Below are 461,373 nucleotides of genomic sequence, written 5' to 3'. Positions count from 1 at the left end.
TCGGCCTTCAGACGGTCGGCGTTAGGCACCATCGTGCGGAACTTGTAGCAATTAAAGGTTCTTCCCTTGCGCCCGATTCGAGCGGCCTTGTAGAAGATCGGACCCTTCGAATCCAGACGCACAGCCAGCGCGATCAGCAGCAATACCGGCGAGGCAGCCAGCAGAGCCAGCAGCGACAGGGTAATATCCAGCGCCCTCTTCATCAGGAAGGCCCCAATCGGAAAGTCCCGGCGATGCAGCGGAATGGTAGGAAACTGGCCGATATACTCGACCGTCGCGTTCCACGCCAGTCCGTCATAAAGATCGGGCACCACCCGCACATCAATCCCCAGCGCACGCGCCTCTTCCACCAGCGAGATCACCAGCTTCTTCTCCGCCGGAACCGAGAGGAATATCTCATCCACGAACAGTGACCGCGCCAGCGACAGGCAGTTGCGCATATCGCCGATCACATCGGCGTCTCCCGACTCCGACTCCCGCTCGGTCAGCGCGACAAATCCCTTGAACCGGAAGCCCAGGTGCTGCAACGACTCCAGATGATTACGCAGCGCGTGCGCCACCCGGCCCGCACCGACGATCAGCACATTCCTGGTCTCGAGCCCCTCGCGATAACGCCGGTACACCATGCTCCGCCAGATAGCGCGGCGCACGCTCAGCAGCAGCGCCGTAAACACCACCAGCATCACGGCTACAGCCCGCGAGAACGCCATCTCGCGCGTCAGGTAGAGCGCCCCGCACAGCAGCAGCCCCGCCGTCAGAGTCGCCTGGAAGGTCATTCTCTGCTCATGCAGGCCGCTCATATGCTGGATCGCGCCATAGAGCCCATAGGACCGCGCAAAGAAGATCAGGCATACGCCGAAAAAGCCGAGATAGAGCAGCCAGGCCCGGGGTTCGCCGTGCAGTATCAACGAGGCATGCTCCCCGTAAGGAACCCGCAGGCGGAACCGTAGCGCCAAAGCTCCGGCCAGAAACGCCGTCAATAGATCGAGGGATGCCCAGACCAGACTGGTCACAGAGGGACGAAACACACCGGCCCGTGACGCCATCGTCCGGCCACCACTGCGGCGTCTTCCAGAGACGATTACCTGCTGCAAATAATCCGGTGTTGCCATCGCTCTCCCTGATTCAGGTCTGGCCCATGTACATCGCCAATAGCATTTCAAAAAAGTTCTACAAACCAGGAGGCGCGAATGGCGGCGAAGCAGTAATCAATCCCACAGCCGGCGTAAGCTGAAATAGCCGCCATCTTGAATGAAGTCCCGCCATCAATCCACGGCACGAAATCACAAATGGGTGGTCAGCTTTTCTGGCGTCGCTTACTGGCAATCATACTTCTTGAACGGGCTTCATGGCAACGTCCCTCCCGGTTCCGACGCGCCCATTAGCCTTTTGCTGTCAACAACTCACGTACAACTCAAGTTTGTTTTCCTAAGAATTTAACGCCTCCGCCCGCGACGGGAGCACCAACTGGTCCAACGTCAAAAACTCGCGCAGAACCGGGTCATCGCTCTGCTCCATCTCCTCCATCGTGCCGAAAAATCTCGCCTCGCCGCCATCCAGAAACACGACCCGGTCGGCCAGCTTCTTGGCAAAGCGCATGTCATGAGTCACTACAATACTTGTGAGATGTAACTGCTGCTTCAATCGTTGGATCAGATTTCCCAGCAAGTGGGCCATTAGTGGATCGACCATGGTCGTCGGCTCGTCGTAGAGGATCGCCTCCGGCTGCGAAGCCAGCGCGCGCGCAATGGCCACCGACCGCTTCATCCCGGTCGAAAGATCGCTCGGCAGCAGGTTGTCCATTCCGGCCACTCCCACCATCTCCAGCAACCCCTTCACCACCTGGAAGATCTGGTCCTCCTCCATATCGCCCCGCTCACGCAGCGGAAAAGCCACATTCTCTCCCACCGAGATCGAGTCGAAGAGCGCCCCGTTCTGGAAGACCATCGTCACCTTGCGTCGTATCTCCTGCAGCCGCTTCTCGCTGAAACCGGTGATATCCTCCCCCGCCACCAGCACCCGGCCCGAGTCCGGCTTCAAAAACCCCAGCAGCATCTGCAACGAAACCGACTTGCCCACGCCGCTACGACCCAGGATGCAGAGCGTCTCCCCGGCATTTACACAGAAGCTGACGCTCTTCAACACGGTGAAGCTGCCGAAGGACTTCGAGACCTTCTCAAACGCGATATAAGGTCCCGGAGCCGCCTGGCTCTCGGCCTCGGCCGCCGCCTCATTCTGGGCAGCGGCCTGCTCCATGAACTCCCCGACGGCCTGGGTCACATCGGGCGAGACCTCAGCGGTCAGCGGCGTCTCCTCGGACGCCTCACTGGTCACCTCGCTATCGGCCAGCTTCTTCTCGTACTGCTCCCCCGGATACTTTTCATCCGGCCTTGTCTCATCACTCATCCCGCACCCCACTCCAGCCTATCTGATGCACTCCCCCATCAGCCGCTCCACGCCGTACCAAGCCTCTCCGCCTCGGCAAACTCCTCCGGAGTGTTCAGATTCGCAAACCACCACCGGATCGGCAACGCTCCCTCCTTCAAACGCGCAAGCTCGGCGATCTCCTCCACCGGCTGCATGCTGCCGCCCAGCTCTCTTCCGGCCTCCTCCATCACCGGACGCAGCCGATAGTTCCCCTGAGCGATGGCCTTCGACACAAACCGCCCCACATCCCGATGCACCAGCAGCACCGTAGGCTGAGGCATCCCCTCGACCGTAAACATCGCCACCCGCGCCACCGGCCTCTGGACCCACCACTCCAGTAGAGCCACCGGCAGAAACGGCACATCCACCGGAACGATCAGGTTCCACTCATAAGCCGTGTGCGCCAGCGCCGCCTCTACCCCGCCCATCGGTCCGCACTCCGGATGCAGATCGGTCACCATCGGCGCATACCGTTCCAGCTCCGAGCTGCTACCTAGTACATGCACCGCCTCGCAGACCCGCCGCAGCTTCGTCACCGCATGTTCGATCAGCGGCCGCCCCGCCAGCTCCAGCAGAGCCTTGTCCCGCCCCATCCGCGAGCTTCTGCCGCCGGAGAGCACATAGCCGCCCACCTCGGCAGCCACGCCTAAGCCCCCACCAACGCCAGCCACCGCACAATCGACTCGATCCCGCGATGGAAGTTGCCCAGGTTGAACTTCTCGTTCGGAGCGTGCAGGTTATCGTCCGGCAGCCCGAAGCCCATCATCACCGTCGGAATTCCCAGCTCGCGCACAAAGTCGCCCACAATCGGGATCGAGCCGCCGCCCCGCACAAAGACCGTCTCCTTGCCGAAGACCGTGTGCATCGCCTCGGTCGCCGCGCGGACGAACTCGTTATCCGTGCTCACCACAATCGGATCGCCCGAGTGAATCAGCCGCACTTCCAGCGTGCAGCCCTTGGGCACAATCGACTCCACGTAGCTCTTATATAGCGCAAAGCTCTCCTGCGGCGTCATATCCGGCACCAGCCGCATACTCACCTTCGCCGTGGCCCGGGCCGGAATCACCGTCTTCGCTCCCGCCCCGGTAAACCCACCCGGCATCCCATGCACGTCCAGCGTCGGCCTCGCCCACGTCCGCTCCAGTACGCTGAACCCGGCCTCGCCGGTCAGCGTCACCGAGCCAACCTCGTGCTCGCGGTACTCCTCCTCCTTAAACGGGAGCGACGACCAGGCGTGCAGCTCGGCCTGAGTCGGCCGCATCACCTTGTCATAGAACCTCGGAATCAGAATCCGGCCCTCTGCGTCCTTCAACTGTGCGATGATCTGCGCCAGAGCCACAAACGGGTTCGGAGCCGCTCCGCCGTACATCCCGCTATGCAGGTCCGTCTTCGCCCCCCGCACTTCGATCTCCGTGTAGATCATCCCGCGCAGCCCCACGCACAGCGTCGGCAGCTCCGGTGCGAACATCTCCGTATCCGAAACCAGGGCCACGTCCGCCTTTAACTGCTCGCCATGCTCGCGCACAAACGCAGCGATCCCTTCGCCGCCGACCTCTTCCTCCCCCTCCAGGATCACCCGCACGTTCACCGGCAGTGTCCCGTTTCCCGCCGCCATCAGCGACTCCAGAGCCTTCACGTGCATCCACATCTGGCCCTTGTCATCGACCGCCCCGCGCGCATACAGGTTCCCGTTCCGCTCGGTCGGCTCAAACGGCGGCGAGTGCCACTCGTCCAACGGGTCCGGCGGCTGCACGTCGTAGTGCCCGTAGCAGAGCACCGTCGGCTTCCCCGGAGCCTTCAGCCACTCCGCGTACACCAGCGGATGCCCGATCCGGCCCGGCTCGATCCGTGCCGGACCATCCGGCACCCCGACCATCGTCTCCTCGGTGGAGGTCTCGATCAGCCGGACTCGCTCCATCCCGATCCGCGTCAGCTCATCGGCGCAGAACTGCGCTGCCCGCCGCACATCCGCCCGCCGCTCGGGATCGGTCGAGATTGAAGGAATCCGCAGCAGCTCCTTCAGCTCCTCGACAAACCGCTCGCCGTTCTCCTTCGCAAAAGCAACCGCCGTATTCGCGTCCATACTCAATCCTTTACTTTAACGTTTTGGCTGTCCGCCAGGATTCCACGATGGCTTGAAGTCGCTCGTTGCCAGCCACCGTACAGGCTCCACCAGCGACTGGATCGCCGAGGTCATGAACTCCAAGTTAAGATGCGCGATATCGTCGTCAGGCCGATGGTACGTCGGCACTGTCCCCCAACCCGCTGCCGTATGGGCCACAATCCCCTGCAACGCCAGTTGGTAGTTATCCGACCGCTCGAAGAAGTGCTCCTCCGGGTACGGGTCCGGCCCCAGCTTGGCTCCGTGCGCCTTCAAGGCCGGCCCCAGGTTCGACCGCTCCCACCCCGTAAACAGCAGCTCCCCCTTCGGCATCTTCGGGTCCTGGCTCCCGATCATCTCGAACTCAAGGTTCGTCACCAGCTCCTTCAGGGGAACCGGCGGATGCTTTCCAAAGTACTCCGATCCCAGCTCTCCAGGCTCTTCGCTGCCGTAACAGACGAAAAGAATGCTTCGCCGCAGCTTCGGCCCTGCCGCCAGAGCGTGCGCCAGCTCCAGCACCGCTGTCGTCCCCGCCGCATCATCGTTTGCTCCGTTGAAGATCCCATCCCCATCCACCGGTCTCCCCACACCCAGATGGTCCAGGTGCGCCGTCAGCAGGATCGTCCCGCTCCCGGGGTCACTTCCTGGGAGATATCCAATCGCATTAAACGTCATCCTTGGTTTCACTTGTGGGACAATCCCTAAAGAAAGAGAAAGCGATTCTCCCTCCTTCACGCCCTTCAAATGCGACATCACCGCAGCAGACACCGCAACCACCGTCGTCACAGACGACGTAGACGATGCCGCCTCCTTCAGGTGCATTGGGATTCGCGCCTTCCCGCCCAGCAGCGTCAGCATCCGCTCCGTGGAGGCATCCTGCTCCACCACCACCAGCGCCGGAGCCATCCGCCGCAACGCGCCAAGGTTCTGTAGCGAGCTTCCCCCAGCCGGAACGTCGGTCAATAGCACCGCCGAGCCTTTAGGAACCGATGCCTTGCCTACAGCCCCATCAGCAACCCGAACCAGTCCTCCCGAAACGTTCGACCCTGTAGAAAATAAAACATAGAAGTCTTTTCCTTGCTGCAATTTAATGCCACTTACTGAAAGTACGGTATCACTACTCAAAACCGGCGCATCCACCTCCGCGCTCTGGAGGTATCCGCTCATCCCCGGCGCTGGCTTCAGCCCATAGCCCATGAACTCGGAGGCCACGTAGGTCGCCGCAATCTCCTCATCCCGCGTCGCGCTGCCCCTGCCTGCCATCACGTCGCTGGCGAGGAACTCCTCGTGCGCCCGCACCCACTCCGGCCGTACCGTCCAGCCCTGCTGCGCCCGTAACCCCGTCGAAAGCACTCCAGCGACCGCCACGGCCAGCCACAAGCCTCGTCCACCCGCCATTTCGCCTCCCCAAAACCTTCAAAGACAAGCCCCATCCTACCCGGATCGCTGCTTCCGGCCCAAACATCCTTAAGGGCGCGGCTTTAGCCGCTGGGAACCTCTGTCTTTTGCCGATAACCCAACTTTCAAGGAGCGCAGGCAATACACAGATCTCAATGCTCATATTTGCAACATTTTATACGGAATATATGAATCTTAAACTTTAACTCCTTAGACTCGATCCTCGCACCACATCGAAGAAGTCGTCCGTGCCTACCTGACCCCCCTTCAGCACCAGCTCCAGCCCGTCCAGAGGCGAATCCGCATGGGCACGGCACAGGGGTGCTCCCGGTTGGAGATCGGCGGCCCAGGTGAGCGCATAGAGCCCCAGCCGCTGCACTGCGTGGGAGGAGGTATCTCCGCCGCACAACAGCACCCGCCGCACAGCCGTCCGCTCCAGTAGTTCACACAGAAGATCGCCGAGCGCCTGTCCCAGTTGATCTCCATGCGCAGGCTCCGAAGGCAATCCCAGCGCGGTGTAAAAGATCGTATCCCGGCCCGCCGCCAGTGTCTCCTCCGCCTCTTCGATCACCGCTTCCCTCGTCGCGAGAGAGGTTACCGGATCGAGCAGCGCAGACGGGTCGAGCGGAATCCCGTGGTAGCCGTGGCTGAGCGCATAGCGGAGCTGCCGCTCGGTCGCCGCCGAGCAGGAGCCGCTGACGACCAGCAGAGGGGAACATGGCTCGACCGCCACGGCTGGAGCTGCCTGCGGGATCATACGAGCCTCTTGCCATGCGAAGATCAGCGCCGCCGTCAGGCCAGAGCTGGCGGTGGAGAAGATCGGCTGCCGCTGCGCCTCTCCCCAGAGCAGCTTGCCCACTGTGGCCTGAGTGGCGTAGTCGATGGTGTCGAAGAGCACTGCCTGCTTGCCCTCCGCCAGCAACCTCGCCAGCTCCTCCGGTGCCGCTCCGGCTTGCAGCATCGGGGTGTCGATCAGGCCGATGGGCGTCGCAGTCTGGCGAGCCAGATGCAGGCGCAGGTCCGGCTCCTGCATCGGCGTCACGGGGTGGCGACTCATCGGATGGCGGTCGATGCGGTGCACCCGCCCGTCCGGCGCGGAGGCGAAGAGGTTGCCGAAGGCGATGTATCGCCGCAGGTGCGGCGCTCCCACAACGATGGGCACGAAGGTTGGCCCGAACACCTCTTGCCCGATCTCCATCGCCCGTCCGATGCTGCCGTGCGCCGGTGCCGAGTCGAAGGTAGAACAGACCTTATAGTGAGCGACGGGGGCCTGAAACTCCCTGAGCCGGGCAAAGATGTCGGGCAGGTGCTCGGACATCCACTCCGGCGAGCGCGAGCGGCTGTCCCCGGCGATCCCGACGGCCTGCACCTGCGGAAACCGCGCCAGATGCTCGTTCGTAGGCACACCGAGGAAAAGAACGGCAGGCACTCCATTCGAAGCGAGCTGCTCCAGCACGTCGGTCGAGCCGGTAAAGTCGTCGCCGTAAAAGGTGTAGAGGAGCGCCATCCACTAGCTCCCGAAGAGCTTCAGGGCCGCAGCCAGCTCCGGCCTCGTGGCAGCGTAGGTCGCCAGCGGAACGTTCTCGGCGGCGGCCTCCCACGCCTGTTGCAGGCTCAGCACGCCCGCAGCCACGCCCATCGGATGCCCCAAAATGCCGCCTCCACAGGCGTAGATCAGGTCGGTGGTGCCCAGCGCCGCGTAGGTATCGGGGGCCTGCGAGGCCGACTGCCCGGAGGAGAAAACCGGCATGATCTCGCAGCCGGGCGCGGGCGGCGGAAACATCGGCGTCAGGCACTCGCGGGCCGAGGCGATCACCGACTGGTCCGGCTCGCAGAACTTGTTCCGCAGCCCGTTCACGTGCGTGTGGTCGATCCCGGCCAGCCGCCACAGCTTCTGGAACGCGACGAACGACATCCCCGTCGCGGGCGAGCGGCCCAGCATCCCCCAGCCGTTGCGGTGGCCGTGGATCACCAGTTGCGAGTGCGCGCGCAGCATCTTCATCGCGGGCAGTCCGATGGAGTTCATGCTCACCATCAGGCAGGTTCCCTCGTGCGCCACGATCTGGTCGTGCCGCCGCAGCATCTGGTCAAGATCGCCGGTCAGGTTGGCGGCGTACATCACGCGCTTGCCGGTGCGGTCGCGGTGCCGGTTCAGCACGCCCTGCACGGCCTTCAGCCGATCCTCGAAAGGACAGTGCGGCCCGTCGCTCTGAAGCTCGTCGTCCTTGATGAAGTCGATGCCCGCCTCGGCCAACACGCGCACCTGCTCGGCCGTGGTCTCGGCCGACATGCCGATGCTCGGCTTGATAATGGTGCCGATCAGCGGACGGTCGTAGACGCCGGTAAAGTCACGGGTGCCGGAGACGCCGAACTGCGGCCCCTGGTATGTCGTGAGGAACGCCGGGGGCAGCATGATATCGAGTAGCTTGAGTCCGCTAAAGGCCTTCAGCTCGGAGAGGTTGCCCGCCACCGTCGCCAGCAGGTTGGGCAGCGAAGGCCCGATGTTGTGCAGCGGCCAGGAGAGCGTGACCTCGGCCGTGCGGCGGACGCCGTCCCAGTTCTTCGGAGTGCCCGAGCCGGGCAGGCTAGGAGCATCGACCGGCTGCTGCTCCTCAATACCCTCCACCACGGCGGCATAACGCTCACGCAGCTCGTCTGTCTCGCCCGGCACGCGCAGAAAGGTGCCGGTGGACTGCTCGCCAGCCATCGTAGCGGCAGCCTGCTCCAGCGGAAACGCGGTCTCGATCCAGTAGCGGGCGTAGATGCGATCTGTTCGATTTGTCATCATCTCTGTTACAAATCCTTTCAAGCCCCGATCTAGGCCTTTGAAAAATAGCTCGTATAGGTCTCGTTCTGAATCTGGTGCAGGGGGATGAAGACGATCTGTCTGCCGCCATAGTTCTCCACAAAGGACTGCGGCCCCAACTGCTTCAGGCTCGCAGGCAGAGCAAGCCTCTCTTTGCTCAGTTCCTTGTCCGGATTGAGAGCCACATACTGCACCGGACCACGCATCAACGCGACCGTCTCCGGGTGCAGGTCGTCGATGGCCTCGGTCCTGAAGCCCTGCGGCAGCGTCAACTCCAGCCGGTCTCCGGGGTGCCATGTGCGCTTGATCGCCGCGTATGTGCCCGCCTGTGCGGCCACCGCGAGAAGCTTGCCGTTCAGCTTGATCGCCGCAGCTCCGGCCAGCCAGGCGGGAATCCGCAGATACACCGTGAAGGCCGTCGGCTGCGCAGGCTGGAGCAGTAAGCTGGTCGTGTCTTCCACGGGAAAGCGCGTCTCCTGCGTAAGCGCGACCGGCGCGCCACCGTAGCGGAAGCGCAGTTTCGACGGCGTGTACTGGTTGACGTAGAGGCCGTCGCTAGACTGGAAGTAGAGGTTCAGCGGATAGTCGGCGACGGTCTGGACCAGAGTGCCCGAGCAGCACGGCCACTTCTTTTGGTAGTAGACCTTTTGCGCCACCGGCGAGTAGGTCGAGTAGTACGGATAGTCCCCATTCGAGTCCGGCGACTTGACCGCGAGAATCGTATTGTAGAGGACGCGCTCCAGGTTATCTCCGTGCTGTGTATCCTTTGGCGCTGGGGTAAAGCGCACCAGATAACGCGCCAGCTTGGTCGCCGCGTAAGAGCCGCACGGCGTCTCGAAGTGATCGACCGTGGTCGAGAGCGCGTCGTATAGCTGGCCCTTGTGCGGCGTGATGAAGGTCTCATTCGGCCCCCAGCCGCCGGAAGAGAACTGCTGCTCGGTCGTCAGCAGGGTAAACGCCTGCTGCATCGCCTGCTTGTACTTCGGATCTCCCAGCGCCAGCCACGCCTTCGCCGCCGAGCTGAGCGCGATGGCATGAGAGTAGGCATGTTGGCCGGGAAAGGGATCGCCGCCTTTGGACAGAGGATCGAACAGCTCCTTATCCAACAGATAACGTTGCGCCCACGTCCGGAACTTCGGATTCCCTGTCAGTTCCGCGGCGGTAAAGAGGTTCTCGGGAAGCACGAAGGTCTCGTCGTACGGCGGGTCTTTCTTGCCGATGCGGTCGCGTCCCTGCGCAGGCATCAGCGGCTCCGAACCCGCGAGCACGCGGTTCAACAGATCCTTGGCCTCGGGCATCTGGCTCAGGGTCGCCGCGTCGATCAGCCCAGCGAAGTGCTTGTCCAGCGTATAGACGACCCACAGGTTCGTCTTCGGCCGCAGGATGCTCTGGTTGTCCGGCCCCAGCGTGGCGGCGAATCCTTCGACCAATTCATGCACCTTCTGGTGGCAGGCCTGGTCGCCTGTGCTGGCACCAATGCGGGCGAGTCCCGAGATGTACTGCCCCAGAGCGTGCCCCGGAACAAAGCCGTCCAGGTCGTACCATCCGCCCATATCAGCGCCGGGTGCCGGAAGCCCCGCCCGCTGGCGATAGACCTTCAGCAAGCGGTCGTTCGACAGCGCGAGGTAGTGCGCATGGAGCGCATCATACTGCTCGGCAAACGGACCGCCGGTGAGCTGCACATCGGCATAGCCAAACTGGCGTAGCGGCTCGCGCTCGTCGCTAACACTGGCAAACGACTTCACCGCAGGCAGCGCCGAGGCTACAGCAACCGCCTGGACTCCGGATGCTACAAACTGTCTCCGAGAGATCTTCATAACGTGACCTGATCCTTGCTACATGGACGTGCCCAGCTCCATGTCTGCGGAAGAGTAACCCAGCGCGCGGGCATTTGGCAGCCATGTTCTGCGCCGTCCGCGCAATCCAACATGCGGAATCACCGGGCGAGCGCAAATCCCCCATGCGACCGCGCCGCGGGACTGGGAAAGCCGAGCTTGACGTCGTGCCGCTCATCCAGCGGATAGATCAGGTCCACGTTGCGCGGGGTCACCAGTTGGTGCTTGACGAAGACCGTCGAGGGAACCGACTTCTTCTGAAGAATTCCCAGCGCCAACGGAATGATCTCGTCGCCGTAACGCTCCGGGAAGTACGCCACGGTGCCCACCAGACGCGTGTCCGGACGACGCAGCTCGTTGCGCGCTTCGCGGATCGCGTTTTGGCCGACAACGGCGCACTTATCGCTGGCCCCGGCCTCGTCGAACGCCCGCAGTGCAGCCAGCGCGCAGACATCGTTCACCGTGCCGATCAGAGTCCGCCGCGCGGGAGACCGGCGCAGATACTGCCGCACCACCTCCAGCACCTGCTCGAAGTCGCCACGCCCGTTCAGGTGCGCGACCGGCACATTCACGATGGAGGGCAGCTCGTTACGCAGGCCATCGACCAGCCCGGTGATGCGCAACTCCAGCAGCGAACCGGCGATGGGCAGCTCCAGCAGCAGGATCTGGTCCACCTTGCCCTCCCAGTGTTCACGCGCCCAACGACCCAGCGCCTTGCCGCCGATCAACCCGGCCTTGTAGTTGTTGGCCCCGAAGTAAGTCGCTCCAGGATGCGGAATCTCGATGGCGATCACCGGCGTATTCGCCTCCAGAAACTTCGAGGCGATCACCGGAGCTACGCGCTCATAGGTCTGGAACTCCAACACCAGGTCCACCTGCTCCTTGATAAGCAGGTCCGCATTGCGCAACGCCTCGCGCGCCGAGTAACGGTTGTTCACCGTGATGAGATGCACGTGCTCCCGCGCCGCCGCTGTCTCAACGTTCTGCATCACCGCGCGCGAGAACTCCGAGTCTCCTTGCGCCGCGAAGCCGATGCGGAACGGCCGCGCCGTGACCGGGCCGAAGCGATTGCGATAGACACCGGAGCTGGCCCGCTCGAGCAGGCCGCCGTGAATTAGCGTACGCAGCAGGCGAAAGACCGTCGTCTTCGGCAGTTGCGTGCGCTCGATCACATCCGTCAACGTGAGTTCTTCGCCCAGAGACCGGAAGGCTTTCATCACTTCGCAGGCACGCAACACGGTCTGCGATTCGTTGCGATCACCGCGTCTTACCGGTGCAGTCATCGACGATTCGGCGCTATCTGTCATCTTGCGAGTTGTGGGAGAGGCGACCATAAGAACTCCGAACTATAAGGAATTATTATTCCGGTTTCCGGAACGGGAGAAAGTGTATATGAATCAGTGCAGAGTTGGGACCCAGGTTCAGGAGTTGCTCTCCGACACCGCAATAGAGCCTCATCTGGGAGTAAATTTATTCCGCTAAGCGGAACATGCTCTCTCCCACACAATTTGCCCCTGGCAGACAACACAACGCCACAGCGAGCAGGTTAGGCTGGTGCAGCTCGAGAAGGAGCCCTGTTTGAATCCCAACCCGTTTCTTGGCGTCCTCTTCCACTGGACCGGCGGCCTCTCCGCGGCCAGCTGCTACCTGCCATTTCGCGGCATCCGCCAGTGGTCGTGGGAGATCTACTGGCTCGTCCAGGGCTGCTTCAGCTGGATCGTCGCTCCCCTGCTGCTAGCAGCGCTGCTCGTCCCCGAGCTGGGCCGCATCCTCCATAGCGCCGACTCCTCCACGATCTTCTACGCCTGGTTCTGGGGAGCGATGTGGGGCATCGGCGGCCTGCTCTTTGGGCTCGGCGTGCGCTACCTGGGCATCGCTCTTGGCTACACCATCGCTCTCGGCTTCAGCACCGCCTTCGGGACTCTGGTGCCGCCGCTCTTCGCAGGCCAGCTCGCCGCCATCGCAGCCGAGCGTGCAGGACAGGTCATTCTGCTCGGCGTGGCCGTCTGCCTCGCGGCTATTGTGGTCAGCGGCATCGCCGGACACATGAAGGAGCGCGAGCTGGCCGGAGCCAGAGCCAACGAAGCCGCCTCTCCCGGAGGACGGGGCGAGTTTGCCTTCTCCCGCGGCATCGTCATCGCCAGCTTTGCCGGGATTATGGGTGCCTGCTTCGACTATGGACTGGCCGCAGGCAAGCCCATCAGCGATGCCGCCCGCGACACTCTCGCAGCTCATAGCCGCAGCGGCCTATGGCAGAGTCTGCCCGCGCTCGTCGTCGTACTCTGGGGAGGCTTTACGACCAATGCTCTCTGGTGCGGCGGCCTGCTCCTCAGGAACCGCTCCGCCAGCCAGTTTCTTGGCCGCTCTGCCGACTCAGACACGAGCCTCGGCCCACGCCGCACTCTCCTCAACTACGCCTTCGCGGCGCTCGCGGGCCTGCTCTGGTACTTCCAGTTCTTCTTCTACTCCATGGGGCAGACCAAGATGGGCCGCTACGACTTCAGTAGCTGGACTCTGCACATGGCGGGCACAATCCTCTTCGCGACCCTATGGGGAGCCGTGTTGCACGAATGGAGCGGAACCAGCCGCAAAACCCGCTCGACTGGAGCGTTAGGCTTCGCGTTACTGGTCGCCTCCACCCTCGTCGTCGGCTATGGCAACTACCTCAAGAGCCGCTAGTACTTCGTATCGTTCTCGGAAAGGTGTGGGTAAGTTATTTTCTGAGGTCCTCCCGCTGGTCGGAAGCAAGCTTCTCGTCAGCATCGCGCAGCAGCTCTGCAACGGGCCTGTCCGTAGTAATGTTTGCCGTCACCAGCTCGTCGATGATCGCGGCGATGCGCGGCCAGTCTGCACGCTGCGGAATCTCGCGCGCATTCGCGTGGAGCTGCTCAATCCGGTGGTAGAACGGAATCGCCGCATTCACCTCAGCATCGTGCCAGGTGGATCGACGGCATCCAATCGCCCCCATCGTCGTCGTCAGCTTATCCATCGCCGGAATCAGCACATGACGCAGAAAACGCCACGCGACCTCAGGATGAGGGCTACCGGCAGCGATCGCAAGAATCCAGTACACGTTCAGCGAGGCCGTGCTGCCCTGCCCCTCGTGCGGAATATCGGTCACGTCCACTAGCCCCCGCACAGCCGAGTCCGGCGAGGTGTGCGCCATAGTCGCGAAGCCGAACCAATTGATCATCATTGCCACTTTGCCTGCCGCAAACGCAAGGCCAGCCGCGACCGAATCGAGTTGTAGGCAGTCCGGGTGCGCGGCGTCACGGTCCGCGAGGATCGCCCGATAGAACGTCAGCGCCTCCATCGCCTCGGGCGTCTCGAAGCGAACTCGCCCGGCGGCATCGAAGAGATCGCCGCCCCGCGTCCAGAGCTGGAGCAGGAAGTCGTACACCGAGTTATGGCCATCGGGAAACGCCGCGAAGACCGTGCCGTAGATGCCCTGCTCCGGCCGGTGCATGAACCGCGCGATGCGATGGAACTCCGTCCACGTCGTTGGCGGCGCAAGCTCCATGCCGAACAGCTGCCTGTAATTTGCACGCAGCGCGGCATCCTCGAAGAGATCGCCGCGATAGATCAGGCACTCCGGCCCATCGTGATAGGGCACGCCCAGCACCGCGTCTCCAACCCTTTGCAGGCGTAGCAGCGAGTCGGTCCAGCCCGCCGGATAATCCTGCGGAGGTTCGGCCTGAAGCAGCGGTGCAAGATCCACCGCGCACCCCTGCGCGTGCATCGCCGCAATCCAGTCTGTTGCCACGAACGCGACATCCCAGCGCCCGTCGCGCATCCCGTGCGAGGCAAAGAACGCCTCCTCCAGAGGATGTAAATCGAGCGCCACCAGGTCGAGTGCGAGTCCCGTCTGCGCCTCTGCTTCGAAGACTCGCCACTGCTCTCGAATCGCCTCTTCAAACGGTGCATACTTGCGGACCGCAATACGGAACTGCTGCGCACGGCTCATAGGCCAATCCTCATCGGCTAGAGGCCGAACTCTTCCGCGATCACCTGGTTATGCTCCCCGATCCTCGGAGCGGCGATGGAGCTGGTCAGCAGCTCGCCGTCGATGCGGATCGGACAGCGCGTGGTCCGCATCGTTGCCGACGGATCGCAACCCGGCCTGCTCTCCACCGTCTGCACCATCTCCAGCACCTTGAAACCATCGTGTGCGAAGAGCTGGTCCCACGTCAGCACATCCGCGCACCAGATATCGGCAGGTTCGAGGATCGCAAGCCAGTGCCCGGTCGTCTGATGCTTCAGATGCTGCACCAGGATCGCCTTGATCTCATCGCGCTGATCGAAGAGCGAGGCCGGATCGGTGTACGTCGCCAGCGCGGGGCAATCGAGCAGCTCGCCCAGGCGCAGGATCGATCCCATCGCCAGCGCCAGGTAACCATCGGCCGTCGTGTAGATGCCATACGGCGCTCCCAGATAGGCATGGGCGTTGTTTACGGCGCTGCGCTCGGGAGCCTTACCGCCGTCGTTCAGGTAGGTCGTCAATACCTCGAACTGAAGGTCCAGAATCGACTCCAGCAGCGACACCTCAACCTTGCCGCCAAGCCCTGTAATGCCGCGCCGCACCAGTGCGGCCAGCAGTCCCTGCACCAGATGTGCGCCCGCCATCATATCCGCCACCGCCAACCCAAAGGGCACCGGCGGCTGCGCGGCATCACCGTTCAGGTAGGGCAGCCCCGAGAGCGCCTGCACCAGCAGGTCCTGCCCCGGCTTGGTGCGCCAGGGGCCGGTGTTGCCGTAGCCGGTTATCTCACCGTAGACCAGACGCGGATTCAACTCGCGCACCGCGTCGTAGCCTAGACCGATCTTCTCGATCACGCCCGGCCTGAAGTTCTGAATCATCACATCGGCGCGCAGCAACAACTTGCGGATAATCTCAAGGTCTGCCGGGTTTTTAAGATCGGCGGCGTAGGACTGCTTGTTGCGATTGATCGAGTGAAAGAGCGTTGAGTCGCCGTCGAGCGAGAGGTTCGAGATGTAAAGCTGACGGCAGAGATCGCCCGCGCCCGGCCGCTCGATCTTGATGACGCGCGCGCCCATATCCGCAAGCCGCAGGCTGGCCGACGGGCCTGAGAGAAACTGCGAAAAGTCAATTACCAATAGACCTTCAAGTGGCTTCATCATGCCCGTCCCTCCGCCTGTTTGAGCGCCTGATTCATGCTCTCAAGCACCTGCAACTCCTCTCCGCCGTGCACAAGGTAGTGATGCACCAGGTTCGAAGCCTCATCCTGAAAGCCGATAAAGCCCGGCCAGCGCGGACGTACCCACGCCGCATCGAGCGTCGGCAGCGTGTTGGCGAAGAAGCCGTGCGTGTGCGCGTTCACCTCGGCGCTCAGCCACGCGGCGCGATGCCCTGACTGGCCGCCCGACTCCACGTACAGCGTCCTCTGCGTCAACTCGGAGGCCGTGAACTCGGCATACGCCAGCGCTGTCTCCAGATGCTTGCAACTCCGCGAGATAGCCAGCCCCGCGCCTCCCAGCGTCGACCGCAACGTCTTGCCCTCGAAGCTCACCAGACCGCCATTGTGCAGCACATGCGCGCCATAACCCAGCCGTGCGTAGTTCGAGTAGCCATAGGCAAACGGGCAGTATGCCACCGTGTCCGAGTCGGCCAGTAACTGCCACGTCTTGATCGGATTGCGCTCGATCGATCCCGGCGCGCTAAGTTGCACCAACTCGCGAAGCATCCGGAGCGCCGCGATGCCCTGCGGGGCCGCGATCACCTCACCCCGCGTCGTAAAGGGCTCCGAGCCCAGCGCATTCGCCAGCATGAAGAGGTTCATCAGACTGTCGATGGGGATCGCCGGCACCGTCACCAGTCCGCGCCGCGCGAGCGTCAGCAGGTCGTCCCAGGTCTTCGGTGCTTCAACCCCAGCTCGCGCGAGCAAGTCCGGTCGCCAACCCGACACGGGCGTCGCCGCATCAATCGCCAGCGCGTACTGGTGGCCTTCGTAGTTGTAACTCGCGTGCGACTGGCCCACCGAATTCGCAGCCTGATCGGCCAGAAACTCCAGCGGCAGGTGCTCGTCCAGCTTCAGCAGAAGCCCGGCGTGCGCGGCCTCGCCCATGGATGGATGGTCGATCACCATCATGTCGAAGCGCGCGGCGAGATCGGCCAGCGGCGCGTCAGCAAACTGCTGTAGCGAACGCTTCTGCCACGTGATCGAGACCTCGGGATGCAGCTCGGAGAAGCGTTGCGCGGTCGCGACCATCGGCAGATAGCCGCGCGTATGGTTCCAGGTAATACCGGTAAGCTCGATCATGGCCTCGTTGGGAGGGGAAGGAAGATGGTCCACACTCTCGATCAGGATGATAAGTTTGCGAGTGGTATGTCAACGCGGGTGTGTTCCGCTAACCGGAACCACGCAGAAACCTATAGGAACGAACTATGACCAGCGAGATGTTCTTCGAAGACTTCATCCTCGGCACCGAACGCGAGACCGTCGGCCGCACCATCACCGAGACCGACGTAGTGCTGCACGCCGGACAGACCGGCGACTTCTACCCGCACCACATGGACGCGGAGTGGTGCAAGACCCAGCCCTTCGGCCAGCGCATGGCTCACGGCACGCTGGTCTTCAGCGTGGCCGTCGGCATGACCGCCGGGGCCATCAACCCGCGCGCCATGAGCTATGGGTACGATCGCCTGCGCTTCGTGCGGCCGGTCTTTCTCAACGACACCATCCACGTCCGCGTCTTCATCAGGGAGCTACGCGACGACGCCAAGCGGCCCGCGCACGGCATCGTCGTCGAAGGACTCGAGGTGAAGAATCAGCGTGGCGAGACGGTTCTCGTAGCCGAACACCTGCTGCTCGTCGAACGCAAACTTACCCGCGTCTAGTTCGCCGCGAAGCTGTAGTGTCCGCCCTTGCTGAGGCTATGCGTCTGGCTGCCATACACTACCGTCGCCTGGATATCGCCCGGCAGATCAAGCTCGATGCCCTTCTGCTGATCGACGTGGATCGCGATGACCCCATGCGGTGTGGGTACGGATCCGTTGGCGTATTCGAGGCCCAGCAGGTTCGGGCGGATCTCAACCTTGTCGTATCCGGGGCTGGCCGGAGTGATGCCGAGCACGTTCTCCGCCAGCCACGCCGTTGGCCCGGAGGACCAACCGTGCGCGAGCGAGACGAAGTAACCGCTGGTGCCATCGGCCTGTAGTGAGAGGTGCGAGTTGCCCTTTGGCCAACGCAGATCGTACGACTCCCAGAAACTCGTCGCGCCCTCGGCCAACATGCCTCCCCAATACATACGCATCCAGTCGAGCGCCTCCCGCGCATGCCCCGACTTCGCCATTGCATCCAGCACCGTCAGGTTGAAGTAAGGGCTCACCACCTGGTCTGTGGGCACGTCCTGCTTGACGTGCGAGAGCACGCGCGACCATACCTGCTGCATCGCCTGCGTGTCGTAGTCCTCGGCTCGCAATGCCAGTGCATTCAACTGCCACGTCGTACCATAGGTTGGCGCGTCGGTATCGCGAAACCGGCTGCGCACGGCGGCTAACGTCTTCTCGCCTTGCTGGCGATACCTCTCGCTGTTAGCCTTGTCGCCCAGTCTCAGCAGCAGTTCGCCAGCCTCGCGATACGCCAGCCCATACTGCATGTTGGTGCCGATCATCGCCTCTCGCGTCACCGCATATAAGCCCGGCGACCAATCGACAAAGAGCCACTGATGCTTGGCGTTGGTGAACATCCCATCTGGGTCGAGGCCCGCATCCATGTTAGCGAGGATGTGCAGCAGCGCATCATGTTGACTGGCGAGAAACTCTCGATTCCCATCGTGCCAGTAGAGGTTGTAGAGCGAGGTCACCCACAGCGCCGAGTAGCTCGTGATGCCATTGACCGGGCCGCCGCCTGCAGGCACCAGTGCCCGCAGCGTCTCCTGCATCAGCGCGCTGTCGCCGAACGCCGTCGAGATCACACGGCCTTCCACATCCATATCGCCGACCCAACGGCCACGATCGCGCTTTACTGCGTCCCAGATGCCGTCCTGCATACACAAGTGTACGGTGTAAGCACCCGTCTCCCAGATGCGGTTCAGCAGCGGGTCCGACGACTCGAAGCTGCCCGCGTAGGTCACGGGATAGTAGATCCCCTCCACGCGAATCGACTTGAACGCCACCACCGGGGCGCCGCGCAGAAAGCGTATCCGCACATAGCGGAAGCCCGACTTCGGCCCACGGGCCACGCTGTTCGCGGGCACGTCGAGCAGGTTCGTCCCCAGGTAGTTGCCGCCTTGCTGCCCTGTGCTAATGCCCGTCGATAGCGCCTCGATCTCCGACTCGCCGTAAGCGATCGAGAGCGTGCTCACCGCAGAAGAGGACGACTCCACCAGCAGCCGGCCGGCCATTTCACGGCCAAAATCCAGCAGTAGAGAGGGTGCATCGGCATCCGTCACTGTCGTATTGTTATTTGTAACTGTAAATGATCCTTTTCCCGAAGCCCCCGTCAGCGCATCAAGATTGGCAAAACTTCCCCGCCCCGCGAACACATGCGAGACCTTCGCCGCAGGCAGTGCGAACGTGCGCAGCGCAGCCGACATTCCCTTGTAACCGGGCCAGCCATACATCCCTGCATCGGCGGACCACTGCCGCAGGTCTACATCCGACTCCACTGGTCCCAGCGACTGAACCGTCTTCCACGACGAGTCATCGAAACCCGGATCGCTCCAATGTTCATCGGCCTTCGCGCTCGATCTCCAGTTCTTATTCGAGATCACCAGCGCGGGTGCGTTCACGCCAAAGGCCGCAGGCACGATCTTCGCAACGACCACCTCGCCATAAGTCAACTGCTGTGTCGCCAACGGGCCACCACCACTCACGATGCCGCGCCCACGCACAGCCTCTATAGCAATCACGTTATCCCCTACCTTCAGTGCGCTGGCAGCATCCGCATGAAAGACATGGAAACCGATAGGTTCGTCGATGTTGAGGTAGAAGTCATCGACCTTGTGGCCGTTTACAAACACATGCGCCTCACGCGGCCCTGCGACGTAGAGCGTCGCGGCATGGGGCAGCGTAGCCACCTGAAAGTGTGCCCGGAATACGTGCGGCTGCACGCGCAGCTCCGGCCGGTTCCACGGATACTTGCCATGATCGGGCCGCAACACAGTCACATCGTCCGCAGTCCAGATGTACTCCTCAGGCAGCGGCGTGTGCGCGGGCTCGGCAACCGCGTGGAGGTTCCGCGTCGGATCGAGCGGCGCGGGCTGTCCCTGTGCAAGAGGCGACAACACAAAGGCGACAAGAATCGCAATCGAGATACGGTAAAGCTTCAGCATAAAGTCATCCCTGCCTGACGGCATTGCCAACTGTAAACGAGATGCGTATAACGTGAAACTGTTTCGTATTGGAATCGACTGGAACACTCGGGTGAGATTGGGATGAGAGTAACTGCCGCATCTGGATTCAAGCTCTGCCTTGCGCTGCTGGCCATAAACGCCGCAGCGAACGCACAGGATCTGCCTTTGACGCAATCGCTGCAACCGAGCCAGATACGGCAGCTCGACCCCACGCGCGGCCTCACCCATCCCGACCTTGAGAGCAGCCATCACCAGCCGCTGCCCGAGGAGTACATCTGGACCTCCAGCGACACCGCGATGGACGCGAAGATCGCCTACACCTTCCCCAAGGTGACCGAGCAAACCGAGCCGCACTACTTCCGCGAACGCTTCAACGTGGCCTCCGTACCGCAGGACGCAACGCTCTACATCGCCGGGCCGCGCAGCGTGAAGGTATGGCTCAACGGCCAACTTGCCGAGCAGGTGGAGAGCGACCTTACCTCGCCGCTGGGAATGCACGTCTTCATCACCAGCGTCGCGAAATACCTGCACGCCGGGGCCAATACCATCGCCATCGAAGCCGTGCGCGGGCGCGGCGTCACCGGCTTCGCCAACAGCGCGCTGCTGCGCCAGGAGACCTTCGGGCAGGTCGTCGTCGCCAAGATCATCGCGCAGCCTGCGAACGTCAACGGCCCCGCCCTGATGCGCAGCGGCAAGGACTGGAAGAGCTCCACCACAGCCTCCGAGAACTGGCAGCAGCCGGGCTTCGACGACTCCCGCTGGAAGCCCGTTCAGAGCATCGGCGGCATCGAAAGCTCGCTTGAGCTATTCCAGTGGAACGCCGACGCGGGCCTCTACAACTGGCCGGGATACGACGGCATCTCCGGCTATCTGGCCCATCTTCAGATTCCGGCAAGCGGAATCCTCAGCCACTACGCTGGACGCGGCAGCCTCGAAAATCTCGACAGCCTCACCGGTGGCTCGGGCGAGTTCACTGTTCACCTGCCAGCTCGTGTCCTCACCAACGCGGAGGCTCCCAGCATCGTCCTCGACTTCGGCCGCGAGCTTACCGGGCGCGTCGAGATCGTCTCCGACTCCGGCGCCCCAGCCACGCTCTCGGTGCAGATGGGCGAGTCCGAATCCGAGACCATGAAGGCCCCGTTCCTCGGCGTCAACCAGATGACCATTGCGCCGCACGGCACCGGCCACAGCTCCAAGACCGCCTTCCGCTACGCCCGCATCCAGTTCCTCGGCGGCGCGCCCGAGGTGCGGTTCAAGGCCATTCGTGTCGATCACATTTACTACCCGGTCGAGTACCAAGGCTCCTTCGAGTCCTCCGATCCCATACTCAACCGCATCTGGGAGATCGGTGCGTACACCGCCCACCTGTGTATGCAGGACGGCGTCTGGGACGCCAGCAAGCGCGACCGCGGGCGCTGGATGGGCGATACCGACGTCAGCGGACGCGTCATCGAAGACGTCTTCGGCGAGCGCCCGCTGATGGAGGACACGCTCGACCGCCTGATGGGGCCAGCGCCCATCGACCAGCACGTCAACGGCATCCCGGGCTACTCGGCCTTCTGGTTCACGGGCGTCGCCGACTACTACCGCCACTCCGGCTCGAAGGAGTTCCTGAGCCGCACGCACGACCGCATGGTCCAGTTGCTCGAGTACGTGGACCGCGAGTTCGACGCGCGCAACATCTACGTGAACAAAACTAATGTGTGGCTCTACGTGGACTGGTCGCCCGAGTTCAACGGCGATACGCCCGAGACCCGCCGAGCCACCACGCTCGAGTTCTACCGCGCCTATCGTGAGGGGGCCTGGCTGCTCCGCGAGGCCGGGGACACCGCCAATGCGGCCAAGTACGAGGCCCGTGCCGACGCCATCAAGGCCGGATCCGAGAAGTACCTGCTCGACCCTAAGACCAACTCCTTCGGCCCGCGCTGGCAGAGCAACGCCGCCGCCGTCGTGGGAGGAGCCGCCGACCCAAGCCAGTACAGCTCCATCTGGAAGAACTCGCTTGCGTCGGTCGGCACTGGTCCCACCGCGGGGCTTATCATCTCGCCGTACTACAACTACTACGTCATCCGCGCCATGGCCGAGGTCGGCCATCGCGCCGAGGCGCTCCGGTGGATCCGCACCTACTGGGGCGGCATGGTTAACGAGGGCGCGACCAGCTTCTGGGAGGCCTACGACCCCGACTGGTACAAGGAGGACTTCCACTCCTCTCTCCAGTCCGACAACCGCTCCGGCTACTTTGTCTCGCTGGCGCATGGCTGGTCCGCCGGACCGACCGCATGGCTCATGGAACAGGTGCTGGGTATCAATCCCACCGGCGCGGGCTTCAACACCGTCGATATTCGTCCTGACCTCGTGGATCTAACTTGGGCCAAAGGAGCTGAGCCGACTCCGCATGGGCTGTTGAAGGTGGACGTCCGCAAGAACGCGGGAGTCACCGCCATCGCGGTCGATGTGCCTGAAGGTGTCGCAGCAAGAGTCTCGGTTCCGGGGACGCAGGCTACCGTCAACGGCAAAGCCGCAGTAGCCACCAGCGCCGAGGGTGGCACACGCACGGTCGTTATGCTCGACCATGCTGGCCACTTTGAGTTGATCGGAAAGTAAAAGACTGTCCTGCCGGACGGGCCTCCTGCGCGGAGGGCGGGCGTTTACACGCCTTTTTACTGCTTCGCGTGGTCCTCCCGTTGGTCGGAAGAAATATTTTTACTTCCGACCAATGGGTGTCTTTACGCCTTCTTCAGCTTCTTCACGACGCTTGCAACCGATGTCTCGTTCATGGCCTCAATCGCCTCCGCACGAGCACGCTTCAACGCACCATCCAGCGCCTTCTCCCCGGAGGTAAGCCAGTCCGGCTCAATTGCCGCAAACACATCGCCGATCCCAATCGACTTGGCCGAGAGGTTCAGCTTCGCGCCGCCAGCCGGTCCCTTCCTCTGCTGGATCAGCCCCGCCTCATGCAGCGGCGGAAACAGCCGCCGCACCATCACCGCGCTCTCGCCCAGCGCCTCCGCGATCGCCGCCGAAGTCATCATCGTCTCAGGCTCGCGTGCAAGCAACGCCAACACCCGTAAACCCAGTTCAAACCGTCCACTTTGCGCCATGCAAAGCAAGCTATCACATTGTGGGTCCCAAATGCGGCTTTCTCATCACTTAAGCCTTGATCTCGCGGTCGATCACCTTCGCGCCCAGCACCGCGAAGAATGGCGGCGTCACGATCAGCAGCACCTCATACCAGACCGGCCCTCCACCTTTGGAGTGCGAGGCCGAGATCATCGCCATCATCAGCGTCACCAGGGCCAGCATGAATCCATGCCGAACCCGCTGACTGGCCGCGATCCGGCCCGTGACGCAGCCGCCCAGAAACACCGCCACAAAGCTCGCCAGCATGTTGTAGACCAGGAAGACCGGGGACCGGTGCCCCGAGCCCGCGCTAAAGACCTTCACCGCGATCAGCGTCAACGGCACCGTCACCACCATCATCACCATGTATCCAAAGATCACCGCAAACACGCTGCGCAACAGAGTCGACATGGAGAAACCCTAGCAAACCGCGCCCCGCGAAGCAAAAACGCAGGACGCAAAAAACCATGCCGGGAAGATCAAACCGTCACACTCGCTCCTGTAATCTTGGTAAGTGAATATTCTTTTCGTCGGCGATATCTTTGGCTCAGCCGGCCGCCACATCGTTCGGGAACACCTTCCCCACCTGCTCGAAACTCACTCCGTCGACCTGCTCGTCATCAACGGCGAGAACTCCGCCGGGGGCTTCGGCATCACGCCCTCGCTAGCCGAAGAGATCTTCGACCTGGGCGCGCACGTCATTACCACCGGCAACCACATCTGGGACAAGCGCGAGATCTTCGAGTACATGACCGTGCCCGCCGACTCTCACGTCCGCGGCCGCCGCGTTCTGCGCCCGGCCAACTACGCCGTCAACACGCCGGGCTTCGGCGTCTACCAGGGCAGCCTGGCCGACGGGCAGGAGTATGCCGTCCTCAACCTGCAGGGACGCGTCTTCATGTCCTCCTGCGACGACCCCTTCCGCAAGGCCGACGAACTGCTCTCGAAGGTCACCGCCAAGGTCATCCTGGTGGACTTCCACGCCGAGGCCTCCAGCGAGAAGGTGGCGCTGGGCTGGTATCTCGATGGGCGTGTCACCGCCGTCCTGGGCACCCATACCCATATCCCCACCGCCGACGAGCGCGTCTTGCCCCAGGGCACGGCCTTCCAGACCGACGTGGGCATGTCCGGCCCGTACGACTCCGTTATCGGCGTGGAGACCGAGCTGGTGTTGCAACGGTTCCTGACCGGGATGCCCGGCAAGTTCGAGGCGGCCAAGGGCAACCCGAAGCTCTGCGCGGCGCTGATCGAGTGCGACGGAGCCACAGGACGCGCCTACGGCATCCGCAGGATCATGCTGGGAGAATAACCCGGCTACGCAGGAACACCGGCCTGGGAGCCGCAGTCGAAGTCGGCTGCCGCCGCCAGCCAGCCGGCGATCGCTCCCCTGCCGGCACGGCGTTTGGCCTCGGTCGGAGGCATCACGCCCCAAACAGCCTGCCACGGCAGCTCCTCCACCGACGGCGACGCGAACAGATAGCCCTGCATGAAGCGGATGCCCAGCTCCCGCAGTTTCTCGTACTCCGCCACCGTCTCCACGCCCTCGGCGATCAGGCTGGTCTTCATCGACTCGGCGATCTGCGCGAACGCGGCCACAATCTTCTGCCGCCGGTCGCTGGAGTCGATCCCGCGCACCAGCGACCGGTCCAGCTTCAAAATCTCCGGGCGACACTCCACCAGCATCGCCAGCCCCGAGTAGCCTGCTCCGAAGTCGTCCACGCCCGTGTAAAAGCCAGCCGCCTGGTTGCGCTCCAGCAGGGAGTGCAGCTCCGGCACAGCCAGCTTGTGCTCCTCTGTCATCTCCAGCAGGATCTCGGAGGGAGACAAGCCGCAGGTGCCAGCCGCCAGGCGCAGGTACTCCGCGTCCAGCGCCTCGGGGTGCAGGTCGGGCCGCAGGTTCAGGCACAGGGATACGTCCAGATCCTTCAGCCCCAGCTCGACCGCGCGGCGTATGGCCTCGATCGCGATCTCGCGGTCAAATCTCCGCAGCGTCTTCTCGTCCATCCCGTCGATCAGCTTCGGATAGCACGCGCCGTCCATGGTCCGGGTCAGGGCCTCGTAGGCCACCACACGCCGGGCGCAGACGTCCACGATAGGCTGGAACGCAATCACAAAATCCGGCAAAGATGGCGCCCCCGCAACAGTCGGACATGCGAACACATTGCTCATGGCGCTCCCGGTCTTACAAAGTCAACAGCAGATGCAACTCCGCAACGGATTGCGCACCTGACTCTATGTTGCACCGGCTGACCACCCAGCCCTAGTAACTCTCTAGAGTCACTTTGTCCTGCAGCGTACAGACACAATGTTAAGCGAGAGCGTTAGACCGCGTATGTCGGGAGATTCTTCAAGTTTTTTCGGCGGAAAGGCTCAGAACAAAAATATAGCAAAGACCTCTCCCGGGAGAAAGAGGATAACGCTAAACGCCCCGTGCCGACGATCGAGGCCCATCGATCGTCGGCACGGGGCGTGTTCAGCTTCGAGCTACTTGTGGCGTGCCGGAGCCCTGTGTGCGGGAGCCGCCTTCTTCACGACCTCTTCACCATCGCTCATCACCAGCATTACCGGCGACTGCGTATACGAGGCATAGACGCCCTGCAGGGTGATCTTCGTGCCCACAGCGGGAACGGCCTTCAGCGGCGTCTTCATGTTGAAGGTAAAGTCAGCCACCTTGCCCTGCACGGCGTCGTCCGAGACCGAGACCAGGACCTTGTCCACCGTCGATCCATCGACGACCACTCCGTCGGGAATCTCGACACTCTTGCCCTTGACCGTGGCGAAGACCTTATCCGCATCCTCGGGCTTGCCGTTCTGGATGATGTACTCCTTGTCGCTCAGAGCCAGCGTCGAGAGGTCGGGGGTAGAGGCGATCGTCTTGGCGACGATGTCCGCAGCCGTCGGAGCCGGAACAATGCTGAAGCCCGCGGGCGGGTTCAGGTTGGCCTGCGCCGCCGCCGTCACAGCCTCATAGCCGTCGGTGCCGCCGTGGTACTTCTTGTAGCAGTAGGTGGCCAGCGGCTGCAGTTGGGCCTTGAAGTTGTCAGGCGCGAAGCTGGCCGCTCGGGTGGCGTAGAAGGTGCAGTTGACCAGGTCGGGAGGGGTCGAGGCATAGTAGGCCTGGCCCAGGAAGTAGGTGTCCTGCAGAGCCTGTCCGGGCTGCTGGGTGGCGGCTACCGGCATCGCGGCCAGTTCGGCCTTGAAGGCGGTGATGGCCGCGGGGTAGTCCTTCTTGCCCAGAGCCGAGGCGCCCACGGCCGACTGGAAGATCGGCGTCGCGGTGGCCTTCAGAGCGGTGTAGTCGGCATCCGACATGCCCTTAGGCTGAGGCGCGGCCAGCCCCTTCTGGGCATAGTCGGCGGCGGCATCGAGAGCCGACTGCTTGGCAGCCGGATCGGTGAGCGCGTCCGAGGCCTCGCGGCGCAGGAAGACCTCAAAGGTGAGGGCGCGCAGGTTGCCCGGATCGACCTGGAGCAGGCGGTCCGCCGCGTCGATGGCCTTGGCATGATCGAACGCCACATAGGCGACCATCAGGCGCTGCAACACATCGGCCTTCACCGCGCTCTGCGGAAACTGCTTCAGGTAATCCTCGATGGCCGGAGCCTGAGTCTGAGGGGTCGTCTGCTTGTTCACAGCATTGTCGTACACGGCAAACTCAGCCGGCGGCATCTGCACCTGACCTGCAGCGGGAGCGGCAGCATCCTGTGCCAGGGCGACGCTCGCAGCAAAGGGCGAGACGGAAAACGCGGAGATTGCCGAGACGGCCAGGAGAGATGCGACCACTACCTTCTTCATTCAAGACTCCTAAGTTACTGCGAATATTTTAGATACTTAAAAACAACGCCGACTAAACAAAGTACTGGGATGCGCCGTCGATGCGTCACGTCGTCCACCCGTCGCGTAATTGTAGGGGAAGTCATTATGAACGCTGATGAACCGGATTATAGGAATGCAGTTGACGAAGCGCAAGTCTACACCCGCTATGATGACAGATTTTCCCATTCCGGCTGCTTCTGCACCCAAGTCTTGTATTCGTACCGCCTTATCCACAAGATGTAGCGTTCCGTCTGTTGATTCCGCCCCGGTCCGCTACTAGAGTTGAGGCATACTGCAGGCCTTCGGCTGCACGCTTTGGCGTGTGCGGTCGAAGAAGGGCAGCAGGGAGTCGGCACAAGCTCATGCTCAAGCTCAAAAAGGTTCAGATCCTCGGGTTCAAGTCGTTCTGCGATCGCACGGAGGTCCAGCTCTCGGGCGAGGGCATCGCCGCCATCGTCGGCCCCAACGGATGCGGCAAGTCCAACATCTCTGACGCTATCACCTGGGTGCTGGGCGAGCAGTCGGCCAAGAGCCTGCGCGGCATCAAGATGGAAGACGTCATCTTCGCCGGAACCCGCGACCGCAAGCCCACCGGCATGGCCGAGGTCTCGCTCACCCTGGTCGACCCCGATATCTACGACGGCACCGGCGACATGGACTCCGCTCCCGACCTGGAGATGGTGGAGGGCGAGGCCACCGACTGGGACGAGACCGCGCTCCGCGAGCAGGTAGCTGCCGAGACCGAGGAGGCCGTCGCCGAGGCACAGCCGGGCACGATCCTCGAAGGCGAAGTGCCCGCTCCGACTCCCGAGAGCCTGGCCGCCGCCGGTGCGGAGGCTGCCCTGCCCACTCCTACCAACAATGTCGTGCTCAAGATTCGTCGGCGCAAGTTCGGTCGCTCGCCGATCCGCGCCGGAGAGCTAACCATCACGCGCCGCCTCTTCCGCTCGGGCGACTCCGAGTACCTGCTCAACGGCAAGATCTGCCGTCTGCGCGACATTCAGGACATCTTCATGGGCACCGGACTCGGAGGCGAGTCCTACGCGATCATCGGGCAGGAGCGCATCGGACAGTTGCTGAGCGCCAAGCCGCAGGATCGCCGCTCCATCATCGAAGAAGCCGCGGGCATCACCCGCTTCAAGAGCAAGAAGCGGCTGGCAGAACTGCGGCTGGAATCGGCCAAGCAGAACCTGGCCCGCGTGAACGATATCTTCGAGGAAGTCTCGAAGCAGATCGGCACGCTGAAGCGACAGGCCGCGAAGGCCGAGCGTTACGGCCAGATTCGCGATGAGCTGCGCGCCAAGCTGCGCGTGGTGCTCTCGAGCCGTATCGCTCAGTTGGACGCCGACCAGACCTCCACCACCGCACAGCTTGCGGAGTTGACGGTAAAGATCGACGCGCAGGCCGCCGATATTGAATCCATGGACGTGGAGCACACCGAGGGCGTGCGCCACGGCTACTCGCTGGACCAGCAGATTCGAGAGCACAGCGCCACCGCCAACCAGTCCGCTGTAGAGCTGGAGCGCATCGCCGCGCGCTCGGCCGCCAACGTCGACCGCATCGCCGAGCTGACCGCGCGACTGGCCTCCGGGGCCGCTGAGATGGAGGCCGCACGGGCGCAGCTTGCAGCGCTCTCCTCTGAGCAACAGGAGCAGCGCAGCTTCCTCGACTCCGCCAACAGCGAGGCCGCGGGATCGCGTGCCGAGGCCCAGCGACAGCAACAGGCGGCCCAGCAGGCGCTCTTCGCGGTCAACAGCAAGGAGCAGGCCGCCGAGCAGAACCGCCGCCACTCCATGCAACTGATGCAGCGCGCCAACCAGATCCGCAACGAACAGGCACAGGCCGAGGCGGCTCTCGCCGGGCTTGATCGCGAGTCGGAGCGGCTGCTCTCAGAGTCCGAAACGGCGCGTCAGGAGCTGCAGAGCCTGAACCTGCAACGCGGTCAGGCGAAGCTCTCGTTCGAGAGCGTGAACGACCGGCTGAAGCGGTTGGAGATGGAGATCTCCGAGCTGCGTCTGCAACTGGAAGCCGGGCGTACCGAGGAGAACCAGAGCAAGCGTCGCGGCGACCAGCTACGTGGCGAGGTCGCCGGTCTCAACGGGCGCAGACAGTCGCTCGAAGGGCTCATCCGCGACCACTCCTACTCGACCGATACGGTCAAAAATATCTTCCGCGCCAGCGCCAAGAAGGCCACGAACACCGGCGAACCGAATCCGATTGTGGGCACGCTCGCCGACTTCCTCGAGGTCGATGGTGCATACGAACAGGTGGTTGACGAGTTCCTGCGCGATGAGTTGAATTACATCGTCGTCAAGAGCTGGGATGCGGCTGATGACGGGATTCGGCTGCTGAAGTCCGACGTTGCCGGACGCGCGACCTTCCTGGTCGAGCCGGGGTCGGAGAATCCCCATGCCGGCGGGCAGGAGTCGCTCTCAAAGCCGACTGGCGAGGGCGTCAAGCCGCTGCGGGAGTGCATCCGAGTGCTCAACGGCTTTGGCCGCTCTCTGGAGGTGCTGCTGCCCAAGCTGCGCGAGGGCTTCGTCGCGCCGGACTCGACCACGGCAAGGACTCTGGCGCTCGAGCATCCCCATGCGTGGTTCCTCTCGCCCACCGGCGAGACCTTCCACCACGTCACCGTCACCGGCGGACGGCCCAGCTCCGGCGGACCGTTGGCGCTGAAGCGCGAGCTGCGTGAGATTACCGATAAGCTTGCGGGTCTCGAGAAAGAGCTGACCGAGACCGATTTGCGCACGCAGGAGTTGCAGCACGAGCTGGCGGCTCACAGCGCCGCTCTCGAGGGCAAGAACCACGAGCGCCGCGATGCTGAGCGTGAGTCGGCCAACTCCGGCGCGGCGCTGCGCCAGATGGAGTCCGAGAGCGCCCGCATCGAGCGGCGTTTGCAGGACTGGATGCAGTCGACCGATCGCAACCGCGAGGCGCGCAACCAGAAGGCGGACCTGATCGCCAGCCGTCAGCAGCAGGCAACGGCGCTCGAGAGCGAGCGGGCCGCGCTGGAGGCTGGACTGACCGAGATCACGGCCCAGGTGGAGGCTCTGCGCAGCGAGCGCGAGCAGTTGCAACAGACCGCAGCTGCTGCTGGAGCCGCTCTGGCCGGGCTTGAGGAGCGGCGGCGCAACGCGCAGGCCAACTTCGAGCAGACCACGCGCCTCTACAACGCGCAGCAGCAGCGCATCGGGCAGCTCGAGCAGCAGCTTGCCTCCGCCGCGACCGAGAAGCAGCGCCGCGAAGAGGAGACGAGCGGCCTCGGCAGCCAGCACGAGGAGCTGGCCGAGACGCGTGCGACCGCCGTCGCGCAGAGCGCTCGCCTGACCGCCGAGGCGGCCGAACTGCGCACCCTGACCGCCGCGCTGGACTCGAAGCTGCGTGCCCTGCGGGCGGAGACGGAGGCTCTACGCGAACAGCGGTCGCACCACGCCGCGCACGCCGCCAAGCTCAGCTCCGACCTCGAGCACATCGAGGAGACCTGCCTGAACGATCTCGCGATCCCGTCCGAGGAGCTGCGCGCCGATGAGAGCATCGTCCGCATCGAGGGAGAGGCCCTGAACGAGCAGGAGACCGAGTCGCGGACGCTGAAGCACAGGCTCGAACAGATGGGGCCGGTAAACATGATGGCGCTCGAAGAGTTTGCCGAAGCCTCGCAGCGGCACAGCTTCCTCGACACCCAGCGCAAGGACCTGCTGGACTCGATCTCCAACACCCAGGCGTCGATCAAGGAGATCGATGACGTATCGCGGGTCAAGTTCGACGAGGCGTACAAGATCATCAACGAGAACTTCTCGGTCACCTTCTCGAAGCTCTTCGGCGGTGGACAGGCGTTCATGCGGCTCACGGACCCGGACAACCCGAACTCCGACTCCTCCGGCATCGAGATCGTCGCGTCGCCTCCGGGCAAGAAGCTGCAGAACATCCTGCTGCTGAGCGGAGGAGAGAAGGCTCTGACCGCGCTCTCGCTGCTGGTCGGCATCTTCCAGTTCCAGCCCGCGCCCTTCTGCATCCTCGACGAAGTCGATGCGCCGCTCGATGAGACCAACGTGGGCCGTTATGCCAAGCTCATCAGCGACATGGCGAAGAATACGCAGTTTATCGCCATCACCCACAACAAGCGCACGATGGCTCAGGCCGATGTGATCTACGGCGTAACCATGCAGGAGCCGGGCATTAGCAAGATTGTCAGCGTCAATTTGGGAAGGACCAACCGCAACCGCGATCAGGACGATCAGCCTCGGCGAGTCGCTTAAAGAATAAAAAGCGCCCTAACGCCGGGCAGGCGGCACTTCGTGCGGTTCTCGGGGTTGCATGGGTGAGTGATCTGCATGGGGCCTCCCGCTGGTCGGCAGCAAGAATTTTGCTTTCCGGCCAACGGGAGAACTTCAAAGTCTTTGCTTGCAAGATAACCGAGCAGATTCCTACGTCACCAGCCGCCCAAAGTGGGCGATACTGGACTAGATGAATGACGCTCTGCTCACCACGGAACTCGGTTCCCTTCCTCTGCTTGCACGCGGCAAGGTCCGCGACATCTATGCGTTGCCCGGCGCCACCGCCGACGCGCCCGGCGACCTGCTTTTCATTGCCACCGACCGCATCTCGGCGTTCGACCACATCCTTGGCTCCGGCATCCCGGACAAAGGCCGCATCCTGACCCAGATCTCGCGGTTCTGGTTTGATTTTCTGGCCGACCTCGTTCCCTCGCATGTGATTTCGACCGATATCTCGAAGTTCCCCGCCTCGCTTGCGCCCTATCGCGGACAGCTCGAGGGCCGCTCGATGCTGGTGCGCCGGGCCGAGATGTTCCCGGTGGAGTGCGTCGTGCGGGGTTACCTCTCCGGCTCCGGCTGGAAGGACTACCAGGCAACCGGCGCGGTCTGCGGCATCGACCTGCCCGCCGGTCTGCGTGAGTCCGACCGTCTGCCCGAGCCGATCTTTACCCCCGCCGCCAAGATCAACACCGGCGGCCACGATGAGAACATTCCGTTCTCCACCGTCATCGATACCATCGGGCGCGAGTACGCCGAGGCGCTGCGCGACCTGACGCTCGCGATCTACGCCAAGGCCTCCGCCTACGCGGCCACCAAGGGAGTCATCCTGGCCGACACTAAGTTCGAGTTCGGCCTGATCGATGGCCGCATCGCACTCTGTGATGAGGTGCTGACGCCCGACTCCAGCCGCTACTGGCCGGCCGACGAGTATGTCACGGGTGGGCCTACGCCATCGTTCGATAAGCAATACGTACGAGACTACCTGGAGTCGATCCACTGGAACAAGCAGGCACCCGCTCCCGCGCTGCCGGACGAGGTGGTCGCGCGCACCCGCGAGAAGTACATGCAGGCCTTCCACCTGCTCACGGGGCGGGATTCGCTGGAGGAGTCCGGCGGGGATAAGGCTGCATCATGAACGGGCTGAATGGCTTCGACTGGGTGCTGATCCTGATCCTGATCGGCTCCACCGTAAGCGCATTCTCCCGCGGCATCATTCGCGTTCTATTCTCGATCGTCGGCCTGATCGCCGGGATTCTCATCGCCAGTTGGAACTACGTGGCGTTGGCCCGGACGCTCAACCAGTGGATTCCCTCGTTCGAGACGGCGGAGGTAGTGGCCTTTCTGCTCACGCTGACTCTAATCGTGGTCGCATTCAGCCTCGTCGCCAGCCTGCTGAGCAGGACAGTCGCCGCCGTAGGATTGGGGCTGCTGGACCGGCTGTTGGGCGCGGCCTTTGGGGTTCTACGCGGCTGCGTCATCGCCGCCGTGCTGATGACGTCGATTGCCGCATTTGGTCCCAATTCGACCTGGGTGAAAAATTCTCATCTCGCCCCCTATTTCCTTGCGGAGGCTCATGCGCTATCCTTCGTTGTGCCCGCGCATTTTCAGAAGCAGGTTGCCGACGGCGCAACCCATATGCTTCACCAGTCACCTGGGCACAGAAAATCGCATACGTTGCTGGAATGGAAGCATTCCGAATAACTGAAATCTTGTGACACTCACGGACGCGGCCGCCTATCGGCCGCAAGCTAAGGAGCCCCTTGAAGCGCGAACTTGACAGCTTGATTACCCAGATGCACAGCGCCGGAATTAACTACACGGACGCGGTTCGCCAGTTCAAGCGGCGCTACATTCTAGAGGTGCTGGCGCAGCATAAGGGCAACCAGTGCAAGGCCGCTACCGAGCTTGGGATGCACCGCAATACGTTGAGCCGTACGCTCACGGAGTTGGACCTTGACACGACCCAGATCCGTCTGGGGATGCGCCGCCCTGTAGTAAGCGAGCGCCCCCGCCTGACCAGCAACATAGCCAGCATCCGCTAGTGAACTTCGTACCGTTCTCGGAGCGGTGTGGATGGGATTGTCTGTATGGGGCCTCCCGTTGGTCGACAGCGGGCATTTTTGTTGCCGACCAAAGGGAGGACTACGCAAAGCTCTAAAAAGGCACGCAAATGCCTGCCCTCCGCGAAGGAGGCTCGTCCGGCAGGACAGTCTCTGCGGCTTTTGAAAAAGCACACCTTGGGCTAAATCCCAGACCTATCCCAGAAACAAAAGCAACGACACTCTCTCCTGTCGGTTACTTTGTGCCGCGCTTGGGTTTGGCACTTTGCCTGGAAATCCCATTTTGTGACCGCCAAGCGATAATTCCACACGGTTACGGCATATCAGGCAGCCCTTTGGGGTATCCTTCGTCCAACGAACAGGAATGACGCAACTTCGCACTCTTCGAGCCTTACGTACCACCATGGCCCGCCCCGTGCGGCTGCCGATTGCCATTGCGCTTCTGGCTACGCAGGCATTCGCGCAGACATCCGCCCCTGCGCACGACCCTGCCAAGGCAGAGAACCTGTACCTGGCCGGGGCGCGCCAGCTCGACCATAAGAACCTGACTCAGGCCGAGGCCGACTTCGAGCAGGCCGTGGCACTCAATCCGAGTAAGCCCGAGTATGCCCTGGCACTCGCGCTGGCGCGCGAGCACCACATCACCGAGCTGGTCCAGCAGGCGGCACAGGCACGCGCAACCGGACAGGTCGAACGCTCCAATTCCCTGCTCGCCCAAGCGAAGAAGATTGACCCCGCGAACCCCATCGTGACCCAGCATCTGGATGCGGCATCGCCGATACCGCTGGAGTTTCATCCCGATCCCCCGCCCCCCAATCAGCCTTGGCGGAACGATGTGGCAACCATCGCCGGGCCGATAGAGATAAAAGCCTCCAAGACCTCGATGCCGTTCGACCTGCGCGGGGACGTCCGCGAGGTGGTGCGGCAGGTGGCCGCAGCCTACGGGATACGAGCCAGCTTCGACGAATCCGTCACCTCGGAACAGCTCCGATTTACGCTCGCCCCGGCTCCATTTGCCCAGACCATGCCGACTCTGATGCGCATGTGCCGCCTCTTCTCGGTCGCGCTCGATCCGACCTCCATCCTGATCGTCAAAGACACGCCGGAGAACCGTCAACACTTCGAGCACCTGCTACAGGAGACGATCTTCGTCCCCGGCACCACCAATACGGAGATCAACGAGCTCGGCAATGTCATTCGCAACGTCTTCGATGTGAAGCAGGTTACGGTGCAGCCGTCCACCGGAAGCATGGTCATCCGCGCCCCAGAGGAGACCCTAAAGGCAGTCAACTACGTGCTTGCCGACTTGATCGACGGCGGCGCGCAGGTGATGCTGGACATGAAGCTCTACGAGATCGACAAGATGCGCATCCGCAACATTGGCTTGGCGGGGCCGCAGTCGGTGGGGGCGTTCAGCATCGCATCGGAGGCGCAGTCGCTGGTCACGGCGAACCAGAGCACGGTCAACCAGGCTATCTCTCAGGGGCTCATCAAACTGACGGGCAACTACTACACTGATATCGCCACGGAAGCGCTCTTTCTGCTCGGCACGGGGCTGGCCTCGAGCAGCCTGCTCTCGGGGCTCTTCGGTGTCTTTGGCGGCGGCATCAGCACTATCGGCGTCTCAGCCCCCGCGGCGACCTTCAACCTGGCGATCAACTCGTCCGACACCCGCGCGCTGGACGATATTCAGGTGCGGGTGGGCGATCACCAGAGCAGCACTTTCCGGGTCGGGTCAAAGTACCCCATCACGACCTCCAGCTACTCGAACGGGCTGAACAGCTCGACCTCCGCGGCGCTTGCCGGTGTCACGATCAACGGCGTCAGCGCAGCGTCGCTCGCCTCGCAGTTTCTCGGAACCGGCTCGTCGCTGACGGTGCCCCAGGTGCAGTATGAAGACATCGGGCTGACGCTCAAGACGACGCCCGCGGTGGAACGCTCCGGCATGATCTCGGTTCACGTCGAGCTGAAGATCGAGGCGCTCACAGGCCAAAGCGCGCTGGGCAACCCGGTCCTCTCCAGCCGCTTTCTGACCTCCGATATCGGAGTGCAGGAGGGGACCCCTGCGGTTTTGGTCTCGGCGCTCAGCAGCACGGAGTCGGCTGCAATCAACGGGACACCGGGCATCAGCGATTTGCCTGGATTTCAGGGGGCATCGGATAAGACCAGCGAAAACGATACCTCTGAGCTGCTTTTGACCATCACTCCCCACCTGGTGCGCCGCCGCAGCGATGCGATGGCCAGTGCGAAAATCGTCTTCAACATTCCTGCCGGAACGGACTATTAAGCCGAGTATTCCTCAGCCGAGATTGACCCAAACGTTCATACTCGATATAGTTGATCTTGTGAGAGCGGGAGTAGCTCAGTGGTAGAGTGCTTCCTTGCCAAGGAAGATGTCGCCGGTTCGACCCCGGTCTCCCGCTCCAAGAAAACCCATCCGCAGTACACTTCATACACAATCTGAGCTGTACGGCACCCGGGGCGCGGTACCCAAGTGGTAAGGGAGAGGTCTGCAAAACCTTTATGCGTCGGTTCGATCCCGACCCGCGCCTCCAAAATAACTTCTTTATAATCAATAATTTGCGAGTAAGGTAAAACATATTACCTTACTTTTGTCTTAGTCTAAAATCCGGGCTATGAGAGCACTCCCTGGCCGAACCGGTGTCTCGATCCCCTCTGTACCACTCGTTACGATCTTTGTACGCCACTCCGCCAACTGTCCTCATAAAAGTGACCATTTCTACAGGCGATGCAATTGTCGGAAAAGTCTGCGTTACTTTTACGACGGCAAGCAAAAAGTACAGTCAGCGAAGACACGTAGCTGGATACATGCCGAAGAAGCTAAAAGAGAGCTCGAGGATCATTTTCGTTCTCCAGCAGCAGTACAGCCCCCCGCTGTCCCTGTAGAGACTGAATCACAACCAACCATTGGTTTAACGGTGCAACGTTTTCTGGGCAATAAGAAAACGCAAGGATTGACCGTTAACGTTTTACAAAAATATGAAAGAGAACTCGGTCGCTTCGCTGCGTTTATGACGAAGCGATCTCATCTCTTCCTCCGCGACATTGAGTCTGAAGACATTGCAGTGTTTCGCGAGGGCTGGCAGGACCTTTATCCATCACCTACAACTCGCTCCAAGGTTCAGGATCGCCTAAAGACTTTCCTGTGGTACTGCTACGAAACCAGACTCATCGATCGGATGCCACAACTGCTTCCCATCCGGGTCAGGAGACCTCAGGCGATTCCCCTCTCAGAGAAGCAATTCCAGGAACTTCTTCAGGTCATTCCATATCAGTTTTCTGAGGATGGCGACCACGCTCAAAGAGTTCGTGCATTCATTCTGCTCATTCGCCATAGTGGGCTCTTCATACATGACTTGGTGAAACTGCAAAGAGACGGTATCCAAAGAGACATGAAAAAAAATCTCTATCGCGTTACGGTCGTCCGACAGAACACGGGCACTTCCATATCGATACCAATACCGCCCGCTGTAGCTATTGAAGTAATCGCAGCAATGGAGTCAAACCATGATCCCAAGTATGTCTTTGGGAATACTGAAGCTGGGAGATCTCAGACCTCCGTTACAGACTGGAAGCAGGACATTAAACAGGTCTTCAAAGCGGCCGGTCACCCAAAGGGCAGACTTCGTCAATTGCGCGACACATTCGCCGTTTCCCTGCTTGAGAGAGGAGTGCCTTTAGAGGAGGTGTCGCTATTGCTGGGGCATAAGTTTGTTAGCACAACGGAGAGAATATACGGAAGGTGGGTCAAAGCCCGTCAGGATCGATTGGATGCATTGGTAAGCAAGACTTGGGAGCAGGATCCATCTCTCTAATCGGGCTATGCTCCCCAAGGGGGGTACGCGCAGCGAGCTCTCTCACGCGACAGACGCGGTGGAACACGATCCCTTGGGCTTGGATTCAATTATGTACGATTCGCAACATCTCGATCTCACGCTGATCGCTGGCCACAAAAAGGAAGTGCCATTCGTTCTTCCGTGGCTTCTGAAGGGTGTCCCCGTAGGTTGGATTGAGTCTCACACGCTCGAACAGTGGCGGGACTTTGTGGCCGCGTTGGGGCTGCCGGCATACATCCCGGAGATCGTTTCAGCGAAGTTCAAGCGGGCACAAATGCTCTATTTTATCTCCTGGCTGTACGGTGACCTTATCAAGGCAGGAGAGCTCGTGGCACTCACCGCCCTGGAACTGGCACTACGCGACTGCTATGGGAACAAGGTCAAAGGTCGTCGTGGTCAGCAGCCAGAGTTCTGGCTTGCAGCTCTTGGTGTTAGGAAACTTGATTTTTGCCCCGGCCATAAATATCGATGAACTGGGCTTCGTTTTTCTACCATAGGAGGATCAGAACGATACCACCTGTCAGAAGTAGCGAGTTCTAACATATCCAGTAATTACCGCGTTCCCGCGATTGAGACAAGCGTCTCAATTTTTCATCTACTTACAAAGAGCTCCTGAAGGAAGCGCTTTCCCGCCCCCGTGAGCGCTGGAGAATCTTCGAGAGCGCGAACGGCGTCGATTTCCTCTTTAATATCAAGGATTCGGCGGAGCGCAAAGTCGCGGTCGATACTGCGATGGGTGGTTTGTGAGATCTGTCGCCACATCCAACGAAGCACGTAGAAGACGTATAGACCATGCAAACTTATATCGTAGTCATCATCCTGACCAAGTACGACATGACAGCACCATACGAGTTGAGAAACAGCAGCCCACAAGAACGGTAACGGCTTGATCACGTCGAAGAGAGCGATTTCTAGTAGTTTGGTTGCCTGCTCCGCGTAGACGCTATTAGCCAGTTTGATCCCACGTTCCGAACAAAAGCTTACCAGCGCGGGACTAGCCGCTTCGCAGCGCAACAGACGATCATTTTCCACTGGAATAGCTTTTAGTAAGAGAGTATCTGCGGTTGGCGAATCTGAAAGAAAGCGTTCGGTTGTGTAGTTTTCCCGTGTCAATTCGTGAAACCTGAGTAGCGCGCGCTCTCCTGACAACCGAAGAGAGGCAGGAAGCGGGCTCTCAGATTGCGGAAGTAGATTTGCCGGATCGAGATTAGGAGCGATGGGCATAGAACGAAAAGACAAGGGTGTAGCGATCTCCCTGATGAACCTGGCTCACCGCGTGATAAGAAGCAGGGGAGATTTCAAACCCAAACGCAGAACGACTCGTGGGGAGTATGACATCCTCGAGCGTCTCCACCTCTGGCCCTCGAAACAGCATCAGCATGCCACCATTTTCGTCGCTCCAGCCCCGATTCAGCTGAATAAGAAAGCGATGGGTTTCACCATCAGGCCGTGCATCGTTATGAATTCGAATTTTCTGTGTTCGATTGAGCTTGTGTGCGGTGATGTCAATTTGGGGCTTGATGGGGGTGCCTGCCGAAGGTGTAAGTAAGGCTCAACGTCGGTTCGCTGACGATAGTCTTCAGCCTGATGCTGAGATCGTAGTCAGGGTACGGATACCGGATAAAGAGGCCCCTGTACTGTGCGCGTAGACCAAGCCCATGTGGCAGGCGGTAGTCGACACCGAATCCTGCGATCACCTCGGGAAGAAACGTGTTGGATCTGCGTGGGAGATACCCCCCGATGTTATTTGCCGCAAAGGCTACGGTTCCGCCTCCTGCCTCACCGAATGCGGTGAGGCGATTCGTCAGGTGCTTTTGCGCGATATAGGAGACGCTGACCTCATACATGTGCGCGGGAATCAGCGTATTGGATGTTGTTCCCGTGGAGTTTGTGGGTGCGAGAACGGTATCGGTATAGCGATAGGTCGAATGTGTGTATCCGAAGTTCACCGAGTAGCCGAGCCATGGCTTGAAGCTCTGTCGAAAGGTAGCAAACACTCCAGCCGATGGCGAAAGACTCTGCGTCATCAGATCGGTCTTGGTATCACTGACGCGGTCCGCGGATAGTTGCGCCATTGAACCCACGGAGACAGAGGTCTCCACGTGATATTTGGGATGTTCTATATGCGGGATCGATGGCGAAGAAAAGACAGCGCTGCTGGAATCCGTGACCGGCGTGTTCTGAGCTGGGACGGCCTGCGCGAATAGAACAGGGCTGGCGGCAAGAATGGTGGCATGAACGATAACGATGCGCCGGAAAGACTGTAAGTTCAAATTCAAGACAAGAACTCCGTGGGGTAGGTGTAGATGTTTATTTATGGGAGAAACGGTAGGTGATGCCTACCATAGGCTCGTTGCTGATGAGGGTGGTGCTGACGGCGGGAACGGCATTGTCAGTGGATTGGAAGTCTGGTCCTTTGAATATCTGCATTCGGTAGCTGGTATGGATGGCCAGGTGTTTTGTCACGGCTAAGTCTGCACTCGCGCCGACGATTACGGAGCCACGCAAACTCGTGCCGGTCCCCGAGTTCTTCTTGGTGGGTAGGAAACCCATGAGTCCCGCTCCCCCCTCAACGACTGTACTCACGATTCCATGATGTGGTCCCTGGAGAACATAAGTGCCGGCAACTTCATAGATACGCTGGTTCAAGTCGGTTCCTGTGCTCGTGAAAGCAGTGCGATATCCGTAGAGAAAATCGGGACGGGCGTAAGACACCGCTACTCGATAGCCGACTGCCGGTCTCAGCTGCTGATGAAAGGACGCGATCGCACTTATGGCGTGAGTTGCCCCTTGAGAGTACGTGGTCTCGTCTTTGTGGACGTCGCGCGTGCCGATAAGTATCCCCCCCATAGCGAGCGTTACATCGATGGGATGCTCACGATGAATAGCATTGCGCTGACGCCTGTGCTTCGAAGAGCTGTCCGATCCGGGGATCTGGGAAGGCGTTGCCGGTTGGATGGCGATGGGTGGGAGGTCCAGCGTCAGAGACGACGGAACAGGGCCCCGAGCAAGAGGAATGAACCGGAGTACGGGGGCTGGCTCGACAAGATCCGGAATAGACGAGAGGATGCGCGGGGGAACGTTATACAGTAGCAAGTTCGGAGAAGCCGACAGCGGAACATCGGGGAGAACCGGTTTCCGGCGCAAGCTTCGCGGATTGGCGTTGGAGGCAATAGCCGTTGCATCTGTGGAGAGTGAGTCCTGTGAGGGAGGCTTCGACTGAACCATGTCGTTGGGCCGGTGAAGCGTGGAAGTCCTGTCTGCATGATGTTGCGTGGTGATGAAGAGGGACGTTGCGGCAAAGGCGAGTCCAAGCCCGGCCAGTGTGGGAAGAAGCCATCGGGAAAATCTCACAGGCCTCAGAGGTTGCCGCGGGAGCTTAGACCACACACTCCTCCAATTGCGCTCGACAATCTCTTCACTGATCTCCAGCGGGACGCCGCCCTTGAAGGAGCGCAACATCGCTGCATATGCCTCTGACTCGGAGGCCAGGGAGGGATCGACTCGCAGGGTCTGCTCCAGCGCACGCGCCCTGCCGGGCGAAAGTTCATGAAGGTGATATGCGATCAGATCGTTTTCGTTGAAGGGCTTCACGGCAGCTCCTTGAGAAGCGGGGGCGTTGAGAACGCAGAACCGGAGTTGCTTCGCGGTGGTCCGAGCTCTTTGCGCAGTTTGGCAACCGCGCGGAACAACGTTTGCCGGGCTGAATTGGGACTGGTTCCGAGAGCGTTTGCAATCACGCTCACCGGCTGTTCTTCGATGTGGCGCAGAACGAAGGCTGTTCTTTCCATGGGAGTGAGAAGATTCATGGCGCGCTCGCGTTCGCGCGCGGCTTCCGCATCCAGCAAAGCAGCCTCTGGCGTGAGGTGTGGTGAAACGGGAGATTCCGCATGTGGAGCATCATCCAGTGATTCGGCGTTCCACTCTGGGTGACGCGTGCGACGTTTGATGAGATTGAAAGCGCAGTTCATAGCGATGCGGTATACCCATGTTCCGAAGGCCGCTTGTTCGCGGAAGGTCGACAGTTTCTTGTAAGCCTGGACAAAAGCCTCCTGCGCAGCCTCTTCTGCGTCCTCGAGGTTACCGGTCACGCGCAGCGTCATGCGCAGAACCGCGGGTAAGTGACGCTCCATCAGGATGCGGTACTCTTCGCGGTCCCCGACTAAAACGCGTCGAATCGCTTCTCGTTCCAAAGCTTCCATTTGCTGGTTTAGACAACGGAGTCTGAAGTTTGTTATGTGACACGTATGACATAAACGATCTTGTATATATCGACCGCTCGGAGATCTTCTTGGTGACGAACTGGAACTACTGAGGCCGAGAGGCATACCCCATACCATTACGCTCTGTCGCTCTATAGAGTCTGTTCACGTTCTTGGATTGGAGGCACCACCGAGCACACAACGAGAATGGCCACAGCCACGTGTCCCCGGCAATTACGATTGTCGTCGTAACCTTCCTCAGCATCAAAGATGCTTTCGGTAAGATTCGATCATCAAGTCTTCCCCATGGTTACCGTATCGGCGGATTTCTTTCGATGCTTTCAAGCGTGGCAGGTCAAAAGATCACCACCAGCTCTGCTATGCGAGCGGTCCTAGAGAGCTGGCTTGCCCGTTTTTTCCAATCTGAGGTATGCACTCCTCAGGAGTGAGCAATGATCACTCAATTAGGACCGGGCGACCGAGTCTGTATGGCAGGCAAGTGTTTTGGGCATGGAACAGTGCGGGCGCAAGCTGGGACAGCGAAGATGGGCAGCAGCTCATGGTCACTGTGGAATGGAATTGTTCGCCGGGATATGTCAGCGCTTCTTTCGTGCGGGATTTGAAAGGAAAGCAGAGATAGGAGTCCAAAGTGGTGAATGAATTCTTCCGCTGAGAGCTAGGACTTCCCCGCCCTCTTTCTTTACGGCGCAGTTCAAGGCCAGCGCCCGGATGTATGGGTGATGCAAGGAGTCTTTGACCGCAAGATCAGCAATGATATGCCTCCTACGATCTCCATTGCGGCACACGCGCCGAACGGCTACGTGCACGCATCCATCTGCCAGTATGGCGGATCGCGATGTGATGGACTTCATTGTTTCAGCCATCGAGGCAACAATGAGTCACCCCGATGGCTGCTCGATGCGGCTTTGTGCTGCACTTCTATTGCGGCAGGGTATACGGGGCAGACCACGGAGACATTTGCTCCGGGCTGGCAGGTAGGTGATACGCCTCCCTCATGCGCCGCCGGAGTCGGAGGGATCGCCAATGACTTCGATTGCGGCACTGTAGAACGCGCGGTTGGCATCCGCATGGTCTCGTGGATCGGCGGATCGATTTCCTGGCGATTCAATTCCGCGAAAATAGATAAAGACTGATACTGCAAAAGATCTGAAAGGAAAGCACCGGGGCAACCACTATGAGCGAAACCGTCACGCAACTCACGACATCCGACGTCATTCAACAGGCCGAGGAGCGCATGCAAACACTGCTGCCCAGTATCTACCGTGACCGTACAGACGACGTGCAGCCCGTGTCGATGGGTTCGGCCCCGTTAGCGTTCGATGTGGACGGCAACGTCGCATGGGACCGCATGTGGGGTTCGTTTTGTGACCTCGCTATGGCGGGCGGCCCGCCGCACAAGGGCTAGCTGCTGAAACCCGGTACGCCGGAGTCGATCCTCGCAGAACCCGCGCACTACGCCGAGGTATGTGACGAGATCGTGCGTGGCATCGAACTCGCCGCGCGCTTGCAGGCAGCGCCATTCTCATCGCCAGGCTGGCTGCGCGTGCCCTGCCGCAATCACACCATGGCCGGGTGGTTGTTGCGCGCGATCACTATGGAGAACGTCTCCGTGCGCCCGGAAGAGGGCTCGATTTTGTTGCTCGCCGGGCCCTCCTTTCGCGTACAAAAGGAGATCAAGAACGTCATCACCGTGATCACCAAAACCACCCACTACTGGAGCGGCCACCTGATGCGTCTTCAGCAGCTTGGGATCGCAAACCTCTTCCATCAGCTCGACAGCGAAGCTTCGCTGCTACAACCCGCATGGACGCCCAGCGCCGAAAATATAGACGCACGTAAACGTATCCAAGGCGCGCTCGAAGACGTGACGGGCCTTCGGATCACGGACCACAGTTATGACGAATGGATCGGCCTGGACTGTGGCAGCGCTCCGTCAGCAATCACTACTATGCGCCGCCTCGTGGCTAGCAACATTCTCTGCCGCCGCGAAGAGGCCGCAATCTTTGTCCCATTGAATCCTGCCGCCGATCCCCACGGCACGCGTCTCGCACGCTCGGTTGCGGGTCTTCTCGCCCAAAACGCATGAAAACCTCACCACTCAAAAGAGGAGATGGAGTGCGTTCGTCTCGAAAGTTGCCCAGGTCCGATGCTTGCATCGACTCTCCTCTCGAATGAGCGACTTGCCAATATCGAACGCGGATTGAAGGACACAAGTCTTGTCTGTGGGTGGGGCGAGGGGGGCTCCCGGTCTGCCTACAGAGGAACCACGGCTCGCCCAGAGGACCTGGCATAATGGTGCACGATCCTGATTGCGAGACGATCTTCTGGAGACCCCACTCTCTCCTAAAAGCATAACAACGCTAATGAGCCTTCACGTCGCCCTTGGATGCAAGGATTTGACCCCGCAGCTGCGGGGTTAAGACGTCCTCGGTGGGAATCGGGCAGGGCTTGATCGTGCACTTCGATTCGTTCGTCGGCGTCGTCTTCGTGTAGTTGTGATTGAAGTCGGCGTCAGCTGGAACCGTATAGACGAGGACTCGCCGACCGAGCGTGTACTCATCGGTGGTCGGGATGATGCGCGTTGCGTCGGCGTGCAGCCACTGCGTGAGATAGGCCTTGGTGTTGATGGCACGGTAGGCGGCGACGTCGCTGAAGCGCACATCGAGTCCTGTGGGATCTTCGTGCATACGCTCCATGCCGTGCTCCGCTTCGGCGTGGTCGTAGAGAGGATGCGAGATGCCGACAAGCACCAGCTTTATACCGGGCGCGTCCTTCAGCTTCTGCGCAGCCTGCTCCAGGCATGGCAACGCCTGGTCTTCGACCCGCGCCGGGCGTCGCGAGTCTTTGCTGAATTCGATGGTGCAGAGCTTCTCTACCCCCGAAGCTAATGGGAGCTGCTGCGCTGGCAAGTCACTGGCGAAGGCCGCTGTAAGCAGAGCCAGTGTGGGTACGAACGATCGATGTCCAAGCATGAGTTCTCTTCCTTTGCGTTGCAGTCTCTGGCCTCGGCAGCCGTCGTGCGATGAGGGCAGCTGCCGAGGCCTGGATTTACTTCGAGGTGTAGTCGACCGGGATGAGCGGCAGCCCGGGGACGTCGTTGCCGCCGGGGATGAGACCCTCCTGGCACGCCTCCTCCCACAGCTCGAACTTGGCCTGCGACTCCTCCGTTACAGGTCCGGTTGGTACGCCGCCATCGCCACCGAAGTAGGCACGCTTCTCATCGACCGCGAAGGTCCAGGGACGCGTGTAGACCGATGGGTCATCGAAGGTGGCCTCGTAGCGCAGCGTGTTCGGGCCGGTGAACTTAAAGCGTTCGATGTAGTGGACCTTGTCGCTTGAGAAATCTCCTGCACGACTCAAGCGTCCCTTGGCGTTGTTGCTGGTGGTATCGACGACGAGGGTGGTTCCCTCCCAGTGGCCGCGCGAGTCGCCGAACCAAAGCTTCAGGTCGTTACCGATGTGCGGGCGGTTGTCGAGGTAGACGATGCGGTACTGCTCCGCGCCGGAGTAGATGAAGAGCAGATAGCCGGGGTACTGCTCGATCTTGACATCGTGCCAGGTGAACTGGCGAACAGCGCCCAGAGGCCAGCAACGCTGCTGCGGATCGATATCGCCGTAGCGTGCGAACTCATAGTAGTGGGCGAAGAGATCCTGCTGATGAGCGAGAGCCTCCGGCGTGTAGGGAATGTCGTAGTTGGGCGTGTCGATGATGCGGCTGGGGGCGTTGCGCGCTGCCCTCGGGGCACCCTCACCCCTGCCGCCACGGCTACCGTCGGGCTGCGCGTTCACGATGCTGGGTGGATTGCCGTTACCGCGCTGGCCGGGAGCCTTGCCGGTGGCATCCACTGAGGGCGGCCCTCCGGCGTTCGCAGTGCCCGCCGCAGGTCTGGGGCCGGGAGGCGGCACGCAGTTCACATCGCCGTTGGTCGGGTTGGTCAGGCAGCCCATGCCGTAGTAGACAGCAGTCCATGTGCCCTGCACGTCGGGCTGTCCGTCGCTTAACAGCGTCGGCTTCCAAGGCTTGGCTGGCGACTGTGCGTGACCGTGTAGGCTCGTAACTCCAAGCAGCAGCGCCATTGCTTGATGCTTATATCTCGTGTTCACTTGTGACTCTCCTGTCGCATTGCGTTTCGGTTGGAAACTGACGGCTACGGGTAGTACTTCTCGTAGGGAAAGGCGTAGCAGACATAGTCCAGAAGCTGGAAGTTCTTCTCCGTGCGCCGGTAGAGAATCAGGTTGATATGCCACGGCTTCGCGTAGACCTTCGGATCGTCAATCTCAACCTTGTAGTCGAGATGGTCGGCGTCGATCAGCTTGTAGCGTTCGATCACATGAAGCTCGGGGCTTATGTAATCGCCAGCGTGATCCAGCCAGATGTCGTTCAGGAAGTCGATTGAATCTACCACCAGGGTGTCGCCCTCCCACTTGGCGCGAGAGTCGCCGAGGTACCAGTTGATATGTCCCGGCGGATGCGGCGTTCCGTTGGTGTAAAGGAAGCGATGCGCCTCCGCGTACTCATAGAGCACGGTGATCTTGTCACCCTTGGGCAACTGGAAGATCTGGAATGGCAGATTGCGCGCATAGGTGATGCGCGGCACACCAGGAAGATTGCACTTCGTCGTCACAGGATCGAGGCTGTTGCGCTGGGCGAAGTTCTGGTCTCGCTGCTTCTGAGCATCCGGCAGGTAAGGGATCGTGTGCTCTTCGACAACACTCTGTGCACCGGGTGCATATTTGTCCGCTGCGTGATCCTGCAGGTCGACATCAGCCCCGCCGATCGACTGCCAGATGCCGTTGAGATTGGGCTTGCCGTCGGCAAGACGCGGTATCGCCGAGGCGCGCGGGGGAGACGCCTGCTTTGCCGATTGCCCCACAGCGGAGGCAACCAGCAAAGCGCCGGCAAGAAGAGTCAGGCAATGGGTCCTGCTGAGAATCATGACTTCCCTTTCGTCGTGCGGTGCGGATTGTTACTGGTTATAGCCGGGGTCGCCAGGCGCGCCAGTGCCGAGCGAACCGGTGAAGAGGCTGCGTCCATCGGGCAGCTTCACGGAGGTACCGTTGATGATCTTCGCGCCGTTCTTCGCCAGGTAACCGTTGACGGTTAGCTCGATGCCAAGCGGAAAGTCTGTCTCGCGCAGGCCGCGACGCAGCAGCGCATTCGGCCCACCAAACTCGACTGCCCAGTTGGTTGCGGTGTGGTCCGGGTTCTGTACCTCGACATAGATCCAGCCATGCGGGTTAACCCACGAGAGTTTGGTCAACTTGCCATGCAGAGTGATGGGCTTGCTCGCGTCGTACTCCGCGGCAAACGAGTGATGAGCGAAGGCTGGCACGGCGGATAGGGTGACGATGCCAAGCGTGAGAACGGAGCCAATCAGTAGCTTCTTCATGCGGTGTCTCCTTACTAAATAGCTGATACGTGGTTGAGGTTGAAGTCCTAGAACAACACTTTGACTCCGGCCTGAAGCTCGCGCGCCGAGGTGCTCGCGGAGCTTGTCACCTGGCCGAAGGTTGCAGTACCCACGGCTGCGTTGGGCGCTGCAAGATTGTTGTGGTTGGCCACGTTGAAGCCTTCGAGCCGCAACTGCGTACTCACGCGTCCGGTGATCTTGAACCGCTTGTGCAGCGCCAGGTCAAGGTTCACAAAGTCAGCCGCACGCAGAGTATTGCGGCCCACGTTGCCGAAGGTGTACGGAGCATTCGCGACGAAGGCGTTGGTGTTGAACCATTGCGTACGGTTGCGCGTCGGCTTGCCGGTGGCTGGATTAACCGCCGCGTTGAAGTTGGAGTCGGCGGGGTTCAGATTCGGACGGTCGTTGTTTCCATCCAGGCTGCCCTGCCCAGAGTTGGAGGGATTGCCATTGACCGTCAGGTTGAAGGGGAGCCCAGTGCTGTAGCTAACGATGGGATCGACGCTCCAGCCGCCGAGCGCGGCATTGGCATACCGGTTCCAGGAGGAGCCTAGCTTGCGGCGGTGTCCAAAGGGCAGATCGTAGACCGCGCTACCGGTTATATGGTGGGTGATGTCCTGGCTCGATACCGAACGATCGGCTTGGATGTTGCGCAGATCCTGCACGCCGCCCGACTGGTTCTCACCAAGCGAGATCGTCTTCGCGTAGCTATAAGACGCCAACAGACTGAAGCCCGACGCGTAACGCTTCTCCAGCCGCGCCTGCAACGAGTTGTAGTGGCTATAGCCGATCTTGCCAATGCGCAGAATATCGGCGAGGGTGATGGTGTAGGGCGTGCCCGTCACAGCCAGTGTGCGGAAGGGCCGGTTGTTGTTGGTCGTTCCGGCCTCTGGTGGAGCCTGGTTGGCGTCGTACTGCATCCACGCGCCGTTCAGGCTATTGCCCGCGTAGCCCACCTCAAAGAGGATGTTGCCCGGCAGCTCGCGCTGCACGTTGACGTTCCACTGCTGCGCACGCGGCCAGCGGCCCTGCGTATCATCCGAGACCGTCAGCACGTTCGCCGCATTGGCCAGCGAGAGACTGTTGGCCGGGAAGCCTCCCTGCAGCGTAAGAGCAGGAGCAGTGGCCGTCGGTGAGTTTGAAAGCGCAATCTGCAGGTGGAAAGGAGGGTTGATTTGAAGCGACTGCATACCGCCAGGTTGCTGCGCGTTCGAGTAGAAAATTCCGTACGCGCCACGGATCACGGTCTTGTCGCCCGGGAGGCTGTAGGCAACTCCGATGCGCGGAGCAAGTTGTGTATGGTCGGGGTTGATCGTCGAACGGCTGGTGCGGCTGGAACCATTGGCGCCGGCAAGCACCAGCAGCGGGCTTCCTATCAGCTCCAGATTGTCGTTCGCCAACTGGTTGTACTTGTCAAGCAAGGGACGGTTCAGTTCATAGCGCAGACCAGCGTTCAGCGTAAGCCGCCGGTTGATGCGCCAGTCGTCCAGCACGAAGAAGTGCGTAAGCGGCTGGCGATCCGTCACTACCTCAATGTTCGACAGGTTGCCGGAGGCTGGCAGGCCCAGCAGGAAGTCTGCGAACGGACCGTACTGCGAAGCGGTGACTGTGTTGTTCTGCCGCGTGTATCCGCCGGTAAAGCTCAGCGTTCCCTCCGACTGCTGCGCACTGACGAAGTTCGTTTGCAGCCAGTACTGCTGAACGCCAAACTTGAAGTTATGCGCTCCATGTGCCCAGGTGAGATCGCCCGAGATCTGCCGCGTCTCGGTGCTGGTGATATTGCCCTTGCCTCCGCCACCCAGGCCGGTGAACCCGGTGACGGTGCTGGCCACCAGACCACCGGGTATCTCCGTATCCGCCCCCTTAAAGCCAAGCGCTGCGTTGAGGTTCAGCGTGTTGGCGCTGCTCGCCACTGAGTTCAGGTAGTTCCAGCCGGCACGGACCGAGCTGATAAGCGTCGACAACCAGATGCGGTCGTAACCCACCGCAAAGGAGTGGCCATAGTCGTTGGTAGGCTGCACGTTCGTATAATCGACGCCGTTGTACTGTGGCAGCGTAATCGTCGCGGGATAGTGTTGGTTCTGCGTGCTCCAGCGGAAGAAGAGGTTTTGCTTGTCAGAAAGAATCGAATCGATACGGAAATCGAACTTCACCGGAGCCTGGTTCGCCGAAGCCACGTAGTTGTAGTTTAACGCGCCTCCCGTCGCGGGGACAGGATAGACCTGCACCAGCTTCGCCGCAATGGAATCGATGCGTCCCTGCGGAATCTGATAGGAACCGACGGGGCAAAGAGCCGTGGCCGTGGCAGCGGTCACGATGGGAAATGCCGTTCGCGTTCCTCCGCTGTAGGTCGCAGGATCGTAGACCGGCCCAGGGAAGCAGCCAGTCCGTTCCGCAGCCGTGGGGAGGGTGTCGCGCGAGGTCGCGCTCTGCGTTAGCCTCAGCAGCTCAAAATCGCCGAAAGCAAAGAGCCTGTCCCGCAAGATCGGCAGACCGACGCTCGCACCGAAGTTGTTACGTGTGTATGGCGTCTTCGTTGCGAAGAAGGGCGTAGCATCCAAGGCATCGTTGCGGATGAACTCATAGGCGGTACCATGCACCTTGTTCGTACCCGACTTGATCGACACACTGACAACACCGGACGACGACCTTCCATACTCGGCCGAATAGCCGTTCGTCACCACTTTGAATTGGCTGATGGCGTCGACCGAAGGCTTGATTGCCTCCTTTTGGTTGCCGTAGCTATAACGGATGAACTGCGCGTTATTGTCAATACCGTCCAATAGAAAGGCAACGTTATAGCCCTGCTGGCCGCCGATGCTGATGCCCACTCCGGCAATTGCGGGAGCTGTACCGGAAGACAACAGGGCCAGTTGCAGATAATCGCGTCCATTGCTACTGGTAAGTGGAAGCTCCACAATCTCGTCGTTACCAATCACTGTGCCGCTCGTGGAGTCAGAGGTGTTCAGCACCGCACCCGATGCCGAGACCGACACTGTCTCCGACACTTGGCCGGGAGAAAGAGCCGCGTCGATCTTACGTACGTCGCCAATCGCAAGCTGCACTCGATCCTCCGTAAAAGACTTGAAGCCCGCAGCCTCTACCGTCACGCGGTACTCTCCGATACGTAGAGGCGGGGTGCGGTACTCGCCATGCGAATCGGTATGCAGATGCGTCGTCGCCGAGGTGGCAACATTTGTGATGGTTACCACTGCGTTCGATATACCTGCATGAGTTGCATCAGTTATCGATCCGAGAATCGTTGCATCGGTAGATTGCTGACCTAGCAAAACAGCACTCCACAATAGAGAAGCGAAAAATAAAATGCGTTTCTGCACAATAGCCCCGTAGATTTCCCCGATTTTTTATCGGAAGCTCCTGCTTCCCCACCTGAGTGAGGATTGGAGTCTTTGGAATACCGGTTTTTCAGGTGCTTTCAGGCACAAAAAAACCGCATCTTGAACGATGGCGGCGAGTCACTTTCAGGATTGCTCTTGCAATCAACAACAAGAACAACAGCGAACGCGGCCACGATCCGAGAAGTACGGATACAGGCAACAAGCAGTCGCGTTGTAGATAAATGACATGATTTCTTATAACTCGTGTATTTTACTAAGTCAATCAATATTAGTCATACTACGCAACGACTAAGTCGACAGAATCTACCTCTGAAGTCTTCGCTACACATAGCCGATGGCGCGACCAGCAAATCCAATCGATAGCCAGAGCAGTAACGACACCACGGCACCAACTTTCTGCATCTTCACAGGCTCTTCTTTGTCTGAGACACTGCGGGATACCGAAATCTGGAGCCCGAAGTGAACAATCAATGCAACCACAAAGAGCGTCATCTTCAATTGAAATGCGGGGTTGTGACAGTAACGCAGAGGACCTCCGGCATACATCAGCAAGCCAGAGATCGACATTGCCAATACTCCTCCGGCCGTGACCGGAAGAAGCTCCCGGGCTACCGTGGAAGCTGACTGTGTTCTGAAACCAAGATTGAGAAATCGCAAGTCAACCAGCAGAATACCGCCGCCGAAGATCGCCAGGGCAAGCAGATGAACGATCTCTACAACCGGAAATGCATAGGTTGAATCGCGCATAAGAATGCCGATATGAGTCCGTGACAACCAATGGTTGAAGCTGACTAAAAACATAAGAATATTACCCTTCTCCGTTATGTAAGGCGGCTTCTTATCAAGAGCTAAGTGTTGACGTAAGCGATCAGGCGACCGAAGACAATAATGCTGGCCCATAGAACCAGCGAACTAATCGCCGCTAACCTGGCACGCAGTGGAGTTACATTGGCAATATCCCAGGTATTGACCTTCCGAAAGATGGTCAGATGAAAGATCAGCGGATTGATACCGACCAATAGCAGCAGAACCATTTTGATGCGAAAGGCCCAATTGAAATAGTTTGTTGCGGCCTCTGCAATCGAGAGTAACAACCCCGTCACGAACATCACAGCGAATCCAGCCCAGGTCCATGGAAGCACCTGTCGCGCGATGCGAGAGACTGGTTCACGCTTCATGATCAACCCCAATAACCTGAGGTCAAGGATGGCAATCGTGCCGACAACCGCCGTAATGCCAAGTGTGTGTACCGCCTCGATCGCCGGAAATGAGTAAGGCGATTGGCGTATCGACGTCGAAAGATGCGTGGCGTAAATCCATTCGCAGAGGTGCAGTAAACTTGGCATCGATCTACTTTCCATTATTAGCTGACTATTGTGGGAATAATTTATACATGGAATTACCGACAGCTAGAAGCGAGCTCGTAGTAAATGCTGACTGGTTTGCGCGAGATATTGTCGCCCCTTGAGTTACATCTCACAGTTTGCTTTTAATGCTCCAAAACGCTTTATCTAGAAGAGGATTTTGATTCCTAGCTGATTCTGCCGTGGGTTTCCTGTAACTGTAGTAATCGTTCCAAGAGTCGTCGGTGACTGAACGTTCAAAGCAGGTGTGCCATAGTGAGGACTGTTCGTCACATTGAAGGATTCCAGCCGTAGTTGCGCCTGAAGACCCTCATGAATGATCAGCGTTTTATGAACGCCTGCATCCAGGTTCAATGTTCCAGGTCCCGTAATGACATTGCGGGGGGCATTGCCGTAGGTGCCGGAGGCTTGGACTGCAAAGGCACTGGTATTGAACCATTGCCCCGGAGTACGGGTAGCCACTCCATTCGTATTGATACTGGCCCTGGGATCGCCAACTAGATTCGGCCTGTCCGCAGTACCACCACTGTTCGATGGATTCTTCGATTCGGTCAGATTCAACGGCTGTCCAGAACTGGCGGTGATGATTGGGCTGATGCTCCAACCGCCCAGGACACCATCTAACCAACGATTCCAACCGTTGCCCAGCAGTTGGCCGCGTCCAAACGGCAACGGATATACAGCGCTGCCCACAAAGTGGTGGCGCATATCGGTGTTCACGACGGACCGCTCGGCCAGGATATTTCCCGGATCCTGAAAATCTGTTGTGTCTCCCACACCAATCGTCTTGGAATAGGCATAGGAAGCAATGAAGGTAACTCCCTTTGCATAACGTTTTTCCGCCTTCGCCTGCAGAGCGTTATATTGACTCCATCCCTCTTTCCAGACGCGACTCACTGTCCCCAGACCGATCGTTGGAGTACCCGCGACGTTAGGGATCGTTGTCGTCTTATAGAGACGGTTCGCATTGATGCCCGCTGCTGGAAGGAGAGCTGTCGGGGTTGCAGGCGCGGGGTTGCCATCGACCTGCCACCAGTTATGGTCGAACTTGTTTCCGTAGTAACCGACCTCTGCCACGATCCCGTAGGGCAAGGCCCTCTGCACGTTGAGATTCCATGCCTGGTCGGTCGGGATCACTGCATGACGATCAAAAGAAACCAAGGAGACACCTGTAGCACCATTGGCGTTGGTCAGCGAGAGCGCGTTCGGGGCGAAACCAGTTTTCAGGTATTGAAATTGGCTGGGAATATAGGCACTTGGGGAGGTAGCTAGCCGCAGTTGATTGACGGGAGGATTATTCTCCATCGATTGCATACCGCCAATGGTGATGGCGTTGGAGTAGAAGATCCCATAGCCGCCACGCAGTACTGTCTTGCTGTTGCTTGGGCTAAAGGCAAATCCTATTCGCGGTGCGATATTGGTGTAACTGACATTTTGCAATGCACGCTGGGCGCGGCTGTTGCCAAACTGCCCAGCGTAGACCAGCTGTGGATTGCCCGGATTGCTATCTTCATCGAAGTTGGCTAATGCGTTGAACTTACTTACAGCCGGAGGACTAAGCTCATAGCGAATGCCCAGGTTCAATGTCAGACTGTGGCTGACCCTCCAATCGTCCTGCACATAGAAGTGGCTGTAAAAAGAACGAAAGTTGAGGATGGATGGACTGGAAAGCTGTTTCTTATCCGTAAGCCCCAAAAGAAAGTCTGCGAAACGCTGGTCGTTTCCGGGGGTCGATGTCGGTGACTTCGACGTGTACTGTCCGTTGAAATCGAAGATGCCGCTGGTCAGCTGCGAGCTGTTGAAGTTGGTCTGGAGCCAGTACTCCTGCCAGCCAAATTGCAGCGTATGCAGCCCCCTCGTCCAAATGAGCACCACAGCAATCTCGCGGTTTTGACTGTCGTCGGCATTGGGAACATTGCTGGTTCCGATCGTGGCAAAGTTTGTCATGGTGATCTCTGAAAATCCCGGAGCAGTGGTTGCAACGCCGGGTATGCCCACGCCAGTCAGACTCTGCTTAGGAAATGCACCGGTCCACTTGAGACTGTTCCACCCTACCCGTATGGAACCTAACGCATTTGCCGAGAGCGACGTGTTGTAGCCAAGGACAAAAGCTTGTGCGTTAACAACTTGAGCACCGGCACCCGCATAATACTGTCCGTCTAGCGGCGGAAGCGAGGCAGAAACAGCCCCTTGTTTTTGCTCGGAGCTATAGCGTCCGAAGATGCTCTGCTTTCCAGTCAAGACCTCATCGACACGTATATCCCATCGATAGTTATTGGTACTGCCATTCTGGTTGTAGTAATAGTTATTTCCTCCTGCGAAGGAGCCAAGCGGCTTGGGATAGTACTGGAGCAAGCTCTTTGCGATTGGGTCAATGCGGTCCGCAGGAATCTGATCTCCAGAAAATGCCGTCGTTCGCGTAACTGTGGAGCCGGAGAGGGTATATCCGGCTGCAGGATCGTAGATGGCCGTTGTGAATTGACCGCCTTTCTGCGCATCGGTAGGAACGAGCCCATAGGTCGTTGTGGCCGTTCGCAGCCGAAAAAACTCGACGTCTCCAAAGACAAAGGCACGATCCTTCTTAATAGGTCCGCCGAGCGTGCCTCCAAAATCGTTGTACTTGAAGGGTAACTTTGTTGCTGAAAAATCGGGGAGGGCATCTACTGCGTCATTGCGAATAAATTCGAAGCCACTGCCGTGAATTGTGTTTGAACCGGACTTCAGGTCCACGCTGACGACACCCGAGGACGACCTGCCATACTCGGCCGCATAGCTCGTTGTTACTACTTTGAACTCGCTGATTGCATCGACCGAAGGTTTGATAATCTCCTTTTGCCCTGAGTGACTGGTGAGAATCTGCTGATTGTTATTGTCGATGCCATCCAGCAGAAAAGCAGCCTGGGAGCCTGCCTGACCTCCGATACTGATGCCGCCGCTGGAGCTGCCCGGAGTCGTTCCTGCCGAAAGCGTCGCCAGTTGCAGATAATCGCGACCACTGCTTCCGCCATTGAGTGGAAGCTCCTGTATTTGTTGTGTGGTGATAACGGTACCTACCGTAGAGTCCGATCTCTGCAACAACTCTTCCGTAGTAGCCTTTACTTCGACCGTTTCACTTACATCGCCCGGCGTGAGCGAAGCATTGATCTGCCGGACAGAGCCGATATCCAGATGAACTCCCTCCTCCAGATAGTGCCGAAACCCCGGACTCTGAATGTCGACCGTATACTCGCCAATCTTTAATGGCGGCGTTCGGTACTCGCCGTGGTTATTTGTTTTGGAAATCGCAATCACTCCAGTGGAGATATTCCGAACCTCAACGAACGCGCCTTCCATAGCGCGCTGTGCCGAATCGGTCACGGTCCCCGTGATCACTGCATCGGTTGCAACCTGGGCCGACATACGAACCGCAAACACGATGATCGCGGGTACAAACAGCATGTTCTTATTCCACATCGAACTTCTCCCGACACCCATCCATACTTGGGCTTGCTGCGGGGATGACGGCGCATGCGCAATCATCTATTGGAAATTGAGCGCAGCTTTGCTATGACGGCATCTCGTCTTCTGCGCGGTCAAAAAATAACTTGCAGAAATTAAGAAATACCGAACTAGATCTGCGCGTCGACTCAGTGGTTGAAGTAGGTTCGACTCACTTCAACAAGTCTGCAATCTTTGCAATTCCCGCGACGGCACATGCTTCATCTTTCTCTCCACCCGGTGCACCACTTACCCCAATCGAACCAATGACTTCGTTTCCAGCCTTGATAGGCACACCGCCCTGTGCGCCCACTGTTCCCTCAATCGCAGGCGGTGGTGTCGTAGCTGCCGCCCAAGCCCTTGCCGTCTCTCCCGAGGTGCGCTTGAAGGTCAAAGCCGTGTAGGCCTTGCGGCGGCTGTGTTCAAGCGTGTGGGGACCGGTTCCATCCCCACGCACCTGAAGCTTGACTAGTCCGCTATTATCCAAGACTGTCAAGCTTACCCGATATCCATCCGTGTGGCACTTATCGAGGGCTCCATGCGCCACTGCCAGGGCTGCGTCGACAGAGAGAGCCTTCTGAGTTACAAGTGTCTGAGCCTTGCAATCTATCGCACCGGCGAAAAAAACCAGCGCGGAGGCTACGTAGGTGAGATTAAGGTTTTTCATTGCTCTCTCTTATTTAGCTGCCGTATCGGCGGTATGTGCGGTTTCGCCAGCAGGACGAGCTGGAGGAACGGGGATCTTCACTGCGAGTTTGCCCCCCTCCTGCTGGTATGTGTCGGCTCCCACTGCTCCGAGCACCTTGAAGCCGGCGTTATCCAACAGGTCGGCAGCCACTGCCGCTCGGGCAGCGTGGTTGGAGACGGTAATAATCTCGCGGTCCTTCGGAATCTCCTTGAGATGGTCCTTCAGATCCTTGATCTGAATACTCAAGTACACGGGAAATCCTCCAATTGTGGACACTTCGTCAGGCCGGCGAACATCCAGAAGCAGCACTTTCTCTGGATGCGCGAGATAGGCGTCGAACTCGGCATTTGTTAGCTTCTTTGCATGGGTCGAGGCTGGTGTGTTAGCTCCCTGCGCAGGCTTTGCCGTTTCTTGCGCAAAAGCAACTGTAGACAACATGGCGATAACTACAAGTTTTTTCAACATTTTCTTCTTTCCTCTCCGGGTTGAAAACAATAACCAGAGGAGCCTTACACACGAGAGAGGTCGGACCTTATCGCAGGCAGAGTGTCTACAAGAAACAAACGTAGACCTGCCACAACGCGCCACTTAGGACCGAGCACTCATGTTCCGATGTAAGTTCGGGAAATTTCCAGCTTTTTCGCAGGAAAAAGGCCCGGCTCCTAGAGATAGGGCAAGCGGGCCTTTCTTTTGTTGCGAATCTAAGATCGCAGCAGAAGCTAGTAGGTCGCACACACCATCGGTCGCCATGAACGGTAGCTGTTCAGATGGCAACAACAATTGGTGTGTGGATGGATAGGCATGGACCTAACCTAATGAGGTTATGGTTATTTGTCAAGAGAATTAATTGCTGTTTTTTAGATAGTTTCTCTGATATCTCATATCTTTGTTACTCGCTCTTGTGCTGAATTTATGGGGCACACGTCAGGTTATACTTGCGTGGATGACCGGAACAAATGCCATCTCGAACGTTGACTCTGCCCGCTTTGCAGCGATGCCGGTAGTTGTCCGTTCTATGTGCAAGAACTATTTGTCGGTATCGTTCTGTTGTGTCTGCTGCTCCTTCCTGCGCTAGAACGCTCAGCCCCATACCGGTTCTCCACATTCATTAGCCAGCTCTGCAAATGTCGCCGCACACATGCTACGAAGCAGGCATACGTTCTGTGAGGTTATTCGTGTACTTCCCAAAGTTTATTCGGCGTGTTGTGTTTATTTCTACGCAACGCATCGTGTTATCGCTCTTCTTGCTGCTCTCCGCTTCGTTCTTCGCGCACGCAGCTACAGGCGGCAGCATCTCAGGGACAGTCGCAGACCCTTCCGGAGCCGCAATCAGGCAGGCTATTATTCTCCTCGTCAACGATGCGCAGCAGACAACCTACCGCACACTTACCGGCACTCAAGGGCGTTACATCTTTCCCAACCTGCCCGTGGGGCAATACACGCTTACCGTGACAGCGCCCGGTTTTGCAGCGGAGAGACGACTCCATCTTGCCGTAGACGGCGACTCGGCTCTACGTATCGATGTGGGCCTCCATCTTAGGCAACAAGCCGAGGCCATCACGGTATCAGGCGATGGCACCATGCAGGTTGAAACCACAGCCACTCACCTGGGCGAGGTCGTCTCGGCAGCGCAGATGACGGCGCTTCCTCTCAATGGCCGCAGTTATACCGACCTGCTTTCGATCCAACCCGGCGTTGTTCCCATCTCCACGCTGGTTGCCAGCTCCGTCATTATGGCCGGCGTCACGGGAAGCATCTCTCCCTCTGGAGATGCCAATCCGGGCAACCTCTCCATCGACGGACAGCGCGAGTCCTCCAACGGCTTTATGGTCGATGGAATCGATGTACAGGAGCACATGAATGGCGGTACCTCCATCATCCCTAACCTAGACTCCATCGAGCAGTTCCGCGTTCTCACCAACAACTTCGACCCCGAGTACGGCAACTACAACGGCGGCATGGTTACCGTCATCACTCGGTCCGGCAGCGACCGCTGGCACGGCAACGCGTTCGAGTTCTTCCGCAACACCGCGCTCGACGCCAGAGGCTACTTCGATCCAACGCGGTCGGTCTTCAGGCAGAATCAGTTCGGCGGCACACTCGGCGGACCAATCCTGCGCGGCCATGCTTACTTCTTTGCCGACTACCAAGGCACACGTACCACGCAGGGCATCTCCACTGGCAACATCTCCGTGCCGACGCTGGCCGAGCGCGGTGGCGCCTTCGATCCGGCAAGCCTCACAGGCAGCGTCAGTGGGCCGTACTTTGCCTGGTTGCTCACGCAGAAGCTAGGCTACACGGTCACTGCGGGCGAACCGTATGCCAACGTATTTCCTCAAGGGACGATCCCGCAGGGTGCATGGTCCGAGCCTGCGAAGCACCTGCTTCAGTACATCCCGTCACCGAACGCCGGCTCCAGTCAGTTCTCTACCTCGACCCATGCGCAGACCGTGCGCGATGATAAGGGCGCTCTCCGCATTGACGCGAACAACGGCATGGGCCAGCTCTCCGCCTACTACTTCGTCGACGACTACGCACTCGACAATCCCTATCCCGGCTCCGTGGCCGGGGCCAGCATTCCTGGCTTCGATGCGCTCTATTACGGCCGTGCGCAGTTGTTTTCGCTTGGCGACACCAAGGTCATCGGGCCAGACATCGTCAACGAGCTACACCTCGGCTACCTGCGCAACGCTAACGTCATCGGCCAACCGAACGGCGGTCTTGGCGTCAGCGTGGCCTCGCAGGGCTTCTCCACCGGCAGCGACGGCATCTACGTACAGGCTCCGCAGTTCGAAGGCGTAGAGAACATCACCTTCCCCACCTTCGTCATGGGCGTTCCCATCACCAACCTTACCCAGGTCAACAACACCTTCTATGCGAGCGACGGCATCTCCATCGCAGTGCGCACACACACCTTCAAGCTCGGTGCGCAGTTCCATTTCGACCAGGTGAACGAGCAGCCCAACGCGACCTTCAACGGCACCTTCAACATCAACGGCACCGAGACCGGTTCTCCCTATGCCGACTTCCTGCTGGGCACGGCGAGCAACTACACCCAATCCTCCGGCCAGCCCTTCTATCTGCGCAATCGCTACCTGGGTCTGTACGCGCAGGATACCTGGCGCGTCTCCAACTCGCTCACTGTCAATGCGGGCCTGCGCTGGGATATCATCATGCCCTGGTGGGAGAAGGATAACCAGATTCAGACCTGGGTTGCAGGTGCGCAGTCGACGCTCTATCCTGGCGCACCCTCTGGTCTGCTCGTCGCAGGAGACCCCGGCATTCCGCGTACGATCGCGCCGACGAACTACAAGAGCTTCGCTCCCCGGCTCGGCGTGGCCTATACTCCTGGCTTCGAGAGCAAGCTGGGCCGTTGGCTCTTTGGCGACAGAGGACAAAGCAGCATTCGCGCCAGCTACGGCCTCTTCTACACCGCCTTCCCGGGCCTTGCCGCGGGCATCATGTACTCCGTTCCGCCCTTCGGCTACAACTACCTCAGCCCCGGTCCGCCGCTTCTGGCCAGCCCCTTCATCACCGCCGCCACCGGCTACGACAACGGCCAGCGCTTCCCCTTTCCCTTCCCCTCGCACTCCGTCTCCGCATCCCACCCGGATAACGCGGTCGACTGGTCTAACTTCGTGCCTCTCTCGGCAGATCCATTCTTCGATCGCCGCAACCGGCCCGCCTACATCGACAACTACATGCTCTCGGTGCAGCGCCAGCTTGGCAGCGCAGCGCTGCTGACCGTCAGTTACGTGGGCAACCAGGGACATCGCGAGCTGGCGCTGATCTCCGCCAATCCAGGCGACCCCGCGCTCTGCCTCAGCCTCGCCTCCGTGGGCTGCGGCCCCTTCGGCGAAGACGCCACCTACACCACCGCAACTGGCCGGACCGTGCAAGGCACGCGCGTCGGCCAGGGCTCCAACTATGGTGAAAACACTGCGGACCGCTCCATCGCCAACTCCAACTACAACGCGCTGGAGGCAACTCTGCGTTACCATCGCCACGGCTCGCAGTGGTTGCTCAGCTATACCTACGCCAAATCAATCGACCAGGGCTCGAACCTCGGCGAACAGCTAAACCCCATCGACGCACGCCAGAGCCGCACTATCTCCGCATGGGACCTAAGGCATGACTTCGTTGGGGGCTATACTCTTCCACTCCCCTTCGACCGCATCACGCCTTCTCACAGAGGCCCGGTCCTTCTGACGAGCGGCTGGAGCCTCTCCGGCACAACGCGCTTCGCCACTGGATTTCCCGTGACGCTCTTCTACAACTCCGACAACTCGCTGCTCGGCACGCTAGGCAATGGCGCAAACAACTACCTGCTCGACACGCCTCAACTGCTTCCGGGACCGCTCCATATCAACACCAATGGCCACAACCGCAAGCCAGCCTTCAGCACGGCAATCTTTCCAGAAGAAGCCATCGGGCGACTTGGCAACTCCAGGCGTCGCATGTTCTATGGCCCCGGCATCGAGAACTTTGATCTTGCGCTTGAGAAGAGCCTTCGTTTCTCCAACAGCAAAGACCTCGACCTCCGCTTTGAGAGCTTCAACGCCTTCAACCATACACAGTTCTATGGACCATCCTCTGTCAACGGACAGGTAGAGGACACCGCAAACTTCGGCCACATCGTTAGCGCAGCTTCCCCACGGTTGATTCAACTGGCAGCTAAGTTCGCGTTCTAGCAGATCTCATCCAGCAAAGATTTGTGCGGGAAGCGAACTCCCCTTGTTGTTCGACATTACCGCTTGCCGTGGAGATCAGATCGAGATACTCCACCATAGTCTTAAAACCGCTAATTCTTATGCATTAGCCACGTTCCAGACATCTACACGCCACCGCCCCTGAAATACGTGGGCTCATAACCCAAAGGTCGTAGGTTCAAATCCTACCCCCGCAACCATTTAGCCGATAGGCCAACCCCAGATAACCCCAAATAACAGCACTCACAATTTGCCGTGGGGGTTTCTGGTGCGTTTGCAGGATTCTTTGCATGGCTATGAACTCCTAAGTGCCTTTCTGACGACCTTGCTGTTCGCCTCCCGTTTGGCGTCCATCAAGGCATTTCCGTAGACATTCATTGTGGTCGCGACCTGGGCATGGCGCATCAGCTTCTGCTGCACCCCGACAGGCGCCCCCGTGTCGTCCAGCCAGGAACGGTAGGTGTGGCGGAAGATATGCCACCCCACGCTGCCGTACTTTCCAGCAGCCTCCCACCGCTCCTCATGGAGCGGTAGCCGCCTGCCGTTGGGCGTAGGCCCATCCTGAATGCACCAGATCCCCTCCCCTGCGCCGCACCTGGGGCACGCCACAAGGCAGCAGCCAGCCGGACGAATATAGTCCTGCTGCGCCGGGCCGGTATGGAAATGCCATCCGGTGGCGGTGCTTGGGAAGACGAGGTCCAACCCCTCCAATGGGGTTGAAACACCGTTTTTCGCTTCGCGCTCCGCTCTCAACTGGCGTTTCCAGGTCAGAAGGATCTCCGCAAAGCCGGGATCGAGCGGAAGCTCGTCCTCCGAGTATTCGGTCTTCACTGTCTCGACCCGGCCGTGAACGACTGCCCGGACCACCCTCATGCTCAGGCTCTCGAAGTCGATGTCCTGCCATTCGAGCGCCAGAACCTCTTCCGCCCGGAGGCCGGCACACTGCGCCACAACCACCATCGTCCGGTAAGGTTGCGGCAGCAGATCGAGAATCAGGTAGTACTGCTCGACGGTCAGCACAGTCGGCTTCTTCTGCCGCTTGCTGATGCCCTTGACCTCGACTAACTCCATCGGATTCCGCTGCCACTCGACGATCTCCCACAGCATGGCCTTTTCATACAAACGATGCATGATGGCCTTGACGTGGCCCTTCGTCTTCGGTGCGGCATCCATCTTCTTCAGCCAGTCCTGTACTCTGAGCGGCTTCATCCGGGTGATGCGGGGGCTCCCCACTTCTCCCGGACACGCTTGATGACGCTCAGGTACGAAACGACCGTCGAATAGCTTAGTTCACCTTCACTCACACACCGATCACCGGGGCGCCGCTGCTTGATTTCAAGCAGACGCTCCTCCTCGATGAAGCGATCCAGAATAGCGGCGAACGTCGTCTCCAAGATGGCGAGGGTCGGGTTTTCGGAGTTGAGTTTGAGCACGAAAACCTCCAGATGCCGCTCGACCGCGACCTGCGTGGGGGACTTTTCTGTGCTCAGGAACATAGATTGCCGTTTACCTATTAGAAGGTCCTGGTAACGGTACTCCCAGGCCCATTTATTGTTGGCCCGCGCAACCTTGCGCAGGGTACCTCGCTGAAAACGTTGCCGTGTGAACTTCAAGACCGCTGCTCCTGTCCAGTCAGCACGGAACGGTTGGGTGTAGCTGAGTTTAACTCGTTTTCCAGCCACAGATTCAGCGAACTGAGCCGAAACTTCCAGCGTTTCCCCACCTTCATGGCGGGGATTTTTTTGTTGCGGGCAATCCAAGTTCTAGCCAAGCCCCTCAGTTGTGGAGTGCCAACCTCTTTATGCCGGGAAGAGAAATCTCACGATCTAACACTACGTGTGCAGTTGAATTGATGAGCGTGACTCAACCATAAAGACCTGATGCGATTCCCGGACTCTCTTTGAGCGGAAAGCTACCCCTCTACCGGCGACTCAATCCGTCTGTTCCTTCGGAACGGCTTGCTTTTTGAGCGCGGCTTTCTTGCGCGGCCGCCCGATTGGCATCGGAACAAATGCCTCTTCCTCCGAGCGCCGCACCAGCATACAACCGCCAATTTCACGAGCCGATAAGCGATTCCGGCGGATCAGTTTGGCGATGGCTTGCTTGGATACACCCCTTACTCCCAGAAGTTCAAGCCCGAACCGCAACAGCCACTCTGGCTCTAGATTGTCGATGATCGTACCGTAGCGATACAGCGGAGAGAACCGTTCGATACGCCTTCGGACAGGGGAAACTATGTCTCACGCGGAATTTACGGAAGATCGGCTGCCTGCAGGGTCGTGGTCCGGCTTGTCGCTTTTGCGGAACGCCTGCGAAACCATTCCACCAGCGACAAGCGGATCGGCGTTTCGAAGTAATGGAAACTCAACAAACCCAGGCCTATGCAGAGGGCAAGATAGACCGGATACGACCACAGGGCCGTCCACTGAAAATGCAGGAAAATGGCGAGGATCGACATGTGAATGAGGTAGAGGGAGTAGCTGGAATTGCCCAGCGCCACCAGCCATTTTCCGCATAACCATCGCGACAACGGCGTGGAGACCGCGGAGAGCCCCCAGATGATTCCGGCGAATAGGGGGGCCAGGAATCCATTGTTATAAAGTCCAGGGATGTGCATAAAAGGGGACAGCCATATGCTCAGAATCAGTCCGCCAAACGATAGCGCAAGTACTGTATTGGCCCAAAGCACGCGCACGGTCGGCTTATCCTGTCGCGTTTGCTGCAGCGACTGCCAGCGGGCAAGCAGTATCCCGAGCATGAATGTGGAGAGATGTAACACCGGCCAACAGAATGCCGTGATTGGATTGAGATGGTGTAGTGCCGTCAGGAAGAGTGCCTGGCCCCCGAGATACACAACCAGCATCATTAGCCAAAGCCGTCTTCCGTGCAACTTCCACAGCCAAACGCCGAGGAGCGGGAAGCACAGGTAAAAGAAGACTTCGCCGCAGAGAGACCAACTGGGAAGGTTGATCTGGTTAAGCCGAAGAGGATTCCAGGCATGCAGCAGCAGTACATTGGCAGCAAAGATTTCCGCCGTCTTTGTGAGGCCGATCGACACGCCATGCCGATGTAGTTCGGTGAAGAAAAGCTTTGGCGTGTCGAGTATCAGAATGACGATGTAGAGCGGGTAAAGGCGTGCGAACCGGGCGGCGAAAAATTTTCCTTTGTCGATGACCTGCCCCGTATGCAGGTATACAAAGCTCAGCACGTATCCAGAGAGCAGAAAAAAAAAGCTGACGGAGATCGAAAAGGAAAACGAAAGGATGCCGAGGAAGTCGTGCGGGGGCGGGGCATGATGAGCGCGCCGATTGTCGAAGCCGGGCAGAAGCACCACCGAATGATGGAACAGCACCAGGAATGAGGCAAAGAAACGCACCGAAGTCAGTGGATAGCTCTTCTTTGTATCAGATAGTACGGTGCGGCTCAATGAGAGATCCTTCAGAGCAATATTGGTTCGGCTTTAGCTAAAGCCGCGAGGGATGCGGCACACATTGCAACTTGAGTTCCGGCGGATGATGGTCGGCGTAGCTGACTACGCTGCCATCCGCATAGTTGCAGTAAAAAGCCAGCAGCTTCGTCTCTCCCAGCGGGATCGCTCCTGTCTGATAGCGTTCGCGTGTTCGAGCTCCTATCCGGTCAGTTGACCCACTTCGGTGTCCTGCTTCCATCCATCGTGACTATTCACCACTCAAGTTGTCTTTTCCCTTGTTCCGTTGGACATTTCAGTTGATCCAGGTGACGCGTTGCGATGTCTTTGCGAAGGTAGAAGCCCCATTTGTCCGGCATACCGACCGCAGAATCCGGCACATAGCAGTAGGCGTACTCCCCCGTTATTTTGCTATTGGATAAAAGATAGGGAGCATGGGTTAGGGAATTCGCTCTTGTCTCCGGGCGAGTGGGGTCGATTGGACCGCCTGGAACGATCGCTTGCGGATTCCACTTGTCCAGGGTTTTGCTGACGTTCCATTTGTTGTGCCCAGGCATTCCGCCGGGATTGGTTTTGAGCGTCGCGATCGATTCATCCGCCAGCCCATTGAAGTCAGCAATTTCAAATCGAGGCAGATCGTAGCTGACCCCAAGATGAAAGAATCCGATGGAGCCGTCCCCGGGCGTCAGATTGCTTGCAATCCATTGCGAAATGAAAAATTGTTGTGCGGTCAGCGACTCATAGAACGAATTCTGTGTGACGACAGCGCTCTTGTGGCGTTGCGCAATAAGAGAAGCCAAGCTGCCCAGGACGACTACCGTCATGAAGGCGAGGAACGCGCGAAACCCCGCCGTTGTGTGCTGAGAGGGCGAAGCGGAAGGTTGACGCAGGTACATCGGGGCGATGTCCAGCAGTTCTACCAGCCGACGTTTGGATGAGGAGAACAACGCGGGGGATGAAACGGCGATCAGGACTGCCAGTACGCATACTGGCGACCAAATCATTCGCGCACCGCCTAGCCAGTCGCTGTTATACAACGCGATAGCCGCTGTCACCAGGCAGCAACTGATAACGATGAGGCCTTTTGCTCTGGGCACCGTGGTTGAGAAGGCGAAGTAGAAGACCGTCAACATCACCAGGAGTGTCAGAACGCTGTAAGAGAGGAGTCCATTCGCGACGATGTATTTGAGGATGTAGCCAAGAGAGGGTGCGGCGCCGAACTTGAGTCTCGCGGTCGTCGGTGTGAGATGGCCAAACTGATGGAGATTCAGAGCGAGAGCTGCACCTACCAGCACCATGTACGGGGCTGCTCCGAAGAGGATGAATTGGCGGGACCTTGTGGCTAAGTAAAGGACTGCGAGAATTCCAAGCGAAAGGATGAGGCCGTCTGGCCGGCACAGCGTGCCGAGAACCAGAAGAAAGGATGCGGCCAACATTCTGCGGGAGGTCATTCCGGGCTGCAAGGACAAGGCGGTTGCGAATGCCAGGAAGAATCCCTGAAAAAGGTGATCCCAGCCATTGAGAGCGAACATGAGGTTGGTCGAGGTAGACAGGAGCAATAACACGAGAAGCAATGCGTTGGTGGTGGAGCGTGAATACCAGACGATGATCGTCGCTGTACCCGCGACAGAAAAGAGGCCTAACAGTGCATAGAAAACAATAGCGACATTCGGTCGAAGCAACTCTAACAAACCGGCAAACAGATACGGAGCGATATAGGACGTCGATGGCTGAGCTACATCAATCCGGTTGAACGCCGGTATACCTCGCTCACGCAGAATATAGCCGGTTCTGAGGATGATCATGACGTCGTCGGAGAGGCGAACGGGCGATGTGAGGTGCTGCCGCGGTGGCTCAGGCTGAGACGTGCGGGCAAAGTCATAGATGTCTGGCCAAGTTGCGCATGCAACTGTGAAAATACATGCGAAGACAAACGTGAGGACAGCCGCAAGTCTTTTGTCGTTTGCGACGCGAAGGAGGCCCAAGACCGAGTTATTTTCGCTTTTCACAGTATTCCCCTACACGTCTCTTAGCGAAGACGGTTGCGACGGTTCTCGCCCGTATCCCTGAGGTATCGTTAGCGGGACCTAACGAACTTTATTCGAAACCGGGCACCCAAGTTGTCATGGAAAGGTCAAGACCTTAAGCGAATATGGTGGATTTCTACATGAAGGCGACGAATCTTAGTTGCCTGCTCTATTTTGGGAGCCTCCTTGGAGGAATCAAATATTTAGATCGACAGCGCCAAGAATGGAGAAGATGTGACAAGAAGAAGAAACCCTGGTGACGATTCTTCTCAGGGAAATCACAAAAATCGTATGCACGATGACGACGACAATTGGCACTAGATGTGAATAAGTTGGCGCATTCACGCGGGCTCGACGCGACGTAAGAAGTTCTCTCCCCTCATGAATTATGAGAGCGCTCGATTTGCACCACCACCAGACCGACCCACCCTACATACCCCTGGAGCTAAGCGTGGTCAGCCCAAGCCGCAGTTCGGTCATAGCTGTACTCATTGCACTCTTTTTCGTTGTCGCCCCGGCAAAAGTGTTGTCCCAACCCATGCTGCCACCGCCGCCAAGATCGTGGCCGATTCGGGCGGTCATCGTGGTTACCACTCCCGGAGAGTTCGAGCTTTGGGGCACCCATGAACATTTGACGGAGGCGCTTGACGTGCCGGGCGTCCCGCAAGTCGCGCCGTCCTTGCTGCTAAAAGACCCATATGTACTCGACTTCCTCGGACTGACGGACCGTTTCTTGGAACGTGATCTTGAAGACGCTATCCTTCGCGAGTTGGAGACATTTTTGCTGGAGTTAGGATCGGGCTTTTCGTTCATCGCGCGGCAAAAGCGTATCCAGGTGGACGGCGACGACTTCTACATGGACTTGCTGTTCTACAACCGCAGATTGAAGCGGTTGGTTGTCGTCGAATTGAAGCAGGGACGATTCAAGCCGGAATACAAAGGCCAGATGGAGTTGTACTTACGATGGCTGGCCCAACATGAGCTCGAAGCGGGAGAGAATGCACCGCTTGGCATCATCCTCTGTGCGGGAAAAAACACGGAACAAATGGAATTGTTGGAATTGGGCTCGGCTGGCATATACGTCGCCGAATACCTGACAATTCTGCCCCCGCCAGAGGTGATGTACGCGAAGTTGCACGAAGCGATTGAGACGGCGCGGGCGCGGATCGAAGCCAAGCCAAGGGAAGAATCCAAAAGTTGAGAGGTGCCAAATGCGGAGAATCATTGGGCGACGGTTCAACATTCGTCAGCGGCTTGTAAGTATGACGGCTCCACAAAGACCCACCGCGTTGCACATCACTCTTTCCGTTGAAGCCGTAAAGAAACTTGCGGAGCAGTTGCCCCCACCGCCGACCGAGAAGATAAGCCACAACGTCCGCCCTACATTGAGGCCTTGGGTTGAAGTAATCGACCAGATCGTCAGGGAGGACGCGCCTCTGCCAAAGAGAGTGCGAACATCCGCAATGCAAATCTTCAAAAAACTCCGCGAGGAGCACGGATACACAGGCTGCTATAATGTCGTTCAAGAATATGTGCGTCAGGCCCGCAATCCTGCAACGCCCGAAGCCAAGCTACCTACCCGTCCCAAGAAGAGTGAGCCGGAAACCCCTATTGCAGCTTCGGCGGAGCATGGGGAAAATTCTGCCATTTCTTATAGAACGCTAGAAGTGCAGAGCCCTATGCCTACTGTCCTGTTGGAGCCATGCGAGATAAGACAAACAATTTCTCCGCGCTCCTCCACCGCGATATTTTGTCAGTCCCGTCGTCCTCAACGGAGCCACGAACCGGAGGACCAAGCCTTTGCATGGATGCGAAACGTACAGCAAGGCACGATACCTCTCAATATTCTGGCCTACGAACTTCCCGATATTCCCCTGCCCATCTTGGAAGTCTTCCTAACGGCAGCAACGAGAGGCAAACTCTCTACTCGAAATCGGGCAGTCGCCGTGATGAGCTACATCCGTGGAATCAACTGCGATCAGATATGCTCGTTCCTCCAAATCTCTACCGGCTCGCTTTTCCGATACTGGAGAACGTATCGGGAGACCGGCACTCAGAATCTCTTCACGAGGAAACCGAGGAGCGATAAGCAATCGAACGATGAGGCTGTAAAGAGTGCTGTCTTTGCACTATTGCATTCCCCACCCTCCGCACATGGCGTGAATCGCACGACGTGGACGATTGCCGACCTGCAAAAGGTTTTGTCTCAAGGCGAGCATCCTGCGGGCGCTGAATCCATTCGCACGATCATCAAAGAGTCCGGTTTCAAATGGCGTCATGCTCGAATTGTCTTAACAAGCAATGACCCCGACTACAAAGCCAAGGTAGAGGCGATCACCAAGATTCTGTCGGTTCTGAAACCAGACGAAGCATTCTTCTCGGTTGACGAGTATGGTCCTTTTGCCATCAAGATGAAGGGAGGAAAGAAACGTGTTGCCCCAGGCGAACAATACGTCGTTCCACAATGGCAGAAATCGAAGGGCTGGATGATCCTGACCGCCGCTCTTGAGCTCTCGCGAAACCAAGTCACCCATTTCTACTCGCGCAAGAAGAACACTGCCGAAATGATCAAAATGGCGGATACGCTGAGAAACCAGTACCGAAACTGCAGCACGATCTATCTCTCATGGGATGCCGCGTCGTGGCATGTCTCGAAGGACTTGGTTACGCATTTGGAGAAGATCAACCAGCGAGCCATAGCCGAGGGTTGCCCGATCGTGAAGACTGCACCGCTCCCAGCAGGAGCTCAGTTTCTCAATGTCATCGAGTCAGTCTTCAGCGGGATGGCGAGAGCCATCATCCATAACAGTGACTACCCATCTGCTGAAGCGGCGCGAGAGGCTATCGACCGATATTTCTTAGACAGAAACAAACACTTCTCCGAGCACCCGGAGAAGGCTGGAAAGAAGATCTGGGGCATGGAGAGGGTGCCCAGTGCGTTCGCTGAGGGTCAGAACTGCAAAGATCCGATGTATCAATATCTTTAAGTTGCAATGGCGATGGAGGCTCGTTCAAACTGAGGCTTGGGTGCCAGCGTACCTTTCGAGATAGTTCTGATGAACCTGTGGAGCGAGTGATGGTCAATCTTCTTGAATTGAGGGACGGTGGACGCTTCGAGGCCTTTTGCAAATCGCTGCTTAGAGAGCAGTATCCGCGCTTTCAGGCGTATTCCGCGCCCGATTCCGGTATGGACGGTTACGACGAACAGACCGAAACCATCTTCCAGTTCTATTACCCAGAGGGCGCTCCACGGAAAGACAAGATTGTCTCTGACATAAGAAAAGTTCTTGCATCGGGAGCACCCTTCAAAGAATGGATTCTCGTTCTACCCAAAGACCCCACTCCAGGGCAAGCAAATTGGGTCAGTTCTGCGTTCAGCGGGACAGGGGTTAAGGCGGCAATTTGGGGAAAGACCGAAATTGAAAGGCTTCTCAGGGTTCACGCCAGCGTAAAGGCAGCGTTCTTCCCGACTGAGGTTCGCAAGGCCATCCAACGGCTTGCGAAGGGCAAGAAACCCTGTTTCGGTGATGCGGAAGAATGGCAAACGATCTCCGCTGTTGAGAGCCAAGAACTCCGAGAGATGATTACAAAGTTGGGCGACGAGAGTGCTTTTAGGAAGCGCAGAAAACCTTCCGGGGCGGACTACAGTCGGGAATATGGCGAGTTCAATAGTCATTTCCGCTTATCTTCATATGACAGACTGAAGCAAGGTGAGATGGCTGCGGCACGTCAATACCTTGAGGCCAAACTTTACGCTCGGCGTGGAGGAGAAACCGTCACTCGAAGTCGAAAACGACACATGGATGGGATTCATGCCATCCGAAATCAGCTCAACCTTACCGAGAGTGATTACCGCAAAGCTCTTTTGGCGGCTACTGGCTGTGATTCTCTAAGGGGCATGACGTCAGATCAAATCGAATCAGTCTTCCAAGACTTCCGTCGAAAGCAAGAGGTCTTCGAGTCTCGACGATCTTAACTCTCCTTGCGACGCTTTTATCTGGCTCGCAATCTATTTGCGGCCATGGCGGCTAACTTGTCGAAGCGAATGTATCTGGATGAGTGACATGTCCCTTGACCCATTCGAAGGCTGCTGTATCTGTTTGGATGGCTTTGTCAGCGCTACCCCTAAGTCTTGATTAAGAACCAAGCCGCTTGCTCCGGCGATATGACGATCTAAAGGATCCTACAGGATAATTCATTCGTCAATATCGAGTTATCTATTGACTCCCACGCTATTACGGAAGAATATTCGCATCTGCTAGCCTCAAGCCCTATATCTTTGGAGGGCGAAGGTGCGACATTCTGCATTGGTGGATACCCAAGTTGTCTTCTGTGGTGACAACCTAGATCAACTTCAACGTCTGCCGGACACCTGCGTTGATTTGGTGTACATCGACCCACCATTTAATTCAAACCGCAACTATGAAGTCTTTTGGGAAGAAAAAAGAGAGCAACGGTCGTTCGACGACCGGCACGAATCGACTCAAGCCTATATCGACTTCATGCGTCCTCGCTGCATCGAGCTCGCCCGAGTGCTCAAACCGACCGGCACTCTCTACTATCACTGCGACTGGCACGCAAGCCACTACATCAAGGTTTTACTTGATCAGATTTTCGGGGAGACGTGCTTTGTAAACGAGATCATTTGGAAGCGACAGTCTTCCCATAACGATGCGAAGCAGGGTTCGAAACATCTTGGGCGCGTCCATGACTCAATTTTTGTCTATGCCAAGTCTCGCGACTATTACTTCAAGCATCTCTATCGCCCTTACGATCCGGAATATGTCGAACAGTTCTATCGGTATACCGAAAAAGAAACCGGGCGTCGCTACCGGCTTGGCGACTTGGGCGCACCTGGAGGAGGAGCTCCCTCCAAAGGAAATCCGCACTACGAGTTCCTTGGGGTCACTCGTTACTGGCGGTATAGCGAAGCCAATATGCACAAGTTATATAAAGAGGGACGCATCATTCAGACGGCACCAGGTAGAGTTCCTGCTTATAAGCGTTACCTTGACGAAGGCAAGGGTGTCCCTCTTGGATCAGTTTGGGATGACATTGGACCTGTTCAAGCAGCCGCGAGAGAGAAGATCGGCTACCCCACGCAAAAGCCCCTGAAACTACTAGAACGAATCATAGAAATATCTTCGCGCGAAGGTGATGTCGTCCTTGATGCGTTCTGCGGCTGCGGAACTGCCCTCGTAGCCGCCCAGTCCATGGCACGACAGTGGATCGGCATTGATGTGTCTCCAACCGCCTGCAGAGTGATGGCAAAGCGCCTCCGAGACCATTGTGGATTGGCTGAGTCAGAAACCCTATGGAGAGCCCATAGGGGATTTATCGTTCGAGACCTCCCGTGGACCGAGGAGCGGCTTCGCAAGCTGCCACCATTTGAATTTGAAAACTGGGCCGTGGTCGCCATTGGCGGTCTTCCCAACTCAACCAAGGTGGGTGATATGGGCATTGACGGTCGCCTTTTTCCTGTCACCTCGCTACCTAAAGGAAGAGCGGCAGGCGATACATTCGCGTTTATGGATGACTGGTTTCCCATCCAAGTCAAACAACGAGAAAAGGTCGGTAGACCTGATATTGATTCTTTCGAAGCGGTTCTTGTTCGGGAGAACCGCGAATTGGGCTTTTTCGTCGCCTTCGACTACACGGCAGATGCTGAACGAGAGGTGAGACGCTTTCACTCAAGCTCGGGAAAGCAAATAAGACTCTTGAGAGTTTCCGAACTGATAGAGATGGATCACGAGCGCATGGTCTCACCCAAAAAGCCAGTCGGCTCCGTCCGCGAAGTAGACATCGCTCAATCTGGTCTCAAAGCCGTGCGCCGTAAGTAAATGCTCTCGATACGGTCTCGGTGCTACGTAAGAACGCCCCGTCTCCGGGGCGTTCAAAGGGCGCTCGATGAGCGGAGCCTTACGACGAAAGCTTACTAAGAATAGCCGGGCAATCGCCGCTCAAGTACACTGTCTATTCTTCTACATCGGCCCCAATCTTGCGTCAAGGTGATAATTGATGTCCTCTGCCATGGAAGCACCGCAGAAATATGTCTTGGGTCTTGATCTCGGTTCTGCGTCCCTCGGATGGGCGCTGATTGCCCTCAATCCAGCCAACGAGCCCACGTCGTTGGTTCGCGCTGGCGTCCGCATCTTCGAGCCCGGCGTGGACGGAACTGCACTTGATATCGAACAAGGCAAAGATCAGTCAAAGGCTGTCGAACGGCGCACCGCAAGACTCCACCGGCGTCAGCTTCGCCGCCGCGCTGCACGTCAGCGAGAGCTTTTTCAGGAACTACAAAAGGCCGGACTGCTTCCGACGAACGCAGTCGGAACTGGGGCAAGTTCAGAGCAGCGGCATGAACTGCTAAATGCGTTAGATCGCTCCTTGACTTTGAAGTTTCTCAAGCCAAACGATGATTCATTTGCTCAGAAGCCTCTCTATCTACTGCGCAAGCTTGCGCTGGACCAAGCCTTGGAACCCTTTGAATTGGGACGGGTGCTCTTCCACCTAAGCCAGCGGCGCGGCTTCAAGTCCAACCGAAAAGAAACCAAGAAGACTGCAAAGGAAAATGAAGATCTTGGCCAGGTGAAGGCGGACATTCACGCACTGGAGTTGGCGATACAAGATGCCGGCGCGCGGACTATCGGAGAATACTTCGCGGGGCTCGATCCACATACGGAGAAATTGCGGCGACGTTGGACCGCACGCAAAATGTTCGAGCAGGAGCTCGCCCTCATTTGGGATGCGCAGGCAAAACATCATGCTTCCCTTTTGAGGCAAGAATTGCGTGACAGAGTTCACGAACTACTGTTCTTCCAGCGCCCCATATCCGCTCAGAAACATTTGGTCGGAACCTGTGAGTTGGAGCGCGGTGACGATAAGCATCCCCCGAAACGGCGGGCTCCGTGGGCAACGATGGCCGCGCAGCGTTTTCGAATGCTGCAAAAGATCAATGATTTAGTGGTGATCGACACAAAGAACCAGACATCTCGGAAGCTGACCGAAGAGGAGCGCAGCAAGCTCTATCAGTTGCTGGACCGGGAAGGCACTCAATCGTTTATCGCAATTCGCAAGTATTTGGACCTTAAAGGGACTGCGTTCAATCTGGAAGCGGGCGGAGATAAGGATATTCCCGGAAACCGGACACAGAAGTCGATGCGAAAGGTATTCGGGGTTTTCTGGGATGAGTTTACCGAAGGAAAGCAAAACCAGATCATTGAGAACTGGCGCAACAGTGAGTCTGACGAAGTGCTCATACAGGAAGCTATCGAGCACCTCGGGCTAGACGCCGAGGCGGCTGCTGTCCTGGCTAAGGAGAGTCCGCAGTCTGATTACTGCTCACTTTCACTGGCAGCAATTTCAAAACTTATGCCGCTGATGATGTCGGGGCGATCCTTCAAGGATGCTGAAACGGAAATTTACGGCAGTCGCTTCTCGGGATTGGCAGTACATGACACACTTCCACCTGTACGCGAAGCGCTTCCCACCCTACGTAACCCCGCGGTAGAACGAGCGATGACGGAACTGCGTAAAGTCGTCAATGCCATCGTTCGAGAATACGGCAAGCCTTACGAAATTCGGATCGAGCTTGCCCGCGAACTCAAGAAGCCGCGTCAGGAGCGCATCAAGGCCACGACGGCAAACCGAAAGCGCGAGGCCGACAATAAGGGCATCGCAGCGAAGATTTTGAGCGAATGCGGTATGGCTAATCCATCTCGGGCCGATCTGGAAAAGGCAAAGCTCTTTGTAGAATGCGGCGGCATCTGCCCATACACAGGACGCTCGATTCCGTTCTCGCAACTCTTTCAAGACTCCGAGTTCGACGTGGAGCACATCATTCCACGCAGTCGCTTTCCAGACGACTCCTTCCAAAATAAGACTCTGTGCTACCTTCCTGAAAATCGCGAATACAAACGCAATCAGACACCATTCGAGGCCTACAGCAATAACCCGGATGTCTGGGCTCAGATTCTCTTGCGAGTAACGAAATGGTCTAACCCTGGAAAATTAAGCCGTTTCAAATTGCAGAGCGAGCGGGAGCTTGCAGACTTCAGTGCGCGCCAAATGAACGACACGCGGTACACAAGCGTACTCGCAGGACGTTTGTTGGCCATGCTTTATGGTGGGCGTGACGTTCAGACAGACAACGACAATAGACAGGTGATCTTTGCATCCAGCGGAGCCGTGACGGCTACCCTGCGACGCTCATGGGGATTCGAACGAATCCTGCAAGCAATCGTATCGCCCGAACCTGGCGATACCCGAGGAAAGCCTCGCACCGATCACCGACACCATGCAGTAGATGCAATCACCATTGCGTTGACTCGACAATCCGTGATTCAAGCCATGGCGAGTGCTTCAGCATTTGAGCCTTGGCAACCCGGAACTCGGAGCTGGAGGCGCGTGCCGGAACCTTGGACGACACCTGACTTCATTGGCAACCTGACTGAGCAAATCGTGCAGATGGTTGTCTCTCATCGCCCGGAACACAAGATCAGCGGCGAACTTCATAAAGGTTCAAACTTTTCGAGACCCTATCTTTATAATGGCAAATCCACGGTCCACATGCGGTGTGAATTAAGCCAACTCAAGCCAGCAGACATCGCGGCAGACGACATTATTGTTGATAAAGCTATTCTCGCGCTCATTCGAGCAAAGTTCGATGAACTTGGTCGGAATCCAAAGGCGTTCGAAGACCCCAAGAACCTGCCCTGCTTCACCACAGCTAATGGACGCACCATCCCGATACGCAAGGTCAGAATTCGACAAGTCAAAGATCCCAAGATCGCCGCGTACGGCGACCGGGAGCGTTTTGTCGATTCGGGTGGTATCCATCATGTGGCTCTGTTTGTTGCGAGAAATGAGGCTCGCCAAGAGCAATGGCTGAGCGAAGTCGCGCAGGTTACTGATGTGTATCAGCGCTGCCCGCGATGGGATAAGAGAAGCGGACGACCCAAGTCAACCGCAAGCGAGCCCGCTGTGTCGCGAAAGTTGAAGGATAATCCAGAGGCCGAATTTCTCTTTTCTCTGATGAAGGACGACACCGTCGAGTTGGATTACAACGGGGCGAGAGAGGTGTTCCGCGTCAAGAAATTTTATGCTGCTGGACCGATTTGGTTTACCGGCGTCAACAACGCCCAGATGGACGCAGATCAGAAGAAGAATAAAACGACCTGGTCGAAGAATCCCAATGGGCTAAAGACGTTAAATCCGCGCAAGGTAGTAGTCGATCTTCTCGGAAGGGTACATACGGCCAATGATTGATCGCATCGTTGAGATCGCAAATCCGGCCCGCTTGAGCATCCGCGATGCACAACTCGTCATCGAGCGTTCAAAGGAAGAGCAGCTCACGCTTCCCTTCACTACGCCCGTCAGCGAGATCGCCGTACTGTTGCTTGCCCACCCGCAAATCAGCTTATCGCAGGCTGTTCTCTCGCGTATTGCTGAGGCCGGAGGTTCCGTTGTCACAATCGACGGAAATTTTCTGCCAGCCTCCATGCTGCTCCCCGTTCAGAGTCATTTCATCCAAACAGAGCGCTTCGCAAAGCAAATGGAAATGACACTTCCGACCCGCAAACGGCTCTGGCAACAGATCGTCCGCGCAAAGATCAAAGCACAGGGAGAGTTGCTAAAAGAACTCCATGGCAACGACCACGGACTCATTGCGATGGCTGCGCGAGTTCGCACCGGAGATCAAGGCAATCTTGAAGCTCAGGCGGCTCGTAAGTATTGGGGCTTAGTCTTCGGCAACAGCAAATTCCGGCGTGGCTCTGACAAAGCAGATCAGAACCGCCATCTGGACTACGGCTATACGGTACTGAGGGCGGCAGTTGCCAGGGCTCTCTGCGCCGCTGGCCTGCATCCTTCGATCGGCCTTCAGCACAAGAACCGCTATGATGCCTTCTGCCTGGCCGCCGATGTCATGGAACCGTTCCGCCCGCTCGTCGATAGGCGCGTGAGCCAATGGATAGCCAAAGAAGATGCAGAAGGACCGTTCGACTCAAGGACGAAGATCTGGATGATTGGCGCAACAACTTCGCGTTATCTTCTCGACAGAGAAGAACGATCCCTGTTCGATATCGTCTTGCGCACAGCGAACTCACTGGCAAAGTGCATTGCGGGAGAAACTCGCGATCCTGAAATACCAAACCTGCTCATCCCCTGTGTAGAGGAAGTCACAATGAGGCGAGGAGTTCGTCGTGTGGAACCAGATGAGATGAGGGTCGGGGTTGCTGCAGGCTAGAAATTACTTCGTGGATATGGTCGTGGATTGCTATGAAAGGGCAGCTTCTTTCTGCGTATCGATCATTGTGGCTCATTGCCATGTTCGACCTGCCGGTAGAGACACCGGAGAACAAGCGCAACTACACGCGCTTTCGCAAGGGGCTGCTCAAAGATGGATTTATGATGTTGCAGTATTCAATATATGCGCGGTATCTGCCCAGCGAAGAAGCAGCAGATTCCCACCGCAATACAATTCGGGCCATCATTCCGCCGCTTGGACAAGTCCGGTTGATGACCGTAACCGATCACCAGTTCGGCAAGATGGAGGTGTTCTATGGAAGAAAGCCGCGCGAACCCGAAGAAATTCCTGACCAAATCTTGCTTTTCTGAAAAGAGACCCCGCGTCAACTCCCTGCTTTTCAGCGAGTTCGACGCGGTCTAGTGTACTTGAGCGGTGAATCCCGGCCATCCCCAGCAGACGTTTATACGTGGGCCGGAGAACTACGAGTGTACTTGAGCGGTGAATCCCGGCCATCCCCAGCCGCGGCTCGATGGATGAGATCCGGGCGGCGAGTGTACTTGAGCGGTGAATCCCGGCCATCCCCAGCGCGCAATCGCATTGATAGCTGGCATCTGTAGTGTACTTGAGCGGTGAATCCCGGCCATCCCCAGCGAAACATGAGAGAGTGTTTCCTACCTTTCGAGTGTACTTGAGCGGTGAATCCCGGCCATCCCCAGCCTACAGGCGTCGGTGGTACGTTTGTAGTCGAGTGTACTTGAGCGGTGAATCCCGGCCATCCCCAGCAGTCTGTTGCCACTGCTGTTGCAGCCGCTCAGTGTACTTGAGCGGTGAATCCCGGCCATCCCCAGCCACCAGGCTGAAGAGTGCTCATTGAATTCCAGTGTACTTGAGCGGTGAATCCCGGCCATCCCCAGCCTCACTGCCGCGTTACAGGCAGTTCATCAGAGTGTACTTGAGCGGTGAATCCCGGCCATCCCCAGCGAGCACTCGCATTGATAGCTGGCATCTGTGAGTGTACTTGAGCGGTGAATCCCGGCCATCCCCAGCATGTGCTGGTAACTGTTGAAATTGCCTGATAGTGTACTTGAGCGGTGAATCCCGGCCATCCCCAGCCGACCGTCCCCACGATGACCATGGGTGCGAAGTGTACTTGAGCGGTGAATCCCGGCCATCCCCAGCGGTAAAAACCCCTACGGGCTATTCTTACGCTTCCTCTAAACCTATGGCCCGGCAAACAGGTCTGGCTTCGGGCAAATTATTTGCGATAGCCCGTAGGGGTTTTTACCGCCGAGAATCACATATGAAAACGGTGAAGTGGCTCGCCTAACGTCTGTCCGTCACTGAGTGCGCGAAGGCATTCCCCGAGAACTTCGATGTCGGCCTGTTTTCCTTCGTCAATCAGTACGTCACGCTGATTGACCTTGCTCTCATCCTTCATGGAAGAGATGAGTCCGGCCTTCGACATATTGGCATGACGCCGCCGTTTGACCACTTCCTTCTTCGCCGCGTCCGTTGCGAGTGGAGTCCATTCAGTAACGGCATAGAAGTTCGCTTCGATCTTGAGCAGCTTGTCGAGCACCAACGGGCGCGTCTCCGTAATAGACTCGCGCATCGTGAGCAGGCGGACGAAGTGGTCGCCGATGCGGAGGTGGTCAGCGTATCTCCACGTTCGGGACTTGTTGCTTGGCGGCGTCGTAGCGCAACTTGAAGCGTTCGGACTTGCCCATGATCTTGAGGAATGCCGGGTCGGTGGTCGTGATCCAACGACCGAAGATGTACCCGCCCAACACAATCGCAATCAGACTGCTCACCTTGGCGATCGTTCCGGTGAAAAGGGTCTGAATGGATGTGAGACCTGTATCAAAAGGCGAACTCCCGGATTGAGCGTGGGCTGCCAGTGGAAACAGGAGAAGGGTGAGCAGTAAAAAGCCCGAGAAGGGAGGCCGATGACTCGGCCTCTCAACTCGGGCTGCACGATGAAGCGTCTTCATGTTTGCACCTCCATCCGACTCAAGTTCGTCGGGGTATGGCGCAAACGTAGAAGCGGAAAAGGCTCAGCGTCCAATCACTTCTTGGAAGAGCACTATTCCTGCGGGTAATGATGGGTGGTGAGTCGAGGGGACTTCTGAGAACTATTTGGAGAGGTACTGTTCCAGCACCTGCGGTTCTCCGGCCCCGCACAACGAAAGATTTGCCTCAATCTCCGTCCGATTCGAGACCAGACAAGTGAAGCTAGTCCCATCGGTGAAGTCGATCTGAATCTCGGTGCCGTTTGTTGTGGCGCGGAAGATGTTGAGCGTCTTGATCGTTTTCCCGCTGAGCGTTGAGCACTCTGTTGGTTCTTCGCTTGCCATTTCGACTCCTAACCAAACGCTCACAACCTCTTCAAGATGCCCCTTATTAGGGGATTCGCCAAGGCTTCCACAAACTTAAGTTGTGAAGCAGCGTGCCGAAGCCGAAACCCGAAAGTCGCGAAAAGCCCGGACCGCTCCGTACCAAGGAATGTACGATGATGTGCTTCGCCGCTTGATAAACGCAAGAGAAGAAATTGGCCTCAGCCAACGCGAGGTTTCCGAGCACCTGGGCATGTCGCACTCGTTCTTGTCGAAGTGCGAAACCGGCGACCGCCGCGTGGACCTCATGGAGCTGATCCAGTTGGCGAAGCTGTACAAGAAGCCGATTCAGTTTTTCTTTGGAAGCTGAGCATCAGAACGAGGAACGTGATAGCGGAAGTGACTTCGTCGTCACTGAGCGGTCGTAGATTTTGTGCTAATTTGTGCTAACTGGTCGCCGCTCTAGGCATTTTGGCACTTTTGTCCCTTTTTAGAATGTGCAAGTTACATGTTTTCAAAGCGGGAGATGTGTTCGATCCCGACCCGCGCCTCCAATTTCCTCAACAACTTAGCTCCAGAGGTTTTCGGACTGGCTGCCACTTTGGCTGCCAATTGACCGGCACCCCCTTACGAAACAGCCTGATACGCGCCCTCCAGAGCCGCCGACTTTGCGCAGAGCCCCTGACTGAGCGTGGCTGCCGCCTCGTCTGCCGAGGCGTCGAGGACTTGAGCGTAGAACTTGAGAAGAACATCGGGGCGGAGTGACCTAACCGTTCCTGCGCTGCTTTGATCGGCACTTTAGCCTCCACCATCTCCGTCGCTCCCCAGTGCCGCAGAAGCCGCCATGTGACGTGCGGTAGCCCGAGTTTTCCGCGACAGTCTGAATCACCCTGCCCAGAAGGTCCTCGTGCCACATCGGACCCGGTTTCATCTTCGTGCCGGCTTTCTTGATGCGATTCGGAAACTTCCAGTCATCCATCTACATGGCCAACTTATTCTCTCCCATTCAATTTATTGGCAAGCGGAAGGGTGCCCGAGGCGGCAAGCAGGCCAAGAGCAAGGCCGTCGTTGCCGCTGCTCGCCGTGTTACCCCATCGGCTCTGGAGCACGCAGGAAACGCACATACCGTTCTACGAACAAGCTGCTTTAGAGATCGATATGTTCAGCGCAGCTTTGCTGAGGCTTCACCACGCGAGAGGTCGCGTGACCGAGAAGGACGGTAAATCCGGAACAACCGAGTTGACAGGCTACTTCGAAACCGATGCCCTTGTTGGCGTCTGTGATCAGAACAACCTTCGCCATATATATGCCTCCCTATGTTGATTCGCAGAAGTTAGAGACAGGCTGAAGAGGAGGGATTTAAAAAGCGAGGTGGAAGAGCATGGACAAATCAGGGCCACTCCACTCATCGCTGCCTTGGGATTCCCGCTCTATCTGGTGGCAAAAGTGGCGAGAGATAGGCTCTCTTCCACTCCATAAAACTTCAAACACTCATTAATATTTGAATCTCATTGAAAACATTGAGGCGAGTATAGGCTATTTACCCTACCAAAAGAGGAGACAACCGCCTGATTGACAGGACATCTTCGATGATTTGAAATCGACCCACTCAGAAAGTAATCGTTTTTTTATGAAGCGCGGATTCACTCGCGACGAGGCCCGTCTCATCTATAAGTATCTCCCCACCGAGACCACCGAAGACGTCGGCAGCATTCTCGCCGTCTACTCCTGCGGCGGTGCCGTCAACCGGCCTGAGTTCGCCGACCTCACCCCCTGCCCCGACGCTGGCCCCACCCACAAGGGGCCCCCTTACCACAATCAGCAGTACGAGGGCTGCTACACCAACTACCCCGACTCCAACATGCTCGCCTCCCCCTTCTGGCCCCATCTGTACTACGGAGAGCAGGGACTCTATCCCTTCCTCCAAAGAGCGAAGCGGCGCTACGAGCCCGACAACATCTTCCACCACGCCATGTCTATTCGCGCCTGAAAAGCCCGAGTGCGTGCGGTTTGAGTTTGCAGTCTGGTCTTTCGCAATCTGACGTTTTTATACGGAGATGCCTTGGTCCGACCGATCCATTCGAGCCTTTACCAGTCGCACCCGGGTCCCACAGGAGCCGCGCCCTACTCTGCGCCCTCTTCCCCGCATCGTGCCAGGTTCGCTCCCCGTCGTCTTCAACAGACGACGGCTCTCCAGTCAGTTCGAAAATGCCTTTTACTTCCCTTGAACGCGGCAGAATCCCGCTCAGGCGATCTGGCTGCGTACAGGAAGAACTTTCTCTCAAGGAGGCGATGCAGCTAAAAACACGATCCCGACGGTAGTGAGTCGAGAGCCCGGACCGGCAAACCCGACTCCGATCTCACGGTCCGAAGACAAAAGACAAAAACAAGGCTGGGAGAAACACATCGAATCGTGATCCCATTCCCACCCGGCCAATAGCTAAGCAGTTTTTTTGAGGAGACTAAGATGCAACGGAGATCTATCATTCTCAGTATTCTCACCGCCTTCCTCCTGATGGCCTGTTCCGCTATCTCCTGGGGACAGACAATTACCGGAAGCGTGAACGGTACAGTCACCGATTCGACGGGCGCCATCGTTCCCAACGCCAAGGTCACCGCCAGCAATGCGGACACCGGCATCAACACCGACACCACGACCAACAGCGACGGCATCTACAACATCCGCTTCCTGCAGATCGGCCGTTACAAGATCACGGTCAGCGCCCCCGGTTTCGGAGACACGACCTATGGCCCGTTCACCCTCGAGACCGGCCAGAACGCCAAGATCGACAGCCACCTGACCATCGCAGGCCAGCAGCAGAAGGTCCAGGTCCAGGCCGAGATCGCTCCCCTGCTCAACACCGAGAACCCTACCCTCGCCACCACGCTCGACAACCGGGCGATCGAGAACGTTCCCCTCGTCAGCCGTAACCTGACCGCGATCACGATGTTTCTTCCCGGCTCGGTCAGCACCCAGCCCAACAGCTTCGTCAGCAACGCGGCCGTCTCCGGTCCGCTGAGCTCAAACAATCCCGCCGGCGCCAGCAGCAACGCCTCCGTCTCCGTCAATGGCAACCGCCAGCAGGCCAACCAGTACCTGCTCGACGGTATGAACATCAACCAGACCCTCGACGACGAGCTCGGCTATAACCCGAGCGTCGACGCCATCGGCCAGGTCCAGGTCATCTCCGCCAACGCCAACGCCGAGTATGGCAACGTCAACGGCGGCGACATCCTCTACCAGACCAAGAGCGGAACCAACAACTGGCACGGAAGCCTGTTCTACTTCCTAGGAAATTTCAACCTCGACGCCAATAGCTGGGTAAACAACTTCACTCACATTGCGAAGAACTCCTACACCCGCAACCTCTTCGGCGGAACCTTCGGCGGCCCCATCCTGAAGGACAAGCTCTTCTTCTTCGTCGACTATCAGGGCGGCCGCTTCCACTCCGGCGGTCAGTCCCAGGCCAGCGTCTACACCCCTCTGATGCGCACTGGCGACTTCTCGGAGCTCCTGAACCCGGCCATCATGGGCGCAGGCAAGACCGTTCAGCTCTACGACGCAACCCAACCTGGCCATCCCGCCTACGCCAACAACCGGATCCCGGTCACCAACCCCGCAGCACTGTACCTCTTCGCTCACCCGGAGCTTTACCCGCTTCCCAACGCCGCACCAAACCCCGGTTCGCCGACCCAGAACAACTATCACGGTCTCCAGAAGGAGCGGAACTACGGCGACCAGTTCGATGCGAAGGTCGACTGGAAGATCAGTGATAAAGACAACATGTTTGTCCGCTACTCGCAGGACGACAGCGGCCAGACAACCCAAAGCGCTCTACTCACCAGCTTTAACAGCGCCCCCACCTATCCCGTCCGGGGTGTGGCCATCAACGAAGTTCACCAGTTCAGCTCCTCAATCGTCAATGAGTTCCGGGCAGGCTACACCCGCATCCAGGACAATGGCGCGGTCCTGCTCGATCCCAGCGGCCAGTTCGGCCTGAACGGCAACAGCCTGCTCGGCATCGGGGCCAACAATCCTCAGGCTCAGGCTTTTGCTGGCTTCTCCGCTCTGGGCATGCAAAACTCGAATAGCCCCCAGGGCTTTAGCGCCGGCAACGGATCGAGCGACTTCACCCTCATCGGCAACGCCAACGGTGGAACCAACTACACCCTCAACACCTTCCTCTACGGAGACAACCTCACGTGGTCCAAGGACCGGCACACCTTCAAGTTCGGTGCCCAGTTCCAGCGTCAACAACAGAACAACTTCTACCCTGGAAACGACGGCTCCCTCGGAGGCTTTTACTTCCTTGGCGCCGGCACGTCGAATGGAGCCAGCGGCGGATACACCGGAGCTGACTTCGTCCTGAACCGCGCCGGCTTCGTCAGCAAGGGCGGCGTCTCCGGACCGGTCGGAATGCGCTCCTGGCGGGATGCTTACTTCGCTCAGGACGACTGGAAGATCTCCCCAACCCTCACCCTCAACCTCGGCATCCGCTACGAGTACATCCAGCCCATCTACGAGGTCAACAACAAGATGTCGACCATCGATCCCAACAACCCCTCGGTCGTTCTGCTCGCCGGCTCAACGCAGGCTCAGGCCGCAGGCTACAACCGCGCCCTCGTCGATCCCTACTACGGCGGCGTGATGCCCCGTATCGGCTTCTCCTGGCAGGCACAACCTCGCCTGGTCGTCCGCGGCGGATACGGCATCCAGAACTTCATGGAAGGCACCGGAGCTAACCTCCGCATGACCACCAACCTTCCCTTCCAGGGCTCCTATCAGGCCAGCGGTGTTCAGCCCAATGCCGCAACTGGAACCCCCGGTAACTTCTTCGATGTCCAGGATGGTTTCGGAATCCCGAACCCCAGCGGCGGAGCCAGCGGTGTCGTCTATAACGTCTGGAACAAGAAGATCAAGCCCGCCTTCATCGGCGAGTACAGCTTGACCCTCGAGTACCAGCTCAGCAACACCGCCTCCTTCCAGATCGGCTATCTGGGAGAGTCCGGACAGCACCTCATCACTGCTAACCAGAGAAACCAGCTCCAGGCTCCGTGCGTCCTCAATGGGGTCGTTCAAACGTTCCCGAGCGCCGGACAGCCACAACCGGCGGGATGCCCCAAGTCCCCCTTCCAGGACACTCCCGGCGTAGGCTACACCGGAGTGGTCCGCTATACAGACTCCAACGCCATGATGAACTACAACTCTCTGCAGGCGAGCTTCCGTCAGCGTCTGTCCCGAGGTCTGCAGTACACCGCAAACTACACCTATAGCCGCGCCATGACCAACAGCATCGGCTTCTACGGCGCTCCCGGCGTCAGCGTATCCAGCGCTTACGCCGAGAACGTCTACAACCTCCACAACGAATACGGTCCGACCGGACAGGACGTCCGCAACGCCCTCAACTTCAACCTTGTCTACGATCTTCCCCTTGGCCGTGGCCGCAGGTTCGGTGCGAACATGCCGCTCGCTCTGGACGAAGTCGTGGGCGGATGGAAGATCGGCATGACCGGCGTCGCCTACTCCGGCTTCCCCGTCAGCATCAGCACCTCAAGCAATAACTCGGCTGTCAACGGCAACTCTCAGCGCCCGAATCATTACCGTGAGCTGAAGATTGTCAATCGCTCCATCAACAACTGGTTTGGTACGGACCCGTCCGCAGTGCCTTGCACCACGCCTGGCGTTGACAACGGCGTCTGCGCCTACGGTCAGCCCGCGCTCGGAACCTTCGGTACCGCTCCTCCCGACTCCGAACGTGCGCCGAGCTTCCAGACGTATGGAGCTTCGGTCACTAAGGACTTCACCATCTGGCGCGAGCACCAGATCAACTTCCGCGCGGACGCCGACAACTTGTTCAACAGCGCGTTTCTCGGCAATCCGCAGAACAATATCCTCAACACCCAATTCGGCAACATCATCAATCAAAGCAATCCGATTCGGTCCAACCCGCGTCAGATGCAGCTCTCCGTCAAGTACCACTTCTAACCATCCCACAACAGAGAAGGCCCGGACTCTTTCGAGTCCGGGCCTTTCTACTGACCGCATTCTTTCCATCAGTGAGCGAAGCTAAACTCCTCGTATGACCCAATCAAAAGGAAGTCGAAGTCGATGAGTCAGCCGTCCGGCAGATGGGCATCTCAGGTGTACCGTTCTTTCTCCTAAACGAGAAAATCCCCTCTCGCGGCATCCAAACACCGGAGCACTCTCTGTCCATCTTGCATCAAGCATGACAAGCTCAATAGTTGTGGGCCTGCTCTATGCCTCCTACAGGCCGTATCTACAATGGGTATCAGTGGGAGGCACTGAGAAAGATCGGCTTCACTATCGCCTCAATCTTCGCAGCCATCTCCTCGGCGGAAACCCGATCCGGCGTCTGCAACCAGCGCCGCGCTGCCCCGAAAATGGCCCAGGCAGCCGTGGTTCCCAGAAGCGCCGGGTCAACACCGGATGGGGCCGGATGATTTGAAGCGCCCTCCAGGAACATACTTTCGACCACCGGGATGATCGAGCCCTCGAGAGGCATCTTCTCCAGTTGGCTGGGACAACCAGTGGTTTCAGCCAGATAATCGCAGACGCCGAGAGCAATCGCGCGCAACGCTCCATCGCAATCTGTGAAGGAAAGGCCCCGACGAGCGATAAGGTCTCGAAAGCGAGTGGCCGTCATGGCGTGCAGAAGCGCGCCTTTATCCGGGTAATGCAGATAGAAGGTAGCTCGATTCAGAGTTGCCTCGTCGGCAATCTCCTGAACCGAAATATCTTCGAACTCTTTCCTGCTCAATAGGTTAGCGAGGGCCTCCATGAGCATCCGCCGACTCCGCAGGATGCGCGGATCAACCGCTTCCGTTGTGAAATCGGATTGGAGAGCCTCAGACATTCAACCCTCAGAATACTCTCCTTCGGCAATAGATGCTTATGCGACACTTGCCTATTTATTATGAGTCGACAGGTGTTTATTAGTAGTCATATGTCTATCAGGAGGTATTGCCATGTCCACACTTCTTCACATCGACTCCAGCCCACTGTACGGCCGGTCAGTCTCTCGAGAGCTCACCGGTGCGTTCGTTTCCCAATGGAAAGCTTCAAACCCGGACGGAAAGGTAGTTGACCGAGACCTAAACGCAACTCAAATCCCGCCGATCAATGCCGACTGGGTAGGCGCCATATTCACGCCGGAGGAGGCGCATACTCCAGAGCAGAAACAGCTACTTGCGCTTTCAGACAGTCTGATAGCAGAACTCCAGCAGACCGACGAGTATGTCATCGGTGTACCGATGCACAACTTCAGCGTGCCCTCTGTGCTGAAGCTCTGGATCGACCAGATCGCGCGCGTCGGCAAGACCTTCTCCTATGCAGATGGAACTCCCAAGGGTTTGATTCTCGGCAAGAAGGCAACGTTCATCATCGCTACCGGCGGCATCTACGATGCGCAGACGCAGATGGCATCTCTCAATTTTGTAGAGCCGTATCTGCGGTCGCTCTTTGGTTTCCTCGGTCTCACGGATGCGACCTTCCTCACCGCTGGCGGAACAATGGCGCTGAACCATGGACAGGATCGTGATGCGTTTCTCGCGCCGCACCTTCAGGCTGTGCAAACACATGCCGTAGCGACACAGGAAGGTCAGGCATGAAGATCGCTTCCATCACCTCTCGCTACCTTCTGGGGCTATTGTTTACTGTCTTTGGCCTGAACGGATTTCTCAATTTCATCCATCAACCACCGCCACCGAATCCCTTGGCCATACAATTTCTGACGGCTGCTTTTGCATCGCACTTTGCCGCGTTTTTCTTCGCGGTGCAACTGCTTGGTGGAGTGCTGCTGCTCTCCGGCTATTTTGTGCCTCTTGGACTGACACTGCTGGCGGCAGAACTCTACAACATCATTGCGTTTCATCTGACGCTTGGACCAGGCATTGCTGTGGGGCTGGTAGGCTGTGTGCTTTGGGTCCTGGTTTTCATTCAGTATCGCGAAAGCTTCAAGGGCATCCTCAGCCCGAAGCCTGCGCCTGTGTCGACTACGGAAGCTTGATTGGCTTCGCAGCAAGGCGATACGATTTCTCCTTGCTGCGAAATGGTTTTGGTAACGGAAAATGGAATGAGCAGTCCTTCCGAACCGGAGAGAGACTAATCCCATGAAAACTCGTGGCAACACCTCGTCGAGGAAGTTTCCCGCAGACGATCCAGGGTTGAGATGACGATCGGTATCGACCTTGGCGATGTCTGGAGCCACTACTGCGCCCTCAACGAAGTCGGAAGATTGATCGTTGCTTAATACAAATTTGCCATTGTACAAACCATGTTTCTACGAGCCGCGGTTCTTCTTAGCAGTATCCTGACGCTATCCGTACCTTGCCCTCAAGGGGCCAGTTTACTCGCGAGGTGATCTCGCCGAAATGGACCGACGCAGATTCCGTGGATGTGGTCTGCAACTTCTAGCGGCGCATGTTTCAAAGGCTCTTTCAATGAAAAGAGTTGGAGTGAATTATCTGCCTCCAAGCGATGTGGCCTCATGCACAGTGAAGACTGGATTCCATTTCTGTCGCGAAGGTGCATCCCCTACAAAGCCGCCGACCCCATTCGCTGCTGTGAAATAACGGGTATCCGCAAGATTATGCACGCCAAACACACCAGTCCAGCCATAAGCCTTTATGTTGGATTTGCCGACAGCGAAAATTCAGAGACGTTCACTCATGCTGGGAGCATTGCCTGTTGTCTCTTCCATGACGAAAACCTCATCTCTTCCCTCGACATTGAAGCTGAAGACAGTGCAGTGTTTCGCGAGGCATGGCAAGATCTTTATCCATACCGCGAAGCAGACAAGGAATGTACTACCAAGTATGGTGGGCAATAATCGAAGTTGAGACCGGCTTGAAATCCATTACTTTAATGCGCAACACGAGCTGAAAGTTTCGTTTCTGCCAACTCCCTCCAAGAGCGTCACCCATCTGTTGAATCCCTTCCGGACTGCAAACAAAATCCGTTGCGGCCAATGTTCCATACTGGCCCATTCCCGCCACGCTCACCAGGGGTTGGTCGTCACCGTGATGCAAGACACGAGTAACGATGGCATAGTCTTCGGTGTCATGGGAATCGTCAGATGCCTGGAGCACCCATGCCTTGCCGGGCTGATTGCGATCTTCGATGCGGTTGCGTGAGGCGAGCACAAAACGGAAGTTGCGGGTGAGTTCGCGGGTCATCGGATTGTTGAATCCGCCGATCAGCAGGGTTGGATTATTCCGAACTTCGGCAAATGAGATGTCGTTCGGGAAACGCTCCTGGTAAGTTTTGGCGAAGTGCGAAAGGGTGCTCACCGCCTCCGAGACAGCGGCTACATCGCCAAGCGCCACGAAGCTGTTCTCCGCGGCGTGGAGCCCGGTGGAGGCGATCGTCTGGTTTGGGGCGAACTGTTGAAAGAACTCCATACCCGAGCTCTCAAGATGGTTCTGTCGGCTGTATGCGTCTGCCTCCTCGTCCGACACTCGGTAAACAGCGTTGCTTCCAATTGAAATCAGAAGTGGCTTCGGGCTATCCAGCACCGGTGCCCAGAAGCTTCGAAGAATCCGATCCGATCGGCCGTGGTACCAGCTCGTCACAGTGAAAATACCTGCGATCAGAAGGGCGACCAGAAAGACTAACTGCAACATACCTAGATGGAAAGACTTGTGGGCCAAAGAATCCGGATCGGCATTTAGAACGGAGTCCCCGTGAGCAGGCAAGGGCTGCGACAAGAGATTCGGCGACGACGAACCAGCGATGGCCGCGGGCATCTGGTCGATGAAGGGCTCGGATGGCTCAGGTTGCAGCGTCTTCCAGGTGAAGGTGGCCTTGTAAGAACCTGAGGGCACATCGATTCGAACATCCGGCACGGTCGGGAGCGACTGGTAGTAGAGGGCAAGACGTTTACGGAGATCGGCGGCACGGATGCGAACGATCGGATCCTCCCCGGGTTCGTAGTCCGGCTTCCGGCCGAAGACCTCTGTGCCGATTACGCGTTCGCGAAGAAGCGCCAGTTCGCCAGAGAGGGTGTGCTCGGCGATGTATTGCAAAAGTGTCTGACACTGCTGAGTGGAGCGCATGGAGGGGCTGGCGAGCACGGCTTCGAGAGCCTGCTGCACCTCCTGCTGCTGAGCCAGCGAAAGAGACTGCCCACGATCCTGTGCATGCGGATCCTTTGTCTGCGCCGAAACTATGGCCATGACCGGGTATGTTACCCCCCTCCTTCAGCCACAGTCAATTCAACAAAATGTTGCACTTAGATGGGGACTGCGTGACGGGACACTGTAATGCACCTTGTTAGTCCAATAGTCCGGCGAGTTTAGTGCTCGGGATATCGAAAGTGCTTTTCAGCCACGTTGAAACGAGGAATTGGCTGGCTCGACTGCCGCTGCAGCGCTCAATCAAGGAGACCATGATGCATCCCCCAAAAAAATATTCCATTCTGTCGCACACCATTCCGCTGCTGGCAGTTTTATTGCTGGTGTTGGGATACACGCTAAACGCCAAAGCACAAACCACAGCAAGCCTCTCCGGTATCGTCCAGGATGTGACCGGAGCCGTAATTCCGAACGCTCACATCGTCCTGACGAACGCAGCAACCGAGGAAAAACGCGAGCTAAATAGTAACGCGAGCGGATTTTTCACCTTTGCGGGCATTGTTCCGGGCACGTACGCCGTCGATATTACCGCGAACGGCTTTCGTGGATTCCGTCAGTCCGACATCATGGTTAATCCGGGCGACACCCGCAGTCTGCAAAATCTCAACCTTGCCATCGGCACCAGCAACGAGACCGTCACAGTCCAGAGCAGCGTGAACTACGTTGCACCTGAGGACTCTGCCGAACGCTCTTCGCTCTTGACAACTCACGATATCGATCGCCTACCCATCCAGAGCCGGAACATGTCGGAGTTGCTGAAGATCCTTCCCGGTGTCACGACAACGGCTAGTGGAACCGGCAACGGACCAGGATTCGACTTCAGCGACACCGGCTCCTCCGGCTCCGCAGTCGGTGTCGGTCTCAATACAAACGGCGCGCCGTACCGAGGCGGCACGGCCTATCTGCTCGATGGCGCGAGCATCATTGATCCGGGTTGCGCCTGCTGGTCGATCGCCACGGTAAACCCGGATATGACCCAAGAGGTTAAAGTCCAATCGTCCAACTTTGGCGCCGACTCCGCACAGGGCCCGGTCGTCATCAATGTCATCAGCCGCTCGGGAACCGCGGAGTTTCATGGTCAAGGGTACTTCTATGCCCGCAATGGCGTGTTAAATGCGAACTCCTGGCAGGACAAGCACAGTTCTACACCGACCGCGCGGCCCCAGGCCTCTTATTACTATCCTGGCGGCAGCATCGGCGGCCCCATCCTGATTCCTCACACCAACTTCAACCACAATCGCAAGCTAATCTTCTGGGCGGGTTTTGAATCCTTCCGACAGAACCTCCCTGCGGCTTCTCCACTTACTTCCTATGTGCCGACGGCTGCCATGCGAGCCGGAAACTTCAGCCTGACCGATCCGGCAAACGCCGCGCTCTGTGCCAAGAGCACGGGCAACGACTTCTGTCAGCCTCTAACCGGCGGATTTGCTCCAGACGGCGCGAAACTCACCGGAACTCAGATTCCAACCCAGTACCTCGACCCCGGAGCCCTTGCGCTCTTGAAACTCTTCCCCACAGCGAACGTGGACCCCTCGACCAACGCCTCCGGTTACAACTACTTTCTGCAGCCGAGCAACCTCCACAACGGATACATCTACCGCGGCCGCGTGGACTACAACCTGAGCGAAAAGAACAAGATATTTGTGAGCTACCAGTATGGCAGTGACTCCGAGACCACCGTCGCTCACATCTACTACAACCCGAGCAACGCGGTCGCCTATCCGGCTGGCCCACTTATCAGCCCAGTCCACTCGCATGTGCTGAGCGGAAGCTACATCCACATCTTCAACTCGTCCGCGACCAACGAGGTCCGCATATCCACGGGCTGGCTGGACAATCCATACTCCGCATCTGACCTCAAGGCTGCATACAACAGCACCATCGGTTATCCATACGGCACCGTCTATAGCACCGCCTCTCTTCTGGCCCCTGCCATCAACTCACCCGGTGCGCGCACCCTGCCCGATATCTCCCAGCCCGACCTCTTTCAGCAGGGGGGAACCTTCAACTCCATTAAGAAAGCTCCTTCCGTATCGGATGACTTCACCGTGGTCTACAAGTCGCACACCTTCAAGATAGGCGGCTTCTGGAGCCGTGGCGGTAACAAGCAAGGGACGTACGGATATACCAACGGTTCGCTCTCCTATGCCAGCGGCGCAAAGACAGACCAGTTGACGGGCCTGACCATCGGCACCGTCAATCCCCTGGCGAACTTCCTGTTAGGCATTACGAGCGGATTCACGCAGAACAACACTAACCCGATCGACGACATGTTCTACAACACCGGCGCCGGCTACGTGCTGGACAACTGGAAGGTTAAACCCCGGCTGACACTGAACCTCGGCCTGCGCCTCGAACACATCGGACGCTGGCGGGATGCGAATGGCACGGGTCTTGCCGTATGGGAACCCAATCGTTATGCCGCTGACGTCGTGGCGAAGAAAGTCTACCCCGGTGTGTACTGGCACGCAATCGATCCGAGTGTTCCGGTCGGCGGATCTCCGGTGCAGACCATCTTTCTCGAGCCTCGGCTTGGTCTCGCCTATGACGTGCGCGGCAACGGAAGCACCGTCGTACGGGGAGGCTGGGCTGCATATCGCTGGAACGATCAATACAATGACTACGCTGGCCCCCTCACCACGTCCCTGGGTGTCAAGACCTATAACTCCAACGGCGGACAGGCCATTACTCTGAAAGAGATCGGGGCGCTTGGATCTTCGAGCAACCTGGGCTCTCTGCCATCGAGCGTCTACGCAACCGATCAGAACGATGACAAGACGGGCGTCACTTATGCCTACAACCTGACCATCTCGCAACGCCTTGCGCACGCGATGCTGTTTGAGATCGCATACGTGGGCAACCAAACGCAGAACATCCTTCTGGGCGGGCAGAGCAACGGCTCCGGCGTAGGGGGAACAGCCTTGGTGAATCAGAACAAAATTCCGCTTGGCGGACTCTTTAGGACGGACCCCGTGACAGGCGCTCCCGCCCCCACCGATCCGGAGAACGTACCAAACATCGTGGACTACTACCCTTACTACCAGGGTTACGGGACGAACGCGGTTTCGGTAAACACGCACTCCGGCTATGCGAACTACAACGGTTTGCAGCTTAGCCTGATGAAACAGGCCGGACGCATCAGCTACAACATCAACTACACCTATTCGAAGTCCCTCGGCATTATAGGAAGCACCCTCGATGCCTTCAACGTCCGGAACAATTACGGTGTGCTCAACATCGACCGTCCTCATGTGGTCAACACGTCGTATGCCTTCGATCTCGGTTCCCCCATCCACGGCAATCGCTTTGCCGGCGGCGCTGTGAATGGTTGGACTCTGACGGGCACGACCACTTGGCAGGCCGGTGGCAATCTGCAGGCCAACACAAGTCAGAATCTCGGTCTCACCATTCAAAACACCAACCTGAACCACACCATCGGGTCTGCGACCTACTACGGAACGCCTGCCAACAGCGTCCTGCCAATCCTTACCTGCAACCCGGCCTCGAACCTGAAGACCTACCAGCACGTCAACCTTGACTGCTTCACCGCTCCCCAGATCGGACAGGTTGGTATCCGTCAGGCGCCTTACCTCAGCACACCTTCGTTCTTCGATTCCGACCTTGGCATCTATAAGAGCTTCCATATCGTCGAGCATCAGACGCTGGAGCTTCGCGGTACGGCATTCAACTTCCTCAACCATCCCCTGCCAGGCTTCAGCACCAGCGACCTGACCTCCATCAAACTAAACACCGCAGATAACAAGACCTTCACATCGCAGGTCCCGAACGTAAACCGTGGCATCACCGATGCAAAATACACGCAGAGGACGCTGCTGCTTGCAGTAAAGTACAGGTTTTAAGCGAAGGCTAAGTGCGCCGCCAGCAGCTTCCGATACTGTGTAAGCTGCTGGCGACGCATTTAGCCTAAAATTTCCCGAGGCCTCTGAGAACGCGCAATGTTGTCCAGAACGGATCTGTTGGGAGGAGACCGGCCCTTTCTGCTTCTCGGACCTATTCTTCCTTGGAACGCCTGTGTGCTCGCATAGCGGGCCATACAGATCATGACCATTCATTCTGAACGATCAGCCCGCATAAGCGAGATAGGCGCCCTTGATCATGCCGCACCGACCCTTTTTCCTCTTCCTCATTCTGCTCTCCATCCCAACGGTGCGCGGTGCATACGCCCAGCAGCTTGTGCTCACACGCGATAACGCGACCGTACTCGTCGAGCCTTACGCGCCCAACATCGTCCGTGTTTCCATCAGCCTCAATCGTGCCGATGCCCTGGCCAAACCCGGCTACGGCATCAGCGCCATGCCCACACCGCAGGGTTGGTCCACATCGTCCACCAACTCCGGCGATGTGCTTCGCTCGGATAGGATGACCGTCACCATCTCGCCGCAGAGACCGAAGTACACCCCCTCGGGCACCTCGGGTGACATCGCCAAATTCTTCACCGGTTCCACTCCCGGTGTCGGGGTCTCGATCACCAATGCGGACGGAACGCCGCTGGTGCAGATGCAGGGCTGGCAGATGTCGGTCCCCAACCACAAGGATGGCAACGCCGGGATCCTCAATGACCGGCGCCCCAGCGATCCTCCCTTCTTCCAGGTTGGTGCAAGCTTTCATTCGACGAACGACGAGCACTACTACGGCCTTGGACAAAACCAGGAAGGCAATCTCGATCGTCGCGGACATGTCCTTCGTTGTGCCCACGACTACAACGCCCCCTCCGGCCAAAGCGTCTGCGTTCCCTTTATCGTCACGAACAAGGGCTATGGCCTGCTCTGGGATAACCCGTCCGCAACCACGGTCGCCTTTGGCTTCAACGACCAGACCCGCTGGACCTCCGATGTCGGCCAGCGCGTGTCCTTCTTCGTCATCGCCGGTAAAACTTACGACGAGATCTATACCGGCTTCCGTACACTCACAGGCTCGACCCCCATGCTCCCCAAGTCAGCCTATGGCTATCTCCAGAGCAAGCAGCGCTATGCCAGCCAGCAGGAGCTGCTCGATGTTGCCAAGGGATATCGTGATCGCCACTACCCCATCGATGACCTGATCATAGACTGGTTCCACTACACCATCATGGGCCAGATGGACATGGATCCTACGAAGTGGCCCGATCCCGCAGCGATGAATAAGCAACTGCACGCGATGAACTTCCACACCATGATCAGCATCTGGCCGCGCTTCGTGCCGGAAGACCGTTTCTACTCGACGCTTGTGAAGAACGGCTGGTTCGAGCAACTCGCCGACGGCACCCCCACCAACGGTCTGCCCTACGACCGCGCCGGAGCCGACATCGACACCACCAACCCCGACGCAGCGAAGTGGTACTGGAGTGTCGTCAAACAGAACTTCGTCGACAAGGGATTCGACGCCTTCTGGGCTGACGAGACCGAGCCCGATCTGCCGCCCAATGGAAGCTACTTTCATATAGGGCCCGGTACCCAGTACTTCAATGTCTATCCGCTCTTTCACACCGCTGCCTTCTACGATGGCTTCCGTAAAGACCTAACCACCCGTGCCCTCATCCTCGCCCGCGACGCCTATCTCGGGGCACAGCATAACGGTTCCATCTTCTGGTCCTCCGATATCAACGGCAATTGGGACACGCTCAAACGCCAGGTCTCAACCGGCATCAACTTCGTCGCCAGCGGTATGCCCTACTGGAGTACCGATATCGGCGGCTGGCAGTACCTGCCCACCGTCCACAAGCCCGACCGTACTCCGCTCATCGATCCGAGCGACGCACGCGAAAATATCGGCCACTACGACGACTATCCCGAACTCTATGTCCGCTGGTTCGAATACGGCGCCTTTCAGCCTAACTTCCGCAGCCACGGAAGCCGGCCCGCAAACGAGGTCTGGTCGTACGGCAAACAGGCCGAACCGATCCTCGCGAAATACCTGCGCCTGCGCTACCAGTTGATGCCCTACATCTACAGCCTCGGCTACATGTCGCACCAGACCGGCGCGCCCTTCATGCGTGGACTCTTCATGGACTTCGGAGACGATCCCAAAGTCGTCAACATCGGGGATGAGTATATGTTCGGGCCAGCCCTGCTGGTGGCCCCCGTAACCGAGCAAGGTCGCACCACGCGGGAGGTATACCTTCCCGCCGGTACCGATTGGTATAACTTCTGGACGAATCAACGGGTGCATGGCGGGCAGTTCCTCACCGTCGAGGCTCCCATCGACACCATCCCTCTCTTCGTCCGCGCCGGGTCAATCCTGCCGCTCGGCATTCCTGTCGAAAGCACGAACGAAGACCAGAAGATCGCCCAAGTCCGCGTCTATCCGGGAGCAGACGGCGACTTCGCACTCTATCGCGACGACGGTAATACCTACAACTACGAACATGGCGACTTTCAGCTCACCCAGCTTCACTGGTCAGATCAGGCCGGAAAGCTGACTCACTCGGGCCCCAGTCCATGGACTGTCCCGGATAGCACTATCCTCAAAATCATAGGCAAGTAGCAGCACCTCCGTGCTTGCTGAAATACGTATAAGGACAAGCCATCATGCATCTCCGTTCGACCGCACTCGCCCTTGCTCTTACTGCAGTCTCCTGCATCGCGCAAACTCCTCAACCCGACGCGCGCCCATGGATGAACACCGCGCTTTCGCCCGACGAACGCGCCGACATGGTCGTGCATGAACTGACCCAGGCCGAGAAGATCCAACTCGTTCACGGCATTGGCTGGGGTCCCCTCCGCGAAGGCGCGCCGGTACCTCCCGGCAATAACGGAGGTGCTGGCGAGGTCCTCGGTATTCCTCGCCTCGGCATCCCCGATCTCCAGCAGGCCGATTCCGCCGTCGGTGTCCGCATGGCCGCTCCCGAAAGCCGCTACGCGACCCTGCTCCCATCCGTACTCGGAGCGGCAGCGTCGTGGGATCCCGAAGCCGCTCTTATCTATGGAGATGTCATCGGCCGAGAGCTTCGTGCGCAGGGCTTCAACCAATCGATCGGTGGCGGCGTAGACCTCGCTCGCGACCCGCGCAATGGCCGTCTCTTTGAATATCCCGGAGAAGATCCCGTGCTCGCTGGCGTCACGGTGGGGCAGCTCATCCGCGGCGTGCAGAAGAACCAGATCATGGGCGACATCAAACACTACGCCATGAACGACCAGGAGACGGGACGAACCATCGTCGACGTCCATGCAACTCACAAGGCCATGCGTGAAAGCGACCTGCTCGCCTTTGAAATCGGCATCCGTATCGGTCAGCCGTCTTCCGTCATGTGCAGCTACAACAAGGTCGACGGCGATTGGGCCTGCGAGAACGATTACCTCCTCAACCAAGTCCTCAAGCGCGACTGGCACTATCCCGGCTTTGTCGTCTCCGACTGGGAGGCCACTCACTCCACGGTGAAGGCTGCGCGCGCCGGTCTCGACATGCAGATGCCGGGAGACGAGTACTTCGGCAAGCCGCTGCTTGATGCGGTCGCCGACGGCTCCGTACCCCAATCGCGGCTCGACGACATGGTGCACCGCCTGCTGCGCAGCATGTTCGCCGCGGGCGTCATCGACCACCCGCCCACCCCTCGCTTCGTCGTAGACCCGTTCAAAGGTCGCGATGATTCACAGCACATCGCTGAAGAGAGCATTGTTCTGCTGCGCAATCAGAATAATGTGCTTCCACTCGACCCTTCGACCATTCACTCGATCGCGGTCATCGGTGCCCACGCAAATGTCGGAATACTGTCAGGTGGCGGGTCCGCGCAGGTCGATGCGCCCGGTGGAAATGCTATCAGCCCAAAGACACCAACCTCATGGAACAAACCTGTCTACTTTCCTTCCGCTCCTCTTCGCTACATCCGGGAACACGCACCTCAGGCCGACGTTCACTTTGATCCAGGCACGGACCTCGCCGCGGCGGCCAAGCTCGCTCATTCCGTCGAAGTCGCTATCGTCTTTGCCGACCAATACATGAGCGAAGGCTCCGACTCCCTCACGCTCTCACTGCCCAATCACCAGGACGATCTCATCCGCGCCGTCTCAGTCGCCAATCCCCATACCATCGTCGTCCTGGTCACCGGCAATCCCGTCTCCATGCCGTGGGTCGACTCCGTCAGTGGCATCCTTGAGGCCTGGTATCCCGGCATCGCCGGTGGCCAAGCCATCGCAGATATCCTCTTCGGCAGTACCAACCCTTCGGGAAAGCTGCCGATCACCTTCCCGCGGACTGAATCCGATCTTCCTCACCCTCAGATCTTCGGCATCGATGCGAGCCGTGGAGATGCCGGTTTGCCTGAAAATTGGACCGCTAAACAAAAAGAGACCAGCTTTCCGGCCGACTACTCCGAAGGAGTCCGATTTGGCTACAAATGGTTTCAGTCCACCCACAGACAGCCGCTCTACCCTTTTGGATTCGGACTTTCCTATACTCACTATCGCTACTCTCGCCTGTCCGTCGATGCTCAGGCCCGCACCGCAACTTTCACCGTCGAAAACACGGGACAGCGATTCGGCACGGAGATCGCCCAGCTTTACGTTCAGTTGCCAGCCGCAACCCAGGAGAACTTCCACCGGCTTGCCGGATGGCAGCGCATTCCCTTGAAGCCACGCGAACGGAAAACTGTCACTCTTCCGATGGAACCCTTGGCCCTCGCGGGTTTCAACGTGGACAAAAATGCATGGGAGTGGCCGCATGGCGACTACGTCGTTGCAGTCGGCGGCAGTTCAAGCGATTTACCTCTCGAGATAAAAACCAAACTCAACTAATCAACTAAGGATTTCCGCTCGGAGCTTATGACAAAATATCTCCTCAAGATCTTTCCTTTGCTTCTGGTGCTCACGCAGCCATCGTCGTTTTCTGCCCAGGTAGCAGCAAAACCGCCTGCGCAAGCAGCAATCCCGCTCCCATCGACGAGAGCTGCATATCCCTTTCTCGACCCCGCGCTTCCTATGGATGAGCGTATCGCGAACCTTCTCTCACTGATGACAATCAATGAGAAGATCAGCTGTCTTTCGACACGAACCGGGGTCCCGCGACTTGGCGTGCCGAGCTTCGGCTCATCAGAAGGCATCCACGGCGTTGTGCAGCGCGCCAGAACCAGTGGAGGCTATGAGCGTACGATGATCACCACGACGCAGTTTCCGCAGCCCCCAGGGATGGGAGAGTCGTGGGACCCTGCGCTGGTCCAGCAGGCTGGCGGGGTCGAAGGGTATGAAGCCCGCTTCATCACGCAGACCGCCAAGTACAACCGCCAGATTCTTCAGCTTTGGGGACCGCAGGCTGACCTGGCGCGCGATCCGCGTTGGGGACGTTCAGAAGAAGTGTATGGTGAGGATCCATTCTTCAACGGCACCATGGTCACTGCCTTCGTTAAGGGGCTTCAAGGCGACGACCCGAAGTATTGGCAATCAGCCGCACTCCTGAAGCATTTTCTGGGAAACAGCAATGAGAACTATCGGACGAGCAGCTCTTCGGAGTTCGATGAGAGACTTTTCTGGGAGTATTACTCCGTCCCATTCCGGATGGGTTTTCTGGACGGCGGGGCTAAGGGGGTGATGGCATCTTACAACGCCTGGAATGGCACGCCGATGGCGGTCAATCCGATACTGCAGAGCATCCTCGAAAAGCAGTGGGGAGTAGAGATCCTTTCAGGCGATGGGGGAGCAATCAAGCTGCTCTACTCGGCTCATAAGCGCTATCCCGATATGCAGACCGCTGTCGCGGCCGCAGCCCACGCCGGGATCAACCAATATCTCGACAATGTACAGGCTGAAGTGATGGCGAATGTGAAGAACGGTTCGATCACCGAAAAGGAGATCGACGATCTGCTTCGTCTAAAGTTCCGGACAACCATTCGCCTTGGGCTTCTCGATCCCCCGGAGATGGTTCCATACAGCGCAATTAAGGATTTTCCGGAGCCATGGAACACGGCCAAGCATAGGGAGATTTCAGAAAAGATGGCGGAAGAGTCTGTCGTTCTCCTCAAAAATTCCGCCCGTGAAGGATCTGCACCGCTGCTTCCGCTGAAACGTGATTCTATCCATTCGATCGCCGTAATTGGGCCGCTCGCCGACTCTGTTCGATGGGACTGGTACGGTGGAACCGCTCCTCATGTGGTGACGCCCCTTGATGGTCTTCGCAATCTTGTTGGACCGAATGTCACAGTAAACTATGCCGCAGACGAGACGGGACAAGCAGCTTACAACGCAGCCCACACATCGGATGTAGCTGTCGTCGTTGTCGGCAACGATCCCACCTGCGGTGCCGACATGGCCCGTGACTGGCATGACACCACATACGATGGTGGCGGGACACTTCCATGTACAGATCCAGGCGACGGGCGCGAAGGACGGGATCGGGAGTCACTCAATCTCGCGCAGGAGCAATTGATCAAGCAGGTCTACGCCGCTAATGCGAAGACTATTGTCATCCTCGTCTCAAGCTTCCCATATACGATCGGATGGACTGTCGCAAATGTTCCGGCGATTCTTCACATGGCTCACTCGTCACAGGATGAAGGTACCGCTCTCGCGAAGGTCCTTTTCGGTGATGTGAATCCTGCGGGTCGCCTGGTCACGACGTGGCCTCGCTCGGTAGAACAGCTTCCGCCAATAATGGACTACGATATTCGCCACGGCCGGACTTACATGTACTTCAAAGGTGATCCGCTTTTCCCCTTTGGCTTCGGTCTCAGCTATACGACCTTCTCCTATGCCAATCTGAAAACGAGTTCACCCTTCCTCCCACATGATGGAACGCTGACCGTTTCGGTGGACGTGACCAACACCGGGGCCCTTGCCGGTGATGAAGTCGTCCAACTCTATGTCAAACATCCCAAATCGAAGGTTGACCGTCCTTCCCAGGAATTGAAGGGTTTTCAACGAATCTCCCTGAAGGCAGGCGAGACAAAGACAGTCCAGATCTCATTGAAGGCGTCGACTCTTGCTTATTGGAATGACACGCGGTCGAAACTGGAAGTCGAGTCAGAACCACTCAACCTGCTTATCGGGAGTTCGTCGAACGACATCAAAATGACTTCCACAATCCAGGTCCATTAGCTTGGATTTCAGAAATGTCTTGTGCGTCTCGCCGAGCTATGCGCAATAGCAAGGTGATCGGCGATCCGCGGTCTTTGGTTGGGACAGGTTGATGAGTGCGGTGATCTGAGAGCCGGTTCTTCATTGCTGCAAGCCTCGTGCCATCATTGAGATTCCTCTGTTCCACCGGTAGCAGCACACAGCAACGACACAAGCCCCGCACCTCGATGTTTTAAGGGCGGGGCTCTCTTCGTCGGTCTGTGCCTGTGTTTTAGCGGAGTATTTCTTTTAGTGCGGGCTGCTCAGCGGCTGGAAGCTGCACCCCCAGAATCATTGCAATGGTTGGTGCAACCTTCAGGTTTGAGATCGTATCGAGATGAACTCCTGGCAGGATGGCAGCACCGGAGGCCACAAACAGAGCCTGCATCTCTGACATGGTGTTGAGGTATCCATGCTGCCCCCTGGGCTCGTGAACGCGCTCCAGAGGCCCGAACGCATCGTCTCCAAAGGCATAGCCCGGCGCCGCGGCAAGGTATAGCTGTGGAGCCTGATCGGTATCAGGCTCCGCAGGTAACCCCAACATGCGCGCCTCGGCGTTCGTATAGACATGCGCCACACCGGGGACCGCGGCAAAGTACTTCTTCAACTGGGGAACCAGCTTTGCGCGAAGCGCCTCATCGCGGATATACAGCTCCGCCGCGCCGCCCTCAGCATTGCCCCATACCGCACCAGCATAATGATCCCCCGCCCGGTGAAGAAGTCCCTGCTGCGCAAGAGCGGCATTGGGAAAGATCGTATGGGTATATGTGGCAAAGCCATGGTCCGAGACAATGAAGAAGGTTGTCCTGTCGAGAATGCCCTTGCTGCGAGCGGCATCGACCACGCGCTTGAGACAGTCATCTGCATACGCATAGGCTGCATAGGCCGGGTTGCTGAATGGCCCGTTGCCGTGCTGGATCGTGTCTGTCTGCAACAGGTGAAGCAGCAGCAGATTCGGCGTGTGGTTCTTGAGAATGTCGATGGCCGCATCCGTCCACATCTCATCGCGCCAGGCTGGACTACTTCTCTCTCCGAAGGTCTCGATCTGCTCGCGAGTGGCACTCCCGCCGGCAATCATCTCGCGTGCGATCACGCCATCCGGATCCGGCTTCTCCCCGAACTCCCAATCCACATTCTTTGCGCCGTAGATGGCGACCCAATCCACTTGCGCGGTTGTCATACCCTGCTCACCGGCCGCCTCATAGAGTGTGCGCGCATGAACCAGCTTGTCTTTATCTACCCACGGCTTGACCTCCGGAGCGCTGCCATCCGGTGGAAAGGCAATCAGTCCATTGGCCATGACGTGATGATGGCTCGCGTCCACGCCGGTGATGAGAGTCGTATGATTCGGCCACGTCATTGTGGGATTGATCGGCTGCATGGCATCCGCCACAGCACCAGCGGCGGCAAGCGAGCGCAGGGTGGGCATGGGGAGCTTTGGGTCCTGTAGTGCACGTGCCGGGAGCCCATCCAGGCTGATAACGATCACGATGGGCTTTGCATTCTCGGAGGCAGACATTGCATGAGCAACCAAGCTGGCAGGGAGAAGAGCTGCGGTGAGAACATACTTCAGAAAACGAACGGAAATATGCTGCAAACGGATACCTTTCTATTCGGGACTACGGGAGAGAGGGACGCAGCAGGGCCACTCCCAGAAACAGCTAATGGGAGCAGCCCTGACGGTATGTGGGTTAGAACAACAGCTTGAGTGCGAATTGAAGCTGTCGCGGATTTGTGCCGGACTGCGACGAGTTGATGACACCAAAGGTCGTGTCCGTGACCGTCGTATCCGGAGAACCGAAGTTCTCATGGTTGAAGACGTTGAAGGCCTCGGCACGAAACTCCACCTTCACCTTCTCTACAGGATGAAACTCCTTGAAGAGGGAGAAGTCGGTGTTCGCAAGCCCCGGCGCTCGCAGATTGTCATAATAAGCCGGGCCGTTGCCGAGCATGAAGGGCGCGGGCTGACTAAAGTCATCCGTATTGAAGTAGCGATTGAGACGACCCTTGACCGAGCCGGAGAGCGACGCATTCCGGAAGTTCGTGTTGGCGTAGAGAGTCTGGAAGTTGAAGTTGGAGAGATCGTTGTTCGCGCTGATCTGCAACGGGGTGCCGCCCTGTAGTGTCGTGATGCCGTTCACCTGCCAGCCGCCGAACAGGACATCTTCCAAGCGGGAGATGTTGTTGCCAAAGATCTGGCCGCGGCCAAAGGGCAGCTTGTAGATGTAGCTCGCGACAAAGCGCTGGCGGATATCCTGATAGCTGATTGCATAATCAGCCATAGGGCGATAGCTGTCCTGGTGATTGCTGTTGTTGTCGTAGTTCTTAGACCATACATACGAGACCTGCACCTGAATCCCCTTGGAGAGGCGCTTATTCAGGGTCATTTGCAGAGAATCGTACTGCGAGTTGCCGCCGGAGTAGCGCAGCGGCTCCATGCTGGTGTACTGCGAGAAGGGCTTGAGCAACTGTGCGCGCGAAGTCGTCGCACTGGCCAGCGTATTGCTCGTGATCCGGCCGAAGAAGGGGTTGGCGACCGTATCGTTCAATGTGGAGCCGAGCGCCAGATCCGCCGTCGGGAGTTGATCGAAGTCCATGCCGCCCTCGTAGCTCTGAAGCAGCTGACGTCCACGGTTGCCGACGTAGGCTATGTCGAAGATGACCTGCCCGGGCAGGCTCTGCTGAATATCCAGACCATACTGGATCATGTACGGCGTGGGCGAGTTCCGGTAGACACCCTCGATCGCTCCGCCCGCCCCCGTAGCAAGACCATTCGCCGCGCCCGGCGGAGCCTGAAAGCCCTGTGGGAATGGATTGTCGAGCGTGTTGTTGGGCGTAATACCGTCCAGCGTGCTGACCCAGGTGTTCTGCACACGGAAGCCGTAAGGACCAACCGTACCGGCAGCAGCCTGGTTTGAAGCACCGTACACGATCGCTGCTCCGCCATGTACCACGGTCGTGGGGTGCGCGGCCCAGGAGAATCCTGCACGCGGTGCGAAGTTATTGGCATCGATCTGATATTGATAGCGGCTGCTTCCATTGACGCCGACAAATACCAGACCACCTTTCAGCCCAGGAACCGAATTCGCAAAGGGCGAGGCGACGTTGGGATCGAAGTAGTTCATGCGATTGAAGCGCTCCGTACGCGGGAGGTCGATGTCATAGCGGAGACCAAGGTTCAGCGTGAGCTTCGGAGTGATGCGCCAGTCATCCTGTGCATAACCCGCGTAGTAAAAGCTCTGCGTGGCGACATTCTTGAAGTCCTGAATCATGTCTCCGGTGCCGGTACCGAGCAGCATCGAGGCAAGGCCGTTGCCGCTGTTGGCGCTGGAGGCATTCGGGTCCGGACCTTGGGTAAAGTTTGTTCCAAAGTTGAATGCGCCGGAGCTGTCGTTGCTCTCGTTGTCGTTGACGCGAATGATGCGGCCATCGAAGCCGAACTTGAAGGTGTGCTCGCCATGCACGATGGTCAGCGAGGAGAGCAGGCTATAAGTCATAAAGGCATTGTGGCGATTGCCTTCATTGCCCAGCGACTGGTAACCACTCGGTGAAAAGTACGGAAAGATGGCTACGCCACCGGCCGCATTAATGTCGCCTGGAAGCCCGAGCATAGAAGCCTGAAAGCCGAGACTGGTATTCAGATACTCGTAGAGCGTGCGGGCAAAACCCACGCGGACGTCAAAGATCTTCTTGGCACTGGGCGTTGCCGTGTATCCCAGGGTAAGGCCGCGGGAGAAGTCCTGTCCGTTGATGAGTCCCTCAGCCACCGCGTCCTTCTGCGGGAAGAGCGGGTTGGGATTATTGCTGTAATAGCGATTCGAGTAGCGACCGGAGATCTTCTGATTCGGGCTGAGCGCATGGTCAAGCCGAACATCCCACGCAATCGTCTGCTGCGGCGTGCTGCCGCTGGCAAAGTAGTTGTTCGAGTTCGTCACCGAATCGCCGGGCACGTTGGGTAGGGGATAGAAGTTGAGCGCATTCAGCGCCACCTTGCTCATCATGCTCGACGGAATTTTGTTATTCGCAAACGGGTCACGAATATAGCCGGTACCATCGGCAGTCTTGCGGGTTGAGAAGGGGTTGTAGATTGTGATGAGCTGGCCGTTGGAGCCATAGGTCTGCGAGAAGTCGCCCTGACGCTGCGCCAGCGTCGGCACGGTCGTCGTAGTGGACTGAAAAGCGTTCTGAAAGAGCAACTCGGTCGAGATAAAAAAGAAGGTCTTATCGCGATAGATGGGACCACCCAGCGTTCCGCCAAACTGGTTGCGATGGAATGACGGTAGGGGCGAGTTGTTCCGGTTGGAAAAGAAATCGTTCGCATCCAGTGCATTGTTGCGGATGAACTCGAATGCGCTGCCATGAAACTCGTTCGTACCGTTTTTATAGACGACGCTCAGGACGCCGTCGAGCGTGCGGCCATACTCGGCAGAGTAGTTCTGCCCCATCATACGAAATTCGCCGATGGCATCGACCGACGGGAAGATGCCGACGCCCTGAAAGCCATTGACGGTTGGAAAGCCCGCAGGAGTACCATCCACAAGGATGTCGCCGTACTCATTGTCTCCGCCGTCGATCGAGTAGCTCACCGCGTTATAGTCATTTCCGACCGACCCCGAGTAACCCGGGATAAGCTCCAGCAGCGAGTACGATTCGCGGGTATTGAGTGGCAGGTTGGCAATGGAGGCTCCATTGACCTCGCTGGTCAGTGCGGAGGATACCGTGTCAAGGCCCGAAACATCGGCCCGCACCTCGACGTTCTGCTGCACCTGGCCCACCCGCAGCGTCACGTTCTGTTCGCCATGCTGGTTCAGATCCAGATGAATTCCTACCTGGTCGTAGCTCCGGAATCCGGGTGCCTCGATGTGAAGAGCATAGGTGCCCGGCTTCAGATCCAGCAGCTCATACTCTCCCTTGGCATTGGTAGTCGCCCTCGTGTGAGAGTTGGTTGCGGTCTCGGTCACCATGACCGTGGCGCCGCTTACGATCGCGCCTGAGGCGTCATACACTGAACCGAGCAGACTTCCGCTGGTCGCCTGGGCAAAGCCGGAGTAGCCCGGAAGCAACAACGGAACAGCACAGAGTAATACCCGAATCGTTCGGGATGACATAAAAAGCTATCCTCCATAAAAGGTAAGAGCCGATCATTTGGCGTTGGATCATTCGCGCTGGGAAACAGAGCCCGGCTACGGGATTGGCGTACTATGTACAACCTGTTTGAGCGCCCTATCGCCCCGCAGCCCACTTGCCGCAAGGTCTAGTGCGACTCTAAGTGCGGTGGAGAAAGGCGCGCCTCGCTGTTTCACAGTAAAACCCGAAGGCTGCCTGCAAGCCCTTCCCTATGAGCTATTTACCTAATTTTCACAAGGCTGTTTGCAACGGTTGCAGGCGAGGTTGTTCATTCCCCATTCACGTGGATCGGCTACGAATAAAATCGTGTTCACCCTTAGTTCGACGGCTCCCCCCACACGGGAAAGCGGCATACCGGATCCCCGTTGGGAGCTTGTAGTCCGCATCACCAACTCCCCCTCCTTTGCCCGCTCGGAGCAGCTACCCAAGCTCCTGTCATATGTCTGCCGTATGGCCATTCTGGAGAGATTCGAGGAGATCAACGAGCAGCATATCGGCGTTGCCGTCTTTGGTAGATCGCCGGATTACGACTCTGCAGCCGACAGCATCGTTCGGTCTCATGCGACCCGACTCCGGCAGAAGCTGGAACAGTACTTTCGTGGCGAGGGCAGACATGAACCGCTGCGTATCGAGATCCCACGCGGCGGTTACGTGCCGCGCTTCTACCCAGGAGCGAGCACGGACTCGGCGCAGACATTAACGTCATCCCCTGCCCCGTCCGTAGCTCCATCCGAACCCGACCTCCCGGCCTCCGATACGACGAAGCCACACGAAGCCTGGCCTGCTGCTCCACTCACCTTTGAGGAACCTGCCCCCTCCGGCAAACGCATCTTCGGCTCCAGGAGCATCGTCCTTCTTTCCGTTCTGACCACTCTCCTCGCAGGAGGCTTGCTGCTGGGAATGGTGAGGCATCTGCGGAGAGATGCAATGCTGGCAGCCGGTCGCGCCAGCAACTCCCAGTCCCCGATCGAGCGCCGATTCTGGGACACCCTGTTCTCCGCGAATGGCAAGACCAGAACGATCATCGTCTCCGGCGATAATGGTCTGTCACTTTACGAGACCATCACCGGCCATGAGGTCTCACTCGAGGATTATCTCGATGGGGACTACCAGAACCCCGACCGGATCAGGGGCATCCGCTCCGAAGCCTCTGTGGACCTGACGCTCGATATATCTTCCCGCCGCTACACGAGCTTCGTTGACGCCGATCTTGCAGAGCAGCTATCCCATCTGCCGCAGTGGACTCCGACGAACGCGGGCACGGTCTTTGCCCGAGATCTCAGGGCGGCGGATGCTGCAACCTCGAACCTGATCCTGCTCGGCTCCCGGCAGGAGAATCCGTGGATTTCTCTGGCCGAGTCATCGTTGAACTTCGTCCTCGTTCCCGATGGCAAGCGCGGTTTTCAGTATCTCAACCGCAATCCTCGCGCGGGCGAAATCAGCATCTACGGATATAAGGACAACCACGGCAACTTCGGAGCCGCCAATGTCTATGGCGACGTTGCCTATCTTCCCAATCCCGGCGGGCAGGGCATGATCCTGGTTCTGTCTGGAATGTGGATCTCGGGCACGCAGTCAGCAGGTAGATTTGTGCTGGACAGCGCCCGCTTCTCAGCCTGGCTGAAGTCGATTGCCAATCCCGATGGCACAATCCCTCCCTTTGAGCTGCTTCTGGCAACCCAAAGCCTGCAGGGAAATGCCACCTATACCTCGATCATTGCCAAGAGGGTGCGCGGCAAGTAGAAGCCGAAACTCAATCCTGCTGACTGGTCCATGTTCTCCCCCAGGATTATCGTTAGAGAGTCTGCGAGCTGCATGAACACAGCCACTCTTGCGGGTCTTGTTATGTCCCGCAGAATGTCTTGCTGATCTGTTCCTCGGGACGTGCGGGCAAAGAATACCGTTCCATACCCGGTCTGTCGTCGTATGGGTGCGCCAACACATCCAGCAGTTCTTCAAAAGGCTGGAAGTCCTGCCGCTCGATTCCTGCCCGCAATGCTGCTTCCACAAGGTGATTACGCGGGATGAAGGCCGGACTCACCTGTCGCATCTGCGCAGCGCGCTCCTCTGCCGAGACGGATTCCCTCATCAGCCTTTGACGCCAGACTGTCTCCCAGGCATCGAAGGCCGCAGGATCGGCAAACAGTGTTCGTACGCCCTGATTGCCTTCTATGCCCGCGGCGGCATCGCATAGCCTGCGGAAGGTCAACGTATAGTCAGCCCCGTTCTCCGCCATTCGCTTCAGGAGGTCCTCGGCCAGCAGAGTATCTTCCTCACGCTCAAGGACGAATCCAAGTTTCCGTCGCATCCCCGCGTCGCGGGCCGCTTCGAAGTGTATGCCAAACTTCTCCAGAGCTTCATGCGCCGATGCCAGCCCGGATTCTTCACTGCCCTCTTCTTCGACAAGCAGAGGCAGCAATGATTCCGCCAGACGCGTCAGGTTCCAGTGCATGGCATGAGGCTGATTGCTGTACGCGTAGCGTCCTTGGTGGTCAATCGAGCTGAACACCGTGCCCGGATGGTACGCCTCCATAAAAGCACACGGACCATAGTCGATTGTCTCGCCGGAGATCGAAGTGTTGTCGGTATTCATAACTCCGTGAATAAACCCAAGCAGCATCCACTGTGCGACCAGCTTCCCTTGCCGGGCGATCACCCCATCCAGCAATGCCCGATACCGCCGCGGGGCATCTGCAGCCTCTGGATAGTGCCTCGCAATGGCATAGTCCGCGAGCCTGCGAATATCCTCGACGTCCCCTTGAGCAAGGAAGTACTGAAAGGTTCCCACGCGAAGATGGCTCGCTGCCACCCTCGTCAGGATTGCACCGGGAAGAACCGTCTCTCGATACACCGGCTGCCCCGTGGCGACCACCGCGAGCGCACGCGTCGTCGGCACTCCCAACGCGGCCATCGCCTCGCTAACGATATACTCCCGCAAGACCGGACCTAGTGCAGCCCTTCCATCCCCGTTGCGTGAAAAAGGTGTGCGGCCAGCACCTTTCAATTGGATGTCATAACGCACGCCGTCTCTCCCGATGACTTCACCGAGAAGGTTTGCGCGGCCATCGCCAAGCTGGCGGACGAAGTATCCAAACTGGTGCCCCGCATACGCCATCGCAAGCGGCTCGGACCCATCTGCCACGCGATTGCCAGCCAGGATCGCAATCCCCTCCGCGCTGGCTAGTTCAGCAATATCGAGGCCAAGCCTTCCGGCGAGTTCCACGTTGAGCTTTATCAGCCGTGGAGCAGGAACGGGGGTCGGAGCAATCCGCGCATAAAACCCATCCGGCAGCCGGGCATAGCTGTTTTTGAAATTGAAGTGAACACTTCCGGGCGCGGGATACTTTACTTCCATCATTCAAATATTGTGCTTGATTTCGAGAGATCTCGCTCAGCGAAGCACTGCTAACGGTCAACCGGCTCATGTCGGGAATACGGGATACCTGCCAAACATCGGCCTCCACAGCATGCTGACGATGGAATCACCCCGAACACGCGATAGCTTCAGATGAACTTGAAGCGTTCTGTGTAGAGGACGGCTGGAGCCGATCCGGCACAACGCGCTTCGCCACAGGCTTTCCTGTCACACTCTTCGACAACTCCGACAACTCGCTCCCGGGGCCGCTGCATATCAACACCGACAGACGCAACGACAAGCCAACCTTTAACTTCGACCTCGCACTGGAGAAGAATCTGCGTCTCTCAAGCAATGAAAACCTTAACTTTCGATTCGAGAGTTCCAATACCTTCAACCATACCCAGTTCTATGGCCGTATTCAGTCAATGGAAATGTTGAGGACACCACAAACTTTGGCCGCATCGTCAGTGCAGCTTCTTCACGGCCGATTCAACTAGCAGCCAAGTTCGTGTTCTAAAGGTTCAATTGCATATATGAGTTCAAGTGGTCGATGTGGAACCCATCTCCTTTGAGACAAGGGTTCCTCGTCTTAGCGCGCGTTCCTTCATCATGACAAAGAAGACTGGAACCAGAATCAAGACATGAATGGTGGAAGTAATCATTCCCCCAACGATGGGCGCGGCGATGGGCTTCATCACATCAGAGCCAATGCCGGACTCCCAGAGAATCGGAACCAGACTGGCAAGCACAGCGCAGACTGTCATGAGCTTTGGCCGCAAACGATGGACAGCGCCTTCAATCGCTGCCTCCTCGACATCGGCATTCGTCAACGCCTTGCCGGATTGCAGCTTATGTTCGAGCGCCTCGTGGAGATAAACCACCATGACCACGCCGGTTTCTACCGCGATTCCAAAGAGCGCAATGTAACCGACCGCCACCGCAACGCTGAAGTTGTAGTGAAGCAACCATTGCAGAAGCAACCCTCCGCTCATCGCATAGATGGTTGGGAAGATAAGGACAAGCGCTTCGGCTACTGAGTGGAACACGAGATACAGCAACAGGAAGATCGCGAAAAAGACGATCGGAAGAATCAGTTGCAATCTCTGCCTCGCGCGCATTTCAAGCTCATACTCCCCCGACCACTGGAAGGTGTAATTTGCAGGCAAGGCAAGTTTCTGGTGAATGAGCTTGTTTGCCTGTGCGACAAAGCCGCCGTAATCGGAGTCTTTGAGATCGAGGTAGATATATCCCGTCAGCGCGCCATCTTCGTCCCGAATCATCGCAGGGCCACGTGTAAAAAAGATACGTGCAACCTGCCCCAGTGGAATCTGCGCGCCCGAAGGAGTACCGATCAAAACGCCGCGCAGCTTCTCGACACTATCGCGAAAGTCTCGCTGGTAGCGGACATTGATGGGATAGCGTTCGCGGCCCTCGATGTTCTCCGCAACATTCTGTCCCCCGATGCCGGACGAGACCGCCATCTGCACATCAGCAATCGTGAGGCCGTAGCGAGCAGCCTCCTCACGTTTGACATCGACATTGATATAAAAGCCCTGCGCTACCTTCTCAGAAAAGATGGATCGCACCTGCGGCAGTCCCGAAAGAACGTTCTGAATCTGCGTGGCGAGCTGCTGAATGCCATTGACATCCGGCCCCTGCACCTTCATCCCCAGCGGTGTCTTGATGCCGGTCAGTTCCATATCCAGGCGGTTTTCGACCGGGCTTGTCCAGGTATTCGAGAGCCCCGGAAACTGGAGCTTCTCGTCCATCTCCTGAATCAATTTTTCGTATGTCATCCCAACGGGCCATTGCTCCTGAGGCTTGAGCATGAGCGTGGTGTCGTACATATCCAGCGGCGCATTGTCGGTTGCACTGTCCGATCTGCCAACCGCACCGAACACACTGGACACCTCCGGAAAGCTGCGAAGAATACGGCCCTGCCGCTGCAGGAGAACCTTCGCCTGCTCAATGGAAATACCGGGCAGAGCAGTCGGCATATAGAGGGTTGAACCTTCAAAGAGAGCGGGCATGAACTGACTTCCCAGACGCGACGCAAGTGGAAATGTGACCAACAGAAAGATCAGGTTGACCACGATGGTGAGCCATCGATGTCGCAGGCAAAACTTCAAGATCGGCAGATAGATCGTTTGCGTGATGCGCGAGATTGGGTTACTGCGCTCCGGCCTCAAACGGCCTCGAATCAACATCACCATCAAAATTGGCACAAGCGTGATCGCGAGGATGGAGGAAGAGCCGACTGCAAGGGTCTTGGTCCATGCCAGCGGGCGAAACATTCGTCCTTCCTGCGCTTCGAGCAGGAAGACCGGCATGAAGGAAACAACAATGATAATCAATGAAAAGAAAAGAGCCGGACCAACCTGCTTGGCCGCGTTGATAAGGATCGTCTGCCGCTCCGGCTCCGATACCGGGCTGGCATCGCCTTCCTGTCGTTCCGATAGATGGCGGTAACCGTTTTCGACCATCACAATGGAAGCATCGACGAGCACCCCTACTGCCAGAGCGATGCCGCCCAGCGACATGATGTTTGAGCTTACCCCAAGCCAATACATCGGAATAAATGACATCAGCACTGCGATGGGCAACGCAATAATCGCGATGAGAGCGGAGCGGAAATGAAACAGGAAGATAATGACAACCAGGCTGACGATGACTGCTTCTTCGAGTAGATCGCGCTGCAATGTTCTTATCGATGCATTGATCAAATCGGAACGATCATATCCCGTCATAATCTGAACACCGGGCGGAAGTGACGGCGCTATCTCACGCAGCTTCTGCTTCACACCGTTGATGACGTTCAATGCGTTCATACCCTGACGCATGATGATGATCCCGCCAACGGTCTCCCCCTCTCCATTCCACTCCGCAACACCTTCGCGTATATCCGGCCCAAAGCTCACCGTTCCCAGATCGCGTATCAAGATAGGCGTCCCATTCTTGCTGCCAACGGCAACCATGGCGAGGTCATCGAGCGAGCGCAGATAGCCGAGCCCACGGATCATGTAATCCGCTCCACTCAGATCAAGCACGCGACCGCCGACCTCATTCGTGCTCATCTTCACCTTGTCGATGACAGTAGAAAGCGGTATGCCATAGGCAAGGAGCTTACTGGGATCGAGCTGCACCTGATACTGCCGAACAAAGCCGCCGATGCTGGCCACCTCAGCTACTCCCGGCACGGTCTCGAGCGCATAGCGCAGATGCCAGTCCTGCAAGCTGCGCAGGTCGGCAAGGCTGTGCTTTCCGCTCTTATCTACGATGGCATACTCATACACCCACCCCGCCCCAGTTGCATCGGGACCAATCGAAGGATGCACGTTCTCCGGCAGACGCCCACTGATCTGTTGCAGGTATTCGATGACACGCGAGCGCGCCCAGTAAAGATCCGTGCCATCTTCAAAGACGACATAGACGTAGGAGTCACCCAGCATAGTCTGCGCGCGAACTGCTTTGACGTGCGGAGCAGCCAGCAGGCTGGTGACGATCGGATAGGTCACCTGGTCTTCGATGACATCGGGCGGTTCGCCTTCCCAACCCGTATGAACGATCACCTGCACGTCCGATATATCCGGCAGTGCGTCTAGCGGCACGTGTTGCAGCGACCAGATTCCCGCAAGTGTGAGCAGCAATACTCCGGTGAAGACCATGAAGCGATTGTGAGCGCAGACATCAATAATTCTGGAGAGCATCACATGCCTCCTGTCGCGTTCACATGCAGTTGCTTCGTTGCGATCACTTGACCGCTTTTCTGGACAGAGATGGTCACCTGCCATGTGCCGCCAGAGCCGAGCGAACCAGTCCCTTCGTACGCGCCATTGCCTTTGTCGACGAGCCTGGTGGTCGCGTTCATGGCCGTCATTCCCATCGCAGGCATACTCGCCATATAAAACGTGACGGTAACCTCAGCTCCAACGGTAGGACTTCCACCTGCATCAGTGAGCTTCACTCGAAAGACGTTGTTGCCCTTCTGTGGCGGGTTGGGATCGGAGCTGAAGTCGATGTTCGTTTGCGCGGCAGACGCCGGAGTGGTGCTCGCAGTACTTGGCGAAGTCGCTGCGAAGGAACCCGCCGCAGCCTGCAACTGGCTTTCGGAGTCGATCAGGAAGCTGGCTGACGTCACGATGGATTCGTGTGCTTTGAGTCCTTTGAGAACAACGAAGTCATCGCCGACACGAGGTCCCACCGTGATCTCCTGCGGCTCAAGACGACCGTTTCCACGATTGAGGAACACCAGTTGCCGCGTGCCCGATTGAAAGACCGATGAAGCTGGCACTGTAAGTTGACGTCCCAGACTGGTCTTCAGATCGACGTTCACGAACATACCCGGCTTCAGTTTGAGTCCAGGATTAGCCATCGCCAACCGCACACGAACCGTGCGCGTCGCCATATCCACCTGCGGCAAAATCTCTTCGATCCGGCCCGTAAAGACGCGCCCCGGATACGAATCGACGGTAATCTGCGTAGCATCCCCAGGTCTTACGCGGCCTATGTCATTCTGAAATACCTGGGCATCGACCCACACTCGCGACAGATCGGCGACAGTGTAGAGCTTGGTCGCAGGCTCGGCATACATATTCGGCATCGCGTTTCGCTCGGTAATATATCCCTCAACCGGCGAGTTGATCGTGAGGTCGACAACCGGCCTTCCGGTTTCCTTCAGCTTTGCGATTTCAGCCTCGGGTATATCCCACTGCTGTAGACGCTGCTCCGCCGCAGTCGCAAGCGCGGCCGCTCCCGCAGCAACGCCATCGACAGTGCTTGCTCTCATAGCCTCCTGGTTCTGGCGGGCCAGCAGATACTCTTGCTGCGTCGCCACAAGATCAGGGCTGTAGATGGTGAAGAGCGGTTCGCCTTTTCTCACATATTGATAGGTCGCATTGGCGAATACTTTGCGGATATAGCCGGAAAAGCGCACCTGCACATAGGAGAGAAGACGCTCATTGATATCGACTGTGCCGGTTGCGCGTATGTCATCGTTCAGTTGCTTGTACTCGACCGTGCCTGTTCTTACGCCAATGCTCTGCATCCGCTCAGGAGTAAGTTGGACGGGAACAAGCGGAGCATCCATCTTCATATCCGGCATCGACGACACTGGCTCATTCACACCGACAGCCGGACCAGAGGCCACAGGCTGCATCTCTTCCGGCACTGGCGTCTTCATTGCCTTCGAAGGCCTGATTGCACCAGAACGATAAGCCCATCCCCCCGCGACAACTACCAGGACAATGATCCAAACGAGTGAGGTTCTCAAAACATATTTGTTCATCGCAGTGTCGCTCCTGTCAGGGATTCGAGGCGGGCCAGAGCAGCTTCATGATCCACGAGAGTCTGAGCATATTCGAGCTTCAGACTCAGCAGGTCGGTGAAGTACGAGAGCACATGAATGAAGGGTTCACGGTTCGACGCATAGGCGCTCAACGTTGCCCGGTACGCCGCATCGGATTGCGGAATCAGTCCTTCGTGATACTCCTTCAACAGCTCCTCATCGCTCGTCGCTTTGACATACTCCTGCTGCACCTCCGCGAGCTGCTGTTGCAGATGCGCATTGAGCGTCTGTTGCGATTCAGAGCGCCTCTCCACAGCCTCTGCGATCTCCGCATTCACCCGCGTCTTGCGCGGAAAGCGCACATCGAAGGTGAACATGTAGTAGTCCCGATATCTACGGTCGGTGTTCTGGTACATATAGCCAACTTCAAAATCCGGCTTGCCCTCACGCTTTGCCGACGCCAACTGCGCGTCCTGCCTCTGGATGGAGCTTGCATCAACCTGAATCTGCGGGTTGTTCTGCCGCACCATCGCAAGCAGTTCTTCGCTACTCCGTTGCAGCGGAGTAGCGATCAGCTCTTCCGCAACAATGTCTGGCGATCCCTGGTCTCGACTGAGCAGTCCCTTCAGGTGAGCCTGTATCTGCCACATCTGCTGATGGTGCATGGTGATCTCTTTCACGATCCTGGTCCGGTTCACCTGCGCCTGCAGAACATCCTGCTGCATCCCCTGGCCAACCTGGTAGTGGACCGTGGCGTCCTGAATGAGCTGGTCGAGAACGGACTCATTTTGCTGTAGGATCACAAGCGTCTGTTGCAGGTAGGTCAGTTGAAGATAGTCAGCCTTCACCGCATCGGCGATGCTGGTCTTCGTTACCTCTACCTCAGCTTGTTTTGTATCGGCATCGCGTTCTGCTACTGCGCCTCGCAGCCCCAGCTTCCCCGGATAGGGCAGCTCCTGCGACGCTCCGACGCCGATGTAAGCAAAATCGCTATTGGTATATCCCGCAAACGGCTTCGGACTACCCACGCTCAGTTGCTGGTAGGTGAACTTCGGGTCCGGCAGCGTATTCACCTGCGGAACCATCTGCCGGGCGGCCCGCGCGCCGTAGTTGGCTGCGGAGATCTGCGGGTTGTTTGCCCCAGCCTCAGCTAAAAGCTGGGACAGGGGCGTGGGCGTGCTCACCGCCGTCGTCTGCCCAAAGGCAGAAGATGCAGCAGCCAGCACGAGCGTAGCGGTCCAGGAGACCATACTCATACGAAAGCTCCAATCTCAAATGCAGTTCAAAACATTCGCCAGACGCGCAGAAAAGCGCGCTCGGCAAAAGTAGAGTGCGAGAGTGGAGCGAACTAGATTCTTAGGATAGAGATGGTCCCGGGCTGGGACTTTGGCGGGGAGGAGGAGGAACGCTCAATCCACCCCACGACAGCAGGAGGCGGACTCACCATCTCAACAGCGGCCAGCCAGATAACGGGCACAATAGCCGGATGGAACGCTACCGTCCTTGTGGCCAGCGCGTTATCGTGAACGCTCGGAGGAGTCTTCTGGCAGCAGTCATCTGATGCCGGCATCTCCATCTGTCCACACTGGTCTTTCATCATGTGACAGCAGGCACGCTCTTGTGCGCTCATCTCCGCATTGGGAAGCATACAGGCCATCGCCGGAGCCAGGCATGACACCAGCAGCAGGAGCAGCACACCGAATTGGCGAAGAACTCGCATTGCCAAGATTAGACTACGACCTTGCGGGGTTGGGAGCAACCCCAGCCTTCCTTCGCGGCCAATCATGGTTTCGATTACTGCGGCAGTCTTACGTGATAGCGATGCCATAGGCTGCCCGGTTCCCTTCTGCATAAAAGAAACCCTCGCCCCACAAAGTACCTATGGGACGAGGGTTTGTTGATGCTGTCGAGGAGTTACTTTTCCGAGTGCGAGCCGCCTTGAGCGCCGCCGGGAAAGACAACCTCTTCGAGCGAGGTGCTGGTAGTGCCGAACTTCGGATTGATGTAGTGCTCCATGAAGGCCAGCTGCTTCTGCCAGGCGTCGAGACGGTGAGCAGGCTGGGAGAAGCCGTGGAGTTCATTCGGATAGGTGAAGTAGAAGACCGTCTTGTGATGCTCCTTGAGCGCCTTGACGAAGAAGGCCGAGTCCGCTGGCGGCACCTGCGGATCGTTCTCTCCGTGCATGACCAGCAGTGGCGTCTTGACCTTGTCGATCTGCAGCAGCACGTTGGCCTTGCGGTAGTTCTCGGGCTTCTCCGTGGGCGAGCCTCCCATCTTCATCATCCAGCGAACAGCCGACGGCGGATTCGTGCGCTCCACAAAGAGCTTGCGATCGACCACGCCGAACAGCTCCATGCCACAGGCGAAGAGATCCGGGTAGTGGACGACCATGTAGGCAGTCATGGTGCCGCCGTGGCTACCGCCGCCGATAGCAAGCCGCGTGGAGTCGGCAAGACCGCGCGAGACGAGGTACTGTGCCCCAGTGGCCACGTCGTCCACCTCGGCTCCGTTGGAGTCTTCGACGTTCAGGTTGCGGAAGACCTCACCGTAGCCGTTGCTGCCGCGATAGTTCGGCTCCAGCACGACATAGCCCTGCTGGGCAAGGTACTGGGCCCAGCCGTCCATACGGAAGACATCTTGCCCCTCGGGACCTCCATGAACCCAGACCACCGCCGGAGACTTGGTGCCGGGCTTTACGTCCTTGGGGGTGTAAAGAATACCGGCGATCTCCCTGCCATCCTTGCTCTTCCAGGTGACGCGCTCGGGAATCTGGGCACTGGCGAAGTTGGCCGGAGTCGTGTGGGTCAGGTACTTGGGCGAGCCCTGGCCATTGGCCTCGGCAACAAGCAGGTCGCCCGTCTCGAGCGGCGACTGGTGATGGAAGTAGACCTTGCTGCTGTCCTCCGTCCACTCGGGCGTGGTGCTCATACCGGGAACATCAAACTTCGCGAGGAGATGCGCTTCACCACCGTGAGCAGGCATCACCCAGACGTTGCTGCTCTCCAGCAGGCCACGGTTAGAAACGAAGGCAAGACTCTTACCATCGGGCGAGAAGACCGGCTCATCATCCTCGAAGCTGCCATCGGTAATCTGCTTGGGCGCGCCGCCCTTGGCAGGGATCAGGTAGATGTGATCCCAGCCCGAGTTCTGCAGGACCGTAGCCAGCTCTTTCCCATCGGGCGACCACGCAGTTCCACGAATCGACCAGCCGCCGCCGCGATCGACCGGAGCAGTGTAGAGATCGACGGGCACTCCAGCAGGGGTGCCCGTGTGGGCGTCGAAGTTGAGAACCTTGATCTTGCCGCTGAAGTACTCCTTCTGGCGCTCGACGTAGGCGATGTGCTCTCCATCGGGCGACCACTTGCCGGACCCCGCCTCTTCCTTGGCCGAGGTCAGAAAGCTGGTGACATTACCGTCATCACTGACGACCATCAGGCTGTTAGTGCCCCGGCGGCCAGTCTGAAAGAGTATCCAGCGTCCCTTGGGCGACCAGACCGGAGCGCGGTCCGCAGACTGGCGGGGATCACCTCCGCCCGCAGGCGCGTTGGTGAGACGGCGCGGCGCGCCTCCAACTGCGTTGACCACCCAGATGCTGCCCTGGCTGGCATAGGCAAGCATCTTACCGTCGGGCGACCAGGAGACGCCGCTCTTACCACCGAGTGTGCTGGTCACGGCAGCAGGCCAGCCACCGTCGGCGGGCATCAGGACGATCTGGCCGTTGCGGGTAAAGGCGATGCTCTTGCCATCGGGCGAGAGAGCGGTCTCCCCGATAGGTTCAGTGGAGAGAAGATCCTGAAGCGTAAGCTTACCCTGCGCAAAGGTCGGCAGGGTGCAGGCAGCGAGAGCCAGAGCGACGAACGGGAGCAGCGGACGGGACATGCGGAACTCCTTAAATGCTGACAGATGCTGACGAACGGTGAAAGTAAGTCCCTGCACAATCGTCAAGACGACCGTGCAAGGACCGGGGTAAAGCGTTGCAATTTATAAAGTCCGCATCAGGCTCTTTCTTTTAGAAGAAGAACTTTGCGCCAAACTGTATCTGGCGTGATGTGGTCTGGCCTAGAGAGCGAACCGAGAGAGACTGCCCGAACTGCGAGCTGGCAATGCTTGGAGTAAGGTTGCTGAAGTTGGTGTGGTTGAGGACATTGAAGAAGTCCACGGTAAAGCGCATGTTGTAACGCTCGGTGATGTGAGTCTGCTTGTTGAGTTGGAAGTCCATGTTCAACAGGCCGGGGTTGCGAAGATAACCGCGGTGAATACGGAGCGTGGGGTCCACAATTCCGTCTCCTGTACCGAAGGAAGCAGCCGAAAAGTAAGTGACGGTAGGTGTTTTACCAGCAACGTTCTTGGTCTGGACTCCCTTTCTGTTGGCGACCGGCTTGACGAGGACGGCGCGGTCGGTAGTATCACCATCGCGATTGGCATCGTTACCCGAGGTCGGGATAAAGGGGGTACCTGTCTGTGTGTCGAAGATGGAGGCCAGTCCCCATCCACCGATGACATGGTCGACAACTGGGCCGGTGTTGCTTAGGAAGACATGCCCCTTACCGATCGGCAGCATGTAGTTGACGCTGGTGGCAAACCGCTGACGAACGTCGAAGGCGGAGTCGCCGTAGTTGGTCTTGATGTTGGCGTACTTGACGTACTTTTGGAGGAAGAGGGTCTGGGCCTGGGCCTGCGTGAGGTTGGGGTTGCCCTCAGCGCACTGCACAGCCGCGGTCAGGACTGCGGCCGAAGCTGCGGTCGAGGACTGCGCTGTAGCACAGGACGTTCCCTTGGTGTAAGCGCCGTTGGGAACCATGTAGGGCGCAAGGAGATTCTCCAGCGTTGCCGCCGGAGTTGCGGAGTCGGCCCCTGCGGAGACGTCATCGGAGAGGACATCGTGGCTGTGGCTCCAACCGTAAGACGCCTCAATTGCGATGCCCTTACGCATCTGACGATGCACGTTCACTAGCAGCGCGTTGTAGTTCGAGGTGCCGTTGGACTGGTGGTAGGTCATGGTGCTGAAGAGTGGGCGAATAATGTTATTGCTGATATCACCGGCGGAGCGAACGGTTGCCCCCTGGTTGGAGGGGCGGAAAGCGTCCGCGAAGGTGGTGCCGAAGTTGGGGCGAGTGGTAGTTAGCAGGTGATCGGCGAGCGCACCAACGTAGGAGATGGTAAGGGCCGTCGCTGAATCGAGCTGCTGCGAAACCGCAATATTGAAGTGCTGCGTGGCAGGGTTACGCAGGCTCGGGTCGATGTTGGTGAGAGTGTAGGACTGAGTGGTATTGACGGTCGCAGAAGCAATCGCGCCGGTGTAGTTGCCCGAGGAGATGCTCGTGCTCAGCGTCTGGGGCGGATTGAAGCGCGCATTGCCATAGACGTTGCCGAAGATGCGATCGTAGAAGTAGCCGTAGCCGCCACGCACCACTGTCGTACCCGTGCCGAAGACGTCATAGGCAAACCCAACGCGCGGGCTGAAGTTCTTGAACTGCGAGCAGTAGTTACCGATCCCGTACGTTGCAGGATTGATGGCCGCTACGTTCGAGAGGTTCGCGTCGAAAGGAAGTCCCTGGCAGGCCTCGGGCTTGCCATTGCCGTCGAGAATGTAGGCGTTCGAGAGCAGGTTGTTCTTTTCAGTGAAGGGGCTGAAGATCTCATAGCGCAGGCCGATGTCGAAGGTCAGCTTCTTGCTGAAGCGGTAGCTGTCCTGCACAAAGTAGCCCTGCTCCCAGATACGGTACTGGCGGAAGGACGGCGAGGTGTAGAAGGACTCCTGCTGCGAGTTGAGAGCAAGGTTGTTGATGTTGTTGAAGTTCTGCTGAGCCGAGGCCTGTGCCGCGGTCAGAGAGCCCGTGGCCGCCACCGTCGAGGTGTCGAGAAGAGCGACGCTGGGACGAATGATGGAGCTGAAGACCGTATTATCCCAGACGCGTGCGAGCTGACCGCCGAACTTGATCTCGTGCTTGCCCTTTGAGTAAGAGAGGGTGTCGGAGTAGTTCCACACCACAGGAGTGCGGTTCTGCGGAAAGTTGTTAGCGACGCCGATGGTGTTGAACCGTGCAGAGGCAAAGCTGAGCGTGGGGAAGCCGTTGGGATCGCCCACGTTGGCCGAGTAGTTGGCTCCGGCGTTGGGACCCTGGGTGCGAAAGCTTCCGGCTGCAAGCTCGGCTGCGGTGAGCGCCTCCGTGGGGTTGTTGCTCGGCGTTCTCTGGAAGCTGAAGCGGAAGGAGTTCAGCAGGTTGGCGCTGAAAACATGGTTATCCGCCACAACGATATGGCTGGGACGAGTGACGTTACCGACGCCGAATGTAGGAAGATTACCGCCATTCTTAGCTGCCGTAGGAACTGCGTCCACGAGGCTATAGGTGGCGAAGATATTGTTGTTGTTCGAGACCTTGTGGTCGAGGCGGACGAAGCCGGTATCAGCATCGACGTTGTTCGCGATGTTGCGGTTGATGGTGGTCGACCAGGTCGAAGGGTCCGTAGGCGAGAAGGGCAAGGGGCCAGCTTGCGCCGGATAGGCGGAGGTGAAGAGCGCGCTGGCCAAAGAGTTCGGCGTCAGAGCGCTGAGAAACTGCGACGTCGGGATCGGAATCTGTGAGGCCGTGGTGGAGCGCTGGCGGAAACCCTCGTAGGCCGTGGAGATGAACGTCCGGTCGCGCCAGATGGGACCACCCGCGTAGAAGCCGAACTGATTCTGCTTGAAGGGTGACTTGAAGCCCACGGGATTGAAGAACTGACGGGTGTTGAAGACTGAGTTGCGGAGATACTCCCAGACCGTGGCATGGAGCTGGTTGGTACCGGACTTGGTGACCACGTTGACGATACCACCGGAGCTGCGGCCGAACTCAGCCGAGGCGTTGCTGGTGATGACGCTGAACTCCGCGATGGCGTCGATCGGCACCGAGCTGGTGGCGTTGCCGATGTTACCGGCCGAGCCCGAGGGCACGCGAGGATCGTTGGCGTCACCACCGTCGATGAGGTTGTTGTTGTCCGTGGGGCGTGCGCCGCCGGTGGAGACGCCTGAGCCCTGTCCGGTGGAGCTGACGGTACGCGTAGCTCCTGGCGCGAGGAAGACAAGGCTCTGGAAGTCGCGCCCGTTGAGCGGGAGATCGCGGATCTTCGCTCCATCGATCAGAGTACCGACGCTGGTCTCCTGCGAGACGACGCTGGTCTGTTCGGCCTGCACCTCGACGACCTCGGAGACAGACCCAGCCGAAAGAGTCACGTTAAGCTCACGAATCTCGTTCAGAACAAAGGTCACCTGGGCGAAGCGCTTCTCCTGGAAGCCTGGCGAGGTGACGCTCATCGAGTAGACGCCGGGATCGATATCGCGCACCGAGAAGAGACCGGCGGATGATGCCTTGAGCGTGTGCACAGCGCCGGTGCCGGTGGACTTGAGCACGATGGTCGCGTCGGGGATGGAGGCGCCGGACGCGTCCACGATCGCGCCGCGGAGACCGCCTCCGATGGCCGCCTGGGCGAGCATATGGCCCACGCCGCCGACCGAGAGGGTTACTGCAAGTACAGCAGGGGCTACGAAGGATCGAATGATCCGGTGGTTACGACGCATGACTGGCTCCTCAAGAAATGAGTTAGTGATGTTGTGTGTTGGAAAGATGACCTGCTGATCGAAGGCGTATGTTCTTTGCGTGGTGGGGGTCCACGCTATTTTCCGGTCATGCTTCCGTCGCCTGCTGCAAGAGCAGGACCCGAGGTCTAGCCAAGTGAGACCGGTTCGAGGTAGAGGAGAGGACAGCTCCGAACTGAAAGCCCGAGGCCGTTTGCGGCGAGGAGATGCGCGCCCGTGTGAAGACTGTTCCGGCAAAACCAACAAGTAGAGACGGTGCTGCAACCTTCTTCATCAAACTCCTCTGGATATACAGCTCCCGCAGCCGTTTTCGATATACGTGTACGAGCTTGTTCCGGAAAGGACCTGCGGTTATGCGAAGCGATGAGACTTCAATATTGGTCCGCGTATCGAGACGGTTGGAAAAAACCCGAACAGCCACTTATACTTGGGTTATTAACAAATGTTTCGTTGAAGATATCACATATCATGAATGCGTCTACAGGTTTTTAGAGCGTACTTTTCACCACTGTAGAGCGTGGCCAGCGATTGACACGCGGCGCGAGATGCCTGCTTATTCCCCCACAGAATCCAAGCAGAAAGCTATCCCAAACACACTAAAAGATTGCTGATAAAGAGTAAGAACCGGAGAGCGCCCGCATGAGGTTGCGAGCGCTCCACAAGACGCCGGCTAGAACTTGTAGATCAGGTCCGCACCTACAAAGAACTGGTTGCGGGCCGTGCCGTTGTTATAGCCAAGGCGATCCCACGAGTGATCGAATCGGATCTCCGGACGCAGCAGCACTGTACTGCCAAAGTACTTTGTCGCGTAGAGCGTGTTCTCCGTGTACTTGGTCTGAATGCCGGTGCGCTGTCCCTTTTTGTCGTTCAGCAGGTCCGAGCGAAACCCCACCGTCAGCTTCGGATTGATCTCACGATTGATGTAGTTCACCACCGCATACTCCGGCGCAGTGCAGCGTACCAGACCGGCAGCACAGTAAGCTCCATTGGCTCCGATCTCCGTGGGCACGGGATTCGCAACATTACCGGCGACATTCGGCACATCGCGCTCATACATGACCCAGGCCTCGGTGGCCATGTGCCACTTCGCGTTGAATTTGTGATACCAGGTGGCATCGTAGTGCTGCAGGTTGTTGTACGCGTACTTGCCATCGTTGATGCCGTTGGCACAAACGTAGAAGTTGTCGTGATTGCTTCTGGTCGAATAGTCCAGACACGCAATGGCAGAGGGCTTGCGATCGTCGGACCAAGGCGCGACGTCATGCCCGGCGGAGAGGCCGAGTTGAATCACCCACTGCTTTGAGAGCTTCAACGTGCCGATGATACCCGTGTCGGTAAACGGATCGATGGTGTAGAGCAGCGAGTGCGTCATGTTGTAGTTGTTCGGCGCAAGCTGAGCTTCGATGCCCGGCACCGAGAGGAAACGACCGATCCGAATATTGAGACCATCCTTCACAGGAAAGTACAGATCGGCATACTCCAGCACGGGATCGAAGCCATAACGGCGATTCTTCTGCAGTAGCTGCTGGCTCAGGTAATCCTTCGCTGTCGTAAAGCGATAGTCGTTTCCATAGAAGGCCGTGAGGTGATATCCCCAGTCAAAATGCTTCTTCTGTACCGTGTCGGGCAGCCTTTCCATGTAGAGCACGGCCTGGTTCAGCACGACGCTATTTGGAAAGATGTCGTACGAGACGGGAAAGTTATTTTTGTTCGAGGTGCTGTAGTTGAAGCTCGGAGCCACCCAGCCATACACCTTCGTACGACGATCCTGCAGCTTCAACGCCGTCATCAGCGGATACACATTGCCATCGGGTATGCCGATCAGCGGCGAGCCGCCATAGCCCCAATCCGAGCTGGGATAGGGCGGCGAATCCAGTGGAGCCGCAAGCGCACGACGCTGCGGAGCAGGTGCTGACGGCAGCGTGCCATGCCAGTCGTAGTTATAAAAGCGACCGAGCCGCTGAAAAAACTCCCCACGCGTTAGCTCGCTCTGGGGAGTCGTCTGGGCTGGATTTGCATCAGGTGCTGCACTTGAAGAGCTTGAGGCTACATCCGGCGCTCGATCCACATCTTGCGCATTCAACGTCAGGCTACAGGCTGCAAAGACAAGTGTTACCAGGGCCGAAGACTTCCTACTGCTTATGCTTCTCATGATTCTCCATCCTGCGCCTCCCTACTCAACACAGTCAGAGGCACCATCAAAGATGCTATGCAGAAAGTCATCAGGAAGACATAAGGATCTCACGCAACATCTGCAACCTATTGCAGGCGCTCCATATAACTATCGGGATGCGGAGTGAACTGGAAGTCGAGGCCCAGATAAAAGGGCTGCGCGTCATGCGTAATCAGCGCCACGCGCTTCAAGGGCTTCAGGTCCGGATGCTCCAGCACGCTGCGAATCAGCCACGATCCCAGGCCGCGCCTTCTGCGCTCCTCGACGATATACACGTCGCAGAGATAGGCATAGGTCACGTAATCGGTGATGACCCTCGCCAGCCCGATCTGCCTGTCGCCTTCGAGCAGAGAAAAACAGAGCGAGTTGCCAAGAGCCCGGTCCAGCGACTCCGGAGTCAGGCCGGACCACCACTGCGCCTGCTCCAGAAAACCAAAGACAGCATCCGCATCCAGCAGATCCGGATCGGTAGAGATAACAAAATTGTCCCGCGTGCGGAGAAAATAATTCACATTACCCACAACATCCTCTAACTGCGCCCCTAACGCGATTCCGTGCAACGAGCGCATCAAATCATTGATATTACTGTACCCAGAGGATACTCCCCGCGCTCACAAGGTTACGTTAAATATTCACAAACACTGAGCCGACAGGGATTCAGGGGAAGTTGGGCGATGCAGGATCGGAGGGCATATCGAAGCGGAAGAGGATCAGAGTCGCGAAGAGGACGATAACCGATCCAAGAATCGCCCGCGGGGCGAGACGCTCTCCGAGGATGCTGAAGGCCAGCATCAACCCAAAGAAGGGCATCAGGTAGAGCGATGCCGACGCAATCACCACGTCGACCGTACCCAGCGCCCGCAGGAAGAGCACCATCGAGAGGCCGTAGAGAAAGACCGCGAGATAGCCCAGCGCGGCCCACTGGGTGGGCGTGAGCTGAGCAAGGTGGTCCAGACAGTGCGGCTCCATGATAAAGAGCAACGGCAGGCTGAAGACCGTGGTCGAAAGATAGCTGAAGAGCAGAATTTCGATCTCGAGAAAGTGATCCAGCAGGCGCTTGGAGTAGACGTTGTAGAAGGCGGAGCCAAGGCAGCCGACGACGATCATGAGGTTGCCTGCAAGCTCGTGGGGTCTTGGACGCGATCCGGCGACACTGCGCAGGGGCGAGAGCAGAAAGACCCCGGCCAGCCCCAGGAGTAGCGCTCCAATACGCAGCGTCGAGAGGCGCTCGCGTAACAGCCACACAGCAATCAGTGCGCCAAAGATGGGGACCAGTAGGCTGAGGATCGCGCCGTTCGAGGCGGTGGACCAGCTAACGCCGATCGTCATGCCCACCTGCGCCATTAGCTGGCCGCAGATGCCCGCAAGAAAGAACTCGCGGCGAAGACTCCACGCCGCCCGGAACTTCTGCGCGAAGTCGCGGCGAAGCGTGAGGACGGCAAAACCCAGGATGGTGATGAAGCAGAAAGGAAGCAGCGCGATCGTGAGCGGGTCCAGCGCTCCGGCCAGCAGCTTTACGGCGACTCCCTGCCCTGCCCACAGGAGGTTCGCGGCCATCAGCATAATACAGGCGGAGACCAGGCGGGAGTTTCGCGGTACGCTCACGTCCGCATCTCCAGCGCGGGGAGAAGCTCTAGAGTGCGAACGCCGAAGGCATCGACGCCGCTGGAGCTGCCCTCGAAGATATAAGGCTGCGCATTCCTCTGAGCGCCGTACTCTTCCGCGAGCCGGTGAACGGCGTGGTCATCACCCGGACGCCCAAGGATCGCGACCACGCCGCCCCCACCGCCGCCGGTCATCTTGGCTCCAGGAAAGCCCGTCCTCAAGGCCCGCTCCACCAACTCGTCACACGCAGTCGACCCCAGACCACACTCTGCATAAGCACGATGCGATTGGCCAAGAATCTCACCAACAAGCTGCAAAGAACTGTCGGATAACCCGGATGATGAGGCTTCCAGAAGCTCACGAACTCTCCGCACCCGGAGGTTCTCTTCCGTCGCGTATCGAACCGCCGCCCGAACCGGGTACTCGACATCAGAATGGATCGTGGTGAAAGGATCGAAGTGCTCTCCAGAGCTGGCGAGCACCTCCTTACCGCTGATCGACTCCGGCAGCCAACGCTCGTACTTTGCACGAAACTCATCCGGCGAGAGGTTCGAGAGATAGCCCTGCCAACGGGAGTCGGTCCAACGCGGAATCTCCGATCCCTCCTCAGGAATCACGTCAATTCCCTCTCGCTGACAGATCAACTTGTAGCCAATGAAGGCCGCCGCGCGCGCCGCCTCGTAAGCGACTCCGGTCGTCGAACGCGGAGCCATCGAGTCGATGCCCCAGATGCGCATGTTGGCCGGGAACTTGATGGGCCAAGACGGCAGACAAGGCTGGCAGAGGAGGGGCAGAAGATGGTCCTGCTCACCCAGAACGATAGCCGCCTGATCCATGATGCCGCAGGCAGAACCAGCCACAACGTTCTCCACCCACTGACCAGCCGTAGCCAGCAAAACACCATCGAGTTGCACCACGTTCCACATGGTCGATAGCGCCTTCAAGGCGGCAATCTCAAGCGCCGCCGAGGAGCTTACACCCCTGTTCGGAGGCAGGTCTGACAGGATAAATAAGTCAACTCCACCCTCGCAGCCCTCTCCGTAGCTCCTCTTCAAAAAGTAAAGAGCGCCCAGCACATAGCAGCCCCAGCGTGTGCCCTCTCTCTGCTCGCACAGCAGGCGCAGACTCTGCGGGTCGCGCAGATCGCTGGCGTGCAGTTCGAAGTAGCACTCCCAACCAAACTGGGCCGCGCCGGGGTTGAGGATGCGGACGACGTCATCGGCCCGCGGCTGCGCGGCCACCCACACCGCCTCGCGCAGCAGGCTCTGCAACACCAAACCGCCGGTGTAATCGACGTTGCCGCCCATCACATCCAGTCGACCAGGAGCCCGCGCCACGCATATCGGCCTGTCCGCCGCAAAGAAGTCGTGCGCGGCAACCGTGGTAGCAATCTGATCTTCAAAGACACGCATTTCAGCCAGCTCGCCAGGGAGGTTCTTTCTCCCACTAGGCTACCGAACAGGTGTACACAGGGCGTTAATAAACACTCACTCCGCAACCTGAACCTGCGTGATGCGGCGCAGACGCGCGAGATCCTCGGCCGAGATTCCCTTGTCGGTCAGGATCAGGTCGCAGTCTTCGATGCCGCACAGGCGATAGGTGGCCTCTGTCCCGACCTTGCTGCTGTCGACCACGAGCACCTTCCGCCGACCAGCCTGCAACAGCTCGCGCTGGGCATCGGGGTCGTGAACCATGACTCCACGCGTGAACGAGATGGCGGCCGCGCCGAAGATCACGGTATCCGCGAAGATCGCGGTCAGGCTCTTCGCCACCGCGTGCCCGATGAGGTCGTGGCTGCTCGAGCGATAGACCCCGCCGGTCAGCTCGACACGGATATCTTCGGCCGAGCTCAGCTCTTCCAGAACCGAGAGCGAGAAGGTGAAGACCACGACGTTCTTCCGGGCGCGCAGCTCCCGCGCCACGTAAAGCGTGGTCGTCCCCGAGTCGAGCACCACCGACTCCCCATCGTGCACCAGCGCCGAGGCCGCGCTGCCGATGCTGCGCTTGGCGGGCGACATATTCTGCAGCCGCTCGAAGAAGTTGCGCTCAGCCCCACGCCAGTGCTCGATCCTCGCTCCGCCTGGAATCCGAATGACCTGCCCAGTCTCGACCAGCTTCTGCAGATCCCTGCGAATCGTCATCTGCGATACGTGAAACGCCTCGGCGATCTCACCGATCGAAGCAGATGTGTTCACTTTTAACATTTTGACGATCGAGTCCAGCCTGGACCCTTCTGCGGTCTCATTCATAGTGCTCATTCTAACGACACAGATTTGGCAGCTAATTAATGCGATTTTACGCGGAAAGACCGGGAAAGAGAACCGAGGTACGCTTTTCTGGCCCTGTGACAATAAATGTAATTATTTATCATTAACAGTCTTAAATTTGTCCATTATTAACACCTTCTTGTTACGGTCTCTCTATCACAGTTGAATCACACCGAGCCTTCTTCCACGCACATGGAGCAGTCACGGCTCTATCCATCCCCTCTCGACCGCCTCACTACGAATGAATCTTCAAAATTTCGGGGTTTCTATGAATTGCGTCATCTCCAGCTTCTTTGCTTCCGGTCTACGATCCAGCATCGTTCGCCGATTCCATGTCAGTGACAAACACACACGCCATCGAAATCTACAGGTCATCACGGGCCTGGTACTGCTCTTCGCCCTGCTCGCACCCAGCCAATCTCTCCTCGGCCAGACCTTCTATGGCTCAATCAGCGGCGTGGTCAAAGACCCGAGCGGAGCGGTGATGCCGGGCGTGGCCGTCACCGTGCACGAGAACAACACCACCACCGAGTACAAGTCCGTAACCAACAAGGCCGGAGCCTATCGCATCTCCTTTCTGAAGCCGAGCACCTACACCGTCCGCTTCGAAAAGAACGGCTTCTCCCAGTTTGTCACCGGAGATCTCGGCATCGTCCTGAACCAGGAGCTGGTGGTCGATGGCGCGTTGAAGCTCGGCGCGACCTCCGAGGTCATCACCGTTACCGGCGCTGCCAGCTCGCTCAACGATACCAACCCGCAGATCGGCGGCGAACTCAGCACGCAGGAGCTTATCGACCTGCCCGAGAGCACCGGAACCAAGGGTGCGAACGAGTTCCTCATCACCAAGACCTTTGCCGGCGCCTCCAGCACCAGCCAGGACTATTCCAACGTCAATGACCTCTCGCTCGGCGGCGGCCGTCCCGTAAGCAACCCCATCATCATCGACGGTCTGCCCAGCAACATGGGCGTCGACGGTACCTACGGCCTCATCCCCACGCCCGACTCCACCGAAGAGCTACAGGTGCTCACCGCGCCTTTCTCGGCCCAGTACGGACAGAGCGGTGGAGGAGCCATCCTCACCACGACCAGGTCCGGCACGGAGAAGTTCCACGGCAGCGCCTTCGAGTCTTACAACTCACAGGCTCTGAATGCACTGGGTTACTTTACCGCACCCGGCACCGTCATCAATCCATCGTCCTTCCACTACTTCGGCGGATCAATCGGCGGACCGGTCCTGATTCCCAAAGTCTTCGACGGCCGCAAGCATCGCCTCTACTTCTTCACCGACTGGGAGGATACTCTTACCCACGCGAGTTCCCCATTCAACACCGTCGTTCCTACCGCGGCAGAGCTGAATGGAGATTTTTCGGGCCCGTCGCCCCAGGGAGGGCCGACGCCGACTATCTACGACCCTCTGACGACGAAGATTGTCGGCAAGACAGCCGTGCGGACGCCATTTCCCGGAAATATTATTCCGAAGGCCCGGCTCGATCAGGTTGGTCTGAACATCGCCTCGTTCTTCCCGCAGCCCAACTGTAGCTTGAACAATAATAACTACTGCTCTACTCCTGAGTCCGTCAGCAGCTATCTCTATAACGCCGACCGCATTGACTATAACTACTCCGACTACGATCACATATGGGCGAAGTTCTCGCGTGACGGACCAAGGAACCAGCCCACCATCGACATTCCCAACGTGGCCAATACCTCTGCGTTCAACGGCTGGACCGACGACCACTACGAGGTCTCGTGGAGCCATATCTTCTCGCCGCGCGTCTCCAATGAAGCCCGCCTCGGCTACGTCTCGGAGGAGAACTTCAGCTCTCCCCTGCCCACCAATGCAAGCGCCATCGGCCTGAAGGGCGTGCCGCTTACGCAGTTCCCCACGGTCAAGACCAACGAGTACGCCAACTTCGGCGCAGGCTCCCTGGGAAGAACAAGGGATGGACACTACATCCTGAACGATGCGCTGGTCCTCCAGATGGGACGTCATACGCTCTCGCTCGGCGGTGAGTTTATGCGGTATGCCTATAGCTACTACACTCCCGGCGTTCTCTCCGGCTCCTATAACTTCACTGGAACGTTTACCTCTGTGCCCGGACAGACGGGCCTCGGCCTCGCCGATCTGCTGCTGGGACTGCCTGCCACTACGACGATCAATACGACCGACACCATCTTCCACGAAAACCTGAACTACTTTGCAGGCTATATTCAGGACGACTACAGACTCTCGACCAAGCTCACCATCAACCTCGGACTGCGCTATGAGTTCGATGGACCGTTCTCTGAGAAGCACGGCAATATGTATACCTTCAACCCCAACGTTGTCGATCCCACGACCGGCAAGCAGGGCGGTATTCAGTTCGCCGGGTACAACGGAGCGCCGCACAGCCTGATTCCGAATATCTATACCGGCATCCTGCCGCGCATCGGCTTCAACTACCACGCCTTCCACAACACCACGCTGCGCGGAGGCTACGGCATCTACCAACTGCCCAGCATCGGCTTCGGCACCACGGGTCTCACCTCGGCCTCTACCGTCAACGCAACCTTCCAGAGCGGTGATGGCATCACTCCTGCTTACGAGCTCAACCAAGGAGTTCCTGCTTACTCGGCCAACGCTGGACCTAATGGCCAGCCGTTGATCCCGACGAGCCTCACCAGCCCCTCGTCCAACGTGACCCAGTTGCCGCAACATGCGGTTCTTCCCTACATTCAGGAGTGGCAGCTTGGCATCCAACAGGACCTTGGCCGTAACTGGATTGCCGAAATCGACTACGAGGGTAATCATGGCGTGCATCAGCCCGTCAATCTGCCCATCAACCAGATTGCTCCTACCGGCAACTGCTGCCTGGGCGTGAAGGCGGCTCAGAGCCTTCGCCCCTATCCTCAGTTCCTCACCATCACCGGCCTCACCAACGGCGGAGCGTCGGCGTACGCAGCTCTGCTTGCAACGCTGAGCCACCACTGGAGCAACGGCATCTCCATGCGTGCCGCTTACACTTGGGCGCACGGGCTCGACGATGTGGATGCACCGTCGCGCGCCGATGCCGTCGGTGTCCAGAACTACTACGACCTGCGCGCGCAGTGGGGCACGGCGATGACTAACATCCCGCAGCGCTTCTCCGTGTCGGCCGTCTATGCGCTGCCCGTTGGCGCGGGCGGAAGATTCCTTCCCCATGCACCGGTCGTATCCCAGGTGATCGGCCATTGGAAGATCAGCACGGTGGCCCAGTTCCAGACGGGCTATCCGTACAACATCTCACAGGGAGATGGACTCAACATCTTCTCAGGAGGGCAGTACGCAACCAAGGTCGGCAATCCCACCATCGCCCGCGGCTCGCGCACGGTACAGAAGTGGTTCAATACCGCGGCCTTTACCACTACACCCGCGGATACACTCGGCAACGCACCGCGCGCATCACTCTACGGCCCCGGACAGAATGTATGGGCACTCAGCCTGATGCGCGATATTCCACTGTGGGAGCGAGCTACTTTGACCTTCCGCGCCGACGCGAATAATGCCTTCAACCATCCGCAGTTCTCCGGTCTGGGAACGTCGCTCACCAATGCCAAGACCTTCGGTACGGTGACGGGCGCTCAGGACCCACGCACATTGCTCCTCGTCGGACGTCTTCGCTTCTAACAGATACTTCAACATCTCTAAGGATAATGATAAAAATGCGTAACCTTACTCTGACGCTATTGATCGGCTCCACCTTCATAAGCAGCATGGCCCTGGCCCAGGCAGCGTGGACACCGCGCGAGAATGGAAAAAATATCAAGGTCATCTCCCATCGTGGAGAACATCTACATCACCCGGAAAACACAATCGCGGCCTTCCAGGCTGCGATTGATGCGGGCGCCGACTACTTCGAGCTGGACGTTCGTACCACCTCCGACGGCAAGTTCGTCATCATGCACGACAGCACGCTCGACCGCACCACCAACGGCACCGGCGAGGTGCATAAGCATACCTTCGATGAGATTCGGGCGCTCGACGCCGGAGCCAAGTTCTCCCCGTCCTTCGCCGGAACCAAGGTGCCGACGCTCGACGAAGCCTTCGACCTGGCTCATGGCAAGATCAACGTCTATGTCGACACAAAGTATGCGGACCCTCAGCAGTTAGTGGATGCAATCGTAAAGCACGACATGCAAGATCACGTCGTCATCTACGGCAATCCTTTTTTTCTCTATGAGGTGCATAAGATTCGGCCAACGCTGAAGATCATGCCCGAGGCCCTTAGCCCCGACATCTGCAAGTTCCTTGTCCGCGCCATGCAGCCGCAGGTGCTGGCCTTCGACGCCAACGACTTCAAAGACGGCGTGATCGGCTGTGCGAAGGATGCCAATGCGAAGATCTACGTTGATCGCCTCGGTGATGCCGACAATCCCGAGACGTGGCAGAAGGCAATCGACCTGGGAGCCGCTGGTATCCAGACCAACCTCCCCGCAGAGCTAGCCACTTATCTGCGCGCACATAATCTGGCTACTCACTAAACAGTAGTATTCAAAAAGATGGAGCGGCTTATAAGCCGCTCCATCTTTTTTGTTTGTTATAAAAGTCTTCTACTTACCGATCAAGAGTGGTGCTTGTGCAACAGGCAACTTGACGCCAAGAAGCGTGGCCAGTGTTGGTGCAATCTGTCTCATGTCGATCACTCCAAGATTCTTTCCATGAGCTATGCCCTCACCCTCGATGAAGAACGACGAACGCAGCTCAGGATTGTCCGGAAGGTAGCCGTGCATCCCAGTCGAAGGAACCTTCTCGATCAAGGGACCGGAGAAAGCAGACTTCACCTGATAATCCTGCTTCATCTCAATCAGGAAGGCAGCAGTAGGAAAGCCACCAATCTTCTCGATCTCAGGTTGAGTCAGTACACGGTTAATCCCATAGGTCGGATCGGCTTGAAGCTTCTTCAACAGGTCAGCGACCTTCTGCCTCGTGGCTACATCCTCAGGATCACGCAAGACAACTGCGGCTGAACCTCCATCGGGCCACAGCATTGCGTCCCAGGATACAACTGAAGCCCCGCGATTCCCTGCCCCCGTCTTGACCAAACCCGCTTCAAGAAAGGGAAGCATCAGATTGACCCGGTAATCTGTGCGCACGAAACCGTGATCTGAGACGATCACAACAACAGCGTCAGGGCCCACGCTCTTCGCTGCGTCTTCGATCTCTCCGATCAGTTTGTCCATCTCTACGAGAATTCGGTTACTCTCATCACTGAATGGCCCTGTTGCGTGCTGCGCATGATCCATAGCACCAAGATGGATCATCATAAAACCCGGCTTTTTCTCTTTCAGAATCGCAACGGAGAAGCGAGTTCTCATCTCATCGTTGCCGATTCCGTCCGAATCACTTCTATATGGGCCAAGCTGTTGCTCCATCTTCTGCAGCCAGCCCGTCGGACGAGAGAGCGATTCCATAAGCAGGCGGTCCTCATCTGTCTGCTCGCCCCATAGTTCCGGGATCAGGTAAGTAACTCCCTGGGCTCCCACAGTAACGGGCCAGCCCACACTCGCGACCACAATGCCAGCATCGCCGGCGGTCTGCCACAGTGTCGGCACTTTGATCTCCGAAGCAAATCTGTACCAACCGTCCAGATTGTGATGCAGAGGATCAAAGGTCGTGTTGGCGACGATGCCATGTTGAGATGGCCAGACACCAGTCATCAGCGTCGTATGGCTGGGATAAGTAACGGTCGGGACAACTCCAATCACGCCCTCGGCGTATGCACCATCAGTTATAAAACGGCGGAGATGCGGAACCACAAGGCCCCGCTTCTCCGCTTCGGTTACATAATCCGGACGAAGACCGTCGACTGAGATAACGACGACGGTCTTTGGCCGAGCCTGGGCTTGTGGTGTTGCCAGACATAGGATCGACAACAGCAGGCTACAAGGTTTCAACATGGTATCTCCTGAAGATCAACTCGCAACAAGATCAGAACGAGTAGCGCAGCGAGAACTGCATGTTGCGATACTGAGTGAGAAGCGTTGAGTACTCGCCGAAGGAGCTCGCGGAGTTGGCATTGTTCGAGATGCTCTTCGGGTCGAAACGGTTTGTATTTGTAGCGTTGAAGACCTCCCATGCAAACTTCAGCTGCTGCCTATCCGTAATCGTAAAGATCTTATTCACGCCAGTGTCGATTTCGAAGTATCCATCGCCGCGGAAAGCATTACGTGCTCCTGTCTCCCCCGGATAGGGCAGACGAAGATTGGCAAGTGCAGTGGTTACGTTGCTGAAGGCGTTCGGATTTTCCTTCGCATCCAACTTGTGTCCACCGGAGTTGATCGGTCCAGTCGGCACCATCCAGCTACGTACATCAAAGTTAGTGGACCAGCCTTTACCATCGTAAGCAGCGAACGGCAACCCGCTCGTCACATGGGCGATGCCGGTGATCGTCCACCGACCAATGAGGAGATCAACAAAGCGATTGACCTGATTGCCGAACTTCTGGCCACGGCCAAAGGGTAGAGTGTCAATCGCGTTGACGCTCAGGTTGTGGCGCACATCGAAGTCGGAGACAGCCTTGTTGAGCTTAGGGTTGAAGGAGCTAATGATCTGTCCATAGCCACGGGAGTTAGCCGATGCAACGCGCTCACCGTCCGAGCCCATATCGAGCGACTTCGCAAAGGTGTAGTTCACGTCGTATTGAAGACCATGCGACATGGGGTGATGCAGGCTCGCCTGCAAGGAGTGGTAAGAGCTGGTGCCGATCGAAGTAAAGCCCACCAGATTGACATACTGCGGGTTGAAGTACCGATACGTCGCGCCGCCAGCAGGACCGGGAGAGATGCCGGTATCCAGCTCGAAGAGGGCCTCGGTCTCATTGCCGCGATCGGTAACCCACTTCGACTTGTAGATGTTCTGCGTCGGCGTAAGTCCGGGTGCTCCGGCGAGAGGAAACTCGTTATCGAAGTAGGCGATGGTTGGAATGCTAGCTGCCTGCGCCGTTGTGATGCCCTGATCGACATACTTACTAAGCTGCGTTGCAGCCGAGTAGTAGTCCTGGCCCGACTTAGGATCGACAACATTCAACGGCTCGGCGAGGTCAAGCTGCTGGAGCAGACGACGTCCCAGGCGTCCTACGTAGTTGAGCTCAAACACTAGCCCCTTGCTCATCTCTTGCTGCACCGAGAGATCGAAGACATGCGAGTAAGGCGTCTTGATCTTATCGTCGAGCACCCAGGCCGTCAGCAGTGAGTTAGGCGGTGTAACCGGAAAGGCCCCGGGATTCGAGATAGGCGGCAGCACCGCGGAGGGCACGTTGTTGATGGCGGAGAAACGAGGAGCCGTGTCGACGTACTGCGAGGCACCGTTCGAGAGCGTAGAGGCGAGCCCGAAGGAGCCGCGCTGATCGAGCGCATCGACAAGCGCGCTGCCGAAGTGATCGTAGTAGAGACCGTATCCTCCACGAACAGAGAGCGTGGGGTTAGGCGACCAGGCAAAGGCAAAGCGTGGCGCGATATCGAGCTTATCCATCTGCCAGTATGCGGCTTTGCCTGCGACCTGCCCACCTTGCGTAAACGAGATAGGAGGCTGATTGACTCCTCCTGCGGCTGCTGCAGCTACACGCTGATTGAACCAGTTGTTCAGACTGAAGGAAGGCACGACCTGCTGTGCGTTGCGCTCGTAGGGAACCTGCAGGAGAGTGTGGCGCACACCGAAGGTAAGCGTCAGGTTGCGCTTCACCTTCCAGGAGTCCTGTGCGTAGTACTCAGCCTCATTCGAAAAAAAGTTGCGCGTCGGAACCACGCCCTGGGGGAGCGGAGTCAGAGCACCATTGCTAATGGAGTAGTTTGCATAGTTCGTCCCCATCGTGATGAGACCAGTTACATCGGCCACAGCAGTGTTGTAGTTGGAGACGAAGCCATTGGAGACCTTGTCATAACCGAAGGCTCCCGGATCCAGGCTGGACCCGGTATTGGCAATACCGCCCGCAACCAGGTTGCCTGTAGCGACCGAGGCGTTCTTGAAGATAGTGGAGTTGGTGGAGTGATTATCGAAGATGGCGCGATAGTTACCGCCGAATTGCAGGTTATGCTTGCCCTTCGACCAGCTCACATCATCCACGACATTGTGACTCGGGACGATGGCGATCTGCGAAGTGGTGTTCGATGCCAGCGCCGTAAGGCTGCTGAAGCTTACATACTGGCTGTTGATATTGCCGCGGACTGCATCTCCAAAGCGGGTGAATCCATAGCGCAGGTTATTTACCATCGAGGACGAGATGGTCCAGACATCGCCGGCAGCAATACCTCGGCTGTTGTCATACGTCTTCGTGCTCGGCGGATTGCCCGGGAAGCTCTCAGCGGAGTTCGAGTTATCCTGCTGCAGATTGCCACGAACAAATATGCGATGGCGTGCATTTGGGGCGAAGTCGATCCTTGCGATCGTCGTAGCCTGCGAGGTCGGACTCGGAGAAGTAAAGGTGTAGCCGGTCGTGTTCAGACCGTCACCCTTCGTCGTGCTGTTGGAGGTTGGATAAAGCGCGAAGTACGCGAGCGCCGCGGAGTTTGCACCTGCACCCAGAGGGCACGTGCCATTTGCTCCGCACTTAGGATCCATCTTGGCCAAGTCATCACGGCTCAGCGTCGTCGTACCATTGCTTGCGTTCGTATACTTCAACATACCCTGGGTCAAAGAGGCCGTGGGAACGGTGTCGGTTACGACAGTGCTGATTGCCGTCTTCTGCCCTTCATAGGCTCCAAAGAAGAAGAGTTTGTCCTTCATCAGAGGCAGTCCCAGAGAAGCTCCGAACAGATCGCGAATATACTTTGGCGGACGATTTGGAAGCCCCGAAGTAAGCTGGGATTTCTTGTTGTAAAAGTCGTTCGATACTGTATTCGTGGGACGGAAGTAGTCGTAGACACTGCCATGCAGCTTATTGGTTCCGCTGCGAGTAACAAGTGCAATCTGCGCACCCGAAGAACGGCCCGCATCAGCATTCGAGTTAGTCGTCACTACGCGAAACTCTTCGAGAGAGTCACGCGTGGCGCGCAATGCACCCAGAAACGCATAGCCCTTCGTTGGAATATTATTATCGACGCCATCCATCGTAATGTTGTTCTGATCGGAGCGCGCTCCATTCACCGCACCAGCGCGAGTATCCGAGCTCGAGTTCTCGTTTGCGTCGCCCATAAAGACAACGCCTCCCTGCAGAGCCAGCAGATCCTGAATATTGCTCGACTGGAACGGAAGGGTTTGAATCTGGGCGGTATCGAATGGCGTACCGATCGTCGCATCCACAGAGTTCAGCGCGGGCGCTGCTGTGTTAACGTCGACGCTCTCCTGAGAACTCACCGACATCCTGATATTGACGGTAAGGGGCTGGTTTACCAAAAGCTCTACTGCCTGCTTCGCAGAGCCGAATCCTGGAGCATCAACAGTAATGTTGTAATGCCCGGGAAGGATCTGGGAGAAGAGATACTCTCCGGACCCATTCGAGCGATGCTGCTGGGAAGATCCAATTTCGGGGTTGCTCAGAGTAATCGTAGCGCCGGGAAGAGCGCCACCTTGTGAGTCAAGCACGATACCCTGCAAAGAGGTCACTGCCGTTTGAGCTAAAGCCTCACACGACAGCAAGATTGCCAGCACAGACATGAGCAAGCACGTAATACAACGTTGGAGCTTCATTACCGATACCTTTCTTGTCTGGATGCAGTGTTGAATTAGGCATGACCTTTGCAACGGTCTACTCCGCTTTGGACAGGTCACGACGAGCGAGCCGAGGGATGCTTATCTCAGGACTTCTCCCTCGGCTCGGCTTAGCACTTGGTTTTGATCTTGTGTAAAAGACGGCTCTTAGACCGCGGCTCCCATGAGCGGATCACTGAAGCCAGAGCGTCCCGTCTCAACGCGTCCGGCAAAACGCGACGACGTTTCGAAACCTTCTGTGCTCACCGTGAAGTCGTACCATTCGTGGCTCTTTTTCAGATCCAGCAGCACAGTCGTCTCACGTCCTGGTGCGATGGTCTTCGTAACACGCTCAGTCTTATATGCGTTGTCGGATACCGTGATCGTATGCGACTGCTTATCGGTATTACGCAGTCTCACTTCAACATTTCCAGTGAGTGATGCACCTCTCCGCTCGTAGGCTGTGTGCACAGCGATGAACGGCATCTTCGAGCTGCCAACGAAGGAACGGTAAAATCCATTAGGTCCGTGGATATCAATTGAGTAGCTCCCCTCTACAAAGAGAGACACGGGGATCTCCTGCGACAGCGTATCGCCTGGCTTTACGGCATAAGTGGCAACCCTCATGCCTGCGCGATTGTTCTCCGCCGGATGAAGATTGCGCAGGTACACGTTGAACGGAGCACCAGACGCACGCCTCCCGTGTACCTCGTTCGCCGCGGTCATACGCAATTGAAAGCTCGTACGTTCAGCATTCAGCGCACCTTCGGCATAGAGCTCATAGGGTAGTGCGCACGAAGGACGGACGCCTGGTTCCTGGCGTGACATCACATCCGAACGCATCGGGCCGCGGTTAATCTCCGCGACCTGTGCTGCGGTAAGTACCTTGTAACCCGAAGGAACCTCCTTATAGCGTGCCTTCTGGATGCCTACCACGAACGGATCCCGCTTTAAGTAGTCAAGGCTCGACTCTGCTTTATCGTGCGAGCGAAAGATAGAGGTAAGATCGCCCGAGACCGCACGCCGCCATGAGCTGATATTCTCTTCACGCGCAGTCTTTCCATACTTCTTCTGCACAAAATCTTCCAGGAACATCAGCGTCGAGGTGTGGTCGAAGAGTTGAGAGTTGACCCAACCGCCGCGCGTCCACGGAGAAGCAATCACCATCGGCACGCGAAAGCCCATCCCTATTGGCCCGGAGCGTGCATCCCTGGCCGAAACACCCTGCACCAGTTCATCCTCCGCATAGGTATATTCGATCCCGGTATCGATTCCCTGAGAGGCTCCGCCCGTCTCAGGCCGCTTGGGATCGGCAGCAACGAAGGATGGTGCATGGTCAAAGTAACCATCATTCTCGTCGTACGTAAGAATGAAGATCGTCTTCTTCCAGACCTCGGGGTTCTTTGTCAGGATGTTCATCACCTCCGAGACATACCACGCACCATACCAGGGCGAAGTGGGGTGATCGGAGAACTTCTCGGGAGCACTTAGCCAGGAGACCGTCGGCAGCTTACCCTCATCGACATCCTTTCTAAACTGGTACAGGATGTCTCCCTTCGGCACGTTCATCGTCTGCTCTTTGCCGGCTTCGTCAAACGTAATCTCTTCAAGGCTGCGGTAGTGCGGATCCCCCGCATTGGTAACGAAGGCCGCATGGTGCAGCGCACGCTGCGATTCGTTGAGTTGCTTGTAGCGGCTCTCTCCGCTGTTTGCCAAAGCAGCCTTCAGCTCTTCGATACGCTGCTTCCTGCTCTTCAGGCGATCCTGCAAGGCAGCGGTATCATGCGCACCCTGAGCGGAGATTCTTTGCTCCAGATCGGCAACCTGGTGTGTAAAAGATGCGATCTGCTGCTGCATGGCCAGGACGCTGCCAGGATAAGCCTCAACATTGTAGGCGGTGAAGTTCTCAAGAAGGTTGCAGCCAAAATTGGATAGCCAGGCATCTTCTTCATGGTTCATGCCGCCGCTCATCGTCAGCTCATTCTGGTAGAACTTCCAACTGATGCCCGCCTCATGCAGCCTCTCTGGATAAGTCTTCCAGGTCATCCCGCCTTTTATGATCTCGTCATTGCGCATGTAGACCTTGGAGTCGGTCCGTTGCGCATCCCGCACTGTTCCCGTCCAAAAGCAGCTTCGATTCGGCGTCGTGCTCGTCATCACCGAGCAGTAGTTCTGATCGCAAACGGTAAACGCATCGGCAAGTGCGTAGTAAAACGGCAGGTCCTCGCGCGTATAGTGCCCCATGGTCAGGGGCAGCGCGGCGTATTCATGGTTGCCCGAACGCTTCGCTTCGAGCCAGTTGTCGTGATGCCCTTCGTTCCAGGCATCCACCTGACTATTTCGAGAGTGAGGAACCGACCCCATCCAGGTGATGCGCGTGTCTTTAATATCCATCCGCCACGGAGCAATCGACTGCCCTGCCGCATCGGTCTGCACAAAGACGGAGTTGCCGTTAGCCTGACGAATCGCACGTGGATCGTTGAATCCACGCACGCCCTGCAAGGTGCCAAGCATATGATCGAAGGATCGATTCTCCTGCATCAGGATGACGATATGCTCCGCGTCCAGATAGGTGGAGCCAGGAGTCGCTTCAATGGCAAAGGCACGCTGTATCGCCTCCGGCACCGTGCCGGATACGCTGGCTGCGCCGGAGAGCATTGCGGCTATCTTGAGGAAATCACGCCGAGTTTGCATCATGTATTCCTTTTCTGCAAATCATGTTTACGGGATATAACGAAGCTCCGAGGCACGCGCTTGACGAAGATGCACGCGGAGCAACTCTCTAATGGCGATGAGGAACCGGATCAGCCGAACGCAGCCACGCCGTGTAGATGAGGTCTCTTAGCTCAGTCGCTGCCGAAGCCAACTGTTGAACAGCAAAGCGCCTTCCTTCTTCGGTTCCGGCTTCGTTGAACGCGCCTTCTTTTTCCAGACGATAGGTGGTTTCAACCAAAGTATGAGAGTGCCGAAGGTAGCTCATATATTGATCGAAGACATCTCCGACCACCTCTGGCTGCTTTGTCACCAGCGGAGCAATGTCCTTCTCCTGAACATTCTTATGCACAAACTCGCTCTCGAATAGTCCATGAATCTTGTGCTCGGTCGTGTATCCGTTGGGGTTCGGCCCGCTCCATCCGTTGTACTTGTCCGTAGTGTGGAGCGGCATGGAGCCATCGCCGACGTAGTGGCCGAGCCACCCCGCCAGAAAGACGATCTCCGCCTCCACCGCATCCGTGTCTTCTTTATGAGCGACCAACTCGCGGTAGTCCCGCATCGCCACCTTCAGACGTTCCCAGACCTCGTCGGTCTGGTACGGCTGCATTCCAAGATCCTCCCCGGTGATGACCAGGTCGGGGTGCGCCGCCTGCGCTACAGCTAATGCGCGCACGTAGTCGTAGCGTTTACGCGGCAAGGACGTGAGCACCTGATCGACCGTATCGAACTGAATGAAATGTTCCGGGGAGGTTGCGGTTGCGAGCTCAGGCTCCAACGCACCACGCCAGTGGTCCGGCAGAGGAGCGTAGTAACCCATCGCGTTTATAGCCTTGGCGCTGCGTAGGAACTGGGGAACATCCGAGGGAAGAGTCGAACAGGCGAGCCGATTAATCATGCGGTGCCCGTCCACGCCCCAGGCGAAGAGGTGCGACGTGTCAACCAGAGCTGGGATGGCGAACAGGAGACAGTACTGAAGCAGGCGGTGTCGAATCATGTTTTTTCCTAAAGGGATCTGCAACTGAAAGTAAGCACGCCAAATGAATGCCCCAAGAATGAAAGATGAGTAGACGGTTAAATGATGGCAGACGTCTGACCTCTGACATCATCCTGGTGCAGTTGTCGGCAGAACTGTCATAATGGGGACCATGGTGGATTCAGGTGAGAATGACCGTGCAACCCATGACCTCTCGGATCGCATATGGAATGGCATGCCTCGAGAAAACCTCGCAACACGCGTCGCGAATGCGATTCGCGAGCAGGTGCGCTCCGGCAAGCTGCAACGCGGCGTGCAGTTGCGCGGCGAAGTAGAGTTCTCAAGAGATCTCGGAGTAAGCCGTCAGACCCTGCGTGAAGCAACCCGCCTCCTCACCCGCGAGGGCCTACTCACGATCCGTCACGGCGTAGGCACATTTGTGGCCGACAGCCCGGTCTATCTCAATAGCCCGCTCAACTCCATGCACTCCATGTCGTCCCTGATACGCGAAAGCGGCGGAGAGGCTCGGGTCGACGGCCTGAAGATCCGCAAGGTTACCGCCACGGCCGAGGTCGCAGCGGCACTGGGAATCCCCGACAGTTCCCCTGTCGCCGAGATCTTCCGCCTGCGCCTGATCGACGCGAGGCCTCTGGCCGTTGCCTATGATTACATATCGCTTCTGGACGAGCCCGAGTGGAAGCTGCCATTGATCAAGACCTTCGATGGCGGTTCTATCTATGAGTTCATGTCACTGAAGCTGCAACGCCAGCTAGTCTCGAGTGAGTCGGCGTTAACCGCTGTTGCTGCGGGAAAGAAACACGCCGAGCTGCTGCACGTTAAAGTAGGCTTCCCTCTTCTTCTGATGCGGGAAGTTCAGTTCGACGCGCAAGGCCAGCGTGGTTTATATAGCACCATCTTCCACAACTCTTCCCTCATGGGCTTTACCCTGGTCCGCCCCGGGACGGGTGTGTGACGCCCTCGCTTGCCATCTACGGCAACTTCACGATTGACGATCTGGTCTTTCCGGATGGATCTACGCGTTGGGCCGTTCCTGGCGGGAACGCGCCCTATGCGGCTCTGGGAGCATCGCTTTGGACGCGAGCGGTGAGCATCGTCGCGCCGATAGGAGCCGACTATCCCATCGAATCATTAGGCGACAGCATCGACTTATCGCACTGCCGCCGACTCCCGCACACGATGCGCAACTGGGGCCTCTACGAAGAAGATGGGACACGCCACTTCGTCTCCCGAAGAGCAAGCAGCAACTGGAAAAACTTCAGTCCTCAGGTCGCGGATGTTGCATCAGGCTACCAGGCCGCCCATATTGCACCCATGCCCCATGAAGCTGCCATCCAGGTGATACAAGCACTTCGCGAGGCTGGCACTACATTGATATCGCTCGATCTCGATGATCACGACCTTCTCGGAGACACAAGCCTGGATAAGACTATCGAGTTACTACGCGGGATCGATCTCTTCATGCCGAGCCGGCAGGACGCTCTCGCTTTGTTTCCTGACGCTACCCCACTTGAGGCTCTGCGCAGGCTCCGACTCGTAGCTCCTGAAGTAACTCTCATTGCCATTAAATGCGGTGCCGACGGCGCTATCGCTCATCTGGCGAATGCTAAGAACTGGCTTCACATTCCCGCCGTGCCAGTCGAAGTGTTCGACACGACGGGTGCCGGGGATGCCTTCTGCGGCGGAGTACTGGCTGGCTTCGCAAGACAAGATAATCCAGTAGAGGCACTTCTATATGGTGCGATCTCTGCGTCGTTCTGCATCGAAGGCCTCGGCTTCTCCGGCCTTGCAGCAGCGACAGAAGCAGCCGCACACAACCTCCTCGTTGCGCTACGCCCACGCATAGATATTCAACCAATATAAGCACCGAAGAGTTCATCACTAGCCGCCGCAGCACTTTCTGTGCACTCAGGCGAGCGCTGCCCATTGAGTGCATCCTCAGCCATAAGATTTCTCGCTTACAATGTGAAGAAACTTTACCTTGCATGGATTTCATCAGCCTCTTGAAATTGCGAATCTACTTGAAATCCAACAGAATACACATGGATCACAGGTGTACGTGCAGATGATGAATCAAATGAAGATGCGGAACAGCAGGCGGGAGTTCCTTTGGCGTGCGGCCGGGAGCGTGGCCTTTATATGCAGCGGCTCAGAGAAGAACTGGGCGCTGCAAGCTAATTTAGAAACTTCCAGCATGGCTGACAGGGTCCAAAGCCTGAAGCCGGGAGAGTACCTCTGGGCACCTTTAGTTGCGCCGTCTGGACCGATTCTGGCCGTAGTAAGTCTGCCCGTGCAGCGTTGCTATGTCTATCGCAATGGAGTGCTGATCGGAGTCTCGACTGTCTCTACGGGTAAACCCGGACACCAGACACCGACTGGCATATTTACGGTGTTGCAGAAACGGGTGCAGCACAAATCCAATCTGTATAACTCCGCCCCGATGCCATACATGCAGCGATTGACGTGGTCGGGCGTGGCAATGCACGCGGGCCATCTGCCGGGTTATCCAGCCTCGCACGGTTGTGTGCGAATGCCCATGGCCTTTGCAAAGCTATTGTATGGAGCGACCGCTCTGGGAATGACGGTCGTCATCACGGATCTGGAAGCGGTTCCACGAGTAGCCCCTACACCGGATCTATTGCAGAGCGAGGTCGCGACTGCAGCCGCGGAGACTGGCGCATCCATCTGGACTCCGGAGAAGTCCACACGAGGGCCCGTCTCACTAATCCTGAGCGCTGCCGATAGTAGACTGGTAGTGCTGCGCAACGGCATCCTGATCGGCTCGACGCCGGTGAAGATCTCCGGCCCTGTGACGGAAACAACGGCATACAGCCTGTCTAAAATTGATGCCCAGGGCTTTCACTGGATGCAGCTACCACTGCCCGGACAAAGTTGGGACGAGAAGCGGGAGATGACTGCTGCGGAAAGAGGGCGTGTGAGTATGCCTGACTCATTCCGAAATGCGCTGGACGAAGAACTCACACCGGGCGTGACACTTGTAGTCACCACCGATTCACTCCAGGCAGGCGCAACCGGCAAGAGCCTGACGGTCATCGAATCTGAACCAGACGCACCTAAGTCCAAGCCATAAAATTCGCTTCGTATGCCTGCAAATCTCCTAGCCGCAATCGGAGATGCCGTTGGCTGCAAAACAGTTTGTCTTGGAGCCATTCCTGCCGCTTGATAGACCAACGAGTCTTTTTCGGAGGAAGATCGCCGTGAGACGAAATGCCTTTGCCTAGAAGCCCGCGCCTAAGAGTACATGCCTGCGACTTTACTCTTGCAATGAGTAAGCGACATATACACCACCGCGATGATTCCCTGTCGTCTCCTTGCCTCCACCGGCCCCAATCACCACATACTGCTTGCCATGCACCATGTAGGTCGCAGGAGTGTCCATACCCGCATACGGCAGCTTCGTCTCCCACAGCAGTTTCCCCGTGCGAGCATCGAAGGCGCGCAGCTTCTCATCATGGACGGTCGCCGCGATAAACAATACTCCACCAGCGGTCATCACCGGCCCGCCATAGTTCTCCGAGCCCGTATCCTTCAGCCCCTTCGCCACCAGCTCCGGATACTCTCCAAGAGGAATACGCCACAGATACTTGCCGGTTTTGAGATCAATCGCATTCAGCGTGCCCCATGGCGAAGCGACAGCGGGATATCCCTCCGGATCGAGAAACTTCTTATACCCCGTGAACTTATAAGGAATCTTCTTCGCCAGCGCAATCTCATCGGCCGATGCAGGCGTGGTAGCCAACTCACGTGTCTCCGGCCCTGTGTTTTCGCTCAACTCGCCGACCTTGAGAAAGTGAATAATCTCTTTCATCTCGGCATCGCTCAAGTTAGGAAACGACGGCATACGCCCCTTGCCATTGCGAATCTGCGCCTCAATCGTCTCATCGGTGAGCCGCTCCTGCACTCCCAGCAGAGAAGGAAACGCTGGTGGCTGGCCCGCACGATCCATGCCATGACACATGCTGCAGCTATTCCGATAAAGCGTCTCCCCCTGGCTACTCGAAGGAGGCGGAACCGTCAGCCCCGCAAGCCACGAGATATTATTTGCATTCGTAAACATCACCTGGGCCACGGGGTCTACCGCCGCGCCACCCCACTCCGCGCCGCCATCAAACCCCGGCGTCAACAGAAAGATCTTCTTATCACTAAGAGGCGTGAACTGATCGCCGACCAGCAGCTTCTTGTACTCCTCCACGGCCCATGCGTGCGCCTCGGGCGTGCGCGTGGTCAGGTCGTCGAGCGTCACCATCTGCCGTGCATAAGGAGCAGGCGTCACAGGCCGGGGCTGCGTAGGCGAGGTCACCTCGCCAGGCACCTCGCTCGCTGGAACCTTCACCTCTTCAATCGGAAAGAGAGGCTTCCCAGTCACGCGGTCGAAGACGTACACATACCCCTGCTTGGTCGTCTGCACCACAGCGTCCACCATCTTGCCGTCACGCTGCACGGTTACGAGTGCCGGTGGAGCAGGCAGATCACGATCCCAGATATCGTGGTGCACCTCTTGAAAGTGCCACAGCAGCTTCCCTGTCGCGGCGTCCAGCGCAAGCAGGCTATCCGCAAACAGATCGTTGCCTATGCGGTCGCCACCATAGAAGTCAAAGACCGCCGACCCTGTCGGTACATACAGGATGCCGCGTCCCTTATCAATCGACATCCCCGACCAGTTATTCGCAGCACCGGCGTACTTCCATGCATCCTTCGGCCAGGTCTCGTAGCCCGCCTCGCCAGGATGAGGAATCGTATGGAACGTCCAACGTAGCGCACCGGTACGCACGTCGAAGGCGCGTATATGCCCCGGCGGCGCAGGATACGCCTCGGGATTTCTCCCGCTCACGATAATCAGATCCTTATAGATCGTCCCAGGCGTAGTCAGCGCAATCGACTGCCTGCGATAGTCCCCGCGCAGCCCCTTGCGCAGGTCGATACGCCCATTCTCGCCGAAGCTCGCAATCGGCTTCCCCGTCTTCGGATCGAGCGCGTAAAGATAGTTCATCACCGCGGCCAAAACACGTCCCTCTTTGCCATCGGTCCAGTACGAGACCCCACGCGAGGGTTGCGTGCTGGAGATACCTGAGGCGAACTTCCACAGAAGCTCTCCGGTTGCGGCGTTCAGCTTGATGATCTTCTGCGACGGCGTACACGCATACATCGCATCGCCCACGATGATCGGACTCGTCTCCAGGCCGCCTTCCTTTTCACCGCTGTCATACGTCCAGGCAAGCTTCAGCTTGCTCACATTGGCCGTGTTGATCTGCTTCAGCGGCGAGTAGTGCTGGTTCTCCGTGCCGCCATAGACGGGCCAATCCACCGCCTGGGGCTTCTCGCTGGCCGCCCCGATCGCATTGCAATGAATAGCCACCGCCAGAGCAAGAGCAGCCGCTTTGACAGTCTTTGAGCCGCTGGAAAGCAGAGATGTCAGCATGATCGAAAAGGATAGCAGTTAGCAGGAATCATAGTCGCGCAGTTCGATCAACTTTAATCACGGCACTCCCTAAAAAGGCTGAACAAAACCACACCATCTGGAATATCTCTGCAGAACCTTAATTTCTCAGCTCACACAAAGGCGACGTTCCTGTTGATAGCCAAAGGCATGCTCATATCTCCTCGTAGTCGATTCTCGCTGGGGCTGCTTGCCCTGATGGGCGCTCTCCCCGCCGTGACCTACGCTCAAAGCACAGGCGCTCTCCAGCTCCAGGTGAACGATCCCGCCGGAGCCGCCCTTACGGCCAGCGGACACATCACCGGTCCCGGCCTCAACCGCGCCGTCCAGACCGACGCACAGGGCCGCCTGTCACTGGGCGATCTCCCCTTCGGCCACTACCGCCTGGAGATCTCTCGCCCCGGCTTCATCTCGCGTGTCGTCTCCATCTATGTCACCTCCGCAGCCCCCATCACGCAGTCCGTCACCCTGCCAATCCAAGGCACGTCAACGAGCATTACCGTTCTCTCTCCCACACCCATCGGACAGGCCGACCAGTCCCTCGACCAGATTCCAGTTCCAGTACAAGGCCTGACCGCAAAGAACCTCGAAGACAGCAACGCCCTCGATCTGGCCGACCTGATGAACAAGCGTCTGACCGGCGTCTACATCAACGAGAACACCGGCAACCCCTACCAGCCCGACATCAACTACCGCGGCTACACGGCCTCTCCCCTGCTCGGCACGCCCGAGGGCCTCTCCGTCTACCTCGACGGCGTCCGCCAGAACCAGCCCTTCGGCGACATCGTCTCCTGGGACCTGATCCCCAAGGTCGCCATCCGCGACATGGCTCTCATCCCCGGCTCCGACCCGGTCTACGGCCTGAACACTCTGGGCGGGGCCATCTCCGTCCAGACCAAGGACGGCACCACCGCTCCCGGCGGCTATCTCCAGCTCACCGGCGGCAAGTTCGGCCGCCGCGCCGGAGAAGGCGAGCTGGGCGGAGTCCTCCCCCGCGGCTTCAACTACTATCTCGCAGGCAATCTCTACCGCGAGGACGGATGGCGGCAGTTCTCCCCCTCCGAGGTCCGGCAGTCCTTCGCCAAGCTGGGCTGGACCACCCCCAAGACCAGCATCTTCCTCAGCGGAGCCTACGCCGACAACTGGCTCACCGGCAACGGTACCTCGGACTTCCGCTTCCTCAAGACCGACTACTCCGACGTCAACACCATTCCCGACGTCACCTGGGACCGCTCACCGTCCCTCACCCTGAACGCAACCCACGCCGCCACCAGCAACCTGACCTTCTCCGCCAACGCCTACTACCGCTACGTGCGCGCCGACAGCTCCAACGGTGACCTGAACGACGACTCCTTCGACCAGTCGCTCTACAACCTGAGCGCCTCCGATATCGCCGCGCTCACCGCCGCCGGATACACCGGCTTCCCCACCACCGGCAACGCCACCACCGAGCCTTATCCCTACTGGCGCTGCCTCGCGCAGGTGCTCGAAAATAACACCGGCGGCGAGCCATCCGAAAAGTGCAACGGCGTCATCACCCGCACCACGGACAAGCAGAACAGCTACGGCCTCTCCGGCCTGATGATGTGGCGGACGAAGCACAACCGCCTCGCCGTTGGAGCAGGCTGGGATCGTGGCACCTCCACCTACCACCAGCTCACCCAGCTCGGCTACCTCAACTCCGACAACGTCTCCTTCACGCTGGTTCCGATCTTCCTCGACGGCACGACCTTCTCCGACGGCGACCCCGTGGACAACCGCGTTCAGCTTCACGGAACCGTCAACACCCCCAGCGTCTACGCTACCGACACCCTGACCTACGGCCCGTGGACCGTCACTCTCTCAGGCCGCTACAACCACACCTCACTCAAAAACGTGGACTACCTGCCCACCTCCTCCGTACGCGGCAATCTGAACAGCAACAACGTCTTCCAGCGCTTCAATCCCGCCGCAGGCTTCACCTACAAACCCTCCCGCTTCTTCAATACCTATTTCAACTACAGCGAGGCAAGTCGCTCCCCCACCTCGATCGAGCTAGGCTGCGCCGACCCCAACGAGCCCTGCAACCTACCCAACGCACTGGTCAGCGATCCCCCACTCAAGCAGGTGGTCTCGCGCACCTTCGAGGCAGGCATCCGCAGCAACGAAGAAGGCACCCTGCACTGGAGCGCGGACTACTTCTTCGGCCAGAACTACAACGACCTGCTCTTCGTAGCCTCCGAACAGACCGGCTTCGGCTACTTCCTCAACTTCGGCAAGACCCGCCGCGACGGTGTGGAGCTGGAGCTATCCAAGGACTGGCGGCACGGCAGCCTGGGCGGCAACTACACCTTCCTGAACGCCACCTACCAGAGCCCACAGACGGTCGACGGCGGCAGCAACAGCACCAACGATAGCGCCCTCGCAGGCCAGCCCGGAATCGACGACGACATCCACATCGTCCCCGGCGACTACATTCCGCAGGTCCCGCGCAACATGCTGAAGGTCTTCGGCCAATACCGTCCGTCACCCAAACTAACGGTCGAGATGGACATCCTCGCCGTAGGCTCCTCGTTCGCACGCGGCAACGAGAACAATCTCGACCAGCCCGACGGCGTCTACTATCTCGGCTCCGGCAAGTCCGCCGGATACGGCATCGGCAACCTGGGCGCACGCTATCAGCTCGCTTCGCGCATCCAGCTCTTCGTGCAGATGAACAACCTGCTCGACAAGCACTACTCCACCGGCGCCCAGCTCGGCACCACGCCCTTCGACAACAACAACCACTTCGTAGCCCGCCCCTTCGGCACCCCCTACGGCACCGGCGACGGCGACATCCCCATCCGCACCTCGACCTTCCTGGCCCCAGGCACGCCCTTCAACATCTACGGCGGGCTAAAGATCACGCTCTGGAAGAAGCGCAGCTAAGCCTCATATCCTTGCAGCTCGCGGAGCTTCTGATTCCGTATCAGCAGCTCCGCCACGATCCCCTGCAGCCGGGCATTCTCCGCCGCCAGCTCCGCGAACCGTTCCCGCATTGGCTCGATCCCCCACGCATGGCGCTCCAGCTTCTCCATCAACTGCCGCTCCGTCTCCTTCATCGCTCCCCTCCAACCATCGACGCGGCCACATCCTCACGCCGCCCCCAGCCACACCCGCGCCCTCTACGCATCCCCACCTGAAACCGCTCACGCTCCTCCTCGCTCATCCCCTCCCAGCGATCCCGCATCTCCCTCCTCCAGTACCTCTGCCCGCCTCCGTGCCAACGCCCGTTTGCATGCCGATGAAACCCGCCCAACAGCAGTTTGCCGAGCACAAACAGCCCCAGAGCCTGCCAGAACGTCACCGTATGCAGCCCAAACAGCCCCGGCATCAGCCAGTTCCAAAGCTCTCGCACAACAAAACCGACCACCCCAGCCATCACGATGACCATAGCAATCCCCTTCAACACCTTCACAGCCTTAGGCTTTCTCATCGCATCATCCCTCATCATTTTCCAAACCCCTCGTACGTCTCCCGCAGCCGCTCCCTCAGATGCAGTACGGCATATCGCTTGCGCGAGAGCAGCGTATTCACGCTCACGCCCGTCTCCTCGGCGATCTCCTTGAAGCTCCGCCCCTGCACCTCGTGCGCCACAAAGACCTCCCTCTGACTCTCCGGCAACTCCTCAAGCGCCGCCTCCAGCAGGTCCAGCAGCACATTCCGCGCATACACCGCATCCGGCCCCGCATCGGCGGAGGGCAGCAGCGACTCCAGTGAGACCTCCTCACCCTCGTCGTCCATCGGCTCGCCGAGCACTACCGGCTTCTGCCGCCGAAACAGATCGGTAATCCGGTTCCGCGCCACGCGAAACAGCCAGGCCGTAACCTGCTCCATCGGCTTCATCAGCCGATACGCTTCGATCAGTTCGTAAAACACATCCTGCAGAAGATCCTCTGCCTCCTCCGCATCCTGCACTCGCCGCCGGATGAACGAACGCAGCCGCGGCTGGTCACGCTCCAGCGCCTCCGCGATGAAGCGGTTCTGCTCGTCGATCGTCCACTCCTGAATAGCCATCATCTCCTCGGGCGGTCTACCTATAGAAACGGATGAGATCTCGGAATATTGCAGACTGAGCAGATTTTTTTACTGGAGTAACTTTCTTCCCAAAAGAGAAGCAGTTTAGCGGCAGGAGAATTTGAAAAATTTATGGTACGTTCAGGACAACGATTCAATAGTACTTCCGGTAGTAGACCTCTTCGCAGCAATGCGTCAGCCCATCGCCGACTGCTGCCAAGAGGTGTCGAAGTAGTGCAGGTATACCCTGTAAGTTGAACATTCCGAATATATTAAACAACCATCGTTGGAGGTTTGCGTGGCAGGTAAGAACGTTGAGAAGAGAACTCTGGGAGTGGTCACAGCTGCTCTGCTAACCGCCGCGGTCATGGCCTCCGTACCGAGCGCATGGGCTCAGACCTACGACCCGAAGCTCTGGTCCAGCCTGCAATATCGCAACGTAGGTCCCATCCGCGGCGGCCGCGTGACGGCGGTAACCGGCGTGGAATCTCAGCCCTACACCTTCTACATGGGCTCCACCGGCGGCGGCATCTGGAAGACGACCGACGCGGGCCACACCTTTTTCAACGTCTCCGACGGCCAGATCTCGGTCGGCTCCATCGGCGCGATGATGGTGGCCCCGACCGACCCGAACATCATCTACGTCGGCACCGGCTCCTCCAAGATCCGCAGCAACGTCTCCATCGGCAAGGGCATGTACAAGTCCATCGACGCGGGCAAGACCTGGAAGTTCATTGGCCTGCCCGACGCCGGACAGATCGCCACCGTGCGCATTGACCCGACGAATCCCGACATCGTCTACGTAGCCGCGCAGGGCAATCCCTTCAAGGCCAACCCCGAGCGCGGCGTCTACAAGACCACCGACGGCGGCAAGACCTGGAAGCAGATGCTACACATCTCCGACACCGCCGGAGCCGCCGACCTCGAGATTCAGCCCGGCCACCCCAACGTCCTCTTCGCCTCCATGTGGCACGCCCTGCGCACTCCGTGGACGATCATCAGCGGCGCGGAAGAGGGCGGCATCTATAAGAGCACCGATGGCGGCGAGCACTGGACCAAGCTCGGCGGCGGCCTGCCCACCGGCCTCTTCGGCCGCAGCAACGTGGCCATCTCGAACGCCGCGCCCGACCGCATCTACGCCATCGTCGAGGCCAAACCGGGCATGGGCTTCTACCGCTCGGACGACGCCGGAGCCACCTGGACGCTGGTCAACCACGAGACCGCCATCTCCACCCGTCCCTTCTACTACTCCACCCTCTCCGCCGATCCGAACAACGCCGACAACGTCTGGCTCGCCGACGAGACCTGGTTCAAGAGCACCGACGCGGGCAAGCACTTCAAGCAGATGCCGATTCCGCACGGCGACAATCACGACGTCTGGATCAACCCTAAGGACTCGCGCTTCATGGTGCAGGCCGACGACGGCGGCGCGACGGTCTCGATCGACGGCGGCCTGACCTGGACCCCGCAGAACAACCAGCCTACCGCCGAGATCTACCAGGTCTACGTCGATAACCAGTACCCCTACCGGCTCTACGGCGCGCAGCAGGACAATACCACCGTCATCGTCCCCAGCCAGCCGCTCGGCAACGCGCAGGACTTCCGCGAAGGCCCCGGCTGCGAGACCGGCCCCATCATCCCCGACACCATTGATCCCAACATCGTCTACGGCGGCTGCAAGGGACAGTGGAGCGTCCTGAACGTCAACACTCGCAACGAGAAGCGTTACTGGATCGGCGCGCAGTCGCTCTACGGCAACGCGGGCAGCGACCAGATCTACCGCTTCCAGCGCGTGGCTCCGATGGAGGTCTCGCCCAACTATCCGCACGTGGCCTACTACGGCTCGCAGTACCTGCACCGCACCAAGGACGGCGGCGTCACCTGGGAGAAGATCAGTCCCGACCTGACCGCGCACCCCGCCGGAACCCAAGGCGCGAGCGGTGAGCCGATCACCCGCGACGCCACCGGCGAAGAGATCTACAGCGTCCTCTACGCCATCAAGGAGTCGCCCGCGGCCAAGGGCATCATCTGGGTCGGCTCGAACGACGGCCTCGTCCACGTAACCCGCGACGACGGCAAAACCTGGACCAACGTAACCCCCAAGGGCCTTCTGCCCGGTGGCCGCGTCCAAAACATCGACGCCGATCCGCACAAGCCGGGCACAGCCTACGTCGCCATCTACCGCTACCTGAACGGCGGCAACTTCTCCCCCTACCTCTACCGCACCGACGACTTCGGCGCACACTGGACCCTGCTGACCGACGGCACCAACGGCATCGCCAAGGACGAGCCGACACGCGTAGTCCGCGTCGATCCGGACCGCCCCGGCCTGCTCTACGCCGGAACCGAGTTCGGCATGTACATCTCCTTCGACAACGGCGCGCACTGGCAGTCCTTCCAACTGAACATGCCGGTAACCCCGGTCACCGACATCAAGGTCACCCACAAGGACCTCCAGATCTCCACGCAGGGCCGGTCCTTCTACATCCTCGACGACATCACGCCGCTGCATGAGATCTCCGCCCAGATGACCGCCGAGGCGCATCTCTTCAAGCCGCGCGAGGCAGTCCGCACCCCGGCACCGGGCGGTGGAGGCGACGCCATCGAGCACTATCCGCCGTCGCCGACCTATCCCCGGCCCGGCGCTGTGATCGACTACTACCTGCCCACCGAGGCCACCGGCGACGTCACGCTCGAGATCCTCGACGGCGCAGGCAAACACATCAAGACCTTCACCAGCGCCACTCCGGCAGCGCCGCATCACGAAGCTGGCGACGAAGAAGAAGAGGCACCACGTCGCGGTCGTGGTGGTGCCAGCCGTCTCGAAAAAACTGCAGGGATGCACCGCTTCACCTGGGACCTCCGCTATCCGGGGCCGTGGGGAGGCGTAGCCACCCCCGAGGGTCCGAATGGCCCCGTGGCAGTTCCAGGCAAGTACATGGTCAAGCTGACGGCAGGCACCTACACGGCGACCCAGCTCTTCACGGTGATCGAAGACCCACGCATCACCGCCGACGGCGTCACCACCGCTGATCTACAGGAGCAGTTCGACCACAACATGAAGGTTCGTGAGCTGGTGAGCGAGGTCAACAAGGCCGTAGCCCGCGTGCGCGTGGCGCGGACCAAGCTGGCCAACGATCCAGATAAGCTGGCTAAGCTGAACGAGGTGGCATCGCACCTGATTACACCGGCCATCCGCTACAGCAAGCCCGAGCTACAGACGCACATCACCTACCTGTACGGGATGACCAACGCCACCGACCAGAAGATCGGCCACGACCCGGTAGAGCGGTACGAGACGCTGAAGAAGGAGCTGGCTGACCGGAACGCCGAGCTGATGTCCATCCTGGGCAATCAGTTCGCGGACCTCGGCAACGCTATCTTCCCTGGTGATGTAACCATCGTCCTGGCTGATGATGACGACGGCCAGTAATCAGCACAACAAATAGCACCAAAAAGCAGATGGCCGAGTGAATATCTCACTCGGCCATTTACTTTCTGCTATCACTTACCGATAGCGATAAAGTCGCACACGATAGATCCTGCCCTGCGCCAGGTCACTCGCATAGATCCTCAAAGCCTGCCCCTGTGAGTTCTCATCGCCATTGAGCCGCCTGCGAGGCACCCAGGCTCCATTCTCATAAAACTCCTCGTCGATACTTTCAATCCCAACGATGGGCGGTCCAGGAGTGTCCGTCGAAAAAGTAATCTGCGCATCTCCAACGCCGGTAACCAGAAACTCGTTCGGCCCCATCTGCAAGAACATCGCAGCCAACCGTGATCCTGCGCCCGCCCGGGTCATATTGGCCGTGTATTCCCCAATCGACAGCCTTGCCGCCCGCTGCGCCTCGCCCTCCATCAGAGCCACCGCAACGCCACCAGTTCCCTGCCTCTCCACAATCATCGGAGCCAATCTGGACAGTTCAGCATAAACATTGCCGATGGCAGAGTTATCCGGCCGCTCCGCCGGATTCGTAATCCCTACAAGATCAAGCGGAGCATTGCCCTGATCGTCAATACCAAACGGAGAGAACCCAATCGCCGCCAAATGCCCAAACGCATAGAGCGCATTCGCCGCGCCCCCGATACCCCTTGCGTCTCGGGAATAAAGAGCGGGTTATCCGCACGCGTATACCGGCCTGCCCACTGCGCAAACTCGTTGAAATAAATGTCAGGCGATATAAAGTCCACCGACGGCGCACCCGCGCGCCATACATCCATCGAATGCGGAAGCGGTCCACCGCTGTTGTACTGCCCCGGCTCGTAGTTAGGCCGAATCAACGCGGCGTTCGCAAACATCGGCAAGGGATACTCTGCCTTCCCCGCCGCCGCTACATGCTCAATGTAGGTAGCATAGTGCCAAGCCATGAAGAGATCATCCGTCAGGCTGGCCTTGCCGAAGACCTCCTGCCACGTCCCCGTACTCCTGCTACCCGCCGCTTCCCACGCCGCACGAAACTCGGGGTTCAGCGTCGTCCTATGTGCCTGCAGAAAACTCGTCAGAGCCGTCGGCACCGCTGCCGCAAAAGCAGCATTCGCGGCTGAAGAGTGATCCCGCGACTCCGGAATCACTCCCACCTCATTTTCCACCTGCACCATCAGAACGGTATGCGTACCACCATCCACATCACGCAGATGCCGCATCAGCCCCGCAAAGGCACGCGCATCCGCATCGCGAACCGTCGTACTAAAGGGCGACAGCCTCTCAGTGCCACGCCCATCGCTGGTCTGGACGCGCGGAAACCGCTCCGTGTTGCTCTTGACCCACGCCGGAGCATAGCTGGAGTAGGTGTTCTTCCACGCTCCAAACCACAGCAATACCAGCTTGAGGTGATTCGCGCGAGCACCTTCAAGCAGCCCATCCATACTCTTGAAATCGAACCTTCCCTCCTCCGGCTCAATCGTCTCCCACGCGACAGGCAACAACACCGTGTTCATATGCATGTCCGCAAGCCGCGGCCAGACGGGCTTCATGTACTCGATGCTGGAGGAGCTGGAGTTATGCAGCTCTCCTCCAAGTACCAGAAATGGCTTGCCCTCAACGATAAGCTGCGTCGCACTCCCGCGCCGTTCGAGATGCGGCCGTGCATCCCGCGTCTGCCCGCGAGCGACTCCCCCAAACATTATCGAAACCAGGAGAACCAGAGCACCGCACCGCTTCAACGTTGGATATCTCAATGTAGTATCTGCAGCCGACATGCTCGCCACGCCTCGATTCAATATTCGAAGTAATGTATCAGCAAGTATAGAGGCAGATATCAATCTATCGAGCAGACTTAGCCGGACAGTCGAATACAGCCAAGCTCCTATCCGCCACGATGAGACCTTAGTTCCATCGGCTTCTTATTTGCTAGTCCTTTGCCCGCACAATCCCACACTGTGATGGAAGCACTTCCTCCAGTCGCCAGATGACGAAACTGATGGTCCCAAGCCAAACATGATCTGAACCCTCGTTGAGCTGGTTGCGATCCAGGTCGTGGCCTATAAAGACAAGCTGGTTGCGCCGCTCCGCATTCTTCCAGGGACGCTCCAATCGTTCATCGAAAAGCATATGCACCCCTTGAAAGACAAACCGGTTCTCATCTCCCTTCAAGCTCAGAACACCCTTCATGCGAGAGATATCCGTTCCCTGAAACTGCGGAAGCCCCTATGTAACTCATTCCAAGGCCCATTGCCGTTACCCCAAAAAACATACCGATCCCCCGCACTTGTGTCTTTTCCGATTGACGCAACCGGAGTATCTTATTCGGCAAGGAGACTGCCCATGCTGAGGAGAGACTTCCTTCGCCGATCTGCCCGCACCCTGGGCTCCGCCTGGCTCACGAGAACCGCCGTTGCTCGCGCCGCGCTCCTCGACCCCGAACCCTTGTCCAAAAAGTTTTCCGCGCAGGATGAAGTAACTCTTGGGCACACCGGCATCCGCACCAACCGCCTTGCAATGGGCACCGGCACAGTTGGTTTCGGCGGCCGCTCCAATCAGACAAAGCTTGGCACCTCACCGCTAACGCGCCTGCTTCTCGACGGTTATCACGATAACGGTCTGCGCTTCTTCGACTCGGCGGATTCGTATGGCAGCCATCCTTACGTCGCCGCCGCGCTCAAGCAGCTCCCCCGAGACAAGGTCACCGTCCTCACCAAGACAGATACTCGCAATGCAGCAGGAGTTCGCGCCGACCTCGACCGCTTCCGCAAGGAACTAGGCGTCGACTACATCGACGTCGTCCTCATCCACTGCGTCATGGAGGGCGATTGGACGACTCGCTACCGCGGCGTCATGGACGTACTCTCCGAAGCCAAGCAGAGGGGCGTCATTCGCGCTCACGGCGTCTCCTGCCACAGCCTGCCCGCGCTGCAAGCGGCTGCGGCATCTCCCTGGGTCGATATCGACCTTGTCCGCCTCAACCCCATCGGCTCCCACATGGATGCCGATCCGGACACGGTCATTCGCGTCATCAAGCAGATGCGCGCCCAGGGCAAAGGCATCGTCGGCATGAAGATCCTCGGACAGGGAGATCTCCGCGAGCGCCCAGCCGAAGCCATCCGATACGCCCTCGGCACGGGTGTCCTCGACGCCTTCACGATCGGCGCGGAGTCGCAGGCAGAGCAGAACAACCTCATCCAACGCATAGCCGCAGCCTAGCCATTAGCCCACAGGCTCACCAGCCGACTTCGAACCATCTTCCGGCGTTGTTGCCTCTGTCGTGAGTCCATGCTTCTCCATGCGATAGATCAGCGTACGTCGGCTGATGTCGAGATACTGCGCCGCGCGGGTCTGGTTCCCGGCAAAACGCTCCAGCGCACGGCCGATCAGCTCCCTCTCAATGCTCTCAAGACTAAGCCCCTCCTCCGGCAGATCGAGCCAAAGCGAGCCAGCCCCAGCCTTTGTCCGTTGCAACTCCTCCGGCAGATCTTCTTCCGTAATCAGATCGCTCCCGGCAAGCACCAGCACACGTTCGAGCACGTTCTCCAACTGCCGAACATTACCCGGCCAACGGTACGCAGAGAGCCGTTGCATCACCGCCGAGGAAAGTCGCGCATCGAGTAACCCATGCCTCTCCTTAGCCCGCTTGAATAGCGCCTGAATCAACTCCGGGATATCGCCCCGCCTCTCCCGCAGCGGCGGAATCTGCAAGGGCACCACGGCAAGGCGGTAGTAGAGATCTTCGCGAAAGGTTCCATCCTCCACCATCGCCGCCAGGTTACGATGTGTCGCCGCAACCACACGCACATCGACCGGCACAGGAGCCGTAGCCCCGATCTTCTGCAACTCGCCTTGCTGCAAAACGCGCAGCAACTTCACCTGGGCATCCAGCGGCAGTTCCCCCACCTCATCGAGAAAGAGCGTCCCCCCATCCGCAGCCTCTATCAGCCCCGGCTTATTCGCCAACGCTCCCGTAAACGCGCCGCGCGCATAACCAAATAACTCCGACTCAACCAGATCCTTCGGAATCGCTCCACAGCTAATCGCAACGAAGGCCCTATTCCGTCGTCGGCTGTTGTGATGAATCGCCCGCGCAATCAGCTCTTTGCCCGTTCCGGTCTCCCCCAGCACCAGCACCGTCGTATCGTGCGGCGAGACCCGCGCCGCCTGATTGAGCACGCGCAGAAAATTCTTAGCCCTGCCCACAATCGCCTCGAACCCATAGCGCCGATCCAGCTCCGAGCGCAGCGAGCGAACCTCTTCCAGCAGCTTCTGGCGCTCCATCGCACGATGCACCATCAGCACCAGCGCGTCGAAGTCCAGAGGCTTGGTGACGTAGTCATAAGCGCCCATCTTCATCGCCTCAACCGCCGTCTCCACCGTGCCAAACGCCGTAATGACGATAACCGTAGTCTGAATCTCCTCACTCGCGATCCGTCCCAGCAGTGTCAACCCACTCACCGGCATCCGCAGGTCTGTAATCACCAGCGCAGGCTGCAGCTCCCGCAGCATCGCATAGCCCTGCTCGCCATCGGCAGCCAGCGAGACCTCATAACCAGCCTCCTCAAGCTGCATCTTCATCACGCGCCTCAGGCTGCTGTCGTCATCGACTACGAGGATGCGGCTCTTACTCACAGGTTCACCTCCTTCTCATCGAGAGAGATCCGTCTCAGCTTCGCATGATCGAAGGGCAACTCCATACGGAAGGTCGTACCGCGGCTGCCCCCTCCATTCCCACTGCACGTAAGCGTGCCCCCGTGCTGCGCCACGATGTTCGCCACAACAGCCAGTCCGAGCCCTGTGCCATTGTCCTTGGTAGTAAAAAACGGATCGAAGATGCGATGGATATTCTCTTCCGGAATCCCGCCGCCCTCGTCCCTTACCTCAACACACAACCTGTCTAAAGTAATGAAGCTGCGAATCAAGATAGAGCCGCTTCCCTCAGTTGCCTGCACGGCATTCAGGATTAAATTCAGCAGTACCTGTTTGATCTGTTCCGCATCCATCTCGATCTCGCGCAACCGAGACGGCATCTCCAACTCAAGCTCCACCTCTTTCAAGATATCGGCGTGTCTTGCCAGCGCAGCCACGGACTGGATCACCGAAACCGGCTCCGTCCACTGAAAGCGCGGCACCCGCGGGCGAGCAAAGTCGAGAAAGTTCGACAGCAGCTTATTCAGCCGCTGCGACTCACGCGTAAGAATCTCCAGGCACTCTTCACGGCTCTGCTCCGGCGCCTGCCTGCGCGCCAGAATACCCGCCGCACCACTGATGCTCGCCAGCGGATTGCGAATCTCATGCGCCAGGCTGGCCGCCAGCTCACCCGCCGCAGTCAGTCGCTCGGTCTTCTTCATCTGGTCGATATTCCGTTGCAGCTCCGTGTGCACCTGCTCCAGCTCCTGTTTCGTCTCCTCCACCCTGCGCCGTTGCAGCCGCTCACGATCCGCCAGCACACCCGCAATCAACCCCGCCGCACCAAAGGTACTCAGCTCGACGATCTCATCCTGCGCATCCAGCGGCTCCCTATACCAGTGCCTATGAATCGAAGGCGTCAGCAATACCGTGGCAAAGAGCAGCGTCTTGAGCGCCCCACGCCAGCCAAAGAGCAGCCCCGCCAGCATGAAGGGCAGAATATTCAGGTGATGCAGCACGTTGTGCAACACCAGCGCGTGCGGCGGCGTAATCCACGTAAAGACGGCGAGCGCCACCACCAGCACCGCGATAAACGATGCCTGGAGACGCGGCGAGATTCGGCGAGTCCGGTGCAATGGCATGAACACATTCTGCCACGCGGACACAGGGACTAGCGCGATGGGGGCATAGGCATGCACCCCTGCGATGCGTGCAATCCAACCGCCAATCCACCGGGTACGCCAATTTCATTCAATACGCCTCCCGAAACGCCGCCGCTGTCCTTTTTGCGTCCTCAAACCAACCCGCGGTGTTCCATATGGGACACCCATCCGGCCCATCTGCATAAATCTCCAGGTTTCAGCACAATTACGTTTGGCGATCGAGTTGCCTTAGCACCAGCGTGAAGCTTTTTACACTTACGACGTTAGCCTTACTGCTGCCATGCGCTGTCCCGGCACAGACGAGCACCCCACCGCCCCCTCCACAGGTCCTCACGCTCGAAGACGCCATCGCCATGGCCGAGCACAACAGCCCGCGCCTGCACAGCGCAGCCGCCATCACCGCGCGTGCGGACGCGGCCACCCTCACCGCCCGCGCCTACACCAACCCCTCAGTAGAGGTCTACGCCGGGCACCAGTACGCGCGTCCCATCGCCACGCCCGGAGTCCCCGGACTGCTGCAACACTATGCGGCCTACCAGCCCATCGAGATCCCATCCGAGCGCCGCGCCCGCCTGCACGCCGCGCAGTTGGCCGCCATCAGCAGCCGTCAGGGCGAAGCCGGAGTAGCACGCTCCGTCGCCGCCGAGGTCGAGCGCACCTTCTACGACGTCCTCCGGCGCCGCGAAGAAATAGAGCAAGCCCGCGAAAACCTCCAACTGGTCGAAGACCTCAGGCATCGCGTCGAGGTCGAAGTAACCGTAGGCGAAAAGGGCCGTCTCGAGCTGACACGAGCCGAGGCCGAACAGGCACGCGCGGGCTTTGCCCTTCGCAGCACGCAGCTCGAGCTATCGAACGCCATCGCCCTGCTGCGCGTAGCCATAGCCGCACCAGCGGATTCGAACCTCGATCCACGCGGCTCCCTTGAAGATCGCCTTCACCTTCCACCGCTAACCGAACTACGCGAGCTGGTACTGAACACTCACCCCGCTATCGCCAAATCGCAGGCCGACATACAGACCGCCGAAGCCGCCCTCGAGCATGAACGCAAACTGCGCATCCCTCGGCCAACGATCTTTGCCGAGTTTGAGAATCAGCCCGATCTCCGCTACTGGCGCACCGGCGTCACAGTTCCCCTGCCTCTTTGGGATCGCCGTCGCGGCCAGATCTCCGAGTCGAAGGCAACCATCTTGCAGACCCAGGCCGAGCTTGAAGCACACCGTCTCGAGCTGATCTCCGCAGTGGAACGCGCCTTTGAGCAGTACCAGCTAGCCGACCAGCAGGTAACCTCGCTCCAGTCAGGAGAGCTACACGCCGCAGAGAGTGCCGTCGATGCGGCCAAGGCGGCCTATCGCTTCGGCGAGCGCGGCATCGTTGAGGTCCTGGATGCACAGCGTGTTCTACAAAGTGTTCGCGGTGACCTCCTCGATGCGCAGTATGCGCGTCAATCAGCATTGATCGACCTTGAAGAACTCGGCGCAGTTGCGCCTGGAAGAAGGCCATGATGATTTCCCAAATGATCTCGTTACCTGCCCGTATCGCAAAGCATCTTTTCCCTTGCACCTTCTGCATCCTGCTGCTGCTTCTTCCCGCCACAGGCTGCAAAAAGCAAGCCATCGCAGCATCCACAGCTATCTCAAGTGATCCCTACGAGATCGAAGTAACCCCAGCCCTGGCCTCCAACCTCAAACTGGGCAAGCCCGAGATGCACGACGTAAAAGGATTGCTGAAGGTCTCCGCCCACGTCGAGACCGATGCCAGCCGCATCTCACGCGTAGGCTCCCCCGTAGCCGGACGGATCCTCAACCTCCTGGTCTTCGAAGGCCAGAGCGTTCGCTCCGGCACAGTACTCGCGACCCTGCACAGCACCGATCTTTCAGCAGCTCAACTCGCACTTATCAAAGCAGTCTCGCAACAGAGCCTCGCCGAAGCAGCCACCCGTCGAGCCGAACAGCTCGTCGCCTCCGATGTCATCGGCCGCGCCGAGCTGGAGCGCCGCCAGGCCGAGCTGCTCCAGGCAAGCACCGAGGCCGCATCCGACCGCACCCAGCTCCGCGGACTCGGCATGAGCAACGCCCAGATCCAGCGACTGGTCAGCACACGCGAGCTAAGCGCGGACTACTCTATCCTCTCCCCCAAAGCAGGCGAGGTACTCGAGCGCAAGATCACCATCGGGCAGGTAGTGCAGCCAGCCGACCCAGCCTTCACCATCGCCGATCTCTCCACCGTATGGATCGTAGCCAACGTCCCCGAAGAGGACGCAGGCCAACTCCGCCGCGGCCTCGAGGTCACGGTCCAGATCCCCGCACTACCAGCGGAAAAGATCACCGGCAGGCTCTCTTATGTAGCGCCCATCGTCGATCCCGCGACCCGCACCGTCCAGGTGCGCATCGACGTCACCAACCCACACGGCCTCTACAAACCCGACCAGCTAGCCAGCATGACCTTTACCGGCCACACCGAGCAGAAGCTCACCGTTCCGCAGACAGCAGTCGTACGCGAAGACAACAAGGAGTACGTCTTCGTGCAGCTTATGCCCAATAAATTCAAGCTTCACGAGGTCTCACTCGGAACCGAAACCGACGACCGAAGAGTGCTCGAAGGCGGCCTCCGCGCCGATGAATCCATCGTGCTCGACGGAGCCTTCCACCTGAACAATCAACGCAAGCAGAACGCGATCAAGGGAGGCAACTAAGCATGTTGCAGTCCATCATCGCGGGCGCGCTGCGGCAACGCCTCATCCTCGTCGTGGTAGCGCTGGTGCTCGTCGGCTTCGGCCTCAACGCCGCACAACACCTCTCGGTCGATGCCTTTCCCGACGTCGCCAACGTCCAGATCCAGATAGCCACAGAGGCCTCCGGCAAATCCCCCGAAGAGGTCGAACGCTTCGTCACCATTCCGATTGAGATAGCAATGACGGGCCTCCCCGGCATGACGGACATGCGTTCTCTCAACAAGCCGGGACTCTCGCTCATCACGCTCGTCTTCGCCGACGGCAACAATCTCTACCTCGAGCGCCAGATGGTCTCCGAGCGCCTCTCCGAACTGCGCGACCGCATGCCCGAAGGCGTAAGCCCCGTGCTCGGCCCCATCACCAACGCGCTGGGCGAGGTCTATCAGTACACGCTCGAGCTGCCGAACGACGGCAATCACGCACTCACGCGCGAAGAGCTGATCGAGCGCCGCACCCTCCAAGACTGGGTCGTACGCCCCCTGCTGCGCTCCATCCCCGGAGTCGCCGAGATCAACTCCACCGGCGGCTACGTCAAGGAGTACGACGCCCGCGTCGATCCCCAAAAGCTGCACTACTACAACCTGACGATCATGGACGTACGCAACGCGTTGGCGCGCAACAACGCCAACGCAGGCGGAGGCATCCTGCCCCAACACGCGGAGCAATATCTCGTCCGCTCCGTGGGCCTCGTTCGCGATCTAGACGACATTCGCAACATCGTCCTGAAAGAAACCGGCGGCACTCCCATCTGCATCCGCGATGTGGCTGAGGTTCTCATCGACGCCGAAGTCCGCTACGGAGCCATGATCAAGAACGGCAACACCGAAGCCGTAGGCGGCGTCGTCCTGATGACCAGCGGAGGCAACGCCAAAGAGATCGTCGGCCGCGTCAAAGAGCGCGTCGCCGAGATCAACGCTAAGCACATGATCCCCGGCGGCCTTGAGATCAAGCCTTACTACGACCGCTCACAGCTCGTCGACGCCGCCATCCACACCGTAACCGAGGTGCTCGGCGAAGGCGTCATCTTCGTCGTCATCGTCCTGGTGCTCTTTCTCGGAGATATCCGCTCGAGCCTCATCGTCAGCGCAACCCTGATCGTCACACCGCTGCTGACCTTCCTCATCATGAACCAGATCGGCCTCTCCGCAAACCTGATGTCTCTGGGCGGCCTGGCCATCGCCATCGGCCTGATGGTCGATGGATCCGTCGTAGTAGTAGAAAACGTCTTCACAAAATTAAGCCACGCCAACCATCTCAATCACGGCAAAACCACCACAGCCCAAAAGCTCTCCATCGTCCTCTCAGCAGTTACAGATGTAGCCACGCCCGTCCTCTTCGGCGTCACCATCATCATCCTCGTCTTCCTCCCGCTCATGACGCTCGAAGGCATGGAGGGCAAGATGTTCGCACCCCTCGCCTATACCATCGCCATCGCGCTTGGCATCTCGCTCATCCTCTCGCTCACGCTCTCGCCCGTACTGTCGTCTTACCTGCTCAAGGGCGGCTCCGAAGCTGACACCTTCGTCGTCCGCACCCTGCGCAGGCCCTACAACGCCATGCTGCACTGGGCGCTCAATCATCGCCGGAGCATGGTGCTCGCCGTGCTCTCCCTCTTCATCGCCGCTCTCTGCCTCTTCCCACTCCTCGGCACGGCCTTCATCCCCGAGATGCAGGAGGGCACCCTCTCCCCCAACGCCGACCGCGTCCCCAACATCTCCCTCGACGAGTCCCTGAAGATGGAGATGGCCATGCAGAAGAGCATGTTGCAGGTACCCGGCGTAGAGAACGTCGTCTCCCGCGTAGGCCGCGGCGAATCCCCCGCCGACCCTGCCGGTCCCAACGAAGCCGATGTGCTCGCATCTCTAACACCGTTCGACAAACGCCCCCACGGCATGACGCAGGACAAGATCGCCGAGCAGATGCGCCAGAGCCTCGTCTCCATCCCCGGCATCAACCTCGTCATGTCGCAGCCCATCAGCGACCGCGTCGACGAGATGGTCTCCGGCGTTCGTGCCGATGTGGCCGTCATGCTCTACGGCGACGACCTCGATCTATTAGTCGAGAAGGCCAATGAAATCGCCAAGGTAGCAAGCAGCATTTCGGGCACACAAGACACCCGCGTCGACCGCGTCGGTGGCCAGCAGTACCTGACCATCGACATCGATCGCGATCAGGTCGCACGCTACGGCATCAACGCCGCCGACGTCAACGACATGATCGAGACAGCCATCGCGGGCAAATCCGCCACGGAGATCTACGAGGGCGAACGCCGCTTCCAGGCAGTCGTGCGTCTCCCGCAATCGCTGCGGGACAGCGTCGAAGACATCCGTGAGCTACTCATCAGCTCTCCCGATGGCCCTCGCGTTCCGCTGAAGGACCTGGCCCGCGTAAAAGTTGTAGAAGGCCCAGCCCTCATCAATCGCAGCATGGGCAAGCGCCGCATCGTAGTCGGCGTCAACGTGCAGGGCCGCGACCTCGGCGGCTTCGTCACTGAGCTGCAAGATAAGGTCAGCAAGCAAGTCGCTATCCCGCCCGGCTACTTCATCGAGTGGGGCGGCCAGTTCCACAACATGGAGCGCGCGCTCCACCATCTGCTCATCATCGTGCCCATCACCATCGCCGCCATCTTCTTCCTGCTCTTCGTCCTCTTCGGCTCCCTGCGCTTCGCCGCCCTCATCATCACGGTGCTGCCGCTTGCCTCCATCGGCGGCGTCATCGCGCTCTTCCTCTCGGGCGAGTACCTCTCCGTGCCCGCCTCCGTAGGCTTCATCGCACTCTGGGGCATCGCTGTGCTGAACGGCGTCGTGCTGGTCTCCTACATCCGCAAGCTGCGCGAGGAGGGCATGTCGCAGGATGAGGCCGTCCGTACAGGAGCGCGTCTCCGCTTCCGGCCCGTGATGATGACCGCAACCGTCGCGGCCTTCGGGCTAGTGCCGTTTCTCTTTGCAACCGGCCCCGGCTCGGAGATCCAGCGTCCACTCGCAATCGTCGTGATCGGCGGCCTGGTCAGCTCAACAGCACTCACGCTCTTACTCGTTCCAGCCGTCTACGCCTTCTTCGAGGGCAAAGGCCCTGTAACCGCAAGCACCGCGACACCCGACGATGGAGCTGTCATCTAACAACAAAGACGGCCCGCGATAAGCAGGCCGTCCTTGTTTACAGCGTATGCAGCGAATAACTAGTAAAGAACCTTCAAGCCGAACTGAATAATACGCGGCTCGAAGGTGCTGCTGATAATGCCACCCGTGCTTGCAGTGCTGCCGTTCGTACCGCCGATCGTGCTCGGCAGATACAGGTTGGTGTGGTTCAGCAGGTTGTAGAACTCCGTGCGGAACTCGACCTTCAGGCCCTCGACCGGCGTGGAGAACTTCTTATTGAGAGCAAGGTCCGTCTGGTAGAACGGCGTATTGCGCAGCGGGTTACGCGCCGCGTTGCCGAAGGGGCTGGCAGGCACTCCACCCGCCACATTGCCGACCGTGGTCGCGGGCAGGCTGAAAGCCGCCGGGTTCACATACTGAATGAATCCGCTGCTGGCGATCTGTGTATTCAGAATCTGCTTCACGCCGGGGTTCACGTTCGGCCGATACTCGTTGGCTCCGCGATACGTCGCGGAGATCTGCTGCGATACCTGGTTCGCCGCCGCAGGTCCATAGGTCAGGTTGAAGGGCGTACCCGACTGCATGGTGTTGATGATGCTCACCTGCCAGCCCCCAATGACGCCATCGACCAGTGCGTTCGAGCTGCTGGCAAAGTGACGTCCACGCCCCACAGGCAGCTCATAGACGAGGCTGGTCACATCGGCAAGCGGCAGGTTGTAGTCCGACTGCCCATAATCCGCGCTCAGGTTATTCGCATCCTGCGGCGAAGGCGTGCTGGCCTCGAGCGAAGCAGTTGCATTATCGAGAGCATGAGACCAGGTGAAGGAGTTCAACAGCGTCAGCCCCTGCACAAAGCGCTGCTCATACTTCACCTGCAACGAGTTGTAGTTCGAGTAAAACTCGTTGACGGCAGCCGTAATGTCCGAAGGCCAGTTGGCAAAGGGGCGCTTGAAGCCAAGCGACGGATTCTTCTGGTTGGCATTGAGGAATCCCTGTAGCTTCAAGCCGTGGTTGCCGACGTAAGCCACATCGAGTTGCGTGTTCTTCCACAGCTCGCGCTGCACGCTCAGGAAGTAGCTCTCGACATAGCTGTCCCGCGTGTCCTTGGGCACGTAGGTGATGTTATCGGTCGCCGAGTTGAAGGTCGTCACCAGAGCCGAGGGAAAGCCCTGGGACATCGTGGCATAGCAAATCGGAGTCGAGGTGCCGACCGCGATGATCTGGGCGGGAAGCGAGGGGCAGTGGTTCCCGGTCGTCGGCGTAGACTGGTTGACCGAGGCGAACTGCGCCTGCGGAGCGTTGATCGCGAGAATATCTCCTGAGCCCGCGCGTGTGTAGTGCACGTAGCTCATGCCGAAGCCGCCGCGGATGACCGTGCTCGGCGTAGCCGCATAAGCAAAGCCCACGCGCGGAGCAAAGTCGTTCAGATCAGGATTCATCAGCGTATGACCATACACACCGCTACCGGAGAAAGGCGTAATACCACTTCCCGACACCGCGCCCGGCGACGTCGTCAACACCGTCTGCGTGTCGGGATCGAAGTTCGAGATGTAGTTATTCTGCTCCGAGTAGGGCGAGCCGTACTCCCAGCGCAGACCAAGGTTCAGCGTCAGCTTCGGGCTGACCTTCCAGTCATCCTGCGCATAGGCGCTGTCCATCGTCTGCCGCAGGTGAACCACAAAGTAGTTCGCGAGCTGGTAGTTGCTGGAGAGACCGAAGAGGAAGTCCGCCCAGTAGTTATCCGAGACCGCCTTGGTGTTGCAGTTGGAAGACGTATCCGTCGCCGGGCAAAGGCTATAACCACCGCTGAAGGTATACCCACCATAGAGCGGATTGTTGTCGTTCACCGCCATCCAGATGTGCTCGTACTCGTAGCCGAACTTCATCGAATGATGACCCTTGACCCAGGTAAAGTTGATCTTCGGATCGAGCAGTGCGGGGTTCTGCCACTGCGGGTTCGTGCTCTGCCGCCCGAAGGCCGTAAAGTTGCCCGAGGGGAAGTTGATCGAGGGCAGACCACCCGCGACAATCGGGTTCGTCGGCAGTCCTGGAATGCTGATGGAGTTATCACCGATCGAGAGCGAGAACTTACCCGCCTTGGTGCGCGAGAGTCCCACGCGCGCATCGAGCACCTTGTTCGATCCCATCAGGTGCGTGTACCCCAGCGCCACCTGCTGATCGAGAATGCGGCTCGTACCGTTGCCCTGCCCATCGAGCGGCAGCGGCAGCGCGGCATAGTTCACGCCAGTCTCCTTGCGGTCGCTGATGCGCAGGAACCACGCGTTGCTGGCGTTCTGCTGATAGTCCAGCCGCAGGTCGCCCTTGTCGGAGTTATCGGTAAACGGCACCTGCACCGGCAGGTCGTTCGAGGCCAGTCCAGTCCCTGTCACACCCTTCGTCGGCAGCCCAGGCACCTTATTCTGAAAGACTCCGACCACCTGCGCGGCAACCCGGTCCATATCCGCCGTCGGAATCGAAGTACCAGCCGCATACAGCTTGCCGGTCAGCGGGTTCCGCACATCTACCGCCAGCTTGCCCTGCAACTCATAGAGCGTAGGCGCCGTCAACACGCTCAGCGGCGTCAGCGTCTGGCGGAAACCCTCGTAGTCGAGGAAGAAGAAGAGCTTGTCCTTGATGATGGGCCCGCCGAAGTTCATACCGAACTGGTTGCGGTTGAACTTAGGCTTCTGGAATGGAATGACGGTGCCCGTACCGCCAATGGTCGTGGGCTTGAAGAATCCCGCCGCGTTCAGGTCGGTATTGCGGATGAACTCATACAGCGCGCCGTGAAAGCGGTTCGTACCGCTCAGCGACGCCACGTTGATCGTGGCACCCGAAGACCGTCCATACTCCGCGCTCTCGTTGTTCGTCACCACCTGGAACTGCGAGACCGAGTCCGGCGGCACCGCGATGATCTGGTTATCGAATCCCTGGTTGCTCTCGCCGTAGGCGTTGTTATCCAGACCATCCAGCAGAAAGTTGTTGAACATGCTGCGCTGGCCGTTGATGTTATAAGCACCAGCGCGCACCAGCGAGTTGATCGAGCTGGTCGTCGCCGCCGAAGGAGCCTGCCGCGAACCGGCCACAAGGCCCAGCAGGTCGGAGTAGTTGCGGCTCACCAACGGCAACGCCGCGCTCTGGTAGTTCGTAATCGTCTGCCCGCGCTCGCTGGTCTCAGTCTCGAGCTGCAACGCCACGTCCGACACCTCAACCGAAGCCGTAGCCGAACCCACCCGCACCGTCAGATCGATATGCTGGCGTCCGCCGACGGAGACCGTAATATTCTCCGCCACCGCATCCGAAAATCCTGTGGCGCTGGCCGCAATCTTATAGACACCGGCCCGCAGGCTCGGCACCTCGTAGTCGCCGGAGCCGTTCGTCTTCGTCTGCGAGGTAATCGAAGTCGCATTGTTGGTAATCGTCACCGACGCTCCCGCGATCGGAGCGCCGCTCGCATCGCGGATCGTGCCGACAAGGCTTCCATTGTCATACTGGGCACGCAGCGAAGCACAGAACACCAATAGGACGAAGATGGCCAACGACCTGGCTGCTAGGGATACCTGAGTTATACGCATGGGATCAAGCTACGTTCGACTACGTTTACATTCGATCAACGGATGATGAACGCAGCGTATAAATCGATTGGTGCCAGCATCTTACTCAGGTTCACGAGGCTGTAATCCTCCCCCGTGATACTCTCCTCATGCTCAAGAGACTGCTTGCCCTGATGGTGATTGGCGTCATGCCTTCCTACGCCCAGACCTACGCCCAGACGATCCTCGTTCACGCCCACCGCGGCGGCCGCGCAGCCCGTCCGGAGAACACGATCCCCTCCTTCCAGAACGGAATCCGCGTCGGCGCCGACGTGCTCGAGCTCGACCTCGCCGTAACCAAGGACAACGTTCTGGTGGTCTCGCACTCCCCCTACCTGACCCAGCCCGCCTCCGAAGACCCGCGCATGGCCGCTGCCGTCGCCAACGAGCGCCGCTGCGACGGACCGGCCCTGCCCCCCGGCACCGCCATCCACTCCCTGACGCTGGCCCAGCTCAAGCAGTACGACTGCGGCTCACACCAGTTGCCCGCCTTCCCCGCCCAGCAGACCGTCCCCCATACCACCATCCCCACCTTTGAAGAGGTGCTGGACCTGGCTCCGCAGGGTAGCTTCCAGTTCAACGTGGAGACCAAGATCTTCCCGACCCACCCCGAGCTGACGCCCTCGCCCGAGGTCTTCGTCAAGATGATCGACGACATCGTCCGCCGCCGTCACCTGCAATCGCGGATCATCCTGCAGAGCTTCGACTTCCGCACGCTCCACGCCATGCGCGCCATCGACCCGCAGATTCGCCTCTCGGCCCTCTTCGGCCGCGCCCAGTATGACAGCTTCATGGGCATCACCGACGGCGACAAGGGCTTCGCCCACATCGCCAGGATCACTGGCGCGGAGATCCTGAGCCCCGACGACAGCCTTGTAACACCGGAAGAGGTAGCGCAGGCCCACAAGATCGGCGTCCAGGTAGCGCCCTACACGATCAACACCCCCGAAGGCTGGCGCAGGATGGCCGACGCCCACGTAGACGCCATCATCACTGACGACCCGGCCGGTCTGCTCTCCTGGCTCCGTTCGCAGCACCCTCCCCTGCACCCCTAGTCAATTTTCCTCAAAGCTACCCCATTCATGCGCAGCCTCATCACGCATGAATGGGGTGCCACATCATCCCCAGCCACGACCAGCCTTTGCTGTTGCCAGTTTTCATGGTTGTCATTCAGGAGCGAAGCGGAGGAATCTGCTTCCGCCCTTGTCGTTGTCGTTGCTCTTGCTCTTGCTCTTGCTCTTGCTCTTGCTCTTGCTCTTGCTCTTGCTCTTGCTCTTGCTCTTGCTCTTGCTCTTGCTCTTGCTTCGAGCGCTGAAGGCGCGCTCTATACCAGCCTAGGGCGAAGCCCTAGGTAATCGAACGAGGCGACGGAAAAGGGCTGAAGGCCCGACCTATCCCTGCCACAAACTTGTCCACCGAACCCTACTCATTCCGCCCCCAAAGCATCAATCGGCGTAAGCTGCGAGGCCTGTAACGCCGGATAGTACCCAAAGAAGATCCCAATCGCCGCCGATATCCCAAACGACAACAAAATCGCCGCTCCGGATATCTTCGTCGACCACTGCACCGCCCGCGTCAGATACACCGAAGCCGCACACCCCAGCGCAATCCCAATCATCCCGCCCACAAGGCTCAGCGTCATAGCCTCCAGCAAAAACTGCGCCAGCACATCCTCGGCTTTGGCCCCCACGGCGCGCCTGATTCCAATCTCCCGCGTCCTCTGCGTCACCGAGAGCAGCATAATGTTCATCACCCCAATGCCCCCCACCACCAGCGACACCGCCGCAATACTGGTCAGCAGCGCCGTCATCGTCGACGACGCCTCATCCAGCGTCTTACCCAACTGGTCGAGCGTCACCCGCTCCAAACCGTTCACATTCCCCGTCACCACGCTCACCATATTCGGCTTCACCCCCAGCGACAGCGCCTTACGCGCCTCGCTCACGACGATGAAGTCGTCCGCCATCTCCTCACCAATCCCATGCCTCCGCCTTAGCGTCTGCTGAACCAACTTCAGCACCCTGGTCACATCGCCGCTCGAGGCCGTCGTCACCGAGATCGTGCTCAGATAAGGCCTCTGCAACATCCTCTGCAACGTAGTCACCGGCACATAGACCGCATCGAACTGGTCATCCCCCTCCGCCGGAACCATCATCCAGCTTCCACTGCTGATCACCCCCACCACCTTGAAGCTCTCGCCCTTGATCGTCACACGCTTACCCACCGGGTCGTCCAGCCCAAAGAGCTGCTCGCTCGCATAAGCCCCCAGCACCACCACGTTCTCGCCTTTTTCTTCCTCCGCCTTCGTAAAAAACCGCCCAAAGGGAAACCGCCACGCCCGCCGAATCCGCTCCTCCATCACGTCGTCCCCGTGCAGCGCGGCAAAGTGCTTCGTCTCCCCATTCGCAACCATCGTCGAATCCCGCACTCCCGACGAGACATACTGCACGCCTCGAATCCTGCGCAGCATCTCCGCATCCGCCAGCGTCAGCGTATGCGCCGCCCCCCTGCCGGGCATCAGGTCGCCCGGCCGCTGATACCCCCGCTTATGCTTGAAGTCCTCATTCGGGTCCTCGGCGACCCCATCCGACTGCACCCTCACCAAGGCAGGCCGATCCACCACCGGGTCATAGGCAGCCGGAACAACACCCCCATCTGCCCCATCCCCCATGTCCTCCTTGGTCTCAAAGTTCCCGGCGTGGATCACCAGCAGGTTCATCCCCGCAGCCAGCACCTGGTCGTGGATCGCCGCCTGCGCCCCCGTGCCCACCGAGATCATAGTCAGCACCGTAGCCACGCCGATCGTCATGCCGACCATCGTCAGCGCCGTCTGCAGCTTATTCTTCTTCAGCGCCGAGAGCGCGATCTTCCACGACTGTCCCACCTGCATTGCGGGTTCTCCAGTGCTGAAAATGTGATGTGCAGATGCGCAGATTGTATTCCATAACGCTCATGACCTCACTACCGTATTACGATCCGTATAACATTCAGCCAGTCTTAAGCTGAATCTGATGAAATCTTTCCTATGCGCGTACTGCTTGTAGAAGACGAGTTGAGACTGGCCGAGAACGTAGCCCATGCGCTGCGAGAAGGCCCCGGCTTTGCCGTCGACCACGCCGAAGACGGCCGCACCGCGCTCGATCTGGCTGGCAACCTCTGCTACGACCTCATCATCCTCGATTTAATGCTTCCCTTGGTTGATGGAGCCACCATCCTCCGCCGCCTGCGCTCCCGCGGCAACCACATCTCCGTCCTCGTCCTCACCGCCCGCAGCGAGCGCGAATCCATCATCCAGCTCCTCAACGATGGCGCCGACGACTACCTCAGCAAACCCTTCGACCTCGGCGAGCTGATCGCCCGCGCCAAGGCCCTCATCCGCCGCGGCAAAGGCGTCGCCACCCCCACCCTCCAGCTCGGCGACCTGACCCTGAACACCGCCGAGCAGACCATCCTCCGCGCCGGACGCCCCATCCTGCTCTCCCCCATGGAGTACCGCATCCTCGAGTACCTCATGCACCGCCCGCGCATCGTCGTCTCCAAGCGCGAGCTACTCGAGCACATGTACGACTACAACTGGGAGCACCACTCCAACGTCATCGAGGCCCACGTCTCCAACCTCCGGCGCAAGCTCGACGAGGGAGTCAAGCACTCCAGCATCGAGAACCTGCGCGGCCGCGGCTACCGCCTCGTCATCGACAAGCCAATCGTCGACGAGGACCCGGATCTGTGAAGCCCTACTCCCTCACCCGCCGCCTCATCATCGCCGTCTTGCTGGTCGAGCTATGCTCCGCCCTGGCATTAGTCGCCATCGCGGGCATCTACGAGGGCGTCTCCGACTTCCACGCCTTCGACGTCATGCTGCGCGGCCGCGCCGACTCCCTGCTGGGGGCCGTGCAGGACGCCGACGATGTCTCCGACAACGTCATGCTCGACGGCACTCAGAACTTCGCCCCGCACCGCGACATCTATATCGTCCGCGACGAGTTCGGTCGCGTGCTCGGCGTCCACAACTGGCCCGACGCCGAACAGGTCCTCAACAGCACCCTCGCCAGCAAAGACACTCGCGAGATCCGCGACCTCCGCGTCCACGACAAGAACTACCGCATCATCTTCAAACAAGGCGTGCGCATCGTCGATCCCGGCGAAAAGGGCGGCGGCCATCCTCACCACATCACCATCCTCTACGGCACGCCCACGCACCCTGTCTGGGAGCTGATCGGCCGCGCCGTCGGCTTCTACTCCCTCACCAGCCTGTTGCTCATGCTCGTCTCCGGCCTCCTGATGTTCTACGTGCTGCGCCGCGGCCTCGCCCCGCTGCATGAGCTGGCCGCCCAGGCCTCGCAGGTCTCGGTCAACTCCTGGACCTTCGACCACGCCAGCCCCGCGCGCAACGTCAGCGAGCTGGCGCCGCTGGTCAACGCGCTCGAAGCCGCCCTCAGCGGCATCGAGCGTGCCTTCGCCCAGCAGAGGCAGTTCGTCAGCGACGCCGCCCACGAGCTGAAGACCGCCGTAGCCGTCCTCAAGTCCTCGCTCCAGCTCCTCACCATGCGCAGCCGTTCCGTCGCGGAGTACGAGGAGGGCCTCGAACGCATCCAGATCGACTGCGAACGTATGGAGTACCTCGTAGCCAGCATGCTCACATTAGCTGGCCTCGAAGGCCGCGAACTCGAAGGCCAGCAGCAGGCCCCAGCAGCCCCCGAACCTGTCGATCTGGTCAGCGTCCTACACGACGTCACCGAGCATTTCCGCACGCTGGCCAAGGTCTCGCACATCGCCCTCAGCATCCACGCCACCCAGCCGGTCTTCGCCGCCATCGACCCCGAGCGCCTGCACCTGCTCTGCTCCAACCTCATCCACAACGCGCTGCAACACAGCCCGCACGACAGCGAGATCCGCGCCATCGTCGACACTCACGACAACATCGCCGAGCTACGCATCGAAGACGACGGCGAGGGCATCGCCCCCGAGATCCTCCCCCACGTCTTCGACCGCTTCTATCGCGGCGACGCCTCCCGCAGCCGCCGCACCGGCGGCACCGGCCTCGGCCTCTCCATCGTCAAGGCCATCGTGCAGCGCTTTCACGGCGAGATCTGCCTCGAGAGCAAACCCGGCGCAGGCACCACCGCCATCGTCACGCTGCCACTCGCGTCGGCCCCACTTGAGACCGAATACGCCACAAAAACCCTGCATTCTTAAGGCTCGGTTAAGCTGCTCCTGCGATAGTAACGATCATGCGCAGTCAACCATGCGCCACGGAGCCTCAGTTCATGTCGAAAGTCCGCTCTCTCCTCATTGCCCTCTGCATCGGCGCTCCGCTCGCCGCCTCCAGCGCCCTCGCGCAGAAGCCCTTCCAGGTCGAGCAGCGCTGGGTCATCGGCGGCGACGGCGGCTGGGACTACCTCACCGTAGACTCCAGCGCGCACCGCCTCTACATCGCCCACCAGACCAAGGTCGATGTAGTCGACACCACCACCGGCAAAGCCATCGGCTCCATCGACGGCCTCACCCGCTGCCACGGCATCGTCATCCTGCCCGACGGCAAGACCGGCTTCATCTCCGACGGCGGAGCGAACAACGTAGTCGTCTTCGACACCACCAGCCTGGCCACACTCGCCAAGATCCCCGCAGGCACCAACCCCGACGGCATGGTCCTCGAGCGCTCCACGGGCACCCTCTGGGCCTTCAATGGCACCAGCCACAACGCGACGGTCATCGACGTAAACCAGCGCAAGGCTATTGGCCTCGTAGCCCTTCCCGGCAAACCCGAGTTTCCCGTCACCGACGACAAGGGCACCGTCTTCGTCAACATTGAGGATAAGAACTCCGTAGTCCGCCTCGACGCGAAGGCCCAGAAGGTCACCGCCACCTGGCCGCTCGCTGGTTGCGAATCGCCCTCCGGCCAGTCCTTCGACCGCGCCGCCGGACGCCTCTTCGCCGTGTGCGACGGCAACAAGATGGCCGTCACCGACATCCACACCGGCAAGTCTCTCGCCACCCCCACCATCGGCGCAGACCCCGACGCCACCAGCTTCGATCCCAAGTCCAAACTGGTCTTCTCCTCAAACGGCGACGGCACCATGACCGTCATCGACACCGCCAAACCCGGCTTCCCCGTGGTGCAGAACCTCACCACCATGAAGGGCGCGCGCACCATGACCTTCGACGCCGCCACCGGCAAGCTCTACACCGTCACCGCGAAGTTCTCCCCCAACCCCGCACCGGCCACACCCGGCCACAAGTCGCGCCCAATCCCGTCCCGGCACCTTCACCGTCCTGGTCGTCGGCCGCTAGGGTACTTCATACCGTTCTCGTTGCGGTATGGGCAGGATGATCTTCTGAGTGCCTCCCGTTGGTCGGCAGCGAGCATATTCGAAACCGGATACCCTGCCCATGCGCAGCTTTATCGCACATGGGCAGGGTAGAACCAGCATCAATGCTCACAAACACGCAGCCGTGACCGCCCGGCAAAACAACATCTTTATTCTCTAAAGAACTTCTATGAAGCTACTTCCCCAACTCGCAATCCTCACCACGGTATCGCTGGCCTCTTCCGCTCTGGCCCAGACCACACCACCACAGACAGGCCCGTCCCAAACCAGCTCTCTCACTTCGGCCACCAGCTCCGCGCCCGACATCACGCTCGACCAAGCCCTCGCACTGGCCCGCGCCAACGAGCCCGGCTTCGCCGCCGCACTCGCCGCCAGCAAATCCGCTCAGCTCGATCGCTCCATCGCCCGCTCGGCCCTGCTGCCGTCGGTTGTGTATCACAATCAGTATCTTTTTACCCAGGCCAACGGCGCGACCAACCAGGCTGGCTCCACGGGCAGCCAGTCCGCTCCACGCTTCATCGCCAACAACACCGTCCACGAGTACGTCAGCCAGGCCCAGGTCAACGAGACCATCGGCCTCGCCCAGGTCAACGCCGTCTCCCGCGCCGACGCGGCCAACGCCGTCGCCGCCGCCGAGCTGGAGATCAGCCGCCGCGGCCTCACCGCCACCGTCATCGGCCTCTTCTACGCCTCCACCACCGCCCAGGGCAAGGTCACCATCGAGACCCGCGCCGCCGCCGAGGCCGCCGATTTCTCGAAGCAGACCCGCCAGCGCGAAGACGCCCGCGAGTCCGCCCACGCCGACGTCATCAAGGCCGACCTGACCTTGCAGCAGCGCCAGCGCGACCTCTCCGACGCCCAACTGCAAGCCCAAAAATCCCGCCTCGACCTGGCCGTCCTGCTCTTCCCCGACCCGCGCTCGCCCTACACCGTCGAGCTGCCCGCGCCCAAGCCGTTAGCCTCCCGCGCCGACGTCGAGACCGCCGCCTCCGCCAACAACCCCGAGCTGCGCAGCGCCCTGGCCAGTCTCCACGCCGCCGATCTCGGCATCACCGCCGCCCGCGCCGCCTACCTGCCCGACCTCGCGCTCAACTATAGCTACGGTATCGACGCCGCGCAGTTCGCCGCCAACGGCCCCGAGGGCGTCCGCAACCTCGGCTACTCCGCCTCGGCCACGCTCGACGTCCCCGTCTGGGACTGGTTCGCCACCCAGCACCGCGTCAAGCAGGCCCACATCCTGCGCGACGCCGCCAAGGTCGTCCTCACCAACATCCAGCGCAAGCTCATCGCCGACCTCGAAGAGTTCTACAACGAGGCCGCCCTGGCCCACGACCAGCTCGACTCCCTCGGCCTCAGCGTCGCCACCGCGCGCGAGAGCCTGCGCCTCACCCGCCTGCGCTACACCGCTGGCGAGGCCACAGTCCTCGAGGTCGTCGACGCCCAAAGCTCCCTCACCGCCGCCGAGCTTGCGGCCCAGGACGGCACCGTCCGCTACCAGCTCGCGCTGGCCAACCTCCAGATCCTGACGGGAACCTTCTAGCCCATGAAAAACCTCTCCCTCCCACTTCTCTCGATCGGCCTCCTCCTGACCGGCTGCAAGCAGGCAGCCGACGACACCGCCAAGCCCGAAGCCATCGTGCAGGCCGAGCACCCCACCTCCGGCACCATCACCGAGGAGATCACCGGCGACGCCACCCTGGCCCCCGTCGCCCAGGCGGCCATCGTACCCAAGATCACCGCGCCCATCAAGAAACTCTACGTCCAGCGCGGAGCCCACGTCTCCGCGGGCCAGCTCGTAGCCGTGCTCGAGAACAGCGACCTCGCCGCCGCCGCCATCGACAACGGCGGAGCCTACGACGCGGCCAAGGCCACCTACAACGCCGCCACGCTCTCCACCGTGCCCGAGGACCAGACCCGCGCCCGCCTCGACCTCAGCCAGGCCAAGGCCACGCTCGACCTCCAGAACAGCATCCTGGCCAGCCGCCAGCAGCTCTTCTCTCAGGGAGCCATCCCCGGCCGCGACCTCGACACCGCCCGTACCACGGCGGTTCAGGCCCAGGCCGCCTACGACATCGCCAAGCAGCGTTTTGACGCACTCGCCAAAGTAGGCACCACCTCCTCGCTCGAGACCGCCAAGGGCCAGCTCGCCTCCGCCAAGGGCAAGTACCTCGGCGCCGAAGCCCAGCTCAGCTACACCAACATCCGCACCCCCATCTCCGGCGTCGTCACCGACCGTCCCCTCTTCGCGGGCGAGACCGCCGCGCCCGGCGCGCCCATCCTCACCATCATGGACACCTCCACCCTGCTCGCCAAGCTGCACCTCTCGCAGGCCCAGGCGCAGCGGCTCGAGGTCGGCTCGCCCGCCACCCTCACCGTGCCCGGCCTCGACAAGCCCGTCGAAGCCAAGGTCTCCCTCATCAGCCCCGCGCTCGACCCCGGCAGCACCACGGTCGAGGTCTGGCTAAGCGTCCCCAACAAGGACGGCAGGCTCAAGGCCGGAACCCCGCTCCACGCCACGCTCGAGGGCCTCACCATCCCGAAGGCCATGCTCATCCCCACCGACGCCGTGCAGCGCTCCACCGAAGCCCCCGGCAAGTTCGTCCTGGTCATCGCCTCCGACGGCACCGCCAAGAAGCGCCCCGTCACCGTCGGCATCCAGACCGAGGAGACCACCCAGATCGTCGACGGCCTCAAGCCCGACGACAACGTCATCATCGGCGGCGGCTACGGCCTCGACGACGGCACCAAGGTCAAGATCGGCCCCGCCGAGGCTAAGGAAGACGATCCGGCGGACAAAAAAGAAGGGGGCAAGTAATGAGCGCCCTCACGCCCGCTGAAGACAAAAACTTCTGGCTCACCCGGGCCGCCAAGCCCATCTTTTTCTTCCTCGCCATCCTTACCCTGACAGGCATCTATGCCGCCTTCCAGGTGCCCATCTCCGTCTTCCCCGACACCAACTTCCCCCGCGTCGTCATCGGCATCGACAACGGCGTCATGCCCGTCGAGCAGATGCAGGTCCTGCTCACCAAGCCCATCGAAGACGCCGTCAACAGCGTCCCCGGCCTGCTGACCGTGCGCTCCACCACCAGCCGCGGCTCGGCCGAGATCAGCCTCTTCTTCGACTGGAACGTGGACATGTTCCGCACCCTCCAGCTCACCGACGCCGCGCTCTCGAAGATCTCCTCCGAGCTGCCCTCCACGGCGAAGATCACCACCAACCGCCTCACCTTCGCCACCTTCCCCATCGTCGGCTACGCCCTCACCGCCGACGACCGAGGCCCCCAAACCATCTCCCAGACCGCCCTCTGGCAGCTCGCCACCTACAACCTCAAACCGCCCCTGAACCGCGTCAACGGCGTCAGCACCGTCATCGTGCAGGGCGGGCAGGTGCCCGAGTTCCACATCGTCCCTGACCCCGCGCGCCTCCAGGCCACGGGCGTCACCCTGCTCGACATCGTCAACGCCGTCCAAGCCTCCAACATCATCGACTCGCCCGGCCTCTACCAGGCCGACCACCAGCTCATCCTCGGCCTCGTCGGAGCGCAGGCCAAGGACGTCGAATCGCTCTCCCAGCTCGTCGTCAAGACCACCCCCGGCGGCTCGCCCGTCCGCATCTCCGACGTCGGCACCATCGGCCCCGCAGCCCTCCCCATCTACACCATGGTCGACGCCGACGGCAAACCCTCCGTCCTCCTCAACATCGCGCGTCAGCCCTCCAGCAACACCGTCTCCGTGGCCACGGCCGTCGCCGCCGAGGTAGATCGGCTCCGCAAGACCCTACCCCCCGGCGTCCACCTCACTCCCTTCTACGACCAGTCCGAGCTGGTCCGCGCCAGCATCTCCAGCGTCCGCGACGCCATCCTCATCGGCCTCGTGCTGGCCTGCCTGATCCTCTTCCTCTTCCTGCGCGACTGGACCTCCTCGCTCGTCGCGGGCCTGGTCATCCCGGTCACCGTCGCAATCACCATCCTCTTCCTCTGGGCCATCGGCCAGAGCTTCAACCTGATGACCCTCGGCGGCCTCGCCGCGGCCATCGGCCTGGTCATCGACGACGCCATCGTGGTCGTCGAGAATGTCGTCGTCCACCGCGACGCGGGCCAGTCCCGCGCCGACGCCGTCCGCCTCGCCCTGCGCGAGATCACCACCCCGCTCATCGGCTCGACCATCACCCCGGTCGTGGTCTTCCTGCCGCTGGTCGCGGTCTCGGGCGTCACCGGCAGCTTCTTCCGCGCGCTGGCCATCACCATGACGGCGGCGCTGCTCACCTCGCTGCTGCTCGCCCTCACCTTCACGCCCGCCCTCTCGCTCTCACTCCTGCGCAAGCACGACGGCGAAGCCCCTCGACACCACGACGACAACGGCCCCATCATGAGCCGCGTCCACGCCGTCCACACCAAGGCGCTCAACTGGACCCTTACCCGCTCCTGGGCGCTCGTCGCCATCGCCGCCGTCCTCATCGTCGCGGGCTACTTCGCCTACAACGGCCTCGGCTCCAACCTGCTGCCCGAGATGGACGAGGGCGCCTTCATCCTCGACTACACCATGCCCGCGGGCAGCTCGCTCGAGACCACGAACCGCGTCCTCACCCACGTCGAAAAGATCCTCCACGACACGCCCGAGGTCTCGATCACCAGCCGCCGGACTGGCCTTCAATTGGGGCTTGCAGCAGTTACAGAGGCTAATTACGGCGACATCTCCGTCCGCCTGAAACCCAACCGCGACCGTGCCATCGACGAGGTCATCGCCGACGTCCGCGCCAAGGTCAACAAGGCCGAACCCGCGCTCGACGTCGAGTTCACCCAGGTCCTCGAAGACATGATCGGCGACCTATCCAACTCGCCCGAGCCCATCCAGATCAAGCTCTTCTCCACCGACGCCAACCTCATCCACACCCTCGCGCCCAGGGTGCAGGCCGCCATCGCCTCCATCCCCGGCATCGTGGACACCCAGAACGGCGTCGACAACACCCTCTCCGGCCCGGCCACCAACTTCACCGTCGACCCCGCCGTCGCCAGCCGCCTTGGCTTCACCCCGCAGGAGATCGCCGAGGACGCCACCAGCCTGCTCGACGGTCTGCTCGCCACCACCCCCGTCATCGTCGATGGCCGCCCCTACACCGTGCGCGTCCGCATGTCCGACGAGCACCGCGCCTCGCTCTCGGCCATCTCCAACACCGTCTTCAACTCCGCCTCCGGCCACACCGCCACACTCGGCGCGCTGGCCCAGATCACCGAACTACCTCCCCAGAACGAGATCCGCCGCGAGAACCTCCAGCAAGTGGTTCTCGTCAGCGGCCGTCTCGAGGGCACCAACCTCGGTGGAGCCATGACGCAGGTCAAGCAGGCCGTCGCCAACCTCAACCTGCCCGCGTCTGTTCGGGTCGAGTACGGCGGCACCTATCAGGAACAGCAGAAGTCCTTCGCCGACCTCGCCCGCGTCCTCCTGCTCGCGCTGGCCCTCGTCTTCGGCGTCCTGCTGGCCGAGTTTCGCAACTTCTCCGCCCCCATCGCCATCCTCACCAGCTCCGTCCTGTCCATCGCGGGTGTCGTCTTCGCCCTGCTCATCACCCGCACGGACTTCAACGTGGCCAGCTTCATGGGCCTCATCATGGTAATCGGCATCGTCGCCAAGAACGGCATCCTGCTGCTCGATGCCGACGAGCGCGCCCGCGCCGAGGGAGCCAGCGCGCTCGACGCCATGATCCACGCCGCCCAGCGCCGCCTGCGCCCCATCATCATGACAGCGGTAGCGGCAATGTGCGGCATGTTGCCGCTGGCCTTTGCCTTCGGAGCCGGCTCTCAGATGCTGCAACCGCTGGCCATCTCGGTCATCGGCGGACTGGTCATCTCGGTCGGCCTCAGCCTCATCGTCACCCCGGCCATGTACTACCGGCTAACTTCTAAAAGTCACTCAACGCAGCCGTCCGCTTGATCTTGTTCGGGGCCACGCACTGGTAGAGATAGCTTCCATCTCCCCAGATGGCCCCGACCACCTGCTTGCCCGCGTGGTCCTTCGGGCAGTCGGCGGTGGAAGACTTCGGCGTATACATCGGCGTAGCCACCGCCGTCGCCGTCACCGGAGCATCGAACCCAAACCCGGCAGGCGTCTGCCGCTCAGTGGACGCCGTCCCGCCGCCCGAGACCTTCCTCAGATACTCGTCCGTGTATGGAGTCCAGTTGTCTCTCAGCTCGCCCTTGTAGCCCTTATAAAGATTCGGCGAGTAGCTGAAGATCTCATCTTTGCACTCGTAATACGATGTCGGCGGGCAGCCGAAGTAGACACCTACGCTCCCCGACGGATACGGCGCAAACTGCGACTGAAACAAGTTTTCATATACTCCCTTGGCGGTGAGGAAGTTGGGCGGATACGCCGTGCCTCCCAACCCCACATAGTTCGTATTTGGAGACATGTTGACACCCGTATAAGCCGCCAGGCTATTGAGGCTGATCCCGCTAACGCCCCGTACCCCCTTCCCCATCATTCCAATCACGACTCCGGCAGAAAAGTAGTTAACCGAATACGGGTTATAGATATGCCCAATGGCCTGGAGGGGATGAACGCCCTCCGCATAGTCATGCGGAATATGACCCATCGATCCAATCTTGTTCAGCAGCTGATTTGCCTCGAGCGTCAGCGTCCCGTCCACTACATGCTGCGGGTCCGTGTTCAGCAGCTCCGTGTTCCGCACATCGACGATCTCCGCCGCACGATGCAGCGTCGCCGTGCCGTTGCCATAGGGCGTCGTGCCGACCGATATATGCAGCGGCACGTTATCTGTATCGCCATCGTGCGCCGGGTTCCCGGTACAGGTCGCCGTCCCCGGCTTCACATAAAGAAAGTCCTTGCACAGCCCGTTGAAGGACGCCGTGTGCGCGCCCGAGATCGTGACCACCGGCTGGTTCATCAGCGCGGGGTTCTGCTTCATCACCCCATCGTCCACCGGAATCGTGATCGTGCCATGCTGGTTCGTAATCGCGCCTCCCCGCGGATTCACCACCGTGGCTCCCAGGATCAGATTCCCCCGGTATATCTCCGGCAAGCCTCTGCCACGATCGAATTGGGTCACCATCAGCGTCTTCGTATCCGTGGCCGCAATCACATCGAAGGGAAAATCAAAGGTGTGGCCACCCTTCTGGTCGGAGGCGATATGGTTCGCGTCAAAGTCGATCATGCTGCAGGCCGCTCCGCCCTGCGAGACCCACGATCCCTTCACATGCGAGTGGCGCAGGGCGGCCGTCAGGTGCGTGCCATGCGGTCCGGTCGCCTCGGTCACCAGCGCCTGCTCGTGAAAGGAGCCGCCAAAGCACAGAGTATCGCCGGGATGAGCGGTAAATCCCCCACCCAGCAGGGTCACGTCAAAGGTGGCGCTGGTCGTCCCACCGGCCTCAACCACCTGCGGCACTGCAACCGAATCATTCAATGTTCCCCAGCCGGTCGAGACCAGCTCGGCGGGCAGAGCATGATCCGGATCGAGACTCATCGGGACCGGAATATCGTAGGCCTTGGAGCGGGCGATCCCGGCCACCACCACCGACGCCAGCGGAGCATCTTCCACCCACGTGCGCCCGACGCCCTGGTTGCCGGGATCCTGCCCCTTTTTCTCATCCGCAAAGGTCTTGATCATCGTCGCCCCCGGCCTCACCCCGGCTGGTCCCGTCACCGTTCCGGCATATTGCGGCTCGCCTTCTCCCGCGTGCAGCGCCAGCCCCTCACACCCCTCATCGGCCCCTGCGCGCAACCCCCCATAGCAGTAGTTGTAGATGTACTCCCCGGCCTTATCCCCGATGCCACGGCTCTCCAACCTGATCCCAAGTCCCTGGTTGATCCCGGACCCGAAGTAATCCCCTTGCAGATCCTCGATGTTCGCAGTAGTCCAGCCTCCGGCTCCCGCGGAGGGGACCCCGAGCGACCAGCCGGGACTCGTCATCTGCAGATGAGTCGTCCGCGCGCCCACATGATAGCCCCCCCAGCCACCGGCCTTGGTCGGCTGCGCTCCCAGAGGATTGTCGAACAACACATTCAGAAAATCGACCGATTGCCATGTCAGCGGAGGATTGTGTACAGTCCGTCGGTTCGAACCGCCGCGCAGGTCGATCAGGGCCGTCAAATCGGTCTTCGGCACCGGCAGCTCTTCCACACCGTGGTAGTTCTGGTCGACCTCCACCGTGCATCCCCCGACCGAAGGACACGAGGCCAGCGCCCTTGCGATACCGTCATTGGCGCTCGGCGAAGACTGCATCGCCGAAGCAATCTTTACTCCAGACGCCTGCGGAGCCTGGGCATAACCGGCTGCACACACACCACCCAGAGCAACTACAACGGCTCCACGCACCACGATGAACAAGCTGTTTCCACGCATAGGGTCTCCCGGCGATCACTCCCCGTCTGCAAGAACGATCACCCTTCCATTCTTGCTTATTCCAAGCGATCCCGAAACCCTGCATCCCCGCTAATCTCAGTGCGCGGCAACCTCCGCACCCAGGCTCTCCAATACAACCTCCAGCACCGTCTGTGCATCTTTCAACGCCGTCTTCGTCCCCTCCAGACGGCTAATCATCAACGCCCCCTCCACCGTCGAGATCAGCGTATTGGCCAGCCGCCGCGGCACCGTATCCCGGCGAATCTCCCCGGCCCTCATCCCCGTCGTGATGATCTTCACCAGCCGCTCCCGCCACTCCGCGATTCCCTCGCGGGCCAGCCCGCGCAGCACCTCGTTGCCGTCGTCGGCGTCCACCGCCGTGTTCATCAACGGGCACCCACCCGGAATCCTCGAGGGCGATTCCACAAACTGCTGAATCAGATGCCGCAGCTTGTTCACCGCGCCCTCCACCTCGTCCAGCCCCTCAGACTTCGTCCGCACCGACCGGCTCACCGCATAGCGGAACGCCTCCACCGCCAGCTCTTCCTTGGTCGCAAAGTGCCGGTACAGCCCGCCCTTTTCGAGCCCCGTGGCCGCCATCACATCCTGCATCGAGCAGCCCGCGAAGCCCCGCTGATTGAAGATCGGGGCCGCCTCCTCGATGATCCTCTGCCGCGTCATCTCGCCCTTACGCATCGCCCTGCCTCGCACAAAAATTCCAGCCGAAGAAAAAAAGACGCATCGGTCTCATCCTTTGACGAATCAGATGAGAAAAGAAACCGTTCGGTCTCATAAATCTCCGCAGCATCTTTGTACCCAGAACACTCAGGACATCCATGGCCACCGCAGTCATCAAACCCGCCGCCCACCCTATCGCGCGCGCCGTCATCAATCCCTGGGTCGTTGCCCTCACCGTCACCATCGCCACCTTCATGGAGCTGCTCGACACCTCCATCGCCAACGTCTCGCTGCCCTACATCGCCGGAGGACTCGGCCGCTCCTTCGACGAGGTCACCTGGATTCTGACCACCTACCTGGTCGCCAACGCCGTTATTCTCCCCATGTCGGCCTGGCTCTCGCGTGTCTTCGGCCGCAAGAACTACTACATGGCCTGCGTGGCGCTCTTCACCATCACCTCGTTCTTCTGCGGCATCGCGCCCTCGCTCACCATCATGCTCATGGCCCGCGTGCTGCAAGGCATCGGCGGCGGCGGCCTGGCCCCGGTCGAGCAGGCCATCCTCGTCGATACCTTCCCGCCCGCGCAGCGCGCCTCGGCCTTCGCACTCTACACCGTCGCCATCGTCACCGCGCCCGCCATCGGCCCCGTGCTCGGCGGCTGGATCACCGATAACTATAACTGGCGCTGGGTCTTCCTCATCAACATCCCCATCGGCCTCATGTCGCTCTTCCTCACCAACCGCTTCGTCCACGATCCACCCGCCTTCGAGCAGGAGCGCAAGACCGTACGGGTCAACGGCAAGCTCAGCGTCGACGGCATCGGCATCGCGCTCATCGGCCTCGGCTCCGCCGCGCTCGAAGTCCTGCTCGACCGTGGCCAGATCGACGACTGGTTCGGCTCCGTCTTCATCCGCTGGTGCTTCGCCATCGGCATCGTCTGCCTCACCAGCGCCGTCTTCTGGGAGCTGCGCCAGCGCGATCCGCTGGTCGACTTCCGCCTGCTCAAGACCCGCAACTTCGCCATCGCCTGCGTCTTTTACTTCATCTTCGGCTTCGGCCTCTTCGCCACGACGACGATGATCCCGCAGATCCTTCAGTCCCTCTACGGCTACCGCGCCATCGACGCCGGACTCGTCCTCGGACCCGGAGCCTTCGTCATCACGCTGCTCGCGCCGGTCGGAGCACAGCTCGTCCAGCGCCGCATCGTCCATCCACGCGTGCTGCTCTTCGGAGCCCTCGTCGTCATCGGCATCTCGATGATCCACTACAGCCGCCTCACGCTCGACACCGACTACAGCCACTACGCCCTGGCCCGCGTCCTGCAAGGCTTCGGCTACGCCTTCTTCTTCGTACCGCTCTCGGTCATGACCTACTCACAGCTACGCCCCGACCAGAACGGCCGCGCCTCTTCGCTCACCAACTTCTTCCGCAACTGGGGCGGCAGCTTCGGCATCGCCTTCGTCACTGCCGTGAGCGACCGCCGCCAGAACTTCCACCAGTCCATCGTCGGGGCCAACATCACGGCCTCCTCCGCGCCACTACAGAACGGCGTCAAACAGACCGCCGCCTACCTCCAGACGCAGGGCTTCTCCCACACCGACGCCCTCAGTGCCGCCTACGCCCGCTACTACGCCCAACTCCAGTCCCAGACCCACTTTCTCGCCTTCATGGACTGCTTTTTCGTCATCGGCCTCATCACCCTGGCCTCTGTCCCGTTAGTACTGCTCACCAAAAACTTCAAGGTAGGCGGAGCCCCCACCGAAGCCCACTAATCCACCACAACAACAAAAGCGTCCTAACACCGGACGGATGGCACTTCGTGCGGTCTTGGACGCTGTATGCGCCCCACTTCCAAGCAGACGTTTACACTCATAGTGAAATGTCTACCTCCACCAGCCTCTGCGCCGTATTCGAGCCGGGGGTCGGCGCCTCCTCGTCAGGGCGGCCATCCGACCCCTTGCTGAGCCGTGTCTTTCCGGCTCCTCCGCACCCGTATCGCACCCCATACCAACGAGATAGAGACCGCATTGTCTCGTCCCGGGCCTTCCGCCGCCTCGCCGGAAAGACCCAGGTCTTCACCTCCCGCGCCTCGGACCACTTCCGCTCGCGCCTAACCCACACCATCGAGGTCGTCCAGATAGCCCGCAGCGTGGCGGCGGCACTCGGTCTGAACGAAGACCTCGCCGAAGTCCTGGCCCTGGTACACGACATCGGCCATCCCCCCTTCGGCCACGCGGGCGAGCGCGCCCTCGACCGCTGCCTGCAAAAGCACGGCCGCCGCTTCGATCACAACCTGCACGCCCTGCGCATCGTGGAGCACTTCGAGCAACGCTACGCCGCCCACCGCGGCCTGAACCTGACCCTCGGCGTCCGCGAAGGCATCATCAAGCACTCGCGCGACTATCTCGCCTTCGACCACCCCGAGCTGGCCGAGTATTTTCTCGACCAGTCTCCGCCACTCGAAGCCCAGATCATCGATCTCGCCGACGAGATCGCCTACCTGACGGCGGATCTCGACGACGGGGTAGAGTCGGGCCTGCTCGAGATCGAGCACATCCGCGAGAACGTCCGCATCCTCAAGCGCTGCTACAACACGGTCGAGCGCGAGCACCCCGGCGTGGAGGCGAAGTTCCTCTTCAACGAGGCCCTGCAGTTGATGCAGAACATCCTGACCAACGACCTGATTGAGAACACGCGGCGGAACGTGGCGGCTCTGGGCGCGACGAGCCTCGAGGCGATCCGGCGGCACCCGCACCGGCTGGCGACGTTCTCTCCCGAGGTCGAATCCGAGCGGCTACAGGAGAAGCAGTACCTCTACGACACGCTCTACACCTGCGAGGCCCTCGAGCGTGAGCACGACAAGGCCGAAGAGGTGGTCACGGCGCTCTTTGAGTTCTGGATCGAGAATCCAGACCAGCTACCCGAGGGATACCGCGAGGAGATCGAAGCCGAGGGCCTGGCCCGCACGGTAGCCGACTACATCGCAGGCATGACCGACGCCTATATCCTGCTGCAGTACGCGCAGGTCAAGCGCTTCGTCCGCCGGTAAGAACTCTTGCCCCTGTGGACTAAACTAAGTAAACTTAGTTTAGTCCACAGGAGAGCGACCATGCAGACCTTCAACATCCACGAGGCAAAGACCCATCTCTCCCGGCTGGTCGAGAAAGCTGCTGGAGGTGAGTCGTTCATCATCGCCAAAGCGGGCAAGCCTATGGTAAAGGTTACTGCAATCGAAGAGCCGGAAGCAAAACCCATTCACCGCCTCGGCTTCATGAAAGGCCGTTTCACCGTCCCGGACGACTTCGACACCAGGATGGGCAACGAGATTGTGCGCCTCTTTGAAGAGGGCGAATGAATCTCCTGCTCGATACCCACCTTCTGCTCTGGGCGGCTGGCGAACCCGACCGCCTATCGGCCGAGGCCCAGCAGCTCATCGGCAATCCAGCTAATGAGCTTTTCTTCAGCGCGGCGAGTTTATGGGAGGTCACGATCAAATCCGGGTCGTACCGAGATTACTTCCAGATCGACCCGACAGAGCTGCGTCATGGGCTGCTGGAAAACGGCTATCGAGAGCTGTCGATCCTTGGCGACCACGTACTGGCCGCGAAGACACTGCCACCCATTCACCGCGATCCATTCGACCGCATCCTGGTGGCCCAGGCCACGGTTGAAAAGATTCGCCTGCTTACCACCGACCGGACGGTCGCACAATATCCGGGTCCAATCCAGCAGGTTTAGCCCATCTGCTAAAAAATAACAACAGCCCCCTCACGCCGGGCGGGCGGCACTTCGTGCGGTTCTCGACGCTTCGCGTAAAGGCTGGCCTTACTTGCTGTTCTTAGCCAACTTGACGCGAGCATTATCGAGCTTGCGCTTGACCTCGTTCACATCGGCTGGATCGGCGTCAGCAGGCAGCGAGTGGGCGTATTCGACCATCGCGCGGTCCCACTGGGCCACAGCCAGCTTCAGCCGGTTGGTCTTGTCGTAGACCTCACCCAGATGGTCATGGATGCTGGGATCGGTCGCGACGCGCTCGATCGCCTTGTGCAGATTCTCCTCAGCCAGCGTGTACTGGCCCATCTTGAAGTAGACCCAGCCCAGCGAATCGAGGTAAGCACCGTTCTGCGGGTCAAGCTCGACGGCCTTCTGGATCATCGTCAGAGCCTCGGGCAGGCGGACGCCACGGTCAGCCAGCATGTAGCCCAGGTCGTTCAAGGCCCCGGCGTTATTCGGGTCGATAGCCAGCACCTTGCGGTACTGCACCTCGGCCTCGGCATACTGCTTATCCTTGTCCGCGATAGTGGCGCGCAGCAGGTAGAGGTAGAGCTTTTCTTCCGGCTTCTGGATCAGCGCCTCCGCCTTGTCCAGCGCCTCGTAGGCGTCTTTGGAGCGATGCAGACGCAGATTGATGTTGGCGATGGCGACGTAGCTGTCCCGGTCCTCGGGCCCGCCGTTCAACTGTGCCTTCGCCAGCGTCAGCCCATCCTCCGCCTTGCCCGTATCGGCCAGTTGGAAGGCGTACATCAACTGCACACTCTTCTCCTTGGGCAGAGCCTTTGAGGCCTCTTCCGCAGCGGCCACGGCCTCTTTCCACATGTGCGCGTTGCGGTAGGCATCGACCACGCCCTGATAGCCACGGGCGACGTTATCCCCGCCCAGCGCGATGATCTGGCGGTAAGCGGCAGCAGCCTCCGCAGGCCGGTTGGCCTCGCTCTCGATGATGCCAAGGCGGTCGAGGAAGATGGTGCGATTGGCCTTCTCTGGATCGGTGTACTTGCCGTCCGGGTGCGAGGTGGAGGCCAGCGTGGCGTTGAGCGTCGCGATGGCCTGATCGTACTTGCCGAGCGAGTCGTAGATCAGCGCCTCGTTATAGGGCAGCTCCAGGTTGTCACCGTTGGGCGAGAGCGCCTTGGCCTTCTGCAAAGTCACCAGCGCATCGTCATAGTGGCCCATGCGCCGCTGCACCTCGGAGAGGTGCACCTGCGACTGCACATCGTTCGGCTCGGCGGCGACGATCTTCTGCAGCACCTCGAGCGCGGCGGCGAGCTGGTTATCCGCCATCAGAGCGCTGGCCAACCCACGCTCCGTATCCACATTCTCGGGGTCCTGCTCAAGCGCGGCGCGATAGGCATCAGCGGCCAGCTTGGGCTTGCGGAGCTGGTCATACGTGGCCCCAAGCGCAAAATCGACCCGCGCCGAGCGGTCGCCTTCAGGCACCGCAGCCAGCACGGAAGCGGCGTGCTGGATATCTCCCTGTTCGCTGTAGAGGCGGGCCATGTTGAGCACCACCTCCTCGGAGTTCGAGTCGAGCTTCTGAGCCAGCTTGAACTGGGCCTCGGCCTTGGCGGAGTCGTGGTTCAGGCCGTAGAGCTGGCCGAGCAGCAGGTGTGTCTCGACGTCGGCAGGGGTAAGCTGGGCGATCTTCTCGTACTCGCCGATGGCCAGGGCAAGCATCTCCCCCGCCTGGGTGCCGGTCAGGTCGCCGAGCGAGCGCAGGTAAACCTTGCCGAGGAGCTGGTGAGCCTCCACGTCATCGGGATTCTTCTTGACCTGATCCTGCGCGGCGGTGACGGCCTCGCGGATACGCCCCACCTTAAAGTAGAGGTCGGCCAGTCCGTCGCGGAGGAAGCGCGAGTCCGGGTCGGCGTCGAGGGCGAGCTTGTACTGCTCAATAGCCTGGGTGGCGTAGTCCGGCCGCCCGCCGGAGATGGCCATCTCCTCGTACATATGGGCGAGGCCCTCGTGATAGTAGGCAGCCGAGTGATCGGGCACTACGGGCGCGGCGGACGCAGGAACCTGGGCGAGAACGGCGTGAGAGGCAAGCAGAAGCGAAGCGGCTGTGAGAAGTGTGCTGGCGGAGTGTCGCAGTGTCATGTTGAGTCCTGGGCCGGATTTTCAAAGTCGCTTCATGAGTCGGCGGGTGACGCTGCGCAGACAAAGACACTGGTTAGACGAGGGGCTGGCTCGTTTGGATGCTGCCGTCTGCTTGGAAGTGTAGCCGCGAAAAGCCACCAATTGCAAAGGTACTTCGTACCGTTCTCGGGGCTGTATGGGGGAAATGATCTTTTGGGGGCCTCCCGCTGGTCGGCAGCGAGCATTTTTACCGACCAGCGGGAGAAGTTATTGATTCCAGATCAGCCGTGGCGGAAGTGGCGGACGCCGGTGAACACCATGGCGATGTTGAGGCGGTCGGCGGCAGCGATCACCTCGGCGTCGCGGACCGAGCCGCCGGGCTGGATGATGGCCGTGGCACCGGCCTCGGCGATGACCTCGAGGCCGTCGGGGAACGGGAAGAAGGCGTCCGAAGCCGCGACCGTACCGGCCAGCGGCAGGATGGCCTTCATCGCGCCGAAGCGGGCCGAGTCAACACGAGACATCTGGCCAGCTCCTATCCCGACCGTCTGGCCGTGGCCGTCGGCAAAGCGGGCGTAGACGATGGCGTTTGATTTCACGTACTTACAGACGCTCCAGGCGAAGAGCAGCGCGCGCAGCTCCTCGGGAGTGGGCTGGCGCTTGGTGGCCGTGGTCAGGTCAGCCGCGGTGATGCGGAGGCTGTCGGCACTCTGGACCAGCAGGCCGCCGGAGACCTGCTTGATGACGCGCGGCGTGTGGGCAGGCTTGATCTCGACCAGCCGCAGGTTCTTCTTGGCGGCGAAGCGGGCCACGGCCTCGGGCGTGAAGGACGGCGCAACGATGGCCTCGACGAAGAGCTTGGCGATCTCCTCGGCGGCGGCAGCGTCCACCTCTCGGTTGATGCCGATCACGCCGCCAAAGGCAGAGATGGGATCGGCCTCGAGGGCGCGGGTGTAGGCTTCGAGCACGGTGGCTCCGGTGGAGGCTCCGCAGGGGTTGGTGTGCTTGATGATGACCACGGCGGTCTCATCGAACTCGGAGACGAGGTCCCAGCAGGCGTCGAGATCGACCAGGTTGTTGTAAGAAAGCTCCTTGCCCTGGAGCTGCTTGCCCGCCGCGACTCCGGTGCCGGTGCCGTCGACGTAAAGCGCGGCCTGCTGGTGCGGGTTTTCGCCGTAGCGGAGCACCGCCGCCTGCGGCTCGATGATGCGGATGGTCTTGGGCAGGGTCTCGGTGTCGAAGACAACCTTGTCGTGCGGGTCTGCGGACTCCACCAACGTCTCCAGAGTGCTGGCGATAGCGGCGTCATAGGCGGCGGTCGTGGCAAAAGCCTGCTTGGCGAGCTGCCAGCGGGTTGCGCGGCCGAGCTGTCCGGAATTGGCGGCAAACTCTTCGGTCAGTTTGGCGTAGTCGGCCGCGGCAGTGACGATAGCCACGTCCTCGAAGTTCTTGGCCGCCGAGCGGACCATCGAGGGACCGCCGATGTCGATGTTCTCAATGATCTCCGCAGCAGAGACGCCGGGCTTCTGCGCGGTCTTCTCGAAGGCGTAGAGGTTCACGACGACCATGTCGATGGGCTGGATCTCGTGCTCGGTGACGCTGGCGACGTGTGACGCGTTGCCGCGGATGTGGAGGATGCCGCCGTGAACCTTGGGGTGCAGGGTCTTGACTCGGCCGTCGAGCATCTCGGGGAAACCGGTGAGGTCGGAGATGTCGCGGACGGTGAGACCGGCGTCGCGCAGGGCCTTGGCGGTACCGCCGGTGGAGACGAGTTCCACGTTGTGGCTGGCGAGGGCACGGGCAAAATCGACGAGACCGGATTTATCGGTGACGGAAAGAAGGGCGCGACGAATGGGCTTAAGGCCGGTAGTATTTTCGATATTCACAACATAATTCTAGTACTTCATACCGCCGGGCAGTCTTTCGTTTCAGAGAATCAACCCGCCCGTAAGGTCAGAGACGCGGGGAATATCCCGAACGGTACACCAGCGGCGCAGGCCGGTGGCGATATTCTCCACCGCGCGGGGGTCGGCGTAGCTGGCGGTGCCCACCTGGACGGCGGTGGCTCCGGCCAGCATGAACTCCACGGCGTCCTCGGCCTTCAGGATGCCGCCCATGCCCAGAATGGGGATACTGACGGCCTTCGAGACCTCGTAGACCATGCGCACAGCAATGGGCTTGATGGCTGGGCCGGAGAGACCGCCGGTGACGTTGGCGATGCGCGGGCGGCGGGTCTCGGGGTCGATGGCCAGCGAGAGAAACGTGTTGACCAGCGAGACGGCATCGGCCCCGGCATCGGCGGCTACGCGGGCCATCTCTCCAATGGAGGTGACGTTGGGCGAGAGCTTGACGATGAGCGGCCGCGTGGAAATGGCGCGGGTCGCCTTGACCAGTTCGCCGAGCAGCGCGGGATCGGTGCCGAAGACCATGCCGCCGTGGGCCGTGTTAGGGCAGGAGGCGTTCAGTTCGTAGAGGTCGATGCCGGGCGCGTCGTTCAGGGCTTCGATGACCGCAATGCAGTCCTCGATGGTGAAGCCGAAGACGTTGGCGATGACGCGCAGGCCGGGGATCTCGCGGATGCGCGGCATCTTCTGCTCGATGAACGCCTTCACGCCCATGTTTTGCAGGCCGATGGCGTTAATCATGCCGGAGGAGGTCTCGATGATGCGTGGCGAGGGGTTACCCGCCATCGGCTCGCGCGAGAGCCCCTTGGTGACGAAAGCTCCGATGCGGTCGAGCGAGAGGATATCTTCGAACTCGACTCCGTAGCCGAAGGTGCCGCTGGCGGCGATGACGGGCGAGGCCAGCTCGACACCGGCGATGGTGACACGCATATCCGGCCCCTTAGGCGCGGGGTGCTTGCTGGCCGATTCGTTCTCGGAGGACATAAGACGATTGTAGATGGTCTAGCGGTGGCGGGTGGAGCTAACGATGTGGGCAAACTGGCGGACGATGGGGCGGGTATCGTGGGTGATGCAAGCCAATTCGATGTTGCTGGCGATGCCCGCTCCACGCAGCGGCAGGCAGACGACGTCCGAGGTAGCGATGCGGCGCACGCAGGCCGGAGCGATGGAGATGCCCAGCCCCGAGCCAACCAGCTCAAGAATGGTGACCCAGTGTGATGCCTCCTGCACGATGGGCGGGCGGAAGCCGTGGCGGTCGAAGAGCGACATGGGCTTCTCGAAGGCGCGCACGCCCGCCGAGCGGGGATGAAAGACCAGCGACTCGCCGCGAAGAGAGGCTGGCGCGATGCTCTTCTGTCCGGCGCGTGGGTGGCTTGCGGGGAGCACCGCGACGTAAGGTTCGGAGAAGATGGTGGTGATATCGAGGCCGTCGGTGGGGTCGCCGTCGCGCAGGATGCCGGCGTCGAGCGTGCCGTTTTCGAGCCCCTCGAGCACAGACGAAGTAAACGACTCATGCAGGTGCAGGCGCACGCGCGGATAGGCCTGGGTGTAGGCGCGCAGCATCGCGGGCAGCGTAGCCAGCATGGCCGAGCCGACGAAACCGATGTGCAGCGAGCCAACCTCTCCCCGCCCCACGCTGCGCGCCTCCTCGATATCGCTCTGGACGTTGCGCAGCGTACGGCGGGCGCTCTGGAGAAATGCCTGACCGGTGGCAGTCAGGGCGACCGAGCGTGAGGTGCGCAGAAAGAGCGGGTAGCCGAGGATCTCTTCGAGCTTGCGGATCTGCTGCGAGAGCGGCGGCTGCGCAAGATGAAGCCTCTGCGCTGCTCGCCCGAAGTGCAGTTCTTCGGCAACGGCGACGAAGTAGCGCAGGTGGCGAAGCTCGATGTCGCGATCCATATCTAAAAGATCATAATCCTGCCAAACAAGATATTGGACGTCTTGCCCGGCGAGGGGCAGACTTTAGATGGGGAGGATTTCAAGTGCCAGAGACAACGACGAAGATCGAGATTCGGGATATGCGGACGGCAGAGGATGCGGAGGCGTTTCGCGTCTTGAACGAGGAGTGGATCACAAACCTCTTCACCCTGGAGGAGAAGGACCGGGGGGTGCTGGGTGACCCCGAGGGAAAGATCGTTCGTCCGGGTGGGCGGGTGTTCGTGGTGTACGCGGAGCAGGAGGCGGTGGGCTGCGTGGCGCTGATCTTTATGGGGGAGGACCAGTATGAGCTGGCGAAGATGGCGGTCTCGCCGAAGCTGCGCGGGCTGGGGATCGGGAGAAAGCTGATCGAGTACGCCATCGGGCAGGCTCGCGGCATGGGGGCGAAGAAGCTGGTTCTGGGCACGAACTCGAAGCTGGGCAATGCAGTGCATCTGTATGAGGCGGTGGGTTTCGAGCACAGACCGCCTAAGGGTCCGGCGGCGGCTTATGCGCGGGCGGACGTGTATATGGAGATGGAACTTTAGGGAACGGAAATAAGAATCTTCGCTGCCGACCAACGGAAGGCCCTCAGAAGATCATCCTGCCCATACCGCCCCGAGAACGGTACGAAGTACCCCCGAGAACAGCACGCAGTGCTAATTGTGAAAAAAGTACAGGTAGGCCGCCGAGGCCAGAACCATGAAGATGAATGCGGCAAGGGCGAAGCGCTGGTCAGGGGCCATAGGTCTCTTTCCTTGTCCTCTATATCCTGTACTTTGCTGGTTCCGTAATGGTTCTTTAATGGACCAGGCCCGGTCCACAAGGGGGGATATCGGCAGCCGCACCGCCGTCCGTGAGCCCGAGACGGTAGAATACTGAGGATGCTAGAGCTTGGGTACGTAAGGGCTAATCTGCCCATTGTAGAAGAGAAGCTGCGTTCGCGGGGGATGGACCCGGCGGAGGCGCTGGGGAATTTTAACGCGGTCGACCGCGAGCGACGCGAGGCGATCACGCGGGTCGAGACCCTGAAGGCCGAGCGTAACCGGCTGACCGGCGAGATTCAGGCGCTGCGCAAGGCGGGCAGCGACGCTACCTCCGTCACCGAAGAGACCAAGCGTCTGAAGACCGAGGTCGAAAGCCTCGAAGAGGCTGCGGCCAAAGCCGATGAGCGCCTGCGCGAGATGATGCAGACGCTGCCGAACCTGCCGATGGATTCGACCCCCGTGGGCAAGGACGAGCACGACAACGTCCTCGTCAAGACTTACGGCGAACAGACGGCGTTCGACTTCCCTGCCCGCCCGCACTGGGAGTTGGGCGAGGGACTGGGCATCCTCGACTTCGAGCGCGCCGCCAAGATCTCGGGGGCGCGGTTCGTGGTGCAGTTCGGCCAGGGCGCTCTGCTGGAGCGGGCGCTGGCGAACTTCATGCTCGACCTGCACACGCGCGAGCACGGCTACACCGAGGTGCTGCCGCCCGCGATGGTCAACTCGAAGTCGCTCTTCGGGACCGGGCAGTTGCCGAAGTTTGCCGAAGACCTCTTCCACTGCGACGATGCCGGTGCGTTCGAGGCCGGGCAGTACCGCGAGAACGACCACTGGATGATCCCGACGGCTGAGGTTCCGGTGACGAACCTCTTCCGCGACGAGACGCTCGAAGAGAGCCAGATGAACGTGAGCTTCTGCGCCTACACCTCGTGCTACCGGGCCGAGGCGGGCAGCCACGGACGCGACGTGCGCGGGATGATCCGGCAGCACCAGTTCCAGAAGGTGGAGCTGGTGAAGTTCGTGCGGCCGGAGGAGTCTGAAGCCGAGCACGAGCGGCTGACGCGGGACGCAGAGACGGTGCTCGAAAAGCTGGGCCTGCCCTATCGGCGTATGCTGCTCTGCACCGGGGATATGGGATTTTCCGCGGCGAAGACGTATGACCTTGAGGTCTGGCTGCCGGGCCAGCAGGTGTATCGCGAGATCTCCAGTTGCTCGAACTTCGAGGCCTTCCAGGCGCGGCGTGCGAACATCCGCTACAAGGCTGCGGGTGCGAAGAAGTCGGAGTTCCTGCATACGATCAACGGATCGGGGCTGGCGGTTGGCCGCACGTACCTGGCTATCCTTGAGAACTACCAGCAGGCGGATGGAACCGTACGGGTGCCGGAGGTGCTGGTGCCGTACATGAACGGGGCCACGGTGATCGGACAGCAGTCCGGCGCGTGGCGCAGCTTCGGATCTGGGCAGAAACAGGGGCGGGCGTAATGGGCAAGCTGCTGAAGAGCTACGTATTCTGGACGTATGAGCGCGGAAGTATTCACTACGACGTGATGGTGACGGCGATTCTGGTCTTCATGTTCGGCGCGCCGCGACTCATCAACTTCAAGGATCGGCCGGTGGAGACGGTCGCGCTCCACGCCAGCGAGGTGCTGGTGAAGGAGGCCGGTGTCGCGGGCGATAGCAGCCGCTTTCTCTACCAGATCCGCTCCGACGACATGGCCGGCGCGAAGACCGACGCGGAGCTGCGCCGGGCCATCGTGCGGGTCATCGAGCCTATCTCGGGCGAGGTGACGCTGGAGCGGTACGAGCCGGTGAAGGACGCGAGCGATCACGTGATCGCGTACAACGCATGGGTGCTGCGGTAAGTCATACGAAGAGAGTTTCCGAGGGTGAGATGAAGACTTCGAGCTGGTGGGCGATGGGGTTGGTGTTGTCGGCAAGCGTGGCGCAGGCGCAGGGCAATCTGCAGGCTTCGATGGCGAAGCTCGACGCCGCCAGCGCGCAGTTCAAATCCGTGCAGGCGGACTTCCACAAGGTCTTTCATCACGGCCCCTCGCTGCCGATCCCCGACGAGACGCAGGACGGCAAGATCTACGTGATGCGCGTGGCGGGCAAGCCGCAGTTCGGCATCCTGACCCTGGGCGCGGACTCGCGCACGGTGCAGTACATGAACGGCAGCCTGAAAGCCTACAACCCCAAGATCAAGTGCTACGACCCGGTGAACGGGGGGAGCAAGATCGAGGCTGGCCTGACGTTGGGCTTCGGCGGCAGCGGCAAGGAGATGCAGGCGGCGTGGAACGTCACTGACCTCGGCCCGGAGACGCTCGACGGAGCCAAGGTGGAGAAGCTGGACCTGACCCCGAAGGACCAGAGCGTGCGCTCGAACATCGAGCATGTGACGCTGTGGATCCTGCTCGATCGTGGTTATGCGTTGAAGCAGGTACTATACGCGCCGGGCGGCGACGTGCAGACAGCGGTCTACACGAACATTCGCTACAACGAAAACAAGGTAGACACCAAGCCCTTCGAGTTCAACTCCAAACCCTGCGGCAAATAGTACTTCGTACCGTTCTCGATCCGCTTCGCGGATGAAACCTTAAAAAGCCGCAACGTGGCTGGGGTGAGGGATTGCTTCTCAGGCTGGATTTTGTGGCTGAGAAAACACGCGAAGCGTCCAGGACCGCACGAAGTGCCGCCCGCCCGGCGTTAGGGCGCTTTTTGCTGTTGCTTGGGGAGCATAGTGAAGCACGCAGCAGCGAAAACGATCAAAACCGGGAAAAACTCCAACGTATAACGCGGTTCGGAATTGTCGATCGTAAGCAGCAGAACAATCCGCAGCAATATAGACGCCGCCATCGCCCACAGGATCGTAAGCTCCCCTGCCCTTGCCGTGTGGATTGCGCGGCGGAACCCCAATGCGGCGACGGCCAGATAAGCCAGGTTGAGCACGGCGTAGGCCAGGGCAAAGCTCGAAGCCAGAGGGTTGGTAAATCGCCACCACTCCAGCGGGACGGGCATGTACTCGGTGCGCGGGCGAAACATCATGTTGATGACGCGGCCCACCGGCAGCGCCACGTAGTAGCGCAGTGGATTGAAATGAATCCGGTCGGTGGCGAGGGCGTTGAAACGCGCGTCGAAGACCGGGGTGGCGTTCGAGGTCTCGTTGTAGCGGTCGAGCAGGGCTGCGGTGGCAGCGTACTGGTCATCCGAATCGAAGGCGCGGGTGGGCAGGTCGTTAACCGAGATCGGTGCGCCGTCGTAGTTCCAATATGCCGTCTCGGTAGAGGCGAAGTCGAGCCCCCAGGTGCGATACCAGCGTTGAAATCCGAGGGGGATGAACTCGCCGGGATCGGTAGCGAAACGCGGGGCCAGCGGCTGGAAGACGTGGAAGGTGCGATGGTTACGGATGGTCCACGGCACCAGCGGCAGCAGGGTGAGGATAGCGGCCAGAACGACCGGCGCGGCGGCTCGCAGCAGGCTGGCCGGACGCGGACTGAGGACGAGCCAGAGCATCGCGGGAACGACAGCAGCGGCGAGGAGACCCTGCTCCGGGCGCAGCAGGACGGCGTAGGCGAGCGCGGCAGCGAGGACAAAGAGCCAGCGGTTCACCGCAGCACCGGCAGCGCTCCAACGCTCCAGCGCGTAGAAGGCCAGGGCGATGTAGAAGAGCGAGAGGGTCTCTGTGAGCGGAACGGCGACATAGCTGGCCGTGAAGGGGCAGAGACAGCCGAGGAAGAGCGCCGGGAGGCGGGCTCGTCGACCGAAGAGGCGGTCGGCGAGCGAGGCCACGAGCGCACAGGAGCAGAGGTCGGCGACGGCCTGGATCAGCATGACCGGCACGTACTCCTGCACGCCGAAGAGGCGGAAGCAGGCGGCGAGAAAGAGCGGGTAGCCGGGGAGGCGGATAAGCGTGGGGCGCGGAGCCACAGCCACTCCCCTGACAACACGGGTGAAGCCGTAGATGCCGTGCTGAAGCCAGTTGGAGGCAATATCTCCGTAGACGAGCGTGTCGCCGTCGATGCGGGCGTGGTGGACGATGAACCAGAGGCGCAGAATCAGCCCCAAGGCCAGGGCCAGGAGATACCAGGGCCACTGCCGGCTAGATGCGGATTCCGGAGATGGCTTTGCGACGGACACTGTGAGCAATAATATCGCGGGTACTTCGTACCATTCTCGGGGCGGCATGGGGCAGGATTATCAGCATAGGGTCTCCCGCTGGTCGGCAACAAAATGTTCGCTGCCGACCAGCGGGATGCCCTCAGAAGCCAACTTCCCTCATACCACCCCGAGAACGGCACGAAGTGCTACGTTGACTCAAGCCATTAGGCTGCATACGATTGCGTCAGGACCACACTCCAGCAATCTTATTCAATGAACAAACAAGTCTTCTACGATCCGCAACGCAAGCGATGGAAGCGGCTTCGCCGCATCTTCGACGTGCTGGCTCTATTGGGACTTGTCGTAGGCACCCTTTTCGTGGGCGGCCTGCTGCGGATCAACCCTCTGCCGCAGCTTCCGTTCGCCTCGCCGACGCGGCGATACCGCGCCCTGACGGAAAAGCCCGTGCCGGTCCTGAAGGCTGGGCAGAGACGCCAGTCGGCTCACCGCAAGACGCGGTTGAAGCCCTCGGACGTGCCCCTGAACTCGGGCGAGGGGCTGCGCGCGGCTTACTACGTAGAGTGGGACGCCGCCAGCTACTCGTCGCTGAAGCAGCACCTGAAGCAGATCGACCTGCTCTTTCCGGAGTGGCTGCACGTCGTCACGCCGGACGGTACGCTGACGGCGTACAGCTCGGACAACACGCCCTTCCCCGTCGTGGACAACGCGGGCGTGCATCGCGTCGATGTAGAGAATAAGGTGGCCCGGGCCATCGCCGAGGCGCGTGAGGACACCGAGATCTTTCCTCTGGTCAATAACTACGACCCGCTGAAGTCGGCGTTCATTCCGGAGACTGCGGCTTTCTTCAAGAGCGACGCCGCGCGGGCGCACTTCGTGGCGCAGGTGGAGCGGTTCCTGGCCGAGAACGTGAACTACGGCGGCCTGACGCTGGACTTCGAAGAGATTCCCCTGGAGGCGCAGCCGGGCTTCAACCAGCTCGTCCAGACGCTGTACCAGGACTTCCAGCAGAAGCATCTGCGGTTGTACATCAACACGCCGGTCGGCGATCCGGAGTTCAACCCGGCCTTCCTGGCCGCGCACTCCGACGGCCTGCTGCTGATGAACTACGACCAGTACCAGTCCACCTCGATGCCGGGACCGATTGCAGGGCAGGACTGGTTCATGGATAACCTGCGCGAGGTGCTGAAGACCGTCCCCAAGGAGAAGATCATCTGCTCGGTGGGCAGCTACGGCTACGACTGGACGCTGACGCAGGAGCCGGATGCTCCGCCGGTAAAGCGTGGCCACAAGGCCAAGCCCTTCGTGCCTAAGCTCATCACCGCACAGAGCATCACCACGCAGGAGGCCTGGCAGGCGGCCTCGGACTCAGGCGCGCAGATCGAGCTGGACTCCGACTCGCTGAACGCGCACTTCGGCTTCGAGGACGACGACGCGCACGTGCAGCACCAGATCTGGTTTCTGGATGCGGTGACGGTACTGAACCAGATGCGCGCCGCGCGCACGCTGGGACTGCAAACTTTTGCACTATGGCGGCTGGGCTCGGAAGACAACTCGCTCTGGAAGATATGGGATTCGCCCTCTCATGTGGACCCGACCAAGGAGCTGGCAACCGTGGAGCCGGGCTACGACGTCGATACCGAGGGCGACGGCGATATCCTGCGGGTGACGACGAAGCCGCAGTCCGGCAAGCGCGCGGTGACGCTCGACGACGACGACAGCGTACCGGTGATGGCGAAGATGGTGACGGAAGAGAAGATGCTTTCGTATCCGCTCTCGTACACGGTGCAGCAGTACGGCTATCACCCCAAGAAGGTGGCGCTGAGCTTCGACGACGGGCCGGACCCGGAGTGGACGCCAAAGATCCTCGACGTGCTGAAGAAGTACGGCGTGAAGGGCACCTTCTTCATGATCGGCGAGGTGGCGCAGGATAACGTCGGCGTGATGAAGCGGGTGTACGCCGAGGGCCACGAGATCGGCAACCACACCTTCACGCACCCGGATATCAGCGACATCTCGACCACGCAGGTGGATCTGCAACTGAACCTGACCGAGCGGTTGTTTGCCTCGAAGCTGGGGGTGCAGCCGCTGTACTTCCGGCCGCCGTACTCCATCGACCAGGAGCCTGACACTAACGATCAGGCGGCCCCAGTGGCGCGGATTCAGGGGCTTGGCTACACGATCATCGGCAACAAGATCGACACCAACGACTGGGACGAGCATCCCAAGAAGACCCCGCAGGAGATTCGCGACGCGGTCTTCCAGCAGATCAAGGATATGGAGGCGCACCCGGACCGGCGTGGGTCCATCATCCTGCTGCACGACGGCGGCGGCGACCGCCAGGTAACCGTGGCTGCCCTGCCTGTGCTGATTACGGCTCTGCGTCAGGCAGGCTATGAGATCGTGCCCGTCTCGGAGTTGCTGGGCAAGACGCGCGACCAGGTGATGCCGCAGCTCAACGCGGTCCAAAGGCGGCAGGCATGGGTCGATTCGATCGCCTTCTTCTTCTTCAGCTTCTTCAACCACGTAGTCATCTGGGTCTTCTACGTGGGCGACATCCTGATGAGCGCACGGCTCATCATCATCGGCCTCTTCGCAACCATCGACCGCTTCCGTAAGCGCAAGAACTTCGCCACACCTGACTACCAGCCGCGAGTGGCGGTGCTGATCCCGGCCTACAACGAGGAGAAGGTCATCGTCCGCACGATCCGGTCGGTGATGATGTCGAACTACAAGAACATCCGCATCGTGGTCATCGACGACGGCTCCAAGGACTCGACCTACGAGACCGCCCTCAAGGCGTATCCGGACGATATCGCCAGCGGGCGTCTGACCGTGTTGACCAAGCCCAACGGAGGCAAGGCCGACGCGCTGAACTTCGCGCTGGAGACGATTGACGAAGAGATCTACGTCGGCATCGACGCGGACGGCGTCATCGCGCACGACGCCATCACGAACCTGGTGCCGCACTTTGCCAACCCCAAGATCGGCGCGGTAGCGGGCAACGCCAAGGTCGGCAACCGTGTGAACCTGTGGACACGCTGGCAGGCTCTCGAGTACATCACCAGTCAGAACTTCGAGCGCCGGGCGCTGGACCTCTTCGACGTGGTGATGGTGGTTCCGGGCGCGATTGGCGCGTGGCGGACGGCTCCCGTGAAGGCGGGTCACGGCTACCACTCGAACACCGTGGCCGAGGACGCCGACCTGACGATGAACCTGCTCGAGCAGGGCTACTCGGTCATCTATGAGGACAGCGCGCTGGCCTTCACCGAGGCCCCGGTGAACATGGACGGGCTGATGCGGCAGCGTTTCCGCTGGTCGTTCGGCATCCTGCAGGCGATCTTCAAGCATCGTGGCGCCATCGCCAAGCACCGCGCGATGGGGCTGTTCGCACTGCCCAACATCGCCATCTTCCAGATCCTGCTGCCGCTGGCTTCTCCCCTCATCGACCTGATGTTCGTGGCCGGGATCATCCACTACTTCATCGACAAGCACTTCCACCCGGAGGCGGCCTCGGCGGACAGCCTCTACAGGCTGATTACGTTCTTCGTCGCCTTCCTCGTCATCGACTTTGCGGCCTCGACGCTGGCCTTCGCGCTGGAGCGGAAGCATCCGGCAAGCCGCGGAGACGGGTGGCTGCTCTTCCATATCTGGATTCAGCGCTTCAGCTACCGGCAGGTCTTTTCGATTGTGCTCTTCAAGACGCTAAAGCGGGCCATCGACGGCAAGCCCTTCAACTGGGACAAGCTGGAGCGGACGGCGAAGATGTCCGAGATCACCGACCAGATCACCCAATAAGCAATTCGTGCAGTTCTCGGGGCGGCGTGGGTGAGTTAGCTTCTGGGGGCTTACCCATATCACCTCAAGAACGGTACGAAGTACAATCGTGACGAGATGAATACCAGCGAGATCACTTCCCTGCCGCCCTTTTCGAACCATCCTTACTTCGACTTCACGGATGCGGAGGTGAAGCGCCGGATGCAGCAGACTCTGGCCGAGGTGGAGAACAAGCTAGGGCTCGAGTACGACCTGGTGATCGGTGGCCGCAGGGTCAAGACCGCGGAAAAAATCCTCTCGATCAATCCGGCGAACCCGTCTCAGGTCGTGGGGCGGCACCAGATGGCCGAGGCCGAGCACGCCGACGATGCGATGACCGCCGCGCTGAAAGCCTTTGAGAGCTGGAGCCGGACCACCGTCGCCGAGCGCGTGGAGTTTGTGCTGCGGGTCTCGCGGCTGCTCGAGTCGCGCTACATGGAGCTATGCGCGTGGCTGACCTTCGAGGCGGGCAAGAACTGGGCCGAGGCCGACGCCGACGTGGGCGAGTGCATCGACTTCCTGGAGTTTTACGCACGCGAGGCCCTGCGGCTGGATCAGGCGGAGACGCCCATCAAGTTCCCCGGCGAGCGTAACCAGTTGCGTTATGTGCCGCTTGGCGTGGGCGCGGTGATCCCGCCGTGGAACTTTCCGCTGGCCATCATGGCCGGAATGACCATGGCCGCAGTGGTGACCGGCAACACCGTCATCCTGAAGCCCTCGGTGGACTCGCCAACGATTGCGGCGATCTTCTTTTCCATTCTGGAGGAAGCTGGCCTGCCCGACGGCGTGGTGAACTTCTGCCCCGGCGCGGGTCCGGGATTCGGCCGGGCGATTGTGGCTCATCCGCAGACCCGGTTCGTGGCCTTCACCGGCTCGAAGGCCGTCGGCCTCGAGATTCACGAGAGCGCCGCCGTGACGCGGCCGGGCCAGCGCTTCATCAAGCGGACGATCCTCGAGTTGGGCGGCAAGGACGCCATCATCGTGGCCGAGGACTGCGACCTGGATGCGGCAGTCGAGGGAGTGGCCGTAAGCGCCTTTGGATTCAATGGGCAGAAGTGCTCGGCCTGCTCGCGCGTCATCGTCGAGGACAGCATCTACGACGTCTTCTGCGACCGGCTGCGGGAGCGGGTGGCGACGATCCAGCAGGGTCCGGCGGTGGAGAACTTCTACGCGGGCGCGCTCATCAACCAGATCGCGGTCGACCGGGTGATGAAGTACATCGAGATCGGCAAGGGCGAAGGCCGGCTGCTGCTGGGCGGCGATAAGATCGAGAGCGAGACCAACGGGTACTATGTGGCTCCGACGATCTTCGCGGACGTCGCGCCGACGGCTCGGATCGCCCAGGAGGAGATCTTCGGGCCGGTGCTGGCGGTGATCCGGGCAAAGAGCTTCATCCAAGCACTGGAGATCGCGAACAACACGGAGTATGGCCTGACCGGCGCGGTGTACTCGAAGTCGCCGGAGCGGCTGGAGCTGGCGAGCCGGGAGTTCCAGGTGGGGAACCTGTACCTGAACCGCAAGTGTACGGGCGCGATGGTCGGGGCACATCCCTTCGGCGGCTTCAATATGAGTGGGACGGACTCAAAGGCTGGCGGCGCGGACTACCTGCTGCTGTTTACGCAGGCCAAATCGATCGCCGAGAGGCTCTAACACCTAAAAGCCCATGCCTCAGAACTGAGGCATGGGCTTTTAGAAATTATGTAGCTTAAGAGGCGCTGTTCATCTGGAGCAGCGTCCCCACCTTCGCAGCGGCCTCGGCCAGGATGCGGTGGTGCAGCGTGAAGAGGGCCAGCTCCAGGCGATCCGAGACGCCGGTCTTGTCGTAGATGCTGCGCAGGTAGTTCTTGATGACCTGCTCCTTGGTGTGGAGCTGGATCGCGATGTCCTTGTTCTTGCAACCCTGAACGATGAGGGCGACGATCTGCATCTCTTTCGGGGTCAGGCGGTCGCGCACGCGGGCTCCCACCGAGTCCTGTGGCTGGATAACGGCCAGGCTGGTCCGTTCAATGGAGCGCTGCCCGCGCGCCACCCGGCGCACCGTATCCAGAAGCTCCGGCCCGGTAACGTTCCGTCCGACGATGCCGAAGAGCCGCCCCGAGAGGCTGGGGGAGATCTGTTCGTTTTTTTCGGCGATCAGGATGCCGCGGCTACCTGCCTCCTCGATGTTCGTCAGGATGACATTCAGATCGAGCGGCAGACCGGAAGAAAAGATCACAATGGAATTGCGAAAGCTGCCGATGGTTGGTGCAAGTCGTGCAGGATCTTCGCACTGCGCGATAATGCGCATGTCATCCTCGAGTGCGAGAACACGCGCAGCACCGGCGCGGAAAATAGCCTGGTCATCGGCCAGGATGATTCGATTCATCGTAGAAAGCCTCCGCGGAACAATGGCATACTCAGCCCCCGTTCCATCATCGGCGATTGGGGAGTGCAAGGGAAGATTTGTCCAATATTACTACAGACTTAAGTAACGTTCCGTACATTGAAATCTACAACATCGGGGAGCTTGCTCAACCAGATTCCAATGTTTCCTAACCCTGTATCCTGACCCGCGCAACGGGGCAAATCTGATACACCTGTAATATCGCCTGATCTCCATGCGGGTCCGCGGTGAATTTCTTGCACCCTGGGCCCAGACCGTTCCATCTAAATTTCACGGCGGGGGTTTTTGCGCTGGGCTCCCGAAGAGGTTTTATCCGGATATGGCAAAGCCGATTTTGCTGGCAGTCGATGACGATACGAGCGTGCTCGAAGCCGTGGTCCAGGACCTGCGGCGGCAGTACGGACAGCGTTACCGGATTGTCCGGGCGGCCTCGGGTGGGGCTGCGCTGGATATCTCGACCCAATTAAAGGAGCGCGGCGAGGCTATCGCCCTCTTCCTCTCCGACCAACGGATGCCGGGCATGACCGGCGTCGACTTTCTGCAGAAGGCCCTGCCCCTTTACCCCGACGCCAAGCGCGTGCTGTTGACCGCGTACGCCGATACCGAGGCGGCGATCCAGGCGATCAACGCGGCCAAGATCCACTACTACCTGAACAAGCCCTGGGACCCGCCGGAGGAGAAGCTCTATCCGGTACTGGACGACCTGTTACAGGCCTGGAATGAAGGATATAAGCCTCCCTACGAAGGGATTCAGGTGGTTTCGGCGCGGTGGGCTGCCGGAGACCACGAGGTACGCAACTACCTGGCGCGCAACCTGATCCCCTTCAAGTGGCTGAATCCGGAACAGAGCCCGGACGCGCTGGATCTGCTGAAAGCAAAGGGGATCGACGACGCCAAGCTGCCGGTGGTCCTCTTCGGCGACGGCACGGCTCTGGTGCAACCGACGACCTCGCAGATCGCCGAGAAGGTCGGTCTGAGGACGCAGGCACAGCAGGAGTACTACGACGTGGTGGTCATCGGCGCGGGTCCGGCGGGGCTGGCGGCCGGGGTCTACGGCGCATCCGAGGGGCTGAAGACGCTGCTGGTCGAGCCCTTCGCGGTCGGTGGCCAGGCCGGGTCCAGCTCGCGCATCGAGAACTACCTCGGCTTCCCCGAGGGCCTCAGCGGCGATGAGCTGGCCAAGCGGTCGTACCTGCAGGCACAGCGCCTGGGCGTCGAGTTCCTGACCAACCGGGTCACCGCGATCCGCACCGAGAACGGCTATCACCTGGTGGAGATGCAGGACGGCTGCGTCATCACCTGCCGGGTCTGCTTGGTGGCCACGGGCGTCGACTACTGCCGCCTGGACATCCCCGGTGAGCAGCAGTTCAGCGGCGCGGGTCTCTTCTACGGCGCGGCCCTTACCGAATCCAATAGCTGCGCCAACGAGGAGGTCTACCTCGTCGGCGGGGCCAACTCCGCCGGACAGGCGGCGATGCACTTTGCGCGGCACGCCTCCAAGGTACACATGCTGGTGCGCGGCGAGTCGCTTGAATCGAGCATGTCGAAGTACCTGATCGACCAGATTGCGCGGACCCCGAATATCGTCGTCGAGACCAGGACTGAAGTAGTGGCGGTCAGCGGAGACGGGCACCTGGAGTGCCTGTCGCTGACGACGCCGCGCGGCCCTGAGGTACGCAAGGCCAACTCCCTGTTCATCTTTATCGGCGCCGCTCCCAAGACGAGCTGGCTGCCCGACGCCATCGCCTGCGACAGCAAGGGCTTTGTGCTGGCCGGTCCCGACGTGAAGAGCAAGTCTCCGGGGAGCTGGAAGCTGGAGCGCGAGCCGTACCTGCTGGAGACGAGCCTGCCCGGCATCTTTGTGGCCGGCGACGTACGTCACGGCTCGGTAAAGCGATGCGCCTCGGCTGTGGGCGAAGGCTCGATTGCAATTCAGTTCGTACATCAGTATCTGGCCACACTATGAACGCCAGGCAAGGAGCAGGACAGGTGAAACAGGCATGAGTGAGACAAAACAAATCGGACGAAGCGAACAGATCGTGCGGTTGAGCGATGAGCTGCTGGCTCTGCTGCATACGGTCCCGATTTTTGCGTCTCTCGACGGCGACAAGCTGCACTGCCTGGACGGCACGCGCCTGCTGTACCTCGAGACCAGCGACGTGCTCGTTCACCAGGGCGATATGGTGCGGTTCTTCTGGATACTGCTGGCGGGCTCGATGCGGGCCTCGCAGGCTATGGCCGACGGACGCGAGATGCCGTTGCACACCCTGACTCAGGGATTTGCGTTCGGCGAGGTTCCCCTGCTGGCGAACATGCCGCACTCGGTGACGCTGAGCGCGAGTGAGCCATGCCAGCTGCTGGAGCTGGATGAGGAGCAGTTCTGGAGCCTGATGACGAGCTGCCCCGAGGTTCGTCGGGCGATCCTGGGCAACATGGCGTATCGCCTGCAGAAGATTCAAAGCTCGACCCTGCACCAGGAGAAGATGGCTTCGCTGGGCACGCTGGCAGCGGGCCTGATGCATGAGCTGAACAACCCCGGTGCGGCGGCGCGGCGCGCGGCCTCGCAGCTACGGTCTAACCTGACCCGGATGCATCACCTGGGCGCGAAGTGGACGCGGATCAAGCTGACCGAGGAGCAAAAGCAGTGCATCTACGACCTGCAGACGCAGGCGCTGGCCACGGACCATCCCAAGCGGATGAACTCGGTGGAGCAGATGGACGCCGAGGAGAAGCTGGCGGAGTGGATGGAGTCGGCCAAGGTGGAGAATGCCTGGAAGCTGGCGCCGACGCTGGTCTCGGTCGATATCGACACCAAGGAGCTGGAGTGCGCGCGGCGGTGCTTCGATGAGTCGGACTTCTCGGACGCGCTGAGCTGGGTGGAGGCAATGATCTCAAGCCAGCAGCTCGTGGCCACCATCGAGGAGAGCATTGGGCGGGTCTCGGACCTGGTACACGCGGTCAAGACCTATGCGTATGAGGGCAAAGGACAGCGCCAGACGGTAGACGTGAACGACAGTATCCACGCGACGCTGGTGATCCTGGGACACAAGCTGCGGGAAAAAGAGGTCCAGCTCGAGAAGCACTTTGCGGCCGACCTGCCGGTAATGCACACGGAGTGCTCGGGGCTGAACCAGATATGGACCAACCTGCTGGATAACGCGATCGACGCGGTGGAACAGCATGGCACGATTGCCGTGAAAACCTGGCCGGAGAAGACGCAGGACAAGGCGGGTAAGGAGCAGGTCGACCTCTGCATCAGCGTGCGAGATAACGGCAGCGGGATTCCGCTGGAGAGTCAGTCGCAGATCTTCGACTCGTTCTATACGACCAAACCTGTGGGCGTCGGGACGGGGCTGGGGTTGGGGATCGTGCAGCGCATCGTGGAGCAGTATGGCGGCGTGATCCGGTTCAGCTCGGAGCCGGGAGCGACGGAGTTTGTGGTCCGCCTGCCTAGCGAACGCCCTTAGCGGTTAGCTGTGCGCTATGATTCCGTCAGGAGAGCCTGCCTTGTCCCTGACACCTTTTCATATTGCCTTCCCCGTGAATGATCTTGCGGCTGCGCGCAGCTTTTACGGCGACGTCCTCGGCTGCCCCGAGGGCCGCTCGAGCGACGAGTGGATCGACTTCGACCTCTTCGGCCACCAGATCGTCGCGCACTACAAAGCGCCCGTCGCAGCTCCCGAGGAGACGCACCACAACGCCGTCGATGGCCACGCCGTGCCGGTGCCACACTTCGGCGTCGTGCTGACGATGGAGAAGTGGGAGGCGCTGGCCGAGCGCCTGAAGGCCGCGGGAACCAGCTTCGTCATCGAGCCTTACGTCCGCTTCAAGGGCGAGGTCGGGGAGCAGGCTACGATGTTCTTCCTTGATCCGGCGGGCAATGCGCTTGAGTTCAAGGCTTTCAAGGATATGAGCAGTCTCTTTGCCAAGTAAGACAACGGCAACAGCGCCCTAACGCCGGGCGGGCGGCACTTCGTGCGGTATTGGACGCTTCGCGTTTTAACCGCCGCCATTCGTCAAACCCTGACTTCCTCTGTCAAAATGGGTGAAAGGTTCTCTGGAGGAATTGTTTGCGTATTGCTCTTTTTGTCGCCTGTTATAACGACACCCTCTTCCCCAGGACCGGCATCGCCGTCACCTCTGTGCTCGAGCGCCTCGGCCACACCGTCGAGTTCCCCATGCAGCAGACCTGCTGCGGCCAGATGCACTACAACACCGGCTACCACAACGAGGCGCTGCCGCTGCTGCGCCAGTTCGTCGAGACCTTCCGCCACGCCGAGGCCGTCTGCGTACCCTCCGCCTCCTGCGTCGCCATGATGCGCGAGCACTACGAGCTGATGGCCCAGAAGGAGAACGACGAGATCCTGCTGGCCGATGTGCGCGCCCTGCTGCCCCGCATCTACGAGTTCTCCGAGCTGCTAGTCGATTGCCTCGGCCTCGAAGACGTCGGCGCATACTTCCCGTACAAGGTTACCTATCATCCCTCCTGCCACTCGCTGCGCATGTTGCACGTGGCCGATAAGCCACTAAGACTGTTACGTAAGGTCAAGGGGCTGGAGCTGATCGAGCTGGCCAACCGCGAGCAGTGCTGCGGCTTCGGCGGCACCTTCGCGGTCAAGAACCCGGACGTCTCAGCCGCGATGCTCAAGGAGAAGACCACGGCGGTCGAGGGCACCGGCGCTTCGATCTGCGCGGCGCTCGATAACTCCTGCCTGATGCAGATATGGGGCGGCCTGCACCGCGAAGGCTCCCCCATCCGCACCATGCACCTGGCCGAGATTCTCGCGGAGACGGAGGCCACCCAGTGAGCGTTCGCGTAGGCAAGACAGCCACGGCACCGGCCTTCCCCGTCGCCGCCAAGAAGGCGATGCAGGACGATCAGCTTCGCCGCAACGTGCACCACGCCACCTCCGTCATTCGCGGCAAGCGCGAGCTGCGCGTGGCCGAGATGCCCGACTGGCAGCGGCTGCGCGACGCCGGGCACGCCATCAAGGACCACACGCTGCTCTATCTCGACCACTACCTCGAGATGTTCGAGCGCAACTGCGAACGAGCGGGCGGCAAGGTTCACTGGGCGCGTGACGCCGACGAGGCCAACGCCATCGCCATCCAGCTCATCCAGCGGTACGGCGGCACCGAGGCCGGCGGGATTGAGGCGATTAAGGTCAAGACCATGACCTCGGACGAAGTACAGATGAACCCCGCGCTCGAGGCCGCGGGCATCCATCCCTACGAGACCGACCTGGCCGACATGATCGTGCAGATGGGCGAGGATCAGCCCTCGCACATCGTGGTTCCGGCGCTGCACAAGAACCGCCATCAGATACGGGAGATCTTCATCAAGAAGATGGAGCTGGACTCGCTGGGCGACCAGCCCGCCGACCTCGCTGACGCCGCACGCGTCTATCTGCGGGAAAAGTTTCTGCGCGTCAAGATTGGCATCAGCGGAGCCAACTACGCCATCGCCGAGACCGGCGCGGTCTGCGTGGTGGAGTCCGAGGGCAACGGCCGCATGTGCCTCACCATGCCCGACGTCCTCATCACGCTGATCGGCATCGAGAAGGTCATCCCCACCTTCCGCGACCTCGACACCTTCCTGCAACTGCTTCCCCGCTCCGCCACCGGCGAGCGCATGAACCCCTACAACTCGCTCTGGACGGGCGTGCATCCGGGCGACGGGCCGCAGGCCTTCCACGTCATCCTGCTGGACAACGGCCGCACCGAGTTGCTCGAGAACGAGCGCGAGCGCGAGACGCTGGACTGCATCCGCTGCGGAGCCTGTCTGAACGCCTGCCCGGTCTACCGCGAGACGGGCGGCCACGCCTACGGCTCCATCTACTCAGGCCCCATCGGCGCGATTCTTTCTCCTCAGCTTCAGTCCATGGAGCACTCGCGCTCGCTGCCCTACGCGTCTTCACTGTGCGGAGCCTGCTACGAGGTCTGCCCGGTCAAGATCAATATCCCCGAGACGCTGATCCACCTGCGCGGCCGCGTGGTGCGCGAGAACCAGGAGACCTTCCTCGGCTCCATCGCTCCGGAGAACCTGGGGATGCAGCTCGCCGCGCACCTCTTCACCCATCCCGACGAGTACGAAATGGCCCAGAGCCTCGCGGCCATCGGTCAGAAGCCGCTGATGCGCGGCGACCTCATCGGCCCGCTGCCTGGACTGCTGGGCGGGTGGACGAAGTTCCGTGATTTAGCACCGATTCCGTCACAATCTTTCCGCGACTGGTGGAAGTCGCGCGAGAAGCAACAGCATAAGGAGGCTCGATGAGCGAGTCCGGCACAGCACGCGCGGAGATCCTGCGGCGTATCCGCACCAAGCTTCCGCCGCAAACCGAGTCCGCAGCGGCCTCCTACGCCCGCGTTCCCCGCGAGTACACGCAGTGCGGCTCGCTCGACCACGAGGCCATGATCGACCTGCTCATCGACCGCCTGGTGGACTACGACTCGGACGTCTTACGCGTGCCCAAGGGCGGAGACGTGAGCGGCGCGGTCGCTGGGCTGCTGGCCAAGAAGGGCGAGACCCGGCTGATCGTGCCGCCGCAGGTGGACCCCGCGTGGGTGCCCGCCGGACTCGACCTGCTGCCCGATACCCCGCCGCTCAAGACCGACGCCATCGAAGGTGCGCAGGCCGTGCTGACGCCGTGCGAGGTCGCCGTCGCCTCCACCGGCACCATCATCCTGAAGCACGGCCCGGTGCAGGGTCGCCGCGTGCTGACTCTGCTGCCCGACCATCACATCTGCATCGTGCGCGAGGATCAGGTGGTCGAGTCGGTCCCCGAGGCCTTCGCCCGCCTGACCGGCACCGGCGACGCCCCGCTCACCACCATCTCCGGCCCCTCGGCCACCGCGGACATCGAGATGACCCGCATCCGCGGCGTCCACGGCCCGCGCCGCCTCAGCGTCATCCTGATCGGTCTCTAAAGCATGAGCCTCTACGAACAAGCTGTAGCCGCCTCCGCCCCTCCGCGCCCCAGGGTTCCCCGGCCCATCGTCGTCCTCGGCGCGGGCGGCATCGTCAAGGCGGCTCACCTTCCCGCCTACGCCAAGGCCGGATTTCCGGTCATCTCCATCGCCGACAGCGCCCCCAGCCGCGCCATCGAGCTGGCAGCCGAGGCCCACATCCCCCATGCCTTCGACTCTGTCGCCGAGGCCATCCGCTTCGCCCCCGCCGACGCCGTCTTCGACGTGGCTGTCCCCGCCTCGCAGCTTCTCAACGTCCTGCCACTGCTCCCCGAGGGCGCGGCGGTGCTCATCCAGAAGCCCATGGGCGAAACGCTCGAAGAGGCCCGCGCCATCCGCGACCTCTGCCGTGCCCGTGGCCTCACCGCCGCCGTCAACTTCCAGCTACGCTACGCCCCCAACAACCTGGGAGCAGCGGCTCTGGCCAAGGCGGGCCTGCTGGGCACGCTGCACGATATGGAGGTGCAGGTCCGCACCTATACCCCTTGGAAGTTGTGGACATTTCTGGCCAAGGCCCCGCGCCTCGAGATCCTCTACCACTCCATCCACTACCTCGATCTGGCCCGGTCATGGTTCGGCACGCCGCGCGGCATCTACGCCAAAACCGTCCGCAATCCCAACCCGGACTCGGCCCATCTGGCCGCCACCAAGTCGTCCATGATCCTCGACTACGGCGACGACAGGCGCGTCTTCATCGTGACCAACCACGGCCATGACCTCTCCGCGGCCAGCCAGCGCAGCTTCGTCCAGTGGGAGGGCACGGATGGGGCCATCCGCATGGACATGGGTGTCAACCTCGACTACCCCAAGGGTGTGCCCGACACGCTCTCGTACATCGAGCGCAGCGCGGAGCCAGGAGACTGGCACAACCTGCCGGTGAACGGCAACTGGTTTCCCGATGCCTTCATGGGCAGCATGGGCGCGCTGCAAGCCTTCGCCGAAGGCTCCGCGACCAAGCTTCCCACCAGCTTCGAGTCCGCCTACGAGACCATGGCCCTGGTCGAGGCCGCCTACCGCTCCAGCGCCCGAGGGGGCGAGCCTTTGGAGCTGTAACCAAAGCCGGAGCAACCGAACCCACGCAACGTCCATCACAGCACGAAATGCCCCGGCGCGAGGGCACTCTTACCATTGTGTCGGGATTCTGCAAATTCCGCCCTTTGAACCTCTCGATACACCCTAGAATGGACGCCAGAGATGAAGCGCCTCACTAAACGTCCCATCGTGATCACCCTGCTGGCGGTCGCGATCCTAGTCGTCGCGGCTAATGCATGGTTCGCCATTCGCGCCGTCGATAGCCTGTTGCAGAGCGAGCAGTGGGTCGAGCACACCTGGCAGGTGATCGATCAGGTTGAGCGCGTGATGGGCTCGGTAAAGGATGCGGAGACCGGCTGCCGCGGCTATCTGCTGACCGGCGACGAGAGCTACCTGACCTCCTACATTACCGGCACGCGGGCGCTGCCGGCCGAGTTGGATACCCTTCAACACCTGACTGCGGACAACGCAGCCCATCAGCAGCGGTTGCGCGAGATACGCGCCATCATGGAGGAGCGGCTGTCGTTGCTGGCGCAGGGCATCGCGGTGCGCCGCGGCGGCGAGCTGGATTCGGTGCGCAGCACGGTGCTCAGCGGCACCGGCAGGCTGCAGATGGACCGGCTGCGCGCCATCGCCGACCGGATGGAGCAGGACGAACGCCACCTGTTGCAGATCCGCACCGCCAGCGCCCGCTCGAACGACCGGCGGACCACCGTTGCCATCATCCTTGCGAGCTGCCTGGACCTGCTGCTCATTCTCTTCATGCTGCGCTACCTGCGGAAGGAGCAGGGCCTCCGGATTCAGGCCGAGGAGCAGGCTCTGCGACTGGCCGCCGCACGCGCCGAGTCAGACGCCAGGGCCGCCGAAGTCAGGAGGCTGAACGAGACGCTCGAGGAGAACGTCCGCGCCCGCACGGCGGAGCTGGAGACCACGAACCGCGAGCTGGAGGCCTTCAGCTACTCGGTCTCGCACGACCTCCGCGCCCCCTTGCGCACCATCGACGGCTTCAGCCTTGCGCTCGAGGAAGATTACGCCGCCGCGGTGGATGAGGCGGGCCGCGACTACATCCGCCGCGTGCGCTCGGGGGTGCAGCGCATGGGCCAGCTCATCGACGCGCTGCTGCAACTCTCGCGCATCACCCGCGCCGAGATCCTGCCCCAGCTCTGCAACCTCTCCCAGATAGCCGAGGCCGTCGTCGAAGACCTGAAGGCCGAGAACCCCGGCAGCACCGTCTACTTCGAGATCGAGAAGGGGCTTACGGCTTTCGCCGACCCGGCCCTGGTGCAGGTCGCGCTCGAAAACCTGCTCGGCAACGCGGTCAAGTTCTCCTCCAAGGTGCCCTATCCCCACGTCTCTTTTGGCTGGGACAAGAAAGAAAAAGCCTGGTTCGTCAAGGACAACGGGGCCGGATTCGATATGCACTACGCCGATAAGCTCTTCAACGCCTTCAACCGCCTGCACGGCGACAAGGACTTCAAGGGCTCAGGCATCGGCCTCGCCACCGTCGCCCGCGTCATACGCCGCCACCACGGCCGCATATGGGCTTACAGCACCGTAGATCGTGGCGCGATCTTTTGGTTTACGTTAGGATAGCTCCCATGGCTCCTGATCCCACCAAGCTGATTTTGCTGGTCGAAGACGATCCCGATCATGAGCTTCTCACCATCCGTGCCCTTAAAAAATCAAGCATCGCCAACGAGGTGAAGGTAGCCCACGACGGGGAAGAAGCGCTCGATATCCTCTTCGGGCCGGAGCCCATGCAACCCCAGGTGATCCTGCTCGACCTGAAGCTGCCCAAGGTCGACGGACTTGAGGTGTTGCGGCGCATCCGCAGCGATGAGCGCACCCTGATGCTGCCGGTCGTCATTCTGACCTCGTCCGACGAGGAGCGCGACCTGGTCGCCAGCTACAAGATGGGGGTCAACAGCTACATCCGCAAACCCGTCAACTTCAACGACTTCGCCGAGGCCACTCGACAACTTGGAATGTACTGGCTCCTGTTGAACGAATGCCCACCCAAGGCGTAGCCCCCCAACCTCTCGAGGTACTCCTCATCGAGGACAATGCCGACGACGCTCTCCTGCTGGAGCGCCATCTGCGGCGGAACGGATTCTTACCCCGCATCATGCGGGTGGAGACCGAGGCCGAGATGATCGCGGCGCTCAACGACTCGCACGCCATCGACGTCGTGCTGGCGGACTACAACCTGCCCACCTTCAGCGGCCCCGCCGGTCTCCAACTGCTCAAGTCCTCGGGGCGCGATCTTCCCTTCATCATGATGTCGGGCGCGGTCTCAGAAGAGACAGCCGTCGCATCCATGCGGGCGGGCGCTCATGACTACGTGACCAAGCAGAACCTGACCCGTCTGGTCCCGGCCATCGAGCGCGAGTTGAAGGAGGCCTCCGCACGCGGACACCGCCGCGCCGCCGAGCTGGCCCTCACGGCCAGCGAGTCCCGCTTCCACCGTCTGGTCGAGGCCATGCCGCTGGGTCTGCTCATCACCGACGCCGCGGGCAACGTCACCTATGCCAACGCCGCCATCGAACGGCTGCTCGGCTACTCCGCCGGGCAGTTGGCCTCAGGGACCATCCGCGTCGCCTCCCTGCTGCCCCAGCTCATCCCGCTGATCGAGCCCGCCATCTCCGCCGAGCCATCCGAACAGATCTGCGTCACCAGCGACGGGCGCACGATGGAGGTGCTGGTCGGAGCCGCGGTCCTGAACCCGGAGACACGCGCCGAGGACAGGCTGGCCGCGGCCTTCATCGCCGACCTGACGCTGCAAAAAAAGAGTGAGGAGGTCCTGCGCCGGACCGAAAAACTGGCCGTCGCGGGGCGGCTCGCAGCCTCCATCGCGCACGAGATCAATAACCCTCTCGAAGCCATCACGAACTGCCTGTACCTGCTGGCGCAGAGCAACCTGGAACCCGAGGCGCGCAGCTATCTGGAGCTATCGCAGAAGGAGCTGAACCGTGTGGCGCAGATCACCGTTCAGACCCTGAAGTTCTATCGGGGATCGACCTGGCCGGTCTTCACCGACGTCAACGAGCTGATCGAGAGCGTGCTCGTCGTCCTGGACCTGCGGATGCGGCAGCACCAGATTCAGGTGGTGTGGGAGCAGCGCAAGATCCCCGAGGTCGAGGCCTACGACGGCGAGATCCGGCAGGTAGTGGTCAACCTCATCAGCAACGCCATCGACGCGCTGAACGGAGGCGGCAAGATCATCATCCGTACCTCCTACACGCGAGACTGGATCTCGGGCCGCGAAGGCGTGGGCATCACCATCGCCGACACCGGCACCGGCATGGATGCCGCCACCCGCAGCCGCATCTTCGAGCCGTTCTTCTCCACCAAAGGCATCACCGGCACCGGCCTGGGGTTGTGGGTGTCGCGCGAGATTGTGGATCGCCACAAGGGTTTTCTGCGCCTCAAAAGCCGCAGGAGCACGCCGGAGGCAACCGGGGGGACCGTCTTCCGGCTGTTCATTCCGATTGGGATGGGCGTGCCTGAGGCAGCGGAGCCGATCGGCTAAACGGCGCTTTCAACAGCAAGCTGTGGCTCCGGAATATGCCGGTAGGTCGGCTCGAAACCGAGTTCACGCGCCACGCTGAGGATGCGCTCGAAGTTCAGGCTGATCGTCGCACCCGCCTTCTGGGTCACTTCATCCTCAATCGGCAGGTCGAAGTCGTCCGCGCCGTAGAGCAGTCCTTCGAGCGCCCGCTCGTTCTGGGTCAGCACCGAGGTCCGGATTCGGGGCACGTTGTCCAGGAAGATACGGCTCAGCGCGAGGTGGCGCAGGTACTCGCCGGTCGAGATCTCGATGCCGCCGATCTGGGTGAAGTAGGGCTTGTAAGTCCAACAGAGGAAGCTGGCCAAGCCGCCGGTCTGGTCCTGAAACTGCCGCGTTCGTTCCAGATGCTCGATGCGCTCCTCGATCGTCTCGTCGAAGCCGATGACCATGGTGGTCGTGGTCTTCAGCCCTGCCGCCACGATAGCCGCCTGGGCCTCGAAGTACTGTGCCACGGTGTACTTGAACTTGCTGTGCCGCCGCCGGAAGTCCTCGGTCAGAATCTCGGAACCGCCGCCCGTGATCCAGCGCACGCCCGCCTGCTGGAACCGCTCCGCCGCCTCGGCATAGCTGAGCTTGGCGTGGTCGGCGAGGTACATGAACTCGGCGATGGTGAGCGCGTAGAACTCCAACTGATCGCCGTAGCGGGCGCGGATGGAGGCGAAGAGGTCGCAGTAGTACGCGAGCGGAAGATGCGGGTTGAAGCCTCCATTGAAAGCCGCCAGATCGCCGCCGAGGGTGAGCAGCTCGTCCAGCTTGGCGAAGACCTGCTCCTGGCTCAGGACGTAGCCGCCCTCCTGACCGGGTAAGCGGTAGAAGGCGCAGTAGTCGCACTGGGCCACGCAGACGTTGGTGTAGTTGACGATGCGCATGACCAGATAGGTACAAGCCGAAGGCTCGTGGAAGCGGGCACGGACCTGAGTAGCCAGCTCGCGCAACTCGGCATCGCTGCCGTTCTTCCACAGCCACAACGCCTCGTCGGCCGAGATGCGTTCGCAGCTTGCAACCTTGCGTCTGAGTTCGCTGAGAGTGACGATGAGATTTCTCCTGCTCTTATTTTATTCCTTATGGAATATTCCCCGCGGAATAGAAGACTTCATGCTGCGAGTATGAGGGACTCCACGATATGATGATCTCCATTCCCGGAACTATCCAGTGAGGCGTCTTATGAAGATCTGCCGAGGAGTTCGTGTCCTTCCCCTTGCCTTTTTGCTGTCTGCCCTGGCATCGTCGGTTGCTCAGGCCCAGGTTCCCACGCCCGAACAGTTCTTCGGCTTCAAGATGGGAACCGACACCAAGCTCGCCCGCTACGACAAGATCGTCGAGTACTTCCAGAAGGTAGCCAGCGTCTCCGACCGCGTGCGTGTGGTCACCATCGGGCCGACCACACTGGGCAATCCCTTCATCATGGTTGAAGTCGCCTCAGCCGACACCATCAAGAACCTCGATCACTACAAATCGCTCGAGAAGAAGCTCTACTTCCAGGGCGGAGCGCCCACCGACGCCGAGCGCGACACAATCCTCAAGACCGGCAAGTCGGTCGTGCTCATCACCAACAACATCCACTCCGCCGAGATCGGCTCCTCGCAGGAGTCGGTCGATCTGGTCTACAAGTTGGCGACCGAAAACTCCGAGCGGGTGCAGAAGATCCTCGACAACGACATCCTGCTGCTGGTGCCATCGCTCAATCCCGACGGCCAGATCATGGTGACCGACTGGTACAACAAATACCTGGGCACGCAGTACGAGGGCAGCAACCTGCCCTACCTCTGGCACCCCTACGTGGGCCACGACGACAACCGCGACGAGTATCTCTTCTCGCAAAAAGAGAGCCGCATGGCCGCCCAGATCCTCTGGCACGACTGGTACCCCTCCATCTGGCTGGACGAGCACCAGCAAGGCAGCGAGGGCTCGCGCATCTTCACCATGCCCGCCACCGATCCCATCAACCCCAACGTCGATCCGCTCATCTACCGGCTGACGACGATCTACGGCCAGCAGCAGGCCGCCAGCCTCGAAGCCGAAGGCAAGATCGGCATCAGCTACAACTCGACCTACACGAACTTCTGGCCCGGCGCGATGGCGTGGACAGGGTGGTGGCACAACCAGGTGGGCCTGTTGACCGAGGTAGCCAGCGCACGCGTCGCCTCGCCGATCACGCAGCGCAAGGCCAATCCGCTGCGGCCGGGTGAGGCGTCGGTCTCCTCTTCGGGAGGCCGATCTTCGGAGGGCGTACGCGAGCAGGTGCGCGCCCTGGGCACTCCGGAAGACCCGCTTCCGCCGCCGCGCGATCTCACCTCGCGCATGGACTACGCGCGTCCGTGGCTGGGCGGAACGTGGCGTCTCGGCGACATCGTCGACTACGAGATGACCGCCACGCTGGGGCTGCTCGACGCCGCCGCCGACAGCCGCCTGAAGCTGCTGAGCCAGATCTACGGCATTAATAAACGCACCATCGAGATGGGCGCGAAGGGCGACATCGGCGAGGGCAAAGACAAGAACTACGCCGCGCTGATCCCCGTCTCCGAACAGCACGACGGCAACGAGTCCATCGAACTGATCGACAAGCTGATGATCGGCGGCGTCGATGTCTACCGCGCGCCCAGCGCCTTCGATCAGGACGGCAAACACTACGCCGCCGGAACCTTTGTGGTGCCATTCAACCAGGTCTTCGGGCGCTACGTGAAGGACCTGCTGGAGAAGCAGTACTACCCCGAGGTGCGCCGCGCTCCCGGTGCGCTGGCGGAGGCTCCTTACGACGTGGCCGCGTGGTCACTGGGGATGCAGTTCGGCGTGCAGACCGTGTATGCAAAGACGCCTCTAGCCAAGGATCTTCAGCTCGAAAAGGTAACGGCGACGCCGAAGCCCATGCTGAGCGCGGAGAAGACCAAGTCAGGCTGGGCATTCCCCTACAACGGAGCCTCCAGCTCAGTCGTGGTCAACCGCCTGCTGAAGGATGGAGCCAAGGTCAGCTTCGCCAAGGCACACGGCGGCGATGCCGTCTTCGCCGAGACCAACGCGACCGCCGATGCGTGGAAAAAAGCGGCCGATGGCTATGACGTGAGCACGGCGAAGACCTCCCCGACGCTCGATGCGGGCACGGAAGTTCGCAAGCCACGCGTGGGCCTCTACCAATCGTGGACGCAGAACATGGACGAGGGCTGGACGCGCTGGGTGCTCGAGCACTACGAGTTTCCCTACACCACGCTGCACAACACCGACGTGAAGGCGGGCAAGCTGCACGACCGCTTCGACGCCATCATCCTGCCCGATGCCCGGACCCGAGATATCCTCGAGGGCCGCAGCGGCAAGACGGTGCCAACGGAGTACCAGGGCGGCATCGGCGAAGAGGGCTGGAAGGCGCTGGAGGATTTCGTCCACGACGGCGGCACGCTGGTGGCGCTGGGCGATGCCTGCGGGCTGCTGATCGACAAGCTGCCCCTGCCCGTCAAAGACCTGAAGGCAACGCTGCCCAACTCGCAGCACTTCGCGCCAGGCACCATCGTCAATCTACAGGTGGATACGGCGCATCCGGTGGGCTACGGCGTGGCCGAGGCGACGTATGGCTTCTACATCAACTCGCCGTTCTTCCAGGTCTCCGACGGCTTCTCGACCCAGAAGGTGGACATCGTGGCGCGCTATCCGAACGTGAGCGCGATGGCCTCGGGCTGGCTGCGCGGAGAGGAGCTACAACTGGGCAAGGCTGCCGTGGTGGCCATCGACATGAGTCCCGGCAAGGTCGTCCTCTTCGGGATTCGCCCGCAGCACCGCGCCCAGACTCACGCCACCTTCCCCTTGCTCTTCAACGCGTTGTACTGGTCGGCGGAGTCTGCTCCCCATACGGCCCAGTAGCTGCCTGGAATATTCAAGCTCGCGATGTCATGCTGAAAACATGGCATCGCGAGCTTTCTCCGCACCTACACCAGCAGCAACATCAAGACCGGCAATCCGTTTCGCACTGCTGGTCCTCGTGCTGGTCTACGGAGCCATCGACGGACTTCGCACCGTGGCCGACTTCGACCTGGGCTGGCAGATGGCCGACGCTCGCAACCCGTGGTCCTCGGTCGATGCACTCTCGTACACTGTGCCCGGTGCGCCGTGGGTTTACCCTCCGCTTGCGGGCATCGTCTTCCGGAACCTGTTAGCAATCGGCGGCTACGCAGCCATCTCGTGGCTCTGCGCGCTGGCTGTACTGGCCACGCTCGCCATCGTAGCTGTGCGTAGCAAGCCAGCGGTCTTGCTCCTGCTGCTGATCGCTGTCCCCTCGCTCGCCGGACAGATGATCCCGCGTTCGGGACTCTTCACGATTGTTCTCGCGGCGGCGTACACGCGCCTGCTCCTGTCGTATTACCTCGAGGGCAACAGTCGCAGGCTATGGCTGCTGCCTCTGTTAATGGCCCTATGGATCAACCTGCACACCGGCTTCATCGCCGGGCTGGGGTTGATGCTGGGCTATCTCGCTGCCGAAGCTATCGACCTCATGCAGGCATCCAAGCGCGACAAGGCTCGCCGCCAGCTCAGAGCCGCTGCTCCGTGGATCATCGCCAGCGTTATCTGCACGCTGCTCAACCCGTGGGGACCGCGCATCTACAGCGCCATCGCAGCACAGGAGCGGGTCTCGACGTTGCAGTCCAGCGTCATCGTGGAGCTGACGCCGCTGTACCGCGAGTTCTCCTGGCACGGGCTGCAACTGCTCTCGCCAATCAGCGCCATCTGGTGGATGCTTGCCGCCTCCGTCGTCGCAATAGCTCTGCTACTTTACAAAAAGCGATTCGGACTCGCCCTCTTCCTGGCCTTCGCCTTCATCGCATGTCTCTTATCTGCTCGCACACAGGGAATCTTCTTACCGATTGCGTGCCTCATCGCAGGCGAGGCATTTCGAGATTTACAGCTACCGACCGGTTCCACATGGCGACCGATCTTCAGTTGGGTAACAGTAGCTCTGGCGATAATCTTTGTGGCTTGGCGCTGCGATGACATCGTCGCCGACCGCACCTCCCTGCGCGAGGATCAGATCACCCTCTTCGGCGCAGGAGCCTCGTGGTGGCTCCCACAAGACGCCGCAGCCTTTATCGAGGCCCACCATCTCCCGACGGAGCTATTCTCCACCTTCAACCTGAGCAGCTATCTCACCTGGAGGCTCGGCCCGCACTATCGCGATTTCGCCGACGGCCGCTATCTTCCCTTCGGCGACCGCATCGTCTCCGAGCAGATGCGGCTCAGCAGCCTGCCGCTCGACTCCTCCGAGTGGAGCCGTGCGGCGGAGCGATACCACATCCGCACGGTGATCCTGCCGCTCTCGCGCTTCTGGGGAGTCGAGGCGATCCCTCTTAGCAACGACTGCGCAAGCCGCCAGTGGTCGCCCGTCTACTTTGATCCGACAGCCATCGTCTTCGTACGCAACGACGCGCTGCCGCAGGCTATGCCCAAGGTCGATTGCCAGCGTGTGCAGCTTGTCTCCACTACCCTTCCCCCAGAGAACCGCCGCACACTCATGGAGCATTACCAGCGGCTCGCTAACGCCGCCGTGCTCTACTTTCTGCTGGGCCGGAATGAGGACGCACAGCGAGCACTGGGAAGCGCATGGCAGATCTCTCAGGATGACCGCTCGCTGCTGCTGCTGCACGGCCAGTTGCAGACCGCACGCAATGAGTTCGGCGACGCGGAAAACACCTTCCGCAGCTCGTTAAAGCTGCACGAGTCCGATGCCGCGTGGAATCAGCTTGGCCTGCTCTACGCCCGCCAGGGCCGCTATACGGAGGCGACCCACGCCTTCCAGCAGACGTTGCGGCTCTCTGCCCGCCCCGTCGTTACGGTCGAGCTATCGCTGGCCAAAGCGGAGGTGCTCGGCGGTGAGGTGAACGCCGCGCTACAAACTCTGGAGGACGCAGCGCGCACGCTGCCGGAGAACACCCCTGCGGCAAGAGCCGCCATCGACGACGTGCAGGTAGCCGCCTACAGCCAGCTTGCGAACTGGCCCGCGGCCATCGCGGCAGGGGAACGAGCCGTGCAAGAGACTCCGGACGCCGCCAGCCGCTGGAAGGTGCTGGCCGCCCTGTATGCCGCCACCGGCCAGCAGGAGCAGGCGCTGCGCGCACAGGCCAGGGCCGCCAAGCTCGCGCCGGAGGCCTCTCACTGAGGCTCCGCGCCAAAGTACCGCCTGCTCGGGCGATCCGCGGCAATCCATCCGCCCAGCCGGGTTGATCATATTGCTGAAGCGGCGGCCAAGAGGCAGAATCCAGGCAATCCTGTCAATATCGCATCCCCGTCCCACTTTTTCCTCTCTCCCAGATGGGAGTTTTCCGAAAGTTCTTGCCTGTTTTATGTCCGAGAGATATCTTAAATCTCGCTAAGGGCCCACAAATCAATACTTTCTCTTCCCTCCGGCCTCATCTCCGGAACCGGGAATTCTGTGCTTTTTTTTGCGGATACACACGAGAGCTTTTCATGTTCGAGAATCCCGAAGCTGCCTTTGGAAGCACCAACCACCTGCTCGAGCTGATCGAGACCATCTACGCCGCCGTGCAGCAGCCGGAGCTGTGGACCAACGTACTCGAGGGCATCGCCCGGAACATCCACGGCGAATCCACCACGCTCTTCGCCCGGATGCCCGACGATCAGCTCTTCTCGATGACCCGGACCGACCCCGATGCATGGAATGCCTACGCCGGGTACTACTCCGCGGTGAATCCGCTCATGCAGCGCTGCGATGCAATGTTCGTCGACGGCGAGGTGCGCTATGCTCACCACGCCATGCCGGACCGAGACCTGGTCAAGACCGAGTTCTACAATGACTTCTTCGTGCCCTATGACATGCACTACAGCATGGGCATCAAAGTGCCGCTCCGGGGCGATCTGCCCGCTGCCTATATCACCTGCCAGCGGCCGCACGCAAAGGGCCCGTTCAAGGAGCACGAGGGCCTCGTCTACCAGACGCTGCTGCCCCACCTGCGCCGCGCCCTGTCGCTGCACCTGCAGCTCATGCAGACGAACTCCCGCATCCTGGGCCTCGAGGCCGCGCTCAACGCCTTCGACCACGCAGTGCTGGGCTTGGATCAGGATGGCAAGGTCATCTTCACTAGCGGCAAGGCCGAGGCTCTGGTGCTCGCCGACGACGGAGTCCGCATCCTCAACCGCCAGTTGGCGCTGTTGGACTCGGCGCAGAACACCCGCATCAGGACTGCAATCGCGGAGGCGATCAACGGCCAGTTCGCCGTCTCCCCGGCCAGTACGTCGCTGCTGGTTCGCCGCCGCTCCCAGGCCGCGCCCCTGCAACTGACGGTGGTTCCCTATCGGTCGTTGCTACCCGGCTGCTCGATGCTGGCCGCGCTGGTCTTCATCGGCGACCCGACGCTTCGCCCGCCATCCAAGGCAGCCATTCTGCGCGCCCTGTACGGTCTCACCCCATCCGAGGCTCGTCTGGCCGACCTGCTGGCCGAGGGGCTGACCCTGCAGGAGGCCGCCGGACGCCTCCGTCTGGCGCTCGAGACGGTACGCTTTCACAGCAAAAGAATCTTCGCCAAGACCGGGGCGCGTCGCCAGGCCGAGCTGATGAAGCTGATGCTTACCCTGCCTAGCGTTTAGGCGTAATTCTGGTGCCCGGAGGGGGACTTGAACCCCCACGGAGGGTTATCTCCTGCGGATTTTAAGTCCGCTGTGTCTGCCGATTTCACCATCCGGGCCTACCACCATGCTACCCCACCTCGAGCCTTACCTCGCAGGGTACAGCGTCCGGTAAAGCTCGCGGTTGCGCACGATCGCCTGCACGTACTCCCGCGTCTCCGTGTACGGAATCGACTCCACGAACTCGGCCATGTCCTTGTAGTCGCCCGCCGCCATCCACTGCCGCACCGGCACGTCTCCCGCGTTGTAGGCGGCCAGCGCATACTCGGTCTGGCCGCCAAAGCGGTCCAGCACCGCCTTCAGGTTACGCGTGCCCAGTCTCAGATTCACGCCCGGCTCCAGCAACTGCACGGTCTGAAAGTGCTTCAACCCTTCCTTCTTCGCGTTCTCCTTGCCCACCGATCCCAGCAGCTGCATCAACCCGTAGGCGTGCGCCGGACTCACCGCTCCGGGGTTGAACTCGGACTCCTGCCGGATCAGCGCCGCCACCAGGTACGGGTCCAGCCCGTTGCTCTCCGCGCTCGCCACCAGCTCGCCCCAGTATGGCTGCGGGAACATCAGCCGCCAGTACTCCATCGGCACCTCGCTCGTCGGCAGCGAGAAGAACGAGATCCCTGACTTCTTCATCGACTGCAAGGCCCGCGTGTGCTCGCCGTACGAGGCATAGATCTGCGCCTGCGCCAGAGCGCCCCACTCGCCCGCCCCCGGACTGGCCTGTATCTCCGGCCCGATGTACTCGTTCAGCGCTGCATTGGCCAGCAGCTTCGCCTTCACCACATGGGGATCGTCCTCGGGCACCGAGTTCGTCAGCGGCGGAATCGTCAGCTTGCGCACGTAAGCCAGTGCCGGAGCAGGCGCAGGCTCCGCGCGGCTCTGCGTCTTCAGCACCGTCAGCCGCTGCCGCGCCAGATTGGCATAGTAAAAGTTGGTATAAGCCGCCGCCAGCGAGCGATAGTAGTTCATCGCCTGCCCGAAGTCGTGCTCCTCATCCTCGAAGATGCGCCCCCGCCAGTAGAGCGCGCTCGGAGCCTCGATCCCCGCGCCGTACCGCACCACCTGCTCGTCCATCAGCCGAGCCGCCTCGGCGTATCGCCGCAGCCGGTAGTTCATCCAAGCCGCCCGCCAGTGGGCCGAGGGCGCATAGACGCTGTTCGGAAACTTCTCCACCAGCAGCTTATAGTGATAGATCGCCTGCTCGGCATCGTGTGTCAGCAGGTACATGTTGCCGCCCGAGTAGAGCGCCTCCTCAGTCCAGCGGCTGGACGGGTAGCGGTCAACCAGCTGCGCGATCAGCCCATCATGCTCCACGCGGTTCTTCTCGGTGCGCGATATCTCGGCCAGCAGATAGAGCTTCAGCGCCGCGCTGTCGTCGTTGGTCACCGGCAGCTTCTCCACGTCGCGTCGGCTCAGGTGCTTCAGCTTCAGGTTGCAGACAGCCATATAGATCTCGAGTGCATCGCGATCCGCCTGCCCCAGGCTGGGGTCGTTCTTGATGGCGTTGTACTCGGCGCTGGCCTCGCTGTAGTGCTTGGAGTTGAAGAGCTGGTCCGCATGCACCTTGCGCGCGGCTGCGCTGGCGGGCATCCCCATCGCCTGCAACTGTGTGCGTGACTGGGCCGCCTCGTTGGTCAATGGCTGCGTCTCGAAGATCCTGCGAAAGAGCGGAGCGGCCTTGGCCGTATTGCCCTGCAACTGGTAAGCCCGTGCCAACGCGTACTGAAAATCCACATGGTCAGCCGCCGCCGTACCCACCATCGGCTCGAGCACCGTGAGCGCGCCCGTGCCGTCGTTCTGTTGCAGGTAGGCCGACGCCAGCAGGATCGGCGCGCTGGCCACAAAGATGCTGCCGGGGTGCCGGTCGCCGAAGCGGGCCAGCAGCTCATAAGCATCGGTGGCGCGGTTGGCCTGCAAGGCAGCCTGCGCGCCCAGGTAATCCGCATAGTCGCTCAACGAGTCGTCCCTGCGCGTGGCCTGCCGGTAGGAGTCCTCCGCTTCGGGATAGCGGCGGTCCAGCATGTAAGCGTGCCCCAGCGCCAGGTAAGCCGTCGCCGCGCCCGCACCCGGATGGGCCTGGGCATAGCTCGAAACCGCCGAGTAGGCCGTCGCGGACCGAGTGGACGCCAACTGCTGGGCCATCGGCCGCAGCTGCGCCGAGGCGACAAACGCGTTCGAGAGCTTCAGAATCCTTGCCTCAGCCGCTGCCCGCTCCGCCTTGCTGGCCTTGCTCTCTTTCGCGGCGGCCGCCCTTGAAGCGCGAGTGCTCTTGCCGCCCTTGCCCACAGCAGGGTGCTTCGTCGCTGCCTTTGCTGCCTTCTTCTTCCCCGCCACCGCATGGGGCTTCTTCTGCGGAGCAGCCCCCACCGCCAGCGGCGCGGCCATCAGCCCGGCCAGCGTGCAAGCTCCTGCAATCTGCAACAGGCGGCGCATCTGTCTCTGCTCCCACCCCATCGTCTTTCCCGAAACACCCATATTGCCACTCTAAGCTGCCCCGCGCCCTCTGGCATCCTCAACCGGGGTCCATATACCAAAATAGAACCACACCAGATACTCACGGCCCAGAACGGGTTACCGCCGAGCACCGCTCCGACGCCTCTCATTGCCCTTCGGTCATAAGCCATTTATCATCAAAAAAGCAGTTTGTGGTCCTAAGAACATATGCCTGCTCCCCAAGCCTCCATCTCGTCCACACTCCCCTCCCCGGTCCCGGATAGTATTCAGGACCCGGACCTGATGGCCGAGCCTCTGCCGCCGGGGATCGCGGAGATTGCGGCCGACGCCGAGGAGATTCACCCCGACGTCGCTCTGGTGGAGCGCGCCCGGGCCGGTGACAGCAGCGCCTTCGAGCAGCTCGTCCGCCAGTACGACCGGCAGATCTTCCGCGTCGCCCAGCACATCACCCAGAACCGAGAAGACGCCGAGGACATCACCCAGGACGCCTTTTTCAAGGCATTCCAGAAGCTCGACCAGTTCCAGGGCAACTCCAAGTTCTCCACCTGGCTGGTGCGCATCGCGGTCAACGAGAGCCTGATGCGGCTGCGCAAGCGCAAGACCAGCAAGACCGTCTCGATGGACCAGGATGTTCAGACCGACGAGGGCTCCATCCCCCGCGACTTTGCTGAGTGGAGACCGAATCCCGAGCAGCTCTACGGTCAATCCGAGCTGTCGGACATCCTACGCAAGACAATTCAGGGCCTGCCTCCAGGTTTTCGAACCGTTTTCACCCTTCGCGACATCGAAAACCTGTCGACGGAAGAGACAGCCGAGGCTCTTGGGCTGAGTGTTCCTGCCGTCAAATCCCGACTTCTCCGCGCGCGACTTCAACTTCGCGAGCGGTTAAGCCGATATTTTAGGCAGAAGAAGGACGGCAACTCCTGATGACGTGCACAGATTTCCTATCCCAGCTCACCGATTTCTTCGACGGCGTGGTCTCCCCGGAGCTTCTGGCGGAGGTCGAGCATCATATCGCCGAGTGCAAACACTGCGAGGTCGTTCTCGACTCCACGACCAAAACCATCAACATCTATCGCGACCACGAACTCTACGAGTTCCCGGTCGATGCTCGTGAGCGCCTGCGTACGACCATCATGAGCAAGTGCTACGGCCACAGCCACAAGAGCTAAGCCGAGACCTCCCCTCTGCCGTACCTCCCTGCCCTAACGCCGAAGTTCTGCAAATTTCCAGCATTGACGCCACGCCGGGGCCTTGCTAACGTGGTGAAAAATCGGTTGGCGATGGGGTTCCGCCGAAACCGCCTGCTTTTTCTGAGCAGAGCTGATGACTCCTGCGCTTCAAGTAGGAGGAGCTTTGTCTAAAACGACTCTCGTCGAAACCGCAAACGATCAGTGGCGCATCCTCACCGATCTTCTGGGCTGGATTCCGCTGGCCACGCTCGTCGGCGCACTGGCCGGCACCGCCTCGGCCCTGCTGCTGGTCTCGCTCAACTGGGCCACCGACGTGCGCGAAGCGCACCACTGGATCATCGCCTTGCTGCCTGCCGCCGGGTACGGTGTCGGCTGGGTCTATCAGCGGGTGGGACAGTCCGTCGCGGCGGGTAACAACCTCATTCTGCAAGAGATAGACAACCCCACGGGCGTCATTCCGCTGCGCATGACGCCGCTCATCCTGGCCGGAACGATCATCACCCACCTCTTCGGCGGCTCGGCTGGGCGCGAGGGCACCGCCATCCAGACCGGAGCCTCGCTCGCCGACCAGCTCACCCACCTCTTTCGCCTATCGCCGCTCACCCGCCGCATCGTCCTGATGACCGGCATCAGCGCCGGTTTCGCCTCGGTCTTCGGCACTCCGCTGGCGGGCGCGGTCTTCGGGATGGAGGTGCTGGCCTTCGGCGCGCTCACCTACGAGGCGCTCGTCCCCTGCACCCTGGCCGCCTTCGCCGGAGACCTGACGACCCGCGCCTGGCACGTCCACCACACCGTCTACACGGTCCACGAGCTGCCTCCGCTGGGGGTCACCACCCTGCTTTCGGCGGTGGCCGCGGGCATCTGCTTCGGCCTGATGGCTCTGCTCTTTGCCCGCCTGACCCACGCGATCGGCCACCTGTCTAAACTCATCCCTTCGGCCCCGATGCGGCCGGTTGTGGGCGGCGTCCTGGTGGCCGTGGCCGTCTTTAGCCTCGGCACCACAAAGTACGTCGGCCTCGGCATCCCCACCATCGTCGCCTCCTTCGATCACCAGCTACCCATCTGGGACTTCGCCGCCAAGACGGTCTTCACCTCGGTCACGCTGGGCACGGGCTTCAAGGGCGGAGAGGTCACGCCGCTCTTCTACATCGGCGCGACGCTGGGGAACGCCCTCTCGAACATCCTGCCGCTGCCCACGTCGCTGCTCGCTGGAATGGGCTTCGTGGCGGTCTTCGCCGGGGCGGCGAATACGCCGCTGGCTTCAACCTTCATGGCCTTCGAGCTGTTCGGCGGCGAGGCCGGAGCCTTCTGCGCCGTGGCCTGCGTGCTCAGCTATCTCTTCTCCGGCCACGACGGCATCTACTCCGCACAGCGGCTGGGCTTCGGCAAGGTTCCCGGCTACAGCAAGCTGGCCCCCGCGCCCTCCGACCACCCAGAGCTGGTAGCAGCAAAAGAACACGTCCTGCCGGACGGGCCTCCTACGCGGAGGGCGGGCGTTAGCACGCCTTTTTGAAGCTTCGCGTGCTCCTCACGTTGGTCGGGAATAAAAATGCTCGCTGCCGACCAGCGGGAGGCCCTCAGAAGCTAACTTTCCCCTACCGCCCCGAGGACGGCACGAAGTGCCCACGCCTTGCTGTCGTCTCGATCACGATCCTCGTATCCCTCGGGAAGACCACTCGTTTCCCCTTGGCCACCCACCGGTCATAGGTTGAGAGCATCGCCTGATAGTACCCAATCCCCGCCGCCAGCTCCGCCGAGCCAGCCGCGATCCCCACCACGCGCCCGATGATCCCAAACCCGTTCGATCCCCCAGCGTTCTTCAGATCCTGATGATGCCCATCCGGGTCCAGCGGTCGCGAGGCCAGCAGCGCCAGAGCCAGCGGCAGAGCCAGCTTGTCCTTCGGCTTGGGCTTGGCCTGCCCCTCGGAGTCCAGCGCCAGAGCCGCATCGCCCGAGTCGGCGGCCTTCATGGTCGCCTGCACACTGGTCACTTTGGCTCCCGGTAGCTCCATCTGGCGAAAATCAAACCGCAGCACCCCGGAGCGGGCGAACCACCGCGCCGGACGAGCCTGCGTCACGCTCCCCAGCAGCTTCGTCCCCTGCGGCACCGCGATGGTGTGGTCCGGGTTGAAGACCGGCTCGGCGACCAGCGCGACCACCTGACTGCCCGTGTGCGAGGTCTCCGAGCTTAATCCATCTTGCAGGTAAGCCTTCAACATCCACGCCGCAGGCTGGTCCCCCCTCGCGGTTGCGATCTCAACCGAAGCCTCACCGGCCCCCGCACCAACAATAAGCGGCTCGGCCACCTCGGTCGTCCACGCGGTTTCCTTGCCGATCGACTCCGGATGATAAGGCAGTTGCGAGTAAACAAACGCCACAAACCGAGCCCCCTTGTCCGGCCCGGTCACAACCTCCAGATCGCCCTTCAGCGCCGTTTTGGCATAGCCGATCTCCTGATGCAGGAACCCGCCCTTCGACGGCGGCGGCGCAACCAGACTGTACACCGGAGCACCGTCGGTAGCGGTCCCGCTCTGGAGCTTCACCGCGCGCCCATCCGGCCCGACGACCTCATCGAACCGCACCACCGGCACATGGAACGGAGTGAAATCCCCACGCAGCCGCCCGCGCACGCGACGTCTCTTATCCGTCCGCAGCGCGATGACCGTCCCATGAACCGCCGTGCCTTCGGGCAGCACTAGCCGGTTATTTTGAAACACCGGATGCAGCAGATGCCCGTTCAACGCCTGCCCCACCCGCATCGGCACCTTGGCATCGAGCTGAATCGTCAGCGGCGTACCCCGCCCAATCTCCTGGCACGTACCCACAGCAGTCAAGCAAAACATCAAGACCGACATCTCAGCACAACACAACCGCCGCAGGATAATCATCTATCGCGACGCTATGCCGTCAGCCTTAAGCCAGCCTGAAGACCAGGCAAAAGAAAACGGGTGCGAATTCTCTCCGCACCCGCCTCTACCGCATGTTGCTGCGTTTAGAACTTCGCCGACAGAGTCGCCGTGAACGTTCGCGGCGCGCCTACCTGCAACGTGTTGTTGGCCACCTGCGTCGGGTCCTTGGCGATAAAGCCGTTGGTCCCGATGGAGGAGAAGTACTTCGCGTTCGCCAGGTTATAGATGTTGAACTGCAGCTTCAGCTCGTTGAACAGGCCCACCTCATCGACGTGGTAGCTGGTACCGAAGTCAGCAAGGAAGCGGCCATCGACGCTGCTGTCGTCGGTATACGTAAAGTACCGCTTCGACATGTAATCGGCCCCGATGTGCGCGCTGAAGCCCTTCTTGTTATAAGAAAGCTCGTCCTTGTACAGGAACTCCGGCGTGTCCACCGCCACCTTGCCACCCGTTTCGATCGGGCCGGTGGCCGTCTGCACATCCGAGTCATAGGTGGATTTGTTGTAGGTCACCGCGTTGTAGAAGGTCCAGTCCGAGGCGATCTGCACCGACGCCGCCGCGTCGACACCGTTGGTCGTCACACCGCCGACGTTCGACAGCAGCGACGCGCCGCCCGCGATAGCCGGGCCCTGCTGAATCGCCAGCAGACGGTTGCTGAAGTTGACGTGAAAGTAGTTCACCTGCGCGGACAGCCGCTTATCGTTATAACGATAGCCAACCTCCTCGCTCCACGAGCTCTCCGGCTTCAGCGTGGTCTTCAGCGCGTCAAACCCGAGCTGCGTCGTACCCCAGGGCGAGGTGGCGATACCGTTGCCGCCCATCTGGAAGGCACGCACGTTCTCGGCCACATCGGCAAAGACCTCGTTGTTCCTGTTCAGCTTCCAGTTCGCGCCAACCTGTGGCAGGAACGGCTTGCCTGACTGCAGGCTGCCCTGCGCATAGTTCGCAGCATTGGGGACGAGCCCCGGTGAGAGTGGGATACCCGTATTGAACTCCGTCAGGTTGCCCGTCGCGTAGGTCTCGGAGGTCTTGAAGCCCGCCGAAACACTGACCTTCGGAGTGATCTTGTAACGATCCTGCAAGTGAATCTGGAAGAGCTGCGTGGGGAAGTTATAGGCCCACTGCGTGGCAAAGGGGTTCGAGGGGAAGTCGTAGAGCGACTGCAACGGGCTGGCGATGCTGGTCGCATAGAAGCGCCGTGCGATATCGAAGCTCTCCTTCTCGTACCAGAAGCCGCCTTCGAGCAGGTTGCGGCTGGTCTCATACGCGACCGAGCTGAGGATGCCGCCGCGCCGGATGCCGTACTCGGTGGTGCGCTCGGAGATGGGCGATACGACCGCACCGCCCTGGGCCAGCGTGGGCTGGTAGGGCGTAAACCACAGTCCGCGGCCGGTGTTGTAGTGGCCGTAGGCGGTCGTCTTCCAGGTCACATGGTCGGTCAGGGCCGTCTTATAGTTCACGTAGGTCAGGAAGTCCCGGCGCAGGCCGCCGCCGCCGTAGTAGGCCGCGTCGCAAGGGTCTTCATTGGATGCCAGCACGTTGACCGGCGAAGGATAGCTGCCGTTGCCATTGCAGGCGTTCGCCGCCTGGATCGACTTGCCCCAGTCGCCGAAGTTATCCCAGTAGTAGCCCAGCTTCTGCGCCCAGATCTTGTTCAGGTCCTGGTAATCGACCTCGATCCGGTTGGAGTAGTCGGCGTAGAAGGTGAAGACGCCCTTGCTGCCGACGAACTGCGTCAGCTTGGTGTTGAACTGGAAGTACTTCTGGTTGATCTGCCCCGCGCCCTTCCACTTGTTCGAGAGCTGGTAGACGCCGTCGATGTAGAACTTGGTGTGCGTCGGCAGCAGGCCGCTGTCGTAGCGTGCAAAGGTGCGGTGGCCGTCGAAGCTGCCGAGTGTCTGCGCGATGGAGAAGTGCTGCTTGTCCATCGGGTCGTCCGAGTAGAACTGGATCGCACCGCCCAGGTTGCTGGTCGAAGCCGTCTCCAGCGCGCCAGTGCCCTGCGAGAGCACCTCGCGTCCCATGTTCTCGTCGATGATGGCGCGGCTGATGTGCAGTCCGTTCAGGTTGCCGTAGGACATATCGCCGAGCGGTACGTCGTCGAGCGTGAAGCCAAGCTGGTTCTGGTTGAACCCGCGCACCGAGATGCGCAGCGCCCACTCGTAAGCGCCGTAGGGGTCGGCCGAGGTGACGCTGACGCTGGGCAGCCGTGCGAGCGACGCGATGGGGCTGGTGCCGGGAGCGGCTTCCTGCAAGATGCGAGAGTCGATGGACTGTTCGCTGCGGACCTCGCCCGTGGCGGTTACGGTGACCGAGTCCGAGGTGGTCAGGTTGACCTTCTGCTGTTGCGGATCGGTTGCGCCCTGTGCGACCTGCTCCTGCTGGGCTACGGCTGATGAGGCACAGACCATCCCCACGGCGACGATTGCTGCTGAAAAAACTCTTTGGCTCACTGTTTCTCCATGAAGTGTTTTTGGTTCATTCCCGTGGAGATCGCATAAAAATATAAGTAAGCCGCCAACCTGCTGATACACGGCAAGCCGGTGCGCCTCTCGATTCCTAACGGGAATAGAGCAAGCATGGGCAGGAATGTTTGAACAGAGATTGCGGGAAGTTTAATTTACGGAGAACACGCCCATGCGTAGCGTCCAAAACCGCACGAAGTTCCGGCCGTTGGGGTACAGCACGAAGCGCTCTGGCGTGAGGACGTTGTTGCCGTTGCCTGTTTTCTTGGTTGTCATTCAGTAGCGAAGCGGAAAAATCTGCTTCTGTCTTTGCTGTTGCTTCTGGGTAGGTCCGGGCTTTAGCCCCCGAGGTACGCTTTCTCCAACCTGGCCCAGAACATTGGGGGCACGCCTAAAGCCGTGCCCTCAAAAACTCTGTCCTGCGGGACAGGCCTCCTACGCGGAGAGCGGTCACTTCGTGACACGTATACCTTGTCTCGGCAGAATCAATAGCAACGATCCTCCACTAGTCAGAAACAAAAATCTTTACACCACCGCCGTCCGACAGCTCTGCACATCCTGAACAAAGCTCCGCGCCGCCTGCCGCACGGCCTCGCCCAACTGATCCAGCGACGTAAACTCCCCTACCGGATAGTTCACCCCACGCGAGCTACTCACAATCGCACCCCCGCCATCGGCATCGAAGCAGTCCCGCACCACCGCCAGCGATCCTCCTTGCGCCCCCAGCCCCGGCACCAGGAACAGACTCTTCGGCAGCATCGCCCGAATCTCCCGAGCCTCGCTCGCCAGCGTAGCCCCGACGACGGCCCCCATATCGCTATACCCCGCCACGCCCTGCCGCTCGGCCAACCCGGCCACCATCTCGGCCACATGCGCGTACACGGGCTTGCCCTCGGCGATCAGGTTCTGCAGATAAGCCGCCCCCGGGTTCGACGTCCGCACACACACAAACAGCCCCTTGCCGGTCCGCATCGCCACCCGCGCAAACGGTTCCAGACTATCCGGCCCCATGTACGGAGCCAGCGTCAGGCAATCCACCATCTCGGCCCACGGCCCGTTGCCCAGATAAGCCTCTGCATATGCAGAGGAGGTCTCGCCGATATCGCCGCGCTTCACATCCAGCACCACCAGCAGGCCCTTCTTTTTGGCGTAGCGCATCACGGTCTCGAGCGCCCGCATACCCGCTGGCCCGAACCGCTCGAAGTAGGCCGACTGCGGCTTCACCACCGGCACCAGGTCCGCCACCGCGTCCACGATCAGCCGCCCGAACCGCGTCAGCAGCTCCTCCGCATCGGGCTGGCCCCCGCCGTCGCTCTTGCAACTCGCAAGCAACACCCCGGCCATCCGCTCCAGCGCCGGGTCGATCCCCACACAGGCGGCGTTTCCCTTCCGCTCCACCTCGACCCGGACCTGCTCCGCAAACCGCATATTCATCCCAAACCTACCCTTCTCCCCTATTATCTCCGCCCCGCACGCCAGTTCTCCACAAAATACGTTATCGTGTCTGCCATGAATCGCCGCGACTTTACCCGTCTCTCGTCGATCGCCCTGGCCGCAAGCCATCTCCCCGCTCTCGCCCAATCGAATACACAAAAGCCCATCGGCTACGCGGCCATCGGCCTGGGAACCATCTCGGACACCTTCATGCGCGCCTGCGTCCAGGCCAAATACGCGAAGATTACGGCCCTCGTCACCGGCCATCCCGACACCAAGGGCGTCAAGTACGCCGAGATGTACGGCATCCCCAAATCCTCCATCTACACCTACGAGACCTTCGACCGCATCCGCGATAACAAGGCTGTGGACGCCGTCTACGTGGGCCTGCCCAACTCCATGCACGCCGAGTACACCGAGCGCGCCGCGCAGGCGGGCAAGCACGTTCTATGCGAGAAGCCCATGGCCATCTCCGCAGCCGAGTGCCGCCGCATGATCGAGGCCTGCCGCCGCGCCAACGTGAAGCTGATGATCGCCTACCGCTGCCCGCACGACCCCACCCACCTCGAGGCCCAGCGCATCCTGCAATCCGGCACACTGGGCAAGCTGCAAGCCTTCGAGTCGGCCAATGGCTTCAACGCCCCCACCACGCCCTTCTGGCGGCTGAACAAAAAGCTCGCCGGTGGCGGCCCGCTGATGGACATGGGCATCTACTCTCTGAACGCGATCCGCTTCTTCGCCCAGGAAGACCCCGTCGAGTTCACCGCCGTCACCTCCACCATGGACCACACCACCGGCCGCTTCGCCGAGGTGGAGCAGACGATGAACTGGACCATGAAGTTCCCCTCCGGCGTGCTGGCCACCTGCGCCACCGCCTACGGGGCCAACATGGGCGGCTTCCTGCGCATCCACGGCGACAGGGACAGTCTGGAGATCTCGCCCGCATTCGCCTACAACAGCAACCACCTGCACGATCTCGGCAGGCTCGGCATCGACCTGACCAGCCCGCCCGAGCAAGTCACCCACTTCGTGATCGAGGCCGACCACTTCTCCCACTGCATCCGCACCAACACCGTCCCCAAGACGCCGGGCGAAGAGGGCCTCAAGGATATGCTGGCCATCGAGGCGATCTATAAAGCCGCTGGTCACCCCATCGCATAAGCACTTCGTGCGGTTCTCGTTGCGGCACGGGAGAGTGATCTTCTAAGGGCCTCCCGCTGGTCGGCAGCGAGCATATTTTCTTCCCGACCAACGGGAGGACCACGCGAAGCAGTAAAAAGGCGTGCAAACGCCCGCCCTCCGCGCAGGAGGCCCGTCCGGCAGGACATCTTCTTCTAAAAGCAAAAACAAAACGCCCTAACGCCGAGGCACTTCGTGCGGTCTTGGACGCTGCGCGAGCTACTGCAACCAATGTGGGACTCCCCTCCTTCGCCAGCCACGCTACACTGACCACAAATCCCGGGTTCTGCCACCCAGAAATTACTCGACCATGATGAAAATAATCAAGGCGGTCCACGTAACCGTCCGTTCTCTGCGTCTTTTAGCACTCCTCTCTCCCGTTCTGCTGCTCCTCGCCTGCAACCCCGGCGGCGGCACCTCCGCACCCTCGTCCGGTACAGCATCGCCCGTAGCCCTGGCCTCCACCACACTGCCCTACGGCCTCCTGAACACCGCCTACGCAGCCAACCTCGAAGCCTCCGACGGCACCCAGCCCTACACCTTCGCCCTCAGCTCGGGCAGCCTGCCCACAGGTCTCACCCTCAGCTCCACCGGCCGCATCAGCGGCACGCCGACGGCCCCGGCCAACGCCACCTTCATCGCCCAGGTAACCGACGCCTCCACTCCCCAGAGCCGCGCCACCCACAGCTACACCCTCACCATCGTAGGCCCGCTGGCCTTGTCCTCCTCCACTCTCGACGCCGGACAAGTCGGCACCCCCTACACCAGCGGTCCCCTGCCAATCACCGGCGGAGCCGCCCCCTACACAGCCACGCTCGCCAGCGGAGCCTTGCCCGCGGGCCTCACCCTCAGCCCCACCGGCATCCTGACCGGAACCCCGACCACCCCCGGCACCTACACCTTCGACATCGCCGTCCACGACAGTGAACCCACACCCCAGACCGCATCCGCAAGCTACTCTCTGGTCATCAAGCCCGTTCCCCTCGCCTTGTCCTACCCGGCGACCACCAAGGGAGCCCTCGGCACCGCCTTCACCCTGGCCCCCACCACCTTCACCGGGGGCACCAAGCCGGTCACGCTCGCCGTCACCTCCGGCACCCTGCCCGCAGGCCTCACCCTCGGTTCCGACGGTAGCATCAAGGGCACTCCCACCTCCTCGGGTGTCTTCCCCCTCATCATCACGGCTACCGATAGCACCGTCCCCGCCCAGGTCGTCACCGCACCCCTCGCCCTCAACATCTTCAGCAGCACCACCTCCGTCACGGTCGACACCACCAAGGCCCTGGCCACCGTGCCCTCCACCGGCATCGGCATCCACACCTCCGTCTACGACCCCAGCCTCTCCGACACCGCCGCCCTGCCCGCGCTGCTGGCCACCTCCGGCATCCGTATGCTGCGCTACCCCGGCGGCTCCTACTCGGACAACTACCACTGGGCCCAGTACACCCTGACCCCCATCTTCGCCTCGACGACCCCGGCCTGCGGCGTCACGCCCAACGGATACCTGGCCCCCCACACCGACTTCGGCTACTTCCTCAAGACGCTGGCCGCCACCGGCACCCAGGCCATCATCACGGTCAACTACGGCACCTCGGTGGCCGACGCGAAGGGCACTCGCTCCACCGGCACCCAGGGCGGCGGCGTCACCGCGCCCAGCACCTGCTCCGAGCCCAACCGTGGCGGCCAACCGCAGGAGGCCGCCGCCTGGGTCGCCTACACCAACGGCGACCCCGCCAGCACCCAGAGCATCGGCATCGACGACGTGGGCTTCGACTGGAAGACCGTCGGCTTCTGGGCCAGCCTGCGCGCCGCCACCCCGCTGCCTACCGACGACGGCTACAACTTCCTCCGTCTCGGCCTCACCGCTCCCGTCGGCATCAAGTACTGGGAGATCGGCAACGAGATCTACTACAACGGCTACAACTCCAACAACAACACCGAGTCCGACGTCCACGCGCCCTATGTCTATACCGCTGGCTACGGCAGCACCTACGCCTCCCGCGCCAACGTAGCCGAGCTATCGTCCACGGCCTACGGGACCAACGCCGCCCGCTACATCCAGGCCATGCGCGCGGTCGATCCCACCATCAAGCTGGGCATCGTGGTCAGCTCGGCCATCGACCCTATCCCCTCCACCTGGACCCCGGCCGTCCTCACCGCCGTCTGCGCCGCCACCAGCTTCGACTTCGCCATCCTGCACTACTACCCCGGCACCTACAACGCCACCACCGCCGCGCAGCTACTCTCCTCGCCCCAGGCCGACATGCCCCGGCTCGTCTCCGGCATCCAGTCGAACGTCGCCGCAGCCTGCCCTGCGAGCGCCAGCGCCGTCCAGATCTTCGTCACCGAGACCAACCCCGACGGCACCCTGGCCACGGGCACGCCGGCCTCCATCCCCGGCCTCTACGCCACCCACGAGATCCTGACCGCGCTCGAGTCCGGCGTTGCCAACATCGACTGGCTGGAACTGCACGCCGGAGCCGGAACCTTCCTGGGCGAGGGCACCGAGACGCCCGGCCCGGCTTTCTACGGCATCGAACTGGCCCACCTGCTGGCCGACGTGGGCGATACCCTCGTCAGCGCCTCGTCCACCAACTCGACCCTGCTGGCCCACGCCGCGCTCCAGGCCAGCGGCAAGAAGGCGATCCTGCTGCTCAACGCCGACCCAGCCAATACCGCGAACGTTCAGGTCACCGTCACCGGCAGCACCCTGGGAGCCACCGCCACCCAGTACAGCTTCGGCATCGCCACCAGCCAGAGCGGCTCCACATTGCCCGCGACGTCCTTCACGATCCCCGGCAATACCTTCTCTGTGGTTATCCCGCCTTACACCGCTACAGAGCTGGTCATCCCATAAAAAAGAGCAAGGCGAAACGGGGATAAAAAGGGAAAAAGGGATAAGAGCGGAGCCTTGAGATCTTTGCTTCTCACGCGAAGGTCCAAAGCCGCGCGAAGTGCCGCCCGCCCGGCGTAAGGGCGTTGTTGCCTGTTTTTTTGGTTGTCATTCAGGAGCGCAGCGGAGGAATCTGCTTCTGCCGTTGCTGTTGCTGTTGCTTCTTGCCGTTGCCGCTGCATCTGGGGTAGGTCGGGGCTTTAGCCCCGACATCAAAACCCTCCCCAGAAGCGGGCTTTAGCCCCGAGGTATGCTTTCTTCTCCCTACCCCAAATCTCCAGATGCTTACAAAAAGCGCTGAAGGCGCGCTCTATACCAGCCTAGGGCGAAGCCCTAGGTATCCGGACATAAAGGCAGGAAAAGGGCTGAAGGCCCGACCTATCCCTGCCGCAAACCTGTCCTGCCGGACGGGCCCGCTACGCGCGAGGCGGGCGTTCACACGCCTCTTTACTGCTTCGCGTGGTCCTCCCGTTGGTCGGAAACAAAATGCTTGCTTCCGACCAACAGGAGATACCTACCCCAGCCACTTCGGATTCGCCGCCGTCCCATCAAAGTGCGGAGTCGTCTTGAATAACTCGTACTTCCCCTCACTCGCCGCCACCGCCGTCCGGTCCAGCAGGCTCTTCACCTCAGCCTCCGTCATCGGCTTGAAGGTCTTCGCCGCCGTCATCGCCTGCTCCAGAATCTCCATCGAGTCGATGCCCGTAATGACCACCGAAACAGGCTGCGTCAGCCCATAGTGCAGCGCCTCAATCGGCTTCACCGTGTTGCTGTCCAGAATGAAGTGATCGCCAAAGGTCTTCATCGCCAGCACACCGATCCCCTGCTTGATCGCCACTGGCATCACCTCCCGCGTAAACGAGCGGAAGTGCGCATCCATCACGTTCACCGGCATCTGCACCGTATCGAAGTGGAAGCCGTGCTTCTGCGCGGTCTCCAGCATCCGCAGATGCACCGCCGGGTCCTTGTGCCCAGTGAACCCGATGTAGCGAATCTTGCCCGCCTTCTGCGCCGCCACCGCCGCCTCAATCGCCCCGCCCGCCGCGAAGATGCGGTCGGGATCTTCCATCCGGATCACCTCGTGGAACTGCACCAGGTCGATCATGTCGGTCTGCAGCCGCCCCAGCGACTGCTCGAGCTGTTTGTCGTACTCGACCGCCGTGCGCCCGTCCATCTTCGTCATCAGGAAGACCTTCTCCCGATAGCCGTTGCGCAGCGCCTGCCCCATCCGCACCTCGGAGATGCCGTCGTTGTAGTCCCAGCAGTTATCGAGGAAAGTAATCCCGCGGTCAATGCCCGCGTGCATCAGCCGGATGCTCTCGTTCGCGTCCTTCTGCTTGCCCAGGTGGTATCCGCCCAGCCCAATCGCCGAGACCGTCTCGCCCGTGGTCCCAAGCTGCCGATAGACCATCTCCGGCGACTCGGGCCTCTTCACCGCACCCTTAGCCGTCTGCCCGCTGGCCGCCCCCGTAGCCGCCGCCACACCCATCGCCGCCGCCGACTTCAAAAAATCTCTCCGCTCCATAACCCTCACCTCGCTCCATCAGATGCACTGCGCCCAGTTCCAGCACTGCCTCGGGCGATCAAAACTCCCGAGTACCCGGCCCCAAAACCATTATCGATATTCACCACCGTTACATTGGGGCTGCACGAGTTCAACATCCCCAGCAACGCCGTCGCGCCACCGAACGAGGCGCCGTAGCCCACCGAGGTCGGCACCGCGATCACCGGCACACCGACCAGCCCGCCCACCACCGACGGCAGCGCGCCCTCCATGCCCGCGCAGACGATCACCACATCCGCAGCCGCCAGATCCTGCCGTACCGCCAGCAGCCGATGCAGCCCCGCGACGCCCACGTCGTACAGCCGCGTCACCTGCGCGCCGAAGGTCTCCGCCGTCACCGCGGCCTCTTCGGCCACGGGCAGGTCGCTGGTGCCAGCGCAGACCACGGCCACGTGCCCCAGCAGTTCACGCACGCTCTGCCGCAGCGAGATCGTCCGTGCCAGCGAGTTGTAGCTCGCCTCCGGATGCTGCGCCAGCACCGCGTCCGCCGTCACAGCATCAGCACGCGTGGCCAACACGTCCACACCATCCGCAGCCAGACTGGCGAAGATCGAAGCTGTCTGGGCCGGAGTCTTGCCCGCCGCGTAGACCACCTCAGGCAGCCCCGAGCGCAGGCTGCGGTGATGATCCACCCGCGTGTGGCCCAGGTCCTCAAAGGGCAGCGTTACCAGCCGCGCCGCCGCGGCGTCCGGCGTCATCTCTCCACGTTCCACCTCGGCCAACAGGGCCAGCAATGCGGTCGGAGTCACGCCGTCACCGCCTGTACGCCGCGATGGCCGCCTGCTGCACCATCTTGAGCGCCACACCGTGCGCGGCGGCGGCGGCCTTGCAGTCCTCAAACTCGGGAGCCGAGTTCAGCTCCTCGCCCGCAAGCGAGCCGATCTTCATGCGGATCTCGCCATAGGGAGTCTCGACCTTCGCAAAACTCCGCTCCAAACAGACGCGACGGTCCTGCCGCACCCGGACCCCCAGCGTGCTGGTCTCGGACAGGATCAGCCGCTCCAGCGCCGCCCGGTCGCCGGGGTTGCAGAGCACCGTCAGCAGCGTTCCCGGACGGCCCTTCTTCATTACCACCGGCGTCAGCATCACGTCCAGCGCACCCTTGGCCAGAGCGGTCTCAGCCACATAGGCCAGCACCTGCGGCGAGAGGTCATCGAGCGCCGTCTCCAGCACCGTCACTGTCTCCGAGGCATCGTGCCCATGCTTGTGATGTCCTTCAGTCGTACCCACACTGAGCCGCAGCACATTCGGAAAATCCTTCGGGTTGCGCGTGCCCGCGCCATAACCGATAGCATCCACCCGCATCGCAGGCTGCGCTCCAAACGTGGGTTCAAGCGCACGAATCAAAGCCGCACCGGTAGGCGTCACCAGCTCCTTCTGCACATGCGCCGAATACGTCGGGTATCCCTTCAGCAGGTCCGCCGTAGCCGGGGCCGGAACCGGAAACGTCCCATGCGCGCACACCACCATCCCGCCGCCCACGTTCAGCGGCGACGAGTGCCACGCGCCGATCTTCAGATGATGAATTCCTGCGCTGGCCGCAACAATATCCACGATGGCATCCACCGCGCCCACCTCGTGAAAGTGAATCTGCTCCACCGGCACGTTGTGGATCTTTGCCTCAGATGCCCCCAGCAGTTCGAACGCCTTAATCGCCGTCGCCTTCACCGGACCTGCGAGTGACGTCGATTGAATCAACTCACGGATCACCGTCAACGAGCGCCCATGCACGTGCTCGTGTGTGTGCTCGTGAGGATGATTGTGGTCATGGTCATGCGAGTGGCCGCCCTTGTGCAGATGCTGCGTCTGCGGCTGATGCGTATGGGTTGCTCCTTCGCTCTGGTGCTCGAATGAACCGCCGTCATGCGTGTGAGAGTGGCTGTGCGAATGAGAGTGCGTATGCGCCTTGGCCTCGGCCAGCTCGTCGCCCTCCAGCACATGCACCTTCGTGCATGAGATTCCGCTCCGGTCCACGCGCTCGATCTTCAGGCTCGCCCCCAGATTCAACGCGGCCACGGCGTCGTGCATCACCTGCTCCGGCACCCCCGCCTCCAGCAACGCCCCCAGAAACATATCGCCGGAGATTCCCGCAAAACAGTCCAGATACGCAATCCGCATAAGTCACTCTTTCAGTTACAAAATACAAGTAATTATTTCAGTTACAAATATTCGGATGGCCGGGCCACACACTCAACTCCGTGCCGCCGCAATCGCCGAGACCGGCAGCACATCGTTCATCGAACCCGAGCGATACCCCTCGGTGTCGAGCGTCACGTACTTGAAACCAACCGCCTTCAGAGCTGCCGTCATCTGCCCCAGCGTCTCCAGATTCAACGCCCGCCCCAGGTCCTCGCGGGCAATCTCCACGCGAGCCAGCTCGCCGTGGTGCCGTACCCGCACCTGCCGAAAGCCCATGCGGTGCAAAGCATCCTCGGCCTGCTCCACCTGACCCAAATTCTCCATCGTGACGGGCCTCCCATACTCGATCCTCGACGACAAACAAGCGCTCGCAGGCTTATCGGCCAGCGTCAACCCGGCCTCGCGAGCCAGCGTGCGAATCTCCGCCTTCGTCAACTGCGCCTCGGCCAGAGGAGCCAGCGCCCCATGCAGCTTCGCCGCCTGCTGGCCGGGGCGGAACTCGCCGCCATCGTCGAGGTTCATCCCATACGCCAGATGCGCGAACCCCAGCTCCGCACGAGCCGTCTCCATCTGGGTGAACAGCTCGTCCTTACAGTGGAAGCAGCGGCGCGCATCGTTCTTCACGTACTCGGCCCGCTCCAGCTCTCCGGTGTGCAAGATGTGCGTGGGGATGCCGTGCGTGGCCGTGAACTCCAGCGCCGCCGCCAGCTCCTTGCGCGGCAGCGAGGCCGAGTCCGCGATCACCGCCAGCATCCGGTCGCCAAGCGCGCGGTGCGCTGCGTAGGCCAGGAAAGCCGAATCTGTGCCACCCGAGTAAGCAACCAGCAACGACCCCAGCCCACCGAGCCGGGCCTCGAGCGCCGCCGCCTTGTCTGACAAGCTCATTCCCTCATTCTAGTTCCGATTGAGCAGCAACTCGCAATGGAGCCCTTAGCAGTTGCTGCCCATCGGCTCAGTTATTTTCCCTTCACAAGCTGGCCGCGAATCTCGCCGCCGGGATTGGCGGAGGTATGCACGTTGAAGTACCACTTGCCTTCCAGAAGATCCTTCGCCTGCTCCGGGGTTAGTGTGGCCGTGCCGTCGAGCGGGCTGGCAATCGAGGCAGCCTTGATGGGAAGCTGCGGTCCGGCGTTGGCTCCGGGCGCGGCCGGGCCGTGGAAGTGCGCGGCCGTGGCCGGGCCTGTAAGGCCGCTGAACTCAATGTGATACGTAAACTCTTCGGTGTCGGTGTTGAGCGTTGCCTTGACCGTACCCTTCCCGTCGCTGGTCTTGGCGGGGACTTCGGAGGCAGCGTCCAGCTTCGCCCTGAAGGTAATCGTTGCGGCCTGGGCGGCTACCGATGCGAACGCGAGTGTGGAGACGATGACGGCTTCACGGAAACGACGGTTTATCAGGAACATAGTGCTTCTCCTTTTTGAGTGAGCCAATGGACAGCCCTGCGCTTCGGGATAGGATGCAATTTCACCCCGCCAAGATATCGGCAGGCAAACACAGGATTACGATACTCCGCACGCATGATGCCTGCCCTGCGGAAGAGCAGGTGTAATGCTTTTCCCCTGCCTGCGTCAGCCACTATGAGCGCACCAGCTAAGCTCAAGGAGAAACATCATGCAAACCAAAAAGCCCTGCCCCTGCGGCCCTACCTGCCCGTGCGAGCCGTCGTCCCCTTGCTCCGACTGCATCTCCAACGTCTAATCAACAAAGCGGCAGGTGACGACCTGCCGCGTCTACCCTATGTCCGAAGCTGTTCTCAACTCGCTGCTCGACCTCCGTCGCCAGTTTCTCGGCTTCGTGGAGCGACGCGTGCCCGACCGCGCCACCGCCGAAGATATCCTTCAGTCTGCCTATCTCCGCACGCTTGACACCGCCTCCCAGCCCCGTGACGACGACTCCGCCGTCGCCTGGTTCTACCGCGTCCTGCGCAACGCCATCATCGACCACTACCGCCGCCGCACCACCGAGGATGCCGCGCTGGGCCGCTGGGTGAAGGAGCTGGAGTCAGAGACCGCACCCAACCCCGCGCTCGAGGCCACGTCCTGCGAGTGCATCTCCAGCGCGCTGGAGACGATGACGCCCGCCTATGCCGCGCTGCTGCGCGAGATCGATCTTGGGGATTCCACCCTGGCCGCATACGCCGCCGCGCACCAGATCACGGTCAGCAATGCCGCTGTCCGCGCTCATCGTGCTCGCGCGGCTCTGCGCAAACAGTTAATCCGCTGTTGCGGGACCTGCGCTACTCATGGCTGCATTGACTGCACTTGCCAAAGGCCCGCTGCGCGCGGTGCGGGCGTTCACACGCCTTTATAAAAGGCTTCGCGTGGTCCTCCCGCTGGTCGGAAACAAAGATCGAAGTGCTTACCGCATCAATGGCGGCAGCTTGTCGCTTGTTCCCAGCAGGAAGACCACGCCGATCACCAGGCTGTACACCGCCGTCAACGACGTCACCGTCGTCTGCACCCAGGCCCGCTGGCGGCTCTCCGCCACGATACCCGCGGCGCTGGCCGTCATCAGAGTGTTCATCAACAGCAACCCACCAATAAAGCTCATCAGCCCAAAGAAGCCGCGGCTGGTCCCGCCGAGGTTCGCCGCCAGCAGAAACAGCAGTAGCTGCGAGGGCGTCTCCGCACCCAGCCCGTGGATGATCCCCACCACAAAGACCGAACTGCGGTCATACTTGAAGCTGAACGGATCGGGCCGCTCCCGCTCCGGCTCCACGAGTCTCCGCACCCGCCAGTGGGCATAGCGCGCGCCCGAGACCAGCAACGCAATCCGGCTGCGCGGAATGTGCGCATGAGCGTGCTCGCCCGCAGGCCGCCGCAGGTATGCCACGAAGACGTACACAGCCAGCACGATCAGGGTCGCGCCCACCAGCCGCTCGCCGATGGCGTCGAGATGAGCAGGCAGCGACAGATGCAGAAAGATCACCGCCGCGCCCAGCACCGCGACCGTCAGCGCGTGGCCCAGAGCGTAGAGCAGCCCCAGCCGCATCCCCTCGCGCCAACCCCGCTGCACACTCGTGATGTCCGAGATCGCCGCCAGGTGATCGTAGTCGAAGCCATGACGCAACCCGAGCAGCGCGCACGAGACCAAAGCAAGTTGAAGCGTAGCCGACATATCCAGTCCAGCCTAGCACTTCAGCCCTCCGTGCAGGAGGCCCGTCCGGCAGGACAAGTCTTTGCGGTTGCTTCTTACGAGTACGTCTGAAGGAAACTTTCTAGCCCAGGCGTTTCCAGTATCCCAGCCCGTCCAGCCCCGGCCCGTAGAACCCGTTCAGCCGCCCCGCAAGCACGTAGCCCGACCGCTCGTAGAACCGGATTGCACCCGGATTTTCGACCGCGACGTGCAGCTCCATACGCCCCGCGCCTGCCCCTCGGGCACGCTCTTCGAGCGCCCCCAGCAGCTTCCCGGCCAGCCCCTTGCCACGCGCCTCCGGAGCCACATCCAGCGTGACCACGTAGCCGTAGATATCGTCCTCTCGATGCTCCAGGTGCGCAATCGAGAACCCGGCCAGACTTCCGTCTTGCGCATACGCCACCACAGACATCGCATTGGGCGCATCGGCGAATCGCCGCATGGAGCGGCGGTCGAATCGGAAGTTCTCCGAGAAGCAGACCTGATCGAGCGCGTACATCGCCTCGACGTCGGACTCGCGGTAGGGGCGTAGCGTGATGCCGTCGCGGGTCTCGGCCGCCTGGGGGTCCAGGAACCGCATCGCCGCCCCGAACATCCTGTCAAGCGATAACCGGTCGTATCTCATGCACCTGCTTATGGGGTGCGCCTGTACGGCGCGCTACGCTGAAACCGTGAACGTATCTTCGCTGCGCGTGACGGCCCGGTACATCGTGTCGCGCTCGAACGGCACCCGGCCCGCCTCGGAGATGAGGCGCTCCAGGCCGGCGCGGCGCATCCCCTGCGGAGTAGTGGCTCCGGCGTCGTGGTAGATCTTCTCCTCGATGACCGTGCCGTCAATGTCGTCGGCACCGAAGCGCAGCGATATCTGCGCCATCTGCGGCGTCACCATCTGCCAGTAGCTCTTGATGTGGCTGAAGTTATCGAGCATCAGCCGCCCGACCGCAATCTGCCTGATATCGAGCATCCCCGAAGACTTGGGGATGTGCGCCAGAGCCGTGTGGTCCGGGTGAAAAGAGAGCGGGATGAAGGTCTGGAAGCCACCGGTCTCGTCCTGCACCGCGCGCAGCTTGACCATGTGGTCGATGCGGTCCTCGTCGTTCTCCACGTGGCCGTAGAGCATGGTCGCGTTGGAGCGGAAGCCCATCTGGTGAGCCAGCTTAGCCGTCTCCAGCCACTCGCTGCCGTCGATCTTGTGGTCGCAGATGATGTGCCGGATACGATCCGCAAAGATCTCCGCGCCGCCACCCGGCATCGAATCGACCCCGGCGGCCTTCATCTCGGAGAGCACCTGGGGAATCGTCCGCTTGCCGCGCTTGGCCAGGAAGGCGATCTCGACCATCGTAAATGCCTTGATGTGGACCTTGGGGAAGCGCTCCTTGAGCCCGCGCACCAGGTCCATGAAGTACTCGAAAGGAAGATCGGGGTGCAGGCCGCCGACGATGTGGAACTCAGTGACCGCGTCGGTATAACCCGAGGCTGCCGTCTCCCAAGCCTCTTCGAGCGCCATAGTGTACGTGCCCGCCTCGCCCTTCTTGCGGCCAAAGGCGCAGAGTCGGCAGGAGGCCACGCAGACGTTGGTGGGGTTGATGTGCCGGTTGACGTTGAAGTAGGTGGTGTCGCCGTGCAGGCGCTCGCGGACCAGGTTGGCCAGCCAGCCCACGGCGAGGACATCGCCGGTCTGGTAGAGCAGGACGCCGTCCTCAAAGCTCAACCGTTCGCCGTTCTGCACCTTCTCCGCAATAGGGTAGAGGCGCGGGTCGTCGGTCTGGAAGGAGTGCCTGGGCTTCATCATGGTTATGCTCCCGAGCGCTGGGCTCAGCTAGAATTCTATTCCCATTCGCCGCCTGCCTGCACGTTGTTAGCGCGAGGCGGTGATCGGCGAGGCTACCATCCTCGGCTGTACGACGATGCCGTCGAAGAGCGTCGCCGCAATGAAGTGGTCATCGACCGGCCGCACGAAGCGCAGGTTCCAGCCCGTCTCGATGAACTTGACGGACCGCTGCGGCAGTTGGACGGTAAAGGCCACGGTGGACGTCCCGTTGGCGGTAATGAGCATCCGGTTGGCAGGCTCATCGAAGAAGAGGCTGTTGACACCGCTCAGGAAGAGGTTCGACGGTGTCGTCCAGCTTTGGCCACCGTTGTCCGAGATGAAGATTCCTTCGCGTCCGCCGACCCAGATTGAGCCCGCACCGTCCACCGAGACGGCTCCGATCTGCGAGAGCGCGGGGGGAGGCGTGATGCCGGTCCAGGTCTGGCCCCCGTCGGTGGAGTGCGACACGGAGTGCAGCGTCGCCGCCACCACCGCGTTGCGAGTCGAAGCGAGGAAGCGCCACTCATCCGCCGACAGGGCGGAGACCGGGTGCCAACTGTTGCCGCTGTCCGGGCTGGAGAGAATCCCCTCCGCAGTGGCGGCCAGCACCGTGTTCGGCGTGGTGGCCAGGGCGAAAACCGCTCCGTCGAAGTGTTTTGCAGGAGTCTTCAATGTGGCCTTGGCGGTCGGGACGGCCCTCCCCTTGATGCTCCGGGAGCCTGCCTTCTTGACCGCGACCGGGGCTGCGGCACGCACATCGCCGGCCCGCTGCCACAGGCCATCGGCCAGATGGAAGATGCCGTGGGAGGTTCCGGCCAGCAGCGTCCCGTCGGGCGCTGTGCCCAGACTGAAGACATCCTTGCCCTCGAGCCCTACGCTCACCTGCATCCAGTTCAGGCCGCCGTTGTCGCTCTGAAAGACGCCGCCCCACTCCTTGTCGTTGACGACGCCGATATAGACCGAGTGGTTCCTCGTCTGGGTGTAGGCCGAGATCTGGCGGGCCGAGAAGCCCTGATTCGAAGACTGGAAGGTGTACCCACCGTCAAAGCTGGCAACGACGCCGCCGCGATCCGTGGCCAGCAGCACCTTCTGCGAGTTGGCCGGATCGATGTAGACGTCATTGACGATCACGTCGGAGACGGTCGTGCGCGCCCAGCTCTTACCCGCGTCGCCGGAGCGGAAGAGGCCCTCCGTGGTACCCGCGAAGACGGTGTCCAGATGATTGGGGTCCTGGAGCAACACACGCGTCCGCCGCGCGGACGAGGGAATACCCTGGACCTTGAGGAACTGCTCGCCGCCGTTCTCGCTCTTATAGATTCCCGAGCAGGCGCTGGCGTAAACCGTCCGCGGCTTTGCCGGGTCGACGATGATGGAGAATACGTCGGAGTCTTCGATGATGCCCTGCTTGATGTTCGACCAGTTGGCTCCGCCGTCGGTGGTTTTCCAGGGCAGATGCCAGGTGCCAGCGTAGATCGTCTGCGGATCCTTGGGGTCGATCGCGATGGACTCGATGTTGTGTAGCTCTTTGCTGTCCTCGGGGCTTATTAGAGTCCAGTGCTGGCCACTGTCCTTGGAACGATAGACGCCGCGCAGGGTTCCGGCGACGATGGTCTTCGGGTCGGAGAGCGAGGCGGTCAGGGCGCGGATCGACTGCCCCCGCATCTCGGACTGCACGGACCAGGTGACGCCGCCGTCGTTGCTGACGAAGAGGCCGCCATCGGGGTGATCGAGCACCCAGGCACCGACCAGAAGATGCCTGGGGTTGGCCGCATCGACCAGGATATTGTCGAGCACCAAGTCGTCGCGCTTGCCCACGCGGGCCAGGCGCTGCCAGCTCTGGCCGCCGGTATGCGACTCATACATCCAGCCGTTGGTCGTCCCCAGGTAGAGATGCTGGTGGTCGTGGGGGTCAGCAGCGAAAGCGCGCGCGTCGCCGCCATCGGGACCGAAGGGCAGCCAGTTCGCCGACGCCCAACTGCGGGCGGAGGAGGCGGACAGGCAGACGAAGGCGGCAATCAGAAGACAAACTCGAGGCAGACGGAGGATCAAAAGGGCCATCCCTGAAACAGTATTATCCACAATGGTGAGGCTTGGGGAGTTGCGGAATCAAGCGTGAGTCGTCGAGGACGAAGCTCGTACAAGGCTAGAGTCGTACAGCACAAAGGCTGACTGGGAGAATCCCAGTCAGCCTCGTGCGAGTTACGACCTCAACTACTTCTTGTGGTGCTTGCGGACCGGCGTCCGAGGCACAGCCTTGACTGCGCTCTCATCCACCACCGTGACACCGGTGCTATCCAGGGTCGCTCCGGCCGGGATCAGGGTCGTCGTCACGCTCTTATCACCAGCCGTACCGGTGTAGACCGTAACACGCGAACCGTCGATACCCTTCTCGGTAACCAAGTAGTCCTTGGTGTTGACCGCACGCTCGGCAGCCAGCTTATCGGCATGCTTCTCGCTTGCCGCGGCGTTACCAACCACCGCAACCTTCGAGTCGGTCGTGCGCTGCAGGTTGAGGGCGATATCGTCCAGGCAGGCCTTCGCTTCGTTGTCCACACGAGCCGGCCGACGGTGATCGCGGTCGAAGCTGATGGAGCAGAGGCTGGAGGTCTTGGGGACGACCGGCGCCGGTGCCAGGATGGTCACCGTCGTCATGCTGGTGGCAGTCTGGCCCTTATCGTCAACCACGTTGCAGGTGACGGTGATGGTGCCAGGAGCCGCGCCTGCGGTGGACAGGGTAGCCGAGTTCGACGTTCCGCTGATGGAGCCGGCCGTCGCGCTATAGCTGTAGGTCAGAGGACGATTCTGCGGGCTGACGCCGTTCGCAGTGATCGTGGCGGAGTCGCCGGGGTTGATGGTCGAAGGATTCGCCGAGCAGCTAAGGGTCGGCGGCTCGAAGGCCTTGACCGTGAAGTCAGCCGAGCAGTCCGCCATCTGGCCGGGCTTGTTGCCCTCCGTGACGTGACCCTTGACCGTGTAGGTGCCGGCCGAGAGCGACTTGGTGTCGACGTTGGCCGTCGTGCTGGTACCGGAGATCGTACCACCGGTCGAGGTCCAGTTATACGTCGCGGTCTTCTTGGGATCCAGGTTCGCCGGGGTGCCGGTGACCGTGATGGGGTCGCCAGGGTATACCGAGGCCGGAGCAACCGCGCAGCTATAGGTGACGGGTGGCGGCGGGATGATGTGGCCGAAGTGCGTCACGATACCGGTGCTGAGATCGACGCCGTTCAGGTTCGTGCGTCCGCCCAGAATCGCGGTAGGCGGCGGGTTGTAGGGGCCGAAGCTCGCGTGAACGTAACGGTAGTCGGCCTGGAAGAGGCGGAGCGAGAAGCGGTTGTTGAAGAACGGCAGGTCGTAGTCCATGCCGCCGCCAGCGGTCAGGGCCGTGCCCCAGGTCCAGGGCTCGTGGTACGCCTGGCCGACAACATCGCTGTTCGGTCCGACGATGCGGGCGCCGCCCACGAGGCCGTGCGCGAAGACGGTGAAGTTCTGCATGGGAGCGCGGAAGATCGGACCGGCGGAGAAGGTGTAGAGTCCGTCGTTGTTGCCATCCGGATGCGCTACGATGTTGGCCTCAAAACCAACGTACTTCGAGAAGTAGTAAGCGCCGCTGGCGGTCGCACCTACGTCTACGGAGTCGTAGGCGATGTTGGCGGGCTTCAACTGGCCATGCGCGCCGAAGTAAGAGTAGCCGGCGAAGATATCGACACGCGAAGGGTTAGGCCCCATCGGGGTGCTGGGTGCGGTCTGTGCACTCAGGCTTGCTACTCCAAGGCTGACTGCACATGCAGCCAGTACAAACCGGCCAAAACTACGAAACGGGCGATAAACCATTCGACTTCCTCCGCTAATTTGAAACCAGATTTAACTTTTCTTTCAATCACGTCGACAGATCTTGAGGTCCCACCGAGTTTACTCAGTAAGGGCTCGTGTCCACAACAAAATAAACACTTACCAACCATCGAAAACATTACCAGCAATTTTTAACTGGTTTGTTTCAAAATTAAAAACCTGTACCCGGGCAGTTATCCCGTATACCGATCAGTTAACTCAGGTTCAGGGTCCGGCGAACCGTTCCCTTCTCCTGCTGAATCTTCTCCTGCAGCAGCGTGATGGCATACAGCAGCTGCTCAGGACGGGGCGGACATCCGGGCACATAGATGTCGACCGGAATGACCTGGTTGACGCCCTGCAACAGGGCATAGTTGTTGAAGACGCCGCCCGAGGTGGCACATGCGCCCATGGAGATCACCCACTTCGGCTCCGGCATCTGCTCATAGAGCCGACGAATGACCGGGGCCATCTTCTGCGACACGCGGCCCGCGATAATCATCAGGTCGCTCTGCCTCGGCGACGGCCGGAAGACCTCCGCACCGAAACGCGCGATATCGTAACGCGATCCGCCCATCGACATCATCTCGATCGCGCAGCAGGCCAGGCCAAAGGTCATCGGCCAGACCGAGTTCTTACGCACCCAATTGATCGCCGCATCGAGCGACGCCAACACGACGCCCTCCGGCTGCTCCGAACCCCAGCTCACCTCTTGCAGCTTCTCCCGGTTCTTCGCAAAACTGTCCAACGTGCCGAAGATGTAGCGGTCGTTCGCCTGCGGAGCCTCGGTGGGCCGTCCGTTGCTCGTCGTTTCCTGAAATGGAGTGTCCATAAGTTCTAATGATAGAGCCCATCGGCAGAAAATTCCCATCAACCGGACGAACTTTCTCTATCTGTACATGGATGACGGCAATTTGGAATTGGTTGGTTCTATTTTTGTACAAGATTTCTTTTCCAGCATACGAAGACCGTATTCCGGTTCAGGGATACCCCTTGACGACCGACTAACGAACGTTCTGCTCCATTGCGGCCAGCAGGGCCTCTCTCAGACTGCCCTGTTCAGCGGCATCCAGCTTGCGATGCAGCCGGGTGACGTAGAAGACGTCGATCGCCATCTCGCCCTCGGTATCGACCAGAGCCACCTCGATGTTGCATCCCTGCTCGCCGATGGTGCGGCTGAGGGCGTGCAGCAGCCCCGGCGTATCCTGCGCCACCACCTGCAGCAGCGTGCTGTGCGAAGAGGCCGCGTCGTCGAAGTCCACGCGCGCCTCGACGGCCACCTTGACCGCCCGCCTGCGTCCGCGCCTGCGCCCGGCCAGCACCTTCTCCATCGAGACCTTGCCCAGCATCACATCGCGCACGCTGTCGACCAGCCGCGCTCGCTCGGAGTCGTTCATCTCCAGCGTGCGGAAGCTATCGGTGAAGCGGAAGCTGTCCACCACCAGCCCCTGCCGATTGGAGAAAGCATCGGCCGTCACAATGTTCATCCCCCAGGCCGCAAGCGCGCCCGCCATTCCGGCAAAGAGCATCTCGCGGTCCCCGGTCACCAGCGTGATCTCACTGACCCCGGCGGCGTAGCGGAAGTCCAGCTCCACGGTGTTCGTGGGACCGCCAGCCAGCCGTTCCGCCATCTGGAAGTGGGTCTTGACCTGCTCCGGCGTGCGGGTGCGGATGTACCTCTCGGGAAAGCCCTCGAGAAAGGACCACACGGCCTCGCGACGGCCAGGCAGCAGGGCCGCGACCCGGTGTACCAGTTCGCTCTCCGCGCTTGCGCCTACGCGCTCGTCGTCCACGCTGCGGTCGAGGTAGTTGGACGTGGAAACGTAGAGACGCCACAGGTTCTCGGCCTTCCACGGCGTCAGCGCGTCGGGGTGGACTGCCCAGATATCGGCGTACGTAAACAGGGCCAGCATCCGCAGCGCCTCGGGCGTCTGCACCTTGCCCGCGAAGGCCTGCACCGTCTCCTTGTCGAAGACGTCGCGGCGCAGGGCGGCGGACATCTCCAGGTGGTTGCGGATGGTGCCAAGGACCAGCCCGCTCTCGTAGGAGTCCAGCTCCAGCCGGGCCAGGACGCCCTCGGCCATGCGCTGGCTCTCGCGGGGATGGTCGTCGGAGCTGCGGCCCTTGCCCGTGTCGTGCAGCAGCGCTGCCAGGTAGAGCAGCTCGGGGTGCGGCAGATCGCGCAGAATCGTTCCGAAGCGGCCAGCCCACTCGGCCATCTGGCCGGGCTGACCCTCGACCACGGGCGCGGCGTGCAGCGAGTGCAGCGTGTCGATAACGACGAAGGTGTGCTCGTCCACGGTGTAGCGGTGGTAGGCATCGCGGATGACCAGAGCGTCGATGCCGTGGAACTCGGGGATCAGCAGCTCCAGCGTGCCCAGCGCGTGCATGGTGCGCAGGGCGCGGCCCGCGAAGGGACCGGTCAAGATGACGGCGAGGCGGCGGCGCAGGGCGGGGCCGTCTTCGAGGTGTGCCGAGAGCAGCGGCAGCGCCTGCTCGACGCGCAGCTCCGAGGCCCGGCTGAGCCGTGCGCCCGAGCGCGACATGGCCCCGAACATATCGAGGACGATCTCCGGGTCGTGCGCTGGATCGTCGCCACCGGGCAGGCCCGCGTCCAGCGCGATCCAGCCTTGGCGCAGTTGGAAGCCGCGGGACTCCACCGCCTTGGACGCCTTAGAACCAGAACCGCCGAAGCCGATCTTCTCCAGCAGTGGCAGGCGGGCTCTACGCACCGGGGCCTGCAATCCCTCGGCCTCCTCCATCACCTTGGTCACACGGCGCTCGACGCTGCGCGCATGGCGGAAGTAAAACCGCATCCAGTAACCCGCGTCATGCACCTGCGCACCAGCTCCGCCCAGGCCGAGACTCTGCGCCGCGGCGGCGTCCTGTGCCAGCCAGTCAAGCACATTATCGTCGCGCTCGTGCCGCATGTGGAGGAACCAGCGCGTGGTGCAGAGGAACTCGCGGGACTCGGCGAACTCCTCGTCCCCGGCGCTGCCCGCAGCCTTCGAGCCCGCGCCGCCATCCTCCTGCAACTGCTCCAGCCAGCCGCAGACGTGCACGTCGCGCAGGCCGCCGGGGCACTCCTTGATGTTCGGCTCCAGGTGGAAGAGCGTGTCGCCATACTTGGCGTGGCGCGCCCGCGTTACCTCGAGCAGGCGGCCTACGATCTTCTTGCGGTCACGCGCCAGCAGCTTGGGCAGCAGCTTCTCCGCAAGCCTGCCGTAGACCTCCGCGTCGCCGGTAATCAGCCGCGCGTCCAGCAGCGACAGGGTAAACTCCACGTTTTCAGGATCGAAGCGCTCACACTCGGCCAGCTTGCGGGTCATGGCGGAGACGCGCAGGCCGCAGTCCCAAAGCTCCTGGTGGACGGACCGGATGCTGTCCTTCAGGTCCTTCTCGTCGAGGCGGCCATCGAGCAGAAAGAGCAGGTCCACGTCCGAGTACGGAAACAGCTCGCGCCTGCCGTAGCCACCCACGGCCACCAACGCTGTCCCGGCTGCCAGGCGCGGGTCGCGCTTCTGCGCCGCCGTCCACACCTCCGCGACAATGCGATCGACCTCCTGCGCCCGCGCCGCGATGGCCCTGGAACCGGCTGCGGCGGTCCGCATCTCCGCCGCAAACGCAGACGAGATCGACTGCATCGTCTGCTGATACACCTCGCGTATCCCGGCTTGTGCCTTCTCTTCTGGGGTCATGCTGGTTGGTGATCCGGAGCCTACAGCATACAGCACGACCCCGGAGGACTAGACCAGCAGCAGTTCCCACTCCTGCCCCACCAGATCCTTGCCGAAGCTGTGGTGCGGCTCCTCCTTGATGAGGCGGAACCCGGCGCGCTCGTAGATGTGGATTGCGCTCGTCAACATGCTCTGCGTCCACAGCACGACTCGCTTGTAGCCCGCCGCGCGCGCGAACTCGATGCACTCCTTCACCAGCGCGTCTCCCAGGCCGAGGCCGCGTGCCTCCGGCTCCACGAAGAGCAGGCGCAGCTTGGCGGTTCCGGGCACGTCCGGGTGCTTGACGAGGAAGATGTGGCCGACGCTCCGGCCATCCATCTCGGCGATCCAGCAACGCTCGCAATTTGGATCAAAGTTGGTTACAAAATCTCCCGCGATCTTTGCCACCAGGGCCTCGAAGGTCTCGTCCCAGCCGAACTGTTCGGTGTAGCCGAGGCCCTCCCGGTGCGCGACCCAGCCCATGTCGCCCACGCGATGCGGGCGCAGGGTGTAGCTGGCCTTGACCGGCGACGGAGCCAGCAGCTCTTCGAGCGTGCGTACGCTTGCGATCAGACGCGCCCGGTTCGCCGGGGTAAACCCTTCGAGGAGCTGGTTCGCCTGCGCATCCGAGCGCGTGTTCAGCCGCTTGAACGCTGCCCTTCCCTTCGCGGTCAGGGCCAGCTCGGCGGAGCGCCCGTCGAGCTTCGAGGCTTTCCGCTTCAGCAACCCCGTCTCTTCAAACCGATTCAGCAGACGGCTGAGATACCCGGCGTCCATGCCCAACTCCTCGGCAATTTCCTTTGCCAGCGGAGCCGGACGCGTGCCCAGCTCGTAGATCACGCGCGCCTCCGCCAGAGTGAACTCGCTCTCGAGCAGACCCTCGTTCAGGGTTCCGATCCAGCGCGTGTACCTTCGGTTGAAGCGGCGGAAGAGGGCGATATCGTCAGTCGGCGTCATATTTTTCACTCGAAAACAGAGTGATCCAGAATACTTGCCGATGTCAACTATTAAGCTTTCCCGATTGAAGCCGAGCACGTTCTTCTCGGAGTGGCTTACTCTATTCAAGCGCCGCATCGAATACGAAGCAAGCGAAGAAAATAAGGAGGGATCATGTCTACTGCATCGCTTCACCGCTGGTCCGATATCCCGCCCGAGCAGCTCAATCCCATGCTCACCCGCCAGTACATCAGCGGTGAACAAAGCATGATCGCCCGCATCGTGCTGGATAAGGGATGCGTCGTGCCCACGCACCAGCACCCCAATGAGCAGATCGCCTACATCGTCTCCGGTGCGCTCGAGTTTGTGATCGAAGACGGCACTCCGGGCGGGGTAAAACACATCGTCCGCGCGGGAGAGGTTCTGGTGATTCCCGCCAACATTCCGCACTCCGCCGTCGCGCTCGAAGATACCGTGGATCTGGATCTCTTCGCGCCGCCACGGCAGGACTGGCTGACCAATACCGATACCTATCTGCGATAGGCGATTTTAAAGCGCCCTCACGCCGGGCAGGCGGCACTTCGTGCGGTCTTGGACGCTGCGCGTGAAGGCAAATACGCTCTACGGAGTGGTCACGATAGAGGCCGCATCGGCAGTCATCCAGCCATGCGTGGCCATCCACTTCGCCAACGCATCCGGCCACGCCTTCAGGTTAGGGAAACCGGGCGCCAACCCCACGCCATGCGGCCCATGCTCGTAGATGTGCAGCTCTGCCGGAACGTTCGCGGCGTGCAGCGCGGAGTAGAACATCACGCTGTTCATCACCGGCACCGTCGCGTCGTCGCTGGTGCTGAAGAGAAAGGTCGGCGGCGTCCTGGCCGTCACCTGAAGTTCGTTCGAGAGCAACTGCTCAAGCGCCGGATCGGGCGCCGGGCCAAGCAGGTTGTCGTGCGAGCCGCGATGCGCCAGCGGAGCCTTCATCGTGATGACGGGGTAGGCCAGTACGAGAAAGTCCGGCCGGCTGCCCACGCGGTCGATCGGGTCGGCGGCGGAGCTGTCGCCCTCGTCAAAGTGCGTTCCGGCGGTGGACGCCAAGTGGCCTCCGGCCGAGAAGCCCATCATGCCGATGTGGTCGGCAGCGATGCCGTACTGCTCGGCCTGCGCGCGCACCGTACGGATGGCCCGCTGTGCGTCTCCAAGCTCCACGGGATGGTGGTACTTCGGCCCCAGCCGATACTTGAGCACGAATCCGGCGACGCCGCGAGCGTTCATCCAGCGCGCAATCGCCTCGCCCTCCTTGTCCATGGAGAGGTGGATATATCCGCCGCCAGGAGCGATGACCACCGCGGTCTTCGTGGGATTCGAGGACGGCAGATAAGCCGTTAGAGTGGGCGTGTCGATCTCTTCGCTGCCCTGCGCGCCCGGTGCGGCCCCAGCCCAAAGCGGCTTCGTCACACCGGGCGATTGCACCGGCTGCTGGCCCCATGCGCCGCCCATACTCAAAGCCATTATCATCCCCATCAGAACCTGTTTCGCACCCAACATCTCTGCCTCCGGATAGCCGAGCCGATTCTATCTCAAGACATCTCTTCTGCAATCGCTTCGACGTTTCACCTAAAAGTGTTCTACGATCTGAGAAAATAAAATCTATGACGAACTCCGTCTCAACGGCCATGCCCGAAACTCCCCGCCCGCATGGACCCTTCGCCAGCCTCCGGCGCAAGCTGCCGGCCGGCGAGGTCATCCGCTTCCTGATGGTAGGCGGCTTCAACACGCTCTTTTCCCTGCTTCTCTACTCCGGCTTCGTCATTCTTTACAGTCACCTGCTGCCACATCGCGGCAAGCCGCTCATCGCCGACCTCTCCTCCATCTGCGCGAAGCCCATCGCGATCACGGTGGCCTTCCTGTGCTATAAACACTTCGTCTTTCGCACCAAGGGCAACTACCTGAAAGAGCTGCTCCGCTGCTTTGCGGTCTACGGCGTCAGCACCCCGGCCGAGCTGGTGATCCTGCCCGTTGCGACCCATCTCTTTCTCGCCCCCGCGCTCACGCACCCCTATGCGCCGTTCCTGGCCGGTATTGTTAACGCCGGCATCATAGCCACGTATAGTTACTTCGCGCACAAGAAGTTCTCCTTCAAACGCTAAACCGATCTACGACGTACCCCGGAGCCTGAAGACCTATGAAGGACCTCGTCCGCCGCCAGCTCGCCCAGTCCATCGCCACCCTGCAGGCCGTTCACGACAGCCAGCAGATCCACGACACCATCGTCGCCATCGGTCAGCTTACCGCCGACGCCATGAAGGCGGGCCGCAAGCTGCTCGTCGCGGGCAACGGAGGCTCGGCCGCCGACTCGCAGCACCTGGTGGCCGAGTTTGTGGCCCGCCTGACTGTCGACCGCCCCGCCCTGCGCGCCATTGCGCTGACGACGGACTCGTCCATCCTGACCGCCATCGGCAACGATTACACCTACGACCGCGTCTTCGAGCGGCAGGTAGAGGCACTGGGCCAGCCCGGCGATGTCTTCCTCGGCATCTCGACCTCGGGCAACTCGAAGAACATCGTCCGCGCGCTGGAGCAGGCGAAGAAGCTAGGGATCGCCACGATTGGCTTCACCGGCAACAACGGCGGCAAGATGCGCGAGCTGTGCGATTACAACGTCATCATCCCGTCGAGCGTCACGATGAACATTCAGGAATCGCATCTAGCGCTCGAGCACATCTTCTGCATGGTGGTGGAGCGGTTTACCTTCGGCATGGATTTTGACAAGCAACCGCAAATACTTAGCGAGTAATCGGGGCTCGATATGGTATTTTCATAGAGTGGTCGGAGCGTGTAGCTCAGTTGGTAGAGCATCGCCCTTTTAAGGCGTTGGTCCTGGGTTCGAGCCCCAGCGCGCTCACCATATCTCCTTCTTCTCCCTGAAAACCTGCCGAGCAGTCCGCTATCATGCGGATCGAATCCTTCTGACAAGCTCCGCGTACTGCGGCAGCTCTCGGATGGAATCGAAACGCGGATCGACAGCGAGATACGGCAGCTCGGCGTCCTGGTTGGCGTATGAGGCGAATAGCAACGCCAGTGCCGCATCGCGGTCGTTCAACGCCAGCGCCAGACGGGCCTGCCGGTACTTACTGAGTTGCGCGTTCTCGGCGAGCAGGTCGAACTCCTGCACGATGCTCTCCGCCAACGCGCGCTGACGGCAGCGGGCGAAGATCTCGGCGATCCAGCCGCGCAAGGGCAGGTAGGCTCCAGCGCTGCGCTGGGCCTGTAGGGCAAGGCTGCGAGCGGCCTCGTGGTTCCCCAGCTCGGCGTGGACCAGGGCTAAGTAGAGCCGCACTTCGAGCGGAATCGGGCCATAACGCAACGGCTCGGCGAAGTGCTCGAGAGCCTCCTCGTAGCGTCGGCTGAAGTAGTAGAAACGGGCGCGAGCCACCTTTTGCAGATAGGAAAATGGATCGATCTGCTGGGCGCTCTCGAGGTACAGCCAAGCCTCATCGAAGCGCCCCAGCAAGGTCAGCAGCATCGCGTACTGACGGTCGCAGGTGGTGTGCGAGCCCTGTTCCACCGCTCGCTGAAAGCTGGCCTCGGCCTCCTTCCACTTCCATGCAAGAGCTTGCGCGCTGCCCATCGCCGTGGAGGCCTCCATCATCTGCGGATCAAGCTCCAACGACCGTTCCGCAGCCGCCCGTGCGTGCGATGCCAGCGTGGCCGACTCCGGCGCGCCGTGCAGGGCCATCCACACGTAGCAGTGAGCGATGCCGCAGAAGGGCCTTGCATAGCCGGGGGCGATCTGCGTCACCTCGCGAAAGCGGGACAGCGCCGCCTGCACGTCGGCGATGGTGCCCTCTTCAAGAAGTGACTCAGCCTTCAGGATCAGCGGGTAGACCGTGAGGATAATCGGCCCCGCCGTGGCCTCAGACGAACGAACGATGGACTGCTGCGGCCGCACGCGGCTCACCAGCGCGGAGGCAAACTGCTCCTGCACCGTAAACAGGCTGGAGGAGTCGGCCTCCGCATCGAAGCGTTGCGACCAGAGCTGAAAGCCGTCGGCGTTCACGATCCTGGCCGTGACGCGCACCTGATTCCCTTCCTCGCGCACCGTGCCCTCAAGCAGAATCTGCACTCCCAGCTTGCGCGCCAGCGCGGGCACGTCGGACGACTGCGCCCCCAGGTGAGCAATCGAGTTCGCGGAGACGACGCGGCAGCCTTCGCTCTGCATCAACTCGTGAATCAGCTCGTCGGTGACTCCCCGGGCGTACTTGCTCGAGAGCGGCTGGCCGGAGACATCGAGAAACGGGATGACCGCGACCGGAACCCCGGCGCCATCGACAAACAGGTCGTCGGGCGAGCTGCCCACAACCACCTGGTAGCTCGTATCCGAGTCCTTCATCCGAAAGACCGGCACGTAACTTCCGGGCCGGTAGAAGATGAAGATGGGGTCGTCCTTGCCCTCCAGCTCGTAGTACTCCTTGAGCTTCGAGCGCAGCCGCCGCGCCTCGGTGCGGACGATGGAGTCCTGACTCGGATGGTAGGGCGGCCTGCGGTCGTACACCTCGGTGCCGATCACAAACTCCTTGAGCGGCTCGTCCTTGCCGCTGATGGCGTGCTCCACCGTATACCGCAGAAAGCGGGCGAGCCGCTCCGACTGGGCAAACATCGGGCTCTGCAGAATGCGGCCCAGCTCCTGGCGAATTGCGCTATCGGAAACCCTGTTCTCGAACGGTATGCTCAATGTTCCCTGGCTCCAGCCTTGGGTGTTGATGGATGATCGGATGATGGTTCAGCAAGCGTCTCGAAGCCATATATGAGCCTGCGGGCCGAGACTGCACTCGACCGGACGCGGCCGATATTACAGACGCATGATAACTGTCAGGCTCAAGCCGTGCTCTTATCTTAGCCGCAGCCGTAGCCGCTGCGGCTGCAATCATTTCCTCATCACTGTTAGCTAACAGTTGCACACACTCCGCATCTCGCGGAGATCTGTCATCCTCTCCAGTACAAGTGCGAGGGGCCATCGTGACAGAGAGACCTGAACAGCTACGGATACTCGCAGTGGTGGCCCCGGAGATGCAGGAGAAGATCCGTCGCCAGCTCACCTCCTTCGGCATGGAGCCGGTCCTGGTCAGCCGGGCCACGGAGCTGGCGCACCACACCCGCGACGGGGAGACGTATCACGTCGTTCTGCTGCCCGCCTCGATGCCCAGGCCGGACGACTGGTGGGCCATCTGGGGAGACCTGGTGATGCTCAGTCCCAAACCGGCGATTCTCGTGTATGCTCAGACCGCAACCTTCCAGCTATGGTCCGGCGTGCTCGAGGCTGGAGGATACGATGTCATCGTGGAACCGTTGACCGATGAAAAACTCAGGGAAGCCGTGCTGCGCGCCGCCAAAAGCTCCGGGCGAGAGTAGCTCGAATACCTTCCTCACAGTGAGCTAACAGTTACCTACGCTGTATTCCGTCTGGAGATCTGGCAGTCTTGGCCTTACCAAGTGGAGGCTGACGTGTTCAGGAAGATCGCTGTCGCATACAACGAATCGGCCAAGGCGCAACGTGCACTGACCTCGGCGATACAACTGGCGAAGAGCCTCGACGCGGAACTCGAAATCATCACCGTCGTGCCCGACCTGCCTGCCTATGCGGCCTTTGCCAGCGCCGCCGACCCCGGTCTGCCCCAGGTTCTGAACTCCGACCGCGTCCGGTTCTACGAAGCGCTGCACGAGGGAGCGCGCGCCATGGCTCGCGTGCAAGGCATAGAGTTACAGACGCATCGCATCGACGGCCCGGCAGTGGATGGCATTGTAAAGTTTCTGCGAACGCACAAAGCCGATCTGCTCGTAGTCGGACTGCATCAGCGCGATCTCTACATCGCCCGGCTGTGGAGCACGGTCTACGAGCTTGCCCAGGAATCTCCCTGCAGCGTGCTCGGCGTTCATTAGCGCGTGAAATGATGCAGCGGCAGGACTCCACACACCAGAAGGAAGGTCATTGAAGAAATGTCGAAACGAGCGATCATTGTTCCGGTCCTGGTTCTGGGAGTAGCCGCTGCTCTCCTATTCTTGATCAAAGATGACTGGACGGGATGGGAGGGCGACAGCGCCGAGCAGCACACCGATGATGCTTACGTGCGTGCCGACATGACCCCCATGAGCACCCGAATCTCGAGCACCGTGAAGAAGGTGGATGTCGAGGACTTCGAGACCGTCACTCCCGGCCAACCGCTCGTAGAGCTCGAGGACACGGACTACCAGGCCACGCTTGCCCAGGCCGAAGCCGCACTGGCCGGTGCCCGCGCGTCGCTGGCAAACAACCAGGCGGCGAAGTACATTCAGGATGCCAAGATCCAGAACGCCGAGACGGTGGTGCAACAGGCTCAGGCAGCGGTCACCGCCGCGCAGGCCGGAGCAGCCGCCGTTGAGCCGGACGTGACCCGCTCCGATCTGGAGCGCAAACGGCAGGAAGCGTTGCTTGCGGTAAGAGCCACGACCCATCAACAGTTGGAGCTGGCCGTAGCCGATTCCACCCGCTTCAACAGCGTGCTGGCCAGCCGACAGGCCGATCTCGAGCGCGCCGAGGCCGCACTAACGAGCAGCCGCACGCTGCTCGAAGCCGAGCGGAGACAGCGCGCAGCACTGGATACGCAGGACGCGCTGCATCAGGCTGACATACAGGCCAAGCAGGCCGCCATCATCGTGGCCAAGGTAAATCTCGGCTACACGAAGATCGTTGCCCCCACCGCCGGAGCCGTCGGCGAACGACACGTACAGGAGGGCCAGCTGGTCGCGCCGGGGATGCAGGTGATCGACCTCGTCAAGGGCGACGTATGGATTCTGGCCAACTTCAAAGAGACCCAGCTCACCAACATTCGCAGGGGTGACGCGGCCGACATCAAGGTCGATACCTTCCCTGGAACCGTGCTGCACGGCAAGGTAGTCGAGGTCGCTCCAGCCAGCGGATCGCAGTTCGCACTGCTGCCTCCTGACAACGCCACCGGCAACTACACCAAGATCGTCCAGCGCATCCCCGTAAAGATCGCGCTCGATCCCGGCCACCCCTTGCAGGGCAAGCTGCGCCCCGGCTTCTCGGTTGTGGTGACGGTTCACGCCTCGGGTAAGAGCGCGAAGCCGGGGGAGCCGCAGTCTTGAGTACACCGCCCACACCTGCATCCCCTCCAGTCATCTCGACGCATCCACTAGTCGGGGTCTTCGGAGTCCTGTTCGGGGCGATGGTCGCGACCTGCACGGGCAGGCTCGTCAGCGTCGGGCTGACAGACTTGCGCGGCGCACTGCATCTGGGAGTGGATGAGGCATCGTGGATCGGCACCGCGTTCAATGCGGCCCTCATGTTCATCGGCCCGTTCTCCGTCTATCTTGGCGGGCTGCTGGGAGCGCGGCGTGTGCTGCTGGCCTGCGCTTCCCTCTTCACCGTGGTCAGTCTGCTGCTTCCCTTCGCAGGCAGCCTGCCCATCATGCTCGTCCTTCTAGTGCTCGCGGGCCTTACCTCCGGCACGTTCTACCCGCTGACTCTCTCCTTCGTCCTGCGCAATTTGCCTCCGCGCTACGTCCTCGTCGGCATCGCCGCATACGCCATGGACATTATCTTCACCACCAACTTCGCCACCTCGCTCGAAGCCTGGTACATGGATCATCTCTCGTGGCGCTGGATCTTCTGGAACAGCGCGGCCCTCACTCCGATCATGATGGTGCTGGTCTACTTCGGCATCCCCTGGCAACCCCTGCCGCAGCCGAAGGAGGGCCAGCCCAAACCCAACTGGCGCGGCTTCCTCTACGCCAGTCTCGGCTTCTCGCTGCTGTACATCGCGCTCGATCAAGGCCAACGCTTGGACTGGCTGCACTCCGGCACCATCGTCGCACTCATCGCCTCTGGCTCATTCCTGCTGCTGGCGACAGTGGTGCGCAGGCTGCTGATGCCTAATCCACTCATCAACTTCAGATTCATCGCTAGGCGTAACACGCTGCTGCTGGGAAGCGTATTGATCTTCTTCCGCTTCATCCTGCTATCGACGGTGGTCATCATCCCCAGCTACCTCGGCTCCGTCAAAGGCTTTGTCCCCTTACAGACAGGCCCGGTGCTGCTCTGGGTCGCACTGCCGCAGTGCCTCTGCGGCATCCTCGCGGTCTATCTGCTCAAGTACATTGACGCCCGCCTTATCCTCACCGCGGGATTCGCCCTCGTCGCCATCGGCTGCTTGATGAACGCACGTCTCTCCTCGGCATGGTCCGGCAACAACTTCTCCGCCTCGCAACTAGTGCTGGCGATCGGCTTTGCCCTCGCCTTCAATGCCATGGTCGGAGCGATCATCCTCGAGGTCTTCAACACCGGAGCACTCAGCCGCCCCATCGACGTCCTGACCTTCGCTGGCTACTTCCAGACCGTTCGCATCTTCGGCGGCCAGCTCGGCGTCGCCTTCATGCAGCACTTCATTCCCACGCGCGAGCAGTTCCACTCCAACATCCTTGGGCTCGGCGTTCAAGCTGGACTGCAACCCACTCATCAGCGCCTGCTCGGGCTTGGCGCAGGAGTCGCGAGTCGTACTCCCGACCTGACTGACGCCGCAGGTAGAGCAGCAGCAATCCTCGGCCTGCAGGTGCGCCAACAAGCCTTCACGCTCGCGATCACTGACGCCTTCACGCTGGTGGCCTGGTCCACCGTATGCTGCCTCGTCGTCATCGCGTGCATGGCGCGCGTGCCCACGCAATACCAGCAGATCATCTCAGCGCCAGCCGCCTCTGCATGACGAGAAAGGACACTCCGAAGGATCGACTATGCGACCCAAGAGAACAAGACGCAACGCTCACAAACCGCTTTTGACGGCCTTCGCCTGCGCGGCAGGAATCCTCGCGACAGCCCCCATGCAGGCGCAGCGCGGAGCGCCACTCCCCCTGACTCTGCCGCAGGCAATCGACCTGGCCCTCAAGCAGAACCGCAACCTCAAGCTGGCCCAACTCTCGGTCACAGAGTCGGAGTACAAGAAGGAGATCGCCCACTCCGCCTATCTCCCGCACATCAAAAATGACTCCAACATCCTGCACGTCACCGAGCTTGCAGGCGTGGAGATTCCCACCGGAGCCTTCGGCCTACCCACGGCCACCGGACCAATACCACCTCACGACCTCTTCCTCGATCAGGGCTCGCTGACCTCTTACACCAGCGGAACCCAGTTGACCCAACCCCTCACACAGATGTTCAAGATCCACGAATCGAACCGCGCCGCCACTGCCGACATCAACACGGCCAAGATCCAACTCAACCAGGCAGAGAACGAGATAGCCCTCAAAGTCCGCCAGCTCTACTTCGGCCTGCTGATCGCCAAACTCAAACTGGACGCAGCTAAAGATGAGATAAGCGCCAGCGAGGTAAAGAACCGCGAGAGTATAGACGCCGTCGCAAACGGACGCGCGCTCGACATCGCCGCCCTTGAGAGCCGCGCCGCTGTTCTCGATGCGCAGCAGACTGCTCTTACCCAGAACCTTCAGATACACGACCTGACGTTGTCACTAGATGATCTGCTGGGCCTACCTTTGAACACACAACTCCAGCTCGATCCGGATATATCAGCCATGGCCATGCCGCTCCCCAGCCGGGAAGAGTGCATACGCATCGCCCGCGAACAAAGCCCAACCATCCGCTCCGCACAGCAGGTGGTCTTGAAAGCAAAGGCTGGCCTCGGCGTTGCCAAAGATGCATATATCCCCGATATCACCGGACTGGCGCGGTACAGCTACCAGAGTGGAGTCCCACTGCTGGTCCACAACTTCGGAACCTTCGGCGTCAATCTCAGCTATGACTTGTTCGACGGCGGTCGCAGAGGAGCCGAGATCAAGGATGCAAAAACGCTGCTCTCCCAAGCCCAGCTTAACCTGGATAAAGTCCAGGATGAAGTGGACGTTGAGGTAGAGTCCGCGTACGACAAGGTGGAACAGCTTCAGAGCTTGGTACACGTAGCCGCAGAGATGTTGGACGTTCGCACCGAAGCCGCACGGCTGGCGGACCGGCAAGTTGAACAGAGCGCGGCTCTCGCCTCGGCTCGCTCAGAGGCCCACGCAAAGGCCACGTCGGCCAGAGCCTCCCTGCTTGAAGCGACCCTCGGCCTGTCGCTCGCACAGGGAGATCTCAAACGCATCATCGGCCAGATGCCCCGTTAGATACGGAATAAATTGACTTAGAAGCTAAGTCGAAAGGCAGCTTCCATAATGCGCGGATCACCAGCGGCAATCGCCTGCCCGAAGTTAGCCGCACCATACTGAGTAGAAATACTGGTAATGTTCGGGTGATTGAAGACGTTGAATGCCTCTACGCGAAGCTCCGCATTGAAGCTCTTATAGATAGGAAACGCCTTGGTCGCCGACACATCGAAGGAGACCTCCTTCGGCCCGACGATGGAGCCATTGCGGGCGTTGCCGAAGAAGCCATAAGCGGGCTTCCGATACGTCCCCGTGGGATTGACAAAGTAGTTCGGCTCACCAAGCCCAACCTTGCCGCTCCCATGGTACTTAGGCGCCAGCACCTGGTCAGGCCGAGTCGATAAACCAGCATCTCCATTCGTATTACTCGGTGTCAGAGCAAATCCACTCTCGATAATCGCCAGACCGGAGAGCCCCCAGCCCGAGAGAAACTCATGCTCAAGAAAGTTAGTTGAGTTTTTGAAGAAGGGTAACTGGTAAACAATAGCCGAAGTAAAGACATGGGTTCGGGCATAATCGGGGCGACCATACTCCGAAGCGATATCATTCGAGTTCTGAAAGGTCGCCGCAGAGTTATAACCGACTCCGCTGCCGCCATTGCTCCCCGGATTAGAGGGAACCACATCCGAAAGGGACTTCGCAAAGGTATAAGCAGCATTCAAAGTAATACTGCTGGTGCGGTAGATAAACCCCGACTGAAACGAGTGATAGTTACCACTCCCGCCACTCATTGTTGACAGAATCTGATCGTATCCCTTGTAGGGGCGGTAGTAGGCCCGAGCATTTGTCCCTGTATTCAGACACGGATCAAACTGAAAGGTAGACGATGGAGCCGGGGTCGTATTGTTCTTCAACGCGGACTGGCTGGTAAGACAGCTTGTAGTTTGGGGACTGAGAGAGTTAGTCGGAAAGTTAGCATCCAACTGCGTTGAAAGTGTGTGCTGCTGCGTATTACCGGCATACGCAAGAGAAAGCACACCATGAGGCACAATCTCGCGCTCCAGCGTCAGGCTAAAGGTCTGGATGAGCCCCGCGCGAAAGTCATATCCAACAGCCTGCAACGACTGCACACTAGCCGCAGCAGGTGTCCCCGCAGAGGGATTACTCAACAGGCTATTTGTGATATTGATGTTCTTCGTATAAGGCGGATTGGGCAGCAGAATAATGGTGTTCTGCTGATTGACCTGGGTGTAAGCAATGCCATAGCCACCATGCACCGAGGTCTTTCCATCGGCAGTAACCCGATAAGCAAACCCAACACGCGGAGCAAAGTAACTCTTGCGTGGATTGATAATTCCAGCCGGCACACCATTCTGTCCTGCGATCACTAACCCATTGGTCAGATTAGCATTGGCTCCCGTCGAGGTTGCCGGAACACCGGAAGCATTCGTAACGAGCGAGCCATTGGGATTGACGACAGGTGCCTGGGCTGGATCAAAGGTGCTCGCGCTGAAGTTAGCGACCTGGTTTCCCTCACGCGTCGTTGGGCCATAATAAGTCCAGCGAAGACCAAGATTGGCAACAAATCGCGGAGTGACGTGGTAGTCATCCTGCGCATAACCTTCGAACCAACGATAGTGGAAGACACCCGCCCTTTGCTGGTTGATCTGAACGAACGATGCATCGAGCCCCAGCAGATAATCCGCCGCAGGATCGCCAGTATGCACCCCTGAGAAGACAAAGTTCCCCTGCGGCACATTCCCGGTCGCCACATTGGCGCGCGTAATGCCGATCATATAAATTCCGCCAAACTGCAAGGAATGTTTCCCCTTTAGATAACTGAAATCATCGCTAATACTGCCGATTCCGTTATTACTGTAAGTCGGATAGGCACCCACTCCGAGCCAGTTCCATCCGCCGTTTATCTGCATACTGGGGATACGATTCAAAGGGTCCTGCCCCAGCGGCAGCGGAATATACGTCCCTACGGGAACAGTATAGTTTCCACTCAGTGCATTTTTGGCCTTTAGAAAGACCTCCGATATCTGCGCATTGTTAGTGATATTCGATGTAGGCGTAAAGGTCCAGCGAGCCATCGCATTCAAGCCCTGACTGTAGTTTGAAGCACCCGGATCCGGAGCAGGATCGTTGTAGTTACGAGCAGCCAATTGAATATTGGCCTCTTCGTACATATAGCGCCCCATGATTTGGTTCTTTTCATTGATCGTATGATCCAGACGATACAAGACACTACTATCGAAGAGCCGTTGGGCCTTCGTATTGACGTAGTTATTGAACTGACCAGGGACTACCGCATTCGGCAGAGGAAAATAAGCATTCATCAACGAGACGGCCACCGGGTCGAAGCAGCTTTTGTTAATTTGATTATTTGCTCCAATACACGTTGCCGGATCGACACCACGCGAAGCCAACAATGCCTGACTATTGGCATCGATTGCAAGGTTCCCCGTGCGCGTAGGACTGGCACTAAAGTCACCGTCGCGCATCGTCTGGGGGAAGAAAGCACGCGTCAGAGACTGAGAGGAGTTAGTCAAATGCCACTCACCTGAGGCAAAAAAGAATGTTTTAGCACGGTCGTTGTTATAAATCTTAGGAATAAATACCGGACCGCCCAGCGAGTAACCAAAGATATTCTGATGCAACCCGTAGGGAGTCCCCTGTTTATAAAAAAAGTTTTTAGCAGTGCCCAGATCATTGTTGCGAACATAGTCAAAGACAGTGCCATGAAACTGGCGGCCACCGCTCTTAGTCTGAACCAGAATCTGTCCCGACCCGACGAAGCCATAGTTAGCACCGTAGTTCCCCTTGAGGACACGGAACTCCTGAATCGAATCCATCGTGGGTTGGGCGAATAAGTTGAGACCGGCCGAATCATAGACTCCATCAATAAAGTAAGCCGTCTGCTCCACCGAGGTTCCACCGACGCTGATCTGCACCTGAGCGCTAGAGGAAGCACCACCAACCGTCAATTGGTTGGCTCCCTGTACCGAGGTAACACCGGGAACAATCGTGGCCAGTGTCTGGAAGTTTCTACCATTCACCATCAACTGCGAGACTTCTTTACCAGGAATCGTACCGCCGCTTTCGCTGGTTTCGGTCTGCACGGAAACGGCGTCGGCCGTTACTGTTATCTCCGATGTCACATCGCCCACCGTAAGTACTGGATTTACGCCCAGCACAGTGCTAGGGGCAAGATGAATTGCCTGAACATTGCTCTTCTCAAAACCCGCTTTTGTGATGGTGAGCTTGTAGTCTCCACCCTGAAGTGACTGGGCCGAATAAAATCCATTTTCATTACTAATCTCAGTGCGAGCCACTCCAGTGCCGACATTCGTAACAGTTACCTGTGCACCAGGCACGACAGCACCCGTAGCGTCAGTGATAGTTCCCTGCAGCGTGCTCGTACCTGCGCTCTGCGCCAATGCAGTAGGCATCGTGAGAGCAAATATCAAGACAATCGTGAGATAAGCAACCTGTAGCCTGGGCCGCGCCAGGTCCTTCAACTTCGACGGTATAAGACACATTCCCGGCATAACATCCTCACTCAGTGGATACTGGCAGCCGCTTGTAAACGGCTTATCTGAACTGCTGCGTAACCCTAGGAGTTGGGATATGGCTTGTCAACGGTGTTTCCTGTCGGTCTGTATAAAGTGCTCCACATTTCGGAACACAATGGCCTGTGGGCCTGTACATTGCCGGACAGAATAACGGCGATAATCCGCAAAAATCGGGAAATTCGCGGTATTTGAAGTTTGTTTTTTATATCTGAATAGGATATGGAGTCGTCTGCCGTATTCCATAACATGGAACACACATTTGGCATACGGATATCAGCCAATGAACCTTGGCAATGAGACCAGGGTTATTGCAAGCAGGCAGTCCTTACATCAGCTCATGGCTAATGACGACGTGACTGGCAATGCTCGTTCTATTCGAGGCGCAATCTACCCTAAGCCGAAGGTCTATCTGGAGCAGGCATCGTCGCGCAGAAATCATTGAGAAAGCGCTCCCCGTACTCCTCCACCAGCGCCTTCACCCTATCCTCCGAGTGCGATCTCACGATCACTCCCGCATGGTGTCTGCGCTCGAGCCGCATCGAGACCTCCGGGTCAGCGTATGCCGACAGGTCCGGTCTCTCCTGCCGTGCCAGGCAGATCATGCTCCCGGCAAAGTCATTGCGCAACGAGGGCAGCATATACGCCTCTCCCTTCGCCCTGGCTACTTCCAGCCGAGCCCACTCAACCCACGGGTTGATCCCGCGTGCAAGCTCGATCACATCGGAGATGTGCGCTCCACCCACGCGGGCCGCGCTCTCCAGAAAGTAAACCCGTCCATCGGCCTGCGCCCGGATGAACTCCGTGTGACTCACTCCGGCCTCCAGTTGCAACGCCTTCAGAACCGCGCGGTGCACTTCGGAGATCGCCCGCGCATCGGGCGAATCCGCCGCCAGCGTTCGCGTCGTAAACACGCCGCCGTGGTGCATCGTCTGCATCGGCGGCTTGCCGTACTTGCACGGAGCCTCAAAGATCAGCTCGCCGTTCCAGGTAATACCCTCGGCGTGAAAGACCTCACCGGGCACGAACCGCTCCATCAGGTAGTGGCTCTGCATGTCGCCCAGCGTGTCTAATATCGGCCAAAGCTCCTCGGAAGAATGAACCAGCTTGATCCCAAGCGACGCGGCGTTCGTACGCGGCTTCAGCAGCCACGGCCCCTGCGTCCACGCCATAAAGGAGCGCAGATCGTCGTGCCGCAGTACCCGTGTAAACTCCGGCACCAGCACCCCGGCCCTCTGTGCCTCGGTGCGCATCGCCAGCTTGTCGCGGAAGAACCGGGTCTTCGACTGGTTCATCCCCGGCAGCCGCATGTGCTCGCGCAGCAGCGCCGCTATCTCCAGGTCGAACTCATCCAGAGCCACGATCCTGTCGATCCGCAGCGTGCGCGCAAAGAAGGTGACGGTGTTGAGAATCTGCTCCTGCGTCAGCCCCGACGGCATCGTGAAGAAGTTCGCCAGAACATCCTTCGGCCAGTCGCCGTCGCGCAGCTTATCCACCGTCAGCAGCGACACCGAGCATCCCAGCCGCGCGGCCTCCCGCAAAAACGGCTGGCCCTTCTCATAGGTGCTCATGCAAAAGATCGCAGGTCCCGTTCCGCTCATCCCACCCTCCGGCCCGGGCCTGACTCTTATACGCGGCCCTAGTCCTTCATCATTGCTTCCAACCGTTCGATCCACAGCTCCGGCCCCAGCGTCTTACGAACCCCTTCCTCAATGTTGTGGAAGTCCTTCGTATACCCTGCCCGCCGCAGCGCCGCGATATCCGCCTCGGTAAAGTGCTGATACCTGTTCTCCAGATCCGCTGGAAACGGTATGTACTCGATCTTTCCCTGTCCCAGCACATTCATCACCGCATGTGCCACTTCATTGAAGGTATGCGCCGCTCCTGTGCCTGCGTTCACTACCGCCTGCACCGGCTCGACCGGACTATCCGGCACCAGGCCCGCGAAGAAGAGGTTGATGTCCACGAGATCGTCAACGAAGACGAAGTCCCGCCGCTGCTCCCCATCGCCGTAGCCGCCTGAACCCGCGAACATGCGGATGGTGCCAGTATCGGTCAGTTGCTTTGCAAAGTGATGAATCACGCTCGACATGCGGCCTTTATGCTGCTCGCGCTTGCCGTAGACGTTGAAGTAGCGCAGCCCCACCACCGTGCTCTTGATCGTCGGCATCAGCTTGCGCACATAGTTGTCGAAGACCAGCTTCGAGTAGCCATAGATGTTCAGCGGGCGCTCGTTCACCTCCGCCTCGGCGAACTTCGTGCTCAACCCGTAGGTCGCCGCAGTCGACGCATAGACCAGCGGAATCTCGCGGTCGAGCGCAAAGTGCAGCACCTCCTTCGAGTAGGTGAAGTTGTTGTCCATCATGTAGCGCCCGTCGTCCTCGAGCGTGTCCGAGCACGCGCCCTGGTGCAGGATCGCGCGAATCTTCACATCGTCGAACGCACCCGACTTCAGAGCCTCGCGGAACTCCACCTTGTCCATGTAGTTCGTAACACGCGCGCCGCTCAGGTTCATAAACTTGGGGTGCGCCGGAATCTTGGGCACGCCCAGGTTGTCCACGACCAGCAGATTCGTCTCGCCCATCCAGCTAAGCCGTTGAACGATATTGCTCCCGATAAACCCCGCACCACCTGTAATCACAATCATGGAAAACTCGCCTCTTCTATTTGGACTCAGCCTTCGTATTTAGCCGAGCGTACTCAGCTTCTTCACCAGGTTCGTGGTGGAAAACCCTGCAACCGTGGGCACAATCTCCACCCGGCCGCCCGCCGCGATAACCTCCTGATGCCCCACCACCGTGTCGATCGTGTAGTCTCCGCCCTTCACCAGCACATCGGGCAGGATGCTCAGGATCAACTCCATCGGGGTGTCCTCCTCGAACAGCACCACGGCATCGACCGCCGCCAGCGCCGCCATCACGCGGGCGCGCTCCTTCTCTCCCACAATCGGCCGGGTCGGCCCCTTCAACCGGCACACCGAGCTATCCGCGTTCAGCCCCAGCACCAGCTTCGATCCAAACCGGCGGCAGTCCTCGAGCAGCGTGATATGGCCCACATGCAGCAGGTCGAAGCAGCCATTCGTAAACACAATCGACTCGCCCGAAGCCCGCCACTCGGCCACCCGTTGCACCAACCGCTCACGGTCCAAAATCTTCTCGCCCGCACCCAACCCCGAGCTGGGCGTCAGCTCGGCGACGATCTCATGCGTCGCAATCGGCACCGTACCCACCTTGCCCACGACGATCCCGGCGGCCACATTCGCCAGCTCCACCGCGCTCTCGCGCTTCAGCCCACCGGCGATGCCCGCGGCCAGCGTCGCAATCACCGTATCCCCCGCACCCGAGACATCGAAGACCTCCCGCGCCCGCGACGGAGAGTGATACGTTCCCTCGGGGCTCAGAATGCGGATGCCCTTCTCACTCAGCGTCACGGTCATGTAGTCGAAGCCGTGCTGCACCAGCAGCCCCTGCGCCGCAGCCAGCAAGCCCGCCATGTCATCGCTGGGCACACCGGTTGCCACAGAAAGCTCATTCAGATTCGGGCACACCGTCGTCGCGCCCGCATACTTGCCGAAGTCCCGCGTCTTCGGATCGACCAGCACCGGAATCCCCCCCGCCCGGGCTGCCGCAATCACCGCCGCGCAGATCTTCTGCGTCAGCGCGCCCTTGGCGTAGTCCGAAAGGATCACGGCGTGCATCTTCCCGGTCAGCTCCGCCGCGCGCTCCAGCAGCCGCTCCAGTTCCACCTCAGGCGGAGCCTCACGGCTCTCAATATCCAACCGCAGCATCTGCTGCGTACGCCCCACGATCCGCGTCTTCGAGGTCGTCGGCAGCGTGCTCGAAACCACGCCCCTGGTATCGACATTCGCGGCCTGCAACAGCGCCGCCAGCTCGGCCTGATCGTGGTCCGAACCCCAGAACCCCGCAAGAAACGTCTGGCAGCCCAACCCGGCCAGGTTCATGGCCACATTGGCCGCGCCGCCCGGCCGCTCATAGCGATGCGCGTGGCGGAAGACCGGCACCGGGGCCTCCGGCGAGATGCGTTCCACCTCGCCCATGATGTAGCGATCCAGCATCAGATCGCCCACCACCAGCACCCGCAGACGGCTGAAGCCGCCTTCCAAAAGATTGAGGATCGAATGAAGTTCGGGAAGCATGGGAAGTCAGATCTCTCCTGAGGTTAAGGCCGACACTACCGATCCAATCTTACGACCGGCCCGGCGCACGAGCATCGAGCACACTCACGACTGCGGCCATCACCTCGTCCTGCGTAATCGAGGTAATGCACCGTTTCTTCTCCACGATACACGTCTCCAGCCCGCAGCCCGCACACTCCACCTTGTGATAGATGACCTTGTGCCCCGGCCCATGTGGATACCATACCCTAGGTATGTTACGCGCCGCGAAGATCGCCACGCACGGAACCTCTACCGTCGCCGCCAGGTGCATCGGTCCGCTGTCGTGCCCGATAAAGATCTCCGCCAACTTGAAGGCCGCGGCCGTCTCGCGCAGCGTCAGCTTGCCGCAGACGTTCACCACCGGCCCCGCGCCGGGCTGCGCACGCCATCCGTCGGCGGCAAACTCGCTGGGCTCGCTCTCCTCCGGCGCTCCCGCCAGCAGCAGGCCATAGCCCGGATACCGCGCGGCCACCTGCTCCAGCAACCCTTTCCAGTTCTCGCGGCCCCAGTCCTTGGCCTGCACCTTGGTGCCCAGACTGGCCGCGATCAGCGGCCTCCCCGCCAGTTCCCCCAGAGCCGTGCGCCCCCGCGCCAGCTCCTCCGGCGTCAGACACATATCCCAGCTCGCCGGGTCGTCCACCCGTCCATCCCCCAGCGCCGCAATGCGACGGCAGAGATACTCCGGCTCCGGTTCCAGCGCCTGATGCTCCGGCTGCCACAGGTTCTGCTGCAGTTCCTCCGTATCGGGCACGCCGTAGAACGTCCTGATCCCGCACAGCTTGAAGAACGTCACATCCCGCTGTGCCGTCTCGACGCCCCGCTTCGCCGCCAGGTAAACCATCGCCTGCGGCCGGTAGCGGACGATCCGCCACCACAGCGCCAGCAGCTCCCGCGGACTCCGCGTCCCCACCGTATACCGCAGGTAGCGGTGCACCAGCCCCGTATGCTCCAGCACCGACGCCGCCGAAGGCGCCTTCACATTCACCGGCATATTCGTCAGGTACGCCCGATCCGCCCCCGGAAACGCCCGCTCGACTACCCGCAGCGCGGGCAGCGCCACGATCGTATCCCCCAGGCTGCCCAGCCGATAGATCAACACGCGTCGAATTGGTTTTGCCATACCCTGTCTAAGCTCTCCAGTACTGCAAGAGTATCGTGTCAAAGCACTTTGGTAAGTTAATCACAGTTCCTATGTCGCCCAGCCCGGCCTATCTCAACGCCCGACACACCCTCCACCTGCACGACCAGGCCAACCAGCTCTGGCACCAGGAGACGGCCACCCCCGCCCCATCCAGTCCCCTGGACACCCTCGTACAAGCCCAGCACCGCGAGAACTTCGACCTCTGGCACGAAGAGGACAAGGCCCGCGACCCCCACGCCACCGACGCCGCCATCACCGCCGTCAAGCATGCCATCGACCGCTACAACCAGCGCCGCAACGATCTGGTCGAGGAGATCGACCTGCACCTGCTTGAGCAGGCCGAGCCGCAGAACCCCACCGCCCCCCTCCACTCCGAAACCCCAGGCCTCATCATCGACCGCCTCTCCATTCTCTCGCTCAAGCTCTTCCATACCGAGGAGCAGACCCGACGCGCCTCGGCCACCGAAGAGCACCGCCTCCGGAATCGTGAGCGCCTCGCCCTGCTCACCACCCAGCGCGACGATCTCGCCCAGTGCCTCGACCAGCTCTGGTCGGATATCCTTCAGGGACGACGTCGCTTCAAAATCTACCGTCAGATGAAGATGTACAACGACCCCAACCTGAACCCTGTCCTCTACGGCAGTTGACCTATGGAGGCCAACTAAGGATTGTCCAGTACTTCCACGGACAGTTGACCTTACCCTGGCTTCTGCGTATAAAACCCTCACAGACTTACGCGAACAACTAAGAGCGTCGTGCTGTGTTTACACATCACGTATCAGTTGAGGATCCTCATGGCGCCCACAAAATCCGGCACCCCAGTCAAACGCACCGCCCGTACCATCGCCGGCACCCACGCACCAGTGGTCGATGCTTCACGCACCCAGGCCATCGCACTCTACGAAGCCGCCCTGCGCCTCATGCAGGAGGGTAAGTTCGACAAGGCGCACGCTGCCTTCGACAAGATGCTCGCCACCAGCCCCGGCGATCTCGCCGACCGCGTCCGCATGTACATCGCGGCCTGCGTCCAGCAGATCAGCAAGGGCCAGACCACCTTCAGCAGCCACGAGGAGCGGTACGACTACGCCATCTCGCTGCTGAACGACGGCCACTACGAGGATGCCCGCGAGCAGTTCAAGAACATCCTCGAGGAGAACTCCAGCGCCGACTATGCCTTCTACGGCCTGGCCGTGCTGGCCAGCCTCACCGGCGACTCGCATACCTGTCTCGAACACCTGACGGAGGCCATCCGCCAGAACCCCCGCAACCGCATCCAGGCCCGCGCCGACTCCGACTTCCAGGACATGGCCGACGACCCCCGCTTCACCGAACTCCTCTACCCCGAAGCTTAAAAGCGCCCTCACGCCGGGGTACTTCGTACCGTTCTCGGAGCAGCATGGGCAAGTTATCGATATAGGGCCTCCCGCTGGTCGGCAGCGAGCATATTTTCTTTCCGACCAAACGGGAGGACCACGCGAAGCAGTAAAAAGGCGTGGGAACGCCCCAAGGTAAACTGATCCAAGGGCCGGAACCATCTAGCGATAGACCACTCCAGCCACATAGCTTCCAAGGTCTCTGGATGTCCCCGGCAACCCAACCCAATCCCGGCCCCCATCTCCGCGTAGTCGCCATCGGCGGCGGCACCGGCCTCTCGACGCTCCTGCGCGGCCTCAAGCGCTACGTCGCCACCCCTCCCGGCACCCTGCCGCCCTCCGACTCGCAGTGCAAGACCACTCCCTGCACCATCCGCGACCTGGCCGCCATCGTCACCGTCACCGACGACGGAGGCTCTTCCGGCCGTCTCCGCGAAGACTTCAAGATGCTCCCCCCCGGCGACGTCCGCAACTGCATGGTCGCGCTCTCCGAGGACGAGCTTCTGCTCTCGCGCCTCTTCCAATTCCGCTTCACCCACGGCGACCTCGAAGGCCACAGCTTCGGCAACCTCTTCCTCGCCGCGCTCTCGCACATCACCGGCGACTTCGCCCAGGCCGTGCAGATGTCCTCGCAGATTTTGGCCACGCGCGGCATCATCTACCCCGCCACCAACACCGATGTCACCCTGGCCGCGCTCATGGATGACGGCTCGCTCGTCCGCGGCGAAACCAACATCACCGCCAGCCGCCAGCGCATCGTGCAGCTCATGCTGGAGCCAGCCAAGGTCGATCCCCTGCCCGGCGTCCTCGAGGCCATCTCCCGCGCCGACCTCATCACGGTCGGCCCCGGCTCGCTGTACACCTCGCTCATCACCAACCTGCTGGTGCAGGGCATCCCAGAGGCACTGGCGGGCAGCCGTGCCACGCGCGTCTACGTCTGCAACCTGATGACCCAGGCCAACGAGTCGCTCGGCCTCACCGCCTCGCAGCACATCGAGAAGATCCTGACCCACGCGGGCGCGACCCGCACGCCGATCTTCGACTACGCGCTCATCAACACGGCCCCCATCTCGCCCACGCTGCTGGAGCAGTACGCCCGCGAGGGCCAGCAGCCGATCGAGCCGGACCTCGACCGCATCCGCGAGTTGGGAGTAGAGCCGATCACGGGCAACTTCCTCCACGAGGGCGACGTCCTCCGCCACGACTACGACAAGGTCACCGACCGCCTCTTACAACTAGCCTTAACCCACAAAAAGTAGTTCACGCGAAGCGTCCAAAACCGCACGAAGTGCCGCCCGCCCGGCGTTAGGGCGCTGTTGCCGTTGCTCTTGTACCTTTAGACCATGCAGATCCCCACCCTCGAAGGCCCCAGAATCCGCCTCGAACCCCTCACCCGCGCCCACCTCCCCGCGCTCGAGGCAGTAGCGTTCGACGACCGAATCTGGCGCTACATGCGCCACTGGGTCAAGACCTCCGCCGATCTGGAGCAGTGGCTCGAAGCCGCGCTCAAGCTGCCCTCGAGCCTCCCCTGGGCCACCATCCTCAAGTCGGAGAACCGCCTCATCGGCAGCACCCGCTTTCTCGATCTCGACCTCTTCAACAAGACGGTAGAGATCGGCCACACCTGGATTCACCCCGACTACCACCGTACCGGCATCAACCGCGAGGCCAAGCTCCTGCAGCTCACCTACGCCTTCGACGAGCTGGCACTCAACCGCGTCGCCTTCAAGACCCATCACGAGAACCTACAATCCCAGACCGCCATCCGCGCCCTGGGTGCTCAGTACGAAGGCACCTTCCGCAACCACAACGTCATGCCCGACGGCAGCCTGCGCCACAGCGTCTGGTTCTCGATCACGAAGGAAGACTGGCCCATAGTCAAGAGCCGCCTCACCCCCTGAACCGGGAGCAAACCTACTGAATCGAAACCAGCCCCGGCTCTTCCACCGTCCGCTTCAACTGCCCGCACGCCGCATAGATATCCCGCCCACGCGGACGCCGCGTAAACGCCGGAATCCCGCCATCGACCAGCATCTTATGAAACCGGTCCGCGGACTCCTGACTAGGCTGCTCGTACGGCACCCCCGGCCCCGGATTCCAGACAATCAGGTTCACCTTCGCGGGCATCCCCTTCAGCAGCGCGAGCACCTCCTTCGCGTGCTCCGGCTGGTCGTTCACCCCACCCAGCAACACATACTCGAAGGTCACATACTGCCGCTTCCCCAAAGGAATCGACCGCACCGCCTCCAGCAACGCCTCGATATTCCACTTACGCGTAATCGGCATCACCGCCTCGCGCACGGTATCGTTCGAGGCGTTCAGGCTGATCGCCAGATTCGGCCGCACCGGCTCCTCCGCGAACCGCCGTATCGCCGGTTCGATGCCGCTGGTCGATACGGTCATCCGCGACTCAGGAATCCCGATCTGATGCACCAGAATCCGCACCGCGTCCATAAACGAGTCGTAGTTCAAAAACGGCTCGCCCATCCCCATAAACACGAGGTTGATGCGGTCCTTACCCACCTGCACGCCATGCCGGTTGAGCACCGCCGCCACCTGACCGGCGATCTCCCCCGCCGTCAGGTTGCGCCGCATCCCCAGCTTCGCCGTCAGGCAGAACTGGCAGTTCACCGCGCACCCCACCTGGCTCGAGACGCAGATCGTGGCGCGCTTGTACCCGTCGCCGTCGGCCTCGGGAAGCTCCGCGCCGTCACCACCCGGCATCCACACCGTCTCCACAGTTTCACCGTCGGCTAGCCGCACTAAATACCGTTCCGTACCGTCCACAGACTTCGCCGTCTGCGCCAGCTCCGGCAGCCCAACGGTGTATCCCTCCGCCTCCAGCCGCTCCCGCAGTTCCACCGGCAGCGTCGTAATCTCCTCGACAGACGCCACCCGCTCACCATAGAGCGCGTCCCGCAACTGCTTGGCCCGATAGGGTTTCTGCCCGAACGACTCGATCAGCACACGCAGTTCTTCCGGCGTCTTGCCGAACAAAGCCTTCGTCTTGATTTCAGTTGCCACCCTTCAATTTTACGCTGTATTTACTGACAAAAGCGCCCTAACGCAGGGCGGGCGGCACTTCGTGCGGTTCTCGGGGCGGTATGGGTGAATTACCGACATGGGGCCTCCCGTTGGTCGGCGATAAGCGATGTTCGCTGCCGACCAACGGAAGGCCCACAGAGGGCCATTCTGCCCATACCGCCCCGAGAACGGTAGGAAGTACTGTGAAAGAATGTCTGTAATGTCCGCAATCCTTGTCGAACCGCAATCACCCCCCAGCTCCAGCCCCACCCGTAACATACGTCGCACCACCCTGCCCAACGGCCTCCTCGTCCTCACCGAGCAGATCCCGCACGCCCGCTCCATCAGCATGGGAGCCTGGATCGCCTCCGGCTCGCGCGACGAGGCCGCCGCCGAAAACGGCATCTCCCACTTCGTCGAGCACATGGTCTTCAAGGGCACCACCAGCCGCAGCGCGCAGGACATCGCCCGCGAGGTCGACACCATCGGCGGCAACCTCGACGCCTTCACCGGCAAAGAGACCGTCTGCTTCAACATCAAGGTCCTCGACGAGAACCTGCCGCCCGCGCTCGACGTCCTCTCCGACCTCGTCCTGCACCCCCGCTTCACCACCGAGGATCTCAAGCGCGAGCAGAGCGTCATCCTCGAAGAGATCAAGATGGACGAGGACAACCCCGACTATCTAGTCCACGAAACGTTCACCCAGAACTTCTGGAAGAACCACGCTCTCGGCCGCCCCATCCTCGGCACGGTGGACACCGTCTCCAGCTTCACCCGGCAGACCGTCCTCGACCACCACGCCCGCCGCTTCACCCCGCGGCACATGATCTTCTCCGCCGCCGGGCACCTCGACCACGACAGCTTCCTCGAGCAGGTCGAGGCCCGCTTCGGCAGCCTCGCTCCGGCCTCCGGCATCGCGGAGCCAGCCGCCACCGCTCCTGTGGTTACCCCGCACATTACGCTCAAGAAGAAAAAGTCGCTGGAACAAGTGCAGATGTGTCTCGGCGTCGCCGCCCCGCCCGTCGCCTCGCCCGACCGCTTCGTCGTCTACCTGCTGAACACCATGCTCGGCGGCGGCATGAGCTCGCGCCTCTTCCAGACCATCCGCGAGGAGCAGGGACTGGCCTACTCGATCTACTCGGAGATGAACCCCTTCCGCGACTCCGGCTCGCTCTCGGTCTACGGCGGCATGAGCCTCGACAAGACCGAGCGCGTCCTCGCGCTTACCCTTCAGGAGCTGGCCCGTCTCAAGAACGAGCCCGTCAGCGAATCCGAGCTGCACCGCGCGAAGAATCAGATGAAGAGCAACATCGTCCTCGGCCTCGAGAGCACCTCCAGCCGCATGTCCAACCTGGCTCGCCAGCAGATGTACTACGGCGAGTTCATCGCGGTGGACGAGATCGTCCGCGCCATCGACCAGGTCACGCCCGCCCGCGTCCAGGCGCTGGCCAACCAGCTCTTCCGCCCCGAGGCGATCGCGCTGACGCTGCTCGGCAACCTCGGCCCGATGAAGATCACCCGTGCCGACCTGGCTTGCTAAGTCGCAAGAAACACTCTCTTTCACCCGATCCTGATAAAGTTTTCTAGGCAACCTCCAGATAGAGGAAACATGAACATTCAGACCGAACGCAAACGTCACGACGAAGGCTTCACCCTGATCGAGCTTCTCATCGTCATGTCCATCATGCTCGTGCTCATGACGCTCGCCATCCCGCAGCTCCTGAAGCTGCGCAAGACGGCCAACGAGACCAGCGCCCTGCAGTCGGTCCGCACCATCGGCCAGGCCGAGCTTCAGTACAACTCCGCCTACCCGGCGAACGGCTTCTCGTGCTCCCTGCCCCAGCTCGGCGGCACCGCCGGAGCCGCCCCCACCGCCCAGGCCGCCCAGCTCATCGACGCCGGTCTGGCCGCGGGACAGAAGTCCGGCTACACCTTCGCCATCACCAACTGCACCAAGGTGACCATCAACAACCAGGATATGTACACCTCCTACCAGATCACGGCGGTTCCCCAGTCCATCGGCAAGACCGGCGACGCGGGCTTCTGCGCGGATGAGAACAACACCATCCGCAAGGACCCCACGGGCGGCACCAACTGCACCCAGCCGATCCAGTAACGCATTGAAAGGGAGGGGCTTCGGCCCCTCCGACTACACCCGAGAAGAATCGGGGCTTTCGCCCCCGAGGGAATCCCCTGATCTCCACCCACCATCGCAGCCTCGGCCTTCTGCTCGTCCCGCTCCTCGCGATAGCCGCCCCGGCGCAGGACAATCCCCTGCTGCGCAAGGTCGATGACCACTACAACCACCTCGCCAGCCTGCGCACCCGCTACACCGAGCACTACGCCGGAATGGGCCTCAACCGCTCCGAGTCCGGCACCCTGACCCTGAAGAAGCCGGGCCGTATGCGCTGGTCCTATGACCAACCCTCCGGAAAGCTCTTCGTCCTCGACGGCAAGTTCGCCTGGTTCTACACCCCCGGCGACTCTCAAGCCCAACGTATCCCGGCCAAACAGATGGACGACCTGCGCACCCCGCTGCGCTTCCTCCTCGGCCACACGCAACTGGCCAAGGAGCTGGACAACATCGCCGTCACGCCCGCCGGAGACACGATTCTTATCACCGGCGTCCCCAAAGGGATGCAGCAGCGCCTCAAGCTTCTGAGCCTGCGCGTCACGCCCACCGGCGAGATCCAGTCCATGAAGCTCGAGGAGATCGACGGCGCGGTCACCGAATTCACCTTCACCGAGATGGCGGAGAACGTCCCGGTCAAGGACGCCGATTTCCTCTTCACCCCGCCCCTTGGGGTCAGCATCGTCAATGGCCTGCCGCCGATTTAGCACTTCGTGCCGAAGTACTACAATCTGATAAGACACCCTCGATAAAGAAAAGACCTCATGAACGCCATCGCACCCAGCCAACTTACCACCCCTGAGTTCGAACTCTCCGTCTCCTCCCTCGGCGCAAAGATCGCCGTCTTCGACTGCGACGGCACCCTCTGGTCCGGCGATGCCGGTTCCTCTTTCATGAACTACACCATCGCCACCGGCCTGCTCTCCCGCGAGGCCACCGACTGGCTCGACGCCCGCTATCGCGGCTACCGCGCGGGCACCGTATCCGAGCTGGCTATCTGCGGCGAGATGGTTCAGGTCTACCAGGGCCTCCGCGAAGAGGAGCTGCGCTCCGCCGCCCGCGAGTTCTTCCGCCAGCACATCGAGGCCAACATCTTCCCTGAGCTGCGCCGCGTCGTCGAAGCCCTGCAAGCCCAGGGAGCCGAGATCTGGGCAGTCTCCTCCACCAATAACTGGGTCATCGAGGAGGGCGTTACCCGCTTCGGCATCCCCGCCGACCGGGTGCTGGCCGCCGAGATCGCCATCGTCAACGGCGTCGCCACCAACCAGCTCCTAGACGTCCCCACCGATCAGGGCAAGGTCGACTCGCTGGCCCGCGTGGGCATCACCGCTCCCGACGCCGTCTTCGGCAACTCCGTCCACGACGCGGCCATGCTGGCCATCGCCCGCCGCGCCTTCCCGGTCAACCCTACCCCGGCACTGGTCGAGCGCAGCGCCCACGAGGGCTGGCCGGTCTTCTACCCTGAGTCGGTCCGCCCCGCGTAGTTTTCGGGCCGGACCAACTCAAAACCCCATACACCTGCAAACACCGGCAACTACGCGGGTTACAGCCCCAAGGGAAGCTGAAATTTCCCTTAAAATCGGGCTGGAAACCTGCTCCTAGAAGCCGGATGGTAACCCCCTGCCCACATTTGCAACCAAAACCCGTCTAAACTCACAGTTGTGAAAGAGCCGATTCGCAAGCTGGATGGACGGAGTGAAGCGACGATCCTCAAGCCGATGCGGCTGGTGGTTGCGGCGCTGATCCTGCGTCCTGTCCAGAACCCCGAACCGGAGCAAGGGGCCTTCGAAGTCCTTATCTGCCAACGCAAGCCCGACCAGCCCATGAGCCTCAAGTGGGAGTTTCCCGGCGGCAAGATCGAGGACGGCGAGACCTCCGAGCAGGCGCTCATCCGTGAGCTTCACGAAGAGCTGGGTATCGACGCCAAGATCGGCCGCCAGGTAGCCCGCATCCGCCACAAGTACCGCAACGGCGGCACTATCGACCTGCAATTTTTTGTCGTCAACGAGTTCACCGGGCACCTCGAGAACCGTATCTTCAACGACATGCGCTGGTCCTCGCTGGCCGCCCTGCCCAGCTACGACTTTCTGGCCGCCGACCTCGACCTGATCCGCGACCTCTCCGAAGGCAAGCTCCTCTAAGGAGCTGGCTTGACACCGCCCCTTCGCACAAGCAAAATTTCCACAGCGGCACCAGCGTTCATCGCTGTGAGTTTTTGCGTCCGGAAGGAAAGTTTGGCTGACTCCACTACAAGCCGCGTCAGCTATACGCTGCACTCGACACTCGAAAGCGTGAACACCGTCGAAGACATGGCAGAATCCTGGGCACGCCGCGCCGGGTTCGACGACGACACCGTCACCAGCATCGCCATGGCCGTCCGCGAGGCCGCCGTCAATGCGGTGATGCACGGCAACGCCTACAGCCCCAAGAAGCACATCGACTGCTCCTTCGAGACCACAGCCGAGTCGCTCGTCATCCGCATCGCCGACCAGGGCGAAGGCGTCGATCCGGAGTGCATTCCCGACCCTCTCGCGCCGGAAAATATCCTGCGCGGCTCGGGCCGTGGGATCTTTCTTATCAGAGCTTTCATGGATGAGGTACACTTTCGCCAGTTGCAACCTGGCAGCGAGATCACTCTCATCAAGCATCGAACTCCCAAAATAGTTCAGACATAAGGAGATCCATTCATGAGCATGAAGTTCCAGACACGTCAGGTCGATGACGTAACCATTCTCGACCTCAGCGGACGCATTACCCTCGGTGAAGGCAGCGTAACGCTCCGCGATGCTGTACGCGACGTGCTAGCCAAGGGATCGAATAAGATTCTTCTCAACCTTGGCGACGTGAACTACATTGACAGCTCGGGTATCGGCGAGCTGGTCAGCGCTTTCACCACGGTCAAGAATCAGGGTGGCGAGTTGAAGCTGCTGAACCTGACCAAGAAGGTTCACGACCTGTTGCAGATCACGAAGCTTTACACGGTCTTCGACGTGAAGGACGACGAAGCCAGCGCGATCGCTTCTTTCAACAGCTAAAAACGCGAAGCGTCCAAAACCCCACGAAGTGGCGCCCGCCCGGCGCGAGGGCGCTTTTGCCATTGCCTGTTCTTAAAAACAAAAAGCCGCCCCCAAAACCAAGGGGGCGGCCAGTTTATTTACTTCCCGAAGTCCACCTTCGGCGCGACCGCGTTGCTAGGGTCGCCCTTGAAGTACTCGTCCCGGTAATGGAACCCGGCGATCCCGGCCCAGAAGCTCTGCGGAAACTGCCGGACGTAGGTGTTGTAGTCCCGCAGCGTGTTGTCGTACCGACGCCGCTCCACCGCGATCCGGTTCTCAGTGCCCGCCAGCTCGTCGGTCAAAGTTTTGAACTGCGCGTCCGACTTCAGGTTGGGATACGCCTCCTGCAACCGCAGCAGCGGGCTCAAGGCCACGTCCAGACGGCTATTGGCCTGGATGCTCGCGGCGTGGTCGCCGCCGGCCGCGATGACGCCCGCGCGTGCGTTGGCGATGTTGGTCAGCACCGCTGTCTCTTCCGCCACATAGCCCTTCACCGAGGCCACCAGGTTCGGAATCAGGTCCAGACGCCGTTGCTGCTGCACGTTCACCTGCGCGTACGCCGCATCGACGTCCTCATTCTTCTGCACCAGCGTATTCTTCGCGCTGATGTAGCTTCCACCGGCGAAGAGCACCACCAGCAGAACGACTCCGATCAATCCCAGCCCAACCCATAGACCCTTCATTGTTCCTCCTGTAACTTCACAGACCAGAAAACCTCAACAACACTTGCGAAACCCATCCGGCTCGACTGTATCACCGAGCCATCCCTAATAATCCGAACTATTTCCGCCGCCGCCGGAGCTGCCTCCGCCAAAGCCGCCGAACCCTCCTCCGCCTCCGCCGCCAAAACCACCACCGCGCCCGCCCCGGCCACCGCCGTTCAGGAACATGCTCAGGATCACCCACAGCCAGCCGCCGTTGCCGGTGGCGATCATCAGGATGACCAGCCCTACCAGGATTCCGAGGCCGATCAGCCCGCCGATCCCCGAACCGCGCTGGGGCTGGCGGCGGTACTGGTACTGACCGTACTGGGAATCGTACTGCGACGTTGGCTGCGTCAGGGTTACACCCGCGTCGGCGGCGATCTCCTTCGCGTAGGCCTGCGTCCCGGTCACCACCGCCGCATCGTAGTTGCCCGCGCGCAGCAGCGGCACCATCGTCTGCTGGATGCGGCCCACCTTGGCGTCGTTCAGAACGCCCTCAAGCCCATACCCGACCTCGGTTCGCAGCTTCTTCGGGTTCAGCACGATCAGCAGGATCAGGCCCTTGTCCGTGCCCTTCTTTCCGACCTTCCACTTCTCTTCCAGCTCGACAGTGAACTCCTCGACCGTCTGGTCGTTGTCGAGCGTCTTGATGGTCACGACGGCCATCTGCGCCCCAGCCTGCTGGTCTACTTCGCGGCAGAGAGCCTCGACGCTCTGACGCGTGCCCTGGCTCAACACCCCGGCGAAGTCGTTCACGTAGCCCGTCGGTGCGGGCAGATCCGCAACCTTCTCCGCCATCAGAAGACGCAGCGGCAACAAAAGCAGGAACAGCAGAAACGCGTGGCGGATCGAACGGCTCATCTCACTCCAAGTCTACGCTTTGCCCCTAAAAGAAGTTCCCCCTGCCTGCTAAACTGGCTTCAGGAAGTTCGAACTCCGGTTTTGCTGTCAGGCGATACGAGGCGAGCTTAACCGGAGAACGTGTGACCCCGTGGCATCCCCTTCCGTCGTCCCTGCACTCGCTGATCGCTGAGTCCCCTGACTCCGTCCTCCTCGAGACCGCCCGCTTCGACGAGGCCAACCAGACCAGCTTCCTCTACCTGAACCCGCTCCGCACGCTCACGGCGGAGTCGCTCGACGATCTCCCCGGCCTCTTCTCTGCGCTGGAGTCCGCGCTGGCCCAGGGCCACTATGCCGCCGGGTATCTCCACTACGAATGCGGCTACCACTTCGAGCCGCGCACCGGCCTCGGCCACACCTCCACAGAGAAGCCGCTGGCATGGTTCGGCATCTACGACGAGCCCATCACCTTCGACCACAGCACTGGCCTCTTCAACCGCCAGCCTCCAGCGACATCGTCGCCCACGGTCTCGGACCAGCCCTTTGCGAGCCGGATCACCCTCAACATCGACGAGACCGACTACACGCGGCAGATCTTCCGGATCAAGGACCTCATCGCCGCAGGCGACACCTATCAGGTCAACTTCACCGACTCCCTTTCGCTCGAGACCAGCCTCACCCCTGCCGAAGCCTTCACCACCCTGCTCCGCCAGCAGCCGGTCTCTTATGCGGCCTTCCTCAACGTCGCAGGAGAGCACATCCTCTCCCTCTCGCCCGAGCTTTTCTTTCGGATCGAAGACGAGACCATCCTCACACGTCCCATGAAAGGCACCATGCCCCGTGGCCTCGACCGCGAGGACGACGACCGCACCGCGCTGGCACTCCAGAACGACGAGAAGAACCGCAGCGAGCATGTGATGATCGTCGACCTGCTGCGTAACGACCTGGGCCGCATCTGCACCCTCGGCAGTGTCCATGTGCCCGGCCTCTTCACCATCGAGCGTTATGACACGCTGCACCAGATGACCTCCACCGTGGAGGGCAGGCTGCGTCCCGGCCAGAGCCTCTACGAGATCTTCGACGCACTCTTTCCCAGCGGCTCCATCACCGGAGCGCCCAAGATCCGCACCATGCAGATCATCCGTGAATTGGAGGACCAGCCTCGCGGCATCTACACGGGGGCCATCGGCCACATCGCCCCCTCTCGCAAAGCTGTCTTCAATGTGGCTATCCGCACACTCACCCTCCGCGATGGGCACGCCCGCATGGGCGTCGGTGGAGGCATCGTCGCCGACTCCCAGCCCGCCGACGAGTACCGCGAGTGCCTGCTCAAGACCGCCTTCCTCACCCGCGTCCCCGACGACTTCCAGCTCATCGAGACCATCCTCTACGACACCGAGTCCTTCTCCTTCCTCGACCTCCATCTTGAGCGGCTTGCAGCCTCTGCCGCCTACTTCAACTTTCCTATCGACCGAGACCGCATCGTCGCGGAGCTGCGCGCCCTTGCTTCACCGCTTACCCAGCCGCACCGCATCCGCCTGCTGCTGCACCCCGACGGTCGCACCACCTGCACCTCTACTCCGTTCGTACATGCGCCAACCGGGCGCATCCGCATCGCCAGCCAGCGCACTCACTCGCAGGACCGCTTCCTTCGCCACAAGACCACTCGCCGCACCCTCTACGACGAGCAGTACCGGCAAGCCGTCGCCGAGGGCTTCGACGAGGTGCTCTTCCTGAACGAGCGCGGCGAGCTGACCGAGGGAGCCATCAGCAACCTCTTCCTCAGCATCGGCGGCAAACTTCTGACGCCGCCCCTTGCCTCCGGCGTCCTGCCCGGTGTCTATCGACGCCACCTGCTCGAAACCCGCGCCAATGCAGAGGAACGCGTCCTCACCCTTGACGACCTCCACGCAGCCGACGCCATCTACATCTGCAACTCTGTTCGGGGCATCAACGCCGTCGCGCTTTAGCTTGTATCCTCGAATCTGGAGCAGCCCGAGAGATGACACTACCGATTCAGCCCCCCGTAGCCCGCCGCGAGTCCAAGACCACAACCCTGCACGGCACCACCATGCAGGACGACTACGCCTGGCTACGCGATAAGTCCTCCGCCGAAGTGCTGGCCTATCTCGAGGCCGAAAACCGCTACACCGACGCGGTCATGGAGCCGACCCGCGAGCTACAGGCCACGCTCTACGCCGAGATGCTCTCGCACATCAAGGAGACCGACGAGTCGGTGCCCTATCCCGACCGCGGCTTCCTGTACTGGACCCGCACCCTCGAGGGCAAGCAGTACCCCATCTACTGCCGCCGCGCCAATGCTCCGGACGCCCTGGAAGAGATCCTGCTCGACGTGAACCTGCTGGCCGAAGGTCAGGCCTTCATGGCCGTCGGCGGGATGGCCGTCAGCCCCAGCGGACGGCTGCTCGCCTACACCACCGACAACACCGGCTTCCGCCAGTACACCCTGCACGTCCGCGACCTGGGCACAGGCGCTGACCTGCCCGATACTGCCGTGCGCGTGGGTTCCGTAGCCTGGGCCACCGACTCCGAGACTCTCTTCTACACCACCGAGGACGAGACCACCAAGCGCCAGAACCAGCTCTTCCGCCACACGCTCGGCGGCGCGTCCGTGCTGGTCTTCGAGGAGCCCGACGAGCGCTTCAACATCGGCATCGGCCTGACGAGCGACCGCCGGTACCTGATGCTCGAGTGCGGCTCCCACACCACCAATGAGTACCGCTTCCTGCCCGCCGCAGCCCCCACAGCAGAGTTCACCCTGATCGCTCCCCGCGTCGACGACCAGGAGTACCACCCCGACCACCGCGACGGCCTCTTCTACCTGCGCACCAACGATACCGTCGAGCACTTCCGGCTAGTCACCGCGCCGGTCGCCACGCCAGGCCGCGAGTACTGGCAGCCGCTCTACGAGAGCCAGCAACAGCTTCCGCTTGAGGACTTCGACCTCTTCCAGAGCTTCCTCGTTCTCTCCGAGCGCGAGCGCGGCCTGCCCACCCTTACGGTCTATGATCTGGCCGACGCGGGCCTCGAGAATCCCCGCGCCATCGCCTTCCCCGAGCCGACGTACACCGCCCAGGCCCACGTCAACCGCGAGTTCGATACGCGCCTCTTCCGCTACGGCTACACCTCGCTGGTCTCGCCCGCCTCGGTCTACGAGTACGACCTGGCCACCGGCAGCTCTCGCCTGCTGAAGCAGCAGGAGGTGCCCGGCGGCTTCGACTCCAGCCGCTACGCCTCCGAGCGGCTGTGGGTACCCGCCGAAGACGGAACCCAGATTCCCATCTCGCTCGTCTATCGCCGCGACCGGTTCCACAAGGACTCCACTAACCCGCTCTACGTCTATGGATACGGGTCTTACGGCTATGCGCTGCCAGTTGGCTTTAGCGGGTCGCGGCTCTCGCTGCTCGACCGCGGGCTGGTGCTCGCCTACGCGCACATCCGCGGCGGCGGCGAGCTGGGCGACCCCTGGCACGACGCCGGGAAGATGAGCCACAAGCGCAATACCTTCACTGACTTCATCACGGCCACAGAGCACCTCGTCCAACAGGGCTACGGCGATCCCGCGCGGGTCGCCATCGAAGGCGGCAGCGCAGGTGGATTGCTGATGGGCGCGGTCGTCAACATCGCCGCCCAGACCAGACGGCCGCAGCTCTTCCGTGTCGTCCTCTCGCATGTCCCCTTTGTGGATGTGATGAACACGATGCTCGATGCGTCGCTGCCCCTGACGGTGGCCGAGTACGAGGAGTGGGGCAACCCCAACGAGCCAGGGGCCTTTGCCTACATGCTCTCCTACTCGCCATACGAGAACCTGGATGCGCTGGCCGGAGCACCTGTGCCAGCCATGTTGGTCAAGACCAGCCTCAACGACTCACAGGTGATGTACTGGGAGCCCGCCAAGTACGTGGCCAAGCTGCGCACGCTGAAGCAGAACGAGACTCCGCTGCTGCTGCACATCAACATGGAGGCAGGCCACGGCGGAGCCAGCGGCCGCTACGACTATCTGAAGGAGATCGCCTTCGACTACGCCTTCCTGCTCACGCAGTTGGAGGCTGTGTAAGGCCAGTGGAAGGATCTGCGACGCAGTCGAGGCATCAGTTTCTACTTCGCTGCTGCCTCGACCATCTTGTCGCCCTCGCCGGGAGCCAGGAAGAGGTTTCGCTCTACGCCGTGCTGGCGGGTGTATAGGTCAAAGTAACGGCCGTGCAGCTCGTAGAGAGAGTCGTGCGTGCCGCGCTCGAGGATTCTACCCTGCTCGATCACCAGGATCTGGTCGGCCTTGCGGATCGTCGACAGGCGGTGCGCGATGACGAAGGTCGTGCGGCCCTGCATCAGGAAGTTCAGCCCGTCCTGGATCATCGCCTCCGACTCCGAATCCAGCGAACTGGTCGCCTCGTCGAGGATCAGGATGCGTGGGTCGGCCAGGATCGCTCGTGCGATGGAGATGCGCTGCCGCTGCCCGCCTGAGAGCTTCACGCCACGCTCGCCCACGATGGTCTCGTAGCCCTCCGGGAAGCGTTCGGCGAACTCGTCCACACGGGCGATCCGGCAGGCCTCGCGCCACTCGGCCTCGGTCGCCTCCGGCCGCGAGAACAGGATGTTCTCGCGCACGCTGCCATCGAAGAGGAAGGTCTCCTGCAAGACCACTCCGAGCTGGCTGCGGTAGCTGGAGAGCTTGATTGTCGCCAGGTCCACCCCGTCGATCAGGATCGCGCCGCTGGTCGCGCTGTGGAAGGCGCAGATGAGCGAGATGATCGTCGACTTGCCTGAGCCGGACGAGCCAACCAGCGCCGTCACCGTGCCCGGCCGCGACTCGAAGCTGATGCCGTGCAGCACCGGCTTGCCTGCCTCGTACTCGAAGCCCACGTTGTCGAAGCGTACGTCGCCCTGGATCGAGGCCAGCTCTCGCGTGCGCTCCGGCTCGCTGTCCTCAAGGCTCTCGTTCAGAATCTCGGAGGTCCGGTCAAGACCTGCCAGGGCCTCGGTTAGCTGCGTCCCGATCGACACCAGTTGCACAATGGGCGCGATCATGAACGCCAGCAGCATCGTGTACTCGACGTACCCGCCCTCGTTCAGACGGCCCGCGGCGTTCTCGTGCGCGCCCAGGTACATCACCAGGCCGCCTACCACGCCCAGCACCATCGTCGAAGATAACGTCATCAGCGACTGCGCCGTCAGCGAGCTGATGACGTTCTGGAGCAGCCGCTCCACGCCGCCCGCGAAGACCCGCGCCTCGCTCTCCTCGGCGTGATATCCCTTGACCACGCGCACGCCGCCCAGCGACTCGGTGAGCCGCCCTGTCACCTCGGCGTTGATCTTCGCGCGCTCGCGGAAGATCGGCCGGATCGTCCGGAAGGCCTTCTGCAGGATCAGGCCGAAGACCATCAAGATCCCGAAGGTCAACATCGTCATGCGTGGGTTGATGTGGATGAGGATGCCGAAGGCGATGACCGCCGTCAGGATGCCGCCGACGAAGTCCAGCAGCCCGGTCCCGACCAGATTGCGCACGCCCTCCACGTCGCTCATGATGCGGGCGACCAGCGTTCCGGTGCGGTTCTCGTCGTAAAACGCCACGGGCAGACGGCCGATGTGGCTCTGCACCTGCTTGCGCAGGTCGGAGATTAGCCTTTGGCCCTCGGTCGAGAGGAGCTGCGTCAGCGTGTAGGAGCTGAGCGCCTGCACGAAGACGGCCGTCGCCACCGAGAGGACGATGAACTTCAGCTCGCCCATCTTGTGCTGCTTCATCACGTCGTTGATAAATGGCCGCGACGAGACCGGCAGCACGAAGCTGCACAGGCGGTTCACGATCATCAGCAGGAAGCTGCCGCTGATGAGCCAGATCCGTGGCCGGATCAGTTTCCAGACCTCGGGCAAGACCTTCTTTAACTGAGGTCTACCTTTTTGCGCCGTCAGATCGGCTCCGATGGCGCGCCCTGTACCGCTTACAGGCTTATCCCCCACCGGCATTCCGCCATTTACACCCGAGCTGCTCAATCGAGAAGACATGCTTTTAGTCTACGTCTTTCGGGTTCGCCGGATTGTCATTACAAGATCACCATCTGCTCACAAGCTGCACCGAGCAAGGAGATCTGGCACCTCTGCCGGGGTAGCGGCCACGGTGTCGGCCAGAGCCAGCTCCTCTGCGGGACCATAGCCCCATCCGGCGGCCAGACAGCGGACCCCGTTCGCACGAGCCGCATCGATATCGAAGATGCGGTCGCCGATCATCCAGGCCGCGTCAGCGCCAATTTTGCACTCGCGCAGCAACATGGCCAGCAGGTCCACTTTGTTGTGGCTCGCGTACTCGGCCCTGTCGCCGTAGATGGCGACGAACAGGCCGGTTAGCTCGAACGCATCCAGAATCCGCACCGCAAAGCGATGTTGCTTGGAGGTACACACGTACAACGGGAACCCCGCCGAGCGCAGTTGATCCAGCAACTCGCGAATCCCCTCATAGACTGAACCGTCCTTCCAGCCTTCGCGGTCGTAACAGCTACGGTAGTCGCGGACCAGGGCGGCGCGTGCATCTTCACTTCCATGCGGCAGCAGCTCGATCGCCCACTCTTCCACCGGAGGCCCGACAAAGCGATCCAGCGGGCCAGGGGCGTCCACGCCATGCGTGTCGAGCGCCTCGCGCAGGCAGCTCAGGATACCGGGCTTCGAATCCAGTATGGTGCCGTCAAGGTCGAAGATCAGTGCGGGCAATGGTTTGGACATACTCCCATTATCGCAATAGCGGGACTGTACGCGATTTCCGCCGTGCAAAGCCTGACGATTGTCTTCGATAGCCGAAGGACCCGCTCCCGGGCATCGTTCGACGGCAACAAATACAGTGTCGCTCTGGAGGTGCTTCTACGCGGTGTAGCTTCTCCCCAGGCCCAGCGCGGCCAATCCCTTGCGGTAAGTGATCGAGCTGCGATCCGCCGGGAAGTGCGCCTCCTCCTGAAGATTCAGGGGCAAGTCCTCCGGGAACTGACGCTCCACAATCGCGATATCCTCCGCGAAGACCTGGTAGTTGAAGTCGAGCGTCTCTTCGATGGGGGAGTCCTTATCGAAGTTGCGGCAGATGGGCACGAACAACCGCGTCTTGCGGGCCGAAACCGGCGACGCCGCGTTCATGATGTGGAGCCGGCCGCCTCCGGGAAACGTAACCGTCAGCTTCGCCGTAAACGGCAGGTAGACCTCGAAGCGCCGGTGCCACTGAAAGCCCGGCGGATTGAGGTGCTTGTAGGGATGGGAGTAGTTGCTGACCGAGCTGATGTAATCGGCGACGAAGCCACCCGCAGTCTTCGTTACTTTGTAGTCAGGAACCACAGGGTTGTCCGGCTCGCCGAAGCTCTCTCTGTGGACGAAAGCAAAGTGACTGACGTCGAGAAAGCCTTCCATCTGCCTACCCGCCGCTGCCTCGATGACAACGCTGTCGGGCAGCACCTGCAGATACTCCGGGTCGTCCCACTCCTTCATCTCGGGCAGAGGCAGCGGGCCGTTGTCCACCAGCCGCACCCAGACCAGCCCATACCGCTCCTGCGCCTGGTACATATCGAGCCGCAGCCGAGGCGAGATCGCGCCGCCGGGATGAGCGGGGATGCAGGTACACCGGCCCTCGCGGTCGTAGCGTAGTCCGTGGTATTTGCAGATGATTTCGTCGTCTTCGACGTGGCCGAGGCTCAACGGAACTCCCCGGTGGTAACAGATATCCCGCGCCGCCGCCACGGAACCATCGGAGAGCCGGTACACCACCACGCGCTCGTCGAGGAGCCGCGCGGCGTAAGGCTTGCCGGTCACCTCGTGCGAGAACGCGACCGGATACCAGAAGGGAGCGAGCGCCTGCCAATCCGCCTCTGTGAAGGTGCATCCACGAGGCATTCTGGCAGTGAGGGCTGCGTCAGAAGTTAGAAGCTCCGAAGCCGGAACGAAAGGAGTGGAGGTCGCCATGCGCCATTATGGCACTTCGTACCGTTCTTGGGGTACTTCGTACGGCCCTCGGGGCGGTATGGATGGGATTGCCGTCTGAGGACTGCCCGTTGGCTGGCGGAGAGCACTACAGAATCCGAGGTCAAGCCCCTACATGGACTCGCAGCAGTCCGGCAAAGATCCAGGGACACTTCTCCAAGATCCGAAACACAATGGCACGCAGACGCGGCGAGTTCCCCAGCAGCAGAAGAACACGGGACATCAAAGTAGGCAGGCGTTGAATGCGGCGATGGGCTTGGTGATAGCGAGCAAGGTCGCCAGCACGAATCGCCGAGACGAGGGCCGCAGCATAACGAAAGCTCAATGCCATACCCTCACCTGTCACCGTATCGACAGCTCCCGAAGCGTCGCCGACAAGAGCGATGCTCCCTGTGGCCACGCTCCGTAGGGTACGAATAACGGTGACAGCTCCCCGCGGAGTGCCCTTCCGCTCTGCACCACCGAGACGCTCCTCCAGCAGCGGAAATCCCCGCAGGGCCACCTCCGGACTCGCCAGCTTCCGGTCCGCGGTGAAAGCCACACATACCTCCGTCGCGGAGATCGGAGTCACATAGGCCTGCCCCCAATCACTCCAATACACTTCCACAAAATCACTCCAGGGAGCCACGCAGTAGTGCTGCCTCATGCAGAAGCGATGCGATGTAATGCGCGCTCCTTCGGCCAGGCCCGACCACTTGGCAATCTGCGATCGCAGCCCGTCCGCACCAACCAGATAACGGCAACGAAAGCTCTGGCGATTGGTGCAAACCACAACCCCATCGGGTCCAGGCTCGATCCCCTGAACGGATGTCGACCAACTGAAACCAACTCCCAACTGCACTGCACACTCAAGCAGAGCAGCATGAAGGACAGTGCGCCGTATCCCTCGCCCAGCCTCTGCCGGAAACGAGGCCTGCGCCGCGATATCGCCGCTGAGGAAACGAATCCCCTTCATCGAGGCGCACTGTGATGGATCAATAAATTTGTCCAAGTCGAACCCAAGTGCTGCAAGGGATTCCAGCGCATCCGGCATCAGACCTTCGCCGCACGCCTTGTCAATGGGCGGAGACATGCCATCGACCACCTCGACCTGCAAGCCCTGTCGCGCGGCAGCAATCGCACAGGCCAGACCGGCAGGACCCGCACCCACGATCAGAACCTCCGCATAGCCACCAGGCCCTGCGGATTCCGTCGCTGCCTCTTTCTCTGCGCTACGACCTCTCACTCTGAATGTACCCTCAGCTTGAGCCACCACGATCAGTACCGAACAGTTCGGTTCTATCCTATTTAAAGTCTATCTACCCAAGAGACACATTGAACACCTGCACCTGACGGTTCTGTGTTGGACTCATCCGGCAAGCAATCTGTCGTCAGGGATTCTTTCCCCTGCTAGTCACTTTCGAAAAGATGAACTCCTGCGCCAGCGCATTCACAATGCGCCCCCCGGTCGTCAGAAGAGCGCCCGTAAAGACAATGCCGGGGCCACGGTCTACCGTGGGATAGTACAGATTGTTAAGCGCGCCTGACGCGAGATCCCCGCCAACGCTCGAGAAGTTAAACTGTGGCCGCCCATTATCTCCACGCGCGATGAACGGCGCTGAGACCGCATGGATGACTCGAGACCTGGTCGTACCCGTTCCCTGGTAGAAGTATCTCGGATCTTGATGCAGCAGCGCGGGCAAAATCGCGCCACCGATCAGGATGTCGGAGGCTGCGCCCGCATAGGCCGCCCCAAAGCGTTGGCCATAGCCCTTCGCGCCTTGCACGTAATCAGGCTTTGAACCAGCGGCCTGATTGATGCCTGCGATCAGCGCAGCGCCAACTATGGTTGCCACATCGGTCGAAGCCTTCGTCGCCAGCTCGAACTTCATCTTTGCAGTCAACGGCACAAACTGCTTGTCGTAGGTCACATAGAAGTTAGGGATCACACCGAAGACGCGCTGCTTTTCTTCCGCCTTCACCTGCGCCAGCGCGATCTCTTCCGCCGATGCCGCGGTGACAGATGTCTGCACGGTCTGCACCACAAGCTTGATATCAGGAAGCTCAAGCAACTGCCCTGGCCGCAGCCGGAAGGGTGAGGAAGTCCACTCGGCAAAGCCCGGAGCATTTACGGTGACACGATAGCTGACTCCGGGATGAAGATCCGAGAAAGTGAAGGATGCTTCATCATTCGCGGATACGTCGCGATGATCGCCGGGTTCAGATCCGTCGACCGCGACGGATGCCCTCGGAATCGCCCCTCCGGTCGCATCCATCACTGTGCCGACTAGGCTCGCCGGCTGCGGCTGAGGAGCCTGCTCCAGTTGTCCATAAGCACAAGATGGTGCGGCTCCTGCAACTCCAATGACTATAAATAGACTAAGGTGCTTCAAGCTCACTCGATCGACTCCAGATGCAGTGCGGAAGTTGCAGCAATCAGTCCAGCCATAAGAGGCACACGGGCGCACGTGAGCTTGAATGGATTCATACAAGAATCTCCTGGTGCAGGGTTGGAATATTGCTTGCGCCTCCAATGAAAAGGCAGGCTAAACTATGTACCGAACGGTTCGGTCCCTCATCTATAGACGCAGTCGATTCGAAAACGATGGTTTATTTTTGTGAGCAGGAGTCCTCAATCAATGCCTAGAAAGATCACGGCACATCCGGCCGATAGAGCCGACGTTCTCACCGAGCGATTACTCGATGTCGCCACGAAGTTCTTCATGGAAAAGGGGTTCGAAGGAGCCAGCGTCACTCAGATCGCCCGGGAGGCTCGTGCCTCCAAGGAGTCTTTCTACAGCCGCTACCCCACCAAAGAGGAACTCTTCCGGGCAGTTATCCGCCGCAGGACGGACCAGATGGCCGCCCAGGCAGTGGCAATTCTTAGTCCGGCGCTCCCTCCTGAGGAGGCGCTCACAACATTTGGAGAGATCTTTCTGGAGCGTCTGCTGACCGGAGAGATCACCGAGCTTCGACGCATTCTCTGGACGGAGTGGCAACGCATCCCGGAGCTGGTCAAGATGTTCTATGACCTTGGCCCCGCCCGCGGGACGCTCGTGTTGGCAAAGTATCTCGAGTGCCAGGCGGCCAAAGGCACTCTCGCTCCACTCGACTCACAACTGGCCGCGCGACAGTTCACCGATCTCCTCGCGGCCGAGTTGATAACGCGCGCGGCCTATGGGATCTTTCCAGAGCCCACAAAAAGAGAAAAGAAGAAGAAGGTTCAGGATAGCGTCGACTTCTTCCTTCGCGCATATCAACCAGGCAAGCGCGCATCGCAACAGGCAAGCCTCCGCTCCTCCCAACGAGCCTCGTTACGGAATGGATAGACAGGATAAATCGCCCTTTGTACAAAGAGGTCGTATGCGATCCCTGAATGGATGAGCATATCGGGGCCTACGTAAATATGTGGCCTGCGACTTATACGTATTTCATAAGAACGGATGCGGAAAGCATTCAAGATCGACATCCGTGCGAGAGATGCAAACAATTTCCGATCTCTCATCGCGTGCCGAGGATCGTACGATCTCTTGTTAGTTTGATGCAGAAATAAAGACCCTTACGGCTCGACAAATGCAATAAGTCTATTGTCCTCCACGCCGAAACCAGACCATCTTGCAATTCGAACTACGGGGACTATCCGTTGTCCATTGCGGCCTACACCCGAAGCAGCAGGTGGACTTGCACAATGCAGCACGACCCGGAGGAAATTGTTGACATCCGGCTTCTGGAAAGCATAAAGTTTGCGACGCCTATAAAAGATAGGCGGAAGCGGCGACCAAAGTCCGCTCCGGATGCAAGCGGGCTCTTAGGAGATTTGGCGATGAATCAGTTCCGCATTGAGTTGGCAGGTCGTCGTTACGCCATAGCTTTAACGTATTCTCTTACAGTCGCCTTATCAGCTATGCTGATGATTTTTGCGTCAAACGCAGGCGCTCAAGTTCTGTACGGGACCCTCACAGGAAATATTACTGACTCCTCAGGAGCGGTCGTTCCTTCGGCTAACGTGATCGCTCTGAACACCGGAACCGGTGCCAGCAGAACAGTGACCACCAACTCGGATGGAATCTATACCTTCGAAAATCTACAGCCCGGCCAGTACACACTATCGGTTACGGTAACCGGCTTCGCGCCCCACACAGCGGAAGGGATCAAGATCAGTCCGAACCAGACCACTCGCGTTAACAGCGTCCTTTCGGTGGGAACGGCGGTTCAACAGATCCAGGTCACAAGCGGAGCCGCTCCCCTTCAGACAGACAAGGCCGACGTGAACTATGAGCTTGCATCCGTGGTTCTGACCGAGTTGCCGACGACCAGTAGTGAGGGACGCAGCTTCCAGTCCCTGCTTAAGCTGGTTCCGGGTAACTCACCTCCGTCGGAGCAGAACTCCTCTGCCGGCAACCCGATGCGCGCGCAAGCGATCAATGCGAACGGCATTTCGTGGGTGGCGAACAGCACACGCGTGGATGGATCTACGGTCGCGTACCCCTGGCTGCCTTATCTGATCTCTTATGTTCCCGCGCAGGACTCTATCGAAAGCGTCAACATCGTGACCAACAGCTTTACCGCGGACCAGGGCACTGCTGGCGGAAGCGTAACCAATGTCACGATCAAGAGCGGCACCAATCACTTCCATGGCAGCGCCTGGGAGTACACCAGCAACAACCACTTCAACGCGAACAGCTACTTCACCACGACGCCCAGCCCAAAGAATCTTTATAACGAGTACGGCGGCGATCTCGGCGGTCCGATCATCAAGGACAAGCTCTTCTTCTTCGGAGACTTTGACCGCACCACACGTCGCCAGCACATCTCTGGCTTCCAGACCATTCCTACGCCCGAGATGATCGTCGGTGACTTCAGCAACATTCCGGGAATCGCCATCTTCGATCCCGCCACTGGAACGATTCCGAATGCGGCGAATGGGACTCCGGTGGGACGAACAACATTTCCCAATAATAAGATCCCGACAGGAAGGCTGGACCCTGCAACGCAGAAGCTGCTCGCTCTGCTTCCGGCTGTGAACAACTGCGCAAGCCCTTGCACCAACCCCGTGAACGACTATTTGGGCGCAGGGGCGTTCGCTTACAGCCTGAATAAAGCCGACGTGAAAATAAACTATGTGCCCAACCAAAAGGATCAGGTCTTCGGCCGGTACAGCATTGCGCCCTACACAATCAACGATCCGAACGCCCTGGCCGGTGCAGGTGGTGGCACCTTCGACGGCGGGCAGCAGGGATCTTCGAGCGGACGTGTGCAGAATGTCGGATTGGGTGTTTCGCACGTCTTCACCCAGAATCTTGTCCTCGATGCTAACGCTGGCTTTGGTCGCGCACATCTTGGTGCCGAGGCGCAGGACATCAACTCCAACTTCGGATTGGATACACTCAATATCCCAGGCACGAACGGGCCTATTCTCTTCGACGGTGGGCAACCTGCCTTTATCTTCAGCGGCAGTTCTGCAGCAGGCTTCGGTTCAGGTGGTGGCTCCAGCAACAGCACCTTCTCGAGTCTCGGCAACCCCAACTCAGGTAGCCCGTTCATCTTCCGGGATAACCAATACGTTGGTAATACGAATCTCTCGTGGAACCGAGGAAAGCACCAGATGCGGTTTGGTGGCGAGTACACGCACTCAGCCATCAATCACTTCCAGCCTCAATCCACCGTCAATTCGAATCTGACTCCGCGCGGTTCGTTCATATTCTCGGGCGGCGTTACAAGTGCGCCAGGTACGAATGCGACGCTCTTCAATATTCTGGCCGATGCTTTGCTGGGGCTACCCCAGAACTACGGCAAGACAGTGCAGACGTTGAACCCGAACGCACTTCGTTTTTCGACCTTTGCATTCTATGCACAGGACCAGTGGCAACTGACTCCAAAGCTGACAGTGACCTTCGGAGCTCGCTATGAGTACTATCCCTTTGCTACGCGTGACCACGAAGGAGTCTTCCGCTTTGACCCGTCGCTTGGCAGGACGAACAATGTAATCGCAGGTGGTATCAGTGGCAACCCGACGGATACCGGCGAGCAGATCGGCTGGGGACGAATCGTACCCCGCGCTGGTCTGGCCTATCGCATCTCTGACAAGACAGTGATTCGCGCGGGCGGCGGTCAGACGGTTGATCCTGAGAACTTCCGCACGCTTCGCGATACGTATGGTGCTGTAACCGCGCTGAACGTCACGGGTACCAGTGCCTACAACACGGCGAACTGCCTGCAGGCACAGGACGCTCAAAACTATGTAGGTGGATGTTCGCAGGTAGGCATCCCGGAGATTGCAACCCCCGACTTCAGCTCAGGGTTCCTGACACTACCTACCAATCAATCCACTAATACCGTGCCGAAAAACTTCCGTCGTGGCTACATCAACACGTGGAACCTGGCGATTCAGCAGGATCTCGGTGCCGGCTTCATCATGAACATCGGCTACGTCGGCACCTCGGCAGTGCGCATTACGGCAAGCGTCAACATCAATGCGGCGTCGGCTCCAGGCGTTGGCAACGCGGGGCGCCAACTGGCTAACATTACCGGCGGAACGGCCGACATCAACTCCGATCAGCCCTTCAAGGGATCCAACTATAACGGGTTACAGACGCAACTGACTCGCCGCGTGGGGAAGGGTATACAGACCGGTCTCATCTACACCTGGTCGAAGGCTATCGACTACGACGACAACGGAACTTACGGAACAGTCTTCTTCCAATCGCCCGCCTACTGGAATCGCAACCGTGGATTGGCGGGTTATGACCGTACGAACAACCTGCAATGGTGGACCGTGTCGCAGTCTCCATTCGGACGCAATGGCCATTATCTGACGCAAGGCTTCGCCGGCAAGGTGCTGGGTGGATGGACGCTCGATACCTCGCTGAGCAAGGTGAGTGGAACGCCGTTTACGATTATGGACTCAGGCACCTTTCTCAACTCTCCAGGCAACACGCAGGTGGCGGACCAAGTCAAGCCGAGCGTAGCTATCGGAAAGATCCACGCTCGCGGCAATGGTTCGACGACGGGCTTGACGCCTTATTTCGATACGAGCGCATTCAGCCCAGTGCAGACAGACGCGGGTGCGGGTCCTGCTCGCTTTGGAACCGCTGGTCGCAATACGCTCCGTGGACCTGGCTTCTTCAACCTGGATGCAGGAGTCTCGCGCAACTTCCCGATATACAACAGCCTGATCTTTCAACTTCGGGCGGAGTCTTTCAACGTAACCAATACACCTGCGTTTGCAAACCCGGCGAACAACATCTCATCGCCGACCAGCTTTGGATACAGCACGGGTCTGGCGGCGAATACCACCGGCAGAGGCGTCAATCTGGTGGGACGAATTAATTTCTAATGGACATGCACCGCTCAACGGCGAAGGGAGCTTCTCAGGAAGCTCCCTTCGTTTAATACTTACCTCATCACCGACTGCTGACGTGCTCGCACGAGAAGTCAGCCTGGCCATCGCCGAACTCGCATCTTACCCTTCACTAAACGCGCTGGTAAGACAGGTATATTTGCGCTGTCAGCTTGATATCCGATTTATAGGAAGTCTGCTATTCCCGGTAGCGTTCCGCATCCTTCTTTCGATTCAGCCCGGTGTAGATCTGCACGAGGTCTAGCTTCGCCGCCTTAAGGAAATTGTTTGCCGGATTCACCAGACCCAACAGCGTTTCATAACCACGCAGTGTCTCCACCTCTGCTTCCTCGTAGCGTCTCTGCCGCAGCAGGGCTCGGCCGAGCTTGAGATGCGCGATGCCGGTGTGGTTCTCGTGCACAGTTGCGACGAAGACCTGTAGCGCTTCCCGATACATACGTTCAGCATTCACATACTGCTTCTTGCCCATGAAGACGCTTCCCAGGTTCGAGAGTCCCACACCAATGAACTGATGCTCATTGCCATAGATCTTTCGCCAGATTGATAGCGCCTCGCTGAAGTGCGCCTCGGCATCGTCATAGGCATCTTCCATGGTCTCCATCGTCGCCAGTTCGTTCAGCGCGGAGGCCACAGAAAGGTGGCCGTGGATCGCCTGCTCGATATCGAGCAGCATAGGCGTCCGGCACGTCGCTGTGTCGCTGCAGCTCCAATGCTTCGCTCAACACATTGGCGGCCTCGGAGTAATTTCCCTTTGCCTCGAGCACACTGCCGAGTCCCATCAACGCCTTTGCAGAGACAGGCCGCAACCCTCGCTCTGCTTCGGGTGAAATGCTGCGGCTGACCTCCAGTGCCTGCCGTGTGAGGCGCTCGGTCTCGTCCAGCTTTGCCTCATCACTCCGCAACAGGCCAAGTTCCACGAGGGTTAGTTATAAGATCTATTTCGTCTCTCATCTCGATCTGTGTACCGCATCACCTTCTAAATTACCTTACTCGAATACGGGAGCATAGACACAATAGCCGCGCGGAGGAGCAGGAAACTCCGAATTGCCGTCTCCGTCGGTCGTTCTCTCATCTGGATAAGCGTCATCCTTTCCATCCCAGGCCACCGGTTTAAATTTCCGATTCGCCCACTTCGTCTTTACGGATGTTCCGCTCCATTGATTGCCAAGGTTATTCAGTACATAGATCAACCCGCTCTGTGATTCATTGCCGCCCCGCTGCGAGATATATAGGTCGGGGTCTGCATGAAGGATGCAGTTCTCACCACCGGCGTAAGCGTGATGGGCCGCTATCAGAGCGTCGATTCCATGTGGCGTTCCCGGACGTGCCAGTGCGCAGTTATAGTAATCCCACCAAAACACGCATGGATATCCGTCCTGCGTCAGGATGAATGAGTAGCCAAGCATCTTATCGTTCACTACCTCATTACCACCCATGTCGTGATTTTCAGTGAATGTGACCGCATTGAACGGACGCGCCGCCGAAACCGATCCTCCGTCCGTCAAGTTCCGAAGATCATAATTTGGTGTATCGCAAACATCCTTCAACTTGTAACGAAGAGGAAAATCAAAGGCCGCCATCTGACCATCTGTAATCTTTGCTACATCATCGAGCCAGCCTCCGATGTCGTCAGGGCCGGACCAGTACTCCCCTACAACGAAAGGAACGAACTCTCGTCCATCCTTTTTCTGATACTGATACTTTGCGAGCAGGCCAATCATCCATGTGCCAAAACCCTTCACAAAATCAAAGCGAAATCCGTCGAAATCCAAGTCTTCAATGATGAGTCGAGCATACTCAAACATCGCGGTATACACACTCGGATTGCGATGACAGAGGTGGGGAAATCCGGCGAACTTCTCTCCTTCAATCATCGTGCGCTCATAGCGGCTGGGGTGAAAACTGTTCCAATCACGCGAGAATCTTCCGCTTGCCGGATTGAACTTCGTCCATCGGCTCTTGCCGTCGAGTGGATTCACTTCCTCCGCGTCCGCACCTGAGTTGTGATTGATGACCATGTCAGCAATCGCACCCATGCCATTTTCATGGATCGTGGCGATCAACCGACGTAGCTCCGCTTCATTTCCATATACAGTTTTGATCGACCCTTTCTGATCCAGGTCGCCCAGGTCAAAGTAATCGTAGGGATCATACCCCATGGAGTTAGCGTCAGCGGCCTTCGAGATCGGGGGGAGCCAAATGGCATCGAAGCCCGCGCCCTGCTTACCTAACTTTGCGATCTCTCCATTGAGATAGTTCCACCACTCACCTTTTTTCTCTTCTTTGACTGCGCAGTCCCAATAAAATCCTTGCATCATTACTGCCATCGTTCGCTCTCCTCCGCTGTATCAGAAAATCGTGAGAGTTGATCTAAACCTCGGCGAGTATCTGAGATATAGGCAAGGCCAACAAGAATGTGGTTCCGGTTTTGCCTGGAGCAATAACTGAGACTCTGCATCTCCATATTCTGGATGACTGTGGATACATCCCCCGGATCCTACCTGGTGAGGTAAACGAGATTCATAAGAGCTTACAGAGGATTATTAACTTCGTGCATGACCGCACCAGCATGGCGGCTGGCCACGGTCAGACGTTCACAACGTTGTGTTGTAGAGCTTCTCCCACGGTTCGCAGACGTTCTAGCAGTTTCGCGTTTATAACGTTCACTGCACTCAGATTGACCTAAATTAATAACGCCCCGATAACCCTGAACTGACGCAAGGCTATCGACATCTGATGTTCCGTTTGAGCAATAAGTTGGCTTTGCCTTTGGAGGTCACCGGCTTCCTCTTTCCGATGCGTCGTCGCTCAGGACTTAGAAGTTTCCTGAGGCAAAGCCCTTCAACACAAGGCTGTCCAAGCTTAGACTCGTCACCAGACGTTTCAGCTTCGCGTTCTCCTTGCTCGGGCTGGTACTTCTTGCCTCGTCCCATATGTTCTCCTTGCCAGAACATGCTTCACCTCAATTTGATTGCAGTAAATAGATCGCCCATGGCCGCGTGGAATCTACGTCACGGACGAATATGACGTATTTACTACCGAGCCGTCCGGCGATTGCAACGGTCGAATGAAATAAGTTTTGGTTGCGGTATTTGCGGCGTACTTGGCTCCGAATTAAACAGTGGCTTTGGGAAATATGCCATTGCTTGCAGGGTCTTGGGTCCCTAGGTCGACGGCAAGGTCACAGTTTCCAAATCCACCCGTCGCATGAGGGATCGTCGTTAGTGAAGTCTCCGCCATAGATCAACGTGCTGCTTTCAGCAGCGACGGATGCGCAGTTTGAAGAAACGTCAGAAAATCCGAAAGACGCCAGATGGGACGTCCGGCCGTTAGGAATAGACGACGAGGATTCTGAGTAGGCTCCGGCACCATAGACGAAACCGGGGTATTGAGCTTGAAGGATAGTGCCAATATCAACTGCACTCTGCAGTGCTTCGATATTCCCGCAGCGCCGGTGTCGGCACCGAGGGTATTGTCGTAAAACAAGCCGGGGGACGTACCTGGGCGGCGTCTCCTGCTCCATTGCTTTCCACGAGCAGACCAGTGGTTCCAATTCCGATCAGTGCTTGCGGAGGAGTTCCTAAAGGTAAGTCCGCACGGGGCAGCAAAAGCCCTGGGCTTGAGAAGCAGAGGCCCGACATTGTTCCCTCCTGACTGCACGAACGGTTTTTCAACCTTCGCGCTGCCAATGACATCCAGACGACCGCTAAGCGGGAGGCGCAAAGCCGGGTGGTGGATGTTCTTCTGGACCGCTCTATGAAGGTGGAAAGTGCTGCGGAAAGTGCAGCATGAGAACCGACGTGTCGAAAGCGTATCGCGCGCTTTTGACAATTTCTGCTAAGTCGTTGGATTTATTGGTGGACCTGATCGGGATCGAACCGATGACCTCTTCCATGCCATGAAAGCGTTCAGACGCTAAGGTATAGACGGCAAAGGCGTTATAAATCGGAAAAATTGCAAAAACCGCATCAGTCGGCGCTCTTTGCGACAAGAATGCGACAAACTTTTCACCAAGCGGAGCGTGGGCTGGACCGTGGGGGGACAGCCCAAAATTCATTTTTCGGGTTCCATCGGTGTTATTTAGTCTGAAAAGAGAGAGCATGACCATGCATAACTATAACGACGTGCCCGCCAATATTGGCCTTTACACCAAACAACTTTGGCGGCTGTGTCAGCCGCATGAATCGGATTGTTGAAACGCCGGGTGCGGTGACTGGGCCTTGCGGATTTGGTGACTCTCATCACAGGGATGAAGAGCGAGGCCGCGGAACAGGTGCGGATGGAAGGGTGGCGATAGATGACCCGGAGCAACACCAGATAGTCACCCACAGTTGAGGAGGACCATGAGTACGGACACCGCGAGATTCTACGATGATTTGGCGGAACACTATCATTTGATCTTTGAGAATTGGGGTCGTTCGATTGAACGGCAGGCAGGTGCGCTCGGGCCGTTGCTCGAAAATAAGCTGGCTCGAGGCCCTCTAAAGATACTTGACTGTGCCTGTGGGATCGGCACCCAGGCCATCGGGATTGCCCAACGCGGTCATACGGTCGTTGCCACTGATCTGAGCAGTGCGGCAATAAGGCGAGCTGCCCGTGAAGCGCGCAAGTTGGGCTTGGATATCAAATTCCATGTGGCCGACATGCGAGATCTTTCCGCTCTGCCCAAGTCAGAGTTCGACGCAGTACTGGTTGGGGATAATTCTCTGCCTCATCTGTTGTCCGATGAGGATTTGAGCCAGGCGCTAGAGAATATTTCCATTCGACTAAAGCCCGGAGGTGTCCTGCTCGCCACGATTCGCGACTATGACAGCCTGCTATCCACCCGTCCATCCTTTCAAGGCCCCACTTTTTATTCAGAGAATGAGACTCGGCGCATTGTTCATCAGGTGTGGGACTGGGATGGGAACCAATACGAAGTTCATCTATACCTAACCTGGAACTCAGTCTCACTCTGGACAAGCAAGCATTATGCCTCTCGATATCGCGCCATAACGCGGGCCGAGCTTACCCAAGGTCTTGAATCACACGGCTTCAAAGAAATCGAATGGCTGATGCCAGAAGCTACAACGTTCTATCAACCGATCGTGCTCGCCCGCAAAGAAGACAACTCTGCGGTCGAATCTGCTTGACATGGGCGGGCCTTCTCATGGAGGGCCGCAGCATTTCTCAGGATTCATCCCAAGTCCCTCCAGCGGATGGCGCGAAGGGGTGAAATCAGGGGCCGCCAGCTTGGAAAGCTCTGGCGATTTCGAGCTTCCGCCCTCGTCAGGTACGTTCCAGTGGATGCTGCCTCATAGGTCCAGTTGTCGGCGGCGCAGGGGCAGCCTTCCATGAGACAGGCCTCGTCGATAGGGTGAACCCATCCATTTGTCAGCAGTCGCTTATCCTGTAGAAAGACCCGCAGAAAAGGTACCCCAGAATGTTCGAACACGCTTTTAAGAAGATCGACGACATCCTCCGCAAAGATGCCGGTGTATCGTCTGAACTTGATTACATTGAGCAGACCTCATGGCTGCTTTTTCTCAAATACCTTGACGCCCTCGAACAGGATCGCGCACAGATTGCCGAATTGCACGGCCAGCCGCACACATTTCTACTTGACAAACCCTACCGCTGGCATACATGGGCCACGCCCCTCAATGCAAGCGGTACTCTTGACCACAACAACGCCCTAATCGGCGACGACCTTCGGGACTTTGTTGACCTGAAGCTCTTCCCCTACCTGAAGGGCTTCAAACAGCGCGCAGATCGTCCCGACACTATTGAGTACAAAGTCGGCGAAATCTTCGGGGAACTCAAGAACAAGTTTCAGTCCGGCTACAATCTCCGCGAGGTCATCGAACTCGTCGATACCCTTCGCTTCAATTCTCAGACCGAAAAGCATGAACTTTCCGACCTCTATGAGGCCAAGATTCGCTCAATGGGTAACGCCGGACGGAACGGCGGCGAGTACTATACTCCGCGCCCACTCATCCGTGCCATGCTTGCCGTCGTCAAGCCGCGAATCGGCGAAACGATCTACGACGGGGCCTTGGGTTCCGCTGGCTTCCTTTGCGAGTCATTCGAGCGCCTCAATCGGGATGCAAAGAACGTCGCCAACCGCAAAAAGCTCCAGACCAGCACCTTTTACGGCCAGGAGAAGAAGCCTCTCGCCTATGTAATTGGGTTGATGAACATGATCCTCCACGGCATCGAGGCTCCCAACATCATCCATACGAATACGCTGGAGCTAAACAATAACGACATACAGGAGAAGGATCGCCACGATGTAATCCTTGCAAATCCGCCATTCGGCGGTCGCGAGCGCACCGAAGTTCAGCAGAACTTCCCCATCAAGACATCTGAAACGGCGTTTCTCTTCCTTCAGCACTTCATCCGTAAGCTCCGTGCCGGTGGACGCGCTGGCATCGTCATTAAAAACACGTTCCTCTCGAACACGGATAATGCGAGCGTCTCCCTCCGCAAGCTTCTCCTGGAATCGTGCGACCTGCACACGATCCTCGACTGCCCCGGCGGCACCTTCCAGGGCGCGGGTGTGAAGACGGTTGTGCTGTTCTTCACCAAGGGTTCTGCAACGCGGAGGGTTTGGTTCTACCAACTGAACCCCGGCCGCAATCTCGGCAAAACGAATCCGCTAAACGATGCCGATCTGGCCGACTTCATCTCGCAACAGGCGACGTTCGCTGACTCGGCGCAGTCATGGTCGATTGAAGTAAGCGGCATCGACAAGAAGACCTTCGACCTCTCTGTCAAGAACCCGAACGGCAATGATGAGATCGTCCATCGCTCCCCGCAGGAGATACTGGACGAGATCGCCGCCCTCGACCTCGAAAGCGCCGAAATCCTCCAGAGCATCCGAGGTCTGCTATGAACAAACTCAAAAGGCCAGTTCCGCTGTATGAGGACATCCGTGCGCTGGTCCTGTCGGCCCGTCAGACCATCGCCCGTGGCGTTGACCTACTCCAGGTTCATACCAACTACGAGATTGGTCGCCGCATCTTTGAGCAGGAGCAGCATGGTGCTGACCGTGCCGAATACGGAAAGGAACTACTCAACGAGCTTGCTGCCCGTCTGACGGCGGAGTTCGGCGCGGGCTTTTCACGAACTAACCTTGCGTCAATGCGCCAGTTTTACGTTGCCTACCCGGATCGGGTCTCACGAATTGTCCAGACAGTGTCTGGACAATTGAAAGTGGGAGCGATTCCCCAGACATTGTCTGGGGAATTGCCAGTATCCCCAATCGTCCAGACGCTGTCTGGACAATCGCTCGATCCCGGCACTCAACCGCAGCCCGCCTTTACACTGAGCTGGTCGCATTACGTCTTCCTCATGGGTCTGAAAGAGGCCGAGCGCAGCTTCTATGAGATTGAGGCCACCCAGCAGGGCTGGACGCTGCGGGAATTGAAGCGACAGTTCAATGCCGGTCTCTATGAGCGTCTTGCTCTGAGCCGGGACAAGGATTCGATCCGGGAGCTTGCACGCAATGCGATGTCTCCTCGCCAGTTTCTATATCCATCCGTGCTCCCTCGCTACATCTGATAATGAACATTAGCAGATCTATATATAGGAAGCACCCTCGGCCCAATCTGGCCGACCTGCCAAGCGAGCTTCTGCGGACGTGACACGTTTGCCTTTAATTCATTGAGCATGATCGCTACCGCCGAATCACAACGAAGTTGGAAAGTCGCGTTATCTGCTGAGCGCAAGTGGATTTTTCATGGGGGAGGAATCAGCCCGGCGTAAGTTCGATGTGCTGCTCTTCTGGTCGTTAGATCGGCTCTCCCTTGAGACGGGGATACCATGTGGGCGGGCGGTTTGGGTGCCGATTACCACGTTCGTCCTTCGATTAATTTGCGTGTGGATTATGAGTTCCAGAACTGGAATGTATTTCCTCCGCATGGCTAAGCCCGAAGGTATTGAGCATCGGAGTGGCCTATCACTTCCACTACTGTTGCGGGTAGAGCGGCCATATCTATGAAACCGACGTTCCCATCATTATCGCCATCTCGATAACTATTTCTGGTAATAGTGTCTTTGACAAACCCAAGGAACAAAAGTAGCAAATGGCAATGCGAAGGTCCCCCTTTACGCAAGGCAGAAGGAAGACGACAATGGCGACATGAACCCGGACATCATCGCTTTCGGCTCGGCCCTCGGTAAGAAGTGGTGGGCGCTAATGAGCTGCGCATTATTTACATGTCTTGGAATGTGGATTTTCTATGCAGACAAAAGCAATACATGGGCTATCCGCGCCACCTTTGCACTTGCCGCATTCTGTGTGTTGATCGCTTGCTATTTGGCCTGGCGCGACGAACATGTTCGAGTTCGTATTCTCGAGGATGAAAGAAGTAAATTACTGGAGAGGTATTTTGACGAACGCCCATTGCTTGGCTTAGAAAATCACAGCGTGGAAGGGCCGAAGACGTGGAGAGAGCATCCAGTGCCCGTGACCTTTTCGGTCCATCATCTAAGTGGCCGGGTGCCAACTGGGATTCGTTTTGACCCAATTTTTTCGCTATTAGGAAAATTCTCGCTGCATTTCGACGCTGTCCCCCATGCGGAAAAACACCCAAAGGGTATCGGATATAGAGTTGAGCAAGTGGGTGCCCCACGCCTAAGCGCACATGACCTTGAGAAGATTGGGAACATGGAAGGAGAACTGCTACGACAGTTCCTGGATGACAGCCCACCTGAACCGATCGAGTTGAGTTACAATTTGAACGCACATTTCAAAGATGGAGAGGAAGGGCGTACTCAATCTTTTCGCCTAACTTTCGATAGAGCTAGATTCCGTTTTTTGCCGAACACAGCCATATAACTTTATTCCGCAATGAGTTTCTTGGGTTTATCAGGTATACGATTGCCCGAAATTCCTTTCTGCATCGTTCCGGGTTCCGGCTCGGCAAAAGTATCCATGACTTCTACCTTAAGGTTCCTCTGGAAGTGGACGGGAAGACCTTCTACCTCGATCTTGTCTTCTACCATGTCCGGCTGCATTGCTATTTTGTGAACGAATTGAAGGTGGGTGAGTTCAAGCCCGAATACGCGGGGAAACTCAACTTTTATCTTTCTGCCGCCGACGATCTGCTCCGCACTGCCCCGGATGCGCCACCCTCGGGCTCCTGCTCTGCGAGAGCCGGGGCGAATCCGTTGTTGAATATGCGTTACGCGATGTTGCAAAGCCGATAGGGGTTTCCACCTATCGAGTTACTCGACAACTTTCAGAGCCATTGCGCGACGAAATTCCTTCCATTGAGGATTTACAGGAAGTCGTTGATAAATTGCGTGGCGATTTGAGGAGCAATTAAAGAACGAGTTCTGCTGAATCAGGCCAGCAGTAAAAATGAAGTCTGCCTACTACCTATACCAGTATTCGGAAGAACTCCGATTTCGTGGTCGAGGGGATGATACACGTTGTATAAACGCTCAAACATTGTCATCAACAGTCGGTTGAATGTCATCAAACAATCGCTCGACGTTGTCAGGCTGGAGTGCCCACCTGTAGGCGGGGTGAATCTCCCAAGCGTAGCCAAAATCTGCAAACGCCGACGACAGATATCTACTCTGTTCGAAATATCGTCGTGAAATCCCAGTAGCGGAGTCTTTCCTTGCGATAAGAAAATCTATCTTGTAGAGAAAAGCGGCCAATTCTCGTGGCGTCGCAAGTTTACCGGATGCGAATTTGAATGAGCCTTGAGAAATCAAGTTTTTCAATCGTTCAAGCAGACGGTCTGTAGTGAAGAAGTATGACTCGGAAGCGACGTGGGTTCGCTTTGTTGGCTTCATGCCCATTATCAGTCTCTCGATGTCGGGCAGTTCAGAGCGATGTTTCAGGAGGGCGCAATTTCCACAAGTCAAGGTTTTGCAAGCTGATGCATAACGGCTTGCGCTATGACAAGTTGATTATTCAAATGGGTAATTCCGTGGCCCTCATCTGACAACCTTATCCATATATTGCGCCGCTTCCAATCTTCGGTGGATGTAATTCCTTCAAATATGCTCTCTGCAGCTACAATATCTGGAGCAATTCGATCTCTTGCTCCAGTTACTAATAGAATTCCAGCATGAACATGGCAAGGAGTGTAACCAGACAGTTGCATTTTCAGTGGGTTTTCTAGCACGATTGTTTCAAATTGAGCGTTGAAATTTTCGCACACAATATTTTCGACTATTCTTGCTCCATAACTGCTGGCAATAATTGCGGTTTTATTCGCGCTGATATCCCATTTATTTTTACCCCAGTCCGTCACATCACTAATTTCAGCAGCTTCTAATGCCAGACTTGTAGTAGCGGAGAACTCGCGACCATATGAAAGAGACCCGGAATAATCTGGGGCTAATACAAGAAGTCCGTTTCTAACTAACTCAAGACGCTCCATATTCCAACTCGCATCAGTCGCCAAATGTGGTCCACCGTGAACGAGAACTACTAGCCCAGTAGGGCGACCCAGTGGTTTCCAAACCCAAGTCTTTATTATCTGGCCATGGCTTCGAATTTCAACTCGTTGTGGTTCAATCGTTGATTGTACGATCTCCATATCCTTCCCGTGTATTTCCTGCCTCAGCTTGGTCCATCCAATTTTATGATCTCGGCATTGCGCCAAATAGAGGCTGGTTGTTGCAACCATAGATGAAACAGATACCAATATCTGTCGTTCTGCATCCAAGGATCGATCTACTCTCAGATTGACCGCAGATATTGTCGGTCCATCTGTCAGGGCTATGATCTTACATCCTTTAACAACCATCAGCGAATCAATCCCCTGATATTTAACCGTAGCAACAATTAATCCTCTATCACCCAATGGTTTAGGGCGCTGCACATCACCGGCTATCTGAGGGCAGTCAATCAGTCTGTGGGGTGCGAGATCGATGTACCGAAGATGATAGTAAGAGTCTCCCGGAGAGCGGGCTGCCATCACAATTGTATTTTCCGAGTGCGTCCAATGAAGGTCTCGAATATCATCCTGATTGCTGTAGAGCCCCCGTACAACTTCCAATGCTCCTGAAGCCTCTTTCACGGAGGGAAATGGGTATGACGAGGGCTCCGCGAATACTAGTCGACCGTCTCTGGGATAAAGATCATAACCTGCTAATGGCGAAAGCCTGTCAACCTCGGAACGCAATTCTTCCACCCCATGGAGATAGGATACTCGTAGGAGCTGATCTTGCTGGGAGTTCCCAAGACTATAGAGATAACTGTCCCCATTCGCTTCGAAAATAATAGGGTCAACGGCGGATACTGCAAGAGGCCCGCTAGCTCTTCGAAACTCATTGTTTTTTATATTCCAAATAATAGGGATATATTTCCCGTCGCGTCGAGGTCCAGACAAAAAAGCAACTGCATTTCTTGCTGGATTCCACGTGATCTCTAGTGGATTGTCATGCATTCTTGGAGACTTCAAACAGTCCCCGAAGTGGCAAACCTCAAGACTATAGCCATTGTTGAAAACAAGTTTTGACAGAATATCAGAGGTGCCAGGATCAGCTGATAGCGGTATAACGACCTCAGCTATACTGCTCCCGTCACTTGATCTTTTTAACATTTCTCCTCGAAAAAAAGCTAAGAGTTCAATCTGAGTCGTCCTAGCTATTGACCCCTCAAAGAACAAGACAAGAATCGTCACGATTATTACAAGAACTACTACGCCATGGCGCTTTATATCGAAAGGGTTTCTCATTTATCCCACTATTGTGGTGGAATGACGTCCGAAATGAAATTCCTTGGTAGCAGATCATTTTTTAGGATCGGCTGCCGCCGATTTAGGATAAGGATACGTTGGGCGTGTTGCGACCACGTTTGACTAGAACCTACAAACCGGACTTTAGCAGGGTTGAACGTTTGAATTTGACCATCCCAGATGGTTGCCGAACTTGAATGGTGTAATTTTCCGTCTAACACTGATGCCATCATCTCGTCTTGTATCGCTTCATTCATCCTACCCCGTTGAGCTGCCAATTTTCCTAACGTTCTCCACGGGCCGCTCATAGATGGAGTGCGTTGTAGCACATCCATTGCCAATACATACGCATCGCCATCGTGACCAAGCAAAAACTCTAATCGAGCCAATCGTGATTCGGCCGACGGGTTCCATAGCTCTTTCCGTAGTTCAAGACGCGCGTCCTTGATGCCGGCCTCTACGGCCTCAGGATATTGCGTGTTGGCAAAATGAAAGATACGCCCTTGTACAGCTGCTGGCTGTAAAGACACGAGGCTTGTTACATCTTGTCTAATTTCACCCTGATTTCCTACTTCTACCGCAAAGACGAGATGGGTAGCGATGTAGAATGGATCGTCCGGCGATAGTTTGAGTGCTGTTGCTAGAGCTTTAACGGCCTCGGTGTGATCTCCTAGCTTCCATAAAAGCCAAGCGTGGTTTCTCCAAGCTGCATCGTTGTAGCTATCAGTCGTTATAGCCGTCTGGCAAATCTGATCTACCGTTCGTGCCAAATTCGAATCTATTGCCACAGCCGGAGGTGTATTTACTTCTTCGACGATGCCCGATCTCGACGTGAATACTGCAACAGCAGTATCGTTTTGGAGCTCCGACAGATCATTTCGCCACCAATTCTCGCTTTCAATTGAGTCCATCACAGCATTAGGGTCCTCCACCAGTCGATGTGTAACCCTAATCTCATCAGCAAGATGAAAACTTAAAATTGATACCCCCACCAAACTCAGGATGGAGCATAACATCCACGATGCGAGATAGCAGTACCGAAGCGTCAACATATCACTTCACGTCGAGATATCGCTATGAGTGCCAGCCAAACGCCCTCGCAAGCACATAGTTCGGGCCTCACCAGAACCGCGGATTGACCTTGAAGAAATATCAGAACCCCTGTCGCGCTTGCAATAATCAGTGCTCTCGTTCCATCGACCAAACACTCAGTGCGCGCCACCTTGGGCCTCGGCCACCACAGCGGACAGAAGAAAAATGGAAGCCAGAGGATGAAACCAATTGAACCCTGTTCTGATAATACTTGGAGATACCAATTAAAAGCTTGTGGAGCGCAGATGACAGCAATGCCGCGCTCTTCACGGCACAACTGAACGGGCAAGGTACCGCTGCCCCCGCCGAGCGGCCACTTCTCCAATATAAGATGGACGGTATCCCGCCAAATCATCCAGCGCCCTGATAGGCTTCGCTGTTGGCTCTCGGTATGAGTAAACAAAACTGTATGGGCAATAGAAGACCCGATACCAAGCCCCGTCATTGTAACTATGCTGAGTGTCGCCAAGCAACCGATATTGATAAGTATCGCCTTCACGGTTGGACGTTGTAGGATCCAGTAGACAATAAGCGATGTAATCACCGCCAGATAGACGAGTCTGCTGAAGCTGAGTAATAAACATATCCATGAACTCAGATTACAAAGCACTCCCGCCCATGAGGTTATAACGGACTTTTTCCAGTACTGTACCGCGACAATACCGCCCATACCCCAAAAAAGAAGATATTGAAGCGGCTCATTTCCGCTATAAGCACCGTCCGAGATTACCCCTAGCACTCGACGGAATTGGGAGAAATCAGACTGCCCGAGCTGGCGTAACACGCCGATGGCTGAACAATATTGATAAATGTGCTGGATGTCAAGCGCCACTCCTAGAGTACAGACTGCTGCGAACAGAACTACTCCATCATCGAAACCGGGATATGATCGAACGATTGCGAAGGCAAAGGCTAATTCAGCCATAAGACACAACGCGATCAATGATAACGACATCGACAACGTATGGTAGGTGGCGAGAACCGTGCTGATGAAGGCAAGCAATACACTAATGTCGATGCTATTCAACACCAGCCTTTTAGAGCTAACGAGAGATATCGCCGCGAGAATGCAGAGCACATCAAGCGTCAGTACCGAAATCGAATGAAGCAATAATGCTGAGATTATCGCTATCGGTGCGATCAGCTTGTGCCATAGATCTCGTCCCTCTAAGGTCTTTATGCTAATGTCATAAACCTCTATAAGCGGAGAAAAACATCTTTTTGTTTTCTATAAACTTATTGACTCTGTCTAGCTCTTCGCTGTCCAATAATTTTGCCCAATCGACCATTTGTGCTCCTGCAGTCGGATTATGACCTTCTTTAGCGAGGTACATCCACACGTAGGCCCGAACATGATCGGCTGTGATGCCTGTACCATTCCAGAGAGCTCGCGCAAAAGCCGCTTCTGCCGGGGCATAGAACTGAAGCGCCGAGCGGTGATAATAAATTGTCGATATTTTGGGATCGTCAGTTGCTAGCACGCCATTCGCGTACAAAGAACCCAATCTGAATTGAGCAACTTTGTTTCCTTGTTCTGCTGAGGCTTTGTAGAGTTGGGTGGCTTTCACTTGGTCTTGAGGAGCAACTAAACCGATTCCTACTAGGTCTGCTAACCGAAGCTGCCCCCAACTGTCACCTCGTTCCGCAGAAGTTTCGTAAAGCGAAATGGCTTTATTTACATCTCGTTCTACACCATCTCCTCTGTAGTACATGGCGCCCAGAAGGGCAGCTGCATAACCAGATTGCTTGGAGATAGCTGCTTCATACAAACCTATTGCTTGACCGTAATCCTTTTTGACTCCACTTCCTGACTCGTATGCTCTCCCCAAAAACGTGATTGCGTCTGGATCTCCTAGAGATGCAGTGCGCCTCAGTAGCCAAATGGCCCCGGTGACATTTTTTTTAGTGCCGTGCCCATAAAGCATTGCATTTGCCAATAATGATGTGGCCCTGATTGAACCCTGTTCACTGGCAATGGAAAGCCAGTGGAAGGCTTTATCGTAATTGATAGATCCATGAGCACCCGAGGCGTAGAACGTTGCAAGCCTAATTTGAGCATCGACTTGACCCGATTCTGCTGCAGCAGTTTCTGCGTAAAGCGTCCCCTTTAAGATGCCTGACTGACCATACGCGCAGTTGCAAGGGAATAAAGTGAATACTGAAAGTGCATAAAGAGCAGCGATTTTCGTTTTTTTAATAGTTATCGACATAAGCCTCCTTAATAATCTTATGTGGGCGGTTTCAGTACCGCATTATCTGATCTGGTTTTACTAATTGCATCCTCCAAGAGTATTTCGAGCTGAGGCTGCTTTATTGCTCCTACATTCCTTGTACTATTAATGAAAAAGGTAGGAGTTCCCGTAATATTTAGAGAATTTGCCAACCTGATATCAGCATCAATTTCCGCATCGCTTTGATGGGTATCAACACAAGTTTTGACACGTACTAGATCCACCTTATGTCGTTTTGCTAGGAAGTTCTCAGCGTCTGAGACTGTCGGGTGACTCTGTCCTGTAAGGGCAATATCAAAGAAATAGTCGTGTAAAGCCCAAAATTCTTGATTATTCTGTCGATGGACACAAAGGGCAAGCGCTGAATCAAGCCTAGCCTGATTATGAATTGGAAGTGGAAATTCCCGGAAAACTAAACGAACTTTGTATCTGGAACTAGTTGCCAGAGTTTTTCTAACGGTTTGGGCAAAACGTTCGCAAAACGGGCACTGAAAATCAGAGAACTCGATTAGCGTAATTGGTGCGTCGAGGGGTCCAACTGAAGGTGGATTACCGTTAAGTAGCTCCTGCATTGGCACAACAGACATCGGTTGGGGAGAAGGTGCAACTCGAGATTTGGCCGGTTGGCTTAGATCACTTACCCGTGAAAACAGGTAACGCTTATTTTCGGAGAGAATAAAATGTCGTTCTGCCGTCCAAGCTGGTGACGAAAAAACTATTTGCCGCATACACGAGCCAGGCAGAGTTTTTCCAATTTGAATCTGGAGCTGATTTAGTCTCAGACCAAACTCAGATCCCACATACTTTCGTATGTAGCTCTCATCTTCGCGTGATATCTCTGAGCAAGCACCAATATGTAACCAATGCAACTGCAAATAGGTACCAATAGCAATTAGAAGCGGCACACAAAGCAGTATTGGTCGGCGAAAAGCAAAGCTGAAGTTAGATGTCATTGTTGTCATCCTCACCTAGCTTTGGCAACTCATCATTTGTTGGGTGCCTTCTTCTTATATCTAAGACGAATGGAAGAATGCATGCGAGCCCTATCCCAGACGGCAACCACGTCTCCAAACTCGCCTGCAGGGCAGGTATGGCTATCTCATCGCAATCTTCGAATTGCTCACACCCTCCATCACCATCGCCATCGCCATCGCCATCACCATCGCCATCACCATCACCATCACCACTGCACGATGTCGGGTCGTAGTTCGAGCACTCAGGATCACAATTGTCGCTACAACCACCTCCCGGCAAGCTACAGCCGCTTTCGTCCCACTGCCCCGCTACGCAAACGGCCCCCTCGCACGGGGATGAACTACATTGACTGGTAGTTACAGTACCGCATAAGAATGAACCCTGATAACAAACAGCACCATAACCATCATCACAGACCTGAGGTGATCCGTCGCAGCTACACGTATAAGAGCCAGCGGCATTGCAAACACAAGTGTCGTTCGGAGGAGCTCCAGGGCATCCAGTCGCACCGTCCCCTTGACCTCCACCTGTGCCTGCCCCCCCTCCAGCATAGATGCCCGGCATCGCTTGTCTGATCTGCTGGATGCGTTGCACATCGCATGGCGAAGGACCGATTACGGTATTTCCATTATCCTCACTAGACGAGGTTGTGCAATCGGCAGCGGTACAGTCTCCTAGGCCGAATGTTTGCGCTATCTCGTGAGATGCAAGCCCTGCTGCCTGTGATTCCTGAAGTGTCCCGTTATTGTTGGCAGTTTGGTAGGACGGATCAAAAACGGTTTCGGCGTAGACCGTACTACCATCACTTGTCTGTGACACGAAATGAGTTGATCCCTGCTTCCCTGTTGGCACGGGACCAATATCGAAAGTGAACCACGGTTGAGGGAGCACGCCATCACCTGGTTGACCAGTACCGGCCAATAGAACGAAAGATCCTCCAGATTGCTTTAGATATGCGCTCCATGCTGCTGCTGCATCTCGAATGCCCATGTATAATGGGCTTTCGACTGTAATAGTATTTGTATCAATCCAAGCAGTGATTGTAGAACCAGCTGGCCACATAGTGGGTTTATTGCTAGCGTTGAGACTAGAATTATCGGGCACGTCTTGTGGGCAATTCCCCTGAGCTGCCGAAGTTTGGCTGACGAAACCTAAAGCTAGTATCAAAGCAAAAATGCCTTGCGTGAGACGTAGCATCTGACAAGCCCCCTGATGAGCTACTTCACATCCGCCGCTGAACTGGCTACTCTAGAACGGATTTCCTCCATGGCAGCATCGATGGTCATGTTGTTATGGAGTGATCTGCTGTGTTCAACGTTCCTTGAGTCGGGGATTGAGTTAGCCACGAGCCTGCCTTCGCTGATAAGCCAACTTTTTCGCAGCGTATAAAAATTGCCGCCTGGAACATAACGTAGGAAGAGAAGATACCGAGAACCGGGTTCTATACCAAATTTTGCCTTACTCACATCGTACGTGATCGCAATATCCTTTCCAGGGAGAACTATCGTGCCGCCTGGAATAAGTAGGTCGATATGTTGCCCATTGCTAATGCCAGGGGTGCCATGTAACGGAATTGCTGAGTGGCATTGCATTGAGACATCCGTATAAATGCTTCGCTTAGAGGGAGAGAGATAAGGTATATAGGAAACGAAAGTCGCGTCTACAATCATGTCTACTGAAGATTGCGGAAATTCTTCCGTCTCTTCATTTCCCTCTGAGAAGCTTCCGACAAGGGATGGTTTTAACATGTCAAGTGGCTCAGGACTTCCTATAGCAGCATCGAAGTACGCTCCCCGCAAAGCCAAAACGTGTCTTGACTGGTCGTCTTCCGGGCTGGGTTTGATCCGAATCGGTTTCGATTGCCACGCATAGGCGCCCGTAGATTGTTGTACATGTATAGGAGGCCGACTCTGGTTCTGCGAAAATGCGGGAATAGTCCCAAGTAAACTCGCGTACACCACGAAAAGGCACCAGACTCTTGTACGGGGCACCTCGATCAATGGAACGGAATCAAAAAGTCCAGTCGTCATAGCTATCGCACTGTTATGCAATGAAATGAGCGCCCGGCCTGCTAGGGGGGATCGTTCGATCATTTGAGGCTCCGATTGGTAATGATCTACTGATTGTGCAACAGTACAGCCCGCCGAGATAAATTTCAATGCTTTTATCTACTTTTGACGAAAAGTGAAAAAATAGATAGCAACAGGATTAAACGTCGATTTAGGAATATCATGGGTAAAGTAAAAATTTCGCCTTTGAACCGTGTCTTCTCTGGAAGGCTCAACTACCATTACTATTTGATACATGACAGTTGGTTCTCCCTTTTGTTTACGCGGTTTTGTGTAGCGATCATTTTATGTGTCGTTACCGCAGACGTAGTCATCTCGCTTCACAACACAATCCGTCCTGCAGGAGTTGTAATCCATCACTCCGCACTTCCAGCCGATGAAGGGCTTGCTGAACTAGCCTATATCCATAAACTTCGTGGCTTTGGGGCGTTTTTTGGTTTAAAACCTATCGCATCGGCTATCACTACATGATCGACCAAGACGGTCACGTTCTTTCAGGGCGCCCTGAACATATGCGCGGCGCACATACTGCCGTCGCTAACGATCTAATCGGAATTTGTCTTTTGGGTAACCACGAATCAAAAACAGGCGGCCAGTCTCCAACACCAGCCCAGATAGCGCGGTTGACAATCTTAATCAATCAGCTAAAGCTGAAATATCATTGGAGCGGTAAACGGGTATTTGCCCACTCTCAGCTAGAACCAAGAACGCAATGCCCCGGGGATCTAGTTCCTATGGCAGATATATTGCGAGACACTCATTCACAATAGTGATCTCACTATGTCAAGTAGATGCCTAGGTCAACCTTTTGATTAGATCTATTGGTGCATGTTTTGCTCTCTTTAGGGGATTGATTGGCTTCCTTTTAGCTCGGGCCATAGCTATAAGCTCTCTGCTAAGCCAAAGCCACTCAATGAACGATAACCGTTTATCCCAATTTAATCCCAATTGGAGGAGCGACTCCTCTGCAGTTTCTGCACATTCCCCAGCAATGACAAACTTGCCGTATAAAATCCACACATATGCCAAATATATTTTCAACTCTGCAATCCAAGGCGCTCGTTTCGAAGATTCTAACAGACGTCTGAGAGCCGATTCCGTCTGGCCTAACTCAAGATCCGCTACTGCCATTTCATAGGCTCGGTCGAGACCGACATAAGACCCAGTTGGCGTTTCTATCACGCTCTTTATGGCGGAAGGAATGGGAATGGAAGGTGGGTGCTGACAAAGGTGTCCGGCTATGATTTCTACCAAGTCTAGATTGACCTTGGGACCAAAGCCACTTGTTAGATATGGGTTTATAAATTCGTCTGCTAAAAGCACGATGGTCGCACATGAAATATCTTCTTGGGTCTCCCATTCCTTGCGATTGTTATGAAGAGTTTCCTCCGTGTTGAGTATTTGCGCATACGCCATTGCAATATTATTCTTGACCGCGCAAATTGAAAGGAGGAATCGGATTCGTGCAGCAATAAGTCCAATGCGTTCCGCGCGTATACCTACCATAGAGCGCACACTTACGCCATTCCAGTGTTTTGACATGTTAGGCAGGTAAAGTCTATGTGTTAGACCTGCAGTTTGCAGCCAAGGTGGACACTGCCATGTTCTAATGGTCTCTGCGACCATCGCGCCTTCTGTAAATTGCTTTGTTCCTTCCTCGTCCCCCATACTGTCCCGATACTTATTGAACAGTTCGAGCAGCACCTCATCTATAGACCATGGCTGTAAATCTGAAGCGCTAACTATCAAGTCTTCTTCCTTGAAGCTTCTAGGTCGTGTCTTCTTACCCGGCTCAGCATTCAGAAATAAGCTATCGATTCTCACAGAGCATTAACTAATGCGTGAAGTGAATTATCAATAGTTGCGATGAAATATATGTCGTTCGCTAGGCTATGAACTAAGCTGGTTGTTATTCGTTCGGAGAAATTCTGTAATCCGTCAACTCGTTTAGTAATAAGTGAATAGCGATATACACAGCCAGCAGTTGAAGCAATATAAACATTATCCCCCACGCGCACCGGCGTCGCAAAAAGCTTCGCATGTGCTTCAACCCGTTTCATCACTAACCCCGTCTCGACATCTAGAATATAAAGTCTTTTGTCTGTACAGGCTATGAAAACTTGATCGTCTACTAATAGTGGTTGAGAGTACACCGCTCCCTGCAAAACTGTCTTCCAGGTTATTTTGCCGGTAGACGCCTGAAGTGCGTATATGCAGTGGTCGAAGCTTCCAAACAGAACAGTATCTCGCACGCGATCAATCGTCGGGATAGAGCGTATAGCACCGCACCCGCTTAGAGACCAGATCTCCCTTCCGGTAGATGCATCAATTGCATAAAACATGCCGTCGTCCGTTCCGATGAAGACACAACCACGATCTCTATCGTATAATGGCGTCGCATGTATCATACCTCTCGTTACAAATTCCCAGCGTGAAATTCCACTGGTTAGGTCGATTCCAAGTAGACTACCTTTCTTGAGATAGTGAGCATGCTCCAACCCAATAAACAGCATATTCTGCTGTGATGATATACAGGGAGATGACCCAATCCAGTCAGCGAAATGATATTCCCAAAGAGGTTGACCGGAATATTTGTCCAACGCATATAAATTGCCGTCATACCCTCCGAAATATACTGCACTATCAGTCACCGCTGCTGTAGACCAAATTCCCTTATCGCCAAGACAGGGAACACCGAAGGACCAAACTGTCGCACCAGAAACTTGATCAAGGCACCACAGAACTCCATTATCCGATCCGAAATAAACATTCTTGTCGTCTACTACCGGAACCGACTTTGGAGCCTCGTAGAAATAAGAACCAGTAGCTAACGAATGGCGCCACTTCCGCCGAAACAGGGGCTCCAGTTCGTCTTCCTCTTGGTGAGTTGAAATCTTTTCCAAGCCTAGCTCATTGAGGTGAAGTATCGATTTGCTTCCAATGCCCATTTTGGCAAGTCGAGAGTTGACCTCTCTAGAATCGAAATCTACTAACGCAATTGCATATCTGATCGAAACATCATACCCATCAAGAATAGCTGCCGCCTTCAGAAGGCTGTTTCCGCTATTCATAACATCATCGACAAAGATGACGGGGGCATCGGTTATTATTCCTTCGATTTGGTTCTGTCGTCCTGTACGCTTTCTCTCTTTACGAACGATAAAGGAATTTATCATTTCCCCATGCATGGCGCCGTAGGTTTGGATCGCAACCATTAGAGGCACACCAGTTAACTCCATACAGGCCAACTGAAACGGCTTAATATCACGCAACAGTTCCCAGTAAAGTGCGGCGATGCAAAGTGCCATCTGAGAATTCAGAAGTGCAATTCTCGTATCTACTAGCCAATCGATTCGTCTGCCAGACGGCGACAGTAGCAGCTCTTGTGTCGATCTAACCACACAGTGATCTTTCATGAATGAAATGAGCTTGTCTCGTTCTGCTAGAGCCGGCTTGGGGGCAGCGGAGCGATATTTTATCCGAAACATAGGTCCTAAATTGTACTTTACTCCGCTATTCAAAAAATTCGATTAGTATCTTTTTCATCAAGGCATTCCTCATTTCATTCCCCGCAATCAATCAGCGGCGAGAAACTGCCACCCGATCCGGTACTAACCATGCAGGACAATGATTTACCGTCCTTATGGCACTTTTGCCATAAGGATTATCCTAGTCTCCAGGAGACGCTTCTATGCCTTCGCGAAACATTTATCTCACGCCCGAACTTTAGGAGTATATTGCATCCCAGATTGGAACGGGCTCGTATGCTAATGCCAGCGAGGTGATCCGCGCAGGATTGCAGGCATTGAAGGTGAAGGAAGAAATCCACCAGGCCAAGGTCGAGGCGCTCCGGTCTGCCGTGCTGTCCGGGGCCAACAGCGGGGTTGCTGAGGGAGATGTCATCGGTAGGATATTCGAACGCATCTCACGGTTCTCGCGGGAGAAGGAAGAGAAGAGCGCGTGATTCGTTGCTCCAACGATGCCGAGACGGATCTCTCAGAGATCATCGATTACACACTCCATACATGGAGCCGATCAAACGCTAAGTAATAGACGGTAAAGGCGTTACGAGTCGGGAAAATCGGAAAAACCGCATCAATCGGCGGTATTTGCGACAAAAATGCGACAAACTTTCACCAAGCGGAGCATGGGCTGGACCGTGGGGGGACAGCCCAAAATTCATTTTTCCCGTTCCAGCGGATGGCGCGAAGGTGGTGAAGTCAGAGGCTACCAGCTTGGAAAGCTCTGACGATTTCGAGCTTCCGACCTCGTCAGTACGTTCCAGTGGATACCGCCTCATAAGCCCAGTTGTCGGCGGCGCAGGAGGCAGTTTTCCATGAGATAGAGCTCGTCGATAGGGTGAGCCCCATCCCTTTGCCAGCGGTCGCTTATCCTATAGAGAGACCCGCAGAAAAGGTATCCCCAGAATGTTTGAACAGGCTTTTAAAAAGATCGACGACATCCTCCGCAAAGATGCCGGTGTGTCGTCTGAACTTGATTACATTGAGCAGACCTCATGGCTGCTTTTTCTCAAATACCTTGACGCCCTCGAACAGGATCGCGCACAGATTGCCGAATTGCACGGCCAGCCGCACACGTTTTTACTTGAAAAACCCTACCGCTGGCATACATGGGCCACGCCCCTCAATGCAAGCGGCACTCTTGACCACAACAGCGCCCTAATCGGCGACGACCTTCGGGACTTCGTTGACCAGAAGCTCTTCCCCTACCTGAAGGGTTTCAAACAGCGCGCAGATCGTCCCGACACTATTGAGTACAAGGTCGGCGAGATCTTCGGGGAACTCAAGAACAAGTTTCAGTCCGGCTACAATCTCCGCGAAGTCATCGAACTAGTCGATACCCTTCGCTTCAATTCGCAGACCGAGAAGCATGAGCTCTCTGACCTCTATGAGGCCAAGATTCGCTCCATGGGTAACGCTGGACGGAACGGCGGCGAGTATTACACTCCGCGCCCGCTCATCCGCGCCATGCTCTCCGTCGTCAAACCGCGAATCGGCGAAACGATCTACGACGGAGCTCTCGGTTCGGCTGGCTTCCTTTGCGAATCTTTCGAGCGGCTCAATCAGGAGGCAAAGAACGTCGCCAACCGCAAAAAGCTTCAGACCAGCACCTTTTACGGCCAGGAGAAGAAGCCTCTCGCCTATGTAATCGGGCTGATGAACATGATCCTCCACGGCATCGAAGCTCCCAACATCATCCATACGAATACGCTGGAGCTGAACAATAACGACATCCAGGAGAAGGATCGGCATGATGTCATCCTCGCAAACCCGCCTTTTGGCGGTCGTGAGCGCACCGAAGTTCAGCAGAACTTCCCCATCAAGACATCCGAGACTGCGTTTCTCTTCCTTCAGCATTTCATTCGCAAGCTCCGTGCCGGTGGACGCGCTGGCATCGTCATTAAGAACACGTTCCTCTCAAACACGGATAATGCGAGTGTCTCGCTCCGCAAGCTCCTCCTGGAGTCGTGTGACCTGCACACAATCCTCGACTGCCCCGGCGGTACCTTCCAGGGCGCAGGTGTGAAGACGGTTGTGCTGTTCTTCACCAAAGGCTCTGCAACGCGCAAGGTTTGGTTCTACCAACTGAGCCCCGGTCGCAATCTAGGTAAGACGAATCCGCTAAACGATGCCGACCTCGCTGACTTCATCACCCAGCAGGCAACGTTCGCTGACTCAGCGCAGTCATGGTCGATTGACGTAAGCGGCATCGACAAAAAGACCTTCGACCTCTCCGTAAAGAACCCAAACGGCAATGATGAGATCGTGCATCGCTCCCCGCAGGAGATACTGGACGAGATCGCCGCCCTCGACCTCGAAAGCGCAGAAATCCTCCAGGGTATCCGAGGTCTGCTATGAGCAAACTCAAGAAGCCAGTTCCACTGTATGAGGACATCCGTGCGCTCGTCCTGTCGGCCCGTCAGACCATCGCCCGTGGCGTTGACCTGCTACAGGTTCATACCAACTACCAGATTGGCCGCCGCATCTTTGAGCAGGAGCAGCACGGTGCTGACCGTGCCGAATACGGAAAGGAACTCCTCAACGAGCTTGCTGCCCGTCTGACGGCGGAGTTCGGCGCGGGGTTTTCACGAACTAACCTTGCGTCGATGCGCCAGTTTTACGTTGCCTACCCGGATCGGGTGTCACGAATTGTCCAGACACCGTCTGGACAATTCAAAGGGGGAGCAATTCCCCAGACATTGTCTGGGGAATTGCCAGTATCCCCAATCGTCCAGACGCTGTCTGGACAATCGCTCGATCCCGGCACTCAACCGCAGCCCGCCTTTACACTGAGCTGGTCGCATTACGTCTTCCTCATGGGTCTGAAAGAGGCCGAGCGCAGCTTCTATGAGATTGAGGCTACCCAGCAGGGATGGACGCTGCGGGAGTTGAAGCGCCAATTCAATGCCGGTCTCTACGAGCGCCTCGCTCTGAGCAGGGACAAGGATTCGATCCGGGAGCTTGCACGCAAGGGTCAACACGTCGCAAAGCCGCAAGACCTGCTCAAAGAGCCCTACGTTCTTGAGTTCCTTGGTCTACAGGAAAAGGCCAGCTACTCTGAGTCCGCGCTGGAATCAGCCATCGTCACCCACATCGAAAACTTCCTGCTGGAGCTGGGTAAAGGCTTCCTCTTCGAGGCGCGGCAGAAGCGGTTCACCTACGATGAAGAGCACTTCTTCGTAGACCTTGTGCTCTATAACCGGCTCCTGCGTTGCTATGTGCTAATCGACCTCAAGATCGGTAAGCTGACCCACCAGGACCTCGGCCAGATGCAGATGTACGTTAACTACTTCGACCGCTTCGTGAAGGCGGATGCGGAGAACCACACCATCGGCATCGTCCTCTGCAAGAAGAAGAACACCGCCTTGGTCGAGATCACTCTTCCGAAGGATGCGAACATCCACGCCCGCGAGTATCAGCTTTACCTGCCTAGCAAAGAGGAGTTGCAACATAAGTTAGAGGAGTGGATCGAGGAACGGGACAGTCAAAATGACTAAGCAACTAAACCGCCTTCAGTGGCGACAAGTCCCCCTCAACGATGTCTGTCTAAAGATTCAAGACGGCGCCCACAACTCTCCGAAGGAACAATTCAGCGTGGGCGGCCCACGACGATACTTGTACGTTACATCGAAGAACATACGAAATAACTTCATAGATCTTTCAAATGTCTCGTATGTGAGCCAAGACTTTCATGACCAGATTTACCCACGGTGCACACCCGAAGTCGGCGATGTGCTGCTCACAAAAGACGGTGCGAATACTGGGAATGTGACGCTCAACACAATTGCAGAGCCTTTCAGCCTTCTGTCCAGTGTCGCGCTGATAAAAACTGATCCTACCGTGTTGATGCCCGAATTTCTTTCTTACTATTTACAAAGTCCGCAAGGTCTCGGACAAATCACTGGTCAAATGACCGGTACAGCTATCAAGAGAATCATCCTAAGGGATCTCAAAGCAGCCCACATTCCACTTCCGCCAAAACCGGAACAGCAGCGCATCATAGCCATCATCGATGAATCCCTTGAAGCCATTGCTACAGCCCGAGCTAATTCAGAACAATCTCTAAGAAACACCAGGGATCTGTTTCTGGGAAATCTGTCTACCATGTTCGCGGAAATCTGGAATGCGACAACAACGACAAAAATGTCAGACTTGGCTACCGACATAACTGATGGCGATCATATGCCACCTCCGAAAAGCAAAGAGGGGGTACCCTTTGTCACAATCTCAAATATTGATAAGCAATCCCGCGTTTTAGATTTTTCGGATACCTATTTTGTCTCACGCGACTATTTTCAGGGATTGAAGCCAAACAGGAGACCACGTAGAGGTGATCTTCTCTATACGGTGACAGGCTCATTCGGAATACCCGTCAAGGTCGAGGACGATGTCGAGTTTTGCTTCCAGCGACACATTGGCCTCATTAGACCCAAGCCAGACGTTAGTACCTCTTGGCTGTATTACCTGGTCCTTTCCCCTCAACTTTCGAGACAAGCTCGCGAACGAGCAACTGGCACCGCACAAAAGACGGTTTCCCTATCAGTCCTTCGCGACTTTTCAGTCCCGATGCTGAGCCTTACCAAACAGAAACACATGGCCACAAAGCTTGACGAATTGAAAATCGAAACAGAGCGCCTAGAGATGGTCTACAAGAGGAAGCTCGAAGCCCTTGACGAGCTGAAACAGGCAGTCCTCAGCAGCGCCTTTTCTGGTGGCTTGTAAACTACTTCCATCCATGCGCAACGAATCTGAAACCCGAGCCGAACTGATTGACCCCGCGCTCCGCGCCGCCGGGTGGGGTGTGGTGGCTGGCTCACGGGTTCTGCGCGAGTTCAAGATCACCCAGGGACGCTTGATCGGGGCCGGAAGACGCACCGATCCCGATACAGCCGACTACATCCTCGTTTACCAAAACCGCAAGCTCGCCGTCATCGAGGCCAAGCGCGAAGACCTCTCAGAAGCCGAGGGAGTCGCCCAGGCTAAGCACTACGCCGGGAAGATGGCTGTCCGGTTTGCGTATGCGACGAACGGCCACAAGATCTACCGCATGGACTTGGGCGCTACGCCCGTTCAGGAGCCCGCCAGCATAGAAGAACCCGACGGCCCGGTTGCCATCACGACCTCCGAGGGTCTGGTAGACCACTTCCCCACGCCGGATGAGTTGTGGGCCGCAACCTTTGCCGTGCCGAATGCATGGCGCGAACGCTTCTCTCAGGTTCCCTTCGAGGACCGCTCCGGCTCATGGGACGTTCGCTACTATCAGGACACCGCCATCCAGCGTGTCCTTGAGGCGATTGCAGATGAGCGCCAGCGCATACTGCTGACTCTTGCCACCGGCACCGGCAAAACCGCCATTGCCTTCCAAATTGCATGGAAGCTCTTTCATGCGAAGTGGAATCTCTCGCACCAGCCTACCCGTCGGCCCCGCATTCTCTTCCTCGCCGACCGTAACATCCTTGCCGACCAAGCCTACAACTCGTTCTCTTCGTTTGCCGACGATGCCCGCATCCGTATCGCACCGGACTCGATTCGCAAGTCTGGCAAAGTCCCCACGAATGCAAGCATCTTCTTTACGATCTTCCAGACCTTCATGTCCGGCACCGGCCCGGATAGCCAGCCAGCGCCTTACTTCGGCCAGTACCCACCCGACTTCTTCGACTTCATTATCATCGACGAGTGCCATCGCGGAGGCGCGAATGACGAGTCGAACTGGCGTAGCATCCTCGATTACTTTGCCCCGGCAGTCCAGCTTGGCCTCACAGCCACTCCCAAGCGCCGGGATAACGTAGACACCTACGCCTACTTCGGAGAGCCGGTTTATATCTACTCCCTGAAGGAAGGCATCAACGACGGGTTTCTAACACCCTTCAAAGTCGTGCAGGTATCCACCACGCTTGACGACTATGTCTATACACCGGATGACACCATCGTTGAAGGCGAAGTAGAGGAAGGCCGTCGCTACACTGAGTCCGATTTCAACCGCATCATCGAGATCAAGGAACGCGAGGAGAAGCGTGTCTCTGTGCTCATGGAACGGATCGATCAGCGGGAAAAGACCATCGTCTTCTGCGCCACGCAGCTCCACGCTGCCGCCATCCGCGACCTCATCAACCAGAAGAAGACGAGCACCGACCCGATGTACTGCTGTCGCGTGACAGCCAACGATGGCGCTCTCGGCGACCAGTATCTCCGCGAGTTCCAGGACAACGAGAAGACCATCCCTACGATCCTGACGACATCACAAAAGCTCTCCACCGGCGTCGATGCCCGCAACGTGCGCAACATCGTCCTGCTCCGCCCTGTGAACTCCATGATCGAGTTCAAACAGATCATCGGGCGTGGCACTCGGCTTTTCGACGGTAAGAACTTCTTCACCATCTATGACTTCGTTCGTGCCCATCATCTGTTCAACGATCCCGAGTGGGATGGTGAACCGCTTGACCCTGAACCAGACCCAGAGCCGCGACTGCCACAGCCACCAGTTCCTCCCCCGGACGGAGAACAACCTGAGGGCGAAGATGACCCTGTGCCGCGTCGTGAGCGCTTAGTCATTCGGCTGGCAGATGGCAAGGCCCGCGAGATTCAGCACATGACCGCAACGAGCTTCTGGAGTGCGGACGGTAGACCCATCTCTGCCAATCAATTCCTCGAATCGCTGTTCGGCACCCTGCCTGAGTTCTTCAAGGATGAAGATGAACTCCGCAAAATCTGGAGCAAACCCGACACGCGCCGCGCTCTGCTGAGAAGCCTTGAGGGAAAGGGCTTTGATCGAACACAGCTTGCGGAGATCCAGCGGTCGCTCGCCGCTGAACAATCAGATTTGTATGACGTGCTCGCCTACATCGCATTCGCTTTGCCCCGTGCGACGCGACAGGAGCGAGCCGACCGTGCTCGACCCTCGATTCAAGCGACGTTCCCGGAAAAGCAGCAGACATTCCTCGACTTCGTACTCTCTCAATATGTGACCGAGGGCGTGGAAGAACTAGACCAGGACAAGCTCTCCCCGCTCTTGATCCTTCGCTACAATGCCATCTCCGACGCGATTCTTGAATTGGGTGCGCCTCCCGAGATTCGGGATATGTTCGTCGGGTTCCAACAGTACCTTTACTAACTCCAGAATGCGCTTTAAGTAGAGGGAGGGCGTTCCCTCCCTGATTGCGGCTCGAATATACCTCATCGTCTTCGGGCAACTGCGCGAGGTCGATTCTGTCTCCATAAAACTCGGGAAACCCAATTTACGCAATCGGAGAGAAAAGCTATCATACCCGCACCAAGCAGATCGACCTTGATGATGTGTATGTCGGCACAGTCCTCTTTGTCCCACTGAATGACCGTCCTGTTCTTCATGGATGAAGACCCCCAGGCCTGACCGAAACGTTGACTGTCCCTGTGGGAGCGGCCAAACATTTCGGTGATGCCGTGGCGCGGACGTGGAGTTCTAACCTAGCTAATGGCGTGTCATGCTATTGATATTGGCATGTCAAATACCTTGATCGATTTCCAGCTACACTGCTCAGGTTGTCCAATCCGTAAGGGGGGTTCATGCCATCGCATCGAGAAAACGTCATGCTGTCAGGCCGGTTGAGAGGTATGGGCAGGGATGCTGACTGTACCGTCCGAGCCGAAAAAGTCTCACTGCCCGGAACTAATCAATCCAAGTACGCTAACTTTACTATTCACGAGGAGCCTAAAGATTTACCAGACGGCCAGTACGACGTCACATTTGAGCACCGAGCGGCGCGATTACAACGGCTAAATGGGGTATGGATTGTTGCGCTTGATGGCTAGTCGTTCGCGTCCGATTCCAGGATCTCTCAGAACTCATCCTTTTTATATTCGCGTCGGTATAGATAAATTCATCTATGCCGACGCCTGACAGATGCACCTTTATTTGAATTATGCCCGCAAGCACCGGCTGAAGGAAGGAGAAAATCCTCCTGTGGGTCTCATCCTCTGCGCGGGAAAGGGCACAGCCGAAGCTCGATATGCCCTCGACAACTTGCCCAACAAAGTGCTCGCTACAGAATATCCGACGGTGCTTCCGAAGGAAGCGATGATTGTAGAGGAACTGGAACGCTCCCGACTGCAACTTGAAGAACGCCGCTTGCGACTCACCGAGCACCCCGATTCGTAGGGTGGAGACGGCTGTTGGATGATTTTCTTCCCCTGTACTCTCGGCGTGGGCCGCGAACGGCATCTCTTCCTCAGTAGGAACTTCAAATACTCAAACTACCGGCAAGCTGGCTTATGTCAACGGTCCGAATAGCCGCTCCAACACTTCGTCGAGCGAGCCAAGTGAAACGAATCTACTACGAGGGATAATCCGCTGATCTGGCCGTTCGGCCTTTTTGCCTTTTGCGTTTGCCTTCGTATGTTTGGCGACTCTCATGTCCCGGATGTCGGGCAGCGGGTAACCTGGAGGGCCACCCAGCCAGCGGTAGGAATCGAGTTTCAACTCTGGAGTGACTACGATCCAGATAATGCAGCCGCTGGGCTTGTCCATGAGCTTGAGGCTTGCCTTAATACTGGCCACCTTGGCACCGGCCATTGAGGTCTTGAATTGAATGTGCCTGACGATCCTGCCCTGACTCAACACCAGGTCGTATCCTCCTGCGTCGAACTCGGAGCGCAGCACCTCAACATTCGTCACGCGATGCAACCACAGCCACCGCAACGCTTCGCCGACGAACACATGCTCGACGATCCTCTCGCGAAGTGTCGAGTGACGGTAGTGCGATGTCTCCTCGCCAGTTTCGATATCCATCCGTGCTCCCACACTACATCTGATACTGGACATTAGCAGATCTATATATAGGAAGCACCCCGGCCCAATCTGGCCGACTTGCAAAGGGTACTTCTTCGGACATGATACGTTTGCCTTTAATTCATTGAGCATGATCGTTACCGCCGGATCACAATGAAGTTGGAAAGTCGCGTTATCTGCTGACTCTCCGGAAGCCGCCGATCTCCACGAGGGCCTGCCGGGCGCGTGATGCTCTTCCGGCAGGATGGCAGGAGTATCGGTCAGGGTTGGATGGGATTTCTGGTGGGGGAAGAATCAGCCCGCCATAAGTTTGATGTGCTGCTCTTCTGTTCGTGAGACCGGTTCTCCCTTGAGACGGGGATAGGCGTGGTCTACGACGGTGGACGGCTCCAGTGTGGAGCAGTGGGAGCAGCACGGGGATATGCAGGTGTACGATGTCGTATGAAAAAGAAGATGGGTAGGACGCCTTATAAGGGACGCAGAATCTCGTCTGGGGTGCTACGGGCTTTTACGTCTCGCCCGAAAGACCCTTGCTACGGGCCGCTTACCGAACGTAGCCAGAAAGAAGCTGCGGAGGCTCACGGTAAAGGAACGCTCGATTTGCTGGATGGAAAGCTCCGCTGTGAGTGCGGCAAGATGGTCGGCGGCAAGCGGGCCATAGAGGGCGACCACTTTGAACCAGACCCGAGGCCACACGAAAAGTACAAGGAATCTCGGCGGTCGCCGTTGAAGCCCGGTGGCGGTAAGCGGGCATAGGATACGTGAAAGAGGCCGCTCAAGCACCGTGTGCCCGTTGACGTATCGTATACGCTTGTTTTCCTCTTCTAATGCACCTAATCAGAAAAAAGCAGGCTCAATACCATCGTAAGTAAGACATGTCTTTATGTCTTCGTCGCTCAAAAGATCACCCTTCGGGCCTTGCCACGTTCCATCTCGAAGCTCCAGCGTCCAATCCGTCTTGCGCTTTCCGTTGAATTTACGACGGGCAATGACATGGCGGGTGCTGACTGGTGATTGCGCAAACTCAACATGCAGACCTTCGGGAATCTCTATAGTGAGAATGGGGATGTATCCGTTTATTAACGGTTCACAGTGGAATTGCCCGTTCATGGTGGGCGCTACTTTTTCGATTCGACTATAAAGACTCGGGTAGGCTTCGAACAAAGTTTCAGAGGGCATCGTCTGTCGCTCCTTTGCCCCGATGATGGGCCAGAATGCCAGTTACGTCAATGCTTATGCTCAACCTGGTGGCAATCGCCTCAGTAGAGGTGGAACGCAGTACGGTTTCGATTTGCCAATTTATCACAGGGAAGTCCGCAACTTCCGCTTGTATTCGATACCGCGTAGATCGAAGGGTAGGGCCGATATGGTCCTGCTCTTTCTCGTTGCGTAGGTGGCCTACTGATGCGCAGTCAGCCGGACCTTGCCTTAGACAACCTTTAAACGACGACGACACGGAGCTTCCCTTCTTTGCCCCGTCTGTTACCGGTCCACCCACAGGTAGCACAAAGCAATCCATCGAATCTCTGATCTTCGATCAGCCGATATCCGCCGTGGTGCTGAATGTGCGTGAATTGCCGTGTGATGCAGTGCCCGGCTGGACAGAAAAATATCTTCTCCAACGTTACGATGTTTTCACTCTTCCACATGAGATATCGGAGCACGGATCATAGGATTCCGCTACACCAAAATGATCCATGCTCCATTTTCAAATGCACATCATCAGGCGTCGAGTTGCGGGCACAGCTCTTGCGCTACTTGCAGCACGCTGCCTAAGAAGTTCGACTTGAGCGGGTATGAGGAAATTCATAAGGACGATTGAATCCTGCGCAGTGCGCCATATTACGACCCTCGGGAACGGAATAGACACTGTATGGCGCTTTGTAAACGTACAATCGCAGCATGAAAGCGCCCGCACCCGTTGGGATCTGCCCGATGTGTCGAAAGGAGACAAAACTCATCAAGAGTCATCTCATCTCGTCCGGTGTCTATCCGCTGTGCCAGAACGAAATGCGTGAGCATGTGAGCGTCACTTCTGACGTGATTCGGCCAACGCAGATGGAGACGAAGGAATATCTGCTCTGTTCGCCCTGTGACAACAGCCTGAACACAAACGGCGAACGCTATGTCATCCCGCTACTCCCACGGTTAGGCGGTCGGTTTTTGCTGTACGACCGACTGGTGAAGCAGGATGCTCTAGAAGAAACCCCGAGCATGACGGTGTACGCGGCGGCGGAGAATCCGGAGATTGATGTCGCGAAGCTGGTTCACTTTGGCATCGGCATCTTGTGGAAAGCATCCGTGTGTTCGTTCGGGAATGGCGATAAGCCAGGAATTGATCTGAGTGAAGAGGATAGGGAGGCAATGCGCCGCTTCCTTGTGGGAGAGGCGAAACTGCCGATGCGTATGGCACTGGCTGTTGCTGTCGAATCAGGAGCGATACGGTATCCAGCAACCATCGGACCACGGCCTGGGAACAACTCTGACTTCAAGAATTTCTTCTTCTATGTTCCCGGCGTGATGTTTCAGTTGTACATCGGCGCTAATGTGCGGTCGGCAAGGGGTGCATACTCGATCAATCTGAGCCCGAAAGGGTCAGTGATGATGATCGAGCTTGCGAAGACAGTGCGAGGCGATATGAACAAGGGCAGCAAGAAAGCACGCAAAACGAAAAAGCTCCTACGGATCGTGGAAGAAGTTGAAGCGAAGGGTCTGAGCATCAAGCTCGGCGATTAGAGTGTGAGGAGGTGGGATGGCGACCCTCGTAGTCGATACCGGACAGGACATCGTGGGAATCTACTCTGTCCAATCGCGTTGTTTTAGGTTCTATCGCGATCAATCTATCGCGAGAGCCATTCGTCGCCTTCAGTCCGCCCACGAGGTCATCACCTACAACGGCAAGCACTATGATCTTGAAAAATTGGGGAAGTTCGCGGGGCTGTCCAGTGCTCTCCCTCTCAAGGGTGTTCACTCGGACATGAGAAGCATCTGCTGGAGTGATCGCATATGGGGTATGGACCTGATCTCGACGTACAAAATGCACCTCGGCGACTGCCCAACATTTCCCGACACGCACGAGGGGTCGGTAGAGTGCGACTGCTATATGACATTCAAGCTGTGGCAGCTATGGAACGAGACCAACTAAAAATTATGGACGGAAATCCAGCTTAGAAAGAAGAGCAATTCGGTGAAGTTTTCCTTCTTTGTTTTGTAACTACTCGGACTGGGCGGCCTCAGGCGGGCCGTCCTTTTCCGTGGGCTTTGGAGTTCCGCTGACCGCGCGGATAAAGCTTACCCCGTAATGTGTCAGCGCATATTTTATCGTCAAGTCCTTCTGAGCTTGGGCGAAGGCTATTTCAGGCAGCGATTGGGAGATTGCAAGAATACCGAGCCTCACAAGGTCCTGAATTACAAGCCGGATGTAGTTGAGTCGCGCATAATTCGCGTGGTCTTGCGCACTCATCTGATCTTTGAAAATTTGTGCCTCTACGTCATTTACGCTGCGTAGAGTTGGTTCGTAGAGGTCATAGAGCTTGTACACTTCGACCGGCCACATCGCCTGGGGATATGGGGAATTGTAGGGAAGAGGCTGAGAGAAGTATGCCCAAAGTCGGTCGAGGTAGCGGGCTTCGTCAGCGGTCATCTCCGATAGGGTCTGACCGAATGACGGCAAATATCCCTCGGTCTGGTCAATGGCGCTGTCTATGAGGTTTGCCCAGCGGTCCTGCAATGTGTCCTCGGACTGTACCGAAGCTCCCTGTAGCAGGGGCATGATGCGCTTGAAATCTTCAAATTCAGCTTCGCGTTTCCCCTTACGGCGCTGTCTGACTTTATCTGCAACCGACTTTAGGTTGTCGCCGATTGTTGCGTGATACAAATCAGCTAGGCTTTCCCCTATGGCCTTCGTAGCGGGCGAGAGGACATTCTTGACCTGCTCATTATTGAGGATGCTGAGCGCATCTTTGACCGCATTGGGATCAAGGTGCATGGTTTAGTCTCCATATGAGTTTTATCACTGTACCGTACCCACGAAATGAGCCCGTGAAGAATTAGCATCAGTATGCACGTTCACTTGCCCAATTTGGGTTAGTAATCAATTCAAAAACGGCATTGGGAACATGCTCGTTCGGCTTCGCGGGATACATCTGTCTGATTTTTGCCTGGCTGAATCACTTCGGCACTTCGTCATCGGTCGCAACGTACCACGCAACATCTTTCATTTGAAAGAGGTCTGGTGAGCGAGCGGTCAGATGCGAAAGAACAATCTTCGCAATACGAACGCTGTGCTCCACCTCTTTTTCCCATTCCATATTGGCAAGCCCGTCGCTGTGTGTCGGACTCCAGCGTGCCGTCCGGATGGCCAGCACCAGACTGGAAGCAATCACCAACGCGGGACCGAGCTTCTGAAAATCTACTTCACGGCGATAGCCGCCGATCTTGCGGTCATTAGGTTTAGTGGAAGTCATGCGACTGCACCTCCAAACCGTAGTCGGAAAGAGGCTTCACCCACGCTGCTTTGACATGGATGACATCATCCTGAATCTGTAGGACACCACCCGCGAGAACGAACTTGCTGGAGGTAACTGTTGTCTGATGTCTTTCATAGACATCAACCATAATGATGAGATTGGCTAGCCCGGCTTCATCCTCCAGCGACATAAAGGTGATCCCGTTGGCGGTGCCAGGACGCTGCCGTGCCGAGACGCAACCGGCAACCAGCACAAACTCTCCGTGACGCCGCTTCTCCAGATCGGCGGAACAAAGCACATTCTTTTTCCGAAGGGCTGCGCGGCGATATGCCATCGGATGTTTGCCGATGGTGAGGCTTGTTCCGGCATAATCGGCGATGAGTCTTTCTTCCGTGCTCATTTGCAGCAGCGGCAGATTTCCATCCTCCTCAGATAAAGCGTCCTGATTTTGTCGTAACAACGGACCCTCCAGCTTGCCTGCACGCTCGACTTGCCAGATCGCATCGCGCCGATGCCTCACTCCATCGATAGTGTTCAATGCACCAGCATTCGCCAATCGAGCCAGGTCATTTCGATTGACAGAGGGCACGCGCCGGGTGAGGTCGTCGATGGAGCGGAAAGGCCCATCTGCCTCACGGGCCTCGGTCAGTGCATCGACAGCTCTCCGGTTCAGCTTCTTCACATACCCGAGGCCGACACGCACAAAGAGCTTTTCGTTCTCTTCTTCGATGGTGCATTGCCACTGCGAGATCTGCACGTCAATGGCTCGCATGTGAACACCGTGACGTTGCGCGTCCTTGACCAACGTGGCCGCGGAGTAGAAGCCCATCGGCTGATTGTTCAGGATGGCACAGAGGAAAGCCTCCGGATATTTCACTTTGATATAAGCGGAAGCATAGGAAATCTCGCCGAAGGATGCTGCGTGCGATTCCGGAAAGCCGTAGAGGGCGAAAGAGCTGATGTTCTTAACGATCTGATCCTGCGCTTTGGAGTCGATGCCATTCTCGGTCATCCCAGCCCGCAATTTGCCTTCGAGATTCTTCATTCGTTCCCAGGAACGCTTCATGCCTACAGCTCGACGTAACTCATCCGCATCGGCACCGTTAAAGTTGCCTGCAATCATGGCCATCTTCAATAACTGCTCCTGAAATAGCGGCACGCCAAGCGTGCGTTCCAGAATTGGCTTGAGAGAGGGATGTGGATAGGTAACCGGCTGTCTGCCCATACGTCGTTCTAAATATGGATGAGTCATGTCACCCTGAATCGGGCCTGGCCGGATCAGGGCATTCTGCTTTGTCATGCAATATCGGGTCCTGGGCCGATGTTTCGGCAACGAAGCCATCTGCGCACGGCTCTCGATCTGAAACATGCCGATGGTATCGGCGCGAGAAACAGTCTGATAAACTTCGTCGTCTTCCGGGAGCTGCGCAAGATCTAATCTGTCTCCATAAAACTCGGGAACCAGGTCGAGGCAGTCGGAGAGAACGGCCATCATGCCCAAGCCAAGCAGATCGACCTTGATGATGTGCATGTCGGCACAGTCCTCTTTGTCCCACTGAATGACCGTCCTGTTCTTCATGGATGCTCGTTCCACCGGAACAACCTGATCGAGTTGCCCCTGACAGATCACCATTCCGCCGCTGTGCTGTCCGAGATGGCGAGGCATCCCCTGAATCCGCATCACAACTTCGACGGCCTTGGCGATTCGCTCGTTTTCCAGATCGAACCCGGCAGCTTTTACGCTGTGAGCGACTGTATCCTTTGGCCCGCGCCACTCCCAGTTGCCGACAGCGCCGGACATCTTATCCAGCGAATCGTTAGCGATCCCCATCACCTTTCCGACCTCGCGCATCGCGGATTTAGGTCGATAGGTAATAACGTTTGCCGTCATAGCCGCACCCAACTCTCCATAACGTTGGTAGACGTATTGGATCGCCTCCTCGCGTTTTTCCTCGGACGGCAGATCGAGGTCAATATCGGGCCACTCGTTCCGGCTTTCACTCAGGAATCTCTCGAAGAGAAGATCCATTCCAACTGGATCGACGATGGTGATTTCGAGCGCATAGCAGACAGCAGAGTTCGCGGCGCTTCCTCTGCCCTGAATCAGGACACCGTTGCGCTTACAGAACTGCACGATATCCCAAACGATGAGAAAGTACCCTTCAAAACCCAGCTTCTCGATGAGAGCAAGCTCATGCTCCACCTGTTTCTGTGCCCGCGCGAATAGCTTGCGATCTTTCTTCGGGCCATACCTTACCTGTACACCTTCGGCGACGCGCTTGCGTAAGAAGCTCTCCATGCTCTCGCCGTCCGGCACTGGATAACTGGGGAAGAGATATCCAAGATCGTCCAGCTCAAATTTCAACCGGGAGGAGAGATCGACGGTGTTCTCGACAGCATTGGGAACATCGCGGAAAAGCGAGACCATATCCTTTGCAGTCCGCAGATGGCGATAGCCATTGAGAGCAAGCAGGCGGCCCGCTTTGTCGAGTTCGGTGTGATACCGTATCGCCGTAAACACATCCAGAATTTCGCGCTCATACGCTGTCGCATAGCGAACCCCATTGGTGGCGAGCACAGGGAGATGGAGCGATTGGGCGATGCGGATTGCCGCCTGATTGCGCCACTCTTCCTCCCTCTCACAATGGCGTTGTAGCTCAACATAAACATTGTCGTGACCGAAGACCCGAGCGAGCCGTTCGACCGTCTCTCGGCCTTCCTCTTCGCCACCGCGCATCAGTGCCGCCGCTAACGGTCCTTCATTGCCGCCTGTAAGACAGATCAATCCCGCCGCATATTGCTCCAGGTCACTGAAGATCGCCGCACCCTCCGACTTCTTGGCCTCGCGCAGTTTGGACCGCGTGATGAGCTGGCAGAGATTCTGATATCCAGTGCGCGATTCGCAAAGCAGTGGAAGGCGGACAGGTTCTGTGATGTGCCGGTGCGGCAACCATGCGGGTGGCTTCAGTCTGGACCCGAGGGAAGATACCGCGACCTCTGCTCCCACATGCGCCCGAATCTCGTTGCGCTTCGCCGAGGTATGAAACCTCGCCGAGCCATAGACGCCATTGCGATCAAGCAAGGCCATCGCATGCATATTCAGTTCGACAGCTCGCTCGATCAGCTTCTCCGGCTCTGATGCGCCTTCGAGAAAGCTGAACGCACTCGCAGCATGGAGTTCCACATAGCGGTCAGTCATAGAGCGCCGCCATCTGCCACTTGTGTTCCAGAAGGTCGCGCATCATGCAGCAGTAGAGCATGGAGCCATCCTGCGACCGGGCGATGAGATCCCATTGCTCGCATCCCCAAAGTGTCTGCGCCCACCAGTCGCCTCCGACGATCCAAGGCCCATAAGCACGCTCGACCACATAGCGCTGCTCCCTGAAAAAGAACATCGAGGGCCGCAGGTTCTGCAATGTAACTGAAGCGGACTCCAAAGGCCGGAGCTTGCGGATTGACGCACGCGCCTGCTCTGCCGCTGCTACATCGGACTCACCGGAGGGCACGGTGAACGCCTCCATGCGGAATGGTTCAGTCGAATGCGAATCCTGAAGCACGGCGCGTCCGACATTGTTCTCGCCGACGATGGCCCGAATCCTCGCCAGCGTGACATCGAGACGGTCTGCCTCTGGAAGCTGGGGAGAAAAGAGACCGAGCTGGATTTTGGTCGTGCTGCCTGGCTCCGCCGATGCAGTCACGGCGAGAATTGCAGCGGACGGCGGATGCGCCTGCATATCGAGATGGAGGAGTTTGATCCAGAGCTGCTTATCTGTACTCGGCTGTGCCGGTCGGATGGTTCGCGTGTGCAATCCTCCGTCGTCTAGTGTCAGTGTGACCGTAAGAGCAGACAGGGAGAAGACACGCGCCGTCGCTCTCAGAATGAGTTGATCGAGTATCACTCCTACTGCCAGGAGTAATGAATCGAGCGGTTCTACAGGCGCGTCGAACTCTATGCGCTCTTCGAGTATGTAGGGTGGTTCGATTGGCTGGAAGAGATGGGGATGGATACCGAGCGCCAGTTCGCGGAGCCGTCTCCCTTCCTGCCCCGTCCGTGCAATCAGCTCTTTTTCCGGCAATGCAGCCAAAGCGCCGAGCGAGCGAATCCCCCATAATGCGAAGGTCTCTGCCTGCGCTTCCGTCAGATCGAGAACCGTCAACGGAAGCGGACTCAATGCGTCTGCTTCCTCATTCAGTGAGATGATCTGAATCGCCGATTTTGAGAGCGGGCCTCTTGCAAGAGACGCCGCCGCATGGAAGTTATGACTTACAGTAATTCGAGCCGAGATACCGAGCGACCTTACCCTTTGCAACAGACTCTGCGCGAGCATGGCAGGAGGACCAAACAGTCCCCGTGTCCCGGCAATATCGATAACGCAGAGAAAGGCCAGGTCATTACTGCACTCTTCGATGCGGGGAGAAAAGGCTCCCGCACATTCGAGCAATATGCTCTTTGCCCCTGATTCCGCTGTGGGGGATCGTGACAGGATGACAGGGTCAGGAAAAGTCTCGACCTCTACACGCGTCATGCCGTGTCGTATGCCCTGCAAGCGTGCTTTGCTGTTGAGCGAACAGACACGCTCTGACGGCGGCTCGCCTTCGAGGACAACGCATGGTCTGCCATGCAGGTCCGCACGAAGACGCAGCAATGCCTGACCGGGAAACTCCCGCACGTAGAGACACGCGTACAGTTCCGGAGGCTTCGTCATCGCGCACCCGCCCACGGCGTGCGGCTCTGCCATTGTGCACTCTGTGGTGGCTTTCGCATGGGGACGACATTGCTGGGAGTCTCAGCAAAGCGCTGCCGTTTGATCTCCGCGTGCGGCTGAATTCCAGTAAAGACCGTAGTTTCGTCCGCCAGGATCTCCGCTGGCCGAAGATGAATTGCCAGCTCCGCAGCGCTCTTGGCACATGCATGTTGGGCAAGGAGGAGCACGCTCGATTGTGTTTTCTCTGCCGCTGCGCGGTAACGGAACCAGGTCGAAAGCTCGATACGCGATACAAACGACGGAGCCATACTGGACAGGTCGAGCACCACGGCGCTGAATCCTCCCACCTGCAAAAGAAGGTCCGCCGCTTTCAATGCCTGTTCGATCCGCGACCACGGTTTCCGCGCAGCGGTGGTAAGGAGGGCGTTGGTCACAGTCATTCGAGATGCCGGTGTGAATTCCTGTCTCTCCTCACGCACCCTTCGTTGTGGTTCTGCGCAACGCGGGGCGAACAACTTCGTCTGAAGGAGATCGCCGACGGCATTGGAGATTCCCTTCACTTCATTGCGCGGATGGGAACCAAAGCCTCCACCATGCAGGCCCTGTTTCGCAGGTCGTGGAGCAAGGTACTTTTCCGGCAGCACGAAACTGCGTGCCCGGCGAGTTGTTGTCGTCTCTGCTGTGACGCCACACCGTACCCACAGAAGCCGGGCAAGATCGATTCCGGCTGCGGCAGCAGAAACCGGGTCGAAAGCATTCGAAGCGTCGATCCATGCGCAGACCTTCGACGCTTGCGTAAGGTGCGCTACAAACGAAAGTGCGATGTCTGTCCGTCCGGAACATTCAGGGCCGATTACTTCGCTCAGGACGCCAACTGGCAGTCCGCCATGCAACAATTCATCGAGCGAACCGATCCCTGTCTCGGTTATTGGCCGGATCAGCCTTGGGGCCGGAGTGAGGGCTGACGGAATCTTATCCGCGAGCGCTGATTCAATCTGGAGCCGAATTGTAGAAGTGGTAGCCATAACGCGTATTCGCCTTATCTTCGCCTATACTCACCTGCTGTCGTCAACTGCCGCTGCCCCAGGCTTGGTGCACATATGGAGTAACTGATTGTTGATAAAGGAGAAGTTTTTTTGGCAACTGTGGCCTAAAATATTGAAAAGGGCAAAATACCTGAAGAGCGATACGAAAAAGACAACCCGTACCCGACTGGTCATTTGACTCAGTCGCAAAAGATTCTCTCGACAGTGTCGAGAGAATCTTCTAAGTCATTGTTATCAAAAGGCATAGACTTTTTTCCGTCGGAAACCGCAGGAATGTCCATAAGACCCATCTAAATTAGGACATTCCACCTTGCCGGAGGCATTCGATGACCACCGCAGGAGAAGATTCTCAAGAGACGTTTAGCAAGCGATGGGATTTGGACGATCTGCCAGCATGTGAAGTGGGGATGATTTTGCTCTTTAGTTTCGCCAAAGCCTATCCGGTGGAATGCGCCGCTCTAAGGCCGACCGATCTTCTCGATTTTCGGGTAGTGCCTAATTTGCTTTCTGAGCCTGACGGCCCTTCTTGTAACACTCTTTGCATCGGCAATGCCTCCCTGCCTGCGTAGCACCATGTGACCCATCTCGGTAGAACCCGTCTAACGGCTTCCAGCCCTTACAGGAAGAACACACTTTTCCAACAATTCCGTTGCGCGTTTCGAGTGCCATCACACCTCCAGCGCCGAGTTCAAGGTGCTGCGTATCCATTCGGACACGGTTTGCTTGCTTGTCTTCGCCGCTAACTCAACGCGCTTGCGATCTTCGGCATTGAACCGAACTGGCACGATGCTGGACTTGGCCTGATCGTGAAGTTTTGGGCGGCCAACCGGATTCGGCTTTGGCTTGGATGGTGCTTTAGGCTGTTTGGGCATTGCGAAACTCCTGCGCGATGGCGGCGCGGACGGCGGTAATTGGGGAGACAACTGGCGGGACGTGCAGGACGGTTACGTGGTGCTGAGGTCGGTCGGGGGCATCAGTTTCGTGAGACCACGCATAGGATGTATTCGCGTCCGGGTGTCCGTGCAAGTCGAAGACTTCAACGATACCCTCCCAGATCGTCTGCCCGTTCCATACCTCTTTCACAGGCACACTTTCACGGTGCGTGGCGGGCGCACCGTGGAGTTTGTGAATCGCATGTTTTAGGTCTTCGATGTACGAGGGGATCGCCATAGGATTTTTAGTAGCATCCATTACACGGGCACAAACACTTAACCGCGAAGACTGCAATTACAATCCAAGCTGACATAAACAAAACCGGAATGAATAGAATCATTCCGCTGGGATGTTGACCTAGGGGGCGTCCGCTCCCCGTATGTCTGGTCGCATAGTCGAATCCCTCACACTCTAGGGAGAGCTTGTTTTCTATATCCTGCACGGACTTCCACCAGTAGGCGACGTAATTGTGGACCCCCTCGCTGGTGATGCGCCAAATAAGTGCTGAGGCTAAACCCAAAAGAGCAAATGCCAAACCGACCCACATATGATGGTGTTCTACGACGTACCAGCATCCAGCTAATGCCGCCGTTTCAAACGCGGCGAAATAGTTGTTGCGCACCCAATATGAATCAACCTCGTACCGCCATGTCTCGAAAATCTGTTTGTATACTTCGTGTTTGAGTTCGCTCATGCAGTCGCCTCCACCAAGTCTCCGGCCGTCCAAAAAGTAGGTGTAACTCCAGCGGCCATTGCCGGAGTACAGCGGATCGTATTGTGGCGGCGCACAAAATTGTAATAAGCGAAGTGCAAGCCAACCGCCGTCTCAGCATCTCGATTGCCTACTCGGAACGCAGGAACCAACTTTATCTCTGCATCAATCGCGCAGAACGGCCATACGTTGCCTAACCGCGGATCATCTCCGTCTCGGACGTGGCGATCTTTCTTGCCGATGAATCCCCAAATCTCGTCCATCTCCAGCCGATTGCAAGTGAGGTCGCGCATGGTGGAATCCATCAACGCCGTGCAGCCCTGTCCGACTTTTACGCCTAGCCGCATGATCGTGTCGCGATGAACGCCCGTCATACGCTCAATTGAACAAATGCTTGAGCCTTCGGCCAGCGCCGCGATAATTGTGATTTGCTTATCGGTTTGTAAGACGTTGATCATAGCTCCTGACCCGAATAAACGTATTACATTTATTTCAGTGTATCAAGCGGCCTGCCGTACTTTTCCCAAGCCTTGTTTGATTTTTTCCCTAATTCGTCAGCATGGTCAGCGAGCGCGGAGCGTACATCAACGTAAGGCAGCTCGGAAGGATAACCAACTTCAACGACTCTTGATTTGAAATCAGGAATTAAGGATTTCATCGTGACGATGTGGTGAGAATAGAGGACTAAGAAATCACGTCTCCCGTCAATTAGCTTCCCCGCGTTCTTTGCCGAATAATTACCTAGAGTGTCTTTCAAGGTAAGCGGGTGAATTAGCCGCTCACCTTCGTTATTCCAGCTATGCCAAAGTTCTTCTAATTGGAGGGAGAGTGCTTTAGCGCGGCCTTGCAGTAGGTCATAGACAGCGAATTCTGCTCCCGCAATCATCACCGCTTCGAGTATCTTCTTTGTTTCGGTTGATCCAGCGTTAACTGCTACACGACCACTTATCCATCGACCCGCCGCTGAAAACAGCATTATGGCAAGTGCGGCGCAAGCCAGATAAATAGGGAGCTGCCAGAGAGAGGGGATATGAGTCCAAGACACAAGCATCCCCCTCACGCACGCCACGACTGAGGCTGAGCAGAGAAAGACAACGACCTGTGCTGCAAACTGAATTCGTTTGCCCCAGTCCAGTAGGCTCTTGAGGACTTCAATTGGCTCCATGCCCAATCGTTCCACCGAAGAGTGTCAATGTCCAGTAATTTATGTGATACATTTTCTCCATTATGTTCAAACGTTTGGCCTTGGCAGTTGCCGCAGCCCTCGCAATTGGTACGCTGTCCGCCCAATCAAACGGCGCTGCCAATGAGAAAAATAACGGGGCAGCACAGAGCCAACCAGCCGTTCATGCGTCGAACAGCATAGACAAACAGACCAACAGCGAAACAAATGATGCCAAACCCGACAATAACCCGCCAGCCTCGGACACAGCCACCGCCTATTGGTGGAAAAAGCCCGAGTGGTGGACTTTGATTGTTACGGCACTGGCTGCTGGAATTGTTGGCTGGCAGTCTTGGGAAACCCGCAAGGCGGCGCAAGCCTCTCTGTTGGGCGCTCAGGCCAGCAGCGCTCAGGTCGAACACGCTAAGAGCACCCAGAGAGCGCAACTTAGCGTTGAACTTGCGCCCCCGGAATTCAACCTTGAGCCAAAGTTGGGTGGATATCCCGTCGATTTCCGAATCACGGTTTACGGTACAACCCGCGCATACGTTCTCAATGATTCGATCATCGTCTATTTGAGCAAGTCGAAGAGAACTGCCGGTGCTTGGAAAAGTTTCGGTCTTCCTCGCAATCTGACTCCGGAGGACAGCCCTTACGACGGGAAAACTCTCATTCACGATACCGAGTTTCTTCCGGAGGCCGAGACCGACATGAACAAGTTCTATTCCGTCCGCAGGGGCGAGGATGGGTACACGCTGTATGCCGATGGGCAGATTTACTATCGGGATATATTCGGAGATGAGTGGGTTCTTGAGATAGACCGCTACTGGGACACTATGGCTAAGATGTGGGGACCGTATGGCAGCGGAAGGCATGACAGACACCGCAAGGCATCCCAACCCAATCAAGATAAGGCCCCCAATCTCAATTAGGACACCACCCAAAATCTGAATTGGGATACTACCAAATTTCTGGACTCTGCCCGCGTGCGATGGGAGGATTAGGGGCATGATTACTACCGCCGTGATTACCATACTGATTTTGTATGTTGGTGTCACTGAATGGCTGGACACAATTGGGCGGCTTGAAATAATTGAAAAGCGATGGCCACGTATGTGGAGCATCATGAACAATCGCCCCATTCGCCTCGCCCTGCTTATATTTGCTGTTGTCGTATTGGTCAAAATTTGGAGCGAAAAACTCAAAGGGGAGGGAGTGTCTCCATTGATCGTAAATATTCCAGCTCCCCCTGCGCCAGTGATTCAGTTTATTCAACCCGACTCCCCCCAAGGCCCAAAATGGACGTTTGAATCGGTAGCCGGAGCTAATGGTGCTGGGATAGCTCTTATTACCGCAAATGCATCAATCTCGAACTTATCATTTCGAGTGAAGTGCAATTTCCCTTGCACATTGAACGAAGGGGGATCTCAGGCTATTGGGACTCAAACAGGAATTTGGTTAGACCCTCGCACTACGAACGATCCAACCATCATCCGAGTTAAAGTTCGAACCCCCAATCGCTTGAATGCTGGTCAACAAATTGCACTTACATTCTGGGCAACTGAACCTATCGTCGCTCCGAATCCGCCGAAGCAAATCTCGATTTCATGGGTTCAAATCGACAAGGAAGATTGACATTATCATATTCGTCGTACATCGTTCAGGAGTTTAAAGATGCCTAAGCAGAGGAAGGTTGGTCGGCTCATGCTTCCCAAGGAAGGGTCGAAGGGCAAGATTGTTCCTGTTCAGTTCAATGCAGACGACCTGAAAAAGGAAACTGCGTCCAGAGTAAGCAAGACATGGGATGACTGTTCTATTCCGACCGAGGCATCTCATTGCAGTCAAAGGCTGCTTTGATTACTAGAGTCGTATGTTCTAATTTCGCAGTGGCGACAGTTCCTATTTATCGTTATTCTCCATCCGATGAACTACCTAAAAATCACGATCAGCTCATCTATTGAATGAGAGTGGATTCAGGTTGCCATTTCCTGATGAACTAGGGATTCAAAGACAGGCGCTTCTTACGAGCATCTTCGATAGCTGTGAGTGTTCGTTTTGCATCTGCGACTTGTTCGGCGGACAATGGGCGTTTCTCTAACAGATTTGCACTAGCCTCGACCTCCCGGGCAAGCGTATCGAAATCAAACTCCTTAATGTAGCTCCGCTCGATCAAGCCTTTCCAAAGGGTCGCGCAGTTGCCACGGGGGATGTTGTTTTGTTCGATCACCCGCTTTGCCAACCACATGCAAACGTCAATTATCTGGAGGCCAAAACTATCTATTGAAGAACGGATATCCAGATTGCAGTCAAAGGTCGAAATCGGGGTTATGTCCGAGGCTATGGATAAAGGGCCGCTCTCGTCCCCTTGAAACTTCGATAACAAATCGAACGTTTCAATGAACTTCGATATGAATTGATCTTGTTCATCGTGAACAAAGCTTCCGATTGTGTGCCCCGTCTCCTTATGGAAGGCATGGAGATGCTCAAAGATTCCCGTGAAGGCCACAAAATTCGGCGAATCACGTTCTCCAAAACCGTCTAAAACTTCTGCCGGGTGCCTGCTGGCCCAATCGAGCGATTCAGTCAGTATCTGGATGCTGCGCTGGTCATAGGGCGCGCCTTTAACCCGATCTCGTACATCAGCCAAGAGCTTCCCAAATCGTTCGGACGACTGAGCCTCAAAGAGCGACCAAAACTCATTTAGATCGTCTGTACCAAGGAGTTGAGCGAAGTGGAGCAGGTTGATCTGCCGAAGGAAGCGCACACCATAAGTCTGCGGCGGCACAGCAGGATTCACACCAGCGTCGAACGCTAGGTCGAACATCTTCGAGGTTGCTAGATATGGCTTGAAGATGCGAACAAATGAGAATCGCAGCTTCTTCTCGCGGATGAACCAAGCCAAACGACCGGCGATCTTCTCGATTCGCCCGAAGCCGAGTTCATTGCCATGAAGTTCATCTTTTCCGCTGACGGCGAGCAACTCTCGGTGGAAAGTGGCGTACTTGCTATCGAGATCGGAAAACGAGATTAGCGTGCCGGTCCAGAAAGTATCCTGCTGGTCAGCAAAGAGCCTGAGACCAGAATTGCCGGATTCGTCAGCGTAAGCAAAGCACCTCATAGTTCCTATTATAGAAATTGAGTAAACGAAGCGGCGAAACAGAAGTAATGGGTCTGCATTGGTTTTATGCAGACCCATTGCAGTTATGCAATCTTCTTTACCCTATTAGTAGTTTTTTGTTCGGAGGCTGGGGCCTTCCCGGTCTTCTCCTTCGCGGCAAACTCCTGCCTCGAAGCTGCGTTCATTCAACGGACGCACAAGCAGGGGCGAGAGAACTCCCTGAGCGCGAATGCTGGCTGCAAGCTCCTGCAATGCCGCATCCTCGAACGTGCGGCGCGGGTTCGTCTTCGATTCGGTGAGAAGTGAAAGCGAGACGTTGCGGTATTCGGTGGCATTGGTGACGGTGGTTTCCATGATGACAAGCTCCTTTCGAGCGGGTTGAGGGTGAGAGGATAGAGAGCGGAGACGCATTGGGACGTATCCGCTCAAGGGAACGGACTAGCTACGAATGGCAGCATCCGTAAAGGCTTCCGCGAATCCCTGCAAACGGAGATTTCTGTCCCACACCACGGCGAAGCGTTCGTGCTGTTTGTGGAGGTCGAGCAACGCGACGTAATGACCGCTCCATATACGGCGCGACCATTGCTCTACCGCTACATAGTCATTGCGGTAGTAGAAGGGATCGAGATACGGCATGCCTCCGAATGGAAGGCATATCTCAAAGCACATCTCCGGGTCGCGCATGAGATCGCCGTTCTGTTCGCCGTAGTGGGTAACGGAAAGGGCTGGCAGACCCATCGGGCCGGGTTCGGGTGTGGCCTCGATGACAAGCGCCAGATACGGCGGGTTCTCGATCTTGAGGTAGAGAGTGGGTCGGAATCCTCCGGCCAGCTTGAGAAGGTCGAGGATGGTCTGCATTAGGCCACCTCCGCAAGTTCCGCCGCGACGTAGACGGGCGGATGCAACACGGCGGCGTCTTCTTCTGCCTCCTCTGCGAAGATGCTGCCAAGGATGGAATCCACTGCCTTTTGTGCATTGGCGGCGGCGTGAACGATGAGGCGGTTATCCTCTTCCAGCTTGGAAATCCAGCTCTGGATGTAGGCGGTGGTGTTGCGGTCGGTGTGCTCGTTAGCAATCTCCGCAATGGCGCAAAGAAAGGCCGCGCCCATCTCGGCTACAAGCTCCTCCTTGCTGTAAAGCTCATCTCCGAAGCGGTCGCCAAAGGTGCGATTCAGACGGCTTTCGTGGCCGGTGCTGTGGATGAGTTCGTGAAACAAGGTGCTGTAGTAGTGGGGGGCGTCCACAAAGCGGGAGCGGGCGGGCATGTGGACGGAATCGGTGCTTGGCCGGTAGTAAGCGCGGCACTCGGTCGCACTGGTCAGATGAAGAGCGGGGCGATTCTCCCATCCGGCAACGATGGCTTCGCAGGTTTCGTCCGCGTCAATCTCCGGGGCAGTCGTGGGCTGCTCGATCTGCGAAAGCGTGAGGCCGTCGCACTGCTCCACGTTGAACACGGTGTAATAGCAGAGAACGAAGGGGGCGCGGTCGTTCTCTTTGCGGGTGGTTTCGTCCTCCTTCCTGCGGTCGCGTAGCTGTTTGTAAAAGACAATCTGCGTCCCTTTCTCTCCCTTGCGGACGGTGCCTTTTAGCTTTTGCGCCTGTTTGAACGTGAGCCAGAAAGGGGAGTTATAGGGGCTGGACCAAAGCAAAAAGACGTTGACTCCGCGATAGGGCTTGCCGGTGCGGAAGTTGCGCGGGAATGGGCCTCCGGTGAAGTGCGGGGTCTGCCACGGCTTCTCCCACGGAATGACGCCAGCTTTGAGGCTGGACAGGATGCGGTCGGTAACGGTCTGGTAGATGCTGGGCTTGGCGGCGATTACTCCTTTCGCCGTCTGGGGCTGTCGGCGAATGCTGCCGCTGGATGCGCTGTTGCTGCTGTTGTTGCTTTGATATTCCATTGTTTTTGCCTCTGTCTGCCCGGTGGGCGTTTTTTGTTTCTCACCAGCGCAGCGAGACAAAAAACGATCCATCGGCAGACAGAGCAGAACGAGGCGAGCGAGGGTGGGGAGGCCGGAGTGGCAGGCGCGGCAAGTGCCAAACACGCACCATCGTTTGGCGCGCAGTCGGCGCTCGTCCCGAATGGACTCCACAAGGGCCAGCTCTATGGGCCGTCCACCCTTGCGAACCGAAGTGGGGCCAAGCCGCGCGTCAGCGCCTCATAGCAACTGGTCTTAGAGCTTTTCGCCAAAATTTTTCGAAGCGACCGGAGAAAAGACAGGTATTGAACTTGCGGGTTCATTGTGCCGATAGAGCAGGAGCACCCGCCAAGACAAACGTTTGCGGAGCGCACGGATGCGGCGGCCGCTTCCAGACGATATTTTCCTGCGTCTAAGTTCGTGTCTCATGCATCTGCTGAGGATGGACGCGGATTTCGCCGAGACTGGCATCGTATGATGTCAGTCTCGATCCGACGTTGGCAGCTTGATCTTGCTGTTTTGCCGTACTCCCCGTCTGTGTCATAAGCAACTTCCCTAGCAGAGATCCCCGTGTGGAGGATTGCAGCATCATGTACCGGCCTGTTTCTCGTCACACTGTTCTTGACGTCTTGGCTCGCCTGAGAAGTCTCTTCCGTGAAATGTCCCCCGCTACTGAAGTGGAGCGTGTCGCGCAGGCGGAGCGGGAGGCTTTTTACCATCACCTCGCCGCGAACATGCACGGGCCGTCCTTTCACCCGATGCCGCATGTGATCGCAGAGGCGTCTCGCCATTTCTGGCTGACCCTGGACGGAGCCCATCAACTCTTCGGATACAACCTGCCCCTAATGCTGGACTATGACCTTCAGTTGAACCAGAAGCGGACGCGGATTATCGAATCCTATCCCTTTCAACGAGACATGCTGATCGATCTCCCTTCACGCTTCGGGGAGGACGAAGTGTTCGAACGCAATGCATTGATGGCAGAGGTTATACCCGACTGGCAAACCGATTTACCGATCCGGACAATTGACGGAAAGAGATGGCAGACACCGGGGATGTTCTACCTGCAAATCGGGACTGAAGACAGTTTGGGAGCGCGAATCCCGCCGGGGGCCATTGCGTCTGTGGAGCCTATCTCCGAGGAAGAGCAACTCCATCCCGACCCGGACAAAACCTATCTTCTCCAGTTCGGCAATGGATATCGTTGTTGTAGTTGCAGCGTATCGAAAGGCAAGTTGTCCCTGATTCTCGCCAGCGGTTGTTATGTCGGCCCACACGAGTTCAGGTATCCGGGAGAGGTGAGAATTGCGGGCCGAATCCGCATGTTTGCGATGGAGTTGCCATTGGTGAGGGCGGCCTCGCTTCAGACCCTGCCAGCATCGCGCCACGGAGCACCCTTGATTTTGCCGTGGCAACAAAGCTCCTTGCCTGAGTTGTTCGCCACAAAGTATCTGCGCTTCCAACGACCACGCGAAGATTGGGAGACCATTCGGAAGGTGCTTGAGGACGCACTTCATATCAATATCAGTGACAGAACGCGAAGGCGCTATCGACGGTCCACAGAGTCCGTACCGCATACAGGCACGCTGATTGCCCTCAGTCTCTCTTATGTCGCCCGGTACACAGATAGCCTGCGCACCCTTCATCTAATCAGACCGGAGCGCACACTCTACTCGCTCGACACGCTGTTGCGGGCAAATCGTCTGATCGATCTCCCAGAGGCATCTGTACGAGCCAGGACGCCCGAACCAGAAGAGCGATGGGATTCGCTTCGCCACACCTGGGGAGAATGGCCTACGCTGCTATCGATCAAATTTCCCCGGCTTCAGTCCATGCGCAACCAGGTGCTGCGTCTCCACCAAAGCGACCGTTTCAATGGACTCGACCCCTTGATTCCTGCCGGTGCCGCGCTTCTTCTGGAACCCATCGAGGGAATCCCGGACACGCGAGAGGACCGCTCCAAGACCGATTGGAGTCGTCCGGTCTATGCGCTGCGCACGGGAAACGAGATTTTCTGCGGTTACCTTGAAGTCAATGACAAGCATTATGTTCTGATCCCGCACCCAAGGAAGATGAGCCAAAGGATGACGCTTTCGCAGAACCAGGTGAATGAGGTCAGCCGCGTCGTTGGCATCGCAACTCCTGCCTGACAGCTTATGCATGTAACCATCTGCATGTCTGTGGTCCAGCAATGACTTTGGCCAATGCCGAAATGACGTTGCACCATTTTCAGTGCAGCCATATTGCGTAAGTTACTGAATACCCATTAGCGTCAAATACCTTTGGCCAAAACGGAAAATAGCTCTTGCATAATTCCATATTCGACTTACTCTGACCTGCACCGGAGCTTCTTTCTCTGGAATGAAGATCAGGAGCAATTGCGATGAGTACCTCTGGTGTACGTCTTCATGTGGCACGGGAGCAGGACGGCGGGATTCTCTTCAATCGGGACAGCAATGCGATTGTGCCGATCAATTCCACTGGGGCCTTTGTATGGCAGCGGCTCAATGAAGGCCAAACGACGGCTGAGATTATTGAGAGTATCGCTCAGGCTACTGGTGGAGAAACGAACGTAATTGCGAATGATGTGCGGGCCTTCCTCGATGACCTTCGTGCGAAGAATTGCTTGCCGCAGGGTTTTGGAGGATAGGTAAATGCCTATAGAGAACGATCTTGGAACCGACATGGAACCATTCCGACTTGTCTTGGTCGTACCGGAGTCAAAGGAAATTCTAGTCACACGCAACGCCGGAGAATATAAGCTACCGCTCTGTCTGGTCCCGAAGTGGGAAAGAGTGGCGGCGTCGCTCCAGCAGGCCATATTCGATACGTGGGACATCAAAAGTTATTTGATTGACCTTCTGCCAGGTCTTTCCAGTTTCCCTGATTGTGCTGTGGCAGAGATACTCTCTTTGCCACAGCACAATAGGATGGTCCGCATTCGCCTGGAGCAATTGGATGATTCAGAGCTTTCGCCTCAACAGCGGGAATCCATAATCGCTCTTTTCAATGGCGATCAAAAGGAAAGAGGGCCTCTTTATCGCATTGGATGGCTGCATGATGCGATTCGATGGATTCAGGATGAAACAGGACAGACGGTTTCGCTCCCAGCGGGCATTAGGCAATTTAACGCGGGAAACAAGAGCACCTTACTTCGGTTCTCCACAAACGAGGGCAAGGTCTACTGGCTCAAGGCGCTTTCAGGGGAGGGCGAGACTGAACTAGCCATCACTCAACTGCTGGCTAGTAAGAACCCTGAAGCGTTGCCTCCGTTGATTGCTGCACATCAACAGTGGAGCGCATGGCTTATGGAAGATTTTGGTGAACCCATTAGCCTGGAACCGGGCTTGACAGAGCTAAAACAGGCTGTCGCGGTAATGGCGAAGTTGCAATTTGATAGTACGAAATATACAAATGAGCTTCTTCAAGCAGGAGCATTAGATCGGAGCCCTGCATTCATGCACGGACGTTGCTCTGAACTTTTTTCCTATGTGGCAGAGGCAATGTCAAAACAAAGATCCACACGACTTCCGCAGCTCTCCGTTGAACGGATTAGCTATTTGGACACGATGGTTCAGGAAGCATGTCTTCGAATGAACGATCTCCGCATTCCAAACGGTGTAGTGCATGGAAATATAAATCGCGGCAATATATTGTTTGACGGCCTCCGTTGCAGGATTACTGACTGGCAGGAGACTTATGTTGGAAATCCTTTAGTTGCTCTTCAACATTTGATTCTTAGAAGTCCCGCCGAAACACGGCCTAGTATCGAAAGTGATCTAAAAAGCTATTACAAGATTATCTGGGCGCCCCTAGTTCCATCCTCCAGGATGGATGTCGCCTTCGCCCTGATGCCACTTGTCGCAGCCGTCACGGCCCTCTATGGAAAAGGTGACTGGCTGCATTCAGAACGACGTAACGAGGATGGATATCTGCGATATGCGCGCAGCATCGTACGTCACATAGACAGAAGCGTCGAGTTACAGGAAGTAAAAGATGCTCTGTCCAATTCAGCAATTTCAGTTTCTCCACTGTCAACTCAATGTGACGGCTCGCGTCCAGATGCTTATCCAAGCAGCGAATTCCCACTGGTCAGTGCCGCGGAGCCACACGACACAGCCGTCGTTGAGATTGCTGCTTCAAGCCCTGCCAGGGAATCCATATCATCGTTGCGCCTCATGCATAAAGCAGAGCTGGTTTGTGAAGCTTATTGTTTTCTGCTTTTTATTGACTTAGTTATGCATATAGGGGGCGCAAAGCTTGTCTATAGGACAATGGGTGCATTTCGATCAGTCGCACCGATCAAGAAACGTGCATCCGTTAGCTCTGAGCTTTGTTTTGCGGTGGATATGGCCTGCGTCTTATACGTCAAACGAGTTCGCTGCCTCCAGCATTCTGCCGCCTTAGCACTCTTATTGAGAACATACGGCTGGGATGCCGATCTCGTAGTTGGCGGAAGATTATTTCCAACTGACTTCCACGCTTGGGTTCAGATAGGACCCTCCGTTATCAACGATAGGAACTATGTTGTCAGTAGCTATTTAGTGCTAGAGCGTTGCTGAGCAATGAGGGGCCTTATGAGCATTATTTTCGGTCTAAAGCGGAATGACAACGAACACGTAGATGAAGCTCAGCTCATGGCGTTGAGCATGGCTACCAGTCGCTACGCTGCTGACGGGACATCAGTTCGCGGAGGTTCTCGCATCGGGATGGGCTTCCAGCCTTATCACACTCATCAACGATCTCACCTTGAACATGGTCCGATGGTTGATGACTCGGGCAATATTGTGACTCTTGATGGTCGCCTGGACAATCACGTAGAACTATCGAGCGAACTTGGCCTTGATAATTATGTTTCGGATTCCACACTTATCTTAGCGGCATTCGAGCGTTGGGGAGAACAGTGTTTTTCTCGTTTGATAGGCGATTGGGCGATATCACTTTGGTCGAGGCATGAAGACTCCTTATATTTAGCGCGAGATCATGCGGGGACTAGGTCGCTTTATTATGAACAATCTGATAAAGGTCTATTATGGTCAACATTTCTTGAGACATTTCACGCCGATGGATTCAGCCGTCAGCTAGATGAGGGCTACATGGCACGCTATCTAGCATGTCAGCCCCTCTGTGGCAGAACTCCATATTCCGGTGTGTTCCTCGTGCCAGCAGCCCATTATCTCAAGTTCAGGGACAGACAAAGCAGTTCGATGGCACATTGGCAATGGATGGCAAAAGAAGAGATCCATTACAACAACGACAAGGAATACGAAAATCACTTTTTTGATTTATTTCGCCAATCAGTGAAGCGACGGATTGGATCTGGTGCGCCAATACTTGCTGAGTTGAGCGGTGGAATGGACTCAAGCTCGATTGTTTGCATGGCAGATCACATTCGCAGAAGTGACGATCCAAATGACACAGACTTGCTCGATACAATTTCCTACTACGATGATCGAGAGCCAGAAATCGATGAATTACCGTTTGTCCATGCTGTCGAAACTCTTAGGGGAAAAGCAGGCGTGCACATGGAGGCATCGTATGTCGAGAGAACCTTTGACAGCGTTCCTCCCAGTGATGGGTGTTATCTTCTGCCGGGTGCTGATAGTTCCTGGCCTTTGCGTGAGCGTCGCCTGATAGAGGCGATTGGAACCGATAAACACAAGGTCATACTCTCTGGAACCGGGGGTGATGAGGTGATGGGTGGGGTCCCTAACCCTCTCCCTGAATTGGGCGACTATATGATTACGGGTCGCATTCCAACTCTATTAGCAAAGAGCACATTGTGGTGCTTGCCGAAGCGGCTACCCCTTTTACTTATGATCGCGGATGTTTTCGCGTATCTCGCTCAACTATATCGACCACAGAAGCTCAATACCGAGTTGCTTCCTCCTTGGATGAACGCAGGCAGCCTCACCACGGATGGGACTATGCTTTCTCATGAAACACCATTTCTTCCACCCAGTCGAATCGAGAATGGGCGTACATGGTGGATCATCCAAGAAACCTTGCCCCATTTATATCCCTCTTATAGAAGACGCTGGGAGTATCGTTATCCTTTCTTGGATAGGGATGTGGATGATTTCTTATTTCGCATACCGAGAGAACAGTTGTTGCGTCCTAGACACAAGCGGTCATTGCAGCGCCGTTCGCTATCCTCGCTCCTCCCAGCAGAAGTCCTCAATAGGAGCCGTAAAGCATATGCTGTGCGTGGTATATCACTTGCCTTGCAAGATGTCAGTGAAAAGCTAACTGAAATATTGGATCATTCAGTCGCTGTGCAGAAGAAGATTGTAAAAAGAGAGACATATATCTCACAATTCCGCGATTGCGCCAACGGTATCGGCCAAGGAAATGTCGTTGGCCTGATGAGACTTCTCCTTTTTGAATCTTGGATCAGAAACAGCTCGGTCAAATGTGTATAATTCCATCGCACACTTTCACTTTATCGAGTTTCAAAGCTCTGAGTGTTTTGGAGAGGAATTCCTATCCAGACTCTTAGAAATTCAAAGGAAAGGAGATTCGTTATGCAGAAAAAGTATATTGCACCCGCTGTGGTCACTGTGCTTGATGCAACTGCGGCCATTCAGGGCATCGCCAAAATTGGCGTCGCTGAACTGGGCACGGGGAATCAAACAACGCCGCCATCGTATAGCGATCTGGGAGACTAGTGACCCTAATCGCAAATAACACTGATAGTCCACCGCGTTGGATAATCCAAAATCTTCGCGGTGGACTGTTGGCTTTGAAGCGGCGCTATTGACTCGCTGATGATCCAGTTGCCATGCGCGGCCTGTTATCGTCTCTGAGTTTGGCCCACCGAATGTATTGTTGCCGTTTCGACGGATCGGGGTCTATATAACCCTGAAGCCAATATCTAAACCAGTCTACATTCCCTTGGCCTGTGATTAGACGTTCGAGAGGCTTTTGCAGTTGATGTTGTCCGGTTGGATAGTAGATAAGATCTACTGGCTTCCGCTGTTGATGTAAGGATGAGTAGATCTCCCACTCTGCAAGTAATGCCTCTGGCGTTATCGCCTCAATCCGAACGGGAGCTGCAACTTTATCCAATTGAAATGCTGGGGCATTTTGAATCCACCTATTTATGCCGTTTCCGAACGGCGGCGCTCCATTGATAAGCTCAGCTTGCTTACGGAGTTCTGGGTTATCAAAGTCGAGAAATATGTATTGCGAATAACTGTTGTCCGCGCCATCGGCTATGGTTGCTGCCGCAAATCGTTCTGGGGCCTTGACCAACTCATTTTCAACGTACCATGCAGTGAAGCTAAATCCAATGATGCCGACTTTGTCAGGCAGAATGAGGCCCTCGTGATCCAGCTTGTCTATAACGCTTAGAACACCTTCAAGATGGTCTTGAGCCTCCGATTGATTCCAAGTGTGTCCGGGAAGCCTGGATGCCTGAAGAAAGAATATTCCCGCGCTGGCGATCGGTCTTGCAGGCATTGCCGTAGGCGACATACCATCCGTCATGAACTGACCATCGTGGAATGAATACATTTGAATGACGATAGGGTATCTCTTTCCCGGGACATAATCGACAGGCTTTATGAGCCCTCCGTGCCAGTCATGGCCGTTCCGGTCAGTCCAGTGAATGACATTTGCATCTCCCCATCTGAGGTCTTTGAATTGAGGATTAGGGTCCCAGCTCCCCTCTTTTGATTCTGGGCCTTTGAACTCAATCTTGAGAATGGGCGGGTCATTTAGTGTCTGGCGAATATAAGCGACGATACCGGGTGTGCGGTGTAGAGGCGCTATGCCGCTTCCCTCAGATTGAGTCCCGGACTTTGCCGAAGACGCTGGCACCCAAGTGCCGGACTGATAGCGGTAGGACTCTCTTATGACTGTCTTGGAAGAATCCTTCAGCGTTATGGTGACCGTATTACCATCGAACTCACTATCAATTAGAGTTGGAGGTGATGTGGCGGTTGTGTCTGTTGGTGACGCCAAGTATCGCAAGCAGTCAACTGCCTTACTTGAAATCTGAGCAATAGCGGCGAGACACGGATGGATTCGCTGCGGTTCATCTCCGTTGTGTGCACTGTCAAAAGGCAAGAATGTGTTTGTTAATAATAGAAACCTGCCGTCTTCAGACCACTTGGATTCAAGTGGATAGAAATAGCCTAAATGACGCCCAACCGGGGCGTTTATTTTGATAATATCCTTGCCGGTATGTGCATCGGTGACAACGTAATGGTTTAGAAGCGTTGTACCTAACACATTGTCTTCATCTTGCCGATCTGGTCTTATTCGGAGGTGCGGCGTGCTTGGCGAAGGCTGATATTTGTCCCATGTCGGAGGGACCTCAGTAACAGGCTGTAATCGAACAACCAGATGCCCATCATGGGAAACAGACAGAGCAGCATCGAGCGGGTCTGTTAACAGTTGTTGTGGCTTGTCTTCAGCAGGGCGAGATATTCTCCTGTTTCCACGATTGCTTTGTATCCACAGCTCCGGGACCTCCGGTTTGTATCCTGCGCCGGGAAACAGCAGTTTGGTTATTGGTAGACCATTGGCGGCTAGAGCGTCGGCATTGAGTCTATTATCGGAAGCATCGATGTCTTGATCGGGTCTATTGCGATTGACAGCTATGTATACTACCTTGTCTTTTGCGACCACATAATTCACAACGTCATGTGACTTGGGTGTAATGGCTTGCAGGTGGCCTGTAGAAAGCGAAACCTTGAATAGAGTTCTCACGCCGCTTGCACACTGACCAATAAAGAAGAGGGAGTTTGAATCAAGACCCCATTTTACGTTCATTATGATCGAAGAGTAAGAGAAGTATGACGGCCCTCGCTTTGGAACTGCCATTCTGCTAGCGAGTAGGCGTGGAGGCGGTATTGCGCCGCCCTCCAGCTTCAAATTGCGCTCAACATTCTGCACATCGTATACCCAAAGGCTGGACACTATCTGATCGGTAGAGATGTCACCCCGAGAGGTTACGAATGTGAAGTATCTCTTGTCCGGTGAGAATGCGATGAGTGAACGGTCGTCTGTCTGAACTAGGGGTGAAAATCGACTCATCTCAATCGAATCTTTGACGCCAAACGGATGTTGGGGTGCTCCTTGAGCACTCATGTATGCGAATAGGGCAATCGAAATAAACGCAAATATAGATCGAATCATCTAATATCCATTCAAGTGTTCTTGAGGTTGTAATTTCTACTTCGAAGGCGCAGTTATGCTTTGGCTCGCTAGAACAATAGCTTTAAGGCAAACTGCATTGATCGTGGTCCTCCCTGTTGATAGAGAGCACTTGATGCCCCCAAGCTTTGGCTCAAGGTCTTGGTTGTCTTGCCGAAGAGTGCGTCAGTAAGGGTTGGATCGACATAACCAAAGACGGGATGATTCAGAACGTTGAACGCCTCGGCTCTGAATTGAAGGTTAAGCCCTTCATAGAGGCGGAATTCTCTTCTGACAGCCGTATTGATCTGAAGGGCACCGAATGCCCTGACCAGGTTTCTCGGCGCATTACCGGCTGATGTACCTGTGGGCAAATAGAAGGCGGGCGTATTCGGATTATTTACACCGCCATTTATTGCCTTTCCTCCCGGATATCGGCTTCCATATAAATATGTAGGTCGTGAACTGTCGTAATTCACGCCGCTATAGTAGAGACTTCCGCTCGCATCAAAAAGACTGTTGCCTGTAAGGGTGATTGGGAATGCCGTTCGTGCGTTGACACGACCATCTAGGCCCCAACCGTTCAACAGAGATTTGACTACTTCGTTATTGGTATAGCCAGAAAGGGTCCATGACAGTCCGGCTTGGAAGTTACTCCTGATGTCAAAATCAGAATTCCCATACGTGGCCGGGTAAGACGCACTTGTGGAACCATAATCGAAGGAATGCGACCATGTGTAACTGGCCAGCCCTTGCAGTCCCCTGACTATTGATCTCTGAAGTGTGGCCTGTAGGGCGTTGTAGTTAGAGGTTACGCCACTAGGGAAATAATATAGAAGCTCGAAGTTTGGATTGCGTATGATCTGGGCCTGTTGAAGTCGCCGTCCGTTTGACCCAATATAAGTAAGTGTTAGTGCTTGAGACTTCCCTAGTGACTGCTGCACAGCAGCGTTCCATTCGAGGGTATATGGCGACTGAAGATGTTGAGGAAAACCGTATGCTACATCGGACGTATAGGGCGCAGATGCAGATACAGAGAAGTCAAGTTGAGCCGGAGTAAAGGGCAGAGGAGTTGAGGACGCCGTCTTTGTTGATTGGAAACCAATGCCCGTGTATCCAAGAGTTGCATTTTGGCTCCCTGTGTCAAAAAAGACGCCACCACCACCACGAACGACTGTCTCCCACCCTGAACTTGGATGTACAACCCATGCTACGCCTAACCGGGGCGCAAAATTGAAGTATGCCGTGTTCCATGGAGGGGTGCCTTTTGGCGCGACAGTAATTGAGGATGGATCGGATAGGTTCCCCCTCAAAGCATAAGCATCATTTCCGTTTGACCCTTTGGGTGGTGGCGATATATCCCATCGAACGCCCATTGATACCGTCAAAGCAGGAAGTACCTTCCACTCATCCTGAACGAATGCGGAAAACTGGTTGAATATAGGATCAGAGCCTATTCGTTTTGTGAGCTGGATACTATCTGTAATATTGCTCAACATTTCTTGGCGCGTATAGAAAAAGCCGAACCCCGTAAATAACGGCGGATTCAAGGGGGAATCGAAGTGTCGATAATCAATTCCTAGTCGAAAAGAGTGATGTCCCCTTGTCAATGCAAAGGTGTCTGTCACATTTGTCTGGGCTAGTTGATTATTTACATGGTAGGGGTAAACGTATGTCGTCCCCACCCCCGATACGGTTAAATAGGGTTCTGGCTGGGTGCTTGGGTAACTAGCGGGTATTCCAAACGCAGCCGCCATATCGATCGGCACAGCGCCGCCAAAAGTATCGAGACTTACATTGTTGTCCGATTTACTTTCAGCATATCCATATCGAAATTCATTACTGATGTTGTTGGTTAGCTGACTTGTGACTCCGAACGTATAGGTCGTGGTCTTAAATGACTGCTTGGCGAGCGAAGATAGAGTGCGGCTACTTGCTGTTGTTGGGGTATACCCAACGCGGAAAAAGGCGCTGTGCTTGGACGATATCCGATGATCTAACCTGACTGATGTGCTATCAATGTCTCCCGGTAACGAATAATTCTTGACAAACGATGAAAGCCCACTGGGCACAAGGGTGCCTGTAGGTTGTCCATTAGGGCAATTATTAGTTCCTGTACTGCATGGAATCTGTATTTCTGGTCCTGTCGGTAAAGGAAAGGCACTGAAGATCGGCTTGAGGGTATCTGTCGTTCCTGCTCTGACTGCTAGTGACGGGACATACTGTGTTGTCGCTGCTGTCGGTACTACGAGTCGCAGCCCTTCATAGGACACAAAAAAGAAGCTTTTATCACGACCATCATAGAGTTTCCCTATTCTAATCGGACCACCGACTGTACCGCCAAAGTCGTTCTGCCGAATGGCAGTCTTAGGCGCACCATTGTGGTTATTGAACCAGTCGTTCGCATCGAAAATATCATTACGGAGATAATCGAAAATAGTGCCGTGCAGGATGTTTGTTCCAGACCTTGTTGAAAGAGAAATCTGTCCTCCCGGACTTCTACCAAACTCTGCGGAGTAGGACGAACTGCTGATTCTGAATTCTTGCAATGCATCAACTGAGATCAGACTTTGGGTAGTACCTAATGCAGTCCCGGCTGCAACTGTGCCGCCCGTAGCGGCTTGGGGATATCCATTTGGGTATCCCGCATTGATGTTTCCCGACACTCCATCTACCGAATATGCATTTGATTCCGTTCGCTGGCCATTGACACTGAAGTCTCCCTGCTCACCGATTGCTGCTGTTTGTTGTGAGCTTTGAGTTGTGACACCAGGCGTCATTGCAATGAGGTCTTGGAAGCTTCTGCCATTTAGGGGCATGTTTTCAACGAAGGCATGATCGACTACCGTGCTGACCGAGGCGTCAGTGGTGTTTATCAGTGAAGACTCCCCCTCGACTGTGATGCTTTCAGATGCTGCGCCTACAGGAAGGGTGAAGTTTAGAGCAACCGCGCTTTGAACATTCAGGGTTGTATCAGACTTGATGATTGTTTTATATCCATTTTTCGAGACCTGAACGCGATACTGTCCTGGTGGAAGTATCGAGACAGCATAAAGGCCAACGTTATTCGTCTTGCTGTTGTACTGAAGTCCTGTAGCCTCGTTCAATATTGCGACATCCGCGTCTGTGATTACTTTGCCTGCCGAATCAAGCACGAGACCGCTGATTGTCGCTGTTGTTGACTGCGCTATTACTGAAGTTGTGAAACATATGGCCGCGACACTGAGAAAAATGGCACACAAATACTTCAAGGTATTTCTCCTCAATCAAAGAGAGATGTGGGTGTTCATCTCACTTACGTTGAGGCTGCGAGTAAATGTGACATCTCCTACTCGAAGAAGCCACGAATTAACACAATGTCTATGGATGATTGGCGGGGAGCTTTAGATATGTGAATAGCAGAGGTTTTGAGCTTGGCTTGGGACTGCCCCCGCTTGGTTCAATCGTCACAAACACCGCGTCGAGGTGAGCGAGGGTTGCAGCATCATTGAACTTCAATACCCAGCGATTATGACTTGCATCATCCTGGTACAGGATGCCAAGACTGACATCGTGCTCAGCATCTTTACGTCCCCACGCCTGAAAAACACTTGTCGTCTTCACATGACTCTGTTGATCGAGATCAAAGCCATAGAAGACCAACGACTTGTCTCTGGTGTAGAAGACTCGGCCAAATGGTTTCTGTGTGCTCCCGGTCTTGGAGACATCATAGATTTCTGCAATATAGAGATTACGAGCGCCCATCAGATTGCGAATCTCCCGGTCATGCTGGAGTAGCTCGGCCTCCTGAGCGATAGCCTTATCTTTTTCCTCTGCCAACGCGTTGAGGACAGTCACCTGCGCTTCAAGGGCTTTCACGCGGTCTGTATTATCAGGTGCCGTTGTTTCGAGAGAGACCAGTTTGTTTTTCAGGGCAGTCTTTTCGGCCAAATCAAGCGCGGCCTGTTGCCTTAGTTGATCTCGATCCCTGACTGCATCTCCCAGAGCTTCTACCCTCTGGTTCATCTGATCTTGTGTTTGCGCCAATTCGTTTTGCAAGGCCGCATTTCGTGATTGCTCATGAAGCAGCCTACGCCGAAGTTCTGCAACCTCCACGGCAGTGTTGTTGGAAGCTGATTCCTGCGGATGCACGGCTACAAGCGATGAGCCTGGTTTCTGGAGAACTGAGCGAGGTTGGACCGGAATTTCTGGCGATTTCCGTAATGTTGCTTCGTTTATGGCCTGATGGTGGGCATAGTACGCTGCCGTCCCGATGGTGGCTCCGATTGCGAGGATCGCTGCAAAAGCACGAATACGATTCGTATGCTGTGACTTCGAACGGAGAAAGTCCGTCTCGGCTTTGTCTTCATGATGCTGTTCGACAGCTTGCAAGAGCGCCTTTTCAGCGTTTTCGATGGACCAATCATCCGACTCAGAGGCGTCCTGCATCTCTGGCGCTGATTCCGCTGCAATCGCCGGTAAGAGACTGGCCACGACCTGTTCAAATTCAATGAGTGCGGCCTTGCAGGTTGCGCAGTGGCGCAAATGTTCAGTCAGCTCTATCTCTTCTTCTGATGTCAGTTCTCCAGTGGTGGAGAGGGCGCATAGCCGCAGAAAATCGTCATGGGTGTTTGACGGCAAAAACTTCACTCCTTGGCTTGAGAGCGTTTGACGATTATCTCTCACTTTGACCGAAACGCTTCTGGCAGAACGTATCGCCGCATTCGTTGCAGGCCACGGTAATACTGGCTTCTTACGTTGACAATTGGTTGGTTGGTGATCTCTGCAACATCTCTAAGGGAGTATCCCTCGAAGACACAGAGTTGAATCACGCGGCGTTGGTCTTCCGAGAGGTGCTTATTGAATTTCTCCAGAAGCTCAGCACCGAGGACGCCTTGAATTGAGTGCTCGATTCTCGGCGGAACATAAGGTGCTGCGAGGTGAACTGTTGCATTCTCCAGATCCTCCCCATTATAGAAGTGACGTGAGTTGAGCCGACGTCTTTGATCGAATGCTCGATGATAGGTCACATGGATGATCCATGATCCGGCGTTCCCTAGTGCCGGGTCGAATTGATCGGCCTTACGAAAGATGTAGAGGAATACATCTTGGACCAGGTCTTCGGCCTCCTGCTTATTCTTCAAAATTTTCGCAGCGACATTGCGAACGGGGCGCGCATATCGACGGAAAAGAATTGAGAGTGCTTCCTTGTTTCCTTTCCCCGTTTCCTTGAGCAGAACATCATCGCTGTACTCGGCAATCCTTTCGGGCAGCTCTGCGGGTGCCGGAGATACGGTTGCGTTTTCGGAAGAATAGGAATCGGTCGCAAGCTCTGCTGCGAGAACGGTCTGTCCTGATTTAGATACTGGGAGAGGTTGTGGCGACCGCGCTTCGTCCTCGCGTGAGATCGTGTTTGGGAAGAACGCAGCGGCCTCGGAAGTCATGTTGCGGCATTCCAGTCGTTAAGTTCGTAGACGCCATCCGAAAAACAGAGATCGACAGACAATAAAGCGGAGCGATTGTCGGTAACTACCCGTTGGGCAATTACCGACAAAAATAGACCATAGAAAGCGGGATGGCTAAGCGAAAACAAATTCAACCTCGGGATGGCGTCGAGCGGGCCTTTGGGGATGAAATGCGCAAGGCCAGATTAAAGAAGAAGATCTCGCAGATGACTTTGTATAAGGCTACGGGGTTGGACCGCACGTTCATTAGTGATTTGGAGCGCGGCATACAGGGGCCAAGTCTCAGAACGGTTTTTCGCGTTGCTGAGGGAATTGATATCCAACCCCAAGTTCTGCTTGAAAAAACCATGAACTCCCGTTTCTTCGTGTCTCCGAGCAGCGACTTACCTCAAAACAAGATGAGGAAACAGCGTAGAAAATCTCGCTGAGATAGTTACTTGTCGCATCATGTCCATAAAGTAGCCAAAAACGTACAATACGTCAACCATATTGTACGGGTTGCGTCCTTCCGTGAGATGCATTTCTTTTCGATCCTGAAAGGGTATGAGTCTTCATCCTCTTGACGGAAAACAATTTCGCGCTAGGTTGGTGTTGCTGCGTAATGCCAAGGGTTTGATCCAAGAGGAGTTGTCCGAGAAGATCGGTCGAGCCAACAACTACATTAGTCGAGTAGAGACGGGACGAATTAAGACCGTCCCATTTGATGTGCTTGCGAAAATCGCCCTCGCTTTAGACGTGACCATTGATGATCTTTTGTTCGTCGATGGCATAACGGAAACTCCTGATGTCATCAAAGCCAGGATTCATCGGTGGCTCGAAACAATCGATACCAAACGGCTCCGCAAGTTCTATCGCCTACTTCTCCTAATAATTGAAGAATGATTACAGAGGGCGAGCCTTCGATAACCTGTCTCGCAACGAATTCCTCATTGATTTTTCCAGTATTTTCCTGAATCATGAAGCGGGGCGGTACGCGCCGCTCCGGGGTGTCGAAACCCCTGCAAACCGTAAGGTGCGCCTCATCGCGCATTGAAACGATTCCCTACACCTTTGCGTCGGGGAGCCTGTGATTTATGTCCAGGCCCCTAAAGCTAAAGGTCACAGGAGCCGTGCGGTTTGCCGGTTTTCGAACTCCCCGACCTCGGGTTTATAGGGCTGTTGCGGGGGCGCACCGCAGACAACTTCTGTCCTTACCCAACAATGCTTGCTGCCGGGGGTTGAGTCGTGTACCAGGCAAAATACGCATTCTCAGAATCCGTAAATCCCGTTCCTCTGCTGATCGAGTTGATAGCACGGTCGCTCGTAGATAACTCTGCGGCGGTAAAGCTAGAGGTTATTGAAGAGACGGACCAAACACTCATCCGGCTCTGGACTGCTTCCAGCGACATTGGAAAGGTGATTGGCAAGCAGGGCAGAACCGCCCGAGCCATGCGAACGATTCTCGCTGGGGCAAGCATGAAACTCAAGCATCGCTATTCCCTTGAAATTGTGGAGGAGAGTCCTGTCCAAGACAATTTGAGGTCCAACGCGCAAACCTGCCAACTTTGCAATGGCGAACCCAAAGAAATCGAAAAGACTGAAAAACTCACTGTTCCGCGGACGTCCCCTGTTCCGCGATCAGCGAATCAAGATGGGCAGCGGCAGCGAACCGCCGCCCAAGGGCACCGACGGTCTTAAGATTTCCAGGTCTGTCCTTCACGGGAACTGTCGGTGCCGTAAGTTTAGCCGTCGAAGTCTCGCTATAAAAAGCCTATGTTCCGCCGGCGCCGCCGGCGGAACATTAGTCAATAGCATTAACCGACTCGAACGGGAAGCTTCGTACATCGCAAAGCAAAAGCGATAGAAGAGAAAGAAAAGCCCGGCACCAAGCGACATTTGGAACTCATTCGATCCCTCGGAACCCTTTGTGAGCAGCCATAGGGTCAAAGTGAAAGTCCCAGGCCGCTGTCCGAGATAGTGGTAGGGCCAGCACTTTGATCCAAACCTGCCAAGGGTGCTAAATTCTGCCCCTTCGTGAATTCAAGTGCAGAAGATTTGGTGACACTATGGCTCAATTTTTCTCCGAGTGATGCGGCGTCATCCGTGAAAATCTGCGCGTCGTGGGAAGCCCGCGAGATAGAAACATAGGCAAATCTGCGATTTATAAGCTCAGGGTGGGCCTGCGTATCCATATTCACTAGAACGCGTTCAGCAGTAAGACCCTGTGAACTGTGTGAGGTCACAGCGTAACCATGATCGAGATGGGGCATTTCTCGTGGATCGAATATGACTGTTTTTCCTTTCTCACCGTCCATAAGAACGGTCATCTTTCCGTCCTCACCTATCTTCTGGATCGTGCCAAGTTCTCGATTAGCAACCTGGAGCGAACGATTAGGAGCTGTCCATTGGATGCGATCATTTTTCGCAAACTCCCGTTCGATTTCGCGGTATGCAGAAATGCCGCGCAACCGGGAAGGGTCATAAGAGACTCGTTCTCCATCCGGCTTTTGCACGGTCACACGATTTTCTTTCGGGTCCGTGGAGACGACTTGGGCGTAGCTCCCGGCCTCGATGCCAAGCTCCTTGCTTCCCCGAACGTAACGCAGCACATCCCCGGCCTGATAGCGAGCGGCCCATGCCCGATCTGCGCCAGTCATATCAAAGCGTGGCACTAACACTCGCATGGAATGGTCTTCCTTGTCCAAACTGCCAAGCGTCTGCAACTCCAGCCGCACAGCCTGATTGATGGCTCGGCGTGAGGCGTTGTCGGGAGAGACGATGATGGTGTTCTCAGGATGGGCGGCGTATCTCTTCGCTATGGCCTCGATGCGCTGCTGCGGGTCCACGATCTCAGTTACGCGGCCCTGCTGCTGGAGCATCTGGACACCAAGCGTGGTTTCGTTTTTCGACAGATGCTCGACAGCTTTTAACAGTTCGGGGTCTTTCTGGCGAACGATCTGATCGAGCTTTGCGGTCTGCATCCCGGCCTGTTGCAATTGTTCGAAGGGCTTTCCGGCATCGACTCCCTGATGCTGGCGTGTGTCACCAATGAGCAGCACCTTGTCCTGCGGACCAATCTTTTTGAGGAAGTCTCGCATCTGCTGTGTCGATGCCAGTGAAGACTCATCAACCATGTAAAGATGCTTCTGCGTCGGGTCGGCATTCCTGCTACGGGCAAGGAAACCCTGCAACGTGTCGGCGGCTATGCCCGCGTCGCGGAGCTGGCGAGCGGCTCGTGAGGTCGGGGCGAAGCCCTCGACCACATAGCCGCTCTGTTCCGCGCCCTCACGGACACCGGCAAGAGCAGTCGTCTTCCCAACCCCCGCGCTGCCGTGCAATCCCTGAACCTGATCGCGGGAGGTTAGTATCTGCTCTATGGCGCTGCGCTGCGCCCGGTTGAGCTGGGGATGCGCTTCAGTGAGTGGAATTGCCCGCTCCACGGACATAAGCTGCGTTGCCCGGCCCTGACCGTCACGCACCTTCTCAACGATCTCGTTCTCGGTCCGGATGGTCTCGGCGGTCGTAAACCTACGCCCGCTGTCGTGCTTCTCCCCGGGCACGACACGGAACTCACCGGACGCGACACGAGCATCGAAGCTGGCGCGGACCTCTGGGTAAGTAGTCTCTCCCATCCCCCGGCGCATGGCATCAACGAAAAGGACACGTTCATCGATGACGGCCTCACGTTCAAAGCTACGGTCGCGGGCAAAGGTCAGAGCCGAGTGCGCCTGCTGCTTGCGTTCCTCCGCTGGCCGTTCCTGTGTCTGACTCTGACGGCGCTCCTGCGCCTCGGATACTACCCGGTGAGCCTGATTACCGAACTCAGAGGCAATCTGCCGATGTGCTGCCATCACCTCGGAGGGAGAAAGAATCACTTTCTTATCGCGGGTGTTGCGCGCGGCGATCTGCGCGGCCTCCGGGCCGCTGAAGCCGCTGCGAGCGACGGCCTCGACGATCTGCTGGCGGCGTGGGCTGGAAGCGTCAAGGTACTCCTGCGAGTAGCCTTTGATCTCCGGCGCTCCGCTCTTGCCGGACTCGATCTCATAACCGAGATTGCGGAGCTGGTAGGTGAGATGAGATTGGTAGATCGCGGTCGCGTAGTTCTGCGACTCGAAAAAGCTGCGCTCCTGCAGCGCCCGAATCTGTCCATTCTCCCGCTCTGTCATATTGAAGATGACGACGTGGGTGTGGAGCTGCGGCGCGGCATAGCCATCCACGGGGCGAGCCGTATCATGTTGGAACTTTGCAGCGACAAGTTGCCCGGTTATCTCGGCGGGACGATTGCCGCCGATGCGGGCCTGCGTGTATCGCTCCAGCTCTTTTAGAGCGACATTCACGGCCTGCTGGTGCGCCTCCCGCACCCGTTCATCGCCGCCGACAAGCGCGGTCAACGAGACAGACTTCGGCGCTGAAAATGTAGCATCCCACCCGGCGCGGTGCTCTGCCGGAGCAACTGTCTTACCGTCTTCTGTCTGGTACTCATGCACCTTGCGATGTTTGACTAGCTGCTCCATGGTCGCCGGGTGTTGTCCTTCGGAGAGTCGGGAAAACTCCTCCGCGCCAACGGCACCGGAGAGGCCGAACGTGTCGGCCAGTTTGCCATGCCATTCCCCCCGAATGGTATCGCCCTGCTTCCAATAGTTCTGCTCGGCGGCGGTGAACTCCTTGGCATGGTACGTCTGCGCCTGAGTAGCGGAGAGCGGTTTCGAGATGGTTAGCATGACGATTTCACCCTCGCAATATCAGGTCCTGGCGCTCGTCGGTATCGGGAGCGATGGCATGTTCCGGCTCGATCTGCTCTACCGTCACAATCCCATCGGACTGTGCAGGAGCGGAGGCCCCCGGCTCCTGCTTCAGTTCCGCAGGGGACGCCTCCGTTGTCCGCTTCGGGTCGTAAGGCAGCTTGTCATCCTTCCTCACTCGCAACTCAAACCCGTTCGCCACCACCGGCATATTGAAGTACGGGAACGAAAACCGCGTGACGTAATTTTGGTACTTCATATAAGCGTGCAGGTCCGCGAGGCCGGAGATTTCGGACTCCAGCACCAGCGACTCTACCTGCCGGTCGAGAGAGAAATTCCGGCCTGCGCGTGAGCCGTCGAAGTGCGTCTCTCGCAGTCGCTCGATCTCGACTTTGCCGATAAACTCGCTCACCCACTGACCGGCTTTCGGTTCCTTGGTCGTAAGCCAGATGCTTGTAGCGGGCTGCGACAGCATCACTTCCGCAAGGTGACCGTACAGATACTCAAGCTGGGCCTTGCCCTGGAGCCCAAGCACGACAGGGTTTCCTCCCTTTCGCCCTTCAGTAAGGGCTGTGTGGAACTGCGGAAGTTTCTGCAAACTTGCCAACTCGTCGATGAGAAACCATACCCGTTTCTGCCCTTCGATCCGTTCATTGAGCAGTCGCAGCACGAGCCAGTCGATCCATAGACTTTGCAATGGGCGAAGCGCCTCGCGCTCGGCGGGCAAAGACGTAAGGAAGATCCAGCCCTCCCGCTTCTCGGCCCACTCCGTCGCTGTCCACGTTCCGTTGGCTTCGTCTCTCTTCGGTAGCAGTCGGAGACTGTCGGCAACAAGGCCGAGAGAAGCGAGAACACCCGCCCGCTGCTGATGCGCGCGCGGGTCAATCAGGTGCGCGTGCTCGGTGCCCTGGAGTCTTCGGTCGATCTCTTCCGGGTTCGACATCCACTCGATCAATTCGGCGGGAGTCGGACCATAGGCCATGAGGAAGGCAAAGATTTTCTGCGGGGATTCAATGAAAAACTCACCCTTCTTGTCCTGCGGCGGTTGGAATAGAGATGCTGCGAGTGCTTTGGCCTCGGAGCGGCTCCGCAAGTCCTCGGCTGGTCCCCAATAGGGGCAGCGTTTGTCCAGCGGATTCAAGATGACATCACCCCGTGAAGGATCGTAAAATCGCTTCACGAACTCGCGGGCTGGGTCATAAACGATGGCAGAATCGCCCCTGCTGCGGACCTGACGGAGCACCTGGAACATGAGCGCCGACTTACCCGCGCCGGTATCGCCGAGAATCTGCATGTGCTGGGCCTCGGCCCGTGCCGGTATACGAATCATTTCTTTCATCTCGTCGGTTTTGAACCCAATACCGTCGCCCTTGACGGTCTTGTTGAACTGGCGCGGCGTAAGCATCTCCGGGCCTTTTAGCCGCCGCCCATACTTCAACTGCTTCTGCCGCTGCATGTCTTTCATGGCTGCGAACGGAAGGAACAGCATGAATGCCACCGCGCCGCCGAGTACCGGCGGACGGAAGAAAGCAGAGAGCGAAACACCGTATACAACGGCTCTCAGATAGGTACTCAATCGTGCGTCCGCATAGCTGCGTTGTGGGCCACGGAAAAGCAGCGAGCCTCCGTGCTGTTGTGCTTCCTCAGAGAGCGCCAGAGGAATCGACGTGCCACCCGGTTCCTGTGTCCGGCCAAGCACTACATCGCCATTCAAGGCGGGGCGCGGCGCAATCCCACGTCCCCTTACAAACAGCATTCGGTAGCTGCTCCAATGCGTCGAGGAGAACGCGCCGAATGCGGAGGCCCGTTCGTAGACGGGTAGGTAGTACCGCTGCAACGGCGTAGCCAGTTGAAATCTTCCACTCATCATGCGAATTCCAGCGAAAATCAAGCCGCCGAAGCAGATGACCGCGCCAGCATAAATGGCAAAAGTTTTGAAGGTAGTCATCAGCGTTTGCGCCCCAGAGAAGTCCATCGTTCCCTGAGCATGGGCAACACCTGCAAAAGCGAATGCGACCAAGGTTGGTGACATCATGCGTGCAACGTTAGAGAGTTTAGGTTTGGAGAAGTATTTTGAGAGTCTTAATGCATAACGACGGTTAGGGTGGGTGGTATTTCGGGGAACAACGACATGGCTTTTGCGGAACATCGACACCTCCTGCGGCCCCGAAGAGCCACGATATGCCGAGAGCGTAAGCCGTCTTTCCAGCGCCGTCTAATACGTTTTATTTATCGGGTGATAGCTGGGACATATCGGCCTAGTTCTCGCACTCCTCTGACACCAAGTGATTAACGTTACAAATAGCGAGAAACACAAGCAGTTCAACAAGGCGACACTTCAGCTCAGTAGCGACATCTGTTTTGATTCTTTCCCCTTTGGGCGAAGAGGACGTTTGCGTGGTCGAGTTGTTATTGTCGTGGGACTCAGAACGGTCTGCACCGTGGTCTTGCTTCCTGGGGTCGTCAACTGTCTTTTGAGATGTCGCACCAATACCGGAATCGTCTTCGGGTGCGACTTCTCGTTGTAGATGACAGCTATGCTTACTTTCCAATCGACTCCGGCGATTGGTCGCGTAGTAAGTTCGTCATCGATCTTCGATCCCTCACGAACGAGTGCGAACCCATAACCCTGTTTCACGAGTTCTCTCAATTCGCTTGGGTGGTTCGCTCTCGAATAGCGATCAATCTCAATGCCAATTTCTCTCAAGCAACTCCGATGACGTTGATGCGCATGAAAGTGACGATCCGGGTTGTAAAGAATTTTCAAATTCTCGTGTAGATCGGACGGCTCGAAGATTTGTTTTGCCGCGAGCTTGTGGTCCCGGCGCAGACAGACGACAAGGCGATCCTGGCGAATCACTTCAACGCGAAGAGATGGATCGGCTACAGGAAGCGTGACTACCGCCGCATCGATTTCTCCCGCTAATAGCTCCTCTTCGAGTTGGGGCATATCTCCGTGCGTGGGGAAGATGGGACAGTTAGGCAAAATCTCTTTGTGGATTTGGCAGCAGGCGTGAAAGAGCGATTGATCGATGAGAGAAGTGCTTCCAAATCTCAGCGAGGGAATCTCGCCGCGTTCAATGGCTACGAGCGCCGCCATCGCTTCGTCTCTGGCGTCGAGAAGCCCTTGCGCAATCGGGCCGAAGGCTACACCTGTCTCAGTCAGCCTGATCCCACCGTCTTTGGTTCGCTCGAAGAGATGGATATCGGAGAGGTCTTGGAACTGCTTCGCCTGGGCGCTGAGATTCGGCTGCGCCGTATGAAGATATTCGGCGGCTGCTCTGAATCCTTCGTGCTCCACAATGGCAAGCAGATACCTGAAATGACGAAACTCGGCCCAATCGTTCATACCGAGAGAACTCCTCAGTGGATGGTATGAATCGTTTTCTCAGGCGCAAAAACAGGCCGATCTCGGCAACCTACTCTTACCCTGTGGAAATTGTGACCTAGACCAATAACATTTATCAACAGAAATTGAATATGCTTCAGTTGCTTTTCATGGGCTTTTAACCTCATTGAGACAGGTTTATCTGTTACTAAGTCGTACCTGATACGTCGCAGCTATCACCCGATAAATGCAAAGTATTGGACAATTCCTGCGATTCACCGGAGGCTAAGGACAAACCGGCTCCTTATCTTGGATTGCCGTTACTGAACCCCGGAGATACCGATGGCTCAAGTTGCAATTGTCCAAAGCAAGCCCGATGAAGATCCTCTTCTGAACGCTGATGAGGTCGCCTTGAAGCTGCACGTAACCAAAGATTGGGTTTGGGATCATTCGTCGCGCCGGACCCCATATCTCCCTGTGATTCGTGTGGGCGACGGCACCCTCCGCTATCGTTCCAGCCAGATAGATGAGTTTTTGAATGAGCGGGAACGCATCTCTCATTTAAGGCGGAAACGCCGGTAAATGCATCGGAAACGCCGGTAAAATAGAGATGCCCGCTTGTTTTCCCCCCACAGAACAGAGGAATACATGGGCAAGTCCTACCAGAAGGGCTGGGTTTCAGTTAGAGGGAAGAAATGGTATGGCTACTTTCGCCGTACTGTACTCGATCCTGAAACCAATGAATCAAGGACGGCCTCGACTCCCGTTGCTCTCGGTCTGAAGTCGGAGATGACCAAGACCCAAGCTCGGGAGAAATTGGAAAGCGAGATCGTCAAGCTGACTGGGCAGACCATCGAAGATGGAACCGTGAAAAACGGGACCGTCACCTTCGGCTGGTTTGTTCGCAACCGTTATCTGCCACTGAAGGAGGCGGACTGGAGAGGAGAGGAGACGGCCAAGATCAAGAAGTATCTGATTCAGGCTGACCTCGTGGATGGGTTCGAAGAGATCCGCATGGAGAACTTCGACAAGTTCACTCTACAGAACCACCTCAACAAGCTGGCCAAAACCCGTTCCAAGGACAGAGTCTTGCAGATTCGCTCTTACATGCGGGCCATCTTCGCGGAGGCAGTCGATCAGGACTTTCTCCCCAAAGACCCTGCGCGTATGGTCAAGGTGCCAACCAATCTGCGGGAGGTCGATAAGACGACTCTGACATGGGATCAGCTTCGCGCAGCTCTGGACAGGCTTGCTCAGCAAAGTCTGCGCGACTGGATTCTCATCAAGCTCGACATGTCGAATGCGCTTCGACCGAGTGAACTGTTTCCCCTGCGCTGGCGCTGCTTCCTCCAGACCGAACGCATCCTGGACATTCAGGAGACGATCTATCGGGGGGAGATTCGTCCGTATGGCAAGACCAAGGGGAGCATCACTCAGGTTCCTATCGCAGATGTATTGGCGGAAGAGCTTGCGGAATGGAAAGAGCAGTTAAAGAAGGAAGGCAAGGACACATCACCGGACGCCTTCATGTTCCCCGGACGGTTTGGCCAGCCGATGGATACGAGCAATTATCGTCATCGCGTGCTGAACAAACTGGCGGAGGAGCTGGAGCTTCCAAAGCTGAACTTTCAGGTGATCCGCCGCACGATGGCTACCCTTGGCAAGAACAAGGGTCATGTCAAGGATATCCAGGGCATGATGCGGCACTCGAAGGCATCGACGACCACAGACGTTTACATGCAGTCTCTGGAACCGGAGGTGCGCTCGACGATCAACTCGATTTACTCCGAGTTGGTGAGCACCGGAACGAACGGGCCGAATCCGCCGGAGGACAGAAAGACATCCGTACCGTCTAGACCCCCGAGTGAAACTCGCGCTGTCGCGGTTGCGCAGGAGGCTTCGCAAGGAGCCGAGAGCAGGCGGCCAGAGCGAGCGGAAGCGATTCCGGCAAAGGCTGCTCGTGGTGTGGTTTTGGAGTTTGCGACAAGGATGCGACAAAGTCGCGGAAGGGAGGTGCTTCTAAATGATTGAAATAATTGGTGGACCTGATCGGGATCGAACCGATGACCTCTTCCATGCCATGGAAGCGCGCTCCCAGCTGCGCCACAGGCCCACTTTTTCTATTCTATGAAGAGCGGCGCGTTCCGTCAAATGGAGTGCCCCTGTGGGAACTTTGCCACTTATCCCGGTGTCTAATCTCCCAGAGTCTTCCGCTGTCTCGCACCGAGCAGGTTGCAGAACACGCTGGACAGGTCGTAACTTAGAGGGTACCCGATATGCAGGCGGGCATAGTAGTGGGAAATCTGGCCAGCGCGATTGGATTCCGAGCCGAAGATGCTGATCTGGTCGCTGCCCTCAAGGCAGGATCGGAGACGGCCTTTGCTGTCCTCATCTCCCAGTACTCGCAGCCCATCTACTCCCTCATCGCGCGCAGCCTGCAAGACCCCGCCGACGCCGCCGACATCACCCAGGAAGTCTTCATCAAGGTCTTCCGCAGCATCGGCAGCTTCCACGGCGAGGCCAGCCTCCGCACCTGGCTCTACCGCATCGCGCTCCGCGAGGCATCCAACCAGCGCCGCTGGTGGACCCGCCACAAACGCCAGGAGCTGACCATCGACGAGCAGGCCGAGACCGAAGACGGCGACGGCATCAGCCTCGCCGAAACCCTTCCCGACAGCCGCCCCAGCCCCTATGAGCAGGCCTCCCAGAGCCAGGTAAAGATCCGCATCGAAGACGCCCTGCGCAAGCTGCCCGAGGTCTACCGCACCGTCATCGTCCTGCGCGAGATCGAGGGCTTCGCCTACGAGGAGATCGCCGAGATCCTCGACGTGCCCGCCGGAACCGTGAAGAGCCGCCTAACCCGCGGCCGTGCGGCCCTCAAGGAGATCCTGATGGGCGACGGCGTACTGCGCGCACCCAGCTTTGCATCCGAGGTAACCCAATGAACGAATCCGTCTGCAAAAAAATCCAAAGCTCGTTCTCCGAGTACCTCGATGGCGCCATCAGCGGACACGAGATGCAGGCGGTCGCAAGCCACATGGAGAGTTGCGAGGATTGCGCCGAAGAGTTCGCCTCCTGGCGCGAGATGCAGTCTCTGCTCGGCTCGCTCGGCCCTGCCAAAGCCCCCGCCGACCTCGGCCTCAAGATCCGCCTGGCCATGTCGCACGAAGCTGCCCGCCGCCAGAGCTGGATCGACCTCCTCACCACTCGCTGGGAGAACACGGTCCGCCCGATGCTGGTACAGGTCTCCGCCGGAGTCGCCGCGGCTATCGTACTCGTAGGCGGCGCCGGACTACTCCTGGGCGTCGTTGCCGCCCCCCAGCCCGTGCTCGCCAACGACGAGCCCCTCGGCGCGATCACCACTCCGCACTTCCGCTACTCCTCCGGCCCCACTACCGAGATCACGACCCCCGAGGACATGACCATCGTCGTCCAGGCCCAGATCAACGAGCGCGGCCAGGTCTACGACTACCAGGTCGTCTCCGGCCCCATCGACTCGGCCACGCAGAAGCAGGTAATGGACCGTCTCCTCACCGAGGTCTTCGAACCCGCCCGCGTCTTCGGCGAACCGGCGCGCGGTCGAGTCATCCAGACCTTCGCCGGAGTCTCGGTCCGCGGGTAAAGAAAAACAAGCAAAGGCTTTTACCCTCTGGAGCAAAAGCCTTTTGTTTGCATAAAGCCTTTAGATCTGCGGATAAAAATCAAAAAACGCATCCAGGCTAAGCCGAAGCTGCGCCTCGATCTGCTCCCTGCTTCCCTCCAGCACATGCATCGTCACATGCGCGTCGTTACCGTTCTTCAGCGCCACCGGCGCCTCACCGACTGAAACCACCTCATCTGCCGGAAGCAGCCGCATCCCATAGACCAACACCAGATTTGCCATACCCCATTCTTTCACCCTCCAGCCTCCTTCCGGACGCCAAAGCGCCCACTCCGAATCCTTTTGCCCTGCCGCGCATTTACACTAAGTAGGCCTATGAACTCCCAAATCACTCCCGCAGCTGCTCCCACCCCCGTCCGCGACGTCGTCATCCTCGGTTCCGGTTGCTCCGGCCTCACCGCCGCCATCTACGCCGGCCGCTCCAATCTCCGTCCCCTCGTCCTCGAGGGCCACGAGCCCGGCGGCCAGCTCTCCATCACCACCCTGGTCGAGAACTTCCCCGGCTGGCCCGACGGTATCCAGGGACCCGAGCTGATCGAGAACATGAAGAAGCAGGCCGAGCGCTTCGGCGCGGAGTTCAAGATGGAGCACCTCGTCTCGGTCGATCTCTCGAGCCGCCCCATCAAGCTCGTCACCGAGCGGTCGACCATCCTCACCCGCACCCTCATCATCGCCTCGGGAGCCAGCGCCCGCTGGCTCAACCTGCCCTCCGAGCAGGCCCTCATCGGCCACGGCGTCTCCAGCTGCGCCACCTGCGACGGCTTTTTCTCCTCCGGCAAAGAGATCGCCGTCATCGGCGGCGGCGACAGCGCCATGGAAGAGGCGCTCTTCCTCACCCGCTTCGCCACCAAGGTCACCCTCATCAATCGCAGCGAAAAGTTCCGTGCCTCGAAGATCATGCTTGAGCGCGCCATGGCTCACGAGAAGATCGAGTTCCTGCCCAACACGACGGTCGAAGAGGTCCTCGGCGTCGATGAGAAGGACGTCCGCGGCCTGCGCATCAAGAACCGTAGCACCGGGGTCGAGTCCATCCTCCCCGTCTCCTTCATGTTCCTCGGCATCGGCCACGAGCCCAACGCCAAGGCCTTCACGGGCTTGCTCGACCTCGACCAGGACGGCTACATCCTCACCCGCGACGACGTCTACACCACCAAGGACGGCGAGATTCTCCCCGGCGTCTTTGCCTGCGGCGACATCAAGGACCGCAAGTACCGCCAGGCCATCACCGCTGCCGGTTCCGGCTGCATGGCCGCGCTCGAAGTCGAGAAGTTTCTCGAAGGGCACGGCCGCTGACCGGTGCGGTCCCGCACATCTTCATCCTTGTTTTACCGGATCGCACCTCCATCCGTGTTCCACTGCATCCGGAGCCTGAAACCTAACCCAAGCCAGCCAGATCCTGCCTATGATCGACTGTGAGCCCATATTGAATCGTCACGCCGATCGGCACGCCCGCCAGTATCTTCTGGCCTCCGCAGCCCTGCTGCTCACCACCGCCGGAGCCTTCGCCCAGCAACCCTCCGCGGCAGCATCGGACGCGGCCCTGCCCGACGATCCCTCCGCCTTCCTGGTAGCCTCGGTCGCCCCGGCCGACGACATCCCGGCGACCGCCTACACCTCGTCCTCCTCCGCCAACGTCGCCTCTCCCTGGGACGTCAGCTTCTACCCCGAAGGCTACGAGCCGCAGAGCACCTCCGCCCAGTCGGCCCAAACGGCTCCAGACAAAGCCGCTCAGGACGCCGCCAAGGCCGCCCGTGAGAGCGACGCCCACCGCCCCACCTCCGCCGCGCCCCTCGATCTCGACGCCAACGGCAACCCTATCCCGCTCGAGCGTCAGCAGCCCAAGCGCATCCTCGGCTTCATGCCCAACTTCCGCTCTGTCTCCGGCGGCTCGCGCCCCCATCCCCCCGGCTGGCGCTACAACTTCCTCGTCGCCACCCACCAGGCCTTCGACTACTCTTCCTTCCTCTTCCTCGGCATCACCTCGCTGACAGCCGAAGCCCTCAACTCCCACCCCGTCCTTGGCAAGGGCGTCGGCGGCTTCTACGCCTACACCTGGCGCGGCTTCGTCGACAAGACCGACGGCACCTACCTCAGCGCCTGGCTCCTGCCCAGCCTCCTGCACGAGGACACCCGTTATTACGCCCTCGGCCAGGGTCACAGCCTGCCCACCCGCATCATCTACGTCATCGACCGCCAGGCCATCGCCCGTACCTACGGCGGCCGCGAAACCCCGAACATCGCCGGTCTCGGCGGCAAGGTGCTCACCCAGGTCTTCTCCCGCTACTACTACCCCACCGGCGCCACGAGCTTCGGCGTGCTGGCCACCAAGTTTGCCTACTCGGCCATGCGCGACATAGCCTTCAGCTCCGTCCGCGAGTTCTACCCCGACATCGCCGCCCACTACATCCGCAAGCACCGCGAGAAGATCGCAGCTCAGGCAGCCCGCGACGCAGCGGCAGCAGGCGTAAAGCCTTAGTTCCCATAAGCTCGTAAGATAGTCCCAACATGTCCGTAGCCGAAAACCTAGCCATCGTCCGCACCCAGCTCGCCGAAGCCTGCGCCCGCGCACACCGGCCCGTATCCGACGTAGCCCTCATGGCCGTCAGCAAAATGCACCCCGTCGAGTCGCTCCTCGAGGCCTACGCCGCAGGTCAGCGCCTCTTCGGCGAGAACCGCGTGCAGGAGGTCCAGGCCAAGCAGCCCGCGCTGGCCCACCTAGCCGACCTCGAGCTGCACCTCATCGGCCCGCTGCAATCCAACAAGGCCAACCGCGCCGTCGAGCTTTGCCAGTCCATCGACACGGTCGATTCGCTCAAGCTGGCCCAGCGCCTCAACACCGCCGCCGCCGCGCTCAACAAGACCCTGCCCATCTTCCTCGAGGTCAAACTCTCCCCCGAGGAGTCCAAGCACGGCCTGCCACCCGAGGAACTTCCCGCCCTCATCGACGCCCTGGCCCCCCTCACCAACCTCGTTCCGCAAGGCCTGATGACGGTCCCCCCCTGGTCCACCGCCCCCGAGACGGCCCGCCCGTACTTCCGTCACCTGCGCCAGCTCCGTGACGAGTCACTGACCCGCTGCCCTACGCTGACGGGCCTCTCCATCGGCATGTCGAACGACTTCGCCGTAGCGATCGAAGAGGGTTCCACCTGCATCCGCATCGGCACCGCCATCTTCGGCAAACGCACCCAGCCCTAACCCGTCACGCGAAGCGTCCAAAACCACACGAAGTGCCGGACTTTTCGAGAACAGCACGAAGTGCCCGACGCAAGGGCGCACTTGCCGTTGCCTGTTTTCTTGTTGTTGCCGTTGCCTGTTTTCTTGGTTGTCATTCAGGAGCGAAGCGGAGGAATCTGCTTCTGTCTTTGCTGTTGCCGTTGCCCTTAGCGCCAAAGGCGCGCCCTATACCAGCCTAGGGCGAAGCCCTAGGTAATCGAACACCGAGGCGGACAAGGGCTGAAGGCCCGGTCTATCCCTGCCACAAACTTGCCTTGCCGCACGGGTCCACTATGCTGATCGGAAGAAACCTACCCAACCCCCAACATCCCCAACGCCTCATCCACGCTATCGGCCACCAACAAAATCTCCCGATTCCTCTGCTTCAACATCCCCTCAGCCACACAATGATCCAAAAACCGAAGCATCACGTCATAAAACCCCAGAGTATTGAGCAAAATAATCGGCTTAGCGTGCAGCTTCAACGTCTGCCAAGCCAACACCTCGAACAACTCCTCAAACGTCCCAAACCCACCCGGCAGCACCACAAACGCATCAGCCAACTGCCCCATCATCTCTTTGCGCGTGTGCATCGTGCTGGTGATGTGCAGCTCACTCAATCCCTGGTGAGCCACCTCGAGATCGACCAGCACCTCGGGGATCACGCCCACCACACGCCCGCCGCCAGCCAGCGCCGCGTCCGCCACAGCAGCCATCAACCCAACCTTGGCACCGCCATAGATCAGCCCGACGCCACGCGCGGCCAGCTTACTTCCAAACTCCTCCGCGACCGTTCGATACGTGGGTTTAGTTCCATCCGCGGAGGCACAAAAGACAGCAACATTGGCAGGGGCAACGAGTGATAGCGACATAACGTCTCCCATTATCCCTCAAAGCCCCGCCACAAGAGATAAACGCGGCCTAGCTCAGCACAATCCGCTTGCCGTTCACCTCATCGGTTAACTCCAGCAGCACAGTTCCCTTCTTATGCTGCGAAACATTGAACCCCGCATAGACCTTCGTCCCCGCCGGAGCCTTGATCATCGCGCCCTGGTGCGGCTGCACCTCATACGTCTTGCCTTCTACAACAATCTCGCGAAACTGGTTGCCAGCGTTGAACACATGCAGGCAGATGCGGGAGTCGATCCCCGGGTGCAGGTGCATCCCCTTGTGCAACGGCGACGCATGAACAGCGGGCACCGAAGCAGCCGCAAGAGTAAGAGCGAGGGTGGACTTGAGCAAAGTAGCGACATGAATCTTCATTGGATTTCCCCTTGTGACCTCATAAGTTCGACGGGATCTCCTGCCATGGTTCAGTCAAGCTCGTCGTGTGTAGAGTTACGCGAGCCGGTTCCAATCCGTTCCATGAATCGTCTGTAAATCCAAACTTTCTCCGGAACCATCTCCCTCATTCGACCTCCACAGCCCGACCGCTTAACATAGAGGTTGGAGCCCCACGAATGTCGTCCCCACTTTTAGCCAACATGAACCCCCAGCAGCAGGACGGCATCCAGTCCGTCGACGGCCCCGTCCTCCTGCTCGCCGGCGCCGGCTCCGGCAAAACGCGCGTCATCACGCACCGCATCGCCTACCTCATTCAAGAGCGCGGCGTCCCCGCCGACGCCATCCTGGCCGTCACCTTCACCAACAAGGCCGCCAAGGAGATGGCCGAGCGCGTCGACAAGATCCTCGGCCACAGCACCCTCGCCCAGCCCACGCTGGCCACCTTCCACAGCTTCTGCGTCCGCGTCCTCCGCCGCGACATCGAAGCCCTCCGCGTCAACGGCGTCGGCCTCACCCGCAGCTTCGCCATCTACGACGAGACCGACCAGCAGGCCGTCGTCAAGGCCGCCCTCAAGCGCCTGCACATCGACGACAAGAGCCTCAAGCCCCGCATCGCCCTCGGCCGCATCTCCTGGGCCAAGAACCACATGATCGACCCCCAGGAGTACTTCCTGGCTTCGACCAACCCACTCGAAGAGAAGATCGCCCACATCTTCAAGATCTACCGCGAAGAGTTAAACAAGGCCAACGCCCTAGACTTCGACGACCTCCTCCTCGAAACGGTGCGCCTGTTAAAGTCCTCCAGCGAAGTCCGAGAAAGATACAACCGCCGTTACAGATACGTCATGATCGACGAGTACCAGGACACCAACCGTCCCCAGTACGAGCTGATGAAGCTGCTCGCCGGAAGCCACGGCAACATCTGCGTCGTCGGAGACGAGGACCAGTCCATCTATAGCTGGCGCGGAGCTGACATCAAGAACATCCTCGACTTCGAAAAGGACTTCCCCAACTCGAAGACGATCCGCCTCGAGCAGAACTACCGCTCCACCCAGGTCATCCTCGAAGGCGCCAGCGCCGTCGTCGCGCAGAACACGCAGCGCAAGGGCAAGAACCTCTGGACCGACCGCGACGGCGGCAGCCTCATCGGCTACTACGAGGCCCCCGACGGCGAGAACGAGGCCCTCTTCATCGCCGACCGCATCCACAAGTACCTCCGCACCGCCGGAGAGACCGAAGAGCAGCCCCGCTGCGCCGTCCTCTACCGCACCAACTCGCAGTCGCGCCTGGTGGAAGAGGCCCTGCGCCGCTACCAGATCCAGTACCACATGGTCGGCGGCTTCTCCTTCTACGACCGCGCCGAAATCAAGGACATTTTAAGTTACATGAAGCTCGTGCAGAACCCGCACGACTCCGTAGCCTTCTCCCGCAGCGTCAACTCGCCCCCACGCGGCATCGGCAAAACCACGATGGAGACCCTCGAGCGCATCGCCCTCACCACCGGCCGCAGCACCTGGCAGGCCATCGACAGCGCCATCGAAGACAAGCTGCTCCCCGCCCGCGCCCTGCAAGCCCTCAGCGGCTTCCGCCGTCTCATCGAGGACGCTCGCGCCATGCTCGGCCCCAACTTCGCCGACAAGCTCTCAGCCGACGTAGCCGAGCCATCCGCCCCCGAAGAAATCACGGAAGAAGCCACCGACTTCAACCCCGAGGAATTTGCAACCGAAGAAGATACAAATTCCACCATCGCGGCCAACGACGCGGACACAAGCTTTGACACCAGCTTCAACTTCGGCTTCGACTTCGGCCCCTCGGAGGAGATCTCCACCGTAGCCCCCGAGAACTCCACCGACACCGACGCAGCCCACGACATCGACGCCGCAGGCTTCAATCCCTTCGCCCCGGTCGTCGAAAAGAAGAACGCAGCCTCCCCCGCAGCCCAGCGCGCCGTAGCCAACGAGACCCCGCTCGAGCGCCAGCGCGAGCAGCCCGCGCCCTTCCGCCAGCCCGGCGAAGCCGCCACCCTGCCCGAGCTAATTAAATTCCTCAACGACCGCTCCGGCTACATCCGCGCCCTCGAAGACGAGGCCACGCCCGAGTCCTTCTCCCGCATCGAGAACCTGAAGGAACTTGCCAACGCCGCCCAGGACGCCACCGAGCGCGGCGAGACCCTAGCCGAGTTCCTCGACCACGCCGCCCTCGTCTCCGACGCCGACCAGTACAGCGCCGAGGCCCGCGTAACCCTTATGACCCTCCACGCCGCCAAGGGCCTCGAGTTCCCCCTGGTCTTCCTCACCGGCATGGAAGAGGGCCTCTTCCCCCACTCCCGCACCATCACCGACCCCACCGGCCTCGAAGAGGAGCGCCGCCTCTGCTACGTCGGCATGACCCGCGCCATGGACACCCTCGTGATGACCCGCGCCCGCTACCGCCGCCGCTACGGCTCCGACATGCCCGAGGCCTCACTCCCCTCGCGCTTCCTCGAAGAGGTGCCCACCCGCCTGGTCGAAGACCTCGGCAGCCCGGCAGCCCAGCCCCAATACTCCGGCTCGGCCTACTCCACGCCCTACCCGCAACGCGGAAAATTCGGCCAGCAAAAGAACAACGACGACTTCGGCGAGCGCCACTACAGCTACGAGGACGAGGACCAGAGCGGCACCCGCCGCCCCTCCGCCCAGACCACCACGCGCCAGCAGGCCCCCGGCGCGTCCATGGACAACATCGCCAGCTTCTTCGCCGCCCGCGGCCAGAAGTTCACCCGCCCCAAGCTCGAGACCGCCGCCCCCACCGGCAAGACCGGCCTCGGCAAGGGAGCACGCGTCCGCCACCCCAAGTACGGCGAGGGCATGGTCTTCCAGCGCGAAGGCGACGGCGACGACGCCAAGATCACGGTCAACTTCACTCACCACGGCGTCAAAAAGCTGGTAGAAAAGTTCGCCCAGCTAGAACGCCTGTAGCCCACAACTCCGAGCACCCCAGCCACAATCGGCCTTTGCAGTTGCCGTTGCCTGTTTTCTTGGTTGTCATTCAGGAGCGGAGCGGAGGAATCTGCTTCTGCTCTTGCTGTTGTCTTTGCTTTTGCCGTTGCTTTTGTTCTTGCCGTTGCTTCTGGGGTAGGTCCGGGCTTTAGCCCGGACATCAAAACGAACCACAGAAGCGGGCTTTAGCCCCCGAGGTATGCTTTCTTCAAAACCGGCAAAGCTGTCCTGCCGGACGGGCCTCCTACGCGGAGGGCGGGCGTTTACACGCCTTTTTAGAGCTTCGCGCCGCCCTCCCGTTGGTCAGGAACAAAAATCCTCGCTGCCGACCAACGGGAGGCCCCATGCCGATAATCCCTCCCATACCGCCCCGAAAACCGCACGAAGTGCCTCGGTTACAGTACAATTTCAGAAGCACGTCGCAGCGGTCCCGGCACAAGCCTGCTCGTCCCCGGATACAGCGTGTAACCCATTCTCAAGAAAGAATCTCTCAACATGGCAAATACCACCGCAATTACCGACAAGATCGAGCGTAAGAAGATCAAGCGCGCCGCCCGCAAGAAGGCTGCCCCCAAGGCTCCCCGCACCGGCGCCCGCGGAGCCAACAAGGCCAAGCTGAAGAAGGCCGCACGCGGTCAGTCGAAGCGCTAGTCTGAAGTTCTGAACTCCGCAACAAAGACGGCTCCCGCCGAACCACCTCGCGGGAGCCGCTTTTGTTGCGCTCGAAACCTCGTGTGAAGATAGAACGACACTATCCGGTAACATCGCCTCAGGAGCTCACCCGCATTGGGCCGACAAGTCTTTGCCACCAAGTCCATCGACAAGCTCATCTCTGACTCCGAGCGCCCCGAGCACGCCCTCAAAAAGACCCTCGGCCCCGTCTCCCTCACCGCCCTGGGCATCGGAGCCGTCATCGGCTCGGGCATCTTCACGGTCATCGGCACCGCCATCGGCGGCAACCCCTCCCGCATCGCCGACTGGAAGGGCTCGCCCATACTCGACCTCCTCCTGGGCCTCATCCACCACACCGCCGGCTCCGTAGCCGGACGCCCCGGAGCCGGTCCCGCCCTGGCCCTCTCGCTGGTCCTGGTCGCCATCGTCTGCGCCCTCACCGGCCTCTGCTACGCCGAGCTGGCCAGCATGATCCCCATCTCCGGCTCTGCCTACACCTACACCTACGCCACGCTTGGCGAGCTGGTCGCCTGGATCATCGGCTGGGACCTCATCCTCGAGTACGCCTTCTCCAACATGAGCGTCTCGGTCGGCTTCGCGGCCCACATCGTCGACCTCATGGACTGGCTCGGCATCCACCTCGATCCCCGCTGGCTCTCCCCGGCCTACCTGCCTCTGGGCCTACAAGACCTCGCGGGCCGGGACATCTTCCCTCCCGGCTGGCACTTCGGCTTCGACTTCCCCGCCTTCGTCATCGTCCTCCTCATCACGGTCGTCCTGGTCCGCGGCATCCGCGAGTCCGCCCGCACCAACAACATCATGGTGCTGGTCAAGATCGCCGCCATCCTGCTCTTCGTCTTCTTCGGCCTCAGCTTCATCCACCCGTCCAACTACCACCCCTTCGCCCCCAACGGCTTCACCGGCGTCCTCGCGGGCGGCTCCATCATCTTCTTTACCTACATCGGCTTCGACTCAGTCTCCACCGCCAGCGAAGAGTGCCGCAACCCGCGCCGCGACGTCCCCATCGGCATCCTTGCCACCCTCATCGTCTGTACGGTCCTCTACATCGGCGTCGCCGCCGTCCTCACCGGCCTCGTCCCCTGGCAGACGGTCGCGGGCGACGGAGCCCCCGTCGTCAACGCCCTCAAGCGCGTCAGCCTGCTTCCCGGCGCGCACCGTCTGCACTGGGTCCGCCTCGCCGTCCTCATCGGAGCCTTGCTGGGCATGGTCTCCTCCATCCTGGTCTTCCAGCTCGGCCAGGCCCGCGTCTGGTTCGCCATGAGCCGCGACCGCCTCCTCCCCGACGTCTTCAGCCAGGTCCACCCGCGCTTCCGCACCCCGGCCTTCGCTACCTGGGTCGCGGGCCTGCTGGTCGCCATCCCCTCCGGCCTCTTCGACGTAGGCACCTTCGCCGAGATGTCCAACATCGGCACCCTCTTCGCCTTCGTACTGGTCTCGATCGGCGTCATCGTGCTGCGTTACAAGGACCCCACCCGCCACCGCGGCTTCCGCCTCCCCTTCGGCCCGGTCATCCCCATCCTGAGCACGCTCTTCTGCATTCTGCTGATGGCTGGCCTGCCCGCGATCACCTGGGTCCGCTTCTTCGTCTGGCTGATCATTGGACTGGTTGTCTACGTCTTCTACAGCCGCAAGCGCAGCGAGTTCTACAAGCCCTAGCCTCGACCACGCGAAGCGTCAAGCACCGCACGAAGTGCCGCCCGCCCGGCGCAAGGGCGCAGTTGCATTTGCCGTTGCCTGTTTCTTTGGTTGTCATTCAGGAGCGAAGCGGAGGAATCTGCTTCTGCCTTTGCTTTTGTCGTTGCCCTTAGCGCTGAAGGCGCGCACTAGGTAATCGTACGAGGCGACCGATGAGGACTGAAGGCCCGACCTATCCCCACCACGACCTTGTCCTGCCGGACGGGCCCGCTACGCGCGGAACGGGCGTTCACACGCCTTTTTAAAGCTTCGCGCGGTCCTCCCGCTGGTCGGAAAGAAAAATGCTCGCTGCCGACCAACGGGAGGCCCTCAGAAGATAATCCCGTCCATACAGCCCCGAGAACGGTACGAAGTACTTTACCGCACCTTCCCCGCGCCCTTCTCCAACACCACATTCGACAGAATCGCCGTATCCGCCTTAGCCGGAAGATGCGACACAAACCCAATCCCCACATAAAACGGAGCATCAAAGTGCAGCTGGATCGGCGGCCCAAACTGGTGCATCGGCTCCCCCTCCAAACTCACCCAAAGTGAGATCGCATCGCCCTTCTTCTCAATCCCAATCCGCTTCGCCATGATCGTCGTCAGCGAATCCGGGCTGTGTCCCTCCGGCCGCCCCCGCGCTCCGATCCGATACTCCATATCGGTCATCCGCTGCCCCTTCACCGCCCGCTGCGCCAGATGAATCATCCCCGCCCCGTGCAATGCAACGACAGCCTCCTTCGAGTCATCGTCCAGGCTCTGCCGAATCACCAGCACAGCCTTGCGGTCGCCATAGCCCTTCGGATCGGGATAAGCAATATCCGCCGCCAGCGAAGCATCGCCGGACATCTTCTTCCACAGATAGCGGAACTCATCCCGGATATACCAGACGTTATACCCTGCCGAGTTGATCGTGTACTGCTTGGTCGCAGCGTCGTAGCTCGCGCTCCCCGGCACCACCGCGCTACCGATATCCGACTGCCCATCGAAGATCCCGATCGGCGTAAAGAAGTTCGTGCTCGGCCGATGGAAGTCCGCAGGCGGAGCCACCTGCACATGCGTCGCCGAGCCCGGCTGCGCCCAATCCGGCACCGCCGGAGTAGAAGCAGGAGCAGCAGGTGCTTGCGCACGCAGCAGAGAAGGCACACACAGCAGCGTCAACAAAAGCAGACGGGTTCGGCGAATAGAGGTCATGGCGCAGATTGTAGCGCGCTGGAACAATGACTGTAAAAACCGCGCCTCTACGCAGCCCGCCGCTTCCGCCCGCTCATTAGATAGATCGCCGCCCGCAATTCCAGCAGCGGATCATCTGAAGGCTCAATCCCCGCCAGCCGCGGAATCGGATCGAAGATGATCGTCTTCTGCTCCGCCTCACTCCCCTCCAAAGGAGCAGTCAGACTCAGCGTGCCGATCTCTACAACCTCTCGCTCTACCGGCCAGTGGATCGTCGCGTCGTCGACGACATCCCCCTCATCGGCAAGCTGCACCAACACCTTGAACCCCACCGGACCCGCCGCCACCCGAGCCGCAATCTCATCCATCAGATAGTTCGCGTCCTTAGCCTTCAGAGCCTCGTCATCCAGATGGTCCGGACCCGCCACGGGCACAATCCGATACCGCCCAAACCGGCTCACCCCAGCGGCATTGGTAAACTTCATCGCCGTCACGCCAAAGTAGTTCTCTCGCCCAAAGCTCGAAGGCGCAGGCTTCGGCGTCTGCACAAACGCCAGCGCCGCCGGGTGTGAGCCAAGAAAAGCCTCCAGCGGCGACCCCGCCAGGTTCGCCGGATCGCTAGCCGCCAGAGCCCGCAGAAACTCCAAAAACTCATCGCCCGTATGAGTCGGGAACCCATCGGTTGAGTGGCTCACGATATCCGTATGCCGATGCGGCCCCAGCACAAACCGCACCGCAAACCCACGCGGGTTGCTGTTCGGATCGGTATCCGGAATCAGCGGCAGCCCCGTCGAATCCGAGAACCGTACCAGCACCGGAGTCGATGCCTGGTTCAGATGCTCAGCGCTCGAAAGCTCCTTCGCAGCTTCTGTCGGCACAAACGTCCCGGTCAGCATCGTCCCCTTGGCATGAGCCGGACGAAACCCCGGATACTCCCCAAAGATCGCATGAAACTGGTCCAGAAGGCTCTGGCTCAGCGCCAGCAGCTTCTCATCGGTAGGCAGCGGCATCGGTAATACTCTCCCTCAAGAATGATCTGCCCCCAATCTACCTTGGAATCAACTGTTCGGTCTTCATCCGCTCAAACAAATCGAAGAAGGACTGCGGCGTGTCCTGATACGTCAGGAACCCCAGCCTCCGACTCTTGCTCATATCGTTCACGCACTCGATCTTCCGCCCCAGATCGCCATCCGTGTGCCACCACGAGGCCAGCCGATTCACGTCCTTCTCCACCAACCCATGCCGTGCCGCAATCCCCGCCCACTCCTCCGCGGCCCCGCCCATCCGCCCTTCGAGCGGTGCCCCACCCTCGGGAGGCACCGCAGGCTCCACACCAAAGTAAGCCGCAATCTGCGGCCACAGCCACCGCCACCGGAACACGCCCCCATTCACCACGTTGAACGCCTCATTCCGCGCCGCCGGAGTCGTAGCCGCCCACTCCAGATGCTCCGCCAGCAGCCTTGCATCGACCACATCCGTCAGCGCATTCCACTGCTCGCTCGACCCCGGAAACACAAATGCCTCCCCGCGCTCGCGGCACAGCGTCGCATACACCGCCAGCGTCGACCCCATATTCATCGCGTTCCCCACCGCGAACCCCACAATCGTATGCGGCCGATGCACGCTCCACCCAAAGCCGCCCCGCTCGGCCGCGCGAAACATCACATCCTCCTGCGTGTAGTAAAAGTTCTCCCCCGGCAGCCGCGGCGTGTCCTCGCGAAAGGGCGTCTCCGCCGCCGTCTGCCCATACGCCTCAAACGGCCCCAGATACTGCTTCGTCCCCGTCACCAGCGCGGCATGCCGCAGTTCCATCCCCTCCAGCGCCGCAAAGACATTCTCCACAATCCCCCCATTCACCCGGACATTCTCCTTCTCGGTGTCATGCCTTATCCACGCACTCAGAAAAACATCCGTCACCACCTTCCCCTTCAGCGCCTGCTTCACCGCCGCCCCATCGCGCAGATCCGCCGCTACCCCCACCACTCCATCCACCACCTGCGCCCCACGCGACAGCCCCACCACGCCCCAACCCCTCTCCAGCAGCCGCTTCGCCAGATTCTGCCCCACCACCCCGGTCGATCCCACCACCAACGCCGTCCGCTTCTCCATCTATCTCGCTCCTAAAGAATCCTTCCCAGTAGATGCCCCACCCCATCGCAAAGCACCAAGCCGCTACACTAAACAGGATGGCTAAAGCGAACAAGCTCGAAGAGATCGACATCCCCACCTGGCTCCGCGGCCTGCCCAAAGCCGAGCTGCACCTCCACCTCGAAGGCACCATCCTGCCCGAGACCCTCGTAGAGCTGAGCCAACGCCACGACGCCACTCCGCTCACCCTCGATGCGGCCCGCGCCCTCTACATCTACGACGACTTCCCCCACTTCCTCATGGCCTTCAAGGCCGTCACCGAGCGCCTCCAGACCGCCGACGACTTCGAGCTGATTGCCTACAACATGATCCGCGACCTCGCCTACCAGGGCGTCGTCCACGCCGAGGTCTACATCTCCTGGGGCATCCTCGCCCGCTTCAAGCCGCAGCTCCCCATCCCCTCGGTCATGGACGCCATCGAGCGCGCCCGCATCCGCGCCGAGCGCGAGTTCGGCACCACCATCCTCTGGATCATCGACGCCGTCCGCCACTTCGGCGTCGAAGAGGCCGCCCACGTCTTCCGCCTGGCGGCTGAACTCCGCCACCAATACCCCAGCATCATCGGCATTGGCATCGGCGGCGACGAAGCCCGCGGCCCCGCCGAGCAGTTCCGCGAGATCTACGCCGAATCCCGCGCCGCCGGTCTCCGCCTCACCGTCCACGCGGGCGAGTCCACCGGCCCCGTCGCCGGTCCCGCCTCCATCTGGTCCGCCATCAACATCGGCGCCGAGCGCATCGGCCACGCCCTGGCCGCGCAGTACGACGCCGACCTCCTCACGATCTTGGCCGAGCGCCAGATCCCCCTCGAGCTGAACGTCACCTCGAACCTCCGCACCGGCTGTTGCCCCGCACTCGACCAGCACCCCATCCGCGAGTACTTCGAGAGCGGCCTGATGCTCACGCTCAACTCCGACGACCCACCGATGTTCGGCAGTGACCTGCTCTCCGAGTACATCCTGATCCAGGAAGCCTTCGAATTCTCCCTCGAGCAGATGCGCGAGTTCGCCGCCAACTCCATCGAAGCCAGCTTCCTCCCCCCCGACCGCAAGCTCAAGCTGATGCGCGACGTAGAGCTTTACCACCGCTAAAAGCACCCACTCGTCAGAAGGGAGCGGCTCAAGAGAGTTTTTGCCGTTGCCTGTTCCGTCGTTGCCGTTGCCTGTTTTTTTTGTTGTCATTCAGGAGCGAAGCGGAGGAATCTGCTTCTGTCCTTGCTCTTGTCTTTGTCCTTGCCGTTGCTTCTGGGGTAGGTCCGGGCTTTAGCCCGGACATCAAAAACAACCACAAACGCGGGCTTTAGCCCCCGAGGTATGCTTTCTTCAACCTAACCCAAACCATTAAGGACACGGCTTCAGCCGTGCCATCCCAGCACGCCGATAAACCGGCTTTAGCCGCTGAGGAACTATTTCTTACAAAGAGGAAAGACGTCCTGCCGGACAGGCCCGCTACGCGCGGGGCGGGCGTTCACACGCCTTTTTACTGCTTCGCATGGTCCTCCCGTTGGTCGGAAACAAGAATGCTCGCCGCCGACCAACGGAAAGCCCTCAGAAGATAATCCCGCCCATGCACCCCCGAGAACGGCACGAAGTGCTACCGCTCCCCCGGAGCAGGCACCATCACCGCCCCCGGATCCACCTTCGGAATCCCAAAGTGCCCACTCAGATGCACCAGATCGAGCGGCCGCAGATCGCACGTCAGCTCCACCACGCTCATCTGCCGCTCAGCCCTGGCCAACACGGTCACCCCATCAATATCCGCACCCGTAAAGTGCAGCCAAAGGTCGGTCACCACCTGCTTCGGCTGAGCCGTATTTGCCGCCGTCTGCCGCCCGTTCACCAGGTGCTTCCACCCCGCAGCCTTGTAGCTGGCGATCAACCCTTCCATCGCCTCCGGCGTATAAAACGCGGGCTCACGATAGCGAAAGTTCTCGACCGTAATCCCCCGCAGCGCCGCTGCCGCCCGCTCCGGCGGCATCCCGTTCATCTCCAGAACGCCCTGCGCCACCTGCATCGCCATCCGGTCGAAGGTAAACGCCGTATGGGTCGCGGGCTGCTCCGCCAGCGTGGCAAAGCTCTGGGCCACACCCACCGGCTGCTGCGCCACGCAGGCGCTCCCCGTCACCAAACTACCCACAACGAGCAAACAAGAGAGAAGGCGCATAGAGATCTCCTTACCCCGTTAGACCCGAATTTTAGCCGGGAGTTTCTCTCCCGCCCTACTGCACCGGTTTCGGGGCAAAGTAACCCCGCTTCACCCGCACATGGTAGCGCCGCGAGTCGGTAGCCGCCAGGTAAATCGTCCTGAAGCTACCATCCTGCTTGAACTCCGCAGGCCGGTACACCAGCGAGTACTGGCTCCTCAACTCCTCTTCGATGCTCTTGAACCCGATCGCCACGTCCTCCAGCTTGTTCGGAAAGAAAGCCTTTCCTCCCGTAGCCTCGGAGATCCGCTCCAGCACCGCGCCGCCCTTACCCTTGCTCGGGCTGGTATCGGTCGAGATTGTATACACCAGCGTCTCCGCCCGCTGACACATCTTAATCGCGTCTTCCTCGTTCGACCGCGAGTAGTTGTCGTCGCCGTCCGAGACCAGCACAATCGCCTTCCGCACCGTGCCCTCTTCCTGCAGCGTCAACATCTGGTTCTTGCAGGTGTTATAGATCGAGTCGAACAGAGCCGTGCCGCCGCCCGGCCGCAGCTTCCGAATCCCCTCGTTCAGCAGGTCGATATTATTGGTAAAGTCCTGCGCCAGGTTCAACTGGATATCGAAGCCCTCGACAAAGGCCCGATCATTCCGGTGCAGAATCTGGAGGAAGAAGTCGATCGCCGCATCCTGTTCAAACTTGAACCGCGTCCGGATCGAGCTGGAAGTATCCAGCATGATGCCCACGCGCAGCGGCAGGTCCGTCTGCTGCTGAAACCGAAAAACCCTCTCCGGCGGCCGCTGATCGTCGAGCAGGCCGAAGTTCTCCTGCTTCAACCCGGTTACGAAACGGCCCTTGCTGTCCGTCACGGTAAAGAAGAGATCGACCTCGTTCACCTGCTGCTTCAGCGTGAAGGTAGGCTCATCCGCAGGCGCGTCCTGTGGATTGCGCGGCGTCAACTGCGGCTGATTGGAGGCTGGAGCCGTAACAACAGGAGCAGTCGTCTGGCAAAAAGCAGCGGTAGAGGTTGCGGCCAAAATCGAGGCCAGCGCAACCGAAAGGGACAAGGACGTATATTTCAGGCGGCTCACCCGTAAATTCTACTTCCTCGCACGTCGCTCTGGCATCAAGCCCTCTTAAATCATCAGCATACAATCGCCGTAACTGAAAAATCGGTACTTTTCCCTCACCGCATGGGCGTACGCCGCCCGCACCGGCTCCACGCCCGCCAGCGCGCTCACCAGCATCAGCAGCGTGGACGACGGCAGGTGAAAGTTGGTCACCAGCCCCTGAACCACCTGAAAACGATGCCCCGGCGAGATAAAGATACTAGTCTCCCCCGAGTGCGCAAACAGCTCCGGCCCCAACGTGGCGCAGTGCTCGAGCGTCCGGGTCGTGGTCGTCCCCGCCGCAATCACCCTCCGACCCTCTCGCCGCGCCGCGTTCACCGCCGCAGCCGTCGCCTCGGGCAAAGTGTAGTGCTCCGCGTGCAGCCGTATATCCTCCACCCTCTCCGCCCGCACCGGCTGAAACGTCCCCAGCCCCACATGCAGCGTCACGCGCTCGACTTGCACCCCCTTGGCCTCTAGAGCCGCCAGCACCTCCGGCGTAAAGTGAAGCCCAGCAGTCGGAGCCGCCGCCGACCCCGGCTCATTCGCATAGACTGTCTGGTAGCGAGCCTTATCCCCAGCCGAGTCGTCCCGATGAATATACGGCGGCAGCGGCATATGCCCGATCCGGTCCAGCTTGGCCAGAAACTCCCCATCTGCCTCAAACCGGATCGTCCGCTCGCCATACTCCCCAGCCGCGAACACCGTCGCAGAAAGCAGCACCGCCCCCTCCGCATCGGCAAAGTGCAGCACCTCCCCCGGCTGCACCTTGCGCCCCGGCCGCACCAGCGCCGTCCACTCCCACGGCCCCATCTGCTGCGTCAGCAGCACCTCGATCTTCCCCGTCGGAGCAGGCGACGAAGCCTGCGTAGCCAGCCCGCCCCGCGTAGCATAGAGCCGCGCCGGAATCACCCGCGAGTCGTTCAAAACCAGCAGATCGCCCGCCTTCAAATACTCCGGCAGGCTCAAAAACCGATCATCCGTCAGCGCGCCGGAGTCACGCCGCAGCACCAGCATCCGCGAGCTGCCGCGCACCTCCGGCGGCGTCTGCGCGATCAGCTCTTCAGGCAGTTCATAGTGAAAATCCGATACCAGCACACCTTAAGCTTGACACGAATCTCCCCGCCTTACGACAGCATGGCGACAGACTTATCCAGCGCAGCCTGCAACTCCGGCAAGCTCACCCCTGACTTCTCCGGCCAAGCAGTCCGCACCCGCGAAAACGGCTTCGGAATCAGAAACCGATCCCAGCTCTTCAGCACCCACGCCCGCTCGGGCAGCACATAGTAGACGCCGATCTCCGTAGCCCCCACCAACTGTGCCAACTGCACCGCCCCCGGCTTGGCCACCATCGCCGGTCCCTTCGGCCCATCCGCCGTAATCGCACAACGATGCCCCTGCCGATAAGCCTCAGCCATCTGCCTGAGCGCCATCGCCCCGCCCCGCGTCGAAGACCCCCGAATCGCCCTGAACCCCAGCAGTTCCACGGTCCGCGCGATCAGCTCGCCATCGAAGCTCTGCGAGATCAGAATCGCAATATCCTTATTCCGAAACTGGTGTACACAAGCCAGCAACGACCGATGCCAAAACGCATAAACACAAGGCCCCGGCACCTGGTCCCCCCGCACATTCCCCGGCACGGCCACGTCTTCATACCGCCACGTAGCCCCCAGCACGCGGATCAACATCGCGACAATCCGCGGCACCACGGCGAGCACAACGCGCTGCTTGCGGCTATAGGCCATAGCGTCCTAACTGTACTTGAGCCAGCGCAGAACCTCGGCAAGGTTCGGCTTCTTGCCATACATCAGGATGCCCACCCGGTAGATGCGGCTCGCCACCCAAAGAATCGCAAGAATGGTCAGGCTCATCAGCACAAAGCTGAGCCCAATCTCCCAGGGCGCGACAGTGGTAAGCGAGATCCGCAGGTTCATCAGCAGCGGGCTGCAAAACGGGATCAACGAGACCACCCGCGCCAGCGTCGAGTTCGGAGCGGGCACAATCACAAAGCTCATCAACATGCAGAAGGCCAGCGGCATCACCAGGAACATATTCAACTGCTGCAGCTCCTGCTCGGAGTTCGTCATAGCCCCCAGCGCCGCGGCGATCGACGAGTACAGCAGATAGCCGAAGAGGAAGTAAACCACGAAGAACACTATCTGCGTCAGGCTGATCGGCACATGCCCCGAGCCGACAAACGAAGCCGCCAGATTCGTGCTCCCCAGAATCCCGGCAGCCACCATCCACACGCCGATCTGCGTCAGCCCCACCGCCCCGACGCCCAGGATCTTACCCGCCAGCATCTCCTCCGGCCGGATCGTCGAGAGCATCACCTCAAAGACGCGGCTGGTCTTCTCCTCGATGATCGACCGCGCCGTGTTCATCCCATAGAGCATGATGACCATGTACATCAGCAAAAACAGCAGCGAAGCCGCAGCATAAGCCGCACGGCTGTCCCCGCTGGAGCTGGTATCAATCGTCACCGGAGCCAGCAGCGCATCGACCTCCCCGGCCCCAATGCCGGAGTGGTTCAGCCGCTCCCGCGTCAGCACGCTCTGGACAGCACTCTGCAACGTGTCGACGGTCGTGGCATCGCCCGCCGAACGCGCCGCATATGCAAACAGGGGCCGCGCGCCAGCCGCAGCCGCAGGCGTCACCCACAGGTATCCCGCAATCCCGCTCTTGCTCTTTAGCTCTGCATCGAGCGCACTGCGCGTCTCCGGCGATGGCGTAGCCAGATCGACCGTCATGCTGGAGTGCCTGCCGCTCTCGAGTTGCTGCTTCAGGTCCTGCGCAAACTGCGCGTCCGCCGCGACGATGGCCACATGCGCCGAAGCCTTGGCCCGCGAAGAGAGATACCCGGCCCCAAAGACGAACCCGCCCATCAGCACAGGGATCAAAATCGTCGCCACCAGAAAGGCCTTGGTGCGGATGCGTTCCAGGTACTCGCGCCTGGCGATGAGCCATACATTACGCATCGACGTTCTCCCCTACAGACTCGATAAAGATCTCCTCCAGCGTCGGCTCCATCACCTCAAACCGCGTGATGCAGGTACCCCGCGCCACTGCCTCGGCCAGCAGGCTCTGCGCCATCGCCGGGTCGTTGAGGATCAGCTCCGCGTGCCCCGAATAGGTCTTCGCCGAGGCGATCGCAGGATGCTGCAAGAAGCTACTGTCCCCGCTGAAGTAGATCTGCACCCGGTTAGCCGGATAGCGCGACTTGATCTCGCGCATAGCCCCTTCGAGCACCAGATTTCCCTTATAAATAATGGCGATTTCGTCGCATAGCTTCTCCACCTGGTCCATGCGATGCGTGCTGAAGAGAATGGTCCTGCCCTGCTTGCGCAGCTCGAGCAGCGTATCCATCAGCAGCGTAGCGTTCACCGGATCGAGCCCGCTGAACGGCTCATCCATGATGATCAGCTCCGGCTCATGCAGCAGCGAGGCGATGAACTGAATCTTCTGCTGCATCCCCTTCGACAGCTCCTCGGTACGCTTGTTCACGGCCTCGAGAATCTGCATCTGCTCGCACCACACATGCGCGCGCTTGCCCGCCGTAGCGGCATCAAGCCCATGCAACTGGCCCAAAAAGACAAGCTGCTCCATCACCTTCATCTTCTTGTAGAGCCCGCGCTCCTCCGGCAGATAGCCCACCCGATGCAACGCCGCCCGCGAGAACGGCTGGCCAAACAACCGCACCGAACCGGAGTCCGGCACCGTCATCCCGATCATCATGCGAATAGAACTGGTCTTGCCCGACCCATTCGGCCCCAGCAAACCAAACATAGTGCCCGGCTCGATGCTGAGCGAGAGGCCGTGAACTGCGACTTTCGTGTCGTACGCCTTGCGGATGTTCTGGAGTTGCACGATGGACATAGCGTTAAGGCAAGTTTATCAGGGAGGGCAAGAGGCCTTATTATTGCTTGTGAATTATCATTAGTGATAGATTCACAAAAGAGGTGAACCATGGGCTCCGATCTAAAAAGCAGCAAGTTGAAGACAACCGTACTCTCCGGATTTCTAGGCGCAGGCAAAACCACCCTGCTCAACCACGTTCTGAACAATCGCCAGGGGCTGAAGGTCGCGGTGATCGTCAACGACATGAGCGAGATCAACATCGACGCGCAGCTCGTGAACCAGGGCGGAGCCGCCCTCAGCCGCACCGACGAGCGCCTGGTCGAGATGACCAACGGCTGCATCTGCTGCACCCTGCGCGACGACCTGCTCGAGGAGATCTCCCGCCTCGCCCGCGAGGAGCGCTTCGACTACCTGCTCATCGAGTCCTCGGGCATCTCCGAGCCCATGCCGGTCGCTGCGACCTTCAGCTTCGAAGACGAGACCGGCCTCTCCCTCAGCGAGGTCGCCGAACTGGACACCATGGTCACCGTGGTCGATGCCCAACGCTTCCTCGAAGACTTCCGCTCCGCCGACGACTTGCAAGCCCGCCACGCGGCCCTCAACGACGAGGACGAGCGCACCCTCGCCGACCTCCTCATCGACCAGGTCGAGTTTGCCAACGTCATCGTCATCAACAAGGCCGACCTGGTCAGCGAGAGCGATCTAACCCGCCTGCGCCAGATCCTCCAGCAGATCAACCGCGACGCCCGCATCGAGGTCTCCGTGCGCGGCGAGATCGACCTGAAGACGATCCTGAATACCGGCCTCTTCGACCAGGAGAAGGCCGAGATGGCCCCCGGCTGGGTCAAGGAGCTGAACGGCGAGCACACGCCCGAGACCGAGGAGTACGGCATCGGCAGCTTCATCTACCGCGCCCGCCGCCCCTTCCACCCCGAGCGGCTCGAAGCCGTCACCGACGCCGGATTCACCGGCGTTCTGCGCGCCAAAGGATTCCTCTGGCTGGCCACGCAGCACGATTCGACGGTCCTCTTCTCCATCGCCGGAGCGACCATGCAGTTCGAGCCATCCGGCCTCTGGCTGGCGGCGGACGCGAGCCTCGACGCCGCCAACGACCCCGAGGTCTCCGAGTACGTGGGCCGCGTCTGGGAGCCCGAGTTCGGCGACCGTCGTCAGGAGATCGTGCTGATCGGCATGGGCATGAACCGCGAGGCTCTGACAGCCGCAATGGACTCCGCCCTGCTGACCGATGCCGAGATGGCCCAAGGCCCCGCAGCATGGGCACAGTACGCCGATCCCTTCGAAGCCCTGTTCCAGGAAAAAGAAGTAGCAGCGGCCGTTTAAACAGAGGAGAGAACAATGGCAAAGGTATGTCCCATAACCGGCAAGCGGCCCATGAGCGGCAATAACGTCTCCCACGCGAACAATAAAACCAGGCGGCGCTGGGAGCCGAACCTGCAATGGAAGCGGGTCTGGGTGGAGTCCGAAAGGCGTTACGTGCGGATGCGCATCAGCACCCGCGCCCTGCGTACGATCACCAAGCTCGGCTACGACGGCGCAGTAGCGAAGCGGAGGGCCACCGCACGATGAGAACGATCATTAAGCTGCAATCGACCGCCGGAACCGGCCACTTTTACACCACCACCAAAAACCCGAAACTAGCGAGCGGCAAGCTGGAGCTGCGCAAGTACGACCCCGTAGTGCGCAAGCATGTCCTCTACCGGGAGACGAAGGCGTAGCAATGGCACAGACCGCACGTTGGATCAAAGACGGAAGCAGGCTGCTGAACCAGCAGTGCAGGCTCTGGGGCCGCGACATCTGCCGCCCCGAAGGGAATGTGCTGCTGGAACGCGGCTTTCATCGGCATCGCGCCACCGACGGCAGCAACGCCAGCAGCCAGTACACGCTGCAAACCGCCCCCGACCGCCTGATCCGCCTCTGGGGCTTCGGCCTCTACTACGGCGGCTGCGGCGAGCACGGCAGCGGCATCTTCATCAACCGCTTCGAGTTCGAGCCGCGCCTGGCCTCCGCCGCAGCCGACCGCTGGCACAGCGCCACCGAGCTGCAACACCTGCCCCGTGCCTCGGACGCCGAGAGCCCCCTCGTGCGCGATGCCCTGGGCTGGATCGTAGGGTACGAGCGTTGGGTTCGTCTGACCTACGGAGTGCCCTACCGTCAGCGTTGCCTCATCGAAGCCCGCAGCCGCTGGTCGGCCCCGCATCGCCTACCCGAAGCATGGGAAGACCTGCGCGCCCGCATGACCTCCGCATCCCAAGTACCTCGCCCATCACCATCAGCGACGCAGGCCCACGCCGCTTGTTAGTCTGGATGGAGTGCCGCTGCAACTCTCCACTCCGATCAAGTTCGTCAAGCGCGTAGGCGAGCGCGTAGCCGAAAACCTCGCCAAGCGCGGCGTCGAGACCGTCGAGGACCTCCTCTACCACCTGCCCTTTCGCTACGAAGACCGCCTCAACCCGGTCCTCATCAGCGAGCTGAAGTCCGGCCAGATGGCTTCCATCGTCGGCGAGGTCCGCGGCTCCACGCTCCTCTCCACCCGCGGCGGCGCGCTCTTCGAGCTGGTCGTAGGCCAGGGCCTCAGCACGGTCAAGTGCATCTGGTTCAACGGCAGCTACCTCCGCGACAAGTTCCGCCCCGGCCAGATGGTCGCCCTCTACGGCAAGCTCGAGGCCTCGCGCAGCGGCGGCCCCGGCAAGTTCAAGATCATCCAGCCGCAGTTCGAGCTGCTCCCCGGCCCCGGCGTCACCGGCCCTGACGCCGAGTTCGCCATGCTCGAGATGGGCCGCATCGTCCCTGTCTACGAGAGCCTCGGCGGCACCACCCCCTGGGGCTCGAAGCTCACCTCCAAGTGGACCCGCCGCGTCATGTGGAGCGTCTTCGAAGAACTCATCGAAGCCGGAATCGACGCCGAAGAGACCCTCCCCGTAGCCCTGCGCGACCGCCTCCAGCTCCCCAGCCGCATGGAGGCCCTCAAGGCCCTGCACTTCCCCGAAGCAGGCACCCGCATGACCGAGCTGATGTCCTTCGCCACGCCCGCGCACCGCCGCCTCATCTTCGAGGAGTTCTTCTACCTCGAGCTGGGCCTCGAGCTGAAGCGCCGCCGCATGCGCGAGCGCGTCGGCACCCGCTTCGAGACCAACCCTCACGTCCGCGACGCCATCAAGCAGGTGCTTCCCTTCCACCCCACCACGGCGCAGAAGCGCGTCCTGGGCGAGATCGTCGAAGACATGCGCCGCACCCAGCCCATGCGCCGCCTATTGCAGGGAGACGTAGGCTCCGGCAAGACCATCGTTGCCATGCAGGCCGCGCTGGTCGCCATCGAAAACGGCTTCCAGGCCGCGCTCATGGCCCCGACGGAGATCCTCGCCACCCAGCACTACCTCTCAGCAAGAAAGCTGTTAGAAGAAAAGATCTCGCCCCTAACCGGCAAGCCCTACCGCGTAACACTTCTGACAGGATCACTAGACACAGACAGAAAGCGCGAGGGCCAGGGCCGCATCATGCGCGGCGAAACCCAGCTCGCCATCGGCACCCACTCCCTCATCGAGGAGAAGGTGGAGTTCGCCAACCTCGGCCTTGTCGTAGTCGATGAGCAACACCGCTTCGGCGTCCAGCAACGCTTCAAGCTGATGAAGAAGCCCAATGCCCAGGGTGTAGCCAGCGAGCCGGACGTACTCGTGATGACAGCCACCCCGATCCCCCGCACCTTGGCCCTCACGGTCTACGGCGACATGGACGTCAGCATCATCGACGAGCTGCCCCCCGGCCGCACCCCCATCGTCACCCGCCGCACCACCGAGGAGCGCGCCGACGAAGTCTGGGAGTTCCTGCGCAAGCAGGTAGCCAAGGGCCGCCAAGCCTACATCGTGTACCCCGTCATCGAGGGCGCAAAAGACGACCAGCCCGAGCTGGACTTCGCCCCAACAGAAGAAGAGACAGCCACACTAAGCCCCACACAGGCCAACACCGCAGCCAAGAAGACAAAGAGCAAATCCAAAAAGAAGAAACCTGAAGCCGTAGCCCTCTTCCCCAAACCCAAGCTCCGCTCCGCGGTAGAGATGTTCGAAGAGCTGCAACACGGTGCCCTGCACGGTCTCAAGCTGGGCCTGCTCCATGGCCGCATGTCCGCCGACGACAAAGAGGTAGCGATGGCCCGCTTCAAGCGCGGCGAAACCGACGTACTGGTCTCCACCACCGTCATCGAGGTCGGCGTGGACGTCCCCAACGCCACCGTCATGGTGATCGAGCACGCCGAGCGCTTCGGTCTGGCCCAGATGCACCAGCTCCGCGGACGCGTAGGCCGCGGAGCAGCCAAGAGCTACTGCATCCTGATGACGGGCGGCAAGCCCTCCGACGGAGCAGAAGCACGCCTCGACGCGATGGTCAGAACCCAGAACGGCTTTGAATTGGCAGAACAAGATCTACAACAACGCGGCCCCGGCGAGTTCTTCGGCACCCGTCAGGCGGGTCTGCCGGAGTTCCGCGTAGCCAACCTCTTGCGCGACCGCGGCATGCTCGAGCTATCGAAAGCCGAAGCAGCCCGCTTCGCCGAAGGCCCGGACCCGGCGATGGCCCGCGAAGAGATCGACCGCGTATGGGCGCGATTGAAACAGCAATGGCAGAGAAGGTACGGATTGGTAGAGGCTTAGGCCCCACCAATCCCCCTAAACTTTTGTTACCAGGTCGGCGCGAACGACACCAGGATCGACACGAAGATCAACCCATAAACGATCACAAGCCCCTGCCAGTAACGCTCCAGAAACGATTCCGTATTATGCGATTCACTCATAGCACTCTCCTTATCCCACTCCCCAAATCCTAACCGAGAACCGGACCGGCACTCAATCGCACCCACTCTTTTCCACGCGCAGACCCATTGCCCATCATCCTGAGCAAAGCAAAGGATCTACAGTCTCCTCTGCCGCTGCCTGTTCTGAGCCGTTGCTGTTGCTGTTGCCGTTGCCTGTTTTTTGTTGTCGTTGCTGTTGCTTGTTTTCTTGGTTGTCATTCAGGAGCGAAGCGGAGGAATCTGCTTCTGCCGTTGCGGTTGTCTTTGCTTTTGCCGTTGCTTCTGGGGTAGGTCCGGGCTTTAGCCCGGACATCAAAACCCTCCCCAGAAGCGGGCTTTAGCCCCCGAGGTATGCTTTCTTCCCCTGGCCCAAATCTCCGGATGCTTCCGAAAAAGCGCTGAAGGCGCGCTCTATACCAGCCTAGGGCGAAGCCCTAGGTAACCGAACCCACTAACAAGAAGAGGGCTGAAGGCCCGACCTATCCCTGCCACAACCCCGCAGGCCCGCTACGCGCGGGGCGGGCGTTCACACGCCTTTTTAAAGCTTCGCGCGGCCCTCCCGTTGGTCGGGAACAAACAACCAACGGAAGGCCCCAAGTACTTAACTCGCCAATGGATGTTGCATAGGCTCAAGATCCAACTGCGGCCGCACCTGCTTCTTCGGCCCCCGCTTCCTCGCCACCAGCACCCGAATCCTCTCCAACAGCTCCGCCGCCGAACTCGCCCCCTTGGGCAGAAAAGCATCCGCCGCCAGCGCCCGGTCATAGCTCGTCACCGTCCCCGAAACAATCATCGTCGGCAGCGCCGGATGAATCTGCCGCGCCTTCCGCACCAGGTCATTGCCATCCATCTGCGGCATCAGCAGGTCGGTAAGCAGAAGGTCAATCGCCCCCTGAGCCGTGCGTTCCAGAATCTCCAGCGCCTCCTGCGGTGAGCCGACAGCAATCACTCGATATCCGCGTGTCTCCAGCAGAAAGGTGCGTACAGAAAGGATCTGTTCATTGTCGTCGATGCAGAGGATGGTCTTCTTTGGGCGCATATTTCCGGGCTCTCTATCTCTCCGCGCGCGGGTCGGGCGTGCGAAATGTCTGTGCCTTCGCTCGGCGCGGCGGCTGTTTGGCCGCGCAGCCGGGCGGACGGCTGGGTGATCGCATACCGCGGCCCGTTGGAGCGTGAATCCGTCTCCGAAGCAAGCTGGGGCCACCTGCTCTTTTGCACAACCGCTGAAGCAGCAGAAAAAGACAAAGCTCTCCTGTCTGCTCCCGCGGCCCCCACCCGAAACGGGTTTTGAGGCGCAAAGGATCAGTGCCCCCGATCCACAGGGATATCCGGTGGACCGCGGGTGAGAGAGAAGCATGGTTGCCGGGGATGCAGGTTGCGCTCGCGGTAGGGGCTGACGGCTGGAGTTTTCCAGTGCCGGGCGGGACCCTTTACCCGCACAGGGCTACTCAGGGAACTGCGAGGTCAGCGGATCGGAGGCCATAGATGCCGTCACCAAAAATGACGGCAGAGGTCCGACCCGTCTGCTGGTTGCAGTCGGGGAGCGTGTCTGTACGGGAGCCGCGACTGCAGAGGCAGTCAGGCTTCTCTCAACTCAATTGTGTGTAAACAGCAAAGTTTCTAATCGGTAAAGCAGTAAAGCTATCGACCGAAAACAACAAGGCCATGAACTACTTCAAAGCCTTCCGCTCTCCCCCGGCATCGCCGGATCAAGAACGGCTGTGCTTGATTGCTTTCTCACATTACGAAGGGGCACCCAGCTTGGCAACTGGCGAATAAATGGCGAAAACGCTCCTGTTTTCACGTTGCTCATCCACCGCAAACGCGCAGACCCCTATGAATGTTGCGGTTTGAAGAATTAGAGCTGTGTAAAACCTTTGCATCACGGCAGGAAAAACCGTCCCGTTGCCACTGGAATAGTGCGTCCGCCGACGAACACCTCTGTGACATTTTCGTGAACAAGACTGGCCTGAACGTGAATCCGGCTTGGCCGCAGCATCTCCAAGCCCTGTTCGAAGACCGTGGGCCGTCCGCTGGTTACAAATCCGTGACGAACCAGGTAAGCGATGGCGCATCCGCTGGCCGATCCCGTAGCCGGGTCTTCGCCGTTATAAAACTGCATCCGGCAGTGCCAGTCCGCGCCCGAGAACGGCGCAGCCGGAGTCAGGCAGTAGAAAAACTTCGCATCGCAGCGGTCGAGATAGGCCTGCGCCGCCGCCTGAGGAATGGCGAGCCTCCCCGCCACCTCCAGCGAACGCAGCGGGACAATGCAGAAGGGCATCCCCGTAGAGACCGTCTGGATGGGCATAGCGGCGTCGATGTCCTCCGGTGCAAGCCCTAGAGCCTCCGCCACAGCATCACGCTCGTGCAGGTCACCAAAGACCGGATCCTGCTGCCGCATGGTGCCGAAGACTCCCTGCTCCCCCGCCGCCTGCTCCTCAAACCGAACCGTGATCGGCCCCACCTTCAGCTCGAGCGTGATCTCCCCCGCGCCGCGCAGCACAGGATGATTCCAGTACAACCAACTGGCCGTGCCCAGCGTAGGATGCCCGGCAAAGCGCAGCTCCTCCTGCACGGTGAAGATGCGCACCAGCACTCCCCGCTCGCTCTCCACGGCGGTCTCTCGCGGCAGAATGAAGGTGGTCTCAGCGAAGTTGGTTTCGCGCGCCAGCGCCTGCATCTCGGCGGTAGTGAGCGAGCTGGCATCGGTAAAGATGCCAAGTTGATTGCCTTCGAGGGCTCGTTCGGCGAAGACGTTGACCTGAGCGTAGTCGAGGACACGAGTGGGGGTACGGGTTGACATGAGAACTCCGTGCGCGTAGGTTATGAGAACCGCAGTGAGGTGAAACTGCCTCTGCCAGAGTAACCGGCCTGCGGGCAAGTTAGGATTTTCTAGAGGATTGAATGAAGACTTCGATCGCCAACATGACCTGCACCCGTTGCCGCTGCTGTCGCTGTGACCAGGCGCGGGTGTGGATGCGCGAATCGGAGTAGATCAAGCCCTCCGAGACACGACAGAACCCACCCAGGGCTGGTAAGCGGGGTGGTTTTTTTGTGGAATAAACCCCAACGTTTTTTCACGGAACGAATCTAAACAAGGAACGAGGCAATCCGGATATGTCACTTCGCATCAATGATATTGCTCCCGACTTCACCGCCGAGACGACGCAGGGCACGATCAACTTCCACGAGTGGATCGGCGACAGCTGGGCCGTGCTCTTCTCGCACCCGAAGGACTTCACTCCGGTCTGCACCACCGAGCTGGGCGCGGTAGCGAACCTCGAGGCACAGTTTGCCGAGCGCGGCACCAAGGTGATCGGCCTGAGCGTCGACCCGGTGGGCGCGCACGAGGCGTGGGCACAGGACATCGAAGACGTGGGCGGAGCCAAGGTGACCTATCCCCTGATCGGCGACCCTGAGCTGAAGGTTGCCAAGCTCTACGACATGCTGGCCGCCGATGCGGGCACCACCTCCGAGGGCCGTACCCCGGCCAACAACGCTCCCGTGCGCACGGTCTTCGTGATCGGCCCCGACAAGCGCATCAAGCTGCTGATGGCCTATCCGATGACGACCGGCCGCAACTTCGACGAGATCATCCGCGTGCTGGACTCCATCCAACTGACGGCGACTCACAAGGTAGCGACCCCGGCAAACTGGAAGCAGGGCGGCGACGTCATCATCACCGGCGCGGTCTCGAACGAGGAAGCGGACAAGATCTTCCCCGGTTACAAGACGGTGAAGCCGTACTTGCGCACGACGACCCAGCCCAAGTAGTTTGCAGTAATGTTGTAGAAGCACTGCTCCGCCGCGTATCTCCTGCGCGGCGGCCGGGCACCGATGGCGAAGTGGCTAACGCGCTGGTCTGCAAAACCAGTATTCATGGGTTCAAATCCCATTCGGTGCTCCAAAAAATCTCCCCACACACACATACGCGAAGCGTCCAAAACCGCACGAAGTGCCGCCCGCCCGGCGCTAAGGCGCACTTGCCGTTGCCTGTTCTTTTGGTTGTCATTCAGGAGCGAAGCGGAGGAATCTGCTTCTGTCCTTGCTTTTGCTGTTGCCCTTAGCGCTGAAGGCGCGCTCTATACCAGCCACAAAAACGTCCTGCCCAACGGGCCTCCTACGCGGAGAGCGGGCGTTCCCACGCCTTTTTAGAGCTTCGCGCGGCCCTCCCGCTGGTCAGGAACAAAATTTTCATTTCAGCTTCAGCCCATCATGCGTCTCTTCCAACCGCAAAGCCTCCTCCGGCTCCACTCCATGATTCTCCCGCAACGCCCCCACCATCTCCCCATACACCGGCGAGTCTTTCCTCACAAACCAGCACTCCCGATCCCCCTCCCCATATCTCCACCCCATGCTCTTCCGATAAGACTCCGACCCATACGAGATCAGCCAAAGCTCATATCCACCCCGGCTCGCGCCCAACACCAGGTTGCGCGTCATATGCACCCATGTCCGTCCCATATACCCCGCCTGCGGCCAATCGCTCCCGACAAGGCACCCCTCCGGCCTGTCCGGATGCAGAATCAGCAGGTCCGGCCTCAGCCTCTCGACATCGCCGGGCTGAATCAACCGATGTGCAAACTCCGCACTATTCAGCCCCCACGCGTCATACGCCTGCCAGCCCGAAAGGTACGGCAGCAACCCGGCTTCGGTCGTCATCATCCTCCCTCGCTGCGGCACCCGGCCCAGGTCCTGGGCAATCTTCGCGATACCGACAAACTGCGAGTACCGAAAGATAAAATACTCGCGGACCCAGGGCAGCAGCAGGAGCAGCATCCAGGCCCATCCCGTAACCCACAACAACTGTCTCCTCTTCCCCGCCAGCGCGGGCCAGTTCACAGCCAGCAGGATCGCCACCGCCACCGGAAGATAGTAGAAGAACCTCTTCGCCACATTCTGATCCAGCCGCATCGTCCAGAAGAACGCCGTCGGCACCACCACCAGCAGAAGGGTCAGCCAAAGCGTCTGCCGCCGGTTTTCCTTCGCCAGCGTCCCCGGCCAGAGCAGCGCCGCCAGCACCATCATCACAAACAGCAGATAGGGCCGACTCTCGTGTGCCGAAGTCGCCACCACCACGCCCAACACGCGCTGCGCATCCGACTTCACCAGAAACGGCAGCGGAAAAAACTCTCCAAAGTAGTGCCACCGCCACAGAAAATAGAGCACTCCCGGCAGCACATACAGCCCGCCGACGACAGCAGCATCCTTCCCCAGCTTCCTGCCGGAGAGCAGCATCCACAGCAACAGCGGCACGGCAAAGACCACCCCATCCGGACGGAACAGGCAGAAGACCAGCGCCGTCAGAGCCGCGCCCGCCACCCTCCGCTCCAGAACGCAGCAAACCAGCGCCACCAGCAGCAGAGCATCCGGCAACATCGCAAACCCCAACACCGCCGCGAATATCTGCGGCAACATAGCCGCAGCCCCCACCACCACCAGCACGCGCCACGCCGTAGCTCTCACCCTCGCAAGCCGCAGCAGCAGCACGCCCAGCCCCATCAGCGAGAGCACGTTGGCCACCTGGCAAAAGAGAAACGCCGGAATCCCCAGGCGCATCGCCCCGCCCACCAGCACCATCCACAGGAAATCGGTCGCGCCCTCCGCCCTCGGCCCACCGGCCACGTAGCTGATCGTCCCATGCTGCGCCAGGTTGCGGCTGTACTGAAACAGGATTACGACATCTTCAGACGGCAGAAAAAAGTGCGGCACCAGCAACAGACCAAGCAGCGCAACGGCCCCACAGAGCCCAATCACGCCAAGCGGCCATCGCCCCGACCAATGCAAAGCGGACGGAGTAGATCGACTGTTCTCAGCTTCTTGACCCTGCAACGTGAAGCTCACTGTTGCATTCTACGCAAGCCCAGCCGGAAGGAGTCAGGACACATCTCACCCCAGTCCCAAATCGGGTCTTAGCCAGGCGGGGCATATCTCAAATCTGAAACATGCCCCGCCACACTTATTCGGCTGGATCGTAGTTCAGATTCGGTCCCAGCCACCGCTCGACCTCGGCCACACTCATACCCTTGCGCGCGTGATAATCCTCCACCTGGTCCCGCTCAATCTTGCCCAGGCTGAAGTACCGCGACTGCGGATGCGCAAAGTAAATCCCACTTACACTCGACCCCGGCCACATCGCAAACGACTCCGTAATCTGCATCCCGGTCTTCGCCTGCACGTCGAGCAGATCCCACAGCGCGCCCTTCTCCGTATGATCGGGACACGCCGGATACCCCGGAGCCGGTCTTATCCCCCGATACCCCTCCTGGATCAACTCCTGCGGCGTCAGCCCTTCCCCACGCCCGTACCCCCACTCATCCCGCACCCTCTTGTGCAGACACTCCGCAAAAGCCTCAGCCAGCCGGTCCGCCAGCGCCTCGGCCATGATGGCGTTGTAATCATCGTTCTCAGCTCTGAAGCGGTCGCACAGCTCCTTCACCCCAATCCCGCTGGTCACCGCGAAGCCGCCGATGTAGTCCCGCAGCCCGGTCTCCTTCGGAGCAATAAAGTCGGCCAACGACCGGCAAGGCTCACTCCCCTCCCGGTTCGCCTGCTGCCGCAAAAAGTGGAACCGCTTCACCACCGTCTCGCGGCTCTCATCGGCATACAGCTCCACATCATCGCCCACGGCATTGGCAGGAAAGAACCCATAAACACCCCGCGCCGTAATCAGCTTCTGCGCAATGATCGTGTCCAGCAGCGCTTTGCCATCGGCAAAGATCTGCCTTGCCTGCGCCCCCTGCTCCTCATGGTCGAGGATGCGTGGATAGATCCCCTTCAGCCCCCACGTATGGAAGAACGGCGACCAGTCGATGAACTCCCGCAGCGTCTCCAGCGGAAAATCATCCAGCACCCGCACGCCAGTAAACTCGGGCACGGCGAGATCCTCAGCCCGCCACTCAATCGGCGTCCGACGCCCACGCGCAACCTCCAGCGAAACAGCCTGCTGCTTCGGAGCAGAGTGAGCCTTACGCACCGCCTCGTAGTCAGCACGATGCTTCGCCACAAACTCTGGCTTGCTCTCATCACTCAGCAAGCTGGTCGTCACCGGCACGGCCCTGCTGGCGTCGAGCACATGCACCACCGGCTCGCTATAGTGCGGCGCAATCTTCACCGCCGTATGCGCCCTGCTGGTAGTCGCCCCGCCGATCAGCAGCGGCAGCTTGAACCCCTGCCGCTCCATCTCCTTGGCCACATGCACCATCTCATCCAGCGACGGCGTAATCAGCCCACTCAGCCCGATCATGTCCGCCTTCTCGGCCTTCGCCCTCTCCAGAATCTTCTCGCACGAGACCATCACCCCCATGTCGATGACCTCGTAGTTATTACAAGCCAGCACCACACCGACGATGTTCTTACCGATATCGTGCACATCGCCCTTCACCGTAGCCAGCACGATCTTCCCCTGCGCTTTGACAACCTGCCCGGCCGCCTCCATCGCAGCCTTCTCGGCCTCCATAAACGGAGTCAGGTGAGCCACAGCCTTCTTCATCACACGAGCCGACTTCACCACCTGCGGCAGAAACATCTTGCCCGCACCAAACAGGTCGCCCACCACGCTCATCCCCGCCATCAGCGGCCCTTCGATCACCAGCAGAGGCCGCCCCAGCTTCACCCGAGCCTCCTCCGTATCGATCTCGATGTACGCGTCCATCCCCTTCACCAGCGCGTGCGCGAGCCGCTCCTCTACCGTGCCGTTGCGCCACTCCTCAGCCTTCTTCTCCGTGACGACCGTACCGACGTCCTTCAGCCTCTCGCCGTGTTCGACCAGACGTTCGGTAGCATCGGGCCGCCGGTTGAGCAGCACATCCTCGACCAGCACCTTCAGCTCCGGCTCAATCTCCTCGTACACCTCGAGCATCCCGGCGTTGACGATGCCCATATCCATGCCGGCAGCAATCGCGTGATACAAGAAAGCCGAGTGCATCGCCTCGCGCACCTTGTTGTTCCCGCGAAAGCTGAACGAGATATTCGAGACACCACCCGAGACCTTTGCATGGGGCAGATTCGCCTTGATCCACCGCGTGGCATTGATGAAGTCCACCGCGTAGTTGTTATGCTCCTCCATCCCGGTAGCGACGGTCAGGATATTCGGGTCGAAGATAATATCCTCAGGCGGAAACCCAACCTCATCCACCAGAATCCGGTAAGCCCGCTCGCAGATGCGGATCTTCTCCGCATAAGTCGCAGCCTGCCCATCCTCATCGAAGGCCATCACCACCACCGCCGCGCCATACTTTCTTACCTTCGCAGCGTTCTCGCGAAACTTCGCCTCGCCCTCCTTCAGCGAGATCGAGTTCACAATCCCCTTGCCCTGCAAGCACTTCAGCCCGGCCTCGATGACCTCCCACTTCGACGAGTCCACCATGAAGGGGGCCTTGGCCACCTCCGGCTCACTCCCCAGCAGCTGCAAAAACCGCGTCATCGCAGCCACGCCGTCGATCATCCCCTCGTCCATGCAGATGTCGATGACGTTCGCGCCATTCTCCACCTGCTGCCGCGCAATCGCGATCGCCTCTTCGTACTTGCCCTCTTTGATGAGCCTGGCAAACTTCGGCGACCCGGCCACGTTGGTCCGCTCGCCGATCATGATGTACACGCCCGGCTGCTGCGTAAAGGGCTGCGATCCCGAGAGCCGCAGTGGCTTAGTCTCTACTCCACTCATGCTCCCGCCTCGAACTTCCGCGGAGCCTGGCCCTCAAGGGCCTTGGCAATCGCCGCAATGTGCTCCGGGGTATTGCCGCAGCATCCCCCGGCGATATTGATCAATCCATCCTGCGCAAAGCCGCCCAGAAACCGCGCCATATCCGGCGGCCCCAGATCAAACCCAGTCTCCGACAGAGGATTCGGCAACCCCGCATTGGGATAGCACGAGATGGCCACATCAGCCTTCTGCGCCAGCTCACTCAAAAACGGATACATCAGGTCCGGCCCCAGCGAGCAGTTCAGCCCCACCGCCAGCGGCTTCACATGATTGACCGCATTCCAGAAAGCCTCCGTGGTCTGGGCCGAGATCAGCGTCTCCCCCCCGCGCCCCACCGCCGCCGAGATCATCACCGGCAGCTCCGTCCCCTTCGCCGTAAGCCCATCCTCATCGAAGACCTCACGAATCGCCACCAGCGCGGCCTTTGCGTTCAACGAGTCAAAGATCGTCTCCACCAGCAACAGGTCCGATCCCCCGGCAATCAACGCCCTAATCTGCTGCGCATAAGCAGCCTTCACCTGGTCGAACGTCACCACCCGAAACCCGGCATCATCGGCATCGGGCGAGTTCGAGAGCGACACCGTCAGCGGGCCAATCGCCCCGGCCACAAACCTCTGCCGCCCGGTCTCATTGCCCACCCGGTCAGCCCACTCCCGGCACTGCCGCGCCGACTGCTCATTGATCTCCCAGGCCAGTCCATCCAGGTACGAGTCCTCAATAATCTTCTGATAGAACTCAGGATCCTTCCGCCCGCCATGCTCCCGCGGATCGTCCACAAAGAACTCGCTCTGCGTAATGCTGGTCGCGCCAAAGGTATTGGTCTCGATGATGTCCGCACCCGCCTCCAGAAACCGGCGATGAATATCGCAGATCATCGTCGGCTGCGTCAGCGAGAAGAGGTCGCCGTTATTCAGCAGATCCTTGGTCGAGTCCTGAAACCGTTCGCCGCGAATATCCGCCTCAGCCATGCCATAGGTGCGGATCGTCGTCCCCATCGCACCGTCGATGATGGCAATTCGCTTCCGGAGGATATCTACAAGAGGATGTGGGTGAGCTTTCGTCATGTCTCCCTGGGGCCTTGGGCGTGGCCGCGCGCGGACCAGCCGCGCAAAGCTCAGGGCATCTGGCCGGAGCCGAGTTATTCAGCTCTTCCACGCACTAGCCCTTAAGCCTGCCACATTCAGCGCAAACGCGCCTCATCCATTATAGGCGACCACCCCACCCACCATCCCCCCAACCAAGACCACTCGTTGCCGTTGCCTGTTCTCTTGGTCGTCATTCAGGAGCGAAGCGGAGGAATCTGCTTCTGTCTTTGCCGTTGCGGTTGTCTTTGCCGTTGCTTCTGGGGTAGGTCCGGGCTTTAGCCCGGACATCAAAACCCACCCCAGAAGCGGGCTTTAGCCCCCGAGGTGTGCTTTCCTCACCCCACCCACATCCTCAATGCACATCCAACTCGATCTTCCCCGCCTGCTTCGGAGGCCGCTTGAGCAGCAACACCAAAGGCAGCAAACAAAGCAGAATATAAGTAAACAACCGATACTGATCCATATAAGCCAACAGCGTAGCCTGCCGCTGCACCTGCTGATAAAGCAGCGCCAACCCGGCATAAGCGTTATCCACCGCCGACCCACCCACAGCCCCGCCCAATCGCTGCGCCGCACTCATCGCCTGCACATTCGAAGCCGTAATATTCGCCGCTAAGAACGTCTGGTGCATCTGAGCGGTCCGTTGCAAGAACGTACTGGAAAGAGCAATTCCAATACTCCCGCCCTCATTCCTCACCAGCGCATAGATCCCGGCTGCATTGCTGCTCTGGTCCGCCGGAAGAAACCGGAACATGATCGTGCTCAACGGTACGGTCGTCATCCCCAGCCCCATCACCTGCAACACACGCGGCCAGATCAGGTTCGTCTCCGCAACCTCCAGGTTCCCCAGCGAGAGCCACCACGTAGCCACGGTCATCGTCGTAAGCCCCAGCGCAATCATCCGCCGCGCATCCGAGCCCCGGCTCAGCAGCCAGCCAATAATCGGCACCTCAACCATCGTCACCAAACCAGATGGCGACACCGCAAACCCCGCCGTGGTCGCGTCATACCCCAGCAGCTCCTGCATAAACTGCGGCAGCAAGAAGGTCGTCGCATACAACGCCGTATACATTCCCAGCACGATCACGCAGCAGAAGAGAAAGTTCCTCTCCTTCAGCAGCCGCAGGTTCACCACCGGATTCTTGGTATGCAGCTCCCAGAAGACCGCGGCAATCAAGCAAAAAACCGCCGTAGCCGCCGACCAGCTAATAAAGGTCGAACCAAACCAATCCAGCTCCTGCCCACGATCGAGCACAATCTCCAGCGCGGCCAACCCCAGCGACACAAAGGCCAACCCCGCCACGTCAATCTGCAGCGGTTTCCCTTTCTGCGCCTTACGCTTCTCGATCAAGTGCGGAGGATCACGCAGCACAATCCGCGTCAAAAACGCGCACAGCATCCCAATCGGAATATTGATATAGAAGATCCAGCGCCACGAGTAGTTATCCGTAATCCACCCGCCCAGCGTAGGCCCCAGCACCGGCGCGCAAAGAATCGCGATGGTATAGACCGCCATCGCCATCCCGCGCTTATTGCCCGGAAACGAGTCCGCCAGAATCGCCTGCACCGACGGCTGCAACCCACCACCCGACAGCCCTTGCAGTACCCGAAACACCACCAGCATCCCCAGCGTAGGCGCAATCCCGCAGCAGGCCGAGAACAGCGTAAACAAGATCACCGAGCCAAGATAAAAGTTCTTCCGCCCCAGCACGCCGGAGATCCACCCGCTGATCGGCAGAATAATCGCATTGGCCACCAGGTAGCTGGTCAGCACCCAGGTGCTCTCATCCTGAGAGGCCGACAGACTCCCCGCGATATGCGGCAGCGCCACGTTCGCAATCGACGTATCCAGCACCTCCATAAAGGTGCCCATCGTCACGACCAGCGCAATAATCCAGGGGTTATAGAGCCGAGGTGCCGCAACCGTCTCCAACTCAACGCCCGGCTCGAACTCCGGCGCGCTGGCGCCCAGCGCAGCCTCCGCGGTATCGATATTTGACTGAACGGTCATAAAAATGACTCCTCGGTCATTATACCGCCACATCTCCCCGCCGGACAGAGAACAATATGTTAAGTTGAACAGGTGGCCGCCTCTTCCAAAGTCCGCAAACAGGTCCTAACCGACCTTCGGCGCACCGAGATCATCGCCGCGGCGCTGAAGATCTTCGGCACCAAAGGCTTCGCCGCCGCGCGCGCAGAGGACATCGCCGCCCAGGCCGACATCGCCAAAGGCACGCTCTACCTGTACTTCCGCTCCAAAGAAGAGATTTATGTCGCAGCCGTCCAGCACGCCATTGACCAGCTCAACGAACGCGTCCAGGAGCGCCTGCAATCGGCCACCGGTATCCGCCAGAGAGTAGCCGCCTTCGTCACCGCCCGGCTCGAGTTCTGGCTCGAGCGCCGCAGCCTCTACCGCCTGCTCCTCACCGTCGGCCGCGAGGCCCAAAACCGCAAGCAGACCAACGCCCTCCTCCGCACCTCAGCCCAAAGCCTGGTCACCCTGCTCGAAGAGGGCGTAGCCACCGGCGAAATCCAGCCCCAGCCCCTTGAAGCCATCTCCTGGGCCGTCATCGACCTATTACGCGGAGCCAACGAGCGCCGCCTCGACGGCGTAGTCGCTCATTCCATCGAGCAGGACGCGGAGTTCATCACGCGCCTGACCCTCCACACCCTCGGCCTCACCGAAGAACCCTCATCTCCCGCAAAAAGCAGCAGCAACCACCCTACTGCGCAATCGTGACCGCTGCCGCACTCTGCAGTTGAAAAGAGCGATTCGCCAGAAATATCCCCACAAAAGTAAAAGGATAGCTAACCGTCACCTTGACCACACATCCAGGACTATTGACTCCCTGGGTCACATCGCAGACGGCACCCGAGGCCGTCTGTCCAGGCCACTGCGTCGTCACAATCAGACCGTCAGCCGACATACCACCAGGCACCGTACTCTTCACAAACGAAGTAACATCCGTATTGATCGCGTCACAGTTAAACATCGTGGGCGTAGCACAAGCAGTTCCGCTCCAAGTGGAGCCGCGAACCATGGCATAACGCACCGCATCCCGTGCCGCGCCGGCCAGGTAATGATCAATATAGATGGCTCGGGAGAACTCCAGAATACCGAAGATAGTTGCCATCACAATCAGGCAGCACAGAGCAAACTCCAGTAGCGCACTTCCCCTTTCATCAGCCGCGAAATCATGTCGCACCACACCTACATCGACCATAACCACCCGCAACATCATTTAGCGCGAAACCCGCATTCTAGCCTTGCCCTGTAATAGCAGCGAATTCGTAAGCCCCGGATAGGGCAGGATAGGAACATAAGTCACCGAGGTATCGACCTCCACATAGTTCACGACATTCAACGTACAAGTGGGCGGCGACACACAAGAATCCACGGCCTGGCTACCATCCGAGCACTCACATCCATACTTAGCCACCGGCGTCAGCGTCGGCAAATCCGGCGCATCCAGGCTGGAGGCTGCAACCATCCCCGCCGTATCCGTCATATTCTGCGTCCCGTACTGCGCCCCCGAGTAAGCCGACGACGAGACCTCCATCGCAACGTAATAGGCCCTCCCCAGATCCACCGCTACCACCAGCAATAGCAGCAACATCGGCAGCAGCAGCGCCGTCTCCAGCAGGCTGGAGCCTTCTTCTTCCCCGGCACGATTTAATATCTTCCAGTCCATCAAACCACTCCCGTACTTACTGCACTAACACAGCATTGTCACCATTCACCGGACTTCCACTCTGCAAAGTCGCATAGTTACTCCCTACAGTACTCAATATCTGAGCGGTAAAAGTAATATCCCTGGCAACCAAAATATTGTAAGAAGGTGTAATGACACCGACAGCATAATTAAGCTGTGCATCAGGCATATAGATAGCTCCACTCAGATTGCTTGGGCTCACCAGACTGGCAACAAACGTGCCGGGAGCTGTATTTCCGTGAGCCTGGAAAAATAAAATACCAGCATACTCACCTTGTGTATTTGCAGATAAATTAAAGCTGCCGAGAGGAAGAATGCCGCCAATGGCCGATGTAGCCACAACAGAAAAACCACCCGAGGTGCTTTCGTTATAAAACAAAACATTGCTACCACTAATAGAAGACAGCAAACCGCCAATGTTGATCTGTAGACCACCTGTTGTTGGTTGGGGTATCCCCAGGATAGTGCTATGGCCGTCTTTCAAAATATAAGTACCGGGATTAAACGTAATGCTCGAAAGCAACGAGGCAGTAATAGAAATTCCACCACAATAAACTCCCGGATTGAATACGATATTGGCCAGCAGCGGAAGAGTGAGATTTACCGGAGTTGCCGATCCATAATACGGAGGCCCGGATGAAGAGCTGGGACATGCATCGCCAGTCGGAGCCGGTAAATAAGCAAGCGGATCGGCTGGCGATGGCGGAGGAACATGCAGCGTCGGCGGCGGCGTCGAACCACAAAGCAACCCCGCCGCCCCACCCGACACGCTGATCTTCGGCGCGGAGATACCAAGCCCCACCACGCAGGCCAATGCAGCATCCGACGTGGACTCATCCACAATCGCGCAGGTTGAGGTAAACCCCACCCCGCCCACGACAGTAATCGCCCCCGGCCCCGAAGGGTCCAGCGCATAGATACAAGGCCCACCCAGCCCATGTGCCGCCTCGGCCCTGGCCGAGATCGGCACATTATCAAACCCCACAATCTTTGCAAAATAAGTCCTGAGCTGCTGCGAGACAACCACTTCCGCATAGCTCAGCTTGCCGGTGTTCGGATCACTGGCCCCCAGGGCACAAGGTCCATTATTCAGAGTCAGGGTCAAAGCCGCGCCCGCCAACCCCGAACAATTCGTCAACAACAAACTCCCCGCATAACCATTCTCAACGAGCGCGCTCTGTGCTGCCGCCTGCATCGCTGGACAGTTCGCAGTCCCACCACATACCCGAACTTCCATCGCCGCAGCCAGCGCCGCGGCATCGGCAGCGTTCTGCAAGTTACGCTTCGCATAGCGCACATGCCCCACATCAACAGCGAGCCCCACAAACGCAATCATCACTACCAGGCACAGCGCCGCCACCACAATAACCTGACCGCTTTCGTCTGACAGTTTTTTCAGGAAAGTCATCCGGCCCCTTAAACCGATCCACCGATACACAGCAGATCGCCTATCTGCGTACCCGCCTCCAGAATCTTCCCCGGCGGCAGTTCCAACACACTCCGCATTGACCAGCTAAGCGAAGTCATCCGATACGGCGGAATCGCGCTCCAAAGCCGGATCACCTTCAGTTCCTTATCGAGCCCAATCACGTCAATGGGAAACGCCATGCCAAAGGTGTGTATCCCCGAAGAAGGCCGGATCCACAGACCTTCCTCCGCTTCCAGCCTCCGTCTGCCCAACAAACCATAGGCACGACGAAAAGTGGTGTTCGCCACCTCAATCCTGCCTCCCATTGACGCTTCACGGGTTATGTTCCAAACCTTTACTCTGCTCATTTTCGCCAGACGAGCTAGTTATTAGCCCGGCCACGACGATACACAATGATTGCCAGAACAACCAGCGCCAGAACCCCGGCAACGATGCGAATCACAGTTGTCATATCCATACTCAAAATCTCCTTTTTCGAAATACATCTATCTCGATTTTCAGCCATCGAGGCTATAACTTACTTATCGGCTCATTCCTTGAAAACCATTCATAATACTTAAAAACGCCGGAGCCAAAAGTACGATAAAAAGGCAGGGAAAGATAAAAAATACCAGCGGAAAGATAATTTTAACTTTTGCTTTGGCCGCGGCTTCTTCTGCCCTTTGACGACGCCTCTGCCTGAGATCTTCGGAAAATTCACTAAGTGCTTTGCCGATAGGCGTACCAAACCGATCTGTCTGCATCAGCATACTTACAAACACTGAGACCTCTTTAATCTTGGTCCTGGTTGCCAGGTTCTGCCATGCCTCAATTCGAGGTCTCCCGGCCCGTTGCTCGAGATAGACACGACTGAGTTCCCCCTGAATCTCAGGATGGCTGATAGCAAGCTCCTCCCCAATGCGAAGCAGTGCCTGATCCAGCCCAAGCCCAGCATTAATACATATAACCAGCAAATCCACCGCATCCGGCAGACTACGAGCAATCTTCTGCCTGCGACTGCGAATCGCAGTATCCAGGCAAATATTAGGAAAAACATATCCAACAACAGCAGATGCAAGAACAGCAAAAAGTGTCTGCTCCCTAACAAAACTACCGACAAAAACTCCAACTAACGGAGTAAGAACTTGCGCCGCAAAAAATAGGTCCTGTGCGTAAGTACTACGCAAACCAGCTGACTGGAGACGCTCCTGTGACTTCTGGCTTGCCGCTATCCCAAGCTTCGATCGAAGTTTTCCTATAAGAGAGACCAACCCCTCTTCAAATCGCTGCCTTCTACCAATCTTCCGCCTGTCGGGCCGGCTACTTTGCACCACTTCGATAAATCTCTGCGCCTCCGCGGTTGGGCGAAGCACAATTGGAGCCATCATCAATATCAGTACGCAAAACAGAGTTAGCCCAATTGCGGCATACAAAATGCTAGTCCCCATACTCACACCTCAATCTCATTGACTACGCGGCGAATCACCAGCCCGCCGACGATCAACATCACAACCCCCGCATAAAATACCTTCTGCCCCTTGGGGTCTTCAAACAAAATATTTGCATAGCCAGGGTTAATAAAATTCATAATTATAAATATAAAAATCGGCAAAAAAAGCAGGATCCACCCAGTGAGACGCCCCTGCGCCGTATGAGTTCTTATCTCCCCCTGGATACGCATACGATCTCGTATGACAGACACAATCCGATCAAAGATCTCTGCAAGATTTCCGCCGGTATCTTTCTGCACCAGAATACCGGTTACAAAAAGTCGAAGATCCATCGAGGGAACGCGGTTCAGCATCTGCATCAGTGCTTCCCGCAGGGAGAGACCATAGTTATGCTTTTTGAATACCTCCGCAAACTCCGTTTTGACAGGCTCTGTCCCTTCCTCCCCAACCATGTTGATCGCCGCCGCAATAGAGTGCCCTGCCCGTAGAGAACGAGCACACAACGCAACACACTCAGGAAGAGCACTATTGAACGCTTCTATTCTCCGAGTTCTCCGCACGCTCATCCATCCAACAGGGACATAGCCCATCATCGTGGAGATACAGGCCGAGACTCCAAAACGAGAAGTAATCCCATAGGTAATCCCAAAAGCCGTCAAAGCTGATCCAAAAATCAGTACTAAAAACACTCCGACGGAGACAGTGCTATCTGCCTGCAGAAGAAAGAGTTGAAAACGGGATAAAAGCCCCGCGCCCGCTGCTAAACCTTCCAATCGCCCAAATCTACCCGACTCGCCCTGGACCAGATATTGCGTCATTGCACGTCGGTTATTATCCACAGCCGAACGTGGAGCTATGACTGCCGCCATTCTGCGGACCATAACATTTTGCTGTCGAGAGAATCGCAACAAAAACATCATCACTCCAAACGCAACAGCAAAAATTACCCCAAATATTAGCCAAAGGCTCATCATTCCCCCTTTCAGATCTCCACCATGTGGTCCATCAGGCCATGCGGCAAAGACATACCAGCTTCACGCAGTTTTTCGCAAAATCTAGGCATAATGCCAGTAGAATAAAAATGACCTTTTACCTTGCCGGCTACAGATAATCCATCTTTTTTGAAAAGAAAAATATCGTTCATACTGATGACTTCGCCTTGGAGTCCTAGCAACTCAGTAATATGAGTAATACGCCTCGATCCATCACTCATACGCGCAACCTGGACAATCAAATGAATTGCCGAAGCAATCTGTGCCCGAATTGCTTTCTCGGGCAGACGGACGCTACCGGTCATCGACATTGTTTCCATACGTGCGATAGCATCCCGCGGCGAATTAGAGTGCACCGTGGTCAATGACCCCTCATGTCCCGTATTCATCGCCTGCAGCATGTCGAGAGTTTCTTCGCCGCGAACCTCGCCAAGAATAATTCGATCTGGCCGCATACGTAGAGCATTGACAACCAACTCACGCTGACGAATTCCCCCGCCGCCTTCCATATTAGGAGGCCTGGTCTCCAGGCGCACGACGTGCTCCTGTTTCATTAAAAGTTCGGCAGAGTCTTCGATCGTAACAATGCGCTCTCGCGCCGAGATAAATCCGGACAAGACATTGAGCAGCGTTGTCTTACCAGCGCCTGTTCCACCCGATACCACAATATTCATGCGTACTTCCACCGCACGCTGCAACAGATCCAACATTGGCCTTGTTAACATCTGGGAACGTAGTAAGTCCTCAGCAACAAGCGGGGTACTTCCAAAACGTCGAATCGATAAGATCGGGCCGTCAATAGCGAGCGGAGGAATAATAACGTTTACACGGGACCCATCTGCCAGTCGAGCGTCCACCATTGGAGAGGATTCATCTACGCGTCTCCCCACCGCGGAAACAATCTTATCGATAATATGCATTAAATGCCTATTATCTCTAAAAACGATATTCGTTTTTTCGAGGAGTCCACGTCGCTCCACATAAACAGAGTTATAAGTATTAACAAGAATATCGCTGATCGTAGGGTCATTAAGAAGTGGCTCGATTGGCCCAAGTCCAAAGACTTCATCCATAACCTCCTGCGTAAGCCTGTCTCGCTCCGTTGCGCTTAGAGGTACGCTCTGTTCGCCCATCAAATGCTGTACAAGAGAAAAAAGCTGTTGCTGTCCGGTACGTGTTTTTCTAAACTCATCCAACCGATTCAGATCAAGCCGTTTTATAAGCTCTTTATGAACCTCAGACTTGACTTGCTGCTGAATAATGTCAGGAACTCCATATACTGTCTGCACAGGATCAACTGCGGTCCATTCAGCCGGACTAGGAACGATATCGGCACTCATAAAGAAAGTGGCATCCTCGATTGATTTTTTGGAGCCTTGATCGACTTCAATAAAGAATCACTTTTTCCATCGAGAAAAAAGATTTTGCGTGACTCTCACACTTGTCTTTATACCTGCCGATCCTGCCACATCTGCTGCCCACTTGCCCATCTGTCCAGCAATCTCGGATTTACTCGAAGGAGAAATTGGCTCACCAAGATTAGTAGAGTTGACACATTCCAGATAGGCAGTCGAGATCTTTATAGAGATCGGAACCTTAAGCATCTTCTCGATCTGCTCAAAATTAATTGCATAAGAAGAGTTGAAACGATTGATTACCACCTGTATCTTTTCCGAAAAGTTTTCTTTAGACGTCAGCCTGTCTATATGACTGGACAAATCCCGGACCGCACTAATCTCCGGCGTTCCGACTAAATAGGCAATGGATGACGAGCGAATAATGGCGTGGCTAATTTGATCTAGATGAATATCCGCGTCGATAATCACATAGTCATACTCCGATCGAAAGAAATCCAGCACTCTGGATACGGTCTGGGCATCTATTACCATAGCCTTATTTGCATCATTGGGAGAAGACAGTACCTCAACACCGCTACGGTGCTTCGTTACATAGCCCCCAAGAAGCTCGCTATCTAAACGATTGACATTTCGAATCACCTCGTGCAAATGACAATTTTCTCCATCGACACCGAGGTAAATACACACATGCCCCATCTCCAAGTGATGATCGATCAAGAGCGTGCGTTTTTTGTGACACTGAGCGAGATATGCCGCAAGATGCACAGCAAGAGTAGTGGCTCCGACACCTCCTTTGGCTCCGAAAAAAGATATGACGGAGCCAGTCTGGACAACTCGTTTTATCGAACTAGACCATGAATCATCAATTTTGTTTAACAGACCCGTCAGCGCAGCTTCATTGAGCGGTTTGACTAGAAATTCGCTACAACCTGTTCTCATTGCCATCAAGATCCTGGCAGGATCCAGACTTCCCGAAACAGCGATAATGGTGATCTTTCCCGTAAACGTTTGCGATAAATATTGCGTCGTCTCAACCGCCGAATCGGTGGACTTATCAAAGTCAACAAAAGCAAGACATAAGCTAGCCGCCTTGATCTGCGAGGCCGAGGATGGACGTCTGCTACTAGAGACATAGGTGTCGAAATGCGACAAACTAAGCGCCCAAGGCTTTTTCCCAACCGCTCGAACAAGAGCAGATGTGTCTGCCACATCCGTGCAGACAGTCATAACAACGACATTTGGGACTTCAGAACCGTAGTTCATGCAACCTTCCTCTTAATGCCGATCGACCCGTCCTATTTAGCTGTCTTAACCACAGGCAGCGTCGCATCGAAGCCCTTCGGGTCTAACAATGGAATTGCAAGCTTTGGATCATCCATGTGTTCTTCCGACATGGGATCAATTACTTCGGGGGTAACCAGCACAAGCAGCTCTGCCGTCGAATGATTGATAGATTTTGACTTGAAAAGCTGCCCCAAGACAGGAATACTGGCTGCGCCCGGGGTCTTTCCAAGCTGATCGGTTGTACGCCTATCGAGCAGCCCCGAAATAGCAAAGCTCTGTCCACTCCTGAGAACCACCTGAGTCTCAGCCCTTCGGGTCGATAGCGCCGGAATGGTATACCCGCTAATCTGGACGGCGTTGGTATAATCCAGCGCACTAACCTCAGGCGCCACCCATAGCTCAATTGTGCCGTCGCTATTGACCCTTGGAGTGAAGTCTAACTTTACCCCATATGGTCGAAATTGAATGCTGATTGATGTTAGTCCTCCCGTGCTTCCCTGTACGACGGGGAAAGGAAATTCGCCACCTGCTAGAAAAGATGCCTTCTGCCCACTTAACGTAGTTATATTTGGCTCTGCCAGAATCTGCAGTACCTGGCGTGACTCCAGATCCTGCACCATTGCGCCAATATTTAGCTGCGAGCTATAAAGCAAAAAGTTCAAAGGATTTGAGATACTAATGCTTTTTCCCCCAACTGTGGACGTGCTACCTCCGCTGGCGCTGGAAGAAGATCCGCCTGTTGAGGCCGTCAAATTTGAAGGAAATTGAGTCGTAGAAGACTGAATCAGCTTGTTTCCACCAGCACTAAAAAGATTGATCCCAAATTGATTTAGCTTAGAGCGATCCACTTCAAGAATTCGCACCTTTAGCCTCACCTGCCTTACAAGAGAGGAGTTAATAAGTAGTGCGTTGGATACATTCTTGGAGTAAAGGCCAGCTAATCTCACTGCCGCTTCCGACATAGCCGCATTGCTAATCGTTCCAGAGAGTGTAATGCGTTCCTCCTCGGCCTGGACATGAATTTGCTCGTTTGGCATTGCCTGCTTGAAGGAATCTCGCAATGAGCCCACGTCTATATCGGAAGAAACTAAAAATGATTGCGACTCCCCGTTTTCATCCCAAACTACAAGCGAGCTGACGCCAGTTTGCTTTGATGTAAGCAGCACTTCTTTGGGACTGGCAATGAATGCGTAGATCACCGCAGGATTAGTCACATATACCCTGGTAAGCCTATGCTTTGCACTAACCGACATTGATCGCCCGACAAGCAAATGAATGGGTTTTTCAGACGGAATAGCACTAGCGAAGTAGCTTGCGTCAGTACTATCTTCCAACGACGGGTTACTGGAAGCGGCACGAGTATCTACCTGATCCGCATAAGCTGTTAGGTCAACGCCACACAGAATGGCCAGCAGCGGTAAACTTCGAAGTGAGCGGATGAACCATATTGCATATCTTTTCACTGGAAGCTCTCCACCGATTGCTTTTCGCCCTGCATGAGTTGCACACTATACCTCTTAGGGGCTGGCGGAGTCTGAGGACTTACTATCCGCCTTACTGCTGCTGGCTTGGCCTTTACCATTGCTCCTAAAGTAGACATTTGCGCCGGAGTATCCTCAACGTGGTTATGATCGGCTCCGTTTCTCAATACAAAGTGCACAGTGCCCTGGGCACTTGCCAGCACTACCCTTTCAGCGTCCTCTGGAGTAACTAAAAGAGTTACAACATCGACAGTATTGGCCTTACCTTCGGGGTCCGGTTGCATCTTCTGTCCGGCGGTTAATATCTGCGCATCTTGTAGAACCGTGGATGTCATCGAGTCTGACGATGCTGCCCGAAAGGTTACTAGCACATCGACATGGGTTCCCGGCAGCAAATATCCTGCAACTCCTACCACCTGATCCGACTTTAACGACAAGGCCCTCATTCCTTCAGGAATGCGAGCCGACAAGCCCGCACCTTGCCCCACACCGGATATCTGCCGATCGAGCAACGGCTCCCCTTCGGCGAGTGGGTAAAGCACGCTTCTGCCAATCACATCATCCTGCCGGATAAACGCACCCGCAAGCGGCGCTCCGCCAGGCCAGTTCACCAGTTTTAAATTTGTAGCGGTCAATATCTCCCCCGCCTCCATTTTTTTCACTGTAGCCACATAACGCAACTGCGTCGGTACAGGCGCACGCAACTTAGATAAGCGGTGGCTAAGCCATAAAGTAAAACTCCCCGATATGGCAACCGCCACGAGCATGGCAGCAATAAAGCGGCGTGCAAGCATTGGATTACCTCGGCATTTCTGCAAAATAACTGGTCAACAGGCATCCTGCTGCAATCGCTACCGCGTAGGGAAGGCGTAGGGAATTACTATTTTTTACGTTTATTTCCTCATGCGGGGTAAGGCCTTTATGGTGATGATGGCGCACAAGAGAGAGAACATTCCACATCGTCTCTCGAAGGCGCCCATGCACTAGAGCAAGCACTAATCCCATCAGCCCACCCACAAGAGAGGTAAAGATCAGAAGATAAGCGATATTTTCAAAACCAATCGCACTCGCCACCGTACTAATCAACTTCACATCCCCACCACCCATGCCACCTGCCACAAAAAAAATTAAAAATATGCCTCCCGCGACGAGAGCTGCAGCAAAAGAGGTTGCCAACCCACTCCACCCGTCAAAGATCAGGTGAAGCAGAAGCGCCGCAGGGAGGGCAAATGCGATTAAGCGATTTGGAATTTTCCGACTTTGAATATCAAAGATGGCAGCAATACCTGCACATACTGAACCAGCAACCGGATAGATGATCTCTTTATCGATTGAAATCATTGGGATCACCTCTACCAAAGGAGAAATTGAAAAATAAAGGACATAGCGATACACGGCTATACCCTTTGGAGATATTTGATGTCAGCTGCGATTTTTCACTGAAAGATGTTTTTTTCAGCAGAAGCTTTGTAGTACTACGAAGGAGGAACCAAGCCATTTGAGATATTGGTAAATACGGTCTTGATATTGGTAGCAACAGTTCCCATAAGCGTGATTGCGGCAAGCGATATTAAAGAAGCGATGAGGGCATATTCAATCAGATCCTGCCCAGACTCATCTTTGAGAAGGTTGGTAACGTGATGCAAGATGCGATTCATATTGATGGGCTCCCAGGTTTTTAAACTTATGACATGCCTTCCATGTCACTTATATCGACCAAAAACGGCTACGTATTACTGAAATTGGAAATTTACGCGAGATACGTAAATAAAGCACTTTAGTACCGAATACCTTGCATCAATACTTAGGAATTTTTAATACAAGCGGTTATTCGATCTATCAGGCGATCTAAATCCAAGTCTTGTGCCGTTTTGGCCGCTACGTACTAGATCGGCGACTTTATATCGAAGACAAGAGCCGGTGTACCATTTTGGATATTTCATCGAATATAGATGTTTCAACATGTATCTACAGAGGGGCAATCCCTCTGCCCCCTACTCCCACGCTCCCACCCAGCCATCGTTTTGGGATTGGCCCCCGGACGGCCTATAATCTTCCAAGATGAAGGCTCACGTATATGTCACGCTCAAACGTACCGTCCTCGATGCACAGGGGCAAACCGTAACGGATGCGCTGCGTCGCATGAACTACCACGGCGTCACCGACGTCCGTCAGGGCAAGTATTTTCTGTTGACCCTGGAGGATGGGCAGGACATGCCGACCGTACGGGCCGAAGTGGAGCGCATCGCTACCGAGGTTCTGGTGAACCCGGTGATCGAAGAATTCAGCTTCCGCCTCGAGTCCTAATCCCCTGCGACATTGCGCGTTCTGACAGCCGGACGAGGCTCCGGTGAGCGGAAAACCATGCCTGCTCCTGACGTTTTTTTTGAACGTCCGCTGAATCGTGTCAAAATCAGCTCCAAAAGTAATCCTTCCGAACCCCTTTTTCGTTTACATTTGTGATGCCGCAAAAGATGCAAGTTCTTTTTTCCCAACTATCTGACGCCAGGGCGATAGACGGCATCCTATGCGTGTAGTGGTTGTTTTACTTTGAGAGTTCGCTCTTTTGCACATTGTTCTGCGACGAATACGGGAGAATGTGATGTTCCAAACTACGTCGAGGATGGAAGCACGCACTTTAAACGCAGCTTCCTCAGGCAACATACCGCACCATCACAAGGGCGCCTTTTGGGAATGCATCCTTGCCCTTCTACTCCTATCCGGCATTGTGTCTCGAGCCCAGGCCCAGGCCTTGCCAACCGCGACCAGAAACTCGGGCGTGGATGTCTTCTTCACAGGCGGTCACGGCGATACCGACTACGGAACCACGGGAACAGCGTTCTCCGTCGGCGGCGACGTCGCTCTCTTTGGTCGGCCGCGATTCGGGCTGCAGACCGCGATTGAGGCACGCCTGATCGACATGCCCAGCGACTACATCGGCACGAAGGACTTCGCCGGAGGCATCCGTGTCGGCAGGCCCCTCCACTTCCACCGCATCACCCCCTACGCCGACTTTCTGATCGGCTACGGAACCATCTCGTTTCCCGGGCTGCGTCATCCCGGCTACACCCACGACAACTCCGTCACCTATAACTTTGGCGGCGGCGTCGACGTCCCCGTCTTCGGCCCTTTTGCAGCCAAAGTCGATTACCAGGAGGAGTCCTGGAAACTGGGCGACGCTAGTTCACGCCTGACCCCATCGGCCTTCACAGTCGGCGTGGTCTATACCCTGCCGTTGTCGTTCCACATCCACCGCTAAATCCCCAAACCGCGGGTGAAATACCCTCCGCACAGGGCTTTCATCCGCTCCTTCCTTTCGGAAGAGGGAAGACGTCCGCCGGACGGGCTTCCTACGCGGAGAGCTAACGTTCACACGACCTTTTAGACCTCTCATATTGCTCCTTCCACTGCACGGGACAAAAATCCCTGCTGCCGACCAGCGGAAGGCCCTCAGAAGATCACCTCCCCATATCCCTCCGCGAGCAACACGAAGTGCCGAAGTGCTAGGCTCAAAGATGATGGATTCGATCACTTTGCCGCCTACATCCCCTGAGCCCACCCCGCACCGCACCGGCAGCCGTTTCGTCCGCGCCTGCCTCCGCCTCCCGGTCGACACCACCCCCGTCTGGTTCCTCCGCCAGGCTGGCCGCTACATGCCCGAGTACATGGCGGTCCGCAAGCACCACAGCCTCCTCGACATCTGCCGCACCCCCGAGATCGCCGCCGAAGTCACCATCACCGCCGCCGAGCGCCTCGGCGTGGACGCGGCCATCATCTTCGCCGACCTGCTCCTCCCCTTCACCCCCATGGGCCTCGACTTCGAGTTCCTAGCCGGTGAAGGCCCCGTCGTCCACGCCCCCATCCGCACCGCCGAGCAGGTCCGCGCCCTCCGCACCGACCGCGTCGACGAGCTAGCCTACGTCTCCCACTCCATCGAGCGCGTAGCCGCTCACTTCTCCTCCCCCCGCCCCGACGGCGACCAGCTCGGCATCATCGGCTTCTGCGGCGCGCCCTTCACCCTGGCCAGCTACATGATCGAAGGCTCCAGCTCCCGCAACTACATCGAGACCAAGAAGCTGATGTACGCGAGCAGCCTCGCCGGTTCGCCCGAATCCACCGCCTGGCCCCTCCTCATGGAGAAACTCGTAACCGTCCTAACCGCCTACGCCCAGCAGCAAGTCGAAGCCGGAGCCGACGTCATCCAGGTCTTCGACAGTTGGGCAGGCGCTCTCTCGGTCACCGACTACCGCGAGTACTGCCTCCCCGCCACCACCGAGCTGGTCCAGCGCATCCGCTCCCTTGGCGTCCCGGTCATCTACTTCGGCGTCGACACGGCCTCCCTCCTCCCAACCATGCGCCAAACCGGAGCCGACGTCCTCGGCCTGGACTGGCGCACGCCCCTCGACCAGGGCTGGCAGTCCATCGGCAGCGGCCACGCTGTCCAGGGCAACCTCGACCCCATCACCCTCTTCGCCCCGCCCGAAGTCCTCCGCACCCGCGTAGCCGAGATCCTCACCCAGGCCGCCGGACGCCCCGGCCACATCTTCAACCTCGGCCACGGCATCGTCCCCGGCACTCCCGTGGAAAACGTCATCCAGGTCGTAAAATGGGTACGGGAGCTAAGCAAGTAATGAAGCCCGAAGCGATCCTCCTCCTGGCCCACGGCACCCCCGACACACTAGGCCAGATGGCCGAATATCTCAGCAAAGTAACCGGCGGCCGCCAGCTCCCCCAGTCCGTCGTAGAGGAACTCCAACACCGCTACGCCGAGATCGGCCTGCGCGACGAGCCTCTCCCCGAAGGCCCCCCGCTCACCCACTGGACGCTCGAGCAAACCCGCCTCCTACGCGAGTCCCTGACGATCCCTGTCTACGTAGGCATGCGCAACTGGCAGCCTTACATCGCCGACGTGGTCGCCCGGATGCGCTCTGACGGCATCCACAGCTTCCGCGCCATCTGTCTGGCCCCTCAGAACTCCCGCACCAGCACCGGCCTCTACCGCCGCGCGGCCACCTCTGCCGCCGAGGGCATAGAGATGGAGTTCATCTCCGGCTGGGCCGAAGAGCCTCTCCTAGCCCGCGCCTTCGCCGACCGCCTTCTGCCTGTCTGGAAGGAAGCCTGCGCCGCCACCGGCACCCGCGTCCCAGTCCTCTTCACGGCCCACTCGGTCCCCTGCCGCACCCTCCTCCCGGGCACGCCTAGTAGCACTTCAGACCAGCCCACCCGCCCCACCACCCCCATCCCCGCCGACGGCATCCAGACCTACGACGCCACCGCCACCCCGGACCCCTACCCTGTCGAGTGCAAACAGACGGCGATCCGCGTAGCCGAAGCCGCCGGCCTCACCGACCCCGACTGGTACTTCGCCTTCCAGAGCCAGGGCATCGCCGGAGCCCCCTGGATCGGCCCCACAGTAGAAGAGACCCTGAAGGCCCTAGCCGCCGAGGGCTACAAGGGAGTAGTCATGCAACCGATCGGCTTCCTCTGCGACCACGTAGAGATCCTCTACGACATCGACATAGCCTTCAAAGCCACAGCCAAAGAGCTTGGCCTAGACCTCTGGCGCGCCGAGAGCCTGAACGCCTCCCCCATCCTCATCGAAGCCCTCATAAAACTGGCCACCGCCGAATAAGCAGGACATGCCTCACAGAGTTAAGGTCCAATCCTTGACTTAGCCCACGCAAACTCGCCTTCCATCAGCGGAATTAGTCCCGACAAGCCGACTTTCTATGAGCAGGTCACTAGTGTCAAGTGATTGTTCTTTGTTTTTTCCTTCATAGGGCTTTTGCTTTTGTTGTTGCTCTTGGCTTCGTTGCTCTCCACCGTGTTTCTATTCGCACTCTGGATGAGCTGTCTTCATGCAAGCTCGGTGCCGGTTGGGGTTCGAGAGGAGAGTCGATGCTGCCATTTATCGGTCGGCCTCGAAGGCCGAAGTCGGCTCGCAGTCATCGGAACACGGTGTCGTCGCAACGGGTGAACATGTTGATCTCTCAAGCAGCTTGTTCGTAGAACGGCATATATGTAGCTTGGGTGCTCCAGAGATGATGGAGCAACACCGCAAGCTTGCGTGCTACTGCGACGACGGCCTTACTCTTGGCCTGCTTACCACCTCGTGCGGCCAAGTGCAGACCCCACTGGCGCAGCGCCGAGTCTCGTCCGTGCGGTCGGAGGATATGGTTGGAGCACTCGATCAGCAGACTTCGGAGGTATGCATTGCCGGCATGGGTGATGCCAAGCTGAGGATCATGGTCTCCGGACTGACTTCGACGAGGCCGTAGGCCAAGATAGCAACCGACATCACGACTTCGTCCGAACCGTTCCTTGCTGCCGAGCGTCAGCACGAAGGTCAAGGCGGTGAGGTGGCCGACGCCGTGAACCTTCAGCAGCGCCTGCGTCTCTGGATACTCGGTCTGGCCGAGCTGTTGGATCTGTCGGTCGTACAGCTTGATCTTTACTGTCATCTCCGCGATCTGCTGAAGCACCGGACCGAGCGCGTGTGCCAGTCCAGGTGGCATAACAGCAACGCTGCGCTGGGCGAAGCACGTTGTGGCAGAGGCAGGCATACGGTAGCCGCACGACTTCGTCAGACCACGAACGGCGTTCACCGCAGCGGTACGCAGTCGCACCAGCAGCGCTCGCGCACGAATCAGAGTCAGAGCCTGCTGTTGCTCGACCGTACGATGGGCGATCGGCCTCAAGATATTCGGATCAAGCCGCGCATATCTTGCCAGCTTCTCAGCATCCACCTGATCGCTCTTCCGATCACTGTGCGAGATCGCACGTAACTCGCGAACGTTCGCCACGATCACTTCGTGGCCTAGTTCCTGCAACTGTGCGCTGATCCAGATCGAGTGTGTTCCGGCCTCCATCGCGACCCGCGCTGATGGCACGTCGGTGAACCACTTCTCAATCGCCTTCGGGGTAGTTCTGAAGCGGCCACGGTCGACCACTTCTCCGTCCTGGTTGAGAGTGCAGTAATGGCTCCAGACATCGCCAAGGTCGATGCCGATCGTCATCTCGACCTTGGCTTGCCTGCGTGGAACTTCAGCGATGAGGTGTTGCGCTGGCTTCTTCATGGGAACAGTCTGCTCCTCCTTCGGAGGACCTGCTCATCCCATTTGTAGGTACTAATCCAGCACTCAATGCAACGCCGCCATGGAAGCTATGGCTTAGGCAAGTGACGCAAGGCGTTACCAAGGATTACTGAAAGGTTACTCCTGGTTACTTTATTCCGCTTTTTCCTCAGCTGACATATTGATTTGCAGAGCTTACCATTGTGTCAAGCACGGAGGTTGTGATGGAATTAGCTTTTGCGACGCACCAAGGCCGAGTAACAATAGGCAAGTGGAATTTATTGGCGTTCAACCTTCGCGACGGTCGACGCTTACTGGCAAAAGAAACTTTCAAAGAGGTCCTCGCATTACCGACTACCGGTGGCAATAAAGACACTCTTCGTAAGATCTCTCAGCATCAACTTATGAGAAACAGCGCACTTACGACAGCAATGAGCGTATTTGAAAACCCGATCTGCTTCCGATCCAATGCAGGGAAACTCATCGAAGGATTTGAAGCCGAAGGTCTGGTCACGCTCTGCAAATTCCTCCTGAAAGCAAGAGAGATTGGAGTTCTTCAGACTGCCGCGCTAATGCGCACCGCGCGCGCCGCAGAAAGTATCATCATCTCCCTTGCCAACGTCGGCCTTATAGCGATGATTGATGAGGCGACAGGTTATCAAGCTAAGCGAACAAAGGGTTCGCTGCAGGAAATCTTCGATAAGTTCTTAAAAACTGACTACGACTCATGGAATAAGCGCTTCCCGGACGACTTCTATCAAGAAATCTACCGGCTGCGAAAGTGGGAGTGGAAGGGGCGATCCATCAACCCTCCGCAATGCGTAGGGAACTTTACAAACTTCATAGTCTACATGCGGTTAGCGCCAGGCATACTGGGAGAGTTGGAATCCAGAAATCCGATGCTCGAAAATGGCGAGAGGCTCGTCAAACATCACCAATGGCTTAGTGACGATATTGGCCAACCTGCGCTTTCGCACCATATCTTCGCGGTGATCACTCTTATGAAAGTCAGCGAAACGTGGTCTGCCTTCATTGCAAAGCTCGTCAAAGCATTTCCTCAATGCGGGGATCAAGGGTGGCTTGAACTCGAAGACTAGATATCCTCCTAATAGCGTTTGTCCTGAGAAACGCCGTTCTCTCTCTATCTGCTTCATCCTCAGAGAACTTCTCAGACTTCGCTTTTGCCGTTGCTTCTGAGGTAGGTCTGGACTTTAGCCCGGACATCAAAAACCACCTCCAACGCGGGCTTTAGCCCCGGGGTTAAGCTTTCTTCCTTGCAACCTAGACTATTAAGGACACGGCTTCAGCCGTGCCATCCCGGCATACCAAGAAACGCGGCTTTAGCCGCTGAGGAACGACTTCCTCAACTCACCCAAAATCCCCATCTCATCGCAAAAACAAAAACGCCCTAACTCCGGGCGGGCGGCACTTCGTGCGGTACTCGCCCCGTCACGTAAAAAATCCCCACAAGCGCGTTACGATCTAAACATGACTCCCCCCGTCCCGCCCTTCACCCTCGAAACCGCCATCCAGAAGGTCCGCAAGGCCGAAGACGGATGGAACTCCCGCGACCCCAACCGCGTCTCCCTCGCCTACACCGTCGACAGCGTCTGGCGCAACCGCTCCGAGTTCGTCACCGGCCGCGAGCAGATCGTCCAGTTCCTCACCCGCAAGTGGACCCGCGAGCTGGAGTACCGCCTCATCAAAGAACTCTGGGCCTTCACCGGCGACCGCATCGGCGTCCGCTTCGCCTACGAGTGGCACGACGACTCCGGCCAATGGTTCCGCTCCTACGGCAACGAGAACTGGGAGTTCAACGACGAAGGCTTGATGCACCACCGCTACGCCTGCATCAACGACCTGCCCGTCCAGCCCGCCGACCGCCTCTTCCACTGGCCCCAGAGCACCCGTCCCGACGACCACCCCAGCCTGAGCGAACTGGGCCTATGACGTCTAAGCCTCGCACAGCCATCATCGGCGGTGGCATCGCTGGAGTCACCGCCGCCTGGCAGCTAGCCCAAATCGACCCGACTCAAGATGTAACCCTCTTCGAAGCCTCCCCCCGCCTCGGCGGCATCGTCGAGACCGTCCGCCGCGAAGGCTTCGTCGTCGAGTGCGGCCCCGACGGCTGGATCACCGAAAAGCCCTGGGCACGCGAATTAGCTGAGGAATTGGGCCTCGGCAACGAGCTGATCTCCTCCCTCGACGCCACCCGCATCACCTACATCCTGCGCAACGGTCGCCTCATCCCCATCCCCGATGGAATGCGCATGATGGTCCCGACCGACCTCGAAGCCCTCACCCGTTCGGAACTCTTCAGCCCTGCCGCCATCGCCGCCTACGCCTCCGAACCCGGCCGAGCCGAAGAGCTCCGCGCCGCCACCCCCGACCGCGACGAGTCCGTAGCCAGCTTCGTCCTACGCCACTTCGGCGAAGAGGTCCTCCACACCGTAGCCGCTCCCCTGCTCTCGGGCGTCTTTGGCGGAGACGTTACCCGCCTCAGCGTCCGCGCGGTCATGCCCGCCTTCGTCCAGATGGAGCGCGAGCACGGCTCCCTCATCCTCGCCCTGCAATCCAAGCCAAAGACCGCCTCCCCCCAGCCGATCTTCACCTCCCTGGCCTCGGGCAGCGGCTCCCTGATCGAGCGCATGGTCGCCGCCATCCCACCCGAGTGGATTCGCCTCAACACCACCGTCAGCGACCTGGTCACCGCCGGTCAGGCCTGGACAGTCGAACTGGCCGGAAAGCCCCCCTCCTACCAGGACTTCGACCGCGTCATCGTAGCCACACCCGGCCACATCAGCCGCCAGCTCCTCGGCGGCATAGTCGACACCGCCCTGCTCCCCTTCGAGGCCACCTCTGCCGTCATCATCGCCCTGGCCTTCACCCAGCCGTTCGACCTCCCCCCCGGCTTCGGCTTCCTCGTCCCCGACGGCGAGACCAACAACCTACTGGCCGGAACCTTCATCGACCAGAAGTTCCCCAACCGCGTGCCTCAGGGCACCCACCTGCTGCGAGCCTTCTTCGGCGGCGAGCGCGCCCCCGCCATCGCCATCATGCCCGACGACGAGATCGCCGCCCAGGCCTTCGAGGAGCTGCAAAAGATCCTCGGCCCCCTGCCCGAACCATCTTTCACCATCGTCCGCCGCTGGCCCCACAGCCTCCCCCAGTACGCCGTCGGCCATCTGGATCGGCTCGCCGAGCTGGACCGTCAGGTCGCCCAGCACCCCGGCCTTCACCTCCTCGGCAACGCCTACCGGGGGGTCGGACTGCCGGACCTGATCCGCGAAGCCCGCACCTTAGCCCGGGAGATAGCCCAACCGAAGTGATTGCACTAAAAATAGTGCAATCACCGTAGATCCACACCGCACCAACTCCACGTTTTACCGTCACAACTCCACGTTCTACCGACCACAAAAAACGGCCCCAACGACGCAAAAGCATCGTTGGGGCCGTTTGGGAAGAAGCTGGTTAGACTGCCGGTGCGGGAGCCACAACCTCTTCAGGAGCATCGCTCTTGATCGTGACCTTAACATGCGTCGTGACCTCGCGATGCAGCTTGATGGGAACGTGGAACTCGCCAAGCGTCTTGAGAGGCTCCTCGATCGCGATCTTGCGGCGATCGACGGTAAAGCCTTTCAGCTCAAGCTGCTGGGCGATATCGCCCGAGGTGACCGAGCCGAAGAGGTGATCGTTCTCGCCGACCTTGCGCTCGAAGAGCAGCTCGATCTCCTGCATGGTGCTCGAAAGCTCCTCCGCCTGGATCTTCTCCTTGGCGGACTTGCGGATAGCCGAGCCCTTCATCTGCTCGATGACTGCCTTGTTGGCGGCAGTCGCTTCAATCGCGAGCTTGCCGGGCAGAAGATAGTTGCGTCCGTAGCCGTCGGCCACCTTCACGACATCGCCGCGGTGTCCGAGCTTGACTACATCTTCTTTCAGAATGACTTCCATGGTGTTTCTCCGAATGCTGGTGTGGCCTTAAGTTAGAAGCGGGCGGCGAAGGCGAGCAGCGCGATGTTGCGCGACTGCTTGATGGCGAGCGAGAGGCGACGCTGATGGGTCGTGCAGACACCCGTCAGGCGGCGCGGAACGATCTTGCCGCGCTCGGCGACGAAGCCCTGCAGCAGGCGGACATCGCGGTAGCTGATCTGGTCGATCTTCTCGGTGCAGAACTTGCAGACCTTCTTGCGGCGGAAGAACTTGCGCCCGCCGGGGCCGCCGGGACCACCCGCGGGACGGGGGCCGCCAGGTCCGCCCGCAGGACGGGGTCCGCGCGGAACGAAGCCGGTGCTGGGGCCGGAGTGGCCGGTGGTGGTGGCAGGAGCCGCAGCCGCTGGTGCCTGCGTCTCGGTCGGGGTGCTGGTTTCGTCAGCCATTTTGATTCCTCTATTTCCCTGAAAAGGGATGCTACGTTGTGCGTCCCCTGCGCTCCAGACTCGCGGTGGAATCTCTGAACTGAGGATCATCAGATCGTCAGGAAGCGAGGGTTCGGCGTGGTGTTGCAAGCTCGCCCGCTAATGAGCCGGGCGAAGAAGTTAGGCGGAAACCGTCTCGGTCGCGGCAGGAGTCTCGGCCACGGCGACAGGAGCCTCGACTGCGGGCGCCTCGGTGGTCTCGGGAGCGGCTGCAACGGGGGCCTCGGCCACGGGAGCGGCGACAGGAGCCGCAACAGGCTGGGCGACCGGCAGAGCCGAACGCTTCACATGCGTCTCGCGGTGGTGCTTGATCTTGGCGAGGCGCTTCTCTTCCTCGTCGATGCGCACGGTGATGAACTTGATGACCTGCTCGGAGACACGGAGACGACGCTCGATCTCGGTGATGAGCTGGCCCTCGGCTACGATGGTGAGCAGGACGTAGAAGCCGTCGTTGAACTTGCGCACGGTATAGGCGAGCCGGCGACGGCCCATCTTCTCGGTGCTGCGGACTTCGCCGCCACCATCGGTGACGTTCTTCTGGAAGCCTTCAATCAGCTTGTCGAGGTCGGCTTCTTCGACGTCCGGGCGGACGATGAACATGATTTCGTAGGTACGATTCATTCGGTCTACTTCTTTCTGCGAAGTTCTGCTTCGCACCGTGCCGACTCTGTGTCGACAACGGTTTGGAAACTGTTGCTGCGATTACTCCACAACCTGCTACTCATGCTGTGAAACTTCTTATTACTCCTTCGAGTCAGCGGACTCGCCGTTGACCTTCCGGTTGAACTCGTTCATGGCCTTGCCGACACCGTCGGTCAGGACCATCTCGACGGCGCGGGCGGCGTCATCGAGCACTTCATCCAGCACGCCCAGCTCCATCTTGCGCATCGGAGAGAGCAGGTAGTTGGTGCCGCCTGCCTTGATCTCGCGGCCGGTGGTGGTGGGCGGTTTGCCGACCCCGATCCGGATGCGAATCCACTCCTCACTGCCGAGCACGCTCGAGATCGACTTGACCCCGTTGTGCCCACCCGCCGAGCCGCGCTCGCGGATGCGAAGCTGCCCGAGCGGAATCGCCAACTCGTCGTAGATCACGATCAGACCGGACTTTTCAGAGGCCGATGGGACCGGAATCTCAAGCTCACGAAGCAGAGCGGCTACCGAAAGCCCGCTGAGATTCATGAAGGTCTCGGGCTTGGCCAGGAGAACCTCTTGACCGGCCACGATGGCCCTGGCGGTAAGCGCCTTGCCGCGGCGGTTGGCGACGGTGACCCCGCTACGCTCTGCGAGGCGGTCAATCGCCAGAAACCCGGCGTTATGCGGGGTGAACTGGTATTCGATACCGGGGTTGCCGAGACCGACGACCAGCTTCACGACGCATTTCCTTTCTTGAAACAGCTACCAGAACAACATGCCAGCCTGAGAGCGTTGGCTCTCAGGCTGGCGAAAGACTACTTCTTCTTAGCGTCGGCGGCAGGAGCAGCGGCAGCGTCGCCCTTGCCCTTCTTGGCAACCTCGGGCTCGGTGGTGGCTGCAACCTCGGCGGCTGCCTCTTCCTTGATGATGGTGACGTGCGCGACCAGCGAGGTCTCGTCCTCGAGGAACTTGATCTTGCCGCCGTGCGGCAGGTCGGAGACGTGGATCGCACCGTGCAGTTCGAGGCCGGTGACGTCGATGTCGAGGTGATCCGGAATGTCAGCGGGGAGGCACTCGATCTCGACCTCACGCAGGACCTGGTCGAGGATGCCGCCAGCGGTCTTGACGCCGACCGGGATGCCCGAGAGCTGGATGGGAACGGAGACGCGCATGGGCTTGTCCATCGCGATGCGCTTGAGGTCGACGTGCAGCAGCTTGCCCTTGATGGGCTCGTTCTGCCAGTCCACGATCATGGCCTTGGTGGCGGATTCGCCGGTGACGTCGAGGTCGAAGATGGTGTTGTGGCCGGACTCGGAGTGGAGGATCTTGGTGACGACGCGGGGGTCGACCGTGACTGCAACCGAGGGCTGACCGGCGCCGTAAACAACTGCCGGAATGAGGCCGGAGACGCGGACGCGGCGCGCGTGATTCTTGTTGAACTTGCCCTCGCGGGGCGTGGCTACGACTGCATCGAACTTGACTGCCATGAGCTTACATTCCTTTCGGGCACGAAGAGCAGATGTAAAGCTCTGCTTCGCTCCGTTTGCGGCGTTCCGGCCGCTGCGGGTTGTGCTGCGTTAGGTGAACAGCGTCGAAACGCTGGTCTCCATGTGGATGCTCTCGATGGCGCGGCCCAGAAGACCGGCTATCGAAAGCACCTTGATCTTGCTCACCTTCTGCGCGTTCTCGCGCAGCGGGATGGTATTGCTCACGATGACCTCTTCGATCCGTGAGGCCGCGATGCGCTCGACTGCCGGGCCTGAGAGCACCGGGTGCGAGGCGCACGCGTAAACTTTGGTCGCCCCCTGCTCGAGCAGGGCTTCGGCGGTCTTGACCAGGGTGCCCGCCGTGTCGATGATGTCGTCGATGATGAGGCAGGTGCGGCCTTTGACATCGCCGATGACGTGCATGACTTCAGTGACGTTGATGTCGGTCCGCCGCTTGTCGACGATGGCCAACGGAACGTCCAGCTTCTTGGCGAAGAATCTCGCGCGCTCCACGCCGCCCGCATCGGGGGAGACGACGGTGAGGTTGGGCAGGTTCAGCTCCCGGAAGTACCCGACCAGCACCGGGCTGGCAAAGAGGTGGTCGACCGGGATGTTGAAGAAGCCCTGAATCTGTGCGGCGTGCAGATCGACGAGCAGGGCGCGGTTGGCGCCGGCGGTCGTGAGCAGGTCCGCTACCAGCTTGCTGCTGATGGCGACGCGCGGACGGTCTTTTCTATCCTGGCGCGCGTAGCCGTAGTACGGAATCACGACGGTGATGCGCGCGGCCGAGGCCCGTTTGAGCGCGTCCATCATGATGAGAAGCTCGACCAGGTGCTCGTCTACGGGAAAACAGGTGGGCTGGATGACGAAGACATCGGCTCCACGTACGTTTTCGAGCAATTGGAAGTAAATCTCGCCGTCAGAGAAACGCTGCATCCGGGTCTCGCCCAGGGGCACTCCGACAAACTTGCAGACCTCCTCGGCGAGTGCCTTGTTTGCACCGCCCGAGAAGATCTTGAAACGCTTTGCCTCGCTGAGCCGGCCGGGACGTTTTTTCTCCGTGCCGGGCTTGGCGGTGGCTTGTATATCAACTGCAAGTGGATCAAAGGCGGTGACGGTATCCGCTGTTTTCGTATCTACCGCCCGCCCTGTCGAATCAGGGGGAAGAACCACAGTCGTGTCTTGTTCATTCACGTTGAAACCCTCCAGGTTGGTTGACCTTGAATTGTTCCTGCTGCCTGTCTTTTCCGAAGCCTTGTTGCGACCTCGGTACTTCGTGTCAATCTCGAACAATTACTACGAAATACGGACTTACTGGTTCTTCCTGCTACTTGTACTTCGCGCGGTGTTCTCGCGCTGATGCAAATTCATTTTACCTCGGTGGCTATTGCGCCACGTTGAAGAAAACCCTAACTTCGTTCTCCCATGTTCCCGGCCTCTATGGAGAGGCCTCAGGTTGAACGGCTGGACGAGAGCGACTGGTATGGGCTTGGTCCCCAGCGGACCCCGCCCAGTTTTGGTTGGGCGACCAGGATTCGAACCTGGACTAGATGCTCCAAAGGCACCTGACCTACCGTTAGTCGATCGCCCAGTCTTTTACCGGCAAGTTGTTGCGTGCCAGCAAAATCACTCTGCGAACATGTTGCGCCAGTAGAGAGGGCGGGGCAAGGTCTTCGTGACGATTGCCGGTACGCCGTCGTGCTGGACGCGCTGTTGAGCGGCTTCGGCATCACCCTGCGAGCGGTAAAGCCCGAAGAGCGCCGAACCTGAGCCTGAGAGTCCTGCGAGTATCGCAGGCTGTCCCGAGTCTGATCCCATCAGTTGTCGCTTGATCTCACGCAAGGGGGGATGCTGCAGAAAGACGACCGTTTCGAAGTCGTTTTCAATCCCGGTGCGGACAAGCGCGAGAAGGGAGTTCTCGGCCAGATCAATCTGCGCTTCGCCCTGTGTGTGAAGTTGCTCACGAGAGATGCCCTGCTGTTTCCCTGGGCTGCCAACCTCTAAAGGATGGCCGAAAGTGCGAAAGATACCGGAGGCGCCGGACTCAGCGTCCTTGACCGCAGCAAAATCTAGATCCTGCTGAAGAATAGACGCGTAGGTGCGGCTCAACTTCTCTAGTGTAGAGGATGTCTGCGGATTATGCAAGGAGGACGGAACGGCAAAGCTCTGGTCCCAGTCGCGGAAGGCCTGCGGGGTGGAGACACCGACTTTGGGGATCGCCATGACGGCGTGGATCTCGGTGGAACCGGCGTAGGTGATGTCGGTGACGGGGGTAACCGCCTCGCCGCGGTTGCTGCCGAGAACCGCGCCGCCGATCAGGAAGAGGGGAACATCGGAGCCCACCTCGGCGGCGATGGCCAGGCGGTCGGCGGGGGGGAGGAGCTTGCCGGGTGCTTCCCTTTCCAGCTCCTTTTCGAGGCCGATAAGGGCGGCGGCGGCGTTGGCCGAACCGGCTCCCATGCCTCCCTGGATGGGGAGGTTTTTCTGGATGTGCAGCGCTACTTCGGCGGTGATGCCCATGCGGTCGAGCGCCTTCTCGACCATGCGGATGGCTGTGTTGCGGCCGTCGGTGGGGACGCGGGAGTCGTTTGATTGCAACAAGATACGCGAGCGCGCGGAGGGGCGGGCCTGGACGCTGACGACATCGTGCAGGGCGATGGTCTGGTAGAGCGTGGAGAGGGCGTGGAAGCCGTCCGGCCGGGGTGGGCCGATGGCAAGGCCCAGATTGATCTTTGAGTAGGAACGGACGCGCGTCTGCATGGTCTTATCTTCTTATCTTACGGGTGCCACGCAGGTTACTCGTATTTTAGGGTTTCTACCGGGTCGAGGCGGGCGGCGCGGTTGGCCGGAAGCGTGCCGAAGAGGACGCCGACGATGACCGAGGTTCCCAGCGCAATGACCGCCGACCAATCCGAAACGGGGATTTTGAACGGGGTGAGCAGACTAATGCTCAACGGAATAGCGAGGCCGATGAGCGTGCCCACGATGCCGCCACAGAGCGAGAGGAAGACCGCCTCGGTGAGGAACTGGAGGCGGATCTCGCGACTGGTGGCCCCGAGCGCCTTGCGGATGCCGATCTCGCGGATGCGGGATTGGACGTTGGCCAGCATCGAGTTCATGATGCCGACACCCGAGACGACCAGCGTGATAGCCGCCGCCAGCGTGAGCACGATGGTGAGCCTGTTGGCGATCTTGGCCATGACGCTGAGTACTTCAGTAAGCGTGAAGGCGTTGTAGACGCTGGTGGGACGGTGGCGAGAACGGATGATCTGCGAGATGCGGGCGGCGGCGGGCTGGACCTGGCTGGCGTTGCCGACGGTGAAGAAGATCTGCTTGACCGAGTCGGTGCCCTGGAAGTATCGGGCGACCGGGTAGGGGATGAGGATGGTCTGGTCGGAGACCTCGGACATGCCGAAGGTCTCGACGCTCTCCTTGAAGACGCCGATGACGACGAAGGGGATGCCGGAGACGGAGATAGAATGGCCGATGGCTCCGGCGGCGCTGCCGAAGAGCGCATTGGCGAAGGGAGCGACGATGACGGCGACCTTGGTGTGGGAAAGGGCGTCCTGATCGTCGAAGAAGCGACCGGCGAGGATGGAGAGGTTGCGGACCTGCTTGTACTCGGGCGAAACGCCGAGGAGCATGGTGTCTTTGACGATGCCGCTGCCCATGGAGATGCGGTCGTGGAATTCGAGCATGGGCGAGCTGGCGATGATGCCGGGAACCTGCTCCGTGACGGCGGCCATGTCCTCGCGGGTCATGTTGTCGGGGACGCTGGTGTTGTCGGGGCCGGAGATGTTGCCGCCACCGTACTGCATCTCGATCATGTTGGGGCCGATGCCGGAGATGAGGTGGAGGGCGTATTGGGTGCCTGTGAGGCCGAGGGTGACCACCAGAATAATCGACGCCGAGCCGATGACCATGCCCAGCATGGTGAGCATGAAGCGGACCTTAGAGGCCAGGAAGCTCTCGTAGGCGAGGCGTAGGACCTCGGAGAAGACCATGGTGGTTCGGGCGCTGGCGAGGGTGCGGTCGAAGCTGCTGGCGCGGGCCGAAGCGGGCGTGGCTCTGCCGGACGGCGTGGGGGCCGGACGGGGGGGCGAGTTGAGCGGGGTCGCTGTGGCCATGGCTGCCTCTGAAGTTAGACTGCATTCAGTATCGCAGCGATGCACTGATTCCTGCTAACCTTTCGATAGGCTCCCCGCGGAGGGGTGTGTGAGTGGTTGAAACAGGCGGTCTTGAAAACCGCTTTACCGCAAGGTAACGGGGGTTCGAATCCCTCCCCCTCCGCCATAACACTTCCAGAGACGTCCACGGACGTCTTTTTCTTGCCTAAATCCGAGAATAACCCCAATAAAATCAATAACCCCACCCATAGGCGTCTAAGAACGTCCAGTGGCAGCCATGCTCCAGCGGGGGCATATTCGGGGGTATCGGGGTTGAGGATTGGGGGTATCTTGGTGAAATTGACGGATACGCGGGTCAGAAATGCGAAGGCTGGGGCAAAAGATGCCCGGTTTCCAGATGGCGGCGGCCTCTATCTGCTGGTGACGGCGGCGGGCGGGAAGCTGTGGCGCTGGAAATACCGCTTCGAGGGCAAAGAGAAGCTGATGACCTTCGGCCAGTATCCTGACGTCTCTTTGTTGGAGGCGAGAGAGAAGCACAGCGCGGCACGGAAACTCCTGAAGGCTGGAACCGACCCGATGGCCGAGCGCAAAGCTGAGAAGGTGGCAGCGAAGACCGCCGAGGAGCACTCCCTCCAGTCCATAGCCGAGCAGTGGCACCAGCATTGGGCTATCGGGAAGAGCCTGCGCCATACGGACACCGTTCTGCGCAGATTGCAGGCCGACGTCTTCCCCTCCCCCGGAAGCTTCCCTGTCACCGAAATAGAAGCTCCGCGCTGGTGGCGATGGTGCAGACCATCCAAGACCGGGAGGCCTACGATCTGGCCAAGCGTGCCCTGGAGACTGTGGGGCAGGTCTTCCGGTACGCCATCGCTCACGGATACGCGAAGCGGAACCCGGCGGCGGATATTAAGCCCGCCGACGTCCTCAAGTCGGTTTCGAAGACCAACTACGCCCGGATCGACGCCAAAGAGCTTCCGGCCCTTCTGAGGGCGATTGAGGTCTACCAGGGAATGCCTCTAACGAGACTGGCTATCAAGCTTATTGCGAATACGTTCGTGCGTACGGGGGAGCTGATCGGGGCCAAGTGGGAGGAGATCGACTTCGGTTGTCCATACCGCGCTAAGAACGCCCGGCGCCCTACAGCATTTTTGAGCTGCCGTAGGGCGCTTTCAAATTTTACGCGTAAAGCATTTATTTTATGAATATTAGACCGAATATCCCCTATGGAAATTTCGTCAACAAGAGAGGTCCATAAGAGAGACAATATCTGATTTGCTGTAGGTTATTCGAACAGCTAATTTGTAGATTCCCGTTTGGCGGAGTTTCCCGCTATTGGGATAATCCCAACCCTCCCGCAAATGCGTTCGGAGAAACGGCTGTCCCCAAAACATTCATTTTCCATGCTTGATCTAGCAGACGATCAAATTGGCTGCTGCCTACTTTCCGTCTCCGGTCATAGAGTTCCAGACCCGCCTGCATGCCGGCGTAATCTTCGAAGTTCGTTGTGAGGATCGACGCTGGAACTCCAGCCTCCCGCGCCATCTCCTCGCGTAAACGATCCGTGAGCAGCGAGGCGTAGTCGTCAGCGGCTTTCGTACCATGCATCTTTTCGATCATGGTCAATCCCAGCAACATGGGCACACCATTATCTACCAGTGATGAACCGGGGCCTTCACGGGAGGCGAGCTGCGTTCCCCACCAGGTTCGCGCAAGCTCCTGTCCGAGAATAAAAGTCAACCAGTCCCGAGCTGGTTCTGTTCTATAGTTGTGCAGCCATCCGAGGCGTTCAGGCATAACGATTATGCCTGATGCAGATGTAGTCGGCGTCAGTCTTTCCGGCTCTCCATCCTCCTGATATTGAGGAATCTCCGCAAGTGAGATGAAGCCGGAGGGACATGGGCCAAACCTGCGCTCCCACTCGGTAAATGCCGAGCGAAGAATCGTGGCCATTCGCGCCACATTTTCCGCGTGGTTAGGATGGTAGGCAAAGGTCAGAAGAATTTTGCGGCCATCCTGAGAAGTCAGAGTCTCCACATGGGTCGCGAGCTTTCCCGCAACGACCTGAAGCGCAAGCGGCACATGTCGGGCTTCGAAATGCGTCGTCTGCTTGCCGCGGTCAGCAACCTCACCACCCCGGGTTCCGTTTGCAACCACGTTCCAGCCCGCAGGAGTGGAGACTGACAGGTCCAGGTCTATCCAACCGGCATTGTCGTTGACGGCAAGAACGTTATTGCGAACTTCTCGATCTCGACGAATACCGAGGCCATATTCGGTTCGATGTGTCGGCGAGTCGATCTCACGGGTTGCGTCATATCCAAAATGCGGCAGGAAGTTCGTCCTGAACCAAGCCGTATCTTCCCCCACCGTTCCCTCGAAAGGCTTCTCTTCAAAACCGTGAAACCGGACTCCACTCCTTACGTGCAGATTTAGAGTGTGGCCAGGCAGCAGGGCCGGAGATAGTTGCCAGATGCCTACTCGGTGAATCTCATCCGAGAACTGACGCTCTATCGAGGCGTCTTGAGCGGAGAGTTCAAGAGAGTCTGCGTCCTCCGGCATCTCGATGTGAAGTCGGTTGATTGGTTGTGTCCCCTGATTGCTGAGTCTCCACTCCCCCTCATAGCTCATACGTTTTGCATCTGGATCGATGGCTACCTGAAGAGTCAGTTTCCGGATGGAGGGTTGAGGCCAGATTCGATCCCCTGAGTACCTCGTTTCATAGGTAGAGGCATCTTGTCTTTCCTGCTTGACTGACCGATACAAATGCCTCACATGGATCTCGCGCCACGCATTAATCCCACCGCCCGCAAGAGAGATCAGAGCAAGCATCAGGAGGACGAGACTCGACCATGAAATGGTATAGCGTGATGCTGAGAGTCTCTTCGACAGAGAGGTCTCTGTGCCTCGAGGCCAGAGCCATGCCGCAAAAACAGCAAGCGCACCTGCTATCCCGAAGTACCATGCATCGAAACTCAGGTGACGTGCATTCGAGGCGGCCATTACCCGGAAATCGGAGAAGACCAGATCGACCGGCAAGCCAAGCACGAAAAAGTGCTGCTCTATGGCATTGATCGAATGCAGGATCGCAAAGAACAGAAGCAGCAGAATGCTAATCGACTGACTGGCGACCTTGCTGCGGGTCAAGCTGTAGAGAAACATCGCCAGCCACGAGAAGACAATCACCTGGGGCGCCATCTGGAGAAAGCTTCTGAGGAAGTGCGCTGGAAAGAGCTCCCAGTACCCGTTGACGCTCTGAAAGAGGAAGACAGTCAGCGGAGCAAGCGGCGCGAGAGTCAAGGAGAGAAGGGTTACTCCCATCCATCGTGCGCCAGCGAGCGTGTTTGTCGAGACCGGAGCGGTATCGACCAGCATCGCCATCCGTGCCGTGCGATCACGGGCTAGCATCTCAGAGCCGAAGTAGATTCCGACCATCACCAGCATCAGAAACATCTGCTTGTCGACGAGTTCGAGCAGATACTGTGCGGCGGGAAGCAGATGCTGTTCCGGTTGGGTGTAGTAATCGGCGCTGCCAAACCTGGCGCCAAGAAAACCAAGCAGAACGACGGCCCCGATGACAATACGGAAAGCCGTCCCGGTCCAGGTAATCTTCAGCTCGCGCAACGCCAGATACCAGGCGACCCGCAAGCTCCGAAACTGGGCGGTTGAGCTAGTTACGACTGGAACGACCCTCTCGTTGAGTGAATAGTGTGCGGCTTCAGCACCTGCATTGTTCGGACGCTTTTTCACACCCGAAGGAGACTTCACCTTTGCAACCAGAGCCGGAAGACTGAAGCGCCAACGGGCGATAAGGAGAAGCACAAGCGCTCCTCCGAGATAGAGCGCGCGGTTGAGAACAAGTCCTAACTGAGGCTGCAGGAAGCGATGACTGCGCTCCGCAACCGTCCACAGTGACAGTTGCGCGGTGGCCGTATGATGGCCCATCGGGTCGAGCACCTCAAGCCAGAAGAGGCGACTGCCGGTGACACCACTGAAGGCGACGAAGAAGAGAGTGAAGACCGCCATGCTCAAAACCGCAAGTCCATACGAAGGCAGCGTTCGGCCGGTAAATGCGGCGAGCGCAAAGTGGATGCTGCCGTAGATGATGCAACCGGGCAGAATCCAGACCATCCACGCGACGAAGACATGAGCCCACGGAGTCGGCATGAGCTGCATGGCTGGGACAAGATGGAAGACTTGCTCGACAGTTGGAACGAGTGCGATTCCCACAACGATGCCCAGCATGACGACCAAGAGGCCGATCAGTGAAGCGAGGAATTTCCCCCAAAAGTATCCGCCGCTCGTCACACGCGACGAGTTCACCAACGGGGCCATGCGTGTCTGCGCATCCCGGAGTAGCGGAGCGGTCATCAGCCCGGCTCCGAAGACTACGGTCCAGAAGGTCGCGTAGACACAGACATAGTAGATGGCAAAGGGAGCATTGCGCGGGACACCTCCACCCGCCAGACCTTGCCACTCGCCGCCCAACATATCGCTGATCGTCTTGATGGCAAGCAACGCAGCCAGGACCCAGATGACCGGCGACTTCAATCGTTGTTTCAACTCGAAGAGAAAGACCTGACCAAACATGACTAGCTCTCCTCGCCCTGCGGGACAGTGATGAAGTAGACGTCTTCAAGGTCGGGGGTCTTCTCGCGGAATGGTGCACCGGGAGAAGACTCTGCCTGAACAACGAGCAGATTCTTCCCGGCTGACATGCGCGTCGAAACAACTCGTGTTCGCGCCTTCCACTCAGCTAATTCAGATGCGGTAAGGAGTGCCTGCCACAAGGTGCCGGACAAGTTCTGTACGAGCTCATCCGGGCTGCCCTGAAGACGGATCTGCCCGCGGTCGAGGATCGCCATTCTTGGACAGAGATTCGACACATCCTCGACGATGTGAGTCGAAAGAATCACGATGGTGCGTTCGCTGATCTCCGCGAGCATTCGGTGCAGGCGATTTCGTTCCGCGGGATCAAGCCCCGCCGTCGGCTCATCGACGATCACAAGGTCAGGCTTCCCCAGCAGGGCCTGCGCCACCCCGAAGCGTTGGCGCATTCCACCGGAGTAGGTATCGACCGCTCGGTTCTTGTGGGCTTCGAGATTCACCAGCGAGAGCAGCTCCGAGATATGACGATGACGCTGCTTCGAGTCTTCAATCCCTTTGAGTCGCGCCAGATAGTCCAGCAATTCAACCGCTGAGAGCCCGGGATAGACGCCAAAGTCCTGCGGCAGATAGCCGAGTCGGGCACGAAGCGCGGCGGCATCGGCCAGGACATCGAGGCTGTCAAGGTGGATCGACCCACTATCGGGTCGCTGCAAGGTCGCCAACGTGTTCATGAAGGTGCTCTTGCCTGCACCATTGGGACCGAGCAAACCAAAAAGTCCGGCCCGAATCGCCAGATCGATACCCGCCAGCGCATGCACCGTCTGACCGCGGCTCCGGTATGTTTTGGACAGTGCTCGAATTACCAGTTCCATGCGACCCTCTCCTTGTAACGCAGTCTCTTGTGTGTGTTGGAATCGTGCTGCATCAAAAACGAAGGGCGGTCCGAAAACCGATCTGACGACGCATTCCAGGAATTCCGATTCCACCCTGATAACCTGTCCCATCGTTTGTGCCTACGGTGATCCATGGAAAATAAAGACGGTCGCCGAGGTTGTTAGCGAAGACGAGAGTGGACCATCGGTTGTGGTCGATACCGGCCTGGAGATTGAAGATGCCGTATCCACCGAAGCGGTAAGGTACCGCGGAGATGCTGGAGGTGAGATCGTATTCGATGCGAGAGCCAACCTCATTCCATTCGCCCTTGAGGAAGAACCCATGGTAGGGGCTGTATTGAACAGAAAGTGTCGTGGTCGTGCCAGGAACGCTGTGAATACGTGAGTTATTGAGATTGAGGTTCGTGCTTGGGTTGACCACGTAGTCGTCATAGCGCGCGGAGATCAATCCCACGTTCGCATCGAACTTGACCTGGTGCACCGGCTGCCATCCTGCTTCTAGCTCCGCTCCGTTCATGTGCGCCCGGGCTGCATTGCCAAAGTAAGAGGTCAGAATTCCGGCGTAGACCGTGTCCTGGTAGTTCTGAACACCGTTATGAAAGATGTCCGCATTGATGGCGAGCGTGTCATGGAACTGCGTCGTCTTGATACCAATCTCGTTTGACAGGCTTGACTGCCGTTTGTAGAGAGCAGTATCGAGTGTCGTTGCGTAGATATTCTGGCCACCCGGAACCCACCCTCTCCCCAGGGAGTAATACACAAAGAGATTGGGTCGGACCCGATAGTCAGCGATGAAGCTCGGCAACGGAATGGAATCGTGAATGCTTCCGTTGTAGGTGATCCCGTTCGGATTAGGCTGTCGAAGCAGAGAGCGTCCGAGCCACTCCTCCCGGAAGCCCGCGGTGATGCCAAGCCGCTCATGGAAGCGTCGGGTAGAAACCTGACCGAACACTGCGGGGATAAAGCTCGTCATTAGCGGATCGCCATAGGACAGTGTCGATGCGGGATACCCATAAGGATTGGCGGGGCTGATATTGAGTAAATCCTGGTTATGCCGGGTATCGTTCAGGAACGAGGCCCCCACTGTCCATATCCACTTCTTTGATTTATCGGGAGACTGGAAGCGGAACTCTTCGTTCCACGCCGGATGACGAAAGCGGAAATCATTGACATAAAACGGGACGGGGCTGAGATCCGCATCCTGGACGTAGTGGGCCAGGGCCTCGCGTCGGGCCACGAGCGCCGTGAAGTTGAAGCTGTTACCGGAGTAGAAAGACTGAAGAGATTCGGAGTTCGTTCCAAGGCCACTGCTGCCGTCGGTATCCACTGGCTCCTGATAGGGCTGAAGGGGAGGAAGGCCGGCGAGGACAGTCTGATTGAACTGGGTCAGATCGGTTGGAATCAAAACATAGCTTCCGCCGTCGGCGACATGCGTTCCGTCGATGACGGCGCTGAAGCGCCACTTCTCCTGAGGAATCCAGTCGAGGCGAGCGCGGCCAAAGCGTGAAGACTGCGTATTGATGCCCTTACCATCGACATATCCGGTCACAAAGGCATCTCTTCCATCGACAGCTCCGGAGACCGCAAAGAGCAGCCGGTCCTTGATCGCCGGCCCGGAGACCGAAACCCCGGTTTGATATCCGTTGTAGCTGGCATAAGATCCAGTTACTGTGCCGTGATACTCGTTCGTTGGCGCTTTACTGATTATGTTGATCACGCCAGCCTCGCTGCTGGCTCCGTACAGCGCGCCCTGGGGTCCCTTCAGGACTTCGATGTGGTCAATGTCGATGAGCTGCTGGTCTAGCGTGAAGAAGTCATTGACCGGGATGCCATCGACATAGAATGCGGTAGAAGGATCGATCGAGTTCGCATTATTGGCGAACCCGCGCATGATGAAGATGCTGAACACGCCGCGAGAACCAGTATTGGAGTACAGGAAGTTCGATACCTTCCCGTTCAGATCTCCAAGCTCGTGAATGCCGTCCCGCTCGGCCTGATTGCCGGTGATGAGATCGATGCTGACTGGGGTCTGTTCCAGTTCTTCGTCGCGCTTCTGCGCTGTGACAACGACGGAGCTGTTCAGGGGCGATACGGCCAGATGCTCATCGAACGAGTTCTCTCCCTCGTGCAACGAAATCGCTGTGGAGAACCTCTCCATATCGGGAGCTTCAAAGATCAGCTGGGCGGCCCCAGGTTCCAGGTTCGTGACCTTGTATAGCCCCCGATCATCTGTCATCGCCTTAACTGTCCGTCCACCCATCGTGATGACTGTGACCGACGATGACAACAGAGCTCGACCCCGCTGATCAAGAATCTTGCCCGCGAGCGTCGCCGTTCCGAGTCCCGGCGATGAGTGCAAAGCCCCAACGTTTTGCGCCGATTGCGCGAAAGAACCTGGAGAGAGTAGCAGACAGGCTACCAGGGAAAAAGAGACAGCAAGGGGTCGTGCATGTTCATGCAAACGAGAGACTATTATCATTTGATAACTAGTCTAGACATCGCAGAAGCAAAAAACTTTGCCGCGACGGAATATTTTGTTGCCGCCAGGGGCGTTAGTTTGGAAAGGCGCCTACTGCGCTTTCTGCTCTAGGGGGTTCTGTGCGGCCGCGCACGATCATCTGGCGTTTCTTGGGAGAGATGCCGAACTCTCGACGAAATGCCATAGCAAAACGCCCCGCGCTCTTATACCCAACCGCCGTGGCAGTCTCGCTTATAGTGCAATAACCCGCTCGCAACATTCCGTCTGCGATCCTCATCCGATGCCGGCGGAGATATTCGTAGACGGTCATCCCGAACCGCGTGCGGAAGTTCCGCTTCATTGTGCATTCGTTCATACCGGCCCGAGCCGCCAGTTCGAAAAGGCTTGGCGACTGTTCCGGACTATTCACCAGCAGTCGACGGACCTCTTCAAGCCTGTCGATATCCTTGCGTCCTAGTGCGAGATCTTTCTTGGTGGTTGTGTTCTGTGGGACAACGTTCATCAATTGCTCGCGCAGAATTGTCAAAGCATGTGATTCCAGAAACAGAGAGCGAAAGGGAACGTCGGCGGGAGAGTTCAACAACGCTGCAGAGGCCAGTTGGGAAATAGAAGAGAGAGGCTGGGTACGAAAAAACAAAGGAAAACTCGGTTTAGCCAGTGCGCGCTCCAACACTTGAAGCGATGGAAAATCGGGGCCAATGATCCTGTCGGCAAGGAAATCGGCGCTTACCTCAAGTGAAAGCGAACGATACATCCCCGGAACGACCTTGAAGGAGTAGCGCCCTTCGCTGGCCCACATATTGATGCCCATTCCCTCGCGAAGGACGACATCCCCTACGATGCCTGCGATCTCCATACGGCCCTCTTCAATGCATCCGAACGAAAACATCGGACGATCCACTTTGACATGAAGTGTCCTGGCGGTGCCGGTCTGATATCGACTGAGGAGCAGCTCAAACCCCGGCTGAATCTCTACTCGTTCGGTAGCACTGGCACGCTCTGATTCATCCCTGGATGCTCCCCTCAGGTCTTCCATCACAGAACAGTAGCTCCGTACAGATCGCGACGCAGTCCGAATCATTGGTGGTATCAGCTACTCCTCAACATGATGGAAACACGGACCCCGCTGCTAATGCTATCGAGAGTCATATATCAATAATACAAGCCTCTGAACCTATGCAGCCACTTATTGGGAGATTCGGCATCTATCACTTTGCTAACGCTGTTGCTGCTCGTATTCCATGACCACCCACTATCATCAAAAGAGCATTATTCATTGGACTCCTCTAACGGATCAATCATCGCCATCCGATGATTCCGTTGTTTATCGACAACCACGGTTCGAGGGAGTTGACGGACTTCGCTGATCGGACATGCTGAGCATTTGCCAAATACAAAGAACTCGTGGCCTGTAGCAGTAAATCCAGGTGGCAACGAAATCTCTTTTGGGGCCGGACATCCATCAAGCTCGTAGACTCCACCACAGCTTCGGCAAAGGAAGTGATGGTGATGAGCCTTGCCGGCGACCTCATATCGAGTCACTTGCCCGGGCATCTCAACGGATTCGAGCCAGCCTTCTTCAATAAGACTATGGATGTTCCGATAGACAGTCGCAATGCTCAGGCTCTTCGTGTAGCCCTGCGCGATCACGAGAACCTCCTCCGGGGATAGAGGTCGATTCTGAAGGACAAACGCGCTTCGAATTGCATCCTTTTGTTGCGTCTTCCTCATCGTCAAGTCCGTTCGCAAAGGTATTCGATGAAGTCAGGGGTTGAAGCAGAGGAGATCCGGTTACGTCGTCCGGACCTCCTTCGCTCATTTGGAATTAGCTACTACGTCAAAAGCAATCGCTCTACCGTCTTCAGCGGCGACAGCGAGACGCGCAGTTCCCGGGGACCAGGCAACATCGGTAATTGGCGATTGCAGATGAGCAGTCAGATCGGGTTTATCTCGTTTGCTCGGCCTCCATACAGCCACACGTCCCTCCGCGCACCCTGAGGCGAGCAGAGGCCCATCTGTCTGGTAGCGCATCGCTCTGATTGGAAGACGGTGATGCTTTAGCGTCTCCGGTCTCCTCCCCGCAGGTCCCTTGCCGGAGCAATCCCACACCGTGATCTGCGGACTGCCTGCCGTTGCGAGATACTTTGAACGCCTCTCCCAACAGATCTGAGCCACCTTCAACGGGTAGCCCGACATCTGCAACTCCTTCCCTGTAGCGACGATCCAGAAGTGGACCGTCGAGTCCTGGTTTCCATGGCAGAGGTACTTTGCATCCGGGCTCCACGCGATTGAGAGCATGGAACCCTTCCATTCAAACGTCCTTGTTGGAGAACTGCTTGACGGCTTCCAGAAGACGACCTGGCCATAGCAGGCAGAGACCAGCTCCTCCGAATCGTAGCGCCAGTCAATTCCGGCGATCGTGTTCGGCTGCTCCTCGAAGCTCTGGAGCAGTTCTCCTTTGTTCGACCAGAGCCGGAGAGTGCGTCCACAGGCAGTCGCGAGATACCTGCCCGAGGGTGACCATGCCAGATGTTCCACCCACGCCGTTCCACAATCGAGAGATGCGAAGGGAGCGTCGCCTTCAGGGGTAAAGAGGTTAACCTTACCATCCTGTCCACCACTGGCGAGTACTTCTTCTTTAGGACTCCAGGCCACAACAATGGCACCGTTGCGGTGTCCGGTCCATTTCTTCGCCTCGGCGCCTGTGAGTGACTCAAAGAGGTAGATCGCGCCACTGGCGGAAGCGGCAGCCAGCCACCCGCCGCTGGCCGCCCATGCAATAGAGACTGCCGCCTCATCCAGCTCCGCTTCCCACGTCTTCGGAAGCGTGCCTTCTACTGTTCTCTCCGCTATACCAGGCATTGATTGAACCCCTCATTCAGCGCGGCCCGGTCAAGATTTCTTCCGATGAAGATGAGCTGGTTGCGACGAGGATTGTTCCCCCACGGTCTGTCGGGGCGACCGTCGAAGAGCATGTGAACGCCTTGGAAGACGAACCTTTCCGTCTCATCTTTGAGGCTGATGACTCCCTTCATGCGAAAGATATCGGTGCCCTGCGTCTGTAACAGGAAGCCCAGCCATTGATTGAACCTTCGCTTGTCCAGATCTCCTATAACGTCGATGCCTACGGAGGAGACCTCTTCGTCGTGTTCATGGTCGGGCTTGAACACCCGTTCTACGCTTGGAGCCAGCTCACCACCGGCCCCGAGCAGCTTGGCCTGAAACTCATCGGGATGGTGCTGGGTGAAGAGAGCATAGTCTCCGTCCGCAGGAATCTCAATCGTGTACGTGAGGTCCGGACCTTCGAGCGATAGCTCGGTTGGTTGACTGACCATGATTAGATCTCCGGGCGTCTTCAGCTCGGCTCCAGCAGAGAATTCAAGAACAGCATCCATGAGGACTGACTCCAGACTGTCGAGAGACTTGCCGTCTTTCGCAGGGAGTAATACCACTGTCATCGCAGGATCCGGACCCGACTGAAGCTGAAGTCTGTAAGTTCCCGCCTTCAGAGAGAAGACGCCTCCCCATTCGAACGGGTACTCAGGCTCCATGAAGAGCGGATCGACCTGCATAGCGCGGTCCAGGTTGAAGCCGCCGACGTTGAGGACACTATCCATGTCGATGGCAGCATCCTGCGTGCGATAGACCTTCGCCGCCGCATTCATGGAATGGATGCGGCGTTCGAGCTTGTCCAACTCCTCGCCACTCACAAGGTCTGTCTTATTGAGCAGAATGACGTCCGCGAATGCGATCTGCTCCTTGACCTCGTCCGAATCGTCGATGTGCTGCCAAACGTGCTTGGCGTCAACGAGAGTCACGATGCCATCGAGCTTGAGACGGCTTTGCATCTCGTCATCGACGAAGAAAGTCTGTGCCACCGGGCCAGGGTCGGCCATGCCCGTCGTCTCGACCAGGATGTAGTCGAACTTCTCACGGCGCTTCATCAGATTTCCGAGGATGCGAATCAAGTCTCCGCGAACGGTGCAGCAGATACAGCCGTTGTTCATCTCGAAGATCTCTTCTTCAGCGCCGATCACGAGCTCCTGATCGACCCCTACCTCACCGAACTCATTCTCGATGACGGCGATGCGTTTGCCGTGCTGCTCGGTCAGGATGCGATTCAAGAGGGTGGTCTTGCCCGAACCGAGAAAGCCGGTCAGGACGGTTACGGGAACACGTCTGTCTTCACTCACTACTGCGGTTGCCATGTGCCGTTCTCCTTAAATGGGTTGGTTAGTCGCGTCCGAGACGGAGACTGTCGCCTCGGCTTGCAGTACGTCTTGCGCGTTCTTGCAGAAGCGTTCAATTTCGGCTTCTGTGATCTCGTCGATCGACGAGTGAAGAGTGGCCTGTATCTTCGGCTGACTAGCCCGGAAGATTGCAATGATTGTCTCGACCTCCGGGCAGTCATCGTCCTGACAGTTCAGCTCCGTCACCATTACGGTTGCCTCCTCAGTTAGTGAGAGAAACTCGGTGACCCTCGCTTTGATCTCTTGTGTTCGTTGACTCATAACGGGATTTCTTTTTGCGAAGAGGTCCATTCGATGGCTCCCATAATGTATAACGATAATACGATATCATTAACGCAAAGTATAGGGGAGTATATGCCAACAGTAGAAGCCATCGTCCCGAAACGACTTATGCTTGCGCAGATCAGCATCTGCGATGGATGTTGTTGCGGGAAGACGGAGAAGGGCCATCCTGCAGTGCCTGTGCAATGGCTCAAGCAGGAGTGGAAGGTGCGTGGGCTACTTAAGCGCGTTCACCTATCGATCAGCGGCTGCCTCGGTCCCTGCGATGTGCCGAACGTCGTCATGATCACAAGCTCCGAGGGAACCCAATGGCTGGCGCTTCTGGATAGCCAACGGCACTATGCGATGCTCGCCGACTGGGCCGAGCAGTCCAAGAACGCCGACGAGCTTCTGCCCCTGCCAAGGGAGCTTCAAGAACTCGCGCTGATGCCCTATCGGGAACAACCGCAGCTCACGTTTGAGGGCCACCGATGAGAGGAGCGGCACTTATCAGCGTCGTCGCCGCACTTGGGATGAGACACGGTGTAGACCCGGATCACCTGTCGATCATCGACGGTCTGGCCCGGTTCCACCCATCGCGCTGGAACGGTGTTCTCTTCGCCGTCGGTCACGGAATTATCGTGACGATCCTCGCCGTTGGCTTCGGGAAGTTGCTCGCGGGCTATGTTGAACCCTATACGCCGTGGATTCTTCTTCTGCTTGGAGTGGCGAATCTCTGGCGGCTATGGAGACCGAAACAGCACAAGCATCCCAAACCTCCGCGTCTTTTCCAGGCTAGCCCGCTCCTTCTCGGTGTCTTGCTGGGAATGGGCTTTGAGACGGCCAGCCAGCTATCCGCCATCTTGCTGGCTGGACAGCTCAATCCGTGGATACTGGGGCTGGTCTTCTCGCTTGGGATGATGTTGGTTGATGGGACAGATGGCATCCTGGCGGCCAGAACCCAACAACTTGCCCTCACAGGCGATGCCCGTTCGATGCAGTCTTCACGAGCCCTTGGCGTCCTGGTGGTGATCGTCTCGTTCGGGCTGGCCGGAGGAGAGTTCGCCGGGATCGATCTCAATCGGGTTGCGCTCCCCCTCGGACTCCTTCTCTTTGCCGGGGTCGTTGGGCTTCGCCTGTGGAGCGGAAGAACGAGACAGCACCAGCCGTTGTCCGTAGCCAAAGGAATACAGGGTGGACGTATTTAGGTCTCCACTCGGTGCCGTGAAGTTCGAAAGCGGCCGGAGGCACGTAGATCCAAACGGGCGCGGTACCCAAGAGGTAAGGGAGGAGCCATCAAAGCTCTTATGCGCCGGTTCGAGTCCGGCCCGCGCCACCAACTTTTTGCCTCGATAAGATTCGATCCACATAACGTGAGATAAACCGATTTCCTGAGAGGAGAGCCCTTGTCCCATACCACGAAAGACTTAAAGAAGCAGTTAGGGAGGGTCCGCCGTATTAAAGGACAAGTCGAAGCGATCGAGCGAGCACTGCAAGGCGACAGAAATAGCGAAGATATTCTTCAGCTCGTGGCCTCCTGTCGCGGCGCGTTGAACGGACTTATGGCAGGATTGATCGAAGGCCACGTGCGATTTCATATTCTCCCTGTCCCCAGCAAGGTCGAACCAGCGCAGGCCGAAGCCGCCGAAGAGTTGGTCGCCGTAGTGAAGCGATATTTCAACTAGTGGTAGAGTTTTCTGCTACTGCTCTGCTCCCGCATGAGGGCGCTAACCAAGAGGATCAACGATGAGACTTATTACTCTCTGCCTTTTGCTCTTCGGTCTTTTCGCCCAGTCTTTGATTGCCCAGGCTCCGGCCCAGCCCGACCATTTCGATTACTACCTGCTCAATCTGTCGTGGTCGCCAGAGTTCTGCGCCACGCTGAGTTCGAGTCCGCAGTGCGCGGCGCATCCGGGTTTCGTCCTTCATGGTCTCTGGCCACAGAACCGTGACGGCTCCTGGCCCGCGAACTGTGACAACCACGAGCCTGGGCCAACAGATCCTTCGGCGTGGCTCGATATCACGCCCGATCTATCGTTGATTGCCCATGAGTGGTCGAAACACGGTACCTGCACCCTTCTATCGGGCGATGCGTTCTTCGCTCAGGCAAGGAAGGCATACCGTTCCATTGTCATTCCTCCGTTGTTCTCGAAACTCGACCACGAGATTGCAATGAAGCCCGATGCGATTGTGAATCTATTTCTCGAATCAAATCCCTCGCTGTCTAGCGAGAATTTGAACCTCAGTTGCGGAAACAACCGCCTTACCGCCATGGAGGTTTGTCTCAATAAAGACCTGCAACCGACAGGCTGTACCGCTCTGCGCAAATGCCGCGCGAATGTGGTCAAGATAACTCCAATGGCATCTGCAAGCAGATAATTGACTCATTTCTTTTCTCCATCGGCTCGACCAAATGCCATGCATTGACGTCAAACCGTACTGAGGGAATAATCGATCCTAATGCTCACCGAGACGCATGGCTCCGGATGGACGCGCACTCTCTTAATAGCGATCCTTCTACTGTGCGTTTTTTGTGCGATGACAGCCTCTATAGGTCACGTTCACTTTTCTCCCGAGGGACAGGGAGACGCACATTGCGGCCTGTGCATGCTCGGCTCGACGCTTGTCGCCGTAATCGTCGCATTCGCGGTGAGTCTCTTCTGGTGGAGCGCGCTGTTTCCTCCCGGACAACAGCCGGAACTACCAGGTTCTGTTTCAGTTCGAGCTTGTGCAATTCGCCCGCCCCCATACGCCATCCCCTGCGCCTAGCATTGTCTCGTCAGGGTTCGTGTCTACGGTCCGTTGAGAAGACCAGCACACCGAAACTCCTCGGCATCCCCTAGCAACGCTGGTATCCGCTCCGATTGAGCGCCAAGGAAGTCTCATGGCAACCGTCATTGTCTCTGATTTAGACCGGGCAGCAATCGCTCGCCGCGGGCACTATCTCGAATTGTTCACCATAGGCTGGGCAATTCTCGAAGCTACAATCGCACTCATCACCGCAATGAAGTCGCATAGCGTCTCCCTCGCCGGATTCGGTTTCGACTCTCTCATCGAAGTCGTCTCAGGCGCCGCCTTGATGTGGAGGATGTCCCACGAGATGGATCACAACCGGAGGCATCGCGCCGAGCATATCAGCCTGCGCATCGCCGGCGTGTGTCTGCTGGTCCTGGCGGCATATGTCTCTGTCGAAGCAGTCCTCAACCTCATGAATCACCGGGCCTCGGAGACGACCTGGATTGGCATCGCCGTTACCACGGCGGCAGTCGTCTTTATGCCTTTCCTCTCCCGGGCCAAGCGCAAGGTAGGTCGCGCACTCGGTAGTACAGCCATGATGACCGACGCCAAGCAGACAGATTTCTGTATGTACCAGGCGATGATCGTTCTCTTCGGGCTGGTGATTCATGCCATCTTCGGCATTGGCTGGGCGGATGGAGCTGCCGCCCTCCTGCTGGTTCCTCTCCTTATTAGAGCCGGGACGCTCTCGCTGCGAGGAGAAGCCTGCTGCGTACACCACTCGCATCACCACTAGATCTGGGCGAGATCAAAAATATGGCGGCCAGATCGCTGATACTAAACGAATAACAATCACTTGCATAACTGTGCAAGTGTGATATCGTTGTTTTGTGAAGATTGAAGCAAAGCCCGAATGTTCTGCTGAGAGTCACGCTTCTCACCGTCTTCATATCCCGGTGAACGAGCCCGCCATTGAGCGGACCGCAAGGATCTTTCGTGCGCTCGGCGAGCCCGCAAGGATTCGGATACTGGCCCGTCTCGCCCAGGGAGAAGCCTGTGTCACGGAGCTTGCCGAACTCGAGGGTGAATCCATCACGGTCATTTCGCAGCGCCTTCGCGTCCTGCGTTCTGACAATATCGTCGGTCGTAGACGCGACGGGAAACACATTCTTTACTATCTGGCGGACCAGCATGTTCTTGACCTCGTCTTCAACGGCCTGGCTCATGCTTCCGAACAACCATCCATCGCTCCCCCAACCTATAACGCGCGCCTCTTGGCGCTCTTCAAAGGAAACCGATCCATGTCGACACAGCACGAGATTCACGAGAACCACCCCCATCAGCACGGCAAGGATTGCGGCCACACCGCGATCGTTCACAACGACCACACCGACTACCTGCATGACGGACACCTGCACTCGCTTCACGATGGCCACATCGACGAGCATAAGCTCGAGGTGAACTCCGCGAATCCCGCCGACTGTACCAACGGCCACGAGTGTGACGGACACGGCCCTGAGCATAAGCATGGCGCCGACTGCGGCCATGAGGCAGTCCCTCACGGAGATCACGTCGACTATCTTGTGAATGGCCACCTGCACCATCCGGACGGCGACCACTGCGATAATCACGGTACCGTACAGCTCGCGAGCTGATCGAGGAACTGTGCATCAATAAGAGGTGGAGGCGTTCGACGCTTCCGCCTTTTTTACTGCCACCGGCCGATCAGCAAATTGGCAACGTAGATGACCATCGCCCCGAGCGCTACCAGTGGAAGAAGGACTCGTCGCGATCCCTTGCAGTGGCGAATCTCCGGCAAAAAATCGCTTGCCGCCATCTGAATAAAGAAGCCTGCAGCCAAAGCCAATAAGAGCACGGAGTTCTTCAGCGAAGAGAACCACCACATCGCAGCGAGACCGCCGAGCAACGGCGCGATTGCGTCCAGTCCAAGAAAGAGATAATCCCCCTTCGTTGGTCTCTCTCCTCTCGTGGTCAAGAGGATCGTATTCATTCCGTCCCCAAGGTCATGTGCCGCGATGCCGAGCGCTACCGCATAGCCCGCCGGATGCGAGGCCACATAGGAAGCTCCGATCGCCATTCCGTCACGGAAGCTATGGAAGATCAGCATGCCCCCCGCGATCCGTCCTACCGTCTTTTGCGAGCCATGACTTCCTTGTCTCGCACTCATCGCATCGAGACAGTTTTCAATTCCAAAGAACAGCAACAGCGAGACGAGGGTAAGAGTCAGAACATTCGCAGCAGAGATGCCCGCGGGCGCACCCAGAGCGATCGCCTCCGGCAGAAGGTCCAGGAATGCGGCTCCCAACAGCAGGCCCGCCCCGCTCGCCACCAGCATATTCGTGAAATGCCGAAAGCGGATGGCGACCAACCCGCCCACGAGCGTCGAGACAACAGGAATGATCAACAGCAAACTGGGAATGGGCAAAGGACTGACTTCTTTCTAATGATAACTCCTTATCAATAATACCCCATTCCAATCCTGTTCAGTCAGCGTTCGTTTCTCGGGCTACTGGATAACCGCACAGGCAACTCTCGCTCCTGCTCCACCGATAGGCTGCGTCTTATAGTCATCTGGACTTGCATGAATCACCAGAGCCGAGCCGTCCGCATCGAGCAGTGCCGGGTGATTCCCGGCCCCATTCAGAGTCACGAGAGTTGAATAGAGCTCAACCATCGCTGTCCCGTCCGCGGCAACATACAGATTCGGCAGGTCTCCTGCATCGTTGGCGTCTGCGTTCAATAGCCCATGAACCACCGGCGTCTTTGCATGAACGTGAGCCCCGGCGCTTTTGAAGGCGACATCGCTGCAATCGCCCTTCTCGTGGAAGTGCATACCATGCCAACCCGGAGTCAAACCCTTTGCTTCAACCCGAAGCAAGACACCGTTCGGAGTGGGCGTGACCGTTATCTGACCGATCGAACTGCCGTCCGGCCCCTTGAGAGCACTCGTATGTGCTGTCGTGGGACTCTGGCAGAACGCGGCGGAGCTTAGTAAGAGCGTGGAGGCGATCAAGAGCGAGCTACGTAGCATTTCATTCTCCTCGTACAGTGGCAAGACCTACCGGGAACGGACTCTAAAAAGAGATGAACACAGTTGTCTTTCCAGTACAAGATAATGATACTGATAATACTCTCTCAACAAAAGTTGATATACAAGTTAGAGATTAGATAAGGGTTTTAGGCGCACGCTTTTGCTCTACCGATGCTCATGCCTATCCTGACTTCGCGTGCCTAGATGCCCCGATTCTTGACCGCAACCTGTTCTTTGGAGATGTAGTCTGCGGCTATTAAAAGTAAGTAAGCCGTTCTTCGCAGCCGTACTCGGTTCTGATGGGTGCGCACCCTCCACCAGGAGTTGTCTCCGCTTGATCTACGCCTCCTCAATCCCCTCCGGCATCCGATCTTTGGCAAATGATCTCCAGGTCCACAGACCAACACCACAGAGGATCATGGGGATGGTCAGAAGCTGTCCCTTGCTCATCCAGCCCCAGAAGACAGGCTGCCCTACATCGGGTTGTCTCCAGAATTCATCGATGAATCGACCGACTCCGTAGGCGATGCAAACGGCCGCTGTCGTCATTCCTGGCCGACGCTGGCGATGGAACATCCGTTGAGCGACCAACAGCACGATGATTCCTTCGATCCCTGCAGCATAGAGTTGACTCGGATGGCGCGGGACCTCGATGCCATTCACCAGCGGAGCATCGGGAAAGATCACCGCCCAGGGAACTGTAGATGGACGTCCCCACAACTCCCCGTTGATGAAGTTTGCGATTCTCCCCAAAATGATTCCCAGAGGTCCAACAACGGCCGCAGCATCCAGGATCATCCAGGGATTCAGCTTCCGGATGTGCGCAAAGATCCATATCGCGAGGATGAGCCCTGCGATGCCACCGTGGCTTGCCATTCCACCATGCCAGACGGCAACAATCTCAAGAGGGTTATGGCGGACCGTGTCGAGATTGTAGAGAAGGCAGTATCCGAGTCGCCCTCCCGCCATGACTCCAACCATCGCGTACGTCAGTAGAGTCAGGAGATCATCGGCATTGAGAGGCAACCGACCTTGTCGAGCCCATCTGCTCCAAATCAAAAAGGCGCTGAAGAAGCCCAACATGTAGGCGACGCCGTACCACTTTATCCCGAAGTTCCCGCCAAAATGAACAATCCAGGGATTCAGATTGTCTGTCCAGTACAGGTGTGGTGCGGGCATGTTCGGCCCGAGTAGCCTTGCTGTCCCCAGATGTTCTCCCCCTCGCTATTGCGAGGATAATATCATTATTCCAGAGGCGAGATATCCGGCGACCCGCTTCATTGACCGGATGGGTTTTGTCTACCCCTTGAATCTCAGGTGCTGAGAATCTAATCTTATTATCCAATGGACAAAAGAAACACGAAACAGAAGGCCGCCATCCGAGAGGCTTTTGCCGAGGCAGACCGTCCGCTATCTCCAGACGAAGCTCTCGAGTGTGCGCTCGAACATCATTCTGCAATCGGGATCGCTACCGTGTACAGGAACATCCAGGCTTTGGTCGAGGAAGGTTGGCTTATAGCTGTGGAACTCCCTGGGGAAACGACCCGATATGAGCTATCGGGGAAGGAACATCACCATCACTTTCACTGTGATACATGCGGCAAACTCTTCGACTTGAAGGGATGCATCATACAGTCGAAGCCAAAGCTGCCGCGCGGCTTCAGCGCAAGTGGGCATGAGTTTTTCCTTTATGGAAACTGTGCTAGCTGCAACTCTGGATCGCACGTTCGAGCTTAGCGATTTCTTTATAAGGTCGAGGATTGAATGGCCCGTCCCCCACAGGTACCCCGAAAAGGGTGCATCACTGAACGGAGACACCTCTGGCCACCATTACTGATGCACACCCCATCCCTTGGGTCGTTTCCACTGAAAATTTGGACACTACCGGAGATTTCGAATACCGGGCCCTCGGGTGTGCCTTTCGGCGTGAGCACAAGCCGATCAACATATTTGGCCATCGCATGCCTCGCAACCTCCACATCCCCACGCAGCAATGCGCCGATCTCGGCAGCCCTCTCATGGAGAACCTCCCGCAGGTCTTCCACCGAAACGGCAAGTTCCCGCGGCTGGTTCATCTCAGTCAGACGGTCATCCACCTTGGCTATTTCCGCCTCGATCGTAGCCAACTGAGCCAATAGACTTGGCGAGTGGCCGACCGCTGCAATGGCCTCAGTCACGTTGGTCACTTTCGTCTTCAGTTCCTGACGCTTGCTCTGAAGGGCCAGAATCCCGTTCGCGGCGCTGTCAGCCTGATCCTGAATCTCCTGCAACCGACGCTGCAACTGCTCATGAAACGACTGGAGAGCATAATCGACCATTGCAGGCTGAAGGAGTCGCCCGGAAAGCTCTGCGAGGAGTTGATGTTCCAGTCGATCCTTCCGAATCATGACGCTGTTCGCACACACGCCTCGATTGCGATGACTCGGGCAACCGTATTTGACGTAACCGCGACGTCCGTTGCCGGAGACGATCGTCATCCGCGAGCCACAGAGGCCGCAGATGAGGAACCCACTGAAAAGATGTTTAGGACCGCGCCCTCTGCGCCCCTGCCCTCCAATGCTGGTCGCCGACCATCGTTTGCTGACCCTTTAAATCTGCGCCTCCACCTGCTGCCAGAGTTCCTCGGAGACGATCCTCCATTCGGGAACCTCTACCCGCATCCAATCGGACTCAGGACGCGGCCTGCTGGTCTTGCGGCCGGTCTCGGGGTTGCGCTCCTTCTTCGTCCGGTTCCATACGAAGACTCCACGGTAGCGTTCATTGCGCAACATATCCCGTATGGAGGAGGGGCACCATGCGCGGATCAGACGGTTCCGAGGTGGCTGAGGAGCCTGCACTCCCTCGGCATTCAAGATCTTCGCAATGGACGCAAGGCTGTTGCCATTGGCATACATGGTGAACACACGCTCGACGATAGGAGCCTCCACTTCGTCGAGTTCCAACTTCACGCCACTCACCGCAGCACGCCCATACTTGCCGGTGCGCGTTGGATCTTCAATGGGGTGTTCCGATACCCAAACACTTTTCCGCCAGGGTGCATCCCGTTCAGTGCTCGGCCTTCCTGACCTCGATGGACCTTCTCACCGAGGCTGACGAGAAACTGCTCATCCATCATCCCGTGCAGCGTCAGCAGAGGGCGGGATGCCTTTTCCCTGCAATCCAGCCGTTGAGCGACCGCATAGATAAATACTCCGTGATAGAGGAGTATGTCATTCATGCTCAGGACATCCGGCAGATAGCGCGCAAGCCGCGAAGTGTCATCTACCGGCAGGCAGTCAAATGGCTTGGGTTTCGTCTTCGCGGCGACCATCAACGCATTCAGAGCGTTGCGTCCCGCAACCGTTGCAGCCGACTTC

The 461,373-nt window shown here is 58.8% G+C and carries 363 protein-coding genes, 8 tRNA genes, 1 CRISPR repeat array and 1 riboswitch (2 of these 373 running past the window's edge); of the genes, 165 read left to right on the top strand and 206 right to left on the bottom strand.

Features of this window, described 5'->3' with window-relative positions; genetic code table 11:
• The 9 genes from FTO74_RS06080 to FTO74_RS06040 form a co-directional block, all read right to left on the bottom strand.
• Positions 1 to 1,112, bottom strand: partial view of a sugar transferase gene (locus FTO74_RS06080; RefSeq protein WP_162537338.1) — the 5' portion only. The gene continues 382 nt to the left of window position 1, outside the view; the window shows 1,112 of its 1,494 coding nt (coding positions 1–1,112); its start codon is at positions 1,110 to 1,112; its stop codon lies beyond the left edge, outside the window.
• A 316-nt stretch (positions 1,113 to 1,428) separates the two neighbouring features.
• Complete coding sequence (locus tag FTO74_RS06075; protein ID WP_162537337.1) at positions 1,429 to 2,406, bottom strand: ATP-binding cassette domain-containing protein; 978 nt, start codon at positions 2,404 to 2,406, stop codon at positions 1,429 to 1,431.
• Positions 2,407 to 2,444: 38 nt separating this feature from the next.
• A complete protein-coding gene (locus FTO74_RS06070) occupies positions 2,445 to 3,071 on the bottom strand; it encodes a molybdenum cofactor guanylyltransferase (RefSeq protein WP_162537336.1) in 627 nt (208 codons plus the stop codon).
• Between the two features lie 2 nt (positions 3,072 to 3,073).
• Entirely contained in the window at positions 3,074 to 4,510 is a 1,437-nt protein-coding gene (locus FTO74_RS06065; protein ID WP_162537335.1) for a dipeptidase, read from the bottom strand.
• A 15-nt stretch (positions 4,511 to 4,525) separates the two neighbouring features.
• A complete protein-coding gene (locus tag FTO74_RS06060) occupies positions 4,526 to 5,926 on the bottom strand; it encodes a M28 family peptidase (RefSeq protein WP_162537334.1) in 1,401 nt (466 codons plus the stop codon).
• A 202-nt stretch (positions 5,927 to 6,128) separates the two neighbouring features.
• Positions 6,129 to 7,433 carry a four-carbon acid sugar kinase family protein gene (locus FTO74_RS06055; protein ID WP_162537333.1) on the bottom strand — a complete coding sequence of 435 codons (1,305 nt, stop codon included), beginning with the start codon at positions 7,431 to 7,433 and terminating at the stop codon, positions 6,129 to 6,131.
• Between the two features lie 3 nt (positions 7,434 to 7,436).
• Positions 7,437 to 8,714 carry a ribulose-bisphosphate carboxylase large subunit family protein gene (locus tag FTO74_RS06050; RefSeq protein WP_220399090.1) on the bottom strand — a complete coding sequence of 426 codons (1,278 nt, stop codon included), beginning with the start codon at positions 8,712 to 8,714 and terminating at the stop codon, positions 7,437 to 7,439.
• Positions 8,715 to 8,743: 29 nt separating this feature from the next.
• Positions 8,744 to 10,549: a beta-L-arabinofuranosidase domain-containing protein gene (locus FTO74_RS06045; protein ID WP_162537332.1), complete on the bottom strand. Its 1,806-nt coding sequence runs from the start codon at positions 10,547 to 10,549 to the stop codon at positions 8,744 to 8,746.
• Positions 10,550 to 10,668: 119 nt separating this feature from the next.
• The gene (locus FTO74_RS06040; RefSeq protein WP_220399089.1) at positions 10,669 to 11,874 is read right to left on the bottom strand and encodes a substrate-binding domain-containing protein; all 1,206 of its coding nucleotides are present in this window, start codon (positions 11,872 to 11,874) and stop codon (positions 10,669 to 10,671) included.
• 271 nt (positions 11,875 to 12,145) lie between these two features.
• Here FTO74_RS06040 and FTO74_RS06035 point away from each other — a divergent pair, with 271 nt between their 5' ends.
• On the top strand, positions 12,146 to 13,246 hold the full coding sequence (locus FTO74_RS06035) for an L-rhamnose/proton symporter RhaT (RefSeq protein ID WP_162537331.1): 1,101 nt from the start codon (positions 12,146 to 12,148) through the stop codon (positions 13,244 to 13,246).
• 34 nt (positions 13,247 to 13,280) lie between these two features.
• On the opposite strand, the gene FTO74_RS06030 is transcribed toward FTO74_RS06035, so the two are convergent.
• The 3 genes from FTO74_RS06030 to FTO74_RS06020 are packed head-to-tail and all read right to left on the bottom strand — an operon-like array spanning position 13,281 to position 16,845.
• Positions 13,281 to 14,531 (bottom strand): extracellular solute-binding protein, encoded by a 1,251-nt coding sequence (locus FTO74_RS06030; protein WP_162537330.1) that lies wholly within the window; start codon positions 14,529 to 14,531, stop codon positions 13,281 to 13,283.
• A 17-nt stretch (positions 14,532 to 14,548) separates the two neighbouring features.
• Positions 14,549 to 15,706, bottom strand: coding sequence for a CaiB/BaiF CoA-transferase family protein (locus tag FTO74_RS06025; RefSeq protein ID WP_220399088.1), 1,158 nt, complete (start codon positions 15,704 to 15,706; stop codon positions 14,549 to 14,551).
• On the bottom strand, positions 15,703 to 16,845 hold the full coding sequence (locus tag FTO74_RS06020; RefSeq protein WP_162537329.1) for an extracellular solute-binding protein: 1,143 nt from the start codon (positions 16,843 to 16,845) through the stop codon (positions 15,703 to 15,705). Before FTO74_RS06020 ends, FTO74_RS06025 begins: the two co-directional genes overlap by 4 nt.
• A 125-nt stretch (positions 16,846 to 16,970) precedes the next feature.
• Here FTO74_RS06020 and FTO74_RS06015 point away from each other — a divergent pair, with 125 nt between their 5' ends.
• The gene (locus FTO74_RS06015; protein WP_162537328.1) at positions 16,971 to 17,423 is read left to right on the top strand and encodes a MaoC/PaaZ C-terminal domain-containing protein; all 453 of its coding nucleotides are present in this window, start codon (positions 16,971 to 16,973) and stop codon (positions 17,421 to 17,423) included.
• Here the strand turns inward: FTO74_RS06015 and FTO74_RS06010 are convergent.
• Positions 17,420 to 19,861: an alpha-L-rhamnosidase C-terminal domain-containing protein gene (locus FTO74_RS06010; RefSeq protein ID WP_162537327.1), complete on the bottom strand. Its 2,442-nt coding sequence runs from the start codon at positions 19,859 to 19,861 to the stop codon at positions 17,420 to 17,422. The two genes, FTO74_RS06015 and FTO74_RS06010, sit on opposite strands and share 4 nt — an antisense overlap.
• 102 nt (positions 19,862 to 19,963) lie before the next feature.
• Between FTO74_RS06010 and FTO74_RS06005 the strand changes: the two genes are divergently transcribed.
• Positions 19,964 to 22,486, top strand: a complete 2,523-nt coding sequence (locus FTO74_RS06005; RefSeq protein WP_162537326.1) for an alpha-L-rhamnosidase C-terminal domain-containing protein — start codon at positions 19,964 to 19,966, stop codon at positions 22,484 to 22,486.
• Positions 22,487 to 22,608: 122 nt separating this feature from the next.
• Here FTO74_RS06005 and FTO74_RS06000 read toward each other — a convergent pair whose 3' ends face one another.
• Both FTO74_RS06000 and FTO74_RS05995 read right to left on the bottom strand, forming a co-directional pair.
• Positions 22,609 to 22,983, bottom strand: coding sequence for an Rrf2 family transcriptional regulator (locus FTO74_RS06000; RefSeq protein WP_162537325.1), 375 nt, complete (start codon positions 22,981 to 22,983; stop codon positions 22,609 to 22,611).
• A gap of 49 nt (positions 22,984 to 23,032) precedes the next feature.
• Positions 23,033 to 23,413 carry a hypothetical protein gene (locus FTO74_RS05995; protein ID WP_162537324.1) on the bottom strand — a complete coding sequence of 127 codons (381 nt, stop codon included), beginning with the start codon at positions 23,411 to 23,413 and terminating at the stop codon, positions 23,033 to 23,035.
• A 103-nt stretch (positions 23,414 to 23,516) separates the two neighbouring features.
• On the opposite strand from FTO74_RS05995, the gene FTO74_RS05990 reads away from it, so the two are divergent.
• Entirely contained in the window at positions 23,517 to 24,311 is a 795-nt protein-coding gene (locus FTO74_RS05990; RefSeq protein WP_162537323.1) for a TIGR00282 family metallophosphoesterase, read from the top strand.
• 5 nt (positions 24,312 to 24,316) lie between these two features.
• Here FTO74_RS05990 and FTO74_RS05985 read toward each other — a convergent pair whose 3' ends face one another.
• Together FTO74_RS05985 and FTO74_RS05980 are read right to left on the bottom strand one after the other, a co-directional pair.
• On the bottom strand, positions 24,317 to 25,171 hold the full coding sequence (locus tag FTO74_RS05985; RefSeq protein ID WP_162537322.1) for an EAL domain-containing protein: 855 nt from the start codon (positions 25,169 to 25,171) through the stop codon (positions 24,317 to 24,319).
• Between the two features lie 315 nt (positions 25,172 to 25,486).
• The gene (locus FTO74_RS05980; RefSeq protein WP_162537321.1) at positions 25,487 to 26,794 is read right to left on the bottom strand and encodes a hypothetical protein; all 1,308 of its coding nucleotides are present in this window, start codon (positions 26,792 to 26,794) and stop codon (positions 25,487 to 25,489) included.
• A gap of 383 nt (positions 26,795 to 27,177) precedes the next feature.
• On the opposite strand from FTO74_RS05980, the gene smc reads away from it, so the two are divergent.
• The 9 genes from smc (at position 27,178) to FTO74_RS05935 (ending at position 37,481) form a co-directional block, all read left to right on the top strand.
• Positions 27,178 to 31,074, top strand: coding sequence for a chromosome segregation protein SMC (gene smc, locus FTO74_RS05975; protein ID WP_162537320.1), 3,897 nt, complete (start codon positions 27,178 to 27,180; stop codon positions 31,072 to 31,074).
• A 208-nt stretch (positions 31,075 to 31,282) separates the two neighbouring features.
• On the top strand, positions 31,283 to 32,227 hold the full coding sequence (locus FTO74_RS05970) for a phosphoribosylaminoimidazolesuccinocarboxamide synthase (protein ID WP_162537319.1): 945 nt from the start codon (positions 31,283 to 31,285) through the stop codon (positions 32,225 to 32,227).
• Positions 32,224 to 32,793: a CvpA family protein gene (locus FTO74_RS05965; RefSeq protein WP_162537318.1), complete on the top strand. Its 570-nt coding sequence runs from the start codon at positions 32,224 to 32,226 to the stop codon at positions 32,791 to 32,793. The genes FTO74_RS05970 and FTO74_RS05965 overlap by 4 nt, the downstream gene beginning before the upstream one ends.
• Before the next feature lie 59 nt (positions 32,794 to 32,852).
• Positions 32,853 to 33,134 carry a helix-turn-helix domain-containing protein gene (locus FTO74_RS05960; protein WP_162537317.1) on the top strand — a complete coding sequence of 94 codons (282 nt, stop codon included), beginning with the start codon at positions 32,853 to 32,855 and terminating at the stop codon, positions 33,132 to 33,134.
• Between the two features lie 421 nt (positions 33,135 to 33,555).
• Entirely contained in the window at positions 33,556 to 35,439 is a 1,884-nt protein-coding gene (locus FTO74_RS05955) for a hypothetical protein (RefSeq protein ID WP_162537316.1), read from the top strand.
• A gap of 64 nt (positions 35,440 to 35,503) precedes the next feature.
• Positions 35,504 to 35,578, top strand: a tRNA-Gly gene (locus FTO74_RS05950).
• A gap of 54 nt (positions 35,579 to 35,632) precedes the next feature.
• Positions 35,633 to 35,707: transfer RNA gene (locus FTO74_RS05945), tRNA-Cys, on the top strand.
• Positions 35,708 to 35,788: 81 nt separating this feature from the next.
• Positions 35,789 to 36,988 carry a tyrosine-type recombinase/integrase gene (locus FTO74_RS05940; RefSeq protein WP_162537315.1) on the top strand — a complete coding sequence of 400 codons (1,200 nt, stop codon included), beginning with the start codon at positions 35,789 to 35,791 and terminating at the stop codon, positions 36,986 to 36,988.
• Positions 36,989 to 36,995: 7 nt separating this feature from the next.
• Entirely contained in the window at positions 36,996 to 37,481 is a 486-nt protein-coding gene (locus FTO74_RS05935) for a hypothetical protein (protein ID WP_162537314.1), read from the top strand.
• Between the two features lie 119 nt (positions 37,482 to 37,600).
• Here FTO74_RS05935 and FTO74_RS05930 read toward each other — a convergent pair whose 3' ends face one another.
• The 4 genes from FTO74_RS05930 to FTO74_RS05910 form a co-directional block, all read right to left on the bottom strand.
• On the bottom strand, positions 37,601 to 38,233 hold the full coding sequence (locus FTO74_RS05930) for a hypothetical protein (protein WP_162537313.1): 633 nt from the start codon (positions 38,231 to 38,233) through the stop codon (positions 37,601 to 37,603).
• 281 nt (positions 38,234 to 38,514) lie between these two features.
• The gene (locus FTO74_RS05920; RefSeq protein ID WP_162537312.1) at positions 38,515 to 39,288 is read right to left on the bottom strand and encodes a hypothetical protein; all 774 of its coding nucleotides are present in this window, start codon (positions 39,286 to 39,288) and stop codon (positions 38,515 to 38,517) included.
• 31 nt (positions 39,289 to 39,319) lie between these two features.
• Complete coding sequence (locus FTO74_RS05915; protein WP_162537311.1) at positions 39,320 to 40,603, bottom strand: hypothetical protein; 1,284 nt, start codon at positions 40,601 to 40,603, stop codon at positions 39,320 to 39,322.
• Positions 40,600 to 41,211, bottom strand: a complete 612-nt coding sequence (locus FTO74_RS05910; RefSeq protein WP_162537310.1) for a sigma-70 family RNA polymerase sigma factor — start codon at positions 41,209 to 41,211, stop codon at positions 40,600 to 40,602. Before FTO74_RS05910 ends, FTO74_RS05915 begins: the two co-directional genes overlap by 4 nt.
• Positions 41,212 to 42,406: 1,195 nt before the next feature.
• Between FTO74_RS05910 and FTO74_RS05905 the strand changes: the two genes are divergently transcribed.
• Together FTO74_RS05905 and FTO74_RS05900 are read left to right on the top strand one after the other, a co-directional pair.
• The gene (locus tag FTO74_RS05905; RefSeq protein WP_162537309.1) at positions 42,407 to 42,637 is read left to right on the top strand and encodes a hypothetical protein; all 231 of its coding nucleotides are present in this window, start codon (positions 42,407 to 42,409) and stop codon (positions 42,635 to 42,637) included.
• Positions 42,638 to 42,709: 72 nt separating this feature from the next.
• Positions 42,710 to 43,318 (top strand): hypothetical protein, encoded by a 609-nt coding sequence (locus FTO74_RS05900; protein WP_162537308.1) that lies wholly within the window; start codon positions 42,710 to 42,712, stop codon positions 43,316 to 43,318.
• 274 nt (positions 43,319 to 43,592) lie between these two features.
• On the opposite strand, the gene FTO74_RS05895 is transcribed toward FTO74_RS05900, so the two are convergent.
• The 10 genes from FTO74_RS05895 to FTO74_RS05850 form a co-directional block, all read right to left on the bottom strand.
• A complete protein-coding gene (locus FTO74_RS05895; protein ID WP_162537307.1) occupies positions 43,593 to 44,204 on the bottom strand; it encodes a hypothetical protein in 612 nt (203 codons plus the stop codon).
• Positions 44,205 to 44,280: 76 nt separating this feature from the next.
• Positions 44,281 to 45,336: a hypothetical protein gene (locus FTO74_RS05890; protein ID WP_162537306.1), complete on the bottom strand. Its 1,056-nt coding sequence runs from the start codon at positions 45,334 to 45,336 to the stop codon at positions 44,281 to 44,283.
• 44 nt (positions 45,337 to 45,380) lie between these two features.
• Complete coding sequence (locus FTO74_RS05885; protein ID WP_220399087.1) at positions 45,381 to 46,169, bottom strand: hypothetical protein; 789 nt, start codon at positions 46,167 to 46,169, stop codon at positions 45,381 to 45,383.
• Positions 46,170 to 46,199: 30 nt separating this feature from the next.
• On the bottom strand, positions 46,200 to 46,622 hold the full coding sequence (locus FTO74_RS05880) for a DUF6152 family protein (protein WP_162537305.1): 423 nt from the start codon (positions 46,620 to 46,622) through the stop codon (positions 46,200 to 46,202).
• A gap of 47 nt (positions 46,623 to 46,669) precedes the next feature.
• Complete coding sequence (locus tag FTO74_RS05875) at positions 46,670 to 49,981, bottom strand: carboxypeptidase-like regulatory domain-containing protein (RefSeq protein WP_255462531.1); 3,312 nt, start codon at positions 49,979 to 49,981, stop codon at positions 46,670 to 46,672.
• Positions 49,982 to 50,323: 342 nt separating this feature from the next.
• Entirely contained in the window at positions 50,324 to 50,803 is a 480-nt protein-coding gene (locus tag FTO74_RS05870) for a DUF6644 family protein (protein ID WP_162537303.1), read from the bottom strand.
• A gap of 47 nt (positions 50,804 to 50,850) precedes the next feature.
• Positions 50,851 to 51,348 carry a DUF6644 family protein gene (locus FTO74_RS05865; protein WP_162537302.1) on the bottom strand — a complete coding sequence of 166 codons (498 nt, stop codon included), beginning with the start codon at positions 51,346 to 51,348 and terminating at the stop codon, positions 50,851 to 50,853.
• Between the two features lie 165 nt (positions 51,349 to 51,513).
• Positions 51,514 to 54,819 carry a carboxypeptidase-like regulatory domain-containing protein gene (locus tag FTO74_RS05860; protein ID WP_162537301.1) on the bottom strand — a complete coding sequence of 1,102 codons (3,306 nt, stop codon included), beginning with the start codon at positions 54,817 to 54,819 and terminating at the stop codon, positions 51,514 to 51,516.
• A gap of 196 nt (positions 54,820 to 55,015) precedes the next feature.
• Positions 55,016 to 55,510 carry a heme-binding protein gene (locus FTO74_RS05855; protein ID WP_162537300.1) on the bottom strand — a complete coding sequence of 165 codons (495 nt, stop codon included), beginning with the start codon at positions 55,508 to 55,510 and terminating at the stop codon, positions 55,016 to 55,018.
• A gap of 9 nt (positions 55,511 to 55,519) precedes the next feature.
• Positions 55,520 to 55,996 (bottom strand): rhodanese-like domain-containing protein, encoded by a 477-nt coding sequence (locus tag FTO74_RS05850; protein ID WP_162537299.1) that lies wholly within the window; start codon positions 55,994 to 55,996, stop codon positions 55,520 to 55,522.
• 740 nt (positions 55,997 to 56,736) lie between these two features.
• On the opposite strand from FTO74_RS05850, the gene FTO74_RS05845 reads away from it, so the two are divergent.
• Positions 56,737 to 60,222 carry a TonB-dependent receptor gene (locus FTO74_RS05845; protein WP_255462530.1) on the top strand — a complete coding sequence of 1,162 codons (3,486 nt, stop codon included), beginning with the start codon at positions 56,737 to 56,739 and terminating at the stop codon, positions 60,220 to 60,222.
• Between the two features lie 312 nt (positions 60,223 to 60,534).
• On the opposite strand, the gene FTO74_RS05840 is transcribed toward FTO74_RS05845, so the two are convergent.
• The 4 genes from FTO74_RS05840 to FTO74_RS05820 form a co-directional block, all read right to left on the bottom strand.
• Positions 60,535 to 61,449, bottom strand: coding sequence for a hypothetical protein (locus FTO74_RS05840; protein WP_162537297.1), 915 nt, complete (start codon positions 61,447 to 61,449; stop codon positions 60,535 to 60,537).
• Entirely contained in the window at positions 61,446 to 62,000 is a 555-nt protein-coding gene (locus tag FTO74_RS19660) for a hypothetical protein (protein WP_255462529.1), read from the bottom strand. The genes FTO74_RS05840 and FTO74_RS19660 overlap by 4 nt, the downstream gene beginning before the upstream one ends.
• Positions 62,001 to 62,491: 491 nt before the next feature.
• Positions 62,492 to 63,667, bottom strand: a complete 1,176-nt coding sequence (locus tag FTO74_RS05825; protein WP_162537294.1) for an acyltransferase — start codon at positions 63,665 to 63,667, stop codon at positions 62,492 to 62,494.
• A 254-nt stretch (positions 63,668 to 63,921) separates the two neighbouring features.
• Complete coding sequence (locus FTO74_RS05820; protein WP_162537293.1) at positions 63,922 to 65,676, bottom strand: hypothetical protein; 1,755 nt, start codon at positions 65,674 to 65,676, stop codon at positions 63,922 to 63,924.
• Positions 65,677 to 66,082: 406 nt separating this feature from the next.
• Between FTO74_RS05820 and FTO74_RS05815 the strand changes: the two genes are divergently transcribed.
• The 7 genes from FTO74_RS05815 (at position 66,083) to cas2 (ending at position 76,311) form a co-directional block, all read left to right on the top strand.
• Positions 66,083 to 66,895 (top strand): PDDEXK nuclease domain-containing protein, encoded by an 813-nt coding sequence (locus FTO74_RS05815; protein WP_162537292.1) that lies wholly within the window; start codon positions 66,083 to 66,085, stop codon positions 66,893 to 66,895.
• A 61-nt stretch (positions 66,896 to 66,956) separates the two neighbouring features.
• Entirely contained in the window at positions 66,957 to 68,681 is a 1,725-nt protein-coding gene (locus tag FTO74_RS19495; RefSeq protein ID WP_220399086.1) for an IS630 family transposase, read from the top strand.
• Between the two features lie 89 nt (positions 68,682 to 68,770).
• A complete protein-coding gene (locus FTO74_RS05805) occupies positions 68,771 to 69,670 on the top strand; it encodes a hypothetical protein (RefSeq protein WP_162537291.1) in 900 nt (299 codons plus the stop codon).
• Positions 69,671 to 70,004: 334 nt separating this feature from the next.
• On the top strand, positions 70,005 to 71,534 hold the full coding sequence (locus FTO74_RS05800; RefSeq protein WP_162537290.1) for a DNA methyltransferase: 1,530 nt from the start codon (positions 70,005 to 70,007) through the stop codon (positions 71,532 to 71,534).
• A 178-nt stretch (positions 71,535 to 71,712) separates the two neighbouring features.
• On the top strand, positions 71,713 to 74,961 hold the full coding sequence (gene cas9, locus FTO74_RS05795) for a type II CRISPR RNA-guided endonuclease Cas9 (protein ID WP_162537289.1): 3,249 nt from the start codon (positions 71,713 to 71,715) through the stop codon (positions 74,959 to 74,961).
• A complete protein-coding gene (gene cas1 / locus FTO74_RS05790) occupies positions 74,954 to 75,940 on the top strand; it encodes a type II CRISPR-associated endonuclease Cas1 (protein WP_162537288.1) in 987 nt (328 codons plus the stop codon). Before cas9 ends, cas1 begins: the two co-directional genes overlap by 8 nt.
• Before the next feature lie 32 nt (positions 75,941 to 75,972).
• The gene (gene cas2, locus FTO74_RS05785) at positions 75,973 to 76,311 is read left to right on the top strand and encodes a CRISPR-associated endonuclease Cas2 (protein WP_162537287.1); all 339 of its coding nucleotides are present in this window, start codon (positions 75,973 to 75,975) and stop codon (positions 76,309 to 76,311) included.
• Between the two features lie 50 nt (positions 76,312 to 76,361).
• Positions 76,362 to 77,122: direct repeats of the CRISPR family, unit length 36 nt; unit sequence AGTGTACTTGAGCGGTGAATCCCGGCCATCCCCAGC.
• 115 nt (positions 77,123 to 77,237) lie between these two features.
• On the opposite strand, the gene FTO74_RS05780 is transcribed toward cas2, so the two are convergent.
• The 3 genes from FTO74_RS05780 to FTO74_RS05770 all read right to left on the bottom strand — a co-directional run bounded on the left by FTO74_RS05780 (position 77,238) and on the right by FTO74_RS05770 (position 78,297).
• The gene (locus tag FTO74_RS05780; RefSeq protein ID WP_162537286.1) at positions 77,238 to 77,555 is read right to left on the bottom strand and encodes a hypothetical protein; all 318 of its coding nucleotides are present in this window, start codon (positions 77,553 to 77,555) and stop codon (positions 77,238 to 77,240) included.
• A gap of 40 nt (positions 77,556 to 77,595) precedes the next feature.
• On the bottom strand, positions 77,596 to 77,934 hold the full coding sequence (locus tag FTO74_RS05775; protein WP_162537285.1) for a TrbC/VirB2 family protein: 339 nt from the start codon (positions 77,932 to 77,934) through the stop codon (positions 77,596 to 77,598).
• 141 nt (positions 77,935 to 78,075) lie between these two features.
• The gene (locus FTO74_RS05770) at positions 78,076 to 78,297 is read right to left on the bottom strand and encodes a hypothetical protein (RefSeq protein ID WP_162537284.1); all 222 of its coding nucleotides are present in this window, start codon (positions 78,295 to 78,297) and stop codon (positions 78,076 to 78,078) included.
• Positions 78,298 to 78,379: 82 nt separating this feature from the next.
• On the opposite strand from FTO74_RS05770, the gene FTO74_RS05765 reads away from it, so the two are divergent.
• Entirely contained in the window at positions 78,380 to 78,646 is a 267-nt protein-coding gene (locus FTO74_RS05765; protein WP_220399085.1) for a helix-turn-helix transcriptional regulator, read from the top strand.
• A gap of 776 nt (positions 78,647 to 79,422) precedes the next feature.
• Here the strand turns inward: FTO74_RS05765 and FTO74_RS19655 are convergent.
• Positions 79,423 to 79,578, bottom strand: a complete 156-nt coding sequence (locus FTO74_RS19655) for a hypothetical protein (RefSeq protein WP_255462528.1) — start codon at positions 79,576 to 79,578, stop codon at positions 79,423 to 79,425.
• Positions 79,579 to 79,906: 328 nt separating this feature from the next.
• Here FTO74_RS19655 and FTO74_RS05755 point away from each other — a divergent pair, with 328 nt between their 5' ends.
• Positions 79,907 to 80,266, top strand: coding sequence for a BBE domain-containing protein (locus FTO74_RS05755; RefSeq protein WP_162537283.1), 360 nt, complete (start codon positions 79,907 to 79,909; stop codon positions 80,264 to 80,266).
• A 477-nt stretch (positions 80,267 to 80,743) separates the two neighbouring features.
• Complete coding sequence (locus FTO74_RS05750; protein WP_162537282.1) at positions 80,744 to 84,262, top strand: TonB-dependent receptor; 3,519 nt, start codon at positions 80,744 to 80,746, stop codon at positions 84,260 to 84,262.
• 304 nt (positions 84,263 to 84,566) lie between these two features.
• Here FTO74_RS05750 and FTO74_RS05745 read toward each other — a convergent pair whose 3' ends face one another.
• Complete coding sequence (locus FTO74_RS05745) at positions 84,567 to 85,151, bottom strand: TetR/AcrR family transcriptional regulator (protein WP_162537281.1); 585 nt, start codon at positions 85,149 to 85,151, stop codon at positions 84,567 to 84,569.
• A gap of 112 nt (positions 85,152 to 85,263) precedes the next feature.
• On the opposite strand from FTO74_RS05745, the gene FTO74_RS05740 reads away from it, so the two are divergent.
• From FTO74_RS05740 to FTO74_RS05730, 3 genes are all read left to right on the top strand, one after another.
• Positions 85,264 to 85,905 carry an NAD(P)H-dependent oxidoreductase gene (locus tag FTO74_RS05740; RefSeq protein WP_162537280.1) on the top strand — a complete coding sequence of 214 codons (642 nt, stop codon included), beginning with the start codon at positions 85,264 to 85,266 and terminating at the stop codon, positions 85,903 to 85,905.
• Positions 85,902 to 86,303 (top strand): hypothetical protein, encoded by a 402-nt coding sequence (locus tag FTO74_RS05735; protein ID WP_162537279.1) that lies wholly within the window; start codon positions 85,902 to 85,904, stop codon positions 86,301 to 86,303. Before FTO74_RS05740 ends, FTO74_RS05735 begins: the two co-directional genes overlap by 4 nt.
• 387 nt (positions 86,304 to 86,690) lie before the next feature.
• Positions 86,691 to 87,125 (top strand): hypothetical protein, encoded by a 435-nt coding sequence (locus FTO74_RS05730; protein ID WP_162537278.1) that lies wholly within the window; start codon positions 86,691 to 86,693, stop codon positions 87,123 to 87,125.
• On the opposite strand, the gene FTO74_RS05725 is transcribed toward FTO74_RS05730, so the two are convergent.
• A complete protein-coding gene (locus tag FTO74_RS05725) occupies positions 87,103 to 88,470 on the bottom strand; it encodes a hypothetical protein (protein ID WP_162537277.1) in 1,368 nt (455 codons plus the stop codon). The genes FTO74_RS05730 and FTO74_RS05725 overlap by 23 nt on opposite strands.
• Positions 88,471 to 88,682: 212 nt before the next feature.
• Here FTO74_RS05725 and FTO74_RS05720 point away from each other — a divergent pair, with 212 nt between their 5' ends.
• The 4 genes from FTO74_RS05720 (at position 88,683) to FTO74_RS05705 (ending at position 99,449) form a co-directional block, all read left to right on the top strand.
• Positions 88,683 to 92,288 carry a carboxypeptidase regulatory-like domain-containing protein gene (locus FTO74_RS05720; protein WP_255462527.1) on the top strand — a complete coding sequence of 1,202 codons (3,606 nt, stop codon included), beginning with the start codon at positions 88,683 to 88,685 and terminating at the stop codon, positions 92,286 to 92,288.
• Positions 92,289 to 92,544: 256 nt separating this feature from the next.
• On the top strand, positions 92,545 to 94,911 hold the full coding sequence (locus tag FTO74_RS05715; protein WP_162537276.1) for a TIM-barrel domain-containing protein: 2,367 nt from the start codon (positions 92,545 to 92,547) through the stop codon (positions 94,909 to 94,911).
• Positions 94,912 to 94,955: 44 nt separating this feature from the next.
• A complete protein-coding gene (locus FTO74_RS05710; protein WP_162537275.1) occupies positions 94,956 to 97,157 on the top strand; it encodes a glycoside hydrolase family 3 C-terminal domain-containing protein in 2,202 nt (733 codons plus the stop codon).
• Positions 97,158 to 97,184: 27 nt separating this feature from the next.
• Complete coding sequence (locus FTO74_RS05705) at positions 97,185 to 99,449, top strand: glycoside hydrolase family 3 C-terminal domain-containing protein (RefSeq protein WP_162537274.1); 2,265 nt, start codon at positions 97,185 to 97,187, stop codon at positions 99,447 to 99,449.
• A 250-nt stretch (positions 99,450 to 99,699) separates the two neighbouring features.
• On the opposite strand, the gene FTO74_RS05700 is transcribed toward FTO74_RS05705, so the two are convergent.
• Both FTO74_RS05700 and FTO74_RS05695 read right to left on the bottom strand, forming a co-directional pair.
• Positions 99,700 to 100,986, bottom strand: coding sequence for an alkaline phosphatase family protein (locus FTO74_RS05700; protein ID WP_162537273.1), 1,287 nt, complete (start codon positions 100,984 to 100,986; stop codon positions 99,700 to 99,702).
• Between the two features lie 172 nt (positions 100,987 to 101,158).
• A complete protein-coding gene (locus FTO74_RS05695; protein WP_162537272.1) occupies positions 101,159 to 104,575 on the bottom strand; it encodes a TonB-dependent receptor in 3,417 nt (1,138 codons plus the stop codon).
• Positions 104,576 to 105,044: 469 nt separating this feature from the next.
• Here FTO74_RS05695 and FTO74_RS05690 point away from each other — a divergent pair, with 469 nt between their 5' ends.
• The gene (locus FTO74_RS05690) at positions 105,045 to 106,337 is read left to right on the top strand and encodes a winged helix-turn-helix domain-containing protein (RefSeq protein WP_162537271.1); all 1,293 of its coding nucleotides are present in this window, start codon (positions 105,045 to 105,047) and stop codon (positions 106,335 to 106,337) included.
• A gap of 100 nt (positions 106,338 to 106,437) precedes the next feature.
• Here FTO74_RS05690 and FTO74_RS05685 read toward each other — a convergent pair whose 3' ends face one another.
• The 12 genes from FTO74_RS05685 to FTO74_RS05630 all read right to left on the bottom strand — a co-directional run bounded on the left by FTO74_RS05685 (position 106,438) and on the right by FTO74_RS05630 (position 126,839).
• Positions 106,438 to 107,952 (bottom strand): protein adenylyltransferase SelO, encoded by a 1,515-nt coding sequence (locus FTO74_RS05685; protein WP_220399084.1) that lies wholly within the window; start codon positions 107,950 to 107,952, stop codon positions 106,438 to 106,440.
• Positions 107,953 to 108,491: 539 nt separating this feature from the next.
• Entirely contained in the window at positions 108,492 to 111,659 is a 3,168-nt protein-coding gene (locus FTO74_RS05680; protein ID WP_162537270.1) for a CusA/CzcA family heavy metal efflux RND transporter, read from the bottom strand.
• Positions 111,659 to 113,131 carry an efflux RND transporter periplasmic adaptor subunit gene (locus FTO74_RS05675; RefSeq protein WP_255462526.1) on the bottom strand — a complete coding sequence of 491 codons (1,473 nt, stop codon included), beginning with the start codon at positions 113,129 to 113,131 and terminating at the stop codon, positions 111,659 to 111,661. Before FTO74_RS05675 ends, FTO74_RS05680 begins: the two co-directional genes overlap by 1 nt.
• Positions 113,132 to 113,232: 101 nt before the next feature.
• Entirely contained in the window at positions 113,233 to 114,492 is a 1,260-nt protein-coding gene (locus FTO74_RS05670) for a TolC family protein (RefSeq protein ID WP_162537268.1), read from the bottom strand.
• A 92-nt stretch (positions 114,493 to 114,584) separates the two neighbouring features.
• On the bottom strand, positions 114,585 to 114,956 hold the full coding sequence (locus tag FTO74_RS05665; RefSeq protein ID WP_162537267.1) for a hypothetical protein: 372 nt from the start codon (positions 114,954 to 114,956) through the stop codon (positions 114,585 to 114,587).
• Positions 114,957 to 115,150: 194 nt separating this feature from the next.
• Positions 115,151 to 117,115: a S9 family peptidase gene (locus tag FTO74_RS05660; RefSeq protein WP_162537266.1), complete on the bottom strand. Its 1,965-nt coding sequence runs from the start codon at positions 117,113 to 117,115 to the stop codon at positions 115,151 to 115,153.
• 130 nt (positions 117,116 to 117,245) lie between these two features.
• A complete protein-coding gene (locus FTO74_RS05655; protein WP_162537265.1) occupies positions 117,246 to 120,794 on the bottom strand; it encodes a carboxypeptidase regulatory-like domain-containing protein in 3,549 nt (1,182 codons plus the stop codon).
• Between the two features lie 688 nt (positions 120,795 to 121,482).
• Positions 121,483 to 122,964: an outer membrane beta-barrel protein gene (locus tag FTO74_RS05650; protein ID WP_162537264.1), complete on the bottom strand. Its 1,482-nt coding sequence runs from the start codon at positions 122,962 to 122,964 to the stop codon at positions 121,483 to 121,485.
• 107 nt (positions 122,965 to 123,071) lie between these two features.
• The gene (locus tag FTO74_RS05645; RefSeq protein ID WP_255462525.1) at positions 123,072 to 123,554 is read right to left on the bottom strand and encodes a GNAT family N-acetyltransferase; all 483 of its coding nucleotides are present in this window, start codon (positions 123,552 to 123,554) and stop codon (positions 123,072 to 123,074) included.
• Positions 123,555 to 123,642: 88 nt separating this feature from the next.
• Positions 123,643 to 124,590: a DMT family transporter gene (locus FTO74_RS05640; protein WP_162537263.1), complete on the bottom strand. Its 948-nt coding sequence runs from the start codon at positions 124,588 to 124,590 to the stop codon at positions 123,643 to 123,645.
• On the bottom strand, positions 124,587 to 126,002 hold the full coding sequence (locus FTO74_RS05635) for a galactokinase family protein (RefSeq protein ID WP_162537262.1): 1,416 nt from the start codon (positions 126,000 to 126,002) through the stop codon (positions 124,587 to 124,589). Before FTO74_RS05635 ends, FTO74_RS05640 begins: the two co-directional genes overlap by 4 nt.
• A gap of 75 nt (positions 126,003 to 126,077) precedes the next feature.
• Complete coding sequence (locus tag FTO74_RS05630; protein WP_162537261.1) at positions 126,078 to 126,839, bottom strand: DeoR/GlpR family DNA-binding transcription regulator; 762 nt, start codon at positions 126,837 to 126,839, stop codon at positions 126,078 to 126,080.
• Positions 126,840 to 127,125: 286 nt separating this feature from the next.
• Between FTO74_RS05630 and FTO74_RS05625 the strand changes: the two genes are divergently transcribed.
• Both FTO74_RS05625 and FTO74_RS05620 read left to right on the top strand, forming a co-directional pair.
• A complete protein-coding gene (locus FTO74_RS05625; protein WP_162537260.1) occupies positions 127,126 to 130,503 on the top strand; it encodes a TonB-dependent receptor in 3,378 nt (1,125 codons plus the stop codon).
• A gap of 35 nt (positions 130,504 to 130,538) precedes the next feature.
• A complete protein-coding gene (locus FTO74_RS05620) occupies positions 130,539 to 131,357 on the top strand; it encodes a glycerophosphodiester phosphodiesterase family protein (protein ID WP_162537259.1) in 819 nt (272 codons plus the stop codon).
• 69 nt (positions 131,358 to 131,426) lie between these two features.
• On the opposite strand, the gene FTO74_RS05615 is transcribed toward FTO74_RS05620, so the two are convergent.
• The 4 genes from FTO74_RS05615 to FTO74_RS05600 form a co-directional block, all read right to left on the bottom strand.
• Positions 131,427 to 132,773: an ectonucleotide pyrophosphatase/phosphodiesterase gene (locus FTO74_RS05615; RefSeq protein ID WP_162537258.1), complete on the bottom strand. Its 1,347-nt coding sequence runs from the start codon at positions 132,771 to 132,773 to the stop codon at positions 131,427 to 131,429.
• Between the two features lie 31 nt (positions 132,774 to 132,804).
• A complete protein-coding gene (locus FTO74_RS05610) occupies positions 132,805 to 136,173 on the bottom strand; it encodes a TonB-dependent receptor (protein ID WP_255462524.1) in 3,369 nt (1,122 codons plus the stop codon).
• Between the two features lie 495 nt (positions 136,174 to 136,668).
• Complete coding sequence (locus FTO74_RS05605) at positions 136,669 to 139,197, bottom strand: phospholipase C, phosphocholine-specific (RefSeq protein WP_220399083.1); 2,529 nt, start codon at positions 139,195 to 139,197, stop codon at positions 136,669 to 136,671.
• 85 nt (positions 139,198 to 139,282) lie between these two features.
• Positions 139,283 to 140,209 (bottom strand): S1/P1 nuclease, encoded by a 927-nt coding sequence (locus FTO74_RS05600; protein ID WP_162537256.1) that lies wholly within the window; start codon positions 140,207 to 140,209, stop codon positions 139,283 to 139,285.
• A 214-nt stretch (positions 140,210 to 140,423) separates the two neighbouring features.
• Here FTO74_RS05600 and FTO74_RS05595 point away from each other — a divergent pair, with 214 nt between their 5' ends.
• The 3 genes from FTO74_RS05595 (at position 140,424) to FTO74_RS05585 (ending at position 143,297) form a co-directional block, all read left to right on the top strand.
• The gene (locus FTO74_RS05595) at positions 140,424 to 141,161 is read left to right on the top strand and encodes a GntR family transcriptional regulator (RefSeq protein WP_255462523.1); all 738 of its coding nucleotides are present in this window, start codon (positions 140,424 to 140,426) and stop codon (positions 141,159 to 141,161) included.
• Complete coding sequence (locus FTO74_RS05590) at positions 141,158 to 142,069, top strand: carbohydrate kinase family protein (protein ID WP_162537255.1); 912 nt, start codon at positions 141,158 to 141,160, stop codon at positions 142,067 to 142,069. The genes FTO74_RS05595 and FTO74_RS05590 overlap by 4 nt, the downstream gene beginning before the upstream one ends.
• A 202-nt stretch (positions 142,070 to 142,271) precedes the next feature.
• Complete coding sequence (locus FTO74_RS05585) at positions 142,272 to 143,297, top strand: L,D-transpeptidase (protein WP_345934080.1); 1,026 nt, start codon at positions 142,272 to 142,274, stop codon at positions 143,295 to 143,297.
• Between the two features lie 183 nt (positions 143,298 to 143,480).
• Here FTO74_RS05585 and FTO74_RS05580 read toward each other — a convergent pair whose 3' ends face one another.
• Positions 143,481 to 145,646 (bottom strand): PQQ-binding-like beta-propeller repeat protein, encoded by a 2,166-nt coding sequence (locus FTO74_RS05580; protein WP_162537254.1) that lies wholly within the window; start codon positions 145,644 to 145,646, stop codon positions 143,481 to 143,483.
• Positions 145,647 to 145,814: 168 nt separating this feature from the next.
• Between FTO74_RS05580 and FTO74_RS05575 the strand changes: the two genes are divergently transcribed.
• Positions 145,815 to 148,571: a TonB-dependent receptor gene (locus FTO74_RS05575; RefSeq protein WP_162537253.1), complete on the top strand. Its 2,757-nt coding sequence runs from the start codon at positions 145,815 to 145,817 to the stop codon at positions 148,569 to 148,571.
• Here the strand turns inward: FTO74_RS05575 and FTO74_RS05570 are convergent.
• The 3 genes from FTO74_RS05570 to FTO74_RS05560 are packed head-to-tail and all read right to left on the bottom strand — an operon-like array spanning position 148,568 to position 149,702.
• Positions 148,568 to 148,744 carry a hypothetical protein gene (locus tag FTO74_RS05570; RefSeq protein WP_162537252.1) on the bottom strand — a complete coding sequence of 59 codons (177 nt, stop codon included), beginning with the start codon at positions 148,742 to 148,744 and terminating at the stop codon, positions 148,568 to 148,570. The two genes, FTO74_RS05575 and FTO74_RS05570, sit on opposite strands and share 4 nt — an antisense overlap.
• On the bottom strand, positions 148,741 to 149,118 hold the full coding sequence (locus FTO74_RS05565) for a hypothetical protein (RefSeq protein ID WP_162537251.1): 378 nt from the start codon (positions 149,116 to 149,118) through the stop codon (positions 148,741 to 148,743). The genes FTO74_RS05570 and FTO74_RS05565 overlap by 4 nt, the downstream gene beginning before the upstream one ends.
• A 14-nt stretch (positions 149,119 to 149,132) precedes the next feature.
• Positions 149,133 to 149,702, bottom strand: a complete 570-nt coding sequence (locus FTO74_RS05560; RefSeq protein ID WP_255462522.1) for an RNA polymerase sigma factor — start codon at positions 149,700 to 149,702, stop codon at positions 149,133 to 149,135.
• 295 nt (positions 149,703 to 149,997) lie between these two features.
• Between FTO74_RS05560 and FTO74_RS05555 the strand changes: the two genes are divergently transcribed.
• Positions 149,998 to 153,132 (top strand): sialidase family protein, encoded by a 3,135-nt coding sequence (locus FTO74_RS05555; protein ID WP_220399082.1) that lies wholly within the window; start codon positions 149,998 to 150,000, stop codon positions 153,130 to 153,132.
• Between the two features lie 75 nt (positions 153,133 to 153,207).
• On the opposite strand, the gene FTO74_RS19490 is transcribed toward FTO74_RS05555, so the two are convergent.
• The 3 genes from FTO74_RS19490 to FTO74_RS05545 form a co-directional block, all read right to left on the bottom strand.
• A complete protein-coding gene (locus tag FTO74_RS19490; RefSeq protein ID WP_255462521.1) occupies positions 153,208 to 153,747 on the bottom strand; it encodes a DUF5597 domain-containing protein in 540 nt (179 codons plus the stop codon).
• Entirely contained in the window at positions 153,681 to 154,823 is a 1,143-nt protein-coding gene (locus FTO74_RS05550) for a beta-galactosidase (RefSeq protein ID WP_220399080.1), read from the bottom strand. Before FTO74_RS05550 ends, FTO74_RS19490 begins: the two co-directional genes overlap by 67 nt.
• Before the next feature lie 226 nt (positions 154,824 to 155,049).
• Complete coding sequence (locus tag FTO74_RS05545; protein ID WP_255462614.1) at positions 155,050 to 155,319, bottom strand: GTP-binding protein; 270 nt, start codon at positions 155,317 to 155,319, stop codon at positions 155,050 to 155,052.
• Positions 155,320 to 155,463: 144 nt separating this feature from the next.
• Between FTO74_RS05545 and FTO74_RS05540 the strand changes: the two genes are divergently transcribed.
• Positions 155,464 to 156,339: an aldo/keto reductase gene (locus FTO74_RS05540; protein WP_162537249.1), complete on the top strand. Its 876-nt coding sequence runs from the start codon at positions 155,464 to 155,466 to the stop codon at positions 156,337 to 156,339.
• Between the two features lie 3 nt (positions 156,340 to 156,342).
• Here the strand turns inward: FTO74_RS05540 and FTO74_RS05535 are convergent, their stop codons facing one another.
• Both FTO74_RS05535 and FTO74_RS05530 read right to left on the bottom strand, forming a co-directional pair.
• The gene (locus FTO74_RS05535) at positions 156,343 to 157,755 is read right to left on the bottom strand and encodes a sigma-54 dependent transcriptional regulator (protein WP_162537248.1); all 1,413 of its coding nucleotides are present in this window, start codon (positions 157,753 to 157,755) and stop codon (positions 156,343 to 156,345) included.
• Entirely contained in the window at positions 157,752 to 158,894 is a 1,143-nt protein-coding gene (locus FTO74_RS05530) for an ATP-binding protein (RefSeq protein ID WP_162537247.1), read from the bottom strand. Before FTO74_RS05530 ends, FTO74_RS05535 begins: the two co-directional genes overlap by 4 nt.
• A gap of 260 nt (positions 158,895 to 159,154) precedes the next feature.
• Between FTO74_RS05530 and FTO74_RS05525 the strand changes: the two genes are divergently transcribed.
• Genes FTO74_RS05525 through FTO74_RS05515 form a run of 3 tightly spaced genes read left to right on the top strand, consistent with a single transcriptional unit; the run spans position 159,155 to position 164,765 of the window.
• Positions 159,155 to 160,417, top strand: coding sequence for a TolC family protein (locus tag FTO74_RS05525; protein WP_162537246.1), 1,263 nt, complete (start codon positions 159,155 to 159,157; stop codon positions 160,415 to 160,417).
• Positions 160,414 to 161,607, top strand: a complete 1,194-nt coding sequence (locus tag FTO74_RS05520; RefSeq protein WP_255462520.1) for an efflux RND transporter periplasmic adaptor subunit — start codon at positions 160,414 to 160,416, stop codon at positions 161,605 to 161,607. The genes FTO74_RS05525 and FTO74_RS05520 overlap by 4 nt, the downstream gene beginning before the upstream one ends.
• A gap of 2 nt (positions 161,608 to 161,609) precedes the next feature.
• Entirely contained in the window at positions 161,610 to 164,765 is a 3,156-nt protein-coding gene (locus tag FTO74_RS05515) for a CusA/CzcA family heavy metal efflux RND transporter (protein WP_162537245.1), read from the top strand.
• A 59-nt stretch (positions 164,766 to 164,824) separates the two neighbouring features.
• Here the strand turns inward: FTO74_RS05515 and FTO74_RS05510 are convergent, their stop codons facing one another.
• Complete coding sequence (locus FTO74_RS05510; protein WP_162537244.1) at positions 164,825 to 168,319, bottom strand: TonB-dependent receptor; 3,495 nt, start codon at positions 168,317 to 168,319, stop codon at positions 164,825 to 164,827.
• Positions 168,320 to 168,447: 128 nt separating this feature from the next.
• On the opposite strand from FTO74_RS05510, the gene FTO74_RS05505 reads away from it, so the two are divergent.
• Positions 168,448 to 169,392, top strand: coding sequence for a glycerophosphodiester phosphodiesterase family protein (locus FTO74_RS05505; protein WP_162537243.1), 945 nt, complete (start codon positions 168,448 to 168,450; stop codon positions 169,390 to 169,392).
• A gap of 371 nt (positions 169,393 to 169,763) precedes the next feature.
• On the opposite strand, the gene FTO74_RS05500 is transcribed toward FTO74_RS05505, so the two are convergent.
• Positions 169,764 to 171,227 carry an ABC transporter permease gene (locus tag FTO74_RS05500; protein ID WP_162537242.1) on the bottom strand — a complete coding sequence of 488 codons (1,464 nt, stop codon included), beginning with the start codon at positions 171,225 to 171,227 and terminating at the stop codon, positions 169,764 to 169,766.
• A 135-nt stretch (positions 171,228 to 171,362) separates the two neighbouring features.
• Between FTO74_RS05500 and FTO74_RS05495 the strand changes: the two genes are divergently transcribed.
• The 6 genes from FTO74_RS05495 (at position 171,363) to FTO74_RS05470 (ending at position 180,597) form a co-directional block, all read left to right on the top strand.
• The gene (locus tag FTO74_RS05495) at positions 171,363 to 172,067 is read left to right on the top strand and encodes a response regulator transcription factor (protein ID WP_162537241.1); all 705 of its coding nucleotides are present in this window, start codon (positions 171,363 to 171,365) and stop codon (positions 172,065 to 172,067) included.
• Positions 172,064 to 173,533: a HAMP domain-containing sensor histidine kinase gene (locus tag FTO74_RS05490; RefSeq protein WP_162537240.1), complete on the top strand. Its 1,470-nt coding sequence runs from the start codon at positions 172,064 to 172,066 to the stop codon at positions 173,531 to 173,533. The genes FTO74_RS05495 and FTO74_RS05490 overlap by 4 nt, the downstream gene beginning before the upstream one ends.
• Positions 173,534 to 173,604: 71 nt before the next feature.
• Positions 173,605 to 174,759: a YncE family protein gene (locus FTO74_RS05485; protein ID WP_255462519.1), complete on the top strand. Its 1,155-nt coding sequence runs from the start codon at positions 173,605 to 173,607 to the stop codon at positions 174,757 to 174,759.
• Positions 174,760 to 174,835: 76 nt separating this feature from the next.
• Positions 174,836 to 176,206 carry a TolC family protein gene (locus FTO74_RS05480; RefSeq protein ID WP_162537239.1) on the top strand — a complete coding sequence of 457 codons (1,371 nt, stop codon included), beginning with the start codon at positions 174,836 to 174,838 and terminating at the stop codon, positions 176,204 to 176,206.
• A gap of 3 nt (positions 176,207 to 176,209) precedes the next feature.
• Entirely contained in the window at positions 176,210 to 177,481 is a 1,272-nt protein-coding gene (locus FTO74_RS05475; protein WP_162537238.1) for an efflux RND transporter periplasmic adaptor subunit, read from the top strand.
• Positions 177,481 to 180,597 (top strand): efflux RND transporter permease subunit, encoded by a 3,117-nt coding sequence (locus FTO74_RS05470; protein WP_162537237.1) that lies wholly within the window; start codon positions 177,481 to 177,483, stop codon positions 180,595 to 180,597. Before FTO74_RS05475 ends, FTO74_RS05470 begins: the two co-directional genes overlap by 1 nt.
• On the opposite strand, the gene FTO74_RS05465 is transcribed toward FTO74_RS05470, so the two are convergent.
• On the bottom strand, positions 180,566 to 183,025 hold the full coding sequence (locus FTO74_RS05465; RefSeq protein WP_162537236.1) for a hypothetical protein: 2,460 nt from the start codon (positions 183,023 to 183,025) through the stop codon (positions 180,566 to 180,568). The genes FTO74_RS05470 and FTO74_RS05465 overlap by 32 nt on opposite strands.
• 96 nt (positions 183,026 to 183,121) lie before the next feature.
• Positions 183,122 to 183,721: a TetR/AcrR family transcriptional regulator gene (locus FTO74_RS05460; RefSeq protein WP_162537235.1), complete on the bottom strand. Its 600-nt coding sequence runs from the start codon at positions 183,719 to 183,721 to the stop codon at positions 183,122 to 183,124.
• Positions 183,722 to 183,861: 140 nt separating this feature from the next.
• On the opposite strand from FTO74_RS05460, the gene FTO74_RS05455 reads away from it, so the two are divergent.
• The 4 genes from FTO74_RS05455 to FTO74_RS05440 all read left to right on the top strand — a co-directional run bounded on the left by FTO74_RS05455 (position 183,862) and on the right by FTO74_RS05440 (position 187,441).
• Complete coding sequence (locus FTO74_RS05455) at positions 183,862 to 185,475, top strand: DHA2 family efflux MFS transporter permease subunit (RefSeq protein ID WP_162537234.1); 1,614 nt, start codon at positions 183,862 to 183,864, stop codon at positions 185,473 to 185,475.
• A gap of 107 nt (positions 185,476 to 185,582) precedes the next feature.
• Positions 185,583 to 186,752 (top strand): dGTP triphosphohydrolase, encoded by a 1,170-nt coding sequence (gene dgt / locus FTO74_RS05450; protein WP_162537233.1) that lies wholly within the window; start codon positions 185,583 to 185,585, stop codon positions 186,750 to 186,752.
• Between the two features lie 60 nt (positions 186,753 to 186,812).
• Entirely contained in the window at positions 186,813 to 187,058 is a 246-nt protein-coding gene (locus FTO74_RS05445; protein ID WP_162537232.1) for a type II toxin-antitoxin system prevent-host-death family antitoxin, read from the top strand.
• Positions 187,055 to 187,441, top strand: a complete 387-nt coding sequence (locus tag FTO74_RS05440) for a type II toxin-antitoxin system VapC family toxin (RefSeq protein WP_162537231.1) — start codon at positions 187,055 to 187,057, stop codon at positions 187,439 to 187,441. Before FTO74_RS05445 ends, FTO74_RS05440 begins: the two co-directional genes overlap by 4 nt.
• Before the next feature lie 87 nt (positions 187,442 to 187,528).
• On the opposite strand, the gene FTO74_RS05435 is transcribed toward FTO74_RS05440, so the two are convergent.
• The 4 genes from FTO74_RS05435 to FTO74_RS05420 form a co-directional block, all read right to left on the bottom strand.
• Complete coding sequence (locus FTO74_RS05435; RefSeq protein ID WP_162537230.1) at positions 187,529 to 189,577, bottom strand: tetratricopeptide repeat protein; 2,049 nt, start codon at positions 189,575 to 189,577, stop codon at positions 187,529 to 187,531.
• A 260-nt stretch (positions 189,578 to 189,837) separates the two neighbouring features.
• Complete coding sequence (gene purH / locus FTO74_RS05430) at positions 189,838 to 191,442, bottom strand: bifunctional phosphoribosylaminoimidazolecarboxamide formyltransferase/IMP cyclohydrolase (protein WP_162537229.1); 1,605 nt, start codon at positions 191,440 to 191,442, stop codon at positions 189,838 to 189,840.
• Between the two features lie 42 nt (positions 191,443 to 191,484).
• Entirely contained in the window at positions 191,485 to 192,444 is a 960-nt protein-coding gene (locus FTO74_RS05425) for a dihydroorotate dehydrogenase (protein ID WP_255462518.1), read from the bottom strand.
• An 18-nt stretch (positions 192,445 to 192,462) separates the two neighbouring features.
• Positions 192,463 to 193,359, bottom strand: coding sequence for a LysR substrate-binding domain-containing protein (locus tag FTO74_RS05420; RefSeq protein WP_162537228.1), 897 nt, complete (start codon positions 193,357 to 193,359; stop codon positions 192,463 to 192,465).
• Between the two features lie 83 nt (positions 193,360 to 193,442).
• Between FTO74_RS05420 and FTO74_RS05415 the strand changes: the two genes are divergently transcribed.
• From FTO74_RS05415 to FTO74_RS05400, 4 genes are all read left to right on the top strand, one after another.
• Entirely contained in the window at positions 193,443 to 193,925 is a 483-nt protein-coding gene (locus FTO74_RS05415; protein ID WP_255462517.1) for a GNAT family N-acetyltransferase, read from the top strand.
• Positions 193,926 to 194,261: 336 nt separating this feature from the next.
• Positions 194,262 to 195,626 (top strand): serine--tRNA ligase, encoded by a 1,365-nt coding sequence (gene serS, locus FTO74_RS05410; RefSeq protein ID WP_162537227.1) that lies wholly within the window; start codon positions 194,262 to 194,264, stop codon positions 195,624 to 195,626.
• A complete protein-coding gene (locus tag FTO74_RS05405) occupies positions 195,626 to 196,006 on the top strand; it encodes a hypothetical protein (protein ID WP_162537226.1) in 381 nt (126 codons plus the stop codon). Before serS ends, FTO74_RS05405 begins: the two co-directional genes overlap by 1 nt.
• A gap of 29 nt (positions 196,007 to 196,035) precedes the next feature.
• Positions 196,036 to 196,698, top strand: a complete 663-nt coding sequence (locus tag FTO74_RS05400; RefSeq protein WP_162537225.1) for an outer membrane lipoprotein-sorting protein — start codon at positions 196,036 to 196,038, stop codon at positions 196,696 to 196,698.
• Positions 196,699 to 196,847: 149 nt separating this feature from the next.
• Here the strand turns inward: FTO74_RS05400 and FTO74_RS05395 are convergent, their stop codons facing one another.
• Positions 196,848 to 198,206, bottom strand: coding sequence for a glycosyltransferase family 39 protein (locus FTO74_RS05395; protein ID WP_255462516.1), 1,359 nt, complete (start codon positions 198,204 to 198,206; stop codon positions 196,848 to 196,850).
• Between the two features lie 306 nt (positions 198,207 to 198,512).
• On the opposite strand from FTO74_RS05395, the gene FTO74_RS05390 reads away from it, so the two are divergent.
• Entirely contained in the window at positions 198,513 to 202,055 is a 3,543-nt protein-coding gene (locus FTO74_RS05390; RefSeq protein ID WP_162537223.1) for a polysaccharide deacetylase family protein, read from the top strand.
• A 96-nt stretch (positions 202,056 to 202,151) separates the two neighbouring features.
• A complete protein-coding gene (pruA, locus tag FTO74_RS05385) occupies positions 202,152 to 203,723 on the top strand; it encodes an L-glutamate gamma-semialdehyde dehydrogenase (protein WP_162537222.1) in 1,572 nt (523 codons plus the stop codon).
• 55 nt (positions 203,724 to 203,778) lie between these two features.
• Here the strand turns inward: pruA and FTO74_RS05380 are convergent, their stop codons facing one another.
• Positions 203,779 to 204,438: a response regulator transcription factor gene (locus FTO74_RS05380; protein WP_162537221.1), complete on the bottom strand. Its 660-nt coding sequence runs from the start codon at positions 204,436 to 204,438 to the stop codon at positions 203,779 to 203,781.
• A 337-nt stretch (positions 204,439 to 204,775) separates the two neighbouring features.
• Here FTO74_RS05380 and FTO74_RS05375 point away from each other — a divergent pair, with 337 nt between their 5' ends.
• From FTO74_RS05375 to FTO74_RS05330, 10 genes are all read left to right on the top strand, one after another.
• Positions 204,776 to 206,422 (top strand): FAD-dependent oxidoreductase, encoded by a 1,647-nt coding sequence (locus FTO74_RS05375; protein WP_162537220.1) that lies wholly within the window; start codon positions 204,776 to 204,778, stop codon positions 206,420 to 206,422.
• Between the two features lie 34 nt (positions 206,423 to 206,456).
• Positions 206,457 to 207,923: an ATP-binding protein gene (locus tag FTO74_RS05370; RefSeq protein WP_162537219.1), complete on the top strand. Its 1,467-nt coding sequence runs from the start codon at positions 206,457 to 206,459 to the stop codon at positions 207,921 to 207,923.
• Between the two features lie 40 nt (positions 207,924 to 207,963).
• Positions 207,964 to 208,389, top strand: a complete 426-nt coding sequence (locus FTO74_RS05365) for a VOC family protein (protein WP_255462515.1) — start codon at positions 207,964 to 207,966, stop codon at positions 208,387 to 208,389.
• 137 nt (positions 208,390 to 208,526) lie between these two features.
• Complete coding sequence (locus FTO74_RS05360) at positions 208,527 to 209,264, top strand: (Fe-S)-binding protein (protein ID WP_162537217.1); 738 nt, start codon at positions 208,527 to 208,529, stop codon at positions 209,262 to 209,264.
• Positions 209,261 to 210,730 carry a lactate utilization protein B gene (locus FTO74_RS05355; protein ID WP_162537216.1) on the top strand — a complete coding sequence of 490 codons (1,470 nt, stop codon included), beginning with the start codon at positions 209,261 to 209,263 and terminating at the stop codon, positions 210,728 to 210,730. The genes FTO74_RS05360 and FTO74_RS05355 overlap by 4 nt, the downstream gene beginning before the upstream one ends.
• Positions 210,727 to 211,383 carry an LUD domain-containing protein gene (locus tag FTO74_RS05350; protein WP_162537215.1) on the top strand — a complete coding sequence of 219 codons (657 nt, stop codon included), beginning with the start codon at positions 210,727 to 210,729 and terminating at the stop codon, positions 211,381 to 211,383. Before FTO74_RS05355 ends, FTO74_RS05350 begins: the two co-directional genes overlap by 4 nt.
• A gap of 3 nt (positions 211,384 to 211,386) precedes the next feature.
• Positions 211,387 to 212,475, top strand: a complete 1,089-nt coding sequence (locus FTO74_RS05345) for a Gfo/Idh/MocA family oxidoreductase (protein ID WP_162537214.1) — start codon at positions 211,387 to 211,389, stop codon at positions 212,473 to 212,475.
• Positions 212,476 to 212,616: 141 nt separating this feature from the next.
• On the top strand, positions 212,617 to 214,047 hold the full coding sequence (locus tag FTO74_RS05340) for a sensor histidine kinase (RefSeq protein ID WP_162537213.1): 1,431 nt from the start codon (positions 212,617 to 212,619) through the stop codon (positions 214,045 to 214,047).
• Positions 214,048 to 214,052: 5 nt separating this feature from the next.
• On the top strand, positions 214,053 to 214,481 hold the full coding sequence (locus FTO74_RS05335) for a response regulator (RefSeq protein WP_162537212.1): 429 nt from the start codon (positions 214,053 to 214,055) through the stop codon (positions 214,479 to 214,481).
• Positions 214,463 to 215,983 (top strand): hybrid sensor histidine kinase/response regulator, encoded by a 1,521-nt coding sequence (locus FTO74_RS05330; protein ID WP_162537211.1) that lies wholly within the window; start codon positions 214,463 to 214,465, stop codon positions 215,981 to 215,983. Before FTO74_RS05335 ends, FTO74_RS05330 begins: the two co-directional genes overlap by 19 nt.
• Here the strand turns inward: FTO74_RS05330 and FTO74_RS05325 are convergent.
• Positions 215,980 to 216,990, bottom strand: coding sequence for a radical SAM protein (locus FTO74_RS05325; protein WP_255462514.1), 1,011 nt, complete (start codon positions 216,988 to 216,990; stop codon positions 215,980 to 215,982). The genes FTO74_RS05330 and FTO74_RS05325 overlap by 4 nt on opposite strands.
• A 238-nt stretch (positions 216,991 to 217,228) precedes the next feature.
• Between FTO74_RS05325 and FTO74_RS05320 the strand changes: the two genes are divergently transcribed.
• The 3 genes from FTO74_RS05320 (at position 217,229) to FTO74_RS05310 (ending at position 223,603) form a co-directional block, all read left to right on the top strand.
• On the top strand, positions 217,229 to 219,871 hold the full coding sequence (locus FTO74_RS05320; protein ID WP_162537210.1) for a M14 metallopeptidase family protein: 2,643 nt from the start codon (positions 217,229 to 217,231) through the stop codon (positions 219,869 to 219,871).
• A 40-nt stretch (positions 219,872 to 219,911) separates the two neighbouring features.
• Entirely contained in the window at positions 219,912 to 222,158 is a 2,247-nt protein-coding gene (locus FTO74_RS05315; RefSeq protein ID WP_162537209.1) for a tetratricopeptide repeat protein, read from the top strand.
• 308 nt (positions 222,159 to 222,466) lie between these two features.
• Positions 222,467 to 223,603, top strand: a complete 1,137-nt coding sequence (locus tag FTO74_RS05310; protein WP_162537208.1) for a helix-turn-helix transcriptional regulator — start codon at positions 222,467 to 222,469, stop codon at positions 223,601 to 223,603.
• A gap of 9 nt (positions 223,604 to 223,612) precedes the next feature.
• Here FTO74_RS05310 and FTO74_RS05305 read toward each other — a convergent pair.
• Positions 223,613 to 223,701, bottom strand: a tRNA-Leu gene (locus FTO74_RS05305).
• A gap of 28 nt (positions 223,702 to 223,729) precedes the next feature.
• Positions 223,730 to 226,111, bottom strand: a complete 2,382-nt coding sequence (locus FTO74_RS05300) for a transglycosylase SLT domain-containing protein (protein WP_255462513.1) — start codon at positions 226,109 to 226,111, stop codon at positions 223,730 to 223,732.
• A 261-nt stretch (positions 226,112 to 226,372) separates the two neighbouring features.
• On the opposite strand from FTO74_RS05300, the gene FTO74_RS05295 reads away from it, so the two are divergent.
• The 3 genes from FTO74_RS05295 (at position 226,373) to FTO74_RS05285 (ending at position 228,796) form a co-directional block, all read left to right on the top strand.
• A complete protein-coding gene (locus FTO74_RS05295) occupies positions 226,373 to 227,017 on the top strand; it encodes a sigma-70 family RNA polymerase sigma factor (protein WP_162539709.1) in 645 nt (214 codons plus the stop codon).
• The gene (locus FTO74_RS05290; RefSeq protein ID WP_162537207.1) at positions 227,017 to 227,262 is read left to right on the top strand and encodes a zf-HC2 domain-containing protein; all 246 of its coding nucleotides are present in this window, start codon (positions 227,017 to 227,019) and stop codon (positions 227,260 to 227,262) included. The genes FTO74_RS05295 and FTO74_RS05290 overlap by 1 nt, the downstream gene beginning before the upstream one ends.
• A 98-nt stretch (positions 227,263 to 227,360) precedes the next feature.
• A riboswitch (Fluoride riboswitch) is annotated at positions 227,361 to 227,433 on the top strand.
• Positions 227,434 to 227,446: 13 nt separating this feature from the next.
• Positions 227,447 to 228,796, top strand: coding sequence for a voltage-gated chloride channel family protein (locus FTO74_RS05285; RefSeq protein WP_255462512.1), 1,350 nt, complete (start codon positions 227,447 to 227,449; stop codon positions 228,794 to 228,796).
• Positions 228,797 to 228,878: 82 nt separating this feature from the next.
• Here FTO74_RS05285 and FTO74_RS05280 read toward each other — a convergent pair whose 3' ends face one another.
• The 4 genes from FTO74_RS05280 to pyrF all read right to left on the bottom strand — a co-directional run bounded on the left by FTO74_RS05280 (position 228,879) and on the right by pyrF (position 234,091).
• The gene (locus FTO74_RS05280; protein WP_162537205.1) at positions 228,879 to 230,126 is read right to left on the bottom strand and encodes a hypothetical protein; all 1,248 of its coding nucleotides are present in this window, start codon (positions 230,124 to 230,126) and stop codon (positions 228,879 to 228,881) included.
• A gap of 149 nt (positions 230,127 to 230,275) precedes the next feature.
• Positions 230,276 to 232,645 (bottom strand): TonB-dependent receptor, encoded by a 2,370-nt coding sequence (locus tag FTO74_RS05275; protein WP_162537204.1) that lies wholly within the window; start codon positions 232,643 to 232,645, stop codon positions 230,276 to 230,278.
• A gap of 162 nt (positions 232,646 to 232,807) precedes the next feature.
• On the bottom strand, positions 232,808 to 232,933 hold the full coding sequence (locus tag FTO74_RS19650; RefSeq protein ID WP_255462511.1) for a hypothetical protein: 126 nt from the start codon (positions 232,931 to 232,933) through the stop codon (positions 232,808 to 232,810).
• Between the two features lie 249 nt (positions 232,934 to 233,182).
• The gene (gene pyrF, locus FTO74_RS05270) at positions 233,183 to 234,091 is read right to left on the bottom strand and encodes an orotidine-5'-phosphate decarboxylase (RefSeq protein ID WP_162537203.1); all 909 of its coding nucleotides are present in this window, start codon (positions 234,089 to 234,091) and stop codon (positions 233,183 to 233,185) included.
• Positions 234,092 to 234,166: 75 nt separating this feature from the next.
• Here pyrF and FTO74_RS05265 point away from each other — a divergent pair, with 75 nt between their 5' ends.
• Positions 234,167 to 235,252: a Gfo/Idh/MocA family oxidoreductase gene (locus FTO74_RS05265; RefSeq protein WP_162537202.1), complete on the top strand. Its 1,086-nt coding sequence runs from the start codon at positions 234,167 to 234,169 to the stop codon at positions 235,250 to 235,252.
• Positions 235,253 to 235,580: 328 nt separating this feature from the next.
• The gene (locus FTO74_RS05260) at positions 235,581 to 238,127 is read left to right on the top strand and encodes an Ig domain-containing protein (protein WP_162537201.1); all 2,547 of its coding nucleotides are present in this window, start codon (positions 235,581 to 235,583) and stop codon (positions 238,125 to 238,127) included.
• Positions 238,128 to 238,677: 550 nt separating this feature from the next.
• Here the strand turns inward: FTO74_RS05260 and FTO74_RS05255 are convergent.
• The 5 genes from FTO74_RS05255 to FTO74_RS05235 form a co-directional block, all read right to left on the bottom strand.
• Positions 238,678 to 239,688 carry an aldo/keto reductase gene (locus FTO74_RS05255; RefSeq protein WP_162537200.1) on the bottom strand — a complete coding sequence of 337 codons (1,011 nt, stop codon included), beginning with the start codon at positions 239,686 to 239,688 and terminating at the stop codon, positions 238,678 to 238,680.
• A gap of 5 nt (positions 239,689 to 239,693) precedes the next feature.
• Positions 239,694 to 240,476 carry a nickel pincer cofactor biosynthesis protein LarB gene (larB, locus tag FTO74_RS05250; RefSeq protein ID WP_174242213.1) on the bottom strand — a complete coding sequence of 261 codons (783 nt, stop codon included), beginning with the start codon at positions 240,474 to 240,476 and terminating at the stop codon, positions 239,694 to 239,696.
• A 4-nt stretch (positions 240,477 to 240,480) separates the two neighbouring features.
• Positions 240,481 to 241,845, bottom strand: coding sequence for a nickel pincer cofactor biosynthesis protein LarC (gene larC / locus FTO74_RS05245; RefSeq protein ID WP_162537199.1), 1,365 nt, complete (start codon positions 241,843 to 241,845; stop codon positions 240,481 to 240,483).
• Positions 241,846 to 241,917: 72 nt separating this feature from the next.
• A complete protein-coding gene (gene larE / locus FTO74_RS05240; protein ID WP_162537198.1) occupies positions 241,918 to 242,751 on the bottom strand; it encodes an ATP-dependent sacrificial sulfur transferase LarE in 834 nt (277 codons plus the stop codon).
• A 71-nt stretch (positions 242,752 to 242,822) separates the two neighbouring features.
• Positions 242,823 to 243,266 (bottom strand): CHRD domain-containing protein, encoded by a 444-nt coding sequence (locus FTO74_RS05235; protein ID WP_162537197.1) that lies wholly within the window; start codon positions 243,264 to 243,266, stop codon positions 242,823 to 242,825.
• Between the two features lie 334 nt (positions 243,267 to 243,600).
• Here FTO74_RS05235 and FTO74_RS05230 point away from each other — a divergent pair, with 334 nt between their 5' ends.
• On the top strand, positions 243,601 to 244,173 hold the full coding sequence (locus FTO74_RS05230) for a sigma-70 family RNA polymerase sigma factor (RefSeq protein ID WP_162537196.1): 573 nt from the start codon (positions 243,601 to 243,603) through the stop codon (positions 244,171 to 244,173).
• Between the two features lie 48 nt (positions 244,174 to 244,221).
• Here FTO74_RS05230 and FTO74_RS05225 read toward each other — a convergent pair whose 3' ends face one another.
• The 8 genes from FTO74_RS05225 to FTO74_RS05190 form a co-directional block, all read right to left on the bottom strand.
• A complete protein-coding gene (locus tag FTO74_RS05225; RefSeq protein WP_162537195.1) occupies positions 244,222 to 244,980 on the bottom strand; it encodes a hypothetical protein in 759 nt (252 codons plus the stop codon).
• A 100-nt stretch (positions 244,981 to 245,080) separates the two neighbouring features.
• Positions 245,081 to 245,578, bottom strand: a complete 498-nt coding sequence (locus FTO74_RS05220) for a GNAT family N-acetyltransferase (RefSeq protein ID WP_162537194.1) — start codon at positions 245,576 to 245,578, stop codon at positions 245,081 to 245,083.
• A 78-nt stretch (positions 245,579 to 245,656) separates the two neighbouring features.
• A complete protein-coding gene (gene mqnE, locus FTO74_RS05215; protein WP_162537193.1) occupies positions 245,657 to 246,790 on the bottom strand; it encodes an aminofutalosine synthase MqnE in 1,134 nt (377 codons plus the stop codon).
• Positions 246,791 to 246,856: 66 nt separating this feature from the next.
• On the bottom strand, positions 246,857 to 248,866 hold the full coding sequence (locus tag FTO74_RS05210; protein ID WP_255462510.1) for a hypothetical protein: 2,010 nt from the start codon (positions 248,864 to 248,866) through the stop codon (positions 246,857 to 246,859).
• Between the two features lie 153 nt (positions 248,867 to 249,019).
• Complete coding sequence (locus FTO74_RS05205) at positions 249,020 to 250,639, bottom strand: OmpA family protein (RefSeq protein ID WP_162537192.1); 1,620 nt, start codon at positions 250,637 to 250,639, stop codon at positions 249,020 to 249,022.
• Positions 250,640 to 250,850: 211 nt separating this feature from the next.
• On the bottom strand, positions 250,851 to 251,468 hold the full coding sequence (locus FTO74_RS05200) for an NADH-quinone oxidoreductase subunit B (protein WP_162537191.1): 618 nt from the start codon (positions 251,466 to 251,468) through the stop codon (positions 250,851 to 250,853).
• Positions 251,469 to 251,640: 172 nt separating this feature from the next.
• Complete coding sequence (gene glnD, locus FTO74_RS05195) at positions 251,641 to 254,334, bottom strand: [protein-PII] uridylyltransferase (RefSeq protein ID WP_162537190.1); 2,694 nt, start codon at positions 254,332 to 254,334, stop codon at positions 251,641 to 251,643.
• 48 nt (positions 254,335 to 254,382) lie between these two features.
• On the bottom strand, positions 254,383 to 255,309 hold the full coding sequence (locus tag FTO74_RS05190) for a helix-turn-helix domain-containing GNAT family N-acetyltransferase (RefSeq protein ID WP_162537189.1): 927 nt from the start codon (positions 255,307 to 255,309) through the stop codon (positions 254,383 to 254,385).
• 153 nt (positions 255,310 to 255,462) lie between these two features.
• Here FTO74_RS05190 and FTO74_RS05185 point away from each other — a divergent pair, with 153 nt between their 5' ends.
• Entirely contained in the window at positions 255,463 to 255,831 is a 369-nt protein-coding gene (locus FTO74_RS05185) for a cupin domain-containing protein (RefSeq protein ID WP_162537188.1), read from the top strand.
• Between the two features lie 78 nt (positions 255,832 to 255,909).
• Here the strand turns inward: FTO74_RS05185 and FTO74_RS05180 are convergent, their stop codons facing one another.
• Positions 255,910 to 256,797, bottom strand: a complete 888-nt coding sequence (locus FTO74_RS05180; protein ID WP_255462509.1) for an alpha/beta hydrolase — start codon at positions 256,795 to 256,797, stop codon at positions 255,910 to 255,912.
• 140 nt (positions 256,798 to 256,937) lie between these two features.
• Between FTO74_RS05180 and FTO74_RS05175 the strand changes: the two genes are divergently transcribed.
• The 3 genes from FTO74_RS05175 (at position 256,938) to FTO74_RS05165 (ending at position 258,193) form a co-directional block, all read left to right on the top strand.
• Positions 256,938 to 257,435: a GtrA family protein gene (locus FTO74_RS05175; RefSeq protein ID WP_162537186.1), complete on the top strand. Its 498-nt coding sequence runs from the start codon at positions 256,938 to 256,940 to the stop codon at positions 257,433 to 257,435.
• Between the two features lie 35 nt (positions 257,436 to 257,470).
• A complete protein-coding gene (locus FTO74_RS05170) occupies positions 257,471 to 258,082 on the top strand; it encodes a D-sedoheptulose 7-phosphate isomerase (RefSeq protein ID WP_162537185.1) in 612 nt (203 codons plus the stop codon).
• Positions 258,083 to 258,117: 35 nt separating this feature from the next.
• Positions 258,118 to 258,193: transfer RNA gene (locus tag FTO74_RS05165), tRNA-Lys, on the top strand.
• Between the two features lie 42 nt (positions 258,194 to 258,235).
• On the opposite strand, the gene FTO74_RS05160 is transcribed toward FTO74_RS05165, so the two are convergent.
• Positions 258,236 to 259,945 (bottom strand): FlgO family outer membrane protein, encoded by a 1,710-nt coding sequence (locus FTO74_RS05160; RefSeq protein ID WP_162537184.1) that lies wholly within the window; start codon positions 259,943 to 259,945, stop codon positions 258,236 to 258,238.
• 359 nt (positions 259,946 to 260,304) lie between these two features.
• On the opposite strand from FTO74_RS05160, the gene FTO74_RS05155 reads away from it, so the two are divergent.
• The 5 genes from FTO74_RS05155 (at position 260,305) to FTO74_RS05135 (ending at position 265,452) form a co-directional block, all read left to right on the top strand.
• Positions 260,305 to 260,697, top strand: a complete 393-nt coding sequence (locus FTO74_RS05155; protein ID WP_162537183.1) for a hypothetical protein — start codon at positions 260,305 to 260,307, stop codon at positions 260,695 to 260,697.
• Positions 260,698 to 260,790: 93 nt separating this feature from the next.
• Positions 260,791 to 261,225 carry a universal stress protein gene (locus FTO74_RS05150; RefSeq protein WP_162537182.1) on the top strand — a complete coding sequence of 145 codons (435 nt, stop codon included), beginning with the start codon at positions 260,791 to 260,793 and terminating at the stop codon, positions 261,223 to 261,225.
• A 57-nt stretch (positions 261,226 to 261,282) separates the two neighbouring features.
• Entirely contained in the window at positions 261,283 to 262,431 is a 1,149-nt protein-coding gene (locus tag FTO74_RS05145; protein WP_162537181.1) for an HlyD family secretion protein, read from the top strand.
• A complete protein-coding gene (locus FTO74_RS05140) occupies positions 262,428 to 264,044 on the top strand; it encodes an MFS transporter (RefSeq protein ID WP_255462508.1) in 1,617 nt (538 codons plus the stop codon). The genes FTO74_RS05145 and FTO74_RS05140 overlap by 4 nt, the downstream gene beginning before the upstream one ends.
• Before the next feature lie 28 nt (positions 264,045 to 264,072).
• The gene (locus FTO74_RS05135) at positions 264,073 to 265,452 is read left to right on the top strand and encodes a TolC family protein (RefSeq protein ID WP_162537180.1); all 1,380 of its coding nucleotides are present in this window, start codon (positions 264,073 to 264,075) and stop codon (positions 265,450 to 265,452) included.
• 17 nt (positions 265,453 to 265,469) lie between these two features.
• Here FTO74_RS05135 and FTO74_RS05130 read toward each other — a convergent pair whose 3' ends face one another.
• The 5 genes from FTO74_RS05130 to FTO74_RS05110 form a co-directional block, all read right to left on the bottom strand.
• Positions 265,470 to 268,886 carry a carboxypeptidase-like regulatory domain-containing protein gene (locus tag FTO74_RS05130; RefSeq protein WP_255462613.1) on the bottom strand — a complete coding sequence of 1,139 codons (3,417 nt, stop codon included), beginning with the start codon at positions 268,884 to 268,886 and terminating at the stop codon, positions 265,470 to 265,472.
• A 515-nt stretch (positions 268,887 to 269,401) separates the two neighbouring features.
• Complete coding sequence (locus FTO74_RS05125) at positions 269,402 to 270,577, bottom strand: ATPase (RefSeq protein WP_255462507.1); 1,176 nt, start codon at positions 270,575 to 270,577, stop codon at positions 269,402 to 269,404.
• Positions 270,578 to 270,645: 68 nt separating this feature from the next.
• Complete coding sequence (gene rfaD, locus FTO74_RS05120) at positions 270,646 to 271,653, bottom strand: ADP-glyceromanno-heptose 6-epimerase (RefSeq protein ID WP_162537177.1); 1,008 nt, start codon at positions 271,651 to 271,653, stop codon at positions 270,646 to 270,648.
• A 39-nt stretch (positions 271,654 to 271,692) separates the two neighbouring features.
• Positions 271,693 to 273,162, bottom strand: coding sequence for a D-glycero-beta-D-manno-heptose-7-phosphate kinase (gene rfaE1 / locus FTO74_RS05115; protein WP_162537176.1), 1,470 nt, complete (start codon positions 273,160 to 273,162; stop codon positions 271,693 to 271,695).
• Positions 273,163 to 273,211: 49 nt separating this feature from the next.
• Positions 273,212 to 274,303, bottom strand: coding sequence for a glycosyltransferase family 9 protein (locus FTO74_RS05110; RefSeq protein ID WP_162537175.1), 1,092 nt, complete (start codon positions 274,301 to 274,303; stop codon positions 273,212 to 273,214).
• A 71-nt stretch (positions 274,304 to 274,374) separates the two neighbouring features.
• Here FTO74_RS05110 and FTO74_RS05105 point away from each other — a divergent pair, with 71 nt between their 5' ends.
• From FTO74_RS05105 to FTO74_RS05090, 4 genes are all read left to right on the top strand, one after another.
• A complete protein-coding gene (locus tag FTO74_RS05105) occupies positions 274,375 to 274,971 on the top strand; it encodes a DUF4254 domain-containing protein (RefSeq protein WP_162537174.1) in 597 nt (198 codons plus the stop codon).
• A gap of 147 nt (positions 274,972 to 275,118) precedes the next feature.
• Positions 275,119 to 275,676 (top strand): tetratricopeptide repeat protein, encoded by a 558-nt coding sequence (locus FTO74_RS05100; protein WP_162537173.1) that lies wholly within the window; start codon positions 275,119 to 275,121, stop codon positions 275,674 to 275,676.
• A gap of 227 nt (positions 275,677 to 275,903) precedes the next feature.
• A complete protein-coding gene (locus tag FTO74_RS05095) occupies positions 275,904 to 276,956 on the top strand; it encodes a gluconeogenesis factor YvcK family protein (protein ID WP_162537172.1) in 1,053 nt (350 codons plus the stop codon).
• Between the two features lie 84 nt (positions 276,957 to 277,040).
• Positions 277,041 to 277,598, top strand: coding sequence for a GNAT family protein (locus FTO74_RS05090; protein ID WP_162537171.1), 558 nt, complete (start codon positions 277,041 to 277,043; stop codon positions 277,596 to 277,598).
• 13 nt (positions 277,599 to 277,611) lie between these two features.
• Here FTO74_RS05090 and rlmN read toward each other — a convergent pair whose 3' ends face one another.
• The gene (rlmN, locus tag FTO74_RS05085) at positions 277,612 to 278,721 is read right to left on the bottom strand and encodes a 23S rRNA (adenine(2503)-C(2))-methyltransferase RlmN (RefSeq protein ID WP_162537170.1); all 1,110 of its coding nucleotides are present in this window, start codon (positions 278,719 to 278,721) and stop codon (positions 277,612 to 277,614) included.
• A 220-nt stretch (positions 278,722 to 278,941) separates the two neighbouring features.
• Between rlmN and FTO74_RS05080 the strand changes: the two genes are divergently transcribed.
• From FTO74_RS05080 to FTO74_RS05050, 7 genes are all read left to right on the top strand, one after another.
• Positions 278,942 to 280,261 (top strand): pitrilysin family protein, encoded by a 1,320-nt coding sequence (locus tag FTO74_RS05080; RefSeq protein WP_162537169.1) that lies wholly within the window; start codon positions 278,942 to 278,944, stop codon positions 280,259 to 280,261.
• Positions 280,262 to 280,330: 69 nt separating this feature from the next.
• Positions 280,331 to 280,837: a prepilin-type N-terminal cleavage/methylation domain-containing protein gene (locus FTO74_RS05075; RefSeq protein WP_162537168.1), complete on the top strand. Its 507-nt coding sequence runs from the start codon at positions 280,331 to 280,333 to the stop codon at positions 280,835 to 280,837.
• A 233-nt stretch (positions 280,838 to 281,070) separates the two neighbouring features.
• Positions 281,071 to 281,559, top strand: coding sequence for an outer membrane lipoprotein chaperone LolA (gene lolA / locus FTO74_RS05070; protein ID WP_162537167.1), 489 nt, complete (start codon positions 281,071 to 281,073; stop codon positions 281,557 to 281,559).
• 57 nt (positions 281,560 to 281,616) lie between these two features.
• Positions 281,617 to 282,336, top strand: a complete 720-nt coding sequence (locus tag FTO74_RS05065; RefSeq protein ID WP_162537166.1) for a haloacid dehalogenase-like hydrolase — start codon at positions 281,617 to 281,619, stop codon at positions 282,334 to 282,336.
• Between the two features lie 177 nt (positions 282,337 to 282,513).
• Positions 282,514 to 282,993: a (deoxy)nucleoside triphosphate pyrophosphohydrolase gene (locus FTO74_RS05060; protein ID WP_162537165.1), complete on the top strand. Its 480-nt coding sequence runs from the start codon at positions 282,514 to 282,516 to the stop codon at positions 282,991 to 282,993.
• Between the two features lie 93 nt (positions 282,994 to 283,086).
• Positions 283,087 to 283,527 (top strand): ATP-binding protein, encoded by a 441-nt coding sequence (locus FTO74_RS05055; protein WP_162537164.1) that lies wholly within the window; start codon positions 283,087 to 283,089, stop codon positions 283,525 to 283,527.
• A gap of 12 nt (positions 283,528 to 283,539) precedes the next feature.
• Positions 283,540 to 283,887 (top strand): STAS domain-containing protein, encoded by a 348-nt coding sequence (locus FTO74_RS05050; RefSeq protein ID WP_162537163.1) that lies wholly within the window; start codon positions 283,540 to 283,542, stop codon positions 283,885 to 283,887.
• 119 nt (positions 283,888 to 284,006) lie between these two features.
• Here FTO74_RS05050 and FTO74_RS05045 read toward each other — a convergent pair whose 3' ends face one another.
• Both FTO74_RS05045 and FTO74_RS19370 read right to left on the bottom strand, forming a co-directional pair.
• Positions 284,007 to 284,591 (bottom strand): LemA family protein, encoded by a 585-nt coding sequence (locus tag FTO74_RS05045; RefSeq protein ID WP_162537162.1) that lies wholly within the window; start codon positions 284,589 to 284,591, stop codon positions 284,007 to 284,009.
• 84 nt (positions 284,592 to 284,675) lie between these two features.
• A complete protein-coding gene (locus FTO74_RS19370) occupies positions 284,676 to 285,473 on the bottom strand; it encodes a TPM domain-containing protein (RefSeq protein ID WP_174242212.1) in 798 nt (265 codons plus the stop codon).
• A gap of 122 nt (positions 285,474 to 285,595) precedes the next feature.
• On the opposite strand from FTO74_RS19370, the gene pabB reads away from it, so the two are divergent.
• Both pabB and FTO74_RS05030 read left to right on the top strand, forming a co-directional pair.
• The gene (gene pabB / locus FTO74_RS05035; protein ID WP_162537161.1) at positions 285,596 to 287,422 is read left to right on the top strand and encodes an aminodeoxychorismate synthase component I; all 1,827 of its coding nucleotides are present in this window, start codon (positions 285,596 to 285,598) and stop codon (positions 287,420 to 287,422) included.
• 32 nt (positions 287,423 to 287,454) lie between these two features.
• Entirely contained in the window at positions 287,455 to 289,530 is a 2,076-nt protein-coding gene (locus FTO74_RS05030; protein WP_162537160.1) for a S9 family peptidase, read from the top strand.
• A gap of 41 nt (positions 289,531 to 289,571) precedes the next feature.
• Here FTO74_RS05030 and FTO74_RS05025 read toward each other — a convergent pair whose 3' ends face one another.
• From FTO74_RS05025 to FTO74_RS05005, 5 genes are all read right to left on the bottom strand, one after another.
• On the bottom strand, positions 289,572 to 291,476 hold the full coding sequence (locus FTO74_RS05025; RefSeq protein ID WP_162537159.1) for an ABC transporter ATP-binding protein: 1,905 nt from the start codon (positions 291,474 to 291,476) through the stop codon (positions 289,572 to 289,574).
• A 57-nt stretch (positions 291,477 to 291,533) separates the two neighbouring features.
• On the bottom strand, positions 291,534 to 292,187 hold the full coding sequence (locus FTO74_RS05020; protein ID WP_162537158.1) for an HAD hydrolase-like protein: 654 nt from the start codon (positions 292,185 to 292,187) through the stop codon (positions 291,534 to 291,536).
• Positions 292,188 to 292,322: 135 nt separating this feature from the next.
• A complete protein-coding gene (locus tag FTO74_RS05015) occupies positions 292,323 to 293,336 on the bottom strand; it encodes an aromatic ring-hydroxylating dioxygenase subunit alpha (RefSeq protein ID WP_255462506.1) in 1,014 nt (337 codons plus the stop codon).
• A gap of 190 nt (positions 293,337 to 293,526) precedes the next feature.
• Complete coding sequence (locus tag FTO74_RS05010) at positions 293,527 to 294,648, bottom strand: NAD(P)/FAD-dependent oxidoreductase (RefSeq protein WP_255462505.1); 1,122 nt, start codon at positions 294,646 to 294,648, stop codon at positions 293,527 to 293,529.
• A 145-nt stretch (positions 294,649 to 294,793) separates the two neighbouring features.
• Positions 294,794 to 295,801 (bottom strand): carboxypeptidase-like regulatory domain-containing protein, encoded by a 1,008-nt coding sequence (locus tag FTO74_RS05005; RefSeq protein ID WP_255462504.1) that lies wholly within the window; start codon positions 295,799 to 295,801, stop codon positions 294,794 to 294,796.
• 240 nt (positions 295,802 to 296,041) lie between these two features.
• Between FTO74_RS05005 and FTO74_RS05000 the strand changes: the two genes are divergently transcribed.
• Both FTO74_RS05000 and FTO74_RS04995 read left to right on the top strand, forming a co-directional pair.
• Entirely contained in the window at positions 296,042 to 296,731 is a 690-nt protein-coding gene (locus FTO74_RS05000; RefSeq protein ID WP_162537154.1) for a TetR/AcrR family transcriptional regulator, read from the top strand.
• 575 nt (positions 296,732 to 297,306) lie between these two features.
• Positions 297,307 to 300,738, top strand: a complete 3,432-nt coding sequence (locus FTO74_RS04995) for a TonB-dependent receptor (RefSeq protein WP_162537153.1) — start codon at positions 297,307 to 297,309, stop codon at positions 300,736 to 300,738.
• A 202-nt stretch (positions 300,739 to 300,940) separates the two neighbouring features.
• Here the strand turns inward: FTO74_RS04995 and FTO74_RS04990 are convergent, their stop codons facing one another.
• The 3 genes from FTO74_RS04990 to FTO74_RS04980 all read right to left on the bottom strand — a co-directional run bounded on the left by FTO74_RS04990 (position 300,941) and on the right by FTO74_RS04980 (position 304,870).
• The gene (locus FTO74_RS04990) at positions 300,941 to 301,435 is read right to left on the bottom strand and encodes a tetratricopeptide repeat protein (protein WP_162537152.1); all 495 of its coding nucleotides are present in this window, start codon (positions 301,433 to 301,435) and stop codon (positions 300,941 to 300,943) included.
• A 313-nt stretch (positions 301,436 to 301,748) separates the two neighbouring features.
• On the bottom strand, positions 301,749 to 303,089 hold the full coding sequence (locus FTO74_RS04985) for an alpha-amylase domain-containing protein (protein WP_162537151.1): 1,341 nt from the start codon (positions 303,087 to 303,089) through the stop codon (positions 301,749 to 301,751).
• Positions 303,090 to 304,516: 1,427 nt separating this feature from the next.
• Entirely contained in the window at positions 304,517 to 304,870 is a 354-nt protein-coding gene (locus tag FTO74_RS04980) for a hypothetical protein (protein ID WP_162537150.1), read from the bottom strand.
• Positions 304,871 to 305,105: 235 nt separating this feature from the next.
• On the opposite strand from FTO74_RS04980, the gene FTO74_RS04975 reads away from it, so the two are divergent.
• The 4 genes from FTO74_RS04975 (at position 305,106) to FTO74_RS04955 (ending at position 309,583) form a co-directional block, all read left to right on the top strand.
• Positions 305,106 to 305,894, top strand: coding sequence for a class I SAM-dependent methyltransferase (locus tag FTO74_RS04975; protein ID WP_162537149.1), 789 nt, complete (start codon positions 305,106 to 305,108; stop codon positions 305,892 to 305,894).
• A gap of 290 nt (positions 305,895 to 306,184) precedes the next feature.
• Positions 306,185 to 307,636, top strand: coding sequence for an N-6 DNA methylase (locus tag FTO74_RS04965; protein ID WP_162537148.1), 1,452 nt, complete (start codon positions 306,185 to 306,187; stop codon positions 307,634 to 307,636).
• Positions 307,633 to 308,304 (top strand): DUF1016 N-terminal domain-containing protein, encoded by a 672-nt coding sequence (locus FTO74_RS04960; RefSeq protein ID WP_162537147.1) that lies wholly within the window; start codon positions 307,633 to 307,635, stop codon positions 308,302 to 308,304. The genes FTO74_RS04965 and FTO74_RS04960 overlap by 4 nt, the downstream gene beginning before the upstream one ends.
• A 580-nt stretch (positions 308,305 to 308,884) precedes the next feature.
• Positions 308,885 to 309,583, top strand: coding sequence for a hypothetical protein (locus FTO74_RS04955; protein WP_162537146.1), 699 nt, complete (start codon positions 308,885 to 308,887; stop codon positions 309,581 to 309,583).
• A 2-nt stretch (positions 309,584 to 309,585) separates the two neighbouring features.
• On the opposite strand, the gene FTO74_RS19645 is transcribed toward FTO74_RS04955, so the two are convergent.
• From FTO74_RS19645 to FTO74_RS04910, 9 genes are all read right to left on the bottom strand, one after another.
• Positions 309,586 to 309,945 carry a hypothetical protein gene (locus FTO74_RS19645; protein WP_255462503.1) on the bottom strand — a complete coding sequence of 120 codons (360 nt, stop codon included), beginning with the start codon at positions 309,943 to 309,945 and terminating at the stop codon, positions 309,586 to 309,588.
• 246 nt (positions 309,946 to 310,191) lie between these two features.
• Complete coding sequence (locus FTO74_RS04945; protein WP_162537145.1) at positions 310,192 to 310,551, bottom strand: hypothetical protein; 360 nt, start codon at positions 310,549 to 310,551, stop codon at positions 310,192 to 310,194.
• Positions 310,552 to 310,619: 68 nt separating this feature from the next.
• Entirely contained in the window at positions 310,620 to 312,392 is a 1,773-nt protein-coding gene (locus FTO74_RS04940) for a hypothetical protein (RefSeq protein WP_162537144.1), read from the bottom strand.
• Positions 312,393 to 312,454: 62 nt separating this feature from the next.
• On the bottom strand, positions 312,455 to 313,357 hold the full coding sequence (locus FTO74_RS04935) for a tetratricopeptide repeat protein (protein WP_162537143.1): 903 nt from the start codon (positions 313,355 to 313,357) through the stop codon (positions 312,455 to 312,457).
• A 134-nt stretch (positions 313,358 to 313,491) separates the two neighbouring features.
• Positions 313,492 to 314,649 carry an O-antigen ligase family protein gene (locus tag FTO74_RS04930; protein ID WP_162537142.1) on the bottom strand — a complete coding sequence of 386 codons (1,158 nt, stop codon included), beginning with the start codon at positions 314,647 to 314,649 and terminating at the stop codon, positions 313,492 to 313,494.
• 76 nt (positions 314,650 to 314,725) lie between these two features.
• Positions 314,726 to 315,748: a tetratricopeptide repeat protein gene (locus FTO74_RS04925; protein WP_162537141.1), complete on the bottom strand. Its 1,023-nt coding sequence runs from the start codon at positions 315,746 to 315,748 to the stop codon at positions 314,726 to 314,728.
• A gap of 17 nt (positions 315,749 to 315,765) precedes the next feature.
• Positions 315,766 to 316,731 (bottom strand): DsbA family protein, encoded by a 966-nt coding sequence (locus FTO74_RS04920; protein WP_220399079.1) that lies wholly within the window; start codon positions 316,729 to 316,731, stop codon positions 315,766 to 315,768.
• A gap of 132 nt (positions 316,732 to 316,863) precedes the next feature.
• Positions 316,864 to 317,013 carry a hypothetical protein gene (locus FTO74_RS19365; RefSeq protein ID WP_174242211.1) on the bottom strand — a complete coding sequence of 50 codons (150 nt, stop codon included), beginning with the start codon at positions 317,011 to 317,013 and terminating at the stop codon, positions 316,864 to 316,866.
• 948 nt (positions 317,014 to 317,961) lie between these two features.
• Positions 317,962 to 318,837, bottom strand: coding sequence for a hypothetical protein (locus FTO74_RS04910; protein WP_162537138.1), 876 nt, complete (start codon positions 318,835 to 318,837; stop codon positions 317,962 to 317,964).
• 138 nt (positions 318,838 to 318,975) lie between these two features.
• On the opposite strand from FTO74_RS04910, the gene FTO74_RS04905 reads away from it, so the two are divergent.
• Positions 318,976 to 319,284: a hypothetical protein gene (locus FTO74_RS04905; protein WP_162537137.1), complete on the top strand. Its 309-nt coding sequence runs from the start codon at positions 318,976 to 318,978 to the stop codon at positions 319,282 to 319,284.
• A gap of 324 nt (positions 319,285 to 319,608) precedes the next feature.
• On the opposite strand, the gene FTO74_RS04895 is transcribed toward FTO74_RS04905, so the two are convergent.
• Both FTO74_RS04895 and FTO74_RS04890 read right to left on the bottom strand, forming a co-directional pair.
• On the bottom strand, positions 319,609 to 320,637 hold the full coding sequence (locus tag FTO74_RS04895; protein ID WP_162537135.1) for a hypothetical protein: 1,029 nt from the start codon (positions 320,635 to 320,637) through the stop codon (positions 319,609 to 319,611).
• Entirely contained in the window at positions 320,634 to 322,301 is a 1,668-nt protein-coding gene (locus tag FTO74_RS04890) for a PQQ-binding-like beta-propeller repeat protein (RefSeq protein ID WP_162537134.1), read from the bottom strand. The genes FTO74_RS04895 and FTO74_RS04890 overlap by 4 nt, the downstream gene beginning before the upstream one ends.
• A gap of 248 nt (positions 322,302 to 322,549) precedes the next feature.
• On the opposite strand from FTO74_RS04890, the gene FTO74_RS04885 reads away from it, so the two are divergent.
• The 6 genes from FTO74_RS04885 (at position 322,550) to FTO74_RS04855 (ending at position 330,468) form a co-directional block, all read left to right on the top strand.
• Complete coding sequence (locus tag FTO74_RS04885; RefSeq protein ID WP_162539703.1) at positions 322,550 to 322,777, top strand: type II toxin-antitoxin system ParD family antitoxin; 228 nt, start codon at positions 322,550 to 322,552, stop codon at positions 322,775 to 322,777.
• Positions 322,778 to 323,240: 463 nt separating this feature from the next.
• Entirely contained in the window at positions 323,241 to 324,692 is a 1,452-nt protein-coding gene (locus FTO74_RS04880; protein WP_162537133.1) for an N-6 DNA methylase, read from the top strand.
• Positions 324,689 to 325,831, top strand: a complete 1,143-nt coding sequence (locus tag FTO74_RS04875) for a PDDEXK nuclease domain-containing protein (RefSeq protein WP_162537132.1) — start codon at positions 324,689 to 324,691, stop codon at positions 325,829 to 325,831. The genes FTO74_RS04880 and FTO74_RS04875 overlap by 4 nt, the downstream gene beginning before the upstream one ends.
• Positions 325,824 to 327,056 (top strand): restriction endonuclease subunit S, encoded by a 1,233-nt coding sequence (locus FTO74_RS04870; protein ID WP_162537131.1) that lies wholly within the window; start codon positions 325,824 to 325,826, stop codon positions 327,054 to 327,056. The genes FTO74_RS04875 and FTO74_RS04870 overlap by 8 nt, the downstream gene beginning before the upstream one ends.
• 13 nt (positions 327,057 to 327,069) lie before the next feature.
• Positions 327,070 to 329,445 (top strand): type I restriction endonuclease subunit R, encoded by a 2,376-nt coding sequence (locus tag FTO74_RS04865; protein ID WP_162537130.1) that lies wholly within the window; start codon positions 327,070 to 327,072, stop codon positions 329,443 to 329,445.
• A 768-nt stretch (positions 329,446 to 330,213) separates the two neighbouring features.
• On the top strand, positions 330,214 to 330,468 hold the full coding sequence (locus FTO74_RS04855; RefSeq protein WP_162537129.1) for a PDDEXK nuclease domain-containing protein: 255 nt from the start codon (positions 330,214 to 330,216) through the stop codon (positions 330,466 to 330,468).
• Between the two features lie 111 nt (positions 330,469 to 330,579).
• Here FTO74_RS04855 and FTO74_RS04850 read toward each other — a convergent pair whose 3' ends face one another.
• Together FTO74_RS04850 and FTO74_RS04845 are read right to left on the bottom strand one after the other, a co-directional pair.
• Positions 330,580 to 331,098: a hypothetical protein gene (locus tag FTO74_RS04850; RefSeq protein WP_162537128.1), complete on the bottom strand. Its 519-nt coding sequence runs from the start codon at positions 331,096 to 331,098 to the stop codon at positions 330,580 to 330,582.
• An 837-nt stretch (positions 331,099 to 331,935) separates the two neighbouring features.
• Entirely contained in the window at positions 331,936 to 332,277 is a 342-nt protein-coding gene (locus FTO74_RS04845) for a hypothetical protein (protein WP_162537127.1), read from the bottom strand.
• A gap of 723 nt (positions 332,278 to 333,000) precedes the next feature.
• Here FTO74_RS04845 and FTO74_RS04840 point away from each other — a divergent pair.
• On the top strand, positions 333,001 to 333,834 hold the full coding sequence (locus FTO74_RS04840; RefSeq protein ID WP_162537126.1) for a hypothetical protein: 834 nt from the start codon (positions 333,001 to 333,003) through the stop codon (positions 333,832 to 333,834).
• Positions 333,835 to 333,850: 16 nt separating this feature from the next.
• Positions 333,851 to 334,243 carry a ribonuclease H-like domain-containing protein gene (locus FTO74_RS04835; RefSeq protein WP_162537125.1) on the top strand — a complete coding sequence of 131 codons (393 nt, stop codon included), beginning with the start codon at positions 333,851 to 333,853 and terminating at the stop codon, positions 334,241 to 334,243.
• Between the two features lie 69 nt (positions 334,244 to 334,312).
• Here FTO74_RS04835 and FTO74_RS04830 read toward each other — a convergent pair whose 3' ends face one another.
• From FTO74_RS04830 to FTO74_RS04810, 5 genes are all read right to left on the bottom strand, one after another.
• Positions 334,313 to 335,086 carry an Abi-alpha family protein gene (locus tag FTO74_RS04830; RefSeq protein WP_162537124.1) on the bottom strand — a complete coding sequence of 258 codons (774 nt, stop codon included), beginning with the start codon at positions 335,084 to 335,086 and terminating at the stop codon, positions 334,313 to 334,315.
• Between the two features lie 181 nt (positions 335,087 to 335,267).
• Entirely contained in the window at positions 335,268 to 335,564 is a 297-nt protein-coding gene (locus FTO74_RS04825) for a hypothetical protein (protein ID WP_162537123.1), read from the bottom strand.
• Positions 335,551 to 338,766: an error-prone DNA polymerase gene (locus tag FTO74_RS04820; protein WP_162537122.1), complete on the bottom strand. Its 3,216-nt coding sequence runs from the start codon at positions 338,764 to 338,766 to the stop codon at positions 335,551 to 335,553. The genes FTO74_RS04825 and FTO74_RS04820 overlap by 14 nt, the downstream gene beginning before the upstream one ends.
• Positions 338,759 to 340,273, bottom strand: a complete 1,515-nt coding sequence (locus FTO74_RS04815) for a DNA polymerase Y family protein (RefSeq protein WP_162537121.1) — start codon at positions 340,271 to 340,273, stop codon at positions 338,759 to 338,761. Before FTO74_RS04815 ends, FTO74_RS04820 begins: the two co-directional genes overlap by 8 nt.
• Complete coding sequence (locus FTO74_RS04810) at positions 340,270 to 341,298, bottom strand: recombinase RecA (RefSeq protein WP_162537120.1); 1,029 nt, start codon at positions 341,296 to 341,298, stop codon at positions 340,270 to 340,272. The genes FTO74_RS04815 and FTO74_RS04810 overlap by 4 nt, the downstream gene beginning before the upstream one ends.
• A 347-nt stretch (positions 341,299 to 341,645) precedes the next feature.
• Here FTO74_RS04810 and FTO74_RS04805 point away from each other — a divergent pair, with 347 nt between their 5' ends.
• Complete coding sequence (locus FTO74_RS04805) at positions 341,646 to 341,888, top strand: hypothetical protein (RefSeq protein ID WP_162537119.1); 243 nt, start codon at positions 341,646 to 341,648, stop codon at positions 341,886 to 341,888.
• A 99-nt stretch (positions 341,889 to 341,987) separates the two neighbouring features.
• Here FTO74_RS04805 and FTO74_RS04800 read toward each other — a convergent pair whose 3' ends face one another.
• Genes FTO74_RS04800 through FTO74_RS04780 form a run of 5 tightly spaced genes read right to left on the bottom strand, consistent with a single transcriptional unit; the run spans position 341,988 to position 344,129 of the window.
• Positions 341,988 to 342,191, bottom strand: coding sequence for a hypothetical protein (locus tag FTO74_RS04800; RefSeq protein ID WP_162537118.1), 204 nt, complete (start codon positions 342,189 to 342,191; stop codon positions 341,988 to 341,990).
• A complete protein-coding gene (locus tag FTO74_RS04795; protein ID WP_162537117.1) occupies positions 342,175 to 342,489 on the bottom strand; it encodes a hypothetical protein in 315 nt (104 codons plus the stop codon). The genes FTO74_RS04800 and FTO74_RS04795 overlap by 17 nt, the downstream gene beginning before the upstream one ends.
• A gap of 7 nt (positions 342,490 to 342,496) precedes the next feature.
• Complete coding sequence (locus FTO74_RS04790; RefSeq protein WP_162537116.1) at positions 342,497 to 342,946, bottom strand: hypothetical protein; 450 nt, start codon at positions 342,944 to 342,946, stop codon at positions 342,497 to 342,499.
• Positions 342,943 to 343,422, bottom strand: a complete 480-nt coding sequence (locus FTO74_RS04785) for a helix-turn-helix domain-containing protein (RefSeq protein WP_162537115.1) — start codon at positions 343,420 to 343,422, stop codon at positions 342,943 to 342,945. Before FTO74_RS04785 ends, FTO74_RS04790 begins: the two co-directional genes overlap by 4 nt.
• A gap of 29 nt (positions 343,423 to 343,451) precedes the next feature.
• Positions 343,452 to 344,129 (bottom strand): hypothetical protein, encoded by a 678-nt coding sequence (locus FTO74_RS04780; protein ID WP_162537114.1) that lies wholly within the window; start codon positions 344,127 to 344,129, stop codon positions 343,452 to 343,454.
• 62 nt (positions 344,130 to 344,191) lie between these two features.
• On the opposite strand from FTO74_RS04780, the gene FTO74_RS04775 reads away from it, so the two are divergent.
• Positions 344,192 to 345,058 (top strand): tetratricopeptide repeat protein, encoded by an 867-nt coding sequence (locus FTO74_RS04775; protein ID WP_162537113.1) that lies wholly within the window; start codon positions 344,192 to 344,194, stop codon positions 345,056 to 345,058.
• Between the two features lie 76 nt (positions 345,059 to 345,134).
• Positions 345,135 to 345,761, top strand: coding sequence for a hypothetical protein (locus FTO74_RS04770; RefSeq protein WP_162537112.1), 627 nt, complete (start codon positions 345,135 to 345,137; stop codon positions 345,759 to 345,761).
• Positions 345,762 to 346,122: 361 nt separating this feature from the next.
• Here the strand turns inward: FTO74_RS04770 and FTO74_RS04765 are convergent, their stop codons facing one another.
• The 4 genes from FTO74_RS04765 to FTO74_RS04750 form a co-directional block, all read right to left on the bottom strand.
• Positions 346,123 to 347,244 carry a DUF3800 domain-containing protein gene (locus FTO74_RS04765; RefSeq protein WP_162537111.1) on the bottom strand — a complete coding sequence of 374 codons (1,122 nt, stop codon included), beginning with the start codon at positions 347,242 to 347,244 and terminating at the stop codon, positions 346,123 to 346,125.
• 105 nt (positions 347,245 to 347,349) lie between these two features.
• The gene (locus FTO74_RS04760) at positions 347,350 to 347,598 is read right to left on the bottom strand and encodes a ParB N-terminal domain-containing protein (RefSeq protein ID WP_275938917.1); all 249 of its coding nucleotides are present in this window, start codon (positions 347,596 to 347,598) and stop codon (positions 347,350 to 347,352) included.
• An 84-nt stretch (positions 347,599 to 347,682) separates the two neighbouring features.
• Positions 347,683 to 348,102, bottom strand: coding sequence for a hypothetical protein (locus tag FTO74_RS04755; RefSeq protein ID WP_162537110.1), 420 nt, complete (start codon positions 348,100 to 348,102; stop codon positions 347,683 to 347,685).
• Positions 348,102 to 349,142, bottom strand: coding sequence for a zincin-like metallopeptidase domain-containing protein (locus FTO74_RS04750; protein WP_162537109.1), 1,041 nt, complete (start codon positions 349,140 to 349,142; stop codon positions 348,102 to 348,104). Before FTO74_RS04750 ends, FTO74_RS04755 begins: the two co-directional genes overlap by 1 nt.
• A gap of 33 nt (positions 349,143 to 349,175) precedes the next feature.
• On the opposite strand from FTO74_RS04750, the gene FTO74_RS04745 reads away from it, so the two are divergent.
• The 6 genes from FTO74_RS04745 to FTO74_RS04720 all read left to right on the top strand — a co-directional run bounded on the left by FTO74_RS04745 (position 349,176) and on the right by FTO74_RS04720 (position 355,828).
• Complete coding sequence (locus FTO74_RS04745) at positions 349,176 to 349,406, top strand: hypothetical protein (protein WP_162537108.1); 231 nt, start codon at positions 349,176 to 349,178, stop codon at positions 349,404 to 349,406.
• Positions 349,407 to 349,750: 344 nt separating this feature from the next.
• Positions 349,751 to 351,310 (top strand): hypothetical protein, encoded by a 1,560-nt coding sequence (locus FTO74_RS04740; protein WP_162537107.1) that lies wholly within the window; start codon positions 349,751 to 349,753, stop codon positions 351,308 to 351,310.
• 233 nt (positions 351,311 to 351,543) lie between these two features.
• Complete coding sequence (locus FTO74_RS04735) at positions 351,544 to 351,810, top strand: PqqD family protein (RefSeq protein ID WP_162537106.1); 267 nt, start codon at positions 351,544 to 351,546, stop codon at positions 351,808 to 351,810.
• 4 nt (positions 351,811 to 351,814) lie between these two features.
• Positions 351,815 to 353,722, top strand: a complete 1,908-nt coding sequence (locus tag FTO74_RS04730; RefSeq protein ID WP_162537105.1) for a lasso peptide biosynthesis B2 protein — start codon at positions 351,815 to 351,817, stop codon at positions 353,720 to 353,722.
• 15 nt (positions 353,723 to 353,737) lie between these two features.
• Positions 353,738 to 355,582 (top strand): asparagine synthase-related protein, encoded by a 1,845-nt coding sequence (locus FTO74_RS04725; protein WP_162537104.1) that lies wholly within the window; start codon positions 353,738 to 353,740, stop codon positions 355,580 to 355,582.
• A gap of 102 nt (positions 355,583 to 355,684) precedes the next feature.
• Positions 355,685 to 355,828: a hypothetical protein gene (locus FTO74_RS04720; protein ID WP_162537103.1), complete on the top strand. Its 144-nt coding sequence runs from the start codon at positions 355,685 to 355,687 to the stop codon at positions 355,826 to 355,828.
• Positions 355,829 to 355,913: 85 nt separating this feature from the next.
• Here the strand turns inward: FTO74_RS04720 and FTO74_RS19360 are convergent, their stop codons facing one another.
• The 4 genes from FTO74_RS19360 to FTO74_RS04700 all read right to left on the bottom strand — a co-directional run bounded on the left by FTO74_RS19360 (position 355,914) and on the right by FTO74_RS04700 (position 363,724).
• Complete coding sequence (locus FTO74_RS19360) at positions 355,914 to 357,938, bottom strand: hypothetical protein (RefSeq protein ID WP_174242210.1); 2,025 nt, start codon at positions 357,936 to 357,938, stop codon at positions 355,914 to 355,916.
• Positions 357,939 to 358,372: 434 nt separating this feature from the next.
• Positions 358,373 to 361,552 carry a TonB-dependent receptor gene (locus tag FTO74_RS04710; RefSeq protein ID WP_255462502.1) on the bottom strand — a complete coding sequence of 1,060 codons (3,180 nt, stop codon included), beginning with the start codon at positions 361,550 to 361,552 and terminating at the stop codon, positions 358,373 to 358,375.
• 109 nt (positions 361,553 to 361,661) lie between these two features.
• Positions 361,662 to 362,921, bottom strand: a complete 1,260-nt coding sequence (locus FTO74_RS04705) for an anti-sigma factor (RefSeq protein WP_162537102.1) — start codon at positions 362,919 to 362,921, stop codon at positions 361,662 to 361,664.
• 41 nt (positions 362,922 to 362,962) lie between these two features.
• The gene (locus tag FTO74_RS04700) at positions 362,963 to 363,724 is read right to left on the bottom strand and encodes an RNA polymerase sigma factor (protein WP_162537101.1); all 762 of its coding nucleotides are present in this window, start codon (positions 363,722 to 363,724) and stop codon (positions 362,963 to 362,965) included.
• Positions 363,725 to 363,855: 131 nt separating this feature from the next.
• Here FTO74_RS04700 and FTO74_RS04695 point away from each other — a divergent pair, with 131 nt between their 5' ends.
• The 3 genes from FTO74_RS04695 to FTO74_RS04685 all read left to right on the top strand — a co-directional run bounded on the left by FTO74_RS04695 (position 363,856) and on the right by FTO74_RS04685 (position 365,422).
• A complete protein-coding gene (locus tag FTO74_RS04695; RefSeq protein WP_162537100.1) occupies positions 363,856 to 364,173 on the top strand; it encodes a helix-turn-helix transcriptional regulator in 318 nt (105 codons plus the stop codon).
• Between the two features lie 115 nt (positions 364,174 to 364,288).
• A complete protein-coding gene (locus FTO74_RS04690) occupies positions 364,289 to 364,627 on the top strand; it encodes a helix-turn-helix transcriptional regulator (RefSeq protein WP_162537099.1) in 339 nt (112 codons plus the stop codon).
• A gap of 342 nt (positions 364,628 to 364,969) precedes the next feature.
• Positions 364,970 to 365,422 (top strand): KH domain-containing protein, encoded by a 453-nt coding sequence (locus FTO74_RS04685; RefSeq protein ID WP_255462501.1) that lies wholly within the window; start codon positions 364,970 to 364,972, stop codon positions 365,420 to 365,422.
• Positions 365,423 to 365,667: 245 nt separating this feature from the next.
• Here FTO74_RS04685 and mobF read toward each other — a convergent pair whose 3' ends face one another.
• The 3 genes from mobF to FTO74_RS04670 all read right to left on the bottom strand — a co-directional run bounded on the left by mobF (position 365,668) and on the right by FTO74_RS04670 (position 371,815).
• Positions 365,668 to 368,445, bottom strand: coding sequence for a MobF family relaxase (gene mobF, locus FTO74_RS04680; protein WP_162537098.1), 2,778 nt, complete (start codon positions 368,443 to 368,445; stop codon positions 365,668 to 365,670).
• A gap of 7 nt (positions 368,446 to 368,452) precedes the next feature.
• Complete coding sequence (locus FTO74_RS19945; protein WP_345934045.1) at positions 368,453 to 370,615, bottom strand: type IV secretion system DNA-binding domain-containing protein; 2,163 nt, start codon at positions 370,613 to 370,615, stop codon at positions 368,453 to 368,455.
• A 189-nt stretch (positions 370,616 to 370,804) separates the two neighbouring features.
• Complete coding sequence (locus tag FTO74_RS04670; protein WP_162537097.1) at positions 370,805 to 371,815, bottom strand: LysR family transcriptional regulator; 1,011 nt, start codon at positions 371,813 to 371,815, stop codon at positions 370,805 to 370,807.
• A 321-nt stretch (positions 371,816 to 372,136) separates the two neighbouring features.
• Between FTO74_RS04670 and FTO74_RS04665 the strand changes: the two genes are divergently transcribed.
• Both FTO74_RS04665 and FTO74_RS04660 read left to right on the top strand, forming a co-directional pair.
• The gene (locus FTO74_RS04665) at positions 372,137 to 372,376 is read left to right on the top strand and encodes a helix-turn-helix domain-containing protein (RefSeq protein ID WP_162537096.1); all 240 of its coding nucleotides are present in this window, start codon (positions 372,137 to 372,139) and stop codon (positions 372,374 to 372,376) included.
• Between the two features lie 207 nt (positions 372,377 to 372,583).
• On the top strand, positions 372,584 to 373,825 hold the full coding sequence (locus FTO74_RS04660) for a tyrosine-type recombinase/integrase (RefSeq protein WP_162537095.1): 1,242 nt from the start codon (positions 372,584 to 372,586) through the stop codon (positions 373,823 to 373,825).
• A 6-nt stretch (positions 373,826 to 373,831) separates the two neighbouring features.
• On the opposite strand, the gene FTO74_RS04655 is transcribed toward FTO74_RS04660, so the two are convergent.
• Positions 373,832 to 373,907, bottom strand: a tRNA-Ala gene (locus FTO74_RS04655).
• A 163-nt stretch (positions 373,908 to 374,070) separates the two neighbouring features.
• On the opposite strand from FTO74_RS04655, the gene FTO74_RS04650 reads away from it, so the two are divergent.
• Complete coding sequence (locus tag FTO74_RS04650; RefSeq protein ID WP_162537094.1) at positions 374,071 to 374,739, top strand: sigma-70 family RNA polymerase sigma factor; 669 nt, start codon at positions 374,071 to 374,073, stop codon at positions 374,737 to 374,739.
• Positions 374,736 to 375,416: an anti-sigma factor gene (locus FTO74_RS04645; protein WP_162537093.1), complete on the top strand. Its 681-nt coding sequence runs from the start codon at positions 374,736 to 374,738 to the stop codon at positions 375,414 to 375,416. The genes FTO74_RS04650 and FTO74_RS04645 overlap by 4 nt, the downstream gene beginning before the upstream one ends.
• A 60-nt stretch (positions 375,417 to 375,476) precedes the next feature.
• Here FTO74_RS04645 and FTO74_RS04640 read toward each other — a convergent pair whose 3' ends face one another.
• Positions 375,477 to 375,677 (bottom strand): allantoinase, encoded by a 201-nt coding sequence (locus FTO74_RS04640; RefSeq protein WP_162537092.1) that lies wholly within the window; start codon positions 375,675 to 375,677, stop codon positions 375,477 to 375,479.
• Positions 375,678 to 375,770: 93 nt separating this feature from the next.
• Here FTO74_RS04640 and trxB point away from each other — a divergent pair, with 93 nt between their 5' ends.
• The 3 genes from trxB to FTO74_RS04625 all read left to right on the top strand — a co-directional run bounded on the left by trxB (position 375,771) and on the right by FTO74_RS04625 (position 378,650).
• Complete coding sequence (gene trxB / locus FTO74_RS04635) at positions 375,771 to 376,748, top strand: thioredoxin-disulfide reductase (RefSeq protein ID WP_162537091.1); 978 nt, start codon at positions 375,771 to 375,773, stop codon at positions 376,746 to 376,748.
• Between the two features lie 130 nt (positions 376,749 to 376,878).
• Entirely contained in the window at positions 376,879 to 377,931 is a 1,053-nt protein-coding gene (locus FTO74_RS04630; RefSeq protein ID WP_255462500.1) for a hypothetical protein, read from the top strand.
• 29 nt (positions 377,932 to 377,960) lie between these two features.
• Positions 377,961 to 378,650, top strand: coding sequence for a YggS family pyridoxal phosphate-dependent enzyme (locus FTO74_RS04625; protein ID WP_162537089.1), 690 nt, complete (start codon positions 377,961 to 377,963; stop codon positions 378,648 to 378,650).
• 329 nt (positions 378,651 to 378,979) lie between these two features.
• On the opposite strand, the gene FTO74_RS04620 is transcribed toward FTO74_RS04625, so the two are convergent.
• Together FTO74_RS04620 and FTO74_RS04615 are read right to left on the bottom strand one after the other, a co-directional pair.
• Entirely contained in the window at positions 378,980 to 379,540 is a 561-nt protein-coding gene (locus tag FTO74_RS04620; protein WP_162537088.1) for a TIGR00730 family Rossman fold protein, read from the bottom strand.
• Between the two features lie 49 nt (positions 379,541 to 379,589).
• The gene (locus FTO74_RS04615; RefSeq protein ID WP_162537087.1) at positions 379,590 to 379,931 is read right to left on the bottom strand and encodes a hypothetical protein; all 342 of its coding nucleotides are present in this window, start codon (positions 379,929 to 379,931) and stop codon (positions 379,590 to 379,592) included.
• Between the two features lie 197 nt (positions 379,932 to 380,128).
• On the opposite strand from FTO74_RS04615, the gene FTO74_RS04610 reads away from it, so the two are divergent.
• From FTO74_RS04610 to FTO74_RS04605, 3 genes are all read left to right on the top strand, one after another.
• On the top strand, positions 380,129 to 382,909 hold the full coding sequence (locus FTO74_RS04610; RefSeq protein WP_255462499.1) for a UvrD-helicase domain-containing protein: 2,781 nt from the start codon (positions 380,129 to 380,131) through the stop codon (positions 382,907 to 382,909).
• A gap of 516 nt (positions 382,910 to 383,425) precedes the next feature.
• On the top strand, positions 383,426 to 383,581 hold the full coding sequence (locus FTO74_RS19355) for a hypothetical protein (RefSeq protein WP_174242209.1): 156 nt from the start codon (positions 383,426 to 383,428) through the stop codon (positions 383,579 to 383,581).
• A 135-nt stretch (positions 383,582 to 383,716) separates the two neighbouring features.
• Complete coding sequence (locus FTO74_RS04605) at positions 383,717 to 385,279, top strand: amino acid permease (RefSeq protein WP_162537086.1); 1,563 nt, start codon at positions 383,717 to 383,719, stop codon at positions 385,277 to 385,279.
• Positions 385,280 to 385,675: 396 nt separating this feature from the next.
• Here FTO74_RS04605 and FTO74_RS19480 read toward each other — a convergent pair whose 3' ends face one another.
• The 3 genes from FTO74_RS19480 to FTO74_RS04590 are packed head-to-tail and all read right to left on the bottom strand — an operon-like array spanning position 385,676 to position 388,582.
• Positions 385,676 to 386,494, bottom strand: coding sequence for a biopolymer transporter Tol (locus tag FTO74_RS19480; RefSeq protein ID WP_220399078.1), 819 nt, complete (start codon positions 386,492 to 386,494; stop codon positions 385,676 to 385,678).
• Positions 386,495 to 386,541: 47 nt separating this feature from the next.
• Positions 386,542 to 387,483, bottom strand: a complete 942-nt coding sequence (locus FTO74_RS04595) for a catalase family peroxidase (protein ID WP_162537085.1) — start codon at positions 387,481 to 387,483, stop codon at positions 386,542 to 386,544.
• Between the two features lie 37 nt (positions 387,484 to 387,520).
• The gene (locus FTO74_RS04590; RefSeq protein WP_162537084.1) at positions 387,521 to 388,582 is read right to left on the bottom strand and encodes an SDR family oxidoreductase; all 1,062 of its coding nucleotides are present in this window, start codon (positions 388,580 to 388,582) and stop codon (positions 387,521 to 387,523) included.
• 77 nt (positions 388,583 to 388,659) lie between these two features.
• Here FTO74_RS04590 and add point away from each other — a divergent pair, with 77 nt between their 5' ends.
• Positions 388,660 to 389,709 carry an adenosine deaminase gene (gene add / locus FTO74_RS04585; protein WP_162537083.1) on the top strand — a complete coding sequence of 350 codons (1,050 nt, stop codon included), beginning with the start codon at positions 388,660 to 388,662 and terminating at the stop codon, positions 389,707 to 389,709.
• A 502-nt stretch (positions 389,710 to 390,211) separates the two neighbouring features.
• Here add and FTO74_RS04580 read toward each other — a convergent pair.
• From FTO74_RS04580 to FTO74_RS04555, 6 genes are read right to left on the bottom strand one after another with little or no spacing between them, the layout of a single operon-like run.
• A complete protein-coding gene (locus tag FTO74_RS04580) occupies positions 390,212 to 390,781 on the bottom strand; it encodes a hypothetical protein (protein WP_162537082.1) in 570 nt (189 codons plus the stop codon).
• Positions 390,782 to 390,836: 55 nt separating this feature from the next.
• On the bottom strand, positions 390,837 to 391,853 hold the full coding sequence (locus FTO74_RS04575) for a VWA domain-containing protein (RefSeq protein ID WP_255462498.1): 1,017 nt from the start codon (positions 391,851 to 391,853) through the stop codon (positions 390,837 to 390,839).
• A 45-nt stretch (positions 391,854 to 391,898) separates the two neighbouring features.
• Complete coding sequence (gene queA, locus FTO74_RS04570) at positions 391,899 to 392,969, bottom strand: tRNA preQ1(34) S-adenosylmethionine ribosyltransferase-isomerase QueA (RefSeq protein WP_162537081.1); 1,071 nt, start codon at positions 392,967 to 392,969, stop codon at positions 391,899 to 391,901.
• Positions 392,970 to 392,998: 29 nt separating this feature from the next.
• Positions 392,999 to 393,616 carry a lysophospholipid acyltransferase family protein gene (locus FTO74_RS04565; RefSeq protein WP_162537080.1) on the bottom strand — a complete coding sequence of 206 codons (618 nt, stop codon included), beginning with the start codon at positions 393,614 to 393,616 and terminating at the stop codon, positions 392,999 to 393,001.
• Positions 393,617 to 393,622: 6 nt separating this feature from the next.
• Entirely contained in the window at positions 393,623 to 394,849 is a 1,227-nt protein-coding gene (locus FTO74_RS04560) for an ABC transporter permease (protein WP_162537079.1), read from the bottom strand.
• Positions 394,842 to 395,747: an ATP-binding cassette domain-containing protein gene (locus FTO74_RS04555; RefSeq protein ID WP_162537078.1), complete on the bottom strand. Its 906-nt coding sequence runs from the start codon at positions 395,745 to 395,747 to the stop codon at positions 394,842 to 394,844. Before FTO74_RS04555 ends, FTO74_RS04560 begins: the two co-directional genes overlap by 8 nt.
• 117 nt (positions 395,748 to 395,864) lie before the next feature.
• Here FTO74_RS04555 and FTO74_RS04550 point away from each other — a divergent pair, with 117 nt between their 5' ends.
• Genes FTO74_RS04550 through recG form a run of 5 tightly spaced genes read left to right on the top strand, consistent with a single transcriptional unit; the run spans position 395,865 to position 400,393 of the window.
• Entirely contained in the window at positions 395,865 to 397,070 is a 1,206-nt protein-coding gene (locus FTO74_RS04550) for a GTP-binding protein (RefSeq protein WP_255462497.1), read from the top strand.
• Positions 397,071 to 397,085: 15 nt separating this feature from the next.
• Positions 397,086 to 397,316 carry a 50S ribosomal protein L28 gene (gene rpmB / locus FTO74_RS04545; RefSeq protein WP_162537076.1) on the top strand — a complete coding sequence of 77 codons (231 nt, stop codon included), beginning with the start codon at positions 397,086 to 397,088 and terminating at the stop codon, positions 397,314 to 397,316.
• A complete protein-coding gene (rpmG, locus tag FTO74_RS04540; RefSeq protein ID WP_162537075.1) occupies positions 397,313 to 397,465 on the top strand; it encodes a 50S ribosomal protein L33 in 153 nt (50 codons plus the stop codon). Before rpmB ends, rpmG begins: the two co-directional genes overlap by 4 nt.
• A gap of 2 nt (positions 397,466 to 397,467) precedes the next feature.
• The gene (locus FTO74_RS04535) at positions 397,468 to 398,049 is read left to right on the top strand and encodes a hypothetical protein (RefSeq protein WP_162537074.1); all 582 of its coding nucleotides are present in this window, start codon (positions 397,468 to 397,470) and stop codon (positions 398,047 to 398,049) included.
• A 10-nt stretch (positions 398,050 to 398,059) separates the two neighbouring features.
• Positions 398,060 to 400,393 carry an ATP-dependent DNA helicase RecG gene (gene recG / locus FTO74_RS04530; RefSeq protein WP_162537073.1) on the top strand — a complete coding sequence of 778 codons (2,334 nt, stop codon included), beginning with the start codon at positions 398,060 to 398,062 and terminating at the stop codon, positions 400,391 to 400,393.
• A gap of 234 nt (positions 400,394 to 400,627) precedes the next feature.
• On the opposite strand, the gene FTO74_RS04525 is transcribed toward recG, so the two are convergent.
• From FTO74_RS04525 to FTO74_RS04515, 3 genes are all read right to left on the bottom strand, one after another.
• Positions 400,628 to 400,846, bottom strand: coding sequence for a hypothetical protein (locus tag FTO74_RS04525; protein WP_162537072.1), 219 nt, complete (start codon positions 400,844 to 400,846; stop codon positions 400,628 to 400,630).
• Positions 400,847 to 401,134: 288 nt separating this feature from the next.
• On the bottom strand, positions 401,135 to 401,572 hold the full coding sequence (locus FTO74_RS04520) for a response regulator (RefSeq protein ID WP_162537071.1): 438 nt from the start codon (positions 401,570 to 401,572) through the stop codon (positions 401,135 to 401,137).
• An 843-nt stretch (positions 401,573 to 402,415) separates the two neighbouring features.
• Positions 402,416 to 403,336, bottom strand: coding sequence for a PhzF family phenazine biosynthesis protein (locus FTO74_RS04515; protein ID WP_162537070.1), 921 nt, complete (start codon positions 403,334 to 403,336; stop codon positions 402,416 to 402,418).
• A 314-nt stretch (positions 403,337 to 403,650) separates the two neighbouring features.
• Here FTO74_RS04515 and FTO74_RS04510 point away from each other — a divergent pair, with 314 nt between their 5' ends.
• Entirely contained in the window at positions 403,651 to 404,307 is a 657-nt protein-coding gene (locus FTO74_RS04510) for a peroxiredoxin (RefSeq protein WP_162537069.1), read from the top strand.
• A gap of 57 nt (positions 404,308 to 404,364) precedes the next feature.
• A tRNA-Cys gene (locus tag FTO74_RS04505) sits at positions 404,365 to 404,440 on the top strand.
• Positions 404,441 to 404,727: 287 nt separating this feature from the next.
• On the opposite strand, the gene FTO74_RS04500 is transcribed toward FTO74_RS04505, so the two are convergent.
• The 4 genes from FTO74_RS04500 to FTO74_RS04485 all read right to left on the bottom strand — a co-directional run bounded on the left by FTO74_RS04500 (position 404,728) and on the right by FTO74_RS04485 (position 412,333).
• On the bottom strand, positions 404,728 to 406,290 hold the full coding sequence (locus FTO74_RS04500; RefSeq protein ID WP_162537068.1) for a hypothetical protein: 1,563 nt from the start codon (positions 406,288 to 406,290) through the stop codon (positions 404,728 to 404,730).
• A 202-nt stretch (positions 406,291 to 406,492) separates the two neighbouring features.
• The gene (gene metH, locus FTO74_RS04495; protein WP_162537067.1) at positions 406,493 to 409,198 is read right to left on the bottom strand and encodes a methionine synthase; all 2,706 of its coding nucleotides are present in this window, start codon (positions 409,196 to 409,198) and stop codon (positions 406,493 to 406,495) included.
• Positions 409,195 to 410,301: a homocysteine S-methyltransferase family protein gene (locus tag FTO74_RS04490; RefSeq protein WP_162537066.1), complete on the bottom strand. Its 1,107-nt coding sequence runs from the start codon at positions 410,299 to 410,301 to the stop codon at positions 409,195 to 409,197. The genes metH and FTO74_RS04490 overlap by 4 nt, the downstream gene beginning before the upstream one ends.
• Before the next feature lie 373 nt (positions 410,302 to 410,674).
• On the bottom strand, positions 410,675 to 412,333 hold the full coding sequence (locus tag FTO74_RS04485) for a DHA2 family efflux MFS transporter permease subunit (protein ID WP_162537065.1): 1,659 nt from the start codon (positions 412,331 to 412,333) through the stop codon (positions 410,675 to 410,677).
• 72 nt (positions 412,334 to 412,405) lie between these two features.
• Here FTO74_RS04485 and FTO74_RS04480 point away from each other — a divergent pair, with 72 nt between their 5' ends.
• On the top strand, positions 412,406 to 413,062 hold the full coding sequence (locus FTO74_RS04480) for a TetR/AcrR family transcriptional regulator (RefSeq protein WP_162537064.1): 657 nt from the start codon (positions 412,406 to 412,408) through the stop codon (positions 413,060 to 413,062).
• On the opposite strand, the gene FTO74_RS04475 is transcribed toward FTO74_RS04480, so the two are convergent.
• The 12 genes from FTO74_RS04475 to FTO74_RS04420 form a co-directional block, all read right to left on the bottom strand.
• Positions 413,046 to 413,564 (bottom strand): TadE/TadG family type IV pilus assembly protein, encoded by a 519-nt coding sequence (locus FTO74_RS04475; RefSeq protein ID WP_162537063.1) that lies wholly within the window; start codon positions 413,562 to 413,564, stop codon positions 413,046 to 413,048. The two genes, FTO74_RS04480 and FTO74_RS04475, sit on opposite strands and share 17 nt — an antisense overlap.
• Positions 413,565 to 414,014, bottom strand: a complete 450-nt coding sequence (locus tag FTO74_RS04470; protein ID WP_255462496.1) for a TadE/TadG family type IV pilus assembly protein — start codon at positions 414,012 to 414,014, stop codon at positions 413,565 to 413,567.
• A gap of 16 nt (positions 414,015 to 414,030) precedes the next feature.
• Positions 414,031 to 415,443 (bottom strand): pilus assembly protein TadG-related protein, encoded by a 1,413-nt coding sequence (locus FTO74_RS04465; RefSeq protein ID WP_162537062.1) that lies wholly within the window; start codon positions 415,441 to 415,443, stop codon positions 414,031 to 414,033.
• Between the two features lie 8 nt (positions 415,444 to 415,451).
• The gene (locus tag FTO74_RS04460) at positions 415,452 to 415,769 is read right to left on the bottom strand and encodes a DUF192 domain-containing protein (RefSeq protein WP_255462611.1); all 318 of its coding nucleotides are present in this window, start codon (positions 415,767 to 415,769) and stop codon (positions 415,452 to 415,454) included.
• 216 nt (positions 415,770 to 415,985) lie between these two features.
• The gene (locus tag FTO74_RS04455; protein ID WP_162537060.1) at positions 415,986 to 416,891 is read right to left on the bottom strand and encodes a type II secretion system F family protein; all 906 of its coding nucleotides are present in this window, start codon (positions 416,889 to 416,891) and stop codon (positions 415,986 to 415,988) included.
• A gap of 2 nt (positions 416,892 to 416,893) precedes the next feature.
• Positions 416,894 to 417,868 carry a type II secretion system F family protein gene (locus FTO74_RS04450; RefSeq protein WP_162537059.1) on the bottom strand — a complete coding sequence of 325 codons (975 nt, stop codon included), beginning with the start codon at positions 417,866 to 417,868 and terminating at the stop codon, positions 416,894 to 416,896.
• 8 nt (positions 417,869 to 417,876) lie between these two features.
• Positions 417,877 to 419,226, bottom strand: a complete 1,350-nt coding sequence (locus FTO74_RS04445; RefSeq protein ID WP_162537058.1) for a CpaF family protein — start codon at positions 419,224 to 419,226, stop codon at positions 417,877 to 417,879.
• A gap of 57 nt (positions 419,227 to 419,283) precedes the next feature.
• Positions 419,284 to 420,507 carry an AAA family ATPase gene (locus tag FTO74_RS04440; protein WP_162537057.1) on the bottom strand — a complete coding sequence of 408 codons (1,224 nt, stop codon included), beginning with the start codon at positions 420,505 to 420,507 and terminating at the stop codon, positions 419,284 to 419,286.
• Between the two features lie 32 nt (positions 420,508 to 420,539).
• The gene (locus FTO74_RS04435; RefSeq protein WP_162537056.1) at positions 420,540 to 421,991 is read right to left on the bottom strand and encodes a pilus assembly protein N-terminal domain-containing protein; all 1,452 of its coding nucleotides are present in this window, start codon (positions 421,989 to 421,991) and stop codon (positions 420,540 to 420,542) included.
• Positions 421,988 to 422,803: a Flp pilus assembly protein CpaB gene (gene cpaB / locus FTO74_RS04430; RefSeq protein ID WP_162537055.1), complete on the bottom strand. Its 816-nt coding sequence runs from the start codon at positions 422,801 to 422,803 to the stop codon at positions 421,988 to 421,990. The genes FTO74_RS04435 and cpaB overlap by 4 nt, the downstream gene beginning before the upstream one ends.
• Positions 422,804 to 422,807: 4 nt before the next feature.
• The gene (locus FTO74_RS04425; RefSeq protein WP_162537054.1) at positions 422,808 to 423,350 is read right to left on the bottom strand and encodes a prepilin peptidase; all 543 of its coding nucleotides are present in this window, start codon (positions 423,348 to 423,350) and stop codon (positions 422,808 to 422,810) included.
• Between the two features lie 134 nt (positions 423,351 to 423,484).
• A complete protein-coding gene (locus FTO74_RS04420) occupies positions 423,485 to 423,667 on the bottom strand; it encodes a Flp family type IVb pilin (RefSeq protein WP_162537053.1) in 183 nt (60 codons plus the stop codon).
• A gap of 403 nt (positions 423,668 to 424,070) precedes the next feature.
• Here FTO74_RS04420 and purS point away from each other — a divergent pair, with 403 nt between their 5' ends.
• The 4 genes from purS to FTO74_RS04400 all read left to right on the top strand — a co-directional run bounded on the left by purS (position 424,071) and on the right by FTO74_RS04400 (position 427,641).
• Positions 424,071 to 424,316, top strand: a complete 246-nt coding sequence (purS, locus tag FTO74_RS04415; RefSeq protein ID WP_162537052.1) for a phosphoribosylformylglycinamidine synthase subunit PurS — start codon at positions 424,071 to 424,073, stop codon at positions 424,314 to 424,316.
• A 421-nt stretch (positions 424,317 to 424,737) separates the two neighbouring features.
• Positions 424,738 to 425,268: a hypothetical protein gene (locus FTO74_RS04410; RefSeq protein WP_220399077.1), complete on the top strand. Its 531-nt coding sequence runs from the start codon at positions 424,738 to 424,740 to the stop codon at positions 425,266 to 425,268.
• A 259-nt stretch (positions 425,269 to 425,527) separates the two neighbouring features.
• Entirely contained in the window at positions 425,528 to 426,640 is a 1,113-nt protein-coding gene (hemE, locus tag FTO74_RS04405) for a uroporphyrinogen decarboxylase (RefSeq protein ID WP_255462610.1), read from the top strand.
• Positions 426,640 to 427,641 carry a ferrochelatase gene (locus FTO74_RS04400; RefSeq protein ID WP_255462495.1) on the top strand — a complete coding sequence of 334 codons (1,002 nt, stop codon included), beginning with the start codon at positions 426,640 to 426,642 and terminating at the stop codon, positions 427,639 to 427,641. The genes hemE and FTO74_RS04400 overlap by 1 nt, the downstream gene beginning before the upstream one ends.
• A gap of 358 nt (positions 427,642 to 427,999) precedes the next feature.
• On the opposite strand, the gene FTO74_RS04395 is transcribed toward FTO74_RS04400, so the two are convergent.
• Positions 428,000 to 429,085 carry an IS110 family transposase gene (locus FTO74_RS04395; protein ID WP_162537048.1) on the bottom strand — a complete coding sequence of 362 codons (1,086 nt, stop codon included), beginning with the start codon at positions 429,083 to 429,085 and terminating at the stop codon, positions 428,000 to 428,002.
• A gap of 221 nt (positions 429,086 to 429,306) precedes the next feature.
• Between FTO74_RS04395 and FTO74_RS04390 the strand changes: the two genes are divergently transcribed.
• The 3 genes from FTO74_RS04390 to hemG all read left to right on the top strand — a co-directional run bounded on the left by FTO74_RS04390 (position 429,307) and on the right by hemG (position 432,411).
• The gene (locus FTO74_RS04390; protein WP_162537047.1) at positions 429,307 to 430,179 is read left to right on the top strand and encodes a P63C domain-containing protein; all 873 of its coding nucleotides are present in this window, start codon (positions 429,307 to 429,309) and stop codon (positions 430,177 to 430,179) included.
• Positions 430,180 to 430,570: 391 nt separating this feature from the next.
• Positions 430,571 to 431,032, top strand: coding sequence for a nuclear transport factor 2 family protein (locus tag FTO74_RS04385; RefSeq protein ID WP_162537046.1), 462 nt, complete (start codon positions 430,571 to 430,573; stop codon positions 431,030 to 431,032).
• Positions 431,029 to 432,411 (top strand): protoporphyrinogen oxidase, encoded by a 1,383-nt coding sequence (hemG, locus tag FTO74_RS04380; RefSeq protein ID WP_162537045.1) that lies wholly within the window; start codon positions 431,029 to 431,031, stop codon positions 432,409 to 432,411. Before FTO74_RS04385 ends, hemG begins: the two co-directional genes overlap by 4 nt.
• A 142-nt stretch (positions 432,412 to 432,553) precedes the next feature.
• Here hemG and rplI read toward each other — a convergent pair whose 3' ends face one another.
• The 9 genes from rplI to FTO74_RS04335 form a co-directional block, all read right to left on the bottom strand.
• Positions 432,554 to 433,033 (bottom strand): 50S ribosomal protein L9, encoded by a 480-nt coding sequence (gene rplI / locus FTO74_RS04375; RefSeq protein WP_162537044.1) that lies wholly within the window; start codon positions 433,031 to 433,033, stop codon positions 432,554 to 432,556.
• A 32-nt stretch (positions 433,034 to 433,065) separates the two neighbouring features.
• Positions 433,066 to 433,458, bottom strand: a complete 393-nt coding sequence (gene rpsR, locus FTO74_RS04370) for a 30S ribosomal protein S18 (RefSeq protein ID WP_162537043.1) — start codon at positions 433,456 to 433,458, stop codon at positions 433,066 to 433,068.
• Between the two features lie 159 nt (positions 433,459 to 433,617).
• A complete protein-coding gene (gene rpsF, locus FTO74_RS04365; protein WP_162537042.1) occupies positions 433,618 to 434,118 on the bottom strand; it encodes a 30S ribosomal protein S6 in 501 nt (166 codons plus the stop codon).
• Positions 434,119 to 434,238: 120 nt separating this feature from the next.
• Complete coding sequence (gene pth, locus FTO74_RS04360; RefSeq protein WP_162537041.1) at positions 434,239 to 434,868, bottom strand: aminoacyl-tRNA hydrolase; 630 nt, start codon at positions 434,866 to 434,868, stop codon at positions 434,239 to 434,241.
• A gap of 77 nt (positions 434,869 to 434,945) precedes the next feature.
• Positions 434,946 to 435,617 carry a 50S ribosomal protein L25 gene (locus tag FTO74_RS04355; protein ID WP_162537040.1) on the bottom strand — a complete coding sequence of 224 codons (672 nt, stop codon included), beginning with the start codon at positions 435,615 to 435,617 and terminating at the stop codon, positions 434,946 to 434,948.
• Positions 435,618 to 435,707: 90 nt separating this feature from the next.
• The gene (locus FTO74_RS04350) at positions 435,708 to 436,631 is read right to left on the bottom strand and encodes a ribose-phosphate pyrophosphokinase (protein ID WP_174242250.1); all 924 of its coding nucleotides are present in this window, start codon (positions 436,629 to 436,631) and stop codon (positions 435,708 to 435,710) included.
• A gap of 503 nt (positions 436,632 to 437,134) precedes the next feature.
• Positions 437,135 to 437,208 (bottom strand) — tRNA-Gln (locus FTO74_RS04345).
• A 35-nt stretch (positions 437,209 to 437,243) separates the two neighbouring features.
• Positions 437,244 to 438,377 carry a 4-(cytidine 5'-diphospho)-2-C-methyl-D-erythritol kinase gene (locus FTO74_RS04340; RefSeq protein ID WP_162537038.1) on the bottom strand — a complete coding sequence of 378 codons (1,134 nt, stop codon included), beginning with the start codon at positions 438,375 to 438,377 and terminating at the stop codon, positions 437,244 to 437,246.
• 35 nt (positions 438,378 to 438,412) lie between these two features.
• The gene (locus tag FTO74_RS04335; protein WP_162537037.1) at positions 438,413 to 439,744 is read right to left on the bottom strand and encodes an ABC transporter permease; all 1,332 of its coding nucleotides are present in this window, start codon (positions 439,742 to 439,744) and stop codon (positions 438,413 to 438,415) included.
• A 78-nt stretch (positions 439,745 to 439,822) separates the two neighbouring features.
• On the opposite strand from FTO74_RS04335, the gene FTO74_RS04330 reads away from it, so the two are divergent.
• Positions 439,823 to 439,910, top strand: a tRNA-Ser gene (locus tag FTO74_RS04330).
• A 167-nt stretch (positions 439,911 to 440,077) separates the two neighbouring features.
• On the top strand, positions 440,078 to 440,731 hold the full coding sequence (locus tag FTO74_RS04325) for an Arm DNA-binding domain-containing protein (RefSeq protein WP_220399076.1): 654 nt from the start codon (positions 440,078 to 440,080) through the stop codon (positions 440,729 to 440,731).
• Between the two features lie 342 nt (positions 440,732 to 441,073).
• Here FTO74_RS04325 and FTO74_RS04320 read toward each other — a convergent pair whose 3' ends face one another.
• From FTO74_RS04320 to FTO74_RS04285, 8 genes are all read right to left on the bottom strand, one after another.
• Positions 441,074 to 444,328 (bottom strand): M1 family metallopeptidase, encoded by a 3,255-nt coding sequence (locus FTO74_RS04320; protein ID WP_162537036.1) that lies wholly within the window; start codon positions 444,326 to 444,328, stop codon positions 441,074 to 441,076.
• 2 nt (positions 444,329 to 444,330) lie between these two features.
• A complete protein-coding gene (locus FTO74_RS04315) occupies positions 444,331 to 445,218 on the bottom strand; it encodes an ABC transporter ATP-binding protein (RefSeq protein ID WP_162537035.1) in 888 nt (295 codons plus the stop codon).
• 52 nt (positions 445,219 to 445,270) lie between these two features.
• Positions 445,271 to 447,499, bottom strand: coding sequence for a TonB-dependent receptor plug domain-containing protein (locus tag FTO74_RS04310; RefSeq protein ID WP_162537034.1), 2,229 nt, complete (start codon positions 447,497 to 447,499; stop codon positions 445,271 to 445,273).
• A 292-nt stretch (positions 447,500 to 447,791) separates the two neighbouring features.
• The gene (locus FTO74_RS04305) at positions 447,792 to 448,754 is read right to left on the bottom strand and encodes an AraC family transcriptional regulator (RefSeq protein ID WP_162537033.1); all 963 of its coding nucleotides are present in this window, start codon (positions 448,752 to 448,754) and stop codon (positions 447,792 to 447,794) included.
• A 233-nt stretch (positions 448,755 to 448,987) separates the two neighbouring features.
• On the bottom strand, positions 448,988 to 449,449 hold the full coding sequence (locus FTO74_RS04300) for a transcriptional repressor (RefSeq protein WP_162537032.1): 462 nt from the start codon (positions 449,447 to 449,449) through the stop codon (positions 448,988 to 448,990).
• 84 nt (positions 449,450 to 449,533) lie between these two features.
• On the bottom strand, positions 449,534 to 450,580 hold the full coding sequence (locus FTO74_RS04295; RefSeq protein ID WP_162537031.1) for a WD40 repeat domain-containing protein: 1,047 nt from the start codon (positions 450,578 to 450,580) through the stop codon (positions 449,534 to 449,536).
• Positions 450,568 to 451,926: a GTP-binding protein gene (locus FTO74_RS04290; protein ID WP_162537030.1), complete on the bottom strand. Its 1,359-nt coding sequence runs from the start codon at positions 451,924 to 451,926 to the stop codon at positions 450,568 to 450,570. Before FTO74_RS04290 ends, FTO74_RS04295 begins: the two co-directional genes overlap by 13 nt.
• A 12-nt stretch (positions 451,927 to 451,938) precedes the next feature.
• Complete coding sequence (locus FTO74_RS04285; RefSeq protein WP_162537029.1) at positions 451,939 to 452,229, bottom strand: hypothetical protein; 291 nt, start codon at positions 452,227 to 452,229, stop codon at positions 451,939 to 451,941.
• Positions 452,230 to 452,457: 228 nt separating this feature from the next.
• Between FTO74_RS04285 and FTO74_RS04280 the strand changes: the two genes are divergently transcribed.
• The 6 genes from FTO74_RS04280 to FTO74_RS19635 all read left to right on the top strand — a co-directional run bounded on the left by FTO74_RS04280 (position 452,458) and on the right by FTO74_RS19635 (position 456,620).
• Positions 452,458 to 452,724 carry a hypothetical protein gene (locus FTO74_RS04280; RefSeq protein ID WP_220399075.1) on the top strand — a complete coding sequence of 89 codons (267 nt, stop codon included), beginning with the start codon at positions 452,458 to 452,460 and terminating at the stop codon, positions 452,722 to 452,724.
• Positions 452,721 to 453,437: a nickel transporter gene (locus FTO74_RS04275; RefSeq protein WP_162537027.1), complete on the top strand. Its 717-nt coding sequence runs from the start codon at positions 452,721 to 452,723 to the stop codon at positions 453,435 to 453,437. The genes FTO74_RS04280 and FTO74_RS04275 overlap by 4 nt, the downstream gene beginning before the upstream one ends.
• A 198-nt stretch (positions 453,438 to 453,635) precedes the next feature.
• A complete protein-coding gene (locus FTO74_RS04270) occupies positions 453,636 to 453,914 on the top strand; it encodes a metal/formaldehyde-sensitive transcriptional repressor (protein ID WP_162537026.1) in 279 nt (92 codons plus the stop codon).
• A 61-nt stretch (positions 453,915 to 453,975) separates the two neighbouring features.
• Entirely contained in the window at positions 453,976 to 454,608 is a 633-nt protein-coding gene (locus FTO74_RS04265; protein ID WP_162537025.1) for a ribonuclease T, read from the top strand.
• Positions 454,609 to 455,113: 505 nt separating this feature from the next.
• Positions 455,114 to 455,761 carry a cation transporter gene (locus FTO74_RS04260; RefSeq protein ID WP_162537024.1) on the top strand — a complete coding sequence of 216 codons (648 nt, stop codon included), beginning with the start codon at positions 455,114 to 455,116 and terminating at the stop codon, positions 455,759 to 455,761.
• A gap of 505 nt (positions 455,762 to 456,266) precedes the next feature.
• The gene (locus FTO74_RS19635; RefSeq protein ID WP_255462494.1) at positions 456,267 to 456,620 is read left to right on the top strand and encodes a hypothetical protein; all 354 of its coding nucleotides are present in this window, start codon (positions 456,267 to 456,269) and stop codon (positions 456,618 to 456,620) included.
• 53 nt (positions 456,621 to 456,673) lie between these two features.
• On the opposite strand, the gene FTO74_RS04250 is transcribed toward FTO74_RS19635, so the two are convergent.
• From FTO74_RS04250 to lgt, 3 genes are all read right to left on the bottom strand, one after another.
• A complete protein-coding gene (locus tag FTO74_RS04250; RefSeq protein ID WP_255462493.1) occupies positions 456,674 to 457,411 on the bottom strand; it encodes a ZIP family metal transporter in 738 nt (245 codons plus the stop codon).
• Between the two features lie 81 nt (positions 457,412 to 457,492).
• On the bottom strand, positions 457,493 to 458,017 hold the full coding sequence (locus tag FTO74_RS04245; protein ID WP_162537023.1) for a superoxide dismutase family protein: 525 nt from the start codon (positions 458,015 to 458,017) through the stop codon (positions 457,493 to 457,495).
• 339 nt (positions 458,018 to 458,356) lie between these two features.
• Entirely contained in the window at positions 458,357 to 459,196 is an 840-nt protein-coding gene (gene lgt, locus FTO74_RS04240) for a prolipoprotein diacylglyceryl transferase (protein WP_162537022.1), read from the bottom strand.
• A gap of 165 nt (positions 459,197 to 459,361) precedes the next feature.
• On the opposite strand from lgt, the gene FTO74_RS04235 reads away from it, so the two are divergent.
• Complete coding sequence (locus FTO74_RS04235) at positions 459,362 to 459,754, top strand: transcriptional repressor (RefSeq protein ID WP_162537021.1); 393 nt, start codon at positions 459,362 to 459,364, stop codon at positions 459,752 to 459,754.
• Between the two features lie 8 nt (positions 459,755 to 459,762).
• On the opposite strand, the gene FTO74_RS04230 is transcribed toward FTO74_RS04235, so the two are convergent.
• The 3 genes in view from FTO74_RS04230 to FTO74_RS04220 are tightly spaced (at most 30 nt apart) and all read right to left on the bottom strand, a layout consistent with a single transcriptional unit that may run on beyond the window.
• Positions 459,763 to 460,575 (bottom strand): recombinase zinc beta ribbon domain-containing protein, encoded by an 813-nt coding sequence (locus tag FTO74_RS04230; protein WP_255462609.1) that lies wholly within the window; start codon positions 460,573 to 460,575, stop codon positions 459,763 to 459,765.
• Between the two features lie 30 nt (positions 460,576 to 460,605).
• A complete protein-coding gene (locus FTO74_RS04225; RefSeq protein ID WP_162537020.1) occupies positions 460,606 to 460,965 on the bottom strand; it encodes a recombinase family protein in 360 nt (119 codons plus the stop codon).
• Positions 460,966 to 460,970: 5 nt separating this feature from the next.
• Positions 460,971 to 461,373 carry the 3' portion of a recombinase family protein gene (locus FTO74_RS04220; protein ID WP_162537019.1) on the bottom strand. The gene runs 140 nt beyond the window's last position, so only the last 403 of its 543 coding nucleotides appear in the window; its start codon lies beyond the right edge, outside the window; it ends in the stop codon at positions 460,971 to 460,973.

The sequence above is a fragment of the Granulicella sp. WH15 genome, from assembly GCF_009914315.1.
GTDB lineage: Bacteria > Acidobacteriota > Terriglobia > Terriglobales > Acidobacteriaceae > Edaphobacter.
This window is presented reverse-complemented; position numbering and strand designations above follow the sequence as displayed.

Bases quoted from the DNA above. Each gene is read 5' to 3' on its own strand.
- FTO74_RS05575 (WP_162537253.1), top strand. From the start codon at position 145,815: ATGCTCATATCTCCTCGTAGTCGATTCTCGCTGGGGCTGCTTGCCCTG.
- FTO74_RS05255 (WP_162537200.1), bottom strand. From the start codon at position 239,688: ATGGAGCGGAGAGATTTTTTGAAGTCGGCGGCGGCGATGGGTGTGGCG.
- FTO74_RS05330 (WP_162537211.1), top strand. From the start codon at position 214,463: ATGCCCACCCAAGGCGTAGCCCCCCAACCTCTCGAGGTACTCCTCATC.
- FTO74_RS06050 (WP_220399090.1), bottom strand. From the start codon at position 8,714: ATGATGACAAATCGAACAGATCGCATCTACGCCCGCTACTGGATCGAG.
- FTO74_RS05755 (WP_162537283.1), top strand. From the start codon at position 79,907: ATGAAGCGCGGATTCACTCGCGACGAGGCCCGTCTCATCTATAAGTAT.
- FTO74_RS04355 (WP_162537040.1), bottom strand. From the start codon at position 435,617: ATGGCAGTCAAGTTCGATGCAGTCGTAGCCACGCCCCGCGAGGGCAAG.
- FTO74_RS05935 (WP_162537314.1), top strand. From the start codon at position 36,996: ATGCTCCCCAAGGGGGGTACGCGCAGCGAGCTCTCTCACGCGACAGAC.
- FTO74_RS05375 (WP_162537220.1), top strand. From the start codon at position 204,776: ATGGCAAAGCCGATTTTGCTGGCAGTCGATGACGATACGAGCGTGCTC.
- FTO74_RS04290 (WP_162537030.1), bottom strand. From the start codon at position 451,926: ATGGCAACCGCAGTAGTGAGTGAAGACAGACGTGTTCCCGTAACCGTC.
- FTO74_RS05210 (WP_255462510.1), bottom strand. From the start codon at position 248,866: ATGGCCCTTTTGATCCTCCGTCTGCCTCGAGTTTGTCTTCTGATTGCC.
- FTO74_RS04775 (WP_162537113.1), top strand. From the start codon at position 344,192: ATGTTCAAACGTTTGGCCTTGGCAGTTGCCGCAGCCCTCGCAATTGGT.
- FTO74_RS05350 (WP_162537215.1), top strand. From the start codon at position 210,727: ATGAGCGAGTCCGGCACAGCACGCGCGGAGATCCTGCGGCGTATCCGC.
- FTO74_RS04450 (WP_162537059.1), bottom strand. From the start codon at position 417,868: ATGATGAGCCTTTGGCTAATATTTGGGGTAATTTTTGCTGTTGCGTTT.
- FTO74_RS05020 (WP_162537158.1), bottom strand. From the start codon at position 292,187: ATGTCCAAACCATTGCCCGCACTGATCTTCGACCTTGACGGCACCATA.
- FTO74_RS19370 (WP_174242212.1), bottom strand. From the start codon at position 285,473: ATGAGCCGTTCGATCCGCCACGCGTTTCTGCTGTTCCTGCTTTTGTTG.
- FTO74_RS05335 (WP_162537212.1), top strand. From the start codon at position 214,053: ATGGCTCCTGATCCCACCAAGCTGATTTTGCTGGTCGAAGACGATCCC.
- FTO74_RS04565 (WP_162537080.1), bottom strand. From the start codon at position 393,616: ATGGCCTATAGCCGCAAGCAGCGCGTTGTGCTCGCCGTGGTGCCGCGG.
- FTO74_RS04965 (WP_162537148.1), top strand. From the start codon at position 306,185: ATGTTCGAACACGCTTTTAAGAAGATCGACGACATCCTCCGCAAAGAT.
- FTO74_RS05610 (WP_255462524.1), bottom strand. From the start codon at position 136,173: ATGTCGGTGAGTTCTCAGGAGAGCGTCGACGTTAACACAGCAGCGCCC.
- FTO74_RS05030 (WP_162537160.1), top strand. From the start codon at position 287,455: ATGACACTACCGATTCAGCCCCCCGTAGCCCGCCGCGAGTCCAAGACC.
- FTO74_RS05300 (WP_255462513.1), bottom strand. From the start codon at position 226,111: ATGGGTGTTTCGGGAAAGACGATGGGGTGGGAGCAGAGACAGATGCGC.
- cas2 (WP_162537287.1), top strand. From the start codon at position 75,973: ATGAAAGGGCAGCTTCTTTCTGCGTATCGATCATTGTGGCTCATTGCC.
- FTO74_RS05815 (WP_162537292.1), top strand. From the start codon at position 66,083: ATGAGAGCGCTCGATTTGCACCACCACCAGACCGACCCACCCTACATA.
- FTO74_RS04300 (WP_162537032.1), bottom strand. From the start codon at position 449,449: ATGAGGAAGACGCAACAAAAGGATGCAATTCGAAGCGCGTTTGTCCTT.
- FTO74_RS05520 (WP_255462520.1), top strand. From the start codon at position 160,414: ATGATGATTTCCCAAATGATCTCGTTACCTGCCCGTATCGCAAAGCAT.
- FTO74_RS04995 (WP_162537153.1), top strand. From the start codon at position 297,307: ATGCTGATGATTTTTGCGTCAAACGCAGGCGCTCAAGTTCTGTACGGG.
- FTO74_RS04695 (WP_162537100.1), top strand. From the start codon at position 363,856: ATGGCTAAGCGAAAACAAATTCAACCTCGGGATGGCGTCGAGCGGGCC.
- FTO74_RS05860 (WP_162537301.1), bottom strand. From the start codon at position 54,819: ATGTGGAATAAGAACATGCTGTTTGTACCCGCGATCATCGTGTTTGCG.
- FTO74_RS05850 (WP_162537299.1), bottom strand. From the start codon at position 55,996: ATGTTGAAAAAACTTGTAGTTATCGCCATGTTGTCTACAGTTGCTTTT.
- FTO74_RS19635 (WP_255462494.1), top strand. From the start codon at position 456,267: ATGTCGACACAGCACGAGATTCACGAGAACCACCCCCATCAGCACGGC.
- pyrF (WP_162537203.1), bottom strand. From the start codon at position 234,091: ATGAATATGCGGTTTGCGGAGCAGGTCCGGGTCGAGGTGGAGCGGAAG.
- FTO74_RS04295 (WP_162537031.1), bottom strand. From the start codon at position 450,580: ATGCCTGGTATAGCGGAGAGAACAGTAGAAGGCACGCTTCCGAAGACG.
- FTO74_RS04725 (WP_162537104.1), top strand. From the start codon at position 353,738: ATGAGCATTATTTTCGGTCTAAAGCGGAATGACAACGAACACGTAGAT.
- FTO74_RS05510 (WP_162537244.1), bottom strand. From the start codon at position 168,319: ATGCGTATAACTCAGGTATCCCTAGCAGCCAGGTCGTTGGCCATCTTC.
- FTO74_RS04765 (WP_162537111.1), bottom strand. From the start codon at position 347,244: ATGAGGTGCTTTGCTTACGCTGACGAATCCGGCAATTCTGGTCTCAGG.
- FTO74_RS04670 (WP_162537097.1), bottom strand. From the start codon at position 371,815: ATGAACGATTGGGCCGAGTTTCGTCATTTCAGGTATCTGCTTGCCATT.
- FTO74_RS04890 (WP_162537134.1), bottom strand. From the start codon at position 322,301: ATGTTTCGGATAAAATATCGCTCCGCTGCCCCCAAGCCGGCTCTAGCA.
- FTO74_RS19355 (WP_174242209.1), top strand. From the start codon at position 383,426: ATGGCAAATACCACCGCAATTACCGACAAGATCGAGCGTAAGAAGATC.
- rpsR (WP_162537043.1), bottom strand. From the start codon at position 433,458: ATGGCTGACGAAACCAGCACCCCGACCGAGACGCAGGCACCAGCGGCT.
- FTO74_RS05700 (WP_162537273.1), bottom strand. From the start codon at position 100,986: ATGTCTGCCTCCGAGAATGCAAAGCCCATCGTGATCGTTATCAGCCTG.
- FTO74_RS05380 (WP_162537221.1), bottom strand. From the start codon at position 204,438: ATGAATCGAATCATCCTGGCCGATGACCAGGCTATTTTCCGCGCCGGT.
- FTO74_RS05670 (WP_162537268.1), bottom strand. From the start codon at position 114,492: ATGAGTATGGTCTCCTGGACCGCTACGCTCGTGCTGGCTGCTGCATCT.
- purS (WP_162537052.1), top strand. From the start codon at position 424,071: ATGAAGGCTCACGTATATGTCACGCTCAAACGTACCGTCCTCGATGCA.
- FTO74_RS04265 (WP_162537025.1), top strand. From the start codon at position 453,976: ATGAGACTTATTACTCTCTGCCTTTTGCTCTTCGGTCTTTTCGCCCAG.
- FTO74_RS05065 (WP_162537166.1), top strand. From the start codon at position 281,617: ATGAACGCCATCGCACCCAGCCAACTTACCACCCCTGAGTTCGAACTC.
- FTO74_RS04975 (WP_162537149.1), top strand. From the start codon at position 305,106: ATGAGTACGGACACCGCGAGATTCTACGATGATTTGGCGGAACACTAT.
- FTO74_RS04815 (WP_162537121.1), bottom strand. From the start codon at position 340,273: ATGACGAAGCCTCCGGAACTGTACGCGTGTCTCTACGTGCGGGAGTTT.
- dgt (WP_162537233.1), top strand. From the start codon at position 185,583: ATGTCTACCTCCACCAGCCTCTGCGCCGTATTCGAGCCGGGGGTCGGC.
- FTO74_RS04385 (WP_162537046.1), top strand. From the start codon at position 430,571: ATGACTCCCCCCGTCCCGCCCTTCACCCTCGAAACCGCCATCCAGAAG.
- rpmB (WP_162537076.1), top strand. From the start codon at position 397,086: ATGGCAAAGGTATGTCCCATAACCGGCAAGCGGCCCATGAGCGGCAAT.
- FTO74_RS05705 (WP_162537274.1), top strand. From the start codon at position 97,185: ATGACAAAATATCTCCTCAAGATCTTTCCTTTGCTTCTGGTGCTCACG.
- FTO74_RS05435 (WP_162537230.1), bottom strand. From the start codon at position 189,577: ATGACACTGCGACACTCCGCCAGCACACTTCTCACAGCCGCTTCGCTT.
- FTO74_RS04735 (WP_162537106.1), top strand. From the start codon at position 351,544: ATGAGTACCTCTGGTGTACGTCTTCATGTGGCACGGGAGCAGGACGGC.
- FTO74_RS05995 (WP_162537324.1), bottom strand. From the start codon at position 23,413: ATGTCGACTCTGTTGCGCAGCGTGTTTGCGGTGATCTTTGGATACATG.
- FTO74_RS04955 (WP_162537146.1), top strand. From the start codon at position 308,885: ATGAACCCGGACATCATCGCTTTCGGCTCGGCCCTCGGTAAGAAGTGG.
- FTO74_RS04990 (WP_162537152.1), bottom strand. From the start codon at position 301,435: ATGCTGCTCGATATCGAGCAGGCGATCCACGGCCACCTTTCTGTGGCC.
- FTO74_RS04840 (WP_162537126.1), top strand. From the start codon at position 333,001: ATGAAAGCGCCCGCACCCGTTGGGATCTGCCCGATGTGTCGAAAGGAG.
- FTO74_RS04580 (WP_162537082.1), bottom strand. From the start codon at position 390,781: ATGCGCCTTCTCTCTTGTTTGCTCGTTGTGGGTAGTTTGGTGACGGGG.
- FTO74_RS04980 (WP_162537150.1), bottom strand. From the start codon at position 304,870: ATGGTCATGCTCTCTCTTTTCAGACTAAATAACACCGATGGAACCCGA.
- FTO74_RS05600 (WP_162537256.1), bottom strand. From the start codon at position 140,209: ATGATTCGACACCGCCTGCTTCAGTACTGTCTCCTGTTCGCCATCCCA.
- FTO74_RS05625 (WP_162537260.1), top strand. From the start codon at position 127,126: ATGAATTGCGTCATCTCCAGCTTCTTTGCTTCCGGTCTACGATCCAGC.
- FTO74_RS19655 (WP_255462528.1), bottom strand. From the start codon at position 79,578: ATGGCGAAGGTTGTTCTGATCACAGACGCCAACAAGGGCATCGGTTTC.
- FTO74_RS05345 (WP_162537214.1), top strand. From the start codon at position 211,387: ATGAGCCTCTACGAACAAGCTGTAGCCGCCTCCGCCCCTCCGCGCCCC.
- FTO74_RS05970 (WP_162537319.1), top strand. From the start codon at position 31,283: ATGAATGACGCTCTGCTCACCACGGAACTCGGTTCCCTTCCTCTGCTT.
- FTO74_RS05905 (WP_162537309.1), top strand. From the start codon at position 42,407: ATGAGCGAAACCGTCACGCAACTCACGACATCCGACGTCATTCAACAG.
- FTO74_RS04275 (WP_162537027.1), top strand. From the start codon at position 452,721: ATGAGAGGAGCGGCACTTATCAGCGTCGTCGCCGCACTTGGGATGAGA.
- FTO74_RS04870 (WP_162537131.1), top strand. From the start codon at position 325,824: ATGACTAAGCAACTAAACCGCCTTCAGTGGCGACAAGTCCCCCTCAAC.
- FTO74_RS05865 (WP_162537302.1), bottom strand. From the start codon at position 51,348: ATGCCAAGTTTACTGCACCTCTGCGAATGGATTTACGCCACGCATCTT.
- FTO74_RS04525 (WP_162537072.1), bottom strand. From the start codon at position 400,846: ATGTCCGGGCTAAAGCCCGGACCTACCCCAGAAGCAACGGCAAAAGCA.
- FTO74_RS05205 (WP_162537192.1), bottom strand. From the start codon at position 250,639: ATGGTTTATCGCCCGTTTCGTAGTTTTGGCCGGTTTGTACTGGCTGCA.
- FTO74_RS04335 (WP_162537037.1), bottom strand. From the start codon at position 439,744: ATGGCCACAGCGACCCCGCTCAACTCGCCCCCCCGTCCGGCCCCCACG.
- add (WP_162537083.1), top strand. From the start codon at position 388,660: ATGGCTAAAGCGAACAAGCTCGAAGAGATCGACATCCCCACCTGGCTC.
- FTO74_RS05675 (WP_255462526.1), bottom strand. From the start codon at position 113,131: ATGAAGACGCCAGTGCCGGAAGAGATGCAGCCTGTGGCCTCTGGTCCG.
- FTO74_RS05105 (WP_162537174.1), top strand. From the start codon at position 274,375: ATGTCGCCCAGCCCGGCCTATCTCAACGCCCGACACACCCTCCACCTG.
- FTO74_RS05725 (WP_162537277.1), bottom strand. From the start codon at position 88,470: ATGGCCATAGTTTCGGCGCAGACAAAGGATCCGCATGCACAGGATCGT.
- FTO74_RS05685 (WP_220399084.1), bottom strand. From the start codon at position 107,952: ATGATGGAAGTAAAGTATCCCGCGCCCGGAAGTGTTCACTTCAATTTC.
- FTO74_RS05985 (WP_162537322.1), bottom strand. From the start codon at position 25,171: ATGAGCAATGTGTTCGCATGTCCGACTGTTGCGGGGGCGCCATCTTTG.
- FTO74_RS05880 (WP_162537305.1), bottom strand. From the start codon at position 46,622: ATGAAGAAGCTACTGATTGGCTCCGTTCTCACGCTTGGCATCGTCACC.
- hemE (WP_255462610.1), top strand. From the start codon at position 425,528: ATGGATTCGATCACTTTGCCGCCTACATCCCCTGAGCCCACCCCGCAC.
- FTO74_RS06040 (WP_220399089.1), bottom strand. From the start codon at position 11,874: ATGACAGATAGCGCCGAATCGTCGATGACTGCACCGGTAAGACGCGGT.
- FTO74_RS05780 (WP_162537286.1), bottom strand. From the start codon at position 77,555: ATGCGCGAGTCTATTACGGAGACGCGCCCGTTGGTGCTCGACAAGCTG.
- FTO74_RS05665 (WP_162537267.1), bottom strand. From the start codon at position 114,956: ATGCGAGTTCTTCGCCAATTCGGTGTGCTGCTCCTGCTGCTGGTGTCA.
- FTO74_RS05130 (WP_255462613.1), bottom strand. From the start codon at position 268,886: ATGCCTACTGCATTGGCGCAGAGCGCAGGTACGAGCACGCTGCAGGGA.
- FTO74_RS05910 (WP_162537310.1), bottom strand. From the start codon at position 41,211: ATGGAAGCTTTGGAACGAGAAGCGATTCGACGCGTTTTAGTCGGGGAC.
- rpsF (WP_162537042.1), bottom strand. From the start codon at position 434,118: ATGAATCGTACCTACGAAATCATGTTCATCGTCCGCCCGGACGTCGAA.
- lolA (WP_162537167.1), top strand. From the start codon at position 281,071: ATGGGCCTCAACCGCTCCGAGTCCGGCACCCTGACCCTGAAGAAGCCG.
- FTO74_RS05805 (WP_162537291.1), top strand. From the start codon at position 68,771: ATGGTCAATCTTCTTGAATTGAGGGACGGTGGACGCTTCGAGGCCTTT.
- FTO74_RS05680 (WP_162537270.1), bottom strand. From the start codon at position 111,659: ATGCTCTCCAGAATTATTGATGTCTGCGCTCACAATCGCTTCATGGTC.
- FTO74_RS05400 (WP_162537225.1), top strand. From the start codon at position 196,036: ATGAAGACTTCGAGCTGGTGGGCGATGGGGTTGGTGTTGTCGGCAAGC.
- FTO74_RS05000 (WP_162537154.1), top strand. From the start codon at position 296,042: ATGCCTAGAAAGATCACGGCACATCCGGCCGATAGAGCCGACGTTCTC.
- FTO74_RS05015 (WP_255462506.1), bottom strand. From the start codon at position 293,336: ATGCCTCGTGGATGCACCTTCACAGAGGCGGATTGGCAGGCGCTCGCT.
- FTO74_RS05455 (WP_162537234.1), top strand. From the start codon at position 183,862: ATGGCCACCGCAGTCATCAAACCCGCCGCCCACCCTATCGCGCGCGCC.
- FTO74_RS06010 (WP_162537327.1), bottom strand. From the start codon at position 19,861: ATGCTGAAGCTTTACCGTATCTCGATTGCGATTCTTGTCGCCTTTGTG.
- FTO74_RS04400 (WP_255462495.1), top strand. From the start codon at position 426,640: ATGAAGCCCGAAGCGATCCTCCTCCTGGCCCACGGCACCCCCGACACA.
- glnD (WP_162537190.1), bottom strand. From the start codon at position 254,334: ATGACCCCAGAAGAGAAGGCACAAGCCGGGATACGCGAGGTGTATCAG.
- FTO74_RS05870 (WP_162537303.1), bottom strand. From the start codon at position 50,803: ATGTTTTTAGTCAGCTTCAACCATTGGTTGTCACGGACTCATATCGGC.
- FTO74_RS05775 (WP_162537285.1), bottom strand. From the start codon at position 77,934: ATGAAGACGCTTCATCGTGCAGCCCGAGTTGAGAGGCCGAGTCATCGG.
- FTO74_RS05190 (WP_162537189.1), bottom strand. From the start codon at position 255,309: ATGACGCCGACTGACGATATCGCCCTCTTCCGCCGCTTCAACCGAAGG.
- FTO74_RS05440 (WP_162537231.1), top strand. From the start codon at position 187,055: ATGAATCTCCTGCTCGATACCCACCTTCTGCTCTGGGCGGCTGGCGAA.
- FTO74_RS04610 (WP_255462499.1), top strand. From the start codon at position 380,129: ATGTCGTCCCCACTTTTAGCCAACATGAACCCCCAGCAGCAGGACGGC.
- FTO74_RS04440 (WP_162537057.1), bottom strand. From the start codon at position 420,507: ATGAACTACGGTTCTGAAGTCCCAAATGTCGTTGTTATGACTGTCTGC.
- FTO74_RS04820 (WP_162537122.1), bottom strand. From the start codon at position 338,766: ATGACTGACCGCTATGTGGAACTCCATGCTGCGAGTGCGTTCAGCTTT.
- FTO74_RS05100 (WP_162537173.1), top strand. From the start codon at position 275,119: ATGGCGCCCACAAAATCCGGCACCCCAGTCAAACGCACCGCCCGTACC.
- FTO74_RS04245 (WP_162537023.1), bottom strand. From the start codon at position 458,017: ATGCTACGTAGCTCGCTCTTGATCGCCTCCACGCTCTTACTAAGCTCC.
- metH (WP_162537067.1), bottom strand. From the start codon at position 409,198: ATGAGTGGAGTAGAGACTAAGCCACTGCGGCTCTCGGGATCGCAGCCC.
- FTO74_RS05965 (WP_162537318.1), top strand. From the start codon at position 32,224: ATGAACGGGCTGAATGGCTTCGACTGGGTGCTGATCCTGATCCTGATC.
- FTO74_RS05550 (WP_220399080.1), bottom strand. From the start codon at position 154,823: ATGTTTGGGGGAGTCGCTCGCGGGCAGACGCGGGATGCACGGCCGCAT.
- serS (WP_162537227.1), top strand. From the start codon at position 194,262: ATGCTAGAGCTTGGGTACGTAAGGGCTAATCTGCCCATTGTAGAAGAG.
- FTO74_RS05125 (WP_255462507.1), bottom strand. From the start codon at position 270,577: ATGAGCACCTATGAGAAGGGCCAGCCGTTTTTGCGGGAGGCCGCGCGG.
- FTO74_RS05980 (WP_162537321.1), bottom strand. From the start codon at position 26,794: ATGAAGAAGGTAGTGGTCGCATCTCTCCTGGCCGTCTCGGCAATCTCC.
- FTO74_RS05425 (WP_255462518.1), bottom strand. From the start codon at position 192,444: ATGTCCTCCGAGAACGAATCGGCCAGCAAGCACCCCGCGCCTAAGGGG.
- FTO74_RS05895 (WP_162537307.1), bottom strand. From the start codon at position 44,204: ATGCTTGGACATCGATCGTTCGTACCCACACTGGCTCTGCTTACAGCG.
- FTO74_RS06075 (WP_162537337.1), bottom strand. From the start codon at position 2,406: ATGAGTGATGAGACAAGGCCGGATGAAAAGTATCCGGGGGAGCAGTAC.
- FTO74_RS04755 (WP_162537110.1), bottom strand. From the start codon at position 348,102: ATGCAGACCATCCTCGACCTTCTCAAGCTGGCCGGAGGATTCCGACCC.
- lgt (WP_162537022.1), bottom strand. From the start codon at position 459,196: ATGCCCGCACCACACCTGTACTGGACAGACAATCTGAATCCCTGGATT.
- FTO74_RS05855 (WP_162537300.1), bottom strand. From the start codon at position 55,510: ATGAAAAACCTTAATCTCACCTACGTAGCCTCCGCGCTGGTTTTTTTC.
- FTO74_RS04305 (WP_162537033.1), bottom strand. From the start codon at position 448,754: ATGGAAGACCTGAGGGGAGCATCCAGGGATGAATCAGAGCGTGCCAGT.
- FTO74_RS05370 (WP_162537219.1), top strand. From the start codon at position 206,457: ATGAGTGAGACAAAACAAATCGGACGAAGCGAACAGATCGTGCGGTTG.
- FTO74_RS05750 (WP_162537282.1), top strand. From the start codon at position 80,744: ATGCAACGGAGATCTATCATTCTCAGTATTCTCACCGCCTTCCTCCTG.
- FTO74_RS05630 (WP_162537261.1), bottom strand. From the start codon at position 126,839: ATGAATGAGACCGCAGAAGGGTCCAGGCTGGACTCGATCGTCAAAATG.
- FTO74_RS04690 (WP_162537099.1), top strand. From the start codon at position 364,289: ATGAGTCTTCATCCTCTTGACGGAAAACAATTTCGCGCTAGGTTGGTG.
- FTO74_RS04475 (WP_162537063.1), bottom strand. From the start codon at position 413,564: ATGATGTTGCGGGTGGTTATGGTCGATGTAGGTGTGGTGCGACATGAT.
- FTO74_RS05695 (WP_162537272.1), bottom strand. From the start codon at position 104,575: ATGTCATCCCGAACGATTCGGGTATTACTCTGTGCTGTTCCGTTGTTG.
- cpaB (WP_162537055.1), bottom strand. From the start codon at position 422,803: ATGCTTGCACGCCGCTTTATTGCTGCCATGCTCGTGGCGGTTGCCATA.
- FTO74_RS05585 (WP_345934080.1), top strand. From the start codon at position 142,272: ATGATGAATCAAATGAAGATGCGGAACAGCAGGCGGGAGTTCCTTTGG.
- FTO74_RS05885 (WP_220399087.1), bottom strand. From the start codon at position 46,169: ATGATTCTCAGCAGGACCCATTGCCTGACTCTTCTTGCCGGCGCTTTG.
- FTO74_RS05420 (WP_162537228.1), bottom strand. From the start codon at position 193,359: ATGGATCGCGACATCGAGCTTCGCCACCTGCGCTACTTCGTCGCCGTT.
- FTO74_RS06060 (WP_162537334.1), bottom strand. From the start codon at position 5,926: ATGGCGGGTGGACGAGGCTTGTGGCTGGCCGTGGCGGTCGCTGGAGTG.
- FTO74_RS05505 (WP_162537243.1), top strand. From the start codon at position 168,448: ATGCTCAAGAGACTGCTTGCCCTGATGGTGATTGGCGTCATGCCTTCC.
- FTO74_RS04520 (WP_162537071.1), bottom strand. From the start codon at position 401,572: ATGCGCCCAAAGAAGACCATCCTCTGCATCGACGACAATGAACAGATC.
- FTO74_RS05735 (WP_162537279.1), top strand. From the start codon at position 85,902: ATGAAGATCGCTTCCATCACCTCTCGCTACCTTCTGGGGCTATTGTTT.
- FTO74_RS05110 (WP_162537175.1), bottom strand. From the start codon at position 274,303: ATGGCAAAACCAATTCGACGCGTGTTGATCTATCGGCTGGGCAGCCTG.
- FTO74_RS04760 (WP_275938917.1), bottom strand. From the start codon at position 347,598: ATGGAAACCACCGTCACCAATGCCACCGAATACCGCAACGTCTCGCTT.
- FTO74_RS05265 (WP_162537202.1), top strand. From the start codon at position 234,167: ATGAATCGCCGCGACTTTACCCGTCTCTCGTCGATCGCCCTGGCCGCA.
- FTO74_RS05580 (WP_162537254.1), bottom strand. From the start codon at position 145,646: ATGCTGACATCTCTGCTTTCCAGCGGCTCAAAGACTGTCAAAGCGGCT.
- FTO74_RS19480 (WP_220399078.1), bottom strand. From the start codon at position 386,494: ATGACCTCTATTCGCCGAACCCGTCTGCTTTTGTTGACGCTGCTGTGT.
- FTO74_RS05475 (WP_162537238.1), top strand. From the start codon at position 176,210: ATGAAAAACCTCTCCCTCCCACTTCTCTCGATCGGCCTCCTCCTGACC.
- mobF (WP_162537098.1), bottom strand. From the start codon at position 368,445: ATGCTAACCATCTCGAAACCGCTCTCCGCTACTCAGGCGCAGACGTAC.
- FTO74_RS05770 (WP_162537284.1), bottom strand. From the start codon at position 78,297: ATGGCAAGCGAAGAACCAACAGAGTGCTCAACGCTCAGCGGGAAAACG.
- FTO74_RS05280 (WP_162537205.1), bottom strand. From the start codon at position 230,126: ATGTTTTGCTTGACTGCTGTGGGTACGTGCCAGGAGATTGGGCGGGGT.
- rplI (WP_162537044.1), bottom strand. From the start codon at position 433,033: ATGGAAGTCATTCTGAAAGAAGATGTAGTCAAGCTCGGACACCGCGGC.
- FTO74_RS05540 (WP_162537249.1), top strand. From the start codon at position 155,464: ATGCTGAGGAGAGACTTCCTTCGCCGATCTGCCCGCACCCTGGGCTCC.
- FTO74_RS04665 (WP_162537096.1), top strand. From the start codon at position 372,137: ATGGCTCAAGTTGCAATTGTCCAAAGCAAGCCCGATGAAGATCCTCTT.
- FTO74_RS05615 (WP_162537258.1), bottom strand. From the start codon at position 132,773: ATGTTGAAACCTTGTAGCCTGCTGTTGTCGATCCTATGTCTGGCAACA.
- FTO74_RS04740 (WP_162537107.1), top strand. From the start codon at position 349,751: ATGTACCGGCCTGTTTCTCGTCACACTGTTCTTGACGTCTTGGCTCGC.
- FTO74_RS05955 (WP_162537316.1), top strand. From the start codon at position 33,556: ATGGCCCGCCCCGTGCGGCTGCCGATTGCCATTGCGCTTCTGGCTACG.
- FTO74_RS04320 (WP_162537036.1), bottom strand. From the start codon at position 444,328: ATGTTTGGTCAGGTCTTTCTCTTCGAGTTGAAACAACGATTGAAGTCG.
- FTO74_RS05840 (WP_162537297.1), bottom strand. From the start codon at position 61,449: ATGAAGCCGCTCAGAGTACAGGACTGGCTGAAGAAGATGGATGCCGCA.
- FTO74_RS19495 (WP_220399086.1), top strand. From the start codon at position 66,957: ATGACGGCTCCACAAAGACCCACCGCGTTGCACATCACTCTTTCCGTT.
- FTO74_RS05730 (WP_162537278.1), top strand. From the start codon at position 86,691: ATGTGGTCTGCAACTTCTAGCGGCGCATGTTTCAAAGGCTCTTTCAAT.
- larE (WP_162537198.1), bottom strand. From the start codon at position 242,751: ATGAGCTTGTCAGACAAGGCGGCGGCGCTCGAGGCCCGGCTCGGTGGG.
- FTO74_RS04510 (WP_162537069.1), top strand. From the start codon at position 403,651: ATGTCACTTCGCATCAATGATATTGCTCCCGACTTCACCGCCGAGACG.
- FTO74_RS05620 (WP_162537259.1), top strand. From the start codon at position 130,539: ATGCGTAACCTTACTCTGACGCTATTGATCGGCTCCACCTTCATAAGC.
- FTO74_RS04455 (WP_162537060.1), bottom strand. From the start codon at position 416,891: ATGGGGACTAGCATTTTGTATGCCGCAATTGGGCTAACTCTGTTTTGC.
- FTO74_RS04810 (WP_162537120.1), bottom strand. From the start codon at position 341,298: ATGGCTACCACTTCTACAATTCGGCTCCAGATTGAATCAGCGCTCGCG.
- FTO74_RS04625 (WP_162537089.1), top strand. From the start codon at position 377,961: ATGTCCGTAGCCGAAAACCTAGCCATCGTCCGCACCCAGCTCGCCGAA.
- FTO74_RS05690 (WP_162537271.1), top strand. From the start codon at position 105,045: ATGGCCATTCTGGAGAGATTCGAGGAGATCAACGAGCAGCATATCGGC.
- FTO74_RS04445 (WP_162537058.1), bottom strand. From the start codon at position 419,226: ATGAGTGCCGATATCGTTCCTAGTCCGGCTGAATGGACCGCAGTTGAT.
- FTO74_RS06015 (WP_162537328.1), top strand. From the start codon at position 16,971: ATGACCAGCGAGATGTTCTTCGAAGACTTCATCCTCGGCACCGAACGC.
- FTO74_RS05940 (WP_162537315.1), top strand. From the start codon at position 35,789: ATGAGAGCACTCCCTGGCCGAACCGGTGTCTCGATCCCCTCTGTACCA.
- trxB (WP_162537091.1), top strand. From the start codon at position 375,771: ATGAACTCCCAAATCACTCCCGCAGCTGCTCCCACCCCCGTCCGCGAC.
- larC (WP_162537199.1), bottom strand. From the start codon at position 241,845: ATGCGGATTGCGTATCTGGACTGTTTTGCGGGAATCTCCGGCGATATG.
- FTO74_RS05260 (WP_162537201.1), top strand. From the start codon at position 235,581: ATGATGAAAATAATCAAGGCGGTCCACGTAACCGTCCGTTCTCTGCGT.
- FTO74_RS05660 (WP_162537266.1), bottom strand. From the start codon at position 117,115: ATGTCCCGTCCGCTGCTCCCGTTCGTCGCTCTGGCTCTCGCTGCCTGC.
- FTO74_RS04555 (WP_162537078.1), bottom strand. From the start codon at position 395,747: ATGTCCATCGTGCAACTCCAGAACATCCGCAAGGCGTACGACACGAAA.
- FTO74_RS05480 (WP_162537239.1), top strand. From the start codon at position 174,836: ATGAAGCTACTTCCCCAACTCGCAATCCTCACCACGGTATCGCTGGCC.
- FTO74_RS05715 (WP_162537276.1), top strand. From the start codon at position 92,545: ATGCCGCACCGACCCTTTTTCCTCTTCCTCATTCTGCTCTCCATCCCA.
- FTO74_RS05340 (WP_162537213.1), top strand. From the start codon at position 212,617: ATGAAGCGCCTCACTAAACGTCCCATCGTGATCACCCTGCTGGCGGTC.
- FTO74_RS04945 (WP_162537145.1), bottom strand. From the start codon at position 310,551: ATGAAGCCAACAAAGCGAACCCACGTCGCTTCCGAGTCATACTTCTTC.
- FTO74_RS05295 (WP_162539709.1), top strand. From the start codon at position 226,373: ATGGCCGAGCCTCTGCCGCCGGGGATCGCGGAGATTGCGGCCGACGCC.
- hemG (WP_162537045.1), top strand. From the start codon at position 431,029: ATGACGTCTAAGCCTCGCACAGCCATCATCGGCGGTGGCATCGCTGGA.
- FTO74_RS04880 (WP_162537133.1), top strand. From the start codon at position 323,241: ATGTTTGAACAGGCTTTTAAAAAGATCGACGACATCCTCCGCAAAGAT.
- rpmG (WP_162537075.1), top strand. From the start codon at position 397,313: ATGAGAACGATCATTAAGCTGCAATCGACCGCCGGAACCGGCCACTTT.
- FTO74_RS04845 (WP_162537127.1), bottom strand. From the start codon at position 332,277: ATGCCCTCTGAAACTTTGTTCGAAGCCTACCCGAGTCTTTATAGTCGA.
- FTO74_RS05710 (WP_162537275.1), top strand. From the start codon at position 94,956: ATGCATCTCCGTTCGACCGCACTCGCCCTTGCTCTTACTGCAGTCTCC.
- FTO74_RS04425 (WP_162537054.1), bottom strand. From the start codon at position 423,350: ATGATTTCAATCGATAAAGAGATCATCTATCCGGTTGCTGGTTCAGTA.
- FTO74_RS04660 (WP_162537095.1), top strand. From the start codon at position 372,584: ATGACCAAGACCCAAGCTCGGGAGAAATTGGAAAGCGAGATCGTCAAG.
- FTO74_RS05200 (WP_162537191.1), bottom strand. From the start codon at position 251,468: ATGGACACTCCATTTCAGGAAACGACGAGCAACGGACGGCCCACCGAG.
- FTO74_RS19360 (WP_174242210.1), bottom strand. From the start codon at position 357,938: ATGAACGTAAAATGGGGTCTTGATTCAAACTCCCTCTTCTTTATTGGT.
- FTO74_RS04535 (WP_162537074.1), top strand. From the start codon at position 397,468: ATGGCACAGACCGCACGTTGGATCAAAGACGGAAGCAGGCTGCTGAAC.
- FTO74_RS04315 (WP_162537035.1), bottom strand. From the start codon at position 445,218: ATGGAACTGGTAATTCGAGCACTGTCCAAAACATACCGGAGCCGCGGT.
- FTO74_RS04465 (WP_162537062.1), bottom strand. From the start codon at position 415,443: ATGACTTTCCTGAAAAAACTGTCAGACGAAAGCGGTCAGGTTATTGTG.
- FTO74_RS04720 (WP_162537103.1), top strand. From the start codon at position 355,685: ATGCAGAAAAAGTATATTGCACCCGCTGTGGTCACTGTGCTTGATGCA.
- FTO74_RS04925 (WP_162537141.1), bottom strand. From the start codon at position 315,748: ATGTCGATAACTATTAAAAAAACGAAAATCGCTGCTCTTTATGCACTT.
- FTO74_RS04260 (WP_162537024.1), top strand. From the start codon at position 455,114: ATGGCAACCGTCATTGTCTCTGATTTAGACCGGGCAGCAATCGCTCGC.
- FTO74_RS04850 (WP_162537128.1), bottom strand. From the start codon at position 331,098: ATGGATATCGAAACTGGCGAGGAGACATCGCACTACCGTCACTCGACA.
- FTO74_RS04750 (WP_162537109.1), bottom strand. From the start codon at position 349,142: ATGGAATATCAAAGCAACAACAGCAGCAACAGCGCATCCAGCGGCAGC.
- FTO74_RS19945 (WP_345934045.1), bottom strand. From the start codon at position 370,615: ATGTTCCGCAAAAGCCATGTCGTTGTTCCCCGAAATACCACCCACCCT.
- FTO74_RS04920 (WP_220399079.1), bottom strand. From the start codon at position 316,731: ATGACAACAATGACATCTAACTTCAGCTTTGCTTTTCGCCGACCAATA.
- FTO74_RS05185 (WP_162537188.1), top strand. From the start codon at position 255,463: ATGTCTACTGCATCGCTTCACCGCTGGTCCGATATCCCGCCCGAGCAG.
- FTO74_RS05565 (WP_162537251.1), bottom strand. From the start codon at position 149,118: ATGAGAAAGCCTAAGGCTGTGAAGGTGTTGAAGGGGATTGCTATGGTC.
- FTO74_RS05075 (WP_162537168.1), top strand. From the start codon at position 280,331: ATGAACATTCAGACCGAACGCAAACGTCACGACGAAGGCTTCACCCTG.
- FTO74_RS05635 (WP_162537262.1), bottom strand. From the start codon at position 126,002: ATGCGTGTCTTTGAAGATCAGATTGCTACCACGGTTGCCGCGCACGAC.
- FTO74_RS06025 (WP_220399088.1), bottom strand. From the start codon at position 15,706: ATGATGAAGCCACTTGAAGGTCTATTGGTAATTGACTTTTCGCAGTTT.
- rfaE1 (WP_162537176.1), bottom strand. From the start codon at position 273,162: ATGCTTCCCGAACTTCATTCGATCCTCAATCTTTTGGAAGGCGGCTTC.
- cas1 (WP_162537288.1), top strand. From the start codon at position 74,954: ATGATTGATCGCATCGTTGAGATCGCAAATCCGGCCCGCTTGAGCATC.
- FTO74_RS04825 (WP_162537123.1), bottom strand. From the start codon at position 335,564: ATGACTTCCACTAAACCTAATGACCGCAAGATCGGCGGCTATCGCCGT.
- FTO74_RS05445 (WP_162537232.1), top strand. From the start codon at position 186,813: ATGCAGACCTTCAACATCCACGAGGCAAAGACCCATCTCTCCCGGCTG.
- FTO74_RS05080 (WP_162537169.1), top strand. From the start codon at position 278,942: ATGTCCGCAATCCTTGTCGAACCGCAATCACCCCCCAGCTCCAGCCCC.
- FTO74_RS05220 (WP_162537194.1), bottom strand. From the start codon at position 245,578: ATGCGGTTCCTGGACCCCCAGGCGGCCGAGACCCGCGACGGCATCACG.
- FTO74_RS05235 (WP_162537197.1), bottom strand. From the start codon at position 243,266: ATGTTCCTGATAAACCGTCGTTTCCGTGAAGCCGTCATCGTCTCCACA.
- FTO74_RS06020 (WP_162537329.1), bottom strand. From the start codon at position 16,845: ATGATCGAGCTTACCGGTATTACCTGGAACCATACGCGCGGCTATCTG.
- FTO74_RS04960 (WP_162537147.1), top strand. From the start codon at position 307,633: ATGAACAAACTCAAAAGGCCAGTTCCGCTGTATGAGGACATCCGTGCG.
- mqnE (WP_162537193.1), bottom strand. From the start codon at position 246,790: ATGATGAAGCCCAGGCACTCCTTCCAGACCGACGACCCGCGCCTCTAC.
- FTO74_RS04855 (WP_162537129.1), top strand. From the start codon at position 330,214: ATGCACCTTTATTTGAATTATGCCCGCAAGCACCGGCTGAAGGAAGGA.
- FTO74_RS05310 (WP_162537208.1), top strand. From the start codon at position 222,467: ATGTTCGAGAATCCCGAAGCTGCCTTTGGAAGCACCAACCACCTGCTC.
- FTO74_RS06045 (WP_162537332.1), bottom strand. From the start codon at position 10,549: ATGAAGATCTCTCGGAGACAGTTTGTAGCATCCGGAGTCCAGGCGGTT.
- FTO74_RS05470 (WP_162537237.1), top strand. From the start codon at position 177,481: ATGAGCGCCCTCACGCCCGCTGAAGACAAAAACTTCTGGCTCACCCGG.
- FTO74_RS04390 (WP_162537047.1), top strand. From the start codon at position 429,307: ATGGAATTAGCTTTTGCGACGCACCAAGGCCGAGTAACAATAGGCAAG.
- pruA (WP_162537222.1), top strand. From the start codon at position 202,152: ATGAATACCAGCGAGATCACTTCCCTGCCGCCCTTTTCGAACCATCCT.
- FTO74_RS05390 (WP_162537223.1), top strand. From the start codon at position 198,513: ATGAACAAACAAGTCTTCTACGATCCGCAACGCAAGCGATGGAAGCGG.
- FTO74_RS05570 (WP_162537252.1), bottom strand. From the start codon at position 148,744: ATGAAGGAGACGGAGCGGCAGTTGATGGAGAAGCTGGAGCGCCATGCG.
- FTO74_RS04780 (WP_162537114.1), bottom strand. From the start codon at position 344,129: ATGGAGCCAATTGAAGTCCTCAAGAGCCTACTGGACTGGGGCAAACGA.
- FTO74_RS04800 (WP_162537118.1), bottom strand. From the start codon at position 342,191: ATGCCCAAACAGCCTAAAGCACCATCCAAGCCAAAGCCGAATCCGGTT.
- FTO74_RS05135 (WP_162537180.1), top strand. From the start codon at position 264,073: ATGCGACCCAAGAGAACAAGACGCAACGCTCACAAACCGCTTTTGACG.
- FTO74_RS04515 (WP_162537070.1), bottom strand. From the start codon at position 403,336: ATGTCAACCCGTACCCCCACTCGTGTCCTCGACTACGCTCAGGTCAAC.
- FTO74_RS04620 (WP_162537088.1), bottom strand. From the start codon at position 379,540: ATGTCGCTATCACTCGTTGCCCCTGCCAATGTTGCTGTCTTTTGTGCC.
- FTO74_RS04805 (WP_162537119.1), top strand. From the start codon at position 341,646: ATGACCACCGCAGGAGAAGATTCTCAAGAGACGTTTAGCAAGCGATGG.
- FTO74_RS05515 (WP_162537245.1), top strand. From the start codon at position 161,610: ATGTTGCAGTCCATCATCGCGGGCGCGCTGCGGCAACGCCTCATCCTC.
- FTO74_RS04560 (WP_162537079.1), bottom strand. From the start codon at position 394,849: ATGCGTAATGTATGGCTCATCGCCAGGCGCGAGTACCTGGAACGCATC.
- FTO74_RS05180 (WP_255462509.1), bottom strand. From the start codon at position 256,797: ATGGCTTTGAGTATGGGCGGCGCATGGGGCCAGCAGCCGGTGCAATCG.
- FTO74_RS04910 (WP_162537138.1), bottom strand. From the start codon at position 318,837: ATGATCGAACGATCCCCCCTAGCAGGCCGGGCGCTCATTTCATTGCAT.
- FTO74_RS05645 (WP_255462525.1), bottom strand. From the start codon at position 123,554: ATGCGCTCGTTGCACGGAATCGCGTTAGGGGCGCAGTTAGAGGATGTT.
- FTO74_RS04795 (WP_162537117.1), bottom strand. From the start codon at position 342,489: ATGGCGATCCCCTCGTACATCGAAGACCTAAAACATGCGATTCACAAA.
- FTO74_RS05090 (WP_162537171.1), top strand. From the start codon at position 277,041: ATGCAGATCCCCACCCTCGAAGGCCCCAGAATCCGCCTCGAACCCCTC.
- FTO74_RS06000 (WP_162537325.1), bottom strand. From the start codon at position 22,983: ATGGCGCAAAGTGGACGGTTTGAACTGGGTTTACGGGTGTTGGCGTTG.
- FTO74_RS05050 (WP_162537163.1), top strand. From the start codon at position 283,540: ATGAGCATGAAGTTCCAGACACGTCAGGTCGATGACGTAACCATTCTC.
- FTO74_RS05530 (WP_162537247.1), bottom strand. From the start codon at position 158,894: ATGCCATTGCACCGGACTCGCCGAATCTCGCCGCGTCTCCAGGCATCG.
- FTO74_RS05025 (WP_162537159.1), bottom strand. From the start codon at position 291,476: ATGTCTTCTCGATTGAGCAGCTCGGGTGTAAATGGCGGAATGCCGGTG.
- FTO74_RS05745 (WP_162537281.1), bottom strand. From the start codon at position 85,151: ATGTCTGAGGCTCTCCAATCCGATTTCACAACGGAAGCGGTTGATCCG.
- FTO74_RS05225 (WP_162537195.1), bottom strand. From the start codon at position 244,980: ATGTCGGCTACGCTTCAACTTGCTTTGGTCTCGTGCGCGCTGCTCGGG.
- cas9 (WP_162537289.1), top strand. From the start codon at position 71,713: ATGTCCTCTGCCATGGAAGCACCGCAGAAATATGTCTTGGGTCTTGAT.
- FTO74_RS04310 (WP_162537034.1), bottom strand. From the start codon at position 447,499: ATGGGTGGACGGACAGTTAAGGCGATGACAGATGATCGGGGGCTATAC.
- FTO74_RS04470 (WP_255462496.1), bottom strand. From the start codon at position 414,014: ATGGACTGGAAGATATTAAATCGTGCCGGGGAAGAAGAAGGCTCCAGC.
- FTO74_RS04770 (WP_162537112.1), top strand. From the start codon at position 345,135: ATGATTACTACCGCCGTGATTACCATACTGATTTTGTATGTTGGTGTC.
- FTO74_RS04420 (WP_162537053.1), bottom strand. From the start codon at position 423,667: ATGAATCGCATCTTGCATCACGTTACCAACCTTCTCAAAGATGAGTCT.
- FTO74_RS04615 (WP_162537087.1), bottom strand. From the start codon at position 379,931: ATGAAGATTCATGTCGCTACTTTGCTCAAGTCCACCCTCGCTCTTACT.
- FTO74_RS05655 (WP_162537265.1), bottom strand. From the start codon at position 120,794: ATGCGTCGTAACCACCGGATCATTCGATCCTTCGTAGCCCCTGCTGTA.
- FTO74_RS05650 (WP_162537264.1), bottom strand. From the start codon at position 122,964: ATGAGAAGCATAAGCAGTAGGAAGTCTTCGGCCCTGGTAACACTTGTC.
- FTO74_RS05560 (WP_255462522.1), bottom strand. From the start codon at position 149,702: ATGATGGCTATTCAGGAGTGGACGATCGACGAGCAGAACCGCTTCATC.
- smc (WP_162537320.1), top strand. From the start codon at position 27,178: ATGCTCAAGCTCAAAAAGGTTCAGATCCTCGGGTTCAAGTCGTTCTGC.
- FTO74_RS04985 (WP_162537151.1), bottom strand. From the start codon at position 303,089: ATGGCAGTAATGATGCAAGGATTTTATTGGGACTGCGCAGTCAAAGAA.
- FTO74_RS05485 (WP_255462519.1), top strand. From the start codon at position 173,605: ATGTCGAAAGTCCGCTCTCTCCTCATTGCCCTCTGCATCGGCGCTCCG.
- FTO74_RS05095 (WP_162537172.1), top strand. From the start codon at position 275,904: ATGTCCCCGGCAACCCAACCCAATCCCGGCCCCCATCTCCGCGTAGTC.
- FTO74_RS06005 (WP_162537326.1), top strand. From the start codon at position 19,964: ATGAGAGTAACTGCCGCATCTGGATTCAAGCTCTGCCTTGCGCTGCTG.
- FTO74_RS05045 (WP_162537162.1), bottom strand. From the start codon at position 284,591: ATGAAGGGTCTATGGGTTGGGCTGGGATTGATCGGAGTCGTTCTGCTG.
- FTO74_RS04785 (WP_162537115.1), bottom strand. From the start codon at position 343,422: ATGATCAACGTCTTACAAACCGATAAGCAAATCACAATTATCGCGGCG.
- FTO74_RS05740 (WP_162537280.1), top strand. From the start codon at position 85,264: ATGTCCACACTTCTTCACATCGACTCCAGCCCACTGTACGGCCGGTCA.
- FTO74_RS04485 (WP_162537065.1), bottom strand. From the start codon at position 412,333: ATGACCGTTCAGTCAAATATCGATACCGCGGAGGCTGCGCTGGGCGCC.
- FTO74_RS04835 (WP_162537125.1), top strand. From the start codon at position 333,851: ATGGCGACCCTCGTAGTCGATACCGGACAGGACATCGTGGGAATCTAC.
- FTO74_RS06065 (WP_162537335.1), bottom strand. From the start codon at position 4,510: ATGGACGCGAATACGGCGGTTGCTTTTGCGAAGGAGAACGGCGAGCGG.
- FTO74_RS04650 (WP_162537094.1), top strand. From the start codon at position 374,071: ATGCAGGCGGGCATAGTAGTGGGAAATCTGGCCAGCGCGATTGGATTC.
- FTO74_RS04875 (WP_162537132.1), top strand. From the start codon at position 324,689: ATGAGCAAACTCAAGAAGCCAGTTCCACTGTATGAGGACATCCGTGCG.
- FTO74_RS04640 (WP_162537092.1), bottom strand. From the start codon at position 375,677: ATGGCAAATCTGGTGTTGGTCTATGGGATGCGGCTGCTTCCGGCAGAT.
- FTO74_RS05175 (WP_162537186.1), top strand. From the start codon at position 256,938: ATGACGAACTCCGTCTCAACGGCCATGCCCGAAACTCCCCGCCCGCAT.
- FTO74_RS04285 (WP_162537029.1), bottom strand. From the start codon at position 452,229: ATGAGTCAACGAACACAAGAGATCAAAGCGAGGGTCACCGAGTTTCTC.
- FTO74_RS04935 (WP_162537143.1), bottom strand. From the start codon at position 313,357: ATGGACTCAATTGAAAGCGAGAATTGGTGGCGAAATGATCTGTCGGAG.
- FTO74_RS19650 (WP_255462511.1), bottom strand. From the start codon at position 232,933: ATGACAACCAAGAAAACAGGCAACGGCAACAACGTCCTCACGCCAGAG.
- FTO74_RS04905 (WP_162537137.1), top strand. From the start codon at position 318,976: ATGGGTAAAGTAAAAATTTCGCCTTTGAACCGTGTCTTCTCTGGAAGG.
- FTO74_RS05145 (WP_162537181.1), top strand. From the start codon at position 261,283: ATGTCGAAACGAGCGATCATTGTTCCGGTCCTGGTTCTGGGAGTAGCC.
- FTO74_RS05290 (WP_162537207.1), top strand. From the start codon at position 227,017: ATGACGTGCACAGATTTCCTATCCCAGCTCACCGATTTCTTCGACGGC.
- FTO74_RS04340 (WP_162537038.1), bottom strand. From the start codon at position 438,377: ATGCAGACGCGCGTCCGTTCCTACTCAAAGATCAATCTGGGCCTTGCC.
- FTO74_RS04730 (WP_162537105.1), top strand. From the start codon at position 351,815: ATGCCTATAGAGAACGATCTTGGAACCGACATGGAACCATTCCGACTT.
- FTO74_RS04700 (WP_162537101.1), bottom strand. From the start codon at position 363,724: ATGACTTCCGAGGCCGCTGCGTTCTTCCCAAACACGATCTCACGCGAG.
- FTO74_RS05930 (WP_162537313.1), bottom strand. From the start codon at position 38,233: ATGCCCATCGCTCCTAATCTCGATCCGGCAAATCTACTTCCGCAATCT.
- FTO74_RS06030 (WP_162537330.1), bottom strand. From the start codon at position 14,531: ATGAGCCGTGCGCAGCAGTTCCGTATTGCGGTCCGCAAGTATGCACCG.
- FTO74_RS05720 (WP_255462527.1), top strand. From the start codon at position 88,683: ATGATGCATCCCCCAAAAAAATATTCCATTCTGTCGCACACCATTCCG.
- FTO74_RS05495 (WP_162537241.1), top strand. From the start codon at position 171,363: ATGCGCGTACTGCTTGTAGAAGACGAGTTGAGACTGGCCGAGAACGTA.
- FTO74_RS04490 (WP_162537066.1), bottom strand. From the start codon at position 410,301: ATGACGAAAGCTCACCCACATCCTCTTGTAGATATCCTCCGGAAGCGA.
- FTO74_RS05315 (WP_162537209.1), top strand. From the start codon at position 219,912: ATGGCATCGCGAGCTTTCTCCGCACCTACACCAGCAGCAACATCAAGA.
- FTO74_RS05465 (WP_162537236.1), bottom strand. From the start codon at position 183,025: ATGCGTGGAAACAGCTTGTTCATCGTGGTGCGTGGAGCCGTTGTAGTT.
- FTO74_RS04790 (WP_162537116.1), bottom strand. From the start codon at position 342,946: ATGAGCGAACTCAAACACGAAGTATACAAACAGATTTTCGAGACATGG.
- rfaD (WP_162537177.1), bottom strand. From the start codon at position 271,653: ATGATTGTGATTACAGGTGGTGCGGGGTTTATCGGGAGCAATATCGTT.
- FTO74_RS04235 (WP_162537021.1), top strand. From the start codon at position 459,362: ATGGACAAAAGAAACACGAAACAGAAGGCCGCCATCCGAGAGGCTTTT.
- FTO74_RS04830 (WP_162537124.1), bottom strand. From the start codon at position 335,086: ATGCACCTTGATCCCAATGCGGTCAAAGATGCGCTCAGCATCCTCAAT.
- FTO74_RS04460 (WP_255462611.1), bottom strand. From the start codon at position 415,769: ATGGGAGGCAGGATTGAGGTGGCGAACACCACTTTTCGTCGTGCCTAT.
- FTO74_RS06055 (WP_162537333.1), bottom strand. From the start codon at position 7,433: ATGGCGCTCCTCTACACCTTTTACGGCGACGACTTTACCGGCTCGACC.
- FTO74_RS05405 (WP_162537226.1), top strand. From the start codon at position 195,626: ATGGGCAAGCTGCTGAAGAGCTACGTATTCTGGACGTATGAGCGCGGA.
- FTO74_RS05595 (WP_255462523.1), top strand. From the start codon at position 140,424: ATGCCTCGAGAAAACCTCGCAACACGCGTCGCGAATGCGATTCGCGAG.
- FTO74_RS05605 (WP_220399083.1), bottom strand. From the start codon at position 139,197: ATGATGCAAACTCGGCGTGATTTCCTCAAGATAGCCGCAATGCTCTCC.
- FTO74_RS05170 (WP_162537185.1), top strand. From the start codon at position 257,471: ATGAAGGACCTCGTCCGCCGCCAGCTCGCCCAGTCCATCGCCACCCTG.
- FTO74_RS04865 (WP_162537130.1), top strand. From the start codon at position 327,070: ATGCGCAACGAATCTGAAACCCGAGCCGAACTGATTGACCCCGCGCTC.
- FTO74_RS05230 (WP_162537196.1), top strand. From the start codon at position 243,601: ATGTCCGAAGCTGTTCTCAACTCGCTGCTCGACCTCCGTCGCCAGTTT.
- FTO74_RS04645 (WP_162537093.1), top strand. From the start codon at position 374,736: ATGAACGAATCCGTCTGCAAAAAAATCCAAAGCTCGTTCTCCGAGTAC.
- FTO74_RS05460 (WP_162537235.1), bottom strand. From the start codon at position 183,721: ATGCGTAAGGGCGAGATGACGCGGCAGAGGATCATCGAGGAGGCGGCC.
- FTO74_RS04590 (WP_162537084.1), bottom strand. From the start codon at position 388,582: ATGGAGAAGCGGACGGCGTTGGTGGTGGGATCGACCGGGGTGGTGGGG.
- FTO74_RS05160 (WP_162537184.1), bottom strand. From the start codon at position 259,945: ATGTTTGCCCAGTCGGAGCGGCTCGCCCGCTTTCTGCGGTATACGGTG.
- FTO74_RS04395 (WP_162537048.1), bottom strand. From the start codon at position 429,085: ATGAAGAAGCCAGCGCAACACCTCATCGCTGAAGTTCCACGCAGGCAA.
- FTO74_RS04595 (WP_162537085.1), bottom strand. From the start codon at position 387,483: ATGCCGCTGCCTACCGATGAGAAGCTGCTGGCGCTGAGCCAGAGCCTT.
- FTO74_RS05500 (WP_162537242.1), bottom strand. From the start codon at position 171,227: ATGCAGGTGGGACAGTCGTGGAAGATCGCGCTCTCGGCGCTGAAGAAG.